The organism is Modestobacter marinus, from assembly GCF_019799945.1.
Classification (GTDB): Bacteria; Actinomycetota; Actinomycetes; order Mycobacteriales; family Geodermatophilaceae; genus Modestobacter; species Modestobacter marinus_B.
Map to the genome: position 1 here is coordinate 1 of NZ_JABGCH010000003.1, position 324,344 is coordinate 324,344.

Sequence of the window (324,344 nt, forward strand, 5' to 3'; positions counted from 1 at the left end):
GATGAACTTGAATCCATGGCCGAGAACCGAGAATTGGCACTCTCGATATCAATCAACCAAAGGAACCCACCAGAATCCGAAGACCCCGGATGGGGGAATTGTTACATGGCACTGACTTTCGGCACGCTGTTGAGTTCTCAAGGAGCGGACGCGCGGAGAACCTGGCCTCTCGGCCGTCGTCTTCGGCTTGTGTTGTCCTGCTCGGCGTCCGGGCCCGGCCTCGCGGTCGTCCCCGGCGCAGAGAGAAAGTTACGTGGCTGTGGCTCGGCTTGTCAAACCGGGCCCCTGGTGACGAGCGCCACCTGCCCGCAACCCGCTCGTGACACGGTGTTCACACAGGCAGAGGCCCTGGTGGGGTCTCCGGACGGGTCCAACCGGCCCACCGACCCGCGTGTTCCGGGGCCTCAGGCCGGGTGGGCAGCCGGGCGCTGGACGCCGGCGACGTTCCGGCGCCCCCGCCGGAGGACGAGCCACCCACCCGGCAGCCAGTCCTCCTCCCCCGGCACCGCCTCGGCATCCGCGACGCGCTCGTTGTTGAGGTACGCGCCGCCCTCCTTCACGGTGCGGCGCGCCTCCGAGAGGCTCGACACCAGGCCGGTCAGCTGCATCAGCTGGGCGATCGTCGGAACGTCACCGTCGACCGTGACGCTGCCCGCCTCGCGCAGCGCCGCACCGAGCGTCTGCTCGCCGAGTGCCGACAGGTCGTCCCGGCCGAACAGGGCTCGGCCGGCCGCCTCGGCCTGGCGCAGCTCGTCCTCACCGTGCACGAGACCGGTGAGCTCCTCGGCGAGCGCACGCTGCGCAGCGCGGGCCGCTGGGCGCTCGACGGACTCGGCGATCAACGCCGCGACCTCGTCCGCCGGCCGCTCGGAGAACAGCGGGAGCCAGTTCCGGGCGTCGACGTCGTCGATGTTCAGCCAGTACTGGAAGAAGGCGTACGGGCTGGTGAGCTCGGGGTCGAGCCAGACGGTGGCGCCCTCCGTCTTCCCGATCTTCTTGCCGTCCGCGGTTGTGATCAGCGGCGTGGACAGGGCGTGGGTGCCGGCGCTCTCGGTCCGCCGGACCAGGTCCACGCCCGCGGTGATGTTGCCCCACTGGTCCGAGCCACCGCTCTGCAGCGTGCACCCGTGCCGGAGGAACAGCTCGCGGAAGTCGTTGGCCTGCAGGATCTGGTAGCTGAACTCGGTGTAGCTGATCCCGGCGTCGCTGTTCAGCCGCGCCGACACCGCCTCCTTGGCCAGCATCTTGCCGACCCGGAAGTGCTTGCCGAGGTCGCGCAGGAAGTCGATGGCCGACAGCGGCGCGGTCCAGTCCAGGTTGTTGACGTAGATCGGCGTCCGCAGGCCCTGCTCAGCGGCCGGCCGGTCCAGGAACGGCGCGACTTGCCCACGGATCCGCTCCACCCACTGGGCCACGGTGGCCGGGTCGTTGAGCTGCCGCTCCGAGGTCGGTCGCGGATCGCCGATCAGTCCGGTGGCGCCGCCCACCAGCACGATCGGCTGGTGGCCGGCCCGCTGCAGCGCCCGCAGCACCATGAACTGGATCAGGTGGCCGACGTGCAGGCTCTCCGCGGTCGGGTCGAAGCCGCAGTAGTAGGTGACCGGCCCCTCCGCGAGGTGCGCCCGCAGCGCCTCCTCGTCGGTGCTCTGGGCGATCAGCCCACGGCGGTGCAGGTCGTCGATCACGTCGCTCACGAGCGTCCATCCTGCCCGGCGGTGCTCCGGCGCGGTTTCCCACCCGCCCGGAACACGCTGACCGTCGGTGCGCCGGTCTCCCAGAACCGCCACGGCAACTCGGTGGCCAGGCTGATCCCCACCCGGGGGCCGACCGACACGGCGTCCGGCGCCGGTCCCCGGTGCAGCCGCACCGTCGACGCCGGGTCGAGCAGGTCGGCGTCCCTGTCGCCGGGCCCGATGGCCAGCGTCTGGGTGAGCCGGGCCGGTCCGCGGGCCAGGTCCCGGGCGGACCGCGCGGCGGGACGGCGAGAGCGGGCGACGTCCTCCCCCACGACCACCTCCCCGGCCCGCAGCAGCACCGCCGACCCGGTCCCGTCCGGCCCGACGACGACGTTGGCGCACCAGTGGACGCCGTAGCTGAAGTAGACGTACAGCCGTCCGGGCGGGCCGAACATGATCGCCGCCCGCGGGGTCGGGCCGCGGTGCGAGTGGGCCGCCGGATCCGAACCGTCGCCGGTGTAGGCCTCCACCTCGGTCAGCCGGACGGCCACCTGGCCCTCCGGCCGGTCGGTGACCACCCAGCAGCCGAGCAGGGCGGGTGCGACGATCTCGGCCGGCCCGAGGAGGTCCCCGGCGGTGAGCAGCGGGCCGGGAGCGCTCAGAGTGCCGCCGCCACCGGTGAGGACGCCGACCAGTCCGCGTGCTCGGTGGCGGTCGCCTTGAGCGACGCGAGCTGCCCGGCCACCCGCTCGGGCGCCGTCCCCCCGCGCGCCTTGCGTGCCGCCAGCGCGCCGGGGACGGAGAGCACCGACCGGACGTCGGGCGTGAGCCGCTCGTCGATGCCGGCCAGCTGCCCGTCGTCGAGCTGGTCGAGCTCGAGGCCCGCCTGCTCGCAGAAGGCGACCATCTCGCCGCTGATCTCGTGCGCGGAGCGGAACGGCACACCCTGGCGGACCAGCCACTCGGCGACGTCGGTGGCCAGCGCGAACCCCTGCGGCGCGGCGGCCTCCAGGACCTCCGGGCGCAGCGTCAGCGTGGCGATCATCCCGGTGACCGCCGGGAGCAGCAGGAGCAGCTGCTCCATGGAGTCGAAGACCGGCTCCTTGTCCTCCTGCAGGTCGCGGTCGTAGGCCAGCGGGAGGCCCTTCAGCATGGTGAGCAGCCCGGTCAGGTTGCCGACGAACCGGCCGGACTTGCCGCGGGCCAGCTCGGCGATGTCCGGGTTCTTCTTCTGCGGCATGATCGACGACCCGGTGGCCCAGGCGTCGTCGAGCCGGGCCCAGCCGAACTCGGTCGACGTCCAGAGCACGACCTCCTCCCCCAGCCGGGAGAGGTGCACGCCGATCAGCGCCGCGGCGAAGCAGAACTCCGCGGCGAAGTCGCGGTCGCTCACGCCGTCGATCGAGTTGTCCGACGCCCGGTCGAACCCGAGCTCCGCGGCCACGGCGTCGGGGTCCAGCGGCAGCGACGAGCCGGCCAGCGCGCCGGAACCGTAGGGGCTGACCGCCGTCCGCCGGTCCCAGTCGCGCAGTCGGTCGACGTCGCGGGTGAAGGCGTGCGCGTGAGCGAGCAACTGGTGGGCGATGAGCACCGGCTGGGCGTGCTGCAGGTGGGTCATGCCCGGGGCGGCGACGTCGGCGTACCGCTCGGCGAGGCCGACCAGCGCATACTCCAGGGACGCCAGCTCCGCGACCAGCGCGCGCACGGAGTGCCGCAGGTACAGCCGCAGGTCGGTGGCGATCTGGTCGTTGCGGCTGCGGCCGGCGCGCAGCTTGCCGCCCAGGGCGCCGAGCTTCTCGGTCAGCCCCCGCTCCAGGGCCTCGTGCACGTCCTCGTCGGACTCGATCGCCACGAACCTGCCGTCGGCCACCTCGGCGGACAGCTCGGTGAGCGCGCCCACCATCCGGTCCAGCTCGTCCTCGGTGAGCAACCCGGCCCGGTGCAGCACCCGGGCGTGCGCCCGGGAGCCGGCCAGGTCGAACGGGGCCAGCCGCCAGTCGAAGTGGGTGGACTTGGACAGGGCCGCCATCGCCGGGGACGGCCCGCCGCCGAAGCGGCCGCCCCACAGCCTGGTCTGGCTCGGGGCGGTTCCGGTCTCGCTCACCATCAGCTCTCTTCGTCGTCTGCGTAGGGCGGTACAGAGGCGGCGGCCCGCGAGCGCTCGGTGAACGCGCGCAGCCGTTCGGCCAGGCGTGGGCCGCCGTCGGGGTCGCGCGCAATCACCAGGACGGTGTCGTCGCCGGCGATCGTGCCGAGCACGTCGGGGAGTCCCACCTTGTCCAGCCCGGAGGCGAGGAACTGCGCCGCCCCCGGCGGGGTGCGGAGCACGGCGAGGTTGGCGCTGCCCTCCGCGCTGGTGAGCAGGTCGGCCAGCAGCCGGGTCAGCCGGGGCGGGGCCGACTGGGCCGGGCGGAGCGGGGCGTTCTCCGGCGGCAGCACGTAGGACGCCGGAGCACCGTCGGAGCCGCGCAGCTTCACCGCGCCGAGCTCCTCGAGGTCCCGCGACAGCGTGGCCTGGGTGACCTCGACGCCCGACTCGGCGAGCAGCCGGGCGAGCTGGGTCTGCGAGGTGACCGGGCCGGCGTGGATCAGCTCGACGATCCGGGCGTGCCGCGCCGACCGGGTCACCGCAGTGGTCACGGGGACCGCTCCAGCAGCCACAGCAGGAGGGCTTTCTGGGCGTGCAGCCGGTTCTCCGCCTCGTCCCACACCGCACTCTGCGGACCGTCGATCACCGCGGCGGCGATCTCCTTGCCGCGGTAGGCGGGCAGGCAGTGCAGGACCACGGCGTCGCCGGCCGCCCGGGCGAGCGCCGCCTCGTCGACCGCGTACGGCAGGAACGGCGCGATCCGGGTCTCGTACTCCGACTCCTGACCCATCGACACCCAGGTGTCGGTGACCAGGACGTCGGCGCCGTCGGCGGCCGCGGACGGGTCCGCCGTCCACTGCACCGAGCCGCCGGTCTCCGTGGCGATGTCGGCGGCGCGCTTGAGGACGGCCGGATCGGGCCGGAAGGTCTCCGGGGAGCCGATCCGCACGTGCATGCCGGCCAGCGCCCCGCCGAGCAGGTAGCTGTGCGCCATGTTGTTGGCGCCGTCGCCGAGGTAGCTGAAGGTGAGCCCGGCCAGCCGCCCGCGGCGCTCCTGCACGGTGAGCAGGTCGGCGAGGATCTGGCACGGGTGGTACTCGTCGGTGAGCGCGTTGACCACCGGGACCCGGCTGGTCGTTGCCATGGCCTCCAGCCGGTCCTGGCCGAAGGTGCGCCAGACGATCGCCGCGACCTGCCGGTCCAGCACCCGGGTGGTGTCCTCCACCGGCTCGCCGCGGCCGAGCTGGCTGGCGCCGGCGTCGATCACCAGCGGCTGGCCGCCGAGCTCGGTGACGCCGACGGAGAAGCTGACCCGGGTCCGGGTGGAGGGCTTGTCGAACAGCACCGCGACGGTCCGGGGCGTGCCGTTGGGCGTGCGCAGCGGAGTGGGCGCCGCGGCGGTGTGCCGGTTCGCCTTGAGCTCGGCGGCGAGCGCGAGCACCTCGACCTGCTCGGCCGGGGTGAGGTCGTCGTCCTTGGTGAAGTGCCGGGTCACTGGCCAGCCTCCTGCAGCGCGGCGTCGAGGGCCGCGGGCAGCGCGGCGACGAAGGCATCGAGCTGGGCGTCGGTCACGACCAGCGGCGGGGCGAGCCGGACGACGTCGGCCGCCACCCCGTTGGTCAGGAAGCCGGCGGCCCGCAGCCGCGCCTCGACGGCGGCGGCGACCGGCGCGGTGAGGACGACGCCGAGCAGCGCGCCCCGCCCCCGCACCCCCGAGATCCCGGGGTGGCCGAGCGCCTCGATGCCCGCGGTGACCCGGTGCTCGATGTCCTTGGCCCGCTCGAGCAGCCCCTCGTCGCGGATCGTGTCCAGCACCGCGAGGGCGGCGGCCGCGACGATCGGGTTGCCGCCGAAGGTGGAGCCGTGGGAGCCCGCCGTCAACAGCTCGGCGGCCTGGCCGAACGCGAGCAGCGCACCCAGCGGGAGCCCCCCGCCCAGCGACTTGGCCAGCGTGATCACGTCCGGCTGGAGGCCGTCGGCTTGGTGCGCGAACCAGTGACCGGTGCGGCCGGTGCCCGTCTGCACCTCGTCGACGGCGAACAGCGCACCCGCCGCGGCCGCGGCCGAGGAGGCGGCGGCGAGGTAGCCGGCCGGGGCGGGCAGCACGCCGCCCTCCCCCAGCATCGGCTCGAGCAGCACCATCGCCGTCCGGTCGGAGAGCTGCAGCGCGTCGACGTCGCCGTAGGGCACGTGCCGCACACCGCCGGGCAGCGGGCCGAAGGCGGCGGCCTTGCTCGGCTGGCCGGTGAGCGCGAGCGACCCCATCGTCCGGCCGTGGAAGGCACCGAGCGCGGCCACCACCTCGGGCCGGCCGGTGAGCCGGCTGATCTTGAAGGCGGCCTCGTTGGCCTCGGCGCCGGAGTTGCAGAAGAAGACCCGGCCGGGGCGGCCGGCGAGCTCCAGCAGCCGCTCGGCCAGCCGGACGCCGGGCTCGTGCATCGCCAGGTTCGAGACGTGCCCCAGCGTCGCGGCCTGGGTGCTGATCGCCTCGACGACCTTCGGGTGCGCGTGCCCGAGGATGGTCGTCGCGATGCCGCCCAGCAGGTCGGTGTACTCACCGCCGTCGACGTCCCAGACGGTTGCGCCGGCGCCCCGGGCGAGCGCCACCGGCGGGGTCTTGTAGTTGCTCATCATCACCGCCGACCAGCGGGCCGACAGCTCCTCCGTGTGCGTCATGCCGTCGCCTCCTCCTCGGTCGGCGGGGCCGGCACGACCATCGTGCCGGTCCCCTCGGTGGTGAACATCTCCAGCAGCAGGGCGTGCGGGAGCCGGCCGTCGACGACGGTCGCCCGCTTCACCCCGCCCTCGACCGCCCGCAGGCAGGCGGCCATCTTCGGGATCATCCCGGCGTCCAGGGTCGGCAGGATCTCGGACAGCTCGGCGGCGTCGATCTGCTCGACCAGCGAGTCGCGGTCGGGCCAGTTGGCGTACAGGCCCTCGACGTCGGTGAGCACGACGAGCTTCACCGCGCCCAGCGCCACCGCCAGCGCCGCGGCCGCGGTGTCGGCGTTGACGTTGTGCACGACGCCGTCCGAGTCGGGGGCGACGGTGGCGACGACCGGGATGTGCCCGGCCTCCAGCAGCGCGGTCACCGGGGTGGGGTCGACCGCCACCACGTCCCCGACCAGGCCGACGTCCACCGGCTCCCCGTTGACGAGCGCCGCGGTGCGGGCGGCGGTGAACAGCCCGCCGTCCTCACCGGAGAGCCCCACCGCCAGCGGACCGTGCTGGTTGATCAGCCCGACCACCTCGGGGCCCACCTGGCCGGTGAGCACCATCCGGACCACGTCGATCGCCTCCGGCGTGGTCACCCGGAGCCCGCCGCGGAACTCGCTGGGGATGCCGAGCCGGTTGAGCATCGCGCTGATCTGCGGCCCGCCGCCGTGCACGACCACCGGCCGGATGCCGCAGGTGCGCAGGAACACCATGTCCTCGGCGAACGCGCGCCGGCACTCCTCGTCGACCATGGCGTGCCCGCCGTACTTCACGACGACGACGTTGCCGTGGAACTCGCGCAGCCACGGCAGGGCCTCGGTGAGGACGGCGACTTTCTGCGCGTCGCCCTCCGGGTCGTTGGTCCGCATGACCCGGTGGGTCCCGACGGTGCGCTTGCGGGCCGGCACCGCCTCGTCGAGGGCGACGTCCGGCGGGGTCGGGTCCTGTGCGTTCGTGTCGCTGCTCATGTGGAGTAGGCCGAGTTCTCGTGGACGTAGGCGATGGACAGGTCGTTGGTCCAGATGGTCGCCTGCTCGGCGCCGGCCTTCAGGTCGACGTCGATGGTGATCTGCCGGCCGGTGAGGTCCACGCCCTCCCGCGGGTCACCGATCGAGCCGCCCCGGCACACCGTGACCCCGTTGATCGCCACGTCGACCTGGTCGGCCTGGAACGCCGCGTCGGTGGTGCCGATCGCGGCGAGCACGCGGCCCCAGTTGGGGTCGTTGCCGAAGAGCGCGGTCTTGAGCAGGTTGTTGCGTGCGCAGGCCCGGCCGGCAGTCAGCGCGTCCACGACGCTCGCCGCGTTGCGGACGGTGATCGCGATGTCCTTGGTCGAGCCCTCGGCGTCGGCGAGCAGCTGCATCGCCAGGTCGGTCGCCGCCGCGGTGAGCGCGGCGGCGAACTCCTCGGCGGGCGGGGTGATCCCGCTTACGCCGTTGGCCAGCGCGATCACGGTGTCGTTGGTGGACAGGCAGCCATCGGAGTCGACCCGCTCGACGCTCACACCGGTCGCGGCCTTCAGGGCGGTCTGCAGCACGGCGGCGTCGACGACGGCGTCGGTGGTGAGGACGACGAGCATCGTGGCCAGCGAGGGTGCGAGCATGCCGGCGCCCTTGGCCATCCCGCCGATCGTCCAGCCGTCGCCGTGCTGCACGGTCGTCTTGGGTACCGAGTCGGTGGTCATGATCGCCCGGGCCGCGTCGGCGCCGCCGTCCTCGGAGAGCCCGGTCACCGCGGCGGTGACGCCGGGCAGCAGCTTGTCCATCGGCAGCCGGACGCCGATCAGCCCGGTGGAGGCCACCGCCACGTCGATCGCGCCGATCCCGAGCTCGGTGGCGAGGTGCTCGGCGGTGGCGTGGGTGTCCTGGAACCCCTCCGGACCGGTGCAGGCGTTGGCCCCGCCGGAGTTGAGGACCACGGCCCGCACCCGGCCGGACTGCAGCACCTGCCGGCTCCACTGGACCGGGGCGGCCGGGAAGCGGTTGGTGGTGAAGACGGCGGCCGCGGCGTCGTCCGGACCGTCATTGACGACCACGGCGACGTCCGGGTCGCCCGACGACTTCAGCCCCGCGGCGACGCCGGCCGCCCGGAACCCCTGAGGCGCGGTGACGGTCACGATGTCCTCCGTTCGCTCCCGCGGGGCGCTCCGCTCCTCGCTCGTTCCTCGCTGCGATGCTCATGCCCCTGTTCGCTCACGGGGCCACCCCCACGACGGGGAGACCGGTCGTCTCGGGCAACCCCAGGGCCAGGTTGGCGCACTGGATGGCGGCGCCGGCGGTGCCCTTGGTGAGGTTGTCGACCGCCGCGACGACGACCAGCCGGCCGGCGTCCGGGTCGACGGCGACCTGCAGTGCGGCGGTGTTGGCACCGAGCACCTGCGCCGTGGTCGGCCACTGCCCCTCGGGCAGCAGGTGCACGAACGGCTCGTCGGCGTAGGCCTTCTCGTAGGTGGCCCGGGCGCTCGCCGCGTCGGCGCCCGGTGCCAGCGGGGCCGAGCAGGTCGCCAGGATGCCCCGGCTCATCGGGACCAGCGTCGGCGTGAAGCTCACGCGGACCGTCCTACCGGCCGCCCCTGACAGGTTCTGCACCATCTCCGGGGTGTGCCTGTGGACGCCGCCGACGCCGTAGGCGCTGACCGAGCCCATGACCTCGCTGCCGAGCAGGTGCGGCTTGGCCGACTTGCCGGCGCCGGACGTGCCGGAGGCGGCGACCACCACGACGTCGGGGTCGACCAGCCCGGCGGCCAGCGCGGGCACCATCGCGAGGGTGACCGAGGTCGGGTAGCAGCCGGGGACGGCGATCCGCCGCGCGCCCTGCAGCTGCTCCCGCTGACCGGGCAGCTCGGGCAGGCCGTAGGGCCAGGAGCCGGCGTGCTCGCCGCCGTACCAGCGCGCCCAGGCCGCCGGGTCGTTGAGCCGGTGGTCGGCGCCGCAGTCGATGACCAGGACGTCGTCGGGCAGCTGCGCGGCGATCGCCGCCGACTCCCCGTGCGGGAGGGCCAGCACGACGACGTCGTAGCCGGCCAGGTCGTCCGCGGAGCTCGGCCGCACCTCGAGGTCGGCGTACGGCAGCAGGTGGGGCTGCAGCTCACCGAGGCGTCGGCCGGCACTCGAGTTGGCGTGCACCCCGGTCAGCCGGAGCGCCGGGTGCCCGGCCAGCAGCCGGCACACCTCGCCTCCCGCGTACCCGGTGGCGCCGGTGACCCCGACCGTCCACGTCTGCCCGTCGCTCACGATGCATGACCATACACGGTCATGCATGACCGTACGTAGGTGCCGAGTCGAGCGCGCCGCCGATGAGTTCTCGGCCGAGGCCCGGTCCTGGAAGGCATGACGACTCCAACGGCTCAGCCCACGACCATCACCGAGCTGGCGCTCACCATGTTCACCGTGTCCGACCAGGACGCCGCGCGCACCTTCTACACCGAGGTCCTCGGCTTCGAGGTCCGCGGCGACGACCGGTACGGCGAGAACGGCGAGATGCGCTGGTTGGAGGTGGCTCCTCCAGGATCGCGGGCGCGGCTGGCGCTCAACCCGCCCATGGGTGGCGCGCCCGGCGGCGGCGGGATCGGCCTCGAGTGCACCGACCTGCGGGCCGAGCACGCACGGCTCGTCGCCCGCGGCGACGTCGACGTGGACGCCGACCTGATGCAGACCCCCGGCGCGCCGCTGCTGTTCATGCTCCGCGACCCGGACGGCAACCACATCGTGGTGACCGAGGCGACCGCCTCCGCTCCCAGCTGACCGACGGGTGGCTGACAGCTGTTCTGTCGGTCCCCTCGGGCACGGTGTCCCCGACCCGGCGACCGGTGCCGGTCAGGGGTGAGGAGCGTGGCCATGGGGGACGTCGAGCAGTTCGGGGGCCTGCCCGGGGGGATCGACCTCGTCGAGGAGGACGGCGGGCCGGTGCTGCGGCTGCGTGGCGAGGTGGACTCCCTCGTGGTGGCCGCCTGGCAGGCGACTGCCCCCACGGTCGGGCGCGCGCCGGTGGCGGTCGACGTCTCGGCTGCGACCTTCCTGGACTGCCGGGGGTTGCGGCTGCTGGTGCGCGCCACCGAGACGACCCGCAGATCCGGACAGGTGCCCGAGCTGCGCCGGCCGTCCCGCACGGTGCGGCGGATGGTGGAGGTCGCCGGTGCGGCTCCGCTGTTCGCCACCGTGCCGTGACGGCCGAGGCGGCCTCAGCCGACCGGGTCGGTGTCCCCGTAGGGGCGCAGCCGGAGCTGGCGGGCCCCGTCGGGAGGCGGCGTCGTCCGCAGGGTGGCCAGGTCGTCGGCGCCTGCGCGGAAGAAGCGCCCGGACCACTGGTCGAGCTCGCCGGCGGCGATCGCCACGGCCAGCGCGACAACGTCCTCCGGGCGGGTCCACTCGGTGCGGCCCGCGTGCATGGCCATCGCCCGGGTCATCTCGGTGTCCACGACCCCGGGGGCTAGGTCGAAGGCGCGCACGCCGTGCGCCGCCCCGGCCAGGTCGATCGCCTCGGTGATCCGCATCTGCGCGGTCTTGCCGGCCGAGTACGCGCTGTAGACGTCGCTGCCCCGCGTCCCGAGCCCGCTGCCCAGCCCGATCACCCGGCCACCGCCGGCCGCGATCATGCCCGGGACGACGGCGCGCGATACCAGGTACGGCCCGCGCACCTGGCTCTCGACCACCTGCCACCAGTCGTCGGGGTCGGTCTCCCACAGCGGCACCTCGGCCGCGTCGATGGACCCGGCGTTGTTGATCAGCAGGGTGACCGGCCCGAGCTCGTCGGTGACGCGGGCGACGGCCGCCTCGACCGCGGCCCGGTCGGTCACGTCAGCGGGGACGGCGAGGGTCCGCGCGCCGGTGGACCGGGCCACCTCGGCCATCGCCTGCTCCAGCCGGCCGGCGGACCGGGCGATGCCGGCGACGGCGGCGCCGCGCTCCGCCAGCCCCTGCACCAGGTACCGGCCGATCCCGGCCGAGGCGCCGGTGACCAGCGCGACGGTCCCGCCGAGGTCAGGTCCTCCTTCAGCCACGGACGACCGCCCCGGTGCGCTCGGCGGCCAGTGCGACCGCCGCGTCGCGGGCGGCGTTGGCCTCCTCGTGCGTCAGCGTCCGGTCCGCGGCCCGCAACGTGAGCGCGTAGGCCAATGACTTCGCCCCCTTCGGCACCGGTGGCCCGGTGTAGACGTCGAACAACCGCAGGGCCTCCAGCAGCTCGCCCGCCCCCTCGCGGACCGCTTCAGCCACGTCGGCGGCCGGCACCTCGCCGCCGACGACGAGCGCCAGGTCCACGAGCACCGGCGGGAACGTGGAGATCGACGGCGCCACCGGAACGGTGTGCTCCGGGAACGCGTCGGCGTCCAGTTCCATCACCGCGGTGCGCGCGGGCAGGTCCAGCGCCGAGCAGACGCGCGGGTGCAGCTCGCCGGCGTACCCGACGACCCGGCCGCCGACGAGCAGCTCGGCGCAGCGGCCGGGGTGCCAGGGCGCCCGCTCGGCCGCCCGGACGGTCAGCTCGACGCCGGCGGCCTCCGCAACGACCCGCGCGGCCTGCACGGCGTCGGCCCAGAGCACGGACCGGCCGGGCCCCCACCAGCCGCGGGGCTCGCGGTGGCCGGCCAGCGCCACGCCCACGTGCCACGGCTGCGGCGGCACCGCGCCGAGCAGCGCGGCCAGGGTCTCGTCGTCCGGGCGGTGCTCGACACCGGGCAGCGGAGCCGGTCGCCGCTCCCCGCCGGGGAACACCGAGCCGTGCTCGAACAGGGCGACGTCGCGCTGGCCTCGGGCCAGGTTGCGGGCCAGCGAGGCGAGCAGGCCGGGCAACAGGGTCGTCCGCAGCGCCGGCAGCTCCTCGGACAACGGGTTGCGCACGGTGATCACCTGCCGGCGCTCGTCGTCCGCGTCGAGGCCGAGCGCGTCGAGCTGCGCCGTCCCGATGAACGGGAAGGTGGGCGCCTCCACGTACCCGGCGTCGGCGAGCGCCCGGCCGATGCTGCGCTTGCGGCGTTGCCCGTCGGTCAGTCCCCGCCCGGGCGGCGCGGTCGGCAGCACGGAGGGGATGTCGTCGTAGCCGACCCAGCGGACGACCTCCTCCACCAGGTCGGCCGGGTCGGTCAGGTCGCCGCGCCAGGACGGCGGGGTGACCTCCAGGCCGTCGCCGTCGCCGTCGACCGTGGCCCCGATCGCCTGGAGCGCCTCGAGGACCTGCGAGGGCGGGTAGGCGACCCCGGCGATCCGGCTGGGCAGCCCGGCGTCCAGGGCGATGACCGGCCGCGGCCCGCGCACGTCCAGGTCGACCGGCGCACCCACGACGGTGGCCTTGCCGTGCTCGGCCAGCAGAGCGGCCGCGCGGGCCAGCGCGATCACGGTGACCTCCGGGTCGGTGCCGCGCTCGAACCGCTTGGCCGCCTCGCTGGGCAGCCGGTGCCGGCGGACGCCGCGGGAGATCCCGGCCGGCTCCCAGTGCGCGGCCTCCAGCAGCAGGTTCGTGGTGCCGTCGCCGATCTCGGTGGACGCGCCGCCCATCACGCCGGCCAGCCCGATGGGCCCGGACTCGTCGCTGATCAGCAGGTCGTCGGGGTCCAGCGCCCGGTCCGCGCCGTCCAGCGTGATCAGCCGCTCCCCGGGCGCCGCCCGTCGCACGGTGATGGGGCCGGTGACGGTGTCGCGGTCGAAGGCGTGCATCGGCTGGCCGAGCTCGAGCATCACGTAGTTGGTGACGTCGACGGCCAGCGAGATGCTGCGGACCCCGCACTGGCCGAGCCGGCGGCGCAGCTCCCACGGGCTGGCCGCGGCCGGGTCGAGGCCCTCCATGGCGAGCATGGAGAAGCGGTCGCACCGGTCCGGATCAGCCACGGCGACCTGCCAGCCCGGCTGCCCGGACCACGCGGGCGGGGTCAGCGCAGCCGGATCGCGCCACTCGACGCCGAGCGCGCCGGCCAGGTCGCGGGCGATGCCGCGCAGCGACATGGCGTAGCCGCGGTCGGGGGTGACCTCCAGGTCGAACACGACGTCGTCCAACCCGAGCAGGCCGGCGGCCGGGGTGCCCGGCGCGGGGCCGTCCTCGCCCGAGCCGATGACCAGGATCCCGGCGTGGTCCTCCCCGATGCCGAGCTCCCGGACCGAGCAGATCATCCCCTCGGAGACGCGGTCGTAGGTCGTCCGCGCGGCGATGGCGAAGTCCCCGGGCAGCACCGCGCCGGGCAGCGCGACGACGACCAGGTCGCCGACGGCGAAGTTGCGCGCGCCGCACACGACGCCCTGCGGTTCGGCGTTCCCGACGTCGACCTGGCAGTACCGGATCGGCTTCTTGAAGCCGGTGAGCTCCTCGATCTCCAGCACCCGCCCCACGACGAGCGGCCCGGTGGTCTGCGGTGGCCGGACGACGTCCTCCACCTCGAACCCCAGCCGTACGAAGGCGGTGTCCAGCTCCTCGACGGTGATACCGGCCGGGAGGTCGACGTGCTCGGACAGCCAGCTGACCGGGACCTTCACTGTGCTTCCTCTCCCAGGTGAGGGTTGGTCACTGCTCGACTCCGAATGCGGTCGTGAAGCGGACGTCGCCCTCGGCGATGTCGTGCATGTCCGACACCGCGGAGCGGAACTGCAACGCCCGCTCGATGCCCATGCCGAAGGCGAAGCCGGTGTACTCGTCGGGGTCGATGCCGCAGGCGCGCAGCACGCGCGGGTTCACCATCCCGCAGCCACCCCACTCGACCCACTGCGGGCCGTCCCGGTGCTCGGGGAACCAGACGTCGAACTCCCCGGAGGGCTCGGTGAACGGGAAGTAGTGCGGCCGCCACCGGGTCAGCGCGTCCGGCCCGAACAGCTGGCGCGCCAGGTGGTCCAGCGTGCCGCGCAGGTGGGCCATCGTCAGGCCGCGGTCGACGGCCAGGCCCTCGACCTGGTGGAACACCGGCAGGTGCGTCGCGTCCAGTTCGTCTGTGCGGTACACCCGGCCGGGGGCGACGATGTAGATCGGCGGCTTCCGGGCCAGCATCGTACGGGCCTGCACCGGGCTGGTGTGGGTGCGCAGCACCAGGCCGGAGTCCTCCGGCGCCACGAAGAAGGTGTCCATCATCGAGCGCGACGGGTGGTCGGGCCCGATGTTGAGCGCGTCGAAGTTCAGCCACTCGGCCTCGAGCTCCGGGCCCTCGGCCACCTCGTAGCCCATCCCGACGAAGACGTCGGCGATCCGGTCGGTGAGCGTGGTCAGCGGGTGCCGGGCGCCGCGCGGGGCGCGGTCCCACGGCAGCGTGACGTCGACCCGCTCCTCGGCGAGCACCCGCTCGTCGCGCTCCGCCTCCAGCACAGCCAGCCGCGCGGTGTAGGCATCGGTGATCGCCGCGCGCGCCGCGTTGACCCGCTTGCCGGCGTCGGAACGGGCAGCGGGCGGCAGCGCACCCAGCTCGCGGCGGGCCAGCAGCACCGGTGCGCGGTCACCCAGGTGCCCCGGCCGGACGGCGGCCAGCGCCTCAAGGTCGGCGGCGGAGGCGAACGCCTCGGTCGCCGCGGTCACCGCCGCGTCGAGGGCCTCCGGGGACAGCGCGGCCACCTGCTTGGGGTCGTACGGGTCGTTGGCGCCAGACACGGGAGGCCATTCTGCCCGGCAGAGCCCGGGGGCCGCGCCCGGGCTCCGCCGGGCAGCACCGGCAGCGCCCCCGCGCCGGGGTGAGGGGGCCGATCGGGTACACGGCGGCGCCTGCCCCGGACGAGGATGTCGACGTGGCGGTCCTGCTGGCACTGGCCTCGGCCGCGGTCTACGGCGCCTCGGACTTCCTCGGCGGGCTGGCCAGCCGGCGCGCGTCGGTGTTCGGCGTCGTTGCGCTCTCCCAGGCGGTCGGCCTGCTGGCGTTGCTGGCCCTGCTCCCCTGGCTGGGCGGACCCGTGGCGACGGCGGACCTGGCCTGGGGCGCCGCCGCCGGGCTGGCCGGGGCCGCCGGGCTGATGGTCTTCTTCCGCACCCTGGCCCGCGGGACGATGAGCGTCGTCGCTCCGGTCACCGCCGTCACCGCGGCGGCGGTGCCGGTCCTCGGTGGTCTCCTCGCCGGCAACAGCATCGCCCCCTGGGCCGCCGTGGGGATCGCGCTGGCCCTGGTCGCGGTGGTGCTGGTGTCGGCCGAGGGTGGCCTGTCGGCGTTGCGGTCGGCGCGCCCGGCCGACCTCGCGCCGGCCCTGCTCGCCGGCGGCGCGTTCGGCTGCTTCTTCGTCCTGCTGGACCGCACCTCCGGCGACGCCGGGCTCACCCCGCTGGTCGCGACCCGGCTGGCGTCCGTGGTCCTCGTGGTGGCGATCGCGGCCGCCGGGCGACGGTCGCTGCGCGTGGGCCGGTCGGCACTCCCGATCGTGGCGGTGTCCGGGGTCGGCGACATGAGCGCCAACGCGCTGTTCCTGCTGGCGACACAGCAGGACGGCCAGCTGGCGATCATCGGCGTCCTCGCCTCGCTGTACCCGGTCAGCACCGTCGTGCTGGCCCAGATGGTGCTCCGCGAGCGGCTCGCCGCGGTCCAGGTCACGGGGCTCGGGACGGCGGTGGCCGCCGTCGTGCTCATCACGCTGCCCAGCTGAACGCGGCACCTCCTTGCGGGCCGCGGGCGGCCCCGCTGCGGGGCTCCGCCGCGAGCCTGCGAGCGGTGGGGGGCAGCGCTGTCCTTCGGCTCACTGGGCGAGCTGGGTGGCGTACAGGCAGATCGACGCCGCGACCGAGAGGTTGAGGCTCTCCGCCCGGCCACGCATCGGGATCCGCACCCGCGCGTCGGCCAGCGCCGCCAGCTCGGGAGCCAGCCCGCGGGCCTCGTTGCCAAACAGCCACAGCACCGGTGCGGCCAGCAGTCCCTCGTCGGCGGCCGCGTCCAGGGCGACCTCTCCCCCGCCGTCGGCGGCCAGCACCGTGACGCCCGCGCGCTGCACGTCGGCGGCCAGCGACTCCAGCCGCGCGCCGCGCACCACGTCGACGTGGAACAGGCTGCCGGCGCTGCTGCGCACGGCCTTGCCGGAGTACGGGTCGGCCGAGCCGGCACCGAAGACCACCGCGCCGGCCCCGCAGGCGTCCGCGGTCCGCAGCACCGTGCCGGCATTGCCGGGGTCGTTGAGCTCGGCCAGGGCCACGGCCAGCCGCGGCGGGTCGGTGACCAGGGTGTCGGCCGGGACGTCGCGCAGCCGGCAGACCGCGACCAGCCCCTGCGGGGTGACCGTCTCCGACAGCGACGCGGCCGCCTTCTCGGTCACCAGGTGCACCGGCACCCGCGTGGCGGCGAGCAGGTCGCGGTGGGCCGCGGCCGCGGTCTCGGTGGCGAAGACCTCGGTGACGGCGGCCGGCTCGCGCTCGGCCTCGGCGAGCGCCTCGACGACGGCCTGGCGCCCCTCGGCGAGGAAGGCGTGCGCCGCGTCCCGGCCGCTGCGCCGGGTCAGCTTGCGGGCCGCGGCGACGCGGCCGGAGCGCTCGGTCAGCAGCGGAAGGACCCCGTCCGCCTCACGCCTCGCGAGCTCGGCGCGAGCCTCGGGACGGGGCCGGCCGGCGTGCGCGGGGTGAGGGGAAACGGGGTCCTCCGTCAGGCGGCCTGCTGGCCCGTCGCCTCGGGGTTCGCGGCGAGCGCGGCCCGGGCGGACCCCACCAGCGAGGCGAAGGTGGCCGGCTCGTTGACGGCGAGCTCGGCAAGGACCTTGCGGTCCAGCTCGATGCCGGCCAGCTTGAGGCCCTGCATGAACCGGTTGTAGGTCATGTCGTTCTGCCGGGCCGCGGCGTTGATCCGGGTGATCCACAGCTTGCGGAAGTCGCCCTTGCGGACCTTGCGGTCACGGTAGTTGTAGGTGGCCGAGTGGAGGATCTGCTCCTTGGCCTTGCGGTACAGCCGGGACCGCTGGCCCCGGTACCCGCTGGCCGCCTCGAGGGTCGTACGACGCTTCTTCTGGGCGTTGACCGCCCGCTTCACGCGTGCCACGTGAGAGCTCCTGTCTTCTCGTTACGGGGCGGTCAGAGACCGAGCAGCTTCTTGAGGCGCCGGGTGTCCGCGGGGGCGATCACCTGGTCGGCCTCGAGCCGGCGCTTGTGCTGACCTGACTTGTGCTCGAACTTGTGCTGGTTGTTGGCCTGCTCACGCATGAGCTTGCCGGTCCCGGTGACGCGCACCCGCTTGCTCGTGCCCTTGTGGGTCTTGTTCTTCGGCATCTCTCGGTCCTGTTCGTGTCTGCCCGGCGCAGCGCAGCATCGAGCTGCGCCGCGCGGGATGCGTCGGGGGTCGGCCGTCCTGCCGGGTCCCGCCACGAGCCTGCGAGTGGTGGGGGCAGGAGGGTCCTTTCTCAGGCCGGCGGAGCCTGCTCCGGCGCCTCGGCTGCGGCCTGCTTCTCCACCTTCGCGGAGCGCCGCGCCGTGTCCGTCGCCGCCTGGTTCCGGTGCGGAGCGATCACCATGACCATGTTCCGGCCGTCCTGCTTGGGGTTGGACTCCACCACCCCCAGCTCGGAGACGTCCGTCGCCAACCGCTGCAGCAGCCGGTAGCCCATCTCGGGCCGGGACTGCTCGCGACCGCGGAACATCACGGTGATCTTGACCTTGTCGCCGCCCTTGAGGAAGCGCTCGACGTGGCCCTTCTTGGTCTCGTAGTCGTGCGGGTCGATCTTCAGACGCAGCCGCATCTCCTTGATGACGGTGAGCGCCTGGTTGCGCCGGGCCTCGCGGGCCTTCTGCGCGGCTTCGTACTTGAACTTCCCGTAGTCCATGAGCTTGACGACGGGCGGCCGCGCCATGGGGGCGACCTCGACCAGGTCGAGTTCGCTGTCCTGCGCCAGCCGCAGTGCCTCGCCGATCGGCACGATGCCGACCTGCTCGCCCTCCGGGCCGACCAGGCGGACCTCGGGGACGCGGATACGGTCGTTGATACGGGGCTCGGTGATGGCCTCTCCTCTGCTGCTGCGGTGAGGAGTCTGCTGGCCCACCCGGCCACCGACGACAAAGGCCCCGTGAGCTGGTGCTCACGGGGCCCACTCGCCGGACACCACACGAGGACACCCCCAGGCGGGGTGCTCGTGTGGTCGCGCGGGCCGGACGGGCCGACCTGCGACGACCGGGGACCTGAGCGCCTGTGCGGCACCAGGTGGGAGCGGGCTCCTCTTCGGTCAGTGGCCGTTCACTCGCGATCCGGGCCACCGGTGGTTCTCGCGCCTCGGTGTAGCGGGGGGAGGCGCGCTCATGTTACAGCGCTCGCCGACGGTCCGTCATTCCTGGGGGTACAGCAGGTCCTCCCGCGGTTCGGGGTGGGCCTCGCGGTGGGCGGCCAGCAGGCTCCGCAGCCCGCGGACGGCGGCCACGGCCCGCTCCCCGTCGGACGCCTGCACGGCCAGGACGGCCACCTCGTCGTCGTTGGTGAGCAGCAACGTGACCCACGGGGAGTGCCGGTCGAACCGGACCGCCTGGACCACGGCCCAGGGCAGCTGGTGGGCGACGAGGATGTTCTGGATCCGGATGCCCTCGGCGTCGGCGTCCACCCGGGGCCGGCCCAGGCACAGCACCCCGGCCGCCATGGCCAGCCCGAGACCGACCATCGCCACCTGGTCGGCGGTCCGGAACGCGACGACCCCCGTGGTCGAGGACTTGAGCAGGACGGCGACCACCGTCATGACCGCCACCAGCCCGATCGCGGCGAGCCAGGTCATCACGCGCAGGCGGCGGGGCACCGCGGAGACCGTCGGGGACGGGGAGGCGGTCGGCACCGCCCCATTGTCCACGGCCCCTCGGGTCCGGGGCCGACCGCGGGGTGTCACACGTCCGGAACATCCAGGACGCACCATGGGGACGTGACCGAGACCCCGCCCGTCCCCCCGGCGGAGGACGACCCGGCCGACGAGCTGCTGCCCCTGGCCGGCTACACGGTGGCCGTGACCGCGGCCCGGCGGCGGGAGGAGCTCGGCGCGCTCCTCGACCGGCGCGGCGCGCGGGTCGTCTACGCCCCGGCGATCCGGATCGTGCCGCTCTCCGACGACGCGGAGCTCGTGGCCGCGACCAAGGCGGTGCTCGCCGAGCCGGTCGACCTGGTCGTGGCGACCACCGGCGTCGGGTTCCGCGGCTGGCTGGAGGCGGCCGACGCCTGGGACCTGCCGCTGCGCGAGCACCTGCAGACCGCCCGCGTGCTGGCCCGCGGCCCCAAGGCGCGCGGCGCGATCCGGGGTGGCGGCCTGGTCGACGCCTGGTCGCCGCCGTCGGAGAGCTCCGCGGAGGTGCTCGAGCACCTGCTGTCCGGGGCGGAGGGCCGGCTGGCGGGACGGCGGATCGCGGTCCAGCTGCACGGTGACCCGGTACCGGAGCTGGTGGCCGGGCTGCAGCGCGCGGGCGCCGACGTCCTCACCGTGCCCGTGTACCGCTGGGTGCTGCCCGAGGACACCGCTCCGCTGCGCCGGCTGGTGGCCACGATCGCGACGCGCGGGGTGGACGCGGTCACCTTCACCAGCGCGCCCGCCGCGGCGAGCCTGCTGCAGATGGCCGACGAGGAGGGCGTGCTCCCTGGCGTGCTGGCGGCCTTCGCCGACGCGGTCCTGCCGGTCGCGGTGGGACCGGTGACCGCCGGGCCGCTGGAGGCCGCGGGGCTCCGCACCGTGCAGCCGGATCGGGCCCGGCTGGGTGCGCTGGCCCGGTCGGTCGTGGCCGAGCTCCCCGCGCGCCACCCGGTGCTGGCCTCCGGCGGCCACACGCTGCAGGTGCGCGGTCACGCCGTCGTGCTCGACGGCCGGATGGTCGAGCTCCCGCCCGGCTCCATGGCGGTGCTGCGCGCGCTGGCCCGGCGCCCGGGGGTCGTCGTCTCCCGGCCGGAGCTGCTGACCGAGCTGTCCGGCGGCGGGGACGCGCACGCGGTGGAGATGGCGGTGACCCGGCTGCGCGCGGCACTCGGCGCGCCCCTGGTGGAGACCGTGGTCAAGCGGGGCTACCGCCTGGCGGTGTGACCGCGAACAGCACGGACCCGCCGTCCGCGGCCGCGTGCCCGTAGCGTCCGGCCGTGCCCGCCGACGACACGACCCCGCCATTCGCGGACCTGCCGCGCATCGACGAGCACACCGTGACCGTGTCCGGCCCGCCGGCCGCGGCCTGGGACGCCGTGCTCCGGGCGCTGGGCTCGGCCTTCGGCCGCCCGCGCGCCCGCCGGATCGCCGCGGTGCTGGGCTGCGAGCCGGCCACCACCCGAGCCTGGGACCGGCCGGGGGTGGGCTCCTCGGTCCCCGGCTTCCGCATCGTGTCGGCCGCCCCGCCGGACCTGCTGGTCGTCGCGGGCCGGCACCGGTTCTCCCGCTACGGCATCGTGTTCCGCTTCGAGCCCGCCGGCGAGGGCACCAGGTGCCGGGCCGAGAGCCGGGCCGAGTTCCCGGGAACGGCCGGACGGGTCTACCGGGCCGCCGTCATCGGCACGGGAGGCCACGCCGTCGCCGTCCGTGCGCTGTTGCAGCAGGTCCGGTCGGCCGCCGGCTCCGATGACCGGCCGACCGGCCGGTGACGGGGTCGCACCGGGGTCGACTGCTCCGGGGGCACTCGCTGGTGGTCCAGGGCGAGCCGGGGATCTCGGTTGACCGTCGCCTGCGGGGGGCGGGACCGTCCGGGCGTGCACGCCGCTCCCGTCCTGCACGACCCGCCGCGGCTCACGCCCGTCGGTGAGCTGCACCTGTGCTGGGACGCGTTCGGGAACCGCGCGGACCCTGCACTGCTGCTGGTCATGGGGCTCGGCATGCAGCTCGTCCACTGGCCCGACGACCTCTGCCGGCAGCTCGCCGCAGAGGGCTTCCGGGTCATCCGGTTCGACAACCGCGACGCGGGCCGCTCGACGCACCTGCCGGGAGGGCGCTACACCGTCGCGGACATGGCCGACGACGCCGTCGGCCTGCTCGACGCCCTCGGGATCGGGTCCGCGCACGTGGTGGGGGCGTCGCTGGGCGGCATGGTCGCCCAGACGATGGCCATCCGCTCGCCCGGCCGGATGAGCTCGCTGGCCTCGCTGATGTCCACCACCGGCCGCCGCGGCGTGGGCCGGACCTCCCCGCGGGTCCTGCGCCACCTCCTCGCGCGGCCGCCCCGCACCCGGGCGGAGGCGGTCGAGCGCCGGGTCCGGGTCCTCGCGTCCGTCGGGTCGACCGGCTTCACGCAGGACCTCGACGAGCTGCGCCGCATCAGTGCCCTGGCCTTCGCGCGGGACCCCCGGGCGCGGGACGGCCGCCGTCGTCAGCACCGGGCGGTGCGCGCCGCCGGCGACCGGACCGACGCGCTCCGCCAGGTCCGGGTGCCCACGGTCGTGGTGCACGGCACCGCGGACCCGATGTGCCACCCGTCCGGTGGGCGGGCGACGGCCGAGGCCGTGCCCGGCGCGCGGCTGGTGCTCGTCCCCGGGATGGGGCACGACCTCCCGCGGGGTGCGTGGCCACAGCTCGTCCGGGCCGTCGTGGACAACGCCTGCCGGGCCGACGCTCCCTGACGCCGCGGGGCGGGCTGCCTACCAGCGACCCGCCCCGCGGCGTCAGACCAGCCCTCTGCAGGGTCCGGCCCCGAACAGAGGTGTGCTTCCTCAGACGCCGGCGAGGCGGGTGCCCGGGCGCAGGTAGACCACCCAGGTGACGGCCACGCAGACCGCGTAGAACGCGATGAACGCGAGATAGGCGCCGTCCCCGCTGCCGGTGGACAGGAAGGACTGCCGGAAGGCGAGGTTGACCAGCACGCCGCCGAAGGCGCCCACCGCGCCGGCGATGCCGATCAGCGCGCCGGACAGCCGCAGCGCCTGCTTGTCCGCGGCCGCGGACTCCGTTCCGGCGGCGACCGCGTCCATCGCCTTCGCCCGGAAGATCGCCGGGATCATCTTGTAGGTGGAGCCGTTGCCGATGCCGCTGAACACGAACAGCAGCACGAACCCGACGAGGAACAGCGGGAGCGACTCCACCAGGCTGGCGGCGAGGACCACCCCGGCGCCGACGGCCATCGCCACGAAGTTCCAGAAGGTGATCCAGGCGCCGCCGAAGCGGTCGGCCAGCGAGCCGCCGAGCGGCCGGATCAGCGAGCCCAGCAGCGGGCCCAGCCAGGTCAGCGAGGCGGCGGCCAGCGGGGTGGCGAAGTCCTCGGTGAACTGGTTCTGCAGCACCTGGCCGAAGGCGAACCCGAAGCCGATGAACGAGCCGAACGTGCCGATGTAGAGGAACGACATGATCCAGGTGTGCGGCTCCCGCAGCGCGTCGCGGATGGCCCGGGGCTGGTTGGTCGCCGTCCGCAGGTTGTCCATGAGCAGCGCCGCACCGACCGCGGCCACGACGATGAACGGGATGTAGACCAGCAGCACCAGCCGCGGGTGCTCGGCGCCGGCGGTGGCCAGCACCAGCAGGCCGATGAGCTGGATGACCGGGACGCCGAGGTTGCCGCCGCCGGCGTTGAGGCCCAGCGCCCAGCCCTTGAGGTGCTGCGGGTAGAAGGCGTTGATGTTGGTCATCGAGCTGGCGAAGTTGCCGCCGCCGACCCCGGCGAGGCAGGAGACCACCAGCAGCGTGGTGAACGAGACCCCGGGCTCGAGCACGACCGCGGTGGCGATCGTCGGGACGAGCAGCAGGGCGGCGCTGAGGATGGTCCAGTTGCGGCCACCGAACCTGGCCACCGCGAAGGTGTAGGGCAGCCGGACGAACGCACCGAGGGCGGTGGGCAGCGTGGTGAGCAGGAACTTGCCCGCCGGGTCGATGCCGAAGACCGCCTCGGGCAGGAAGAGCACCATCACCGACCACAGGCTCCAGATCGAGAAGCCGATGTGCTCGGAGAAGACCGAGAAGAACAGGTTGCGGCGGGCGACCCGCCGGCCGGTCGACTTCCAGAACGCCGGGTCCTCCGGCCGCCAGTCGTCGATCCACCGGCCTCCGGTGCGGCCGGTGGCGGGCGCGGTCGTGGGAGCAGTCGTGGGGGTGGCTGTGGCCATGCCCAGACGGTGCGGTGCGGTGGTTCCCCCACCGTTGCGGCGGCGATGAACGTGTGTTCCGTTGTGCTCACGCCCGGTGCCCCGCGGTGGTGAGACGGCCGGCCGGCCAGGTGCACGGACGGCCTGGACCGGCGATGATCACCGGGTGCGCAACCCCCTCGACGGCGAACGGGCCCCCGGCCGGGACCTGGTGGAGGCGGGCGGACTCGTCGCCGGCTCGATGAGCAGCGCTGCGGCCGGCCTGCTGTTCGAGCCGGGGAAGACCGCCGTCCGGCTCGACGAGCAGCTGGCCGCGTGCCTGCGCGAGGCCGCCACCGCCGCCGCCGACCTGCCGCTGCACTGGGAACGCGCCCGGGCCGGCGCGGCGCTCGCCTTCACCGCCGAGCTCGCGGTCACCCGCGGCCACCAGGGCCGGACCGTCCGCCGCGACGAGTTCCTGCGGCCGGGCACGGGCTCCCGCTCCCCCGCCGAGCGCCTCGTGGAGGCCGTCGTCCAGGCGGCGCGGACGACGACCGAGGACCGCCGCGTGCGGCACCTGGGCTACCTGGTGGCCGAGGTCGCCGTCTCCCCCGACATCGACCCGGCCCTCGCCGTCCGCGCGCTCCAGCTGGCCGAGTCCTGCAGCTGGCGGCAGCTGGTGTTCCTGGCCGCCGTCGGCCGGCGGGACCGGGCTCCCCTGCCCATGGCGTCGCTGGAGGACGAGCCGCGCGCCTGGACCGCGTGGGGCGCCCGGGAGGACGTGTTCGACCTGCAGCGCGCCGGCCTGCTCGACCCGCCGCCGGCCGTCGTCCGTCCCGGCGGCGCCGCTCGCCCGAAGCTGCGCCCGGCCGACCTGCGGCTGACCCGCCGGGGCGTGCTGGTGCACCGGCTCCTGGCGCTGGACTTCGTCCGCGAGGACGACGTCACCGAGGCGATCGCCGAGCTGGACCTGCCGGCCGCCTGAGCTCCGACCGCTCAGGCCGACCGGGCGTAGGCGGCCGGCGTCGTCGCCAGCATCCGGCGGAAGTGCCGGGTCAGGTGCGCCTGGTCGTAGAAGCCGACCGCCGTCGCCACCTCGGCCGGTGGCACCCCGTCGAGCAGCAGCCGGCGCGCCCGGTCGATCCGGCGGCCGGTGAGGTACCGGTGCGGCGGGAGGCCGTGCCGGCGCGTGAACGCCCGCACCAGGTGCGTCTGGTGCACGCCGAGCTCCGTGGCCGCCGTCTCGAGGGACAACCCCTCGGCGATCCGGGCGTCGAGCAGCTCCCGCAACCGGTCGGCCAGCCGGTGGTCACGCACGACGAGCGGTGGGACGACGGCGCGGTCGAGGTGCTGCCGCAGCCGCTCCAGCACGAACGCCAGCCGGCTCTCCGCCTCCAGCCCCTCGGGATGCGGGCGCAACGCCGCGTGCAGCCGGGACACCCGGTCCCGCAGCACCGGATCGGCGAACGCCGGCCGGTCGACGGCGCTGCCGACCTTCTCGGCGCCCAGCGTCGCGGGCTCCAGGTACAGCACCCGCTTCCGGAAGCCGCCGGGGAACTGCGACCGCCCGTCGTGCGGCACCCCCGGCGGCAGCAGGGTCACCGCGGTCGGGGTGGCACCGTGCGCCTGCCGGTCCAGGTCGTAGCGGACGGCGCCGTCGTCGATCAGGAGCAGCGTCCAGGCGTCGTGGGTGTGCGCCGGGTAGACGTGGTCGGTGAAGTGGGCGTGCAGGACCTCGGTCAGCCCGGCGACGCCGGGCCGCCATGCCACCACCTCGACCACGCGCAGGAACGTACAAGACCCGGTGGTGCGGGGACACGACGCTCAGCAGCATGGACACCGCCGACGAACGCCCCCGCTGGGCCACCAAGATCGCCGTCCTGCTGCGCGAGGACCTGGCGCCGTGGCAGGCGCTCAACGTCACGTCGTTCCTGGTCAGCGGCATCACCGCGAGCGAGCCGGGGCTGGTCGGCGAGCCCTACGAGGACGCCGACGGCACCGGGTACCTGCCGATGATCCGGCAGCCGGTGCTGGTGCTGGCCGGGACCGGGGAGCTGCTGCGCACCGCCCGCACCCGCGCGCTGGAGCGGGACCTCACCCCCGCGGTCTTCACCGCCGAGCTGTTCAGCACCCCCGGTGACGTGCAGAACCGGGCCGCGGTCAAGGCGGTGGCCGGCACCGAGCTGGACCTGGTCGGGCTCGCCGTCCACGGTCCGAGGAACGCCGTCGACAAGGTGGTCAAGGGCGCCCGCATGCACCCCTGAGACGACGCCGGAGGCCGTTGTCCGGCCCCCGGGTCCGGTGCCACCATCGCGCCGTGCCCGGAAGCGCGGTTGCGCGGCTGGCCCGCCTGGCCGACGGCTACCTCGTCACCCAGCTGCTGCACGTCGCCATCGCGCTGGACGTGCCGGAGGCGCTGGTCGCCGGCCCGCGCAGCGCCGCGGAGCTCGCCACCCAGGTGGGCGCCCGACCGGAGCCGCTGCACCGGGTGCTCCGTGGACTCGCGTCCGAGGAGGTGCTCGACGAGCTGCCCGACGGGCGGTTCGCCCTCACCCCGGTCGGGCAGCTGCTCCGCGCCGGGGTGCCCGGGTCACTCCGCGGCGCGGTCACCGCCCGGGCCCGGCTGTACCACGCGGCAGCGGCCGGGCTGGTGGACGCCGTCCGCCATGGGGGCACGCCGTTCGAGATCGTCCACGGGCAGCCGTTCTTCGACCACCTCGGCGCCGATCCGGAGCGGCTCGCGGCGTTCCAGGCCTCGATGGCCGACCGGTCCGCCCTGGAGGCCGGCGCGGTCGTCGACGCCTACGACGTGTCGGGCCTGCGCTCGGTCGTCGACGTCGGGGGTGGCACCGGGACCCTGCTGCGCGCGGTGCTGGCGCGGGCCCCCGCCGCCGATGTCGTCCTGGTCGACCGGCCGGAGGTCGCGGCCCGGTCGGACCTCCCCGCCGTGGCGGGCGACTTCTTCGTCGCCGTGCCCGGCGGCGCGGACGCCTACCTGCTGTCCCGCGTCCTGCACGACTGGGACGACGAGGACGCCCGGCGGGTGTTGCGGACCTGCCGGGAGGCGATGCGGCCGGACAGCGTGCTGCTGGTGGTCGAGGCGGTGCTGCCCGAGCGCGCCGTCGACGACCCCGCCGCGGTCCGGATGGACCTGCACGTGTTCCTGCTGCTGCACGGCCGGGAGCGGACCGCCGCCGAGTACGCCGCGCTGTTCGCGTCGACCGGTCTGCAGCTCACCGCCGACGTGCCGACCGACGCCGGCGTGCACGTGTTGGTAGCCCGGCAGGAGGGTCCCTCAGCACACCTCGACGACGAGGGCGCCGTCCCGCTCGTGGACGGGGTACACCCGGACGCCGGTCACGCCGCTGGGTGAGGAGCCATCGGTCCACCGGTACGTGTAGAGGTGCAGCGGGCAGACCAGGACGTTCACATCGGTCTGCCCGTCGGCCAGCGGTCCGCCGGCGTGTGGGCACGCGGCCTGGGTGGCGTGCAGCGAGCCGTCGCGCAAGCGGAAGACCGCGACCGGGGTGCCGCCGGCCACGAACGCCCGCCCCTCGCCGAGGGGGACGTCCTCGACCCGGCCGACGACGTGGGCGGCGGTCGTCGACGTGGCCGTGAGGCTCATCGGACCGGCACCTTGGGCAACTCCACCAGCGGCAGGGCGGTGCTGAACTGGCCGGGCGTGGCCGGCGTCCGTCCGTCCTGGCCCCACGGATCGGTGTAGGCGTCGATCGAGCGCTGGATGCCCTCGTCGAGGTGGAGCACGATCCCCTCGCTGTCCTCCAGGAGCACCTGCTTGACCTTCTCCAGGCCCACCCGGGGCACGAAGTCGTAGGTGCGCTCCAGCCAGTTGGCGTTCTCCCGGTAGTACTGCAGGAACCGGCCGGTCAGCTCGATGACCTCGGCCGCGGAGCCGACGGTGGCGAGCAGGTCGCCCTTGCGCACGGTGGCCCCGGCGGCGCCGCCGACGTAGACCTCCCACTTGCCGCTGCCGACCGCGACCACCCCGACGTCCTTGACGTAGGCCTCGGCGCAGTTGCGCGGGCAGCCGACCACGGCCATCTTGATCTTCGCCGGGCTCTCGATGCCCTGGAAGCGGGTCTCCAGGTCGATGCCCAGCTGGGTGGAGTCGTCCAGGCCGAAGCGGCAGAAGTCGCTGCCCACGCAGGTCTTCACGGTGCGCATGCTCTTGCCGTAGGCGTAGCCCGAGGGCATGCCCAGGTCGTCCCACATCGCCGGCAGGTCCTCCTTGCGGACGCCGAGCAGGTCGATCCGCTGGCCGCCGGTGACCTTGACCATCGGCACCTCGTACTTGTCGGCGACGTCGGCAATCTTCCGCAGCTGGGCCGGGGTGGTCACCCCGCCCTTCATCTGCGGGACGACGGAGAACGTGCCGTCCCGCTGGATGTTGGCGTGCACCCGGTCGTTGATGAACTTCGCGTCGTTCTCCTGCTCGAACTCGCTGCCCCAGATCATCCGCAGCAGCGAGGTGAGCCCCATCTTCGACTTGGCGTCCTCCTGCCCACCCGGGGCGAGTTCGGCGAACACCGCGGACACGCTGCGCAGCCGCTGCGTCCGGATCGCCTCGGTGAGCGCGGGCTTGGCCAGCGGGATGCCGGGCACGTACCAGCTCGCGGTCGGGTCCTCGAGGACGTCGCCGTCCGCGGCCCACTCGACGATCTGCTTGACCAGGGACTTGCACGACCCGCAGCCCTTGCCGGCCCGGGTGGCGTCCATGACCCCGCTGAGGCTGGAGCACCCGCCGGCGACGGTGTCGCAGATCGCCTGCTTGCTGACCCCGTTGCAGTTGCAGACCTGCGACTCGCCGGGCAGCTCGGCGACGCCGACCTCCTCGGCTCCGTCGGACAGGTCGACCAGCAGCCGGATCCGCTCCTCGGGCAGCGGGGTGCCCCGGTCGAACGCCTGGGTCAGGAACGCGACCTTGCGGGTGTCCCCGAGCAGGGTGGCGCCGATCAGCTGGTCGTCGCGGATCACCACCGACAGGTGCACGCCGCGCCGCGGCTCGGAGATGACCAGGAACTCGTCGGTGTCCCGCTCCGGGCGGTTGACGCCCATGGTGGCCACGTCGACCCCGGCGACCTTCAGCTTGGTCGCCGTCCGGGAGCCGTGGTACTCGGCGGTCGGATCGGTGCCGGTGAGCAGGTCGGCGAGCACCCGCGCCTGCTCCCAGACCGGGGCGACCAGCCCGTACAGCTCGCCGCGGTGCTGCGCGCACTCCCCGACGGCGTACACGTCCGGGTCGTCGGTGCGCAGCTGGTCGTCGACGACGATGCCCCGCTCCACCTCCAGTCCGCTCATCAGCGCGACCTCGGTGACCGGCCGGATGCCCGCGGCGATCACCAGCAGGTCGGCGTCGATCGTGCGGCCGTCGGCGAGGACGACGCCGCGCACCCGGTCCGGGCCGACGACCTCCGTCGTGCGGGTGGCCAGGTAGACGGCGATGCCCAGGGACTCCACCGACCGCCGCAGGATCGCCCCGCCGTCGGCGTCGAGCTGCTGGTTCATCAGGTGCGTGCCGGCGTGCACCACCTCCACGTGCAGCCCGTGCCCCTGCAGCGCCCGGGCCGCCTCGAGGCCGAGCAGCCCGCCGCCGACGACGACCGCCCGCCGGTGCGTCGCGGCCGCGGCGAGCATCGCGCGGGTGTCGTCGATCGTGCGGAACCCGAAGACGCCGGGCAGCAGCTGCTCGTCGTGCGTGTGGAGCCCGCTCATCGGCGGGATGAAGGACCGGCTGCCGGTGGCGATGACCAGCTGGTCGTAGGGCGCCGTCGTCCCGTCGGCAGCGTGCACCAGCTTGGCGTGGGTGTCGATCCGGTCGATCCGGACGCCGGCCCGCAGGGTCACCCCGTTGTCCGCGTACCAGTCGTGGCTGTTGAGGACGATGTCGTCCTCGTGCTCCTCCCCCGCCAGGACGTGGGACAGCATGATCCGGTTGTAGTTGCCGTGCGGCTCCTCGCCGAAGACGGTGATCGCGAACTGCTCGCCGCCGCCGCGCTCGAGCACCTCCTCGACCACCCGGGCGCCGGCCATGCCGTTGCCGACGACCACCAGCCGCTGGCGGGGATCGACGCCGTCGACGTCGTCCAGGCCGAAGTGCAGGGTGCTGAAGGGGCGGCCACCCAGGACCCTGTCGTCCGTCTGCGGACCCATCAGACCTCCACCAGCCCGAGGTCGAGCACGAGCTCGCCGGTGACGCCCAGCGGGGCGGCGGCGTGCAGCTCGACGACGGTGCCGCCGTCGAGGTCCTCCACCACGCGCAACGGCACGTGGCAGTCGCTCCGCGCGCCGATCGGGAACCAGCGCATCGGTTCCCCGTCGCGGAGCAGCAGCACGTACACCAGCTCGCCGGTCGCGTTGCCGCCCCGGAAGTACAGCGCCTGGGCGGTCTTCCCCTGGGGCACCTGGTAGCGCAGGGCCGGGTCGAGCGGGCCGGGCTTGCCCAGCCCCTCGCCGATGACCGGGAACAGTCCTTGCAGGAACCGCGGGGTGCTCTTCACTCGGGTGGTCCTCCTCCGGGACGGGGCGTGCGGGGTGGGGGACGTCGGGGTCTCGTGGTCGCCGGTGCGGGGCTGGGCGGCGGGATCGGGTGGGCCGAACCGCTCGTCGGGGCCGCTGACCCGGGTGACGGCCACCGCGCAGACCTTGAACGCCGGCATCCGGCTGATCGGGTCCAGCGCGGGGTCGGTGAGTGCGTTCGCGCTGGAGCCGCCGCCCCAGTGGAAGGGGGCGAAGACGACGTCGGGCCGGACGGTGTCGGTGACCTGCGCGTGGAAGCGGGCGTGGCCGCGGCGGGTGGCCAGCTCGATGACGTCGTCCGAGGCGATGCCGAGCCGGCGGGCGAGGTCGGGATGGAGCTCCGCCCGGGGCGTCGGCGCGACCAGCTGCAAGCTCCTGGAGCGCCGGGTCTGGGTGCCCGACTGGTACTGGGCCAGCACCCGGCCGGTGGTGAGCACGTAGGGGTAGGTCTCGTCCGGCTCCTCGTGGGCCGGCACGTGCTCGACCTTGAGGAACCGGGCGCGGCCGTCGGGGGTGGCGAACCGCTCGGTGAACAGCCGTGGGGTGCCCGGGTGCTCGGCGTCCGGGACGGGCCAGAACAGGCCCTGCTCGGCGTCGATCCGGGCGTAGCTGATGCCGGAGTAGTCGGCGGCGCCCCCGGCGCTGGCCCGGCCGAGCTCCTCGAACACCGTCTCCGCGTCGCCGCTGAAGCCGCTGGCGCCCAGCCGGCCGGCGAGCTCGGCGAGCAGCTGCAGGTCGTCCCGCACGCCGTCGGGCGGCACGAGCGCCTGCCGACGGCGGATCACCCGGCCCTCGACGTTGGTCATCGTGCCCTCCTCCTCCGCCCACATGGCGCTGGGCAGGACGACGTCGGCGAGCTCGGCGGTCTCGGAGAGGAAGAAGTCGCTGACGACCAGGAAGTCCAGGGCACGCAGCCGGCGCACCACGCGGCGGGCGTCGGGCGCGGAGACCGCGACGTTGGAGGCCATCACCAGCAGCGTGCGGACGCCGCCGTCGGTGCCCAGCCGGTCGAGCAGCTCGAAGGCGCTGCGGCCGGGGCCGGGGATCGACTCGGGGTCGACGCCCCACACCGCGGCGACGTGCGCCCGGGCGGCCGGGTCGGTGATCTTCCGGTAGCCAGGGAGCTGGTCGGCCTTCTGCCCGTGCTCGCGCCCGCCCTGCCCGTTGCCCTGCCCGGTGACGGTGCCCCAGCCGCTGCCCGGCCGGCCCGGGAGCCCGAGCGCCAGGGCGAGGTTGATCCAGGCCTGGGCGGTGTCGGTGCCGCTGCGGTGCTGCTCGGCGCCGCGGGCGGTGAGGATGATCGAGCGGCGGCCGCGGGCGAGGGCCAGGACGATCCGCCGCTGGTCCGCCACCGGGACGCCGCTGAGCCGTTCGACCCGGTCGGGCCAGTAGCGCGCGACCGCGGCCCGCACCTCGTCGAAGCCGGTGGTCCGGGCGGCGACGTACTCCTCGTCGACCAGGCCCTCGGCGATCGCGATGTGCAGCAGGCCGTTGGCCAGCGCCAGGTCGGTGGCCGGCAGCGGCTGGACGTGCAGGTCGGCGTTCCTCGCCGTGTTGGTGCGCCGCGGGTCGATGACGATGTGCTCGGCCCCGGCGGTGCGGCCGGCGTCGAAGTACTGCATCGCCGGCGGCATGGTGTCCGCCGGGTTGCTGCCGACCAGGACGACGACGTCGGCCTCGGCGATGTCCGCGAGCGGGAACGGCAGCCCGCGGTCGAGGCCGAAGGCGCGGACCGCCGCGCCGGCCGCCGAGGACATGCAGAACCGGCCGTTGTAGTCGATCGCGCTGGTGCGCAGCGCGACGCGGGCGAACTTGCCGAACTGGTAGGCCTGCTCGTTGGTGAGCCCGCCGCCGCCGAAGCAGCCCACCGCGTCCGGCCCGTGCTGGGTCTGGGTGCGGCGGATCGCGGCGACCGCGCGGTCCAGCGCCTCGGCCCAGGTGGACTCGACCAGCGGGCTGGTGCGGTCGGCCGGGTCGGCACGCACGAGGGGGCGGGTGAGCCGCTCGGGGTGGTCGAGCAGCTCGGTCGCCGACCACCCCTTGGAGCACAGGCCGCCGCGGTTGGTCGGGAAGTCGGCGGGCACGAGGGTCGCCGGGCGGTCGCCGGCGGTCATGGTGACGCCGCACTGCAGCGAGCAGTACGGGCAGTGGGTCTGGGTGGTGCGCGTGCCGACCCCGGGGGTGGGCAGGGACACGGCGGTGGACACGGGACGAGCGTGCGTGGGCGGGATTTCCCTTCGACGGCGCCGACGTCAAGCCCGCGTTCCGTCGTCCTCACACCCGCCCGGCGGCGGTGGTGCGGTCACCCGGGCGGGTGTCCCGGCCGGCTCCTGTCCGTCGCGCCGCCTCGGCCGGGGGACGGACCGCGGAGCAGATCAGGTCCCGTCGCCGGCTTCCTGACGCAGCGTCTTCGGCGCGCGCCGGCGCCAGGCATCGTCCACCAGCGCGTCGAGCAGGTCAGCGTCGACGTCGGCCAGCTCCACCCGGACGCCGGAGAGCTTCGTCCCCCACCACAGCAGCGAGACGCCGTCCGCGCCGCCGGACGTGACGGCGCGGGCGAACTCCTCCCCCACCATCACGTTGAGGACGCCCTCGGCGGGCACGGTGGCCACCACACTGCCGCCGCCGACCCGGAAGGACCGGCGGCCGTGGTGGTCGGCCTCGGTCACCCCGGGCAGGGCGAGCAGCATCGCCACGGCCTCGTCGGGGTGCACGGTCATGCCGGCATCGTTGCCTCCGGCACCCGGTCCACGCCAGGCTGGCCGGCATGGAACACGACGTGGAGCAACGGCTGGTGCAGGCGGCGACCGACGAGATGCGGGTGCCGTTCTGGGTGGTGCTCGCCGGCGTGGGCGCGGGTGCGTTCTGGGCGCTGCTGGGCGTCCTCGTCGGGATCCGGATCAGCCGGCACAGGTGACCTCCCGCGTTCCTGTGCTCTGAGTGCGCACGGCACTCAGAGCACAGGAACGCGGCGGTTGTGCCACCGCGTCAGCAGCACCTCCGCACGGCGACGCCGAGCACCACGAGCCGGCCGCCACGGGCGCCCCGGGCATGAGGAGGGACCTGGCCGAGCGGCCGACGGTGTCGAGCCGGCTGCGAAGCTGGGGCGGCACAGCGCGACGGCAACGCGACGGTGCTGCGGCAGGCGTCGGTGGACGAGGCACAGGGAGCGACCGTGCTGCTGTCGCTCGCCGCGCCCGGTCGCCCGGTGTCCTGGCGCGAGCGGCTCCGGCTCCCCGCGTCGTCGCGAAGGCCCTCCCCGCGGACACGTCCGCCGGCCCGGTGGAGGTCGCGGGCAGTCCCCGGGCCCTGGCATGGCTCCGGCAGCAGGTGCTCGCCGGTCCTCCCGGCTGAGCCGGCCCCGGGACGACGGCGGCGCTCGACCCCGGGGTCAGTAGACGGCGATCTCGACCAGGTTCCGGTCCGGGTCGCGGACGTAGACGCTCTGCATGGGGCCGAGGGCTCCCTGTTTGGTCACCGGCCCGACCTCCACCTCCACTCCGGCGGCGGCGAGCTCGGCCTGCACCTCGGCCAGCGGCGTCTCGGTGATCAGGCAGAAGTCGCCGCTGCCGGCGGTCGCGTGCCCGGCCCGCGGGCTGAACTCGCGGCCGACCTGGTGCAGGTTGATCTTCTGCCGGCCGAACACCAGCGCACGCCGTCCGCCGTCGAACGTCTCGGCGCGCACGCCGAGCACGCGCGTGTAGAAGTCCACCGTCGTCTGGACGTCGGCGACGGTGAGCACGAGGTGGTCCAGCCGGTCGATCCGCATGCGGTCGTCGTACCAGGTCGCGACACCCCTTGGCACACTGCGCGGGTGATGGATTGGGGCGGCGGGCCGCAGTTCCTGGCCATCGGCGTTCCGTCGCTCGGCATGGGGATCCCGATCGAACCGACCTCAGTCCCAGCCGCCGCGCTGCTTCTTGAGCTGGCTGCGCTGCTTCTTCGCCTGGATCCGCCGCTCCTGGGAGCCGCGGGTCGGCTTGGTGCGGCGGCGGGTGGGGGCGGGCGGCGCCAGCGCGGCCCGCAGGACGGCGGCCAGCCGGGCCCGCGCGGCCTCCCGGTTGCGCAGCTGCTGCCGGTGCTCGCTCGCCGCGACGGTCAGCACGCCGTCCACCAGCCGTGCGCCCAGCCGCTGCTGCAGCCGGTCACGCTGGACGTCGGTGAGGCCGGGCAGCTCCAGCGGCGCCACCGACAGCTCGACCCGCGAGTCGGCGGTGTTCACGCCCTGCCCGCCCGGCCCGGACGAGCGGGAGAACCGCCAGCCGAGCGCGCCGGCCGGGATGACCAGCCGCCCGGTCACCGGCAGGTCGGCGAAGGCGTCATCCCCGGGCACGCCCTCATCCTCCCTGGTGACTGCGGTGCGGGACCAGCGAGATCCACCGTCCGCGCTGGCAGGCTCCCCTGCTGTGACCCCGCCGGACCGCACCGCCCCCGGCCGCTGGTGGTCGGCGCCGTCGCGGGCGGCTTGACCGTCCTCGCCGCGCTGGGCGCACCCGTGGTCGTGGAGCGCACCGCCGGAGCCCGGCCGAGTGACCCCGGTCGGGTGAAGGGCGGCCCGGACCGGCGCCTGCGCGCCCCGCGCCGTCGCCCTCCCCGGTGAACCCCCGCCGTCCCCCTCGCCGGGCCCGTCACTGCGTGTGACGCTCGGCGGGTGACGCAGGACGCCGCCGCCCGCCTCCACCTCGTGACCGGCAACCACGTGGTGCCCGTCGACGTGGTCGTCGAGCAGCCGGCTCCCGAGGAGCAGCCGCGACGGACCGCCCTGCTGCGCCGCCCCGTCGGCATGGCCGCGGTCATCGCCGGGCTGACCATCGTCCTCGCGCTGCTCGCCCGGCAGCCGTGGCAGCTGCCGCAGCGGGCCGGCGGTGGGGTCGCGGACGTCCCGCAGTCGTTGACCTCCTTCCTCGTGCTGTGCGCCGTGCTCTGCGTGTGGCTTGCCGGACGGCTGGCCCGGCCGGCGAGCACCCTGCGCACCTCCGCCGAGGTGGCCACGTGGTGGGCGATCGTGATCGGCGCCGCCACCGTCTCGCTGGCCGCCGCCCTGTCGCTCGCGTCCCACGCCGGCACGGGCGAGGAGCCCGAGCACCTGCTGGTGCTCTGCGCGGTGCCGATGGTCCCGGCCGTGCTCACCGGGATCCTGGCCGGCGAGGACGAGCGGGCCGCCCGGGTCCGGCTGGCCCTGAGCACCGGCGTGGTCACCGTGCCGCTGGGCGTGCTCGGCTGGGCGCTGCTCTCCTCCACCTCCGCGGCCGGCCTGGCCGACGTCCTGGCCATGACGGCCATGGCCACAGCTCTGCCGTTCGTCCTCGCGGTGACGTTCGTGGCCGCCGACCGCCGGCACCGGCCCGCGGGCTGAGCGCGGGCACGATGGGGGCATGACCCCCTCACTCGCCGAGGCACTCGCCCGGGGGACCGTCGTCCTGGACGGCGGGCTGTCCACCGAGCTGGAGTCCCGGGGCTGCGACGTCGCCTCGGCGCTGTGGTCGGCTCGGCTGCTGCGCGACGACCCGGGCGCGATCGTCGACGCGCACGCCGCGTTCGCCGCCGCGGGTGCGCAGGTGCTGACCACCGCCAGCTACCAGGCGACCTTCCCCGGGTTCGCCGCCGCGGGCATCGGTGCCGCGGAGGTGCGGGAGCTGATGACCCGGTCGGTGCGGCTGGCCCGCGAGGGTCTGGGCCGGGCGGGGCGCGACGGCTGGGTCGCCGCCTCGGTCGGCCCGTACGGGGCCTTCCTCGCCGACGGCTCCGAGTACACCGGCGCCTACGTGGACGACGTGACCATCGCGGAGCTTCGTGCCTTCCACCGCCCACGGCTGGAGGTGCTCACCGCGGCGGGCGCCGACGTGCTGGCCTGCGAGACGCTGCCGGCGGCGGCCGAGGTGGAGGCGCTGCTGACCGAGCTCGCCGACCTCGGCGTGCCGGCCTGGCTCTCGCTGACCGCCGTCGTCGGTCCGGACGGCGTGCCCCGCACCCGGCGCGGGGAGCTCCTGGCCGACGTCCTCGGCGCGGCCCGGGACGTCGACGCGGTGATCGCGGTCGGCGTCAACTGCACCGACCCGGCCGGGATCCCTGCCGCGGTGACCGTGGCGGCCCGGGCGACCGGCAAGCCGGCGGTCGCCTACCCGAACAGCGGCGAGCAGTGGGACGCCACCGCCCGCCGCTGGACCGGGCAGCCCGGCGTGGGGGACGTCGGCGCCTGGGTCGCCGCCGGGGCGCGGCTGGTCGGCGGGTGCTGCCGGGTGCGCCCCGCCGACGTCGCGGCGATCGCCGCGGCCCTCTGATCAGGCCGGGACCGGGTCCGCGCCGCGCCGCCCACCGGGCCGGCAGCGCAGCAGGCGCCGCACGGTCAGCCAGCTGCCGCGCAGCGCACCGTGCCGGTCCAGCGCCTCGATCGCGTAGGCGGAACAGGTCGGGGTGAAGTGGCAGCACGGTCCCCGCCGCGGGCTGACCTCCCGCTGGTAGATCCGCACCGCGGCGACCAGCCGGTCGGCGAGCCGGCCGCCCGGGCTCGCCGCGCGGACCCGCCGCACCGTCGAGGGCGCGACGAGCAGCATCTCCGTCCCGCACCCGAGCGCCTGCGCGAGGCAGCAGCCTGTGTTGAGGAACAGCAGGTCACGCAGGCAGGAGTCGTCGCTCCGCCGGTACCCGCGACCGCGCGGCGGCCCGTACCCCGGCCGGCCCCATCCGTAGCCGCGGGGCCCGGGCCGGCCGTAGCCGGGCCCGAAGCCACCACGCCGACGGCGCGGACCGCCACCGCCCCATCCCCAGACGAAGACCATCAGAGGATCGGGTTGCCGCCGGTGACGGCCACCCGGGCACCGGACACGTAGCTGGCCTCGTCGCTGGCCAGCAGCACGTACACCGGGGCCAGCTCGGCCGGTTGCGCGGCCCGGCCCAGGGGCACCTGCTGGCCGAAGCTGGCGACCTTCTCCGGCGGCATGGTCGCCGGGATCAGCGGCGTCCACACCGGGCCCGGGGCCACGCTGTTGGCCCGGATCCCCTTGTCGCCGTACATCTGGGCGAGGCTGGCGGTGAAGTTGGCGATGCCGGCCTTGGTCATCGCGTACGGCGCCAGGTTCGGCCGCGGCATGTCGGAGTTCACCGACGAGGAGTTCACGATCGCCGAGCCGGGCGCCATGTGGGGGATGGCGTCCTTGCAGAGGACGAACATGGCGGTGAGGTTGGTGGCCACGGTGTGGTCCCACTCCTCGTCGCTGATCTCGTCGAGGGTCTCGTGGGTCATCTGGAACGCGGCGTTGTTGACCAGGATGTCGATCCCACCGAGCTCCTCCAGCGCCTTCGGGATGATCGTCTTGGCGTGCGCGCGGTCGGAGATGTCGCCGGGGACCAGCACGCACTTCCGGCCGGCCTCCTCCACGTACTTGGCGGTGTCCCGGGCGTCCTCGTGCTCGTTGAGGTACGAGATGAGGACGTCGGCCCCCTCGCGGGCGAAGGCGATCGCGACCGCGCGCCCGATGCCGCTGTCCCCACCGGTGATGACCGCCCGCTTGCCGGCCAGCTTCCCCGAGCCGCGGTAGCTCTCCTCGCCGTGGTCCGGCTTGGGCGTCATCTCGCCGAGGACCCCGGGCGGGGTCTGCTGCTGCTCGGGCTGCGATTCGGGACGGGGTTCGGACACGTCGTCTCCTCCGGTCGGCAGGTCGGTGGGGCGTTGCCCCGCGCCTACCCCGGCCGTCCCCAGGTGGAACCCGCACGGCGGACCAGGAGCCGAGCCGTTCGGATGCAGCTGTACCCGCGACCGGCGCGCGCCGGGCGCACCCGCCGGCTGGTCAGCGGCACCCTGCGGGCGGGTGAGCTGCGTGCTCGGCCGGCAGCGCAGTGCCGACGACGCGCTCCGGCTGCTGCGCCACCACTTGGACCGGGTGCTGGGCACGAGAGGCGACTGGCCCCGGACGCCCGCGACCCGGGTGGTGCCGAGGAGACGCGCCGCTGCGCTCCTCGCCACCACCCGGGTCGCGGGCGGTCCTTCTTCAGGCGGCGCGGGCCACCTGCGTCGCGTGGGCGCCCATCGGCACCCAGCGCATCTCGAGGCGGCGCCGGCCACTCCCGTCGGTCACCACGGTCCACCGGCACTCCGGACAGAATCGATCGCGCATCGCAGCCACCTCCCGTTCATCTGTTGTTCACCTTTCTACTCCCATCGGCTCATCTCATGCGGAACACGAGCTGCCGTTACCGGATCGTGATCAACCGGTCTGCCCGGGGGGCCCGAACGGGAAGCGCAGCGCGATCGGGCACGCTGTACGACACGATGACCGTCACCGCCCCCCTCCCCCTCCTCGACGACCCCGCCGACCTCACGTCCCTGCGGGCACGCGGCACCGACCCCGACGAGCTCTTCGAGTCGTTCGCGACCTGGGCGGCCGCCGGTGGCACGGTGCTCTACCCCGCGCAGGAGGAGGCGCTGATCGAGCTGGTCAGCGGGGCGAACGTCGTCCTCGCCACGCCCACCGGCTCAGGCAAGTCACTGGTCGCCACCGGCGCGCAGTACGCCGCCCTGGCCGCCGGACGGCGCAGCTACTACACCGCGCCGATCAAGGCCCTGGTCAGCGAGAAGTTCTTCGCCCTGTGCGGCGTCTTCGGGGCGGCGAACGTCGGCATGCTCACCGGCGACGCGAGCGTCAACGCCGGCGCGCCGATCGTCGCCTGCACCGCGGAGGTGCTGGCCAACATCGCGCTGCGCGAGGGCGCGGACGCCGACGTCGGTCTCGTCGTGATGGACGAGTTCCACTTCTACGGCGACCCGGACCGCGGCTGGGCGTGGCAGGTGCCGATCGTCGAGTTCCCGAAGGCGCAGTTCCTGCTGATGTCGGCGACCCTCGGCGACGTCACCCGGCTGCGGGAGGACCTCACCCGCCGCACCGGCCGGCCCACCGCGCTGGTCGCCTCCGCCGAGCGCCCGGTGCCGCTGCACCACTACTACGCGACCACGCCGATGCACGAGACGATCGGCGAGCTGCTGGACACCCGGCAGGCGCCGGTCTACGTCGTCCACTTCACCCAGGTCTCGGCGCTGGAACGCGCCCAGGCGCTGATGAGCGTGAACGTCTGCACCAAGGACGAGAAGCAGGCGATCGCCGACCTGATCGGCGGGTTCCGTTTCTCCTCGGCCTTCGGGACGACGCTGTCCCGGCTGGTGCGCCACGGCATCGGGGTGCACCACGCCGGGATGCTGCCCAAGTACCGGCGGCTGGTCGAGCAGCTGGCCCAGGCCGGGCTGCTCAAGGTCATCTGCGGCACCGACACCCTGGGCGTCGGCATCAACGTGCCGATCCGCACCGTCGTCTTCTCCGCGCTCAGCAAGTACGACGGCACCCGGATGCGGCTGCTCAGCGTGCGGGAGTTCCACCAGATCGCCGGGCGGGCCGGCCGGGCGGGCTACGACACAGCAGGCACCGTCGTCGTCCAGGCGCCCGAGCACGAGGTGGAGAACCTCAAGCAGTTCGCGAAGGTCACCGACGACCCGAAGAAGCGCCGCAAGCTGGTCCGCCGCAAGGCCCCCGAGGGCATGGTGCCGTGGAGCGAGTCGACCATGCGTCGCCTGATCGAGGGCGAGCCCGAGCCGCTGACCAGCCACTTCCACGTGACGACCGGCATGGTGCTCAACGTCGCCGCCCGTCCCGGTGACCCGGTGGCCGCCATGCGGCACCTGCTGACCGACAACCACGAGCCCCGCAGGCGGCAGCTGCGGCACATCCGCGAGGCCATCGGCATCGCGCGGTCGCTGATCACCGCCGGGGTGATCGAGCGGCTGGACCAGCCCGACCAGCAGGGCGGGCGGTACCGGCTGACCGTCGACCTGCCCCCGGACTTCCAGCTCAACCAGCCGCTGTCGACGTTCGCGCTGGCCGCGATCGAGCTGCTGGACCCGGCCTCGGAGACCCACACCCTGGACGTCGTCTCGGTGATCGAGGCGACCCTGGACGACCCCCGCCAGGTGCTCGCCGCCCAGCTGAACAAGGCCAAGGCCGAGGCCGTCGCGCAGATGAAGGCCGAGGGCATCGAGTACGAGGAGCGGATGGAGCTGCTCGAGCAGATCTCCTACCCGAAGCCGCTCGCCGAGCTGCTCGAGCACGCTTTCGACGTGTACCGGCAGGGCAACCCGTGGGCCGCCGACGCGCACCTCTCCCCCAAGTCCGTGGTCCGGGACATGTGGGAGAACGCGATGACCTTCCGCGAGTACGTGCACACCTACGGGCTCACCCGTGCCGAGGGCGCGGTGCTGCGGTACCTGTCCGACGCGGTCAAGGCGCTGCGCTCGGGGGTGCCGGCCGCCGCGCGCACCGACGACGTCACCGACCTGGTCGAGTGGCTCGGCGAGCTGGTGCGGCAGGTCGACTCCTCCCTGCTCGACGAGTGGGAGCAGCTGACCAGCCCGGACTCCGCGCTGGACGTGCCGGTCGCCGTCCCGGCCCGGCCGCGACCGCTCACCGGCAACACCCGGGCGTTCCGCGCGATGGTCCGCAACGCGCTGTTCCGCCGGGTGGAGCTGTTCGCCCGCCGGCGCTGGTACGACCTGGGCGAGCTGGACGCCGCCTCCGGGTGGGACGCCGACCGCTGGGGCGAGGTGGTGCAGGCCTACTTCGCCGAGCACGACGAGCTGGGCACCGGCGCCGACGCCCGGGGGCCGGCGCTGCTCATCGTCGACAGCACCGACCCGCGGAACTGGCGGGTCCGGCAGATCCTCGACGACCCGGCCGGCGACCACGACTGGGGCTTCGACGTCGAGGTCGACCTGGACGCCTCGGACGAGGAGGGCACGCTCGTGCTGCGCCTGGTCGACGCCGGCCGCCGGGACTGACGCCCCCGGACTTCGTCCCGATCAAGCCCCCGGACGTCGCGGCCATGTGTGCGAGGTCACGTCCGGGGACTGTGACACCCTCGCCGTCGATGCGGCCATGACGGGGTGGGAGATGCTCGCGGTCGCCGCGGCGGGTCTGGCGGCCGGGTCGATCAACGCCGTCGTCGGCTCGGGCACGCTGGTGACCTTCCCGGTGCTGCTCGCCGTGGGCCTGCCCCCGGTGACCGCCTCGATCTCCAACTCCCTCGGGCTCGTGCCGGGCAACCTGACCGGCGCGATCGGCTACCGCCGGGAACTGCGTGGTCAGCGGCGGCTGCTGGTCCGGCTGTTCCCCGCCTCGGTCCTCGGGGCGCTGACCGGGGCCTTCCTGCTCCTGCACCTGCCGGCCGCCGCGTTCGAGACGATCGTGCCGGTGCTCGTCGGGCTGGCCGTCGTGCTGGTCGCCACCCAGCCGATGCTGCAGCGCGCCCTGGCCCGGCGGCGCGCCCGCGACGGCGTCACCGAGCCCGACCAGCTGCGCCTGGGCCCCGGCCGGCTGGCCGCGCTGCTTGCCGGCGCGTACGCCACCGGCACCTACGGCGGGTACTTCGCCGCCAGCCAGGGGGTGCTGCAGATCGGCATCTTCGGTCTGCTGCTGCCCGAGTCGCTGCAGCGGCTCAACGCGATCAAGAACGTGCTGACCTTCGGCGTCAACGCCGTGGCGGCGCTGGCCTACGTGGTCGTGGCCAGCGACCGGCTGGACTGGACGGCGGCCGCGCTGGTCGCCGCCGGGTCGGTGGTCGGCGGGTACCTGGGGTCGACCGTGGGCCGGCGGCTGCCTCCGGTGGTGCTCCGGACGGCGATCGTGCTGCTCGGGCTCGTCGCGATCGGCGTGCTGCTGAGCCGATGACCGTCGAACACGTCCTCCTGCTCCTCGCCGCCGGGGTGGCCGCCGGACTCATCGGCAGCATGGCCGGCCTCGCCTCCCTGTTCAGCTACCCGGCGCTGCTGGCCACCGGCATCCCGCCGGTGTCGGCGAACGTCACGAACACCGTCGCCCTGGTGCTCAGCGGCGTCGGGGCGGTGAGCGCCTCCCGCCCGGAGCTGGCCGGGCAGCGCCGGCGGATGGTCCGCCTCGGCGCCGCCGGTGTGCTGGGCGGCGCGACGGGGGCCGCCCTGCTCCTGCTGACCCCGGCGGAGGCGTTCGAGAAGGTCGTCCCGTTCCTCATCGGCGGCGCGGCGATCGCGATCCTGGTGCAGCCGTCCCCGCGGGAGCTGGCCGCGGAGGGGGCGCGGCACCCGCACCGCGACCACTGGGGCCTGACCGCCGGCACCTACCTGATCGGCATCTACGGCGGCTACTTCGGCGCCGCGGCGGGCGTGCTGATGCTGGCCATGTTCCTGCTGGTCACCGGCGAGGGTGTGCCGAAGGCGAACGCGCTGCGCAACGTCGTCCTCGGGCTGGCCAACGGCGTCGCGGCACTCGCCTACGCCTTCCTCGCCGACGTGGCCTGGCTGGCCGCCCTGCCGCTGGCGGTCGGCCTGTTCGCCGGCGGGCGGCTGGGCCCCGGCGTCGTGCGCCGGGTACCGCAGCTGCTCCTGCGCCGGGTCATCGCCGTCCTCGGGCTGGGCCTGGCCGTCCACCTGGGGGTCGACGCGTTCCGCTGACCTGGCATGAGGTGGGTCCCGGCTGGGCAGTCGCAGGGGCGCCACCAGCCGAGGAGGGATCGATGAGCGGACCAGCCGGTGAGCGGTTCGAGCGCGCGCTGCACTCGCTGCCCCCACCCGAGCTCCGCGGGCCGGAGATGCTCCCGACCCGGCTGGCACGCGCCGCGGTGGCGGCACTGCCCGTGGACGGCGCCGGGCTGAGCATCCACGCGATTGACGGGATGCGCACGCCCATCGGCGCGAGCGACCGCCGCGCAGCCGACGCCGAGCGGCTCCAGTTCACCCACGGCGCCGGGCCCTGCATCCGGGCCCACGACGACGGCGAGATGATCCGCTTCGACGAGGGGGACATCGCCCGCAACTGGCCGACGCTGCACGAGTCCCTGGTCGAGGAGACCCACTTCCGGGCGGTGCTGTCGGTCCCGCTGCTGCCGCCGCTCGGCCCGCTGGTGGTGCTCGACCTCTACGTCCGGGAGCCGGACCGGCTGGCCACGGTGGACCGCCGCGAGGTCGAGGACGTCACCGTCGGGGTCACCCGGGCGATGGTGAGCGCGACCATCGGCGGACCGGACGGCGCCCGCCGCTGGTGGGAGGGCCCCGACGCGCTGCGCCGGGCCCGGGTGTGGCAGGCCACCGGGCTGATCAACGTGGCGCTGCGCGTGGACACCGCCGACGCCCTGGCGATGCTCAAGGCGCACGCCTTCGCCACCGGCCGGGTGGTGGACGACGTCGGGGACGACCTGGTCGAGGGCCGGCTCTCCCTGGAGACGCTGCGCAACGCCGGGGAGGGCCGGCGCGCCTGAGCCCCGGCCGTCGGGCGATGAGGCCGGCGGATGGCGATGAGCGCGGCGGGCGGTGGCGGTCCTAGGAACGACCGGCCGCCGTCCCGAGGAGCCCCCGTGTCCGCAGCAGATCCGCAGCACCCGTTCGCCGCCCTGCTCGGGCGCTGGCAGACCACGGGCACGGTGCTCGACGACGCCGGGGCGCCGGCCGTCGCGGTCGAGGGCACCGACGAGTACGAGCTGATGGTCGGCGACCGCTGGGTGGTGCACCGCGTCGACGTCCGGCTCGGCCCGGACCGCGCCCGGGCGCTGGAGCTGATCGGCGACCACGACCCGCAGGCCCGGACCTGGGCGATGCACGCGTTCGACGCCGACGGCTCGTACTCCCTGATGCGGGCGAGCCGGCGGCCCGACGGCTCGTGGCTGTTCGCCGCCGACGAGGTCCGGGCCGGGCTGCGGGTGCACGCGGACGGCCGCTCGATGAGCGCCACCTGGGAACGGTGGATGCCGCCGGACCGCTGGCTGCGGTGGATGGACCTCCGCTTCGAGCGCCAGAACGTTTGTCAACCAACAGGTTGACAACGCGCCCGCGACCGGTCTACCTTTGCCTCAACCGATCGGTTGAGCAAGGAGGCCATGGTGGCGGCAGATGCGCTCTCCCGGGTGTTCTCGGCGCTGGCCGACCCCACCCGGCGGGACATGGTGGCGCGGCTCGCCGTCGGCGACGCGACCGTCAACGAGCTGGCCGCGCCCTACGACGTGAGCCTGCAGGCGGTCTCCAAGCACCTCAAGGTGCTCGAGGACGCCGGCCTGGTGAGCCGCAGCCGGGACGCCCAGCGGCGCCCGGTGCACCTGGAAGCGCAGGTCTTCGACCTGATGACGAAGTGGATCGAGCGCTACCGGCAGCAGGCCGAGGAGCGCTACCGACGCCTGGACGACGTCCTCGCCGCAATGCCGGACTTCGCCCCCACCCCACCACCGAAGGGCAGCCCGTCATGAGCACCAGCACGCACGAGACCCAGATCCTCGCCGACCCCGACGTCCCCCTGATCCGGATCATCCGAGAGTTCGACGCCCCGCCGGAGAAGGTCTTCCGCGCGCACACCGACCCGGAGCTGGTCGTGCAGTGGCAGGGGCCGAACGGGATGGAGGCCAGGATCGACCACTTCGACTGCCGCACCGGCGGTTCCTACCGCTACGTGCACACCCAGGACGGCGAGGAGTACGGCTTCCACGGGTGCTTCCACGAGGTCCGCCCGAACGAGCTGATCGTGCAGACCTTCACCTTCGAGGGCGTGCCGGACGGCGTCGCCCTGGAGAAGATGGTCCTCGAGGACCTCGGGAACGGCCGCACCAAGCTGACCGCCACCTCGCTCGTCGACTCCTTCGCCGACCGGGACGCCTTCCTCGCCAGCGGCATGGAGGTCGGCGTCCGCGAGGGCTACGAGCGGCTCGACGCCATCCTGGCCGGATGACGTCGAGCGCCGGCCGGAGCACGCCTGCTCCGGCCGGCCGTCAGCTCCCGGTCGTGACGTAGGCCGACAGCAGCAGCACGAAGGAACTGGCCAGGATCAGCAGCCGCGCGGGCGTGAGCCCGTTCAGCAGCCCGGCGATGACGCCCGCGCCCGAGGAGCGGGCCTCCGCGGCCCAGGCGCCCCGGCGCATCAGCCGCACCTCGTCGGCCAGGAGCGTGCCGCCGGCGCCCAGCATCGACAGGCCGAGCACCACGAAGACCAGGGCGAGCCGCTGGTCGAAGCCGGTCGCGGCGGGCGCGAGCAGCAGCACGACGACCACCCCGAGCACCAGTCCCACGCCGGCTCCGGCGACCGGCGCCCACGGGCCCATCCGGACCAGTGGCACCGGGCGGCGCAGCCGCGGCCGGGGCCGCCCGTTGACCGGCGCGGTCGCGTGCGGCGTGCTCGGCGCCGCCACCGCTCCCGCCGGGTCGGCGCCGGCTACGTCCTCGCCCGGCCCCGCGGCCGGCCCGCCTGTCGCCGGCCCTGTCGCCAGCCCGCCCGCCGCCGGCGCCGGGGGCGCTGCGGCGCCGGGTGTCGCGGGCGGAGCCGCCGGCGGCTGCGGCGAATGCTCCTCCGCGGTGCGCTGTCCGGGCACCACCACCGACGCACCGGTCTCGGCGCGCCCCCGGTCGACCCAGCCGTTGGCGGGCACCTGCTTCTCGTCGCTCATGTCCTCGATCACCTCGGGCGGCGACGCTAGGGGCCGCCCACGACCGCCCTGGGGAGGTGGGCGGGTGTGGCGCACGGGTCGTGCGGGACACCGGCGGGCTGTCACCGTGCGTCCCCATCCGCGCTCGTTAGGTGATGATCGCCGCCGTCGAGAGCCAACTGGAGGCGATCCCGGCAGCACGGACATGCGAGCACCTGGGGGTACGGCCGGCCGAGCAGTGAGGAGACACATGACCCACGGAATGACTCCTGGCAGCGCCGGATGGGCATGGCAGCACCGAATGGGCAGGCGCATGGACGGCGGCACGGAGTCCTGCCCTCAGTTCCGCAACGGGGCGGCACCGGAGGCTCGCCGTGGGTGGGTACGCGCCGGGGTTTCCGGAACGCGTTCGCCCGCGAAACCGTGTCGTCTCGTTATTGCTTGACGCTTCGAGAGCCCGCTGTCAGGGTCCGTTTGTGTGTTTCGTCACACAGCGTGCGGGGTCTGTCGGGACACGCGCGGATGACGGGGGCAGGTCCCATGGCGCGCTCTCCCGTCTACCGGCTGGGTTCCGCCTGGATCCGCACGCCGTCCCGCCCCCACCCCCGTAAACGACGACGGGCAGTTCCGAGGTGTCCTCGATGAACCAAGGCCAAGCAGCGTCGGCCAACCAGTCCTCGTCCCCTGCGCAGCCGGTGCCACCGCCGCGCTTCGCGTCACCGATCCCCTGGCCGGCCACCGGGCATGACCGAGCCCGGCCCTTCACAGCCGGGCCGACGGTCACCGGTGACCTGCCCGGCCCCCGCTCGAGGGAGCTGCTGGAACGACAGCGGCGCCGCGAGTCCAACGCCCGCACGTACCCCCGCCACCTCCCGATCGCCATCGCCGAGGCGTCCGGTCCCTATGTCCGGGACGTGGACGGCAACGTCTACGTCGACTTCCTCGCCGGCGCGGGCGTCCTCTCACTCGGTCACAACCACCCCGAACTGGTCGAGGTCGTGATCGAGCAGCTGGGCCGGCACGTGCACGGGCTGGACTTCCCGACCCCGGCCAAGGACGCCTTCGTGGACGCCATGCTGTCCATGCTGCCGTCACAGATGCAGGACCGGACGCGAATCCACTTCTGTGGCCCGACCGGTGCCAACGCAGTCGACGCGGCGCTCAAGCTGTGCAAGACCGCGACCGGCCGCGGGGAGGTCGTCTCCTTCCAGGGGGGCTTCCACGGCAGCAGCCATGCCGCCATGGCCGTGACCGGGCTGGTCGAGCAGAAGGCCCCGGTACCGAACGGGGTTCCGGGCGTGCACTTCGTCCCGTACTCCTACTGCTCACGCTGCCCGCTGGACCTGCGGCCGGACACCTGCAGCACGAACTGCGCTTCCGTGCTCGAGCACGCGCTGAGAGACCCCAACGGCGGGGTGCCCCTGCCGGCCGCCGTCCTGCTCGAGCTCGTGCAGGGCGAGGGCGGGGTCATCCCGGCGACCCGGTCGTTCGTCCGCCGGGTGCGCGAGCTGACGGCGGAGCTGGACATCCCCCTGGTGGTCGACGAGGTGCAGACGGGCTGCGGGCGTACCGGCACGTGGTTCGCCTTCGAGCAGTACGACATCGAGCCGGACGTGATCGTGGCCTCGAAGGCGCTCAGCGGGATCGGCCAGCCGGTGGCAGTCATCCTGTACGACGAGCGTCTGGACCGATGGGCGCCCGGCGCCCACACGGGCACCTTCCGGGGCAACCAGCTGGCCTTCGCTGCGGGTGCCGAGGCACTGCGGATCATGAGGAGGGACGGCGTGCTGGCGAACGTCCGGGCCCGCGGGGCCCAGATCGACCGGCTGCTCGCGCCACTGCAGGACCTGCCGTGGGTGCGCGAGGTGCGCGGCCTGGGGCTGATGTGGGGCGTCGAGATGCAGGACCCCGTCACCGGGCGATCGGACGGCGCTCTGGCCAGGGCGGTGCAGCGCCGAGCACTTCACCGCGGGTTGATCCTGGAGTGCGGCGGGCGGGACGACTGCGTGGTGCGGATGCTCCCCCCGCTCAACGTGACCGAGGCCATCATCGACTGGGCCTGCCGGGTGCTGGCCGAGTGCATCGCGGAGGCGCCCGCCTCGGTCCGCGTCGCCGGGAGTGAGCACCCGGATCTGTCGTTGGCGTCCCCGTTCGCAGGTGCAGTGACCGAACGACCGTCCGCCTGAGGCGGGAGGTGATGGACCTGCACCAGCAGACGAGCCCGCCGGTCGACGGGGCTGCCCCTCCCCCTCCGGCGGTGCTCGTCGGTGACCTCGGCCCGCGTGGCTGCCGCTGGTCCCCGGGCGGGCGGCTCCACCAGATCTTCGAGCAGACCTGCGACGCACTGGAGACCCAAGGGCACCACGACCGGCTGGCCGTGGACGCGGAGGGGCAGCAGGTGTCCTATGCCGAGCTGGACGCCGGCGCCAACCAGCTGGCCCATCTCCTGCGTCGGCGAGGCGTGCACCAGGGTGCCCGGGTGGCCGTGCTGTGCGACCGGCCGCTCGCCAACTACACCGCCCTGCTGGCGGCGCTCAAGGCGGGAGCGGCCTACGTGCCGCTGGACACCGTCTTCCCTGCCGACCGCATCGAGTACGTCCTCCGGGACGCCGACGTCGAACTGGTCGTGACCACCTCGGCGACCCGGCACCTGGCCTGCGCCGGCCCCGCTGCCGTGCTGGACCTCGACGAAGCAGCCGCGGAGATCGCCGCCGAGGACCGGCGCCGGCCGGTCCCGGAGGCGTCGCCCGCGGCCGACGCCCTGGGCTACGTCGTCTACACCTCCGGCACGACGGGGCGTCCCAAGGGGGTGGCGGTCGGCCACTCGGCCATCTGCCACTTCGTCCGGGTGGCCGCCGAGTGCTACGGCGTCCGGGCCGACGACCGCGTGTACCAGGGACTCACCATCGCCTTCGACTTCTCCGTGGAGGAGATCTGGCTCGCGTGGGCCGTGGGCGCCACCCTCGTGCCCCGGCCACCCGGCCGCAGCCTCGTCGGCGAGGACCTGCACGAGTACCTGGCTCGGCACCGGGTCACCGCTCTGTGCTGCGTCCCCACCCTGCTCACCACGCTCGAGGAGGACCTGCCCGACCTGCGGTTCCTGCTGGTCTCCGGCGAGGCCTGTCCTCCGGACCTGGTGCGCCGGTGGCACCGCCCAGGACGGCGGTTCCTCAACGTCTACGGGCCGACCGAGACCACCGTGACCGCCACGTGGACACCCGTCTCCCCGGACCGGCCGGTCACCCTGGGCCGGCCACTGCCCGGCTACTCAGTCGCGGTGCTGGCCCCGGACGACGGCAGGGCGCTGCCGCCGGGGGAGCTCGGCGAGCTGGTGATCGGTGGTGTGGGGCTGGCCCGGGGCTACCTGAACCGTCCAGACCTGACCGCGCGGGCCTTCGTTCCCGACCCACTGCGGCTGCCCGCCAATCCGGCGGGCCTCGTCTACCGCACCGGTGATCTCGCCCGGATCATCGACGGGGAGGTCGAGTACCACGGCCGCATCGATCTGCAGGTCAAGATCCGCGGCTACCGGATCGAGCTGACCGAGATCGAGTCGGTGCTGCTGGAGGTGCCCGAGGTGGCGCAGGCGGCCGTCGCGCCGCACGAGGGCCCCGGCGGGACCGAATTGGTCGCGTACGTCAGCCTCCACAGCGGCACCGGTCCGCTCGACCCGGCCGCGGTCTACGGGCACCTGCGCGGACGGCTGCCCACCTACATGGTGCCGGCCTACCTCGAGGAGCTGCCGGTCCTGCCGATGACCGTCAGCGACAAGGTGAACCGTGCGGCTCTGCCGCCGCCTCACGGACCTCGCAGCCTGGTCGCCGACGGGCCGTACGTGGCGCCGGCGACGCCCCTCGAGGAGTCACTGGCCGGGATCGTGGCCGGTGCCCTCGGCGTCGACCGCATTTCGGTCAACGGCCACCTCTTCGACGACCTCGGCGCGAATTCGCTGCTCCTGGCGCACATCTGCGCCCGTGTCCGGGAGCGAAGCGACCTGCCGGCGATCTCGATCAAGGACGTCTACCAGCACCCGACCGTCCGGGAGCTGGCCGCCACCCTGGTGGGACCGGCCGGTGCGGCCAGGGTGACCGAGCACGTGGACACCCCGGCCCCCGTCAGGACCCGCGGGGTCGAGTACCTGCTGTGCGGCGCTGTGCAGGCGGCGGTCTTCCTCGCCTGGAGCTACGTCATGGCGGTGGCGCTGGTGCGCGGGCACGAGTGGATCACCGTGGCAGACGGTGCGCTGGCGAGCTACGGGCGGGCAGCCGTCTTCGGTGGGACGGCCTTCCTGGTTTCGTGTCTCCTGCCGATCGTCGCCAAGTGGCTGCTCGCGGGCCGCTGGCGGGCCCAGACGTTCCCGGTGTGGAGCCTGCGTTACCTCCGCTTCTGGGTGGTGAAGAGCCTCGTCCGCACCAACCCCCTGGCGTTGTTCCCCGGATCGCCGCTCGCCGTGCTGCACCTGCGGGCCCTGGGCGCACGGATCGGCCCCAGAGCGGTGGTGTTGACCAACCACGTCCCGGTCTGCAGTGACATGCTGACGATCGGCGCGGGCGCGGTGGTGCGGAAGGACGCGTTCCTCAACGGCTACCGAGTGGTCGGCGGGGTCGTCGAGATAGGCCCGGTGAGCATCGGACGCGACGCCGTGGTCGGCGAGATGACCGTTCTGGACGTGCACACGACCATCGGCGACGGCGCCGAGCTGGCCCACGCATCGGCACTGCACGCCGGCCAGTCGGTACCGCCCGGACAACGCTGGCACGGCTCGCCGGCCGAGCCCGCGCCGGTCGCGCCCGGGTCCCTGCCCCCGGCACCGTGCGGTTTCCTGCGTCGGCTCGTCTACGGGACCCTGCAGTTGGCGACGGCGGCGTTCGTCTGGACGCCGCTGTTGATCAGCGCGCTGGGACTCCTCCTGCCGGAGTTCGAGGAGATCGGGAAGCAGTCGCTGACGGACCCAGGCTTCTACGCAGGCCACGCCCTGCTCGCCACTGCGCTCTTCTGGGGTGCCGTGGTCGCGGGCCTTGTCGCCGCGGTCACCCTGCCGCGCCTGCTGTACCGGGCGCTGCCGGCTGACCGGGTCTTCCGGCTCTACGGCTGGCGCTGGTCGGTGCAGCGGACCGTCACACGTTTCACGAACCTGCAGTTCTACACGTTCCTGTTCGGTGACAGCTCGGCGATCGTGCACTGGTTGCGCTGGATCGGCTGGGACCTCGGGCGGGTCCAGCAGACCGGCTCGAACTTCGGCATGGCCGTCAAGCACGAGGTGCCGGGGCTCAGCGCCGTCGGCCCGGGCACGATGGTCTCCGACGGCCTGTCCATGCTCAACGCGGACTTCTCAGCCACCTCCTTCCGCGTGCGACGGACCGCGGTGGGTGCGCGCAACTACCTGGGCAACAACATCGCCTACCCCGCCGGTGGGCGGACTGGGGACAACTGCCTGCTCGCCACCAAGGTCCACGTACCGGTCGACGGGCCGCTGCGGGAGGACGTGGGTCTGCTCGGCTCCCCGCCCTTCGAGATCCCCCGCTCGGTGGAGCGGGACGTCCGAGCGGCCCCCGTCATCAGCCGCAGGCAACGACGGGCCGCGCTGTCGGAGAAGAACCGGCACAACGCCCTGACCGCGGCCCTGTACCTGATCGTGCGCTGGGTGCACTTCGTGGTCGCCACCCTGATCTTCGTCGTGGCGATCGACCACCACGGCCGGCTGGGGCCGATGGTGGTCTCCGCCGGGATCGTCGGCGTCCTGCTCTTCACGACCGGGTTCTTCGTGCTGGTCGAGCGCCGGTTCCCACCCCGCAGCCCGCTGTTCTGCTCGATCTACGAGCCCGAGTTCTGGCGCCATGAGCGGTACTGGAAGGTGCCGGCGATGCTCTACGTCGAGGTGTTCAACGGAACGCCGTTCAAGGCCCTGGTGTGGCGGGCGCTGCGTGTGCGCGTGGGCCGCAGGCTCTTCGACGACGGGTGCTGGATCACCGAGCGGAATCTCACGAGGGTCGGGGACGACTGCACCTGGAACGAGGGCGGCACGATCCAGAGCCACTCACTCGAGGACGGCGTGTTCAAGTCCGACCACGTCGTCATCGGCGCCGGCTGCACGCTCGGAGTCGGCGCCTTCGTGCACTACGGGGCGACGGTGGGCGACGGCGCCGTCTTGGAGCCGGACAGCTTCCTGATGAAGGGCGAGTCCGTCGGGGCGCGGGAACGCTGGGGCGGCAACCCTGCTCGGTTGCTGTCCGTGTCGCAGCCGGCGGGACCTGCACCGACGGCGGCCGGACCTCCGGCCGCGGCGGCGGCGCTGCTGGCCGGGCTGCGGGCGCAGCACCAGCCCGCGCTGCCGGCCGACTCGGGCGTCCGGGTGGAACTGGTCGAGCTGGCCGCCTGCCGCCCGCGGCTGGAGGAGCTGCGCGCGTTGCTGCCGGCCTGCGAGCAGGCCGCGGCCGAGACGATGTCCTCGGCGCACCGCCGCGAACAGTGGATCGCGGGCCGTGCGCTGCTGCGGCTGATGCTCTCCTCGGAGGACCCCTCCCGGGCACCGGTGGAGTGGCCCCTGATGCGGACCGAGACCGATCGGCCGGTGGTGCCCGGCGGTCCGGACGTGAGCCTCGCGCACGCCGACGGCGTCATCGTCGCCGCGCTGGCCCACGGACGGGCGATCGGTGTCGACGTCGAGTGCCTGGAGCACGACCGGGACGACGTCGTGCTGGCCTCGGCGCTCACCGCGGAGGAGCGCGCGCGGTTGGCGGGCGCTCCGCCGGGTGAGCGGGCGGGGCTGTTCCTGCGCATGTGGACGCTCAAGGAGGCCGCGCTCAAGTGCAGCGGCGCCGGGCTCGACGGCGGACCTGAGCGGGTCGGCACCGCACTCGCTCCCGCGCGGGTCTCCGGTCCGCACGTCGCGGAGGCCTTCCGGGGAGCCCCGCTGTGTCACCAGGAGACGTGGGCCCGCGCGGGTAGGTCCTACTGCCTGAGCGTGGTGACCGGCGACCGCGGGCTGCCCGGCTGACCCCCAGGTCAGAGGAGCCGGCGGCTGCCCTCGGCGACCACCCGCAGCCAGCGGTGGCCGTAGCCCTCCAGGGCCAGCTCGACGGCGCCGTCCTCCCCGACGGGCGTCGTCCCCACCTCGAGCAGGTCCTCCAGCCGGTGCGACGCGTCGCACCCGGGCAGGGTCACCGGCACCGTGCGGGGCTCGGCGCCGAGGTTGTGCACCGCGACCAGGGCACCGTCGTCCCAGCTGCTCAGGTGGGCCAGCACCTCGGGGTGCGGCTGGTCGAGCACCTCGAAGGTGCCCCAGCCGAGCTCCGGGGACTCGCGGTAGCGGCGGACGAGCAGCTTCATGAACGACAGCAGCGAGTCAGGGTCGCGGCGCTGGTCGGCGACATTGACGAACTCGGGTGCGAAGCCGCCGTCGACGACCGGGCCGGGCAGCTGGTCGGGGCCGGCGGTGGAGAAGCCGCCGTTGCGCCCGGCGGTCCACTGCATCGGCGTGCGCACCGCCAGCCGGCCCTCGGCCGCCAGGCTCTCCCCCATGCCGATCTCCTCCCCGTAGAACAGCACCGGGGTGCCGGGCAGGGAGAACATCAGGCTGTAGACCATCCGGATGCGCCGGGGGTCGCCGGCCAGCATCGGCGGCAGCCGGCGGACCAGCCCGCGGCCGTAGACCTGCATCCGCTCCTCCGGCCCGAAGGCGGCGAAGACCTCCTGCCGCTCGTCGTCGGTGAGCTTGTCCAGGGTCAGCTCGTCGTGGTTGCGGGCGAACATGCCCCACTGGTTGTCCGGTGAGACCTGCGGGCGGCTGGTCAGCGCCTCCACCAGCGGCCCGGCGTCGCAGCGGGCCAGCGACAGGTACATCGCCTGCATCGCGATGAAGTCGAACTGCATGGTCAGCTCGTCGCCGTCCGGTCCGCCGAAGAACTGCTGCTGCTCCTCGTGCGGCAGGTTGACCTCCCCGAGCAGCACGGCCCCGCCGGCCCGGCGGTTGACCAGCGCGCGCAGCGCCCGCAGGTACTGGTGCGGGTCGAGGAACCGTTCCGCGTCGTCCTCCGGGATGCCGGCGGTCTCCAGCAGGAACGGGACGGCGTCCACCCGGAAGCCGTCCAGGCCCACCTGCAGCCAGAAGCCCATCACCTTGGCGATCTCGTCGCGCACCCGGGGATCGGCCACGTTGAGGTCGGGCTGCTGCTTGTAGAACTTGTGCAGGTACCACTCCCCCGTCTCCTCCGACAGCGTCCAGATGCTGTCCTCCTGGTCGGGGAACACGACCTCCTTGCTGGTGTCCGGCGGTGGGTCGGACCGCCACACGTAGAAGTCCCGGTACGGGGAGTCCTTCGACGCCCGGGCGGACTCGAACCACGGGTGGTGCTCGGAGGTGTGGTTGACCACCAGGTCCGCGATCACCCGCATACCCCGGTCCTTGGCCGTGCGGATCACCTCCACCAGGTCCCCGTGGGTGCCCAGCCGCGGGTCGACGCCGTAGAAGTCGGTGATGTCATAGCCGTCGTCCCGCTCGGCGGTCGGGTAGAAGGGCATCAGCCACACGCAGGTGACGCCCAGGTCGGCGAGGTGGTCCAGGCGCTGCGCCAGGCCGGCGAAGTCCCCGCAGCCGTCGCCGTCCCAGTCCATGAACGTCTCGACGTCCAGGCAGTAGACGACGGCGTTCTTCCACCACAGGTCGCTCGTGTCGGTGATCCGCATCAGGAGCTCCTCAGGGCAGGACGGCGGGCTGCGGCTGCTGCCGAGGGCGCAGCGGCCCGTCCGGGCCGGGCGGGTCGATCGCCACCGCGGGCGCGGGAGCGGTGACGTCGAGCCGGGGCAGCACGTGCTCGCCGAACGCATCGAGGAACGGCCGCTGCTCCTGCCCGACGTGGTGCAGGTACACCTGGTCGAAGCCGAGCTCCACGTACTCGGCGATCCAGGCCGCGTGCTGACCGAGGTCGCTGGAGATGCGCACCACCTCCCCCACCGCCTCCGGGGTCACGTGCGCGCTGGCCAGGTCGAAGGCGCGGGTGGTGTCGAGGTCCCAGCACAGCGGGGGCGGGAACACGTTGCTGCGCCACTGGTCGTGGGCGATCGCGACCGCCCGGTCCGGGTCGGGGTCCCAGGAGACGTGCACCTGGATGGTGAGCGTCCCCTGCCCACCGGCGTCCCGGTAGGCGGAGATCACCTCGCGGAGCGTCTCGTGCGGCTGGTTGATGGTGACCAGCCCGTCAGCCCACTCCGCGTGCCGGGCCGCGGTGGCCGCGGTGACCGCCGGGGCGATGAGGGCGGGCTGCTGCTCCGGCAGCGTCCAGATCCGGGCCCGGTCCACGGTCACCAGCCCCTCGTGGCTGACCTCCTCACCGGCCAGCAGCGCCCGGATGACGTCGACGCACTCGCGCAGCCGGGCGTCGCGCAGCTCCTTGCGCGGCCACACGTGCCCGGTCACGTGCTCGTTCATCGCCTCACCGGAGCCCAGCGCCACCCAAAACCGGCCGGGGAACATCGCGCCCAGCGTCGCGATCGCCTGGGCGACGATCACCGGGTGGTAGCGCTGGCCGGGGGCGTTCACCGCGCCGAAGGGCAGACCGGTGGTGGCCAGCGCCGCGCCGAGCCAGGACCAGGCAAAGCCGGAGTGCCCCTGCCGCTCGTTCCACGGCTCCAGGTGGTCCGAGCACATGGCGGCGGTGAAGCCCACCTGCTCGGCGTGCTGCACCGCCCGGAGCAGCTCCGCCGGGTGCACCTGCTCGTGGGAGTTGTGGAAGCCGATCACCGTCATCCGGCATGCCTACCGAGATCGGGGGTCCGGCGCACGTCGGATGGCGAGGTCCGCCACGGCGGCGGGGCGGCCGGCGACGTCCAGGTGCCGCGCGCAGGTCCGGGACGGCGACCTCCGCCCCGCGGGCACGCCGGGGCGGACCGGTCAGGCCGGTTGCAGGTCGGCCACCACCGACGGGGGCGCCGGCTCGTGCCGCAGCGGGCGGCGGCTGAACCGGCCCGAGCCGTGCGACACCGAGCGGAGGACCCGGGCGTAGTCCAGCAGCTCCCGCTCGGGGACCTCGGCGTGCACGGTGGCCTCGTCCTTGTCGGGCGCGGCCTCGCTGCCGGTGACCCGGGCGCGGCGGCCGGCCAGGTCGCTGAGCACCGGCCCGACCAGGTCGGCGGGGACGGTGACGTCGACCGCACACCACGGCTCGAGCACCTGGGTGCGCGCTGCGGCCGCGGCCTCCCGGACGGCGAGCGCGCCGGCGGTCTGGAACGCGGCGTCGGAGGAGTCGACGGAGTGGGCCTTGCCGTCGACGAGGGTGAAGTGGACGTCGACCAGCGGCCGGTCGCCCTCCAGGCCCCGCGCAGCCTGCGCCCGGATGCCCTTCTCCACGCTGCCGTGGAACTGGGTGGGCACCGCGCCGCCGACGACCCGCTGGTCGAAGGTGATCCCCGAGCCGGGGGGCCCGGGCCGGGCCTCCACCACCGCGACGGCGTACTGGCCGTGCCCGCCGGACTGCTTGACGTGCCGGGCGGTGACCGTGGCCGGCCCGGCGAGGGTCTCGACCAGCGGCACCCGCACCGGCGGGGTCTCCACCGCCACGCCGTACCGGGTGCGCAGGCGGTCCAGCAGCACCTCGGCGTGCGCGTCGCCGACGCACCAGAGCAGCAGCTGACCGGTGTCGGCCCGGCGTTCCACCCGCACCGCCGGGTCCTCGGCCACCAGCCGGGCGATCGCGCCGGCGAGGCGGTCCTCGTCGCTGCGGGAGGACGCCTCCACGGCGACCGGCAGCTGCGGGTCCGGGAGCTCCCAGGGCGGGACGACCAGTGGCTGGTCCGGGCTGGACAGGGTGTCCCCGGTCTCGGCGGTGGTGAGCCGGGCGACCGTGCACACGTCGCCGGCCGGGCACTCGGGGATCGGCCGCAGCGTGCTGCCCAGCGGGCTCGACAGCGCGCCGACCCGCTCGTCCGCGTCGTGGTCGGGATGCCCCCGCTCGGCCAGCCCGTGACCGGAGACGTGCACCGGGATGTCCGGGCGGAGGGTGCCGGAGAAGACCCGGACCAGCGAGACCCGACCCAGGTACGGATCGGTCGTCGTCTTGACGACCTCGGCCACCAGCGGCCCGGCGGGATCGCAGCCCACCACGCCGGCCGGCTTCCCGTCCGGGCGCACCACCGGCGGGCACGGCCGTTCCAGCGGGGAGGGGAAGCCGCTGACCACGAGGTCCAGCAGCTCCCGCACACCCAGGCCGCCGAGCGGGGCCAGGCACAGGACCGGGTGGAAGCTGCCGCGGGCGACGGCCGTCTCCAGGTCGGCGACCAGGTCGGTGACGGCGATCGGCTCCCCGGCCAGGTACCGGTCCATGAGCGACTCGTCCTCGCTCTCGGCGATCACCGCCTCGATCAGCTCGGCCCGCAGCTCGTCGCCCTGCGGGTGGGCCGGCTGGGGCTCCAGCAGGGAGACCAGCTGACCGGGTGTCCCGTCGTCCCCCGGGGCGAGCAGCTGCAGCGGGTGCACCCCGGCGCCCAGCATCTCCTGACAACTGCGCACGACGCCGGGCACGTCGGCGCGCGGCCGGTCGACCTGGGTGACCACCACCGCCCGCGGCTTGCCCACCGCGGCGCACTCGTCCCACAGGTGGACGGTGCCGGCGTCGACGCCCGAGACCGCCGAGACGACGAAGAGGGCGGCGTCGGCGGCCCGCAGCGCGGCGCGCAGCTCACCGACGAAGTCCGGCGCCCCCGGGGTGTCCAGGATGGTGATCCGGTGCCCGGCGTGCTCGACCGTCGCGGCGTGCAGCGACACCGAGTGCTGCTGCCGGACCTCCACCTCCTCGGTGTCCAGGCACGTCGTCCCGTCCTCGACCCGGCCGGCCCGGGTCAGCGCGCCCGTGGCCACCACGAGCGCCTCGGCCAGGGTCGTCTTCCCCGCTCCCGCGCGGCCGACCAGCGCGACGTTGCGCACCCGGTCCGCAGCGCGGGGCGCGGGCGCCCCGGTGCTCTCCTTGTTCGAGTCCTTGCCGTGAGCCGCCACCCCGGACCTCCGCTGAGCCTCGTCGCTCCCTTCGGCTCAGCGTGGTACAGGTCACAGGCCGGGACAAGGGGCGGAGCCCTGTCCGTCGGCCGGGGAGACTGGCCGCCGTGCTGCCTCCTCCCGGCTCGCCCGGCACCGACCTGCCGGTGCGGGACGTGCTGCCGGCGCTGACCGGCGCGTTGTCCGGGTCGGGCGTCGCCGTGCTGGTCGCCCCGCCCGGCACGGGGAAGACGACGCTGGTGCCGCTGGCGCTGGCCGGCCGGCTGCCGGCCCGGGTGCTGGTGGCCGAGCCGCGCCGGGTCGCCGTCCGCGCGGCAGCGCGGCGGATGGCCGCGCTGCTGGGTGAGCCCGTCGGTCGGTCGGTGGGCTACAGCGTGCGCGGGGATCGCCGGTGCAGCGGCGCCACCCGCGTGGAGGTGGTGACCACCGGGCTGCTGGTCCGACGGCTGCAGTCCGACCCCGAGCTCGCCGGCACGTCCGCCGTGGTGCTGGACGAGTGCCACGAGCGGCAGCTGGACACCGACCTCGCGCTCGCCTTTGCCCTCGACGTGCGCGGCGCCCTGCGGCCGGACCTGGAGGTGCTGGCGATGTCGGCCACGGCGCAGGCCGGCCGGCTGGCCGCGCTGCTCGGCGGGGACGCCGGCCCGGCGCCGGTGGTCGAGGCCACCGGCACGCTGCACCCCGTGCGGCCGGTCTGGTGCCCGCCCGCGCCGCCGGTCGCTCCGCCGCTGGGCAACCGCGTCGACCCGCGGCTGCTGGACGCGGTCGCCGGCACCGTGGAACGGGCGCTGGCCGAGGCCGAGGGCGACGTGCTGGTCTTCCTCCCGGGCGCGGCGGAGATCGCCAGGGTCGCGGGCCGGCTCTCCGGGGTGGCCGCGGACCTGCGGCCGCTGCACGGCCGGTTGCCCGCCGCCGAGCAGGACGCGGCGCTCACCGCCGGCCCGCGCCGGCGGGTCGTGCTCGCGACCGACGTCGCCGAGACGAGCCTGACCGTGCCTGGCGTTCGCGTCGTGGTGGACGCCGGGCTGGCCCGCGTCCCGCGGGTGGACGTCGCCCGCGGCCTGGGGACCCTGGTCACCGTGCGGGCCTCGCGGGCCGCGGCCACGCAGCGGGCGGGCCGGGCCGGCCGCGAGGGCCCGGGACGGGTCTACCGGCTGTGGTCGGCCGCCGAGCACGACCGGCTGCCCGCCGCCCCCGAGCCGGAGATCGCCGTCGCCGACCTCACCGGTCTCGCGCTGGAGCTGGCCTGCTGGGGAGCGCCGGACGGCCGGGACCTGGCGCTGCCCGACCCGCCACCGGAGGCGGCGTTCACCGCGGCCCGGGGCACGCTGCGGCAGCTCGAGGCGGTGGACGACGACGGGCGGGTCACTCCCCGGGGCCGCGCGCTCGCCGCGGCCGGGACCCACCCCCGCCTCGCCCGGGCGCTGGTCGACGGCGCTCCCCTGGTGGGCCGCCGGCGGGCCGCGGAGGTGCTGGCGCTGCTGTCGGCCGACGTCCCGACCCCCTCCGACGACCTGGGGACCGCCTGGCGCGCCGTCCGCGCCGGGTCCACCGGCGCCACCGCGCGGTGGCGGGAGGAGACCGGCCGGCTGGCCCGGTCGGTGCCCGACGCGCCGCGCACCGACCTGACCGACGACGTCGCCGCCGGGCTCGTCGTCGGGCTGGCACACCCGGAGTGGCTGGCCCGGCGACGGCCGGGGACGGAGCGCACGTACCTGCTGGCCGGCGGCACGGGCGCCGAGCTGGCGCCGGGCAGCGCGCTGACCGGCGTGGAGTGGCTGGCCGTGGCCGCCGCGGACCGCGCCCCCGGACGGCGGGACGCCCGAGTGCGCGCGGCGGTCGCGATCGATCAGGGCACGGCGCTGGAGGCCGGCGCGGGCGGGCACACCGACGGTCCCGAGGTGGCCTGGCGGGACGGCGACGTGCGGGCCGCTCGGGTGGAGCGGCTCGGCGCCATCGTGCTCACCGAGCGCCCGCTGCCCGACCCGGACCCGGTGGCCGTGGCGGCCGCCGTCGCCGAGGGGCTGCGACGCGAGGGCCTCGGGCTGCTGCGCTGGACCCCGGCCGCTACCGCCCTGCGGGCTCGGCTCGCCGCCGCCCGGGAGGGGCTGGGCGATCCCTGGCCGGCGGTGGACGACGCGTCCCTGCGGGTCACGCTGGCCGGCCTGCCCGCGGTGTCGGCGGCCCGCTGCCGGGCGGACCTGGCGGCGGTCGACGTGACGGCGGCGCTGTCCGGGCTGGTGCCGTGGCAGGTGGCCGGCCGGCTCGACGAGCTGGTGCCCGAGCGGATCGAGGTGCCCACCGGCTCCCGGATCCGGGTGGACTACGCCGACCCCGAGGTGCCCACCCTGTCGGTGCGGGTGCAGGAGGTCTTCGGCTGGGCGGACGCCCCGGTGGTCGCCGGCCGGCCGCTGCGCCTGCAGCTGCTCTCCCCCGCCGCCCGGGTCGTGGCCACGACGGCGGACCTGGCCGGGTTCTGGGTCAGCGGGTACCCCGCCGTCCGCCGGGAGCTGCGCGGCCGGTACCCGCGGCACCCGTGGCCGGAGGACCCGGCGTCGGGCGCCCCCACCCGCCGCGCGAAGCCGCGCGGGGGGCCGGGCTGAGCCGCCGGGCCGCTGCCGTCGGGCCGTGGCCGGCGACCATGTGCAGGACTGGGACCTGGTTGCCCACGGGCAGCACCACCGGGTGGCGGTCACCGGTTCGTCCACCCGGACCGTCACCTGGCACGTCGGCGGCCGCCTCGTCGCGGCGAAGCGGTCGTCGGACGACACCGTGCGGTTCCGTCCCGGGGACCGGCTGCGCACGGGCAGCCCGCCGTCCGGGCCCGACGCGGAGGAGCAGCCGGACGTCGGGGCGCTCGCCGTCACCTCCACCGCCGCACGGGCGCTGCTGGGGACCGGCGGGATCGACCTGGAGCCGCGAGCCCGGCTCTCCGGCCGCGCGGCGCGAGGAGCGGATCCGGCGGCATCCGCGACGGCACACCGCACCGGCCGTCGCCGGCGGTGCGGCCACCACCGTCGTCGTCCCGCTGCCGCCGCTCAGTGCGTCGGGCCCGTCGCGCTGGCCTGGGTGCTGGCCCGCCGGGAGATCCGGGGCCGGCGCGCGCAGGAGGCGCTGCGGGCGGAGCTGAAGGCGGAGCAGACGATCGGCCAGGGTGCGACGTCCCGCCGTCCCGCGGACGGCGACCGGGACCCCCGTCGGCGGGCGGGGCCGCCGAGCGGCCGGTGTGACCACCGACGCACCCCCTCACCCGGCAGCCGCCGGGCGCACCCGCGAGGATCACGGGGTGACGAGCACCCCCGCGCAGCCCACGACCGACGCCTGGGGCATCGACGCCACCTGGCTGGACGCCCTGGACGAGGAGCACACCGTCTCCCCGGAGACGATCGAGCAACTGCGCCAGGTGATCGGCCACCCACCCACGGACCTGCTCGACCACGCGCCGATCGTGGCCCGGCCCGGCGACGCCCTCGAGGTCGAGGGCGGCGAGGTCGACTGCGAGGACGGCTCGACCCGGCAGGTGGACGGCCACCTGCCCGACGACTTCCCGCTCGGCTACCACCGGCTGCGCACCGCCGACGGCCGCGACCGCCGGCTGATCGTCTCCCCCGGCCGCTGCTGGCTGCCCGAGGGGCGGCGCGGCTGGGGGTGGGCGGTGCAGCTGTACGCCACCCGGGGACGCGACAGCTGGGGCATCGGGGACCTCGGCGACCTGCGGGTCGTCCGGGAGCTGGCCGAGCGGCAAGGAGCCGGGTTCCTGCTGGTGAACCCGCTGCACGGGGTGGCGCCGACCCCGGGTCAGGAGGCCAGCCCGTACCTGCCGGCCACCCGCCGGTTCCGGAACCCGGTCTACCTGCGGCTGGCCGACGTGCCCGGTGGAGAGTCCGTCGACCTGGAGGAGGAGGCCGGCCGGGCGCTGAACGACGGCGAGCTCATCGACCGGGACGCGGTGTGGGCGCGCAAGCGCTCCGTGCTGCAGCGGGTCTTCGACAGCGGGGTCGACGAGCGCGAGTTCCGCGAGTGGTGGTGGTTCCAGGGGCAGCCGCTGCAGGACTGGGCCACCTGGTGCGCGCTGGCCGACGAGCACGGCCCGGACTGGCACACCTGGCCCGAGCCCCTGCGCGAGCCGCACGGCGAGGCCGTCCGCGCCTGGGCGGCCGGGCACGAGTCCCAGGTGGCCTTCCACGCCTGGCTGCAGTGGCTGCTGGACCGGCAGCTGCGCGCGGCGACCGGCGACCTGACGGTCATCCAGGACCTGCCCATCGGCGTCGCCGGCGGCGGCGCCGACGCGTGGGCGTGGCAGGACGAGCTCGCCCAGGGGGTGAGCGTCGGCGCGCCGCCGGACGCCTTCAACAGCCAGGGCCAGGACTGGGGATCGCCGCCGTTCGTGCCCTGGCGGTTGCAGCGCGCCGACTACGAGCCGTTCATCCAGTCGATCCGGGCCACCATGGCCGGCGCCGGCGGGCTGCGGGTCGACCACGTCATGGGGTTGTTCCGGCTGTGGTGGGTGCCGGCCCAGGGCAGCGCCGCCGACGGCGCCTACGTCCGCTACCCCTACGAGGACCTGCTGGACATCGTCGCGCTGGAGAGCCACCGGGCGCAGGCGATCGTCGTCGGCGAGGACCTGGGCACCGTGGAGGCGGGGGTCCGGGAGGCGCTGGCCGAGCACGGCATCCTCTCCTACCGGCTGCTGTGGTTCGAGGACGACGAGCCGGCCGGGTGGCCGGTCGAGGCGATGGCCGCGGTGACCACGCACGACCTGCCCACGGTCGCCGGGCTGTGGACCGGGGCCGACCTCGCCGAGCAGCGGGAGCACCGGCTGGGCACCGACGAGGAGCTCGAGCGCGGCCGCACCTCGCTGCTGGAGCACCTGGGCGACGTGCCGGAGGGCGCCGACCCCGCGGAGGCGGTCCTGGCGGCCCACCGGCGGCTGGCGACGGCACCGTCGACGCTGCTGTCGGCCACCCTGGACGACGCGCTCGCCGTGGAGCGCCGGCCGAACGTGCCCGGCGCCGACGACCGGGCCAACTGGTGCCTGCCGCTGCCGGTGCCCACCGAGGAGCTGGCCGGCCACCCGGGTGTGCAGGCGCTCGCGGACGTCCTGGCCCGAGGGCTGAGCGCGCCGCCGGCCGAGCGACCGGCCGCAGCGGAGGCACCTGCCGAGGCGCCCGCCGAGGCGCCGGTCGAGGCGCCGGGCAAGAAGGCATCGGCCAGGAAGGCGGCGGCCAAGAAGCCGCCGGCGAAGAAGGCCGGCGTGAAGACCCCGAAGGCGGGCAAGAGGAAGGCCGCCGAGTCGCCGTCGACCGAGGGGTGACCCGGATGCGCCGAGTCGAACACGTGTTCGACTCCGTGCGATCATCAGCCGGTGGCTGGGGGCATGTACCGGGGCCGGCACGGGGCCTCGCTCGCCGACCGGGCGGCGCGGTCCGGCGTGCCGGTGCCGCCGGTCGGCGAGCCCCCGCCCTCGGCCGGGCCACGCCGCGCCGCCGGCGGCGGGCACGGCCGGCACTGCTGGGTCCTCGACCCCCCGGACGCCCCGGGCACCTGGCCGGGGCTGCTCGTGGAGTGGCGGCAGCGGGAGGGCGGCTGGCAGGGCCGGGTGGCGTACACCGTCGTCGGTGACCACGGCCCGGTGCTGGTGGAGGCGTGGCTGCCGGCCGACCGGCTCAAGCAGGGGTGAGCAGTTTGCGGCGGCACCCCGCCGGGGCACGGGGAGATCAGGTGCCCGGAGCCACCGGGCCTGGAGAGCGGAGGACGAGGATGACCAGCCCGGACGACGAGCCGACCCTCGACGACGTGATGGAGACGACCGAGCCGGCGCCGCGCGACCGCAGCGAGCACGCGAAGGACCCGCACCCGTCGGACGAGGTGCTGGAGCACCGCACCGAGCTGGAGCGGCAGGCCGTCGGGTCCGACGACGCCAGCCCGGCCGGCGCCTACGAGCACGCCGCCGAGTGAGCTGACCGTCGCCGGGAGGGCGGTGCGGCACCCGCACCGCCCTCCCGCGTGCTCAGCGGCGGTCCAGCGACCGGGTGCGCCCCAGCACCAGCGTCAGCAGCAACCCGGCTAGGACGCAGCCGCCGGCCAGCAGGGTCACGCCACCCCAGCCGGCGTCCTGCCAGGCCCGGCCGGCCAGCGTGCCGCCCACCGAGGACCCGACGTAGTACCAGAACGAGTAGAGCGACGCGGCCTGACCGACCGGCCGCCCCCCGAGCTGCGCCCGCGCCGCCACCCATCCGTTGGCCACACCGTGCGCGGCGAAGAAGCCGGCCGTCATCACGCACAGCCCCAGCACGACCAGCCACAGCGGCCGGGGCAGGGTGAGCGCGATGCCGCCGCCCATCACCAGCACGCACAGCGGCACGACCAGTCGCCGGCCGAACCGGTCGGCCAGCCAGCCCGCCGTCGGGGAGCTCGCCGAGCCGAGCAGGTAGGCGAGGAACACCAGGCCGGCCAGCGCCGGGGACAGCCCGTACGGCGCCGCCTCCAGCCGGAACGTGCCGGCGTTGTAGATCGCGACGAAGCCGCCCATGAGCAGCGCGGCCACCCCGTAGAGGGCCAGCAGGGCCGGGTCGGTGAAGGCGGCGGCCAGCTGCCGCAGCAGCCGGCCCTCGCGCGGTACCCGGACGAACCGGCGGGAGGCCGGCAGCAGCAGCCGGACGGCGACCGCGCAGGCGACCGCGACCGCCGCCGCGCCGCCGAGAGCGGCCCGCCAACCGCCGAGCTCGGTCAGGAAGCCGCTGAGCAGCCGGCCGCTCAGCCCGCCGATCGCCGTGCCACTGACGTACAGGCCGACCGCCCGGGAGCTGACCGCGGGGTGCAGCTCCTCGCGCAGGTACGCGACGGCGACCGCGGGCAGCCCGGCCAGCGCGAACCCCTGCAGACCACGCAGCACCAGCAGCACCCACCAGGCCGGCGCGAGCGCGATGAGCACCGCCAGGACCGCCGCCGCGGCCAGGCTGGCGTGCAGGATGCCGGTGCGCCCCCGGCGGTCGGAGACCGGGCCGAGCACCAGCAGGCCGACCGCGAGCGCGCCGGTGGAGATCGAGATGGCCAGCGTGGAGGAGGTCGGGGAGACGCCGAAGGAGCGGGTGAGCTCCGGCAGCAGCGCCTGCGGTGCGTAGAGGGTCGCGAAGACCGCGATCCCGGCGAGGAACACCCCCGCTGCGGCCCGGCGGAACCCGGGCTCGCCCACCTGGTGCCCCGCCCAGCTCACGTCGCCGTCCCCCGCCACGGCTCGAGGGTGCACCTGTGAGCTGCGCCACGATCGCCAGGGGCTGGTTGGCTGGGCGGGTGGCCCGCCTGACCGCTGCCGACGTCGCCTGCTGGGTGCTCAAGAGCAGCCGCCCGCCGGACCTGGTCGCCCCGGGCTGGGCAGCGGGCACGGCGCGGGACCTCGACCGCTGCGTGCGGCCCTCCTACCGGCTGGGGCTCGTCCGCCCGGGACATCCCGTGCTGCTGTGGGTCAGCGGGCGGGACCGGCCCGGCGTGCACGCGCTCGGCGAGGTCACCGGCGCACCCGCCGACGGCGAGGGCGGGCCGACGGTCGCCGTCCGGCTGGTCCGGCTGGGCGAGCCGGTCGACCGCGCCGAGCTGCTCGCCGACCCCGCCGTCCGCGACGCCGAGGTCCTGCGCATGCCCGCGGGCAGCAACCCCTCGTGGCTCTCGCCCGGCCAGTACGCCGCGCTGCGGGCGCACCTGGCCGCGGCGGACGTCACGAGCTGCGCAGCGCGTACATGATCACCGCCACACCGACCGGGCAGACCAGCTCTTCGGCGCCCACGAGAGCCCGTCGCGGTGCTCTCGCAGGCAGTGCCGGACCAGCCAGCGACCCGGCCCGCCCCGCCCGGTCGTGCGCACAGGCGGGGCTGGGACCATGGCTCCCCGTGACGGACAGCAGGTACCGGTGGGGTGGGGTCGCGTGGCTGCTGACCCTGCAGTTCTTCGTCGTCGAGGCGGTCGCGGCGCTGCGGTACGAGGGCTACTCGTACTCGGCCGACGTGATCAGCGACCTGGGGACGGCGGACTCCCCCGCCCGGCTCCTGATGAACGCCTCCTTCGTGCTGCAGGGCGTCCTCATCACCGCCGGCGCGCTGCTGCTGGCCCCGGGGCTCGCGGGCACCGGCGGGAAGCTGGCCCGGGTGCTGCTCGTGCTGGCCGGGCTCGGGGTCCTGCTGGTCGGCGTCTTCCCGCTCGACAGCTCGGGGACGGCGCACGAGGTGGCCGCGGCGGCCTACCTGCTCGGCGGCGCGATCGGCGTCATCGCCCTGGCCTACGGGGTGCGGCCCCGGTCGGAGGGGCTGGGCACCACGCTGGCGCTGCTCGGCCTCCTCGGCGTCGTCGGCACGATCTTCTTCGCCGCCGCCGTCTTCCTGTTCGTCGGGGAGGGCGGCATCGAGCGGGTCGCCGCCTACGTCGTCCCGGTGGCGCTGCCCCTGGCCGGCGTGGCGCTGTGGCGGCAGAAGGACGACTGGCTGCGGCTGACCAACCCGGACGGGACGCCGTCCCGTCGGCAGCTGCGCGAGGACGCCCGGCTCGAGCGGGCCCAGCGGGCCGCCGAGCGGGATGCCGCACTGGAGGCGTCGGCCCGGCGGTCCGAGCAGCGGCCGGCGACCCGCGCGGGGGCGGCGGACGACGACGAGGCGGACGACTTCGACCCCGACGACCCGTGGGCGCCGCGCCGCCCGTGACCGGTCGGCGCCGGTCGGCTCAGGAAGCGGCCGCGGCCTCCTGCGGCACCGGCGCCGGGAGCCGCGGCCGGCTGCGCCGGCGGGAGATCGCGACCCCGGCCAGGCACATTCCGCCGCCGAGGACGGCCAGTGCCGGCGGCACCTCGTCGAGCAGCAGCCAGCCCATCAGCACGACCAGCGGCGGCACGAGGTAGGTGGTGACGCCGAGCCGCCCGGCGTCCATCCGGGACAGCGCGTAGGCCCAGGTGCTGAAGGCGAGGGCGGTGGGGACGACGCCGAGGTACACCATCCCGGCGATCGAGGCCCCGGGAGCGGCGTTGAGGTCGCCCACCAGTGCCCCCGCCCACGGCAGGCAGCACAGCGCGCCCAGCGCGCAGGCGGTGAACGTGACCTGCAGCGCGGGGAGCCGGCGCAGCAACGGCTTCTGCGCCACGACACCGCCGGCGTAGGTGACTGCGGCGACCACGCAGAGCAGCACCCCGGCGAGGTCCGCGCCGGAGCCGCGGGTGGCCAGGCCGATCACCAGCACGCCGGCGAACGCCACGGCGAGCCCGACGACCAGCCACCGCGGGAAGCCCTCCCCCAGCAGCAGACCGGCGAACAGCGCGATGAGCAGCGGGCCGATGTTGACCAGCATCGCGGTGGTGCCGGCGTCCAGGTGCTGCTCGGCCGCGTTCAGCGACAGGTTGTAGATGCCGAACCAGCCGACGCCGCACACCGCCAGCAGCCGCCACTCCCCCGCCGTCGGCCGCACCCAGCCGCGGCGGGTCAGCAGCAGCCCGAGCACGGCGGTGCCCACCAGCAGCCGGCCCAGCGCGAGCGCGCCGGGCGAGAGGTCCTCGCCCACCGCGCGGATGCCGATGAACGCCGAGGCCCAGGCGAGCAGGGTGACGGCGACGGCGAGCAGGGTCAGCGGGTTGCGGGGCTCGGGCACAGCGAGAACCTAGATCGTCCCGCCGACGTTTCCCGGCGGTTTCCGGTCGTGGCAGTGGACTTGTCCGTCCCCCGCCGATGGACGGCCGGATCGCTGCGGTGCTGTCGGCTCCCTGCGGCACGATGCCGGTCATGACCGAGTCCCGGCACCTCACCGTGTCCATCGCCCGGCCCGCAGCCGAGGTCTACGCCTGGGCGCGCGACCCGGCCCACCTGCCGCAGTGGGCGGCGGGGCTGGCCACCGGCGTCCGGCTGGAGCGCGGCGAGTGGGTGGCCGACTCGCCCATGGGCCGGGTGCTCGTCCGGTTCGTGCCGGTCAACGAGTACGGCGTCCTGGACCACGACGTCGTCCTGCCCGACGGCACGACTGTGACCAACCCGCTGCGGGTGCTGCCCGACGGCGCCGGCTGCGAGGTGGTGTTCACCGTGCGCCGCCGGCCGGGCATGGACGACGCCGCGTTCGAGGCCGACGCCGCGGCGGTCACCGCCGACCTCGGCACCCTGCAGCGGGTGCTCGAGGCGCGGTGAGCCTCAGCGCTCCTGGTCGGTGGGGCGCACCAGCAGCTCGTTGATCGCGACGTGCGGTGGCTGGCTGACGACGTAGAGCACGGCGCGGGCGATGTCCTCCGCCTGCAGGGTCCGCATGCTCTCGTTCATCTCCTGCAACGCGGCCTTGGCCCGGGGCTGGGTGATGTGGTCGGTCAGCTCGGTGGCGACCGCGCCGGGCTCGACCAGCGAGATCCGCACGCCCTTCGTCGTCACCTCCTGGCGCAGCGACTCGCTGAACGCGTTGACCGCCCACTTGCTCGCGTTGTAGACGCCGGCGCCCTTGCGGGCCACCCGGCCGGCGACGCTGGAGACGTTCACGACGTCGCCGGAGCCCTGCTCGACCATGCCCTCGATCGCCGCGGCGGTCATGTACATCAACCCGAGGACGTTCGTGCGCAGCATCCGGCGCCAGTCCTCGGTGTCCGCGCCCACGATCATGCCGAGCAGCATGACGCCGGCGTTGTTGACCAGGACGTCGAGGCCGCCGAGCTCCGCGCGGGTGCGGGCCACCGCCGTCCGGCACTGCTCCTCGTCGGTGACGTCGAGGTCCAGCTGCAGCACCGACGCCCCGCCCTCGCGGAGCTTGCCGGCGAGCGCATCGAGCCGGTCGCGCCGCCGGGCACCGATCGCGACCGCGGCGCCGGCCCCGGCCAGCGCGATCGCCGTCGCCTCCCCGATCCCCGACGACGCCCCGGTCACCAGGGCGACCTTCCCGGTCAGCGGGCGGTTGGTCTCCGTCATGCGTGGCCCTCCTCCGACCGCGCGGCGCGGCCCCCAGAGGCCAGTGCCCGGGCGCGCGGCCCGGCACGCGCGACGTGCGCCGCTCAGCGGGCGAACGGCCCGCTCAGCACCGCCCACTGCAGCAGCATGATCGTCTTCGCGTCCACGATGCCGGTGCCGATCTGGGCCAGCGCCTCGTCGATGCCGAGCTCGACCACATCGATGTCCTCGCCCTCCTCGGCCAGCCCGCCGCCGTCGGAGGAGCGGGTGGCCTCGCTGTACGGGCCGGCGTAGCAGTGCAGGCGTTCGGTGACCGAGCCCGGGCTGGTGAAGACGTCGACCACGTGGGTGAGCTCACCGACCCGGTGGCCGGTCTCCTCCTCGGCCTCCCGCCGGGCCGCGGTCGCCGGGTCGTCCTCGTCGAGCAGGCCGGCCGCGGTCTCCAGCAGCATCCCGTCGGGGTGGCCGTTGACGTAGGCGGCGAAGCGGAACTGCCGGGTCAGGAGCACGGTGCGGCGCTCGGTGTCGTAGAGGAGCACGGTCGCGCCGTTGCCGCGGTCGTGGGTCTCCCGCTGCTCGGTGGTCCACCGGCCGTCCCGGTGCCGCTGGTCGAACGTCGTCTTGCGCAGCACGTACCAGTCGCTGGAGAGCACCTCGACGTCGGTCACCCGGACGTCGTCGTTGCCGGTGAGGTCGCGCCCCGCGCGGTCCAGCCCGGTGCGCCCCCGGCGGTCCGGCTCGTCGATCCCCGCTGCCATCCGTCGTCCTCCCCTGGACGGAGACCGGCCCGGTCCTCGCACGAGGACCGGGCCGGCGATGTCGTCGCCGCCGGTCAGCGCGCCCGGTCGCCCCGGTCGACGTCGGACGGGTCCGCCCCGCCCGGGTCCATCGTGTGCCGGCCGGTCGCCCCGAGCGCCGGGCCGGTGCCGGAGGCGAAGCCGCCCTCCCGGTACAGGGCGTCCTTCATCTCCGCGGGCGCGAGCGCCCGGGCCAGGTGCCAGCCGACGACCGCCACGATCGTGCCCAGCGCGATGCCCGACAGCGAGAAGGTCTCGGTGAACACGAGCGTGACGTTGCCGATCCCGATGATGATCCCGGCCGCGAGCGGCACCAGGTTGATCGGGTTGGCGAAGTCGACCCGGTTCTCCTTCCAGATCTTCGCGCCGAGCAGGCCGATCATCCCGTAGAGGACGACGGTGATCCCGCCGAGCACGCCGCCGGGGGTGGCGTTGACGATCGCGCCGAACTTGGGCACCAGGCCCAGCAGGACGGCCACCACGGCGGCCACGTAGTAGGCGGCGGTCGAGTAGACCCGGGTGGCCGCCATGACGCCGATGTTCTCCGCGTAGGTGGTGGTCGGCGAGCCGCCGACCGAGGACGCCACGACCGTCCCCACGCCGTCGGCGAGGACCGCCCGGCCGAGCACCGGGTCGAGGTCGCGCTTGGTCATCTCCGCGACCGCCTTGACGTGGCCGGCGTTCTCCGCGACCAGCGCGATCACCGCGGGCAGCACCAGCAGCGAGAAGTTGACCGAGAAGGACGGCCAGGTCGGGGACGGCAGGCCGAACCAGTCGGCCTGGCCGACCGCGTCCAGGTTCACCCGGTCCCGGGTGACCACCGTGCCGGTGCCGTCGGGTGAGGTGATCTGGCCGAGGGTGACGTCGAGCAGCAGGGAGAGCAGGTAGCCGAAGACCAGGCCGAGCAGGATGGAGATGCGCGCCCAGAACCCGCGCAGCGCCAGCGAGACCACGACGACGAAGGTCATGGTGGCCAGCGCGACCCACTGGTCCTGCGGCCAGTACACCACCGCCGCGACCGGCGCGAGGTTGAAGCCGATGAGCAGCACGACCGCGCCGGTCACCGCCGGGGGCAGCACCCGGTTGACCAGCCGCACGCCGGCCACCTGGATGAGCAGGCCGACCAGGGCCAGGACCACACCGGAGACGAGGATCGCGCCGACGACGTCGGCGCTGTCCCCGCCCTGGGCGCGCACCGCGGCGACGCCACCGACGAACGAGGCGCTCGTGCCCAGGTAGCTGGGCACCTTCCCCTGCACGATGAGCAGGAACAGGATCGTGGCGATCCCGCTCATCATGATCGCCAGGTTGGCGTCCAGGCCCATGACGAGCGGGAAGACGAACGTCGCACCGAACATGGCGACGACGTGCTGGGCGCCGATGCCGACGGTCAACGGCCACGAGAGCCGTTCGTCGGGCGCGACGGCCTCGTCCAGCGGCGGGGCCTTGCCGTCCCCGTGCAGCTTCCACCCGACCGCCATGCGTCCTCCTCGAAGGCTCTGCCTGCGGTGCCTCAGCACCGAGCGAGCGCACACTGGCAGACCGGTGGCCCCTGCACCAGAGGACCCCGCTGCCGGGGGCAGCGGTCACGCCACCTCCAGGGCCCGCCCCGAGCCTGCGAGGGGTGGGGAGGAGGTGCTCCTCCTTCAGACCAGGGACTCGAGCCCGTCGTCCAGCACCGCGGCGGCGATGCTCTCCACCGGCGGCCGGTGCGGCTGGTCGAGCCCGCGGATGCGCGCCGCGTGCAGCGCGAGCAGCAGGTTCAGCCGCAGGGTGGGGTCGGCGGTGAACGGCCCGAGCAGCCGTTCCAGCTTCCCGATCCGGTACCGCATGGTGTTGTAGTGGAAGTGCAGCCGCCGGGCCGACTCCGCGACGTTGAGGTTGGTCTCCAGCAGCACCCGCAGGGTCTCGCGCAGGTCGGTGGAGTCCGCGTCGCCGGAGTCGGCCAGCGGGCCGAGCACCTCGTCGACGTAGCTGCGCAGCTCGGTGCTGTCCGGGATGAGCGACAGCAGCCGGAAGACGCCCAGCTGGTCGAAGTGGGTGACCGCGTGCCCGCCGTGGATCTCCTGACCGACGACGAGGGCGCGCTGGGCCTGCTGGTAGGCCTCGCCGAGCTGGGCGAGGGCCTCGGCCGGGCGGCCGATCCCGGTGCCCAGCAGCCGACCGATCCGCCGCAGCCGGGCGTTGACCCGGGCGGTGACCGCCTGGACCAGGGCGGAGATCTCCTCGGGCGTGCGGCCGTCGAGCGGCAGCACCGTCACGATCTCGGTGGCCAGGCCCGCGACCGCGGCACCGGCCACCTCGGCGTCGACGGCGGACCGCCAGCCGTCGGCCAGCCGGTCCAGCACGTCCAGTGCCCGGGTCGGGTCGGCGCCGGCGTCGGCGACCGTCTCCGTGGCGGTGACCAGGACGACGGCGGGGCCGTCCAGCCGCCAGCCGAAGGACCGGGTGTAGGCCAGCGCCCGCTCGGTGTGGCCGAACTGCCCGCTCACCAGCCGGCGCACCAGATCACCCTGGAACCGCAGCTCGACCGAGTGGACCGCCTGCGAGCGGATCTCCGACAGGGCCGCGATGACCGCCGCCTGCTCCAGCACCGCCCCGGCACCGACCAGCATGGGGCCGTGCCGGTTGACCGCGACCAGCCAGCCGTGCCGCTGCTCCCCGGCCATGATCGGGGCGACGGCGTACTCGCCCACCCCGCCGGGGAGCTCGTGGTGCCCGGGGACGAGGAGGATCCCGTCGGCCGGGGACAGGTCGGCGTCGGCGAGCACGTTGGCCGGGGTGACAACGCTCTGGTCGGCGCGGTTCCCCGACGCGCGGCGGGACGGCGCGAGATCGGCGAAGGCGTCGTCGGCGGCGGCGTCGAGCAGCCACAACCAGTCGCGGATCTCGGCGACCTCCTCGGGCGGGCCCGCGCTGGTGGCGACCTCGCGGTCCGGGCCGAGGCCCAGCACGGCCGCGCCGGCCAGGAAGGTGGAGACCTGCGCGGTGACCTCGGCCAGCCCACCGCCGGACAGCGCCACGTCGATGAACTGGTTGTGCATCCGGTTCGCCAGGCTCAGCGCCTGGGTCTGCTTGTCGATGATCGCGCCGAGGACCTCGGCGACGACCTCGTCCAGCCGGGTGGGCGCGGGCAGCATCAGGACCGGGAAGCCACGGCGGTCGGCCTCGGCGAGCACCTCGGCCGGGACCTCCCCGTGGGGGGTGCCGGCGCCACCGGAGGACCGGAAGGCCAGCGCACCGCTGCCGCCGCGGTGCAGTCGCTCGACCAGCGCCCGGTGCTGCGCCGGGTCGGCGGACGCCGGCGGCCCGGCCAGGACGACCAGGACGTCGGGCCCGGCCCCGGCGAGCAGGTCCGCGGGCTCGTCGACGAGCACGTGCCGGACGATCCGGCGGGTGCCGGTCGCCCCGCCGACGACGGTCGTGCCGACCAGCCCGGGCAGCTGCAGGAGCTGGTCGACGGTGAGTCCCATGCTCTCCTGGAGGGCGGTGCGGTCGGCGGGGGCCACCTGCGACAGCACCGGCTCGACCGAGCGCGGGACGCCACCCATGGCACCCAGTCGATCACTGTGCGCAATGTACGTCACGGACGCCTCACGTTCGGTCACTCTACGTACCCCCACCGCGCGTTGCACGAGCAATCTTCAAAGATTCTGTCAGACGTCCCTGGACGGCTGAACCCACTCTTGGCGAGAATCGCCATACAGAGCCGAGTGATGAGCCACTCAAGGGCCCGCCACCGGATCTGTGTTGTGGGTCGGTCGGTGGGCGTCTCTCCCGCGGGGGGCAGTGGCGTTCGGCGGCCGGCCGAGTCGAGCACACCGGGGCGGGGCCGGCGCACTCGCGGGCCCCGTCGACCGCACGGGTGGAGGGGCACATGCGGACCATCGACGAGAGCATCAGCGGGCACGGCGACGCAACGACCCGGGAGGCGGCCCGCGACGGGCGAGCTGCCCGGGCCGGCGTCCCCACGTTCCCGCTGCCACGAGCGTCAGCGCCGGGGTTACCCCACCCACGGACCGTCCACACCACCGTCCCGGCCCAGGCGAGCACCGGTGTCGCAGAGCTGCTGCGCGGCCCCGTGCGCGCGGCCCGGGTGCTGCTCTCGGTCCCGGCCGCGGTGTACCTGACGGTGCCCACGGCGCAGGGCAACGACGTCGTCGGCGTGCTCACCTCCGACGCCGCCCGGCTGCCGCTGGGCTGCGTGCTGTTCCGCCCGGCCAACGGCCGGCCGCTGGTCGCGGTCCCCAGCGGCGCGCCCGCCCGGGTCGGGGGCGGCAAGCTCGTGGTCGGCGACCTGACGGTGAGCGCCGCCGCCTGGTGGGACCCGCGGCCCAAGCTGCCCACCGCGCGACCGGCGCTGCTGCCCGAGGGCGTGCGCCAGCTGCGCACCGCCCTCTACGGAGAGGGCGTGCCGCACAGCGCGTTCGTGCTGCCGGGGCTGCCCAGCGGACCGAGTGGCCCGCTGGCCGCCCTGCGCGGCGCCGTCCGCCGGGCCGACCTGGACGCGGCGCTGCGCACCGCGACCCGGCTGGTCGGTCTCGGGCCGGGGCTCACCCCGGCCGGCGACGACGTGCTGGCCGGCCTCACCGCCGGGCTGGTCCTGCTGGGCCACCCGTCGGCGGAGCGGTTCGCCGCCGGGGTCACCTCCCTGGCCAACGGCCGCACCACCGAGCTGTCCCGGGCACTGCTGCGGCACGCCGCGGCCGGCCGGGTCAGCGGGGAGTTCGCCGCGGTGCTGCGCGGGCTGGTCGGCGACGGCTCGCTGGCGCCGGCGGTCGACGCGCTGCTGGGCTCCGGCTCGACCAGCGGGCGGGCCCTGGCGCTGGGCATGTGCACCGCGATCGACCTGGTCGACCGCACCACCCGCCCGCGCTGAGCGCGCGGTCCGGTCCCCGCCCAGCGGGTGCCGGGCCGCGGGTCGGGCCCGCCAGGGGGTCCTTTCTCAGATGCGCGACGCGGCGATGCTGGTGACCAGGATGGCCCGGGCGCCGAGCTCCCAGAGCTCGTCCATGACCCGGTTGGTCTCTTGCTGGCGGACCATCGCGCGCACCGCGGACCAGCCGGGGGTCTGCAGCGGGCTGACCGTCGGGCCCTCGAGACCCGGCGTGAGCGCCGTCGCCCGGGGCAGCAGGTCGTTGGGGCAGTCGTAGTCGAGCATCACGTACTGCCGGGCCACCAGGACACCGCGCAGCCGGCGCCGCAGCTGGGCCACGGCGGGGATCTCCTCGCCCCCGGCCCGCCGCACGAGCACCGCCTCACTGGCCAGCACCGGGTCGCCGATGATCCGCAGGCCCGCGGCCCGCAGCGTCGTCCCGGTCTCCACCACGTCGCACACCGCGTCGGCGACGCCGAGCCGGCACGCGGTCTCCACCGCGCCGTCCAGCTTGACCACCCCGGCCTTGATGCCGGCCTCGTCGAGGAAGCGCTGCAGCAGTCCGGGGTAGGCGGTGGCGATCCGCCGTCCCTCCAGCTTCGCGACGTCGTCGACGTCGGACCCGGTGGGGCTGGCGAACCGGAAGGAGGAGCGGCCGAAGCCGAGCTCCATCACCTCAACCGCGGCCGGGCCCTCGCCGTCGCCGGGCGCGGTCTCCAGCAGCATGTCCCGGCCGGTGATCCCCACGTCCAGCGTGCCCGCGGCGACGTAGACGGCGATGTCCCGCGGGCGCAGGTAGAAGAACTCGGTGTCGTTCTCCGGGTCGTAGACCGCGAGGTCCTTGGCACTGCGGCGCTGCCGGTACCCGCTCTCGGCGAGCATCGCCGCCGCGGGCTCGCTGAGGACGCCCTTGTTGGGCACGGCGACGCGCAGCACGGGAACGGGCTCCTTCGACGGTAGAGAGCGATCGGCCCTCCTGCAGGGTCCCGCCGCGAGCCTGCGAGCGGCGGGGGCAGGAGGGTCCTTCCTCAGAGGTGAGCGTAGACGTCCTGCAACGACAGCCCGCGGGCCAGCATGAGCACCTGCACCCGGTAGAGGAGCTGGCTGATCTCCTCCGCCGTCCGCTCGGCGCTCTCGTGCTCGGCCGCCATCCAGGACTCGGCGGCCTCCTCGACCACCTTCTTGCCCGCCGCGTGCACGCCGTCCCGGACGGCGGTGACCGTCCCGGACGCCGGGTCGCCGGCGGCGACCTTCTCGCTCAGCTCGGCGAACAGCTGGTCGAAGGACTTCACGCGGTGCCCGCCGCGGGGCTGATGCCGAAGCCGGTGCCCTGCCTGGGGGTGCGCAGGTCGCGCAGGACGAGCGCGGTCTGCAGGGCAGCGGCGGTGGCCTCCCAGCCCTTGTCCTCGCCGGAGTCCTCCAGGCCGGCCCGGTCGCGGGCCTGCTTCTCGCCCTCGACGGTCAGCACGCCGTTGCCGATCGGGGTGCGGGCGTCCAGGGAGACCCGGGTGAGGCCGGCGGTGAACGAGTCGCACACGTACTCGAAGTGCGGGGTGCCCCCGCGGACGACGACGCCCAGGGCGACGACGGCGTCGTGCGTCTCGGCCAGCGCCTGGGCGACCACCGGCAGCTCGATCGCGCCGGGCACGCGGACGACGGTCGGCGACGGGACTCCCGAGGCCTCCGCGCAGGCCACGGCGCGGGACAGCAGGGCGTCGCTGATGTCGCGGTGCCAGGTGGCGGCGACGATCCCGAGGGTCAGGCCCTGGGCGTTGATGGGCTGCTGCTGCGGGGCTCCGGAGCCGCTCATGACCTCTCCTCTTCGGTGCTGGACAGCGGGTGCGACGGTGCACTGTGCCCGCCGGGGCACGACCGACCGGTCATCCAGGTTGCTCGTCGGCGCGCCGGGGCGGGTCCGCGGATCCGGTGCCCGCCCGTCCGGCGTCCGGCTCGATGATCTCCAGCAGGTGCCCCATCCGGTCACGCTTGGTCCGCAGGTAGCCCACGTTGTCGGCGGTCACGTGGGTGGGCAGCCCGACCCGGCCGGTGACCTTCAGGCCGTAGCCCTCCAGCCCCGCCCGCTTGGCCGGGTTGTTGGTGAGCAGCCGCATCGTGTGGATCCCGAGGTCGACCAGGATCTGGGCACCGGTGCCGTAGTCCCGGGCGTCGGCGGGCAGGCCGAGGTCCAGGTTGGCGTCGACGGTGTCCACCCCGGCGTCCTGCAGCTGGTAGGCCTGCAGCTTGTGCAGCAGGCCGATGCCCCGGCCCTCGTGCCCGCGGATGTACAGGACGACGCCGCGCCCCTCCTGCGCGACCGCCGCCAGCGCCGCGTCCAGCTGGGGGCCGCAGTCGCAGCGCAGCGACCCGAAGACGTCGCCGGTCAGGCACTCGGAGTGCACGCGCACCAGCACGTCCTCGCCGTCGCCGATCTCGCCGTAGACGAAGGCCACGTGCTCGCGCTCGTCGTAGGAGCTGCGGTAGCCGACGGCGGTGAACTCGCCGGGGCGCAGCGGCACCCGCGCCTCGGCCACCCGCTCGACGAGCTTGTCGAACCGCTTGCGGTAGGCGATCAGGTCGGCGATGGAGACCATCACCAGGTCGTGCACGTCCGCGAAGGCGCGCAGCTCGTCGGCCTTCGCCATGCCGGTCGGGTCCTGCTCGCTGACGACCTCGCAGAGCACGCCCGAGGGGCGCAGCCCGGCCAGGACCGCCAGGTCGACGGCGGCCTCGGTGTGCCCGGGCCGGCGCAGCACCCCGCCGTCCTTGGCCCGCAGCGGCGCGATGTGCCCGGGCCGGACCAGGTCGGTGGAGGTGGTGTCGGTGCTGGCCAGCAGGCGGATCGTGCGCGCCCGGTCGGCGGCCGAGATGCCGGTGGTCACGCCCTCGCGGGCGTCGACGGTCACCGTGTAGGCGGTGCCCCGGCGGTCCTGGTTGATCCGCAGCATCGGCGGGAGGTCCAGCCGGTCGGCGTCCTCCTCGGTGACGGCCACGCAGATGTAGCCCGAGGTGTAGCGGACGGTGAAGGCCACCAGCTCCGGGGTGGCGAGCTCCGAGGCGAAGATCAGGTCGCCCTCGTTCTCGCGGTCCTCGTCGTCGATCACGACCACCGGACGGCCGCTCTTGACGGCGGCGATCGCGTCCTCGATGGAATCCAGGTGCCAACTCACCGCTTCGCTCCCAGGAGTCGTTCCACGTACTTGGCGATGACGTCCACCTCCAGGTTGACCGGGTCACCGGGGGCGCGACCGCCCAGGGTGGTCTCCCGGAGAGTGGTCGGGATCAGACTGACCTCGAACCACGGCTCGGGGTCGTCGGCCAGCGCGCTCACGGTCAGCGACACGCCGTCGACGGTGACCGACCCCTTCTCCACGACGTACCGGGCCAGCTCCCGGGGGACGGAGATCCGCACGACCTCCCAGTGGTCCCCGGGGGTGCGCGAGACCACGGTGCCGACGCCGTCCACGTGCCCCTGGACGATGTGCCCGCCCAGCCGGGTGGCGGCGGTCACGGCCCGCTCCAGGTTCACCTCGTCGCCGACCCCGACCTCGCCGAGGCTGCTGCGGCGCAGCGTCTCGGCCATGACGTCGGTGGTCCACACACCGGTGCCGTCCTCGTCCGGCGTCACGCCGGTGACCGTCAGGCACACGCCGTTGACCGCGATCGAGTCGCCCGGCGCCACGCCGTCCAGGACCCGGCGCGCGCGGATGTGCAGCACGGCGCTGTCGGGCCCCTCCTCGCGGGCGGCGAGGGTGCCGACCTCCTCCACGATGCCGGTGAACACGTCAGCTCCCCCCTCCGGTCCGGTTGCCGCCCCCAGTGTGCCGGGTGGGCCGCAGCCGGACCTCCACGTCCCCGCCGATACGGGTGACGGCCACGACCTGCAGGTGCAGCGCCGCACTGATCGTCGGGATTCCCAGGTCCCCCACCATGGGGGCACCCGCGCCCAGCAGGGTCGGCGCCAGGTGCACCACCGCCTCGTCGACCAGGCCGTCGGCGAGGAACGCGGCGGCCAGCGTGGGGCCGCCCTCGAGCAGGACCCGGCGCACGCCCCGGCCGAACAGCTCGGCGAGCAGCGCGGCCGGGTCGGGGGCCCGGCTGACCAGCGTGGCGGCCGCGTCGTCGAGCACCCGGGCGGTGGCAGGCAGCCGGCCGCGCCGGTCGAGGACGACGCGCAGCGGCTGCCGCGCCACGTTGCGCCCGTCGGCGTCGCGGACGGTGAGCTGCGGGTCGTCGGCGAGCGCCGTCCCGGACCCGACGACGACGGCGTCGCACCCGGCGCGCAGCCGGTGCACCTCCGCCCGGGCCTCGGGCCCGGTGATCCACCTGCTGGTCCCGTCGCGGGCCGCCACCCGCCCGTCGAGGGTGGTGGCGACCTTCCACACCACGTGCGGGCGCTGCTCGCGCGCGCCGGTGAGCCAGGCGGCGAGCGCGCCCAGCTCCGCCTCGGCCTGCTCGACGCCGAGCTCCAGCTCGATGCCGGCCGCGCGCAGCCGCTCGGCGCCGCCCTGGGCGAGCCGGGTGGGCTCGGGGACGGCCACGACGACCCGGCGGATCCCGGCGGCGATCAGCGCGTCGGCGCACGGCCCGGTGCGCCCGGTGTGCGCGCACGGCTCCAGGGTCACCACGACGGTGCCGCCGCGGGCCCGGTCGCCGGCCTGCGCGAGGGCGTGCACCTCCGCGTGCGGGCCGCCCGGCGGCGAGGTGGCCCCCTCCCCCGCCACCGCACCGGAGGCGTCCAGGACGACGGCACCCACCGGCGGGTTGGGGCTGGTCGTGCCCAGCACGCGCTGCCCGAGCTCCCGGGCTCGGGCCATGGCCGCCCGCTCGGCGGCGGTGCTCACCGGCGCCCGGCGGCGGCGGCCTGCGCGCGGAGGGCGGCGATCGCCTTCGCGGGGTCGTCGGCGCCGTAGACCGCGGAGCCGGCGACGAAGACGTCGGCGCCGGCCTCGGCGGCCTGCTCGATGGTGTCGGCGTTGATGCCGCCGTCGACCTCGACCAGCAGCCGCAGGTGCCCGGTCTCGACCAGCCGCCGGGCCTCGCGGACCTTCGGCAGCGTCTCGGGCATGAACGACTGGCCACCGAAGCCGGGCTCGACGGTCATCACCAGCAGGGTGTCGAACGCGGGCAGCACGTCGAGGTAGGCCTCGAGCGGGGTGCCGGGCTTCAGCGCCAGGCCGGCGAGGGCGCCGGCCGCCTTGAGGTCGCGGGCCACCGCCCGCGGGTCGGCGCACGCCTCGGCGTGCACCGTGACGTTGCGGGCCCCCGCCTCGGCGTAGCCCGGGGCCCAGCGCTCGGGGTCCTCGATCATCAGGTGGCAGTCCAGCGGCAGCGGGCTGACCGCCTGGATGGCCTGCACCACCGGCAGGCCGAGGGTCAGGTTCGGCACGAAGTGGGCGTCCATGACGTCGACGTGCACCCAGTCGGCGTCGGCGATGCGCTGCACCTCGTCGGCGAGCCGGGCGAAGTCGGCGGACAGCAGGCTGGGCGCGATCATCGGGTCCCGGGTCACCGGATGATCGTAGGCAGCACGCCCGCCCGTCCCCGTGGTCGGCGGCGACGGCTCCGGCGCTCAGCGCAGGGCGGCGGCCTCCCGCTCCTCGGCGGCGGCCCAGAGCAGCTCGCGCATCTGCTCCTCGGCGGCGGGGGTCCGCTGGTCGGGCGGAAGGTGACGGCGGCGGTGCGACAGCGACGCCGAGACCCCGATCCAGGGGGTGTGCAGCTCCGCCGGGTACCAGGCGACCTGCGCACCGAAGACGCCGTGCAGCGACCGGCGCTGGGCGGAGCGGGCGATCACCACCGTGGGCGCTCCGTGCGGCCGCTGGCGCAGCAGCCAGCGCAGCGCCGCCAGCCCGTCCTGGTGGTGGCTGTACAGGTCGCAGACGTCGATCACCGCGGGTTTCTGGCCGATCGCGGCGAGCGCCAGGCCCACCAGCTCGCGCAGCGCGTCGGTGTCCCCGCGCACGTCTCCGCGCGCGACGACGACGACGACCGTTCCGCGGTCGTGGACCGTCACCTCGATGGCATCGCCCGCCATGTGCGCTCCCCCGGGCAGGCGCACCCGCCCTCCGCTCAGGCTGACACCAGCATGACCTGCAGCGGAGGCACCGGCAAACGACCGGCGCACCGGAGGGGGCGCGCGGCGCGGCCCCGGGCGGGCTGAGCCGGCGCCCGGGACCGGCTCAACCGGCGACCGCGCGGAGGCGGGACAGCCGGCGTCGCCGCGGGGCCCGGGGAAGCGAACCGTCGGCCCACTGGGGCCAGGGCCGCGTGGGCCCCGTGCCGGCGCACTTGATCAGGGCGGCCATCGCGACGTCCGGCGCCGGCCGGCGCCCGGGGTCGGGCTCGGTCATCGGCGCCATCCGGTCCAGCAGCTCGTCCGCGCCGTCGCTGTCGGGGTCCAGCACACTGAGCAGGGTCGCGCCCAGCGCGTAGACGTCGAGGGCAGGGGTCACCCGGAGACCGCCCGGGCGCACACCGCCGGCGACCTCCGGCGCGTGGAAGCCCTCGGTGCCGAAGCGCAGGCTCTCGGCGAGCGCGACACCGAGGGGCCGGGACGCGCCGAGATCGATCAGCCGGGGCCGCCGGTCGACGAGCAGCACGTTGTGCGGGCTGATGTCCAGGTGGGCGTTTCCGGTGGCGTGCAGCGCGCGGACGGCGCCGAGGACCAGGGTCCCCAGCCGAGCGACGTCGTCGGCCGGGAAGGGCCCGTCCTCCTCGACGCACTCCGCCAGCGACGGACCGTCGAGCCACTCCACCGCGATGAACGGGAGCGGGGCCTCCCGCCCGTCGACGAGCAGCCGGGGCACCGCCGGGTGCGCGAGCGCCCCCAGGGCCCGGACCTCACGGTCGAGGGCCTCGGTCCACTGCGGCGACCACCGGGGCCGCAGGAGCTTGACGATCGCGGGCACCCAGAGGTCCACGGACCAGCACAGCCACGTCTCCCGATGGTGGCCCTTGGCGATGCAGTCCCAGGTCAGCAGCCCGGGGACCAGCGGTGTCCCGCCCGCGGGGTTCCAGGTCGGAGCCCCGTCGCCGGCGTCCTCCAGGATCGGCGGCAGCGCCGCCCGGTCCGCCTCCACCACTCGGACGGTGCGCCAGTTCACGTCGTCTCCTCACCCTGTCCCGACCGCTCGGGGGATGGTGTGCGTCGTCCCGCCGGGGTGAGGCCCCGACGGGACGACCGGTTCCGGTCAGCAGGAGTCCGAGCTCTTCCAGCTCTTCCAGCTCTTGCTGCACCAGCTCTTCCAGCTCTTGCTGCACCAGCTCTTCCACGACCTGGTCTTGGCCTTGTACGTGACCTCACCGATGACGCGCATGACTCTCACCTCCCCCCCGAGATGTCAGACGCCGGAGCCGGCCGGTTGTGGTCGGCGGCGACAGGATGGGTCGGTTCGAGGGCCGGCACCCGGTCGGAGCGGGCCGGCTCCACGGCGGGCGGGGCCACGGCCGGCGGGGACGCGGTCGGGTGACCCCGGTGCCGGGAGCTCCGTCGCAGGGGCGTGACGTGAACGGTGCGGTCGGCAATCGCGGCGAGGACCGGGTCGTGGGTGACCAGCAGGACCGTGCGGTCGCGGGTCGCGGTGCGGATGGCCCCGATGACCTGGCGGGCGGACTCGGCGTCGAGGGACGTGGTCGGCTCGTCCAGCAGCACCGCCGGGGCGGAGGACACGACCGCACGGGCCAGCGCGACCCGTCGCCGCTGGCCACCGGACAGCCGCACGCCGCTCTCGCCGAGGGGGGTGTCGTACCCCTCGGGCAGGGCGTGCGCGAACTCGTCGACCCAGGCCGCCCGCCCGGCGGCGAGCACCTGCGCCCGGGTCGCGTCGGCGGAGCCGAAGGCGATGTTCTCGGCGAGCGTGCCGTCGAGCAACCACGGGTCTTGCGGCACGAACGCGATCTGCTGGCGCAGCGCCACGGGCGACAGCTCGCGGACGTCGACCCCGTCGATGAGCACCCTGCCCGCGTCGACGTCGTAGAGGCGCAGCAGCAGGTGCAGGACCGTGCTCTTGCCCGCGCCGCTGGGGCCGAACAGGCACACCGTCTCCCCGGCGGCGACGGTGAGGTCAAAGTGGGACAGCACCGGCCGGTCGGGGTTGTAGGCGAACGACACGTCGTGCAGCCGCAGGCTCTCGCGCACCGGCGGCACGGGCCGGGGCTGCGCCGGCTCCTGCACCGCCTCTTCGCAGGACAGCACCTCGCTCAGCCGCAGGGCGCTCGCGCTGGACCGCGCCCACACGGCGGTCAGCCGGACCAGGCTGCGCACCGGCGACTGCAGGTTGCCCAGGTAGCTCAGCACGACCAGCAGCTCACCGATGCTCAGCCGCCCCGCCCGGACCTGGAGGCCGCCGGCGACCAGGACGATCCCGGTCCCGATCGACAGCACGATGCTGGGGACCGGCGCCCAGCGGGCCTCGGTCGTCGCCGCGTTCACCTTCGCCTCGACCGCCCGGTCGTTCGGCTCGGCGAACATGCTCCGCGCCCGGTCCACCCGGCCGAAGGCCTGCACCGCGCGGACGTTGCGCAGCAGGTCCGTCGTCGTCCCGGACAGGCGTCCGGTGGCGTCCCGCGCCTCGAGCTCGGCCGCCCGGATCCGGCGGCGCTGGCGGGCGGTCAGGACGATCAGGAACGGCAGGACGGTGAGGCCGAGCCAGGCCAGCGACGGGTCGAGCATCAGCAGGATCGTCAGCGAGCTGACCAGGAGCACCGCGCTCGGCAGGAACGACGTGCACAGCGCGGTGAGGGCGTCGAGCACCCGCCCCACGTCGCTGGTGAGCCGGGAGAGCACCTCCCCGGTGCGCACGCGGTCGTGCCAGCGCAGGGAGAGCGACAGCACGTGGCTGAAGACGGCCGCCCGGAGCGCGCCCGCGATCCGGACGGCGGAACGCTCGGCCTGCCATCGGGCGCCGGCGTCGAGCAGCCCGCCACACGCGGTGAGCGCGACGGTGGCGACGCCGGACGCGATGAGCAGCCCGGTGGGGCCGAGGCCCTCCAGCGCCCGCATGGGACCGGTGAAGGGACGCCCCACGATCGCGTGGTCGACCGCCAGGGCCAGCGGCCAGGGGGAGGCGAGCCGGCAGCCGATCTCCGCCGTCGCCATGCCGATGCTCAAGCCGAGCCGGACCCGCTCCGGCCGGAGGAACGGAACCGCCACGGTCAGCGCGCCGACGCGCGGCGCGGGCCCGTGGTGAGACATGCACCGAGCGTGCCGAGCCCGGCGGGCGGAACGACATTGGACGTTGGTACTAGTACCACCCGGCCGAGGAGCGGTCATGCGGACGGACCATTCCGGGACACGCCAGTCTACGAAGACACCCGGAACGGGTGAGGTCCACTGTCGGCAGGGGCGGCTACCGTTTGAATCTGTGGCGCACGACACATCGGGCCGACGTCAGCCGGCCTTCCGCGGTGAGCAGCGGTCGGAGACGGCGACCGTCGCGGTGTTCGTCCTCCTCGCGATCGTGGCGGCATGCGGCCTGGCCGCATCCGTGGGCGCGGCCGCCCGGCGCACCGGCGCGGAGGAGGCCTCCCGGTCCTTCCGCCAGCTCGCCGCGGTGGTGGCCGGGTCGGTGGTCGCCCCGCTGCTGACACCGCAGCTGGTCGGCGGGTCGGCGGCGGCCGAGGCCCGGCTGGACCTGGCGGTCGACCGGTTGGAGGCGACCGCCCCGGTGGTGGCCGTCGCGGTCCGGGACGACGAGGGGGACGTCGTCTGGAGCGACGACCCGAGCGCCACGGCGGCACCGCTGCAGCCCGCCCAGCGCACGGCCCTCATGGACCGCACGCTCGTCCTCACGTCGCCCGACGGCGCCGCCCGGGACGAGCTCAGCGCGTCCGTCGGGGTCCAGGCCACCGGGGGCACGCCCCTGCTGGTGGAGGTGACCGGCCGGACGGACGACCTCGCCGCCACCGGGGCGCGGTCGGCGTGGACCTCGTTCGCGCCCCTCGCGCTGGGTGCCCTCCTGCTCCTGCAGCTGGCGCAGCTGCCGTTCCTCTGGCGCCTGGCCCGCCGGGTCCGGCAGCACGCCCGGACGGAGGCCGCCCTGCGCAAGGCGGCCCTGGCCGCGACCGGCCTGGAGCGCCGCCGGATCGCCAGCGAGGTGCACGACGACGTCCTGCCCGGGCTGCACGCCCTGATCTACGAGCTGGACGCACAGCGGCTGGCGCGCGTCCAGCGGGACGGGGACGCCGCGCTGTTCGACCGGGTGGCGGAGGGCCTGCGCTCGGGCATCCGCCGGCTGCGGGCCCTGCTCCTGGACCTCAGCGAGCAGCGGGTCCCGGAGCAGGGACTGGAAGCGGCGCTGGCCCGGGCGGCCGACCGGATGGCCGCGACCGGTGTCGAGGTGTCGGTGCAGGCGGCCGACCTCGACCGCCTGCCGGGTCCGGTCGCGGAGGTCCTGTACCGCTGCGCACAGGAATCACTGCGGAACGTCGCGGCACACAGCGGAGCGGAACGAGTCGACATCGCCGTCGCCGTGGACGCCGCCGAGGCCACCATGACGGTCGACGATGACGGCCGAGGCTTCGAGGGCTCTCGACTGGCCGAGAAGAGAGCCGCCGGGCACCTGGGACTCCAGGCCCTGGGCGACCTGGTGGCGGACCAGGGCGGGTCGTTGACGGCCTCCAGCTCGCCGGGACAGGGGACCCGCATCGTCGCGCGTGTCCCGCTGGACGACGTGAGGGTCGACATGGGGGTGCAACGGTGATCCGGGTCCTCGTCGTGGACGATCACGAGGTGGTGCGCCGCGGGCTGGCCGCGTTGCTGGGTGCCACCGGTGACCTCGAGTGCGTGGGCACGGTGCCCGACGGCGACCAGGTGCTGGCCGAGGTGGACCGGTCCGCAGCGGACGTGGTCATGCTGGACCTGTCCATGCCCGGCCGGGACGGCGTCTCGGTCATCCGGGCGCTCCGCCGGGCCGGCCGGCCGGTCGGGGTTCTGGTGCTGACGTCCTTCCAGGAACCGGAGCGGGTGCTGGAGGCGATGCAGGCCGGGGCCGACGGCTACCTGCTCAAGGACGCCCGGGGCGAGCGGATCCTCGACGGGGTCCGTGCCGTGGCCGCGGGGGGAGCGCCCATCGACCCGTCGGTCGCCCGGTTCCTGCTGACCGACCTTCGCCAGCACGCGGGGCTCGACGGCTTGACCGACCGGGAGCGCGAGGTCCTGGAACTCGTCCGCCAGGGCCTGCCCAACAAGTCCATCGCGCGGCGGCTGCAGATCACCGAGCGGACGGTCAAGGCGCACGTCACGAACATCTTGCTGCGCCTGGGGGTGTCCGACCGGACCCAGGCGGCCCTGCTGGCCGAACGGCACCTGCACCCAGCGGGGGTGTCCGGGGGGTGAGCACCGTGCACGGGCACTCCGCTGACCGCGCGGCAAACGCCGGCGTGCCCGGTCCTGACCAACCCGATCCCCGGCACCGCCCCGTGGTGCTGTACGTCCCGCCACGCACCGCCGGCCAGCGGAGCCGGGGGGTGCGCGCGATGCTGCCCGCCGCGGCCGGCAGCGTCGTCCTGATCGTCTCGCTGCTGCTCGGGACGCTCGCCGGCGCGTGGGCCGGCTCGCGGGTGGTGGCACCCGGGGCCGGGGATCCCACCGCCGGCACGGTCTCCATCCCGCCTCTCCCGACCCTGGACCTGCCGGTGGAGCGGGCGTCGGTCCCGCGGGCCACCGTTCCCCCGGAGGACGCCTTGACCCCGGCGGTCCCCGCCGACGTGCCCGCCACGCCACAGCTCCCCGGACCGGTCGCGAGGGACCACGCGGTCGTCCCCGTCGACACCGCGGTCCGGTCCCCCCAGGTGCCGGCCCGGGCCGGTTCGGCCGCCCCCGCGACCCGTTCCCAGGCCGTGGACCAGCCGGCGCCGGCCGCCCCCGCGCCGGTCCAGCCGGCGCCGGCCGCCCCCGCACCCGCCGTCCCCGCACCCGCCGACCCCGCCCCGGCCGAGCCTGCGACCGACGAGACCGCGACCGACGAGACGGCGACCGACGACACCGACACGGGCGACACCGCGACCGCGACCGACGACACCGACACGGGCGACACCGCGACCGCGACCGACGACACCGACACGGGCGACACCGCGACCGCGACCGACGACACCGACACGGGCGACACCGCGACCGCGACCGACGACACCGACACGGGCGACACCGCGACCGCGACCGACGACACCGACACGGGCGACACCGCGACCGACGAGACCGCGACCGACGAGACGGCGACCGACGACACCGACACGGGCGACACCGCGACCGACGAGACCGCGACCGACGAGACCGCGACCGACGACACCGACACGGGCGACACCGCGACCGACGAGACCGCCGCCGACGAGTCGACCTCGGACGAGTCGACCCCGGACGACGGGGACAGCGGGAAAGGGGACGCATCCGCGGACCAGGAGGACGCCCGCGCGCAGGACGAGGACGGGGACGAGGGCGCCGCCCCGGCCCCGGACGAGGACCAGGACGACCAGGACGACCAGGACCAGGGCGGCCAGGGCGGCCAGGACGGCCAGGACGACGACACCGGGGGCGAGTCCGACCCCGGGCGGCCGTCCGACTGTGGGTGACGGTCCGCGGAGCTCAGCGGGTGCGGCGGAGCAGCGCCAGGAACATCGCGTCGGTGCCGTGGCGGTGCGGCCACAGCTGCCCCTGGTCCCCGCGGGCGATCCCGGGCACCTCGGGGAACAGCGGTGCGACGGGCTCCACCTCGACGTCGTCCCGGGCGGCCGCCGCGTCGACCACGTCGACGGTCTCCGCGGTGTGCGGCGAGCAGGTCACGTAGGCCACCACTCCCCCGGGCCGCACGGCGGCCAGCGCGCTCCCCAGCAGCCGGTGCTGCAGCTCGGCCAGCGGGGCGACGTCCTCGGGGGTGCGCCGCCAGCGCACCTCCGGCCGCCGCCGCAGGGCGCCCAGGCCGGTGCACGGGGCGTCGAGCAGCACCCGGTCGAACGAGCCCGCCGCCCAGTCGGGGTCGGTGGCGTCGGTGACCAGGACGTCGACGTCGTCCTCACCGGCCAGGGCGGCGCGCACGAGCTCGGCGCGGTGCGGCGCCCGGTCGGCGGCGGTGAGGTGCACGCCCTCGGGCCGGACGGCGGCCAGCAGCCCGGCCTTGCCCCCGGGCCCGGCGCACATGTCGAGCCACGCCCGCTCGGGCCCGTCGACCGGAGCCCGGGTGAGGGCGAGCGCGGCGAGTTGGCTGCCCTCGTCCTGCACCGCGGCCAGCCCCGAGCGCACCGCGGGCAGCCGCCCCGGGTCGCCGGAGGGCAGCCGGACGGCGTACGGCGAGAACGGGCCGGGCTCGCCGCCCGCCTGGGCCGCCAGCTCGTCCCGCGGGATCCGCCGGGCCACCAGGTGCACCTCGGGGGCGGCGTCGTCGGCGAGCAGCGCCGGCTCCAGCTCGGCCGGATCGTCCAGCGCATCCCGCCAGGCCTCGACGATCCAGCGCGGGTGGTCGGTGGTCAGCGCGAGCCGGGCGTCGTCGTCCAGGGGGTGCAGGGCCTCGACCCAGGCCGCCCGGTCGCCGCCGGCGGCCACCTTGCGCAGCACGGCGTTCACCAGGCCGGAGGCTCCGGTGCCGACGATCGCGCGGGTCAGCGCGACGGTCGTGTCGACCGCCGCGTGCGCCGGCACCCGGAGGTCGAGCAGCTGGTAGGTGCCCAGCCGCAGCAGGTCCAGCACCCGCGGCTCGAGCTCGGACAGCGGCCGGGACACCAGCGTGCCCAGCACCGCGTCCAGCGTGCCGGTGGCCCGCAGCGTGCCGTAGGCCAGCTGGGTGGCGAAGGCCGCGTCGCGCTCGGCGAGGTCGGCGGCGCGCTCCCGGAGCAGCTGGGGCAGCAGCAGGTTGGCGTAGGCGGCCCGGCCGGTGACCCCGTCGAGGACGTCGAAGGCGGTCAGCCGGGCACCGTCGAGGACCGGCCGGTGCCGCCGGGTGGGTGGGCGCCGGTCGGGCCGGCGCGGGGGCGGGGTCACTCGCCCAGCCTCTCGCCGGCTGCCGGCCGGGCTCCCCGGGCCCAGTCGGCGGCGGGCAGCATCCGCTTCCCCGCCGGCTGCACCTCGCGCAGCCGGACGGCACCGCGGCCGGTGCCCACCGTCACGCCCGTCGGCGCGACCGACACCTCACCGGGCGCGAGGTTCGCCGCGTCGGGCACCGGCGCGACCGGGTCCAGCCGCAGCCGGGTGCCCCGCCACGTCGTCCACGCCCCTGGAGCGGGGGTCACACCGCGGACCCGCCGGTCGACCACGTGCGCCGGCAGCGTCCAGTCGACGCGGGCGTCGGCGGTCTCGATCCGCGGCGCGAGGCTGACGCCCTCGGCCGGCTGCGGCTGGGGGCGCAGCGAGCCGTCGGCGATGCCATCGAGGGTCGCGACGAGCAGCCGGGCGCCGCTGACCGCCAGCCGGCCGAGCAGGTCGCCGGCGGTGTCGGTGGACCCGATCGGCTCGGTGACCACGCCGAACACCGGGCCGGTGTCCAGGCCGGGCTCGAGTCGGAACGTCGCCGCTCCGGTGACCTCGTCGCCGGCCATGATCGCGTGCTGCACGGGGGCCGCTCCGCGCCAGGCCGGCAGCAGGGAGAAGTGCAGATTCACCCAGCCGTGGCGGGGCACCTCCAGCACCTCCGGCGGGACCAGGGCGCCGTAGGCGACCACCGGTGCGCAGTCGACGTCCAGTCCGCGCAGCTGGTCGAGGAACTCCGGCTCCCGCGGTGAGCGGGGCGTGAGCACCGGGATCCCGGCGGCGTCGGCGCTCTCGGCGACCGGCGACCGGCTGGTGCGCCGGCCGCGCCCGGCCGGGGCGTCCGGGCGGGTGAGGACGGCGACCACCTCGTGCCGCGAGCCCAGCAGCGCCTCGAGCGCGACGACCGCAGGTGCCGGCGTGCCGGCGAACAACAGCCTCAGTGCGGGCTCACCTTCACGACCGGCGGGAACACCGGTTGGCCATCGGGCAGGTAGGACTGCTCCCCCTGCCAGGCGGCGTCGCGGAGGACCGCCAGCGCGGCCTCCCGGGCCTCGGCGTCGAGCCGGTCGACGAACAGCACGCCGTCGAGGTGGTCGGTCTCGTGCTGGATCGCGCGGGCAAGCTTGTGCGAGCCCTCGACCCGGATCGGCTCGCCGTGCATGTCCCATCCGGTGGCGGCCACGTACAGGTGCCGGCGGCAGTCGAACCGGAACCCGGGGATGGACAGGCAGCCCTCGGCGTCCTCCTCGGTGTCCTCCCCGACCGCGGTGACCTCCGGGTTGACCAGGTGACCGACCTCCCCGTCGACGTACCAGGTGAAGACGCGCAGCCCGACACCGATCTGGGGCGCGGCGATGCCCGCCCCGCCGGCGGCGTGCATGGTGTCGGTCAGGTCGGCGACCAGCTGCCGCAGCTCGGCGTCGAAGTCGACCACGGGGGCGGCGGGGGTGCGCAGCACCGGGTCGCCCATGATCCGGATGGGGGTCACGCTCACCCGACGATCGTAGGCGGCGGCCCCTACGGTGGCTCTCGTGACCTCGCTCCTCGCCCACCGGGTCCGTGCCCTGGCCAGCAGCGTGCTCGAGGGTCTGGCCGTCGGCGGCCTGGTGGCCAGCCGGGAGGCGCCGCCCTGGTCGCGCCCCCGGGTGCTGATCTCGGCCGCCGCCGGCGCCGCCCTCACCGCCGACCAGGCCAGCCTCGAGCTGCCCGCGATGCTCCGCGAGCACCGCGCCACGGGGACCGTCAGCCCGGCCCCGCCGCACGAACGCCGCGCGCTGGCGCATGCCGGCGCCCACGCCCTGGTCGTCGGCCTGCTGCTGCAGGTGCTCGACCGGCCGGTCCGCGACCGGCTCGCCCAGCGGGGGGTGCGGCACCCGCACCGGTGGTTCGGCGCGATCGCCGCGGTGGCGCACCTCGCCGCCCTGGCGCCGGTCTACTGGCGGCTGGCCGCCGACCGGGCCCGCGCGGACGCCGAGCGCGAGGCGGCCATCGAGGCCGAGCTGCAGGAGATGGCCGCCGGTCGCTGACCGCTAGGCGAGCTCGAGCGGGTCGAGCTGGACCCGGACGTGCTCGGCAACCTTGCGGGCGCTGCGCACCCCCTGGACGTCGTGCAGCGCCCGGGCCAGTGCCAGCCCGTCGCTGCGCCGCACCCGCACGAGGTACCGCTCGCCCTCCTGACCCGGGCGCGGGGGCTCGGGGACCGGGCCGAGCACGTCGGCGCCCTCGGGCAGCCGCAGCGCCTCCAGGAAGTCGGCCAGCGCCGCGGGCGAGGCCGACAGCGAGGCCATCCGGGTGGCCGGCGGGAACCCGAGCTCGCGCCGGTCGGCCAGCTCCCGCGCGGCCAGGCCGGCCGGGTCCCAGCGCACCAGTGCCTGCACCACGGGGTGCCCGGCGTCGGCGGCGACGACCACCGGCCCGCCGGCCCGGACCAGCGTGGCGGCGTTGGCCCACCGGCGCAGCGTCTCCTCCCCGGCGCGCAGGTCGGCCCGGCCGAGCAGCGCCCAGGAGTCCAGCAGCAGCGCCGCGCCGTACCCGCCCGCGGCGATCGGCTCCGCCCCCGGCGTCGCGACCACCAGGGCCGGCCCGCCGGGCACCGTGGCGAGCACTCCGGACCGGCTCCCGGACACCCGGACGGCGGCGCCCGGGAACGCCCGGCCGAGCTCCTCGGCCGTGCGCGCCTCGCCCACGACGGCGGCCCGCAGCTTCGTGCCGGAGCAGTGCGGGCACTCGAAGGTCGCGGCCGGGCGCGCGCACCAGCGGCAGGCGGCGATGCGCACCCCGCCGGGTCCGGGTGCCGGGGAGACCCCGAGCGGGCCGGCGCAGTGCGGGCAGCGCGCGGGGGCCCGGCACCGGTCGCAGACCAGCGAGGGCACGTAGCCGGCCCGGGGCACCTGGACCAGCACGGGTGCGCCGGCCTGCAGCGCCTTGCGGGCCGCGTCGAAGGCCAGGGTGGGCAGCCGGGCGGAGCGGGCGGCCGGGTCGCGGGCCAGCTCGAAGTCGCTGCCCAGTGCCTGCACCCGCGGCGCGGCGGCGCGCAGGACGGCCCGGTCGGCGACCAGCTCGTGCGCCCAGCCGGACTCCACCAGCAGGGCCGCCTCCGCGGTGCGCGCGGTGCCGGCCACCACCGCGGCGCAGGAGGCCAGGTGCGCCCGGTGCACGAGCACGTCGCGGGCGTGCGGATAGGGCGCGCGGGGCTCGGCGTGCAGGTCGTCGCCGTCGTCCCAGATCACGACCAGGCCGAGGTCGCGCACCGGTGCGAACACCGCGCCGCGGGTGCCGAGCACGACCTGGGCGCAGCCGCGGGCCGCGGTCAGGAAGCGGGCGTACCGCGTGTCGGGCGCGGCGTCGGCACGTAGCACGGCGACCGAGCCGGCCGGCAGCCGCGCCTCTGCCGCGGCGGCGAGCCGGTCGAGGTCCTTGCCGTCCGGGACGACGACCAGCGCCCCGCGCCCTCCGGAGAGGGCGGCCTGGCACAGCTCGGCCAGCCGGGCCGGCCAGTCCTCCCCCGGCAGCGCCGTCCAGACCGCGCGGGCCGGGTTACCCCCGGCGACGGCGGCGAGCAGCTGCGGCCCGGTCGGGTACCGGGCGAAACCGGCCGGGTCCGGCGCCGGCGGGACCGGCGGCGGGTCGGCCACCGGGCGCTTCTCGGGCGCGGCCCGCCGCGGCGGCAGCGCCAGCCGGAGCACGTCGGTCATCGACCCGGCGTAGCGGTCGGCGACCGACCGGGCCAGCGCGGCGACCTCGGGGGTGAGCACCGGCTCGCTGGAGACCACCTTGGCCAGCGGCGCGAGCCGGCCGCCGTGCTCGGTGCTGTCGCCGAGCTCCAGGACGACGCCGTCCAGCAGCTTCCCGGCGAAGCGCACCCGGACCCGGCAGCCGGCCACCACCTGCTCGGCGAGCTCGTCGGGGACGGCGTAGTCGAACGGCCGGTCCAGGTGGGCCAACGGCACATCGACGACGACCCGGGCCACGCGCACACCGACAGTCTCCCCGTCGGTACCGACAGCCTCCGGCCCCGCCCAGAGGCTCACCGCGAGCGTGCGAGCGGTGAGGAGGGCAGGGTCCTTCAGCCCACGGCGGACTTCAGCGCGTCGACGCGGTCCAGCCGCTCCCAGGGCAGCTGGACGTCGGTGCGGCCGAAGTGCCCGTAGGCGGCGGTCGGCGCGTAGATCGGGCGGAGCAGGTCCAGGTCCCGCACGATCGCGCCCGGCCGCAGGTCGAACACCGAGGTGATCGCCTTCTCCAGCACGTCCTCGGGCACGGTGCTGGTGCCGAAGGTCTCGACGAACAGCCCGACCGGGTGGGCGGCGCCGATCGCGTAGGCGACCTGCACCTCGCAACGGCGGGCCAGGCCCGCCGCGACCACGTTCTTGGCGACCCAGCGCATCGCGTAGGCGCCGGAGCGGTCCACCTTCGACGGGTCCTTGCCGGAGAACGCCCCGCCGCCGTGCCGGGCCATGCCGCCGTAGGTGTCGACGATGATCTTGCGACCGGTCAGGCCGGCGTCGCCCATCGGGCCGCCGATGACGAACTTGCCGGTGGGGTTGACCAGCAGCCGGTAGCCGGTGGTGGGCAGGCCGAGCGCGGCGAGCTCGGGCTCGACGACGAGCTCCTGCACGTCGGGAGCGAGCAGCGTCTCGATCGAGATGTCGTCGGCGTGCTGGGAGGAGACGACGACGGTGTCGACGGCGACCGGCCGGTCGTCCTCGTAGACGACGGTGGCCTGGACCTTGCCGTCGGGGCGGAGGTAGGGCACGGAGCCGTCCTTGCGCACCGTGGCCAGCCGGCGGGCCAGCCGGTGGGCCAGCGCGATCGGCAGCGGCATGAGCTCGGGGGTCTCGTCGACCGCGTAGCCGAACATCAGCCCCTGGTCGCCGGCGCCCTGCCGCTCGATGAGGTCCTCGGCGACCGCGGCGCGGTGCTCTGCACCGGTGCGCGCCTCGTAGGCGGTGTCCACGCCCTGGGCGATGTCGGGTGACTGGGCGCCGATGGACACGCTGACGCCACAGGAGGCGCCGTCGAAGCCCTTGCGGGACGAGTCGTAGCCGATGCCGAGGATGGTCTTGCGGACGATCTCGGCGATCTCCACGTAGCCGGCCGTGGTGACCTCACCGGCGATGTGGACCTGACCGGTGGTGATCATCGTCTCGACGGCGACCCGGCTGCGCGGGTCCTGCTCGAGCATGGCGTCGAGGATCGAGTCGCTGATCTGGTCCGCGATCTTGTCGGGGTGGCCCTCGGTCACCGACTCGGACGTGAAGAGGCGGCGTGACACTCGGTACTCCCTGCGTTCGGTGGCCGGCGCGGCGTCTGCAGCCGGTGGTGGGTGGACCCGCGACCGAGGCTACCGGGGGCGGCCGACGGGCGTGGCCCGCGACCGCCCGGGGTGGCGGTCCCGGTCAGCCGAGGTGGGTGCCGACGACGTCCCAGATGCCGACCGACACGCCGTCCTTGCGGCCGGGGGGCACGGGGGTCGCGGTGCCGTCGGCGGCGAGCACGGTGACCTCGTTGTCGGCCCGGCCGAACACCTGACCGGCCGAGACGTCGTTGACCACCAGCAGGTCGGCCCCCTTGCGGGCGAGCTTGGCCCGCGCGTGGGTGAGCACGTCGCCCTCCGCGTCCCCGGTCTCGGCGGCGAAGCCGACGACGAGCTGGCCGGGTGCGCGCGCGGCGACCAGCTCGACCAGGACGTCGGGGTTGCGTGCCAGCTCCACCGAGCTGGGCTCGGCGGCGCTGCCCTTCTTCAGCTTGGTGCCGGCCACGGAGGCGGGCCGGAAGTCCGCGACCGCGGCGGCCATGACGACGACGTCCGCGCCGGCCGACTCGGCCAGCATCGCCGTCCGCAGCTGCTCGGCGGTCTCCACCGGCACCACCCGGACGCCGAACGGCGCCGGCTGCTCGACGTTCGCAGCGACGAGCACCACCTCGGCGCCCCGGGCGGCGGCGACCCGGGCCAGCGCCCAGCCCTGCATCCCCGAGGAGCGGTTGCCCAGGAAGCGGACCGGGTCCAGGGGTTCCCGGGTGCCCCCGGCGCTGATGACGACCCGCCGTCCGGCCAGGTCCGGGGCCAGCGCGCCGGGCCCGGCGGTGAGCACGACCTCGGCCAGGGCCGCGACGTCGGCGGGCTCGGGGAGCCGGCCCGGGCCCGAGTCGGGGCCGGTGAGCCGGCCGACCGCGGGCGGCAGCACGACGGAGCCGCGGCGGCGCAGCGTGGCCACGTTGTCCTGGGTGGCCGGGTGCAGCCACATCTCGGTGTGCATCGCCGGGACGAACACGACCGGGCAGTGCGCGGTCAGCAGGGTGGCGGTGAGCAGGTCGTCGGCCCGGCCGGCGGCGGCGCGGGCGAGCAGGTCGGCGGTGGCCGGGCTGACCAGGACCAGGTCGGCCTGCTGCCCGATCCGCACGTGGGCCACCTCGGGGACGTCGTCCCAGACCTCGGTGCTCACCGGGTTGCCGGACAGCGCCTCGAACGTCGCCGCGCCCACGAAGCGGAGCGCCGAGGCGGTGGGGACGACGCGCACGTCGTGTCCCACCTCGGTCAGCGCGCGCAGCAGCAGCGCCGACTTGTAGGCGGCCACGCCGCCGCCCACGCCGAGCACGATGCGACTCATGCCGACGATCCTCCCCGCCCCGCCCCGGGAACGACGAAGCACCCGGCCGGAGCCGGGTGCTTCGTCATCAGTAAGGGTGGAACGACCCCCTCGCAGGTAAAAGGACCCCGTCCTCCCCACCCTTCGCGAGCTCAGGTCGGGACCCGGGACGGGGCCTCAGTTCTCGCCGGCGGTGTGGGTCAGCAGGCCCTCGTTGATTTCGCGCAGCGCGATCGACAGGGGCTTCTCCTGCGGCGCGGTGTCGACGAGCGGGCCGACGTACTCCAGCAGACCCTCGGAGAGCTGGCTGTAGTAGGCGTTGATCTGGCGCGCGCGCTTGGCGGCGTAGATCACCAGGCCGTACTTGCTGCTGGTGCGCTCAAGCAGCTCGTCGATCGGCGGGTTGGTGATGCCCTCAGGGGCGGGTGCGACTCCGGACACGGGCGAGCGTGCTCCTTCTCCGATCGTGGGAGTGGGCCACCGGCGGTGCCGGCAGCGCTCACTCGGGGGCGTCCCCGCGGCCCGAGGTCCTCGGGAGGGAGGGCTCGCGGGGCGGCGCAGTCAGCCAGCTTACCAACTCGTCGGCGGCCCTGGCCACGTCGTCGTTGACGACCACCACGTCGAACTCCCCCGCGGCGTCCAGCTCGGCCTGCGCGAGGGCCAGCCGGCGGGACTGGACCTCCGGTGCCTCGGTGCCCCGGCCCGCCAGCCGGGAGACCAGCTCACCCCAGGACGGCGGCGCGAGGAACACCAGCTGGGCTTCCGGCGCACGCTCCCGGACCTGCCGGGCGCCCTGCAGCTCGATCTCCAGCAGCGCCGGCGAGCCCGCGGCCAGCTGCTCGTCGACCGGCGCCTTCGGGGTGCCGTACCGGTGGCCCGCGTAGGACGCCCACTCCAGGAGCCCGTCGCTGGCGATCAGCGAGTCGAAGAAGGCGTCGTCGACGAACCAGTAGTGCTCGCCGTCCACCTCGCCCGGGCGGGGCCTGCGGGTGGTGACCGACACCGACACCCAGACCTCCGGGTGCCGGCGCCGGACCTCGGCCACGACGGTGCCCTTCCCGACGCCGGAGGGACCGGAGAGCACGGTCAGCCGCGCGCGGGTCAGGTCTCGCACTGGTCGATCATCGCACCGGAGTGGTCGGGGACCACCACGGCGACCGTTCAGACGGCGCCCTCGGGGACCTGGTCGGCCTCGACCTTCTCGCCGCCGAACTCGGCCTCCAGCGCCTTGCGCTGGTTGGCGCCGAGCCCACGCACCCGCCGCGTCGGGGAGATCTCGAGCCGCTCCATGATCTTGGCGGCCCGTGCCTTGCCGACGCCGGGCAGCGACTCGAGCACCGCCGACACGCGCATCTTGCCGATCACCTCGTCGGTCTCACCCTGCTTGAGGACGTCACCGACCGTGGCGCCCTTGCTCTTGAGCCGCTCGCGCAGCTCGGCACGGGCCTTGCGGGCCGCAGCCGCCTTCTCCAGGGCAGCGGCACGCTGTTCGGGGGACAACTCGGGAAGGGGCACGGAGCAACCCAATCGTGATCGTGCCGGCCACGGGACCGGCGGTTCCTCGGGGTGGACGTCGTACGCGTGCGGCCCGCGGTGTGAGCCTCGGCGACAACCTAACCAAGCGAGAACGCCCGGTGTCGCCAGCCCCCACGCCAACTGTCGTGGACAGGTGCGCTGTAGCCGCCACGGTGCCGCCATACACACGACGCACACGGACGGTTACGTCAGGTCAGCGCCCGATCGGGCCACAGCACCGCGCCCCCGGACCGGAGCAGGGTCGTGCACCGGGCGGGCTCCCCCCGCGCCTGCCCGACCGTGGCGACCAGCCAGGGCCCGGCCCGCCTCATCCGGCGAGCTCGGCCGTCCACCGGTCGGCTGCCGTGCGCAGGGCGCCCGCGTCGGGGCCGGCGGACAGCACGTCGCGGGAGACGGTCGGGACGACGGCGGTGCCGGTGCCGAACAACCGGCGCAGGTCGGCGACCGACCCGCCCTGGGCGCCCAGCCCGGGAGCGAGCACCGGTCCGCCGAGCCCGTCGAGGTCGACGTCCAGCTCGCGCAGCGTCGCCCCCACCACGACGCCGAAGGACCCCGTTCCCGGCCCCCAGCGGCCGGCGACGTCCCGGACGGCGGCGACGTCGGGCAGCGGGTCCCCGACCACCCAGCCGGGGGTGTTCCAGCCGCGCACGGTGTCCACCACGACCTGGGCGACGCTGCGGTCCCCCACCAGCGCGTGCTGGAGGGTGCCGGCGTCCGGGTTCGAGGTGCGGGCGAGGACGAACAGCCCGCCGCCGTGCTGCCGGGCGGTGTCGACCGCCGGCTGCAGCGATCCCGGCCCCAGGTAGGGGCTCACGGTGAGCGCGTCGACGGCCAGCGGGTGGTCCGGGCGGAGGTAGTCGGCGTAGGCATCCATCGTCGAGCCGATGTCGCCGCGCTTGGCGTCCAGCAGCACCAGGGCGCCGGCCGCGCGGGCCCGGGCGACGGCGTCCTCCAGGACGGCGACCCCCCGGGACCCGTGCCGCTCGTAGAACGCCAGTTGCGGCTTGAGGACGGCGACGTGCCCGGCCAGCGCGTCCACCACCGCGTCGGTGAAGCGGGCCAGCCCGGCCGGGTCGTCGGCCAGCCCCCAGCCACCCAGCAGCGACGCGTGCGGGTCGATCCCGACGCACAGCGGGCCCCGGGCGGCGACCGCGTCGGCCAGCCGGGCGCCGAAGGGCTCGGTCACGCGACCTCCTCGCTGGCGCTCGTCGGCCTCCTGACTGACGGTGCCCTGTCCCTGGACGACCTCGCGAGCTCGGTCATCTGTGCGCGTACCCGACGGCGTCGGTGAGCCGGGCGAACCCCCGTTCGGCCAGCGCCGCGGCCAGCTCGGTGTGGATGCGCGTCAGCGCCGACGGGTCGTTGAAGACCGCCGTCCCCACCGAGACCGCGCTGGCGCCGGCGAGCACGAACTGCAGCGCGTCCAGGCCGCTGCGGATGCCGCCCATGCCCAGGATCGGCACCCCGGGCAGCGCCTGGTGCACCTGCCACACGCAGCGCAGCGCGACCGGGCGGACGGCCGGGCCGGACAGGCCGCCGGTGATCCCGCCGAGCACCGGGCGCATGGTGTCCGGGTCGATGACCAGCCCGAGCAGTGTGTTGATCATCGACAGCCCGTCCGCCCCGGCGTCGGCGCAGGACGCCGCGACCGGGACGATGTCGGTGACGTCCGGGCTGAGCTTGGCGTAGACCGGCTGGGCCGGGTCGGCCGCCTCGCGCACCGCGCGGACCACGTCGCGGGCCGCGACCGGGTCGCAGGCGAAGACCTCGCCGCGGCTCTCCACGTTGGGGCAGGAGATGTTGACCTCGATGCCGAGCACCCCGGGCACGCCCCGCAGCCGGGTGGCGAGCTCGGCGAAGTGCTCGACCCGGGTGCCGGCGATGGAGACCAGCGCGCGGGCGCCGCGTGCGGCCAGCCAGGGCAGCTCCTCGGCCAGCAGGCCGTCGATGCCCGGTCCCTGCAGGCCGATGGAGTTCAGCATGCCGCTGGGCGTCTCGGCCATCCGCGGGGTGGGCCGGCCCGAGCGGGGGCGCAGCTGCACCGACTTGGTGACCACGGCGCCGATCGCGGCGAGGTCGACGAACGGCTCGAGCTCCCGGCCGAACGACGAGCACCCCGAAGCGGTGAGCACCGGGCTCGGGATCGCCGCCGAGCCGAGGGCGGTCGACATGTCGACCGCGGTCTCCGTGACGGTCACGCCACCACCCCCATCGCGTCCGCGCCGACCACGTCGGCGGTGAGCGTCCCAACGTCGGCGAATCGCACCCGGTCCCCGCCGAACACCGGCCCCTCGGTGCAGGACCGGCTGAACCGGGTCCGCCCGTCGGCGCCGACCACCGGCAGCACGCAGGTCATGCACACCCCGATCCCGCAGGCCATCGACTCCTCCACCGCGACGTAGGAGGGCACCCCGGCCGCCGTCGCCTGCTCGGCGACCGCCCGCAGCATCCCCATCGGCCCGCACGCGTAGACCACGCCCACCCCGCCGACCAGCTCGGCGGCGGCGTCGGTCACCCAGCCCCGGCGGCCGGCGCTGCCGTCGTCGGTGGTCACCACGAACGGGTCGGCCAGCGCGGTGAGCTCCTCGCCGGAGCACAGCCGGTCCGCGCTCGCCGCGCCGGAGACCACCGCGACCCGGGACCCGGCGGCGCGCAGCCGCCCGGCCAGGCCGACCAGCGCCGCGGCGCCGTAGCCGCCGCCGACCAGCAGCGCCGGGGTGCCCGGCGCGGGCATCGGATAGGGCCGACCGAGCGGGCCGACGACGTCCACGGCGTCCCCGGGCCGCAGCCCGGCGAGCCAGGTCGACCCGGCACCGTGCGGGGAGACGACCACGGTCACCTGCCCGTCCGCGGTGCCGGCGATCGCGATCGACCGGCGCAGCACCATCGCGGAGGTGCGGTCCCCGACGGCGAAGGCGACGAACTGCCCGGGCACCGCCCGCTCGGCGATCGCGGGCGCGGCCAGGGTGAGCTCGACGTACGCCCCGACCGGCCGCCGTCCGGCCACCTCGACCACCCGCTGCACCGGCGGCTCCTCCGCCACCGGCGCCGGCTCGGTCAGGTACCCCAGGGCAGAAGTGGCCACTTCCGCGGCGGGAGGGCGGTCGGGGCCGGCGGTCACGTGCCGGCCTCGGCGAGCGCGCGGTGCAGGTCCTGCAGGCTGCGGACGCCGAGGTGACCGCGGCGCAGCGCCTCGATGCCCTGCACCGCCGCCGCCAGACCCTGCACGGTGGTGATGGAGGGGATCCCGGCGGTCACCGCGGCGGCGCGGATCTCGTAGCCGTCCAGGCGGGGCCCGCTGTTTCCGGGCGTCCCGAACGGGGTGTTCACCACGATGTCGACGTCCCCGCTGAGGATCCGCTCGACGACGTTGCCCGGGCCCTCGGAGAACTTGCCGACGACCTCGCAGGCCACCCCGTTGCGGCGCAGCACCTGCGCGGTGCCGACGGTGGCGAGCACGGTGAACCCGAGATCGGCCAGCCGCTTCACCGGGAAGATCGCCGAGCGCTTGTCCCGGTTGGCCAGCGAGACGAACACCGTGCCGGTGGTGGGCAGGTCCCCGTAGACGGCGGCCTGCGACTTGGCGAACGCCGTGCCGAACTCGGCGTCGATGCCCATCACCTCGCCGGTGGACTTCATCTCCGGGCCGAGGATGGTGTCCACGCCGTGGCCCTCCACGGTGCGGAACCGGTGGAAGGGCAGCACGGCCTCCTTGACCGCGATCGGCGCGTCGGCCGGCATCTCGCCGCCGTCGCCGGTCGCCGGGAGCACCCCGGCGGTCCGCAGCTCGGCGATGGTCTCCCCCACCGCGATGCGCGCCGCGGCCTTGGCCAGCTGCACGGCGGTGGCCTTCGAGACGAACGGCACGGTCCGGCTGGCCCGCGGGTTGGCCTCCAGCACGTAGAGGACGTCGTCCTTGAGCGCGTACTGCACGTTCATCAGCCCGCGCACCCCGATCCGGGCGGCCAGCGCCTCGGTCGCGGTGCGGATGTGCGCCAGGTCGGCGCTGCCCAGGGTGATCGGCGGCAGGGCGCAGGCCGAGTCGCCGGAGTGCACCCCGGCCTCCTCGATGTGCTCCATGACCCCGCCGAGGTACAGGTCGGTGCCGTCGTAGAGCGCGTCGACGTCGATCTCGATCGCGTCCTCCAGGAACCGGTCGACCAGCACCGGGTGGTCGTTGCTCACGTCGGTGGCCTTGGTGATGTAGGACTCCAGCGTGGCGTCGTCGTAGACGATCTCCATGCCGCGGCCGCCCAGCACGTAGGAGGGGCGGACCAGCACCGGGTAGCCGACCGCCGCGGCGATCTCCCGGGCCTCGGCGAACGTGGTGGCGGTGCCGTGCTTGGGCGCGGGCAGCCCGGTGTCGTGCAGCACCCGGGAGAACTCGCCGCGGTCCTCGGCGGCGTCGATCGCCTCGGGGGCGGTGCCGAGCACCGGGACGCCGGCGTCCTTGAGCCGCTGCGCCAGGCCCAGCGGGGTCTGCCCGCCGAGGGTGCAGATGACCCCGGCAACCGGCCCGGCGGCCCGCTCGGCCTCGACGACCTCCAGGACGTCCTCGAAGGTCAGCGGCTCGAAGTACAGCCGGTCGGCGGTGTCGTAGTCGGTGGAGACGGTCTCCGGGTTGCAGTTGACCATCACCGCCTCGTAGCCGGCGTCCTGCAGCGCCATCACCGCGTGCACGCAGGAGTAGTCGAACTCGACGCCCTGGCCGATCCGGTTGGGGCCGGAGCCGAGGATGAGCACCGCCGGCTTGTCCCGCGGCTCGACCTCCGTCTCCTCGTCGTAGGAGGAGTAGTGGTAGGGCGTGCGGGCGGCGAACTCGGCTGCGCAGGTGTCCACGGTCTTGTAGACCGGGCGGATCCCCAGCCGGTGCCGCAGCAGCCGGACGCCGTCCTCCCCGGACAGCTCCGGGCGCAGCGCGGCGACCTGCCGGTCGGACAGGCCGTGCCGCTTGGCCCGGCGCAGCAGCTCCGGGGTGAGCGCCGGGGCGGCCCGCACCTCCTCGCCCACCTCGTCGACCAGGGCGATCTGGTCGACGAACCAGGCGTCGAAGCCGCTGGCCCGCGCGACCTGCTCGACGGTGGCGCCGGCGGCCAGCGCCCGCTGGGCCAGGTACAGCCGCCCGTCGACCGGCGTGCGCAGCGCCTCGAGCAGCTCCTCGGCGCTCGACCCGTCCTCCGGTCCGGTCCAGAACCCGGCGGCCTTGGTCTCGGTGGACCGCATCGCCTTGCCCAGCGCCTCGGTGAAGTTGCGGCCCAGCGCCATGATCTCGCCGACGCTCTTCATCGTGGTGGTCAGCCGCGGGTCGGCGCCGGGGAACTTCTCGAAGGCGAACCGCGGGATCTTCACCACGACGTAGTCCAGCGCCGGCTCGAACGACGCCGGGGTGACCCCGGTGATGTCGTTGGTGATCTCGTCGAGGGTGTAGCCGATCGCCAGCTTCGCGGCGATCTTGGCGATCGGGAAGCCGGTCGCCTTCGACGCCAGCGCGCTGGACCGGGAGACCCGCGGGTTCATCTCGATGACGACCAGCCGGCCGGTCTCCGGGTGGACGGCGAACTGGATGTTGCAGCCGCCGGTCTCCACCCCGACCGCCCGCAGCACCGCGATGCCGACGTCGCGCATCTGCTGGTACTCGCGGTCGGTGAGGGTCATCGCCGGGGCCACGGTCACCGAGTCGCCGGTGTGCACCCCCATCGCGTCGATGTTCTCGATCGAGCAGATCACCACCACGTTGTCGCTGCGGTCGCGCATCAGCTCGAGCTCGTACTCCTTCCAGCCGAGCACCGACTCCTCGATGAGGACGGTGTGGACCGGGGAGTCGGCCAGCCCGTGGCCGGCCATCCGGCGCAGCATCGGCTCGTCGGTGGCGATGCCCGAGCCGAGCCCGCCCATCGTGAAGCTCGGCCGGATGACCACCGGGTAGCCGACCTCCTCCACGGTGGCCAGCGCCTCCTCGACGCTCGAGCAGACCGTCGACCGGGGGGCGTCGGCGCCGATGGAGCGGACGATGTCCTTGAACATCTGCCGGTCCTCGCCGCGGTTGATCGCGTCGACGTCGGCGCCGATGAGCTGGACGCCGTACTTCTCCAGGACGCCGTTCTCGTACAGCCCGATCGCGATGTTGAGCGCGGTCTGCCCGCCGAGGGTGGCCAGCAGCGCGTCCGGGCGCTCGGCGGCGATGACCCGCTCGACGAAGTCCGGGGTGAGCGGCTCGATGTAGGTGGCGTCGGCGACCTCGGGGTCGGTCATGATCGTCGCCGGGTTGCTGTTGACCAAGCTGACCCGCAGCCCCTCGGCCTTGAGCACCCGGCAGGCCTGGGTGCCGGAGTAGTCGAACTCGCTGGCCTGCCCGATGACGATCGGACCGGAGCCGATCACCATCACGTGCTGGATGTCGGTGCGCTTTGGCATCTCAGGCCTCCTCACCGGTGGAGTCGTGCACGGTCAACGGTGGGGAGACGGCGTCCCCGCGCTGCTTCTCGGCGGCCATCAGGTCGACGAACCGACCGAACAGCGGGTGGGCGTCGTGCGGGCCGGCGGCGGCCTCGGGGTGGAACTGCACGCTGAAGGCGGGGGCCTCGAGCAGCCGCAGCCCCTCCACGACGTCGTCGTTGAGGCCCACGTGGCTGACCTCGACCGGTCCGAACGGGGTGTCGACCGGCCGGTCCAGCGGCGCGTCGACGGCGAAGCCGTGGTTGTGGCTGGTGACCCGCACCGTGCCGCTGACCCGGTCGAGCACCGGCTGGTTGAGCCCGCGGTGCCCGAATCGCAGCTTGTAGGTGCCCAGGCCCAGCGCGCGGCCGAGGATCTGGTTGCCGAAGCAGATGCCGAACAGCGGGCGGCGCGCCTCCAGGACCCCGCGGACGGCCTCGACCGCGTAGTCGGCGGCCGCGGGGTCGCCGGGACCGTTGGAGACGAAGACGCCGTCGACGCCGAGCTCGAGCAGCTCGGCGGCGGTGGCGGTGGCCGGCAGCACGTGGGTCTCCACGCCGAGCTCGGCCAGCGACCGCGGGGTCGCGGTCTTGATGCCCAGGTCGAGCGCGGCGATCTGGAACCGCTTCTCCCCGATCGCCGGGACCACGTACGGCCGGTCGGCGCTCACCGAGGGGGCGAGGTCGGCGCCGGTCATCTGCGGGCTGGCGGTGACCCGGGCCAGCAGCTCCTCCGCCGACAGCCCCTCGCTGCTGATCCCGGCGCGCATCGCGCCGCGGTCGCGCAGGTGGCGGGTCAGCGCGCGGGTGTCCAGGCCGCTGATCCCGACGACGCCCTGCGCCACGAGCTCGTCGTCCAGGCTGCCGGTGGCCCGCCAGTTGGCCGGCCGGCGGGCGGCGTCGCGGACGACGAACCCGGCCACCCACATCCGGCGGCTCTCGTCGTCCTCGACGTTGACCCCGGTGTTGCCGATGTGCGGCGCGGTCATCACGACGATCTGCCGCGCGTAGCTGGGGTCGGTGAGGGTCTCCTGGTACCCGGTCATGCCGGTCGCGAAGACCGCCTCACCGACCGTCGTCCCGACCGTGCCGTAGGCCTCGCCGCGGAATGTCCTGCCGTCCTCGAGCACGAGGATCGCTGAGCTCACTGTGCACCCCGTTCGGCTCCGCGGTCGCTCCGCTCCTCGCTCGCAGAGCTCACTGCGATGCTCACTTCCTGTCGCCTCACCGTGTTGCCTTCCCGTCCAGAACGGTCGCGGTCCCCCGCAGGAACGTGGCGACCACCCGGCCGGGGAGCTCCCGGCCGGCATAGGGGCTGTTGCGGCTGCGGCTGGCCAGCGCGGCCGGGTCGACGGCGGCCCGGTGCGTGGGGTCGAGCAGCAGCAGGTTCGCGGGCTCGCCGACGGCAAGCGGCCGCCCGTGCGCGCCGAGGCGGCCGATGGCCGCCGGGCGGACCGACATCCGGTCGGCCACACCACGCCAGTCGAGCAGGCCGGGCTCGACCATGGTCTCCAGGACGACGGACAGCGCCTGCTCCAGGCCCAGCATCCCGGGCCGGGCGGCGGCCCACTCGCTCTCCTTGTCCTCCACCGCGTGCGGGGCGTGGTCGGTGCCGACCGCGTCGATCGTCCCGTCGGCCAGGCCCTCGCGCAGGGCCTGCACGTCGGCCTCGGTGCGCAGCGGCGGGTTCACCTTGAAGACCGGGTCGTAGGTCTCGGCGCACTCGTCGGTGAGCAGCAGGTGGTGCGGGGTGACCTCGGCGGTCACCTGCACGCCGCGGCTCTTGGCCCAGCGGAGGATGTCCACCGAGCCGGCCGTCGAGACGTGGCAGACGTGCAGCCGGGCGCCGACGTGGCCGGCGAGCAGCACGTCACGGGCGATGACCGCCTCCTCCGCGGCGGCCGGCCAGCCGCCGAGACCGAGCCGGGCGGAGCGCTCGCCCTCGTTCATCTGCGCGCCGACGGTGAGCCGCGGCTCCTCGGCGTGCTGGGCGACGACGCCGTCGAAGGCCTTCACGTACTCCAGCGCGCGGCGCATCAGCGCCGGGTCGGCGACGCAGTGCCCGTCGTCGGAGAAGACCCGCACCCGCGCCGCTGAGTCGGCCATCGCGCCGAGTTCGGCCAGCCGCTCGCCGCGCAGCCCAACGGTCACCGCCCCCACCGGGACGACGTCGACCAGGCCGGCCTCCTGGCCGAGCCGCCACACCTGCTCGACCACGCCGGCGGTGTCGGCCACCGGGTCGGTGTTGGCCATCGCGTGCACCGCGGTGAAGCCGCCCAGCGCCGCGGCGCGGCTGCCGGTCTCGACGGTCTCGGCGTCCTCCCGGCCGGGCTCGCGCAGGTGGGTGTGCAGGTCGACCAGGCCGGGCAGGGCGACCAGCCCGGTCGCGTCGACCACGTCCGCGCCCGGGGAGGACAGCCGGTCGCCGATCGCGGTGATCCGGCCGTCGGTGAGCAGCAGGTCGGCGGCGTCCTCGCCGTACGGGCGGGCGCCCTTGATGATCACGCTCATGAGGGACTCCCTCCCAAGAGCAGGTAGAGGACGGCCATGCGCACGGTGACGCCGTTGCCGACCTGGTCGACGATCGTGGAGCGGACGGAGTCGGCGACCTCGGCGGCGATCTCCATGCCGCGGTTCATCGGGCCGGGATGCATGACGATCGCGTCGTCGGGCAGCGCGGCCATCCGGCGGGCGTCCAGCCCGTAGCGCCGGCTGTACTCGCGGGCGCTCGGGAAGAACGAGGCGTTCATCCGCTCCGCCTGCACCCGCAGCATCATCACGACGTCGGCCTTGGGCAGGGCGGCGTCCAGGTCGTAGCCGACCGTCACCGGCCAGCTGCCGACCCCCACCGGCAGCAGCGTCGGCGGCGCGACCACGGTGACCTCGGCGCCGAGGGTGTGCAGCAGCCAGACGTTGGAGCGGGCGACCCGGCTGTGCAGCACGTCGCCGACCAGCACGACCCGGACGCCGTCGAGCCGGCCGAGCCGCTGGCGGATCGTGTAGGCGTCCAGCAGCGCCTGGGTGGGGTGCTCGTGGGTGCCGTCGCCGGCGTTGACCACGCTGCCCTTCACCCACTGCGCCAGCCGGTGCGGGGCGCCGGAGGCCGGGTGCCGGACGACGATCGCGTCGGAGCCCATCGCCTCCAGGGTGAGCGCGGTGTCCTTGAGGCTCTCGCCCTTGGAGACGCTGCTGCCCTTGGCGGAGAAGTTGATGACGTCGGCGGACAGCCGCTTGGCCGCCAGCTCGAAGGAGATGCGGGTCCGGGTGGAGTCCTCGAAGAAGAGGTTCACCACCGTGCGGCCGCGCAGCGTGGGCAGCTTCTTGACCTCGCGGCCGGCCAGCGCCGCCTCGATCTGCGCGGCGGTGTCGAGGACCAGGGTGGCGTCGGCCCGGTCGAGGTCACCGGCCTCCAGAAGGTGCTTCCTCACGATGCCGACCGTTCGGCTCCGCGGTCGCTCCGCTCCTCGCTCGCAGAGCTCGCCGCGATGCTCACTCCCTGTCGCCTCACCGGTCACCACCGTTCAGGACCCGCACCTCGTCCACGCCGTCCACCTCGGCCAGCTTCACCCGGACCTGCTGCGCCCGCGACGTGGGCACGTTCTTGCCCACGTAGTCGGCGCGGATGGGCAGCTCCCGGTGGCCGCGGTCGACCAGCACGGCGAGCTGGACCGCGCGCGGGCGGCCGAGGTCGCGCAGCGCGTCGAGGGCGGCGCGCACCGAGCGCCCGGAGAAGAGGACGTCGTCGATCAGGACGACCAACCGCCCGTCGATCCCCGCCGCGGGCAGCCGGGTCTCCTCCAGCGCCCGCACCCCGCGGGTGCGCAGGTCGTCGCGGTAGAGGGTGATGTCGACGGTGCCGACGTCAACCGCGGTGCCGGTGAACGCCTCGATGCGGGCGGCCAGCCGGCGGGCCAGCGGGGCGCCGCGGGTGGGGATGCCCACCAGGACCAGGTCGGCCAGACCGCCGTCGGCGGCGCCGTCCGGAGCGGAGCTGGCTGCCCGCTCGATCAGCTGGTGGGCCACCCGGTCGACCACCCGGGCGACGTCGTCGCCGGTCAGCAACGGGGGTGGGGCGGACAGATCAGAGAACAGCTCAGATGACATGGTCATCAGGCCTCCTTCCCCGCCTCACTGGACGGGTCGTTAAAGGAGCCCTCCGTAACCGACACGCGCGCCGGCCTGGAGGCGGGACCGTGGACGACGGTACTGCACCCCCGGATGTGACCCTCGCCGCGTCCGTTGCGCGCAGAAGTTCCGGAACGGAGCCGCTGGACTGTCGCATGCCTGGCCCGGTCGGTACTCTGCGTCACGAACGCCGCCGCCTTCCAACGACAGTCAGTGAGCAGAGCCGATGAGCACCGACTACTCCCGGGCGCTGGGCGCCCGCCTCCGGGCGATCCGCAACCAGCAGGGTCTGTCGCTGCAGGGCGTGGAGGACAAGTCCCACGGCCGCTGGAAGGCCGTGGTCGTGGGGTCGTACGAGCGCGGTGACCGGGCGGTCACCGTCCAGCGACTCTCCGAGCTCGCCGTGTTCTACGGCGTGCCGGTGTCCGAGCTGCTGCCCGACCCGCGGCCCAGTTCGGCGGTCACCAAGAGCACCAAGATCGTGCTGAACCTGGAGTCGCTGGGCTCGCTGCCGGCCGACGAGGCCGGCCCGCTGGCCCGCTACGCGTCGACCATCCAGGCGCAGCGGCACGACTACAACGGCAAGGTCCTCTCCATCCGCGCGGAGGATCTGAAGTCGCTGGCGATCATCTACGACATGAGCCCCGACGAGCTCACCACCCGGCTGATCGAGTGGGGTGTCCTGTCCCCCGGCGCCGACGGCATCGGCTACGCCACCGAGGACGTCGGCGACGACAACGGCTGGGACCGCCGCCGCGCCCCGCGGTGACATCGCGGTCCTACCGGACCGCACCGCGACCAGGAGCCGTTCCCCGGCCTGGCTCGAGCTGTTCCGCGCGGCGCACCCGAGCCGGAGAACGCCGAGGGCCCACCCTGCCGAGCAGGGTGGGCCCTTCGCGTACGGCCTCCCTGCGGGTCCGGCGCCGAGCGTAGGGGCAGAGGGGTCCCTCAGGTCGGGATCTCCGAGGCGACGATCGCGCCGAGGACGCCGTTGACGTAGGCCGGCGAGTCGTCGGTGGACAGCTTCTTCGCCAGCTCCACCGCCTCGTCGATCGCCACGGCGTCCGGGACGTCGTCCACCCACAGCAGCTCGTAGACCGCCATCCGCAGGATGGCCCGGTCGACGTCGGGCAGCCGGTCGAGCGACCAGCCTCGGGTGTGCTGCTCGATCAGCTCGTCGATCCGCGGCTGCTGCTCGACCACGCCCTCCACCAGCCGGACGGCGTGCTCCGGAACCGGCGGGTCACCGTCGGCGACCCGGTCACGGAGCACCGCGAGCGGGTCGCTGCGGCGCAGGTCGGCCTCGTAGAGGACGTCGACCGCGCGCTTGCGCGCCTTGGAACGGGCGGCCATCGGTCAGGTCAGCTGACCCGGCCGAGGTACCGGCCGTCGCGGGTGTCGACCTTGAGCTTCTCGCCGGTGCTGATGAACAGCGGCACCTGGATCTGCGCGCCGGTCTCCAGGGTGGCGGGCTTCGTGCCACCGGTGGACCGGTCACCCTGCAGGCCCGGGTCGGTGTGCTCGACGACGAGCTCCATGGTCACCGGGAGCTCCACGTACAGCGGCGTCCCCTCGTGCACGGCGACGATGGCCTCGGTGTTCTCCAGCAGGTAGTCGGCACCGCCGCCGACCGTCTCGGCCGGGACGTGGATCTGGTCGTAGGTCTCCAGGTCCATGAAGACGAAGTCGGTGCCGTCGCGGTACAGGAAGCTCATGTTCCGCTTGTCGACGGTGGCCGTCTCGACCTTGGTGCCGGCGTTGAAGGTCTTGTCGACGACCTTCCCGGAGAGCACGTTCTTCAGCGTGGTGCGCACGAAGGCGCCGCCCTTGCCCGGCTTCACGTGCTGGAAGTCGGTGACGGTCCAGAGCTGGCCGTCCAGGTTGAGGACGATGCCGTTCTTGAGGTCGTTGGTGGTAGCCATCAGATGACCAGCAGTTCCTTGCTCGTGAGGGTCAACAACTCGGGCTCGTCGTCCGTGACCACCAGCGTGTCCTCGATCCGGACACCGCCGTGGCCGGGCAGGTAGACCCCCGGCTCCACGGTGACGGCCATGCCAGCGGCCAGGGTACCTGCGCCCAGGGCGGAGAGGCCCGGGGCCTCGTGGATCTCCAGCCCCACCCCGTGCCCGAGCCCGTGGGTGAAGTGCTCGCCGTGGCCGGCGGCCACGATGACGTCGCGGGCGGCGGCGTCCACCGCGGTGACGTCCGCGCCGACGGCGAGGGCGGCCCGGCCGGCCGCCTGCGCGGCGGCGACCAGCTCGTAGACCTCGCGCTGCCAGTCGGCGGCACCGCCGAGGACCAGGGTGCGGGTCATGTCCGAGTGGTACCCGTCGACGGTGGCGCCGAAGTCCAGCTTCAGGAGGTCGCCGTCGCGCAGCACGGTGGCGTCGGGCCGGTGGTGCGGGATCGCGGAGTTCGCGCCGGCGGCCACGATCGTCTCGAAGCTCGGCGCCTCCGCGCCCAGCGCCAGCATCCGGCCGTCGAGCTCGCGGGCGACCTGCAGCTCGGTGCGCCCGGACCGCAGCGCACCCTCGGCGGCCAGCTCGGCGAGCGCCCGGTCGGCGACCGTGCAGGCCCGGCGCAACGACTCGATCTCGCCGTCGTCCTTGACCGCCCGGAGGTCCTCCACCGCGCGCCGGACGCTGACCAGCTCGGCGACCGGGCCGCCGGTGGCCTCGTCGGCGAGCACCCGCTCCAGGGTGCGCAGCCCGTCGACGGTGACGTCGTGGGACTCGAAGCCGAGCCGGCCGGTGCCCAGGTGCGCCGCCCGCGCCGCCAGCGCGGACACCGTCGCCCGGTCGATCAGCAGCTCCAGGTCCGGCACCTGGGTGCCGGCCTGGGTCGTGTACCGGCCGTCGGTGCCGAGGACGTCGTCGCCGTCCGCGCGCAGCAGCAGCGCGGCGTTGGAGCCGGTGAACCCGGTCAGGTAGCGGACGTTGAGCAGGTTGGTGACGAGGACGGCGTCGAGCCCGCGCTCGGCGGCGACCGCCCGCAGCCGGTCCCGCCGCCCGGCCTCCCGGGTCACGACGTCCCCCGTTCGACTCCGCACTCGTTCCGCTCCTCGGTCGCTGGCGCTCCCTGCGATGCTCGCTCGCGCGTCGTCTTCACGACGCGCCCTTTCCGGCCAGGTACCGCAGCGCCAGCTCGTAGCCCTGGACCCCGAGCCCGGCGATCACCCCGTCGGCGACCCGGGACACGTAGGAGAAGTGACGGAACTCCTCCCGGGCATGGATGTTGGTCAGGTGCACCTCGACCAGCGGCCCGCGGAGGCCGGCCAGCGCGTCGTGCAGCACCACCGAGGTGTGCGACCAGCCGCCCGGGTTGATCACCACCGGGTCGCCGGCGTCGGCCGCGTCGAACACCCAGCGGAGCAGCTCGGCCTCGGAGTCGGTCTGCCGGACGACGACCTCCACGCCCAGCTCGGCCGCGGCGGTCTCGATCAGCCCGACGAGCTCGGCGTACGTCGTCGTCCCGTACTTCTCCGGCTCGCGCTTGCCCAGCCGGCCGAGGTTGGCGCCGTTGAGCACCTGGATCGTCATGCGGCTCCTCCGTTGACTGCGGCCCAGGCCGCGTCCAGCCACGGCTGGTCGGGGTCGGTCAGGATCCGTGGGTTGCCCAGCCCGTCGAGGACGACGAAGCGCAGCGAGGCCCCACGCGCCTTCTTGTCCACGCGCATCACCGCCTGCAGCCGCGACCAGTCGCCCCGGTAGGTGGTCGGCAGGCCGAGGGCGGCGACCAGCTGCCGGTGCCGGTCCACGTCGGCCCGGGAGAGCAGCCCCGCCTGCCCGGCGAGCTCGGCGGCGAACACCAGCCCGACGGCGACCGCCTCGCCGTGCCGCCAGCCGAAGTCCTCGACCCGCTCGATCGCGTGGGCCAGCGTGTGCCCGTAGTTGAGGAACTCGCGGCGGCCGGTGTCGTAGAGGTCCTCCCCTACCGCATCCGCCTTCACCTGTACGGCCCGGGCGATCAGCTCTGCGGTGTCGGCCTGGCCGGTGGGGTCGGCGTCGAGCAGCTCGAGGATCCGGCCGTCGGCGATGAACCCGCACTTGACCACCTCGGCCAGCCCCGCGCGGAACTCCGCCTCGGGCAGGCCGGCGAGCGCGTCGGTGTCCTCGAGGACGGCGACCGGCGGGTGGAACGCCCCGACCAGGTTCTTGCCGGCGGCGGTGTTGATCCCGGTCTTGCCGCCGACCGCGGCGTCGACCATGCCCAGCAGGCTGGTGGGGACCTGCACCACGCGCACCCCGCGCAGCCAGGTGGCGGCGAGGAAGCCGGCCAGGTCGGTGACCGCACCCCCGCCGACCCCGACGACCGCGTCGGAGCGGGTGAGCCCGAGCCGTCCGAACTCCTCCCAGGCGCCCGCGGCGACCTGGGCGGTCTTGGCGGCCTCGCCGTCGGGGACGACGACCGCCTCCGCGGCGACCCCCGCCTGCTGCAGGATCTCCACTGCCGCCCCGGCCGCCGCGGCCAGGGCCCGGCTGTGCACGACCGCGGCCCGCGCGGTCCCGGCCAGCACCACCCCCAGCTGCACCTGCGCACCGGGGCCGATGAGCACGTCGTAGGGCCGGTCCCCGGCCACGGTGATCCGCCGGGCGGTCACGGGGTGACCTCGCCGGCGGTGCGCAGGGCGCCCAGCACCTCGGCGACGACCTCTTCGACGGATCGTCCGCCGGTGGTCACGGTGACGGTGGCGACCTCGGCGTAGAGCGGGGCGCGGGTCTCCAGCATGGTGCGCAGCATCGCCCGCGGGTTCACGCCCAGGATCGGCCGGTCCCGGGAGAGGCCGACGCGCTTCGCGGCGGAGTGCAGGTCGACGTCGAGCCAGACGACCGTGGCACCACCGCGACCGGCGGCGACCAGCAGCTCCCGGGTCCCCGCGCTGGTGACGGCACCGCCACCGAGGGCCAGGACGCCGTCGTGCTCGACCAGCGCGGTGGCCACGGCGCGCTCCTCGAACGCCCGGAAGTGCGGCTCACCGTGCTGCACGAACAGGTCGGCGACCGTCGTCCCGGTCGTGGCCTCCACGTCGGCGTCGGTGTCGCGGAAGGTCAGGCCGAGGGCGGCGGCGACCGCCGTCCCCACCGAGGTCTTCCCCGCCGCCGGCGGACCGACGAGCACCAGTCGCGGCGTCACCGGGCGGTCGGGGTGGATCGGGGCGGGAAGGACAAGGCGTCGAGGTAGGACTGCACGTTGCGCCGGGTCTCGGGCACGGAGTCACCGCCGAACTTCTCCAGGACGGCGTCGGCGAGCACGAGGGCGACCATCGCCTCCATCACGACGCTGCCGCGCGGCACCGCGCAGGCGTCGCTGCGCTGGTTGATCGCGACGGCGGCCTCCCCGGTGGCGACGTCGACGGTGGCGAGCGCGCGCGGCACGGTGCTGATCGGCTTCATCGCCGCCCGCACCCGCAGCACCTCGCCGTTGGTCATGCCGCCCTCGATGCCGCCGGCGCGGTCGGTGCGCCGGTGCACGCTGTGCCGTCCGTCCGCGCTGTCGACCACGTCGATCTCGTCGTGGGCGACCGACCCGCGGCGCCGCGAGGTTTCCAGCCCGTCCCCGACCTCGACCGCCTTCACCGACTGCACGCCCATGAGCGCGCCGGCCAGCCGGGAGTCCAGCCGCCGGTCCCAGTGCACGTGGCTGCCCAGACCCGGCGGCAGGCCGTGGACGACGACCTCGATGACGCCGCCGAGCGTGTCACCGGACTTCCGGGCGTCGTCGACCTCGGCCACCATCAGCCCGCTGGTGTCCGGGTCGGCGCAGCGGACCGGGTCCTCGTCGATGCGCGGGTTGTCCTCGGGGCCGGGCAGCACGCCGTCGGGCACCGTGACCGGGCCGATCCCCACCACGTGGCTGACCACCCGGACACCAAGCACCTGGTGCAGGAACTGCTGCGCCACCGTGCCGAGGGCCACCCGGGCGGCGGTCTCCCGGGCGCTGGCCCGCTCCAGCACCGGCCGGACGTCGTCGAACCCGTACTTCTGCATGCCGGCGAGGTCGGCGTGACCGGGGCGGGGGCGGGTGAGCGGCGCGTTGCGCGCCTGCCCCTCCAGCACATCCGGCCCCACCGGGTCGGCGGCCATGACGGTCTGCCACTTCGGCCACTCGGTGTTGCCGATCTGGACGGCTATGGGCCCGCCCTGGGTCAGCCCGTGCCGGACGCCGCCGGTCAGGGTGACGACGTCCTCCTCGAAGCTCATCCGCGCGCTGCGGCCGTGGCCGAGGCGACGGCGGGCGAGCTGGGCGTCGAGGTCGGAGCTCTGCACCCGCACGCCGGCGGGCAGTCCCTCGAGGATGGCGGTGAGCTGCTGGCCGTGCGACTCACCGGCGGTCAGCCAGCGCAACATGCGAGGGATTCTGCCAGTCGCCTCCGCCGGAGCCCCGGCCGGTCAGGCGGTCGGCAGTGGCCCGGCGAGCGCGAGCGCGGTGTACGCGCCGAGGAGCAGGGCCGGCCCGAAGGCGACCGCGGTCCGCCAGCCGGCCCGGCCGGCGGCCATGAGGACCAGGGAGCCCAGCGCCCCGGCCACGAACCCGGCCAGCACCCCGACGACGAGCACGCCCCAGCCGGCCCAGCCCAGCAGCAGGCCGAGCAGCCCGAGCAGCTTCACGTCGCCGCGCCCGAGCCCGCCCGGCGCGACCAGCCGCGCGCCGGTGGCGAGCGCCAGCACGGCCGCCGCGGCGGCCGCGGCCCGGCCCGCCGCCGCCCACTCCCCGGTGACCAGGGCGTCGGCGAGCAGCGCTCCCGCGCCGACGGCGGCCGCGGGGAACGTGACCCGGTCGGGCAGCCGGTGGCAGATCAGGTCCACCCCGGCCAGCACCACCGCCGCACCGCCGAACCAGGCCAGCGCGACGGTCGCCGGACGCAGGCCGGTGAGCGCGGGCGCCGCGGCGAGGGCACCGGCCGCGACAGCAGCCGTGAGCAGCACCCGGCGGCGGGTGGGCCGGGCCGCGGGGTCCCGCTCGGCGAGGCGAACGGTCGCGGCCGCCAGACACGGGCCGAGCAGCAGGCCCACCAGGGCGCCGCCCAGGATCAGCACGGTCGGGTCAGGCGTCGAGCGCGGCGCGCATGGCCCCGATCGGCGCCGGCAAGCCGGTCATCAGCTCCACCTGGGCGGTGGCCTGCCAGAACAGCACCTCGAGGCCGCTGATCACCGTGCCGCCGGACTGCTCCACCCGCTGCGCCAGCGGCGTAGGCCAGCCCGCGTACAGCACGTCGAGCACCGTCTGGCCGCGCCACCAGGCGAGGTCGGCCACGGCCGGCTGGCCCGCCACCGGCACGGTGCTGACCACCACCGGAGCGGTCAGCGTGCCGGTCCGGTCCAGTCGCTGCACGTCGGCGGACACACCGAGGGTGCCCAGCACCCGCAGCAGGTCGGCGGCCCGGGCCGGCTCGCGGACGACGACGTCGACCTGCCGGGCGCCCAGCGAGGCCAGCGCGACCGCGGCGGCGGCGGCCGTTCCGCCGGCGCCGAGGACGGCCGCGTGCTCGATGGCGTCCACCCCGGCCAGCCGCAGCGCCAGCCCGACCCCGGTCACGTCGGTGTTCTCCGCCCGCCACCCGGCCGGCGTGCGCACCAGCGTGTTGGCCGCGTGCAGCAGCCGCGGCAGCTGGTCGACCTCGTCGGCCGCGTCGACCGCGGCCTGCTTGCACGGCATCGTCACCGAGAAGCCGCGCCACTCCGGGCCGAGGCCGGCCAGCAGCACCGGCAGGTCCTCGGCGCCGATGTCGAGGGCGTCGTAGGTCCAGTCGGTGAGCCCCAGGGCCGCGTACGCCGCGCGGTGCAGCAGCGGCGACAGCGAATGGGCGACCGGCCGGCCGAGGACGGCTGCCCTCATGGCCGGACCGGCCCGCTCGGTGGACGGTGCGTCAATTACCCGGGTTCTCCTGCAGCCACTGCTGGAACAGCAGGACGTTGCGCCCGTGCTCCTCGGCGGTGGCGGCGAAGCGCGTGTCCCCGGTGTCGGGGTCGACGACCACGAAGAACAGCCAGTCGCCCGGTGCGGGGTTCATGGTCGCGGCGACCGCGTCCCGGCCCGGGTTGCTGATGGCGCCCGGGGGCAGGCCCTCGTGGGCGTAGGTGTTGTACGGCGAGGGGTTGGCGCGGTCCTCGGCGGTGGTGGTGATCCCGCCCTTGCCGTTCGCGTAGTTCACCGTCGAGTCCATCTGCAGGCGCATGCCCTGGGCGATCCGGTTGTTGAGGACCTGGGCCACCTTGGCCATGTCCTCGACCGAGCTGGCCTCGGCCTGCACGATGCTGGCCTCGGTGATCACCGACAGCCGCCGCTCCACGGGCACCTGCAGCTCGTCGAGCATCGCGACGGTGCCGGAGACCATCTCCGTGAGCACGGAGACCGGCGTGTCGTCCGGGTCGACCTCGTAGGTGGCCGGGAAGAGGAAGCCCTCCAGCAGACCGTTGGCGTAGGGCGGCAGGCCCAGCGCGGCCGGGTCGGCCGCGGCGGCCTGCCACTCCTCCAGCGGGACGTCGGACCCGTCGGCCAGCCGCTGCAGCGTCTGGGCGACCGTCTGCCCCTCCGGGATGGTGACCCGGGTGACCATCTTGGTGTCCGGGTGCAGCAGCAGGTCCAGCGCCGCCTGGCCGGACATCTGCAGTCGCATGTTGTAGACGCCCGGCTGGAGCCCGGTCGCCGAGGCGTTGGCCTCGGCGGCGTCCAGGAACGGCTCGGCGGAGGCGATCACGTCGGCCTCGACGAGCGTGCCGGCCACGGTGCGCAGCGAGTCGCCGTCGTTGACCCGGATCTCCACCTGACCGGTGCCCGCGCCGGAGTAGTCCTCGGCCATCGGGTTGATGGTCTGCCACAGCACCTTGCCGCCGAAGAGCGCCCCCAGCACGACGCCGGCGAGCACGAGCAGGGACAGCAGCACGGTGAGCGGGCGCCGCTTGCGCCGCCGGCCACCGCCGCCGCCACCGCTGCGCCCGCGGCGGCCACGGCCACCACCGCCGCCGCCGTGGTCGGTCGGGGGCTCATCGGGAGCGCCCTCGTCGACGATCATCTCGAGCCCACCGGTCTCGTCGAAGACCCGGTGCTCACCGGTCCGGGGGCGGTCCTCGTCGTAGAACCGCTCGCCGTCCGGCTCCGGGGCGTGGTGGCGCTGCTCGGCGGCGCGCCGGGACGGCGTCCCGGGCAGCGCGACGCGGGGGTCGGTGGGCAGGTGACCGCCGTCGACGGCGGGGTGCACCTCGGTCGCGAGGTCGTCGGCGGACTCAGCGCGCCACGGGCCGGCTCCGGTGAGCCCGCCCAGGCTGCCGGCAGCCCACTCCGGGTCGGCGGGCCGACGCGCGCCGGAGCCGGCGGCAGGCCGGGGCCGGGAGGCGTCGTCGGGGAGGCGCGGCACAGGAGCACTCTGCCGGGTCGTCGGCCTGCCGTCGAGCGCGGGCAGCACAGGCCGGGCCGCGGACATCTCCGTCGTGCGCGGGGCGGTGACGAGCTGTGCGGCACCGGCGGCGCCTCGGTCATCGCCGCCCCACGGCCAGCCGGCCGGGGTGGCGGCCGCGGCGGCCGGGCCGCGGAGCACCCGCGGAGGCGCGGCGCGCTCGTCGTCCCGGCGGGGAGTCGGCAGGCCCGGACGCTCGGCCAGGCCGATCCCGCCGGCCGGCCGGGCCGGCGTCATGGCGGCATCGGTGTCCGGCGCGCGACGACGGCCGCGCCGGACGGCGGTGTCGGACATCGGGTCGGCGTCGGTCCAGGCCGCGAGCAGCTCGGATGCAGGACGCCCGGCGCCGGTGTCGGCGTCGGGCTGGGAGTGGCGGCCGCGGGGGTGCGGCGAGGACGGGTCCGTCACGAGTGGCGCCCCTCGGAGTCGGGGCCAGCAGCAGGACGTGCGTCGAGATGGCTCTGCAGGATGACCACGGCGGCAGCCTGATCGATCACCGAACGCTGCCGGCGAGCATCGATGCCCCCGGCGCGGAGGTGGCTCGCTGCGGTCACGGTGGAGAGCCTTTCGTCAACGAGATGCACCGGGACGTCCCCGATGCGGCTGGCCAGGGCCCGAGCGTATGCACTGGCATCTCTTGCCGAGGATCCTGACGCGCCGGACAGATGCATAGGCAAACCCACAACCACCTCGACCACATCGTGTGTCACAACTAGCCCAGCCAGCCGGTCCAGGTCGCTCTTGTCCTTCGCGCGACGGACCGTCTCCAGCGGACTGGCGAGGGTGCCGGTGGCATCGGAGAGCGCCACGCCGACCCGCACCTTGCCGACGTCGACGCCCATCCGGCGTCCGGGCTTCCAGCGGGCCTGCCCCTCGTCAGTGGCCACGCCCGGCGCCGTCCTCACCGTCCTCCGCCCCGGACGGGCGGGCGGCGCGGCCGGGCACCCGCGGCGGGTAGGCGCGGAGGTCCAGCACCCCCGTCTCGTCCGGTGCCGGCTTCCGGCGCGGCGTCGCCGGCTCGTCGGCCGGCGCGACCGGCGGGAGCGGGAACGGGACCGGATCGGTGTCGTGCACGGGTGCCGGGTCGCGGGCGGCGTCGTCGGCCGGCGCCGGCGCGGGCACCGGGGGGCGTCCGGACTGGGTGACCGGCTCCTCCACCGGCCCGCTGCCGGGTCCGCCGGACGGGGTGCTCACGAGCCCGCCGCCCCGATCGCCTGCTCCGCGGCGGCCAGCGCCGCCGGGATCCCCGCCGGGTCGGTGCCCCCGCCCTGCGCCACGTCCGGCTTGCCGCCGCCCCGGCCACCGACCGGCCCGGCCGCGGCCTTGAGCAGGTCGTTGGCCGACAGGCCGCGCTGCTGCGCCGCCGGGGTGATCGCGGCGATCAGCGCGACCTTGCCGTCGGCGGCCGAGGCCAGGACGACGGCCGCCGGCTGCTCGCCGAGGCGCACTCGCACGTCCAGCGCCAGGCTGCGCAGGTCTCCCCCGGTCAGCCCGGCCGGCGACCCGGTGACCACGGCGACCCCCCCGACGTCCCTCGCCGCGGCGGCCAGCTCGCCGGCCGCGGCCACGGTCTGCTGCGCCCGGAGGTCGGCCAGCTCCCTGTCCGCGTCGCGCAGCCGGGTCAGCATGCCGCCGACCCGCTCGACCAGCCCGTCCTGCGGCGTCTTGAGCAGGTCGGCGAGCTGGCGGACCAGGTCGCGCTCCCGGGCGAGGTAGCGGAAGCCCTCGAGGCCGACCGCCGCCTCGACCCGGCGCGCGCCCGAGCCGACCGAGCTCTCGCCGGTCAGCGCGAGGGTGCCGATCTGGGCGCTGCCGCGCACGTGGGTGCCACCGCACAGCTCCCGGGACCACTCGCCGCCGATCTCCACGACGCGCACCTGCTCGCCGTAGGTCTCGCCGAACAGCGCCAGGGCGCCGAACTCCCGCGCCTCGGGCAGCGTCATGTACAGCGCGCGGACCCCGTGGTCGGCGCGCACCGCGGCGTTGGCGACGTCCTCGACGTCGATCCGCTGCCGCGGGGTGAGGGCGCCCTGCCAGGCGAAGTCCAGCCGCAGGTAGCCCGGCCGGTTGTAGGAGCCCGACTGCAGGGCCTGCGGTCCGAGCACCTGGCGCAGCGCGGCGTGCAGCACGTGGGTGCCGGAGTGGGCCTGGCACGCCGAGAGCCGCCACTCCCGGTCGACCTCCGCGGTCAGCTCGACGCCGGGCCGCAGCTCGCCCTCGAGCACGCGCACCTGGTGGGCGACCAGGCCCTTCACCGGGCGCTGGACGTCGATGACCTCGGCGCGGCCGCCGTCCCAGGTCAGCTCCCCCGCGTCGGCGACCTGACCGCCGGACTCGGCGTAGAAGGGGGTGCGGTCGAGCACCACCCGGCTGATCGTGCCGGGGCCGACGACCTGGTCGTCCTCGCGGTCGGACTCGTCGACGACCCCGAGCACCCGGGAGTCGGTGCGCAGGGTCTCGTAGGCGCGCCAGTCGGTGGGGCCGTACTCGGCGAGCAGCCGGCGGTAGGCGAGGACGTCGACCGACCCGGTGCGCTTGGCCCGCGCGTCGGCCCGGGCGCGGTCCCGTTGCTCCTTCATGAGGGCGCGGAAGCCCTCCTCGTCGACGGCCACGCCCTGCTCGGCGGCCATCTCGAGGGTGACATCGATCGGGAAACCGTAGGTGTCGTGCAGCGAGAACGCCTGCGCGCCGGACAGCGCCGCCGTCCCGGTCTGCTTGGCCTGGGACACCGCGGTGTCGAACAGCGCCGTCCCCGCGGTGAGGGTGCGCCGGAACGCCTCCTCCTCGGCGTAGGCGATGCCGGCGATCCGCGCGAAGTCGGTGGCGAGCTCGGGGTAGCTGGCGCTCATCGCGTCCCGGCTGACCGGCAGCAGCTCGGGCAGCGTTGCCTCGTCGACGCCCAGCAGCTTCATCGAGCGGACCGCGCGGCGCAGCAGCCGGCGGAGGATGTAGCCACGCCCCTCGTTGCCGGGGGTGACGCCGTCGCCGATGAGCATCAGCCCGCTGCGGACGTGGTCGGCCACCACCCGCAGCCGGACGTCGGTGTCGTGGTCGCGGCCGTAGGCGACCTCGGCGAGGTCGGCGGCCCGGCGCAGCACCGGGGCGACCTCGTCGATCTCGTACATGTTGTCGACGCCCTGCAGCAGGTAGGCCACCCGCTCCAGGCCCATGCCCGTGTCGATGTTCTTCTTCGGCAGCTCACCGAGGATCGGGAAGTCCTTGCCCTCCCCCGGCCCCCGCTCGTACTGCATGAAGACGAGGTTCCAGATCTCCAGGAACCGGTCACCGGCGCGGTCGACGGCCGGGCCGCCGTCCGGCCCGAACTGCGTGCCGCGGTCGACGTAGATCTCCGAGCAGGGGCCGGCCGGGCCGGGCGCGCCGGTCGACCAGTAGTTGTCCTCCATGCCCAGCCGCTGGATGCGGTCCTTGGGCAGGCCTGCGATGCGGTGCCAGGCGTCGGCGCCCTCGTCGTCGTCCAGGTAGACGGTGACCCAGATCTTCTCCGGGTCGAAGCCCAGTCCGCCGTCGGCGACCGATCCGGTCACCAGCTCCCAGGCGTACTGGATCGCCCCCTCCTTGAAGTAGTCACCGAAGGAGAAGTTGCCGTTCATCTGGAAGAACGTGCCGTGCCGGGTGGTCTTACCGACCTCCTCGATGTCGAGGGTGCGGACGCACTTCTGCACGCTGGTGGCCCGCGGGTACGGCGCGGGCTCCCGGCCGGTCAGGTACGGGATGAACGGCACCATGCCGGCGACGGTGAACAGCAGGGAGGGGTCCGGCGAGACCAGCGAGGCGCTGGGGACGACGGTGTGACCGCGCTGCTCGAAGTGCTCGAGGAAGCGGCGGCGGATCTCGGCGGTCTGCATGCGGTGGGTCTCGGTTCTCCAGCCAGCGGGTGCTGCCCGGCTCGGGCAGCGGGGGTGGGGGCTCAGCTGTCCGCGGCGTGGGCGCCGCGGCGGATGGGCAGGGCTGCCTGCGAGCGGTCGGGCAGCGGGGCGTCCAGGCCGGTGCCGGCGCGCAGCTCCGCCTCGCGCTCGGCCATCCCGGCGCGGACCTCGGCGCCGAAGTCGCCGATCGCGGCCGCCAGCTCGCGGAGCCCGTCGGCGAGGTTGGCGGCCATGCTCTGCGGGGTCAGCTTGTCCGCGGCCTGCGACAGCTTGCGCACCACCAGGGCGCCGATCGTGATGCCCATGGCGAGCCAGAACAGCCGGCGCATCAGGCGGCCCGCCGGCCGGCGCGCCGCGCCCGCCGCTCGTCCTTGGCCGCCCGCTCGGCGTCGGCCAGGGCCTGCCCCTCGCGCTTCTTCTTTGCGGCGCTGCGCACGCCGTAGCTGAAGGCGGCGACCTTGATCAGCGGGCTGCCGAGGGTGGCGGCGAAGACGCTGGTCAGCGCGGCCACGTTGCTCGACACGTTGGCGGCGTTGCCGGTGATGTCGTCGACCCGCTCGAGGTTGGCGTTGACGTGGGTGACCGTCGTCGACGCCTGGCTCAGGATCGGCTGGCTCTGCTCACGGACCTGGCGGATGGTGAGCGTGGCCTCGTCCAGCGTCCGCCCCAGCTTGAGCAGCGGCACCGCCAGGAAGAGGACCAGCAGCACCACGGCCACGGCTGCGATCAGCCCGGCCCACTCTCCTGCGGACACCCGTGCACTCCTCTGGTCGCCGATCGACGTCGTCTCGTCCGGACGGCGTCCCCGTCGCCCGGTGGGGCAACCCTAGCCGCGCGGGCCGACGGTCGTGCTCCGCGGACGGGACGGCCTCAGCCCCGGCGCCGGATGATCGCCCGCAACTTGGCCAGCCGGGCGGCGATCTGCGCCTCCACGCCCCGGCCGGTGGGCCGGTAGTAGTCGCGGCCGACCAGGGCGTCCGGCGGGTACTGCTGTGGGACGACGCCGTCGGGATGGGCGTGCGGGTACACGTACGTCTTGCCGTGGCCGAGCTTCTTCGCGCCGGCGTAGTGCGCGTCGCGCAACCCCGACGGCACCGGGCCGGCCAGTCCGGCCCGCACGTCGGCGACGGACTCGCCCATGGCCACGGTGACGGCGTTGGACTTCGGGGCGGTGGCCAGGTGGACGACGGCCTGGGCGAGCGGGAAGTGCCCCTCGGGCATGCCGATGAAGGCGACGGCATCGGCGGCGGCGACCGCGGTGAGCAGCGCGGTCGGGTCGGCCATGCCGATGTCCTCGCTGGCGGAGATGACCAGGCGCCGGGCGATGAACCGGGGGTCCTCCCCCGCCTCGACCATGCGGGCCAGGTAGTGCAGCGCCGCGTCGACGTCGCTGCCCCGGATCGACTTGATCAGCGCGCTGGCGATGTCGTAGTGCTGGTCGCCGGAGCGGTCGTAGCGCACCGCTGCCTGGGCGACCGCCGTCTCCAGGGTCGGCAGGTCGATCTCGGTCACCCCCGTGGCCAGCGCGGCGCCTGCGCCGGACTCCAGCGCGGTCAGCGCCTTGCGCCCGTCCCCCCCGGCGATGCGGACCAGGTGCTCCTCGGCCTCGGCGTTCAGCGTCACCGCGCCGTCCAGGCCGCGGTCGCTGGTGAGCGCCCGGCGCAGCAGCGTGCGGACGTCGTCGTCGGACAGCGGCTGCAGCGCCAGCACCAGGCTGCGCGAGAGCAGCGGGCTGACCACCGAGAAGAAGGGGTTCTCGGTGGTCGCCGCGATCAAGCTGACGATCCGGTCCTCGACCGCGGACAGCAGGGAGTCCTGCTGGGTCTTGGAGAACCGGTGCACCTCGTCGATGAACAGCACGGTGCGCCGGCCGGCCATGGTCAGCTCGCGCTTGGCGGAGGTGATGACGGCGCGCACCTCCTTGACCCCGGAGTCCAGCGCCGACAGCTGCACGAACTGCCGCTTGGTGGCCAGCGAGATGACGTGCGCGAGCGTCGTCTTGCCGGTGCCGGGCGGACCGTGGAGGACCAGCGACATCGGCTCGTCGGCCTCGACCAGCCGGCGCAGCGGGGCCCGCGGGCCGAGCAGGTGCTGCTGCCCGACGACCTCGTCCAGCGACCGCGGGCGCATCCGCACCGCCAGGGGGGCGCCCGGGTCGAACGACGGCGCCTCCTCGGCCGGCGGGTCGAACAGCGAGCTCATCGCGTCCCCGGCTCGCTCCCGCGGTGCGCTCCGCTCCTCGCTCGTCCCTCGCTGCGATGCTCACGCACCTGTCCGCTCACGGTTCCCGACGCTACCCGCGGGGCACGACGATCCCGTGCAGCAGCGACGCCTCGGGAAGACCACGGTCAGCGCGATCGGCCTGGGGGCGATGCCCCTCTCGACCAAGGAGGACCGCCCGTCACCGGAGGACGCGATCGCGACCGTCCACGCCGCCCTGGACGCCGGGGTCACCCTCATCGACACCGCGGACGCCTACGCCCGGGACGAGTCGGAGTTCGGCCACAACGAGGATCTCGTCGCCCGGGCGCTCGCCGGGTACGGCGGCGACACCTCCGGCGTGCTGGTCGCCACCAAGGGCGGGCACACCCGCCGCGGCACCGACTGGGAGCTGGACGGGACCCCCGCGTACCTGCGCCGGGCCTGCGAGGGGTCGCTGCGCCGCCTCGGGGTGGAGGCCATCGGGCTCTACCAGTTCCACCGCCCGGACCCGGCCACGCCGTGGGAGGAGACCATGGGCGCGCTGCGCGGGCTGCACGACGACGGGCTGGTGCGCATGGTCGGGATCTCCAACGCCGACGTCGCCCAGATCGACGCCGCCCGCGCGATCGTCGGCCCGGCGCTGGTGAGCGTGCAGAACCAGTTCTCGCCGGGCTACCGCTCCTCGGCGGGTGAGCTGGCGCACTGCGCGGAGGTCGGGCTCGCCTTCCTGCCGTGGAGCCCGTTCGGGGGCATCTCCTCGGCGAAGTCGCTGGAGTCCACCGCCGACGAGTTCGCCGCGGTCGCCGAGGAGCTCGGCGTCTCGGTGTACCGGGTGACGCTGGCCTGGCACCTGGCGCAGGCCGACGTCGTCCTGCCGATCCCCGGCGCCTCCCGCCGGGAGTCGATCCTGGACTCGGCCGCCGCCGCGGACCTGCAGCTCAGCCCCGAGCAGCTGGCCCGGCTGAACGCCGCCTGACCCTTACCGCTCCCGCGTTGATCATCGGCGAACGGCTCGTCTCATCGGCGTGTCGAGCGACCATTCGCCGATGATCAACGCGGGTAGGGGCGTGATCCACAGGCCCGGCACGAATCCACAGATGCCCGCAGGGTGGTGCGGCGATCAGCCCTTGCCGCCAGCGTGGACCCATGCCGCCAGCCGAGCCGTTCACCGTCGCCGCCGCACGGGGTCTGGGGCTCACCCGCGGTCAGCTCCGCCGGCCCGAGTACGTCCGCCTCGCCCACGGTGTCGTGGTGCGCCTCGACGACGCGCTGGACGAGGAGGATCGGCTGCGCCTGCTGGCCACCGTGCTCCCCGCCGACGCGGCGTTCAGTCACCGGACGGCGGCCGCGCTGCTCGGCGCGCCGGTCGACCCTCCGGCCAGGCCGCACCTGGCCCTGACACCGCGCCGCGTGCTCCCGCAGCACACCGGGTTGGTCGTCCACGGGCGCCGGCTCGGGCCGGCCGACGTCGTGGTCCACCACGGGCTCCGCCTCACGTCCGGCGCGCAGACGTTCCTCGATCTCGCCGCCGTCCTCCCCGCCGCCGAACTGGCCGCGGTCGGCGACGCGCTCTGGCGCGAGCGTCACCTGGACCCGATGCGACTGGGCGAGCGACTGCGCCGCGCCGATCGGGTCCGGGGCGTCGTCCGCGCCCGGCAGGTGGCGCCGCTGCTCAGCCCGCTGGCGCAGTCCCGCCCGGAGAGCCTGATCCGTTGGTGGCTGACAGCCAGCGACCTCCCGACCCCTCGACCTCAGGTGGAGGTGCACGACGGGACGGGCCTGGTGGTCGCGCACGGCGACCTTGGTTACAGCGACTGGAAGGTCCTGCTCGAGTACGAGGGACGCCACCATGCGGAGGCGGAGCAGTTCGGTCGGGACATCCACCGCTACTCGCTGATGGCGGCCGACGGCTGGCTGGTGCTGCGGTTCGCCACGCAGCACCTCGGCTCCCCCTGGACCGTGGTGGCGCGGACCCGGGCCGCGCTGGTCAGCCGTGGCTGGCGGCCGGCGCCCCGTTGATCATCGGCGAACGGCCGCCCGACACGCCGCTGGGTCGAGCCGTTCGCCGATGATCAACGGGCTGTCAGGAGTGGGCCGGGTTGGTCGGGCCCGGCGCGCCGGGCTCCCCGGGCAGCGGCTTCTCCTCCGGCTTCGCGTCGATGCCGGCCTCCGTGCGTTGCGCCTCGGTGATCGGCGTCGGGGCACCGGTGAGCGGGTCGTACCCGGCACCGGTCTTCGGGAAGGCGATGACCTCGCGGATCGACTCCACCCCGGCCAGCAGGGCGCAGGTGCGGTCCCAGCCGATGGCGGCGCCGGCGTGCGGCGGCGGCCCGTACTCGAAGGCCTCGAGGAAGAAGCCGAACCGCTCGCGGGCCTCGTCCCGGGACATGCCCAGGGTCTCGAACACCCGCTCCTGCACCTCGGCGTCGTGGATGCGGACCGACCCGCTCATCAGCTCGTTGCCGTTGCACACCAGGTCGTAGGCGTCCGACAGCGCCCCGCCCTTGTCGTCGGCGAACTTGTCCCGCCACTCGGGGGTGGGCGAGGTGAACGGGTGGTGCATGAAGGTCCAGTCGCCGTCCTCGGTCTGCTCGAACATCGGGAAGTCGACGACGAACAGGAACGACCAGCTCCGCGGCTCGATCAGCTCCAGCCGCCGGGCCACCTCGTTGCGGGCGGCCCCGAGCAGCTCCTGGGACGAGCGGCGCGCGCCGGCGGCGAAGAACACGCAGTCGCCCGGCTTCGCCCCCACGGCCTCGACCAGCCCGGCTCGCTCGGACTCGGAGATGTTCTTGGCCACCGGCCCGCCCAGCGTGCCGTCCTCGGCCACGGTGACGTAGGCCAGGCCCTTCGCGCCGCGCGAGCGGGCCCAGTCCTGCCAGGCGTCGAAGGCCCGGCGCGGCTGGGCGCCTCCGCCGGGCATCACGATCGCCCCGACGTAGGGCGACTGGAACACCCGGAACGGCGTCTCGGCGAAGTAGTCGGTGAGCTCGGTCAGCTCGGTGCCGAACCGCAGGTCGGGCTTGTCCGAGCCGAACCGGTCCATCGCCTCGCGGTACGTCATCCGCTCGATCGGCGGCACCTCGTACCCGGCGAGCTCCCGCCACAGGGCCCGGATGACGCTCTCGGCCACGGCCAGGACGTCGTCCCGGTCGGCGAAGCTCATCTCGAAGTCCAGCTGGGTGAACTCCGGCTGCCGGTCGGCGCGGAAGTCCTCGTCCCGGAAGCACCGGGCGATCTGGTAGTACCGCTCCAGCCCGCTGATCATCAACAGCTGCTTGAACAGCTGCGGGGACTGGGGCAGCGCGTACCAGCTGCCCGGCTGCAGCCGCACCGGGACGACGAAGTCCCGGGCGCCCTCGGGGGTGGACCGGGTGAGGGTCGGGGTCTCCACCTCGACGAAGCCGAGGGTCGCCATCGCGCCGCGGGCGATCCGGTTGACCTCGCTGCGCAGCCGCATCGCCCGGGCGGGACCCTGCCGGCGCAGGTCGAGGTAGCGGTACTTGTAGCGGACGTCGTCCCCCGCCGCCTGCGAGGTCTCGATCGGGAACGGCAGCGGCGCCGAGGGCGACAGCACCTGCAGCGAGGAGGCGACGACCTCGATCTCGCCGGTCGGCAGGTCGGGGTTCTCGTTGCCCTCCGGACGGCGCTGCACCTGCCCGGCGACGAGCACGCAGTACTCGGCGCGCAGGTGGTGCGCCTCCTCCTCGCGGACGACGACCTGGGCGTAGCCCGAGGCGTCCCGCAGGTCGAGGAAGACGACCCCGCCGTGGTCGCGCCGGCGGGCGACCCAGCCGGCGAGGGTGACCGTGGAGCCGGCGTCGGACGCGCGCAGCGCCCCGGCCTCGTGGGTGCGGAGCACGTGAGGACCTTTCTCAGAGGGAAGGGTTCACCAGCGGTCGTGCACGTGCGCGCGGATGCGCTCGTCGTACACGCGCTCGAGGTCGGCGAGCTGGGCGTCGGTGAGCGGCGGGAGGGAGGCGGCCGCCACGTTGTCCAGCGCCTGCTTGATGTTGCGCGCGCCGGGGATGACGGTGGTGACCCCGGGCTGGTCGATCACCCAGCGCAGCGCGAAGGCGGCGGTGGACTCCTCGGGGCCGGCGATCTCGGCGACCTCCCGGGCCGCGGCGACGCCCACCTCGAAGGGCACCCCGGAGAAGGTCTCGCCGACGTCGAAGGCCTCACCGTGGCGGTTGAAGGTGCGGTGGTCGTCGGCGGCGAACGTCGTCGACTCGTCGTACTTGCCGGTGAGCAGCCCGCTGGCCAGCGGGACCCGGGCCAGGATGCCCACCTCCGCCCGCTGGGCCGCGGGCAGCAGCTCCTCCAGCGGCTTGCGCCGGAAGACGTTGAGGATGACCTGGACGGTCTGCACGCCGGGGTGCTGCAGGGCGGTCAGCCCCTCCGCCACGGTCTCGACCGAGGCGCCGTACGCGGCGATCGCCTGCTCCTCGACCAGGGTGTCGAGCGTGTCGTAGACCCGCTCGTCGGAGAAGACGGCCGGCGGCGGGCAGTGCAGCTGCACCAGGTCCAGGGTGTCCATGCCCAGGTTGCGCCGCGACCGGTCGACCCAGGCCCGCAGGTTCTCCGGCGTGTACTGCTCGGCGACGAACGGGTCGGCCCGCCGGCCGACCTTGGTGGCGACGAACGGACGCTCCCCGCGGTCGGCCAGCGCGCTGCGGATCCGCTCCTCGGACCGGCCGTCGCCGTAGACGTCCGCGGTGTCCAGCAGGGTGACCCCGGCGTCGAGCACGGCGTCGAGGACGCCGGCGGCGTCGTGCTCGGACACGTTGCCCCAGTCCCCGCCCAGCTGCCAGGTGCCCAGGCCGACGACGGAGACGGCGGCACCGGTGCGGCCGAGCGGCCGGGTCTCGAGTGGAGTGCTGGAGGTCATGGGGCAACCGTCGCACGCACCCGGTCGAACAGCTCACCCAGGGGGACGGCGACCTGGTCCTGGCTCCGCAGGTCCTTCAGCTGCGCGACGCCCGCCGCGAGGTCCCGGTCCCCGAGCACCACCGCGTGCGAGGCCCCCGACCGGTCGGCGGCCTTCATGGCACCCTTGAGCCCGCGGTCGCCGTAGACGGTGTCGGCGGAGATCCCGGCCTCCCGCAGCTGCCCGACCAGCTTCACGGCCAGCCGCTTGGCCTCCGCCCCCAGCGGGACGACGAACGCCTGCACCCCCGCCGCCGCGCCGAGGTCGAGGCCCTCGGCCTGCACCGCCATCAAGGTGCGGTCGACGCCGACCGCGTAGCCGATCCCGGACAGGTCCGGGCCGCCCAGCGCGGCCGAGAGGCCGTCGTAGCGGCCGCCGCCGCCGATCGCCGACTGCGCACCGAGCCCGGAGTGGACGAACTCGAAGGTCGTCTTCGTGTAGTAGTCCAGCCCGCGGACCAGCCGCGGCGCCTCGGTCCACCGCACGCCGAGGTCGGTGAGGTACTGGCGGACGGCGTCGTAGTGCGCCTTCGTCGCGTCCGACAGGTGGTCGACCATCAGCGGGGCGTCGTCCAGCTGCGCCTGCACCTCGGGCCGCTTGTCGTCCAGCACCCGCAGCGGGTTGATCTCCGCCCGGCGCCGGGTGTCCTCGTCCAGGTCCAGCTTGGCGAGGTACTCGACCAGCAGCTCCCGGTACTGCGGCCGGCAGGTGGCGTCGCCGAGCGAGGTGAGCAGCAGCTCGAAGTCGCGCAGGCCCAGGTCCCGGAAGCCCTGGACGGCCAGCGCGACGACCTCGGCGTCCAGCGCGGGGTCGTCGACGCCGAGGGCCTCGCAGTCGACCTGCGTGAAGTGCCGGTACCGGCCGGCCTGCGGCCGCTCGTACCGGAACGCCGAGCCGACGGCCCACAGCTTCACCGGCAGCGCGCCGGCGTGCAGCCGGTGCTCGATGAACGCGCGCATCAGTCCGGCGGTGAGCTCGGGGCGGAGGGTGAGCGACCGGCCGCCGCGGTCGAGGAACGTGTACATCTCCTTGGAGACGACGTCGGTGGACTCCCCCACCCCGCGGGCGAACACCGCGGTCTCCTCGAACGTGGGGGTCTCGACGTAGCCGTAGCCGGCGCGCCGCAGCGGCGCGGTCAGCGCGTCGCGCACGGCCAGGAACCGGGCCGACTCCGGGGGCAGCGTGTCGAACGTGCCCTTGGGGGCGCTCAGCCCGCTCACAGTCCTCGTCCCTTCGGTGCGCCGGCCGCCTCGGCCAGGTACGGGTTGGTGGCGCGCTCGCGCCCGATCGTCGTCGCCGGTCCGTGCCCGGGCAGCACGACGGTGTCGTCGTCCAGCGGGAGGACGACGTCCTGCAGCGACTGCAGCATGTCCGCCCACGAGCCGCCGGGCAGGTCCACCCGACCCACCGAGCCGGCGAACAGCACGTCGCCGGCCAGCAGTCCGGGCGCGTCGGCGAGGTCGAGGGAGAAGACGACGGAGCCCGGGGTGTGCCCCGGGGCGTGCCGCACGGTGAGGTCCACCCCGGCGAGCGACAGCGTGGCGCCGTCCACCAGCGGCTCGACGTCCTCGGGGTCGGGCAGCTGCACGGCACCGGCCAGCGGAGCCAGTTGCGGGCCGTGCCAGCGCGCCGGGTCGGCGAGCATCCCGTCGTCGGCCGGGTGCAGGTAGGCCGGGATGCCGTACCCCGTGCAGACCGGCAGCACCGAGAAGGTGTGGTCCAGGTGCCCGTGGGTGAGGACGACGGCCACCGGGTGCAGGCCGCTCTCGGCGAGCATCCGGCCCAGCGGCTCGACGGCGTCCATCCCCGGGTCGACGACGACGCACTCCTGCCGCAGCGCCGACGACCCGGCCCGGGGGGCGACGGCGTAGCAGTTGGTGCCGAACGCGCCGGCGGGGAACGAGCGGATGAGCACCCGTGCAGGTTACGCGGGCGGCCGACGAGCCCAGCGCCGCTGCCGGGGTCGCACAGGGAGCCCGCCTAGACTGCGCCCTCGAGACCGCCGGGGCACCCAGTCGCGCGTCGCCCCGTGCCCGATCCGCACGTCCGAGGAGCCCGAGAAGAGTGCCGACCAACAAGCAGCGCCGTCAGGCCGCGCAGCGACGGCTGCAGCGCCAGCTCGAGCGGCGGGAGGAGCAGGCCAAGAAGCGCCGGCGCAACCTGCTGATCGGCGTGACGGCCCTCGCCGTGCTGGCCGTGGTGGCCGCGCTGTTCATCATCACCGGGCTCGACGACCCCGCGGACACCGCGGACACGGCCGGCGCGGCGAGCAGCGACTCGGCCGCCGAGAGTGCCCCCGCCGCCGCCGCGACCGCCACCAACGCCGACGGAACCGTGGCCTGCAACTTCATCCCCGACACGTCGGGCAACACGAACCTGACCGACGTCGGCACCCCGCCCGACGCGGCCAGCACGCCGACCACGGGCACGTCGACCTTGCGGATGAGCACCGATCAGGGCGACCTGACGCTGACCCTGGACCGGGAGGGGGCGCCGTGCGCGGCGTCGAGCTTCACCTACCTGGCCCAGCAGGGCTTCTTCGACGGCAGCAGCTGTCACCGTGAGGTCAACCAGGAGACCTTCGGCGTCCTCCAGTGCGGTGACCCGACCGGGACCGGGACCGGCGGCCCGAGCTACAAGTTCGGCCAGGAGGTCACCGCGGAGACGACCTACCCGCGCGGGACCATCGCGATGGCCAACAGCGGGACGCCGAACTCCACAGGCAGCCAGTTCTTCCTGTGCTTCACCGACACCCAGCTGTCGCCGGACTACACGGCGGTCGGCACCGTCGACGAGGCCGGCCTGGCCGTGCTGGACGCGATCGCCGCGGCGGGCAACGACGGGTCCTTCGAGCCGAGTCCCGGCGGGGGTGCCCCGAACACCCCGGTGACGATCACCTCGATGACCGTCGTGCAGTGATCAGCAGAAGGACCCCGCTGCCCCCCACGCCTCGCACGCTCGGGGCGGGACCCTGCAGCGGGGCCTGAAGAACAGCGACGGCCTGGCTCCTCACGGAGCCAGGCCGTTCTGCTGTTGCTACGCGGTGACGCGCTCGACGTCGAAGACACCGTCCACGTTGCGCACCGTCTGCAGCACCGAACCGAGGTGCGCAGGGTCGGCGAGCTCGAAGGTGAACCGGCTGATCGCCACCCGGTCGCGGCTGGTCTGCACCGAGGCGGAGAGGATGTTGACCCGCTCGTCGGCCAGCGCCCGGGTGACGTCGGACAGCAGCCGGTGCCGGTCGAGCGCCTCGACCTGGATCGCGACCAGGAACACCGCGCCGGGCTGGGACGCCCACTCGACCTCCACCAGCCGCTCCGGCTTGCGCTGCAGGTCGGCGGCGTTGGTGCAGTCGGTGCGGTGCACGCTGACGCCACCGCCGCGGGTGACGAACCCGAGGATGTCGTCGCCGGGCACCGGGGTGCAGCACTTGGCGAGCTTGGCCCACACCTCGGTCATGCCGTGCACGACGATGCCCGGGTCGCCGCTCGCCGAGCGGGCGACCGTGCGCTTGGTGGGGATCGCGGTCTCCGCGATGTCCTCCGCGGCGCCCTCGGACCCGCCCATCGCGGTGAGCAGCTTGTCGACCAGTGAGTGCGCCGAGACCTGGTTCTCCCCGACCGCGGCGTACAGCGCGCTGACGTCGGCGTAGTGCAGGTCGGCCGCGAGGGTGGCCAGCGCGTCCCCGCCCAGCAGCCGCTGCAGCGGCAGCCCGGCCTTGCGCATCGCCTTGGTGAGCGCCTCCTTGCCGGCCTCGATCGCGTCCTCGCGGCGCTCCTTGGTGAACCACTGGCGGATCTTGGTGCGCGCCCGGGACGACCCGACGAATGTCAGCCAGTCCTTCGACGGCCCGGCCGTGGGTGAGCGGGAGGTGAAGACCTCCACCACGTCGCCGTTGCTCAGCTTGCTGTCCAGCGAGACCAGGTTCCCGTTGACCCGCGCGCCGATGCACCGGTGCCCGACCTCGGTGTGCACCGCGTAGGCGAAGTCGACCGGCGTCGCAGCGCTGGGCAGGCTGATGACGTCGCCCTTCGGCGTGAAGACGAAGACCTCCTGCGGGCCCAGGTCGTAGCGCAGGGTCTCCAGGAACTCGCCGGGCTCCTGCGCCTCCCGCTGCCAGTCCAGCAGCTGGCGCAGCCACAGCATGTCGTCACCGGGGGTGCCCGGCATGGGCCCGGCCTCGACCTTGCCGCCGGCGCGGGCCTTCTCCTTGTACTTCCAGTGCGCCGCGATCCCGTAGTCCGCCGTGCGGTGCATGTCGTGGGTGCGGATCTGCAGCTCGACGGGCTTGCCCTGCGGGCCGATCACCGTGGTGTGCAGCGACTGGTACATGTTGAACTTCGGCATCGCGACGAAGTCCTTGAACCGGCCGGGCACCGGCTGCCAGTGGGCGTGCATGACGCCCAGCGCCGCGTAACAGTCGCGCACGGAGTCGACCAGGATGCGGATGCCGACCAGGTCCCAGATGTCGGTGAAGTCCCGGCCGCGGACGATCATCTTCTGGTAGATCGAGTAGTAGTGCTTGGGCCGGCCGGTGACGGTCGCCTCGATGTTGGCGGCCTTGAGCTGCTCGGTCACCTGCGCGGTGACCTCGGCGATGAAGGTGTCGCGGGACGGCGCGCGCTCGGCTACCAGCCGCACGATCTCGTCGTAGCGCTTGGGGTACAGCGTGGCGAACGCGAGGTCCTCGAGCTCCCACTTGATCGTGTTCATGCCCAGCCGGTGGGCCAGCGGCGCGAGGATCTCCAGCGTCTCGCGGGCCTTCTTCTCCTGCTTCTCCGGCGGGAGGAACCGCAGCGTGCGCATGTTGTGCAGCCGGTCGGCGAGCTTGATGACCAGCACCCGCGGGTCGCGGGACATCGCGACGATCATCTTGCGGATCGTCTCGGCCTGCGCCGCGTCGCCGAGCTTGACCTTGTCGATCTTGGTGACGCCGTCGACCAGGTGCGCAACCTCCGGGCCGAAGTCGGCGCGGATCGCGTCGAGGGTGACGCCGGTGTCCTCCACGGTGTCGTGCAGCAGGGCCGCGACCAGCGTGGTCGTGTCCATGCCCAGTCCGGCGAGCACGGTCGCGACGGCGAGCGGATGGGTGATGTACGGGTCGCCGCTCTTCCGCTTCTGCGCGGCGTGCGCCTCCTCGGCGACGTCGTAGGCCCGCTGCAGCAGCGCGAGGTCGGCCTTCGGATGGCTCTGCCGGTGCAGGGCGGCCAGCGGCTCGAGCACCGGCCGGATGCCGCTGGAGCGCTGCCCGGCGACGATGCGGCGGGCCAGCCGGTCCCGGACCCGACGGCGGGGTACGACCTCGTTCTCACCGGCCGGCTCGGGGGCGACGTCGTCCGGACGCTGGACCGTGGGCCGGTCGGGCAGCGCCGGGAGTTGCGGGGCCTGCTCGGCTGCGGGCGCGTCGGAGCTCCGGGGGGTCACGACGTCCGAGGCCACGGCGACTCCTGCACGGTCGAGGAGGGCAGGTCCATCGCCATGCTAGTCGTGCACGACCGGACGACGCCCGATCCGGCCACCCGGACGGGGGTGTCCCGGCTCAGCCTGTCTCCTGGCCTGACTCCGCGCCCCGGTCGGCTCCTCGCTCGTTCCTCGCTGCGATGCTCCCGGGGCTGTCGTCAGGCGTCCGGCACCCCGCACCGCAGCTCGTCCAGCCACACCCGGGCCGAGGCGTCCGACGGCGCGCGCCAGTCCCCCCGCGGGGACAGCGAGCCACCGGCGGACACCTTCGGCCCGTTGGGCATGGCCGACCGCTTGAACTGGCTGAAGGCGAAGAACCGCTGGCAGAAGACCTCCAGCCAGTGCCGGATCTCCGGCAGCCCGTACTGCTGGCGCCGCTCGGCCGGGAAGCCCGGCGGCCACTCCCCCGCCGCCACGTCGGACCAGGCGTGCAGCGCCAGGAAGGCGATCTTCGAGGGGCGCATGCCGTAGCGCAGCACGTGGAAGAGGGTGAAGTCCTGCAGGGCGTACGGGCCGACCTTCGCCTCGGTGCTCTGCACCGGCTCTCCCTCGGTGGCCGGCACCAGCTCGGGGCTGATCTCCGCGGCGAGGATCCGGGCCAGGGTCTGCAGCACCTCGTCGTCGAACTGCCGGGAGGAGATGACCCAGCGGATCAGGTGCTGGATCAGCGTCTTGGGCACCCCGGAGTTCACATTGTAGTGCGACATCTGGTCACCGACCCCGTAGGTCGACCAGCCCAGCGCGATCTCGGACAGGTCCCCGGTGCCCAGCACGATCCCGTTGCGCTGGTTGGCCAGCCGGAACAGGTAGTCGGTGCGCAGCCCGGCCTGGACGTTCTCGAAGGTGACGTCGTACACCGGCTCGCCGGCGGCCGCCGGGTGCCGCAGGTCGGTGAGCAGCTGGGTGGCCGCAGGGCGGATGTCCAGCTCCTCGAACGTGACCCCCAGGGCCCTGGAGAGCGCCACCGCGTTGCGCTTGCTCTCCTCGCCGGTGGCGAACCCGGGCAGGGTGAAGGCCAGGATGTCGCTGCGCGGCCGGCCGGCCCGGTCCATCGCCTGCGCGGCGACGATCAGCGCGTGGGTGGAGTCCAGTCCGCCGGAGACGCCGATGACCACCTTGGGCCAGCCGATCGCGCGCAGCCGCTGCTCCAGCCCGACGACCTGGATGTTGTAGGCCTCGTAGCAGTCCAGCGCGAGCCGCTCGGGGTCGGCGGGGACGAACGGAAAGCGGGCCACCCGGCGGCGCAGCCCGAGGTCGGCCGGGGACGGGTCCAGCCGGAACCCGATCCGGCGGTGCCCGGTCCGGGCGACGTGCGCCCGGCGGTTGTCGTCGAAGGTGCCCATCCGGGCCCGCTCGGCGCGCAGCAGGTCCAGGTCCACGTCGGCGACGGCGCGGCGCGGACCGTCGGGGAAGCGGTCGGTCTCGTCGAGCAGCACGCCGTTCTCGTAGACCATCGTCTGCCCGTCCCAGGACAGGTCGGTGGTCGACTCACCCTGCCCGGCGGCGGAGTAGACGTAGGCGGCCAGGCAGCGGATGGACGTCGCCTGCGCCAGGGTCTTGCGGTGGTCGGCCCGGCCCACGGTGATCGGGCTGCCGGAGAGGTTGGCCAGCACCGTGGCCCCGGCCAGCGCCGCCTCGGCGCTGGGCTGGACGGGGACCCACATGTCCTCGCAGATCTCCACGTGCAGCACCAGACCGGGCAGGTCCGTGGCGGCGAAGAGCAGGTCCGGGCCGAACGGGACGGTCGCGCCGCCCAGGGTGAGGGAGCCGCCCACCTCGTCCACGCCGGTGGCCAGCTGGCGGCCCTCGTAGAACTCGCGGTAGGTCGGCAGGTAGGACTTCGGGACGACGCCGAGCACCCTCCCGCGGTGCACCACCACGGCGGTGTTGTAGACCCGGTTCCGGTGCCGCAGCGGCGCCCCCACGACCAGCACCGGCCCGAGGTCCGCGGACGCCGCGACGACGTCGGCCAGCGCGGTCTCGACCGTGTCCAGCAGGGTGTCCTGCAGCAGCAGGTCCTCGATGGAGTAGCCGGTGAGGCACAGCTCGGGGAACACCGCCACCGCCACGCCGTCGTCTTGGCACTCGCGGGCCTGCGCGATGACCGACGCGGCGTTGGTGTGCGGGTCCGCGATCGAGATCGGGATGGTCACCGCGGCCACCCGGGCGAGCCCGTGCCGGTAGAGGGAGCGGAAGCCGTCGGCGCCCTGACTCGTCACGGGCCGATCATGTCATCCGCCGGTCAGGGCCTCAGGTCGTCCAGAGTGCGTGCACCGGGTACGGCGCGATGCGCTGCCGCCCACGGAGGGCGGCCAGCTCCACGACCACCGACACCGCGGTGACCACGCCGCCCAGCTGCGCGATCAGGGCGATCGCCGCCCCGAGCGTCCCGCCGGTGGCCAGCACGTCGTCGACGAGCAGCACCCGCTGGCCGGGCTGGATGGAGTCTCGGTGCAGCTCCAGGGTGGCGGTGCCGTACTCCAGCGCGTACTCCGCGCGCACCACCTCGCGGGGCAGCTTGCCGGCCTTGCGGACCGGGACGACGCCGGTGCCGGCGTCCAGCGCGACGGCGGCGGCGAGCAGGAAGCCGCGCGCCTCGACCCCGGCCACCACGTCGAAGCCCTGCCCGCCGGCCCCGCCGAGCGCCGCGGCCCGCGGGTCGACGTCGGCCGGCTGGGTCAGCGCGTCGATGACCCGCCGGTAGGCGGCGGCGTCGGCGAAGACCGGGGTCAGGTCCCGGAAGAGCACCCCGGGCTCCGGGAAGTCCGGGATGGTGACGGCGACGGAGGCGATCAGCTCGTCGATCGGCAGCTGCTCCTCCGCCGCCGGACCGATCGTCACCGGCGCTTCCGGCCGGCCGGCCGGGTGCCGGGCCGCTGGGGACGCTGGCCCGGCCGCGGGGCCGCCGTCCGGCCGCCCGGCGCGGTGCCCTGCACGGACGCCGGCGACTCGACCTGGACGTCGGCCTCCGGGCGCTCGGGCAGCACCTCGGTGCGCTCGGCGACCGCGACCGCCGACCGGCGGGCGGTCCCACCGGCGCGCCGGGCACTGGCGACCGGGCCGGCCGCCGGGGCGCCGCCCTGGCGCGCCTCGGCCGCGCGGCGGGCGAGGACCCGCTTGCGCAGCTGCTGCATCGCCGGCTCGCGCTCCACGAGCTCGGCCACGATCGGCGTCGCCAGGAAGATCGAGCTGTAGGCGCCGGCGATCAGGCCGACGAACAGCACGAGCGCGAGGTCCTTGAGCGTGCCCGCGCCCAGCAGCCCGGCGCCGACGAAGAGCAGGCCGGCGACCGGCAGCAGCGCGATCAGGGTGGTGTTGATCGACCGCATGAGGGTCTGGTTGACCGCCAGGTTCGCCGCCTCGCTGTAGGTGCTGCGAGCGGTCTTGTCCAGGTCCTTGGTGTTCTCGTCGACCTTGTCGAAGACCACCACGGTGTCGTACAGCGAGAACCCGAGGATGGTCAGCAGCCCGACCACGGTCGAGGGAGAGACCTCGAAGCCGATCAGCGCGTAGACACCGGCGGTCACCACCAGGTCGTGGATCAGCGCGGCGATGGCGCCGATGGCCATCGTGAACTGGAACCGGATGCCGAGGAACAGCACGACCGCGACGAGGAAGACGACCAGCGCCAGGAGCGCCTGGTTGGTGACGTCGCCGCCCCAGTCCGCGCTGACCGCCTGCACGCTGACGTCGGCCGGTGCGACCCCCGCCGCGTCGGCGACCGCCGCGACGACGGTCTCCTCCTGGGCGTTGTCCAGGGCGCTGGTGCGCAGCATCACCGAGTTGCCGCCCACCACCTGGGAGCTGGACACCTCGGCGCCGGCGTCCTCCGCGGCCTGCCGGATGTCGGCGAGCTCCTCGCTGCCGGCCGTCACCCGCAGGCTGTTGCCGCCGGCGAACTCGATGCTGAAGTTGAACCCGCGCACGAGCATGGCGAGGGCGCACAGCAGCACCACGACGGCGGTGACCTTGAACCAGAAGCGGCGCTTGCCCACCGCGTCCAGGCCCGCCTCGCCGTTGTAGAGCCGGTGGACCAGCGAGGCCCGCGGCGCGGGCGCCGCGGTGCTCCGGTCCGCGCCCTCCGTCGGCAGTCCGGCGTCGGCGAGCGCCTGGTCACCGGTGCTGTCGCCGGCGGCCTCGGCCCGCACGTCGACGTCGTCGACCTGCTCGTCGGCCGCGGAGCCCACGGGCACCGGGGCCTCCGCGGCGTCGCTGCGGTCGCGGGGGGTCATCGTGTGCTCCCGTTCGTGCTGCTGCTCCCGGCGCCGACGAGTTCCCGGCCGGACCGGGGAGCCGCGGGACGGCGGCTGTGGTCGACGTTGCCGAGGCCGGAGAAGCGGGTGGTGCCGAAGGCCTTGACCCGGCTGAGCACGGCCATCAGCGGATGGGTGAAGAGGAAGACGACGATCAGGTCCAGCACCGTCGACAGGCCGAGGGTGAAGGCGAAGCCCTTGACGTCGCCGATCGCCAGCCAGTACAGGATCGCCGCGGCCAGGAAGCTCACCGCATCGGCCGACAGGATGGTCCGGCGGGCACGCACCCAGGCCCGCGGGGTGGCGCTGCGCAGACTGCGGCCCTCGCGGATCTCGTCCTTGAGCCGTTCGAAGTACACGACGAACGAGTCGGCGGTGATGCCCACCGAGACGATGAACCCGGCGATGCCGGCCAGGCTGAGCGCGAAGCCGATCTCCCGGCCGAGCAGGACCAGGCAGGCGTAGACGACGACCGCGGACAGCAGGAGGCTGGCGATCATCACCAGGCCGAGGATCCGGTAGTAGAACAGCGCGTAGACGAACACCAACGCGATGCCGATGGCCCCGGCGATCAGGCCGGCCCGCAGCTGCTCGCTGCCGAGCTCGGTGGAGATCGACTGCGCCGTCGCCTGGGTGAAGGTCAGCGGCAGGGCGCCGTACTTCAGCTGGTTGGCCAGCTCCGTCGCCTCGGCCTCGGAGAAGTTGCCGGTGATCTGCGTCGTGCCGCCGGCGATCACGCCGTTGATCGTCGGTGCGGAGACCACCCGGCCGTCGAGGGTGATCGCGACGTTGTTGCCGACGTTGGCGGCGGTGTACTCGGCCCAGGCGGCCGACCCGGCCGAGTTGAAGTCCAGGTTGACCACCCAAGCGCCGGTGGTGGACTCGGTCCCCGCCGTCGCGTCGGTGATGTCGGTGCCCTCGATGACCGCCGGGCCGAGCAGGAACTTCGCCGTGCCGTCGTCGGAGCAGGCCGCGATGTGGTCCTCGGCCCGGTCGACGGTCGTCGTGGTCGTGTCGCAGGTGAGGGTGGCGTAGGCGGCCGCCGCCTGCTCCTGGGTCACGACCGGGGCGTCGGCGTCGGGGATGCTCGGGTCGGTGGCCGCGCCGCTGCCGGTGGCCGCCGGGTCGGTGGTGGCCGGCGCGGACTCGCTGGGCTCGGCCTCCGCCGAGGGCGCCGCTGAGTCGGTCGGCTCCGCGGAGGTGGGCGCGGCCGAGTCGCTCGGCGTGGCCGAGGCGGAGTCGTCGGCCGGGGTGGCGGCCTCCGGGCCGGTGAGGACGGGACGGAACCGCAGCTGCGCGGTAGCCCCCAGCTCCCGGGCCTGGTCGCCGTCCTCGCCGGGGACGGAGATGACGATGTTGCTGTCGCCCTCGGTGACGACCTCGGCCTCGGCGACGCCGAGGCCGTTCACCCGCTGCTCGATGATCTGGCGCGCGAGCTCGAGGTCCTCGGTCGCGGGCGCCTTGCCGTCGGGCGTGCGGGCGGTGAGCGTCACGGTGGTGCCGCCCTGCAGGTCCAGGCCGAGCTGCGGGGTGCGCTGGTCACCGGTGAGGAAGATCAGCGCGTACATCGTCGCGATGATCAGGATGAACGCCGCGAAGTAGCGGCTGGCGGGGAGCTGTCGGGCGGCCATGCGAGCGCCGCGTCAGCGGGTGGGGTCGGTGGGGTCGCCGTCGACGAACCCCGTGGAGTTGCCGCTCGCGCTCGGGCCGCTGATCGGGGTGCGGACCTCCATGACCGCCGGGCGGGCCACGGTGATGACGACGCCCGCCGCGATCTGCAGGTCGACGGTGCCCTCACCCAGGCCGGCGACGGTGCCGTGGATGCCGCTGGTCAGCATGACCGGCGTGCCGATCGTCAGGGAGTTCTGCAGTTCCTGGGCCTTGGCCTGCATCTTCTTGCGCTGGCGGGCCGGCAGCACGATGAGCAGCACGAAGGCCAGGGCGAGCAGGACGAGCGGGAAGAGCTGTTCCACGACTGGTGAGCCTCTCTACCGCGGCGGGGGTCGCGCGGTGGGTGCGGCCCGGGGATGGGCCGCTCGGGTACGTCGGCGCCGGCGCACGGTGGCACCGGACGCGGCACGCCCACCCGGGCACTCCCGGGTTGCGCGCCAACGCCGGTGAGTCTAGGCGTCGAACAGCGTCTGTGACGAAGGCCCGTCCGGTGTCGCGTCCCCTGCTCCCCCACTGAGCGCAAGACCACCACGCGGCACCGCGTACCCCAGGTGACGGAAGGCCGCCTCGGTCGCGACCCGCCCGCGCGAGGTGCGGGCCAGCAGCCCGGCCCGCACGAGGAACGGCTCGCACACCTCCTCGACGGTGTGCGGCTCCTCGCCCACCGCGACCGCGAGCGTGGCCACGCCGACCGGTCCGCCGCCGAAGCGGGCCACCAGCGCCTCCAGCACCGACCGGTCCAGCCGGTCCAGGCCGAGTTCGTCGACGTCGTAGAGCGCCAGCGCGGCCCGGGCGACGTCCAGCGTCACCCGGCCGTCGGCCCGGACCTCGGCGAAGTCGCGCACCCGGCGCAGCAGCCGGTTGGCGATCCGCGGGGTGCCGCGGGAGCGGCCGGCGATCTCCGCGGAGCCCTCCTCGGTGAGCTCCACCCCCAGCAGGTCGGCGCTGCGGGCGATCACCCGCTGCAGCTCGGCGGGCTCGTAGAACTCCATCTGGCCGACGAAGCCGAACCGGTCGCGCAGCGGCCCGGTCAGCAGGCCGGCCCGGGTGGTGGCGCCGACCAGGGTGAACGGGTTGATCTCCAGCGGGATGGCGGTCGCCCCCGGGCCCTTGCCGACGACGACGTCGACCCGGAAGTCCTCCATCGCCATGTACAGCAGTTCCTCGGCGGGCCGGGCGATGCGGTGGATCTCGTCGATGAACAGCACGTCGCCGGGGGCGAGGTTGGACAGCATGGCCGCGAGGTCGCCGGAGCGCTCGATGGCCGGGCCGCTGGTGATCTTGACCGCCGTGCCGAGCTCCGAGCCGATGATCAGCGCCAGGCTGGTCTTGCCCAGCCCCGGCGGGCCGGACAGCAGCACGTGGTCCGGCGGCCGGCCCCGTCGCTTCGCGCCCTCGAGCACCAGGTCCAGCTGCCGGGCGACCTTGGGCTGGCCGATGAAGTCCGCGAGCGAGTGCGGGCGCAGCGCCGATTCGACGACCCGCTCCTCGTCCCCGGCCGACGCGGCCACGGAGAAGTCCCGGGTGGCGCCCTCGGCCGCCTCCCCGGCCAGCGACCGGTCGAACGGCGCGCTCACGACGCCGTCCTCACGACCGGCCCAGGATCTGCAGGGCCTGCCGCAGCAGCACCGCGACCTGGACGCCGCCGTTCGCGGCCTGCTCCTCGGCGACCGGCTCCAGGGCGGCGAGCGCGGTCTCCGCCTCCCGGCCGCTCCAGCCCAGCCCGATCAGCGCGGAGACCAGCTGGTCGCGCCACGGCGCCACCGGCGTCACGGCGGGCAGGCCGGCCGCGGTCGGCCCGTCGAGCTGGGTGTCGGTGCTGGTGACGCCGAGCCGGTCGCGCAGCTCGAGCACCAGGCGCTCGGCACCCTTCTTGCCGATGCCGGGGACCTGCATGAGCGCCTTGAGGTCGCCCATCGACACGGCGCGGCGGACCTCGCGGGGCGGGTGGATGGCCAACACCGCCTGGGCGAGGCGGGGACCGACGCCGTTCGCCGTCTGCAGCAGCTCGAACAGCTGGCGCTCGTCGTCGTCGGCGAAGCCGTACAGGGTCAGCGAATCCTCGCGGACGATGAGGCTGGTCGACAGCCGCGCCTGCTCGCCGACCTGCAGCCGGGCGATGGTGCCGGGGGTGCACTGGACGGTGAGCCCCACTCCCCCGACCTCGACCACCGCACCGTCCGGCGACACGGCCGCGACCCGGCCGTTCACGCTGGCGATCACCGGGCCACCCCCGTCCAGCGGGGCAGCGTCCGGGCGCCGGGCACCGGGGCGCCGATCCCGCCGGCGAGCGCGGCCGTGCGCAGCCGCTGCTGGGCCGGGGCCCGCCAGACGTGGCAGATGGCCAGCGCCAGCGCGTCGGCGGCGTCGGCCGGCTTCGGTGGGCTGGCGAGCCCCAGCACCCGGGTGACCATGAGGGTGACCTGCTCCTTGTCCGCGCGGCCGCTGCCGGAGATGGCGGCCTTGACCTCGCTGGGCGTGTGCCAGGCGACCGGCAGGTCCGCCTGGGCGGCGGCCAGCGCGGCCACCCCGGCGGCCTGCGCCGTGCCGGAGGCCGTGCCCTTGTTGCTCTGGGTGAAGACCCGCTCGATCGCCACGGCGGCGGGCCGGTGCTCACGCAGCAGGGCGGTCACCGCAGTGTGCACCTCCAGCAACCGGAGTTCCAGGTCCAGGTCGGGGTGCGTGCGCACCACGCCGACCCCCACCGCGGTCGGCCGCGCGCCGGGACGCCCCTCGACCACACCCCAGCCGCACCGGGTGAGCCCCGGGTCGATGCCGAGCACCCGCATGAGCACACTCCCACCATCGCACGAACACGTGTTCGATGGAACGCTAACCGGAGAACTCACACGGGCAGCCGCGCGACGCGCCGAACGGCCCCGTCCCGAGGCTCGCCCCGAGCCTGCGAGGGGTGAGGAGGACGGGGTCCTTCAGGCGTCGGCGGCGACCTTCTCCATCACCGCGTCGGGCACGTCGTAGTTCGCGTACACGTTCTGCACGTCGTCGAGGTCCTCGAGGGCGTCGATCAGCCGGAACACCTTGGCCGCGCCGTCCTCGTCGAGCTCCACCTGCACGCTGGGCACGAACCCGGCCTCGGCCGAGTCGTAGTCGATCCCGGCGTCCTGCAGCGCGGTGCGCACGGCGACCAGATCGGTCGGCTCGCAGACCACCTCGAAGCCGTCCCCGAGGTCCCGCACCTCCTCGGCGCCCGCGTCGAGCACGGCCATCAGCACGTCGTCCTCGGTGTTGCCCGCTGCGGGCACCACGACGACGCCCTTGCGGGAGAACAGGTAGGACACCGAGCCCGGGTCGGCCATCGAGCCGCCGTTGCGCGACATCGCCGTCCGGACCTCCATCGCCGAGCGGTTCTTGTTGTCGGTGAGGCACTCGATCAGCACCGCGACACCGCCGGCGGCGTAGCCCTCGTAGGTGATCGACTGGTAGTCGACGCCACCGGCTTCGAGTCCCGCGCCGCGCTTGACCGCGCGGTCGATGTTGTCGTTGGGGACCGAGGTCTTCTTCGCCTTCTGGATGGCGTCGTACAGCGTCGGGTTGCCCGCCGGGTCGCCGCCGCCGGTGCGGGCCGCGACCTCGATGTTCTTGACCAGCTTGGCGAAGAGCTTGCCGCGCTTGGCGTCGATGCCGGCCTTCTTGTGCTTGGTCGTCGCCCACTTGGAATGGCCGCTCACTTGATCTCCTCGCTGACGCTCGTCGACCGCGTTCGCGGCCGGGCCCCTGAGCTCATGGGTGAGCTCGCACGCTCGCTCACTGCGGCTGTCCTCCCTCACTGCCGGCGCCGACGGCGGCACCGGTCGAACTCAGGTCCTCGGCGCGGGCGGCCCGCACCAGCTCCACGAACAGGGCGTGCACCCGGGTGTCCCCGGTGAGCTCGGGATGGAAGCTGGTGGCCACGAGGCGGCCCTGGCGCACCGCGACGATCCTACCGTCGGCCGGTCCGCCCTCGACCCGGCCTAGGACCTGCACGTCCGCCCCGGTGGCCTCCACCCACGGCGCCCGGATGAACACCGCGTGCACCGGCCCCCCGTCGACGCCGGCGATCTCCACCTCGGTCTCGAACGAGTCCACCTGCCGGCCGAACGCGTTGCGGCGCACCGTGACGTCCAGCCCGCCGAGGGTCTGCTGGTCGGCGGGGGCGTCCAGCACCCGGTCGGCCAGCATGATCATCCCGGCGCAGGAGCCGTAGACCGGCAACCCTCCGGCGACCGCGGCGCGCAGCGGCCCGAGCAGTCCGAACCGGTCGGCGAGCTTCGCCATCGTGGTGGATTCCCCGCCGGGCAGCACGAGCCCGTCGACCGCGGCGAGCTCCTCGGGCCGACGCACCGGGACCGCCACGGCGCCGGCCGCGTGCAGCGCGGCCGTGTGCTCCCGGACGTCGCCCTGCAGCGCCAGGACCCCGATGCTCGGCGGGCTCACCAGCCGCGGGTGGCGTAGCGCTCGCTCTCCGGGAGCGTGCTCACGTTGATCCCGACCATCGGCTCGCCCAGCCCGCGGGAGACCTTGGCGATCACGGCTGGGTCGTCGAAGAAGGTGGTGGCCTGCACGATCGCGGCCGCCCTCAGCGCCGGGTCGCCGGACTTGAAGATCCCCGAGCCGACGAAGACGCCCTCGGCGCCGAGCTGCATCATCATCGCGGCGTCCGCGGGGGTGGCGATGCCGCCGGCGGTGAACAGCACGACCGGCAGCTTGCCGGTCCGGGCGACCTCGACGACCAGGTCGTGCGGCGCGCGCAGCTCCTTGGCCGCGACGAACAGCTCGGTCTCGTCCAGCGTGCCCAGCCGCTTGATCCCGGAGCGCAGCGCGCGCATGTGCCGGGTCGCCTCCACCACGTTGCCGGTGCCGGCCTCGCCCTTGGAGCGGATCATCGCCGCGCCCTCGGCGATCCGCCGCAGCGCCTCGCCCAGGTCGGTGGCACCGCAGACGAACGGCACCGTGAAGGCGGACTTGTCGATGTGGTGCGCCTCGTCGGCCGGGGTCAGCACCTCGGACTCGTCGACGTAGTCGACGCCCAGCGCCTGCAGCACCTGCGCCTCGACGAAGTGCCCGATCCGCGCCTTGGCCATCACCGGGATCGTGACCGCCTCGATGATCCCCTGGATCATGTCGGGGTCGCTCATCCGCGCGATGCCCCCCTGGGCGCGGATGTCGGCGGGGACGCGCTCCAGCGCCATCACCGCCACCGCTCCGGCGTCCTCGGCGATCTTGGCCTGCTCGGGGGTGACGACGTCCATGATGACGCCGCCCTTGAGCTGCTCGGCCATGCCGCGCTTCACCAGGTCGGTGCCGGTGTGGGCGGGGACGGAGGCGTTTTGGGGGTCGTTCAGGGCCACGGGTGCTGCCTCGCAGATCGGGGACGCGGACGTCCCAGCCTACGGCGGATCAGCCGGGATGATGCCCGCGCCCGGACGCCGGCCCGGTGAGGACGGCGTCCAGCCCGTCGTCGATGTCGAAGTAGCGGGGCAGCGGACGGCGGGCGTGGAGTCGCAGCGCGCGGCTGAGGCGCTGCCGGCGCAGGACCCGGGTGTCCCGGACGGCGTCGTTGTAGAACCGCCGGGCCAGCCCCACCCGCACCCCGGCGTCGTCGAGCTCGGGGAAGCGGATGTCGTCGGGCACCCGGCGCAGCAGCCGGCCCAGGGTGTTCTCCGCGGCCTCCTCGTCGTCGGCCGCGCGAGAGCGGGCACCGGCGGCCGCGGCGGTGAGCTCGCCGGCCAGCTCGGGCCCCAGCTCCACCGCGAGCTCGCGCGCCAGGGCCGCGGTCAGCTCCGCGCGGCGCAGCAGGGCGGCGTCGAGCACCGCCCGCGCCCGGCGGACCCGCCCGGCCAGCCGGCGCAGCCGGGTCAGCGTCCACGCGGTCCAGCCCAGCAGCAGGACCAGCAGCAACCCGCCGGCGAGCAGCAGCCACTCCCCGGTCGTCATGGTCAGCCAGGCTAGCGGGGCGCCTGCTGTCGGAAGGGCCCGCGCGTCCCCGGCGGCGTGCCGGGCGCGCCGCCGAGGAGGACGGCGTCGTCCTCCGCGGAGGCGGTGACCGCCGCGCTCCCGGCCGGCGCCACCGTCTCGTACACGGTGAGGATCCGCCGGGCCACGACCGACCAGTCGTACGCGGCGACCGCCCGCCGTCCCGCGGTGGCGAGCTGCGCCCGGAGGGGGGGCGCCGCCAGCAGTTCCGACAGCACCCGGGCCAGCGCGGTCGCGTCGCCGCGCCGGACCAGCGCTCCAGCCGCGCCGTCCTCGAGCACCCGCGCGAAGGCGTCCAGGTCGCTGGCGACGACGGGCGCGCCGGCGGCCATCGCCTCGAGCAGGATCACGCCGAAGCTCTCGCCGAGCAGGTTCGGCGCGCAGTACACGTCGACCGACCGCAGGAACGCCCCCTTGTCGGCCTCGCTCAGCGCGCCGAGCAGGGTCACGGATCCCCGCAGGTCATCGGCCACCAGCTCGGCGAGTGCGTCCGGGTCGCCGCGGCCGGCCACGAGCAGCTGTGCGTCCGGGTGCTCCTGCACGACCGCGCGCATGGCCTCGAGCAGCACCGGCAGGCCCTTGCGCGGCTCGTCGTAGCGGCCGATGAAGCCGATGGTCGGGGGGCCCTCCCCGCGGCGGTGGCCGGGCAGCAGCGGCCCCTCGGCGAACGCGTCCACGTGCACGCCGTTGGGGATGACCACGGCGTCCCCGCCGAGGTGCTCGACCTGAACGCGGCGGGCGAAGTCGGAGACGGCGATCCGGCCGCTGATCCGCTCGAGCCAGGGCCGCGCCCACGGGCCGAGCGCGGCCAGCACCTTGGACCGCGTCGTGGCCGCGTGGAACGTCGCCACGATCGGCCCGCGAGCGATCATGCACACCAGCAGCGACAGCGACACCGACGCCGGCTCGTGCACGTGGACGACGTCGAACGAGCCCTCCCGCAGCCACCGCCGCGCCCGCGCGGCGGAGACCAGACCGAACTGGACGCCGGCCATCGAGCCGTTGTAGGGGACCGGAACGGCACGCCCGGAGAACGTGACGTCCTGCGGCAGCGACTCCTCGTGCTCGGCCGGGGTCAGCACCTCGACGTGGTGGCCCATGCCGCGCAGCGTCTCGGCGAGGTCGCGCACGTGGTACTGCACCCCGCCGGGGACGTCCCACGGGTAGGGGCAGACCAGCCCGACGCGCATCAGCGCACCTCCGCGGTCGCCCGTCCGGGAGCGCGGTCGGGGTCCGGCCCGACGTCGGCCCAGACCCGGCCGAGCACGTGCCAGTCCTCGGGGCGCTCGGCGATCGTCGACTCGAAGGCGGTCGCCACCTGCTGCATCATCCCGGCGACCCGGTCCCGCAGCCGGGGCTCGGTGCCCACCGGCACCTCCGGGTGGACGACGAACCGCCAGCCCCGGTCGGTGAACTGGCAGACCGCGGGCAGCAGCGCGGCACCGGTCTGCGCGGCGAGCAGCGCCGGGCCGCCGGGCATCGTGGTCGGCCGGCCGAAGAAGCCGACCGGCACGCCGCCGCCGGTGAGGTCCCGGTCCACCAGCAGGCACGCCGAACGACCGGCGCGGAGCCAGTCGGTCAGCTCCGCCGAGCTCGAGCGGGGGCCGCCGGTGAGCGGCACCACCCGCATGCCCAGCGACTCGCGGTACTCCAGGAACCGGCGGTACAGCGACTCCGGCTCCAGCCGCTCGGCGACGGTCATGAACGGGGCGTCGAGCCAGTCGAGGAACCAGACCCCGGCGACGTCCCAGTTCCCGCTGTGCGGCAGGGCGGCGACGATCCCGCGCCCCTCCGCGCGGGCCCGCTCCAGGTGCTCGCGGCCCTCGATCACCGAGCCGGCGACCACCCGCTCGGTGCCGAGGACGGGCAGCCGGAAGGCCTCCTCCCAGTACCGGGCGTAGGACTGCATCGCCCGCCGGGTGAGCTCGTCGAGCGCGGCGTCGTCCAGCGCGCTCCCGGTGGCCACCCGCAGGTTGGCCCGCAGCTGGCGCACTCCCCGCCCGCCCCGGCCGGCGGCCCAGCCGCCGGCCTTCGCGGCGCCGGCCCGGGCGACCGGCTCGGGCAGCAGCCGGATCGCCCGCCAGCCCGCGGCGTAGCCGGCGTCGGTGAGCCGGCCGCCGAGGTCACCGAGCCGGGTCACGGCACCGGCGGGACGGACGGCGCGTCCGCCGGGCGGGGCGGCAGCGGCCGGCCCGCGGCCTGCTGGTGGACGGTGGCGAACCGCTGGACGACGGTCACCGCGCTCCCGGCCAGCAGCACGCACAGCGCCACGTGCACGGCGTACGGGACGCCCAGCCCGCTGAACCCGGTGCCCACGAGCACCAGGATCAGCCGCTCGGTGCGCTCGACGACCCCGACGTCGCAGGTCAGCCCCACGCCCTCGGCGCGCGCCTTGACGTAGGAGGTGAGGATCCCCAGGACCAGGCACAGCAGCGCGAGCAGGACCAGCAGCCGGTTGTCGCCCTCCCCGGAGTACCACCAGGCCAGGGCGCCGAAGATGGCCGCGTCGGCGGCGCGGTCGCCGGTGGAGTCCAGCACCGCCCCGTACAGCGAGCCGCCGCCACGGGCCCGGGCGAGCGCCCCGTCGAGCATGTCCAGCAGGACGAAGAGGGTGACCGCGAGCGCGCCCCAGAACAGCAGCCCGTTGCCGATCAGGAACACCGCGGAGGCGACGGCGCCGAGCGTGCCGGTGAGGGTCACCGCGTCCGCGGTGACCCCGGCACGGACCAGTCCGCGCACCACGGGGTTCCAGAACCGGGCGACGGCCGGGCGCAGGTTGACGCCGAGCATCAGGCCTCCGTCGGGCGCGACGGCTCGGCGGCGGGCCGCGGGGCCGTCCCGGTCGACGGCCAGGCCGTCGCGAGGAGTCGCCGGGTCTCCGCGAGCACCTGCGGCAGCACCCGGGTCAGCCCGAGGACGGGCATGAAGTTGGTGTCCCCGCCCCAGCGCGGCACCGCGTGCTGGTGCAGGTGGTCGGCGATGCCGGCGCCGGCGACCGATCCCTGGTTCATGCCGATGTTGAAGCCGTGGGCGCCGCTGACCTGCCGGACCACGCGCATCGCCGTCTGGGTGAACGCGCCGAGCTCGGCCACCTCGGCGACGGTGAGGTCGGTGTAGTCGGGCACGTGCCGGTACGGGACCACCATCAGGTGCCCGGCGTTGTACGGGTAGAGGTTCAGGACGGCGAACACCGTCTCCCCGCGGGCGACGACCAGGCCGTCCTCGTCGCTCATCGCCGGAATGAGGCAGAACGGGCAGTCGTCGGCGCCGCCGGTGCTGGGCTTGCCCTCGCCGCGGATGTAGGCCATCCGGTACGGCGTCCAGAGCTGCTCGAAGACCGACGACGGCCCCCCGTCGTCGTTGGCGACGGTCAGCCGCAGCTGCGCGGGGCCGTCGCTCATCCGGCGACCTGCGGGATCTCGGCGGCCGGGTCGGCGTTGTGCCGGGCCGCCACCCAGGCGACGACCTGCTCGACCGCGTCGGCCACCGGGACCCCGTTGTGCTGGGACCCGTCGCGGTAGCGGAAGGACACCGCGCCGGCCTCGGCGTCGGTGGCCCCGGCGATGAGCACGAAGGGCACCTTCTGCTTGCTGGCGGTGCGGATCTTCTTCTGCATGCGGTCGTCGGAGTCGTCGACCTCCACCCGGATGCCCCGGGCCCGCAGCAGCAGCGCGACATCGGCCAGGTAGGGCACCTGCTCGTCGGTGACCGGGATGCCGACCACCTGCACCGGGGCGAGCCAGGCCGGGAAGGCGCCGGCGTAGTGCTCGGTGAGCACCCCGAAGAACCGCTCGATCGAGCCGAACTTCGCCGAGTGGATCATCACCGGCTGCTGCCGGGTGCCGTCGGCAGCGCTGTACTCCAGGCCGAACCGGGCCGGCTGGTTGAAGTCGTACTGGATGGTCGACATCTGCCAGGTGCGGCCGATCGCGTCCCGGGCCTGGACGGAGATCTTCGGCCCGTAGTAGGCGGCGCCGCCGGGGTCGGGCACGAGCTCCAGGCCGGTCCCCCGGGCCGCCTCCTCCAGGACCGCGGTGGCGACTGCCCACTGCTCGTCCGAGCCGATGAACTTGTCGGAGTCCCCGCGGGTGGACAGCTCCAGGTAGTAGTCGTCCAGCCCGAAGTCGCTCAGCAGCCCGAGCACGAACGACAGCAGGTGCCGGATCTCCCCGGGCGCCTGCTCGGGGGTGACGTAGCTGTGCGAGTCGTCCTGGGTCAGCCCGCGCACCCGGGTGAGGCCGTGCACGACGCCGGACTTCTCGTACCGGTACACCGACCCGAACTCGAAGAACCGCAGCGGCAGCTCGCGGTAGGACCGCCCGCGCGACCGGAAGATCAGGTTGTGCATGGGGCAGTTCATGGCCTTGAGGAAGTACTCGCTGTTCTCCAGCTCCATGGCCGGGAACATCGTCTCCTCGTAGTAGGGCAGGTGCCCGGAGGTCTCGAACAGGCCTCGCTTGGAGATGTGCGGCGTCCCGACGTACTGGAACCCCTCCTCCAGGTGCCGACGGCGGACGTAGTCCTCCATCTCCCGCTTCACGACCCCGCCCTTGGGGTGGAAGACGGCCAGCCCGGAGCCGATCTCGTCGGGGAAGCTGAACAGGTCCAGCTCCACGCCCAGCCGGCGGTGGTCGCGGCGCTCGGCCTCGGCCAGGTGCTCCAGGTACGCCTTGTGCGCGTCCTTGCTCTCCCAGGCGGTGCCGTAGACGCGCTGCAGCTGCGGGTTCTTCTCGCTGCCCCGCCAGTAGGCGGCGGCGGTGCGGGTGAGGCTGAACGCCGGGATGGTGGAGGTGCGCGGCAGGTGCGGGCCGCGGCACAGGTCGGTCCAGACCAGGTCACCGGTGCGCGGGTCGCGGTTGTCGTACATGGTCAGCTGCGCGCCGCCGACCTCGACCCCGGCGCCCTCGGCCGCCTCGTCGGGGCCGCCCTTGAGCCCGATCAGCTCGAGCTTGTACGGCTCGTGGGCGAGCTCCGCCCGGGCGTCGTCGTCGCTGATCTCCCGCCGGGAGAAGTGCTGCCCCTGCTTGACGATCTCCTGCATGCGCTTCTCCAGCGCCTTCAGGTCCTCCGGGGTGAACGGCCGCTCGGGGTCGAAGTCGTAGTAGAAACCGTTCTCCACCGGCGGGCCGATACCCAGCCGGGTGCCCGGGAACAGGTCCTGCACCGCCTGGGCGAGCACGTGCGCGGTGGAGTGCCGGATGACCGACCGGCCCTCCGGGCTGGCGGCGACGACCGGCTCGACCTCGGTCTCGGTGTCGGGCGCCCAGACCAGGTCCTTGAGGTCACCGCTGGCCACGTCGCGGACGACGACCGCGCCGTCGGGGCCCTTGAGCGGGACGCCGGCGTCCTTGAGCGCCTGCTGGGCCGTCGTCCCGGCCGGCACCCGGATCGGGGCGGCGGTGGACGGCGAGGGCGGCGCGGACACGAGCATCTCCTGTGGTCGGTACCTCCCGGCCGGACGGCCGGGACTTCCGAGACTAGTGCGCGGCCGGACGGGGCCGGGTCAGGCGGGCGCAGCCGCCCCGCCGCCGGAGTCCAGCAGCTCGACGGCGTCGCCGGCGGCGACCCGGCCGGGTACCTGCACCTCGGCGTAGACGCCCAGGCAGTGCTTGGGGGTGCGGACGACGTCCAGCACGACCTCGCCGATCCGCAGCCGCCGGCCCACCCAGTTCCGCTCGTCGGCCTCCCCCGGCAGGTGCAGCACCAGGTTGGCCCGGGGATCGTCGGCCGAGCAGCCCGCGGGCACGTCCCCGGCGGTTGCCCGCTCGATCGCACCGCGCGAGACCAGGTGGACGGCGGCCGCGTCGACCTGCGGCCCGGCCGCGGACGGCACCAGCCGCACCGGCCGACCCAGCACCTCGGTGAGCGTGATCGTGTCCGCCTCGGTGTCCCCGGTGGCGACGATGCCGGCCAGCTGCGGGGTGTTCTTCACCGTCACCCGCTCGCCGGTGTCGGCGTCGAGGACGGCGTAGGCGCGGTCGCCGCGCAGGCCGGCGGTGTCGACCAGCGCCTCCGGGACGCTGCGCCCACCGAGCGACTTGACCGGGTACACCGCGATCCGGCCCACGCTGCCCACCACCTCGCCCATGCCCGCGACGCTACGCGGGGACCCGGGACCCGGCAGCACCGTCGGGACCGGACGGGCGCCGCCGCGCCAGCCGGCGCAGCTGCGCGTCCAGGTAGGGCCGCGCCCGCCGCTGCCCGCCCCGCACCGCGATCGCCTCCGCCAGCCCGGCCAGCACGCGGGCGAGGCGTTCCTCGTCGGCCGGCCAGCCGCGCCGCAGGCACTCCTCGAGCCACTCCACCGGCGCGGTGTGCCCGCGCTCGCCGTTGCACCGGCGGCAGGCCGCGACCTCGTTCTCCAGCCAGCTCGGCCCGCCCTTCACCCGGGGCACGACGTGCTCGGTGGAAGGGGCGACCTGCCCGGTGAGCTCCCGCCCGCACCAGATGCACGTCGGCCCGTCCCGCTCCACGGCGGCCAGCAGGCGGGCGGCCCGGTCCAGTGCCATCGCCGTCCATGGTGCGCCCCGCGCGGGGACGCCGCAGACGACACCGGCCCCCGACCTGATCAGGTCGGGGGCCGGTGCACGGTGGGCGATACTGGGTTCGAACCAGTGACCTCTTCGGTGTGAACGAAGCGCTCTACCACTGAGCCAATCGCCCGTGCGTCAGACATTCTGCCAGACGCTCACCGCCAGAGCGGCACCCACCCCGGCACCCATTCCGGCACGCCCGTCAGGTGCAGGGTGACCACCATGACGCCGCAGACGAAGGCGGCGGTCAGCGCGGCGACCGCGATCCGCACCCACAGCCGCTGCCGGCCCAGCCACTCGGTCCAGCGGTGGACGTGCCGCCGGGTGAACGCCAGCAGGCGCTCGGCCCAGGCGAACTCCGTCGCGAGCACGAACAGGCCGGCGATGACCGTCAGCCAGCCCGGCCCGGGCAGCGGGATCGTGACGATGCCCACGGCGACGACGATCGCGCCGACCACCCCGACCCCCGTGCGGTACGGGGCCTCGAAGCTGCGCCGTGCGGCGATGCGCCGGCGCCAGTGGGAGGCGGCGACCCGCTCCCGCAGGCTGTGGTGCTCGTGCGGGTGCCAGTGCCGATGGGTGCGCGCCGGCGTCGCCGGAGATGCCGTCGGGCGCCGCGAGGGGTGTCCCCCCGGCGCCGTCACCGTGTCCCGCTCGCTCAGCTGGTCACCTCCCCGGTCGCCACGATCACCGTCGGAGCCGGCGGAGCCTGCCGGCCGGGCTCGATGCTGATGCCGAACTCGTCGTAGTCGCCGGACCCGGCCCCCGTGGAGCCTACGTTCCGGACGTCCATCTGTGAGGAGACCACGTCGAACGTGCCGAGGGCCACGGGTGAGCCGTCGCGCATCCCCCACACGACGTAGGTGGACTCCTCGTCGTCGTTGACGTCCAGACCGGACGCGACCACCTGCAGCCGGCTCTCGCGGGCCACCACGGTGGCGACCTCCCGGCCCCCGCCGGTCATCGGCGCGATCGTGGCGCGACCGGGGGCCAGCAGCGCCTCCACGATCGCGGCCTGCCGGGCCGCGGCCGTCTCCGCGGCCTGGCGCTGACCGGTGAGCACGACGTTCCACGCCCCGAGCACGAGGACGGCGGCGATCGAGGCCGCGACCAGCGCCGGAGGCAGCACCCGCCGCCAGGACGAGGGCGGCCGGGGCGGCTGCTCGGCCCGGGGCACCCCGAGCTCCTCGGGGACCACCTCGCCCCGGGCGTCGGGCCCGGTCGGATCCGGCGCGGCGGGCAGCGGCAGCCGGGGGGCCGGCTCGGGTGGCCGTGCGGCCGGCGCGGGCCGCACCTGCTCCGGACGCACCTGCTCGGCCTCCTCGACCGCTGCCAGCAACCGGTCGCGCAGGCGCCCGGAGGGCTCAGCGGCGGGCAGGTCCGCGGCCATCGCCGCCATCACGCCGGCGGTGCCGGCGACGGTGCGGGCGCACCGGTCACAGCCGGGCAGGTGCGCGGTGAAGCGCACCTCGTCGTCCGGCTCGAGGGCGTGCAGGGCCCAACCGACGGCCAGCTCCTCCCACTCGCGATGGTCGGCCCCCCGCCCGGGGTTCCCCTGCGGGGCGGTCATCGCGCGGCCCCGTCGGCCCGGGAGGTGCCGCCGGGCAGGCCGGTGCCCAGCATCTCCTCCAGCCTCCGCATGCCGGTCAGCATGCGGCTCTTCACCGTCCCGAGGGGAGCACCGGTCAGCGCGGCCACCTCCCGTTGGGTGTAGCCGCCGTAGTACGCCAAGGTCAGGGCCTCCCGCTGGGCCTCGGGGAGCGCCCGCAACGCCGTCCGCACCCGCTCGGCGGCGACCCGGTCCACCGCCTCCTCCTCCACGTCCCCGATCCGGGTCGGGGCGGTGAGCGCCAGGTCCTCCTCGGCCCGCGTCCGGCGGCGGCGGTGCGACTCCTCGCGGCGGACGGCGTCCACCGCCTTGTGGTGGACCATCGCCAGCAGCCAGGACGCGACGCTGCCCCGGCTCCCGTCGAAGGCCGAGGGGTCGCGCCAGACGCTCAGGAACACGTCCTGCAGCACGTCCTCGGCGAGGACGTCGTCGGCCAGCACGCGGCGGGCCAGCGCGAACGCCGGCCGGCGGAACCGGTCGTAGAGGTCCGCGACGGCGGACCGGTCACCCGCGGAGATCCGGCGCAACAGGTCGAGGTCCGCCGCACCGTCGGGGAGACGGCGGGTCGGTCGGCTCACGGTCCCCATGGTCACACGGGACCTTCGTCCGGCGACCGCCCCGCGGTTCACCCCCCGGACGCGACCCCCGGAACGGTCTGTGGCGCCGATCACTCCGTGTGACTCCTGTGACGGACGGTGCGGGTGAGGTGCGACACGCCGAGGACATGCGTGACCTTGTTGGTTTCTGGGTCGTTAGGGAGACATGGCACGTCTTCCCCGCACCGGCTGCACCGTCCGCACGACCCTCCACCTCGTCGGCCCCGCCGCGTGGACACCGGTCCCGGCCACGCTCGTCTACGACGTGGCCGACCCGTTCGCGGTCCGGGTGCGCTTCGGCGACGACGGGCGGGACGAGTACGAGGACCCGGCGGACGGCGTCGAGGACGGCGGTGTCGAGTGGCTGCTCAGCCGGGACCTGCTGCGGGCGGGCCTGACCGCGCCGGCGGGCGAGGGTGACGTCCGGCTGTGGCCGGCGCGGGGCGGCCTCGACGTCGTGTTCCTGCAGTTGCGCGCCCCTTCCGGGGAGGCGCTGTTCGAGGTCTCCGGGGCGGTCGTCGGGGAGTTCCTGCGGGAGACCGAGATGCTGGTGCCCCAGGGGGCCGAGAGCGGGGCCCTGCGGGTCGACGAGGAGCTCTCCGCGCTGCTCGGCGGCGGCACCGACAACCCCTCCGCCTTCTGAGCCGCAGACGGGCCGTCGACCTGCGGGCGGCTCGGAGCACCGCCGGTGGGACCCCCCGGGTTTGGTGCCTGGAAACCGGTCGGTTAGAGTTCAACACGTCGCCGACGAGCGCGAGGGAGACCGAGCGCAGTGGGGCGGCAGCAGTGCGGACGTGGCTCAGTTGGTAGAGCATCACCTTGCCAAGGTGAGGGTCGCGGGTTCGAATCCCGTCGTCCGCTCGGAACTCCCGGGCGCTCGGTCGCGAGACCGGCGCCCGGCGTGCGGTGGAGTGGCCGAGAGGCGAGGCAACGGCCTGCAAAGCCGTGTACACGGGTTCAAATCCCGTCTCCACCTCGGCGCCACCCCAGTGGTGAGTCGACGGGGGAGGCGGTCCGGCGCAAGCCGGGACGGGCGATTGGCGCAGTGGTAGCGCGCTTCCCTGACACGGAAGAGGTCACTGGTTCGAACCCAGTATCGCCCACCATCCGAGAGCCCCAGGTCACCGACCTGGGGCTCTCGTCGTCGGGCCCCGCCGGGCCGTCCGGCCGCGCGTCGTGAGCAGCAGGCCACCGGCGACCGCCACCTCGACGAGGACGAGGACGAGCCAGTAGAGACCCCGGTCCGGCTCGTCGACCAGCGGCAGGACCGAGGCCATCGACAGGTTGGCGAACAGGTGGCAGGTCATCGGCACCAGGACGCTCCCGCCGGTCCGGTCGTACAGCCACGACAGGATGACCTGGAGCGCGAGGACGCCGAAGACGTAGTCGTACCAGGGGATCGTGCCGAGCAGGACCAGTGGGGTGTGCCACACCATCCGGATCAGCCCGGCGACCAGCAGCACCAGCAGCGGAGGTCCCACCACCCGGTCGCGCAGGCGTCGGAGGAGGTAGCCGAGCCATCCGGGCTCCTCCCACTGGCCGCCCAGCAGCACCAGCGGGATCCAGATGCCCACCAGGGTGCCCACCGAGAGCACGGTTCCGGGGTCGGCCATCCCGACCCCGATGGCCGCGCTCACGGCCAGCGCCGCACCGTGCACCACGAGGAAGATGCCGGCTGCGACGAGGTGCCACTGGCAGCCCACCCGCCACCTGCTCAGCTGCGCCCAGAGCCCGGAGATGCCACGTCGCCCTGACACTCCCGCGAGCACCAGCAGTGCCGCGAGCATCGGCCCGTGCGGCAGCAGCCCACCGTCGGCGACGGGGATGAACACCCAGCTCACCGCCATGGTCACCAGGACGAATACGGTCACCTGGTGACGCGCCAGCGCCCGCGACAGCGCGTTCCTGGACCGGTTCCGGCCGGGGGCGGCGGACGCCGCACCGGGGACTGCGGGCGCCGCGCCGGGGGCCTGGTCCTGCTGGGGGTCGGGAGCGACGCGGCGCGCGTTCATGAGCGACTCCGGTGTACGGCGCAGACCTGTGCGGGTGCGGGGCGTCGGCGGGGGTGGACGCGCGGAGCCTCCCCGCCGTCCGGGGGGCCCTGCACCACCCCCCGCACCGTTCCACCAGGGGTGGCCGGCACGCGGCGGCCCCGGGTGACCGACCTGGGGCCGCCTCGTACCGGGGACGATCAGCCGACCGGGACCCCGTCGGCCGCGGCCCGCAGCGCCGCCACGTCGAGCTTGCGCATGCCGAGCATCGCCTGCATGGCCCGCTGGGCGCGCGCGGGGTCGGGATCGGCGAAGAGCTCGTCCATCCCCTCCGGGATGACCTGCCAGCTGAGGCCGTACCTGTCCTTGAGCCAGCCGCACTGGCTCTCCTCTCCCCCGTCGCCGACCAGCCGGTCCCACAGCCGGTCGACCTCCGCCTGGTCGGCACAGTTCACCTGCAGCGACACCGCCTCGGTGAACGGGAACTGCGGCCCGCCGTTGATGCCGACCAGCCGCATGCCGGCGACCTCGAACTCCACGGTCATCACCTCGCCGGTCGGTCCGGGCGCCCCGTCGGGATAGCGGGCGACGGAGATGACCCGTCCCTCGCCGAAGACGTCGATGTAGTACTGCGCCGCCTCCTCGGCCTGGGTGTCGAACCACAGGTTCGGGACGATCTTCTGCGCCACGGCGGGACTCCTCTGCTCCGGCGGACCGGTCGTCCACCCCTGCACCCGAGACCGCCGCCGCGGCCGGAACTCATCGGCGCGGTGGTCAGGGCAGCGTGGGCGCCACGCGCTCGGTCCAGAAGCGGTCGACCTGCGCCGCCAGGTGCTCCCGGTCGCCGTCGTTGGACAGCACGACGTCGGCCACCGCCCGCCGCTGCGCGTCCGTCGCCTGGCTGGCGATGCGGGCCCGGGCGTCCTCCTCGGCCAGGCCCCGGCCCACCAGCCGGCGCACGCGGATCTCGGGATCGGCCTCGACGACCAGCACGAGGTCGTAGGAGCGCGCCTGGCCGGTCTCCACGAGCAGGGGGACGTCCTGGACGACGACGGCGTCCGCCGGGGCCGCCGCGACCAGCTCAGCGGCCCGGGCACGCACCAGGGGGTGCACGATCCCGTCCAGCCGGGCCCGGGCGGCCGGGTCGGCGAAGACGACGCCCGCGAGCGCGGGCCGGTCCAGGGCGCCGTCGGCGGTGAGCACCCCCGGCCCGAAGGCCTCGGCGACCGCGGCCAGCCCCGGCGTGCCCGGTTCCACCACCTCCCGGGCGATTCGGTCGGCGTCGACGACGACGGCCCCGCGCTCGGCGAGCAGCGCGGCCACCGTGCTCTTGCCCGATCCGATGCCACCGGTCAGCCCGATCCTCAGCACCGGCCGACCCTATGGCCCGCGCACCGGCCGACCACGCCCTGTGCGGGGCGCGGGTCTCGGGAAGGTCACGGCGGCCCGGCGCCCGGCGCGTCGCTCCAGTCACAGCCGTCCCACGACTTACGTTCTGTCCCGGCGGACTTCCCCCGTCACAGCAGAGAGGCAGAACCATGTCCCGCACCACGCTCGACAGCGTCCCGTCGGTCTCCGGCTCCCCCGCGCGCGGGCGGCACCGGATCGAGACCCCCGGCGGCGTCCGGTGCTCGGACCTGCCCGGCGTGCGCGAGCGCCTCCCCCAGCGGCGGACTGCGACCGCGCTCCTGCGCGCCCTGCTGCCCAGCGTGTCAGCCGGCCGGCACACCTGGGACGCCCTGGTCAACGCCGGCGGTCGCCCCCGCACGGCCTTCGCGATCATCCTCAGCCTCTGAGAGCCTCCCGGCGCGTCGCGCCGGCACCCGGGGAAGCAGACGACCCCGTCGACCGATGGTCGGCGGGGTCGTCCGCGTCCGCGGCCCATCAGTGCCCGGAGACGACCGTGCGCCGCCCACCCCGGAGGGTGGACGGCGCACGGTCAGGTGCTGCGGCTCAGCCGAGCCGGGGGATCACTCGCCGCCGGCGAGCTTCGCCCGCAGGGCCGCCAGCGCCTCGTCCGAGGCGAGGGTGCCACCGGTCGAGGCGGTCTCGCTCTCGGGCTCGGCGGCGCTGGAGTAGCTGCCGCCGGCCGCGGCCTCGGCGTCGGCCTCCTTGGCGGCCGCGATCTGCTTGCGGTGCGCCTCGAAGCGGGCCTGGGCCTCGGCGTACTGCCGCTCCCACGTCTCGCGGGCCTCGTCGTAGCCCTCGAGCCACTCCCCGGTCTCGGGGTCGAAGCCCTCCGGGTAGATGTAGTTGCCCTGGTCGTCGTACGAGGCGGCCATGCCGTAGGCGGCCGGGTCGAACTGGTCCTCGTCGCCGACGACGCCCTCGTTGGCCTGCTTGAGGGACAGCGAGATGCGGCGGCGGTCCAGGTCGATGTCGATGACCTTGACCAGGATCTCGTCGCCGACCTGCACGACCTGCTCCGGGATCTCCACGTGGCGCTCGGCCAGCTCGGAGATGTGGACCAGGCCCTCGATGCCCTCGTCGACGCGGACGAACGCACCGAAGGGCACCAGCTTGGTGACCTTGCCCGGCACGACCTGACCGATCTGGTGGGTGCGGGCGAACTGACGCCACGGGTCCTCCTGCGTCGCCTTCAACGACAGGGAGACCCGCTCACGGTCCAGGTCGACGTCGAGGACCTCGACGGTGACCTCCTGGCCCACCTCGACGACCTCGGACGGGTGGTCGATGTGCTTCCAGGACAGCTCGGAGACGTGCACCAGGCCGTCGACGCCACCGAGGTCCACGAAGGCACCGAAGTTGACGATCGAGGAGACGACGCCGGTCCGGACCTGGCCCTTGGCCAGCTTGTTGAGGAACTCGCTGCGGACCTCGGACTGGGTCTGCTCCAGCCACTGGCGCCGGGAGAGGACGACGTTGTTGCGGTTCTTGTCCAGCTCGATGATCTTCGCCTCGAGCTCGCGGCCCACGTAGGGCTGCAGGTCGCGGACGCGTCGCATCTCGACCAGCGAGGCGGGGAGGAACCCGCGCAGGCCGATGTCGAGGATGAGGCCGCCCTTGACGACCTCGATGACGGTTCCGGTGACGACCTCGTCGGCTTCCTTCTTGGCCTCGATCGTGCCCCAGGCGCGCTCGTACTGCGCGCGCTTCTTGGACAGGATCAGCCGGCCTTCCTTGTCCTCCTTCTGGAGGACGAGGGCTTCCACCTCGTCGCCGACGTTGACGACCTCGGTCGGGTCGACGTCGTGCTTGATGGACAGCTCACGCGAGGGGATGACGCCCTCGGTCTTGTAGCCGATGTCCAGCAGCACCTCGTCCCGGTCGACCTTGACGATCACGCCTTCGACGATGTCGCCGTCGTTGAAGTACTTGATGGTCTGGTCGATCGCGGCGAGGAAGTCCTCGGCGGTGCCGATGTCGTTCACCGCGATCTGGGGGGTGCTGTCGGGACGGACCTGGGTGGAGGTCATGTGGTCGAGTGCTCCGGACGGGGGATGCGCAGGGACAGGGAACCGCGGTCGAGGCGACCGCGGGGAGGTTCACGGGAGAGGACGACGGGACACCCTCCCGGACGGGGGGCGGCACCACAGACCTCTGGCGTGATCTCCCATCGTACGGGGGTGGGCAGGGTGGGTCCACCACGGGTCCGGGCGGTGCCGGGATCCGCGGCGTGTCACGATCGGCGCGCCATGGACCCCATCGCCCGCGGCCCCGCCCGGGGTCTCCCCCTCGCCGCCGACGGGTACCCCGCGGCCGGCGGGGTCACGCGCCGTCCGGCCGGTCCCGCGGAATCAGCCCGCGCCAACCGCGGCTGGTGGGACGCCGCCGCCCCGGCGTACCTCGCCGAGCACGGCCACGACCTGGGGGACGCGGACTTCCTGTGGTGCCCGGAGGGGCTGCGGGAGGCCGACGCGCACCTGCTCGGCGACGTGGCCGGACGGCGGGTGCTGGAGATCGGCTGCGGATCGGCCCCCTGCTCCCGCTGGCTGCGCCGGGCCGGCGCGCACCCGGTCGCGCTGGACGTCTCCGGCGGGATGCTGGCCCGCGCGGCCGAGCTGAACCGGGCGACCGGCATCGACGTCCCGCTCGTGCAGGCCGACGCCGGCGCCCTGCCGCTCACCGACGCCGGCGTGGACCTCGCCTGCTCGGCCTTCGGTGGGCTCCCGTTCGTCGCCGACGCCCGCGCGGTCCTCGCCGAGGTCGCCCGGGTGCTGCGGCCGGGCGGCCGGTTCGTCGCCTCGGTGAACCACCCGGTGCGCTGGGCGCTGCCCGACTCCCCCGACCCCGCCGACCTGCGGGTCGTCGGGTCCTACTTCGACCGCCGGCCCTACGTGGAGACCGAGGAGGAGGGCCGGACGGTGTACGTCGAGCACCACCGCACGGTCGGCGACTGGGTGCGCGCCGTCGTCGGCGCCGGCTTCGCGCTCACCGACCTGCTCGAACCGGAGTGGACGCCGGGCCGCACCGAGACCTGGGGGCAGTGGTCACCCGAGCGCGGCGCGCTCGTGCCGGGCACCCTGGTCCTGGTCTGCGACCTGCCGGGCTGAGAGGCTGACCAGGTGGACGACGCCGTCCGGGCCGGCCTGTCCGGCGCCGCCGACACTGCTCTGGTCGTGCCCGTCCCGGAGGCCGAGCCGGTGATCGGCACCCACCGGCGGCAGTTCGACGTCGCCGCGGTGTGGGGCCTGCCGCCGCACGTGGTCGTCCTCTACCCGTTCGTGTCGCCGGGGCAGGTGGACGACCTGGTGTGCCGCCGGCTGGCCGAGGTCCTCGCCGGGCAGCCGGCCTTCGACTGCACGTTCACCGAGACCGCCTGGTTCGGCCAGGACGAGGTGCTGTGGTTGCGCCCGGACCCCGAGGAGCCGTTCCGCCTGCTGACCCGCGCCGTCCACGCGACCTTCCCCGACCACCCGCCGTACCGGGGCGCGCACGGTGATCCGCAGCCGCACCTGAGCATCGGCACGCGACGGCTCGGCGACCTGGCGGGCCTGCGGGCGGCCGAGGAGGAGGTGCGCCGGCATCTGCCGGTCACCACCCGCGTGGACCGGGTCGCGCTGATGGCCGGCCGCCGGGACCCGGGGTCCTGGCGGTTGGCCACCACCTTCCCGCTCGGCGGCGCTCCGGACTGAAACCGCCCCGATGCAGGGACCCGGGGCGAGCGTGCGAGCCGCGCGGCATCGGGGTCCTCGTTCAGTGCGCGGCGGCGTTCCAGCTGGCCCCGAAGCCGACCGACACCTCGAGCGGCACCGACAGCTGCGCCGCCCCGGCCATCTCCCGGCGGACCAGGGCCTCCAGCGCGTCGTGCTCACCGGGGGCCACCTCGAGCACGAGTTCGTCGTGCACCTGCAGCAGCATCCGCGAGCGCAGCCCCGCGGCCTCGATGGCCTTCTCGACGTCGAGCATGGCGACCTTGATGACGTCGGCGGCCGACCCCTGGATCGGGGCGTTGAGCGCCATCCGCTCGGCCATCTCCCGGCGCTGCCGGTTGTCGCTGGTGAGGTCCGGCAGGTACCGGCGCCGGCCGAGCGTGGTCTCGGTGTAGCCGGTCTGCCGCGCGTCGTCGACCACGCCGTCCAGGTAGTCCCGGATGCCACCGAACCGCTCGAAGTACGCGTGCATCTGCGCGCGGGCCTCCTCCGGGGTGATCCGCAGCTGCTGGGACAGCCCGTAGGCCGACAGCCCGTAGGCCAGCCCGTAGCTCATCGCCTTGATCCGCCGGCGCATCTCCGCGTCGACCTGCTCGATCGGGATGTTGAACGCCCGCGACGCCACGAACGAGTGCAGGTCCTCCCCGGACGTGAAGGCCTCGATGAGCCCGGCGTCCTCGGACAGGTGGGCCATGATCCGCATCTCGATCTGGCTGTAGTCCGCCGTCATCAGCGACTCGAAGCCCTGCCCGACGACGAACGCCTGCCGGATCCGCCGGCCCTCGGCGCTGCGGATCGGGATGTTCTGCAGGTTCGGGTCCGTGGACGACAGCCGGCCGGTGGCCGCGATCGTCTGCTGGAACGTGGTGTGGATCCGGCCGGCGTCGTCGACCATCGGGATCAGCCCGTCGATGACCGTGCGCAGCCGGGTGACGTCGCGGTGCCGCAGCAGGTGATCCAGGAACGGGTGCCCGGTCTGCGCCAGCAGGGACGTGAGCGCCTCGGCGTCGGTGGTGTAGCCGCTCTTGATCTTCTTGGTCTTGGGCAGGCCCAGCTCCTCGAAGAGCACCACTTGCAGCTGCTTGGGGGAGCCGAGGTTGATCTCCTTGCCGATGACCGCGTACGCCTCCTGGGCGGCGTCGGCGACCTCCGCGGCGAACTCCTTCTGCAGCTCGTGCAGGAACTCGAGGTCGGCGGCGATGCCGCGGTGCTCCATCGCCGCGAGCACCCGGGTCAGGGGCAGCTCGATGCCGCCGAGCAGGTGGTCCCCACCCTTCTGGCCGAGCACCTGCTCCAGGGCGTCGGCCAGGTCGTTGACCGCAACGGCCTTGAGGACGTCGGCCTTGGCGGCCTCCTGCGCGACGTCGTCCTCGCTCGGGCCCAGCCCGTCCAGCGCGAGCTGCTCCTCCGGCGCGGCGGCGTCCTTGAGCTCCCGGCGCAGGTAGCGCACCGCCAGGTCGCCGAGGTCGAAGGACCGCTGCCCCGGCAGCGCCAGGTAGGCGGCCAGCGCGGTGTCGCTGACCACGCCCTGCAGGTCCCAGCCGCGGGCCCAGACCGCCAGCAAAGGGCCCTTGACGTCGTGGACGACCTTCTGCGTGCCCGGGTCGGCCAGCCACGCCGCGAGCGCCTGCTCGTCGGCCGTGTCGAGGGCGGGACCGAGGTCGACGAAGGTGGCGTGGTCGTTGGCCGCGGCCAGCGCGAGGCCGGTCAGCTCACCGGTGCCGCGCCCCCAGGTGCCCCGGAACACGACGCCGGTGGAGCCGGTGGCGGCGTGGGCAGCCAGCCAGTCCCCCAGCCCCCCGGCGGGCACCTCGTCGACCGTGACGTCGAAGCCGCCCTCGACCTCGGGCTCGGCGCTGGTGAGCGTGGCGAACAGCCGGTCGCGGAGCACCCGGAACTGCAGGTTGTCGAAGAGCGTGTGCACCTCGTTGCGGTCCCAGGGCTGGACTCCGAGGTCGTCCGGACCGACCTCCAGCGGCACCGCCCGGTCCAGCTCGGTGAGCCGGCGGTTCTGCAGCACCGAGGACAGGTGCTCCCGCAGCTTCTCCCCGACCTTGCCCTTGACCGTGTCGACCTGGTCGACCAGGGCGTCGAGCGAGCCGTACTCCCGCACCCACTTGGCCGCGGTCTTCTCCCCGACGCTCGGGATGCTGGGCAGGTTGTCGCTCGGGTCACCGCGCAGCGCGGCGAAGTCGGGGTACTGCACCGGGGTCAGGCCGTACTTGGTCTCCACCTCCTCCGGGGTGAACCGGGTCAGGTCGGAGACGCCCTTGCGCGGATACAGCACGGTGACGTGCTCGTTGACCAGCTGCAGGGCGTCCCGGTCGCCGGTGCAGATCAGCACGTCCATGCCCCGCTCGACCGCCTGCACGGTCAGCGTGGCGATCACGTCGTCGGCCTCGTAACCCTCGGCGGTGATCACCGGCACGTGCAGCGCGCCGAGGACCTCCTGGATGAGGCTCACCTGGCCGCGGAAGTCGGTGGGGCTCTCGGACCGGTTGGCCTTGTATTCGGCGTAGATCTCGCTGCGGAACGTCTTGCGCCCCACGTCGAAGGCGACCGCCAGGTGGCTGGGCTGCTCGTCCCGCAGGACGTTGATCAGCATCGAGGTGAAGCCGTAGACCGCGTTGGTCGGCTGGCCCGTCGTGGTGGAGAAGTTCTCCACCGGCAGGGCGAAGAACGCCCGGTAGGCCAGCGAGTGGCCGTCGAGCAGCAGCAGCCGCGAGCGGGTGCCCGGAGCTGTGCCGGAGGACGGCGGGGCGACGGGTGCGGGCGCTGAGGTGCTGACCGGTGCGGACATCGACTCGATCCTAGAAGGACCCCGCTGCCCGCCGACCCTCGCACGCTCGGGCCGGGCCCCTGCAGCGGGGCCGTTACCGTCCCGCGGGTGACGCACACGCGACCCGACTGGCTGCCGGCCGACACGCAGGGCCCGCTCGACGACAAGCTGGGCATCCGGATCACCGAGTGGGACCCCGAGCGGGTCGTCGCCACCATGCCGGTGAGCGGCAACGAGCAGCCCTTCGGTCTGCTGCACGGCGGGGCGACCTGCGCGCTCGCGGAGAGCATCGGGTCCTGGGCGGCGATGCTGCACGCCGGCCCGGGCGGCTCGGTGGTCGGGATCGAGCTGAACGCCAGCTACCTGCGGGCGGCCACCTCCGGGGACGTCACCGCGGTCTGCACACCGGTGCGGCGGGGACGGACCCTCGCGACCTATCTGATCGAGGTCTCCGACGACGCCGGCCGGCCCACCGCGAGCGCCCGGCTGACCTGTCTGATCCGCCCGGCGCGGAAGCACTGACGCCCCGTCCGGTGGGTCCCCCGGTCGGGTCGCGGCACATCGGCGTGTCGCAGATGTGTCACGGCACGTCACAGCAGGTCGTCCGACGTAACCAGGCTGGGCTACTGTCCCCGCTCAACCTACGGCTGGAGGTCGAGTGACGCACGCGCCCCACCGTGCCCGCGAGCACGGGGCACGCAGCAGCGCCGAGCAGGGCCAGGGAGCACCGCCCCGCGGGCTGCGCACCTGGCGCGCCTGGCGCACGGGACGACGTCCCCTCGTCCTCGCGCTCCTGGTGGCTGCCATCGCCATGGCGCTGGCCACCCTCGTCCCCGGGGTCGCCTCCGCCGAGGGCGAGCGGCTGGTGGGCACGCTGCAGACCAGCCGCAGCGGCCCCATCGAGGGCGTCGAGATCACCGTCGAGACCGCCGACGGCGACGCGGTCGACTCGGTGGAGACCGACGAGGACGGCCGGTTCGCCGTCGACCTGCCGGGCCCCGGCCAGTACAGCATCAGCCTGGACGAGGACGCGCTGCCCGAGGGCGTCGAGCTCGGCACCGCCGGCGCGACCCGTGAGGTGACCGTCGACCTCGGCCGGTCGCAGCCGGTCAACTTTGGCCTCGTCGACGGCAGCAGCGGCGCGGGCGGTGGCACCGTCCGGGCCGTCCAGCTGCTGGTCGACGGGCTGCGGTTCGGGCTGCTGATCGCGGTCTGCGCCGTCGGCCTGTCCCTGATCTTCGGCACCACGGGCCTGACCAACTTCGCCCACGGCGAGCTGGTCACGATCGGCGCGATCATCGCCTGGTACATCAACGTCCGTGGCGGCGTCCCGCTGATCCCGGCCACGATCATCGCGATGGTCGTCGGCGCGGCGGTCGGCGCGCTCAACGAGCGGGGCATCTGGCGGCCGCTGCGCAAGCGCGGCACCGGGCTGATCGCCGCGCTGGTGGTCTCGATCGGCCTGTCGCTGCTGCTGCGCTACGCGATCCAGATCGTCTACGGCGGCTTCTCCAATCCCTACGGGGACTACCAGAGCCAGCGAGCGGTCAACTACGGCGTGTTCACGATGACCAACCGGGCGCTGGCCTCGATCGTCATCTCGATCGTGGTGCTCGTAGCCGTCGCGCTGATGCTGCAGCGCACCAAGATCGGCAAGGCCATGCGCGCGGTCGCCGACAACCGGGACCTCGCCGCCTCCTCCGGCATCGACGTCAACCGGGTGATCCTCGTCGTCTGGATGATGGGCGGCGCGCTGGCCACCCTCGGCGGCGTGCTGCTCGGCCTGTCCGACCAGGTGCAGTGGGACATGGGCTTCCGCCTGCTGCTCCTGATGTTCGCCGGCGTCACCCTCGGTGGCCTGGGCACCGCCTACGGCGCCCTGGTCGGCAGCGTGATCGTCGGTGTGTTCGTGCAGATGTCCACGCTCGTCATCCCGGACGACATGAAGTACGTCGGAGGCCTGCTCCTCTTGATCGTCATCCTCGTGATCCGCCCCCAGGGCATCCTGGGCAGCCGGGCCCGGATCGGCTGACCGCCATGGCCGACCTCCTCAACGCGTTCGCGATCGCCGGCAAGGCGTTCTTCGGCTTCCAGGCGATCTTCTTCGCCCTGCTCGCGATCGGGATCAACGTCCACTTCGGCTACACCGGGCTGCTCAACTTCGGGCAGATCGCGTTCGCCATGCTCGGCGGCTTCGGCATCGCCATCTCGGTCAGCCAGTGGGGCCTGAACTTCTGGCTGGGCGTGGTGATCGGCCTGGTCTCCGCCGTCGTGCTCGCCCTGCTGCTCGGTCTGCCGACCCTGCGGCTGCGGGCGGACTACCTGGCGATCGTGACCATCGCGACGGCGGAGGGACTCAGGCTCGTCTTCCGGTCGGTCTCCGCGACCCCCGTCACCGGGGGCACCCGCGGCCTGTCGGCCTTCAACGGCAGCTTCATCGACCTCGCCCCGTGGGAAACCCAGACCCGGCACCGGGTCCTCGGCACCAGCTGGAGCGGCGGAGAGCTGTGGGTCGCGCTGGTCGGGTGGTCGCTGGTGGCCCTGACCAGCCTGCTGGTGTGGCAGCTCATGCGCAGCCCGTGGGGGCGGGTGGTCAAGGCCATCCGGGAGGACGAGGACGCCGTCCGGGCGCTCGGCAAGAACGTCTACGCCTACAAGATGCAGGCCCTGGTGCTGGGCGGGATCTTCGGCGCCCTCGGCGGGATGATCTACGCGATCGGCACCGGGTCGGCGATCCCCGACCAGTACCAGAACGCGAACACCTTCTTGGCGTACGCGGCGCTGATCCTCGGCGGTGCCGCCCGGGTGCTCGGCCCGGTCCTCGGGTCGATGCTCCTGCTCTTCATCCTGCAGTTCGCCGACACCCTGCTGCGCGCGCTGATCGAGAACGGCGTGATCCCCGAGGGGCTGCTCTCCTCCACCGACGTCGCGCAGATCCGCTTCGTGCTGGTGGGCATCGGGCTCATGCTGTTGCTGGTGTTCCGACCGCAGGGCATCTTCGGTGACCGACGAGAGGTGATGCTCGATGCCCGCTGACCCGAGCGCTCAGGGCTCCCACGCCGCCGGCTCGGAGGAGATCGCGGCGGCGCGGCAGGCCGGCCAGCACCGCGCCGCCCCGCAGCGGCTGGCCCAGGCCGCCCTCAAGGACCTCCCGTGGGAGGTCGGCGTCGCCAAGCCGGATGCGGCGGTGGTGCTCGACGGCGTCACCCGCACGTTCGGTGGCCTCACCGCCGTGTCGGTCGACCACCTGGAGATCCAGCGCGGCGGCATCACCGGCCTGATCGGGCCGAACGGCGCGGGCAAGACCACGCTGTTCAACCTGCTCACCGGGTTCGACCAGCCCAACACCGGCACCTGGTCCTTCGACGGGCGCGATCTGGGCAAGCTCTCCCCGCACCAGGTCGCCCGGCTCGGTGTCGTGCGCACCTTCCAGCTCACCAAGGCGCTGTCCCGGCTCACCGTGCTGCAGAACATGCTGCTCGGCGCCCAGGGCCAACGCGGCGAGAGCTTCCTGCGGGCGCTGCTCCCCGGCATCTGGCGAGCCCAGGAGAAGGCCAACACCGAGAAGGCGATGGACCTGCTCCAGCGGTTCAAGCTCGACGCCAAGAAGGACGACTTCGCCGGCACCCTGTCCGGCGGGCAGCGCAAGCTGCTGGAGATGGCCCGGGCGCTGATGAGCGACCCGAAGGTCGTCATGCTCGACGAGCCGATGGCCGGGGTGAACCCGGCCCTGACGCAGAGCCTGCTCGGGCACGTCAAGGACCTCCGCGAGGAGGGCATGACGGTGATCTTCGTCGAGCACGACATGGACGTCGTCCGCGACATCAGCGACTGGGTCGTCGTCATGGCCGCGGGCAAGGTGATCGCCGAGGGCCCGCCGGAGTCGATCTCCCAGAACCAGGCCGTCGTCGACGCCTATCTCGGCGCCCACCACGACGCCCCGCTCACGGTCGAGGAGGAGGACCGGGTGCTGGCCGAGGTGCAGGCCGAGATCGCCCTGGAGGAGAGCGGCACGTCGTCGAGCTCTGGCGTGATCAACAGCGAGGGGACGAGCCGATGAGCGAGCCGGTGTTCGAGGTCGACGAGACCGGCGAGGGTGTCACCCGTGCGCAGGTGGTCGCCGGAGGGGAGCTCTCCCCCGCGGAGAAGGCGGCCACCCGGGAGGAGCACCTCCGGCTGGCCGAGGGTGCGCTGGTGCGCGCCGACGACCTGGTCGCCGGCTACGTGCCCGGGGTGAACATCCTGCGGGGCTGTGACTTCTACCTGCAGGACGGCGAGCTGGTCGGGATCATCGGCCCGAACGGCGCCGGGAAGTCCACCCTGCTGAAGACGCTGTTCGGGCTCATCCCGGTGCGCTCGGGCAACGTCACCCTGCGCGGCGAGGACATCACCTCGGCCCCCGCCCACCGGCTGGTGCAGCTCGGGGTCGGCTACGTGCCGCAGAACAACAACGTGTTCCCCTCGCTCACCATCGAGGAGAACATGCAGATGGGCGTCTACCTGCGGCCGAAGTCGTTCAAGGAGCGGTTCGACTACGTCATCGACCTGTTCCCGCTGCTCGGCGAGCGCCGCAAGGGCAAGGCCGGGTCGCTGTCCGGCGGCGAGCGGCAGATGGTCGCGATGGGCCGGGCGCTGATGATGGACCCGTCGGTGCTGCTGCTCGACGAGCCGTCGGCCGGTCTGTCGCCGGCCTACCAGGACGAGGTGTTCATCCGCTGCCGGCGGATCAACGCCACCGGCGTCTCGATCATCATGGTCGAGCAGAACGCCCGCCGGTGCCTGCAGATCTGCGACCGCGGCTACGTGCTCGACCAGGGCCGCAACGCCTACACCGACACCGGCGAGTCGCTGATGAACGACCCGAAGGTGATCGAGCTGTACCTGGGGACGCTGGCCAAGACCCGCTGAGCCGCTCCCCCACCGACGGCGCCGGACCCCACTGGTCCGGCGCCGTTCGTCGTCCCCGAGGACGACGCCGGGCGGCCGCCCCTGCGCGCCCCCGGACGGCCCAGCTTCCTCCCGTCGACCCTGGTGGGGCCGGCACAACCCCTCCGGAACGGCACAGCGCCCCTCCTGCCGGAGCAGGAGGGGCGCTGTGCGGGTGGGTGCGGGTCAGCGCGTCAGCGCTGGGGGCCCACGCCCTGTGAGTTGAGGCTCTGCAGGATCCGCGAGGACTCCTCGAACCCGATCACGACGATGGCGTCGGGGTTGAAGTCCACCATCTGCTGGACCTCGGAGTCGAAGTTCGCCGCCTGCGGGTCGTAGATGATGTCGCGGATCGAGTCCTCGGGCAGGCCGTCGGAGATCAGGTTGTTCTTGGTGTTCTCCGCGAGACCGGTGCCGTACGGGTCGTTGAGCGCGAGGATGCCGACGGTGTTGTTGCCGTCCGCGCCGATCAGGTCGGCCAGCGCCCGGGCCTGCAGGGTGTCCGGCGGGGCGGTCCGGAAGTACAGACCCTTGTCGTCGTAGGTGGTGAACGTGTCCGAGGTGTTCGCCGGGGAGAACTGCAGGACACCCGCACCGACGATGCGGTCGATGACGGTGAGGCTGACGCCCGAGGACGCCGCACCGATGATCGCGTTGACGCCGGACTGCAGCAGGCGGTCCACGGTCTGGGTGGCGGTGTCGGTGGAGGCGTCGCCGGAGTCACCGGTCACCAGCGCGACGGGGGCGCCGAAGACGCCGCCGGCCGCGTTGACCTCGTTGATCGCCAGCTGGACACCGGCGACCTCGGGCGGGCCGAGGAAGGCCAGGTTGCCGGTCTCCGGCAGCAGGGTGCCGATGGTCAGCGTCTGACCGGCGCCGCCACCGGCCGGAGCCGGGGGCGGGCTGGGCTCGCTGGAGGCGTTGGCCTCGTCACCCGCGATGACGAACTCGGTCAGCGAGTCGTCGATCTGGTTGTCCTCGCCGAACTGCTGCAGGCCGAAGCTGGCCTGGGCCGGCTCGCCGGCCTCGGTGAAGCTCAGCGGCCCGGTGACGCCGTCGTAGTCGACGTCCCCGCCGGCCTGGAGGATCGTCAGGCAGGCGCCGTAGTCGGTGCACTTCTCGCCACCGGCGGTCATGCCGTTGACGTACGGCGCGAAGACGGTCGCCTGGTTGGTGCCGGCGGCGGTCGCCGCCAGGGCGGTGATGACGACGGCGTCGTAGGACTCGCCCGAGTAGTTGAAGTCCTGCAGGTCCGGGTTGACGGCCAGCAGGCGGTCGCGGAAGTCCCCGGACAGCTCGGTCAGCGGCAGCGTGCCCTTCATGCCGGCCAGGGCACCCGGCTCGGTGAAGTCCGCGCCGAGCGCGTTCCCCATGTTGCCGTCGGTGCCGTAGATGTTGACCTGCTTCTCGGCGCTCGCGTCGCCGCCGGAGTCGCCACTGCTGGTGTCGTCGCCGCCGCCACCACAGGCGGTCAGCGCGAGCAGGGCGGCGCCGGAGAGCGCGATCGCGCGGGCGGTGGTGCCAGTGCGCATCAAGGAACTCCCAGTCGATGAGGACGATGCCCGGCCCTCCGACAGGCTCCATGGCCTGTCGGCTGGCCGATCAGTTGAGAGAACCTAACCGCGCGGCGCTGGTCTGGGACCCGCATTGATCAGACCGTGACGAGGTCGTGACCTGATCCACTCGCCCGCGGCACGGCGCCCGGGGCGTCGTCCGGCGCCCGGGGACGGCGACGGACGCCGGACCCGCGGTGTCCGCAGTCGGCGGCCGTCCCTGACGGACGTGCCGGTCAGGAGGTGGGTGGGCCGCTCGCCGCGGCCGCGTCGCCGGCCTCCTCGGTGGCCAGGATCGCCTCGGCGAGCGCGCGCATTGAGGTGCGCTCGTTCATCGCCGTGCGCTGGATGAAGCGGAAGGCCTCGGCCTCGGTCATGCCCTGCTCGGCCATCAGCCGGCCCTTGGCCTTCTCGACGACCTTGCGCGCCTCGAGCCGCTCCTTGAGGTCGGTGACCTCGGCGTCGAGGGCCGTCATCTCCTGGAAACGGCCGACGGCGACCTCGATCGCCGGGACCAGGTCGTTCTTGGAGAACGGCTTGACCAGGTAGGCCATCGCGCCGGCGTCCCGCGCCCGCTCGACGAGTTCACGCTGGCTGAAGGCGGTGAGGACGATGACCGGCGCGAGCCGGCCCGCGGCGATCTGCTCGGCCGCGGCGAGCCCGTCGAGCACGGGCATCTGCACGTCGACGATGACCAGGTCCGGACGCAGCGCCTGCGCCTGATCGACGGCCGCCTGCCCGTCCCCGACCTCGGCAACGACCAGGTACCCCTCCTCCTCCAGCATCTCCTTGAGGTCGAGGCGGATGAGCGCCTCGTCCTCGGCGATGAGGACACGGGTCGGGTCGCTGCTCACGACGCTGATCCTATCGGCCGGGGGCGTCCTGCCACCGCCCGCTAGGGTGCACTGCACCACGTCCGGTGGGCCCCCGTACCCCAATCGGCAGAGGGAGCGGATTCAAAACCCGCACAGTGTCCGTTCGAGTCGGACCGGGGGCACGAAGTGAGTCCAGGACGAACTGCAGCGATTCACAACCCGCACAGTGTCCGTTCGAGTCGGACCGGGGGCACGAAGTGACAGGTCCCGGGGCCGCCTAAGTTGGCTCCCGTGAGCGACCACCAGGCGAGCCTGCACATGACGCCCGACGAGTTCCGCCAGCACGGCCACGAGGTGGTCGACTGGATCGCCGACTACTGGTCCCGCATCGAGTCCTTCCCGGTCCGATCGCAGGTCTCCCCCGGCGACGTCCGCGCTGCCCTCCCGCCGCGGGCCCCCGAGCAGGGCGAGCCGTTCTCCGCCGTCCTGGCCGACCTGGACCGCCTCGTCCTGCCCGGCATCACCCACTGGCAGCACCCCGGCTTCTTCGGCTACTTCCCGGCGAACACCTCCGGCCCCTCCGTCCTGGGCGACCTGGTCTCCGCCGGGCTCGGCGTGCAGGGGATGTCCTGGGTGACCAGTCCGGCGGCCACCGAGCTCGAGCAGCACGTCATGGACTGGTGCGCGGACCTGCTGGGCCTGCCGGAGTCCTTCCGCTCGACCGGCACCGGCGGCGGCGTCGTCCAGGACTCCAGCTCCGGCGCCAACCTGGTGGCCCTGCTGGCCGCCCTGCACCGGACCGCCAAGGGCGCGACGCTCCGGCACGGCGTCCTCCCCGACGAGTACACCGTCTACGTCTCCGCGCAGACGCACAGCTCCATGGAGAAGGCCGTGCGGATCGCCGGCCTCGGCACCGGCGCCATCCGGGTCGTCGAGGTCGACGACGACCTCGCGATGAGCCCCAGCGCGCTGCTCGCCCGGCTGGAGCGGGACGTCGCCCGCGGGTTCACCCCCGTCCTCGTCTGCGCGACGGTGGGGACGACGTCGACGACGGCGATCGACCCGCTGGCCGAGCTCGGCCCGATCTGCCGGCGCTTCGACGTGTGGCTGCACGTGGACGCCGCCTACGCCGGGATCAGCGCGGTGGCCCCGGAGCTGCGCGAGCTGCAGGCCGGCGTCGAGTGGGCCGACAGCTACACCACCGACGCGCACAAGTGGCTGCTGACCGGCTTCGACGCCACGCTCTTCTGGGTCGCCGACCGCGCCGCCCTCACCGGGGCGCTGTCGATCCTCCCCGAGTACCTGCGCAACGCCCAGACCGACGCCGGCGCGGTCGTCGACTACCGCGACTGGCAGATCGAGCTCGGCCGGCGGTTCCGTGCGCTGAAGCTGTGGTTCGTGCTGCGCTGGTACGGCGCGGAGGGGCTGCGCGAGCACGTGCGCGGGCACGTCGCACTGGCCCAGGAGCTCGCCGCGTGGGCCGCGGCCGACGAGCGGTTCGACGTCGTCGCCCCGCACCCGCTCGCGCTGGTCTGCCTGAAGCCGCGGTGGCCCGAGGACGTGGACGCCGACGTCGCGACCATGACCCTGCTGGACCGGCTCAACGACGGCGGCGAGGTGTTCCTGACCCACACGACCGTCGGCGGCGCCGCGGTGCTGCGGGTGGCCATCGGGTCGCCGCTGACCACCCGCGCGCACGTCGAGCGCGTCTGGGCGCTGCTCGCCGAGGGGCACGACTGGCTGGCCGACGACTTCGCCGAGCAGGCCCGGGAGCGTCGGGAGGCCGAGCGCCGGGCGCGGGAGGACGCCGAGCGCGCGGCGGAGGCAGCGCGCGCGGCGGAGGCAGCGCGCGCGGCGGAGGCAGCGCGCGCGGCGGAGGCGGAGCGCGCGGCGGAGGCGGAGCGCGCGGCCCAGGCCGAGCCCTCCCCCACGGTGGACACCCCCGCCGCGCAGGACGAGACCGCGGAGCAGGCCGCCGTCCAGGCGGGGCCCACCGCGGAGGCCACCTCAGCCGAGTGACCGGATGAGCCCCTCCTGGGCGACCGACGCCACGTGCGTGCCGTCGCCAGCCCAGATCTGCCCGAAGCACAGCGCGCGGCCGCTGGCGGCGGCGGGGCTGTCGGTCTCGTACAGGAACCACTCGTCGGCGCGCACGGGGCGGTGGAACCAGACGGCGTGGTCGAGGCTCGCGCCGACGACCGACCCGCCCCAGCCCCCGCCGATCCGGGTGAGGCCGGCCGAGAGCAGGGTCAGGTCGCTGACGAAGGTCAGCGCCGCCGCGTGCACCTGGTCGTCGTCGGGGAGCTTGCCGGCGACCCGGAACCACGCCCGGAAGGCGGTGTCCGGCGGGGTCCGCGGCTCGGGGTCGTACGGGTCGCGCAGATAGCGCGACTCCACCGCCCGGTTGAGCGCGCGGGCCCCCCGGTCCCGGTCGGGGTGCGCGGCGAGCACCTCGGCCAGACCCGGCAGGCCCTCCGGTCCGGGGACCTCGGGCATCGGCAGGGAGTGCTCCACCACCGCCCGCTCCCCCGCGGTGAAGTCGGCGGTCAGCGCGAAGATGGCGACGTCCTCGCCGTCGCGCGTCTGGTGCGCGAGCACCCGCCGGGTCGTGAACGAGCGCCCGTCCCGGATCCGCTCGACGACGTAGCGGATCTCCTCCTGCGGATCGCCGGGCCGCAGGAAGTACGAGTGCAGCGAGTGCACCTGCCGGTCACCCGGCACCGTGGCGTTGGCCGCGCTCAGCGCCTGCGCGGCGACCTGGCCGCCGAAGATCCGCTGCAGCGGGGTCCGCGGGGTGGTGCCGACGAACAGCCCCGGCGACCGCTCCTCGAGGTCGAGGACGTGCATCAGCTCCGCGGCGGGGGTCGGCTCTGCCCCCGGCGCCGGCTCAGCCGACGTCACGCCGGCGTCCCCACCTCGTGCACCCGGACCAGGTTGGTCGACCCGGCGGTGTTCGGCGGGCTGCCGGCCACGACGACGACCTGGTCGCCCTCGCGCAGCCGCCCGATCGACAGCAGCGAGAAGTCGACCTGCCCCACCATGTCGTCGGTGTGCGAGACCTCCGGGACCAGGAACGTCTCGACGCCCCAGCTCAGCGCCAGCCGGCTGCGCACCCGCGGGTCGGTGGTGAAGGCGAGGATCGGCAGCCGGGTGTGCAGCGCCGCCAGCCGGTGCGCGGTCTTGCCGGTCAGGGTGAACGCCGCGAGCGCCGCGACGTCGAGGGTCTCCCCGATGTCCTTGGCGGCCCGCACGATCGCGCCGGCCCGGTGGCGGGAGGGGCGCACCAGCTGCGGCACGTGGACCTCCTCGTCCTCGACGGCGGCGATGATCCGCTCCATCGTGCGCACCGCGCCGATCGGGTACTTCCCGACCGAGGTCTCGCCGGACAGCATCACCGCGTCGGCGCCGTCCAGGACGGCGTTGGCGACGTCGGAGGCCTCCGCGCGGGTGGGCCGGGAGTTCTCGATCATGGACTCGAGCATCTGGGTGGCCACGATGACCGGCTTGTTGCGCTCGCGGGCGGCCTGCACCGCGCGCTTCTGCACGAGCGGCACCTGCTCCAGGGCCAGTTCCACACCGAGGTCACCGCGGGCGACCATGATCCCGTCGAAGGCCTCGACGATCGCGTCGAGGTTCTCGACCGCCTCGGGCTTCTCCAGCTTGGCGATGACCGGGACCTCGACGTCCTCCTGGCGCATGATCTCGCGCACCAGCTCGACGTCCCGCGGCGAGCGGACGAAGGACAGCGCGATGAAGTCCACGCCCAGGGAGAGCGCGAAGCGCAGGTCCTCGGCGTCCTTCTCCGACAGCGCCGGGACGCTGACGGCGACGCCGGGCAGCGACAGCCCCTTGTTGTTCGAGACCGCCCCGCCCTCGAGGACGACGCACCAGACGTCGGGCCCGTCCACCTCGGCCACGGTGAGCGCCAGCTTCCCGTCGTCGATGAGCAGCCGGTCACCGACCCGGGCGTCGTTGGCCAGGTTCTTGTAGGTCGTGGAGACCCGCTCCGCGGTGCCCTCGACGTCGTCCACGGTGATGCAGATCCGGGCGCCGGTCGGCCACTCGACCGGGCCCTCGGTGAACGTGCCGAGCCGGATCTTCGGACCCTGGAGGTCGGCCAGGATGGCCACGGCGCGGCCGACCTTGTCCGAGGCGTCCCGCACCATCTGGTACGAGGCCTTGTGGTCGGCGTGCTTCCCGTGGCTGAAGTTCAGCCGGGCGACGTCCATCCCGGCGGCGACGAGCGCGGCAACCTGCTCAGGGGTGCCGGTCGCCGGCCCCAACGTACAGACGATCTTGGCACGGCGAGACATGCCCTGAAAACTAGTCGCCCCTCCGGGGGGCACGTCGGACGGGGTCCGTCGTGCCCCCCGGAGGGGCGCAGTCGTCCCAGACGTCTGGGACGGTGGGTCAGCGCAGCGGGACGGCGGTGGGCGTCACCGGACGCGGCAGCATCGAGTTGCCGGTGAGCCAGCTGTCGACCGCCCCGGCAGCCGCCCGGCCCTCGGCGATCGCCCACACGATGAGCGACTGGCCGCGGCCCATGTCCCCGGCCACGAACACGCCGGGCACCGTGGACATGTACTCGGTGTCCCGGGCGACCATGCCCCGGTCGGTGAGCTTGCAGCCGAGCCCCTCGACCAGGCCGCTGGTCTGCGGCCCGGTGTAGCCCAGCGCGAGCAGCACCAGGTCGGCGGGCAGCTCCCGGGTGGTGCCGGGCACCGACTCCCGCCTGCCGTCGACCAGCCGGACGTCGGAGACCTGGAGGGCCCGCACCCGGCCGTGCTCGTCGCCGATGAAGGCGTCGGTGTTGACGGCGAACAGCCGCTCGCCGCCCTCCTCGTGCGCCGGGGAGACCCGCAGGATCATCTCGTAGGTCGGCCACGGGTTGTCCTGCGGGCGGCTGCCCGGCGCCGGCGGCTTGTAGTCCAGCTGGGCCACCGACGCGGCGCCCTGCCGGTGGGCGGTGCCCAGGCAGTCCGCGCCGGTGTCACCGCCGCCGATGATCACGACGTGCTTGCCGGCGGCGTCGATCGGCGGCTCGTCGATCTCGCCGAGGGCCTGCAGGTTGCCCCCGGGCAGGTACTCCATGGCGAAGTGCACGCCGTCGAGGTCGCGGCCGGGCAGCGGCAGGTCGCGGCCGACCGGGGTGCCGATCGCCAGGACGACGGCGTCGAACTCGCCGCGCAGCTGCTCCACGGAGATGTCGTCCGGTCCGCTGCCGCCGACGTCCACCCCGGCCACGAACCGGGTGCCCTCGGCGCGCATCTGGTCCAGCCGCCGGTCCAGGTGGCGCTTCTCCATCTTGAACTCGGGGATGCCGTAGCGGAGCAGGCCGCCGATCCGGTCGTCCCGCTCGTAGACGGTCACCTCGTGCCCGGCCCGGGTCAGCTGCTGCGCGGCGGCCAGCCCGGCCGGCCCCGAGCCGATCACGGCGACCTTCCGCCCGGTCAGCTCCGCCGGCGGCTGCGGGGTCACCCAGCCGTTGAGGAACGCCTGGTCGATGATCTCCCACTCGATCTGCTTGATCGTGACCGGTGCGTCGTCCAGGTTGAGCACGCACGCGGACTCGCACGGCGCCGGACACAGCTTCCCGGTGAACTCCGGGAAGTTGTTGGTCGCGTGCAGCCGCTCGATCGCCTCCTGCCAGTCCTCCCGGCGGGCGAGGTCGTTCCACTCCGGGATCAGGTTGCCCAGCGGGCAGCCGTGGTGGCAGAACGGGATGCCGCAGTCCATGCAGCGCGCGGCCTGCTCGCGCAGCGCGGAGACGGGGAAGACGGCGTCCTCACCGGTGTCCCGGTTAAGGTACACCTCCTTCCAGTCCAGCAGCCGCAGCTCCACGGGCCGCCGCGGCGGCATCTGCCGGTCGAACTTCAGGAACCCGGTCTGGTCAACCACGGGCTGCCTCCATCACTGCTCGGTCCACGTCGGTGCCGGCGGCCTCGGCGGCCCGCTGGGCCTCCATGGCCCGCCGGTAGTCACGCGGCATGATCACGCTGAAGCGCTCGGACCACCGGCCCCAGTCGGCGAGCAGGCTCGCCGCCACGGCCGAGTCGGTGGCCTTCCGGTAGCGGACGAGGACGTCGCGCAGCCACTGGGAGCTCGGGCCGTCCAGGGCCTCGACGTCCACCAGCTCGCCGTTGACCCGGTGCCGGGCCAGGTCCAGCACGTAGGCCACGCCACCGGACATGCCAGCGGCGATGTTGCGGCCGGTGGGACCGAGGATGACCGCCTGGCCGCCGGTCATGTACTCCAGGGCGTGGTCGCCGACGCCCTCGACGACGGCCAGCGCGCCCGAGTTGCGCACGCAGAACCGCTCGCCGACCCGACCGCGCAGGAAGACCTCGCCGCGGGTGGCGCCGTAGCCGATCACGTTGCCGGCGATGACGTTGTCCTCGGCCGCGAAGCCCGCCTCCGGCGCGGGCCGGACGACGATCCGCCCGCCGGACAGGCCCTTGCCGACGTAGTCGTTGGCGTCGCCGAGCAGGGTCATCGTGATGCCCGGGGGCAGGAAGGCGCCGAAGGACTGGCCGGCCGACCCGGTGAAGGTCAGGTCGATCGTGCCCTCGGGCAGCCCCTCGCCGCCGAAGCGCCGGGTGACCATCGAGCCGAGCATCGTGCCGACGGTGCGGTTGACGTTGCGGACCGGCAGCTCCAGCGACACCGGCCGCGCGTCCAGCAGCGCGCCCTCGCACAGCTGGATCAGCGTCTGGTCCAGCGCGGCGTCCAGGCCGTGGTCCTGCTCCTTCACCTGCCGCAGCGAGGCACCCTCGGGCAGGTCCGGCACGGCCAGGACCGGCGCCAGGTCCAGCCCCGCGGCCTTCCAGTGGCCGACGGCCGGCTCGATGTCCAGCAGCTCGGCGTGGCCGACGGCCTCGTCGAGGGTCCGGAAGCCGAGCTCGGCCAGGAACTCGCGGACCTGCTGGGCGAGGAACTCGAAGAAGGTGACGACGAACTCGGGCTTGCCGGTGAATCGCTTGCGCAGCTCCGGGTTCTGGGTGGCCACGCCGACCGGACAGGTGTCCAGGTGGCAGACCCGCATCATCACGCAACCCTCGACGACCAGCGGCGCGGTGGCGAAACCGAACTCCTCGGCGCCGAGCAGCGCCGCGACGATCACGTCCCGGCCGGTCTTCATCTGCCCGTCGACCTGCACGACGATCCGGTCGCGCAGCCCGTTGGCCAGCAGCGTCTGCTGCGTCTCGGCCAGCCCGATCTCCCACGGCGTGCCCGCGTGCTTCAGCGAGGTCAGCGCGGCGGCGCCGGTGCCGCCGTCGTGGCCGGACACCAGGACGACGTCGGCCTTGGCCTTGCTGACCCCGGCCGCGACCGTGCCGATGCCGGACTCGGAGACCAGCTTGACGTGGATCCGCGCCTGGTCGTTGGCGTTCTTCAGGTCGTGGATGAGCTGCTTGAGGTCCTCGATCGAGTAGATGTCGTGGTGCGGCGGCGGGCTGATCAGCCCCACGCCCGGCGTCGAGTGCCGGGTGCGCGCCACCCACGGGTACACCTTGCTGCCGGGCAGCTGGCCGCCCTCGCCGGGCTTGGCGCCCTGCGCCATCTTGATCTGGATGTCGTCGGCGTTGACCAGGTACTCGCTGGTGACGCCGAACCGGCCGCTGGCCACCTGCTTGATCGAGGACCGCCGCAGGTCACCGTTCGGGTCGGCGGTGAACCGGTCGGGGTCCTCCCCGCCCTCACCCGTGTTGGACCGGCCGCCGAGCCGGTTCATCGCGATCGCCAGGGTCTCGTGGGCCTCGGCGGAGATCGAGCCGTAGCTCATCGCGCCGGTCTGGAACCGCTTGACGATCTCGCTGATCGGCTCGACCTCGTCGAGCGGGACGGCGGGACGCTCGCCGGTCTTGAGCCGGAACATGCCGCGCAGCGTCGCCGCCTCCGCGGACAGGCCGTCGACGGTGTCGGTGTAGCGCTGGAAGACCTCGTACTGCCGGGACCGGGTGGCGTGCTGCAGCAGGAACACCGTCTCCGGGTTGAACAGGTGCACCTCGCCCTCGCGGCGCCACTGGTACTCCCCGCCGGTCTCCAGCCGGCGGTGCGCCCGCTCGGTGGGGTTCTGCGGGTAGGCCCGGCGGTGCCGCATCACCACCTCCTCGGCGAGCACGTCGAGGCCGACGCCGTCGAGGGTCGCGGAGGTGCCGGTGAAGTACTCGTCGACGAGGGCCTTGGACAGGCCGACCGTCTCGAAGATCTGCGCCATGGTGTACGAGCCGACGGTGCTGATGCCCATCTTGCTCATCACCTTGAGCACGCCCTTGCCCAGCGCCTTGACCACGTTGCGGACGGCCTGGGCGGGCTGCACGCCGGTGAGCGTGCCGGTGCGGATGAGGTCCTCGACGCTCTCGAAGGCCAGGTACGGGTTGACCGCGGCCGCGCCGTAGCCGAGCAGCAGCGCGACGTGGTGCACCTCGCGGCAGTCGCCGGACTCGACGACCAGGCCGACCTCCATCCGGGTGCGCTCGCGCACCAGGTGGTGGTGGACGGCGGCGGTCATCAGCAGCGACGGGATCGGCGCGCGCTTCTCGTCGCAGTCGCGGTCGGACAGCACGATGACCCGGGCGCCGGCCTTGATCGCCTTGCTGACCTTGGTGCGCAGGTCGGTGAGCGCCTGTTCCAGCGCCGGGCCGCCGCCGTTGACGTCGAAGTGGCCGGTGATCCGGACGGCGGCGAAACCGGGCAGGTCACCGTCGTCGTCGATGTGCAGGATCTTGGCCAGCTCGTCGTTGTCGATGACCGGGAACGGCAGGAACACCTGCCGGCAGGACGCCGGGGCCGCGCTCAGCAGGTTCTGCTCCGGGCCGAAGGTGCGCCCGAGGCTGGTGACCAGCTCCTCGCGGATGGCGTCCAGCGGCGGGTTCGTCACCTGGGCGAACAGCTGGGTGAAGTAGTCGAACAGCGGCCGGGAGCGGTCCGACAGCGCCGCGACGGGGGTGTCGGTGCCCATCGAGCCGATCGGCTCGGCACCGGCGGCCGCCATCGGCTGCACCAGCAGGCGCAGCTCCTCCTCGGTGTAGCCGAACAGCAGCTGCCGGCGGACGACGGACTCGTGGCTGGGCCGGGCCCGCCGCCGCTCGGGCAGCTGGGGCAGGTGCACCAGGCCCGCGTGCAGCCAGTCGCCGTAGGGCTCGGTGGTCGCCAGCGCCCCCTTGACCTCCTCGTCGGAGACGATGCGGCCCGCGGCGGTGTCCACGAGGAACATCCGCCCCGGCTGCAGCCGGCCCTTGGCGACCACGTCGGAGGCCGGGATGTCCAGGACGCCGGCCTCGCTGGCCAGCACGACCAGGTCGTCCTTGGTGCGCCACCAGCGGCCAGGCCGCAGGCCGTTGCGGTCGAGCACCGCGCCGATCAGCGTGCCGTCGGTGAACGCGACGCAGGCCGGCCCGTCCCAGGGCTCCATGATCGCGGCGTGGAACCGGTAGAAGGCCCGGCGGGCCGGGTCCATCTCGTCGTGGTTCTCCCACGCCTCGGGGATCATCATCAGCACCGAGTGCGGCAGCGACCGACCCGACAGGTGCAGCAGCTCCAGCACCTCGTCGAAGGTCGCCGAGTCGCTGAAGTCACCGGCGGTGACCGGGAAGATCCGCTCGAGCCCGAGCTCGCTGGCCGGGCCGGCCGGGCCGTCGAACAGCTCGGTCTCGAGCTTGGCCTCGCGGGCCCGCATCCGGTTGCGGTTGCCCTTGATGGTGTTGATCTCGCCGTTGTGCGCGATGAAGCGGAACGGGTGGGCCAGCGGCCAGCTCGGGAAGGTGTTGGTCGAGAACCGGCTGTGCACCAGCGCGATCGCGGACTCGTAGCGCTCGTCCTGCAGGTCCGGGAAGAAGGCGGGCAGCTGGTCGGTGGTCAGCATGCCCTTGTAGGTGATCGTCCGGGACGACAGCGAGGTGATGTAACAGCTGGAGCCGGCGTCCCGGGCGGCCCGCTCGACCCGCTTGCGCAGCACGAACGAGCGGCGCTCCAGGCGGGTGACGCCGTTCGGGGCGACCACGCCACCGAACGCCGTCCGGTCGGCCCGGCCGCCGATCGTCTCGGCGACGAACAGCTGGGCGAAGTGCGGCATGACCGCCCGCGCGGTGGGGCCGAGGTCCGCGCCCTCGGGGTCGACGGGCAGCTCGCGCCAGCCGAGGACGGTGAGGCCCTCCTCGGCGGCCAGCTGGGCCACCCGGTCGACGACGGAGGCCCGCTCGGCCTCGTCGGCCGGCAGGAAGGCGATGCCCACGGCGTACTCGCCCAGCGGGGGGAGGTCGAAGTCGACGCTCGCCCGCAGCAGCGTGTCGGGCACCTGGGTGAGGATGCCCGCGCCGTCGCCGGAGTTCGGCTCGGAGCCCGCGGCACCGCGGTGGTCGAGGTTGTGCAGGGCGGTGAGCCCGGCGGCGACGATGGCCCGCGAGCGCCGACCCTGGGCGTCGGCGACGAACGCGACGCCACAGGCGTCGTGCTCGCGGGCCGGGTCGTAGAGGCCCTGCGCGGTGGGCAGGGCGGAGAACGGCACGGGGACCGCGGGGGCGGCGTGCTGGACCGGAGTGGGCACGGCGAGGTCAGACATGTCTCTCCCGTCGTCGGCTGTCCGCGGCGGTCGGGCGTCCGGGACGCGGGGCCGTTCGCTGGTGCGGAGGGTCAGGGACCCCGCCGGGTGGTCAGAGCGGGTGGGCGGTGCAGGGAGGACCGGTGGGTCCGACGGGTGGGTCAGCAGCGGAGGGGACGGACCCGGTACGCGCCCGTCCCGGCCTCCATACCCGTGCTGCCGGGCGGCCTCACGGGTCGGTCGTGCTCGGGGCAGCGCTGGCCCGGTTCCGACGTCGCCGACCGACCGGGATCACCGGTCAGCCGACGACGAGCGTACACAGCGACGTCACCGGCGCGACACGGCGATCCGGTGTCGCGCATGTCTCTCCTGGCGGCCGCCGGGGGGCCGGTCGGTCAGCGCCCGGGGGGTGCGCTGCCTCCTTCGTCGGCCTCCGGGGCCGGCTGGTCCGCGGCCGGCGCGCTGGCCGGCTCGGCCGCCCGCTCCCGCGCCCGGGGACCGCCGCCCTCGGCGCCCCGGGTGATCACCTCGCGGGGCCGGCCGCGCTGCCACACCAGGTAGGCGACGGCCAGCAGGCCCACGACGACCGAGGTGAAGACGTTCAGCCGCACCCCGAAGAACTGCTCCGCGGTGTCGATCCGCAGCATCTCGATCCACAGCCGGCCGGCGCAGTAGGCGGCCACGTACAGCGCGAACGCCCGCCCGTGGGAGAGCCGGAAACGGCGGTCGGCCCAGATCACCAGGACGGCGACGCCGACGTCCCACAGCAGCTCGTACAGGAAGGCCGGGTGGAAGGTGCCCAGGACCAGCGGCTGACCGTCCTCACCGGTCAGCGCGCGACCGGCGGAGGCGTCCCAGCGGTAGATGGTCAGCGCCCACGGGAGGTCGGTGGCCCGGCCGTACAGCTCGTTGTTGAACCAGTTGCCCAGCCGCCCCACCGCCTGAGCCAGCACGATCCCGGGGGCGATGGCGTCGGCGAAGGCCGGCAGCGGGATCCCCCGCCGCCGGCAGCCGATCCAGGCGCCGAGCGCGCCGATGGAGATGGCACCCCAGATGCCCAGCCCGCCCTCCCAGATGGCGAAGGCCCGCAGCGGGTCGCCGTCCTCGCCGAAGTACGGCTCCGGGGTGGTGAGCACGTGGTACAGGCGCCCACCGACGATCCCGAACGGCACCATCCAGACGGCGATGTCGAGCACGTCGCCCGGAGCACCACCGCGGGCCACCCACCGGCGCTCGGACAGCCAGCACGCCACCACGATCCCGGCGATGATGCACAACGCGTACGCCCGCAGCGGGAACGGCCCCAGCTCCCAGACGCCCTGGGCGGGGCTGGGGATCGCGGCGAGCGCCGTCATGTCATCTCCCGTTCGCTCCCGCGGGGCGCTCCGCTCCTCGCTCGTTCCTCGCTGCGATGCTCACGCCCCTGTCCGCTCACGCAGGCACCACCGGACGGCGGCGCACGCCCTCGGCGAGGTCTTCCGACAACGCCCGCACGCCGGCCGGCCCGCGGCCCTCCAGCAGCTCCCGGACGTAGGCCGACCCGACGATGACGCCGTCGGCGAAGGCGGCCACCTCGGCGGCCTGGTCCCCGTCGGAGACGCCCAGGCCCACGCACACCGGCACCTCGGCGACCTCGCGGGTGCGCGCCACCAGCCGCTCGGCGGCGTGGCCCACGGTCGCCCGGGTCCCGGTGACGCCCATCGTGGAGGCGGCGTAGACGAACCCGCGGCACGCGGCGGCGGTGGCGGCCAGCCGGGCGTCGGTCGACGACGGGGCGACCAGGAACACCCGGTCCAGCCCGGTGCGGTCGGTGGCCGCGATCCACGGGGCGGCCTCGTCGGGGATGAGGTCGGGCGTGATCGCCCCGGCTCCCCTGGCGGCGGCCAGGTCGTCGGCGAACCGGTCGACCCCGTAGCGCTCGATGGGGTTCCAGTAGCTCATCACCACGGGGACGGCGCCGGACTCCGCCACCGCCGAGACGGCGCGGAACACGTCGCGCATGCCGACCCCGGCCCGCACGGCGACGTCGACCGCCTGCTGGATGACCGGCCCGTCCATGCCCGGGTCGGAGTACGGCATCCCGATCTCGACGACGTCGGCGCCGCCCTCGACCGCGGCGACCATGGCCTCGATCGAGCCCGGGACGTCGGGGTAGCCGACCGGCAGGTAGGCGATCAGCGCCGACCGGCCCTCCGCGCGGGCAGCGGTGATACGGGTGGCCAGCAGACTGCCTCGACTCCGGACTCGCTCCGCTCCTGGCTCGCTGGCGCTCGCTGCGATGCTCACTCGCCCGTCGTCCTCGGTCTTGCTCACGCCTGCTCCCCCGCGTCCTGGCCGGCGACGGCCTCGTCGTTGCTGACCGCGCCCTCGGTGGGTTGCTGGTCGGTGTCCAGGCCGGGGCCGGGGTCGACCTCCGCGTGGTCGCCAAGCCCGAACCACCGGGACGCGGTCTCCACGTCCTTGTCGCCGCGGCCGGAGAGGTTCACCAGCAGCACCGCGTCCGGCCCGAGCTCCCGCCCGACCTGCATGGCGCCGGCCAGGGCGTGCGCGGACTCGATGGCCGGGATGATGCCCTCGGTGCGGCACAGCAGCGCGAAGGCCTCCATCGCCTGCGTGTCGGTGACCGGGCGGTACTCGGCCCGGCCGATGTCGTGCAGGTACGCGTGCTCGGGGCCCACGCCCGGGTAGTCCAGGCCGGCGGAGATCGAGTGCGACTCGATGGTCTGGCCGTTCTCGTCCTGCAGCAGGTAGGACCGCGCGCCGTGCAGCACCCCGGGGTCGCCCCCGGTGATCGAGGAGGCGTGCCGGCCGGTCTCCACGCCGTCCCCACCGGCCTCCAGGCCGATCAGCCGGACGCCGTCGTCGGGCACGAAGGCGGTGAAGATCCCGATCGCGTTCGACCCGCCGCCGACGCACGCCAGGACGACGTCGGGCAGCGCGCCCTCGCGCTCCAGCAGCTGGGCGCGGGCCTCGTCGCCGATGACCCGCTGGAAGTCGCGGACCATCTCCGGGAACGGGTGCGGGCCGGCGACGGTGCCGAAGACGTAGTTCGTCGTCTCGACGTTGGTGACCCAGTCCCGGAACGCCTCGTTGATCGCGTCCTTGAGGGTGCGCGACCCGGTGGTCACCGGGATCACCTCGGCCCCGAGCAGCCGCATGCGCGCGACGTTGAGCGCCTGGCGCCGGGTGTCCTCCTCGCCCATGTAGACGGTGCAGGACAGGCCCATCAGGGCCGCGGCGGTCGCCGTCGCCACGCCGTGCTGACCGGCGCCGGTCTCGGCGATCACCCGCGTCTTGCCGATCCGCCGGGTGAGCAGCGCCTGGCCGAGCACGTTGTTGATCTTGTGGGAGCCGGTGTGGTTGAGGTCCTCGCGCTTGAGGATCACCCGGGCGCCGCCGCAGTGCTCGGCGAACCTCGGCACCTCGGTGATCGGGCTGGGCCGTCCGGTGTAGTCCCGCTGCAGCGCGGCGAACTCCTCGAGGAACAGCGGGTCCACGCGCATCGCCGCGTAGGCCTCGGTGAGGTCGTCGAGCGCGGCGATCAGCGCCTCGGGGACGAACCGGCCGCCGTAGGGACCGAAGTGCCCGGTCGCGTCCGGCCACTCCGGGCGCGCCGTGGCGTCGGGGACGTCAGGGGCCGGAGGGTGCGCGGAGAGGGTCACGCCCTCCAGTGTCCCGCGCGCGGGTCAGCGGGTGGTGCGCGGGGTGGCCGGATGGGATCCGGCCGTGACCAGGTCGGCCACCGCCTGGCGGGGGTCGCCGGCGGTCACCAGGCCCTCGCCGACGAGCACGGCGTCGGCGCCGGCGCCGGCATAGCTGATCAGGTCGTGCGGGCCGCGGACGCCGGACTCGGCGACCTTGACCACCTCGCTGGGCAGCCCCGGGGCGATCCGCTCGAAGGTGGACCGGTCGACCGTCAGCGTGGTCAGGTCGCGGGCGTTCACCCCGATGACCGAGGCCCCGGCGGCCAGCGCCCGGTCGGCCTCGGCCTCGCTGTGCACCTCGACCAGGGCGGTCATCCCGAGGGACTCGACCCGCTCGAGCAGTCCGGTGAGCACCGGCTGGTCGAGGGCGGCGACGATGAGGAGGACGAGGTCCGCGCCGTGCGCCCGGGCCTCGTGCACCTGGTAGCTGCTGACCACGAAGTCCTTGTTGAGCACCGGGACGCCGACCGCCGCCCGGACCGCGGCGAGGTCGGCGTGGGAGCCACCGAACCGGCGCCCCTCGGTGAGCACGCTGATCACCCGGGCACCGCCGGCGGCGTACTGGGCGGCGAGCGCGGCCGGGTCGCTGATCTCGGCCAGCGCGCCCTTGCTCGGGCTGCGGCGCTTGACCTCGGCGATCACACCGACCCCCGGTGCCCGCAGGGCGGCCAGCGCGTCGAGCGCCGGGCGCGCGTCGCGGGCTCTCGCCTGGACCTCGGCCAGCGGGTTGGCGGCCTGCCGCGCCTCGACGTCCTCGCGGACGCCGGCGACGATGTCGTCGAGGACGCTCATGACCCTCCTCGGAAACCCCTCAGGATGTGCCACGCGGCGACTGCCCACCACCTGGACCCGTGAGTTCACTGTAGTGAGGCCGGTCCCCTCCCCTGCCCGGGGGCCGGGTGACGTGCCGGGGCAGCCCCGGTGTAGAAGAAGGCCCCCGGCCTCCTCACTCTGTCGGGTCCTCGCCCCGGTCCAGCGCCTTCCAGGCGGCCTGGTGGCGGTCCTCGTCGGTCTGCGGCCGGGTGGTCGCGGCAGCCGCCGGAGCGGCTCCGGGCGCCGCCGCCGTCCGCTCGTACCGGCGTCCCATGCCCGGCCAGGCGCGGCCGCGCAGCACCACCAGGACCGCGGCCAGCACCGCGACCACCCCCGCCACCAGGGCGACGGCGGGCCACGTCCGCACCGGGTCGCTGAGCACCTCGGCGGACCCGAGCCCGACCCCGGCGCCGAGGTCGGCGGCCGCCACGCCCAGCGAGCCGGTGACGCCGCGCAGCCCCGACCAGGCCAACGTCCCGCCGGCCGCGGCGACGAGGAGCCCGACGACGAGCCGGCCGGCGCCGCGGACGGCGATCACCGCCACCGCGGCGGCGAGCAGCAGCAGCCCGCAGGCGGTCACCAGCGGCGCCGCCGTCGCCCCGGTCAGCGTCTCCGCCGTGGGCGGCAACGGGGGCTGGCGCTCCACGGTGACCTCGGCCCACGGCTGGGACGACGAGGACAGCGCCAGCCCCCCGGCCACCGCGCAGCCGAGGACGGCGAGCGTCAGCTCGCGGCCCTGCCCGCTCACCCTGTCGACTGGTTCGCTCCCGCGGGGCGCTCCGCTCCTCGCTCGTTCCTCGCTGCGATGCTCACGCCCCTGTCCGCCCACCCTGTCGACTGGTTCGCTCCCGCCGGGCGCTCCGCTCCTCGCTCGTTCCTCGCTGCGATGCTCACGCCCCTGTCCGCTCACCGGAGCTCCCGCAGGCCCTCCGCCGTCGCGATCGCCGACAGCACCGCCCGGGCCTTGTGCCGGGTCTCGGCCTCCTCGGTGGCCGGCACGCTGTCGGCGACGATCCCCGCGCCCGCCTGGACGTACGCCCGGCCGGCGTGCAGCACCGCGGTGCGGATGGCGATCGCCATGTCCATGTCGCCGCTGGCGTCGACGTAGCCGACCGTGCCGGCGTACAGCGCCCGCCGAGTAGGCTCCAGCGACTCGATGACCTCCATCGCGCGCGGCTTGGGCGCGCCGGAGACGGTGCCCGCCGGGAAGGTGGCGTCGAAGACGTCCAGCGCGTCCCGGTCGGGGTCGACCTGCCCCGCCACGGTGGAGACCAGGTGCATGACGTGGCTGTACCGCTCGACCCGCATGAAGTCCGCGACCTCGACGGTGCCCGGCACGCTGACCCGGCCCAGGTCGTTGCGGGCGAGGTCGACCAGCATCACGTGCTCGGCCCGTTCCTTCGGGTCGGCCAGCAGCTCCTCGGTGAGGCGGACGTCCTCCTCCGGGGTGGCCCCGCGCGGGCGGGTGCCGGCCGGCGGGTGCACGACCGCCCGGGACCCGGTCACGGTGACCAGCGCCTCCGGCGAGGAGCCGACGACGTCGAACGGCGACTCCCGTCCGGCGAAGCGCAGCAGGTACATGTACGGCGAGGGGTTGGTGGCCCGCAGCACCCGGTAGAGGTCCAGCGCGTCGACGTCGGTGTCCAGCTCGAACCGCTGGCTGAGCACCGTCTGGAACACGTCGCCGGCGCGGATGTGCTCGCGGATCCGCTCCACCCCGGCCTCGTACACGCCCAGGGCCATGTTGCTGGCGACCGGCGGCGCGTCGGCGGTGGCGAGCATGGCCACGCCCGGCGGCACCGCCTTGGTCAGGTCCGCCGCCATCGCGTCCAGCCGGGTGACCGCGTCGTCGTAGGCGTCGGCCGAGCCGCCCACCACGTTGGCGATGAGCAGCACCGTGCCGTCGGTGTGGTCCAGGACCGCGAGGTCGGTGACCAGCATCAGCGAGAGCTCGGGCATGCCGAGGTCGTCGGTGGCGGTCTGCGGCAGCCGCTCGAGCCGCCGGACGACGTCGTAGCCCAGGTACCCGACCAGCCCGCCGGTCAGCGGGGGCAGGCCGGGCGTCCGCGGGGAGCGCAGACGCCGGGCCAGGGTGCGGACGGCGGCCAGCGGATCGGCGGGCAGGTCGTCGGTGAGCCCGGGCAGCGGGTCCCCGAGCCACTGCGCCGTCCCGTCCCGCTCGGTGAGCACGCCGGCGCTGCGGACGCCGACGAAGCTGTACCGCGACCACTGCTTGCCCTGCTCGGCCGACTCCAGCAGCACCGTGCCGGGGCGGCCGCCGGCGAGCTTGCGGTAGATCCCGACGGCGGTCTCGCTGTCGGCGAGCAGCCGCCGGGTGACCGGGACGACCGGCGCGGTCCGCTCGGCGAACTCCGCGCGGGAGGGCGTGGTGTCACCGAGCCGCACGGCTGACCTCCAGGTCGCGGTGGAAGCAGCTGCGCTCGCCGGTGTGGCAGGCCGGGCCCTCCTGGTCGACGAGCAGCAGCAGCGCGTCCCCGTCGCAGTCCAGCCGGACGTCGCGCACCCACTGCCGGTGGCCGGACGTCTCGCCCTTCACCCAGTACTCCCGCCGGCTGCGCGACCAGTAGGTGGCCCGGCCGGTGGTGAGTGTGCGGTGCAGCGCCTCGTCGTCCATCCAGGCGACCATCAGCACCTCACCGGTGTCGTGCTGCTGGACGACGGCGGCGACCAGCCCGGCCGGGTCGCGGCGCAGGAGGACGGCGACCGCGGGGTCGAGCGCGGTGTCGGGGGCGGGGGCGGACATGCCGCGATCGTCCCACCCGGTCAGACCGCGCCGGTCATCCCCCGGCGTCCCGGGGCCCGCGCTGCCCAGGCCCGCGCCTCAGGCAAGACGGTGCAGCCACCGGCCGCGAGTGCCAGGGCCGCGAAGACCACCGGCACCGACAGCGCCGCGTCGGACACCGGCACCGCGGTCACGTCACCGAGGACGACGGCCCAGTAGATCGACAGCGCCACCTGCGCGGCGGCGGCGCCCCGGAGCCAGCGGGGCCGGCCGCGCAGCTCCTGCACGCCCGCGGTCACCAGCGCCCCGACGACGGCGAGCTGCACCAGCGCGATCCAGGGCCCCAGCCCGGCCGCCGGGCCGTCGACCACGGCCAGCAGGGCGCTGAACACCATCGCGTAGACGGTGCCCAGCGCGACGAAGCCGGCGGAGACGAAGGCCAGCACCGCTGCCGTGATCACCACGCCGGGGCGGCGGGGCGGCCGCACCCACCCCGGCGCCGGCCAGCCGGATCCCGGCGGCCAGCCGGACGCCGGCGGCCAGGGCGGCGGGGGCCACTGCTGCGGCGGCGGTGGCTGCCACCGCGGCGGTCCGCTGTACGGCGGCACCGCGTCCCAGTCCGGGCCGCTCACAACGCGGCCGCCAGCGCGCGGCCGGCCGTCCGGCCGGAGAACAGGCAGCCGCCGAGGAAGGTGCCCTCCAGCGACCGGTAGCCGTGCATGCCCCCGCCGCCGAACCCGGCGACCTCCCCGGCGGCGTACAGGCCGGGCACCTGGGCACCGCCGGGGCGCAGCACCCGGGCGTCGAGGTCGGTCTCCAGGCCGCCGAGGGTCTTGCGGGTGAGCAGGTTGAGCCGGACGGCGATGAGCGGCCCGGCCTCGGGGTCCAGCAGCCGGTGCGGCCGGGCCACCCGGATCAGCCTGTCGCCGAGGAAGGTGCGGGCCTGGCGGATGGCGGTGAGCTGCAGGTCCTTGGTGAACGGGTTGGCGATCTCCCGGTCGCGGGCCACGACGTCCCGCTCGACGGTCGCCAGGTCCAGGTGCGGGGCGTCCCCGGTGAGCCGGTTCATCCCGGCGACCAGTTCGGGCAGCGTCCGGGCGACGACGAAGTCCTCCCCGCGGTCGAGGAAGGCCTGCACCGGGGCGGCCGCGCCGCTGCGCACCCGGGTGAGCAGGAGCCGGACGTCCTTGCCGATGAGGTCGGGGTTCTGCTCGGACCCGGAGAGGGTGAACTCCTTCTCCACGATCTTCCGGGTGAGCAGGAACCAGGTGTGCTCGTACCCGGTCGTGCCGATGTGGGCCAGCGTGCCGAGGGTGTCGAAGCCGGGGAACAGCGGCACGGGCAGCCGGGTGCCGGTGGCGTCCAGCCACAGCGAGCTGGGCCCGGGCAGGATCCGGATGCCGTGCCGGTCCCACACGGGGCTGTGGTTGGCGATGCCCTCGGTGTAGTGCCACATCCGGTCGGGGTTGATCACGTTGCCGCCGGCGTCCCGGGTGATCTCCAGCATCCGGCCGTCGACGTGCGCGGGGACGCCGGAGAGCAGCCGCTTCGGGACCGGGCCGAGCCGCGCGGGCCAGTTGGCGCGCACCAGGTCGGGGTTGCCGCCGATGCCGCCGGAAGTGACGACGACGGCCTGTGCCGACAGCTCGAACTCGCCGGCCTCGACCCGGGAGCTCGCCATCCCCCGCTCGGCGTCGCTCGGCTCCAGGACCGCGCCGCGCACGCCGGTCACGACGCCGTCGGTGACGACCAGCCCGTCGACCCGGTGCCGGTACCGGACGTCGACCAGCCCCCGGGCCGCGGCGTCGGCGACCCGCCGGGCAAAGGGCGCGACCACGCCCGGGCCGGTGCCCCAGGTGACGTGGAAGCGCGGCACCGAGTTGCCGTGGCCGGTGGCGGTGTAGCCGCCGCGCTCGGCCCACCCGACCACCGGGAAGAACCGGACGCCCTGGGCGTGCAGCCACGCACGCTTCTCCCCCGCGGCGAACTGCAGGTAGGCCTCGGCCCACCGCCCCGGCCAGTGGTCCTCCGCGCGGTCGAAGCCGGCGGTGCCGAACCAGTCCTGCCGGGCGAGCTCGAGCGAGTCACGGACCCGCAGCCGTCGCTGCTCGGGGGTGTCGACGAGGAACAGGCCGCCGAAGGACCAGTGCGCCTGACCACCGAGGGAGGCGGCCGGCTCCTGCTCCAGGAGCAGCACCGTCCGGCCGGCGTCGGCGAGCTCGGCGGTGGCGACCAGTCCGGCCAGCCCCGCGCCCACCACGATCACGTCCGCGTCGATGCCCACGCCCGGACGCTAGCGGGCGCGCCGCGCCGCGCCGCGCAGCCGGGCCAGCGGCCCCGCGCGGGTCGGGCGGCGGGGCCGGGTCCACTCCCGGACCGCCCGCTGCCGGCTGAGCACCAGACCGGTGAGCGGGGCGACCGCCAGCAGCACCGCGACCCCGGCCGCCGTCCCGGTGCCGAGCACGGCGAACAGCGACCCCAGCCCCAGCAGCCCGAGCAGTGGCAGCGCGCAGGCCCAGGCGAGCACCGCGGAACCCCAGCCGGTCCCGCGCCACACCATCCCGGCGGCGAGCACCGCTCCTGCCAGCAGCGCGGCGGGGAGCAGCAGGTACCAGCCCCAGCCGCGGTCGGCGTCCCAGAGCAGCCACCCGAAGTAGCCGACCTCGACGGCCACCAGCAGGGCGACGACGGCGGCGAACGGGGCGGCGAGCGGGCGGGCACGCGTCGGCGACGGCATGCCCGGGAGGGTAGGTCGCGACCCCGGACGCCGGCTGGGGAGCTGGCTGCACGCTCGCTGTCATCCCTCAGCCTCGAGCAGGACGACGTCGAGGGCGTCGAGGACGACCGGATCGGAGATCACGTCGACGGCCGTGATCCGGTCGCCCGGGACGACGAACTCCAGCGCCCCGCGCAACCGCCCATCCGGCGCGAACACGGCGCCGGCGGCCCCGTCGAGCAGCGCAGCGCGCGCGGCCTGCGCCTTTCCGAGGAAGGCGCGAGCGACCGCCGCGTCGCCCCGGAGCCGCTCGAGCCCACCGAGCTCCGGGACCGCGGCGTCCGCGCGGAGCACGACCTCCGGGTCGAGCACGGCCAGCAGCCGCGCGAAGTCGCCCCCGCGCGCGGCGGCGAGGAATGCGTGCACCACCTCCCGGCTGCGCGCGGCGTCCGCCGGGCGGGTGGCGTCCGGAGCCGCGCCGTGCACCCGGTGCCGGGCGCGGCTCGCCAACTGGCGCGCCGCGACCGGGCTGCGGTCGAGCACCGCCGCGATGTCGTCGAACGGGACGGCGAAGAGGTCGTGCAGCACGAAGGCGAGCCGCTCCGGCGGGGTCAGCGTGTCGAGCACGGCGAGGAGTGCCAGGCCGAGGGAATCGGCCAGCACCGCTTCGCCTTCCGGCTCCGCCCCGCCCGCGGGGTCCGACGGGTGCAGCTCCAGCGGCTCCTCGCGCCGCACGCCGCGGCGACGCAGCACGTCGAGGCAGACCCGGCCGACGACCGTGGTGAGCCAGCCGCCGAGGTTCTCCACCCCGGCGGACCCGGAGCGCTGCAGACGCAGCCATGCCTCCTGGACGGCGTCGTCGGCCTCGTCCGGGGAACCGAGCATCCGGTGCGCGACCGCCCGCAGGTGCGGGCGGTGCACCTCGAACTGCTGGGCCAGCAGCAGCAGCTGCGCTCGGGCCGCGTCCTCGCTCACCGGTCACATCCTCCCGTCGCGCACCGTCAGTGTGGTGACGGCGCCGTCCGCGGCGATGTGACAGCCAGTTCGAGAGGAACCCGATGCCCCCCGACTTCAGCAGCCGCGTCCTCCTGCGTGGTGAGGACAGCAGCGGCCACCTGTCCGTCGTCGAGATCGTGGTCCCGGCGGGTAGCGCGGGCCCGCCGCTGCACAGGCACGACTTCGACGAGACCTTCTACGTGGTGGAGGGCGAGCTCGTCTTCCGCGTCGGCGACGGGCTCCTGGCCCGCGCCCCGGGACAACTGGCCGTCGCTCCCCGCGGCGTCGCGCATGCACTCGCCAACCGCGGGGACACCCCCGCGCGATACCTGCTCGTGTGCACGCCGGCCGGCTTCGAGCGCCACTTCGCCCGGACAGCCGCGCGAGCGAGCGGCACCGAGCCGCCGCCGTGGGCGCTGCAGCCGGTCCCGGACGTGGTCCCCCTCGGTCCGCCCATCCTCCAGGAGGTCGTCGACCGCCTCGCGTGACGTGCCCGGGGTGCCGCGCGGGAGGCGGCCGGTGGCGGCGGACGCGGCCTCAGTCCCGGGACTGCCGGGCGAGCCTGCGGGCTGCTGTCCAGCGGCGGACGCCGGGCAGCACGGTGAACAGCGCGGTCAGCCCGGGCAGGACCCAGACGGCGACCAGGGTGCTGCCGGTGCCGTCGCCGAGCGTGCCGTCGAGGATGCCCCAGACGACCACCAGCGCGAGCCCGGCGGCCGGCAGGAAGAGCGCCAGCCACGACCGGCCGAGCAGCAGCAGGAGCACGCCGACCAGCAGCCACAGCGCGAGCACCGCCGGCAGCGCGACGAACAGCCAGGCGCCGTCGTCCAGCTGGCCGTTGGAGAAGGCCAGGGCGATCACCCCGAAGAAGGCGACGGCCAGCGCGCTGAGGACGGCGAGCGGCACGGCCAGCAGCGCCGGCCACGGAGGGCGGCGACGGACGGGGGCACTGGGGGCGGACACGCCGGGCACGCTAGGGCCGCCCGGCGCGGGCGGGCTCTCGACGCGCCGTCAGCCGACCGGGTCCGGCTGCCGCCCGGAGCTGCGCCGCCAGGAGGCGTGCAGCCGCGCGTACGGGCCGGGCGCGTCGACCAGGACGGCGTGCGGGCCGCGCTGGACGACGCGGCCGGCGTCGACGACGAGCACCTCGTCGGCGCGCTCGGCCGTGGACAGGCGGTGGGCGATGGTGAGCGTGGTCCGCCCGTCGGTGAGGGTGTCCAGCGCGTGGGTCAGCCGCCTCTCGGTGGCCGGGTCCACGGCGCTGGTGGCCTCGTCGAGGACCAGCAGGTCCGGATCGGCGACGTAGGCGCGGGCCACCGCGACCAGCTGCCGCTCCCCCGCCGACAGCGACTCGCCGCGCTGGCCCACCGAGGTGGCCACACCGGCGGGCAGGCCCTCGACCCACGCCTCCAGCCCCAGCTCCGCGAAGGCCGCGACGACCTGCGCGTCGGTCAGCCCGGGACGGCCGTAGCGGACGTTGTCGGCCACCGAGGCGTCGAACAGGAAGCCGTCCTGCGGCACCATCACGACCCGCTCCCGCAGCGAGGCGAAGGCCACCTCGGCCAGCGGGACGCCGCCCACCAGGACACGGCCCCCTGTGGGGTCCATCAGCCGGGTGACCAGCTTGGCGAACGTCGTCTTGCCGGAGCCGGTCTCCCCGACGATCGCGATCCGGGTGCGGGCCGGGATGGTGAGGTCGACGTCGTCGAGCGCCTTCCTGCCGCCGGGGACGTAGCTGAACCCGACGTGCTCGAAGCGGACGTCGAGCGGGCCGGGCGGTAGGGTGCGGCCGTCCGAGGGGTCGCGGACGTCGGGTTCGGTGTCGAGCACGTCGAGGACGCGGCGGAACCCGGCGATCGCGTTCTGCGCCTCGTTGAGCACCTCGCTGGCGGTCTGCACCGGCGCGACGAAGAGGGTGACCAGGAACAGGAAGGCGACCAGGGTGCCGGCGCTGATCTGCCCGCCGACGCCGAGCAGCACACCGACCACCACCACAGCGGCGTTGGCGATCGCGGCGACGAACTCCCCGCTGACGTAGACGCCGGCGGTGACCTTCTGGGCGTCGACCGAGGCGCGGTAGTGCCGGTCGATGGCGCGGTCGATGCGGGCCGCCGTCCGGGCGCGGACGCCGTAGGCCCGCACGGTCGGCGCGCCGACGACGGACTCCCCGACCGCGGCCAGCACGTCGCCGACCCGCTCGCGGACGACCCCGTAGGCGTGCGCGAGCCGGCGGGCGAAGAAGCGGACCGCCACCCCGAGCGGGAGGAAGCAGACGAGCACGAGGAGCGTCAGCTGCCAGGAGTAGACCGCCATGACCACCGTGGCGACGACGAGCTGGCCGAGGCTGATCAGCCCCAGCACGCCGCCCCACTGCATGAAGACCGAGAGCTGGTCGACGTCGCTGGTGACCCGGCTGACGAGCGAGCCGCGGCGCTGGCCCTGCTGGTGCAGCACCGACAGGTCGTGCACGTGCCGGAAGGCCCGCACCCGCAGCCCGGCGAGCGCGGTCTCGGTGGTGCGGAACAGCCGCACGTTCATCCGGTGGACCGCGACGCCGGTGAGGACCACGACCAGCGCGGAGCCGAGCACGAGCTCGCGGACGAGCGGGAGGTCCGGCCCGTCCGGCCCGGCGAGCCCGCGGTCGAGGGTCTGCTGGACGGCGACCGGCACCACCACCCGGCCGGCGGTGGCGAGAAGCGCGAGCAGGAAGGTCACCGGGAGGCCGGAGCGGAACTCCGGCATCATCCGCAGCCCGCGGCGCAGGGTGGCCAACGCGCCCTCGGGCCTGCGGTCGGCGGCGAGCAGCGGCTCCTCGGCGCGGCTCACGCCCGGGCCTCCGCGGGCTGCCGGTCCGGCGCGTCGGCCTCGGGCGGCTGGTAGGCGCGGACCAGCTCCGCGTAGCCGGGGACGCGGGCCAGCAGCTCGGCGTGGCTGCCGCGGTCGACCAGCCGGCCGCCCTCCAGCCACACCACCTCGTCCGCGAGTTCGATGGTGGCCTGCCGGTAGGCGACGACCACGACGGTGACCGGTCGGTCGGCGGTGCGGAGCGCGTCCAGGATGCGAGCCTCGACCGCCGGGTCGACGGCGCTGGTCGCGTCGTCGAGGACGAGCAGCCGGGGACGCCGGACGACGGCGCGCGCGAGGGCCAGGCGCTGCCGCTGGCCGCCCGAGAGGCTCGCCCCGCGCTCGCCGACGCGGGTGTCGAGGCCCTCGGGCAGGCGGGCGACGAAGTCCTCGGCCGCGGCGATGCGCAGCGCCTCGTGCACCTGCTCGTCGTCGTAGGGGGCGCCGAGGGTGACGTTGTCACGGACGGTGTCGTCGAAGAGGAACGTCGACTGGGCCACGAAGGCGACCTCGCTGCTGACCTCGCCCTCGCGCAGGGTGCGCAGGTCGACGCCGTCCAGCAGCACCTCGCCGGTCCGGGGGTCGACCAGCCGGACCAGCAGACCGGCGAGGGTGGACTTCCCGGCGCCGGTCGGGCCGACGACGGCGAGGGTGCGCCCGGCGGCGACGTCGAACGTGACGCCGTGCAGGGTCGGCGTGGTCACGCCGTCGTAGCCGAACCCGACGTCCCGGAGCCCGAGCGCGGCGCCGCGCTGCCCGCGGGGGGCGGGGTCCGTGCCGTGCGGGGTCCGGCCGGTCGCCTCGAGCACCGGGGTGACCCGGTCGAACCCGGCGAGGGCGCGGGGCAGGTCGGCGAGCACCCAGCCGATGGCGCGGATGGGCAGTGCCAGCAGGGTGAACAGGTAGGCGATGGACACGAGGTCGCCGGCGGCGGTGGTGCCGGCGACGACGCGCTCCGCGCCGACCAGGAGGACGGCGAGGGTGCCGAGGTTCGGCAGCGCCTCCATGAGCGGGTCGAACAGGCCGCGGAGGCGCCCGACGGCGATGAGGCCGTCGCGCAGCTCGGTGGCGCGCGCGGAGAAGCGCTCGGTCTCGTCGGCCTCCCTGCCCAGGGTCTTGACCACCAGGGCGGCGTCGAAGCTCTCGTGCGCGATCTCGCTGACCTCGGCGCGCAGCTGCTGGGCGCGGGCCATCCGCGGCGACATGGCGCGGCTGTAGACGGCGTTGACCACGAAGACCAGCGGGAACACGACGAAGCCGACGACGGCGAGCAGCGGGTCGGTGAGCAGCAGGGCGACCACGGTCATGCCGATCATCACCACGGCCCCGCAGGCGAAGGGCAGCGGGGAGACGAAGAACCAGGCGGACTCGACGTCGGAGTTCGCGTTGGACAGCAGCTGGCCGGTGGGGTGGCGTTGGTGCCAGGACAGCGGGAGCCGCAGGTACTGGCCGGTCACCCGGCGGCGGTAGTCGGCCTGCAGCCGGAAGCTCATGATGCCGGCGAACAGCCGCCGCCCCAGGATCCCGACAATCTTGAGGACGGCCACGGCGAGAATGACCGCCGCGGCCAGGGTGAGCGCGGCGGCGGTGGTGGCGCCCTCGGCGAAGGCGGGGAGGATCACCCGGTCGGTGACGCCGCCGACGACGTAGGCGCTGGCCACGGTCATGCCGCCGTACAGGCTGCTGCCGAGGAGGGCGAGGGCGAAGATGCCCGGTTGCTCGGCGATGGCCCGGCCGACGTGGCGGAGGCCGCGCCGGACCACGGCGTCGGAGCGTCGCGGCACAGGGTCCTCCTGTCGGGAGCGGGCGGTGGCGCGAGCCTACCCGCGCTCGTTACCTGGCCTAACGGAATTGCGGTCCCGTGCGCGCTCGCCGGGTCCGGGGCTGGCATAGCCTCGGTGGATGCCCACCTCCACCGTCCCGGTCTCCCAGTCGGAGCGGGCCGCGCTGGCCAATCTGCTCGCCGAGCTCGGGCCCGACGCGCCGACCTGCTGCGAGGGGTGGACGACCAGGGACCTCGCGGCCCACCTCGTCGTGCGGGACCGGCGGCCGGACGCGATGCCCGGGTTCGCGCTGGGCGGTCCGCTGGGCAAGTGGACGGAGCGGGTGCACCGACGCGCCCGCGGCAGCCGGGACTACCCGACCCTGGTGGCCGAGGTGCGCTCCGGGCCGCCGGCGTGGCTGTTCACCGCGTGGCCGGTGCTGGACCGGCTGCTGAACACCGTCGAGCTGGTGATCCACCACGAGGACGCGCGCCGCGCGCAGCCCGGGTGGTCGCCGCGGGACCTGCCCCCGTCGGTGCAGGACCAGCTGTGGACCGCGGTCCGGTACCTGTCCCGCGGAAAGGACGCCGCGAAGCCCGAGGGCGGCCTGCTGGTGCGGCGGAGCGACGTCCCCGACGGCGCGGAGGGCAGCGAGCGGCGACTGAAGAAGGGCACGCCCACCACGACTGTCGTCGGCGCACCGCTGGAGATCCTGCTCTGGATCAGCGGCCGGCAGGACGTCGCCTGCGTCGACCTCACCGTCGAGTAGCGCGGCGTCGGGGTCAGAACGTGAGCCCGTGCCGCTCGATGAGGGCCTGCGTGCCGGCGGGATCGGCGTCGCACTGGTAGGGAGCCGCCATCTCCGCCAGCTCCTCGGCCGTCGGTGGCGCGGGAAGGCCACCCAGCCAGCGGAAGAACTGCTCCAGCCCGGCCGGTGAGATGAGCTCGAGCACCGCGGCCGGCTCATCGCCGGCGTTCCAGAACGTGTGCCACTGGTTCCTCGGTTTGAACACGAGGTCCCCGGGCTCGGCGACCAGCTCGACGTCCCCGAGGACCGCACCGATGCGGCCGGACAGGACGACGGTGTACTCGTCCTCGAGGTGGTGCCGGTGCAGGGCAGCGGCCAGCGCCCGCGGGGCGAACAGGTGCTGGACGAGCGCGAACCGGCCGCCCGCATCCCGACCGTCGATCATGAACCGGTCCCGGACCCCACCGGGATCGCCGAGGACCTCACCGTCGGCCGCCCTGAGGACGCGCGGCGCCGACCCGCCAGCCAACCGGTCGTCCATGGTCTCTCCGGGATCGCGAGGAGTGCGCGCAGGCTACTGCTGGGGGGTGGCGTCGGTCCTTCCCGGCCCGGCGGGGAAAGGCCTCGGTCAGAACGGCGGCGGGTCGTAGGCGGACGGCGCCGGCGGCGGGCCGTCGTCCGCACCGGGCGGCGCCGGCGGCAGGTCGTCGTCGGCGCCGAACCGGGGCGGGTGGGTGGTGGCCACCTGGCCGGTGGGCGTCGTCCACTCCAGGCCGCCGTCGGCCGTTGCGCGCAGCCGCCAGCCCGGCGCCTGGTGGCTCAGCCGGTGGTGGTGCCGGCACAGACAGCAGAGGTTGTCGTGGCTGGTCGGTCCCCACGGCCACGGGACGGTGTGGTCGAGGTCGCAGCGCCTCGGGCGCGCCCGGCAGCCGGGGAACCGGCAGCGCCGATCGCGGAGCCGGACGAAGCGGTCGAGCTCCTCGCCGGGGCGGTAACGCGGCGAAGCCCCGGGGGGACCCAGGGCGCTGCCGCGGCGCAGCGACGTCGCGTCGGCGAGGGCGAGCAGCTGACCGTTGAGCTCGTCGACGAGCGCGACGTGCGGGCGCTCGGCGAGTGCGGTGCCGGAGATGCGGTTGATCCGCAGCAGATCGGCCAGCGCGTCCCGGCCGTCGGGCAGCGGCCGGGCCGACGGCTGCTGCCCTGACTCCTGGTCTTCGGCGACCGCCGGCTGCGGACCCGACTCCCCGTCCTCCACGACCGTCGGCTCGGGCCGCGGCAGGAGCCCCAGCGCGATCGCCAGCTGCCGGACCATCTCAGCCGGCACCAGATCGCCGTCGACCTCGCCGGGCCCACTGCCACCGAGCAGCGTCTCGACCGCGGCCACGATGGTCAGCCGCGCCTGGACCGGTGGCAGTCCGTGCTCGCCCGGCCGGAGCACGAGGTCGACCAGGCAGTCGACCATCCGCTGGGCCCTGGTCCGCTCGTCACCCTCGACCGCGGCGGCGTCGGCGTACTGCTCGAGGGCGTCCCGCATGGCCCGGGCCACCGGCGCGGGCAGCACCGCGGACAACGTCGCCATCCCGTCGTCCCCCGCGTACACGACGACTCGGCGCTCCCGGATCGCCTGCCGGACCCGCCGCGCGACGGACTCGGCGTCGAGCCGCTGCACCAAGCGCTGCGCTGCGGCGCGCAGCTGCGCCGGCGTCTTCCCGGCAACCCGCGCGAGCAACCGATCCTCCGCCTCGCCGCGGACGTCGTCCGCCAGCGGTGAGACGACCTTGGTCATCACCCGGGCATGGGCCCAGCTGATCCGACCCTCGCGGAGGGCGCGCAGCGTCCCTGGCAGGCGCTCGTCGAGAGTGATCGACTCGACCAGCAGGTCGGTCGCGGCCGCGCCGGACACCTGCAGGGCCACGGCGACCTCGTCGACCGCCCACTCGCTCACCGGGGTGAGCGCGGCCGGACGAGCCGCCCGGGTCGAGGCCGCGGCCGCGCCGATCTCGGAGTCGGGCCGGTCCAGCGAGGCGGGACGGGAGCGGGCGAAGGCGGCGAGCGCCGACGCCTGGTCGGCTGCCGCCCCGGCCAGCACCCGGTGCGCCTCCCGGGCGAGGGCGAGGTGATCAGCCCCCGCCTCGATCTGCTCCGCCAGCCGGGCGGCGCCCGGGACGACCTCCCCGACGACGTCGGATGGGGACCCGTGCGTCTCGTAGTCGTCCGCCAGCTCGTACACCAGCTCGTCGACCGCTGCGCGCAGCCACTCCTCGAGGGCCGACTCCCGGCCCACGAACAGCTGCACCACTGCTTCGAACATGTGTTCGATCGTATCGTGTGGACCGCCCGCTGACCAGCGGAGATGGTCCCTGTGGACAAGCGCGTCAGCGGCGGCGGGCGCGGTGCCGCCACCACAGCCAGGCAGTCGGCGCCCACCAGGAGCCCGTGCGCCACCCGCAGCGAAGGCGACGCGAAGAACTGTGGCAGGTACAGCGCCATGCCGACCGCCACCGGGACCGCCGACCAGCGAGACAGGGCACCCGAGCGCCCCGAGCACGGCCCCGACGCCGAGCAGCACGAGCCCGATCCCGAACGTGGTGAGCTGGGTCGGACCCATCCGGATCTCCTCCACCAGCCCGAGCAGACTGTCGTCGCCGGTGCTGATGACCCGCTGACCGAGGGCGTGCAGGGCGAAGGTTTTGGCGCCGTAGTACGGCAGTGTCAGGCCCGTCCCGATCCAGGTGACCACGACCACGACCACGACCGCGGCCCCGGCGGCCCGCGCGCCCGGACCGCCGGCGACCGCCGCGCGCACCGACAGCAGCCCGAGCGAGAGCAGGACGAACCCGGCCACGGCCGCCAGGTGCGCGACCACCGAGGACGGCGACGCGAAGGCGGCGGCCGAGCCGGCGGCCGTCGCGTCCCCCCACGGCCGGACCGCCGGGTACAGCGCGAACAGGACGCCGGCGGTGGCGAGCGCGGCGGGACCGGTGGAGCCAGAGCACCGCTCTCGCAACCCGACGGGCGGCTCAGCGCAGCGGGTGGTCGGTTGCCTGCCGCACGGGCACGCCTGCGGCCGACAGCGCCTGCTTCACGTCCCCCACCCGCAGCTGGCCGAAGTGGAAGACGCTGGCCGCCAGCACCGCGTCCGCCCCCGCCTCGACCGCCGGGGGGAAGTGCTCGACCGCGCCCGCTCCCCCACTGGCGATCAACGGCACGGTGACCTCGCGGCGCACCGCGCGGATCAGCTCGGTGTCGAACCCGGCGCGGGTGCCGTCGGCGTCCATCGAGTTGAGCAGCACCTCGCCCACCCCGAGCGCGGCGGCCTGCACGACCCACTCGACGGCGTCCCGCCCGGTCCCCCGCCGCCCGCCGTGGGTGGTGATCTCGAAGCCCGAGTCGGTGACCGCGCCGTCCCGCACCCGGCGCGCGTCCAGCGACAGCACGAGCACCTGGTTGCCGAACCGGTCGGCGATCTCGGCGATCAGCTCCGGGCGCGCGACCGCGGCGGTGTTCACCGCGACCTTGTCCGCCCCGGCGCGCAGCAGGCGGTCGACGTCCTCGACGCTGCGCACCCCACCGCCCACGGTCAGCGGGATGAAGACGCTCTCGGCCGTCCGCCGGACGACGTCGTAGGTGGTCTCCCGGTTGCCGGAGCTCGCGGTGATGTCGAGGAAGGTCAGCTCGTCGGCGCCCTCGGCGTCGTAGACCCGGGCCATCTCCACCGGGTCACCGGCGTCGACCAGGTCGACGAAGTTGACGCCTTTCACCACCCGCCCGGCGTCGACGTCCAGGCACGGGATCACGCGGACCGCGAGGCTCATGCCGCACCCCGCACGGCGTCCGCCTCGACCTCGACCAGCATCGCCGGGTCGATCAGCGCGGCGACCTGCACCATCGCCGTCGCCGGCCGCACCCCGCCGAAGAACTCGCCGTGCACGCGGCCGACCTCCTCCCACCGACCGATGTCGGTCACGTACATGCGGGTGCGGACGACGTCGCCGAGGGCGAACCCGGCCTCCTCCAGGGCCCGCCGGACGCCGGTGAGCGCGACCCGGGTCTGCTCCGCGGCGTCGCCCGGGTGAACCACGGCGCCGTCCACGGTCGCCGTCGTCCCGCTCACCCAGGCGTTGTCCCCGTGGACGACGACCCGGCTGTAGCCGACGACGTCCTCCCAGGGAGCACCGGAACCGATGCGCTGGGCGCTCATCCCGCCGCGACCTCCTCGGTGACCGCGAGCGCCTGCGGCAGCGTGAACGCGCCCGCGTACAGCGCCTTCCCGACGATCGCGCCCTCGACACCGATCGCGCTCAACCCGGCAAGCGCCCGGATGTCGTCGAGGGAACTCACCCCGCCCGAGGCGACGACCGGCCGCGGGGTCGCGGCGCACACCTCCCGCAGCAGCTCCAGGTTGGGGCCGCGCAGCGTGCCGTCCTTGGTGATGTCGGTGACCACGTAGCGGGCACAGCCCTCCGCGTCCAGGCGCGCCAGCGTCTCGTACAGCTCGCCGCCCTCGCGGGTCCAGCCGCGGGCGGCCAGCCGGGTGCCCCGCACGTCGAGCCCCACGGCGATCCGGTCGCCGTGCTCGGCGATGGCCCGGGCACACCACTCCGGCGACTCCAGCGCCGCGGTGCCGAGGTTCACCCGCCGGCAGCCGGTGTCCAGCGCGGCGGCCAGCGTCGCGTCGTCCCGGATGCCCCCGGAGAGCTCCACGTCGACGTCGAGCTCCCCGACGACCCGCGCCAGCAGCTCCCGGTTGGAGCCGCGGCCGAACGCCGCGTCGAGGTCGACCAGGTGCACCCACTCCGCCCCGTCGCGCTGCCACTGCAGGGCGGCCTCGAGCGGATCCCCGTAGGAGGTCTCGCTGCCGGCCTCCCCCTGCACGAGACGGACGGCGAGGCCGTCGGCGACGTCGACGGCGGGGAGCAGCTGCAGCTTCGGCACGGGCCCAAGCCTAGGGACTGGTCATCTGTAGCCCTCGTCACCGGCGGGTCGGCCCGCGTCGACCACCTCCGCGAGGTAGCGCCAGCAGTCCGGCCGGCTGCCGTCGACGTCGGTGAAGCCGTAGACGCCGGCGAGCTGCCCGGAGGACAGCGACCGGCCGGACCAGCGGTCCCGCTCGGGGTCGGCGGCGAGCGCGGCCACTGCCCGGCCGACGTAGCGCGGGGTCTCGGAGATGCAGAAGTGCTCGGCCACCGCCGTCCCGTCGCGCCAGTTCTCCTCGGTGACGCCGTAGTGCTCGAGCATCCCCTCCGAGCGCATCCACCCCGGGGTCAGCGCGACGGCGGTGCAGCCGAACGGGCGGAGCTCCTCGGCTTGCGAGTACCCCAGCCGGGTCACCGCGACCTTGGCCAGGTCGTAGAAGATCGAGACCCGGTAGTGGTCGGCGTTGTAGTCCGCCGTCCCGTCGGTAACCTCGACGACGAGCCCACCCGGCCGGCGCACCAGCAGCGGCAGCGCATGGGCGCTGGTGATCAGGTGGGTCTCGACCGCCTGCCGCACCAGCTGCAGCCCCTGCGCCAGGTCCTGCTCCCAGAGCGGCAGGTTCCACTGGTACCTGCCCTCGCCGCCCCAGATGTCGTTGACCAGCACGTCGAGACGGCCGGACTCGGCGTCGATCCGGGCGACCAGGTCGGCGACCTCCGCGGGGACCTCGTGGTCGGCCACGACGGCGACGCCCCGCCCGCCCGCCGCGGTGACCAGCTCGGCCGTCTCCTCGATCGTCTCCGGCCGGCCGTGCGCGGCCTGCCGCGCCCGGGTGCTCCGGCCGGTGCACCAGACGGTGGCGCCCGCCTCGCCGAGGGCGACGGCGATCCCCCGCCCGGCCCCCCGGGTGGCCCCGGCCACCAGCGCGACGGTGCCGCTCAGATCGGGTGGGCTCGCCATGACCGCACCTTCCTCCTCGCCTCCGACGATCCTGTCGGACTCCTCGGGCAGGGTGGGCACATGGAGTTCCGGGACGTCGTCCGCAAGCGGCGCATGGTGCGCGACTACGACCCCGACCGGCCGGTTCCGCCCGAGGTGCGCGAGCGGCTGCTCGAGCACGCGATCCGCGCCCCGTCGGCCGGCTTCAGCCAGGGCTGGGCGTTCCTCGTCCTGGAGACGGCGGAGGAACGGGACCGCTTCTGGACGGCGACCACCGACGACGGCACCCCCGACGGCTGGCTCACCCGCATGCGCCGGGCTCCGCTGCTGGTGCTCCCGCTCAGCAACAAGGACGCCTACCTCGACCGCTACGCCGAGCCGGACAAGGGCTGGACCGACCGCGACGAGGCCCGCTGGCCGGTGCCGTACTGGGACGTCGACGCCGGCATGGCGGCCCTGCTCATGCTGCTGACCGCGGTCGACGAGGGGCTGGGCGCCTGCTTCTTCGGCGTGCCCCCGGAACGCACCCCGGCGGTCCGCGAGGCGTTCGGCGTCCCTGCCCGGTACCGGCCCGTCGGCTGCGTCTCGGTCGGCTACGCCGGCAGCGAGGACCGGCGGTCACCCTCGCTGCGGCGCGGCCGGCGCGGGGTGGACGAGGTGGTCCACCGCGGCGCCTGGGGCGTGACTGGTTGACTCCCGCCGTGACCGAGCAGACCGAGTCCCGCGCCGTCCTGGTGACCGGTGCCTCCCGCGGCATCGGCCGCGCCATCGCGCACGCCTTCGCCGCCCAGGGTGACCGGGTCGCCGTCCACCACGGCCGCTCCGCGGAGGCTGCCGAGCGGGTGGTCGCCGAGCTCGCGGGCGACGGGCACGTCGTCGTCCAGGCGGACATGGCCGACGCCGAGGCGGTGGGCCGCATGGTCGACGACGCCGCGGCCGCGCTCGGCGGGCTGCAGGTGCTGGTCAACAACGCCGGCGTCTTCACCGCCCACCCGCCGCTGACCACGTCGTGGGAGGACTGGCAGGAGCTCGTGTCCCGCACGCTCGCGGTCAACCTGGTGGGCGCGATGCACGCCACCTTCCGGGCCGTGCCGCACCTGGTCGCGGCCGGTGGCGGCGCTGTCGTCAACGTCACGAGCCGGGGCGCCTTCCGCGGAGAGCCCAACACCCCGGCGTACGGCGCCGCCAAGGCCGGGCTGAACGCCTTCGGCCAGTCGATGGCGCAGGCGCTCGCCCCGCAGGGGATCACCGTCGGCAGCGTCGCGCCCGGTTTCGTGCAGACGGAGATGGCGCGGGAGGTCCTCGACGGGCCCTCCGGCGACGCGGTCCGGGCGCAGTCGCCCTACGGCCGGGTGGCCCGCCCGGAGGAGGTGGCCTCCGCCGTCCTCTGGCTGGCCTCGCCCGGCGCCCGGTTCTCCACCGGCACGATCATCGACGTGAACGGCGCCAGCTACCTGCGCAGCTGAACGAGAGCCCCGCCTAGTCCAGCGTGCCGAGCCAGTTCGTCAGCAGCTGGGCGCCGGCGTCGCCGCTCTTCTCCGGGTGGAACTGGGTCGCCGACAGCGGCCCGTTCTCGACCCCGGCGACGAACCGGTCGCCGTGCTCGGCCCAGGTGACCGCCGGCGGCGTGAGCCGTCCGGTCACCCCCGGCCGGGCGAGTGGGAACTCCCGCACCCCGTAGGAGTGCACGAAGTAGAACCGCTGGCCCTCCAGGCCGGCGAACAGCGTCGACCCCTCCGGGGACTCGACGGTGTTCCAGCCCATGTGCGGCAGGACCGGCGCCTGCAGCGGCTCCACCACACCGGGCCACTCCCCGCAGCCCTCGGCGTCCTGGCCGTGCTCCACGCCGCGCTCGAACAGGATCTGCATACCCACGCAGATGCCCAGCACCGGCCGGCCCCCGGCCAGCCGGCGGCCGATCACCTTCGGGCCGTCGACCGCGCGCAGCCCGTCCATGCAGGCGGCGAAGGCGCCCACGCCGGGGACGACGAGGCCGTCGGCTTCCATCGCCTCGTGCGGGTCGGCGGTCACCGTGACGTCCGCACCCACGCGGGCCAGCGCCCGCTCGGCCGAGCGCAGGTTGCCCGACCCGTAGTCCAGCACGACGACCTTCTTCACGGCTCCCACGCTACCCATCAGCCCGAACAGCCCCCGCTGTGTTCCCCACGAGACCACCGGGCGCACCGACACGACCGGGCACCACCACCACCAGCGGCCGGCCCAGCAGAGCCGGCGCTACACGAGCCGCAGGACGCCGGACACCGTCGCCAGCACGGCGGCGGCCAGCAGGACGACGGCGAAGGTCACCTGCACGCCGGTGCGGCCCTTCGCGTCGTGGTCGGCCCGGAAGATGCTGTAGGCACCGCCGAGCAGGAAGCCCCCGAGCACCATGAGCACGATCCCGAAGTTCATCCCCGGTTACAGCGCACCCTTGGTGGAGGGGACGTCGGTCACCCGCGGGTCGAGCGCGACGGCAGTACGCAGCGCCCGGGCCAGGGCCTTGAACTGGCCCTCGACGATGTGGTGGGCGTCCCGGCCGGCGTAGAGCACCCGGACGTGCAGGGTGATCCGCGCGTTGAACGCGAAGGACTCCAGCACGTGCTTGGTCAGGCTGGTCGGGTAGTCCGGCCCGATCATCGGGGTCATGCCCTCGGGCTCGGCGTGCACGAAGTACGGGCGCCCGGAGAGGTCGACCGCCGCCTGCACGAGCACCTCGTCCATCGGGATCGTGGCGTCGCCGTAGCGGGTGATCCCCCGCTTGTCGCCCAGCGCCTCGGCGAAGGCGTGGCCCAGCGCGATCGCGACGTCCTCGACGGTGTGGTGCGCGTCGATGTGCAGGTCACCCTCGGCGTGCACCGTCAGGTCGATGCCGCTGTGCTTGGACAGCGCGGTGAGCATGTGGTCGTAGAACCCGACCCCGGTGGCGACGTCGGACTTCCCGGTGCCGTCGAGGTCGAGCTCGACCACCAGCTTGGTCTCGTTGGTCGTGCGCTCGACGCGGGCGGTGCGGCTCATGGGTTCAGTCTCCCAGGCGGTGGGTCGGGGCCACCTCACCCAGGGCGGTGAGGAAGGCGTCGGTCTCCTCCGTCGTGCCGGCGGTCACCCGCAGCCAGCCGGTCAGGCCGACGTCACGCACGAGGACGTCCCGGTCCAGCAGCGCCTGCCAGGCGGCCGCCGAGTCGGCGAAGTGCCCGAACAGCACGAAGTTGGCGTCGCTGGGGACGCTGGTCAGGCCCATCGCGGGCAGCGCGGCGACGATCCGGTCGCGCTGGGTCTTCACCGCCTCCACGGTGGCCAGCAGCTGCTCGGTGTGCGCGAGCGCGGCCCGGGCGGCGGCCTGGGTGAGCGCGCTGAGGTGGTACGGCAGGCGCACCAGCTGCAGCGCGTCGACGACCGCGGGGTCCGCGGCCAGGTAGCCCAGCCGCAGGCCGGCCATGCCGAAGGCCTTGCTCATCGTGCGGCTGACCAGCAGCCGCGGCCGGCCGGGCAGCAGGGTCAGCGCCGACGGCGTGCCGGTCCGGGCGAACTCGGTGTACGCCTCGTCGACCACGAGCACGCCGGGGCAGGCCTCGTACAGCGCCGCGATGGTCTCCAGCTCCACGGCCGTGCCAGTCGGGTTGTTGGGGCTGGTGACGAACGTGACGTCGGGCTGCACCGTGCGCACCTGGGCCACGGCGGCCTGCGGGGCGATGGTGAAGTCGTCCCGGCGGTGGCCGTCGACCCAGCCGGTGCCGGTGCCCGCGCTGATGATCGGGTGCATCGAGTAGGACGGCGTGAAGCCCAGCGCCGTCCGCCCTGCCCCGCCGAACGCCTGCAGGATCTGCTGCAGCACCTCGTTGGAGCCGTTGGCCGCCCACACCTGCGCCGGCCCCACCGGCGTTCCGCCGGTGGCCGACAGGTAGGTCGCCAGGTCGGTCCGCAGCGCGGTGGCGTCCCGGTCCGGGTAGCGGTTGAGACCGCGGGCGGCCTCGGCGAGCGCCACCTGCAGGTCGGCCAGCAGCGCCTCGGGGAGCGGGTGCGGGTTCTCGTTGGTGTTGAGCGCGTACCGGACCGCGAGCTGCGGGGCGCCGTAGGGCGTGCGACCGCGCAGCTCCGGCCGCAGCGGGAGCTCGTCCAGCGACGTCACGAGGCCGGCTGCCGGGCCCGGACGGCGGCCGCGTGCGCGGGCAGGTCCTCGGCGTTCGCGAGGGCGTCGATGTGCCCGGCGACCTCCGCGAGCGCCTGCTCGTCGTACTCGACCACGTGGACGCCGCGCAGGAAGGTCTGCACGCTCAGCCCGCTGGAGTGCCGGGCGCACCCACCGGTGGGCAGCACGTGGTTGGAGCCGGCCGCGTAGTCGCCCAGCGAGACCGGGGACCACGGGCCGACGAACACCGCGCCGGCGTTGCGCACCCGCATCGCCACCTCCCGGGCGTCCCGGGTCTGGATCTCCAGGTGCTCGGCGGCGTAGGCGTCGACCACGGCCAGCCCGGCGTCCAGGTCGTCGACCAGGACGATCCCCGACTGGCTGCCGCCCAGGGCGGTGGTGATCCGGTCGCTGTGCTTGGTGGCCGCCACCTGGCCCGGCAGCCGGTCGACGACCGCGTCGGCCAGCTGCTCGCTGGTGGTGACCAGCACCGCGCCGGCCAGCGGGTCGTGCTCGGCCTGGCTGATCAGGTCGGCCGCGACGTGCACCGGGTCGGCGGTGTCGTCGGCGAGGACGGCGACCTCCGTGGGGCCGGCCTCGGAGTCGATGCCGATCAGCCCGCGCAGCAGCCGCTTCGCCGCGGTCGTGTAGACGTTGCCCGGGCCGGTGACCAGGTCGACCGGCTCGCAGGAGCCGGCGCCGTAGCCGAGGACGGCGATCGCCTGGGCGCCGCCGACCGCGTACACCTCGGTGACCCCGAGCAGCGCGCAGGCGGCGAGCACCCCCGGGTCGGGCAGGCCGCCGTGGTCGCGCTGCGGCGGGGTGGCCACCGCGATCGACTGCACGCCGGCGATCTGCGCGGGCACGACGTTCATGACCACCGAGCTCAGCAGCGGCGCCAGGCCCCCGGGTACGTAGAGCCCGACCCGGCGGACCGGCACCCACCGCTCGGTCACCGTGCCCCCGGGCACCACGTCGGTGGTGACGTCGGTGCGCCGCTGGTCGGCGTGCACCTTCCGGACCCGGGCGATCGACTCCTCCAGCGCCGCGCGCAGCGTGGGGTCGATCCCGGCCAGCGCCTCGTCCAGCGCCGGCTGCGGGACCGCGAAGTCCTCCCGGTCGACGCCGTCGAGCCGGGCGGTGATCTCGCGGACGGCCTGCGCGCCGCGCAGCCGGACGTCCTCGCAGATCGGCCGCACCGTGGCCAGCACCGAGTCGATGTCGGTGGCCGCGCGGGGCAGCAGATGGGCCAGCTCACCCGGTCCGGGCAGAGCGGACCCACGCAGGTCGATGCGGGCGAGCACGGGGCACCTCCAGGGAACGGACGACCCGTCCAGGGTAGTCGGGGCACCGCCGGCACCCGGTGGCCACGGTCGGCTGGCCCTAGGCTCCCGGACGTGGCCGACGCTGCTCACCGACGGGAGGTCATCCCGCTGTTCCCGCTGGGCACGCCGCTGTTCCCCGGCGTCGTCCTGCCCCTGGAGGTCTTCGAGCCGCGGTACCGCACCTTGGTCGCCGAGCTCCGCGCGTTGCCGGACGGCCCCGGGCGCCGCTTCGGTGTGGTCGCGATCCGGCAGGGCTGGGAGGTCGAGCAGATAGCCCCCGCCGCGGCCCTCTACGACGTCGGCTGCACCGCCGTGCTGCGGGTGGTCGCGCCGCGCGCCGACGGCGGATTCCGGGTGGTCACCGTGGGCGCCGACCGGTTCCGCCTGCTGGAGGTGCTGGTGCCCGACGGCGAGGACGACCCGCCCTACCTGCGGGCCCGGGTCGAGTGGCTCGGTGACGAGGAGGCGGCCGAGGAGGCCGCCGGGGACGCCGACGGACTGGTGTCCGCCGACGGCACCGCGGGCACCGTCCCCGAGGAGGTCGTCACCGAGGTCGCCCGGGCCTCGCTGGAGGTGCTCACCGCCAACGTCCGCGAGCTGTTCGCGCGCTACATCGCCGCGGTGGCGGCCCGCCAGGCCGGCGGCGACCCGGGCGCGCTGCCCGAGGAGGTCCTGGAGGCGCTGGAACCCGACTCCGCCGCCGACGACCAGGACGCCGAGGACACGGCGGAGCTGCTGCGGGAGGTGAGCGAGGACGCGCGCGGGCTGTCCTACCTGGTGGCCTCCGCGGCGATGCTCACCACCGAGGACCGCCAGGCGCTGCTCGCCGAGTCCGCCACCCGGCGGCGGCTGGCACTCGAGTCCCGGCTGCTGCGCCGCGAGCTGACCCTGCTGGAGACGATCGGGGCCGTGCCGGTGCCGCTCGCCCAGTTCGCGACGGCGATGTCGCCGAACTGAAGAAGGACCCCCTATTCGGCGGGGACCTCGTCGTGCGGTCGACCGAGGTCCTCCTCCGTGGTCAGCGAGGCCGCGACCAGGTAGGTGAGGACGGCGACGAACGGGCCCACCGCGAGGGCGGCCGAGGCCCCCAGGCCCAGGCCCGTGCTGACGGTCGCGCCCACCTCGGACAGCTCCTGCTCGGTCGGCCCCCGGCCCAGCCACTCCCCCAGCTGCCACGCGACCACGCCGGCGGCGAGCATCCCGGTGGCCAGGGCGGTGAGCACCAGCGGGCCACGCCACCGGCGCTGCAGCCACACCACCAGGCCCGCGACCAACCCGAACCCGGCCAGCACGCAGATGAAGACCCCGTCGTCGGCCATGAACAGCTCCGCCGGGGCCGTGCCGCCCACTGGCACCACGTCGGTCGCGGTGACCCGGTAGTCGGCCCGCGGGGCCAGCCACAGCCACAGCCCGCCGGCGAGCAACCCGGTGGCGGCCAGCGCGAGGACGGTGAGCAGCGCCGGGCGCAGGTCGGCCCGGGCGTTCCGCAGGCCGGCCGCCCGCGCGGGCCGGACGGCCAGGTGCCCGGTCTCGGCGACCACGGGCAGCGGCCCGGTCGACGTGGAGGAGTGCACCCGGCCATTGTCGCTGGCCCTCATCCGGCCGGCCGACCCGCTGGCCCCCTGCAGGGGCCCACCGCGAGCCTGCGAGCGGTGGGGGGCAGGGGGTCCTGTCTCACAGCAGGGCGACGCTGGTGGGTCCGAGCAGCGCCTTGATGTCGCCCATCAGTGCCGTGCTCGGCCGGACCCGCAGACCCTGGTCGAGCCGCAGCACCGTCTCGCGCCCCCCGTTGAGCAGCTTGAGCTGCACCTCGGTCGTGCCGGGGTGGCTGCCGAGCACCTCCCGCAGCCGCTCGACCACCGGCGGGGTGCACCGGGCGGCGGGCATGGAGACCAGCACCGGCCCACGCGGGCCCTCGGTCAGCTCGGGGATGGTGACCTCGGAGCCGAAGAGCGAGGGGGTGTCGTCGCGCCGGCTGATGCGCCCCTTCACCACGACGATCTGGTCGCGGACCACCTTGTCCGACACCTGCGCCCAGGTCTTGGGGAAGAAGAGCACCTCCAGGCCGGCCTCGAGGTCCTCGATGGTCGCGATCGCCCACGGGGCGCCCTGCTTGTTGGTGCGCGGGCTGACCGCGGTGAGGATCCCGGCGACGGTGACGTTGGCGCCGTCCTCGACCCCGCCGGCGATGATCTCGGCCAGCGCCGTGTCGGCGTGCGAGGTCAGCACGTGCTCCACGCCGTGCAGCGGGTGGTCGGACACGTAGAGGCCGAGCATGTCGCGCTCGAAGACCAGCCGCTCGGACTTCGACCAGTCGGCGGTCGGGATCGGGATGTCCAGCGCGGCGCTGAGCGGGTCGCCGAGGCCCGCGGAGCCGTCGTCCTCACCGAAGCCGCCGAACAGGTCGAACTGCCCCTCGGCCTCCTTGCGCTTGAGGCTCATCGCCGAGTCGACCGCCTGGGCGTGGATCGCCGCGATGCCCTGCCGCGAGTGGCCGAGGGAGTCGAACCCGCCCGCCTTGGCGAGGGACTCGATGACCTTCTTGTTGCAGGCCACCGTGTCGATCTTGCGCATGAAGTCGGCGAAGTCCTTGAACGCGCCCTTCTCCTCCCGCGCCCGGACGATCGATTCCACGACGTTGTGCCCGACGTTGCGCACCGAGGCCAGGCCGAAACGGATGTCGGTGCCGACGGCGGTGAAGTCCCAGGACGACTCGTTGACGTCCGGCGGGAGCACCTTGATGCCCATCCGCCGGCACTCGGCCAGGTAGACCGGCCGGCGGTCCTTGTCGTCACCGACGCTGGTCAGCAGCCCGGCCATGTACTCGGCCGGGTAGTTGGCCTTCAGGTAGGCGGTCCAGTAGGAAACCAGCCCGTAGGCGGCCGAGTGCGCCTTGTTGAAGGCGTAGTCGGCGAAGGGCACCAGGATGTCCCAGAGCGTCTTCACCGCGGCGGCGGAGAAGCCGTTGGCCTTCATCCCGGCCTCGAAGCCGACGTACTCGGCGTCCAGGACGGACTTCTTCTTCTTGCCCATGGCGCGGCGCAGCAGGTCGGCCTTGCCGAGGGAGTACCCGGCGACCTTCTGCGCGATCGCCATGACCTGCTCCTGGTACACGATCAGGCCGTAGGTGCCGCCGAGGATCTCCTCCAGCGGCTCGGCCAGCTCCGGGTGGATCGGGGTGATCTCCTGCTGGCCGTTCTTGCGCAGCGCGTAGTTGGTGTGCGAGTTCGCGCCCATCGGGCCGGGGCGGTAGAGCGCGCCGACCGCGGAGATGTCCTCGAAGTTGTCCGGGCGCATCAGCCGCAGCAGCGAGCGCATCGGCCCGCCGTCGAACTGGAAGACACCCAGGGTCTCCCCGCGCGACAGCAGGTCGTAGGTGGCCGGGTCGGTGAGGTCCTTGCTGATCTCGTCGAGGTCGACCGGCGCCTTGCCGTTGGCCACGATGTTCCGCAGCGCGTCGTCGATGACCGTGAGGTTGCGCAGGCCCAGGAAGTCCATCTTGAGCAGGCCGAGCGTCTCGCAGGTCGGGTAGTCGAACTGCGTGATGATCGCGCCGTCGGCCTCGCGCCGCATGATCGGGATGCTGTCGATCAGCGGGTAGCGGCCGATGATGACCCCGGCCGCGTGCACGCCCCACTGCCGCTTCAGGCCCTCAAGCTTGCGGGCCTGGTCGACGACCTCGGCCGCACCGGGATCGGACTCGTAGCGGGCCCGGAACTCCGCGGCCTCCTTGTAGCGCTCGTGCTTGGGGTCGAAGATGCCCGACAGCGGGATGTCCTTGCCCATCACGCCCGGCGGCATCAGCTTGGTCAGCTCGTCGCCGACCGAGTACGGCCGGTCCAGCACCCGGGCGGCGTCCTTGATCGCGGCCTTGGCCTTGATGGTGCCGTAGGTGACGATCTGGCTGACCCGCTCCTCGCCGTACTTGCGCGAGACGTACTGGATGACCTCGCCGCGGCGGCGGTCGTCGAAGTCGATGTCGACGTCGGGCATCGAGACGCGCTCGGGGTTGAGGAACCGCTCGAAGATCAGCCCGTGCGCCAGCGGGTCGAGGTCGGTGATGCCCATGGCGTAGGCGGCCAGCGAGCCCGCGGCCGAGCCACGGCCCGGCCCGACCCGGATGCCGTTGTCCTTCGCCCAGTTGATGAAGTCGGCGACCACGAGGAAATACCCCGGGAAGCCCATCTGGGTGATGATCCCGACCTCGTAGTCGGCCTGCTTGCGCACGTGGTCGGGGATGCCGTTGGGCCAGCGCTTGTGCAGGCCCCGCTCGACCTCCTTGACGAACCAGGAGGTCTCGTCCTCGCCCTCGGGCAGCGGGAACCGGGGCATCAGGTCCGCGCCCTCGGTGAACTGGATCTCGCACTGCTCGGCGATCAGCAGGGTGTTGTCGCAGGCCTGCGGCAGCTCGGTGAACAGCGCGCGCATCTCCGCGGCGGACTTCAGGTAGTAGCCGTCGCCGTTGAACTTGAAGCGGTTGGGCTCGTTGAGCCGCGACCCGGTCTGGATGCACAGCAGCGCGTCGTGCGCGTCGGCGTCCTCACGGCGGGTGTAGTGCAGGTCGTTGGTGGCCAGCAGCGGGATCCCGAGCTCGTCGGCGATCTGCAGCAGCTGCGGGCGGGTCTTCTTCTCGATGGACAGCCCGTGGTCCATCAGCTCGGCGTAGAAGTTCTCCTTGCCGAAGATGTCCTGGAAGTCGGCGGCCGCCTGGCGGGCCCGGTCGACCTTGCCGGCCCGCAGCCACATGTTGACCTCACCGGAGGGGCAGCCGGTGGTCGCGATCAGGCCCGTGCCGTACTTCTCCAGCAGGTCGCGGTCGAAGCGCGGCTTGCGGTACTGGCCCTCGAGGCTGGCCAGCGAGGAGATGCGGAAGAGGTTGTGCATCCCCTCGGTGGTGCGGGCCAGCAGGGTCATGTGGGTGTACGCGGCCTTGCCGCGCGAGGACCCGCCCTCGCCGTCCTCGTCGATGAGGTTGTCGCCGAAGTCGAACGGCGCCCGGTCGAAGCGGGAGCCGGGCGTGTAGTAGCCCTCCATCCCGACGATCGGCTTCACGCCGGCGGCGTTGGCCTGCTTGTAGAAGTCGTAGGCGCCGAACACGTTGCCGTGGTCGGTCATCGCCAGCGCCGGCATGCCCTCCTCGGCGGCGGCCCGGGTGAGCTCACCGAGCTTCGCGGCCCCGTCGAGCATCGAGTACTCGGTGTGCGTGTGCAGGTGCACGAACGAGTCTGCTGCGGGGGTGCTCACGGTGCGGGGTGCTCCTCACGGGTCGTGCAGCCGCCTGGCACCGGAGGTGCACAGGGGCGGCGGGTCCTGCTGGGTGACCGGCGGGGAAGGCCGTTCAACGCGACTGCTCGGCACGGGGACCGGCGCCTTCGATCCTCGCACCGCGGAGGTCTACCAGCGAGCACCGACAGGAACGTTTCTCCGCGATGCGGACCACTCCGTCACGCGCGCCCCGCCGGACCCGGTCAGCGCGCCGCGGCCGGGAGCGCCGAGGACGGCACGAGCAGGAACCGCAGGTCGATGACCGCGTGCAAGAGGACCGGCAGCAGCAGGGACCCGGTCTGCAGGTAGACCGCGGCCAGCACGCCGCCGAGCACGCCGGTGGTGAGCACGCCGGACAGGCCCTGGTAGGCGTGGGCCAGCCCGAAGGCGACCGCGGCCACCACGACGAGCCCCGCCGTGGGGAGCCCGGGGACGAGCGCGGCGACCACGGCGAGCAGGAAGCCGCGGTAGAGCCACTCCTCGCAGATCCCGGCGGTGATCCCGACCAGGGCGAACAGGTGACGCTCGGTCCGGGTGCGCGGCAGCAGGGCCACCGTGGCCTGCCCCGGCGGCTCGGCGTGCCGCGGCTCCCCGGGCACCCGCGGGCGCGCCACCTCGGGCGGCGGGCCGACCAGCGCACCCGAGCGCAGGGCCCGCACCGACACGACGACCAGGACGGCGACGGCGAGCACGGCCAGTCCGGTGAGCAGCCCGGGCCACGCGCGGGGCGGGCCGAGCCCCACCTGCGCCGCGCTCACGCCCGGTGCGGCCAGCCACACCAGCAGGGTGACCAGCGACAGCCCCCACTCGAGCACCAGCAGCCGCCGGTAGAACGAGCGCCGGGCCAGCGGGTCGGTGCGCAGCCGCCCCTCGAACCGGCGGTGCAGCGCGTACCCGACGAATGGCTCCCCCACCACCAGGAAGACGGCGATCAGCGCCGCCGCGACCTGGGCCGGCCCGAAGTCGGCGAAGTCGGCGGGGAGCTCCGGGAGCGCGGACACGAAGGCGGCTGCTCAGCTCTCGGCGCGCAGGACGGCCACCGCGCCGGCGAGGTCGGCCGGGTAGTCGCTGGTGAACTCGACCCAGCTCCCGTCGGCGGGATGGGCGAAGCCCAGCCGGACGGCGTGCAGCCACTGCCGGGAGACGCCCAGCCGGGCGGCGAGCGTCGGGTCGGCGCCGTAGGTCGTGTCGCCGACGCACGGGTGGCGCAGCGCGGAGAAGTGCACCCGGATCTGGTGCGTGCGCCCCGTCTCCAGGTGGATGTCGACCAGGCTCGCCGCCGGGAACGCCTCGATGACCTCGTAGTGGGTCACCGACGGGCGGCCGCCAGTGACGACGGCGAACTTCCAGTCGTGCCGGGGGTGCCGGTCGATCGGGGCGTCGATCGTGCCGCGGGACGGGTCGGGGTGGCCCTGCACCAGCGCGTGGTAGCCCTTGTCGACGGTGCGCTCCTTGAACGCCGCCTTGAGCACCGAGTAGGCGCGCTCGCTCTTGGCCACCACCATCAGGCCCGTGGTGGCGGCGTCCAGCCGGTGGACGACGCCCTGCCGCTCGGCCGCGCCGCTGGTGGAGATTCGGTAGCCGGCCGCGGCCAGGCCCCCGACGACCGTGGGGCCCTCCCAGCCCGGGCTCGGGTGGGCGGCCACACCGACGGGCTTGTCGACGACCACGACGTCCTCGTCGTCGTGCACGATCGTCAGCCCGTCCACCGGCTCGGGCGCGACCGGCTCGCCCGGTGGCGGCGGGAGCTCGACCTCCAGCCAGCTGCCGGCGGTGAGCCGGTCGCCCTTGCCCCGCGCCCGGCCGTCGACCACGACGCTGCCGGCGTCGGCCAGGTCGGCGGCCACGCCCCGGGACAGGCCGAACAGCCGGGACAGCGCCTGGTCGACCCGCTGACCCTCGAGGCCGTCGGGCACCGGCAGGGACCGGAGCTCGCCGGGGCGCCGGCCGGGGGGACCACCCGCGGACAGCGGAGGAGGACTGCTGGTCACCACTCCATTGTGACCGGTCGGACGACGGCCCCCGCCCCGCCGGGCCGATCCGGGTCAGTCGTGGTCGGTGGCCCGCCGGCCGTCGAACTCGATCCCGCGGAAGGCGAGCAGGGCGCCGAGCACGCCGCCGCACACGATCGCCGAGTCGGCGACGTTGAAGATCGGCCAGACCTGGCCGTAGGGGTCGAACAGCGAGATGAAGTCGACGACGCCGCCCCGCAGGAAGCCCGGGTCGCGGAACACCCGGTCGACCAGGTTCCCGACCGCCCCGCCGAGGACCAGGCCCAGCGCCACCGCCCACGCCGTCGAGTACAGGCGGCGGGCCGTGCGCACGATGACCACGGCGACGGCCACGGCGATCAGGGTGAAGACGACGGTCGCGCCCTCGGCCAGGGAGAACGCCGCGCCGGTGTTGCGCGCCTCGGTCAGGTAGACCGCGCCACCGAGCAGCCGCAGCGGCTCCCGGTCCGACAGCGTGGCGACGACCAGCAGCTTGGTGGCCAGGTCGAGGGCCAGCACGGCGGTGGCCAGGGCCAGCAGCAGACGGGCCCGCGACCGCCGCACCGCCGGCTCGGCCGCGGACGGCCCGGCCGTGACCGGAGCCGTCGGGTCGGGCTGCTCGGACACCGGCGCCGTCCTCCCGTCGCGGCCCCCGTGGCCACGTCGCGGACGACGATAGCCCGGCGGGCCGGCGCTCCGGGCCGCCACCACGGCAACGGGCCTTCCTCACCCCGCCGGACGTGGTGCAGGCTGGGCGGTGGGCAGGCACCCTCGACGTGTGACCCATCTCATTCCCTCAGTTCGGGGCGAGGACCCCCTTCCGGGCGTGGCGACGCCGGGACGGGGCGACGATGGGGAGCTGGAAGCTCCGAGCTCAGGAAAGGCGTGAACGTGACCAGGGATGGTTCGCTGGACCCGGATGTCGTCCTCGTCGGCGGCGGCATCATGAGCGCGACCCTGTCCGCGCTCCTGGGCATCGTCGCGCCCGACTGGACCATCGAGGTCTTCGAGTCCGGCGCCGAGGTCGCGGGTGAGAGCTCCGGGCCGTGGAACAACGCCGGCACCGGGCACGCCGCGCTGTGCGAGCTGAACTACACGCCGGCCCGGCCGGACGGCTCGGTCGACCCGTCGAAGGCCGTGGGCATCAACGAGCAGTTCCAGGTGTCCCGGCAGTTCTGGTCGCACCTGGTCCGCGCGGGGCTGACCGACTCCCCCAAGACCTTCATCACCTCCGTGCCGCACATCAGCTTCGTGACCGGCCGGGAGGGCCACACCTACATGCGGCACCGCTACGCGGCCCTGGTGCCGCAGCCGCTGTTCGCCGGCCTGGAGTTCACCGACGACCACGCGGAGCTCGACTCCTGGGTGCCGCTGATGATGAAGGACCGGGGCGACCGCGAGGTCCTCGCCGCGACCCGTTCGCTGGCCGGCACCGACGTCAACTTCGGCGCGCTGACCCGGCTGCTGCTGGACAGCGCCGTCGGCCGGGGAGTCGGGCTGCACCTGTCCCACCGGGTGCTCAAGACCCGCCGGGGCACCGACGGCCGGTGGGCCACCACGGTCAAGGACCTGACCACCGGCCGGAAGCGCACCGTGCGCAGCCGGTTCCTGTTCGTCGGCGCCGGGGGCGGCGCGCTGCCGCTGCTGCAGGGCTCGGGCATCCCGGAGATCCGCGGCTTCGGCGGGTTCCCGGTCAGCGGCCAGTTCCTGCGCACCCGCAATCCGGAGCTGGTCGCCCAGCACCAGGCCAAGGTGTACGGCCAGGCGAAGGTCGGCGCCCCGCCGATGTCCGTGCCGCACCTGGACCTGCGGCTCATCGACGGCGAGCAGGCGCTGCTGTTCGGCCCCTACGCCGGCTTCTCCCCGAAGTTCCTCAAGGCCGGGTCCATCTGGGACCTGCCGCGCTCGGTCCGCACCACGAACATCGGGTCGATGCTCGGCGCCGGCTGGGCCAACATCCCGCTCACCCGGTACCTGATCGGCCAGGTGCTGCAGTCGGACAAGGCCCGGTTCAAGGCGCTGGAGGAGTTCGTCCCGACGGTGGAGTCCAGCGACTGGGACCTCGTCACCGCCGGGCAGCGCGTCCAGGTGATCAAGCAGGACGAGACCGGCCGCGGGATCCTGCAGTTCGGCACCGAGCTCGTGGTCGGGGCCGAGGGCACGATCGCCGGCCTGCTGGGCGCCTCCCCCGGCGCCTCGACCGCCGCCTCGGCGATGCTCACCCTGCTCGAGCGCTGCTTCCCGCAGCACATCGACACGTGGCGCCCGCGGCTGCAGCAGGCGATCCCCAGCTACGGCCGGAAGCTGTCCTCGGAGCCGGCGCTGCTGGCCGAGGTCCGCGAGGACACGACCCGCACCCTCGAACTGCAGGGCTGAACGGCCTCCCGCAGGGTCCCGCCGCGAGTTCGCGAGTGGCGGGGGCGGGGTCCTTCAATCGGTCTCCGAGGGCTCGCCGCGCTCGCCGCGCCAAGTGGCGAGCCGGCCGGCCCGGCTGACCGCGCGCAGCCGGCGCTCGGCCTCCCGGCGGGACCCGCGGGCGGAGACCAGCAGCGCCTGGTCCCCACGCATCAGCCGGGTGGACCGGTCGGGCACGAAGGGCCGCCCGTCACGGACGACGAGCACCACGGCGGCGTCCTCCGGCAGGCGCAGCTCGGGCAGGTAGACACCGTGCAGCCGGGACGTCTCCGGCACCCGCAGCTGCATGAGCTCGGCGCCGAGCTCGTCCAAGGGCGCGGATTCGACGTCTATGTCCCGCGGCGTGATTGGGGTGCCGATCCGCAGCAGCCGCGCCACCGCCGGCAGCGACCAGCCCTGGACGACGGTGAAGACGACGACCACCACGAAGACGATGTCGAACACCCGGGTCGCGTCCGGCACCTGGGCGGCGATCGGGAACGTTGCGAACACGATCGGCACCGCGCCCCGCAGCCCGGCCCAGGAGATGAACGCCTGTTGGGACCAGGGCATCCGGAACCACGCCAGGCTGGCCAGCACCGACAGCGGCCGGGCCAGTAGCAGCAGCGCGAGACCGATCAGCAGCGCCGGCAGCACCGCGTCGCCCAGCCGGGACGGCGACACGAGCAGGCCGAGCAGCACGAACAGCCCGATCTGCGCGAGCGAGGCCATCCCCTCGGCGAAGCCGATCGTGCCCGCTCGGTGCGGCAGCGCGGCGTTGCCCAGCACCAGCCCGCACAGGTAGACCGCCACGAACCCGGAGGCGTGCGCCAGGTCGGCCGTGGCGAAGGCCAGCACGCACAGCGCGAGAGTCGCGAGCGGGTAGAAGCCGACGAGCGGCAGCGCCGCCCTGCGCAGCAGCCACGCCCCGGCGACGCCGATCCCCAGGCCGATGACCGAGCCGCCGGCCAGCTCGCCGACCACCTCGGCCACCACGAGGTACCAGGGGTGCGTCACGCCACCGGTCAGCTGCTCCGACATGGCGAGGACCAGCAAGATCACCGGTGCGTCGTTGAGGCCGGACTCCATCTCCAGGGCGGCAGCCATCCGCCGCGGAAGGGGCAGCCGGCGCAGCGTGGCGAAGACGGCGGCGGCGTCGGTGGAGCTGACGACGGCGCCCACCAGCAGCGCGAAGCCCCACGAGAAGCCGAGCAGCCACACCCCGACCGCTGCGACCACGCCGACGCTGACGACCACCCCCACCGTGGCCAGCGCGATGCCCGGTCCGACGGCGCGGCGCACGTCGGACCACCGGGTGGTCAGCCCGCCCTCGGCGAGGATCACCACGAGCGCGGCCACCCCGAGGGTCTGGGTCAGCTCGACGTCGTCGAACTCGACGCTGCCGGGGCCGCTCTCCCCCAGGGCCACGCCCAGGGCCAGGTACAGCAGCAGGGAGGGCAGGCCGATCCGGTCGGCCACGCGCAGCGCCACCGCCGCGACCAGGACGACGAGGGCTCCGATGGCCAGCCCGACCGTGACCGTGGTGTTCATCGGCGCGGCCCCATGGAGGGGAGTGTCCCGTACGCGCCCGGGCGCGCCGCCGACCGTTCCCGCAGCGTCGGCAGGGTGCGTCGGGCGAAGTGCGAAACTTGTCCCGTGAGTGCCCCTTCCGGACCCTTCCGGGCCCTTCCCCCGCAGGTCGACCTGCCGGCCCTCGAGCACGAGGTCCTCGAGCAGTGGCAGACCGACAAGGTCTTCGCCCGCTCGATGGAGAACACGGCCGGCAGGCCGCAGTGGAACTTCTACGAGGGCCCGCCCACGGCCAACGGCCGGCCGGGCACGCACCACATCGAGGCCCGCGCGTTCAAGGACGTCTTCCCCCGGTTCAAGACCATGCAGGGCTGGCACGTGCCCCGCCGCGCCGGCTGGGACTGCCACGGCCTGCCGGTGGAGATCGCGGTCGAGCAGGAGCTGGGCTTCGCCGGCAAACCGGACATCGAGCGGTACGGCATCGCCGAGTTCAACGCCCGCTGCCGGGAGTCGGTGGAGCGGCACGTCGACGCCTTCAGCGAGCTCACCAACCGGATGGGCTACTGGGTCGACATGTCCACCGCCTACTGGACGATGGACCCCGCCTACATCGAGAGCGTCTGGTGGTCGCTCAAGCAGGTGTTCGACAAGGGCCTGCTCGTCGAGGACCACCGGGTCGCCCCCTACTGCCCGCGGTGCGGCACGGGGCTGTCCGACCACGAGGTCGCCCAGGGCTACGAGACCCTGGTCGACCCGTCGGTCTACGTCCGGCTGCCGGTCACCAGCGGCGAGTGGGCGGGCAAGGCCGACCTGCTGATCTGGACGACGACGCCCTGGACGCTGCCCTCCAACACCGCGGTCGCCGTCCACCCCGACGTGACCTACGTCGTCGCGCGGGCCGGGAACGGGGCCTCGTCGGCCGGCACGTTCGTCGTCGCCGAGCCGCTACTGGCCGCCACCCTGGGCGAGGACGCCGAAGTGCTCGCGCGCACCACGGGCCGCGACTGGGAGCGGGTGCACTACCAGCGGCCGTTCGAGCTGGTCGAGTTCCCCGAGGGCGACGCGCACTACGTCGTCCTCGCCGACTACGTGACCACCGAGGACGGCACCGGGCTGGTCCACCAGTCCCCCGCGTTCGGCGCCGAGGACCTCACCGTCTGCCGCGCGTACGGCCTGCCCGTGGTCAACCCGATCGACCCGTCCGGGCACTTCCTCCCCGACGTCGGGCGGGTGGGCGGCCACTTCTTCAAGGCCGCCGACCCCATGCTGGTGCAGGACCTGCAGAACCGCGGCGTGCTGTTCCGCGAGCAGCGCTACGAGCACAGCTATCCGCACTGCTGGCGCTGCCACACGCCGCTCATGTACTACGCGCAGCCGTCCTGGTACATCCGGACCAGCGCGATCAAGGACCAGCTGCTCGCCCAGAACGAGCAGACCACCTGGCACCCGGAGAGCATCCAGTGGGGCCGGTACGGCGACTGGCTGAACAACAACGTCGACTGGGCGTTGTCCCGCGACCGCTTCTGGGGCACCCCGCTGCCCATCTGGCGCAACGACGCGGACCCCACCCGGATGGTCGCCGTCGGGTCCCTCGCCGAGCTGTCGGAGCTGACCGGGGGCGACCTGTCCGACCTCGACCCGCACCGGCCGTTCATCGACGAGGTGACCTTCACCGTCCCCGGCGAGGAGGGCACCTACCGGCGGGTCCGCCAGGTCATCGACGCCTGGTACGACTCCGGGTCGATGCCGTTCGCCCAGTGGGGCGCGCCGCACCGCAACCAGGCGGAGTTCGAGGCCGCCTACCCGGCGCAGTTCATCTGCGAGGCGATCGACCAGACCCGCGGCTGGTTCTACACGCTGATGGCGGTCGGCACGCTGGTGTTCGGCAAGAGCTCCTACGAGAACGTCCTGTGCCTGGGGCACATCCTGGCCGAGGACGGCCGGAAGATGAGCAAGCACCTGGGCAACATCCTCGAGCCGATGCCGCTGATGGACCGGCACGGCGCCGACGCCGTCCGTTGGTTCATGCTGGCCGGTGGCTCGCCCTGGTCGGCCCGCCGGGTCGGCCACGAGACGCTGTCCGAGGTCGTCCGGAAGGTGCTGCTCACCTACTGGAACACCGCGAGCTTCTTCACCCTCTACGCCGACACCAACGGCTGGGACCCGGCCGAGCGCCCCGCACCCGCGCCCGCCGAGCGGCCGCTGCTGGACCGCTGGGCGCTGGCCGAGCTCGCCTCGGTCACCGCCGGGGTGACCGACGCGCTGGAGGCGTTCGACACCCAGACCGCCGGGCGCCTGCTGGCCGAGTTCGTCGACGACCTGTCCAACTGGTACGTCCGGCGCAGCCGGCGCCGGTTCTGGGACGGCGACCCGGCCGCGCTCGGCACGCTGCACGAGGTGCTCGACGGGCTCACCCGGCTCATGGCGCCGTTCACCCCGTTCGTGACCGAGCGGGTGTGGCGGACCGTGGTCGTGCCGGGCCGGTCGGAAGCGGTGGACTCGGTGCACCTGGCCACCTGGCCGACGGTCGACGAGGACGCCCGGGACGACGCCCTGGTCGAGGCGGTCGCGCTGGTCCGCCGGCTGGTCGAGCTGGGCCGGTCGGCGCGGACGGCGTCGAAGGTGCGCACCCGCCAACCGCTGGCCCGCGCCCTGGTCTCCGCCCCCGGCTGGGAGTCCCTCCCCCGCGACCTGGTGGCCGAGGTGGCCGACGAGCTGAACGTGCTGGAGCTGGTGGAGCTCGCCGGCGCCGTCGGGAGCGAGCTGGTCGACGTCTCGGTGAAGGTCGACTTCCGCGCCGTCGGCCGGCGGCTGGGCAAGCATGTGCAGGCCGTCGCCCGGGCGGTCGCCGCGGCGGACGCCGCGGCGCTGGTGGCCGACTACCGGGCGGGGACGGCGTCGGTCGAGGTGGACGGCGCCCCGGTGCCGCTGCTGGAGGGCGACCTCGTCGTCACCGAGACCCCGCGCGAGGGCTGGGCCGTCGCCGCCGCCGGAGGGCTCACCGTGGCCCTGGACCTCACGCTCACCCCGGAGCTGGAACGGGCCGGCCTGGTGCGCGAGGTGGTGCGCCTGGTGCAGGAGGCCCGGAAGTCCAGCGGCCTGGAGGTCAGCGACCGGATCGCTCTGTGGTGGACCGGCGACGGGCAGGTCGCCGAGGCCCTCACCGAGCACGCCGATCAACTGGCCGGTGAGGTCCTGGCCACCCGGGTGCACAGCGGGGAGGCCGGGACCGGCGAGGGCGTCGAGGGCCCGGCCGGCGCCCGGGTCTGGATCGCGAGGGCCTGACCTCCCGGCCCGGGCGGGCCCGTCAGTTCCGGCGGGCCCGCTCGCGTTCGGCCAGGTTGCGGTCGGGGGTGCAGATGCCGCACGGGGTGAACCCGTCGGCGCGGGCCTGGTCCAGCGGGATCGGGATGGTCGGCACCCCCGCGACGGCCGGGCACCGCGACAGGTGGTAGCGGGGGTGCTCGTCCACCACGAGCACCTCGTCGGTGAGATCCATGATCAGCAGCAGGTCGGTGAACTCGACCTCCTCCGCCGGTGGCTCCGCACCCACCCCGGGCGGCACCTCGGGTTCCGGCAGGCCGGCCGGGGCGACGCTCTGCGGCCCGGTCACCCGCCGCAGCGCCGGTGAGCTCGGCGGCACCGGGGGCGGGGCGACCCGCCGGACCACCTCGTCGTCCGCGGGCTGGGCCAGCCGGCCCAGGGAGCTGCTGCCGCCGGTGGCCGGCCGGACCGTCGACGGCGGGAACGCGGTCTGCGCCGGTGGGAACGCCGGCTCCTCCGCGGCGGGTGGCACCTCCGGCCGGCGTGCGGGCCGAGCCGGCTGGTCCGTCCGCGCCTTCCGCCGCCGCCGGAGCTCGCTGAGGCCCAGCAGGACCGCCGCCAGTGCGCTGGCGGCGAACGACCCCCACTGGAGGGTCGCCGACCCCTGCGCCAGGCCGCCGGCGAGGAGGCCGACGGCGACGAACACGAGGGCCCCCGCCAGGAAGATCACAGCCGGATGCTAACTGCCCGGACGCGACGGAGCCCCTCCCGGCCGGTGGTCGGGAGGGGCTCCGTGAGGGGAAGGGTGGTCCTTCCTCAGGCGCTGACGTGCTGGTTCTGCCGGCCGGACGTCGGCTCGGCCGAGCCGCGGCTGTCCAGGTCGCGCAGGTGCGACTCGAGGTAGGACCGCAGCCGCGTGCGGTACTCACGCTCGAAGGTGCGCAGCTCCTCGACCTTGCGCTCGAGGCTGGCGCGCTTCTCCTCGATCGAGCCCATCGCCTCGACGTGCTTGCGCTCGGCGTCCTGCTGGAGGGCGGCGGCCTTGGCCCGCGCCTCGCGCTCCATCGTGTCGGCCCGGGTGCGGGCGTCGCCGAGCATGGCGTCGGCCCGCTGCTTGGCCTCGGTGACCATCTGCTCGCTCTTGGTGCGGGCCTCGGTGAGCATCCGCTCGCTGTTGGTCTTGGCGCTGGTGACCATCTGGTCGGCCTGGGTCTTGGCCTCGTTGACGTGCCGCTCGGCCGTCTCGGTGGCCAGCGCCAGCATCCGGGAGGCGCGGATGGCCTCGTCCTCGCGGATCTGCGGGCTGGTCTGCGGCGGCGGCGCCGGTGCCGCGACGGTCATCGGAGCCGACTCGGGCCGGTCGTCCCGCGCGTTCGACCCGCCGGAGGCGCGCAGGTCGTTGTTCTCCTCGATGAGGCGGGCCAGTTCGGCCTCGACGACGTCGAGGAAGGCGTCCACCTCGTCCTCGTCGTAGCCGCGCTTGCCGATCGGCGGCTTCTTGAAGACGACGTTGTGGACGTCGGCGGGAGTCAGTGGCATGCGGCTCACCTCTGGTCGGACGGGAGGAACGGGGACGGACACGAACCGGCGGCTGACCGGCTCCGGTCAGCTCCCCGCTCCGGCAAGGTAGGTGGGGTCATGCGACGGAGAGCGCCAGGCTGTTCAGCACGCTCCGCAGCAGGATCACCGCGATCAGGAGGACCATAAACCCCAGGTCCAGGCGGATGCTGCCGAGGTTCAGCGGCGGGATGACCTTGCGCACCGCCTTCAGGGGCGGATCGGTCGTCGAGTAGACGACCTCCAGCCCGGCAGCGACCAGGCCCTGCGGTCGCCAACCCCGCGCCAGCACCATCACCCAGTCCACGACGAACCGGGCGAAGAGCAGGATCAGGAAGACGAGCAGCACCGACGACACGATCTGCAGGAGTAGAGCCACGGTCCTCGCTCGTTCAGGACACTCCGTGGGCCCTCACGGAGTGCGGTGGTCAGGGCTGGTTGAAGAACCCGCCCTCGCGGATTCGGGCCTTGTCCTCCGCGGTCACGTCGACGTCCTGCGGGCTGAGCAGGAACACCTTCGCCGTGACCCGCTCGATACTACCGTGCAGTCCGAAGGTGAGACCGATGGCGAAGTCGACGAGCCGCTTGGCGTCGGCGTGCTCCATCTCCGTGAGGTTCATGATCACCGGCATCCCCTCGCGGAACCGCTCGCCGATGGTGCGCGCCTCGTTGTAGGAGGCGGGGTGCACCGTGGTGATCCGGTAGGGCCTCTGGGCAGGCGCGGGGGCCGGGGCAGGTGCCGGGGTGGGCTCGGGGGCGACCGTGACCGGCTCGCTCCGCGCCAGGCCGGCGGACCCGGACACCCCGGTGGTCAGGCCGCTGCGCACCGAACCGCCGGGGAGACCGGCGCCTGCCGAGCCGGACCCGCCCGCGGGCACGCTGCTGCGGCCAGACGCGGCCGGGCCGGCGCCGACGGAGCTCAGCCCGCCGCCGTGCCGCGCGGCGGTGCTGCCGGTCGACGTCCCGGCGGCCCCGGCCAGGCCGAGCGAGCGCACGGCGGGGCGCCGGCCGAGGGAGACCTCGGGCCGGGGCGCGGGGGCGTCGTGGGCCCCGGTGGGGAGCGCCGACTCCGGGGCGTAGGGGGCGTCGGTGTAGTCGTAGCCGTAGTCGGTGGCCGGGTAGTCACCCTCGGGGCCGTAGCCGTCCTCGTAGCGGTCGTCCCGCGGGTAGCGGTCGTACCGGCGGTCGTCCGGCTCGAGATCGGTCTGCCGCGCGTCGTACCGGTCGTACCCGGTGCGCGCGTCGTCGTCCTCGACGAGGCCCAGGTAGACCCCCATCCTGCGCATGGCTCCGGCCATCGGGCGACTCCCTTTGCTCTCGTGCAGCGCGCGGCGCCTGACTCTGCTGTCGTTCCTGCGGGGTGGTGCTGGGTGTCACGGGTGGTGCTGGTGTGACTCGGACGGGCGCACGGATGCCGTGGCGCCCCCTCCCCCGGAGGCTAGGGGCCGCGCCCCGAACAACGCGGTACCGACACGCACCACTGTGGCACCAGCCGTCACAGCGGCCTCCAGGTCGGCGCTCATGCCTGCCGATATCTCCGATGCGGTGGGGTGGTCGTCGCGGACGCGCGCGGCGAGAGCGGCGAGCCGGGCGAAGGCCGGTCCGGGGTCCTCACCCCGGGGCGCGACCGCCATCAGGCCCAGCAACCGGAGCGTGGGGCGCTGCGCGACCACGTCGGCCAGCCCGGGCACCTCTCCGGGGTCGGCGCCGCCCCGCGTGCCGATCTCTCCCTCGGGCCCGCCCAGGTCGACCTGGACGAAGACGTCGACCACCCGCTGCTCCCGTTCGGCGGCCCCGGCGAGGGTGTCGACCAGGGCGGCGCGGTCGACCGAGTGCACGGTGGCACCCATCCGGACCACGGACGCCGCCTTGTTGCGCTGCAGCTGCCCGACCAAGTGCCAGTCCAGGTCCAGGTCGGTGAGCTCGGCCGCCTTGCCGGTGAGCTCCTGCACCCGGTTCTCAGCGAAGTCGCGCTGGCCGAGGGCGGCGAGGGCACGCACGTGGGCGGCGGGGAAGGTCTTGCTCACGGCCAGCAGCCGCACGTCCTCCGGGCGCCGGCCCGCCGCGCGGGCGGCCGCGTCGATCCGCGCCCGGACCGCGCGCAGGTTCCCGGCCAGGCGGTCGGCCGACGGGGTGTCCCCCACCGCCGTCAGCCGAGCCAGACCAGACCGGCCTGCCGGCCGGTCACACCGTCACGGCGGTGACTGAACAGCTGCCGGTCCTCCACGGTGCAGCGGGGGTCGTGCACGACCTGGCGGACGCCGGCGCCGCGGAGCACCTCGGCCAGCCCCGCGCGCAGGTCCAGGCCCGCGGTGTCCCGGCGGGTGCGCACGGCGCTCGCCGGGGCCACCTGCGCGACCTCGGCCTGCATCGCGGGCGGCACCTCGTAGTCGGCGCCGCAGACGGCGGGGCCGAGCAGCGCCTCGACGTCCCGCGGGCGAGCGCCCAGCCGGGTCATCGCGGCGAGCGCGGCGGGCACCACCCCGCGCCGGACCCCTTCCCGGCCGGCGTGGACCGCCCCCACGACCCCGGCCACCGGGTCGGCCAGCAGGACCGGCACGCAGTCGGCGACGAGCACGCAGAGCACCAGCCCCGGGGTCGCGGTGACCAGCGCGTCGACGTCGGCCACGGGGTTCTCCTCGGCGTCCTCGACGATCGCGACGCCGGTCCCGTGGACCTGCGTCATCCAGACCAGCCGCTCCTCCGGGACGCCGATCTCCCGGGCCAGCCGCTGCCGGTTCGCCGTCACGCTGGCCGGGTCGTCGCCGACGTGGCCGCCGAGGTTGAACGACTCGTACGGGGACGCGGAACGGCCGCCCCGCCGGTCGGTGAACACCCGTCTCGGGCGCACCGCCGACGAAGCGGCCGGACCGTCACTCACGAACGCGACCTCTTTCCGAGCCCCGCCACGAGCTCCATCGGCCCCGTCCCGGGCCCCGGCCTGAGCTTGCGAAGGTTGGGGAGGAGGGGGCCCTTCTCGGGGGGCACGGGGGTCCTTCTACTGACTCCGGAGGAACTCGGGGATGTCCAGCTCCTCCTCGAAGTCCTCGGACGCCAGCGGGCGACGGCTGCCGTTCCCGGAGCTGGGGATCGGCGGCAGCGGCGGGACGGTGATCCCGCCGCCGTGCGTCGCGGCACCCGGCTGGCCGGGACGCGGCGCGGCCGGCGAGGCGAACGACGAGGCCGGCGGGGTGGCCACCGGCGGCTGCGCGACGAGCCGCTCGCCGGTCTGCGGCGGAGAGCTCGACCGCGCGGGAGCCGGCGGGGCGGCGGACACCGCGGGCGCCGGCGCGGCGGTCGTCGCCGCGGGCTCCTTGCGGGTGCTGGGCTTGCCGCCGTCGAACCCGGCCGCGATCACCGTGACCCGCACCTCGTCACCCAGGGCGTCGTCGATGACGGCACCGAAGATGATGTTGGCGTCCGGGTGCGCCGCGTCGCTCACCAGCGAGGCCGCCTCGTTGATCTCGAACAGCCCCAGGTCCGAGCCGCCGGAGATCGACAGCAGCACGCCGTGGGCGCCCTCCATCGAGGCCTCCAGCAGCGGGCTGGCGATCGCCTGCTCCGCGGCCAGCAGCGCGCGGTTGTCCCCGCGGGCGCTGCCGATGCCCATCAGCGCCGAGCCCGCCCCGGACATGACCGACTTGACGTCGGCGAAGTCCAGGTTGATCAGGCCCGGCGTGGTGATCAGGTCGGTGATGCCCTGCACACCGGACAGCAGCACCTGGTCGGCGGTCCGGAACGCGTCCATGACGCTGACGTTCCGGTCACCCAGCTGCAGCAGCCGGTCGTTCGGGATCACGATGAGCGTGTCGCACTCGTTGCGCAGCTCCTCGATGCCCGACTCGGCCTGCACCGCGCGCCGCTTCCCCTCGAAGGAGAACGGGCGGGTGACCACGCCGATGGTCAGCGCGCCGAGCTTCCGGGCGATCGACGCGACGACGGGCGCGCCACCGGTCCCGGTGCCACCACCCTCGCCGGCGGTCACGAAGACCATGTCGGCCCCCTTGAGGACCTCCTCGATCTCCTCCCGGTGGTCCTCGGCGGCCTGCCGGCCCACGTCGGGCTGCGCCCCGGCGCCCAGGCCGCGCGTGAGCTCCCGGCCGACGTCGAGCTTCACGTCGGCGTCGCTCATGAGCAGCGCCTGCGCGTCGGTGTTGATCGCGATGAACTCGACCCCCTTGAGGCCGACCTCGATCATGCGATTGACCGCGTTCACCCCGCCGCCGCCGATGCCGACGACCTTGATGACCGCGAGGTAGTTGTGCGGAGGTGTCATGCCGCGCTCCCCAACTGGACCCTCATCCTCAGGTTAAGCCTTATAGTTATGTCAACTTCGGGCACTGGGCACGAAGCTAGGTGGGCCGGAAGAGGGCTTCAAGCACCCCTCCGGGCTCGGCGTGTCCACGACGCCGGGACACAAGGACATCGGCCGACCCGTCAGTCACCTCTGGCTCACCGGCTGTCACGACCCGCCTGGTCAACGTCTCATCCCCAGCTGTAGACGATGCGGCCGCCCCACGGCGCGCCCGGTACCGCGAACTCCCTGGGAGTTTTTCTGGGCCGGGCGTGTCGCGCGCGTCGAGCGCGTCGTCAGCGCAGGACGACGGCATCCGGGGTGCTCACGTCCAGCGTCTGGGCCGGCTCGAGGGTGCCCGCGTCGATCTGCTCCAACAGCGCCTCCAGGACGCGCGCCTTCCGATCCGCCTGCTCCGCGCTCCCCCACACCACCAGCCGGCCGTCGGTGAACGACAGCCGCACGTCGTCGGCGCTCAGCGCGGCCGCCCCGGCGACCTGCTCGCCCACGTCGGCGGGCAGGGAGGTCAGCGCCGCCAGTGCGGCAGCCGTGGCGGGGTCGTCCGGCCCGGGGTCGGTGACCGCGAGCGGGACCACGCCGGAGGGCGGGTCGCCGGTGATGGTGTCGAACAGGACGCCGTCCGCGTCGATGAGGTGCCGGGTGCCGTCCCGCTCGACCACGGCGACGGCGATCCGCTCGGTGACCGTGACCACCACCGTGTCCGGCCAGCCCCGGGTGACCTCCACGGCGGCGACCTGCGGCAACGCGGCGACCCGGGCCGCCGCCCCCTCCGTGTCCACCCGCGCCAGCGGCGTCCCGCCCGGGATGCCGGCGGTCTCGACCACCACCTGCTCGGAGAGCAGGTCGGTGCCGTCGACCTGCACGGTGTCCACGGCCAGCAGCGAGCTGCCGAGCACGGTCCAGGCTCCCAGCCCGGCCAGCACCAGCACGGCCCCCAGGACCGCGAGCAGCCGGCGGCGGGGGTGCGCCCGCCGGCGGGTCCGCCGCCGGGAGCGCAGCGGGGTGACCGCGGTGCCCCGGTCCGGCGTGCTGCCACGGCGGGAGCGCGCCCGGTCCCGGGTCGTCGACCCGGCGCGGCTCACCGCAGCGGTCCTCCCCCGGCCGTCCCCACCTGGTCGGGCTCGTCCCGCTCCTCCGGCGCGGCGAGCGCGGCGAGCACCTCCGGTCCCACCATCGAGACGTCCCCGGCGCCCATAGTGACCACCACGTCCCCGGGGCGGGCCCGCGCCGCGAGGGCCGGCGCGGCGGCCGACCAGGAGGGCTCGAACGCCACCTGCGCGGCCGGCAGCGGCACCGCGTCGGCCACCAGGGCGCCGGTGACACCGGGCACCGGGTCCTCGCGGGCGCCGTAGACCTCCATGACCACGACCTCGTCCGCCAGCCCGAGGGCCTGGCCGAAGCCGACGGCGAACTCCGCGGTCCGGCTGTAGAGGTGCGGCTGGAAGAGCACCAGCAGCCGGCCGGACCCGGTGACCGCCCGGGCCGCGCGCAGCTGCGCGGCGACCTCGGTCGGGTGGTGGGCGTAGTCGTCGTACACGCGCACCCCGGCGACGGTGCCCTTGAGCTCGAAGCGCCGGTGCACGCCCCCGAACCGGCCCAGCCCGGCGATCAGGTCCGCGGCCGGCAGGCCCAGCTCGATGCCGGCGAGCAGGGCCGCCGCGCTGTTCAGGGCCATGTGCTCGCCGGGCAGCCGGATGTGCACGGCACCGAGGTCCCGGCCGTCGAGCACCGCCCGGTAACGGGTGCCGTCCGGCCCGACGCGCAGGTCCAGCAGCCGCAGGTCCGCGGACTCCGCGGTGCCGTAGGTGCGCACCGGGGCGGGGGTGCCGGCGGTGGCCAGCCGGGCGGCGCCCGGGTCGTCGACGCACAGCACCAGGAAGCCCTCGGCGGGCAGCGCACGGACGAAGGTGTCGAAGGCCGCCTCGACCGCGGCCAGGTCGCCGTAGTTGTCCAGGTGGTCGGCCTCGACGTTGGTGACGATCGCGGCGTGCGGGGCCAGGAGCAGGAACGAGCGGTCGCTCTCGTCGGCCTCGGCGACGAAGACGTCACCCTCCCCGGCGTGCGCGTTGGAGCCGGACTCGTTGAGCGTGCCGCCGATCGCGAACGACGGGTCGGCGCCGCAGGCCTGCACCGCGACCGTGAGCATCGAGGTGGTCGAGGTCTTGCCGTGCGTGCCGGCGACCGCGACGCTCCGCCGGCCGGCCATGACCGAGGCCAGCGCGACCGCGCGCGGCAGCACCCGCAGGCCCCGCTCGCGGGCGGTGGCGAGCTCGGGGTTCTCCGGTCGGATGGCGGTGGAGACCACCACCGTGTCGGCGTCCCCGAGGTGACCGGCCTCGTGGCCGACCTCGACCCGGGCACCCAGCGCGGCCAGCGCGCGCAGCGCCGGGGAGTCCCGCCGGTCGGTGCCCGACACCCGCAGCCCGCGGGCCAGCATGATCCGGGCGATGCCGCTCATCCCGGCGCCGCCGATCCCGACGAAGTGCACCGCGCCCAGGGAGTCCAGGGCCGGGATGGGGTCCCGCCACGCGGCGACGTCGGCCGCAGTCACCGGGCCACCTCCAGCACCATGTCGGCCAGCTTCTCGTCCGCGTCGCGCGCGCCGGCCGCGGCCGCGTGCGCGGCCAGGTCCGACAGCCGCTGCGGGTCGGTGAGCAGCGGGACGACCTCCCGTTCGATCCACGACGGCGACAGGTCGGCGTCGGCGACCAGCAGCCCTCCCCCGGCCTCGACCACGGGCAGGGCGTTGAGCCGCTGCTCGCCGTTGCCGATCGGCAGCGGCACGAACACGGCCGGCAGCCCGACCGCGGACAGCTCCGCGACGGTCACCGCCCCGGACCGGCACAGCGCCAGGTCCGCGGCCGCGTAGGCGAGGTCCATCCGTTCCAGGTAGTCGACCACCACGTAGGGCGCGGCACCGGCCGGCCGGGCCGGGACGGTGACGTCGGTATTCTTCGGGCCCCGGGCGTGCAGCACCTGGATGCCCGCCGCGGTCAGCGCGTCGGCGGCGGCGGTCGCGGCCCGGTTGAGCGAGGCCGCGCCCTGCGAGCCGCCGAAGACCAGCAGCGTGGGCCGGTCGCCGTCCAGACCGAAGTGCGCCCGCGCCTCGGCGCGCCGGGCGGCGCGGTCCAGCCCGGAGATCGCCGTCCGCAGCGGCATGCCGACGTGCTCACCGCGGTGCAGCGGCGTGCCGGGGACGGTCACCGCCACCCGGGCGGCCAGCCGGGCGCCGATCCGGTTGGCCAGCCCCGGCAGCGCGTTCTGCTCGTGCACCACCACCGGGATGCCGGCCCGCCGCGCGGCCAGGTAGGCCGGCAGCGCGACGTAGCCGCCGAAACCGACGACGACGTCGGCGCCCAGCTCGGTCAGCAGGTCGCGGGTCTCGGTGACGGCGCGGCGGACCCGGCCGGGCACCCGGAGCAGGTCGGGGGTCGGCCGGCGCGGCAGCGGGACCGGCGGGATCAGCCGCAGGTCGTACCCGCGGGCGGGCACCAGCCGGGTCTCCATGCCCCGCGAGGTGCCCAGGCACGTGACGCGGGGAGCGCCGGCCGGACCGGTGGCCCGGCGGGTCAGCGCGTCGGCCAGCGCGAGCATGGGCTCGATGTGGCCGCCGGTGCCGCCGCCGGCGAGCACGACGGACGGCGGACGTGGAACGGGGGCGGTGGAGGGCGCGCCGGTGGCCGGCTCAGCCGCTCCGGGGGTGCCCGGCGCGGGCTGGGGGGAGGTCACTGCGGGCGTCCTGGCCGTTCCGTTCGGGGAAGGTGGGACCGCGGCGCCGTCCGGACCCGGGCACCGGGCGGCTCTCCGGCGCCCGCGGGGCGGCGGACCGGAGCCGACCCGGCAGCGGGGCTGCGCCGGGGGTGGTCGGTCGAGCGGTCACCGGCGCTGGGCCGGCCACGGACAGTCTGCCGCTGACTCCCGGGTCGGCGCTCGTCCGGGGTCGGCGCCCACCGCCCGTCCGCGGCGTCCCGCCGGTCGCCGCCGAGCCGCGCGACCGTGTTCGGCCTGCGGGCCGGGCTCCCGTCGGCGCGCCGCTGCGGCGTGGGCTCGAGGTCGACGCGGATGCGGCCGGGAGCCCGGGTGACGGTCCGGGCGGAGGCTCGCGCCCGCGTCCGGGGCGCGGCCTCCCGCGTGCTGGACCGGCGACGGCGGGACGGGACCGGCTCCACGGACGCCGTGGGCACCGGCAGCAGCAGGCGCAGCAGCGGGTTGCGCTGCTGGGCGCGCTGGTGGGCGATCGCCGCGGGCTCCGCCCGGGCGAACCGGGCGAGCAGGCCGACGATGAACAGGGTGAGGACCAGCGACGTCCCGCCGGCGGAGATCAGCGGCAGCTGGACGCCGGTCACCGGGAGCAGGCCGACGACGTAGCCCATGTTCATCGTCGCCTGGCCGATCAGCCAGACGGTGATCGCGACGCTGGCCAGCTGGATGAACCGGTCGGTGGCGCGCCGGGCGATCCGGAACCCGGCGTAGGTGAGGATCGCGTAGAGGACGACGACCACCAGGCAGCCGAGGAAGCCCAGCTCCTCGCCGATGATCGCGAAGATGTAGTCGGACTCCGCGTGCGGGAGCAGGTTCCACTTCATCGCGCTGTTGCCCAGGCCCACGCCCCAGAACCCGCCGGTGGCCAGGGCGTACAGGCCGTGGCAGGCCTGGTACCCGCCGTCGGCGGCGTCGGAGCAGGGGTCGATGAACGAGGTCAACCGCGCCATCCGGTAGGGGGCCACCGCGACCATCAGCCAGACCAGGCCGGCGACCCCGAGGACGCCCCAGCCGACGTACCGCCAGCCGATCCCGCCGGCCCACATCAGCCCGGCGACCACCAGGCCCAGGCTGACCACCGCGCCCATGTCCGGCTCGGCCAGCAGCAGCAGCGACATCAGGACGAAGACCGGGAGGACCGGCACGAGCAGCGACTGCGTCGTCAGGTACTTCTCGCGCAGGGCGATGACGTGCGCACCCCACAGTGCGAACACCAGCTTGCCCAGCTCGGAGGGCTGGAAGTTGGTGACGCCCAGGTCGAACCAGGCGCGCGAGCCGTTGAGCTTGATGCCGAGACCGGGCACCAGCACGAGCACCAGCAGGAGGAAGACGACGAGCATCGCCCGGCCCGACCACTGGCGGATCCGGCTGACCGGCAGCCGCATGGCGGCGACCATGCCGACCACGCCGATGGCCGCGAAGACGATCTGCCGGACGCCGGGCAGCCAGGCCGGCTGGTCGTCGAGGGCCGCCTCGATGGAGGAGGCGGAGAAGACCATCACCAGGCCGACGACCAGCAGCATGCCGGCCGACCCGAGGACCAGGTGGGAGCTGGTCATCGGCCCGTCGAGCCAGGCGGGCACCTGCAGCCCGCCACGGGTCCGGGGGGCGCGCGGCGGACCGGGCTGCTCCCGGGCCCCGGTGCGCTCCCGGGTGCTGGTGCTCACCGCCCGGTCACCCGAGCGCGCGCACGGCGTCGGCGAACGCGCGGCCCCGGTGGGCGTAGTCTCGGAAGACGTCCATGGAGGCGGCCGCGGGGGCCAGCAGCACCGTGTCACCCGGGCGGGCCAGCCGCCGGGCCGCCGTCACCACCTCGCTCATCACACGGTCCCCGTCCGTCACCACGGCCCCATGGTCACCGCTGGGGACCACGATCCGTGGGACCGCCGGGGCGTGTCGCGCCAGTGATCGGGCCAGCTCCTCCCGGTCGCGGCCCAGCAGGACGACCCCGGCCAGCCGCGCCGCCACCGCGGTGACCAGCGGCTCGACGTCCGCGCCCTTGAGCAGGCCGCCGGCGATCCACACCACCCGCGGGTACGCGGCCAGCGACGCGGCGGCCGCGTGCGGGTTGGTCGCCTTGCTGTCGTCGACGTAGTCGACGCCGTCGACGGTGCCGATCAGCACGTTGCGGTGCGGGCCACCGCGGAACCCGGCCAGCCCCCGGCCGATCGCGTCCGCGCCGACCCCGGCCACCCGGCCGAGCGCCGCCGCGGCCAGCGCGTTCACCGTGTTGTGCGGACCCCGCACCTGGAGGGCGCCGAGCTCCACGAGGACCTCGCCGGCGGGCTCGGCGCTGAAGGCCCGGTCGACCAGCGCGCCGGCGCGCACGCCCAGCTGTCCGCTGCAGGGCTCCTGGAGGGTCACGGTGACCGGGTGCCGGTGCCGGGCCACCAGCTCGGAGGCGACCGGGTCACCGGCATCGGCCACCGCGACGGGCGCCCGGCGCAGCACCCGGGCCTTGGCGTCCCGGTACGCGGCGAAGCTGCCGTGCCAGTCGACGTGGTCGTCGGCGACGTTGAGCACGCAGGCCCCGGCCGGCGCGATGGACGACGACCAGTGCAGCTGGAAGCTGGACAGCTCCACCGCGAGCGCGTCGAAGCTCGGCCTCCCGTCGGCGTCCCGCGCGGTGACCACCTCGATCAGCGGGCGTCCGACGTTGCCCGCGGCCACCGCTCGCCGTCCCCCGGCCTGCAGGACCGCCTCGAGCATGGTCACGGTCGTGGTCTTGCCGTTGGTGCCGGTGACCGCGTACCAGGGGGCGGGCTCGCCGCCCTCGGGGGCGAGCCGCAGCCGCCAGGCCAGCTCCGGCTCGCCCACCACCTCCAGCCCCTGCCCGGCGGCGGCCAGCAGCAGGGGGTGGTCCGGCCGCCAGCCCGGGGAGGTGACCACCAGGTCGACGTCGTCGGGCGGGGTGGCCAGCGCACCGAGCCACCGGGCGCCGGCCCCGACCAGCTCCGCCACGGCGGCGGGCTCGGCGGCGTCGGTGAGGGTGACGTCGTGCCCGCGGGCGAGCAGCACCCGCGCGGCCGCCACGCCGGACACCCCGAGGCCGGCGACCAGGACCCGCTGCGGAACGTCCTCTCCGGTCATCGGGCTCAGAGCCCCGAGAAGGACAGCCAGTCGGCGTAGAACAGCCCGAGCCCGAAGGCGACCGCCATCCCGGTGACCAGCCAGAAGCGCACGATGACCGTGTTCTCCGCCCACCCGGCCAGCTCGAAGTGGTGGTGCAGCGGCGCCATCCGGAACACCCGCCGCCGGGTGGCCCGGAAGAAGCCCACCTGGATGACCACCGAGAGGGTGACCGCGACGAACAGCCCGCCGAGGACGACGAGCAGCAGCTCGGTGCGGGTGACGATCGCCAGGCCGGACATCAGACCCCCGAGGGCGAGCGAACCGGTGTCGCCCATGAAGATGCGCGCCGGCGAGGTGTTCCACCAGAGGAATCCGAGACAGGCCCCCATCGCGGCGGCGGCGACCAGGGTGACGTCCAGCGGGTCGCGCACGGTGTAGCAGCCGTCGACCAGCGCGGTGGCGCAGTCGTGGCCGAACTGCCAGAACGAGATGATCACGTAGGAGCCGAACACCATCGCCGAGCAGCCGGCGGCCAGGCCGTCAAGCCCGTCGGTGAGGTTCACCGCGTTGGAGAAGCCGGCGATGAAGAGGTAGGCGAAAACCACGAAGGCCACCGTCGGCAGGGCGAACTGCGTGATGTCGCGGACGAAGGACACCGCGGGCGTGGCCACGGGGGTGCTGCCGTCCTCCTCCAGGACGGCGAACACCGCGAAGGCGAGGCCGACCACCAGCTGGCCGACCAGCTTCGCGGTCTTGTTCAGCCCGAGGCTGCGCCGGTAGCGGATCTTGAGGTAGTCGTCGAGGAAGCCGACGGTGCCCAGGCCGATGAGCAGCAGGAGCAGCAGCAGCCCGGTCTTGGTGACCCCCCGCCCCTCCTGGTCGATGAGGAAGAGGTGCGCGATGAGGTAGCCGCCGACCGTGGCCAGCACCATGACCGTGCCGCCCATGGTGGGCGTGCCCTTCTTGGCCAGGTGCGTCTCGGGGCCGTCGTCCCGGATCTCCTGCCCGAACCCGTGCCGGCGGAACGCCTTGATCGCCAGCGGGGTCAGCAGGATGGAGATCGCCAGGCCGAACGCGGCCGCGATGAGGACCGACTTCACGAGGCGGCCCCGTCGGCGAGGAGGGCGGCGGCCAGCTGCTCGAGCCCGTAGGCACGCGAGGCCTTCACCAGGACGACGTCCCCCGGCCGCAGCTCTCCCGCCAGCAGCGCGCGGGCCGCCTCCCGGTCCGGCACGTGCACGACGCTGTCCAGCGGTCCGTCCTCCTGCTCTCCCCCGCTCCTCGCCGACCGTTCGGCGAGGGCTCCGGTGTGGACTGCGACGGCGTCCGGCCCGACCGACACGACCACGTCGATGCCGGCCCGCACGACGTCCCGGCCCAGCCGCGCGTGCTCGGCGTCAGCGCCGGGGCCCAGCTCCCCCATCGCGCCCAGCACGGCGATCCGCCGCCGGGCGGGCAGGCGGACCAGCGCGGCCAGGGCGGCGCGCATCGACTCCGGGTTGGCGTTGTAGGCGTCGTTGACCACGGTGACGCCGTCGGCGCGGCGGTCGACCTCCATCCGCCAGCGGCTGCGCGAGCCGGCCGCTGACAGCGCCGCGGCGACGGCGGCGGGCGTCATGCCGGCGGCCAGCGCGGCCGCGGCCGCGGACAGCGCGTTGGGCACCTGGTGGGCGCCCACGACCCGCAGGGCCACCCGGTGCGCCGCCCCGCCGGCCAGCAGGCTGAACCGGGCGCGGGCCTGCTCGTCGAACCCGACGTCGACCGCGCGCACGTCGGCGGCGGCGTCGACGCCGGTGGTGACCACGCGGGCGGCGGTGCGCGGCGCCATGCCGGCCACCCGCGGGTCGTCGGCGTTGAGCACCGCGGTGCCCCCGGCCGGCAGCGCCTCCACCAGCTCGCCCTTGCTGGTGGCGATCACCTCGGCGCTGCCGAACTCGCCCAGGTGCGCCGAGCCCACGTTGAGGACCACCCCGATCAGCGGCCGGGCCACCCGGCACAGCCGGGCGATGTGCCCCGGACCGCGGGAGCCCATCTCCAGCACCAGGTACCGGGTCCGCTCGTCGGCGGACAGCACGGTCAGCGGCAGACCGATGTCGTTGTTGAACGAGCCCTGCGGGCTCACCGTCGAACCCGTCGCGGCGAGCACCTGGCCGAGCAGGTCCTTGGTGGAGGTCTTGCCCGAGGACCCGGTGATGCCGACGGTCACCAGGCCACCGCCGACCAGCCGGCGGTGCACCTCCGCGGCGAGCCGGCCCAGGGCGGCCACCGGGTCGGCCACGACGACGCAGGGCAGCGCCGGGTCCGGCCGGGTGGTCAGCGCGCCGACGGCGCCGGCCGCCGCGGCGGCCGGGACGAAGTCGGCACCGTCGACCCGCTCCCCCGGGAGTGCGACGAACAGGTCGCCGGCGGCGAGCAGCCGGGTGTCGACGACGACCGCCCCGGTCACCACCGTCGCGCCGTCGCCGGCGAGCTCCCCGTCGACCGCGGCCGCGACCTCGGTGAGGGTCAGGGCGATCACGCGGCCTCCTCGTTGGCGCTCGTCGGCCGCGTGCTCGGCGGTGCCGCGCTCATGCGTGCCCTCGCGAGCTCGGTCACGTCCCCACCGCCCGGGCGGCGAGGACCTCACGCAGCACCTCGCGATCGTCGAAGGGCAGCACCTCGCCCCCCACCTCCTGCCCTGTCTCGTGGCCCTTGCCGGCCACGAGCAGGGTGTCACCCGGCCGGGCCAGGGCGACCGCCGCGGCCAGCGCGGCCCGCCGGTCACCGATCTCCAGCAGCTCGGCCCGCGATCCGGCCGGGACCTGCTGGGCCCCGGCGCGCATCGCCGCCCGGATCGCCGCCGGGTCCTCCGACCGGGGGTTGTCGTCGGTGATCACCAGCACGTCGCTGCCGGCGGCGGCGGCGGCCCCCATGTCCGGGCGCTTGCCGGCGTCCCGGTCACCGCCGCAGCCCAGCACCGTGACCAGCCGGCCGCTGGTGGCCGTGCGCAGCGCCGCGAGCGCGGTGCGCACCGCGTCGGGGGTGTGCGCGTAGTCGACGACGGCGACGAACGGCTGACCGGCGTCGACCGGCTCCATCCGGCCGGGGACGACGGTGTCCGCGATGCCGGCGAGGGCCGCCTCGACCGGCACGCCGACCGCGTCGAGCAGGGCGACGGCGAGCACGGCGTTGGCCACGTTGAAGCTGCCGGGCAGGCGCAGCCGGGCCGGCCAGCTCCGCCCCCCGGGGCCGCGCAGGGTGAACCGCGAGCCGCCGGCGGGCTGGGCGACGACGTCGGTGGCCGACCAGTCGGCCGCGGCCGGGTCGGCGGTGGAGACGGTGACCGTGCCGGGGCGGACCAGCCGCCGACCGGCGGGGTCGTCGACGTCGACCACCTCGACCGCGGCGCGGCCGTCGAACAGCAGGGCCTTGGCCTGGAAGTAGCTCTCGACGTCGCCGTGGAAGTCCAGGTGGTCGCGGGAGAGGTTGGTGAAGCCCGCGGCGGCGAAGCGCACCCCGTTGACCCGGCCCATCACCAGCGCGTGGCTGGAGACCTCCATGACCACCGCGCGGACCCCGGACTCGACCATGGTGGCCAGCCGGGCGTGCAGGTCGGGCGCCTCCGGGGTGGTGCGCGCGCTGGGCAGGGTGGTGGTCACCGGGGTGCCGTCGGCGTCCCGGCCCCGGGTGCGGGTCTGCACGGTGCCGATCAGCCCGCTGGGCCGGCCGGCCGCCGCGAAGCCCGCCTCGACCAGGTAGCTCGTCGTCGTCTTGCCGTTGGTGCCGGTGATGCCCACGACGGTCAGCTGCTCGCTGGGCCGGCCGTACACCCGCGCGGCCACGGCGCCGAGCACGCCGCGCGGGTCCTCGACGACGCAGACCGCCAGCCCGGTCGCGCGCGCCTCGGCCTCCCCCGCCGCGTCGGTGAGGACGGCGACGGCGCCCCGGGCCGCGGCGTCGGCGGCGTACCGGGCGCCGTGGGTGCGCGCTCCCGGCAGCGCGGCGTACAGATCGCCGGGGCGGACGTCGCCGGAGGCGAGGCTGGCGCCGGTGACCGCGGTGCCCGGGTCGCCCTGCACGGGCGGGCCGACGAGGTCGGCGAGGTCGGCGAGGGGCAGGGGGCGGGTCCCGGAGGGCCGGGGCACCGCCCCGGACGCGGTCGGGCTCACGACGCTCCAATCTACCGGCGGTACCTGCCGGGTCCTCGACTCCTCCGTCCCGCGTGCGCCCCGGCCGGGGCCGTGGTCAGGGGACGGTCAGGGTGAAGTCCGGGCGCGGCGCGCCCGAGGGGACGACCCCGCCGGCGGTGAGGGCGTAGCGCATGACGTCGCTGAACACCGGGGCGGCGACCTGGCCGCCCTCCGCCGAGCTGGTGGGCCGCTCGAGGTCGACGGCGACCACGTACTGGGGGTCGTCGGCCGGCGCGTACCCGACGAAGGTCGTGAAGTAGCCACCGCCGGTGTAGCAGCTGCACTCGGGGTTGGCCCGCTGCGCGGTGCCGGTCTTGCCCACGACCCGGAACCCGTCGACCTCCCCGAGCGGCGCGGTGCCCCCGGGGCCGACCACGGCCTCGAGCATGTAGGTCATCGCCTCGGCGGTGGACTCGCTGACCACCCGGGTGCCCTCCGGGCGTGGGGTGTCGGTGACCGTGCCGTCGGGGGCGGTGACGGATGCGACGACGCGCGGCGGGATCCGGACGCCGTCGTTGGCCAGCGTCTGGTAGACCGAGGCCATCTGCAGGGTGGTCACCGAGATGCCCTGGCCGATCGGCACGTTGCCCGCGCGGCTCTCCGTCCAGTCGGCCGAGTCCTCCAGGATGCCCCCGCTCTCCCCGGGCAGCTCGACCCCGGTCTCCGAGCCGAGGCCGAACGCCCGCAGGTACCGCTCCAGCGTGCCGTCCCCGATCTCGCGGGCCATCATGATCGTGCCGACGTTGCTGGACTTGGCGAGGATGCCGGTCAGGGTGAAGTTGATCGGCGCGTGGTCGTGGGCGTCGGTGACGACGGTGTCGCCGGCCTGGATGTGCCCGTTGACGCTGAGCACGGTGCCCGGGGTGGCCTTGCCCTCCTCGACGGCGGCGGCCAGGGTGACCGCCTTCATCACCGAGCCCGGCTCGTAGACGTTGGAGACCACCGGGTTGCCCAGCAGGTCCGGGTCGGTCTGCGAGTAGTTGCCCGGGTCGTAGCCGGGGCAGGCGGCCATCGCGGCGACCTCGCCGGTCTGCACGTCGAGCACGACGGCGGAGGCCGACTTCGTGGCGCCGTCCGCGCAGGCGGTGTCCAGGCGCTCCTGCACCACGTACTGCAGGTCCTCGTCCAGGGTCAGCTGCACGGAGTCGCCGTCGGTCGCTGCGGTGGTGTCGTCGATGCCCGAGGGGATGGGGTTGCCGCTGCCGTCGACCTCGACCCGCTCCTCGCCGTCGCTGCCGGCGAGCTCCTCCTCGAAGGTCTGCTCGATGCCCGCCAGGCCCTGACCGTCGACGCCGACGAAGCCGACGATCTGCCCACCGACGGCGCCGGCCGGGTACAGCCGCACCGGGTCGTACTCGTACACCAGGCCGCCGAGCCCCAGTTCCCGCACCCGGTCGGCGACGTCCGGGGCGACCTCCTCGGCCAGGACCACGTACCGGGTGTCCCGGGACAGCTTCTCGGTCAGCTCCTCGGCCGGCACGCCCAGCAGCGTGGTGAGGGCGAGCGCGGTGCGGGCCGGGTCCTCGACCACCTCCGGGTCGGCGACCACCCGCTCCGCGTCGACGGAGTAGGCGAGCACCTGGCCGTTGCGGTCGGTGATCTGCCCGCGCACGGCCTCGATCGGGTAGGTGCGCATCCGGGAGTCCTCGGCCGCCTGGGCCAGCGCCGCCCCGTCCACGCCCTGCAGGAACACCAGCCGGCAGACGACCAGGACCAGCAGCAGGACCATGAAGACCATGCCCCACCGGTTGCGGAGGTCCCGCTGGGCCAGGCCCAGCGGCTCGCGGCGGCGACGTCCCGGCTGGCGCCGGGGACGCAGCGCGCCCGGGCGGTGCGGCGGGAGGTCTCCTGCGGGTGGCACGACTTCAGTTCCCCGGGGTCGAGTCGGTCGGTGCGGGTGCGGGTTCCGGTGCGGGTGCGGGTTCCGGTGCGGGTGCGGGTGCGGGTGCGGGTGCGGGTGCGGGTGCAGGTGCGGGTGCGGGTTCCGGTGCGGGTGCTGGTGCGGGTGCAGGTGCCGGTGCGGGTGCGCGGCCGGGTCCGGGCGCCGGCACGGCGGTGCCGAGCAGCACCGACGTGCCGTCGGGCTGCAGCACCAGGTGGGCCGCCGCCCCCGGCGGGACCAGCCCGGCCGCGGTGGCGGCGCGAGCGAGCTCGACGGCAGCGTCGGCAGCGACCACCTGCTGCTCCAGTCGAGCCACCTCCTCGGCCTGCTCGGCGTTTGCGGCGCGCTGCTGGGTGACTTCGAGGGAGTCGACGGCGATGGCGGTGTTCAGCAGCAGCAGGCCCAGCGTGGTGGCCACCAGCAGGCCGACCACGAGGACGACGAACGGGGCGCGGCGGGACCGCAGCCGGGTCGTGCGGGCGCGGGCCGGGGTGCGGCCGGTGCCGGTGCGGTCGGGCACCAGCCGCAGCTGCGGCCGGCTGTGCACCGGGGCCGTGCGGCGGACGGGGACGTGGACCGGGCCGGTCGCGGTGCTGCGGCCGTGCGGGCGGGTCGGGGTGCGGGTGGGAGCGCTCATGCCGCCCGCCGGATCCGCTCGGCGGCCCGCACCCGTGCCGAGGCGGCCCGCGGGTTCGCTGCGACCTCGTTCTCGCTGGGCGCCTCACCGCCCCGGGTGACCAGCCGCAGGACGGGTGCGTGCTCGGGCATCGGCACGGGCATCTCCGGTGGGGTGCGATCGGTCGCCTCGGCGGCCAGGGTCTGCTTCACGATGCGGTCCTCCAGCGAGTGGAACGTGATCACCACGACCCGCCCGCCGACGGCCAGCGCGTCGATCGCGGCGGGCAGGGCCCGGGTGAGGACCCCGAGCTCGTCGTTGACCTCGATCCGCAGCGCCTGGAAGGCCCGCTTGGCCGGGTGGCCGCCGGTGCGGCGGGTGGCGGCCGGGATGGCGGCGCGCACCACCTCGGCGAGCCGGCCGGTGCTGGTGAACGGCTCGCGGGCCCGCTCGCGCTCGATGGCGGCGGCGATGCGGGCGGCGAACCGCTCCTCGCCGTAGACCCGCAGCACCCGGGCCAGCTCGGTGCGCGAGTAGGTGTTCACCACGTCGGCCGCGGTGCGCGGCATGGACGGGTCCATCCGCATGTCCAGCGGGGCGTCGGCGGAGTAGCTGAAGCCCCGGGTGGGACGGTCCAGCTGCAGGGAGGAGACCCCGAGGTCGAACAGCACCCCCTGCACCTCCGCCACGCCGAGCCGGTTCAGGACGTCGGGCAGCTCGTCGAAGACGGCGGGCACGAGGGTGGCCCGGTCGGCGTGCCCGGCGGCCGCGATCCGGGCGGTGGCCTCGGCGCGGGCGTCGGGGTCGCGGTCGAGCCCGATCAGCCGCAGCTGCGGATGGGCGCCGAGGAGGGCCAGCGAGTGGCCGGCCAGGCCGAGCGTGCAGTCGACGAGGACGGCGCCGGGAGCGCTCAGCGGTGGGGCGAGCAGCTCGGTGACCCGGTCGAGGAGGACGGGGACGTGCAGCGCGGGCCCGGTGGGCTCGGTGCTGCTCATCGACTGTCCTCCGGGGGGCTCTGGGGTCGGGCGCTCCAGGGAAGTGGGGAGCAGTGGGGACCGTGGAGCGAGGTGGCGCCCGGGTGGGGCGCCGCCTCGGCCCGCCGCCCCGTCGGGCCCGCCTGGCGCCGGGGAAGCGGTACCAGGAGGAGCCCGGGTGGGGCGGCTGGGCGGGCAGGGCGGGTGGAGCGGTCGCGCGGTGCGGGCGCCGAGCCGAGGGGGAGTCGGCTCGCCGTCCGGGCGGGCGCCGAGCCGGGGGGAAGTCGGCTCGCCGTCCTAGAGGCGGCGGTGGGCCCGAGCCGGGGGGAAGTCGGCTCGCGACCCGGTGCTGGTCGAGCCGCGGGGAAGTCGGCTCGACCGGAGGTCTGCGGTGGGGGCTGGTGGGCGGCTGCCTGCGCTCAGGACAGCGTGGGCATCCCCTCGCTCTCCATCGCGGCGTAGACGGCCTCCTGCTCGGCCACGTAGGCGTCCCAGGTGGCGGCGTCCCAGATCTCGAACCGGGTGTCGACCCCGACCACGACGACGTCGCGGTCCAGGCCGGCGTACTCGCGCAGGTTGGCGGGGATCGTTATGCGGCCGGTCTTGTCCGGCTCGACCTCGACCATCGAGCCGAAGCTCATCCGGGCGTGCATGCGGGCGGCGTTGGTGTCGGCGGGCGCCATGGACTTCAGCGCGGCGCTCTGCTCGGCGACCCGGGTCATGGTGAGGCCGTAGACGCAGCGCTCCTGGCCCTTCTTGATCACCATGCCGCCGGCCACGAGCTCGCGGTAGCGGACGGGGAGCGCGAGCCGGCCCTTCTCGTCGAGGCGCAGGGGGTAGCTCCCGACGAACACCGGATCACCCCCCGCATCTGGCCGCCTCCTGTGGCTCTGACGGGCGCCTTCCGTGGCCCCGACCTCCCCATTGCGCGACACAGTAACCCACTGGCCCCCACTGGACACCACTCCACGCCGTACCCGACCCCCGTCCCCACCACGCCCCACCGGCGCATCCGGCGCCCGGTCTCCGCACCCCCCGGCCGGTGCGGCCGGCGAGGCGGTGACCAGCGCGGGAGCCGCCCGCGAGGTGGCGCGCAGCACGTACCGTGGGCCGGGTGACGGAGGGCACGGCGGAGCTGCGGTCGGAGCACGGGAGGGCGGGCCTCGTCAGCGGCCCCGGCGACCCGGCGGGCGAGGTCGACGTCGCGGCAGAGGGAGCCCGGCTGGCCGCCGCGATGAGCCGGGTGGTGGAGGGCAAGCCCGACGTCGTCCGGCTCGCGCTGGCGGTCCTGCTCGCCGAGGGGCACCTCCTGATCGAGGACGTTCCCGGGGTCGGGAAGACCACACTGGCCAAGGCCCTGGCCCGGTCGATCGACGGCACCGTGCGCCGCATCCAGTTCACCCCGGACCTGCTGCCCAGCGACGTCACCGGCGTGGCCGTGTACGACCAGGAGACCCGGGCCTTCGAGTTCAAGCCGGGCGCGGTGTTCGCCAACGTGGTCGTCGCCGACGAGATCAACCGCGCCTCGCCGAAGACCCAGTCGGCGCTGCTGGAGTGCATGGAGGAGCGCCAGGTCACCGTCGACGGCGTCACCTACGAGCTGGCCCGGCCGTTCATGGTGGTCGCGACGCAGAACCCGCTGGAGATGGAGGGCACCTATCCCCTCCCCGAGGCCCAGCGCGACCGGTTCACCGCCCGGGTCTCGATGGGCTACCCCGACCGGGAGGCCGAGCTGGCGATGCTCGACGAGCGGGCGACGGCCGACCCGCTCACCGACCTGTCGCCGGTCCTGGACGCCGCCGGGGTGCGCGCCCTGGTCGCCGCCACGGCCCGGCTGCACGTCGCCGAGCCGCTGCGCCGCTACGTCGTCTCCCTGGTGGAGGCCACCCGCCGCTCCCCCGACCTGCGCCTGGGCGCCTCGCCGCGGGCCGGGCTGCAGCTGCTACGCGCGGCCCGGGCGACCGCGGCGCTGGCCGGCCGGGACCACGTGCTGCCCGACGACGTCCAGGCCATGGCCGTCCCGGTCCTGGCCCACCGGCTGCTGCTCACCCCCGACGCCACCCTCGCCCGGCGGGACGCCCAGCGGGTCGTCACCGACCTGCTCGACACCGTCCCGGTCCACGGCGGGCGCTGACCGGTCCCCGCAGGCTCCCGATGGCGCACAACCGGCTCACCGACGCCGCCTCCTCGCTCACCCTCCGTGGTCGCTGCCTGGTCGCCGCCGGCCTCACGCTCGGCCTGCTCGGCGCGCTGCTCGGCGAGCGGTCGCTGATCCAGCTGGCAGTGTTCGTGCTCGCGCTGCCCGTCCTGTCCGCGGTCGGTGTGGCCCGGCAGCGCTTCCGCATCGCCACCCGCCGCACCGTCACCCCGGTCCGCGTTCCCCGCGGCGCGGACGCCGAGGTGCTCCTGGAGATCGCGAACACCGACACCCGGTCCGGCGGGCTCTGGCTGCTCAGCGAGCAGGTGCCCCCGCACATCGGGGTGCGGCCCCGGTTCGTGGTGGAACGGCTGGCACCCGGGGCCTCGGCCGCCTTCCGCTACCGGGTGCACGGCGGCCGGCGCGGGCGCTCCCCGCTGGGCCCCCTGCGGCTGCGGCTGGTCGACCCGTTCGGGCTGGTGCTGCGGACCGCGGCCGGCACCGACACCGGCACGCTCCTGGTCGTGCCGCGGGTGCGGCCGCTGCTGGGCAGCGGCCCGCTGGCCGGCAGCGGCGGCAGCGACGGCGAGGGCGCGCGCCGGTCGATCGCCGTCCACGGGGAGGACGACGTCAGCACCCGGGAGTACCGGCACGGCGACGACCTGCGGCTCGTGCACTGGCGCGCCACCGCCCGCACCGGAGAGCTGATGGTGCGCCTGGAGGAGCGACCCTGGCGGGCGGCGGCCACGCTGCTGCTCGACACCCGGGCAGCCGGCCACCTGCTGGGCGGGGCGGCGACCGGCCCCGCCGGCGACCCGGCCCCGCCGTCGGACTCCCTGGAGTGGGTCGTGGAGGCGGCTGCCAGCATCGGCACCCACCTGCTGCGTCGCGGCGCCGGACTGCGCGTCGTCACCGACGGCGGCGAGCTGACCTCGGCCGTCGGCCGCGGGCGGTTGGGGCCCGAGGAGCTCCTCGAGCAGCTCGCCCAGCTCGGCGCCTCCCGTGTCCCCCGGCTCCACCTGGCGGTCGACGCGCTGCGCCGGGTGTCCGCGGAGGGTCCGGCGGTGTGCCTGCTCGGTCTGCTGGACCCGGACGACGTCGCCCCGCTCGCACGGGCCCGTTCCGGCCCCGGCACCGACGTCGCCGTGCTGCTCGACCCCGCCGCCTGGCTCGACGCCGGGGCCAACCGCGGGCGCCGGGCCACCTCCTCCTCGGCCCGCAGCGAGCTGGTCGGCCGCCAGCAGCGCACGGCCGACCTGCTGCGTGCCGCCGGCTGGCAGGTCGTCCTGATGAGCCCCGCCCAGACCGTCGAGCAGGTCTGGCAGCTGATGCGCCCGACGCCGGCCGGCCGTACCGCGCACCCGACGGGGATGCCCTCGTGAGCGGGCACGCCGGCGTGCCCGACCGTCCGCGGCCCCGCCCGGGCACCGCGGTCGCCGCCGCCGGAGCGGTCCTGCTGGGCTCGCTGGCGCTGGTGCCGGTGTTCGCCGCGGGGAGCTGGCTGCCGCCGGTGGCGTTCGCCGTCGTCGCGGTGGGGCTCGGTGGGGTGCTGCTGCGGGCGGTGCTCGCCCGGTGGGCCCTGCCCTCCGCGCTGGACCGGCTGGTGCCGCTGGGCCAGGCCGGGCTGGCGCTGTGCGCGCTCACCGTCGTCTTCACGCCGGACGACGCCTGGGCCGGCGTGCTGCCCACCCCGACGAGCGTCGGGGACCTGGGCGGGCTGCTCCTCGACGGCGCCGCCGAGATCCGCGAGCAGGCCACGCCGGCCCTGCCGCTGACCGGGCTGGTCGCCCTCACCACCGTCTTCGTCGCGCTGGTCGCCCTCGCCGTCGACCTGATCGCCGTCCCGGCCCGCCAGCCGGCGCTCGGCGGGCTCGGGCTGCTGGTCCTCTACTGCGTCCCGGTCAGCACGATCACCGGGCAGGTCTCGCTCATCGCGTTCATGGCCCCGGCGACCGGCTTCGCCCTGCTGCTGTGGGCCGACCAGCGGGACCGGCTCACCGAGGGCGCGCGGGCCGGCGCCGGGTCGCCGCTCGGGACCGGCACCCTGCCCGCGCTGCGCACCGGCGTGGTCGCGCTGGTGGCGGGGATCGTGCTGGCGGCCTTCGTCCCGACCCTCAGCGAGGGCTCGCTGGCCACCGGCCTGGGCGGCGGCGCGGGCGGCGGCAGCACCGGGTCCGCGCTCGACCCGGTCGCGGAGATGCGCGGCGACCTGACCCTGCCCTCGCCGCGGGAGCTGTTCCGGATCGACGCGTCGGTCCAGCAGCCGGGCTACCTGCGCGCCGTCGTCCTGGACCAGTACACCGACACGGGCTGGCGGATGAGCAACCTCGACGGATCCGAGTCGATCGCCGAGGACCCGACGCTCGCCCCGCTGCCCGGCCGGGTGGCGTCCCGGCCGGTGGCCGCGGAGATCACCGTGGTCGCTCACGAGGACCGGTTCCTGCCCTCGCTGTACTCCCCGCTGTCGGTGGAGGTCGACGGGCCCTCCGACAACCGGTGGCGCTTCGACGAGGAGACCAGCACGGTGTTCGGCCGCGGGGTGACCACGGCCGGGCTGTCCTACCGGGTCACCGCGCAGGAGCCCGAGCCCGCGATCGAGGACCTGGCCGCGGCACCGGAGGTGGCCCCCGGCGACCCCGTCGCCGAGCGCTTCGGGCAGCTGCCGCCGCTGGACCCCAGCGTGCCCGCGCTCGTCGGTGAGCTCACCGCCCCCGGGCAGACGCCGTACGAGCGGGTGATGGCGGTCCACCGGCACCTGACCGACCGCGCCAACGGCTTCCGCTACAGCTTGTCCACCGCGCCGGGCACCACCGGCGACGACCTCGCCGACTTCCTCCGCCTCAAGCAGGGCTACTGCGAGCAGTACGCCGGCGCGATGGCCGTGCTGGTCCGGGCGGCCGGCGTGCCCGCCCGGGTGGTCCTCGGGTACACCACTGGGTCCGCGCAGGAGGACGGCACCCGCATCGTGACCACCGACGACGCGCACGCCTGGGTGGAGGTCTGGTTCGCCGACCTGGGCTGGGTCCCCTTCGACCCGACGCCGATCGCCGCGGCGCGGGCGGTCGAGCTGCCCTGGGCGCCCCGGGCGGACGCCGACACCCCGGAGGCCGCCGCGCCCACCGCCCCGACCGCCACCGGGCCGGTGCCCGCCGGTCCCACCGCGCAGCTCGACCGCGACGACCAGTACGTGCCACCGCTCGCCCTGCCCGCCGCCGAGCCGGCCGACCGGTTCGCGCCGGTGCTCACCGGCGGGGGGCTGACCGCGCTGGTCCTCGCCGCCGGGCTGGTGCCGTGGGCGGTGCGCCGGCACCAGCGGCGGGCCCGGCTGGACGACGGCCGGCCCGGCGCGCTGTGGGAGGAGCTGCTGGCCACCGCCACGGACCTGGGCGTGCCCGCGCCCGTCACCGCCACCCCGCGCCAGCTGGCCCGGCAGCTGGCCGAGCGGGTCGCCGACGTGGACCGGTCCGCCGTGGCGGCGGTGCGGTCGCTGGCCCTGGCGGAGGAGCAGTCGGTCTACGGGCGCCCCACGCCGGGAGCCCCGGACCCCGGCCTGCGGGACGCGGTGCTCACGCTGGAGCGGGCCCTGGGCGCGAGCGTCCCCCGCGCGCAGCGGCTGCGGGCGGCGCTGTGGCCGGCCTCGACGGTGGGCGCGGCGACCCGGTGGCTGACGGCCCACACCCCGCGGCGGCTCCGCTCAGCCTGAAGAAGGACTCCGTCCTCCTCACCCCTCGCAAGCTCGGAGCGAGCCTCCGGACGGGGCCATCGAGGCTCGGGGCCGTACGACGGCAGCCGCCGTCCCGCGAGGGGACGGCGGCTGCTGTCGAGATCGCCTGCTGCCGGGTGCGGCTACTGGTCGTAGCGGCGGCGGAAGCGCTCCTCGAGCCGGTTCTTCAGCGGCTGACGCCGGGCCTTGGGGGCGCGGCCACGCCCGGCCGCCGGGTGCCCGGGGGCTCCCCCGGCCTCGACGGCCCCGGCCGCGTGCTTGTAGTTCAACAGGCCCAGGATCGCGCCGCCGAACATGACCAGGAAGCCCAGGACGCCCAGGACCACCTGCGGGACGACCGCCCCGAGGACCAGGACCGCCAGCCCGACGACCACCAGGAGAGCGCCGAGCTGGACCTTGCGGCGGGCCTTCAATCGGGCGTCGCCGGTGCGTACGGTCGAGGCGAACTTCGGATCGTCGTCGACGAGGGCGCGCTCGATCTGCTCCAGCAGACGCTGCTCGTGTTCAGAGAGCGGCACGTCGACCTCCAGGTGCGCAATGCAAGAAAGCCACCGGCGGCAGTCCGCCCGCGGTGACACCGAGGATACGAGTCGTTCGGTGGCAGCGAAAGGCGAGCGACCACCGACACACCCTTACGGGACCCCCTTCTTCCGCCTCCCGGTGCCGGGCGGGCCGCGGTGCAGGTCAGCGACGTGTTCCCGGGCCGCCGGCCGGCCCGGCCCCGGGGACGCTCCGGCGGGTGAGCAGCGTCGCCGGCCGGACCGCGCCCGCCCCGAAGCGGCGGGACGCCCGGTCGGCGGCGAGCTCGGCGTCCCGGCGTCCGTGCTCCCGGGCCCCGAGCTCGAGCTGGCGGGCGGTGCCGTCGGCGTCCACCAGCCCCTCGGCCCGCACCCCGACGAGCCGGATCCGGGCCCGCTCCAGCCCCAGCGCGTCGTAGAGGGCGCGCGCGGTGTCGTAGAGCTCCTGCCCGACGTCGGTGGGCACCTTGAGCGTGCGCGACCGGGTGATCGTGGTGAAGTCCGCGAACCGCACCTTGAGGGTCACCGTGCGGGCCAGGACGCCGGTCGAGCGCAGCCGGCCCGCCGTCCGCTCGGCCAGGTGCAGCAGCTCCCGGTGGACGACGGCCGGGTCGTCGACGTCGGTGCCGAAGGTCTCCTCCGCCCCGGTCGACCGGTCCGGCTCGTCGGGGACCACCCGCCGCGGATCGCGCCCCCAGGCCAGCTCGTGCAGGTGCGCGCCGGCCGCCGGCCCGACCGCCCGCTGCAGCGTCCGCACCGGGACGTGCGCGAGGTCCCCGACCGTGCGCAGCCCCAGCCGGAGCAGCACCTCCTCCGTCTTCGCACCGACGCCCCACAGCGCCCCCACCGGCAGCGGGTGCAGGAACTCCATGACCTCGGCCGGCCGGACCACGAGCAGCCCGTCGGGCTTGGAGCGCGTGGAGGCCAGCTTGGCGACGAACTTGCTCGGGGCCACCCCCACCGAGCAGGTGATCCCCTGCTCGTCGAAGACCCGGGCGCGGATGTACTCGGCGATCGCCACCGGGTCGCCCAGCCGCCGGCCGGCGCCGGAGACGTCGAGGAACGCCTCGTCCAGGCTCAACGGCTCGACCAGCGGCGTGATCGACCGGAACAGCGCCATGACCGACCGCGAGACCTCGCCGTAGAGGGCGAGGTCGCCGGGGAGCACGGTGGCGGTCGGGCACAGCCGCAGCGCCCGCGAGGTGGGCATGGCGCTGTGCACGCCGTACGCCCGGGCCTCGTAGGTGGCCGACGTGACCACCCCGCGGTTGCCGGTGCCGCCCACGATCACCGGCTTCCCCGCCAGCTCGGGACGCCGCCGCACCTCGACGCTGGCGAAGAACGCGTCCATGTCGACGTGCAGCACCCTGCAACCGGCAGCACGAACCGACACACCGAGCCCCTTCCCCACACCGTCCCGGCTTCCCCCGGCACGGCCCTCCGCGCGGCCGTCTTCCCCACGGCCGTCGAACACGTGTTCGACGTGATCACACTAGCGGTCGTGCCCTCCGGAGGCCTGGTACGACGCAGCAACCGACCAGGTGCGGCGAGTAGATCTCAGCGGTAGGAATGCCCCGGGACCGCCGGCCGGCGGTCCCCCACTGGACGATCGGAGAAGCCATGGCGCTCGACGACGACGACATGACCAGCACGCAGGGGCCGGCCGACGGCGGCGCCGAGGGCACGCCCGGCACCCACGACGGTGGCGCCGATGGCGGGGCCGACGGCGGCGCTGATGGTGGCGCCGGCGGTGGCGCTGACGGCGGGGCCGATGGTGGCGCTGACGGCGGGGCCGATGGTGGCGCGGACGGTGGCGCCGATGGCGGGGCCGACGGCGGCGCGGACGGTGGCGCCGATGGCGGGGCCGACGGCGGCGCGGACGGCGGCGCCGATGGCGGGGCCGACGGCGGAGCGGACGGCTCGGCCTGAGCGTGCCTGACCTCGGGAGCCAGGGCCGGGCGCCGTCCTCCTCGGAGGGCGGCGCCCGGTCCGCGCTGCGCCGCTGCACGGCGATGGACCCGCAGGTCTTCGCCGAGCAGTACTGGTCCCGGCGACCACTGCTCACCCGCGCCGAGGACACCGGCGGGTCCTTCCGGGACCTGCTCACCCTGGACGACGTCGACGAACTGCTGTCCCGGCGCGGCCTACGGACGCCGTTCCTGCGCATCGCCAAGGACGGCAAGGTCGTCGACGCCCAGCGGTTCACCACCTCCGGCGGCGCGGGCGCGGAGGTCGCCGACCAGGTCTCCTCCGACGCGGTGCTGCGGCTGTTCTCCGAGGGCAGCACCGTGGTGCTGCAGGGCCTGCACCGGCTCTGGCCGCCGCTCATCGAGTTCGCCGACCAGCTCGCCGCCGACCTCGGGCACCCGACCCAGGTCAACGCCTACGTGACACCGCCGTCCTCGCGGGGGTTCAGCCCGCACTACGACGTGCACGACGTCTTCGTGCTGCAGGTCGCCGGCGAGAAGCACTGGACCATCCACGAGCCGGTGCTCCCCGACCCGCTGCGCACCCAGCCGTGGACCGACCGCGCCGAGCAGGTCGCCACCGCCGCCGCGCAGGAGCCGGTGATCGACGCCGTCCTGCGCCCGGGGGACGCGCTCTACCTGCCGCGCGGCTACCTGCACTCGGCCGTCGCGCTGGGCCGGATCAGCGCGCACCTGACCATCGGCGTGCACTCGGTCACCCGCTGGTCGGCGGCGGAGTCGGTGCTGGACCTGGTCCGCACCCTGGCCGGCGACGACCCGGAGCTGCGCCGGTCACTGCCGCTCGGCGTCGACCTCGCCGACCCGCACGCCGTCGCCGGAGACGTGGCCGCGGTGGTCGCCGGGCTCAAGCAGGCCCTCGACCGGATCGACCCCGCGGTCGTCGCCGACCAGGTCCGCGCCCGCACCTGGGCCCAGGTGCGGCCCGAGCCGGTGGCCCCCCTCGCCCAGTCCACCGCCGCCGCCGAGCTGACCGCCGACACGGTGCTGCGGCTGCGGCCGCGCCTCCGGGTGCAGCTGCGCGAACCCGTGGGCGACCGGGTCGCGCTGGTCGCTGGACGCCGGACGCACGACCTCCCGACCACGACCCGCCCGGCGGTCGCCGCGCTGCTGACCGCCGGCGAGCTCAAGGTCGGCGACCTGCCCGGCCTGGACCCCGCCGACCAGCTCACCCTGGCCCGCCGGCTGGTCACCGAGTCGGTGGCGGTGGTCCCCGATGCCCGCGCCGACGCACTCGACGGCGACGCCGGGCACGATGGGGAGCGTGGCGCAGACACCGGAGCCGGGGCATGACCCGGCCGGCCGGGTGACCGGGCCGCTCCCCGACTTCTGCCGTGACCCCAGCGAGCCCCTCGCCGAGCCCACCGGTCCGGTCGGGCGGCTCGAGGAGGGCCGCTGCTCGGTGCAGGCCCTGCTGCGCGGCGACGCGGCCACGGCGACCGCCCCGCCGGCGGTCCGCTGGCTGCTGATCGAGCAGCCCGGCCCCTGGGGTCCCGAGGCGCTGACCGACTCGCGGTTCGACCCCGCCGTCGCCTCGCGGCTGGCCGCCCGCGCCGCCGCCGAGGGGGTGCGCGTGCAACTGGTCCGCCGTTCCGGGGACCGGCTCGCCGACTCCGGCCGGCGCTGGGCACTGGCCGACACCACCCCGGGCCGGGAGGTGCTGCACTGGTCGACCCGCGACGCGGACGCCGACCTCCTCGAGGTGCCGTGGGACGGCTCGGTGGGCAGCGCCTCCGACGTCCCCACCTACCTGGTCTGCACCCACGGGGCGCACGACGCCTGCTGCGCGGTCCGGGGCCGGCCACTGGCCCGGTCCCTGACCGGCAGCGGCCCGGTCGACGTCTGGGAGACCAGCCACCTGGGCGGGGACCGCTTCGCGGCGAACGTGCTGGTGCTCCCGCACGGCCTCCTCTACGGGCAGGTGCCCGGGAACGGCGCGGAGCTGGTGCGCGCCCACGAGCGCGGGCAGGTGGCGCTGCCCTGGCTGCGCGGCCGGGCGGGGATCCCGGCCGCTGCGCAGGCGGCCCAGCAGCACGCCCGGGCGGAGCTGGACCTGCTCGGGATCGACGACCTGCCGGTCCGCGCGGTCCGCCGGCTGCCGGCCGAGGCGCCGGTGGAGCGGTGGGAGGTCGACCTGGGCGGGCCGTCGGGCGACGTCGTCGTGACCGTGGAGAGCCGGCTGACCGAGGGATCGGCGCTGCTCACCTGCCGGGCGCGGCGCCCGAACCGCTGGCGCACCTGGCATCCGCTGTCCCTGCGGGTGGCCGCACCCGCCTGAGCCGGCTCAGGAGAGGGCGCGGCCGCGGGCGGCCAGCAGCGGGACGGCCAGCTCCGCGGAGGTCAGCGACCCGTGGAAGGCGGCCAGCACCGAACCGCGCGGGTCCTGCTCGGCGGTGGTGATCGCCCAGCTGCCGCGGGCCAGGGCGACGACGTCGCCGATCCGGTCGGCGACGGCCGGGTCGACGGCGCCGAAGATCCCGCTGGCCACCGCCTCCTCGCGCCCGGCGACCCAGGCGCGGTCGCCGAGCACCTCCCGCCAGGTGGCGAGCACGTCGGCGGCGGCGCCGGGCTCGGTGTGCACGTACCGGGCCCGGGGCTCCCCCGTGAAGAGCCGGACCCCCTCGGTCAGCGCCGGGACGTCGGCCACGTCCAGCCGGGTCTCGGCGGGGACGTCGACCATGCCGTGGTCGCCGGTGACCAGCAGTACGGCGTCGTCCGGGAGCCCGGCGGCGAGCTGCTCGACCAAGCGGTCGACGACGCCGAGCTGGTACCGCCAACTGGCGGAGTCCACGCCGCGGATGTGCCCGATCAGGTCGAGGTCGGCGGTGTAGCCGTAGACGAGGCTCCGCTCGTCGGCGGCCAGGGCGCCGTGCACGACCGCGACCAGGTCGCCGAGGCTGTACGCGTTCGCGTAGTCGGCGCCGCGGTAGGCGGCCCGGGTCAGCCCGGAGCGGGCGAAGGCGTGCGGGCCGACGGCGGTGCAGGTGACCCCGGCGGCGGTCGCCTGCTCGAAGACGGTCGGCTGCGCCTGCCACCGCTGCGGGTCGGGGTCGTCGGTCCACTGCACGTGGTTGAGGGTGCGGCCCTCCCCCGGCACCTCGGTGACGAAGCCGAGCACCCCGTGGCTGCCGGGGGGCAGGCCGGTGCCGAAGGTGGCGAGGCTGACCGGGGTGGTGCTGGGGCACGGCGCGGACAGCACCCCGGCGGGGGTGCCGAGCGCGTTGAGGACCGGCGCCTCGTCGGGATGGGCGGCGATCTGCTCGGCTCCGAGGCCGTCGACGAGCAGGACCGCGATCCGCCGGGCGTCGCCGAGGGCGGGAGCCAGGTCGAGCGGGTCGGCCGGCAGGCCGCCGCGGTGCACCGGGACGCCGAGCGCGATGGCGACGCCGGGCAGGACGTCGGCGAGGGTGGCCGTGCCGTAGCCCGGCCTCGCGAGGTCGGGCGGCAACGGCGTCACGGGCGGATGGCGAGCAGGTGCAGCGCGGTGGCGATGTCGCGGTAGGGCGAGGTCGCGGCGAGGGCGAGCTCGAGGGCCCGGACCGCGTCGGGGTCGGCACCGGAGGCGGCGTCGAGCAGGTCGGCCACGACGGAGACCCCGCGCCAGTCCTCCGGCTGCAGCCCCGCGCCGGAGACGAGGGCGAGCAGCTCGGCGGGGCTGAACCGGCGGCGGGCCGGGCGGGACCGGCGGGGGGCGGGGTCCTCGTCGGTGAGCAGGGCGCGGGCCTCGACCGGATGGCCGCTGATCGCGCGGGCGAGGACGGCGCCGGCCCGGTTGGCCGAGGCGAGGGACAGCTGTCCGCCGGGGCGCAGCACCTCGGCGATCTGGCGCAGCGTGCTCGCCGGGTCGTCGACGACCTCGAGCACGAAGTGGCAGAGCACCAGGTCGAACGCGGTGCCCCCGGCGGGGGCCGGCATGCGGTCGGCGTCGCCCTGCACCGCGCGGATCCGGTCGGCGACGCCGGCGGTGTCGGCGCGGCGCTGCAGGGTGGCCAGCGCGTCGGCGCTGGGGTCGACGACGATGACGCCGTGCCCCAGCTGTGCGAGCGGAACGGCGAACATGCCGCTGCCGCCGCCCACGTCGAGCACCTGCAGCGGCGTGCCGACGGCGACCACCGGCTGGAGGGCGGCCCAGACCGCCGCCGTGCGGGCAGGGGCCTGCGTTCCGGCTGCGGGCGCGGTTCCGGACACCCGTCGGAGCCTAGTGGGCACGCTCCTCCGGCCGCCCCGTGGACCCGGCGGCCGGCCCTGCGACGGCGGCCCGGACCCGCCCCTGCGCCGGCCGTCCTGGGGTGGTTGGGGCGGGAGCGCAGTGTTGGGGCAATCGTCACGCGACGTTCGCGTGGTGTCCCCGGCGTGCGCCAGCTCACTCCCTACGGTCCCGCCATGCCGAGCTACCGACTGGTGGACGGGCACGGGTACCCGGCCGACACGTTCACCGCCGCCTGCGACGAGGAGGCGACGGCGTTCGGGAAGACCCGCGCCCTGGACTTCCCGCGCCCTGAGCCGCGCTTCGGGGCGCGCCGCGACTTCCAGCTGCACCGCCAGGACGGCGAGCGCTGGACCCTGCTGATCGCCTGGCCACCCGTCTAGTTCCGGGCGCTGTTCATCGGCCGGAGCTGCCGGGGCTGGAGTGCCACAGCTTCCGCGGCGCTGCGGTCGCCTCCCGGCGGACCGCGGACTTGGTGTCGTCCCCGGCCGGCTTGATGTCGGCGTAGGGCGACATCCGGAAGCCGGTCGGGTGCACGAGCACCGGCCGCACCATGACCGGCCGGGAGCCGTGCGAGGCGGCGGCCCCGGTGATCGCCTGCTCCGTGTACTCCCCCTCCGTGGCCATCAGCTCGGCGACCGCGGCCAGCCCACCGGCCTCCCATGCCTCGTGCAGCGCCGGCAGCTCCCACGCACCGGTGGCCCGCATCGAGATCCCCCGCGGGCCGGTGCGCCGCAGCACCCCGCGGATCACCAGCAGCCACGAGTGGAAGACGGTGGACGCGTAGGGCCCCTGCACGTCCTCGAAGAAGGTGGAGTCGGTGCAGCCGGTGCCGTCGTCCAGCGTCACGAACACCACCCGGCGCCCGGACCGGATCGGCGGGGTCTGGGTGGCCACCTTCACCCCGGCCACCAGCACCTCCGACCCGCTGCGGCACTGCAGCAGCTCCCCGGCCGGCACCGCGCCCAGCGCCACGAGGAACGGCCGGTAGAAGTCGACGACGTGCCGGCTGGCGTCCAGCCCCAGCACCTCCAGCTCCGCGCGCACCCGCTCGGCGTCGGTGAACTCCGGCAACCCGGAGCTGACGAACTCCGGCGGCCCGCTGGCCTCGTCCCCGGCCTCCTCCGTGCCGAACAGGTCGAGGCCGAGCTGACCGCTGCCGGCGGCCCGCGCCCCGCTGCGGCTCCACCGGTCGAGCTCGCCGATCTGCAGCAGCAGGTCGCGGCGGGTCATCGACTGCCGTCGCCGGGTCGGCCGCCCGCCCTCGCTGTCGCGCACCCCGAACCCGTAGACCGAGTCGAACCCGCCGGCCAGCACCAGCCGCTCGGCCACCGGCCGGGACACGTTCGCCCGGGTCCAGAAGTCGGCCAGCGACCGGTAGGGCTGCCCGGCCACGACCCGGGCCATCTCCTCCTCGCTGATGCCCTTCACGTCGGCCAGCGAGAGCCGGATGCCGTAGCGCCCCGGATCGGACATCGAGGCCGGCATCCAGTCCGGCCGCGGCCGGTGGGCGGAGGGATCGGGCTCGACCCGCTCGATCCGGTAGGTGCCGGTCGAGGCGTTGACGTCCAGGCCGAGCACGTGCACGCCGAAGTTGCGGGCGTCGTCGAGGATCAGCCGCTTGGGGTACATGCCCGGGTCGTGGGTCAGCACCCCGGCGAGGAAGGCCGCCGTGTGGTGGGTCTTCAGCCAGGCCGACTGGTAGGTGGGCAGCGCGAACGCGGCGGCGTGCGCCTTGCAGAAGCCGAAGGAGCCGAAGGCGACCAGCACCTCCCACACCTGCTCGACCACCTCGACGGCGAAGCCCTCGTCCAGCGCCCGCGGCGCGAACCAGGCCTTGACCTCCGGATGGGCGTCCCGCTCGCCCAGCGCCCGGCGCACCTCGTCGGCCTCGGCCAGGGTGCAGCCGGTCATCGCCGAGACGATCATCAGCACCTGCTCGTGGAAGACCACCACGCCGGCGGTCTGCTCCAGCGCCGGCTGCAGCGCCGGGTGCAGGTACTCGGGGTCGCGCCAGCCGTTCCGGGCCATGAGGAACGGGGTGACCATGTCGCTCTTGACCGGCCCGGGCCGGAACAGCGAGATGTCGATGATCAGGTCCTCGAACGTCTGCGGCCCGAACTTGCCGACCAGCTCGCGCTGCCCCGGGGACTCGATCTGGAACATCCCCAGCGTGCGGGTGCTGCGGATCAGCTCGAAGGTGGCCGGGTCGTCGCGCGGCACGGCGTCGATGTCGACCTCCGCCCCGTCGACCCGGGCGACCTCGTCCATCGCGTGGGCGATCGCCGACTGCATCCGGATGCCGAGCAGGTCGAGCTTGAGCAACCCGAGCTCCTCGACGTCGTCCTTGTCGAACTGGCTCATCGGGTAGCCGAGGTAGCTGTTCTCGACCGGCGTGCGGTCCAGCAGCGTCGCGTCGGACAGCAGCACCCCGCACGGGTGCAGCGCGATGTGCCGGGGCAGTCCGTCGAGCCGGGCGACCAGGTCGAACAGCAGGTCCAGGTCGCCGCTGCCCCCGGCCCGCCGGGAGCCCAGCCGGCTGGCCCGCAGCTCCGGCAGGTCGCGCAGCGCGGCGTGCACCTGGTTGGCCCGGATGTGCGGGAACGCCTTGGCCACCGCGTCGACCTCGGCCGGCGGCAGCCCGAGCGCGGCGCCGACGTCGCGGATCGCGTGCCGCACCCGGTAGGTGTCCATCATCGAGATGCAGCTGACCCGGTGCGCCCCGAAGCGGTCGATCACCGCGTCGTAGACCTCCATCCGCCGGGCGGACTCCACGTCGATGTCGATGTCGGGCAGCTGGTGGCGCAGCGGCGACAGGAACCGCTCCATGAGCAGGCCGTAGCGGACCGGGTCGACGTCGGAGATGCCCAGCAGGTAGGTGACCAGGCTGCCGGCGCCCGAGCCGCGGGCCGCCGCGCGCACCCGCAGCTCCTTGATGAGCGCGACCACGTCGGCGACGGTGAGGAAGTAGGACGGGTAGCCGAGCCCGTCGATGACCACGAGCTCCTCCTCCAGCCGCTCGCGCACCGCCGCCGTCGGGGACATACCCCGCCGCCCGAACCCGGCCTCGCACCGGGCCCGCAGCACCTGCGAGGGGCCCATCCCCCGCTCGGCCGGGCTGGTGACCACGTCGAGCTCGGGATAGCGCACCGTGCCGATGCCGAGGTCGGCCCGGACGTCGACCGCGCACTGCTCGGCGACCCGGGCGGTGGTGGCCAGCAGCCGCGCGGCGGCGTCCCGGTCGGGGCCGGTGAGCTCCTCGGCGACCTCGGCCATCTCCTTGCCCGACTTCAGGTACCCCTCGGCGGTGCGCCGGTCGACGTGCCGCTGCCCGAGCGGCACCAGCCGGCGCGTGGCGTCCAGGACGTCGGCGGTGGGGGCGTCGAGCGCGTCGACGTACCGGACGGCGTTGGTGAGCACCGCCGGCACCCCGGTCTCGGCCGCCAGGCGCAGCATCGCCTGCGCCCGCACCCGGTCGCCCTGACCGCGGTGGTGCACGACCTCGAGCACCAGCTGCCCGGGCCCGAGGACCTCCCGCCAGGCCGCCAGCCGGGCGCGCGCCAGGTCGGCCCGGCCGGCGGCGAGCGCCCGGCCCACCGACGACTGCGGGCCCAGCAGGGCGAGCAGGCCGGCGGCGTGCTCACCGGCCAGCCGCAGCGAGCTGACCGGCTCCCCGCGGGTGCCCCCGAGGTGGGTGCCGCTGGTCAGCCGGCACAGCGAGCGCCAGCCGGCGCCGTCGCGAGCCAGGAAGGTGACCCGCGGCAGCCGCGGGTCGACGCTGGCGCCGCCCCGGGCCGGCACCCGGCGCCCGGACGGGTGCGCGGCCCGGTGCAGCGCGGCCGAGGAGATGCGCCCGGCCAGCTGCTGCTCGCCCCGCTCACCCCCGGCGACCGGGTCGACGGCGAGGTCGACGCCGAACAGCGGCCGGATCCCCGCCGACCGGCAGGCCAGCGCGAACTTGACCGCGCCGTAGAGGCCGTCGCGGTCGGTCAGCGCCAGCGCCCCCATGCCGTGCTCGGCGGCCCGGGCGACCAGGTCGGCCGGGTGGTTGGCGCCGTGACGCATCGAGTAGCCGGAGGCGACGTGCAGGTGGACGAAAGGGTCGCTCGCGAGCTCGCTCACGGCGTGCGGCCCGACGAACGGCGCTTGCCGCCGTCCATCGACCGCAGGCGCACCGGTGCCGCCGGAGCCGGCACGGGCCGGCTGACCGTCGTCTCGACCGCGGTGAGGAAGGCCCCCACGTCGCGCACCAGGTCGTCGGCCTCCCGGTCGGTGACCGCGGAGGACAGCCCGGCCTCGGCCGCGGCCCGCTTGGGCGCGTTCGCGGCGAAGAAGACCGCCCACTCCCCGAGCTCGGGAGCCACCTCGGTGATGAGCACCCAGGCGCTGCGCGGCCGGCGCCGCGCCGGCTCGGGCCGGGTGCGGGCTGCCAGCACCGCGGCGGCGCCGCGGAGGGCGGCCAGGTGGGCACCGGCGTAGCGCCAGTTCGCCTGGGACTCGGCGGCGGCCTCGGCCAGCCCGCGGTGCGCCTGGCCGAGGAGCTGGGCGGCGGCGGCCGGCATCGGCGGGGGCAACGGGAGCTGGCCCTGGGCGGCGAGGGCCCGTGCGGCGCCCATCAGTCGTGCACCCGGACGAGCAGCCACTGGTTGGCCGTCGGCTCCCAGGACAGGTCGAACACCCCGGCGAAGCTCATCCGCGACCGGCCGGCCCGCACCGCCTCGAGGCGCCACACCTGCCGGGTGGCGACCAGGTCGGCCGAGGCCCCGCGCCGCTCGGCGCTGTCGGCCTGCCACCACGGCGCGGTCTCGACCCAGGAGTCGAGCAACTCCCCGACGACGTAGCGGGACTGCCCGCGCCAGAACTGGGCCGGCCCCGACGACCCCTGCTCGACCTGCACCTCTTCACCGACGCGACCCTCGGCCCCGACGAGCACCCGGCTCATGACACGACTCCCGCACTCCTCGCCCCACCGGCCACCCCGCCTCCCGGCCCGGTGGGGAAGCGCGCATGCGGGAAGTGCACGGCGACCGGGCCGGGGAGCGGCGTCCCCGGTGTTCGAACACGTGTTCGAACACCCATGAGTAGACCGGACCCCACCGACAGCGTCAAGCCGACGGCGCGTGTCGGGATCCGTGTCGTTGCAGCCACTGCACGCAACGTCCGGACCACGCACGGCAGCAGACCACGGACCACCGACCGTTCCCGGCGGACCACGACATGCGAGCCCCCCGGCCGGCGGGCCCCGGCCGGTCCCGGGTGGCGCGGGCGTCCGGCCCCGGTGGCAGGATCGCCGGCATGACCGGAGCGGAGACCCTGCACCCCCGGGTCGCCGAGGTCGTGCGGCAGTTGCGAGCCGCCGGTGCCCCCGGTGAGGTGCGCGCGCTGCCCGACAGCGCCCGCACCGCCGCCGCGGCGGCCGCCCAGCTCGGCGTCGAGGTGGGCGCGATCGCCAACAGCCTGGTGTTCGAGGCCGTCGGCCAGCCGCTGCTGGTGCTGACCAGCGGCGCCCACCGGGTCGACGAGGAGCTCCTCGCCACGCTGCTCGGCGTCCCCGAGGTCCGCCGGGCCACCCCGGCGTTCGTCCGGGAGCACACCGGCCAGGCCATCGGCGGGGTCGCCCCGGTCGGGCACCCCGCGCCCATCGGCACCCTCGTCGACGTCGAGCTGGCCCGGCACCCGCAGGTCTGGGCCGCCGCCGGGCACCCGCACACCGTCTTCCCCACCACCTACGACGAGCTCCTGCGGCTCACCGGCGGCACCCCGGCCGAGGTGGGCCCGGGCCCGGCCGTCGCGCCGGCCGGGGCGGCCGGTCGATGACCGGCACCGCCCCGGCCACCCGGGTGGTCGAGCTGCCCACCGGGTGGGTGCGCGACCACCTGCACGAGGTGCTGGCCATCTACGGCGCGGCGATGGGCTACGGCGAGTCGGTCGTCGCCGGCCGGTACGGCTACGCCGTCCAGCACACCGAGCGGGCGGGCTTCCGCGCCGTCGGTGCGTTCGCCGAGGGCCCCCGGGAGGACGGCACGGAGGGGGAACGGCTGGTCGGCTTCGGCTACGGCTACCTGGTCGCCCCCGGGCAGTGGTGGCACGACCAGGTGCGCAACGCCATGGACCGGCGGACGGCGAAGCAGTGGCTGCCCGGCGCGTTCGAGGTCTGCGAGCTGCACGTGCTGCCCGAGCACCAGAGCCGCGGGATCGGCCGGCAGCTGCTGCACGCCCTGGTCGAGGGCGTGCCGGCCCCGGTGGCGCTGCTCAGCACCCCGGACACCGACACCAAGGCGTTCCGGCTGTACCACGCCGACGGCTTCGTCGACCTGGCCCGCGGTTACCACTTCCCCGGGGACGCCCGCCCGTTCGCGATCCTCGGCGCCCGCCTGCCGCTCCCCCCGCCCCCGCGGGATCCGTGACCTCCGCGGTCGAGGCGGTCGTCGTCGGCGCCGGCCACAACGGGCTGGTCGCCGCCTGCCACCTGGCCCGGGCGGGGCTGCGGGTGGAGGTCGTGGAGCGCGACGAGGTGCTCGGCGGCGCCGTCTCCACCGTCGAGCGGTGGCCCGGGGTCCGGGTCGACCGGGGCTCCAGCGCGCACGTGATCATCCGGCACAGCGGCGTGGTCGAGGAGCTGGAGCTCGAGCGGTTCGGCCTCCGCTACGTCGACTGCGACCCGTGGGGGTTCGCACCCGCCCCGCGCCCCGGCGACCCCGGTCCCGACGGCCGCCCGCTGGTCTTCTCCGTCGACCTGGACGCCACCTGCGCCTCGATCGCGGCCGCCTGCGGCGAGTCCGACGCCCGCGCCTACCGGCGGTTCGTCCAGGTGTGGGGCCCGCGCAGCGCCGCCGTCGTCCGGGCGTTCGGCGACCGGCCGACCATGGGCCGGCTGGTCCGGCACCTGTGGCCGGTGGGCGCGCCGCGGGCCGGGCAGCCGCGCACCCCCGGCGGCGAGATCGCCACCGACTTCCTCGGCTCCGGCGACGCCCTGCTGGACCGCTGGTTCGGCAGCGAACGGCTCAAGGCGGCGCTGGCCTGGTTCGGCGCCCAGTCCGGGCCGCCGATGTCCGAGCCGGGCACCGCGGCGATGGTCGCCTGGGTGGCGCTGCTGCACGAGGTGCCGCCGGGCCACCCGGTGGGCGGCTCGGGCGGGCTCACCCAGGCGCTGGCCGCCCGGCTGGCCGCCGACGGCGGCCGGGTCACCCTCGGGGACGGCGCCGCCCGACTGCTGGTCGACGGCCCGCCCGACGCGCGCCGGATCGCCGGGGTGGAGACGACGTCGGGACGGCGGATCACCGCACCCGTCGTCGTCGCCGCCTGCCACGTGCTGGCGACCAGGGAGCTGGCCGGCGACGACGCACCCCCGGCCCTGGCCGACGCCGACCCGCCGGTGGGCAACGGCTTCGGCCTGGTCCTGCGGGCGCTGACCGACGCGCTGCCCGCCTATCCGGGGGCCACCGCGGCCGAGTCGCTGCAGGGGCTGCAGCTGCTGTGCACCGACCGGGCCCAGCTCGCCCGGGCGCACGGCGACTGGCTGGCCGGCGAGCTGCCCCGGGAGCCGGTGCCGCTGGCCATGTCGTTCTCCGCGAGCGACCCGACGCTGGCCCCGCCGGGGCAGCACGTCGTCACGATCTGGGGGCAGTGGTACCCGTACACGCTGGCCGACGGCAGCGACTGGGACGCGGTCGCCGACACCGCGGCCGCGCAGCTGGTGCGCGCCGTCGACCGGTTCGCACCCGGCTTCGCCGACTCGGTACAGCGGCTGCACGTCCAGACACCACTGTCCCTGGAGCGCGAGCTGGGGCTCCGGCGCGGCAACGTGATGCACGTGGAGATGGGTCTGGCCAGCATGTTCGGGTTCCGGCCGACCCCGGCGCTCGCCGGCCACCGGGTGCCCGGGCTGGCCGGGCTCTACCTGGCCGGCGCGTCCACCCACCCCGGGGGCGGGGTCTCCGGCAACTCCGGGCGCACCGCCGCCCGGCTGGTCCTGGCCGACCGCCGTCCGGCGGCCCGGCTGCGCGCCGAGGTCGGCCGGCGGTTCCGCGCCGCCCGCCGGTGACCGGGGCGCTGGCGGTCCGGCCGGGCACGCCGGTCCGGCTGCCCCTGGTCCTCGCGCTGCTGCTCGTCGGCGCGGCGATCGCCTATCCGCTCACCGACGGTGCCCCGCGGAACGCCGTCAGCTGGGCCATCGTGCTGCTCGGCGCCTCGGTGTCGGTGACCTCGGCGGCCCTCAGCCGCGGGCTGCGCACCGGCCTCGGCGTGCTCGGGCTGGTCGCCGCCGTGGCGGTGCTGTTCGAGGCGCTCGGGCTGGCCACCGGCTTCCCCTACGGCGAGTACGGCTACAGCGACGGCCTGGGCCCGACGCTGCTCGGCGTTCCGTTCCTCGTGCCGCTGGCCTGGCTGATGATGGCCTGGCCGAGCTGGGTGCTCGCCGCCCGGCTGGCCCCGCGGTCCCGCCCGGCCCGGGTGCTCGTCGCCGCCTACGTCTTCGCCGCGTGGGACGTCGTCCTCGATCCGCAGATGGTGCAGGCCGGCTACTGGCGCTGGGCGCACCCCTCCCCCGGCCTGCCGGGCATCGACACCGTGCCGCTGACCAACCTCGCGGGCTGGCTGCTGGCCGGGCTGGCGCTGATGACGCTGCTCGAGCTGCTGGCCGGCCGGCGCCCCTCGCGGGGCGGGGACGCCGCACCGCTGCTCGTGCTCGGCTGGATGACCCTCGGCGGGGCGCTCGCGCACGCGGTCTGGCTGGACCTGCCGGGTTCGGCGCTCTGGGGCGTGCTGCTGGCGCTGCCGGTGCTCGTCGCGCTCGCCCTGCGCAGGCGCCGGTGAGCCGGCTGGTGCGGCTGGGCGCCGGCCTGTCGGTGCTGGGTGCGGTGCACGCGGCGGTGAACACCCGGCTGCTGCGCCGTCCGCCCGCCGTCCCCCCGCCGGTGCGGAGCCGGGTGGCCGTCGTCCTGCCGGTGCGCGACGAGGCCGAACACGTGGCCGGCTGCCTGGCCGCCGTCCTCGACCAGCGGGGCGTCCCGGGCCTGCGGGTCGTCGTGGTCGACGACGGCTCCACCGACGGCACCGCCGACCGGGTGCCCGCCGACGAGCGGGTGCGGCTGGTGCGGGCAACCCCGCCCGGCCCGGGCTGGCTGGGCAAGCCGAACGCCTGCGCGCAGGGCGCGGCGGCGGCCGGGGACGTCGACGTGCTGGTCTTCCTCGACGCCGACGTGCGGCTGATGCCCGACGCGGTCGCCGCCGCGGTGGCCGTCCTCGACGACGCGGGCCTGGACCTGGTCTCCCCCTGGCCGCGGCAGCTGACCGGCAGCGCCGCCGAGCGGCTGGTGCAGCCGCTGCAGCAGTGGCTGTGGGCGACCCTGCTGCCGCTGCGCCTGGCCGAGCGGTCGCCGCGCCCCTCGCTGGCGGCGGCGAACGGGCAGTTCCTCGTCGTCCGGCGCGCCGCCTACACCCGGGCCGGCGGGCACGCCGCAGTCCGCGGCGAGGTGATCGAGGACGTCGCCCTGCTGCGCGCGGTCAAGTCCGCCGGCGGCCGTGGCGTGGTGGTCGACGGCTCGACGCTGGCCGCCTGCCGGATGTACGCCGGCTGGCCGGGCGTGCGCGACGGCTACGCGAAGTCGCTGTGGTCCGCCCTCGGCGGGCGTCCGGCCGCGGCCGCCGCGGCGGCGGCCGCGCTGAGCCTGGTCTGGCTGCTGCCGCCGCTGGCCGCGCTCGCCGGCTCGCGCGCCGGGCTGCTGGGCTGGGCGGCCGGGGTGGCCGGCCGGGCGGTGACCGCGCACGCCACCGGGGGCCGCGCCTGGCCCGACGCGCTGGCCCACCCGGTGTCGATCGCGCTGCTCGACGTGCTGGTGGCCCGCTCGCTCGCCGGCCACCGCCGCGGCTCGTTGCGCTGGCGCGGCCGCGCGGTGACCGGCGCGCCGGAGGGCCCGGCCTCCCGCAGGATGGAGCGGTGACCTCCGCCCGCGTGCACTTCGACCCCGCCGAGATGGAGAGCGCCGCGTTCTACCGGGTGCTCAACTCGATCGTCGTCCCCCGGCCGATCGCCTGGGTGTGCAGCCGGTCGGCCGAGGGCGTGCTCAACCTCGCCCCGCACTCCTTCTACACGGTGGCCTGCGTGCAGCCGCCGGTCGTGCAGTTCACCTCGGTGGGCCGCAAGGACTCCCTCACCAACGTGGAGGAGACCCGGGAGTTCACCGTCAGCCTCACCCCGGAGTCGCTCTTCGAGCAGGTCAACGCCACCGGCACCGACTTCCCGCCGGAGCAGGACGAGGCGGAGCACACCGGGGTCGCGCTCGAGCCCAGCGAGGTGGTCGGCGTGCCGCGGGTCGCGGAGTCGCCGGTGTCGATCGAGTGCACCCTGCAGGGCACCGTGTCCTTCGGCGACAGCACCGTGGTGTTCGGGCGGGTCGTGCACGTGAGCGCGTGGGAGTCCGCCGTCCGGGACGGCCGGCCGCGGATCGAGCACCTCCGGCCGCTGGCCCGGCTCGGCGGCAACGAGTGGTCGACGATCGGCGAGGTCAAGGAGATCCGCCGGATCCCCTACCGCCGGTGGTCGGAGGACCCGGACATCGGCGAGCGCCTGCGCGGCGGCTGACATCCCGGGGGCAGAAATGGCCTCTGCCCCCGGGGTCAGGACGGCAGGAAGGGCGCGACCTCGTCGGCGGCGTCGGCGCCGAAGGCGTCGGCGAACCGTCCCAGGAAGTGCTCCCGGGGCAGCGCGTACTCCTGCGTGCCGACGACCTCGACGGCGGCGGTCGCCACCGCGGAGCCGACCTGGGTGGCCCGCTCCAGGCACAGCCCCCACTGCCGGGCCGCGACGAACCCCGCCCGCAGCGCGTCGCCGCCACCGGTGGGCTCCACCGGCTTGGTCTCCGGGACGGCGATCACCTCGATCGGCTCCGCGCCGGCCCGCTCCACCCGCACGCCGTTGGCCGCCCGGGTGGTGACCCAGGTGCCCACCCGGGCGAGCACCTCGTCGTCGTCCCAGCCGGTCTTCTGCAGCAGCAGCGCGTGCTCGTACTCGTTGGTGAACAGCAGGTCGGCGCCGTCGACGAGGTCGCGGATCATCTCGCCGTCGGCCCAGGCCAGCTGCTGGGACGGGTCGGCGAGGAACGGGTAGCCGCGGTCCCGGCACTCCTGGGTGTGCTGCACCATCGCGGTCGGGTCGTTGGGCCCGACGACGACCAGGTCGATCGCGCCGACCCGCCGCTCGACCGGCGCCAGCTCGATCAGCGACGCCTCGCTCATCGCACCCGAGTAGAAGGAGGCGATCTGGTTGTTCGCCGCGTCGGTCGTGCAGGTGAAGCGGGCGGTGTGCTTGAGCTCCGACCAGCGGACGCTCGCGGTGTCGACGCCGTGCCGGGTCAGCCAGGCGTCGTAGTCGGCGAAGTCGCTGCCCACCGCGCCGACCAGCACCGGGTGCAGGCCGAGCAGCCCGAGCCCGTAGGCCATGTTCGCCCCCGCGCCGCCGCGGTGCTGCACCAGGTCGTCGACGAGGAAGGACAACGAGACGTTCTGCATCTCGCCCTCGACGAACTGGTCGGCGAAGCGGCCGGGGAAGGTCATCAGGTGGTCGGTGGCGATCGAGCCGGTCACGACGACGGACATCAGGGGTCTCCCTCGGGGGACGGCGACCGGGAGGGGCACCGAGGCGGGTACAGGGTAGGAGGCGGCGTCAGTCGGTGAGCGCCCGGCGCAGCTGGAGCCCGAGCTGCGCGGTGGCGACCACCCCGAGCAGGCAGCCGGTGGCCGCGCCGAGGGTGGCGACGACGGCCGGGTCGACGACGCCGGACACGACCCCGGCGCCCCCGAGGGTGAGACCGGTCATCACCACCCGGGTGGGGCGCTCCCACACCGAGATCGCGCCGGTCTCGGTGACCCCGGCCTGCCCGGCGCGCGCCCGCAGGTAGTCGGGCAGCCAGCACAGCGCGCCGAAGGCCGCGGCCAGCAGCCCCGGGACGCCGACGACCCAGAGGGCGAGCGCGTAGGCGACCTCGGTGAGCCGGTCGACCGCCGAGTCGAGGACGAACCCGCGGCGCGACGCCCGGCCGCCGGCGATCGCCAGCGCACCGTCGAGCGAGTCCAGCAGGCCGGACAACGCGACCAGCAGCCCGGCGGCGACCAGCCAGCCACCCCCCGCGGCCGCCGGGGCCACCGCCGCGGCGGCCACCAGCAGGCCGGTGGCGGTCACCGCGAGCGGGGACACCCCGGCGAGCGGCCGGGCGAGGGTGTAGGCCAGCGTGAGCCAGCCGCGGACCAGCCGGCTGTCGTCCGGACCGGCGTCGCCGTGCCAGCGGGACCAGGCCGCCAGGTACTCGTCGCGGCTCAGCACGGGCCCAGTTGACCACGCCGGGCACAGTGGGGTGCGTGCTCGCCGGCTTCTCCCCCGCCCGCCGCCGCCTCCTGCTGGCCCTGCTGGGAGTCGTCGTGGCCGTCGTCCTGGCGGTCGCCGTCCCCCTGCTGACGCGGGACCACCGCCGGCCGGTACCCGCGGCCGACCAGTCGACCCCCGGGCCGGTGCTGCTCGTGCCCGGCTACGGCGGGTCGGGCGCCGCGCTGTCCTCCCTCGCCGACCGGCTGACCGCGGCCGGCCGGGACGCGACCGTCGTCGCGGTGCCCGGCCAGGGCACCGGCGACCTGCGGGCGTCGGCCGCCGCGCTCGACGCCGCGGTCGACGAGGTGCTGGCCCGCACCGGCGCGAGGAGCGTCGACGTGGTGGGCTACTCGGCCGGCGGGGTGATCGCCCGGCTGTGGGCCGCCGACGGCGGCGCGGACCGGGCGCGGCGGGTGGTCACGCTCGGGTCACCGCACCACGGCACCACCGTCGCCGACCTCGCCACCAGCTACGCGCCGACGGAGTGCCCGGACGGGTGCCGGCAGCTGACCACCGACAGCGACCTGCTCGCCGAGCTCAACGCCGGTGACGAGACGCCGGAGGGGCCGACCTGGGTGTCGATCTGGACGACGGCGGACTCCACGGTCACCCCGCCGGAGTCCGCCGAGCTGGCCGGCGCCCTGGAGCTGCCGGTGCAGTCGGTGTGCGCGGACTCGACGGTGCCGCACGGGCAGCTGCCCACCGATCCGCTGGTGCAGGGCATGGTATTGGCCGAGCTGGCCGCCGGGGACCCGGTGCCGCTCACCTCCGCCGACTGCGCCCGGCTGCGGCAGGGCTGAGCGCCCGGGGACCTACGGTGCCTCCGTGGCGTACGACGTGCAGGCCGAGAGCGTGCGGCTCATCGCGGACGGGCTGACCGAGGACCCCGCCCGGCTGAGCCGGCGCCGCCGCTTCGCCGCGATGGCCGTCGACGTCGACGGCGACGTCGCCTGCACGAAGTTCGTGCGGCGCAGCGTGGGCTCCTTCGAGCACCTGTGCCACGTCCTGGTGCGTCGCGGAGCCGACTGGGTGTACCTGGGCGGCGGCGGCAGCGGCGCGGAGACCGACGGCCTCGAGGACCGGCCGGGCGCCCGGGAGCTCGGCGGGCACGTGGTGGTGCAGGGCAGCGGAGGGGTGGCCGACGACGCCGGCCGGCGGATGCCGTGGGGCGGGCGCTGGATCAGCTACGCGGAGCTGCGGGTGAGCGCGGCCGCCGCGAGCGTGCACGTCGGGGACCGGGTGCTGTCCGTGCCGCGCCACGGGCACGTCGTCGTGATTTGGACCGGCCGGCGCGCACCCGTCGCCGTGGCCCACGGCTCCGACGGGCGCCCGCTCGCCGGCGTCGGCCTGCCCGGGCGGAGGGGCCCCGCCGAACTCCGTTGACCGGAGGTTGGGGACCCGTCATCGTCGCTGCATGCCCATCGCACTGGCCGCCACGACGCCGGAGAGTCTCCGGCACCTCGTGTAGCCAGCGCACGGCACGAGCCCCGGGGACCGGTCCCCGGGGCTCTCTGCTGTCGGCGGCCGGTCCCTCCCCCGAGAGGAAGCGACATGGATCCCGACCACTCCACCGTCGGACGGGCCCTCGACCTGTTCGACACCACCCCCGCCGTCGGCGCCGGGCTGCCGCTGTGGCTGCCCGACGGCGCGGTCGTCCGCGCCGAGCTCGAGCGGTTCGCCCTCGAGCAGGCCCTGGCCTCGGGCTGCCGGCGGGTCTACACCCCGGTGCTGGCGAAACGTGAGCTGTTCGAGCGCTCGGGGCACTGGGACAAGTTCTCCGCCGACATGTGGCCGGAGATGGTCGTCGGCGGCGAGAGCTTCGTGCTGCGCCCGGCCAACTGCCCGCACCACACCCAGGTCTTCGCCGCCCGCCCGCACAGCCACCGGGACCTGCCCGTGCGGCTGGCCGAGCTCGGGTCGATGTTCCGCAGCGAGCTGTCCGGCGTGCTGGCCGGGCTGAGCCGGGTCCGGCAGATCAACCTGGACGACGCCCACTCCTTCTGCCGGCCCGACCAGGTCGTCGCCGAGGTGCGGCTCGCGCTGGACGCGATCCGGCACTGCTACGCGGTGCTCGGCATCGAGGTCAGCCGGTTCCGGCTGTCGGTGCGCGGCCCCGGCGGCCGGTACCTCGGGGACGACGAGCAGTGGCGCACCGCCGAGGCCCAGCTCCGGGAGGCGCTGGACGACGCCGGGCTGGCGTACGAGGTCGCGCCCGGGGAGGCCGCGTTCTACGGCCCGAAGATCGACGTCCAGGTGACCGACCGCCGCGGCCGCGAGGAGACCCTGTCCACCGTGCAGGTCGACCACAACCAGCCCGAGCGGTTCGGCCTGACCTACGTCGGCGCGGACGGCCGGAAGCACCGGCCGGTGATGGTGCACCGCGGCCTGCTCAGCTCGATGGAGCGGCTGACCGCGATCCTGCTGGAGTCCTCCGCCGGCCGGCTGCCCACCTGGCTGGCCCCGGTGCAGGTCCGGGTCCTCCCCGTCGGCGAGCAGCACGCCGGCCCCGCGGGGGAGCTGGCGGCGGAGCTGGCCGCGGCGGGGATCCGCGCGGTCGTCGACGAGCGCGGATCGCTCCCCGCCCGGGTGCGGGAGGCGCACGAGCGGCGGGACGCCTACGTCGCCGTCCTCGGGGACGCCGAGGTGGCCGCGGGCAGCGTCGCCGTCTCGGCGCCGGGGCTGCGGCCCCGGGCGGTGCTCCCCCGGGCCGAGCTGCGGCGACGCCTGGGCGAGGAGGTCGCCGGCCGCCGCCGGGAGCGCTCCGTCGTGGCCGGGCGATGAGTGCGGCGACCAGGAGGAGTCCTACGCCCATGCCCAGACTCCGCGTGTCCAACCTGTCCGTGTCGCTGGACGGCTACGCCGCCGGGCCCCGCCAGAGCACCGACGACCCGCTCGGGGTGGGCGGCGAGCAGCTGCACACCTGGATGTTCGACACCCGCACCGGCCAGGCGGCCCACGGCGGGTCCGGCGGGGCGACCGGCGTCGACGACGACTGGCTGGCCCGCAGCGAGACGGGCATCGGCGCGACGATCATGGGCCGGAACATGTTCGGCCCGATCCGCGGCGAGTGGACGGGGCCGGCGTGGACGGGCTGGTGGGGCGAGGACCCGCCCTTCCACCACCCGGTGTTCGTGCTCACCCACCACCCACGGCAGCCGCAGGAGATGGCCGGCGGGACGACGTTCACCTTCGTCAGTGACGGCATCGAGTCCGCGCTGGCGCAGGCGTTCGCGGCGGCGGAGGGCGCGGACGTGCGGCTCGCCGGTGGCGCAGCGACGGTCCGGCAGTACCTGCGGGCCGGGCTGGTCGACGAGCTGCACGTGGTCGTCGTCCCCGTGCTGCTCGGCTCCGGCGAGCGCCTGCTCGGCGACCTCGCGGACGCCCCGCCCCTGACCTGCGCCGAGTACGAGGCCTCCCCGGCCGCGGCGCACTACCGGCTGGTGCGCGCTAGCTCCTGACGACGGTGAGGGACGGTGCGGCCGGGACGTACTGGCCGTGCTCGTCGAGCCGGTAGCGGTCGCCGTCCCCGGGCGTGCCGGCGATCGCCCGCAACGCCGTGCCCAGGGCCGCCACGTCTGCCGGCGACGTCCCGCGGTTGGCGCTGGCCCGCACCGCCCCGGGCAGGTCGACCCGGCCGGCGGCGGCGTCGCGGTGGAAACGGCGCACCTGCTCCTCGGTCAGCGACAGCAGCCGGCTCATGTAGGGGTGGGCGCAGAAGCAGCCGTTGCGCACGCCGATCGCGTGCTCGTGCGACAGCCGGGCGGCCACCAGCGCGTGCGGCACGCCGTCGAGGATGAACGCGGCGACCGGCAGCCGGTCCCCGCTCCCCGGCCCGAGCCGCCGCAGGCCCGGCACGGTGGCCAGCTCGGCGTCCAGGGCGGCGGTGAGGGCACGCTCGTGCGCCAGCAGGGCCGGCCACGCTGCCGGGCCGAACTCCTCCGCCGCCGCGGCCAGGGCCACCACGCCGAGCACGTTGGGCGAGCCGGCCTCGTCCCGGTCGGGACCGTCGGCCCAGACGACGTCGTCGAAGGAGACCGCCCGCACCGCGCCGCCGCCGACCAGCAGCGGCTCGCCGGAGCTGAACAGGTCCCGGGGGCCGACCAGCGCGCCGGCCCCGTAGGGCGCCCCCATCTTGTGCCCGGACAGCGCCAGGACGTCGATCCCCAGCGCGGTCATGTCGATGGGCCGGTGCCCGGCCAGCTGGGCGGCGTCGACGACCACCAGCACCCCGCGCTCCCGCGCGGCGGCGGCGATCCGGCCCAGGTCCGGCAGCCAGCCGGTCACGTTGGAGGCGCCGGTCAGCGTCAGCACGCGGGACACCGGGCGCTGCTCCAGGGCGGCGACCACGTCCTCCGGGCCGAAGGTGCCCGCCGCGTCGACCTCGACGACCCGCAGCCGGGCGTGCCGCCGCCAGGGCAGCAGGTTCGCATGGTGCTCCACGGCCGTGGTCAGCACCACGTCGTCGGAGGTGAGGCCCAGCCGGAAGGCCAGGACGTTCAGCGCCTCGGTGGTGTTGCGGGGGAAGAGGGCCACGTGCGTCGCGGGGTCCGCGCCGACGAACCCGAGGAGGGTGTCGCGGGCTGACTCGTAGCGGGCGCTCGCGTACTGGGACCGGGCGCCGGCGCCCCGGTGCACGCTGGAGTACCAGGGCAGGAAGTCCGCCACCGCCCGGGCCACCGCCACCGACGCGGGGCTGGTCGCCGCGGTGTCCAGGTCGACGTAGGCGCGCATCCCGCCGCCGACGACGGGCACCCGCAGGCCCGTTCCCAGCAGCGGTCCGGGGTCGCTGGAGGGTGCGCTGCGCATGGGCGTGTCATCGGCGGCCGCCGCGCCCGGCATGACCCCTTCGGGGGGAGCCCCGGTCAACCAGGCCGCCGGAACGTCGATGCTCCTCGGTGTGAGGACACCCCCGCCGGAGCCCAGCCCCACCGCCGGCCGCCGGAGCGGGGTCCGGCTGACCCGCCGGGTCTTCTGGGACCTGGCCATCTACATGGTCGGTTTCGGGCTGGTCGTCGGGCTGGTGTTCCCCCCGTTCGCCACGGTGCTCGGGGTCCCCGACCGTTATGCCGGCCGGACCTCCTTCCAGGTGGCCTGCCTGGTCGCGGGCTTCCTGGTCAGCGGGCTCAGCTACGCGCTGTGCCGGTGGGTGGTCGGGGGGCGGCTGGCGGTGCTCAGCTCCCACCTGCGGTCGGTCGCCGACTCGATCGGCTCGGCCAGCCGCAGCGGGGACTGGTCCGGGTCGACCCGGATCGAGGTGGACTCCGTCGACGAGCTCGGGGAAACCGCGCAGGCGTTCAACAGCCTGCTGGACGCGCTGGAGGACGGCGAGCACTTCCGGTCCCTGGTCCGCAACGCCTCCGACGTCATCACCGTCGTCGACTCCGCCGGGACGATCACCTACCAGACCCCGTCGGTCGGCTGGGTCCTCGGCTATCCCCCGGCGACGCTGCTGGGCAGCGACGTGCGCGCCCTGCTGCACCCCGGGGACGCCGCCACCTTCGCCGCGCACCTCCGGGACGCGGTCGACGGCCGCCCGCCCGCCGCGTCGGTGGCCTCGCGGATGCGCCACCGCAACGGCTCCTGGCGCTGGACCGAGACCGTGCTCAACGACCTGCTCGGCGACCCGGCCGTGGCCGGCATCGTGCTGACCACCCGGGACGTGAGCGACCGCCGGGAGCTCGAGGAGAAGCTGCGCGAGCAGGCGTACCACGACGCGCTCACCGGCCTGCCCAACCGGGTGATGTTCATGGAGCGCCTGCGGGCCGCCGAGGAGCTAGAGCGGACCACCGGCACCCCGCTGGCGGTGCTGTTCCTGGACCTGGACAACCTCAAGACGATCAACGACGACCTCGGGCACGAGGGCGGTGACCGGCTGCTGCAGACGGTGGCCGCCCGGATGAGCGGCTGCCTGCGCGCCGACGACACCCTGGCCCGGCTGTCCGGCGACGAGTTCGCCGTGCTGCTGGTCGGCGGGCCCGGTGACCAGACGGCCGTCACGGCCGAGGGGATGGCCGAGCGCATCCTCGCCAGCCTGCGCCGGCCCATCACGATCGCCGAGCGGTCCTGCACGGCCGGCCTGAGCATCGGCATCGCCACCTCGGCCACCTGCGCGGCCAGCGGGATGCCGCTGCTGCGCGCGGCCGACGTCGCCATGTACGTCGCCAAGACCACCGGCAAGGGCCGCTACGCGGTCTTCCAGCCCAGCCACCACACCGCCGTCGTCGACCGGGAGCAGTTGCGCGCCGACCTGCACCGGGCCCTGGGGTCCGGGCAGTTCGTGCTGCACTACCAGCCGATCGTCGAGCTCACCGGCGGGCAGGTGACCGGGTTCGAGGCGCTGGTCCGCTGGCAGCACCCCGAGCGGGGGCTGGTCCCCCCGGCGGAGTTCATCCCGCTCGCCGAGGAGACCGGCCTGATCGTCCCGATCGGCCGCTGGATCCTGCACGAGGTGTGCCGGCAGGCCGCGGCCTGGCAGCGGTCGGACCCCGGCTCCCGCACCCGGGTCAGCGTCAACGTCTCGGTGCGCCAGTTCCAGCACCCCGACCTCGTCGGTCACCTGCGCAGCGCGCTGGAGGAGTCCGGGCTGGACGCCGGGCTGCTCTGCCTGGAGATCACCGAGTCGCTGTTCGTCGAGGACGCCGCCAGCACCAGCACCAAGCTGCTGGAGGTCAAGGCGCTCGGCGTCCGGCTGGCCCTGGACGACTTCGGCACCGGCTACTCGTCGCTGAGCTACCTGCGCCGCTTCCCCATCGACGTCCTGAAGATCGACAAGGCGTTCGTCGAGGGGATCGCCAGCAGCTCGCAGGACCGGGCGGTCGTCGGCGCGATCGTCGCGCTCGGCAAGACGCTGGAGCTGACCGTGGTCGCCGAGGGGATCGAGAGCGCCGGGGAGCTGGAGGCGCTGCGCGCGCTCGGCGTCGACCACGGCCAGGGCTACCACCTCGGCCGCCCGGCGCCCGCCGCCGGCGCGGGGCCGGACGGCGGCGCCCCGGCCGTGCCCGAGCGGCGGGACCCCGGCTCGGCGGGCACCGTGCTGCGGGCCCAGCCGCGCCCCCTGCCCGTCCCCGAACAGCGCCCCGGCGCGGCCGCCCGCTAGGACGACCCGCTCAGCTGGTGACGTCCTTCGTGGTGAAGTTCGCCCACGCGGCGCCCAGCAGCACCACCACGTAGACCGCCTGCAGCGCCACGCCCCGGACGACGTCCCGCCACAGGATCGGGTCGCGGAACAGGTCGACGAACGCCAGCCAGTACCGGGTCGGCAGGTAGGGCGCGAACGACGACGCCGCGTCCAGGGTGAACAGCAGCGACGAGGCGATGAGGACGGCGAGCGCCCCCAGCGTGGCGCCGAGCGGGGAGTCGGTGAGCGTGGAGAAGAACAGCGCGAAGGCGGCGACCCCGAGCATCGAGACGGTCACGTAGCCGATCGCCAGCAGGGTGCGGACGGCGAGCTCCTGCGAGGTCAGCGACGTCCCGGACAGCGCCGTCCCGCCGGTCGGCTGGACCTCGAACAGCAGCCGCCCGACCACGTAGCCGACCCCGGCGACCACCACGACGGTCACCACCACGAAGGCGACCACCGCGATCAGCTTGGCCACCAGCAGCCGGGTCCGGCCGGCCGGCCGGGCCAGCAGGTACCGCAGCGTGCCGCCCTGCGCCTCCCCGGCCACCGCCTCGCCGGCCACCACCGAGACGGCGATCGGGAGGAACAGCGGCAGCACGATCGCGAGGGCGGCCAGCGGGTAGAGCGTGCCGTTGGTGAGGACGGCGGAGAGGAACGCCGGCCCCTCCCCCGGCCGGGGCGCGAGGTCGGTCCACGCCAGCAGCACCGCCACCAGCACCGGCAGCGCGTTGAGCAGCCCGATCGTCACCCAGGTGCGCGGGCGGCGGAACAGCTTGCGCAGCTCGACGACGATCACCGGCGGCTCCGCTCGCCCGGCGCGTCGACCCGGTCGGAGCTGGTGCGCGCCGCGGCCAGCACCACCGCCTCCAGGCTCGGCCGTTCCAGCGCCAGCCCGTGCACCGGCACCCCGGCGGCCACCAGCGCGGCGTTGACCTCGGCGGGGTCCGCGCCGCGCACGACCGCCCGGCCGGCGGTCACCGACAGCACCCGGCCGTCCAGCGCCGCGCGCACCCGGTCCGGCTCGGGGGTCTCCACGATGGTCGCGCCGGTGGGCGAGGTGAGGCGGGCCAGCTCGTCCTGCAGCACCAGCCGGCCCCGGTCGAGCACGCCGATCCGGGTGCACATCTGCTCGACCTCGGCCAGCAGGTGGCTGGACAGGAAGACGGTGGTGCCCTCGCGGTTGAGCTGCAGCAGCAGGTCGCGGATCTCGTGGATGCCCTGCGGGTCCAGGCCGTTGGTCGGCTCGTCGAGGACCAGCAGCTCCGGCCGGCGCAGCAGCGCGGCGGCCAGGCCCAGCCGCTGCCGCATGCCCAGCGAGTAGGCCCGCGCCGGCTTGCGGCCCACCCCGGCGAGCCCCACCTGCTCCAGCACCGTCTCGATCCGCGCCCGCCGGGTCCGCCGGGAGCCCCCCGGCCCGGCGGCGTCGACCAGGGCCAGGTTGGCCCGCCCCGACAGGTGGCCGTAGTGCGCGGGGCCCTCGACGAGCGCGCCCACCCGGGGCAGCACCCGCCGGGCCGCCTTCGGCATCGGCTCGCCCAGCAGCCGCACCTCGCCCTCGGTGGGCAGCACCAGCCCGAGCAGCATCCGCACCGTCGTCGTCTTGCCCGAGCCGTTCGCGCCCAGGAAGCCGTAGACGTCCCCCGGCCGCACGTCGAGGTCGATCCCGTCCACCGCGCGCAGCTGGCCGTACCGCTTGACCAGCCCGGTGGTCCCGATCACCGTGCTCATCCGGCCCTCCCGGTCAGGTCGGTGGCCGCTGCCGCCAGCGCGTCGAGGGTGACCGTGCCGGTGAGCAGGAGCGCGCCGTCGGGTCCGTCGACGATCATCAGCCCCAGCGGGCCGGCGGCGATCCGGGTCCCGAGCGGGTCGACCACGGCCCCGGGCGCCCGGGACAGCTCGGCGCGCAGCCCGGCGGCGGCCCGGTCGGGCAGCACGCCGACGGCGAGCAGGGTCACCCCGCGGCCGTAGACGCCGACCGACCGGGGCGCCCCCTCGACCACGCGCCGGTCCAGCCCGGCCAGGGACGACGGCAGCGCCGGGCCGCGGCGCCGGTCGCGGTCGGCAGCCTGCAGCAGCTGCTCCGCCTGGCCCTCCCGCACCTCCGCGCCCTCGGGCACGGTGAACGCGGTGACCTCGGCCGGCGGGACCGTCAGGTCGAGCTCCAGGAAGCTGGTGTCCATCGCGGGCTCGGCGGCGTCGTCGCCCCACACCTGCACCCGCAGCGGCAGGCCGGTCGCCCGGTCGACCCACACGTCCACCCGGGGCACCGACGCCGCCTCCGCGGCCGGCTCCACCCGCAGCCCGAGGGCGTCCCGGCCGGCGACCCGCTCGGCGCCCAGCCGGGACAGCTCGTCCTCGGCCGCCTCCGACAACAGGCGCCGGCCCAGCGCGCTGGGCAGCAGGTCCGAGGGGCTGGGGAAGGCGAGCGGGCCGGGCTCGGACCACGTGGCGACGGCGTCCTCCCAGTCCCAGGTCCACGTGCCGCACCCGTCGGCGTGCACCCCGGTCTCCCCGGTCGGGGTGACGACGTCCACCCGCCAGTCCGCGGGACCGCGGTACCAGGCGCGCATCGTCGTCCGGTCGCTGAACAGGTCCGCCGCGTCGGTGAGCTGCTCCCCCACCGGCAGGTCCAGGCCGCCCGCGGACTGGGCGTACCCCGCGAACGCGACACCGGCCGAGCCGAGCGCCCGCGTGCGCAGGTCGACCGCGGAGGTCGGCGCGTCCGCGGCCGGGAGCGCGTCGATCAGCGGCGGCAGCACCAGCAGGACGGCGACCCCTCCGCCGACGAGAGCCCAGCGGGCAGCTGCCCCCGTCCGCGGCCTCCCCACGGCTCGACGGTACGACGGGTCCGGCGGCGACCGCGCATTCCGTTGTGCCCCGTCCCGCCGGCGAGCAGGCTGGCCGGACCACCAGCGGGAGGGGACGCGATGGACGACACCAGCCCGGCCTGCCGGGTCGTCCGGCCGGGGGACGGTTACACGGGCAAGCAGGGGCTGGACTACGGCGCCGGGGTGTCCGCCCAGTCCGCCGGCGCCCGCGGCCTCTGCCTGCACACGCTGGTCGTGCCGCCCGGCGGGCGCGGCACGGCGCACCTGCACGAGCACCACGAGTCCGCCGTGTACGTGCTGGAGGGCGACAGCGAGATGTGGTGGGGCGACGGGCTCGCCCACCACGAGGTCGTGCGGCCCGGCGACTTCGTCTACATCCCGGCCGGCGTGCCGCACCTGCCGGTCAACACCGGCAGCACGCCCCTGCGGGCGGTGATCGCCCGCACCGACCCGAACGAGCAGGAGAGCGTCGTGCTCCTCCCGGAGCTCGACGCCCTCCTCGACCAGCGACTGCGGGCCGCCGGGCCGGACAGCTGACCTCGCGGGCTCCGGCTCAACGGTACGAGGTCGTCCGGATCGGCGGGGAAGGACCTGCCAGCCGCGTCAGCTCCTGCTGCCCCCCGGACTGCGGAGACCCGTCCTGGTGCGCGTCCGTCGCCGGGACTCACACCGGGGCGATGTTCTGGTTGACGTGGAAGACGTTCTCGGGGTCGTAGCGCCGCTTCACGTCGACGAGGCGCTGGTGCTTCGTGGGTCCGAAGACCGCACGGGGATCCAACCCGCGGTGACCGGTCGGCTCGGCGCCCTGCCAGTTGATGTACTGGCCGCCGGTGGAGAACGGCTCCATGTCCGCGGACATGCCGCGGACGAACGCGATCCGGGAGGCATCGTCGGCGACGTCGCTCCAGAACCCGTACATGTTCAGCCAGAAGCGGGCGGCCCGGTTGGGGAACGGGGTGGCCTCTTCGGGCACGCGGCCGAATGCGCCGCCGAGGTGGTGGACGTCGAAGGCGGTGCCGGTCCACGTCTGCTCCGCCCCCCGGCGGAGCAGCACGTCGATCACCGCGTCGTCGAGCCGGTCGAAGGAGGTGTTGCGCCAGTAGGCCCGCACGCCTTTCGGGAGGAGAAAGTCGTAGGCCGCTTGCCACTCGACCCACCGCGTGTCCCCGACCTCTTCCGCGTCCGGCGGGGCGAGCTCACGCAGGCGCCTGACCTGCGCCTCCCCGGCCGCACGATCCGCGGACGCCCACGCAAACCCGAGCAGCAGGAGCGGCTCGTCACCCATCTCAGCGGCGGGCGGCGGGGTGAGTGACGTGGTGATCGTCGTCATCTCGTCCGGCAGGTCCCGCGTCCACAGCTCGAGCGCCGTCCAGGCCTGCCGCCACCGGTCCTGCCGGTAGACGAAGTTGCCGGCGAACAGCTGCGGCCCGTGGGAGTACGCCCGGAAGGTGAAGGCCGTGACCACGCCGAAGTTCCCGCCGCCGCCGTGCAGCGCCCAGAACAGGTCGGGATGCTCGGTCTCGCTCGCCGTGAGCTGCCCGCCGTCGGCGGTCACCAACTCGACCGAGACCAGGTTGTCGGCGGTCAGCCCGTACCGCCGAGTCAGCCAACCGACGCCCCCACCCAGCGTGAGCCCGGCGATGCCCGTGGTGGACACCACCCCGGCCGGCACGACGAGCCCGTGCGGCTCGGTGGCCGCGTCGACGTGGGTCAGCGAGGCCCCCGCTTCGACTCGCACGGTCGACGCCGCCGCATCGACCGACACGGCGTGGAGGTCGGCCAGGTCCAGCACCAGACCGTCATCGACCGTTCCCTTTCCGGCGACGTTGTGACCACCCCCGCGCACTGCCAGGTCCAGCCCGTGGTCCCGTGCGAAGGTGATCGTCGTCGCCACGTCCCCCACGTCGGCGGCGCGGACCACACCCCATGGTCGACAGTCGATCATCGCGTTCCACACGGCGCGGGCCTCGTCGTAGCCGGGGTCCTGCGGCCCGGTCACGGCCCCCGTCACACGGGTGCGGAGATCGCCCGGTTCCGGTCGCTGCGTCGAAACGGTCATGGCAGGCCTCGCCCAGCTCGGATCGTCGCGGACCATGGTTCGCCCGGCGCCGCCGGCCAGTCAAGCCCGCCCGGGCTGGCCAGTTCACCCTCGCGAGCCGTGATCACCACGCGCTGACGGCGGTCTCCGCACGCGTGAGACAGCCACCGGCGGGAGGTGATCACCACCGGTCGCCGTCCGCCCGCCACGCCGCGCCTCTTCCCCCTCCGTCGCCGCATGGGGGAAGGTGCAGCCCGGACCTTGCGGAACGGAGAGGACACGGAGTGCGTCGGCTGGGCAGCACGGGACGGGCGCGGTGAGCGCCGAGGGCTCCCGGCCGCTGTGGCCGGACCGCTACCTCACCGACGGCCGGCTGGTCATCACGCCACCGCCGGACCGCTCGCCAGGTCCCGAGTCCCCGCTCTGGGAGCAGGCCCGCGACTGGCTGGTCGCCCAGGAGTGGCTGGTCTGGTGCGGCCGGCAGTGGCGCGCGCTGGACACCGACCAGAAGTGGGTCCTCGCCGTCCTGCTGCTGATGTTCACCGGCGGGCTGGGGCTGCTCGTCCCGGCTGCCGGGGTCCTGGTGGTGCAGCACCGGGAGAACGCCGCCCGCGCCGCCCTCCCGGCCCACCCGGTGTCCCCCGAGGCGAGCCTGGCCGCCTGGGACACCATCGAGGCCCGCGTCGCCGGCGCCGCGAGCCGCGCCTGGGCCGAGACGGTGCGCGAGCCGTCGTGGCACTCCCCGTACCTGGCCGCCACCCGGACCGCCTTCGACGGCGACGCGGAGGTGCGCCAGATCGTCGACCTGGCCTCGCGCATCCGGCAGGCCCGCAGCCGGCTCGGCCTGCGCCCCACCGGCCCGGCCGCCGAGTTCTGGGACCGCCAGCAGACCGCCCTGGACGACGCCGCCCGCCGGCTCGGCCACCGCGCCGACGCGCTCATCCGGCACCGTGACCAGGCCGCCGCGCTCTCGGTGGAGCTGCAGCACCTCGCCGACCTCGAGCGGATGGAGCGCAGCGCCGTGGAGGTCGACGGGCTCACCGTCGAGACCGCGTACCCGTCCGGGCGGGGGGACGGCGGACTCGGCGACGTGGCCGAGCGGATCGCCGCCGTCCGCGGGGCGATGACCGACCTCGTCGACCTGATGACCCGCACCCGCGCGCCCCTGGCCGAGCCGCCCGACGTCCCCCGCTGACCGCCTTGAGCCGCTCGGTCCTCAGCCCAGCGCGACCACCAGGCAGCAGCCGGCGAGCAGCGCGACGACCGGCGTCATCACCAGCCGCTCCGGGCGGCTCCGGCTGGTCGCGTTCATCCCGATGCCGAGCACGAAGTAGCCGGTCAGCACCCACACGGCGACGTCGGCCGCCCCGGCCGACCGCCGGGCCGCCGCCACGAGCACCACCCCGACGAGCACGTAGGCGACGATCGACACGACGCTGCCGAACCGCAGGCCGGTCGGCAGCACCCGGTGCCGGCCACCCCAGGCGAACCGGCCCAGCGGCGCCCCGGCGACGAGCAGGCCCTGGAAGACGGCGAGCCCCGCCAGGACGACGCAGGCCAGGATGGCGGCGGTCATGATCACCCGCGCACCGTAGCGATCCGGACCGGCGGTTCCGCGGAACCGCCGCGGTGTGCTCGCCGACACCCGGATCGGGGTGATGGGGCACCCAGCCGACCCGGAGTGCCCGACGACCCGGTCTCGGCGCAGCCGGCGTTCCCGCGGGAACGTCCGGGCGGCTGACGGGCGGGCGACCGGCGGGCCGCCTACGGTTCCGGCATGGCCGCACCGATCAGCGACGCCGTCGTCGTCGACGTCCTGCGCCGGGTCGACCGGGTGCTCGGCCCGCTGGTGCAGCGGCTGGACCGGCCGCCCGCCCTCCCCCTGGCCGAGCGCGCCGACTGGTGGGCCGACCGGGTCACCCGCGTCGCCGCCGGGATCTCGGCCGCACCCCGGTTCGCCGGCAAGCTCGCCGACCTGCTGCCGCTGCAGAACACCGTGGGGTCGGCGGTGCAGGCGCTCGTCGTCCTCGGTGTCGCCGCGGAGCACCACGTCGACGACCCTGCCGAGCGGATCGCGCTGCTGGCCCGGGTGCTGCTGGACCGGGACCTCCCGGCCGGGCGGGTCGAGCCGCTGCTGCTGCGCGTCCGCGGCGTCTACGTCGAGGAGGCCCTCGGCGCGGAGCGCAGCCGCGGCGTGAGCGGCGCGGCCCGCAGCCTGTGGCGGGTGGCCCGGCTGCTGAGCCGCATCGACGACGCCCTCGACGCCCGCCCCAAGGGCAAGTGGCACCACCGGGCGCTGTCCCAGTTCCCGGTGGTCGGTGTGGCCGGGGGCTACGCCGCCGAGCGGGAGGGGCTGCGCCGCGCGGCGCGGACGGCCGAGGAGCTGCTCAGCGCACCGGCGCGCTGAGCGCCGACGGGGAGGCCGGCACGGGGACGCTCTCCCCGGCCAGCGCGGCGTACACCTCCCGCGTGGCCGTCGACCGGTTCATGGTGATGAAGTGGATGCCGGGCACGCCCTCGGCGAGCAGCTGCTGGCACATCCCGGTCGCCACCTCCACGCCGAAGGCCCGCACCGCCTTCTTGGCCTCCGGGGTGTCCCCGTCGAGCTCGGCGAAGCGCGCGGCGAGCTCGGGCGGGAAGGCCTGCCCGGACAGCTGCACGATCCGGTTGATCTGCCGGGCGCTGGTGACCGGCATGACCCCGGCGATGACCGGGACGTCGCAGCCCCGGGCCGTCACCCGGTCCCGCAGCCGCAGGTAGTCCTCGACCCGGAAGAACATCTGGGTGATCGCGAAGTCCGCGCCGGCGCGGCACTTGGCCACGAACATGTCGGTGTCGGAGTCGAAGTCCGGCGAGCGAGGGTGCCGCTCCGGAAAGGCCGCGACACCCACGGAGAAGTCGCCCATGGTCTTGATCAGCTCGACCAGCTCGGCGGCGTACCGCAGCCCCTGGGGATGCGCGACCCACTCGGCCTGCGGGTCGGCGCCCGGCGGGTCGCCGCGCAGGGCCAGCAGGTTGCGCACCCCGGCGGCCGCCAGCCGGCTCACCACGTGCCGCAGCTCCGCCACGCTGTGGTTCACGGCGGTCAGGTGGGCGAGCGGGAGCATCGTCGTCTCGGCGGCGATCCGCTCGGTGACCGCGACGGTGCCCTCGCGCGTGGAGCCGCCCGCGCCGTAGGTGACGGAGACGAAGGAGGGCCGCAGCCGCTCCAGTTCCCGCAGCGCGGTCCACAGCTGCGCCTCGGCGGCCTCGTCCCGAGGCGGGAAGAACTCGAAGGACCAGGTGGGCCGCGACTGCGCCACCAACTCCCGCACGGTGCCGCTCATGAGGGCACAGGGTACGCAGCGTCGGTGCATCCGATCGGGCAGCTCCGGCGGAAGAGGGGGTGTCGCCGCGCCCGCGGCCGCCGGGAGGAGGACCCGCATGCTCTGGTATCAGGCAACTGACACCCTGGACGGGACGTCGTCGATCAGATCGGGCGATACTGGCCTGGTGACCGTCGGGACGCAGCCCCTGCACAGTTCCCCCGGCCTCCCGGCCCCGTCGACCGACGCCGCCGACCTCGACCGGGTCCGCACCGCCGTGGGCGCCGCCCTCACCGGCTTCCTGGCCGAGCAGCGCCGCACCCTGGCCGCCATGGACGCGGCGCTGACCCCGGTCGTCGACGAGGTCTGCGCCCTCGCCGACGGGGGCAAGCGACTGCGCCCGCTGTTCGCCTACTGGGGCTGGCGCGGCCTCGCCGCCGACGCACCCGGACCGGCCGAGGACGACGACGCGGTGCTCCGCGCGGTGGCCGCGCTGGAGTTCGTCCACGCCAGCGCCCTCGTGCACGACGACGTCATGGACGGCGCGTTCACCCGCCGCGGCCGCCCCGCCACGCACGTCGGCTTCGCCGGCCGGCACGGCGCGGACGGGCTCACCGGGGACGGCGACACCTTCGGCGTGGGCGCGGCGATCCTGGTCGGCGACCTGGCGCTGGTGTGGTCCGACGAGCTGCTGCGCCGCTCGGGCATCGCCGGCGCCACGCTCACCCGGGCCCGCACGGTCTGGGACACCATGCGCACCGAGGTGACGGCCGGGCAGTACCTGGACCTGCTGCGGGCCGCGGGCGGGCTGCCCGGGCCGCAGGGCGCGCTCACCGTCGCCCGGTACAAGAGCGCCGGTTACACGGTGCAGCGCCCGCTGCAGCTGGGCGCGGCCATCGCCGGGGCCGGACCGCGCGCCGTGGACGCCTACACCGCCATCGGCCTGCCGCTGGGCGAGGCGTTCCAGCTGCGCGACGACGTGCTGGGCGTGTTCGGCGACCCCTCGGTCACCGGCAAGTCCGCCGACGACGACCTGCGCGAGGGCAAGCAGACGCTGCTCATCGCGCTCGCCGAGGAGGCGGCCGACGCCGCCGGCCGGCGGCTGCTGGCCGAGGGCCTCGGTGACCCCACCGCCGGGCCGGACCAGTTCGAGGAACTGCGCCGGCTGATCGAGTCCACCGGAGCCCGCGCCCGGGTCGAGGAGCGGATCACCGAGCGCACCGCGCTGGCCCGTGCCGCCATCGCGGCGGCACCGATCACCGAGGACGCGCGCGCCGCGCTCGACGCGCTCGCCGTCGCGGCCACCTCCCGCTCCGCGTGAGGACGGTCCCCGGGCGCACCGACCGGGTGGTCGTCGTGGGCGCCGGCCTCGCCGGGCTCTCCGCCGCGCTGCGCCTGCGCGGCGCCGGCCGGGAGGTCACCCTCGTCGAACGGGGCGAGGGCCCCGGCGGCCGGGCCGGCGTGGTGCGGCGGGCCGGCTACACGCTGGACACCGGGCCCTCGGTGTTCACCGCGCCCGAGGTGCTCGCCGAGGCCTTCGCCGCGGTCGGCGACCGGCTGGAGGACCGGCTGCGGCTCACCCCGCTGGCGACCACCTACCGCGCCCGGTTCGCCGACGGCTCGCACCTGGACGTGCACGCCGACCGGGCGGCCTTCGCCGCCGAGGTGGAGCGGCTGTGCGGCCCGGCGGAGGCGGCCGCGCTGCACCGTTACCTGGACGACCTCGCCGAGCTGTACCGCCTGCAGCTGCGGACGTTCATCGACCGCAACCTCGACTCACCGCTCGACCTGGCCGGTCCCGAGCTGGTGCGGCTGGTCCGGCGCGGGGGCTTCCGGCGGCTGTCCTCCCACGTGGCCGCGGCGTTCACCGACGAGCGGCTGCGCCGGCTGTTCAGCTTCCAGGCGCTGTACGCGGGGGTCTCGCCGTACCGGGCGATCGCCGCCTACGCCGTCATCGCGCAGCTGGACATCGGCGCCGGGGTGTGGCACCCGGAGGGCGGGATCGGCGCCGTCCCCCGGGCGATGGCCGCCGCGGCCGCCGACGCCGGCGTCGTCCTCCGGTACGGCGCGGAGGTCGCGGAGCTGGAGACGCGCGGCGACCGGGTGTCCGGGGTCCGGCTCGCGGACGGCGACCGGCTGCCCGCGGACGCCGTCGTCGTGACCGCCGACGCCCCGCACCGGCTGGTGCCCGGGCTCCGCGGCCCGCGGCGGCCGGTGCACTCGCCGTCCTGCGTGGCCCTGCACCTCGGCGTCCGCGCGGCGCTGCCCGGGCAGGCGCACCACACGATCAGCTTCGGCGCCTCGTGGTCGGAGGTGTTCCGCGAGCTGACCCGCGACGGGCGGCCGATGAGCGACCCGAGCCTGCTGGTCAGCATGCCGTCGGTCACCGACCGGTCGCTGGCCCCGGAGGGCGGTCAGGTGCTGAGCGTCGTCGCCCCCACCCCGAACCTCGACCCGCGCAGCGGCGGCAACCCCGACCTGGACTGGCCGGTGCTCACCCCGCGCTACCGCGACGAGCTGCTGGGCGTCCTGGACGCCCGCGGCTGGACCGGCATCGGGGACGCCGTCGAGGTCGAGGAGGTGCTGACCCCGGTCGACTGGGCGGCCCAGGGCATGGCGGCGGGCACCCCGTTCGCCCTCGCGCACACGTTCGGGCAGACCGGCCCCTTCCGGCCGTCGACGCTCCCCCGCCGCGGGCCGGTGAACGTGGTGCTGGCCGGCTCCTCGGTGCAGCCGGGGGTCGGCGTCCCGATGGTGGTGATGAGCGGCCGGCTGGCCGCCGAGCGGATCACGGGAGCCCGATGACCATCCCCCCGACCCGGGCGGAGCAGCAGGCCGCCCTCGACGCGGCCTACCGGCACTGCGCGGCGATCGCCGCCCGGCACGGCAAGAGCTACCACCTGGCCACCCGCCTGCTCACCGCCGACCGCCGGCCCGCCGTGCACGCGCTGTACGCCGCGGCCCGCACCGCCGACGACCTCGTCGACGTCCCGGGCGCCGACCCGGCCGGCGACCTCGGCGACTGGTCCCGCGCCGTGCTGGCCGAGCTGGACGCCGGGTGGTCCGACGACCCGGTCCGGCTGGCGCTGGTGCACACCTACCGGCGGTACGCGATCCCGGTCGAGCACCTGGTCGACTTCCTGGCCGCGATGAGCAGCGACCTGGAGGTCACCGGCTACGCCGACCTGGCCGCGCTGGACCGGTACATGTGGGGCTCCGCGGCGGTGATCGGCCTGCAGGTGCTGCCGGTGCTGGGCACCGCGCCCGGCGTGACCCGGGAGGAGGCCGCGCCGCACGCGATCGCGCTGGGCGAGGCCTTCCAGCTCACCAACTTCCTGCGCGACGTCGGCGAGGACGCCGACCGGGGCCGGGTCTACCTGCCCGCGGACCTGATGGCGGCGCACGGCGTCACCCGGGAACAGCTGGTGGCCCGGCGCCACTCCCCCGGCTTCCGGGACCTGATGCGCGAGATGGTGGCGGTGACCCGCCGCCGCTACGACGACGCGGCGCCCGGCGCGCCCCTGCTGGCCCGGGAGTCCCGGGACTGCGTGCGGGCGGCGACCGCCCTGTACGGGGGGATCCTCACCGAGATCGAGCGGGCGGAGCACCGGGTGCTCGACCGCCGGGTGCGCGTCTCGCGGCCGCGGCGCCTGGCGGTGTTCGCCCGCCGGCTGACCGCCGCGCAGCTCGCCCGGATCGGGCCGGACCGGGTCAGTACGCCAGCGCCTGGGCCCGCCGGGTGACCTCGGTGTGCCGGTCGTCGCGCAGGGCCTCGACCGGGGTGCCGGGCAGCGTGTCGTCGGGGCGGAACAGCCAGTCGAACGCGTCCTGCTCGGTGTACCCGCCGTCGAACAGCACGGTCAGCAACCCCGGGAGGTGACGCAGCACGGCGCCGTCCTGCAGGAAGTCGGCGGGGATCTTGCTGTTGCCACTGCCCGGGACGGCGAGGAGCTTGCGCTCGCGCAGCAGCTGCCGGACCCGGTTCGGCGAGGTCCCGAGCTGCGCCGCGACCTCCGCGGGGGTGAGCGTGTCCACGTCCTCAGCCTAGGGCGCGCCCCGGCGCGGCCCGCGCGGCCTCCCGGGCTGGACGGTCGGCCCCTGCGGCGACCAGCGGTTCGACACTCCCCCACCGGTCCGTCCAGCCAGTCCTGCCCCAGCAGCCTCATGTCCCCGACGGGTCCGCGTCGTTTCGTCCACCGCCGCGCATCCGCTCCTAGACTCGCCGCGTGGACACCGTCGTGACCGACCCCGTGGTCGGCCTGCTCCTCGAAGGGCGTTACCGCCTCGAGGAGCGCCTGGCGCGTGGCGGCATGTCCACCGTCTACGCCGCCACCGACCTGCGCCTGCACCGCACGGTCGCGGTCAAGGTGATGGCCGAGCACCTGGCCCACGACCCGGCGTTCGTCGACCGGTTCACCCGCGAGGCGCGGGCCACGGCCATGCTCAGCCACCCCAACGTCGTCTCGGTGAGCGACCAGGGCGCCGACCAGGGCCTGGTCTACCTGGTCATGGAGCTGGTCCGCGGCCGGACGCTGCGCGACCTGCTCCAGGCCCGGGGCCGGCTCACCGTGGGCGAGACGTTCGCCGTCCTGGAGCCGGTGCTGTCCGGGCTGACCGCCGCGCACCGGGCCGGCATCGTGCACCGCGACATCAAGCCCGAGAACGTGCTGATCTCCACCGACGGCCAGGTCAAGGTCGCCGACTTCGGGCTGGCCCGCGCGGTGGCCGGCACCGGGCAGACCAGCCATACCGGCGGCGTGCTCATCGGCACCGTCGCCTACCTCTCCCCCGAGCAGCTGGAGCGGGGTCGCAGCGACGCGCGCAGCGACGTCTACGCCGCCGGCGTCATGCTCTACGAGCTGCTCACCGGGCATCCGCCCTACGCCGGTGACACCCCGCTGGCGGTGGCCTACCAGCACGTGCACCACGACGTCCCCGCGCCGTCGGCCGAGGTGCCCGACCTGCCCTGGCAGGTCGACGAGCTGGTCGCCCGCACCACGCGCCGGGACCCCGCGGCCCGCCCGCTGGACGCCGGGGCGTTCCTGGCCGAGCTCACCGACCTGCGCAGCGACCTCGGCATCGGCCGGATGCCGGTGCCCACCGGGCGGCCGGTCGAGTCCCCGGGCACCCTGCGGCCCACCAGCCGTCCCTCCGCGCCGCGGCCGCGCGACGCCAGCGTGCCGGGCCGGAGCACCGCTCCGCGCCCCGAGACGCTCGGCGGCCGGTCCCGCGGCACCACCGTGCTGCCAGGCACCGACAGCGGCCCGACGGGGCAGGTCCGGGGCGCGGGCCCGCGTCCGCCGGCCGTCCGGCCCGGGGTGCCCCCGCACATCCGCCGCCGGCGCGCCCGCTTCGCGCTCACGCTGGTCCTGCTGCTCGCGGTCACCATCGGCGCGATCGGCTGGTGGCTGGGCTCCGGGCGCTGGACCACCGTGCCCGAGCTCGTCGGCGCCGACGAGCAGACCGCCATCGGCCGGCTGCAGGAGGCCGGCCTGGACCCGGCGTTCGGCGAGGAGCAGTTCAGCGAGACCGTGCCGGAGGGCGTCGTCCTGTCCGCCGACCCCGGCGAGGGCGAGCTGATCCGGGGCTCCGACGTCACGCTCGTGGTCTCCAAGGGCGTGGAACGGTTCACCGTCGACACCGCGCTGGCCGGCCGGCCGCTGGAGGAGGTCCAGGCGGCGCTGGGCGAGCTGCCCGTGCAGCTGGACAACGCCACCGAGTACAGCGACGACGTGCCCAGCGGCAGCGTCATCCGCTTCGACCCGGCCGCCGGCACCCAGCTCAAGCGGGGCGACGTGGTCACCCTGGTCGTCTCCCAGGGCCGGGCCCCGGTCGAGGTGCCGAACGTGGTGGGCCAGGAGCCGGACGCCGCCCAGGACACCCTGGAGCAGCTCGGGTTCACCGTGCAGCGCGACGAGGGCCGCAGCGCCGACGTCCCCACCGGCGCGGTCATGGCGGTCGCCCCCGCGCCGGGCGGGGCGCAGCCCTACGGCAGCGCGGTGACCATCACCGTCTCGGTCGGCCTGCCGCAGGTGACCGTGCCCGACGTCGTCGGCATGTCCGAGGACGAGGCGACGGCGGCGCTGCAGGCCGCCGGGCTGGCCGCCGAGTCCACCCAGTTCATCTCGGGCAACCGCGTGTTCCAGCAGAGCCCCAAGGCCGGCGAGCTCGTCGACCTGGGCACCACCGTCAAGATCCTCATCAGCTTCGGGTGATCCCTCCCTCATGATCTCGCACGTTGCCGCCCTGCCCCCGATCGGGGCGCACATCCAGGTCAAGGGGGGCCTCGCCAAGGGCGGGCTGCCCTACGCCGACGCCGTCGGCGCCCGCGCCGTCCAGGTGTTCGTCGGCAACCCCCGCGGCTGGCGGCCCAGCGCCGGCAACCCGGCCCAGGACGCCGCGTTCACCGCCGGGTGCGGCGAGCGCGGCGTGCCCTCGTTCATCCACACGCCGTTCCTGGTCAACGTCGGCTCGCCGAGCGAGGCGACCGTCGAGCAGTCGATCGCCACCATCCGGCACTCGCTGCAGCGCGGCGTCCAGCTCGGCTGCGCCGGGGTGGTCGTGCACGCCGGTTCCGCGGTCGGCGAGGACCGCTACGAGGCGGCGCTCGGCCAGCTGCACGAGCGGCTGCTGCCGGTGCTCGACGAGCTGCCCGAGGGCGCTCCGCGGTTGCTGGTCGAGCCCACCGCGGGCGGCGGCAGGTCGCTCGCGGCCACGGTGGAGGACCTCGGCCCCTACCTCGCCGCGCTGGACGGCCACCCGGCGGTCGGGGTCTGCTTCGACACCTGCCACGCCTGGGCGGCCGGGCACGACCTCGCCACCCCCGGTGGCATGGCCGCCGCGCTGGAGGCGTTGGAGGCGACCGTGGGACCGGGCCGGCTGGGCCTGGTGCACGCCAACGACTCCCTCGACGGCTGCGGCTCCACCCGGGACCGGCACACGACCATCGGCGCCGGCTCGATCGGTGCCGCGCCGTTCGGCGAGCTGCTCACGCACCCGCTGATGGCCGGCGTGCCGGTCGTGGTGGAGACCCCGAGCGTCGGGCACGGCAGCGACTGGGGCGGCCACGCCGCGGACATCGCGCTGCTGTGCGCCCTCCGGGACGGCGCCGAGGTGCCCGCCGCCGCCTGACGGTGAGCGACCGCCGTCAGGCGGCGGGCAGCTCCGCCATCACCTCGGTGAGCACCTTCGCCGCGCGATCGACACCGGCCCGGTCGACGTCCAGGTGGGTCACCAGCCGGATCCGGGTCGCGCTCACCTGACCGACCAGCACCCCCTGGGCGCGGGCCGCGGCCGCCACCGCGGCGGCCGGGACGCCCTCGACGACGACCATGTTGGTCTCCACCGTGGCCGGGTCGACGCCGAGCCGCTCGGCCAGCAGCCGAGCGTGCTCGTGGTCCTCGGCGAGCCGCTCGAGGTGGTTGTCCAGGGCGTACAGCGCGGCCGCGGCGAGCACGCCGACCTGCCGCATGCCCCCGCCGAGCCGCTTGCGCCAGAGCCGGGCGGCGGCGATCCGGTCCTCGCTCGCCACGAGCACCGACCCGATCGGGACGCCGAGGCCCTTGGACAGGCAGACCGACGCGGTGTCGGACAGCCGCCCGTAGGTGGACAGCGGCACCCCGGAGGCCACGTGCGCGTTCCAGATCCGCGCCCCGTCCAGGTGCACGGCCACGTCGTGCTGCCGCGTCCAGTCGAACAGGGTCTGCAGCTCCTCCAGCGGCTGGACCAGGCCGCCACCGCGGTTGTGCGTGTTCTCCACGGCGATCGCGGCGGTCGGGGTGACGTGCCAGTCGTCCTTCGGCCGCACCTGGGCGATCAGCTGCGCCGCGGACACCCGGCCGGCGTCACCGCCCCCGCTGCCGGAGACCACGGTGCGGCTGGACAGCCCGAACAGTGCCGCGGCGGCGCCCATCTCGTAGGTGAAGACGTGCGCGTCGGCGTCGCCGAGGACCTCCTGGCCGGGCTCGCACACCAGCCGCAGGCCGATCTGGTTGCCCATCGTGCCGGAGGGGACGAACAGCGCGGCCTCGTGCCCGAAGAGGTCGGCGGTCCGCTCCTCGAGCGCGTTGACCGTCGGGTCCTCGCGGTAGACGTCGTCGCCGACCTCGGCCTCGGCCATCGCCCGGCGCATCGCGGGGGTGGGCCGGGTGAGGGTGTCCGAGCGCAGGTCAACCGCCCCGGCAACAGGGGTGGGGTTGTCGGTGTCGATCCCGTACATCAGCCGCGCAGCATCTCCGTGACGAGGAAGGCCAGCTCGAGCGACTGGCCGGTGTTCAGCCGCGGATCACACGCGGTCTCGTAGCGACTGTTCAGGTCGTCGTCGCTGATCTCCATGGCGCCCCCGAGGCACTCGGTGACGTCCTCACCGGTCAGCTCGACGTGGATGCCGCCGGGCCAGGTGCCCAGCGCGCGGTGCACGTCGAAGAAACCGAGCACCTCGTCGACGACGCGGTCGAAGTGCCGGGTCTTGTAGCCGCTCGGGGACTCGTGCGTGTTGCCGTGCATCGGGTCGCACTGCCAGACCACCTGGTGGCCACCGGCGGTGACCTTCTCCACGATGCCGGGCAGCACGTCGCGGATCTTGCCGTTGCCCATCCGGCTGATCAGGGTGAGCCGGCCCGGGAGGCGCTCCGGGTCGAGCCGCTCGACCAGCTCGACCGCCTGCTCCGGGGTCGTCGTCGGGCCGATCTTGACGCCGATCGGGTTGGCGATCCTCGAGGCGAACTCGACGTGCGCGCCGTCCAGCTGGCGGGTGCGCTCGCCGACCCAGACGAAGTGCGCCGACAGGTCGTACGCCCGGCCCTCGTGCACGCGCAGCAGCGCCCGCTCGTAGTCCAGGATCAGCGCCTCGTGGCTGCAGTACAGCTCCACCTGGCGCAGCGCCGCGTCGTCCACCCCGCAGGCGGACATGAACGCCAGAGCCCGGTCGATCTCGCGGGCGATCACCTCGTAGCGGACGCCGGCCGGCGAGCTCGCGACGAAGTCCTTGTTCCAGTCGTGGACCGCGTGCAGGTCGGCCAGCCCGCCGCGCGCGTAGGCGCGGATCATGTTCATCGCGGCGGCCGAGTTCGCGTACGCCCGGACCAGCCGGTTCGGGTCGGGGACGCGCTTCTCGAGCACCGGCTCCAGCGAGTTGACCATGTCGCCGCGGTAGGACGGCAGGCCCAGCGCGTCGATGTTCGAGCTGCGCGGCTTGGCGTACTGCCCGGCCACCCGGCCCACCTTGACGACCGGCACGCTCGCCCCGTAGGTGAGCACGACGGCCATCTGCAGCAGCGTGCGGGTGGTCGCCTGCAGGTGCGGCTCGGTGTTGAGGTCGAAGGTCTCCGCGCAGTCACCGCCCTGCAGCAGGAACGCCCGGCCCTGGGCGACCTCGGCGAGCTGGGCCCGCAGGGTGTCGACCTCGCTGGGCGCGACGATCGGCGGCACCGACGTCAGGGTGGACAGCACGGCGTCCAGCGCGGCCCGGTCGGGCCACTCCGGCTGCTGGGCGGCGGGCAGACTCCGCCACCGGTCCAGGCCGGGGACCAGCTCGGCGGGATCAGGCAGGCTCACATGACGAGGGTACGGCCCGCGCCGTCCCCTCCGGACCGGGTGTCCGGTCCGATGCCGGGCGGATCAGCCGAAGAACGTCTCCACCTCGGCGTACCGCTCCAGCGGGACCAGCTTGAGCCCGGCGGTCGCCTCGGTGAGCGGCACCCGCACGATGTCGGTCCCGCGCAGCGCCACCATCACGCCCGACGCGCCCTCGTGCACCGCGTCGGCCGCGGCCAGCCCGAACCGGGTGGCCAGCACCCGGTCGAACGGGGACGGCGTGCCCCCGCGCTGGATGTGCCCGAGGACGACGGCCCGCGCCTCCCGCCCGGTCCGCTTCTCCAGCTCGGCCGCCAGCCACACCCCCACACCACCCAGGCGGACGTGCCCGAAGGCGTCCCGCTCCTCCGAGCTGGACACCAGCTCACCCCCCGCCGGCCGGGCCCCCTCCGAGACGACGACGATCGGCGAGTAGCCGGAGTCGAACCGGCGGCGGCAGTGCCCGACCACCGCGTCCAGGTCGAAGGGCCGCTCGGGCAGCAGCACCACGGTCGCACCGCCGGACATGCCGGCGTGCAGGGCGATCCACCCGGCGTGCCGGCCCATCACCTCGACCACCAGCACCCGGTGGTGGCTGTCCCCGGTGGTGTGCAGCCGGTCGATGGCCTCCGACGCGACCCCGACGGCGGTGTCGAAGCCGAACGTGTAGTCGGTCGCGGCCAGGTCGTTGTCGATGGTCTTCGGCACCCCCACGGTGCGGACGCCGGCGTCGGCCACCCGGCGGGCGACGCCCAGGGTGTCCTCGCCGCCGATGGGGATCAGCGCGTCGATCCCCCGCCGCTCCAGGGTGGCGAGCAGCCGCTCGGGCCCGCCGTCGACCGCGTACGGGTTGGTCCGGGAGGTGCCCAGCACCGTTCCGCCGCGCGGCAGCAGCCCCCGGGTCGCGGTGACGTCCAGCGTCAGCGCGTCGTCGTCCAGCACGCCCCGCCAGCCGTCCCGGAAGCCGATGACCTCGTCGCCGTTCTGGACGACGGCCCGGCGGACCACCGCGCGGATCACCGCGTTGAGGCCGGGGCAGTCACCACCGCCGGTCAGGATGCCGATGCGCATGCAGCCCTCCAGGGACGTGAGTGGGCAAGGCGGCACATGATCCCCCACCCGGGCCGCCCGCGGGGGCCTCGCCGGCCTCACCGCGGTACCGGTGGTCCAGCCGGCTGCCGATGGACTGCCCGAGGCGGGTTCTCCCCGCCCGGGGCGGCCAGGGGGCAGCGTGCGCAGGGGCATCCGGACGAGGGTCGTGGCGCTGGCGGTGGCCGGCGTCGCGGTCACCGGAGCCGCCCTGGTGGGGGTGGCCGCCGAGCGGAGCGGCGGCCTGACCGAGGAGGTGGGCACCGACGTCCGGGCCCTGGTCGACCAGGCCGTCGCCGGGGCCGCGACCGGCGCGTACGACGCCGTCGCCACCCACGCCGACGCCACGGCCGCGACCGCCGCCGCCGACCTGCGGGTGGCCGGGTACGTGCTGCACCAGTCCGGCGGGCTCGGCCTGGCCCGGCAGGGCACCGTCGCCTGGGACGCGAGGAACCAGGTCACCAGCCAGGTCACGCCGGTCGTGCTCCCCCGCATGGTGGTCGGCGGCACGTGGCTGGGTCAGAACGCCGACCCGGCCGTCCGCACGCCGGTCGTCGACCAGGTGGCGGAGCTCGTCGGCGGGACCGTCACGATCTACCAGCGGATGAACGAGGCCGGGGACATGCTCCGGGTCGCCACCACCGTGGTCGGCACCAGCGGCAGCCGGGCCATCGGCACGTACGTCCCGGCCACCGGCACCGACGGCGCGCCCGACCCGGTCGTCGCCGCGGTCCTCGCCGGTGAGACCCGCAGCGGAACGGCGCTCGTCGCCGGGTCCTGGTCCGTCACGGAGCACCAGCCGCTGCTCGACGCCGCGGGCCGGGTCATCGGCATGATCGACGTCGCCCCCGCGCAGGCGGGCCCGCCCGCCCTGCGCGCGGCCGTCACGGACGCCGCGGTGGGTGAGCACGGCTCGGTCAGCGTGCTGGGCGGCACCGGCGCGCTGGCCGGCACCGTGCTGGTCAGCCGGCACGGCACCGCCGACGGGGACGTCCTGCTCGGCGCCACCGACGCCGACGGCACGGCCTACGTCGAGGAGATCGTGACCGCGGCCCGGGAGCTCGACCCGGGCGAGCAGGCCACGGTCACCTACCGGGACGCCGCGACCGGCGCGCACACCGTGCAGCTCGCCTACCACCGGCCCTGGGACTGGGTGATCGCGGTCGACGCACAGGACAGCGACCTCACCGGCCCGGTCGAGCGGCTCGAGGAGGGCCGCTCCTCGATGCTGACGGCGCTGGTCGTCACCGCCGTCCTGCTCGGCGTCGCGACGTCCGCCGTGGCCTGGTGGACGGCGCGCCGGCTCACCGAGCCGCTGCGCGTCCTCGACCGCCACCTGGTGGAGATCGCCGACGGCGGGGGCGACCTGACCCGGCGGTTGGACGACTCCACGCCGGACGAGGTGGGCGAGCTGGCCCGCACCGTCGACCGGTTCGTGGAGAAGGTGGCCGGCACGGTCCGCGACGTCGCGGTCTGCGCCGGCGCGCTGGCCGACACCGCCGCCGGGGTGGCCCGGGTGGCCGACGGACTCGGCGAGCGGGCGACCCGCAACCGGGACCAGACCCGGGACGCCCACCGGGCGGCCGCGGAGATCAGCTCCGGGGTCGGCTCGGCGGCGGCCGGGGCCGAGCAGATGGGCTCGGCGATCCGGGAGATCGCCCGCAGCGCGAGCGACGCCAGCCACGTCGGCCAGGGCGCGGTCGAGCTGGCCGCGCGGACCGAGACGGCGATCGCCGCGCTGGGCACCAGCTCGGCGGAGATCAGCGACGTGGTCAAGGTGATCACCGCGGTCGCCGAGCAGACCAACCTGCTCGCGCTGAACGCCACGATCGAGGCCGCGCGGGCGGGCGAGGCCGGCAAGGGCTTCGCCGTCGTCGCCACCGAGGTCAAGGAGCTGGCCCGGGAGGCGTCCCGGGCCAGTGAGGAGATCCACCGGCGGGTGCAGTCGATCCAGGTCGACACCAGCGCCGCGGTCGGCTCGATCGGTCAGATCGTCGGGGTCATCCGGGAGATGACCGACCACCAGACCACCATCGCCGGCGCGGTGGAGGAGCAGACCGCGGTCACCCACGAGTTCTCCCGCAGCGTCACCGCGGTCGCCGGCGGCGCCGGCTCGGTGACCCGCTCCCTCGACGACGTGGCCGCCGACGTCGACCGCACCACGGCAGACGTGGACACCGCCCGGGCCGCGGCCCGGCAGCTCGACCGGCTCTCCGGCGAGCTGACCCGGCTGGCCGGCGTCTTCACCGCCTGACGAAGGACACCCCGCCCATCACGTTCCAGCGGAGGAGGTTGTACCGGGCGTCGACCAGCGCGTCGTGGGTGCCGGTCGGCTTGGGCGGGAGCTCGGGCCGGCCGGCGTCGTCCCAGCGCTGGCGCAGCTCCCGGGTGAAGCGCGGGATCGGCCGCGGCAGCGCCGTCATCGGGCCCCACAGCTGGCACAGCGCCACGTGGTCGTAGGCGGCGATCCACGCCCACAGCTCGATCTCCTCACCCGGCGCGGTGAGGAAGGACAGCAGGTCGTCGCGGATCCGCTGCCGGCTGCGCCAGGCCCGGTCCGCGGGCGGGGGCAGCTGGTCCAGCACGTTGCGCCGCACCCACGGGATCGCCTTGCCCGGGTCGAACTCGGTGCTGACGGCGTAGAACTCGCGGCCGGTCTCGTCGACGACGCCGATGGACACCAGGTCGATCGTGGTGCCGTCCTCGATGAACTCGGTGTCGTAGAAGTACCGCCGCACACTCACCCGCCCACGGTAGATCCGTCGCCCGGCGGGCCCGGCTCCGGCCAGCTGTCCCGGACGGCGACGGCCTCGACCTCCACCAGCTGGTCCGGGTACCCCAGCACGGTCACCCCGACCAGGGTGCTGGGCGCGGCGTGCTCGCCGAAGGCCGTGCGGACGACGTCCCACGCCGTCCGCAGGTCGTCCCGGTCGGTGGTGGCGACGTAGACCGTGGTCTTGAGGACGTCGGTCAGCGTGGCACCCGCCGCCGCCAGCGCCGTGACGAGGTTGGCCATCACCTGCCGGGCCTGCCCGGCGACGTCGCCCACGGCCACGGTGGCCCCGTCGGCGTCCAGCGGGCAGGCGCCGGCGGTGAACACCATGCGGCCCGGGTCGGACACCGCCGCGTAGGCGTACGGCGCTGCGTGGCTCAGCGCAGGTGGCCGGACGAGCTCGATGCCGGAGGTCACCGCCCGATCATGGGGCACCGGCCGCCGGCCCGCCGCCCGGCGCGGGGCTCAGCCGGCCAGCGAGCTGGGCAGGCGGTCGGCGGCCTCGGCCGGCGGCGGCTGCAGCCGGCGGACCACTTCGCCCGCGCTGGCGCCGGTCGTGTCCATCGACTTCTTCACCTTGGCGCCGTACAGGTCGACGTACTCCTGCCCGGACAACTCCATGATCTCGTACATGATCTCGTCGGTGATCGACCGCTCCACGAAGCGGTCCCCGGACAGTCCCGCGTAGCGCGAGAAGTCCAGCGGCTCCCCGAAGCGCACCTGGACCCGGATCAGCTTCTGGCCCAGCAGCGTGCCCAGCTTCCCCGGCAGCGGGATGTCCCGGGGCGTGTAGGTCATCGCCACCGGGACGACCGGGGCGCCGGTCTCCAGGGTCATCCGGGCCACCCCGGTCTTGCCGCGGTACAGCCGGCCGTCGGGCGACCGGGTCCCCTCGGGGTAGATGCCCAGCACCTTGCCCTCGCGCAGAATCCGGATGCCGGTGCGGATGGCGTCCTCGGCGGCGGAGGCGTTGGTGCGGTCGATCGGCACCTGGCCGCTGCCGGCGAAGAACAGTCGCTGCGCCATGCCCTTGAGCCCGGTGCCACGGAAGTACTCCGCCTTGGCCAGGAACGTCACCCGCCGGCGCACCGACATGGGCATGAAGATCCAGTCGGAGGCGGACAGGTGGTTGCTGGCCAGGATCACCGCCCCGCGCCGCGGCACGTGGTGCGCACCCTCCGGTCGCCAGCGGTACACCAGCCGGACGAGCGGGCCCACGGCCACGTACTTGAGGAACCAGTAGATCAACACGCCTCCCTGAGTGACTGTCAGACTAGGGACGCGTCGTGTCCGGCGACAATCCGTCGTCGCGCGCGAGTCGTCCGCCCGCCCGTCCCATCGTTGCGGCGGCTCCCCCGGGAGCCGCCGGCGTCCGCCCCGGAGGTCCGATGTCACCGCAGCCCCCGCGGTTGGACGGTGCCGCGTGACGCCGCCCCGCCGCGGCCGCGGCCGCCGGGACAACGGCCTGGACGCGGCCCTGTGGCACCCGCTGCGCGACGTCGACCCCCGGGTCGGTGAGCACCTGCTCGACGTCCTCGCCGCCGTGGGGATCGCCGCCTACCTCGAGCCGTCCACCGACGTCGTGCCGTACACGCGCAACGTCCACCTGCCCAGCCCGCCCTCGGACCGGCTGTTCGTCGACCGGGCGCGGCGCGCGGAGGCCCGCGACGTCGTCGCCGCGCACGCCGACGACCCGGCCCTGGACCCGCCGGTGCCGCGGGATCGGCCGTCCCGTGACCTCCGGCCGGTCGACGAGGACGCCGAGTTCGCCCGGATCGTGGCCGCCTTCGAGGCCGAGCACGGACGCCCGGCCGTCTCGGCGGAACCGCGGGACGACCCGCCGCCGCCCCGGGCCGAGCCGTCGGTGCTCGACGCCTTCGACGACCACTACGAGCCGCCGCCGCCCCCGCCGCTGCCGGTGCTGGCGCCCGCCTCGCTGTACGCGCTGCTGCTGATCCTCGTCGGCGCGGTGCTGATCGTGGCACCGGGCCGGGTCGGGCTGTCCCTGGACCTCGGGCTGGTGCTCGGCGTCGCCGCCGTGACCGGCGGGGTGGGTCTCCTGGTGTCCCGGATGCGGGAGCGGTCGACCGACGACGACGGCGACGACGGCGCCGTCGTCTGAGGAAGGACCCCCTTCCCCCACCCCTCGCCGGCTCGGGGCGGGGCCCTGGAGGGGGGCCAGCCGCGCGTTCTCACCAGCTAACGTGCCCGGCGTGAGCACCGGCGCCCTCCCCCACCGCACCGTCGTCGCGCTGACCGGCCATCTCATGGACACCGGGATCCTGGCCCGGGTCCTCGACGACGTGCTCGAGTACGGCGGCGACTACCGGATCGACAGCCTGGAGCTCGGCCGGCAGCACGAGGACGAGTCCCGCGCCCTGGTGGAGGTGCGCGCCGCGGACGCCGACCTGCTCGAGCGGATCGTCATGCGGCTGCAGACCCACGGCGCGAACCCGGTCGACCCGGGGACGGCCACCACCCGGCCGGCACCGGCCGACGGCGTCTTCCCCGAGGACTTCTACTCCACGACCAACCTCGACACCTTCGTCCGGCTGGACCGGGACTGGCTGCCGGTCGACCGCGCCGAGATGGACTGCGGGCTGGTCGTCGGTGAGCGGGACGGGCAGCCGGTCGTCCGCACCGTCCCGGTCAGCGACGTGCGCGCCGGCGAGGCCGTGGTCTGCGGCGCCCGCGGGGTGCGCGTGGAGATGGCCCCGTCGGTGGTGCGCGGTGAGGAGGAGGACTTCGGCTTCATGTCCTCGGCGGTCTCCAGCGAGAAGCCGCAGGCGCTGCTGGTGCGCCAGATCGCCGAGCGGCTGCGCGAGGTGAAGGCGGCCGGGAAGAAGGTGCTGTGGGTCGGCGGGCCGGCGGTGGTGCACACCGGGGCGGCCCCGGCGATGGTCCGCCTGGTGCGCGCCGGGTACGTCGACGTCCTGTTCGCCGGGAACGCGCTGGCCACGCACGACATCGAGTCCGCGCTGTACGGCACCTCGCTGGGGGTGGACCTGGCGAAGGGGTCCGGGGTCCCGCACGGGCACGAGCACCACATCCGGGCGATCAACACCATCCGCGCGGCGGGGTCGATCGCGGCGGCCGTCGAGAACGGCGTGCTCACCGGCGGGGTGATGCACGCGATGGTCCGGGCGGACAAGCCGTTCGTGCTGGTCGGCTCGGTGCGGGACGACGGTCCGCTGCCCGACGTGCTCACCGACGTGGTCGAGGGTCAGCGGGCCATGCGCGCGCAGCTGCCCGGCGTCGGCTTCGCGATCATGGTCGCCACGATGCTGCACGCCATCGCCACCGGGAACATCCTCCCGGCGTCGGTCCCGCTGGTCTGCGTGGACATCAACCCGGCCACGGTGACCAAGCTGGCCGACCGCGGCAGCGCGCAGGCGATGGGCATCGTCACCGACATCGGGCTGTTCCTCGAGCAGTTGGCCCGCGAGCTCGCCCCCGAGTCCTGAGTCCCGCTACGGACGACCGGCCGCCAGGCCGACCGGGAGTGCCGCTACTCGCCGTCGCTGACCGCGCGGCGCACCAGGTCCGCGGCGCCGACCAGGCCGGCCTGGGCGCCGAGCTCGGCGGCGACCACCCGGGGGCCGGGCCGGAAGCCGCGGCCGGGCAGCGCCCGGTCCAGCCGCTCCCGGGCGGGCCCGAGCACCGTCTCGCCGAGCACGCTGACCCCGCCCCCGATCACCACGACCTCCGGGTCGAGGATGGCGGAGATGTCGGCGATGCCCTGACCCAGCCAGGACCCGACCTCGGACAGCAGCTCACCGGCGAGCGGGTCGCCGTCGGCGGCCGCCTTGGCGACCACCTCCCCGGTGATCCGGCTGAGGTCACCGCCCACCCGGTCCAGCAGGCTGGCCGCGGCCGCCGGGGACTTGGTCGCCACGTCCCGGGCGGTCTGACCGAGCGCGTTGCCGCTGGCGTACTGCTCCCAGCAGCCGCGGTTGCCGCAGGCGCACAGCCGGCCGTCGGGGACCACGCGCATGTGGCCCCACTCGCCGACCACACCGTGCGCGCCGCGCTGCAGCCGGCCGTCGATCACCAGGCCACCGCCGATGCCGGTGCCGAGGGTGATCATCACCATCAGGCTGCTTTCGCGCCCGGCGCCGTAGCGGTACTCGGCCCACGCCGCCGCGTCGGCGTCGTTGCCCACCCACAGCGGGCGGCGCAGCCGCCGGCCGAGGTCCCGGCGCAGTTCCTGGTTCCGCCAGGCGAGGTGCGGGCTGAACAGCACGGTGTCACCGGTGCGGTCGAACCAGCCGGCCGCGCCGATCCCGACCCCGACGAGCGGGGCGCCGTGCCGCTCGGCGAGCTCGTCGACCACGGCGGCGATCGAGTCCTCGGTCTTCGAGACGGACTTGCCCGGGGTGGCCCGGCGGGCGGTGTCGAGGATCGTCCCATCCGGGGCGACGACCCCGCCGGCCACCTTGGTGCCGCCGATGTCGATGCCCAGCGCCGGCAGCTGGGCGGCGTCGGGGCTCACGCGACCTCGATCCGCTGGACGGGGGTGGGGGCGGGCTGGCTCACGGGGTCCTCGGCGGGGTGCGGGGTCGGGTCGGGGGCGACCCCCGTCCGGTCGTCGCCGGGCCGGGCGCCGGCCGCCGCGGAGTCTCGCAGCACGGTCGCGGTGGTGGCCAGCACGTCCGCCAGCGCCTCGAGCAACTCGGGACGGCGGCCGCGCAGCGTGGCCAGTGCGGCGCACAGCGGGCACCGGCGGCACTCCGCGGAGTGGTCCGCGGGGACGCTGCCGGGCGTCCCGAGCAGCCCGCCCAGCGTCTCGCCCAGCCGGGCCCCCGCCGGGGTGTCGGTGAGCAGCCGCCGGGCCTGCTCGAACCAGTCGGCACCGGCAGCGGTCATGCCCTGCTCCCCTCGGGATCAGCGGTCGCACCGGCCTCCGGACGGAGGAGACCGGTCGGCCACTGTGCCGGGTCCGGGGTGAACCGCACCTCCAGTGTGGCCGAGGCGGTGCCCGGCGCGGCCAGCGCCCCGCCCGTGACCGTGCACCGGCGCAGCAGGGCGTCCAGCGGCACGGAGCGCCGCATCCCGGCGGCGGTGACCACCAGGTCGTCGTCCCAGCGGGTCAGCTCCACCTCGCCGCGGCGGGCGAAGGGCAGCGGCAGGTCGAGCACCCAGTCCCCGTCCACCCGCCGTGGGGCGGGCGGCGTCGCCTGCGGCGCCGGGGCGTCCGGCACGGCGGCGTCCAGCGCCGCGACGTCGGCGGCGGTGACCGGCGGGACGGCGGACTCGGCGACCTCCCGCACCTCGCCCACCAGTTCATCGACCGCCCGGAGCGCCTCGGCCTGGACCGTTGCCCGCTGCGCCCACCACTCCCCCGGCCCGTGGGGCAGCAGCCGCGCCACGGTCACCGAGGCGACCCGCTGCCCGAGCACGCCGAGTGCGGTCGCGGTGGCGCGCAGCTCCCCGGCCGCGCCCGGTTCGGGTCGCAGCACCAGGTGCACCGCCGTGCGCTCCGGGTCGGCCAGCGGGACGTGGGTCAGCAGCTCCTCGACACCGGCGACGCCGGCCAGCAGGGCGGCCGTTCCGCCGGGTTGCTCGGGGGTCGCCGCGGCGCGCAGGGCGGCGAGCACGCGCAGCCGGGTGGGTGCTGCCTGGCCGAGCCACCAGCGCAGCGCGGACGGCAGCGCCAGCAGCGCCGCCGCGGCCGGCGTCGGCCCCGCGTCGAGGACGACGGCGTCCGCCCGGCCCGCCGCCGCGTGCCCGGCCAGCGCGGTGAGCAGCGCGAACTCCCGCACACCGGGGACGGGCACGACGGAGCTGGCCGGCGGCACGGTGAGCAGCGGCAACGCGCCGCCCAGCTGCTCGGCGTGCCGGCCCCACAGCTGCTCCAGCGCGGGCCCGGCCGCGACGACGTCGACCTCGACGGCCTCCCCGAGCCCGGTGGTCCGCGGCGGGTCCGTGGTGAGCAGGACGACCCGGCCGCCCCCGGCAGCCAGGCGCAACGCCGTCGCCGCGGCCACCGTGGAGCTGCCGGCGCCGCCGGGGCCGGTGACGAGGAGGATCTGCACGCTCAGCCCTCGACGCGCTTCTTGAGCTCCTTGAGCGCGGTGTCGAGGATGACCTTCTCGGCCCGGCGCTTGATGAGCCCCAGCATGGGGATCGAGAGGTCGATGGCGATCGTGTAGGTCACCGTGGTGCGGCCACCGGCCTCCTCCAGCAGGTAGGAGCCCTCCTGCTTCTTCTGCATCTGGCCGTGCACGAGGGTCCAGGCCACCCGGCGGTCGCCGTCCCAGGTGTAGTCGAGCACGTAGTCGTCGCTGACCGGGCCGGCGTCGATGACGAAGTGCACCCGCCGGGCGCGGCCGTCGGGCCCGGGCTCCAGCACCTCGACCTTCTTGGCGGCCGCGACCCACTCCGGATAGGCGGGGAAGTCGGCGACCACGGCCATCACCTCGGCGGCGGGCGCGTCGACGACGATCGACTGCGTGGACTGGTCGGCCATGGGCCGGAGGGTAGCCGGTCGCCACATCGGCCCCGGACCGCAACAGGGGCACCCCCCGGTCGGGTGGTTCGGGTCTGCTGCCCACCCAGCTCGCCCGGTTAGATTGGCGACGACCCCGGCGCCGGGGCCAGCGGCGACGGGGCCGCGGGACCCGCGCGTGGAAGAGAGGACCGGCGTGCGCGAGCTGAGCGTTCCCCCCACCGCGACCGTGGCGACCGATGACGCCCTGCCCGACATGGTCGTCCGCAACGCGGCCGAGCACCCGGACGGTGTCGGCCTGCGCCGGCAGGTGGGCGAGCAGTGGGTCGACGTCACCCACCGTCAGTTCGCCGACGAGGTGGCCGGGGTGGCCAAGGGCCTCATCGCCGCCGGCGTGCAGCCGGGCGACCGGGTCGGGCTGCTGGCGAGGACGCGGTACGAGTGGACCGTCCTGGACTTCGCGATCTGGGCCGCCGGCGCCGTCGTCGTCCCGATCTACGAGACCTCCAGCACCGACCAGATCTCCTGGATCCTGTCCGACTCCGGCGCCCGCGCCCTCGTCGTCGAGGGGACCGCGCACGCCGCGGCCGTCGACTCCGTGCGCGCCGAGGTGCCCGAGCTCGGCCCGGTCTGGGTGATCGAGGACGGGGCACTCGACCAGCTGACCACCGCCGGCGCCGAGCTGCCCGACAGCGAGCTCACCGCGCGCCGGGCCACCCTCACCAGCGCCAGCCTGGCCACGCTCATCTACACCAGCGGCACCACCGGCCGGCCCAAGGGCTGCGAGCTGACCCACGCGAACTTCCTCTTCGAGGTCCGCAACGGGATGGGCCTGCTGTCGAACTACCTGAACGAGCAGGGCTCGCTCCTGCTGTTCATCCCGCTGGCGCACGTGCTGGCGCGGGTGCTGGAGGTGGGCGCGGTCTACACCCGCACGGTGATCGGCCACACCGCCGACATCAAGGACCTGGTCGGCGACCTCGGCCGGTTCCAGCCGACGTTCGTGCTCGCCGTCCCCCGGGTGTTCGAGAAGGTCTACAACGGCGCGAAGGCCAAGGCCGACGCCGACGGCAAGGGGAAGATCTTCGACCGCGCCGCACAGGTGGCCGTCGACTGGTCGCGGGCGCAGGACACCGGCGGCCCGGGGGTCGCGCTCCGGCTGCAGCACGCCCTGTTCGACAAGCTCGTCTACGGCAAGCTGCGCGCCGCGCTCGGCGGCCGCTGCACCGCGGCGGTGTCCGGCGGCGCGCCGCTCGGTGAGCGGCTGGGCCACTTCTTCCGCGGCCTGGGCGTGACCGTCTTCGAGGGCTACGGGCTCACCGAGACGACTGCCGCGGCGGCGGTCAACCACGACGCGGCGCTGAAGATCGGCACGGTCGGTCGGCCGCTGCCGGGGGTGGACGCCGCCATCGCCGACGACGGCGAGATCCTGCTGCGCGGCGGGATCGTCATGCGCGGCTACTGGCACAACGACCAGGCCACCCGCGAGGCCATCGACGCCGACGGCTGGTTCCGCACCGGCGACCTCGGCGAGCTCGACTCGCAGGGCTTCCTGAAGATCACCGGGCGCAAGAAGGAGATCCTGGTGACCGCCGGCGGCAAGAACGTCGCGCCGACGGTGCTCGAGGACCGGCTGCGCGCCCACAAGCTGATCAGCCAGTGCATCGTCGTCGGCGACCAGCGCCCGTTCATCGGCGCGCTGATCACCCTCGACGTGGAGGCGCTGCCAGCCTGGCTGAGGAGCCAGGGCAAGGACGAGTCGCTCACGCCGGCCCAGCTGGCCGAGGACCCCGCCCTGCGGGCCGAGCTGGACACGGCGGTGGCCGAGGCGAACAAGGCCGTCTCGAAGGCCGAGGCGATCAAGAAGTACCGGGTGCTCCCCGACGACTTCACCGAGGACAACGGCACCCTCACCCCGAGCCTGAAGCTCAAGCGGGCCGTGGTGATGAAGGAGTTCGGCGACGAGGTCGAGGCCCTGTACGCCGCCTGAACGAGGACCCCGCCCCCACCCCTCACAGGCTCGGGGCGGGACCCTGCGGCGGGCTGTGTCAGCCGGTCAGCACCTCGGTGAACGTGCCGGCGATGGTCGGCCAGGACCAGCGCTGCTCGACCCAGGCCCGGCCGGCCGCGCCCATCGCGCGCGCCCGGGCCGGGTCGTCGAGCAGGTCGGCGACCACCCCGGCCACCGCGGAGGGTGAGCGCGGGTCGACCACGTGGCCGGTCACCCCCTCGCGGACGGTTTCCGGCGCGCCACCGGACGTGCCGGCGACCACCGGGCGGCCGCACGCGGCGGCCTCGAGGAAGACCATGCCCAGCCCCTCGACGTCCAGCCCGCCGCGGCGGGTGCGGCAGGGCATCGCGAACACGTCCCCGGCGGCGTAGTGGGCCGGGAGCTCGTCGGCCGGCACGCTGCCGGTGAGGACGACGGAGCTCTCGAGCCCCCGCCGGGCCACCGACCGGCGCAACGCCGCCTCGGCGGGCCCCCCGCCGACCAGCAGCAGCCGGGCGCGCGGGTGCCGGGCCAGCACCTCGGCCCAGCCGGCGACGAGCACGTCCTGGCCCTTGCGGGGCACCAGCCGGGACACGCAGACGACCACCGGGGCGTCGCCCAGCCCGTGCCGCGCGCGGACCGGCGAGCCGTCGACCTGCGGGGTGAAGCGGTCGACGTCCACCCCCGGGGACAGCTGCCGCAGCTCCGTCCGGAACTCCAGCGCGGGCGCGAGCCGGCCGCGGGTGTAGTCGCTGATGTAGGTGAGGACGTCGAGCCCCCCGGCGATCCGCTGCATCAGCTGCCGGGCACCGGGCAGGGCGACCCAGCCGGTCTCGTGGCCGTGCGTGGCGCCGACCAGCCGCAGCACCCCCGCCCGGCGAAGCGCCGGCGCCATCAGCCCCAGCGGTGCCGCGGCGCCGAAGAACACGGAGGTGCAACCGTGCTCCCGGGCCAGCCGGGCGGCGGTCCGCGTCGCCCCGGGGGTGGGCAGCAGCATCGACGTCCCGGCGCGCACGACGGGGTACGGCAGCCCGGCGTCGTGGTCGGCCGCCCTGGGGTGGTCGGACGCGTAGACGACCAGCTGCTCCGGGGGCTGGGTGGCGAGCAGGGCGGCGACGAAGGTCTGGATGCCGCCCTGCCGCGGCGGGAAGTCGTTGGTGACGACCAGCGTGCGGGTCACCGGCCGTGCACCAGGGCCCAGTCCTCGGCGAACGCGACCCGCTGCGGCACCGTCGGGTGCGAGCCGAAGGCCCACTGCCACAGCGCGGGCGGGTCGGGGTCGTTGAGGTTCGCCGCCCCGAGGAGCTGCTGGACGGCGATGAACGACTCCGGGTCGCCGGTGAGGTCCAGCGCGTGCAGGTCCGCGCGTGCCTCGATGTGGCGGGAGACCCCGTTCTGCACGGGGGTGGAGACCAGCGTCCCGACGGCCAGGAGGAACAGCAGCAGGGCCACGCTGCGCCCGTCGCCCGGTCCGCTGACCCCGGCCCGGCGCAGCAGCGGCGAGGCGCCCAGCAGCCAGCCCAGCAGCGAGACCCCGGCGCCCGCGCCGAGCGCCCCGATCAGCGTGCCGATGAGGACGTCATCGGTGGCGACGTGGCCCAGCTCGTGGGCGACGATCGACTCGACCTCCTCGTCCGAGAGCTGGCCGAGCAGCGTGTCGTAGACGACGATCCGCCGGGTCGAGCCGAAGCCGGACACGTAGGCGTTCAGCGCGGTGGTGCGCCGGCTCGCGTCGGCCACCAGGACGTCCTCCACCGGGGTGCCGCTGCGGTCGGCGAGGTCCAGCAGGTCGGTGCGGAGCTGGCCGGCCGGCATCGGCTCGAACCGGTTGAACGCCGGCTCGATGACCAGGGGGTAGAGGAACGAGCCGGCGACGACGAGCGCGGCCGCACCGGATCCGGCCCACGCCCACCAGCTCCGGGGGGCCCGGCGGGCCAGGGCCACGACGGCGAGCAGCCCCAGCGCGGTGAGCCCGGCGTTGATGCCGGTGGACGTGGCGACGTCCCGGGCCCACAGACCCCAGCCGCGGGTGGACAGGCCGTACCGGTGGCGCACCACCTCGCCGTAGGCCGACAGCGGCAGGGTGGCCAGCCGGCCGGCCGCCTGGAGGACGATCGCGCCGAGCAGCACCTGCCACACCCACCCCCCGCCCAGCGGCCGGGCCACCGCCCGGGCGACCGCGGCGCCGGCCCGGGTGAGGCCGAACAGCGCGGCGACGGCCAGGCTCACGACCAGTGAGGTGAGCGAGGCCGGCCGGAGGGCGCCGGCGAACGCCTCGGCCCGCGCCACCTGCCCGGGGGTGAACACGTCGGTCGGGTCGACCTGCGTGTGGCCACCGACCGGGGTGGGCAGCAGGTCGAACGGGGTGACGACGGCGACCACCACGACGAGCGCGAGCCCCAGGACGGCGGCCACCGCCAGGGCGAGCCGGCGGGACCCCCGCGTTCCGGCGCCGGTCGCGCCCGGTCCGGCGCCGCCCGCGTCTCCCCCGCTCACGCCGCGAGCTTAGGCAGCGGCGTCGCGACCTCCGGGCTCAGCCGATCAGGCGACGGGCGCCGACGTACCCCTTCATGTCGACGCTGGTGACCAGGACCGGGCTGCCGAACGTCGAGGCGTGCACCATCTGCCCGTTGCCGATGTACATGCCCACATGGCTCACCGGGGAGTAGAAGAAGACCAGGTCACCGGGCTGGAGCTGGCTCCGGGGCACCGCGGTGCCCATCGTGGACTGCACCTTGCTGGAGTGCGGCAGGGTGATCCCCGCGGCCGCGTAGGCGTACTGCGTGAGGCCGGAGCAGTCGAAGGAGTTGGGGCCACCGGCGCCCCACACGTAGGGGTCGCCGAGCTGCGCCATGGCGGTGTCGATCACCGACTGGACCGTGCCGGAGGGGGCGACGACGCGGGGCGGGGCCTGGAGGGCCGGGCCGGCGTGCTGGACGACGACAGCCTGCTGCTGCGCCGCGGTCAGCGTCTGGTACTGCCCCTGGTAGTCGGCGATCTGCGCCTGCAGGGTGGCCTGGCGGGCGGTGACGTCGTCCAGGGTGCGCTGCGCCTCGGCCGCGGCGGTCTCGGCGGCGGCCTTGGCCTGCTGCGCGACCTGGGCCGCCGCGGCCGCCTGGGCGATGACGTCACCGGTGTGGCCGGCGATCGCGTCGAGGGTGGAGACCTGCGCCAGGAAGTCCTCGGCGGAGTCGCTGGTCATGAGCGCGTTGAAGTGGGACAGGTTCTCGCCGGTGAAGGCGCTGCGCGCGACCTGGCGCATCTCGGCGTCGAGGGCGTCGGCCTGGGCCTGCGCGGTGGCCAGCGCGGTGTCGGCAGCCGCGACGGCGTCCTGCTGCTGGGTCAGCGTCACCTTCGCGTCGTTGAGCTGCTCGGTGACGACCTCGAGCTCGTGGGTGGCGTCGGCGACCAGCCGGGTCGCCTCCGCGGCGGTGCCGGCCTGCGTCGCGGCCGGGGTCGCGGACGCGCTGCCGGGCAGGACCGTGAGCAGGAGAGCGGCGACGGACCCGACGACCAGTCCCGCACCGACGCGACCACCCCACCGGCTGCGCCGCGGGGCGGCGGGGCGGTCCGTGCTGACGGGCAGCGCCCGGGCGGGTCGGGGGGAGGACTCAGGGCGCGCCACGGGCAGCGGGGCTCCACTTCTTCCGGTCGGACCGCCGTGGGGCCAGCAGCCGGGCCGGGCCCGGGGACCAGGCCGGAGTTCCGCGCGTCTTCGTCGACGCGGGCGCCCTGCTTCCGCAAGGAGCACAGGAGCTCATCCGGTGGTGCGCTGGTGCCGCCAGCGGCTGGGCAGCCGGCTGGCTCGGCGGTGTCCCGCGGGGCCACCTCGTCGGTGGCGACAGCCCGTGTGGACACCATCACGCTAAGTCCGTGTCCGGATCGAGACCCAGACCCGTCAAACCCTGAACCGTGGGCTACTCCTGCTGAATCACAGGTGTGGAATTCGTCAACCCACGTGGCGCTCCTCGCCGGTGGACGCATTCTGATGACGCAACGGCGGAACCAGTCCGAAGTCTGCCAAAGCGCGCACCGCTTTCCGCTCGACGTCGTCCAGGTCCACCACCGACCAGGCGTCCGCGGCGGCGGTGTCAACGTGGCGGACGTCACGCCCGGCGACCGTCCGCCCGGGCGCGTCCGCGGCGGTCGCCTCCCGGACCGGGCGTTCCGTGCGGCGGGTCAGCGGCACGACGCTGGGGTCGCTCCCCCGCCAGCCCGGCGGCGCGCCCAGGAGCACGGTCACGACGCAGTCGTCACAGCCCTGACCGCGGACGGTGCAGGTGTCGCAGTCGATGAGCACGGCGGCTCTCCTCTTCTCTCGAACCAACGCTGCGGACGGTAGGAGCGGCCACCGACAGTTCCGCCCGCCCGCGTGGAGAGCCCGCCGCCCCACCGTCGCGGGCGCCCGGGCGGCCCGCGTGCCTCCCGGGGACTGTCGGACCCCGCACCTAGCGTCCGCACCGTGCCGTTCCGCACCGCGTCACCCCGATCCGCCCTCCCCGTGTCCGCGCCCCTCTCCGGCCCGCTCCACCCGCCGGCCGCCGGGCCGGTCGCACCGCCGGGCAGCCGGTACCAGCAGGCGACCATCGACGACCTCGGCACGCCCCTGGCGGGCGTCACGTTCGTCGTCGTCGACCTGGAGACCACCGGCGGTTCACCGAAGGACTGCGCGATCACCGAGGTCGGCGCGGTCAAGGTGCGCGGCGGGGAGGTGCTGGGTGAGTTCCAGACCCTGGTCGACCCCGGCTGCGAGATCCCGCCCTACATCAGCGTCCTCACCGGGATCACCTCGATGATGGTGGCCACCGCGCCGCGCATCGACGCGGTGCTGCCGGCCTTCCTGGAGTTCGCCCGCGGCGCCGTGCTGGTGGCCCACAACGCACCGTTCGACCTCGGGTTCCTGCGGGCGGCCTGCGAGCAGATCGGCATGCCGTGGCCGGCGTTCGCCTCGGTCGACACCGCCGTCCTCGCCCGGCGGCTGCTCACCCGCGACGAGGTGCCCAACTGCAAGCTGGCCACCCTGGCGCCGTACTTCTCCACCTCCACGGAGCCCTGCCACCGGGCCCTCGCCGACGCCCGGGCCACGGTCGACGTCCTGCACGGCCTGCTCGAACGGGTGGGCCCGCTGGGCATCACGTCGCTGGAGGAGCTCACCGGGCTCACCCGGCAGGTCGACCCGGAGCGGCGGCGCAAGCGCCACCTGGCCGAGCACGTCCCCTCGGGCCCCGGGGTCTACCTCTTCCGCGGCCCGCGGGACGAGCCCCTGTACGTGGGCACCTCCACCGACCTGCGCAGCCGGGTGCGCTCCTACTTCTCCGCCGGTGAGCAGCGCAGCCGGATGACGGAGATGATCCGGCTGGCCGAGCGGGTGGAGGCGCTGCCGTGCGCCCACGACCTGGAGGCCGCCGTCCGCGAGCTGCGGCTCATCGCCGAGCACAAACCGCGGTACAACCGCCGGTCCCGCTTTCCCGAGCGGGCGCTGTGGATACGCCTGACCGAGGAGCCGTTCCCGCGGCTGTCGGTGGTACGCCGGGTCCGGCCGGGCACCGGGGTGTTCCTGGGTCCGTTCGCCGACCGGCGCGCGGCCGACGCCGCCGTCGCCGCGGTGCACGAGTCGCTGCCGCTGCGGCAGTGCACCGCCCGGCTGTCCCGGGCCGGGCGGGGCAGCGCCTGCGCGCTGGCCGGCATGGGCCGCTGCGGTGCCCCGTGCACCGGAGCCCAGTCCCGGGAGGAGTACGCCGCGATCGCCGCGGTCTTCGCCGCCGCCGTCGACGCCGACCCCCGCGCGCTGGTGGCCCCGCTCCTCGTCCGGGTCGAGCAGCTCGCCGCCGAGGGCAGGTACGAGGACGCCGCCGTGCTGCGCGACCGCGTCGCCGTCCTGGTCCGCGCGGTCCGCCGCCGCCAGCGACTGGAGTCCCTCGCCCGGGTGCCCGAGCTGGTGCTCGCCCGCTCCGACGGCGCGGGTGGCTGGCAACTGTCCGTGGTGCGGCGGGGGCGGCTGGTGGCCGCCGGCGTCGCGGAGCGGGGGCGATCGGTGCGCGGCACGCTCGCCGACCTGCTGTCGACCGCGGAGACCCCGGTCGGACCCGACGACGAGCTGGCCGCCTCGGTCGACGAGACCGAGCTCGTGCTCCGCTGGATGGAGAAGCCGGGCACCCGGCTGGTCGAGCTCACCGGCACACTGGCCTGCCGCGCCCCCGGCACCGGGGACTACAGCGAGTTCCTGTCCCTCGTCGACGCCGGCCGCGCCGAGCGCGACCCGTTCGGCGACACCCGGTCCCTGCGGACGCACAGCCAGCCCGACCGCGTGCCCTCCCCGGGCCCGGGAGCCGCGCCCGGCCGGCCGGTCCGTCCCTCGGGGCGGCGCGTCACAGGCGGCACCCCGCTAGCATCCCCGGCGTGATCACCGCCATCGTGATGATCGATGCCGCCACCGACGCGATCCCCGAGGTCGCCGCGGCCGTCGCCGACCTCGAGGGGGTCAGCGAGGTCTACTCGACCGCCGGGGAGGTCGACCTGATCGCGATCGTGCGGGTCCGGGAGTTCGATCAGGTGGCCGACGTCATCGCCGGGCAGATCAACAAGGTGCCCGGCGTCCTGGAGACCGAGACGCACATCGCCTTCCGGGCCTACTCCCGGCACGACCTCGAGTCGGCCTTCTCCCTGGGCCTCGAGCAAGCGGAGTGACGAAGGTGGAGGGACCCCGTCCTCCCCACCCTTCGCACGCTCAGGGCGATGCCCTGGCCGGGGCCTGACCCACCCCTCGCGCGCTCGGGGCGGTGCCCTGGACGGGGCGGGGGTCGAGCCTCAGCTCCCAGTCGCCTCGCGCGCCTGGTGGCTGACCCGCACCCAGTCCTCCAGCTTGGCCGCTGCCCGGCCGTCGTCGATCGCCGCGGCGGCACGCTCCAGGCCCGCGGCCAACGCGTCGTGCAGCCGGGCGCCGCGCTCGTCGAACGCCGCCAGCGCGCCCGCGGCGTTGAGCAGCACCGCGTCGCGCACCGGCCCGGGGTCACCGGCCACCAGCCGGCGCACCACCTCGGCGTTGACCGCCGGCTCCCCGCCCCGCAGGGACTCCGGCGCGGACCGGGGCACCCCCAGCAGCGTCGGGTCCAGGCGCTCGGCCACGACCTCACCGTCGCGCACCACCCAGACCGCGGAGGTGGTCGTGGTGGTGAGCTCGTCGAGGCCGTCGTCCCCGCGGAAGACCAGCGCCCGCGAGCCGCGGTCGGCCAGCACCTGGGCGAGCACCGGCGCCATCCGCGTGTCCGCGCAGCCGATCGCCCCGGCCACCGGACGGGCGGGGTTGGTCAGCGGACCGAGGAAGTTGAAGACCGTGCCGATGCCGAGCTCCCGGCGGGGCACCGCCGCGTGCCGCATGCCGGGGTGGAACACCGGCGCGAAGAAGAACCCGATGCCGGCCTCTCGCACGCAGTGCGCCACCCCCGCTGCCGGCAGGTCGATCACCACGCCGAGCGCCTCCAGGACGTCGGCGGTGCCCGACTTGGAGGAGGCCGCCCGGTTGCCGTGCTTGGCCACCGGCACCCCGGCGGCGGCGGTCACGATCGCGGCCATCGTGGAGATGTTGACCGTCTGGGCGCCGTCGCCCCCGGTCCCGACGACGTCCACGCAGTCCACCGGCAGGGACACCGGGGTGGCCACCTCCAGCATCGTCGCGGCGAGACCGGCCACCTCCTGCGGCGACTCCCCCTTGGCCTTCAGCGCGACCACGAAACCGGCCACCTGGACGGGGGTGGCCTCGCCGGTCATGACCTGGCGCATGGCCCAGCGGGTGTCCTCCGCGGCGAGGTCCTCGCCCCGGGTCAGCCGGTTGAGCAGCCCCGACCAGGTCGGGCTCGTGTCCGGCATGGGTCAGTGGCGGGCGGCGGGGCGCCGCGTGGCGCGGTCGCGCAGCAACCCGGCGACGACGTCGGTGGCGGTCAGCGGGTCGACCGGGTACGCCAGCGTGGCGTCGGCCAGCGACCAGTGCGCCAGCCAGCGGTCGGCCTGCCGGGCGATCAGCACGACCAGCGCCGGGCAGTCGGCCACCTCGGCGTGCAGCTGCCGGCTCAGCCCCATGCCACCCGTGGGCTGTGCCTCGCCGTCCAGCACGCACAGGTCGACGCCCCCCGCGTCGACGGCGGCGACGACCTCCTCGCCGGTGGCGCACTCCACGTACCCGAGCGGTCCCACGTCGGCGGCCGGGAAGTTCCCCAGGGCGGTGCGGACGGCGGCGCGGACCTCGGCCCGCGGGCTGAAGACCAGCACGGTGGCCGGCACGGCGACGTCACTCACAGCCCGGAGCCTAGTGTCTGCCCCGATCGCCCATGCCGATGCGGCGCACGCCTCGTGGCAGGCGCGCCACGCCCGTTCAACCCCACGTCGTGAGCAGGCCGTCCCGATGCCATGATGAGCCGGTGACAACGGCCCCCGTGGCGAGCAGCACCTTCGACACCTCGCGGGTGCACTCCCTGACCCGACCGAACATGGTCAGCGTCGGCACGATCGTCTGGCTCGCCAGCGAGCTGATGTTCTTCGCCGGCCTGTTCGCCATGTACTTCACCGCGCGAGCCCGGGCGACCGAGGGCTGGCCCCCGGAGCCCACCGAGCTGAACCTGCCGTACGCGACGGTGTTCACGGTGATCCTGGTGCTCTCCTCGGTCACCTGCCAGCTCGGCGTCTTCGCCGCGGAGATCGGGAACGTGTACGGCCTGCGCCGCTGGTTCGCGATCACCTTCCTGATGGGCACGGTGTTCGTCCTCGGGCAGGCGAACGAGTACCGCGTGCTGGTCGTGGACCACGGCACGACGATCGCCTCGTCGACGTACGGCGCGGTCTTCTACCTGACGACCGGCTTCCACGCGCTGCACGTGATCGGCGGCCTGATCGCCTTCATCTTCGTGCTCATCCGGTCCACCATGGGCCGTTTCACGCCAGCCCAGGCGACCTCGGCCATCGTGGTCTCCTACTACTGGCACTTCGTCGACGTCGTGTGGGTCGGGCTCTTCGCCACGATCTACCTGATCCGCTAGGGAACCGGTGTCCACCACGAACCCCTCCTCCGAGGCCTCCGTCGACGACCACCGCGGCCTGCGCGCCCGGTTCGGCCGCCGGCCGGTCGCCGGCAGCCCTGCCGCCGCGGCGCGCGACCGCCGCCGTTCCAAGCAGCGTCGTCGCCTGGCCAACGTCGCCGGCCTGATGGCCGCTCTGGTGCTCACCGGGGTCGGCTACTCCGTGGTCGCCCCCGGCGCCAGCGCCGCCGACGACTCCACGGGCACCGCGTCCAACGCCGTCGAGGCCGGGCAGGAGCTGTACACACGCAGCTGCATCACCTGCCACGGCGCGAACCTGGAGGGCGTGGAGGACCGCGGTCCGTCCCTCATCGGCGTCGGCGAGGCCGCCGTCTACTTCCAGGTGCACACCGGCCGCATGCCGCTGGTGCGCCAGGAGGCCCAGGCGCCGGAGCGCGCCCCGCTGTTCAGCGAGGAGGAGATCGAGCAGCTGATGGCCTACATCCAGGCCAACGGCGGCGGCCCGGCCATTCCCTCGGGTGATCTGCGCGACGGCGACCTGGCCGCGGGTGGCGAGCTCTTCCGGCTCAACTGCGCCCAGTGCCACAACTTCACCGGAGAAGGCGGTGCGCTCTCCTCCGGCAAGCGCGCCCCGTCGCTGCAGGAGGCCAGCGACCTCGTCATCTACACCGCGATGCTCTCCGGTCCGGAGAACATGCCGGTCTTCGGTGACAACCAGCTGACGCCCGAGGACAAGCGGGCGATCATCAACTACGTGCAGACCATCAAGGAACAGGCCGACCCCGGCGGCGCCGGCATCGGACGGGTGGGCCCGGTCGCCGAGGGCCTGGTCATGTGGACCGTCGGCATGGGAAGCCTGCTGTTCGGGATCTTCTGGATGGGGACGAAGGCGTGACCACGACCGACCACCGCCCCGGCTCGACCGGCGGCGCCGACGTCCCCGGCCCGCTGCACGGCGGACCGGACGACGACTACACCCCCCAGCAGCTCGCCGCGATGGACCGCACCGAGCTCGACCGGCTCGGTGCCCGGTACGACGCCGTCGAGGTCCTGCACGTGGACCCGGTGCCGGAGCCCGGCTCGCCGCTGGAGCGGAAGGCGGCCCGCCAGGTCACGCTGTGGTTCGCCATCGCCGGCCTGTCCGCCGTCGCGTTCCTCGTCGTCTACGCCGGCTCGAACTGGTTCCTCCCCGACTGGGCCTGGGAGCCGGGGGACAGGAACTGGAGCGCGCTCTTCACGCCGCTGCTCGGTGTCACGATGGGCCTGTCGCTGACCGCCATCGGCATCGGCCTGGTGCTGTACGTCAAGAAGCTGCTGCCCCACGAGACGGCGGTGCAGGACAAGCACGACGGCTCGCACTTCGACCGGGTCACCACCGGCGCGACGCTGGTCGGTGCGTGGCACAACTCGGGGCTCCCCCGCCGCAAGCTCCTCGGGGGGACACTGGCCTTCATGGGCGCTGCCTTGGGGGTCATGCTGATCGCGCCGCTGGGCGGCCTGATCAAGAACCCCAACAAGGGCAACCCGCTCGGCACGACCCCGTGGGCCGACGGGCTCCGGCTGCTGCGTGACGACGGCACCCCGGTGCGCCCGGGCGATCAGGTGCCCGGCTCGCTGGAGACGGTCTTCCCGGCCATTCCGGGGGGCAACTCGGTCCACCACTCCGACGCCGCCGTCATGCTGATCCGGTTGCGGCCCGATCAGATGGAGACCCTGGTGACCCCGGCCGGCCAGGAGGACTTCGGCTACGGCGACTACCTCGCCTACTCCAAGATCTGCACGCACGCCGGCTGCCCGGTGTCGCTCTACGAGCAGGAGACCAGCCGGATCCTCTGCCCGTGCCACCAGTCGCAGTTCGACGTGACGCAGGGCGCCAAGCCGGTCTTCGGGCCGGCGACCCGCTCGCTGCCGCAGCTGCCCATCAGGGTCGACGAGGAGGGCTACTTCGTCGCTCGCAGCGACTTCCGGGAGCCCGTCGGCCCGTCGTTCTGGAACATGGGAAGGCTCAACTGATGGCCACCAACACCGTTCCCGCGCCCGAGCAGCCGAAGACGCTCGCCGGGAAGGCGGCCCTCGAAGTCGACGACCGGATCCCCATCGCCGGGTGGCTCCGGCGCACGATGAACAAGGTCTTCCCCGACCACTGGTCGTTCCTGCTCGGGGAGATCGCGCTCTACGCATTCGTCATCCTGCTGCTGTCCGGGACGTACCTGACCTTCTTCTTCGATGCGTCGATGAGAGAGGTCGTGTACGAGGGCAGCTACGCGCCGCTGCGCGGCGTGGACGTGTCCGCGGCGTACGACTCGACGCTCGCCCTCTCCTTCGACGTCCGCGGTGGTCTGTTCATCCGGCAGGTGCACCACTGGGCCGCGCTGCTGTTCGTGGCGGCCATCTGCGTCCACCTGCTGCGCATCTTCTTCACCGGTGCCTTCCGCCGGCCGCGGGAGACCAACTGGTTCATCGGCGTCGCGCTGCTGGTCCTGGCCATGCTGGAGGGCTTCGCCGGCTACACCCTCCCCGACGACCTGCTGTCCGGGACCGGGCTGCGGATCTTCTCCGCGGTGTTCCTGTCGATCCCGGTGATCGGCACCTGGGTGTACTTCACCGTCTTCGGCGGCGACTTCCCGGGTGAGCTGATCATCGGCCGGCTGTACATCCTGCACGTGCTGGTCATCCCCGCGATCATCCTGGCGCTGATCGCGCTGCACCTGACCGTGCTGATCAAGCAGAAGCACACCCAGTTCCCCGGCGCGGGGCGGACCGAGCACAACGTGGTCGGCAACCGGCTCTTCCCGACGTTCGCGGGCAAGGCCACGGCGCTGTTCTTCATCGTCTTCGGAGTCTGTGCCGCCCTGGGCGGTCTGGTGCAGATCAACCCGATCTGGCTCATCGGCCCGTACAACCCGGCCCAGGTCTCCTCCGGCTCGCAACCGGACTGGTACATCGGCTTCGTCGACGGTGGCTCCCGCATCATGCCGCCGTGGGAGATCGAGCTCTGGGGCTACCACATCCCGCCGGTGCTCTGGGGCGCCCTCGGCATCCCGGGCGTGATGTTCACCGTGATGGCGCTGTACCCGATCATCGAGCGCAAGCTGACCGGTGACACCGCCAGCCACCACCTGCTGCAGCGTCCGCGCGACGTCCCCGTGCGCACCGCGCTCGGCGCCATGGCGCTGACCGCGTACATCGTGCTGTGGATCTCCGGTGGCAACGACGTCATCGCCGAGAAGTTCGACATCAGTCTCAACGCGATGACCTGGTTCGGCCGCATCGGCTTCATCCTCCTGCCGCCGATCGCCTACTGGATGACGTACCGGATCTGCCTGGGCCTGCAGCGGCACGATCGTGAGGTGCTCGAGCACGGCATCGAGACCGGGGTCATCCGGCGGCTGCCCAACGGTGAGTTCATCGAGGTGCACCAGCCGCTCGGCCCGGTCGACGACCACGGTCACGGGGTCCTGTCCTACGGCGGCGCCTCGGTGCCCAAGCGGATGAACCACGTCGGCGGCGCCCGCCGCGCGATCAAGGGCTTCTTCCGCCCGATCGAGGACCCGGCCGAGGTCCAGCGCCAGGCCGAGCAGGAGGCGCGCGGGCTGGAGGCCGAGGAGGCCAGCCGCGAGCTGACCCGTTCCGGCCGCCCCGCCGAGGGTGGTCGCCCGTCCGCGGGGGGTCGTCCGCGGGAGCCGCGCGACTGACATTCGCGCGCAGTTCACGAGAAGGGCCCCGGTCGGATCTCCCACCGGGGCCCTTCTCGTTGCGGCCGGCCGTCCCCCGGTGGCGCCGATCTCCCTCAGGACGACGTGGAGCGCGCCGGCAGGGCACGGAGCCTCACGCGTGCTCCATCTGAGGGTCGGCCGGCCCAGGTCCTCCCCGCCCTCGCGCGGTGCCGCCGCCGGCGTCTTCCTGCCGTCCGGGCTGGCCTTCCGCCTGACGCTCCACGGCGTGCAGGCCCACGTGGACAGCCACCGGTCCTGCCCCAGCCGGGAGGAGCGTGAGGACGCGATGCTCGGGTACGCCCGGCCGGTCATGGTCGGCGGCACCGCCGCGATCGTCCTCTGCCTGGTCCTCACCGTCACCGACGCGTACACGGCCGAGCTGTGAGTGGGGCCACCGGCCGCACCGGCCCAGAGACGACGACGGGCCCCCTCCCGACTCGGGAGGGGGCCCGTGGTCAGACGTTGCCGGTCAGCTGTGCGCGTTCTGCCCGACGTAGTACTCGAACAGCAGGCCGCCGATGGTCAGCAGCAGGGCGACACCGGCGATCAGGATCAGCCAGGGGTACCAGAACGCCAGCGCCAGTCCCATCGTCGCGGCCGAGAGGGCCAGCCCGAAGGGCCAGTAGCTCGCCGGGCTGAAGAAGCCCAGCTCGCCCGCGCCGTCGGCGATCTCGGCGTCCTTGCGGTCCTCCGGGCGGGCGTCGATGCGCCGGCTGACGAACCAGAAGAACCCGCCGATGAGCGCGCAGAGCCCGCCGGACAGGACCAGCGCCGTGGTGCCGACGGGCTCACGGGCCCACACGCCGTACACGATGGCCGAGACGATGCAGAACACCGTGATCAAGTTGAAGATTGCTGCTTCGACCTTCACGGTCGCTCCTCCTGGTGCCGCGTGGGTCGGGTCAGTCCTGCGCCGAGGCGGCTTGCTGGCCACCCAGGGGCAGGGGCACGGTCGTGGTGGCCTCGCCGGGCTGGCCGATACTCTCCAGCGCCTCGTAGGTCGACAGGCCCGACTCGCGGGCGGCGATGTAGGCGTCGTAGTCGTCGGAGGGCACCGACCGCACCTCGAAGTTCATGTACGCGTGGTAGGTGCCGCACAGCTCGGCGCAGCGGCCGACGTACGAGCCCTCCTCGCGGACGGTCACCTCGAAGACGTTGTCGCGGCCGTTCTCGTTGCCCGGGATGACGTCGAGCTTGAAGAGGAAGTCCGGCACCCAGAAGGAGTGGATGACGTCGGCGGAGGCCAGCTCGAAGCGGACCGTCTCGTTGGTCGGCAGCACCAGGATCGGGATCTCGTCGGAGGTGCCGACGGTGGAGACCGGCTCGCCACCGGCGGCGTCACTGGTGTCCGGGTAGACGAACTGCCAGTTCCACTTGAACGCGTTGACCGAGACGGTGACGTCGGGCTGCTCGCTGCGCTCCATCACCCGGTTCTGGGTGTTCACGGTGAAGAAGAAGAGCACCGCGATGATGATGAACGGGATGATCGTGTAGACGACCTCGAGCGGCAGGTTGTACGCCGTCTGCCGAGGCAGCTCGTCACCCCGCTTCCGGTACCGGATCGCGGCGTAGGCCATGAGCGCCCACACGGCGATGCCGATGACCAGGGCCGCGATCGTCGAGCCGATCCACAGCTCGTGCATCGCGTGCGCCTCGTCGGTGATGCCCTCGGGCCAGCCCCAGCTGAGCCAACTGCCCGCGACGTCTTCGAAGGAGCACCCGCTGAGCGTCAGCGCCCCCAGGAGACCGAGCCCGGCGACCTTCGCCTGCTTGCTGCGTCGAGCCACTGCCCGCTGCCTCCTCTTCCTCCGCCCGGCGGCGCCAGGCGGTCTCACCGGCGGGTCCCACGGCTCCTCGACAGGCGCCGTCATCCCCACCACAGTCTCCCGGAGACTATCCGACCCCGCCTCCCGGTCCGGGGGTGGGCGCGACGGCCCGGCGGGTCGGTTTGCACGACTGCCCGACGACGGCCCCCACCTGCGGCTTCGGCGGCAGCTGTCCGGTTCCGCAGGGGCGGGACGCCGCCGCGCTGGGTCACCGGCATCACCTCCGGCGGCGCCTTCCCGGGTCCGGCGGCGGTTAGAGTCGCAGGCGTGTACCAACGCCTGCTGACCTGGCGGTGGGTGCTGATGCACCTGCTGGTCCTGGCGCTGTTCGTGATGACGTTCTTCCTCGGCCACTGGCAGCTGACCAAGGCCGAGGCCGGCGGCGGCCCGGTGAACTGGAGCTACGCGCTGCAGTGGCCGCTGTACGGCCTCATGGGTGCGGGTTTCTACCTGCGCATGTGCCGTGACGAGCTGCGCCGCGACCCCGCCGACGACGAGCCGGGGACGTCGGTCGTGCTCTACCAGCGTCCGCGGATCGACACCACCGGCGACCCCGAGCTCGCCGCGTACAACGCCTACCTGGCGGAGCTGAACGCCAAGGCACTGGGACAGCAGGCCAACCGTGGTCGCTGAGCCGTCCACGGCCACCGTGCCGCCCCGGGTCGCCGGCACGCTGACCCGCTACCGGGTGATGTCCTACGTCGTCGGCGTCATGCTGCTGGTCCTGGTCCTGGTCGCCGTGCCGTTGCGCTACGCCTCCGGGATCCCGGAGGTCTCCAAGGTGGTCTCGCCGGTCCACGGGTTCCTCTACATGGTCTACCTGGTGGCCGCCTTCGACCTGGCGCTGAAGGCACGCTGGACGGCGAAGGGCACGGTCCTGGTGCTGCTGGCCGGCGTCGTCCCCTTCCTGTCCTTCTGGGCCGAGCGCCGGGTGACCTCCCGCGTCCGCGCCGGTCAGCCCCTGTAGCCCGTCCCTCCCCGTTCCCCAGCTCCTGGAGACCACCCCGCATGTGCGGCCTGCTCGCCTACCTGTCCACCGACGCCGACCGGGTCGGTGAGCAGACCATCGCGGGCGTGCAGCACGCGCTGCGCTGCCTGCGTCACCGCGGCCCGGACGACCGGGAGATCTGGGCGGACCGCCGCGCGGTCCTCGGCTTCAACCGGCTGGCCTTCATCGACATCGAGGGCAGCCCGCAGCCGATGCCGTACGCCGAGGGCCGGTACCGGATCGTCTTTAACGGCGAGATCTACAACTACCTGGAGCTGCGCGAGGAGCTGCGGGCCGCCGGGGCCGAGTTCGCGACCGAGGGCGACACCGAGGCGATCGTCGCCGGCTACCACCTCTGGGGCGAGGCGATCGTCCCCCGGCTGCGTGGCATGTTCGCCTTCGTCATCTGGGACACCGAGACCGGGACGGCGTTCGGCGCCCGGGACGGCTTCGGCATCAAGCCGCTGTTCGCCGCGCGCCTGGCGGACGGCGGGCTGGTGTTCAGCTCGGAGAAGAAGGCGCTGCTCGAGCTGCTCGGGGGCAGCGCGGCGGCAGGCGGCGTGGACTCGGCGTCGCTGCAGCACTACCTGACCCTGCAGTACGTGCCGGAGCCGGCGACGCTGCACCGCGGGATCCGGCGGATCGAGAGCGGCACCAGCTTCACCGTCGTCGACGGGGAGCTGCACACCGAGCGGTGGTTCCACCCGTCGTTCCGCCCGGTCCCGGTGGCACCGGGCACGGAGCAGGAGCTGTACGACCGGATCGCCGCGGTCCTCGACGACTCCGTCGCCAAGCACATGCGCGCGGACGTGACTGTCGGCTCGTTCCTGTCCAGCGGCATCGACTCCACGGCGATCGCGGCGCTGGCGCACAAGTACAACCGTGACCTGGTGACCTTCACCGTGGGCTTCCAGCGGGAGGCCACCTCGGAAGTGGAGATCGCCGCGGAGTCGGCCGCCATCCTGGGCGTCCGGCACGTCCCGGTCGAGATCACCGCCGAGGAGTTCGCCGAGGTGATCCCGACGGTCGTCTGGTACCTCGACGACCCGGTCGCCGACCCGGCGCTGGTGCCGCTGTACTTCGTGGCCCGCGAGGCGCGCAAGCACGTCAAGGTTGTGCTCTCCGGCGAGGGCGCCGACGAGCTGTTCGGCGGCTACACGATCTACCGGGAGCCGCTCAGCCTGGCCTGGGCGTCGACGCTGCCCCCGGCCGGGCGCCGGGCGCTCGGCGCGCTGTCCCGGCTCGTCCCCGAGGGTGTGCGGGGTCAGGACCTGCTGCGCCGCGCCTCCATCCCGCTCGAGCAGCGCTACTACGGCAACGCGCGGAACATGCGGGACGACGAGCTGGCCCAGCTGCTGCCCGGCCACGACCCCGACCTGTCCCACGTGCAGGTCACCGAGGACCTCTACCGGCGCACCCGCGAGGCCGGCTACGACGACGTGACCGCGATGCAGTACGTCGACCTGTTCACCTGGTTGCGCGGCGACATCCTGGTCAAGGCCGACAAGATCACCATGGCGAACTCCCTCGAGCTGCGGGTGCCGTTCCTGGACCCGGAGGTCTTCGCGCTGGCCAGCACGCTGCCGCTGGAGATGCGGGTGCCCGCGCGTGGGGACGCGACCAAGTTCGCGCTGCGGCAGGCGATGCGGCAGATCGTCCCGCAGCGGATCATGAACCGCCGCAAGCTCGGCTTCCCGGTGCCGACCGCGGACTTCCTCGCCGGGCCGCTGCACGACTGGGCGCGGGACATCGTCACCGCGAGCCAGACCGACGAGTGGCTGGACCGGGAGCACGTGCTGGGCCTGCTCGAGCGGCTGCGCCAGGAGGACACCCCGAGCAAGCGGATCGCCCGGCAGGTCTGGGAGGTGCTGGTCTTCATGGTGTGGCACGGCATCTTCGTCGAGCAGCGGATCACCCCGGAGATCCCCGAGCCCGTCTACCCGGTCCGGCTGTGACCGGCCGGCGGGCGGCGGGTGCGCTGACGGCCGGGCTGCTGTCCGTCGCCGTCCTCGGTGGGTGTTCCGGCGGGGACGGCGAGCCGGCGCCCGCCACCCCGACGGAGGTCTCCACTCCCCCGCCGATCACGCCGTCCGGCACGGTCGCGCCGCCGACCTCCGGGCTGCCCGGGACGCTGACACCGGGGACCGGCGGGAGCGGCATCCCGATCCCCACCGAGCCGCAGAACTGACGAGGCCCGGCTCCCCGAGGGGGAACCGGGCCGCATCACCGGCCCTCCTGCAGGGCCCCGCCGCGAGCTCGCGAGCGGTGGGGGGCAGGAGGGTCCTTCGTCAGTGGAAGGAGTCGCCGCAGGCGCAGGAGCCGCCGGCGTTGGGGTTGTCGATGGTGAAGCCCTGCTTCTCGATGGTGTCGACGAAGTCGATCACGGCGCCACCAAGGTACGGGCCGCTCATCCGGTCGACGATGACCTCCACGCCGCCGTACTCGTAGGTCTGGTCGCCGTCGAGGAAGCGCTCGTCGAAGAACAGCTGGTACCGCAGACCCGAGCAGCCGCCCGGCTGCACCGCGATCCGCAGGCGCAGGTCGTCCCGGCCCTCCTGGTCGAGCAGCGCCTTCACCTTGGCGGCAGCCTGCTCGCTGAGCACGACGTTGGTGGCGCCGGGGGCCTGCGTGTCCTGCACGGTCATGTCTGTGGTCCTCCCACACTCGAGGTGTCCAGCTCGGGCGTCGCGGGGCCGCGTCGGTCCGGCGGTCTGTCGCGATGTCCAACACCGCCGGAGCGGAGCTGCTTCCCACTGTACGGCGGAGGCGCAGCCAGGGGGACCGCTTCCCACCACCTGGGGAGGACGGAAGGGTCCGCGGGATCGGGGAGCGGGCGGCGGCCACGTAGACTCCGCAGCCGTGAAGTTCCGCCTCCCCGGCCGCCGTCCCGCCGCCGAGACCACGCCGGCCACGGCCGGCGACACCGCCGCGCAGCAGGCGGTCGCGGCCGGCAAGGGCCGCCCCACGCCCAAGCGCAACGAGGCACAGCCCCGGCGCAGCGGGCCGGTCCCCCCGCCGCCGACCACCCGCAAGGAGGCCTACCGGCGGATGCGGGAGCAGCAGGCGAGCACCCGGGGCAACCAGCGGGTCGCCCTGGCCCGCGGCGACGACAGCGCGCTGCCGGCCCGGGACCGCGGACCGGTGCGGCGGCTGGTGCGCGACGTCGTCGACACCCGGCGCAACGTCGGCAGCGTCTTCCTGTTCGTGGCGGCGCTGATCATGGTGAGCCTGGTCGTGCCGAGCCCGGCGTTCAAGAACTACGCCACCATGGTCTGGCTGGTGTTCTTCCTCGCGATCATCACCGACTCGTTCCTGCTCGGCCGGCGGATCAAGAAGGTCGTCACCGAGCGCTTCCCGGAGCACGAGGAGAAGGCCCGGTCGCTGGTCTGGTACGGCATCAGCCGGTCGACGATGGTCCGCCGCTGGCGCTTCCCGAAGCCCGCCGTCGCGCCGAACGCCGAGATCTAGTGCCGCGGCTGCGAACTTTCGCCCTGGTTGGTGACACACCGGCCGATGTCCCTGGCTGAGGTCTGCAACGGGTGAACCGTTGCGCTCGTCTGATCCTGTCTTCCCCGCA

304 protein-coding genes, 5 tRNA genes and 2 pseudogenes are annotated in these 324,344 nt (G+C 74.7%); 101 read left to right on the plus strand and 210 right to left on the minus strand.

The window, feature by feature from the left end:
• Positions 1–404 precede the first annotated feature (404 nt).
• The 9 genes from tyrS to argC form a co-directional block, all read right to left on the minus strand.
• Complete coding sequence (gene tyrS, locus HK417_RS03540) at positions 405–1,694, minus strand: tyrosine--tRNA ligase (RefSeq protein ID WP_222263372.1); 1,290 nt, start codon at positions 1,692–1,694, stop codon at positions 405–407.
• On the minus strand, positions 1,691–2,371 hold the full coding sequence (locus tag HK417_RS03545) for a DNA-3-methyladenine glycosylase (protein WP_261325835.1): 681 nt from the start codon (positions 2,369–2,371) through the stop codon (positions 1,691–1,693). Before HK417_RS03545 ends, tyrS begins: the two co-directional genes overlap by 4 nt.
• Positions 2,335–3,783 carry an argininosuccinate lyase gene (gene argH / locus HK417_RS03550; RefSeq protein ID WP_222263373.1) on the minus strand — a complete coding sequence of 483 codons (1,449 nt, stop codon included), beginning with the start codon at positions 3,781–3,783 and terminating at the stop codon, positions 2,335–2,337. Before argH ends, HK417_RS03545 begins: the two co-directional genes overlap by 37 nt.
• Entirely contained in the window at positions 3,783–4,316 is a 534-nt protein-coding gene (locus HK417_RS03555) for an arginine repressor (protein ID WP_222263375.1), read from the minus strand. The genes argH and HK417_RS03555 overlap by 1 nt, the downstream gene beginning before the upstream one ends.
• A complete protein-coding gene (argF, locus tag HK417_RS03560) occupies positions 4,313–5,260 on the minus strand; it encodes an ornithine carbamoyltransferase (protein ID WP_222263376.1) in 948 nt (315 codons plus the stop codon). The genes HK417_RS03555 and argF overlap by 4 nt, the downstream gene beginning before the upstream one ends.
• Positions 5,257–6,441 carry an acetylornithine transaminase gene (locus tag HK417_RS03565; protein ID WP_222263378.1) on the minus strand — a complete coding sequence of 395 codons (1,185 nt, stop codon included), beginning with the start codon at positions 6,439–6,441 and terminating at the stop codon, positions 5,257–5,259. The genes argF and HK417_RS03565 overlap by 4 nt, the downstream gene beginning before the upstream one ends.
• Positions 6,438–7,448, minus strand: coding sequence for an acetylglutamate kinase (argB, locus tag HK417_RS03570; protein ID WP_222263380.1), 1,011 nt, complete (start codon positions 7,446–7,448; stop codon positions 6,438–6,440). The genes HK417_RS03565 and argB overlap by 4 nt, the downstream gene beginning before the upstream one ends.
• Positions 7,445–8,596, minus strand: a complete 1,152-nt coding sequence (gene argJ / locus HK417_RS03575; RefSeq protein WP_222263381.1) for a bifunctional glutamate N-acetyltransferase/amino-acid acetyltransferase ArgJ — start codon at positions 8,594–8,596, stop codon at positions 7,445–7,447. Before argJ ends, argB begins: the two co-directional genes overlap by 4 nt.
• A 76-nt stretch (positions 8,597–8,672) precedes the next feature.
• Complete coding sequence (gene argC / locus HK417_RS03580) at positions 8,673–9,713, minus strand: N-acetyl-gamma-glutamyl-phosphate reductase (RefSeq protein ID WP_222263384.1); 1,041 nt, start codon at positions 9,711–9,713, stop codon at positions 8,673–8,675.
• 96 nt (positions 9,714–9,809) lie between these two features.
• Here argC and HK417_RS03585 point away from each other — a divergent pair, with 96 nt between their 5' ends.
• Positions 9,810–10,223 carry a VOC family protein gene (locus HK417_RS03585; RefSeq protein ID WP_261325816.1) on the plus strand — a complete coding sequence of 138 codons (414 nt, stop codon included), beginning with the start codon at positions 9,810–9,812 and terminating at the stop codon, positions 10,221–10,223.
• Between the two features lie 93 nt (positions 10,224–10,316).
• Positions 10,317–10,646, plus strand: a complete 330-nt coding sequence (locus HK417_RS03590) for an STAS domain-containing protein (protein WP_222263385.1) — start codon at positions 10,317–10,319, stop codon at positions 10,644–10,646.
• Between the two features lie 14 nt (positions 10,647–10,660).
• Here the strand turns inward: HK417_RS03590 and HK417_RS03595 are convergent, their stop codons facing one another.
• The 3 genes from HK417_RS03595 to pheS are packed head-to-tail and all read right to left on the minus strand — an operon-like array spanning position 10,661 to position 15,036.
• Positions 10,661–11,479: an SDR family NAD(P)-dependent oxidoreductase gene (locus HK417_RS03595; RefSeq protein ID WP_222263387.1), complete on the minus strand. Its 819-nt coding sequence runs from the start codon at positions 11,477–11,479 to the stop codon at positions 10,661–10,663.
• Positions 11,472–13,940 (minus strand): phenylalanine--tRNA ligase subunit beta, encoded by a 2,469-nt coding sequence (gene pheT, locus HK417_RS03600; RefSeq protein ID WP_222263389.1) that lies wholly within the window; start codon positions 13,938–13,940, stop codon positions 11,472–11,474. Before pheT ends, HK417_RS03595 begins: the two co-directional genes overlap by 8 nt.
• Positions 13,941–13,968: 28 nt before the next feature.
• Positions 13,969–15,036, minus strand: a complete 1,068-nt coding sequence (gene pheS / locus HK417_RS03605; protein ID WP_222263391.1) for a phenylalanine--tRNA ligase subunit alpha — start codon at positions 15,034–15,036, stop codon at positions 13,969–13,971.
• 134 nt (positions 15,037–15,170) lie between these two features.
• Here pheS and HK417_RS03610 point away from each other — a divergent pair, with 134 nt between their 5' ends.
• Positions 15,171–16,013: an EamA family transporter gene (locus tag HK417_RS03610; RefSeq protein WP_222263393.1), complete on the plus strand. Its 843-nt coding sequence runs from the start codon at positions 15,171–15,173 to the stop codon at positions 16,011–16,013.
• 90 nt (positions 16,014–16,103) lie between these two features.
• Here the strand turns inward: HK417_RS03610 and HK417_RS03615 are convergent, their stop codons facing one another.
• The 5 genes from HK417_RS03615 to HK417_RS03635 all read right to left on the minus strand — a co-directional run bounded on the left by HK417_RS03615 (position 16,104) and on the right by HK417_RS03635 (position 19,154).
• Positions 16,104–17,000: a TrmH family RNA methyltransferase gene (locus tag HK417_RS03615; RefSeq protein WP_306433751.1), complete on the minus strand. Its 897-nt coding sequence runs from the start codon at positions 16,998–17,000 to the stop codon at positions 16,104–16,106.
• A complete protein-coding gene (gene rplT / locus HK417_RS03620) occupies positions 16,997–17,386 on the minus strand; it encodes a 50S ribosomal protein L20 (RefSeq protein ID WP_222263395.1) in 390 nt (129 codons plus the stop codon). The genes HK417_RS03615 and rplT overlap by 4 nt, the downstream gene beginning before the upstream one ends.
• Before the next feature lie 32 nt (positions 17,387–17,418).
• Positions 17,419–17,613, minus strand: coding sequence for a 50S ribosomal protein L35 (gene rpmI, locus HK417_RS03625; RefSeq protein WP_222263397.1), 195 nt, complete (start codon positions 17,611–17,613; stop codon positions 17,419–17,421).
• 131 nt (positions 17,614–17,744) lie between these two features.
• On the minus strand, positions 17,745–18,380 hold the full coding sequence (infC, locus tag HK417_RS03630) for a translation initiation factor IF-3 (protein ID WP_222263399.1): 636 nt from the start codon (positions 18,378–18,380) through the stop codon (positions 17,745–17,747).
• 279 nt (positions 18,381–18,659) lie between these two features.
• A complete protein-coding gene (locus HK417_RS03635; RefSeq protein WP_308123342.1) occupies positions 18,660–19,154 on the minus strand; it encodes a PH domain-containing protein in 495 nt (164 codons plus the stop codon).
• Between the two features lie 84 nt (positions 19,155–19,238).
• Between HK417_RS03635 and HK417_RS03640 the strand changes: the two genes are divergently transcribed.
• The 3 genes from HK417_RS03640 to HK417_RS03650 all read left to right on the plus strand — a co-directional run bounded on the left by HK417_RS03640 (position 19,239) and on the right by HK417_RS03650 (position 21,892).
• Complete coding sequence (locus tag HK417_RS03640) at positions 19,239–20,378, plus strand: uroporphyrinogen-III synthase (RefSeq protein WP_222263402.1); 1,140 nt, start codon at positions 19,239–19,241, stop codon at positions 20,376–20,378.
• A 53-nt stretch (positions 20,379–20,431) separates the two neighbouring features.
• Positions 20,432–20,923: a hypothetical protein gene (locus HK417_RS03645; RefSeq protein WP_222263405.1), complete on the plus strand. Its 492-nt coding sequence runs from the start codon at positions 20,432–20,434 to the stop codon at positions 20,921–20,923.
• Between the two features lie 105 nt (positions 20,924–21,028).
• Complete coding sequence (locus tag HK417_RS03650) at positions 21,029–21,892, plus strand: alpha/beta fold hydrolase (protein ID WP_222263406.1); 864 nt, start codon at positions 21,029–21,031, stop codon at positions 21,890–21,892.
• A gap of 90 nt (positions 21,893–21,982) precedes the next feature.
• Here the strand turns inward: HK417_RS03650 and HK417_RS03655 are convergent, their stop codons facing one another.
• The gene (locus HK417_RS03655; RefSeq protein WP_222263409.1) at positions 21,983–23,365 is read right to left on the minus strand and encodes a nitrate/nitrite transporter; all 1,383 of its coding nucleotides are present in this window, start codon (positions 23,363–23,365) and stop codon (positions 21,983–21,985) included.
• A 145-nt stretch (positions 23,366–23,510) separates the two neighbouring features.
• On the opposite strand from HK417_RS03655, the gene HK417_RS03660 reads away from it, so the two are divergent.
• Complete coding sequence (locus HK417_RS03660; protein WP_222263411.1) at positions 23,511–24,308, plus strand: hypothetical protein; 798 nt, start codon at positions 23,511–23,513, stop codon at positions 24,306–24,308.
• Between the two features lie 11 nt (positions 24,309–24,319).
• On the opposite strand, the gene HK417_RS03665 is transcribed toward HK417_RS03660, so the two are convergent.
• Complete coding sequence (locus HK417_RS03665; RefSeq protein ID WP_222263413.1) at positions 24,320–25,105, minus strand: AraC family transcriptional regulator; 786 nt, start codon at positions 25,103–25,105, stop codon at positions 24,320–24,322.
• Positions 25,106–25,155: 50 nt separating this feature from the next.
• Between HK417_RS03665 and HK417_RS03670 the strand changes: the two genes are divergently transcribed.
• Entirely contained in the window at positions 25,156–25,587 is a 432-nt protein-coding gene (locus HK417_RS03670) for a DUF2000 domain-containing protein (RefSeq protein WP_222263424.1), read from the plus strand.
• A gap of 53 nt (positions 25,588–25,640) precedes the next feature.
• On the plus strand, positions 25,641–26,696 hold the full coding sequence (locus tag HK417_RS03675; protein ID WP_222263427.1) for a methyltransferase: 1,056 nt from the start codon (positions 25,641–25,643) through the stop codon (positions 26,694–26,696).
• On the opposite strand, the gene HK417_RS03680 is transcribed toward HK417_RS03675, so the two are convergent.
• The 4 genes from HK417_RS03680 to HK417_RS03695 all read right to left on the minus strand — a co-directional run bounded on the left by HK417_RS03680 (position 26,619) and on the right by HK417_RS03695 (position 32,580).
• Positions 26,619–26,948 (minus strand): Rieske (2Fe-2S) protein, encoded by a 330-nt coding sequence (locus HK417_RS03680; RefSeq protein WP_222263428.1) that lies wholly within the window; start codon positions 26,946–26,948, stop codon positions 26,619–26,621. The genes HK417_RS03675 and HK417_RS03680 overlap by 78 nt on opposite strands.
• Positions 26,945–29,494: a nitrite reductase large subunit NirB gene (nirB, locus tag HK417_RS03685; protein WP_222263430.1), complete on the minus strand. Its 2,550-nt coding sequence runs from the start codon at positions 29,492–29,494 to the stop codon at positions 26,945–26,947. The genes HK417_RS03680 and nirB overlap by 4 nt, the downstream gene beginning before the upstream one ends.
• Positions 29,494–32,067: a molybdopterin oxidoreductase family protein gene (locus HK417_RS03690; protein ID WP_308123344.1), complete on the minus strand. Its 2,574-nt coding sequence runs from the start codon at positions 32,065–32,067 to the stop codon at positions 29,494–29,496. The genes nirB and HK417_RS03690 overlap by 1 nt, the downstream gene beginning before the upstream one ends.
• A 168-nt stretch (positions 32,068–32,235) precedes the next feature.
• On the minus strand, positions 32,236–32,580 hold the full coding sequence (locus HK417_RS03695; protein ID WP_222263431.1) for an MmcQ/YjbR family DNA-binding protein: 345 nt from the start codon (positions 32,578–32,580) through the stop codon (positions 32,236–32,238).
• 47 nt (positions 32,581–32,627) lie between these two features.
• Between HK417_RS03695 and HK417_RS03700 the strand changes: the two genes are divergently transcribed.
• Positions 32,628–32,777 (plus strand): hypothetical protein, encoded by a 150-nt coding sequence (locus HK417_RS03700; RefSeq protein ID WP_222263433.1) that lies wholly within the window; start codon positions 32,628–32,630, stop codon positions 32,775–32,777.
• A gap of 474 nt (positions 32,778–33,251) precedes the next feature.
• Here the strand turns inward: HK417_RS03700 and HK417_RS03705 are convergent, their stop codons facing one another.
• Both HK417_RS03705 and arfB read right to left on the minus strand, forming a co-directional pair.
• Positions 33,252–33,629, minus strand: coding sequence for a VOC family protein (locus tag HK417_RS03705; RefSeq protein WP_222263435.1), 378 nt, complete (start codon positions 33,627–33,629; stop codon positions 33,252–33,254).
• A gap of 126 nt (positions 33,630–33,755) precedes the next feature.
• Positions 33,756–34,193: an alternative ribosome rescue aminoacyl-tRNA hydrolase ArfB gene (arfB, locus tag HK417_RS03710; RefSeq protein WP_222263437.1), complete on the minus strand. Its 438-nt coding sequence runs from the start codon at positions 34,191–34,193 to the stop codon at positions 33,756–33,758.
• 108 nt (positions 34,194–34,301) lie between these two features.
• Here arfB and HK417_RS03715 point away from each other — a divergent pair, with 108 nt between their 5' ends.
• From HK417_RS03715 to mmuM, 3 genes are read left to right on the plus strand one after another with little or no spacing between them, the layout of a single operon-like run.
• On the plus strand, positions 34,302–34,460 hold the full coding sequence (locus tag HK417_RS03715) for a hypothetical protein (RefSeq protein WP_222263439.1): 159 nt from the start codon (positions 34,302–34,304) through the stop codon (positions 34,458–34,460).
• Positions 34,461–34,511: 51 nt separating this feature from the next.
• Positions 34,512–35,216 carry a hypothetical protein gene (locus HK417_RS03720; protein WP_222263441.1) on the plus strand — a complete coding sequence of 235 codons (705 nt, stop codon included), beginning with the start codon at positions 34,512–34,514 and terminating at the stop codon, positions 35,214–35,216.
• Between the two features lie 19 nt (positions 35,217–35,235).
• A complete protein-coding gene (gene mmuM, locus HK417_RS03725; RefSeq protein ID WP_222263443.1) occupies positions 35,236–36,141 on the plus strand; it encodes a homocysteine S-methyltransferase in 906 nt (301 codons plus the stop codon).
• Here the strand turns inward: mmuM and yidD are convergent, their stop codons facing one another.
• The 3 genes from yidD to HK417_RS24955 all read right to left on the minus strand — a co-directional run bounded on the left by yidD (position 36,142) and on the right by HK417_RS24955 (position 37,974).
• On the minus strand, positions 36,142–36,639 hold the full coding sequence (gene yidD, locus HK417_RS24950) for a membrane protein insertion efficiency factor YidD (protein WP_261325819.1): 498 nt from the start codon (positions 36,637–36,639) through the stop codon (positions 36,142–36,144).
• On the minus strand, positions 36,639–37,496 hold the full coding sequence (locus HK417_RS03735) for an SDR family oxidoreductase (RefSeq protein ID WP_308123345.1): 858 nt from the start codon (positions 37,494–37,496) through the stop codon (positions 36,639–36,641). The genes yidD and HK417_RS03735 overlap by 1 nt, the downstream gene beginning before the upstream one ends.
• Positions 37,497–37,848: 352 nt before the next feature.
• Positions 37,849–37,974, minus strand: a complete 126-nt coding sequence (locus tag HK417_RS24955; protein WP_261325820.1) for a hypothetical protein — start codon at positions 37,972–37,974, stop codon at positions 37,849–37,851.
• 155 nt (positions 37,975–38,129) lie between these two features.
• Between HK417_RS24955 and HK417_RS03740 the strand changes: the two genes are divergently transcribed.
• From HK417_RS03740 to HK417_RS03770, 7 genes are all read left to right on the plus strand, one after another.
• Positions 38,130–40,679, plus strand: coding sequence for a DEAD/DEAH box helicase (locus HK417_RS03740; RefSeq protein ID WP_222263445.1), 2,550 nt, complete (start codon positions 38,130–38,132; stop codon positions 40,677–40,679).
• A gap of 97 nt (positions 40,680–40,776) precedes the next feature.
• Positions 40,777–41,568, plus strand: a complete 792-nt coding sequence (locus tag HK417_RS03745; RefSeq protein ID WP_222263447.1) for a sulfite exporter TauE/SafE family protein — start codon at positions 40,777–40,779, stop codon at positions 41,566–41,568.
• Complete coding sequence (locus HK417_RS03750) at positions 41,565–42,326, plus strand: sulfite exporter TauE/SafE family protein (RefSeq protein WP_222263449.1); 762 nt, start codon at positions 41,565–41,567, stop codon at positions 42,324–42,326. Before HK417_RS03745 ends, HK417_RS03750 begins: the two co-directional genes overlap by 4 nt.
• Positions 42,327–42,388: 62 nt before the next feature.
• A complete protein-coding gene (locus HK417_RS03755; RefSeq protein ID WP_222263452.1) occupies positions 42,389–43,129 on the plus strand; it encodes a hypothetical protein in 741 nt (246 codons plus the stop codon).
• Positions 43,130–43,225: 96 nt separating this feature from the next.
• Positions 43,226–43,687 carry a DUF1579 family protein gene (locus HK417_RS03760; RefSeq protein WP_222263455.1) on the plus strand — a complete coding sequence of 154 codons (462 nt, stop codon included), beginning with the start codon at positions 43,226–43,228 and terminating at the stop codon, positions 43,685–43,687.
• Between the two features lie 57 nt (positions 43,688–43,744).
• On the plus strand, positions 43,745–44,107 hold the full coding sequence (locus HK417_RS03765) for an ArsR/SmtB family transcription factor (protein WP_261325821.1): 363 nt from the start codon (positions 43,745–43,747) through the stop codon (positions 44,105–44,107).
• Positions 44,104–44,583: an SRPBCC family protein gene (locus tag HK417_RS03770; RefSeq protein WP_222263458.1), complete on the plus strand. Its 480-nt coding sequence runs from the start codon at positions 44,104–44,106 to the stop codon at positions 44,581–44,583. The genes HK417_RS03765 and HK417_RS03770 overlap by 4 nt, the downstream gene beginning before the upstream one ends.
• A 40-nt stretch (positions 44,584–44,623) precedes the next feature.
• Here HK417_RS03770 and HK417_RS03775 read toward each other — a convergent pair whose 3' ends face one another.
• Positions 44,624–45,295, minus strand: coding sequence for a hypothetical protein (locus tag HK417_RS03775; RefSeq protein ID WP_222263461.1), 672 nt, complete (start codon positions 45,293–45,295; stop codon positions 44,624–44,626).
• Between the two features lie 620 nt (positions 45,296–45,915).
• Here HK417_RS03775 and HK417_RS03780 point away from each other — a divergent pair.
• Together HK417_RS03780 and HK417_RS03785 are read left to right on the plus strand one after the other, a co-directional pair.
• A complete protein-coding gene (locus HK417_RS03780) occupies positions 45,916–47,460 on the plus strand; it encodes an aspartate aminotransferase family protein (protein ID WP_222263466.1) in 1,545 nt (514 codons plus the stop codon).
• Positions 47,461–47,471: 11 nt separating this feature from the next.
• The gene (locus HK417_RS03785; protein ID WP_222263469.1) at positions 47,472–52,271 is read left to right on the plus strand and encodes a Pls/PosA family non-ribosomal peptide synthetase; all 4,800 of its coding nucleotides are present in this window, start codon (positions 47,472–47,474) and stop codon (positions 52,269–52,271) included.
• 8 nt (positions 52,272–52,279) lie between these two features.
• Here the strand turns inward: HK417_RS03785 and HK417_RS03790 are convergent, their stop codons facing one another.
• The 3 genes from HK417_RS03790 to HK417_RS03800 form a co-directional block, all read right to left on the minus strand.
• Entirely contained in the window at positions 52,280–53,959 is a 1,680-nt protein-coding gene (locus tag HK417_RS03790; protein ID WP_222263472.1) for an alpha-amylase family protein, read from the minus strand.
• A gap of 10 nt (positions 53,960–53,969) precedes the next feature.
• A complete protein-coding gene (locus tag HK417_RS03795) occupies positions 53,970–55,019 on the minus strand; it encodes a TIGR03885 family FMN-dependent LLM class oxidoreductase (RefSeq protein WP_222263474.1) in 1,050 nt (349 codons plus the stop codon).
• A gap of 144 nt (positions 55,020–55,163) precedes the next feature.
• Positions 55,164–57,260: an elongation factor G-like protein EF-G2 gene (locus HK417_RS03800; protein ID WP_222263476.1), complete on the minus strand. Its 2,097-nt coding sequence runs from the start codon at positions 57,258–57,260 to the stop codon at positions 55,164–55,166.
• Between the two features lie 107 nt (positions 57,261–57,367).
• On the opposite strand from HK417_RS03800, the gene hrpB reads away from it, so the two are divergent.
• The 4 genes from hrpB (at position 57,368) to HK417_RS03820 (ending at position 63,218) form a co-directional block, all read left to right on the plus strand.
• A complete protein-coding gene (hrpB, locus tag HK417_RS03805) occupies positions 57,368–59,863 on the plus strand; it encodes an ATP-dependent helicase HrpB (protein ID WP_222263477.1) in 2,496 nt (831 codons plus the stop codon).
• 683 nt (positions 59,864–60,546) lie between these two features.
• Positions 60,547–62,574, plus strand: coding sequence for a 4-alpha-glucanotransferase (gene malQ, locus HK417_RS03810; protein ID WP_308123346.1), 2,028 nt, complete (start codon positions 60,547–60,549; stop codon positions 62,572–62,574).
• A 51-nt stretch (positions 62,575–62,625) separates the two neighbouring features.
• Positions 62,626–62,940 carry a hypothetical protein gene (locus HK417_RS03815; RefSeq protein ID WP_308123347.1) on the plus strand — a complete coding sequence of 105 codons (315 nt, stop codon included), beginning with the start codon at positions 62,626–62,628 and terminating at the stop codon, positions 62,938–62,940.
• 80 nt (positions 62,941–63,020) lie between these two features.
• Positions 63,021–63,218, plus strand: coding sequence for a hypothetical protein (locus HK417_RS03820; RefSeq protein WP_222263480.1), 198 nt, complete (start codon positions 63,021–63,023; stop codon positions 63,216–63,218).
• Positions 63,219–63,270: 52 nt separating this feature from the next.
• On the opposite strand, the gene HK417_RS26330 is transcribed toward HK417_RS03820, so the two are convergent.
• On the minus strand, positions 63,271–64,494 hold the full coding sequence (locus tag HK417_RS26330) for an MFS transporter (RefSeq protein WP_308123348.1): 1,224 nt from the start codon (positions 64,492–64,494) through the stop codon (positions 63,271–63,273).
• Positions 64,495–64,553: 59 nt separating this feature from the next.
• On the opposite strand from HK417_RS26330, the gene HK417_RS03830 reads away from it, so the two are divergent.
• Positions 64,554–65,000: a hypothetical protein gene (locus HK417_RS03830; RefSeq protein WP_222263483.1), complete on the plus strand. Its 447-nt coding sequence runs from the start codon at positions 64,554–64,556 to the stop codon at positions 64,998–65,000.
• Between the two features lie 146 nt (positions 65,001–65,146).
• A complete protein-coding gene (locus HK417_RS03835) occupies positions 65,147–65,950 on the plus strand; it encodes a DUF998 domain-containing protein (RefSeq protein WP_222263486.1) in 804 nt (267 codons plus the stop codon).
• A 19-nt stretch (positions 65,951–65,969) separates the two neighbouring features.
• Here the strand turns inward: HK417_RS03835 and HK417_RS03840 are convergent, their stop codons facing one another.
• A complete protein-coding gene (locus tag HK417_RS03840; protein ID WP_222263489.1) occupies positions 65,970–66,884 on the minus strand; it encodes a DMT family transporter in 915 nt (304 codons plus the stop codon).
• A 131-nt stretch (positions 66,885–67,015) separates the two neighbouring features.
• On the opposite strand from HK417_RS03840, the gene HK417_RS03845 reads away from it, so the two are divergent.
• Positions 67,016–67,411, plus strand: a complete 396-nt coding sequence (locus tag HK417_RS03845) for an SRPBCC family protein (RefSeq protein ID WP_261325822.1) — start codon at positions 67,016–67,018, stop codon at positions 67,409–67,411.
• 3 nt (positions 67,412–67,414) lie between these two features.
• Here the strand turns inward: HK417_RS03845 and HK417_RS03850 are convergent, their stop codons facing one another.
• The 4 genes from HK417_RS03850 to HK417_RS03865 all read right to left on the minus strand — a co-directional run bounded on the left by HK417_RS03850 (position 67,415) and on the right by HK417_RS03865 (position 72,500).
• Entirely contained in the window at positions 67,415–68,173 is a 759-nt protein-coding gene (locus HK417_RS03850) for an SDR family NAD(P)-dependent oxidoreductase (protein WP_222263492.1), read from the minus strand.
• Positions 68,174–68,256: 83 nt separating this feature from the next.
• Positions 68,257–68,910 carry an NUDIX domain-containing protein gene (locus tag HK417_RS03855; RefSeq protein WP_222263495.1) on the minus strand — a complete coding sequence of 218 codons (654 nt, stop codon included), beginning with the start codon at positions 68,908–68,910 and terminating at the stop codon, positions 68,257–68,259.
• 74 nt (positions 68,911–68,984) lie between these two features.
• Positions 68,985–70,430 carry a uracil-xanthine permease family protein gene (locus tag HK417_RS03860; RefSeq protein WP_222263498.1) on the minus strand — a complete coding sequence of 482 codons (1,446 nt, stop codon included), beginning with the start codon at positions 70,428–70,430 and terminating at the stop codon, positions 68,985–68,987.
• 165 nt (positions 70,431–70,595) lie between these two features.
• Positions 70,596–72,500, minus strand: a complete 1,905-nt coding sequence (locus tag HK417_RS03865; protein ID WP_222263501.1) for a PucR family transcriptional regulator — start codon at positions 72,498–72,500, stop codon at positions 70,596–70,598.
• Positions 72,501–72,826: 326 nt separating this feature from the next.
• Here HK417_RS03865 and HK417_RS03870 point away from each other — a divergent pair, with 326 nt between their 5' ends.
• On the plus strand, positions 72,827–73,828 hold the full coding sequence (locus HK417_RS03870; protein WP_222263504.1) for a DUF2877 domain-containing protein: 1,002 nt from the start codon (positions 72,827–72,829) through the stop codon (positions 73,826–73,828).
• A 66-nt stretch (positions 73,829–73,894) separates the two neighbouring features.
• Here the strand turns inward: HK417_RS03870 and hisG are convergent, their stop codons facing one another.
• The 11 genes from hisG to HK417_RS03920 all read right to left on the minus strand — a co-directional run bounded on the left by hisG (position 73,895) and on the right by HK417_RS03920 (position 83,018).
• Positions 73,895–74,761, minus strand: coding sequence for an ATP phosphoribosyltransferase (hisG, locus tag HK417_RS03875; protein ID WP_222263507.1), 867 nt, complete (start codon positions 74,759–74,761; stop codon positions 73,895–73,897).
• A gap of 92 nt (positions 74,762–74,853) precedes the next feature.
• Positions 74,854–75,117, minus strand: a complete 264-nt coding sequence (locus tag HK417_RS03880; protein ID WP_222263509.1) for a phosphoribosyl-ATP diphosphatase — start codon at positions 75,115–75,117, stop codon at positions 74,854–74,856.
• Positions 75,114–75,635 carry a 6,7-dimethyl-8-ribityllumazine synthase gene (gene ribH / locus HK417_RS03885; protein ID WP_222263512.1) on the minus strand — a complete coding sequence of 174 codons (522 nt, stop codon included), beginning with the start codon at positions 75,633–75,635 and terminating at the stop codon, positions 75,114–75,116. The genes HK417_RS03880 and ribH overlap by 4 nt, the downstream gene beginning before the upstream one ends.
• 70 nt (positions 75,636–75,705) lie before the next feature.
• Positions 75,706–76,992: a bifunctional 3,4-dihydroxy-2-butanone-4-phosphate synthase/GTP cyclohydrolase II gene (locus HK417_RS03890; protein ID WP_308123349.1), complete on the minus strand. Its 1,287-nt coding sequence runs from the start codon at positions 76,990–76,992 to the stop codon at positions 75,706–75,708.
• Positions 76,989–77,606 (minus strand): riboflavin synthase, encoded by a 618-nt coding sequence (locus HK417_RS03895; RefSeq protein WP_222263515.1) that lies wholly within the window; start codon positions 77,604–77,606, stop codon positions 76,989–76,991. The genes HK417_RS03890 and HK417_RS03895 overlap by 4 nt, the downstream gene beginning before the upstream one ends.
• A 1-nt stretch (position 77,607) precedes the next feature.
• Positions 77,608–78,666: a bifunctional diaminohydroxyphosphoribosylaminopyrimidine deaminase/5-amino-6-(5-phosphoribosylamino)uracil reductase RibD gene (gene ribD, locus HK417_RS03900; protein WP_308123350.1), complete on the minus strand. Its 1,059-nt coding sequence runs from the start codon at positions 78,664–78,666 to the stop codon at positions 77,608–77,610.
• Positions 78,663–79,334, minus strand: a complete 672-nt coding sequence (gene rpe, locus HK417_RS03905) for a ribulose-phosphate 3-epimerase (RefSeq protein ID WP_308123351.1) — start codon at positions 79,332–79,334, stop codon at positions 78,663–78,665. Before rpe ends, ribD begins: the two co-directional genes overlap by 4 nt.
• A 60-nt stretch (positions 79,335–79,394) precedes the next feature.
• Positions 79,395–79,859, minus strand: coding sequence for a hypothetical protein (locus tag HK417_RS03910; protein ID WP_222263518.1), 465 nt, complete (start codon positions 79,857–79,859; stop codon positions 79,395–79,397).
• A gap of 145 nt (positions 79,860–80,004) precedes the next feature.
• The gene (locus HK417_RS03915; RefSeq protein ID WP_222263521.1) at positions 80,005–80,928 is read right to left on the minus strand and encodes a protein kinase domain-containing protein; all 924 of its coding nucleotides are present in this window, start codon (positions 80,926–80,928) and stop codon (positions 80,005–80,007) included.
• Between the two features lie 87 nt (positions 80,929–81,015).
• Positions 81,016–81,141 (minus strand): hypothetical protein, encoded by a 126-nt coding sequence (locus tag HK417_RS24970; RefSeq protein ID WP_261325823.1) that lies wholly within the window; start codon positions 81,139–81,141, stop codon positions 81,016–81,018.
• A gap of 5 nt (positions 81,142–81,146) precedes the next feature.
• Positions 81,147–83,018: an ABC transporter ATP-binding protein gene (locus HK417_RS03920; RefSeq protein ID WP_222263524.1), complete on the minus strand. Its 1,872-nt coding sequence runs from the start codon at positions 83,016–83,018 to the stop codon at positions 81,147–81,149.
• A 169-nt stretch (positions 83,019–83,187) separates the two neighbouring features.
• Between HK417_RS03920 and HK417_RS03925 the strand changes: the two genes are divergently transcribed.
• The 3 genes from HK417_RS03925 to HK417_RS03935 are packed head-to-tail and all read left to right on the plus strand — an operon-like array spanning position 83,188 to position 86,389.
• Positions 83,188–84,525 (plus strand): sensor histidine kinase, encoded by a 1,338-nt coding sequence (locus tag HK417_RS03925; RefSeq protein WP_222263527.1) that lies wholly within the window; start codon positions 83,188–83,190, stop codon positions 84,523–84,525.
• Positions 84,522–85,160: a response regulator gene (locus HK417_RS26335; RefSeq protein ID WP_222263530.1), complete on the plus strand. Its 639-nt coding sequence runs from the start codon at positions 84,522–84,524 to the stop codon at positions 85,158–85,160. The genes HK417_RS03925 and HK417_RS26335 overlap by 4 nt, the downstream gene beginning before the upstream one ends.
• Positions 85,157–86,389 (plus strand): hypothetical protein, encoded by a 1,233-nt coding sequence (locus HK417_RS03935; protein WP_222263533.1) that lies wholly within the window; start codon positions 85,157–85,159, stop codon positions 86,387–86,389. Before HK417_RS26335 ends, HK417_RS03935 begins: the two co-directional genes overlap by 4 nt.
• A gap of 13 nt (positions 86,390–86,402) precedes the next feature.
• Here HK417_RS03935 and HK417_RS03940 read toward each other — a convergent pair whose 3' ends face one another.
• Genes HK417_RS03940 through def form a run of 3 tightly spaced genes read right to left on the minus strand, consistent with a single transcriptional unit; the run spans position 86,403 to position 89,271 of the window.
• A complete protein-coding gene (locus HK417_RS03940; RefSeq protein WP_222263536.1) occupies positions 86,403–87,791 on the minus strand; it encodes an RsmB/NOP family class I SAM-dependent RNA methyltransferase in 1,389 nt (462 codons plus the stop codon).
• Positions 87,788–88,708: a methionyl-tRNA formyltransferase gene (gene fmt, locus HK417_RS03945; protein WP_222263539.1), complete on the minus strand. Its 921-nt coding sequence runs from the start codon at positions 88,706–88,708 to the stop codon at positions 87,788–87,790. The genes HK417_RS03940 and fmt overlap by 4 nt, the downstream gene beginning before the upstream one ends.
• A gap of 5 nt (positions 88,709–88,713) precedes the next feature.
• Positions 88,714–89,271 carry a peptide deformylase gene (gene def, locus HK417_RS03950; protein WP_222263541.1) on the minus strand — a complete coding sequence of 186 codons (558 nt, stop codon included), beginning with the start codon at positions 89,269–89,271 and terminating at the stop codon, positions 88,714–88,716.
• 37 nt (positions 89,272–89,308) lie between these two features.
• Here def and HK417_RS26340 point away from each other — a divergent pair, with 37 nt between their 5' ends.
• Entirely contained in the window at positions 89,309–89,803 is a 495-nt protein-coding gene (locus HK417_RS26340; protein WP_222263544.1) for a hypothetical protein, read from the plus strand.
• A 3-nt stretch (positions 89,804–89,806) separates the two neighbouring features.
• On the opposite strand, the gene HK417_RS03960 is transcribed toward HK417_RS26340, so the two are convergent.
• From HK417_RS03960 to pyrR, 15 genes are all read right to left on the minus strand, one after another.
• Positions 89,807–91,753 (minus strand): primosomal protein N', encoded by a 1,947-nt coding sequence (locus HK417_RS03960; RefSeq protein WP_308123352.1) that lies wholly within the window; start codon positions 91,751–91,753, stop codon positions 89,807–89,809.
• A gap of 89 nt (positions 91,754–91,842) precedes the next feature.
• Positions 91,843–93,051 carry a methionine adenosyltransferase gene (metK, locus tag HK417_RS03965; RefSeq protein WP_222263547.1) on the minus strand — a complete coding sequence of 403 codons (1,209 nt, stop codon included), beginning with the start codon at positions 93,049–93,051 and terminating at the stop codon, positions 91,843–91,845.
• Between the two features lie 124 nt (positions 93,052–93,175).
• A complete protein-coding gene (coaBC, locus tag HK417_RS03970) occupies positions 93,176–94,387 on the minus strand; it encodes a bifunctional phosphopantothenoylcysteine decarboxylase/phosphopantothenate--cysteine ligase CoaBC (RefSeq protein ID WP_222263550.1) in 1,212 nt (403 codons plus the stop codon).
• A gap of 156 nt (positions 94,388–94,543) precedes the next feature.
• On the minus strand, positions 94,544–94,807 hold the full coding sequence (rpoZ, locus tag HK417_RS03975; RefSeq protein ID WP_014741310.1) for a DNA-directed RNA polymerase subunit omega: 264 nt from the start codon (positions 94,805–94,807) through the stop codon (positions 94,544–94,546).
• 58 nt (positions 94,808–94,865) lie between these two features.
• Entirely contained in the window at positions 94,866–95,480 is a 615-nt protein-coding gene (gmk, locus tag HK417_RS03980) for a guanylate kinase (protein ID WP_439957902.1), read from the minus strand.
• Positions 95,481–95,527: 47 nt separating this feature from the next.
• The gene (gene mihF, locus HK417_RS03985; protein ID WP_222263553.1) at positions 95,528–95,881 is read right to left on the minus strand and encodes an integration host factor, actinobacterial type; all 354 of its coding nucleotides are present in this window, start codon (positions 95,879–95,881) and stop codon (positions 95,528–95,530) included.
• Between the two features lie 209 nt (positions 95,882–96,090).
• On the minus strand, positions 96,091–96,213 hold the full coding sequence (locus tag HK417_RS24985) for a hypothetical protein (protein WP_261325824.1): 123 nt from the start codon (positions 96,211–96,213) through the stop codon (positions 96,091–96,093).
• The gene (pyrF, locus tag HK417_RS03990; protein ID WP_222263555.1) at positions 96,210–97,088 is read right to left on the minus strand and encodes an orotidine-5'-phosphate decarboxylase; all 879 of its coding nucleotides are present in this window, start codon (positions 97,086–97,088) and stop codon (positions 96,210–96,212) included. Before pyrF ends, HK417_RS24985 begins: the two co-directional genes overlap by 4 nt.
• Before the next feature lie 73 nt (positions 97,089–97,161).
• Entirely contained in the window at positions 97,162–98,100 is a 939-nt protein-coding gene (locus tag HK417_RS03995) for a dihydroorotate dehydrogenase (RefSeq protein WP_308123354.1), read from the minus strand.
• Entirely contained in the window at positions 98,097–99,023 is a 927-nt protein-coding gene (locus tag HK417_RS04000) for a dihydroorotate dehydrogenase electron transfer subunit (RefSeq protein WP_308123355.1), read from the minus strand. Before HK417_RS04000 ends, HK417_RS03995 begins: the two co-directional genes overlap by 4 nt.
• Positions 99,020–102,316, minus strand: coding sequence for a carbamoyl-phosphate synthase large subunit (gene carB / locus HK417_RS04005; protein WP_222263558.1), 3,297 nt, complete (start codon positions 102,314–102,316; stop codon positions 99,020–99,022). Before carB ends, HK417_RS04000 begins: the two co-directional genes overlap by 4 nt.
• Before the next feature lies 1 nt (position 102,317).
• Positions 102,318–103,484 carry a glutamine-hydrolyzing carbamoyl-phosphate synthase small subunit gene (gene carA / locus HK417_RS04010; RefSeq protein ID WP_222263562.1) on the minus strand — a complete coding sequence of 389 codons (1,167 nt, stop codon included), beginning with the start codon at positions 103,482–103,484 and terminating at the stop codon, positions 102,318–102,320.
• A gap of 76 nt (positions 103,485–103,560) precedes the next feature.
• Positions 103,561–104,847, minus strand: coding sequence for a dihydroorotase (locus tag HK417_RS04015; protein ID WP_222263565.1), 1,287 nt, complete (start codon positions 104,845–104,847; stop codon positions 103,561–103,563).
• Complete coding sequence (locus tag HK417_RS04020) at positions 104,844–105,764, minus strand: aspartate carbamoyltransferase catalytic subunit (protein ID WP_308123356.1); 921 nt, start codon at positions 105,762–105,764, stop codon at positions 104,844–104,846. The genes HK417_RS04015 and HK417_RS04020 overlap by 4 nt, the downstream gene beginning before the upstream one ends.
• A gap of 76 nt (positions 105,765–105,840) precedes the next feature.
• Positions 105,841–106,446, minus strand: coding sequence for a bifunctional pyr operon transcriptional regulator/uracil phosphoribosyltransferase PyrR (gene pyrR / locus HK417_RS04025; protein WP_222263568.1), 606 nt, complete (start codon positions 106,444–106,446; stop codon positions 105,841–105,843).
• Between the two features lie 241 nt (positions 106,447–106,687).
• Between pyrR and bldD the strand changes: the two genes are divergently transcribed.
• Entirely contained in the window at positions 106,688–107,230 is a 543-nt protein-coding gene (bldD, locus tag HK417_RS04030; RefSeq protein WP_222263571.1) for a transcriptional regulator BldD, read from the plus strand.
• A 179-nt stretch (positions 107,231–107,409) separates the two neighbouring features.
• Here the strand turns inward: bldD and nusB are convergent, their stop codons facing one another.
• The 16 genes from nusB to HK417_RS04110 all read right to left on the minus strand — a co-directional run bounded on the left by nusB (position 107,410) and on the right by HK417_RS04110 (position 121,944).
• A complete protein-coding gene (gene nusB / locus HK417_RS04035) occupies positions 107,410–107,814 on the minus strand; it encodes a transcription antitermination factor NusB (protein WP_222263574.1) in 405 nt (134 codons plus the stop codon).
• Between the two features lie 8 nt (positions 107,815–107,822).
• Positions 107,823–108,383: an elongation factor P gene (gene efp / locus HK417_RS04040; protein WP_222263577.1), complete on the minus strand. Its 561-nt coding sequence runs from the start codon at positions 108,381–108,383 to the stop codon at positions 107,823–107,825.
• Positions 108,383–109,510: a M24 family metallopeptidase gene (locus tag HK417_RS04045; protein ID WP_308123357.1), complete on the minus strand. Its 1,128-nt coding sequence runs from the start codon at positions 109,508–109,510 to the stop codon at positions 108,383–108,385. The genes efp and HK417_RS04045 overlap by 1 nt, the downstream gene beginning before the upstream one ends.
• A gap of 55 nt (positions 109,511–109,565) precedes the next feature.
• Complete coding sequence (gene aroQ, locus HK417_RS04050; protein WP_222263580.1) at positions 109,566–110,000, minus strand: type II 3-dehydroquinate dehydratase; 435 nt, start codon at positions 109,998–110,000, stop codon at positions 109,566–109,568.
• Positions 109,997–111,061 carry a 3-dehydroquinate synthase gene (gene aroB, locus HK417_RS04055; RefSeq protein WP_222263583.1) on the minus strand — a complete coding sequence of 355 codons (1,065 nt, stop codon included), beginning with the start codon at positions 111,059–111,061 and terminating at the stop codon, positions 109,997–109,999. Before aroB ends, aroQ begins: the two co-directional genes overlap by 4 nt.
• Positions 111,058–111,594: a shikimate kinase gene (locus tag HK417_RS04060; protein WP_222263586.1), complete on the minus strand. Its 537-nt coding sequence runs from the start codon at positions 111,592–111,594 to the stop codon at positions 111,058–111,060. The genes aroB and HK417_RS04060 overlap by 4 nt, the downstream gene beginning before the upstream one ends.
• Positions 111,591–112,808: a chorismate synthase gene (gene aroC / locus HK417_RS04065; protein WP_222263587.1), complete on the minus strand. Its 1,218-nt coding sequence runs from the start codon at positions 112,806–112,808 to the stop codon at positions 111,591–111,593. Before aroC ends, HK417_RS04060 begins: the two co-directional genes overlap by 4 nt.
• A 42-nt stretch (positions 112,809–112,850) precedes the next feature.
• Positions 112,851–113,498: a prepilin peptidase gene (locus HK417_RS04070; RefSeq protein WP_222263591.1), complete on the minus strand. Its 648-nt coding sequence runs from the start codon at positions 113,496–113,498 to the stop codon at positions 112,851–112,853.
• A gap of 7 nt (positions 113,499–113,505) precedes the next feature.
• On the minus strand, positions 113,506–114,297 hold the full coding sequence (locus tag HK417_RS04075; RefSeq protein WP_222263594.1) for a shikimate dehydrogenase: 792 nt from the start codon (positions 114,295–114,297) through the stop codon (positions 113,506–113,508).
• A 31-nt stretch (positions 114,298–114,328) separates the two neighbouring features.
• Positions 114,329–116,263 (minus strand): endolytic transglycosylase MltG, encoded by a 1,935-nt coding sequence (mltG, locus tag HK417_RS04080; RefSeq protein ID WP_222263597.1) that lies wholly within the window; start codon positions 116,261–116,263, stop codon positions 114,329–114,331.
• Positions 116,260–116,742: a Holliday junction resolvase RuvX gene (ruvX, locus tag HK417_RS04085; RefSeq protein ID WP_308123358.1), complete on the minus strand. Its 483-nt coding sequence runs from the start codon at positions 116,740–116,742 to the stop codon at positions 116,260–116,262. Before ruvX ends, mltG begins: the two co-directional genes overlap by 4 nt.
• Positions 116,732–117,049 carry a hypothetical protein gene (locus HK417_RS04090; RefSeq protein WP_222263600.1) on the minus strand — a complete coding sequence of 106 codons (318 nt, stop codon included), beginning with the start codon at positions 117,047–117,049 and terminating at the stop codon, positions 116,732–116,734. Before HK417_RS04090 ends, ruvX begins: the two co-directional genes overlap by 11 nt.
• Positions 117,046–119,721: an alanine--tRNA ligase gene (gene alaS / locus HK417_RS04095; RefSeq protein WP_222263603.1), complete on the minus strand. Its 2,676-nt coding sequence runs from the start codon at positions 119,719–119,721 to the stop codon at positions 117,046–117,048. The genes HK417_RS04090 and alaS overlap by 4 nt, the downstream gene beginning before the upstream one ends.
• Before the next feature lie 62 nt (positions 119,722–119,783).
• Positions 119,784–120,071, minus strand: coding sequence for a hypothetical protein (locus HK417_RS04100; protein WP_222263606.1), 288 nt, complete (start codon positions 120,069–120,071; stop codon positions 119,784–119,786).
• Positions 120,071–120,496: a DUF948 domain-containing protein gene (locus HK417_RS04105; protein WP_222263608.1), complete on the minus strand. Its 426-nt coding sequence runs from the start codon at positions 120,494–120,496 to the stop codon at positions 120,071–120,073. The genes HK417_RS04100 and HK417_RS04105 overlap by 1 nt, the downstream gene beginning before the upstream one ends.
• 116 nt (positions 120,497–120,612) lie before the next feature.
• Entirely contained in the window at positions 120,613–121,944 is a 1,332-nt protein-coding gene (locus tag HK417_RS04110) for a replication-associated recombination protein A (RefSeq protein WP_222263610.1), read from the minus strand.
• A 115-nt stretch (positions 121,945–122,059) separates the two neighbouring features.
• Between HK417_RS04110 and HK417_RS04115 the strand changes: the two genes are divergently transcribed.
• Both HK417_RS04115 and HK417_RS04120 read left to right on the plus strand, forming a co-directional pair.
• Positions 122,060–122,920 carry an aldo/keto reductase gene (locus HK417_RS04115; RefSeq protein ID WP_222263613.1) on the plus strand — a complete coding sequence of 287 codons (861 nt, stop codon included), beginning with the start codon at positions 122,060–122,062 and terminating at the stop codon, positions 122,918–122,920.
• A 170-nt stretch (positions 122,921–123,090) separates the two neighbouring features.
• Entirely contained in the window at positions 123,091–123,963 is an 873-nt protein-coding gene (locus tag HK417_RS04120) for a hypothetical protein (RefSeq protein WP_222263616.1), read from the plus strand.
• A gap of 64 nt (positions 123,964–124,027) precedes the next feature.
• Here HK417_RS04120 and aspS read toward each other — a convergent pair whose 3' ends face one another.
• The 4 genes from aspS to HK417_RS04140 are packed head-to-tail and all read right to left on the minus strand — an operon-like array spanning position 124,028 to position 128,789.
• Positions 124,028–125,806 carry an aspartate--tRNA ligase gene (gene aspS / locus HK417_RS04125; RefSeq protein ID WP_222263619.1) on the minus strand — a complete coding sequence of 593 codons (1,779 nt, stop codon included), beginning with the start codon at positions 125,804–125,806 and terminating at the stop codon, positions 124,028–124,030.
• A 27-nt stretch (positions 125,807–125,833) separates the two neighbouring features.
• A complete protein-coding gene (locus HK417_RS04130; protein WP_222263622.1) occupies positions 125,834–126,835 on the minus strand; it encodes an aldo/keto reductase in 1,002 nt (333 codons plus the stop codon).
• A complete protein-coding gene (gene hisS, locus HK417_RS04135) occupies positions 126,832–128,094 on the minus strand; it encodes a histidine--tRNA ligase (protein ID WP_222263625.1) in 1,263 nt (420 codons plus the stop codon). The genes HK417_RS04130 and hisS overlap by 4 nt, the downstream gene beginning before the upstream one ends.
• Positions 128,091–128,789 carry an MBL fold metallo-hydrolase gene (locus tag HK417_RS04140; RefSeq protein ID WP_222263628.1) on the minus strand — a complete coding sequence of 233 codons (699 nt, stop codon included), beginning with the start codon at positions 128,787–128,789 and terminating at the stop codon, positions 128,091–128,093. The genes hisS and HK417_RS04140 overlap by 4 nt, the downstream gene beginning before the upstream one ends.
• Positions 128,790–128,938: 149 nt before the next feature.
• On the opposite strand from HK417_RS04140, the gene HK417_RS04145 reads away from it, so the two are divergent.
• On the plus strand, positions 128,939–129,793 hold the full coding sequence (locus tag HK417_RS04145) for a peptidylprolyl isomerase (RefSeq protein ID WP_222263631.1): 855 nt from the start codon (positions 128,939–128,941) through the stop codon (positions 129,791–129,793).
• Between the two features lie 117 nt (positions 129,794–129,910).
• Here the strand turns inward: HK417_RS04145 and HK417_RS04150 are convergent, their stop codons facing one another.
• From HK417_RS04150 to HK417_RS04265, 24 genes are all read right to left on the minus strand, one after another.
• Positions 129,911–132,313: a RelA/SpoT family protein gene (locus HK417_RS04150; RefSeq protein WP_222263634.1), complete on the minus strand. Its 2,403-nt coding sequence runs from the start codon at positions 132,311–132,313 to the stop codon at positions 129,911–129,913.
• A gap of 179 nt (positions 132,314–132,492) precedes the next feature.
• Positions 132,493–134,553 carry an NAD(+) synthase gene (locus tag HK417_RS04155; RefSeq protein ID WP_222263637.1) on the minus strand — a complete coding sequence of 687 codons (2,061 nt, stop codon included), beginning with the start codon at positions 134,551–134,553 and terminating at the stop codon, positions 132,493–132,495.
• Positions 134,554–134,584: 31 nt separating this feature from the next.
• Positions 134,585–135,175, minus strand: coding sequence for an adenine phosphoribosyltransferase (locus HK417_RS04160; RefSeq protein ID WP_439957903.1), 591 nt, complete (start codon positions 135,173–135,175; stop codon positions 134,585–134,587).
• Positions 135,172–136,566, minus strand: a complete 1,395-nt coding sequence (gene secF, locus HK417_RS04165; protein WP_222263640.1) for a protein translocase subunit SecF — start codon at positions 136,564–136,566, stop codon at positions 135,172–135,174. The genes HK417_RS04160 and secF overlap by 4 nt, the downstream gene beginning before the upstream one ends.
• A complete protein-coding gene (gene secD / locus HK417_RS04170) occupies positions 136,563–138,218 on the minus strand; it encodes a protein translocase subunit SecD (protein WP_222263643.1) in 1,656 nt (551 codons plus the stop codon). The genes secF and secD overlap by 4 nt, the downstream gene beginning before the upstream one ends.
• A gap of 12 nt (positions 138,219–138,230) precedes the next feature.
• Positions 138,231–138,560 carry a preprotein translocase subunit YajC gene (gene yajC, locus HK417_RS04175; RefSeq protein ID WP_222263646.1) on the minus strand — a complete coding sequence of 110 codons (330 nt, stop codon included), beginning with the start codon at positions 138,558–138,560 and terminating at the stop codon, positions 138,231–138,233.
• Between the two features lie 150 nt (positions 138,561–138,710).
• Positions 138,711–139,835 carry a Holliday junction branch migration DNA helicase RuvB gene (gene ruvB, locus HK417_RS04180; protein WP_308123359.1) on the minus strand — a complete coding sequence of 375 codons (1,125 nt, stop codon included), beginning with the start codon at positions 139,833–139,835 and terminating at the stop codon, positions 138,711–138,713.
• Between the two features lie 10 nt (positions 139,836–139,845).
• A complete protein-coding gene (ruvA, locus tag HK417_RS04185) occupies positions 139,846–140,481 on the minus strand; it encodes a Holliday junction branch migration protein RuvA (RefSeq protein ID WP_222263648.1) in 636 nt (211 codons plus the stop codon).
• A complete protein-coding gene (gene ruvC / locus HK417_RS04190; protein ID WP_222263651.1) occupies positions 140,478–141,047 on the minus strand; it encodes a crossover junction endodeoxyribonuclease RuvC in 570 nt (189 codons plus the stop codon). The genes ruvA and ruvC overlap by 4 nt, the downstream gene beginning before the upstream one ends.
• Before the next feature lie 141 nt (positions 141,048–141,188).
• The gene (locus HK417_RS04195; protein WP_222263654.1) at positions 141,189–141,947 is read right to left on the minus strand and encodes a YebC/PmpR family DNA-binding transcriptional regulator; all 759 of its coding nucleotides are present in this window, start codon (positions 141,945–141,947) and stop codon (positions 141,189–141,191) included.
• Positions 141,948–142,023: 76 nt separating this feature from the next.
• The gene (pdxT, locus tag HK417_RS04200; protein WP_222263657.1) at positions 142,024–142,692 is read right to left on the minus strand and encodes a pyridoxal 5'-phosphate synthase glutaminase subunit PdxT; all 669 of its coding nucleotides are present in this window, start codon (positions 142,690–142,692) and stop codon (positions 142,024–142,026) included.
• On the minus strand, positions 142,689–143,606 hold the full coding sequence (gene pdxS / locus HK417_RS04205; protein WP_439957904.1) for a pyridoxal 5'-phosphate synthase lyase subunit PdxS: 918 nt from the start codon (positions 143,604–143,606) through the stop codon (positions 142,689–142,691). The genes pdxT and pdxS overlap by 4 nt, the downstream gene beginning before the upstream one ends.
• 49 nt (positions 143,607–143,655) lie before the next feature.
• Positions 143,656–144,192 carry a hypothetical protein gene (locus tag HK417_RS04210; RefSeq protein WP_222263660.1) on the minus strand — a complete coding sequence of 179 codons (537 nt, stop codon included), beginning with the start codon at positions 144,190–144,192 and terminating at the stop codon, positions 143,656–143,658.
• Positions 144,193–144,203: 11 nt separating this feature from the next.
• Positions 144,204–145,421 (minus strand): glycosyltransferase family 4 protein, encoded by a 1,218-nt coding sequence (locus tag HK417_RS04215; RefSeq protein ID WP_222263663.1) that lies wholly within the window; start codon positions 145,419–145,421, stop codon positions 144,204–144,206.
• Positions 145,421–146,371 (minus strand): phosphatidylinositol mannoside acyltransferase, encoded by a 951-nt coding sequence (locus HK417_RS04220; RefSeq protein ID WP_222263666.1) that lies wholly within the window; start codon positions 146,369–146,371, stop codon positions 145,421–145,423. Before HK417_RS04220 ends, HK417_RS04215 begins: the two co-directional genes overlap by 1 nt.
• Positions 146,368–147,021, minus strand: coding sequence for a phosphatidylinositol phosphate synthase (pgsA, locus tag HK417_RS04225; protein WP_222263669.1), 654 nt, complete (start codon positions 147,019–147,021; stop codon positions 146,368–146,370). Before pgsA ends, HK417_RS04220 begins: the two co-directional genes overlap by 4 nt.
• Positions 147,021–147,632 (minus strand): HIT family protein, encoded by a 612-nt coding sequence (locus tag HK417_RS04230; RefSeq protein WP_222263671.1) that lies wholly within the window; start codon positions 147,630–147,632, stop codon positions 147,021–147,023. Before HK417_RS04230 ends, pgsA begins: the two co-directional genes overlap by 1 nt.
• Positions 147,629–149,662 carry a threonine--tRNA ligase gene (thrS, locus tag HK417_RS04235; RefSeq protein WP_261325826.1) on the minus strand — a complete coding sequence of 678 codons (2,034 nt, stop codon included), beginning with the start codon at positions 149,660–149,662 and terminating at the stop codon, positions 147,629–147,631. Before thrS (HK417_RS04235) ends, HK417_RS04230 begins: the two co-directional genes overlap by 4 nt.
• 72 nt (positions 149,663–149,734) lie before the next feature.
• The gene (locus HK417_RS04240; RefSeq protein ID WP_222263677.1) at positions 149,735–150,319 is read right to left on the minus strand and encodes an MOSC N-terminal beta barrel domain-containing protein; all 585 of its coding nucleotides are present in this window, start codon (positions 150,317–150,319) and stop codon (positions 149,735–149,737) included.
• A gap of 10 nt (positions 150,320–150,329) precedes the next feature.
• Positions 150,330–150,740, minus strand: a complete 411-nt coding sequence (locus HK417_RS04245; protein WP_222263680.1) for an HNH endonuclease — start codon at positions 150,738–150,740, stop codon at positions 150,330–150,332.
• An 82-nt stretch (positions 150,741–150,822) separates the two neighbouring features.
• A tRNA-Val gene (locus tag HK417_RS04250) sits at positions 150,823–150,894 on the minus strand.
• A 25-nt stretch (positions 150,895–150,919) separates the two neighbouring features.
• The gene (locus HK417_RS04255) at positions 150,920–151,408 is read right to left on the minus strand and encodes a TIGR02611 family protein (protein WP_308123360.1); all 489 of its coding nucleotides are present in this window, start codon (positions 151,406–151,408) and stop codon (positions 150,920–150,922) included.
• 14 nt (positions 151,409–151,422) lie between these two features.
• Positions 151,423–152,334, minus strand: coding sequence for an anti-sigma factor (locus HK417_RS04260; protein WP_222263683.1), 912 nt, complete (start codon positions 152,332–152,334; stop codon positions 151,423–151,425).
• Complete coding sequence (locus HK417_RS04265; RefSeq protein ID WP_261325827.1) at positions 152,331–152,960, minus strand: sigma-70 family RNA polymerase sigma factor; 630 nt, start codon at positions 152,958–152,960, stop codon at positions 152,331–152,333. Before HK417_RS04265 ends, HK417_RS04260 begins: the two co-directional genes overlap by 4 nt.
• Before the next feature lie 175 nt (positions 152,961–153,135).
• Here HK417_RS04265 and HK417_RS04270 point away from each other — a divergent pair, with 175 nt between their 5' ends.
• From HK417_RS04270 to HK417_RS04285, 4 genes are all read left to right on the plus strand, one after another.
• The gene (locus HK417_RS04270) at positions 153,136–153,612 is read left to right on the plus strand and encodes an SsgA family sporulation/cell division regulator (protein ID WP_222263689.1); all 477 of its coding nucleotides are present in this window, start codon (positions 153,136–153,138) and stop codon (positions 153,610–153,612) included.
• A gap of 145 nt (positions 153,613–153,757) precedes the next feature.
• Positions 153,758–153,830 (plus strand) — tRNA-Gly (locus HK417_RS04275).
• A 44-nt stretch (positions 153,831–153,874) separates the two neighbouring features.
• Positions 153,875–153,945 (plus strand) — tRNA-Cys (locus HK417_RS04280).
• Between the two features lie 55 nt (positions 153,946–154,000).
• Positions 154,001–154,075: transfer RNA gene (locus tag HK417_RS04285), tRNA-Val, on the plus strand.
• A 15-nt stretch (positions 154,076–154,090) separates the two neighbouring features.
• Here HK417_RS04285 and HK417_RS04290 read toward each other — a convergent pair.
• The 3 genes from HK417_RS04290 to coaE form a co-directional block, all read right to left on the minus strand.
• Positions 154,091–154,981, minus strand: coding sequence for a CPBP family intramembrane glutamic endopeptidase (locus tag HK417_RS04290; RefSeq protein WP_222263692.1), 891 nt, complete (start codon positions 154,979–154,981; stop codon positions 154,091–154,093).
• A 179-nt stretch (positions 154,982–155,160) separates the two neighbouring features.
• Positions 155,161–155,649: a VOC family protein gene (locus HK417_RS04295; protein ID WP_222263695.1), complete on the minus strand. Its 489-nt coding sequence runs from the start codon at positions 155,647–155,649 to the stop codon at positions 155,161–155,163.
• A gap of 85 nt (positions 155,650–155,734) precedes the next feature.
• Complete coding sequence (gene coaE / locus HK417_RS04300) at positions 155,735–156,331, minus strand: dephospho-CoA kinase (protein WP_222263698.1); 597 nt, start codon at positions 156,329–156,331, stop codon at positions 155,735–155,737.
• A 167-nt stretch (positions 156,332–156,498) separates the two neighbouring features.
• Here coaE and HK417_RS04305 point away from each other — a divergent pair, with 167 nt between their 5' ends.
• Positions 156,499–156,756 (plus strand): hypothetical protein, encoded by a 258-nt coding sequence (locus HK417_RS04305; protein WP_222263701.1) that lies wholly within the window; start codon positions 156,499–156,501, stop codon positions 156,754–156,756.
• 174 nt (positions 156,757–156,930) lie between these two features.
• On the opposite strand, the gene rpsA is transcribed toward HK417_RS04305, so the two are convergent.
• The gene (rpsA, locus tag HK417_RS04310; RefSeq protein WP_222263704.1) at positions 156,931–158,397 is read right to left on the minus strand and encodes a 30S ribosomal protein S1; all 1,467 of its coding nucleotides are present in this window, start codon (positions 158,395–158,397) and stop codon (positions 156,931–156,933) included.
• Between the two features lie 219 nt (positions 158,398–158,616).
• Between rpsA and HK417_RS04315 the strand changes: the two genes are divergently transcribed.
• Together HK417_RS04315 and HK417_RS04320 are read left to right on the plus strand one after the other, a co-directional pair.
• Complete coding sequence (locus HK417_RS04315; protein ID WP_222263707.1) at positions 158,617–159,474, plus strand: class I SAM-dependent methyltransferase; 858 nt, start codon at positions 158,617–158,619, stop codon at positions 159,472–159,474.
• Between the two features lie 12 nt (positions 159,475–159,486).
• Positions 159,487–160,056: a 2'-5' RNA ligase family protein gene (locus tag HK417_RS04320; protein ID WP_222263710.1), complete on the plus strand. Its 570-nt coding sequence runs from the start codon at positions 159,487–159,489 to the stop codon at positions 160,054–160,056.
• A gap of 61 nt (positions 160,057–160,117) precedes the next feature.
• Here the strand turns inward: HK417_RS04320 and polA are convergent, their stop codons facing one another.
• Positions 160,118–162,874, minus strand: coding sequence for a DNA polymerase I (gene polA / locus HK417_RS04325; RefSeq protein WP_222263713.1), 2,757 nt, complete (start codon positions 162,872–162,874; stop codon positions 160,118–160,120).
• Between the two features lie 87 nt (positions 162,875–162,961).
• Between polA and HK417_RS04330 the strand changes: the two genes are divergently transcribed.
• From HK417_RS04330 to HK417_RS04350, 5 genes are all read left to right on the plus strand, one after another.
• Entirely contained in the window at positions 162,962–163,375 is a 414-nt protein-coding gene (locus tag HK417_RS04330) for a PaaI family thioesterase (protein WP_222263715.1), read from the plus strand.
• A gap of 136 nt (positions 163,376–163,511) precedes the next feature.
• Positions 163,512–164,885: a branched-chain amino acid ABC transporter permease gene (locus HK417_RS04335; protein ID WP_308123361.1), complete on the plus strand. Its 1,374-nt coding sequence runs from the start codon at positions 163,512–163,514 to the stop codon at positions 164,883–164,885.
• A 5-nt stretch (positions 164,886–164,890) separates the two neighbouring features.
• Complete coding sequence (locus HK417_RS04340) at positions 164,891–165,889, plus strand: branched-chain amino acid ABC transporter permease (protein WP_222263717.1); 999 nt, start codon at positions 164,891–164,893, stop codon at positions 165,887–165,889.
• Entirely contained in the window at positions 165,879–166,913 is a 1,035-nt protein-coding gene (locus tag HK417_RS04345) for an ABC transporter ATP-binding protein (protein ID WP_222263719.1), read from the plus strand. Before HK417_RS04340 ends, HK417_RS04345 begins: the two co-directional genes overlap by 11 nt.
• Entirely contained in the window at positions 166,910–167,761 is an 852-nt protein-coding gene (locus HK417_RS04350; RefSeq protein ID WP_222263721.1) for an ABC transporter ATP-binding protein, read from the plus strand. The genes HK417_RS04345 and HK417_RS04350 overlap by 4 nt, the downstream gene beginning before the upstream one ends.
• A gap of 212 nt (positions 167,762–167,973) precedes the next feature.
• Here the strand turns inward: HK417_RS04350 and HK417_RS04355 are convergent, their stop codons facing one another.
• Both HK417_RS04355 and HK417_RS04360 read right to left on the minus strand, forming a co-directional pair.
• The gene (locus tag HK417_RS04355; protein ID WP_222263723.1) at positions 167,974–169,311 is read right to left on the minus strand and encodes an ABC transporter substrate-binding protein; all 1,338 of its coding nucleotides are present in this window, start codon (positions 169,309–169,311) and stop codon (positions 167,974–167,976) included.
• 257 nt (positions 169,312–169,568) lie between these two features.
• Positions 169,569–170,186 carry an ANTAR domain-containing response regulator gene (locus HK417_RS04360; protein WP_222263725.1) on the minus strand — a complete coding sequence of 206 codons (618 nt, stop codon included), beginning with the start codon at positions 170,184–170,186 and terminating at the stop codon, positions 169,569–169,571.
• 69 nt (positions 170,187–170,255) lie between these two features.
• Between HK417_RS04360 and HK417_RS04365 the strand changes: the two genes are divergently transcribed.
• Positions 170,256–170,329, plus strand: a tRNA-Leu gene (locus HK417_RS04365).
• Between the two features lie 109 nt (positions 170,330–170,438).
• Positions 170,439–172,166, plus strand: a complete 1,728-nt coding sequence (locus HK417_RS04370; protein WP_308123362.1) for a pyridoxal-dependent decarboxylase — start codon at positions 170,439–170,441, stop codon at positions 172,164–172,166.
• Here HK417_RS04370 and HK417_RS04375 read toward each other — a convergent pair.
• The 15 genes from HK417_RS04375 to HK417_RS04445 form a co-directional block, all read right to left on the minus strand.
• Positions 172,155–173,048: an acyl-CoA thioesterase gene (locus tag HK417_RS04375; protein WP_308123363.1), complete on the minus strand. Its 894-nt coding sequence runs from the start codon at positions 173,046–173,048 to the stop codon at positions 172,155–172,157. The genes HK417_RS04370 and HK417_RS04375 overlap by 12 nt on opposite strands.
• A complete protein-coding gene (gene pyk, locus HK417_RS04380) occupies positions 173,045–174,460 on the minus strand; it encodes a pyruvate kinase (protein WP_222263727.1) in 1,416 nt (471 codons plus the stop codon). The genes HK417_RS04375 and pyk overlap by 4 nt, the downstream gene beginning before the upstream one ends.
• A gap of 97 nt (positions 174,461–174,557) precedes the next feature.
• On the minus strand, positions 174,558–176,045 hold the full coding sequence (locus HK417_RS04385; protein ID WP_222263728.1) for a glutamate synthase subunit beta: 1,488 nt from the start codon (positions 176,043–176,045) through the stop codon (positions 174,558–174,560).
• Complete coding sequence (gene gltB, locus HK417_RS04390) at positions 176,038–180,708, minus strand: glutamate synthase large subunit (RefSeq protein WP_261325829.1); 4,671 nt, start codon at positions 180,706–180,708, stop codon at positions 176,038–176,040. Before gltB ends, HK417_RS04385 begins: the two co-directional genes overlap by 8 nt.
• Positions 180,709–181,082: 374 nt before the next feature.
• On the minus strand, positions 181,083–182,042 hold the full coding sequence (lgt, locus tag HK417_RS04395) for a prolipoprotein diacylglyceryl transferase (RefSeq protein WP_222263730.1): 960 nt from the start codon (positions 182,040–182,042) through the stop codon (positions 181,083–181,085).
• Between the two features lie 76 nt (positions 182,043–182,118).
• Positions 182,119–183,000 carry a tryptophan synthase subunit alpha gene (gene trpA, locus HK417_RS04400; protein WP_222263732.1) on the minus strand — a complete coding sequence of 294 codons (882 nt, stop codon included), beginning with the start codon at positions 182,998–183,000 and terminating at the stop codon, positions 182,119–182,121.
• Positions 182,997–184,349 carry a tryptophan synthase subunit beta gene (gene trpB / locus HK417_RS04405; RefSeq protein WP_222263734.1) on the minus strand — a complete coding sequence of 451 codons (1,353 nt, stop codon included), beginning with the start codon at positions 184,347–184,349 and terminating at the stop codon, positions 182,997–182,999. The genes trpA and trpB overlap by 4 nt, the downstream gene beginning before the upstream one ends.
• 24 nt (positions 184,350–184,373) lie before the next feature.
• Positions 184,374–185,183 carry an indole-3-glycerol phosphate synthase TrpC gene (trpC, locus tag HK417_RS04410; protein ID WP_222263736.1) on the minus strand — a complete coding sequence of 270 codons (810 nt, stop codon included), beginning with the start codon at positions 185,181–185,183 and terminating at the stop codon, positions 184,374–184,376.
• 154 nt (positions 185,184–185,337) lie between these two features.
• Complete coding sequence (locus HK417_RS04415) at positions 185,338–185,952, minus strand: TIGR02234 family membrane protein (protein ID WP_222263738.1); 615 nt, start codon at positions 185,950–185,952, stop codon at positions 185,338–185,340.
• 158 nt (positions 185,953–186,110) lie between these two features.
• Positions 186,111–187,610, minus strand: a complete 1,500-nt coding sequence (locus HK417_RS04420; protein ID WP_222263740.1) for an anthranilate synthase component I — start codon at positions 187,608–187,610, stop codon at positions 186,111–186,113.
• The gene (gene hisI, locus HK417_RS04425) at positions 187,597–187,968 is read right to left on the minus strand and encodes a phosphoribosyl-AMP cyclohydrolase (protein ID WP_222263742.1); all 372 of its coding nucleotides are present in this window, start codon (positions 187,966–187,968) and stop codon (positions 187,597–187,599) included. Before hisI ends, HK417_RS04420 begins: the two co-directional genes overlap by 14 nt.
• A gap of 20 nt (positions 187,969–187,988) precedes the next feature.
• Positions 187,989–188,579 carry a hypothetical protein gene (locus HK417_RS04430; protein ID WP_222263745.1) on the minus strand — a complete coding sequence of 197 codons (591 nt, stop codon included), beginning with the start codon at positions 188,577–188,579 and terminating at the stop codon, positions 187,989–187,991.
• On the minus strand, positions 188,576–190,231 hold the full coding sequence (locus HK417_RS04435) for an FAD-binding dehydrogenase (RefSeq protein ID WP_222263747.1): 1,656 nt from the start codon (positions 190,229–190,231) through the stop codon (positions 188,576–188,578). Before HK417_RS04435 ends, HK417_RS04430 begins: the two co-directional genes overlap by 4 nt.
• A gap of 9 nt (positions 190,232–190,240) precedes the next feature.
• On the minus strand, positions 190,241–190,684 hold the full coding sequence (locus HK417_RS04440; RefSeq protein ID WP_222263749.1) for a hypothetical protein: 444 nt from the start codon (positions 190,682–190,684) through the stop codon (positions 190,241–190,243).
• A 60-nt stretch (positions 190,685–190,744) separates the two neighbouring features.
• On the minus strand, positions 190,745–191,638 hold the full coding sequence (locus tag HK417_RS04445) for a sigma-70 family RNA polymerase sigma factor (protein WP_308123364.1): 894 nt from the start codon (positions 191,636–191,638) through the stop codon (positions 190,745–190,747).
• An 83-nt stretch (positions 191,639–191,721) separates the two neighbouring features.
• Between HK417_RS04445 and HK417_RS04450 the strand changes: the two genes are divergently transcribed.
• Complete coding sequence (locus HK417_RS04450) at positions 191,722–192,147, plus strand: cupin domain-containing protein (RefSeq protein ID WP_222263751.1); 426 nt, start codon at positions 191,722–191,724, stop codon at positions 192,145–192,147.
• A gap of 49 nt (positions 192,148–192,196) precedes the next feature.
• Here HK417_RS04450 and HK417_RS04455 read toward each other — a convergent pair whose 3' ends face one another.
• The 3 genes from HK417_RS04455 to HK417_RS04465 are packed head-to-tail and all read right to left on the minus strand — an operon-like array spanning position 192,197 to position 196,287.
• Entirely contained in the window at positions 192,197–192,622 is a 426-nt protein-coding gene (locus HK417_RS04455; protein WP_222263753.1) for a hypothetical protein, read from the minus strand.
• Positions 192,623–192,670: 48 nt separating this feature from the next.
• Positions 192,671–194,485: an ABC transporter ATP-binding protein gene (locus HK417_RS04460; RefSeq protein WP_308123365.1), complete on the minus strand. Its 1,815-nt coding sequence runs from the start codon at positions 194,483–194,485 to the stop codon at positions 192,671–192,673.
• On the minus strand, positions 194,482–196,287 hold the full coding sequence (locus tag HK417_RS04465; RefSeq protein WP_308123366.1) for an ABC transporter ATP-binding protein: 1,806 nt from the start codon (positions 196,285–196,287) through the stop codon (positions 194,482–194,484). The genes HK417_RS04460 and HK417_RS04465 overlap by 4 nt, the downstream gene beginning before the upstream one ends.
• Positions 196,288–196,405: 118 nt before the next feature.
• Between HK417_RS04465 and HK417_RS04470 the strand changes: the two genes are divergently transcribed.
• The gene (locus tag HK417_RS04470; RefSeq protein WP_222263755.1) at positions 196,406–197,035 is read left to right on the plus strand and encodes a TIGR03085 family metal-binding protein; all 630 of its coding nucleotides are present in this window, start codon (positions 196,406–196,408) and stop codon (positions 197,033–197,035) included.
• A 13-nt stretch (positions 197,036–197,048) separates the two neighbouring features.
• Here the strand turns inward: HK417_RS04470 and HK417_RS04475 are convergent, their stop codons facing one another.
• The 6 genes from HK417_RS04475 to HK417_RS04500 all read right to left on the minus strand — a co-directional run bounded on the left by HK417_RS04475 (position 197,049) and on the right by HK417_RS04500 (position 202,891).
• Positions 197,049–197,555 (minus strand): cupin domain-containing protein, encoded by a 507-nt coding sequence (locus HK417_RS04475; RefSeq protein WP_222263757.1) that lies wholly within the window; start codon positions 197,553–197,555, stop codon positions 197,049–197,051.
• 87 nt (positions 197,556–197,642) lie between these two features.
• On the minus strand, positions 197,643–200,021 hold the full coding sequence (locus tag HK417_RS04480) for an HNH endonuclease signature motif containing protein (protein WP_222263759.1): 2,379 nt from the start codon (positions 200,019–200,021) through the stop codon (positions 197,643–197,645).
• Positions 200,022–200,034: 13 nt separating this feature from the next.
• Complete coding sequence (hisF, locus tag HK417_RS04485; RefSeq protein WP_222263761.1) at positions 200,035–200,829, minus strand: imidazole glycerol phosphate synthase subunit HisF; 795 nt, start codon at positions 200,827–200,829, stop codon at positions 200,035–200,037.
• Positions 200,826–201,215, minus strand: a complete 390-nt coding sequence (locus tag HK417_RS04490; protein ID WP_222263763.1) for a RidA family protein — start codon at positions 201,213–201,215, stop codon at positions 200,826–200,828. Before HK417_RS04490 ends, hisF begins: the two co-directional genes overlap by 4 nt.
• On the minus strand, positions 201,212–201,949 hold the full coding sequence (gene priA / locus HK417_RS04495) for a bifunctional 1-(5-phosphoribosyl)-5-((5-phosphoribosylamino)methylideneamino)imidazole-4-carboxamide isomerase/phosphoribosylanthranilate isomerase PriA (RefSeq protein WP_222263765.1): 738 nt from the start codon (positions 201,947–201,949) through the stop codon (positions 201,212–201,214). Before priA ends, HK417_RS04490 begins: the two co-directional genes overlap by 4 nt.
• A 21-nt stretch (positions 201,950–201,970) precedes the next feature.
• Entirely contained in the window at positions 201,971–202,891 is a 921-nt protein-coding gene (locus HK417_RS04500) for an SDR family oxidoreductase (protein ID WP_222263767.1), read from the minus strand.
• A gap of 60 nt (positions 202,892–202,951) precedes the next feature.
• Here HK417_RS04500 and HK417_RS04505 point away from each other — a divergent pair, with 60 nt between their 5' ends.
• Both HK417_RS04505 and HK417_RS04510 read left to right on the plus strand, forming a co-directional pair.
• Positions 202,952–203,563 carry a nitroreductase family protein gene (locus HK417_RS04505; RefSeq protein WP_222263769.1) on the plus strand — a complete coding sequence of 204 codons (612 nt, stop codon included), beginning with the start codon at positions 202,952–202,954 and terminating at the stop codon, positions 203,561–203,563.
• An 8-nt stretch (positions 203,564–203,571) separates the two neighbouring features.
• Positions 203,572–204,336, plus strand: coding sequence for an SDR family NAD(P)-dependent oxidoreductase (locus HK417_RS04510; protein WP_222263771.1), 765 nt, complete (start codon positions 203,572–203,574; stop codon positions 204,334–204,336).
• Positions 204,337–204,349: 13 nt separating this feature from the next.
• Here HK417_RS04510 and hisH read toward each other — a convergent pair whose 3' ends face one another.
• From hisH to hisD, 5 genes are all read right to left on the minus strand, one after another.
• Positions 204,350–204,988 carry an imidazole glycerol phosphate synthase subunit HisH gene (gene hisH, locus HK417_RS04515; RefSeq protein WP_222263773.1) on the minus strand — a complete coding sequence of 213 codons (639 nt, stop codon included), beginning with the start codon at positions 204,986–204,988 and terminating at the stop codon, positions 204,350–204,352.
• 117 nt (positions 204,989–205,105) lie between these two features.
• Positions 205,106–205,282, minus strand: a complete 177-nt coding sequence (locus HK417_RS04520) for a hypothetical protein (protein WP_222263775.1) — start codon at positions 205,280–205,282, stop codon at positions 205,106–205,108.
• A 6-nt stretch (positions 205,283–205,288) separates the two neighbouring features.
• Positions 205,289–205,885 (minus strand): imidazoleglycerol-phosphate dehydratase HisB, encoded by a 597-nt coding sequence (gene hisB / locus HK417_RS04525; RefSeq protein WP_222263777.1) that lies wholly within the window; start codon positions 205,883–205,885, stop codon positions 205,289–205,291.
• 4 nt (positions 205,886–205,889) lie between these two features.
• Positions 205,890–206,996 carry a histidinol-phosphate transaminase gene (locus HK417_RS04530; protein WP_222263779.1) on the minus strand — a complete coding sequence of 369 codons (1,107 nt, stop codon included), beginning with the start codon at positions 206,994–206,996 and terminating at the stop codon, positions 205,890–205,892.
• Entirely contained in the window at positions 206,993–208,300 is a 1,308-nt protein-coding gene (gene hisD, locus HK417_RS04535; RefSeq protein WP_222263781.1) for a histidinol dehydrogenase, read from the minus strand. The genes HK417_RS04530 and hisD overlap by 4 nt, the downstream gene beginning before the upstream one ends.
• 93 nt (positions 208,301–208,393) lie before the next feature.
• Between hisD and HK417_RS04540 the strand changes: the two genes are divergently transcribed.
• Entirely contained in the window at positions 208,394–209,278 is an 885-nt protein-coding gene (locus tag HK417_RS04540; protein WP_308123367.1) for an LON peptidase substrate-binding domain-containing protein, read from the plus strand.
• 11 nt (positions 209,279–209,289) lie between these two features.
• On the opposite strand, the gene HK417_RS04545 is transcribed toward HK417_RS04540, so the two are convergent.
• The 5 genes from HK417_RS04545 to lspA form a co-directional block, all read right to left on the minus strand.
• Positions 209,290–209,895: a DUF2567 domain-containing protein gene (locus HK417_RS04545; protein WP_222263784.1), complete on the minus strand. Its 606-nt coding sequence runs from the start codon at positions 209,893–209,895 to the stop codon at positions 209,290–209,292.
• Positions 209,896–209,995: 100 nt separating this feature from the next.
• The gene (dnaE, locus tag HK417_RS04550) at positions 209,996–213,565 is read right to left on the minus strand and encodes a DNA polymerase III subunit alpha (RefSeq protein WP_222263786.1); all 3,570 of its coding nucleotides are present in this window, start codon (positions 213,563–213,565) and stop codon (positions 209,996–209,998) included.
• 224 nt (positions 213,566–213,789) lie between these two features.
• Positions 213,790–214,587: a CPBP family intramembrane glutamic endopeptidase gene (locus HK417_RS04555; protein ID WP_222263788.1), complete on the minus strand. Its 798-nt coding sequence runs from the start codon at positions 214,585–214,587 to the stop codon at positions 213,790–213,792.
• A gap of 12 nt (positions 214,588–214,599) precedes the next feature.
• Positions 214,600–215,577, minus strand: a complete 978-nt coding sequence (locus HK417_RS04560; protein ID WP_222263791.1) for an RluA family pseudouridine synthase — start codon at positions 215,575–215,577, stop codon at positions 214,600–214,602.
• Between the two features lie 54 nt (positions 215,578–215,631).
• Positions 215,632–216,204: a signal peptidase II gene (gene lspA, locus HK417_RS04565; protein ID WP_308123368.1), complete on the minus strand. Its 573-nt coding sequence runs from the start codon at positions 216,202–216,204 to the stop codon at positions 215,632–215,634.
• A 264-nt stretch (positions 216,205–216,468) separates the two neighbouring features.
• Here lspA and mqo point away from each other — a divergent pair, with 264 nt between their 5' ends.
• Entirely contained in the window at positions 216,469–217,953 is a 1,485-nt protein-coding gene (gene mqo / locus HK417_RS04570; RefSeq protein WP_308123369.1) for a malate dehydrogenase (quinone), read from the plus strand.
• Between the two features lie 54 nt (positions 217,954–218,007).
• On the opposite strand, the gene HK417_RS04575 is transcribed toward mqo, so the two are convergent.
• Positions 218,008–219,522 carry a potassium/proton antiporter gene (locus HK417_RS04575; protein WP_222263793.1) on the minus strand — a complete coding sequence of 505 codons (1,515 nt, stop codon included), beginning with the start codon at positions 219,520–219,522 and terminating at the stop codon, positions 218,008–218,010.
• 105 nt (positions 219,523–219,627) lie between these two features.
• Here HK417_RS04575 and ileS point away from each other — a divergent pair, with 105 nt between their 5' ends.
• Entirely contained in the window at positions 219,628–222,786 is a 3,159-nt protein-coding gene (ileS, locus tag HK417_RS04580) for an isoleucine--tRNA ligase (protein WP_222263795.1), read from the plus strand.
• 22 nt (positions 222,787–222,808) lie between these two features.
• On the opposite strand, the gene HK417_RS04585 is transcribed toward ileS, so the two are convergent.
• From HK417_RS04585 to mraZ, 19 genes are all read right to left on the minus strand, one after another.
• On the minus strand, positions 222,809–223,495 hold the full coding sequence (locus HK417_RS04585; protein WP_222263797.1) for a hypothetical protein: 687 nt from the start codon (positions 223,493–223,495) through the stop codon (positions 222,809–222,811).
• An 86-nt stretch (positions 223,496–223,581) separates the two neighbouring features.
• Positions 223,582–224,304, minus strand: coding sequence for a DivIVA domain-containing protein (locus HK417_RS04590; protein ID WP_222263799.1), 723 nt, complete (start codon positions 224,302–224,304; stop codon positions 223,582–223,584).
• Between the two features lie 97 nt (positions 224,305–224,401).
• The gene (locus HK417_RS04595) at positions 224,402–224,701 is read right to left on the minus strand and encodes a YggT family protein (protein WP_222263801.1); all 300 of its coding nucleotides are present in this window, start codon (positions 224,699–224,701) and stop codon (positions 224,402–224,404) included.
• Between the two features lie 49 nt (positions 224,702–224,750).
• Positions 224,751–225,620 carry a cell division protein SepF gene (locus HK417_RS26060; RefSeq protein WP_306433749.1) on the minus strand — a complete coding sequence of 290 codons (870 nt, stop codon included), beginning with the start codon at positions 225,618–225,620 and terminating at the stop codon, positions 224,751–224,753.
• Positions 225,621–225,695: 75 nt separating this feature from the next.
• Positions 225,696–226,466, minus strand: coding sequence for a YggS family pyridoxal phosphate-dependent enzyme (locus tag HK417_RS04605; RefSeq protein WP_308123370.1), 771 nt, complete (start codon positions 226,464–226,466; stop codon positions 225,696–225,698).
• 5 nt (positions 226,467–226,471) lie between these two features.
• Positions 226,472–227,203: a peptidoglycan editing factor PgeF gene (pgeF, locus tag HK417_RS04610; RefSeq protein ID WP_222263803.1), complete on the minus strand. Its 732-nt coding sequence runs from the start codon at positions 227,201–227,203 to the stop codon at positions 226,472–226,474.
• Positions 227,204–227,320: 117 nt separating this feature from the next.
• A complete protein-coding gene (ftsZ, locus tag HK417_RS04615) occupies positions 227,321–228,598 on the minus strand; it encodes a cell division protein FtsZ (protein ID WP_222263805.1) in 1,278 nt (425 codons plus the stop codon).
• A 314-nt stretch (positions 228,599–228,912) separates the two neighbouring features.
• Positions 228,913–229,719 (minus strand): cell division protein FtsQ/DivIB, encoded by an 807-nt coding sequence (locus HK417_RS04620; protein WP_222263807.1) that lies wholly within the window; start codon positions 229,717–229,719, stop codon positions 228,913–228,915.
• The gene (murC, locus tag HK417_RS04625) at positions 229,716–231,188 is read right to left on the minus strand and encodes a UDP-N-acetylmuramate--L-alanine ligase (RefSeq protein ID WP_222263809.1); all 1,473 of its coding nucleotides are present in this window, start codon (positions 231,186–231,188) and stop codon (positions 229,716–229,718) included. Before murC ends, HK417_RS04620 begins: the two co-directional genes overlap by 4 nt.
• Positions 231,185–232,366 carry an undecaprenyldiphospho-muramoylpentapeptide beta-N-acetylglucosaminyltransferase gene (gene murG, locus HK417_RS04630; protein WP_439957905.1) on the minus strand — a complete coding sequence of 394 codons (1,182 nt, stop codon included), beginning with the start codon at positions 232,364–232,366 and terminating at the stop codon, positions 231,185–231,187. The genes murC and murG overlap by 4 nt, the downstream gene beginning before the upstream one ends.
• Positions 232,363–234,066, minus strand: a complete 1,704-nt coding sequence (gene ftsW, locus HK417_RS04635) for a putative lipid II flippase FtsW (RefSeq protein ID WP_308123371.1) — start codon at positions 234,064–234,066, stop codon at positions 232,363–232,365. Before ftsW ends, murG begins: the two co-directional genes overlap by 4 nt.
• Positions 234,067–234,073: 7 nt before the next feature.
• Positions 234,074–235,489 (minus strand): UDP-N-acetylmuramoyl-L-alanine--D-glutamate ligase, encoded by a 1,416-nt coding sequence (gene murD, locus HK417_RS04640; RefSeq protein WP_222263811.1) that lies wholly within the window; start codon positions 235,487–235,489, stop codon positions 234,074–234,076.
• Between the two features lie 5 nt (positions 235,490–235,494).
• Positions 235,495–236,571, minus strand: a complete 1,077-nt coding sequence (mraY, locus tag HK417_RS04645) for a phospho-N-acetylmuramoyl-pentapeptide-transferase (RefSeq protein ID WP_222263813.1) — start codon at positions 236,569–236,571, stop codon at positions 235,495–235,497.
• Positions 236,568–237,989, minus strand: a complete 1,422-nt coding sequence (locus tag HK417_RS04650) for a UDP-N-acetylmuramoyl-tripeptide--D-alanyl-D-alanine ligase (RefSeq protein WP_222263815.1) — start codon at positions 237,987–237,989, stop codon at positions 236,568–236,570. The genes mraY and HK417_RS04650 overlap by 4 nt, the downstream gene beginning before the upstream one ends.
• 73 nt (positions 237,990–238,062) lie before the next feature.
• Positions 238,063–239,619 carry a UDP-N-acetylmuramoyl-L-alanyl-D-glutamate--2,6-diaminopimelate ligase gene (locus tag HK417_RS04655; RefSeq protein WP_222263817.1) on the minus strand — a complete coding sequence of 519 codons (1,557 nt, stop codon included), beginning with the start codon at positions 239,617–239,619 and terminating at the stop codon, positions 238,063–238,065.
• Positions 239,620–239,695: 76 nt separating this feature from the next.
• Entirely contained in the window at positions 239,696–241,501 is a 1,806-nt protein-coding gene (locus HK417_RS04660) for a peptidoglycan D,D-transpeptidase FtsI family protein (protein WP_222263818.1), read from the minus strand.
• A 4-nt stretch (positions 241,502–241,505) separates the two neighbouring features.
• Positions 241,506–242,159: a hypothetical protein gene (locus tag HK417_RS04665; RefSeq protein WP_222264042.1), complete on the minus strand. Its 654-nt coding sequence runs from the start codon at positions 242,157–242,159 to the stop codon at positions 241,506–241,508.
• The gene (gene rsmH, locus HK417_RS04670; protein WP_222263820.1) at positions 242,156–243,133 is read right to left on the minus strand and encodes a 16S rRNA (cytosine(1402)-N(4))-methyltransferase RsmH; all 978 of its coding nucleotides are present in this window, start codon (positions 243,131–243,133) and stop codon (positions 242,156–242,158) included. The genes HK417_RS04665 and rsmH overlap by 4 nt, the downstream gene beginning before the upstream one ends.
• A 398-nt stretch (positions 243,134–243,531) precedes the next feature.
• Entirely contained in the window at positions 243,532–243,966 is a 435-nt protein-coding gene (mraZ, locus tag HK417_RS26345; RefSeq protein WP_222263822.1) for a division/cell wall cluster transcriptional repressor MraZ, read from the minus strand.
• Between the two features lie 260 nt (positions 243,967–244,226).
• Between mraZ and HK417_RS04680 the strand changes: the two genes are divergently transcribed.
• From HK417_RS04680 to HK417_RS04690, 3 genes are read left to right on the plus strand one after another with little or no spacing between them, the layout of a single operon-like run.
• A complete protein-coding gene (locus HK417_RS04680) occupies positions 244,227–245,246 on the plus strand; it encodes an AAA family ATPase (RefSeq protein WP_439957906.1) in 1,020 nt (339 codons plus the stop codon).
• Between the two features lie 20 nt (positions 245,247–245,266).
• On the plus strand, positions 245,267–246,631 hold the full coding sequence (locus tag HK417_RS04685; RefSeq protein ID WP_222263824.1) for a DUF58 domain-containing protein: 1,365 nt from the start codon (positions 245,267–245,269) through the stop codon (positions 246,629–246,631).
• On the plus strand, positions 246,628–248,952 hold the full coding sequence (locus HK417_RS04690) for a transglutaminase family protein (RefSeq protein WP_308123372.1): 2,325 nt from the start codon (positions 246,628–246,630) through the stop codon (positions 248,950–248,952). The genes HK417_RS04685 and HK417_RS04690 overlap by 4 nt, the downstream gene beginning before the upstream one ends.
• Positions 248,953–249,095: 143 nt before the next feature.
• Here the strand turns inward: HK417_RS04690 and HK417_RS04695 are convergent, their stop codons facing one another.
• Together HK417_RS04695 and dinB are read right to left on the minus strand one after the other, a co-directional pair.
• Complete coding sequence (locus HK417_RS04695) at positions 249,096–249,491, minus strand: DUF3040 domain-containing protein (RefSeq protein ID WP_222263826.1); 396 nt, start codon at positions 249,489–249,491, stop codon at positions 249,096–249,098.
• A 166-nt stretch (positions 249,492–249,657) separates the two neighbouring features.
• Complete coding sequence (dinB, locus tag HK417_RS04700) at positions 249,658–250,857, minus strand: DNA polymerase IV (RefSeq protein WP_308123373.1); 1,200 nt, start codon at positions 250,855–250,857, stop codon at positions 249,658–249,660.
• 254 nt (positions 250,858–251,111) lie between these two features.
• On the opposite strand from dinB, the gene HK417_RS04705 reads away from it, so the two are divergent.
• Genes HK417_RS04705 through HK417_RS04715 form a run of 3 tightly spaced genes read left to right on the plus strand, consistent with a single transcriptional unit; the run spans position 251,112 to position 253,754 of the window.
• On the plus strand, positions 251,112–251,420 hold the full coding sequence (locus HK417_RS04705) for a BatC protein (RefSeq protein WP_222263830.1): 309 nt from the start codon (positions 251,112–251,114) through the stop codon (positions 251,418–251,420).
• A gap of 2 nt (positions 251,421–251,422) precedes the next feature.
• A complete protein-coding gene (locus tag HK417_RS04710) occupies positions 251,423–252,769 on the plus strand; it encodes a cupin domain-containing protein (RefSeq protein WP_308123374.1) in 1,347 nt (448 codons plus the stop codon).
• Positions 252,732–253,754, plus strand: a complete 1,023-nt coding sequence (locus HK417_RS04715) for a sucrase ferredoxin (protein ID WP_222264023.1) — start codon at positions 252,732–252,734, stop codon at positions 253,752–253,754. Before HK417_RS04710 ends, HK417_RS04715 begins: the two co-directional genes overlap by 38 nt.
• Before the next feature lie 6 nt (positions 253,755–253,760).
• On the opposite strand, the gene HK417_RS04720 is transcribed toward HK417_RS04715, so the two are convergent.
• On the minus strand, positions 253,761–254,933 hold the full coding sequence (locus HK417_RS04720; protein ID WP_222263832.1) for an alkaline phosphatase family protein: 1,173 nt from the start codon (positions 254,931–254,933) through the stop codon (positions 253,761–253,763).
• Complete coding sequence (locus tag HK417_RS04725) at positions 254,930–255,664, minus strand: class I SAM-dependent methyltransferase (protein ID WP_222263834.1); 735 nt, start codon at positions 255,662–255,664, stop codon at positions 254,930–254,932. The genes HK417_RS04720 and HK417_RS04725 overlap by 4 nt, the downstream gene beginning before the upstream one ends.
• A 195-nt stretch (positions 255,665–255,859) precedes the next feature.
• Here HK417_RS04725 and HK417_RS04730 point away from each other — a divergent pair, with 195 nt between their 5' ends.
• Positions 255,860–256,066, plus strand: coding sequence for a hypothetical protein (locus tag HK417_RS04730; RefSeq protein WP_222263836.1), 207 nt, complete (start codon positions 255,860–255,862; stop codon positions 256,064–256,066).
• 13 nt (positions 256,067–256,079) lie between these two features.
• Here the strand turns inward: HK417_RS04730 and HK417_RS04735 are convergent, their stop codons facing one another.
• Genes HK417_RS04735 through HK417_RS04745 form a run of 3 tightly spaced genes read right to left on the minus strand, consistent with a single transcriptional unit; the run spans position 256,080 to position 260,625 of the window.
• Positions 256,080–259,805 carry a DNA polymerase III subunit alpha gene (locus HK417_RS04735; RefSeq protein ID WP_308123375.1) on the minus strand — a complete coding sequence of 1,242 codons (3,726 nt, stop codon included), beginning with the start codon at positions 259,803–259,805 and terminating at the stop codon, positions 256,080–256,082.
• Positions 259,802–260,299: an SAV_6107 family HEPN domain-containing protein gene (locus HK417_RS04740; RefSeq protein WP_222263837.1), complete on the minus strand. Its 498-nt coding sequence runs from the start codon at positions 260,297–260,299 to the stop codon at positions 259,802–259,804. The genes HK417_RS04735 and HK417_RS04740 overlap by 4 nt, the downstream gene beginning before the upstream one ends.
• Entirely contained in the window at positions 260,299–260,625 is a 327-nt protein-coding gene (locus HK417_RS04745; RefSeq protein WP_222263839.1) for a DUF6504 family protein, read from the minus strand. Before HK417_RS04745 ends, HK417_RS04740 begins: the two co-directional genes overlap by 1 nt.
• Before the next feature lie 353 nt (positions 260,626–260,978).
• Here HK417_RS04745 and HK417_RS04750 point away from each other — a divergent pair, with 353 nt between their 5' ends.
• Genes HK417_RS04750 through HK417_RS04775 form a run of 6 tightly spaced genes read left to right on the plus strand, consistent with a single transcriptional unit; the run spans position 260,979 to position 266,265 of the window.
• A complete protein-coding gene (locus tag HK417_RS04750; protein ID WP_222263841.1) occupies positions 260,979–261,500 on the plus strand; it encodes a YbaK/EbsC family protein in 522 nt (173 codons plus the stop codon).
• Positions 261,497–262,090 carry a GNAT family N-acetyltransferase gene (locus HK417_RS04755; protein WP_222263843.1) on the plus strand — a complete coding sequence of 198 codons (594 nt, stop codon included), beginning with the start codon at positions 261,497–261,499 and terminating at the stop codon, positions 262,088–262,090. The genes HK417_RS04750 and HK417_RS04755 overlap by 4 nt, the downstream gene beginning before the upstream one ends.
• The gene (locus HK417_RS04760) at positions 262,087–263,727 is read left to right on the plus strand and encodes a phytoene desaturase family protein (RefSeq protein WP_222263845.1); all 1,641 of its coding nucleotides are present in this window, start codon (positions 262,087–262,089) and stop codon (positions 263,725–263,727) included. Before HK417_RS04755 ends, HK417_RS04760 begins: the two co-directional genes overlap by 4 nt.
• Positions 263,724–264,497 (plus strand): carotenoid biosynthesis protein, encoded by a 774-nt coding sequence (locus tag HK417_RS04765; RefSeq protein ID WP_222263847.1) that lies wholly within the window; start codon positions 263,724–263,726, stop codon positions 264,495–264,497. The genes HK417_RS04760 and HK417_RS04765 overlap by 4 nt, the downstream gene beginning before the upstream one ends.
• On the plus strand, positions 264,494–265,624 hold the full coding sequence (locus HK417_RS04770) for a glycosyltransferase (protein ID WP_222263849.1): 1,131 nt from the start codon (positions 264,494–264,496) through the stop codon (positions 265,622–265,624). Before HK417_RS04765 ends, HK417_RS04770 begins: the two co-directional genes overlap by 4 nt.
• Positions 265,621–266,265 (plus strand): flavin reductase family protein, encoded by a 645-nt coding sequence (locus HK417_RS04775; protein ID WP_308123376.1) that lies wholly within the window; start codon positions 265,621–265,623, stop codon positions 266,263–266,265. Before HK417_RS04770 ends, HK417_RS04775 begins: the two co-directional genes overlap by 4 nt.
• A 35-nt stretch (positions 266,266–266,300) precedes the next feature.
• On the opposite strand, the gene HK417_RS04780 is transcribed toward HK417_RS04775, so the two are convergent.
• A complete protein-coding gene (locus HK417_RS04780; RefSeq protein ID WP_222263851.1) occupies positions 266,301–267,278 on the minus strand; it encodes a carbohydrate kinase family protein in 978 nt (325 codons plus the stop codon).
• 67 nt (positions 267,279–267,345) lie between these two features.
• Positions 267,346–268,002, minus strand: coding sequence for a CDP-alcohol phosphatidyltransferase family protein (locus HK417_RS04785; protein ID WP_222263853.1), 657 nt, complete (start codon positions 268,000–268,002; stop codon positions 267,346–267,348).
• A gap of 35 nt (positions 268,003–268,037) precedes the next feature.
• On the opposite strand from HK417_RS04785, the gene HK417_RS04790 reads away from it, so the two are divergent.
• From HK417_RS04790 to HK417_RS04805, 4 genes are all read left to right on the plus strand, one after another.
• A complete protein-coding gene (locus tag HK417_RS04790; RefSeq protein ID WP_222263855.1) occupies positions 268,038–268,844 on the plus strand; it encodes a lipase family alpha/beta hydrolase in 807 nt (268 codons plus the stop codon).
• A 25-nt stretch (positions 268,845–268,869) separates the two neighbouring features.
• The gene (locus HK417_RS04795) at positions 268,870–269,427 is read left to right on the plus strand and encodes a hypothetical protein (RefSeq protein ID WP_222263857.1); all 558 of its coding nucleotides are present in this window, start codon (positions 268,870–268,872) and stop codon (positions 269,425–269,427) included.
• Between the two features lie 168 nt (positions 269,428–269,595).
• Positions 269,596–270,825, plus strand: coding sequence for a threonine--tRNA ligase (gene thrS / locus HK417_RS04800; protein ID WP_222263859.1), 1,230 nt, complete (start codon positions 269,596–269,598; stop codon positions 270,823–270,825).
• 29 nt (positions 270,826–270,854) lie between these two features.
• Positions 270,855–271,502: a dihydrofolate reductase family protein gene (locus HK417_RS04805; RefSeq protein WP_222263861.1), complete on the plus strand. Its 648-nt coding sequence runs from the start codon at positions 270,855–270,857 to the stop codon at positions 271,500–271,502.
• Here HK417_RS04805 and HK417_RS04810 read toward each other — a convergent pair.
• Positions 271,492–272,850 carry an aminotransferase class V-fold PLP-dependent enzyme gene (locus HK417_RS04810; protein WP_222263863.1) on the minus strand — a complete coding sequence of 453 codons (1,359 nt, stop codon included), beginning with the start codon at positions 272,848–272,850 and terminating at the stop codon, positions 271,492–271,494. The genes HK417_RS04805 and HK417_RS04810 overlap by 11 nt on opposite strands.
• Between HK417_RS04810 and HK417_RS04815 the strand changes: the two genes are divergently transcribed.
• Positions 272,849–275,140 (plus strand): putative bifunctional diguanylate cyclase/phosphodiesterase, encoded by a 2,292-nt coding sequence (locus tag HK417_RS04815; RefSeq protein WP_222263865.1) that lies wholly within the window; start codon positions 272,849–272,851, stop codon positions 275,138–275,140. The two genes, HK417_RS04810 and HK417_RS04815, sit on opposite strands and share 2 nt — an antisense overlap.
• 10 nt (positions 275,141–275,150) lie before the next feature.
• Here HK417_RS04815 and HK417_RS04820 read toward each other — a convergent pair whose 3' ends face one another.
• The 3 genes from HK417_RS04820 to HK417_RS04830 are packed head-to-tail and all read right to left on the minus strand — an operon-like array spanning position 275,151 to position 277,992.
• Positions 275,151–275,960, minus strand: coding sequence for an ABC transporter permease (locus HK417_RS04820; protein WP_222263867.1), 810 nt, complete (start codon positions 275,958–275,960; stop codon positions 275,151–275,153).
• Complete coding sequence (locus tag HK417_RS04825) at positions 275,957–276,892, minus strand: ABC transporter ATP-binding protein (RefSeq protein WP_222263869.1); 936 nt, start codon at positions 276,890–276,892, stop codon at positions 275,957–275,959. The genes HK417_RS04820 and HK417_RS04825 overlap by 4 nt, the downstream gene beginning before the upstream one ends.
• Complete coding sequence (locus HK417_RS04830; protein WP_222263871.1) at positions 276,889–277,992, minus strand: sigma-E factor regulatory protein RseB domain-containing protein; 1,104 nt, start codon at positions 277,990–277,992, stop codon at positions 276,889–276,891. The genes HK417_RS04825 and HK417_RS04830 overlap by 4 nt, the downstream gene beginning before the upstream one ends.
• 99 nt (positions 277,993–278,091) lie before the next feature.
• Between HK417_RS04830 and HK417_RS04835 the strand changes: the two genes are divergently transcribed.
• Positions 278,092–278,529 (plus strand): cupin domain-containing protein, encoded by a 438-nt coding sequence (locus HK417_RS04835; protein ID WP_222263873.1) that lies wholly within the window; start codon positions 278,092–278,094, stop codon positions 278,527–278,529.
• Between the two features lie 127 nt (positions 278,530–278,656).
• On the opposite strand, the gene HK417_RS04840 is transcribed toward HK417_RS04835, so the two are convergent.
• Positions 278,657–279,991: an FAD-binding oxidoreductase gene (locus tag HK417_RS04840; RefSeq protein ID WP_222263875.1), complete on the minus strand. Its 1,335-nt coding sequence runs from the start codon at positions 279,989–279,991 to the stop codon at positions 278,657–278,659.
• 355 nt (positions 279,992–280,346) lie between these two features.
• On the opposite strand from HK417_RS04840, the gene HK417_RS04845 reads away from it, so the two are divergent.
• Entirely contained in the window at positions 280,347–281,225 is an 879-nt protein-coding gene (locus tag HK417_RS04845; protein WP_222263877.1) for a hypothetical protein, read from the plus strand.
• 21 nt (positions 281,226–281,246) lie between these two features.
• On the opposite strand, the gene HK417_RS04850 is transcribed toward HK417_RS04845, so the two are convergent.
• Positions 281,247–281,606: a hypothetical protein gene (locus HK417_RS04850; protein ID WP_261325917.1), complete on the minus strand. Its 360-nt coding sequence runs from the start codon at positions 281,604–281,606 to the stop codon at positions 281,247–281,249.
• 201 nt (positions 281,607–281,807) lie between these two features.
• Between HK417_RS04850 and HK417_RS04855 the strand changes: the two genes are divergently transcribed.
• The gene (locus HK417_RS04855) at positions 281,808–282,437 is read left to right on the plus strand and encodes a hypothetical protein (RefSeq protein ID WP_222263882.1); all 630 of its coding nucleotides are present in this window, start codon (positions 281,808–281,810) and stop codon (positions 282,435–282,437) included.
• On the opposite strand, the gene metF is transcribed toward HK417_RS04855, so the two are convergent.
• Positions 282,418–283,356: a methylenetetrahydrofolate reductase [NAD(P)H] gene (gene metF, locus HK417_RS04860; RefSeq protein WP_222263884.1), complete on the minus strand. Its 939-nt coding sequence runs from the start codon at positions 283,354–283,356 to the stop codon at positions 282,418–282,420. The genes HK417_RS04855 and metF overlap by 20 nt on opposite strands.
• A gap of 166 nt (positions 283,357–283,522) precedes the next feature.
• Here metF and HK417_RS04865 point away from each other — a divergent pair, with 166 nt between their 5' ends.
• The 3 genes from HK417_RS04865 to HK417_RS04875 are packed head-to-tail and all read left to right on the plus strand — an operon-like array spanning position 283,523 to position 287,078.
• Positions 283,523–284,656 (plus strand): polyprenyl synthetase family protein, encoded by a 1,134-nt coding sequence (locus HK417_RS04865; protein ID WP_308123378.1) that lies wholly within the window; start codon positions 283,523–283,525, stop codon positions 284,654–284,656.
• The gene (gene crtI, locus HK417_RS04870; RefSeq protein ID WP_222263888.1) at positions 284,653–286,140 is read left to right on the plus strand and encodes a phytoene desaturase family protein; all 1,488 of its coding nucleotides are present in this window, start codon (positions 284,653–284,655) and stop codon (positions 286,138–286,140) included. The genes HK417_RS04865 and crtI overlap by 4 nt, the downstream gene beginning before the upstream one ends.
• Positions 286,137–287,078 (plus strand): phytoene/squalene synthase family protein, encoded by a 942-nt coding sequence (locus tag HK417_RS04875; protein WP_222263890.1) that lies wholly within the window; start codon positions 286,137–286,139, stop codon positions 287,076–287,078. Before crtI ends, HK417_RS04875 begins: the two co-directional genes overlap by 4 nt.
• On the opposite strand, the gene HK417_RS26350 is transcribed toward HK417_RS04875, so the two are convergent.
• The gene (locus HK417_RS26350; protein ID WP_222263892.1) at positions 287,047–287,370 is read right to left on the minus strand and encodes an Rv2175c family DNA-binding protein; all 324 of its coding nucleotides are present in this window, start codon (positions 287,368–287,370) and stop codon (positions 287,047–287,049) included. The two genes, HK417_RS04875 and HK417_RS26350, sit on opposite strands and share 32 nt — an antisense overlap.
• 191 nt (positions 287,371–287,561) lie before the next feature.
• Here HK417_RS26350 and pknB point away from each other — a divergent pair, with 191 nt between their 5' ends.
• Together pknB and HK417_RS04890 are read left to right on the plus strand one after the other, a co-directional pair.
• Complete coding sequence (pknB, locus tag HK417_RS04885; protein WP_222263894.1) at positions 287,562–289,550, plus strand: Stk1 family PASTA domain-containing Ser/Thr kinase; 1,989 nt, start codon at positions 287,562–287,564, stop codon at positions 289,548–289,550.
• A 10-nt stretch (positions 289,551–289,560) separates the two neighbouring features.
• Complete coding sequence (locus HK417_RS04890; protein ID WP_261325833.1) at positions 289,561–290,466, plus strand: deoxyribonuclease IV; 906 nt, start codon at positions 289,561–289,563, stop codon at positions 290,464–290,466.
• A gap of 16 nt (positions 290,467–290,482) precedes the next feature.
• Here the strand turns inward: HK417_RS04890 and HK417_RS04895 are convergent, their stop codons facing one another.
• The 3 genes from HK417_RS04895 to HK417_RS04905 all read right to left on the minus strand — a co-directional run bounded on the left by HK417_RS04895 (position 290,483) and on the right by HK417_RS04905 (position 293,979).
• Positions 290,483–291,553, minus strand: coding sequence for a threonine aldolase family protein (locus HK417_RS04895; protein WP_222263896.1), 1,071 nt, complete (start codon positions 291,551–291,553; stop codon positions 290,483–290,485).
• Positions 291,553–292,890 carry a class II 3-deoxy-7-phosphoheptulonate synthase gene (locus tag HK417_RS04900; protein WP_222263898.1) on the minus strand — a complete coding sequence of 446 codons (1,338 nt, stop codon included), beginning with the start codon at positions 292,888–292,890 and terminating at the stop codon, positions 291,553–291,555. Before HK417_RS04900 ends, HK417_RS04895 begins: the two co-directional genes overlap by 1 nt.
• 63 nt (positions 292,891–292,953) lie before the next feature.
• Positions 292,954–293,979: a 6-phosphofructokinase gene (locus tag HK417_RS04905; RefSeq protein ID WP_222263900.1), complete on the minus strand. Its 1,026-nt coding sequence runs from the start codon at positions 293,977–293,979 to the stop codon at positions 292,954–292,956.
• 160 nt (positions 293,980–294,139) lie between these two features.
• Here HK417_RS04905 and HK417_RS04910 point away from each other — a divergent pair, with 160 nt between their 5' ends.
• Complete coding sequence (locus HK417_RS04910) at positions 294,140–296,251, plus strand: methyl-accepting chemotaxis protein (RefSeq protein ID WP_222263903.1); 2,112 nt, start codon at positions 294,140–294,142, stop codon at positions 296,249–296,251.
• On the opposite strand, the gene HK417_RS04915 is transcribed toward HK417_RS04910, so the two are convergent.
• The 3 genes from HK417_RS04915 to HK417_RS04925 are packed head-to-tail and all read right to left on the minus strand — an operon-like array spanning position 296,241 to position 298,021.
• The gene (locus HK417_RS04915) at positions 296,241–296,741 is read right to left on the minus strand and encodes a polyadenylate-specific 3'-exoribonuclease AS (protein ID WP_308123379.1); all 501 of its coding nucleotides are present in this window, start codon (positions 296,739–296,741) and stop codon (positions 296,241–296,243) included. The genes HK417_RS04910 and HK417_RS04915 overlap by 11 nt on opposite strands.
• The gene (locus HK417_RS04920) at positions 296,738–297,187 is read right to left on the minus strand and encodes a RidA family protein (RefSeq protein ID WP_222263905.1); all 450 of its coding nucleotides are present in this window, start codon (positions 297,185–297,187) and stop codon (positions 296,738–296,740) included. Before HK417_RS04920 ends, HK417_RS04915 begins: the two co-directional genes overlap by 4 nt.
• Before the next feature lie 48 nt (positions 297,188–297,235).
• Positions 297,236–298,021 carry a lysophospholipid acyltransferase family protein gene (locus HK417_RS04925; RefSeq protein WP_308123380.1) on the minus strand — a complete coding sequence of 262 codons (786 nt, stop codon included), beginning with the start codon at positions 298,019–298,021 and terminating at the stop codon, positions 297,236–297,238.
• 172 nt (positions 298,022–298,193) lie between these two features.
• On the opposite strand from HK417_RS04925, the gene HK417_RS04930 reads away from it, so the two are divergent.
• A complete protein-coding gene (locus tag HK417_RS04930; protein WP_222263907.1) occupies positions 298,194–298,892 on the plus strand; it encodes a hypothetical protein in 699 nt (232 codons plus the stop codon).
• A 91-nt stretch (positions 298,893–298,983) separates the two neighbouring features.
• Positions 298,984–300,234: an ornithine cyclodeaminase gene (locus HK417_RS04935; protein WP_308123381.1), complete on the plus strand. Its 1,251-nt coding sequence runs from the start codon at positions 298,984–298,986 to the stop codon at positions 300,232–300,234.
• A gap of 44 nt (positions 300,235–300,278) precedes the next feature.
• Here the strand turns inward: HK417_RS04935 and HK417_RS04940 are convergent, their stop codons facing one another.
• From HK417_RS04940 to HK417_RS04955, 6 genes and pseudogenes are all read right to left on the minus strand, one after another.
• Entirely contained in the window at positions 300,279–301,262 is a 984-nt protein-coding gene (locus HK417_RS04940) for an ROK family protein (RefSeq protein ID WP_222263909.1), read from the minus strand.
• The gene (locus tag HK417_RS04945; RefSeq protein ID WP_222263910.1) at positions 301,259–301,636 is read right to left on the minus strand and encodes a hypothetical protein; all 378 of its coding nucleotides are present in this window, start codon (positions 301,634–301,636) and stop codon (positions 301,259–301,261) included. The genes HK417_RS04940 and HK417_RS04945 overlap by 4 nt, the downstream gene beginning before the upstream one ends.
• Complete coding sequence (locus HK417_RS27260) at positions 301,633–302,049, minus strand: ArsA family ATPase (RefSeq protein ID WP_439957907.1); 417 nt, start codon at positions 302,047–302,049, stop codon at positions 301,633–301,635. Before HK417_RS27260 ends, HK417_RS04945 begins: the two co-directional genes overlap by 4 nt.
• A gap of 6 nt (positions 302,050–302,055) precedes the next feature.
• Positions 302,056–302,568, minus strand: a pseudogene (locus HK417_RS27265) (ArsA-related P-loop ATPase); the annotation flags it as partial.
• 132 nt (positions 302,569–302,700) lie between these two features.
• Positions 302,701–302,805: pseudogene (locus HK417_RS27270) on the minus strand (ArsA-related P-loop ATPase); the annotation flags it as partial.
• Positions 302,806–302,807: 2 nt separating this feature from the next.
• The gene (locus HK417_RS04955) at positions 302,808–303,239 is read right to left on the minus strand and encodes an SRPBCC family protein (protein WP_222263914.1); all 432 of its coding nucleotides are present in this window, start codon (positions 303,237–303,239) and stop codon (positions 302,808–302,810) included.
• A gap of 235 nt (positions 303,240–303,474) precedes the next feature.
• On the opposite strand from HK417_RS04955, the gene HK417_RS04960 reads away from it, so the two are divergent.
• Positions 303,475–305,208, plus strand: a complete 1,734-nt coding sequence (locus tag HK417_RS04960; RefSeq protein WP_261325929.1) for an AMP-dependent synthetase/ligase — start codon at positions 303,475–303,477, stop codon at positions 305,206–305,208.
• 58 nt (positions 305,209–305,266) lie between these two features.
• Here HK417_RS04960 and HK417_RS04965 read toward each other — a convergent pair whose 3' ends face one another.
• The 4 genes from HK417_RS04965 to HK417_RS04980 form a co-directional block, all read right to left on the minus strand.
• On the minus strand, positions 305,267–306,388 hold the full coding sequence (locus HK417_RS04965; RefSeq protein WP_222263916.1) for a glycosyltransferase family 4 protein: 1,122 nt from the start codon (positions 306,386–306,388) through the stop codon (positions 305,267–305,269).
• Positions 306,385–307,704, minus strand: a complete 1,320-nt coding sequence (locus HK417_RS04970) for a M48 family metallopeptidase (RefSeq protein WP_222263918.1) — start codon at positions 307,702–307,704, stop codon at positions 306,385–306,387. Before HK417_RS04970 ends, HK417_RS04965 begins: the two co-directional genes overlap by 4 nt.
• A 37-nt stretch (positions 307,705–307,741) precedes the next feature.
• Positions 307,742–308,833, minus strand: coding sequence for a C40 family peptidase (locus tag HK417_RS04975; RefSeq protein WP_222263920.1), 1,092 nt, complete (start codon positions 308,831–308,833; stop codon positions 307,742–307,744).
• Between the two features lie 324 nt (positions 308,834–309,157).
• Positions 309,158–309,508 carry a hypothetical protein gene (locus HK417_RS04980; protein WP_222263921.1) on the minus strand — a complete coding sequence of 117 codons (351 nt, stop codon included), beginning with the start codon at positions 309,506–309,508 and terminating at the stop codon, positions 309,158–309,160.
• Between the two features lie 162 nt (positions 309,509–309,670).
• Between HK417_RS04980 and HK417_RS04985 the strand changes: the two genes are divergently transcribed.
• Together HK417_RS04985 and HK417_RS04990 are read left to right on the plus strand one after the other, a co-directional pair.
• Entirely contained in the window at positions 309,671–311,611 is a 1,941-nt protein-coding gene (locus HK417_RS04985; protein ID WP_308123382.1) for a DEDD exonuclease domain-containing protein, read from the plus strand.
• Positions 311,608–311,895 carry an Lrp/AsnC family transcriptional regulator gene (locus HK417_RS04990; protein ID WP_222263922.1) on the plus strand — a complete coding sequence of 96 codons (288 nt, stop codon included), beginning with the start codon at positions 311,608–311,610 and terminating at the stop codon, positions 311,893–311,895. Before HK417_RS04985 ends, HK417_RS04990 begins: the two co-directional genes overlap by 4 nt.
• 120 nt (positions 311,896–312,015) lie before the next feature.
• Here HK417_RS04990 and trpD read toward each other — a convergent pair whose 3' ends face one another.
• Positions 312,016–313,074, minus strand: coding sequence for an anthranilate phosphoribosyltransferase (gene trpD, locus HK417_RS04995; protein WP_222263923.1), 1,059 nt, complete (start codon positions 313,072–313,074; stop codon positions 312,016–312,018).
• A gap of 3 nt (positions 313,075–313,077) precedes the next feature.
• On the minus strand, positions 313,078–313,500 hold the full coding sequence (locus HK417_RS05000; protein WP_222263924.1) for a hypothetical protein: 423 nt from the start codon (positions 313,498–313,500) through the stop codon (positions 313,078–313,080).
• A 122-nt stretch (positions 313,501–313,622) separates the two neighbouring features.
• Between HK417_RS05000 and ctaE the strand changes: the two genes are divergently transcribed.
• The 5 genes from ctaE to HK417_RS05025 all read left to right on the plus strand — a co-directional run bounded on the left by ctaE (position 313,623) and on the right by HK417_RS05025 (position 318,338).
• Entirely contained in the window at positions 313,623–314,237 is a 615-nt protein-coding gene (gene ctaE / locus HK417_RS05005; RefSeq protein ID WP_222263925.1) for an aa3-type cytochrome oxidase subunit III, read from the plus strand.
• 7 nt (positions 314,238–314,244) lie between these two features.
• Positions 314,245–315,132, plus strand: a complete 888-nt coding sequence (qcrC, locus tag HK417_RS26065; RefSeq protein WP_222263926.1) for a cytochrome bc1 complex diheme cytochrome c subunit — start codon at positions 314,245–314,247, stop codon at positions 315,130–315,132.
• The gene (qcrA, locus tag HK417_RS05015; RefSeq protein ID WP_222263927.1) at positions 315,129–316,250 is read left to right on the plus strand and encodes a cytochrome bc1 complex Rieske iron-sulfur subunit; all 1,122 of its coding nucleotides are present in this window, start codon (positions 315,129–315,131) and stop codon (positions 316,248–316,250) included. Before qcrC ends, qcrA begins: the two co-directional genes overlap by 4 nt.
• Positions 316,250–317,932: a cytochrome bc1 complex cytochrome b subunit gene (gene qcrB, locus HK417_RS05020; protein WP_222263928.1), complete on the plus strand. Its 1,683-nt coding sequence runs from the start codon at positions 316,250–316,252 to the stop codon at positions 317,930–317,932. Before qcrA ends, qcrB begins: the two co-directional genes overlap by 1 nt.
• Before the next feature lie 139 nt (positions 317,933–318,071).
• On the plus strand, positions 318,072–318,338 hold the full coding sequence (locus tag HK417_RS05025; protein WP_222263929.1) for a hypothetical protein: 267 nt from the start codon (positions 318,072–318,074) through the stop codon (positions 318,336–318,338).
• A gap of 84 nt (positions 318,339–318,422) precedes the next feature.
• Here the strand turns inward: HK417_RS05025 and HK417_RS05030 are convergent, their stop codons facing one another.
• Together HK417_RS05030 and ctaC are read right to left on the minus strand one after the other, a co-directional pair.
• The gene (locus HK417_RS05030; protein ID WP_222263931.1) at positions 318,423–318,824 is read right to left on the minus strand and encodes a cytochrome c oxidase subunit 4; all 402 of its coding nucleotides are present in this window, start codon (positions 318,822–318,824) and stop codon (positions 318,423–318,425) included.
• A gap of 31 nt (positions 318,825–318,855) precedes the next feature.
• Complete coding sequence (ctaC, locus tag HK417_RS05035; protein WP_222263933.1) at positions 318,856–319,740, minus strand: aa3-type cytochrome oxidase subunit II; 885 nt, start codon at positions 319,738–319,740, stop codon at positions 318,856–318,858.
• Positions 319,741–320,046: 306 nt separating this feature from the next.
• Between ctaC and HK417_RS05040 the strand changes: the two genes are divergently transcribed.
• From HK417_RS05040 to HK417_RS05055, 4 genes are read left to right on the plus strand one after another with little or no spacing between them, the layout of a single operon-like run.
• Positions 320,047–320,412 carry a metalloprotease gene (locus HK417_RS05040; protein WP_222263935.1) on the plus strand — a complete coding sequence of 122 codons (366 nt, stop codon included), beginning with the start codon at positions 320,047–320,049 and terminating at the stop codon, positions 320,410–320,412.
• Entirely contained in the window at positions 320,402–320,746 is a 345-nt protein-coding gene (locus HK417_RS05045) for a DUF3817 domain-containing protein (RefSeq protein WP_308123383.1), read from the plus strand. Before HK417_RS05040 ends, HK417_RS05045 begins: the two co-directional genes overlap by 11 nt.
• Before the next feature lie 41 nt (positions 320,747–320,787).
• On the plus strand, positions 320,788–322,722 hold the full coding sequence (gene asnB, locus HK417_RS05050) for an asparagine synthase (glutamine-hydrolyzing) (RefSeq protein WP_222263937.1): 1,935 nt from the start codon (positions 320,788–320,790) through the stop codon (positions 322,720–322,722).
• Positions 322,719–322,955, plus strand: coding sequence for a hypothetical protein (locus HK417_RS05055; RefSeq protein ID WP_222263939.1), 237 nt, complete (start codon positions 322,719–322,721; stop codon positions 322,953–322,955). The genes asnB and HK417_RS05055 overlap by 4 nt, the downstream gene beginning before the upstream one ends.
• 100 nt (positions 322,956–323,055) lie before the next feature.
• On the opposite strand, the gene HK417_RS05060 is transcribed toward HK417_RS05055, so the two are convergent.
• Complete coding sequence (locus HK417_RS05060) at positions 323,056–323,412, minus strand: HesB/IscA family protein (RefSeq protein WP_222263941.1); 357 nt, start codon at positions 323,410–323,412, stop codon at positions 323,056–323,058.
• A 214-nt stretch (positions 323,413–323,626) separates the two neighbouring features.
• Here HK417_RS05060 and HK417_RS05065 point away from each other — a divergent pair, with 214 nt between their 5' ends.
• A complete protein-coding gene (locus HK417_RS05065; protein ID WP_222263943.1) occupies positions 323,627–324,235 on the plus strand; it encodes a DUF3043 domain-containing protein in 609 nt (202 codons plus the stop codon).
• Positions 324,236–324,344 lie beyond the last annotated feature (109 nt).

Coding starts and splice junctions, on each gene's coding strand:
- argH (WP_222263373.1), bottom strand. CDS start 3,783: ATGGTGAGCGAGACCGGAACCGCCCCGAGCCAGACCAGGCTGTGGGGC.
- HK417_RS03565 (WP_222263378.1), bottom strand. CDS start 6,441: ATGACGCACACGGAGGAGCTGTCGGCCCGCTGGTCGGCGGTGATGATG.
- argB (WP_222263380.1), bottom strand. CDS start 7,448: ATGAGCAGCGACACGAACGCACAGGACCCGACCCCGCCGGACGTCGCC.
- HK417_RS03585 (WP_261325816.1), top strand. CDS start 9,810: ATGACGACTCCAACGGCTCAGCCCACGACCATCACCGAGCTGGCGCTC.
- HK417_RS03590 (WP_222263385.1), top strand. CDS start 10,317: ATGGGGGACGTCGAGCAGTTCGGGGGCCTGCCCGGGGGGATCGACCTC.
- rpmI (WP_222263397.1), bottom strand. CDS start 17,613: ATGCCGAAGAACAAGACCCACAAGGGCACGAGCAAGCGGGTGCGCGTC.
- HK417_RS03655 (WP_222263409.1), bottom strand. CDS start 23,365: ATGGCCACAGCCACCCCCACGACTGCTCCCACGACCGCGCCCGCCACC.
- HK417_RS03670 (WP_222263424.1), top strand. CDS start 25,156: ATGGACACCGCCGACGAACGCCCCCGCTGGGCCACCAAGATCGCCGTC.
- HK417_RS03680 (WP_222263428.1), bottom strand. CDS start 26,948: ATGAGCCTCACGGCCACGTCGACGACCGCCGCCCACGTCGTCGGCCGG.
- nirB (WP_222263430.1), bottom strand. CDS start 29,494: ATGGGTCCGCAGACGGACGACAGGGTCCTGGGTGGCCGCCCCTTCAGC.
- HK417_RS03695 (WP_222263431.1), bottom strand. CDS start 32,580: ATGACCGTGCACCCCGACGAGGCCGTGGCGATGCTGCTCGCCCTGCCC.
- HK417_RS03700 (WP_222263433.1), top strand. CDS start 32,628: ATGGAACACGACGTGGAGCAACGGCTGGTGCAGGCGGCGACCGACGAG.
- HK417_RS03705 (WP_222263435.1), bottom strand. CDS start 33,629: ATGCGGATCGACCGGCTGGACCACCTCGTGCTCACCGTCGCCGACGTC.
- mmuM (WP_222263443.1), top strand. CDS start 35,236: ATGACCCCCTCACTCGCCGAGGCACTCGCCCGGGGGACCGTCGTCCTG.
- yidD (WP_261325819.1), bottom strand. CDS start 36,639: ATGGTCTTCGTCTGGGGATGGGGCGGTGGCGGTCCGCGCCGTCGGCGT.
- HK417_RS24955 (WP_261325820.1), bottom strand. CDS start 37,974: ATGCGCGATCGATTCTGTCCGGAGTGCCGGTGGACCGTGGTGACCGAC.
- HK417_RS03740 (WP_222263445.1), top strand. CDS start 38,130: ATGACCGTCACCGCCCCCCTCCCCCTCCTCGACGACCCCGCCGACCTC.
- HK417_RS03745 (WP_222263447.1), top strand. CDS start 40,777: ATGACGGGGTGGGAGATGCTCGCGGTCGCCGCGGCGGGTCTGGCGGCC.
- HK417_RS03750 (WP_222263449.1), top strand. CDS start 41,565: ATGACCGTCGAACACGTCCTCCTGCTCCTCGCCGCCGGGGTGGCCGCC.
- HK417_RS03755 (WP_222263452.1), top strand. CDS start 42,389: ATGAGCGGACCAGCCGGTGAGCGGTTCGAGCGCGCGCTGCACTCGCTG.
- HK417_RS03765 (WP_261325821.1), top strand. CDS start 43,745: ATGGTGGCGGCAGATGCGCTCTCCCGGGTGTTCTCGGCGCTGGCCGAC.
- HK417_RS03770 (WP_222263458.1), top strand. CDS start 44,104: ATGAGCACCAGCACGCACGAGACCCAGATCCTCGCCGACCCCGACGTC.
- HK417_RS03775 (WP_222263461.1), bottom strand. CDS start 45,295: ATGAGCGACGAGAAGCAGGTGCCCGCCAACGGCTGGGTCGACCGGGGG.
- HK417_RS03780 (WP_222263466.1), top strand. CDS start 45,916: ATGAACCAAGGCCAAGCAGCGTCGGCCAACCAGTCCTCGTCCCCTGCG.
- HK417_RS03785 (WP_222263469.1), top strand. CDS start 47,472: ATGGACCTGCACCAGCAGACGAGCCCGCCGGTCGACGGGGCTGCCCCT.
- HK417_RS03790 (WP_222263472.1), bottom strand. CDS start 53,959: ATGCGGATCACCGACACGAGCGACCTGTGGTGGAAGAACGCCGTCGTC.
- HK417_RS03795 (WP_222263474.1), bottom strand. CDS start 55,019: ATGACGGTGATCGGCTTCCACAACTCCCACGAGCAGGTGCACCCGGCG.
- HK417_RS03820 (WP_222263480.1), top strand. CDS start 63,021: ATGACCAGCCCGGACGACGAGCCGACCCTCGACGACGTGATGGAGACG.
- HK417_RS03845 (WP_261325822.1), top strand. CDS start 67,016: ATGACCGAGTCCCGGCACCTCACCGTGTCCATCGCCCGGCCCGCAGCC.
- HK417_RS03850 (WP_222263492.1), bottom strand. CDS start 68,173: ATGACGGAGACCAACCGCCCGCTGACCGGGAAGGTCGCCCTGGTGACC.
- HK417_RS03855 (WP_222263495.1), bottom strand. CDS start 68,910: ATGGCAGCGGGGATCGACGAGCCGGACCGCCGGGGGCGCACCGGGCTG.
- HK417_RS03860 (WP_222263498.1), bottom strand. CDS start 70,430: ATGGCGGTCGGGTGGAAGCTGCACGGGGACGGCAAGGCCCCGCCGCTG.
- HK417_RS03865 (WP_222263501.1), bottom strand. CDS start 72,500: ATGGGTGGCGTCCCGCGCTCGGTCGAGCCGGTGCTGTCGCAGGTGGCC.
- HK417_RS03870 (WP_222263504.1), top strand. CDS start 72,827: ATGCGGACCATCGACGAGAGCATCAGCGGGCACGGCGACGCAACGACC.
- ribH (WP_222263512.1), bottom strand. CDS start 75,635: ATGAGCGGCTCCGGAGCCCCGCAGCAGCAGCCCATCAACGCCCAGGGC.
- HK417_RS03910 (WP_222263518.1), bottom strand. CDS start 79,859: ATGGCGGGCGATGCCATCGAGGTGACGGTCCACGACCGCGGAACGGTC.
- HK417_RS24970 (WP_261325823.1), bottom strand. CDS start 81,141: ATGCGCGTCATCGGTGAGGTCACGTACAAGGCCAAGACCAGGTCGTGG.
- HK417_RS03920 (WP_222263524.1), bottom strand. CDS start 83,018: ATGTCTCACCACGGGCCCGCGCCGCGCGTCGGCGCGCTGACCGTGGCG.
- coaBC (WP_222263550.1), bottom strand. CDS start 94,387: ATGAGTCGCATCGTGCTCGGCGTGGGCGGCGGCGTGGCCGCCTACAAG.
- HK417_RS24985 (WP_261325824.1), bottom strand. CDS start 96,213: ATGAGGCGGGCCGGGCCCTGGCTGGTCGCCACGGTCGGGCAGGCGCGG.
- carB (WP_222263558.1), bottom strand. CDS start 102,316: ATGCCAAAGCGCACCGACATCCAGCACGTGATGGTGATCGGCTCCGGT.
- HK417_RS04015 (WP_222263565.1), bottom strand. CDS start 104,847: ATGAGCGTGATCATCAAGGGCGCCCGCCCGTACGGCGAGGACGCCGCC.
- pyrR (WP_222263568.1), bottom strand. CDS start 106,446: ATGACCATGTCATCTGAGCTGTTCTCTGATCTGTCCGCCCCACCCCCG.
- bldD (WP_222263571.1), top strand. CDS start 106,688: ATGAGCACCGACTACTCCCGGGCGCTGGGCGCCCGCCTCCGGGCGATC.
- nusB (WP_222263574.1), bottom strand. CDS start 107,814: ATGGCCGCCCGTTCCAAGGCGCGCAAGCGCGCGGTCGACGTCCTCTAC.
- efp (WP_222263577.1), bottom strand. CDS start 108,383: ATGGCTACCACCAACGACCTCAAGAACGGCATCGTCCTCAACCTGGAC.
- aroQ (WP_222263580.1), bottom strand. CDS start 110,000: ATGACGATCCAGGTGCTCAACGGCGCCAACCTCGGCCGGCTGGGCAAG.
- aroC (WP_222263587.1), bottom strand. CDS start 112,808: ATGTTGCGCTGGCTGACCGCCGGTGAGTCGCACGGCCAGCAGCTCACC.
- HK417_RS04075 (WP_222263594.1), bottom strand. CDS start 114,297: ATGAGGGCAGCCGTCCTCGGCCGGCCGGTCGCCCATTCGCTGTCGCCG.
- alaS (WP_222263603.1), bottom strand. CDS start 119,721: ATGCAGACCGCCGAGATCCGCCGCCGCTTCCTCGAGCACTTCGAGCAG.
- HK417_RS04100 (WP_222263606.1), bottom strand. CDS start 120,071: ATGCGCCGGCTGTTCTGGCTCGCCATGGGCATCACGATCGGCGCCCTG.
- HK417_RS04110 (WP_222263610.1), bottom strand. CDS start 121,944: ATGAGCTCGCTGTTCGACCCGCCGGCCGAGGAGGCGCCGTCGTTCGAC.
- HK417_RS04120 (WP_222263616.1), top strand. CDS start 123,091: ATGCCGCCAGCCGAGCCGTTCACCGTCGCCGCCGCACGGGGTCTGGGG.
- HK417_RS04130 (WP_222263622.1), bottom strand. CDS start 126,835: ATGACCTCCAGCACTCCACTCGAGACCCGGCCGCTCGGCCGCACCGGT.
- secF (WP_222263640.1), bottom strand. CDS start 136,566: ATGACCCCCCGCGACCGCAGCGACGCCGCGGAGGCCCCGGTGCCCGTG.
- secD (WP_222263643.1), bottom strand. CDS start 138,218: ATGGCCGCCCGACAGCTCCCCGCCAGCCGCTACTTCGCGGCGTTCATC.
- ruvC (WP_222263651.1), bottom strand. CDS start 141,047: ATGCGGGTGCTCGGCATCGACCCGGGGCTCACCCGGTGCGGCTGGGGT.
- HK417_RS04210 (WP_222263660.1), bottom strand. CDS start 144,192: ATGACGACCGGGGAGTGGCTGCTGCTCGCCGGCGGGTTGCTGCTGGTC.
- HK417_RS04215 (WP_222263663.1), bottom strand. CDS start 145,421: ATGCGCGTCGGGCTGGTCTGCCCCTACCCGTGGGACGTCCCCGGCGGG.
- pgsA (WP_222263669.1), bottom strand. CDS start 147,021: ATGCTCGGCGTCAACCTGCGCCCGGCCGTCGCCCGGTTCTGGAACCCC.
- HK417_RS04230 (WP_222263671.1), bottom strand. CDS start 147,632: ATGAGCGACGGCCCCGCGCAGCTGCGGCTGACCGTCGCCAACGACGAC.
- thrS (WP_261325826.1), bottom strand. CDS start 149,662: ATGCTCGTGTCCGCGCCGCCCTCGCCGTCCACCGCCGCCCCGATCCGG.
- HK417_RS04240 (WP_222263677.1), bottom strand. CDS start 150,319: ATGGGCGAGGTGGTGGGCAGCGTGGGCCGGATCGCGGTGTACCCGGTC.
- HK417_RS04245 (WP_222263680.1), bottom strand. CDS start 150,740: ATGGCACTGGACCGGGCCGCCCGCCTGCTGGCCGCCGTGGAGCGGGAC.
- HK417_RS04260 (WP_222263683.1), bottom strand. CDS start 152,334: ATGACCGCCCCGCAGGGGAACCCCGGGCGGGGGGCCGACCATCGCGAG.
- HK417_RS04265 (WP_261325827.1), bottom strand. CDS start 152,960: ATGGGGACCGTGAGCCGACCGACCCGCCGTCTCCCCGACGGTGCGGCG.
- HK417_RS04270 (WP_222263689.1), top strand. CDS start 153,136: ATGGCACGTCTTCCCCGCACCGGCTGCACCGTCCGCACGACCCTCCAC.
- HK417_RS04290 (WP_222263692.1), bottom strand. CDS start 154,981: ATGAACGCGCGCCGCGTCGCTCCCGACCCCCAGCAGGACCAGGCCCCC.
- HK417_RS04305 (WP_222263701.1), top strand. CDS start 156,499: ATGTCCCGCACCACGCTCGACAGCGTCCCGTCGGTCTCCGGCTCCCCC.
- rpsA (WP_222263704.1), bottom strand. CDS start 158,397: ATGACCTCCACCCAGGTCCGTCCCGACAGCACCCCCCAGATCGCGGTG.
- HK417_RS04315 (WP_222263707.1), top strand. CDS start 158,617: ATGGACCCCATCGCCCGCGGCCCCGCCCGGGGTCTCCCCCTCGCCGCC.
- polA (WP_222263713.1), bottom strand. CDS start 162,874: ATGTCCGCACCGGTCAGCACCTCAGCGCCCGCACCCGTCGCCCCGCCG.
- HK417_RS04340 (WP_222263717.1), top strand. CDS start 164,891: ATGGCCGACCTCCTCAACGCGTTCGCGATCGCCGGCAAGGCGTTCTTC.
- HK417_RS04345 (WP_222263719.1), top strand. CDS start 165,879: ATGCCCGCTGACCCGAGCGCTCAGGGCTCCCACGCCGCCGGCTCGGAG.
- HK417_RS04350 (WP_222263721.1), top strand. CDS start 166,910: ATGAGCGAGCCGGTGTTCGAGGTCGACGAGACCGGCGAGGGTGTCACC.
- HK417_RS04355 (WP_222263723.1), bottom strand. CDS start 169,311: ATGCGCACTGGCACCACCGCCCGCGCGATCGCGCTCTCCGGCGCCGCC.
- pyk (WP_222263727.1), bottom strand. CDS start 174,460: ATGTCTCGCCGTGCCAAGATCGTCTGTACGTTGGGGCCGGCGACCGGC.
- gltB (WP_261325829.1), bottom strand. CDS start 180,708: ATGTCTGACCTCGCCGTGCCCACTCCGGTCCAGCACGCCGCCCCCGCG.
- lgt (WP_222263730.1), bottom strand. CDS start 182,042: ATGACGGCGCTCGCCGCGATCCCCAGCCCCGCCCAGGGCGTCTGGGAG.
- trpC (WP_222263736.1), bottom strand. CDS start 185,183: ATGAGCGTCCTCGACGACATCGTCGCCGGCGTCCGCGAGGACGTCGAG.
- hisI (WP_222263742.1), bottom strand. CDS start 187,968: ATGTCCGCCCCCGCCCCCGACACCGCGCTCGACCCCGCGGTCGCCGTC.
- HK417_RS04440 (WP_222263749.1), bottom strand. CDS start 190,684: ATGCCGTCGCCGACGCGTGCCCGCCCGCTCGCCGCCCCGTTCGCCGCC.
- HK417_RS04450 (WP_222263751.1), top strand. CDS start 191,722: ATGCCCCCCGACTTCAGCAGCCGCGTCCTCCTGCGTGGTGAGGACAGC.
- HK417_RS04470 (WP_222263755.1), top strand. CDS start 196,406: ATGCCCACCTCCACCGTCCCGGTCTCCCAGTCGGAGCGGGCCGCGCTG.
- HK417_RS04475 (WP_222263757.1), bottom strand. CDS start 197,555: ATGGACGACCGGTTGGCTGGCGGGTCGGCGCCGCGCGTCCTCAGGGCG.
- hisF (WP_222263761.1), bottom strand. CDS start 200,829: ATGAGCCTCGCGGTCCGCGTGATCCCGTGCCTGGACGTCGACGCCGGG.
- HK417_RS04490 (WP_222263763.1), bottom strand. CDS start 201,215: ATGAGCGCCCAGCGCATCGGTTCCGGTGCTCCCTGGGAGGACGTCGTC.
- HK417_RS04500 (WP_222263767.1), bottom strand. CDS start 202,891: ATGGCGAGCCCACCCGATCTGAGCGGCACCGTCGCGCTGGTGGCCGGG.
- HK417_RS04505 (WP_222263769.1), top strand. CDS start 202,952: ATGGAGTTCCGGGACGTCGTCCGCAAGCGGCGCATGGTGCGCGACTAC.
- HK417_RS04520 (WP_222263775.1), bottom strand. CDS start 205,282: ATGAACTTCGGGATCGTGCTCATGGTGCTCGGGGGCTTCCTGCTCGGC.
- hisB (WP_222263777.1), bottom strand. CDS start 205,885: ATGAGCCGCACCGCCCGCGTCGAGCGCACGACCAACGAGACCAAGCTG.
- HK417_RS04575 (WP_222263793.1), bottom strand. CDS start 219,522: ATGAACACCACGGTCACGGTCGGGCTGGCCATCGGAGCCCTCGTCGTC.
- HK417_RS04590 (WP_222263799.1), bottom strand. CDS start 224,304: ATGCCACTGACTCCCGCCGACGTCCACAACGTCGTCTTCAAGAAGCCG.
- HK417_RS26060 (WP_306433749.1), bottom strand. CDS start 225,620: ATGGCCGGAGCCATGCGCAGGATGGGGGTCTACCTGGGCCTCGTCGAG.
- ftsZ (WP_222263805.1), bottom strand. CDS start 228,598: ATGACACCTCCGCACAACTACCTCGCGGTCATCAAGGTCGTCGGCATC.
- murD (WP_222263811.1), bottom strand. CDS start 235,489: ATGACCGGAGAGGACGTTCCGCAGCGGGTCCTGGTCGCCGGCCTCGGG.
- HK417_RS04665 (WP_222264042.1), bottom strand. CDS start 242,159: ATGAGCGCTCCCACCCGCACCCCGACCCGCCCGCACGGCCGCAGCACC.
- rsmH (WP_222263820.1), bottom strand. CDS start 243,133: ATGAGCAGCACCGAGCCCACCGGGCCCGCGCTGCACGTCCCCGTCCTC.
- HK417_RS04685 (WP_222263824.1), top strand. CDS start 245,267: ATGGCGCACAACCGGCTCACCGACGCCGCCTCCTCGCTCACCCTCCGT.
- HK417_RS04705 (WP_222263830.1), top strand. CDS start 251,112: ATGGCGCTCGACGACGACGACATGACCAGCACGCAGGGGCCGGCCGAC.
- HK417_RS04715 (WP_222264023.1), top strand. CDS start 252,732: ATGGGGAGCGTGGCGCAGACACCGGAGCCGGGGCATGACCCGGCCGGC.
- HK417_RS04730 (WP_222263836.1), top strand. CDS start 255,860: ATGCCGAGCTACCGACTGGTGGACGGGCACGGGTACCCGGCCGACACG.
- HK417_RS04740 (WP_222263837.1), bottom strand. CDS start 260,299: ATGGGCGCCGCACGGGCCCTCGCCGCCCAGGGCCAGCTCCCGTTGCCC.
- HK417_RS04745 (WP_222263839.1), bottom strand. CDS start 260,625: ATGAGCCGGGTGCTCGTCGGGGCCGAGGGTCGCGTCGGTGAAGAGGTG.
- HK417_RS04750 (WP_222263841.1), top strand. CDS start 260,979: ATGACCGGAGCGGAGACCCTGCACCCCCGGGTCGCCGAGGTCGTGCGG.
- HK417_RS04755 (WP_222263843.1), top strand. CDS start 261,497: ATGACCGGCACCGCCCCGGCCACCCGGGTGGTCGAGCTGCCCACCGGG.
- HK417_RS04780 (WP_222263851.1), bottom strand. CDS start 267,278: ATGTCCGTCGTCGTGACCGGCTCGATCGCCACCGACCACCTGATGACC.
- thrS (WP_222263859.1), top strand. CDS start 269,596: ATGGATCCCGACCACTCCACCGTCGGACGGGCCCTCGACCTGTTCGAC.
- HK417_RS04805 (WP_222263861.1), top strand. CDS start 270,855: ATGCCCAGACTCCGCGTGTCCAACCTGTCCGTGTCGCTGGACGGCTAC.
- HK417_RS04815 (WP_222263865.1), top strand. CDS start 272,849: ATGGGCGTGTCATCGGCGGCCGCCGCGCCCGGCATGACCCCTTCGGGG.
- HK417_RS04810 (WP_222263863.1), bottom strand. CDS start 272,850: ATGCGCAGCGCACCCTCCAGCGACCCCGGACCGCTGCTGGGAACGGGC.
- HK417_RS04825 (WP_222263869.1), bottom strand. CDS start 276,892: ATGAGCACGGTGATCGGGACCACCGGGCTGGTCAAGCGGTACGGCCAG.
- HK417_RS04835 (WP_222263873.1), top strand. CDS start 278,092: ATGGACGACACCAGCCCGGCCTGCCGGGTCGTCCGGCCGGGGGACGGT.
- HK417_RS04850 (WP_261325917.1), bottom strand. CDS start 281,606: ATGACCGCCGCCATCCTGGCCTGCGTCGTCCTGGCGGGGCTCGCCGTC.
- HK417_RS04855 (WP_222263882.1), top strand. CDS start 281,808: ATGGCCGCACCGATCAGCGACGCCGTCGTCGTCGACGTCCTGCGCCGG.
- metF (WP_222263884.1), bottom strand. CDS start 283,356: ATGAGCGGCACCGTGCGGGAGTTGGTGGCGCAGTCGCGGCCCACCTGG.
- HK417_RS04875 (WP_222263890.1), top strand. CDS start 286,137: ATGACCATCCCCCCGACCCGGGCGGAGCAGCAGGCCGCCCTCGACGCG.
- HK417_RS04890 (WP_261325833.1), top strand. CDS start 289,561: ATGATCTCGCACGTTGCCGCCCTGCCCCCGATCGGGGCGCACATCCAG.
- HK417_RS04895 (WP_222263896.1), bottom strand. CDS start 291,553: ATGTACGGGATCGACACCGACAACCCCACCCCTGTTGCCGGGGCGGTT.
- HK417_RS04905 (WP_222263900.1), bottom strand. CDS start 293,979: ATGCGCATCGGCATCCTGACCGGCGGTGGTGACTGCCCCGGCCTCAAC.
- HK417_RS04945 (WP_222263910.1), bottom strand. CDS start 301,636: ATGACCGCTGCCGGTGCCGACTGGTTCGAGCAGGCCCGGCGGCTGCTC.
- HK417_RS04955 (WP_222263914.1), bottom strand. CDS start 303,239: ATGGCCGACCAGTCCACGCAGTCGATCGTCGTCGACGCGCCCGCCGCC.
- HK417_RS04960 (WP_261325929.1), top strand. CDS start 303,475: ATGGTCGTCCGCAACGCGGCCGAGCACCCGGACGGTGTCGGCCTGCGC.
- trpD (WP_222263923.1), bottom strand. CDS start 313,074: ATGCCGGACACGAGCCCGACCTGGTCGGGGCTGCTCAACCGGCTGACC.
- qcrB (WP_222263928.1), top strand. CDS start 316,250: ATGGCCACCAACACCGTTCCCGCGCCCGAGCAGCCGAAGACGCTCGCC.
- asnB (WP_222263937.1), top strand. CDS start 320,788: ATGTGCGGCCTGCTCGCCTACCTGTCCACCGACGCCGACCGGGTCGGT.
- HK417_RS05060 (WP_222263941.1), bottom strand. CDS start 323,412: ATGACCGTGCAGGACACGCAGGCCCCCGGCGCCACCAACGTCGTGCTC.